At 71.5% G+C, this 351,453-nt stretch carries 302 protein-coding genes, 5 tRNA genes and 1 riboswitch; of the genes, 198 read left to right on the top strand and 109 right to left on the bottom strand.

Features of this window, described 5'->3' with window-relative positions; genetic code table 11:
- Together LUM46_RS01535 and LUM46_RS01530 are read left to right on the top strand one after the other, a co-directional pair.
- The coding region (locus LUM46_RS01535) for a carbohydrate-binding protein (RefSeq protein WP_274991820.1) at nt 1–234 on the top strand (234 nt) is incomplete at its 5' end.
- 305 nt (nt 235–539) lie between these two features.
- Nucleotides 540–1,298 carry an alpha/beta hydrolase family protein gene (locus tag LUM46_RS01530; protein WP_374726953.1) on the top strand — a complete coding sequence of 253 codons (759 nt, stop codon included), beginning with the start codon at nt 540–542 and terminating at the stop codon, nt 1,296–1,298.
- Nucleotides 1,299–1,335: 37 nt separating this feature from the next.
- On the opposite strand, the gene LUM46_RS01525 is transcribed toward LUM46_RS01530, so the two are convergent.
- Entirely contained in the window at nt 1,336–2,073 is a 738-nt protein-coding gene (locus LUM46_RS01525; RefSeq protein WP_274991818.1) for a hypothetical protein, read from the bottom strand.
- Between the two features lie 210 nt (nt 2,074–2,283).
- On the opposite strand from LUM46_RS01525, the gene purS reads away from it, so the two are divergent.
- Genes purS through LUM46_RS01510 form a run of 3 tightly spaced genes read left to right on the top strand, consistent with a single transcriptional unit; the run spans nt 2,284 to nt 4,505 of the window.
- A complete protein-coding gene (gene purS, locus LUM46_RS01520) occupies nt 2,284–2,580 on the top strand; it encodes a phosphoribosylformylglycinamidine synthase subunit PurS (RefSeq protein ID WP_274991817.1) in 297 nt (98 codons plus the stop codon).
- A complete protein-coding gene (gene purQ / locus LUM46_RS01515) occupies nt 2,580–3,329 on the top strand; it encodes a phosphoribosylformylglycinamidine synthase subunit PurQ (protein ID WP_274991816.1) in 750 nt (249 codons plus the stop codon). Before purS ends, purQ begins: the two co-directional genes overlap by 1 nt.
- Before the next feature lie 27 nt (nt 3,330–3,356).
- Complete coding sequence (locus tag LUM46_RS01510; RefSeq protein ID WP_274991815.1) at nt 3,357–4,505, top strand: GNAT family N-acetyltransferase; 1,149 nt, start codon at nt 3,357–3,359, stop codon at nt 4,503–4,505.
- 27 nt (nt 4,506–4,532) lie between these two features.
- Here LUM46_RS01510 and LUM46_RS01505 read toward each other — a convergent pair whose 3' ends face one another.
- Entirely contained in the window at nt 4,533–5,333 is an 801-nt protein-coding gene (locus LUM46_RS01505) for an MBL fold metallo-hydrolase (protein ID WP_274992062.1), read from the bottom strand.
- Between the two features lie 124 nt (nt 5,334–5,457).
- On the opposite strand from LUM46_RS01505, the gene LUM46_RS01500 reads away from it, so the two are divergent.
- On the top strand, nt 5,458–7,941 hold the full coding sequence (locus LUM46_RS01500; protein ID WP_274991814.1) for a glycoside hydrolase family 3 N-terminal domain-containing protein: 2,484 nt from the start codon (nt 5,458–5,460) through the stop codon (nt 7,939–7,941).
- Here LUM46_RS01500 and LUM46_RS01495 read toward each other — a convergent pair whose 3' ends face one another.
- Nucleotides 7,942–9,207 (bottom strand): O-succinylhomoserine sulfhydrylase, encoded by a 1,266-nt coding sequence (locus LUM46_RS01495; RefSeq protein WP_274991813.1) that lies wholly within the window; start codon nt 9,205–9,207, stop codon nt 7,942–7,944.
- A complete protein-coding gene (locus tag LUM46_RS01490) occupies nt 9,204–9,653 on the bottom strand; it encodes a rhodanese-like domain-containing protein (protein ID WP_274991812.1) in 450 nt (149 codons plus the stop codon). Before LUM46_RS01490 ends, LUM46_RS01495 begins: the two co-directional genes overlap by 4 nt.
- Nucleotides 9,654–9,910: 257 nt before the next feature.
- On the opposite strand from LUM46_RS01490, the gene LUM46_RS01485 reads away from it, so the two are divergent.
- Nucleotides 9,911–10,693: a phosphotransferase enzyme family protein gene (locus LUM46_RS01485; RefSeq protein ID WP_274991810.1), complete on the top strand. Its 783-nt coding sequence runs from the start codon at nt 9,911–9,913 to the stop codon at nt 10,691–10,693.
- 6 nt (nt 10,694–10,699) lie between these two features.
- Here LUM46_RS01485 and LUM46_RS01480 read toward each other — a convergent pair whose 3' ends face one another.
- Both LUM46_RS01480 and LUM46_RS01475 read right to left on the bottom strand, forming a co-directional pair.
- Entirely contained in the window at nt 10,700–11,914 is a 1,215-nt protein-coding gene (locus LUM46_RS01480) for a glycosyltransferase (protein WP_274991809.1), read from the bottom strand.
- Complete coding sequence (locus tag LUM46_RS01475; protein ID WP_274991808.1) at nt 11,911–12,357, bottom strand: GbsR/MarR family transcriptional regulator; 447 nt, start codon at nt 12,355–12,357, stop codon at nt 11,911–11,913. Before LUM46_RS01475 ends, LUM46_RS01480 begins: the two co-directional genes overlap by 4 nt.
- Before the next feature lie 132 nt (nt 12,358–12,489).
- Nucleotides 12,490–12,603: riboswitch (SAM riboswitch) on the top strand.
- Nucleotides 12,604–12,633: 30 nt separating this feature from the next.
- Here LUM46_RS01475 and LUM46_RS01470 point away from each other — a divergent pair.
- Nucleotides 12,634–14,052 (top strand): aminotransferase class V-fold PLP-dependent enzyme, encoded by a 1,419-nt coding sequence (locus LUM46_RS01470; protein ID WP_274991807.1) that lies wholly within the window; start codon nt 12,634–12,636, stop codon nt 14,050–14,052.
- A gap of 15 nt (nt 14,053–14,067) precedes the next feature.
- Here the strand turns inward: LUM46_RS01470 and LUM46_RS01465 are convergent, their stop codons facing one another.
- Nucleotides 14,068–15,558 carry an amidase gene (locus LUM46_RS01465; protein WP_274991806.1) on the bottom strand — a complete coding sequence of 497 codons (1,491 nt, stop codon included), beginning with the start codon at nt 15,556–15,558 and terminating at the stop codon, nt 14,068–14,070.
- Between the two features lie 327 nt (nt 15,559–15,885).
- Here LUM46_RS01465 and LUM46_RS01460 point away from each other — a divergent pair, with 327 nt between their 5' ends.
- Nucleotides 15,886–16,662, top strand: a complete 777-nt coding sequence (locus tag LUM46_RS01460; protein ID WP_274991805.1) for a mechanosensitive ion channel family protein — start codon at nt 15,886–15,888, stop codon at nt 16,660–16,662.
- A 103-nt stretch (nt 16,663–16,765) separates the two neighbouring features.
- On the opposite strand, the gene LUM46_RS01455 is transcribed toward LUM46_RS01460, so the two are convergent.
- Nucleotides 16,766–17,662 carry an LLM class flavin-dependent oxidoreductase gene (locus LUM46_RS01455; protein ID WP_274991804.1) on the bottom strand — a complete coding sequence of 299 codons (897 nt, stop codon included), beginning with the start codon at nt 17,660–17,662 and terminating at the stop codon, nt 16,766–16,768.
- Nucleotides 17,663–17,727: 65 nt separating this feature from the next.
- Entirely contained in the window at nt 17,728–18,159 is a 432-nt protein-coding gene (locus tag LUM46_RS01450) for a cupin domain-containing protein (RefSeq protein WP_274991803.1), read from the bottom strand.
- Nucleotides 18,160–18,284: 125 nt separating this feature from the next.
- Here LUM46_RS01450 and LUM46_RS01445 point away from each other — a divergent pair, with 125 nt between their 5' ends.
- Nucleotides 18,285–19,148 carry an alpha/beta hydrolase family protein gene (locus LUM46_RS01445; RefSeq protein ID WP_274991802.1) on the top strand — a complete coding sequence of 288 codons (864 nt, stop codon included), beginning with the start codon at nt 18,285–18,287 and terminating at the stop codon, nt 19,146–19,148.
- A gap of 37 nt (nt 19,149–19,185) precedes the next feature.
- On the opposite strand, the gene LUM46_RS01440 is transcribed toward LUM46_RS01445, so the two are convergent.
- From LUM46_RS01440 to LUM46_RS01430, 3 genes are read right to left on the bottom strand one after another with little or no spacing between them, the layout of a single operon-like run.
- Complete coding sequence (locus tag LUM46_RS01440; RefSeq protein WP_274991800.1) at nt 19,186–20,133, bottom strand: MaoC/PaaZ C-terminal domain-containing protein; 948 nt, start codon at nt 20,131–20,133, stop codon at nt 19,186–19,188.
- Nucleotides 20,130–21,497: a 3-oxoacyl-ACP reductase gene (locus LUM46_RS01435; RefSeq protein ID WP_274991799.1), complete on the bottom strand. Its 1,368-nt coding sequence runs from the start codon at nt 21,495–21,497 to the stop codon at nt 20,130–20,132. Before LUM46_RS01435 ends, LUM46_RS01440 begins: the two co-directional genes overlap by 4 nt.
- 55 nt (nt 21,498–21,552) lie before the next feature.
- Complete coding sequence (locus LUM46_RS01430; RefSeq protein ID WP_274991798.1) at nt 21,553–22,875, bottom strand: acetyl-CoA C-acetyltransferase; 1,323 nt, start codon at nt 22,873–22,875, stop codon at nt 21,553–21,555.
- Between the two features lie 184 nt (nt 22,876–23,059).
- Between LUM46_RS01430 and LUM46_RS01425 the strand changes: the two genes are divergently transcribed.
- Both LUM46_RS01425 and LUM46_RS01420 read left to right on the top strand, forming a co-directional pair.
- Nucleotides 23,060–23,800, top strand: a complete 741-nt coding sequence (locus LUM46_RS01425; RefSeq protein WP_274991797.1) for a TetR/AcrR family transcriptional regulator — start codon at nt 23,060–23,062, stop codon at nt 23,798–23,800.
- A 69-nt stretch (nt 23,801–23,869) separates the two neighbouring features.
- On the top strand, nt 23,870–25,984 hold the full coding sequence (locus LUM46_RS01420) for an acyl-CoA dehydrogenase family protein (protein ID WP_274991796.1): 2,115 nt from the start codon (nt 23,870–23,872) through the stop codon (nt 25,982–25,984).
- Between the two features lie 95 nt (nt 25,985–26,079).
- Here LUM46_RS01420 and LUM46_RS01415 read toward each other — a convergent pair whose 3' ends face one another.
- Together LUM46_RS01415 and LUM46_RS01410 are read right to left on the bottom strand one after the other, a co-directional pair.
- Nucleotides 26,080–26,379, bottom strand: coding sequence for a hypothetical protein (locus LUM46_RS01415; protein WP_274991794.1), 300 nt, complete (start codon nt 26,377–26,379; stop codon nt 26,080–26,082).
- A gap of 280 nt (nt 26,380–26,659) precedes the next feature.
- Nucleotides 26,660–27,538 carry a DUF2599 domain-containing protein gene (locus LUM46_RS01410; RefSeq protein WP_274991793.1) on the bottom strand — a complete coding sequence of 293 codons (879 nt, stop codon included), beginning with the start codon at nt 27,536–27,538 and terminating at the stop codon, nt 26,660–26,662.
- Between the two features lie 77 nt (nt 27,539–27,615).
- Between LUM46_RS01410 and LUM46_RS01405 the strand changes: the two genes are divergently transcribed.
- Nucleotides 27,616–28,272: a hypothetical protein gene (locus LUM46_RS01405; RefSeq protein ID WP_274991792.1), complete on the top strand. Its 657-nt coding sequence runs from the start codon at nt 27,616–27,618 to the stop codon at nt 28,270–28,272.
- Here the strand turns inward: LUM46_RS01405 and LUM46_RS01400 are convergent.
- Nucleotides 28,238–29,368 (bottom strand): T6SS immunity protein Tdi1 domain-containing protein, encoded by a 1,131-nt coding sequence (locus tag LUM46_RS01400; protein ID WP_274991791.1) that lies wholly within the window; start codon nt 29,366–29,368, stop codon nt 28,238–28,240. The two genes, LUM46_RS01405 and LUM46_RS01400, sit on opposite strands and share 35 nt — an antisense overlap.
- Before the next feature lie 167 nt (nt 29,369–29,535).
- On the opposite strand from LUM46_RS01400, the gene LUM46_RS01395 reads away from it, so the two are divergent.
- Nucleotides 29,536–30,087, top strand: a complete 552-nt coding sequence (locus tag LUM46_RS01395) for a GNAT family N-acetyltransferase (protein ID WP_274991789.1) — start codon at nt 29,536–29,538, stop codon at nt 30,085–30,087.
- On the opposite strand, the gene LUM46_RS01390 is transcribed toward LUM46_RS01395, so the two are convergent.
- Complete coding sequence (locus LUM46_RS01390; RefSeq protein ID WP_274991788.1) at nt 30,051–30,989, bottom strand: EamA family transporter; 939 nt, start codon at nt 30,987–30,989, stop codon at nt 30,051–30,053. The two genes, LUM46_RS01395 and LUM46_RS01390, sit on opposite strands and share 37 nt — an antisense overlap.
- A 224-nt stretch (nt 30,990–31,213) precedes the next feature.
- On the opposite strand from LUM46_RS01390, the gene LUM46_RS01385 reads away from it, so the two are divergent.
- The 10 genes from LUM46_RS01385 (at nt 31,214) to purM (ending at nt 46,828) form a co-directional block, all read left to right on the top strand.
- On the top strand, nt 31,214–32,089 hold the full coding sequence (locus LUM46_RS01385) for a glycoside hydrolase family 16 protein (RefSeq protein ID WP_274991786.1): 876 nt from the start codon (nt 31,214–31,216) through the stop codon (nt 32,087–32,089).
- A gap of 150 nt (nt 32,090–32,239) precedes the next feature.
- Nucleotides 32,240–34,579 (top strand): phosphoribosylformylglycinamidine synthase subunit PurL, encoded by a 2,340-nt coding sequence (gene purL / locus LUM46_RS01380; protein ID WP_274991785.1) that lies wholly within the window; start codon nt 32,240–32,242, stop codon nt 34,577–34,579.
- Between the two features lie 131 nt (nt 34,580–34,710).
- Nucleotides 34,711–35,673, top strand: a complete 963-nt coding sequence (locus tag LUM46_RS01375) for an endonuclease/exonuclease/phosphatase family protein (RefSeq protein WP_274991784.1) — start codon at nt 34,711–34,713, stop codon at nt 35,671–35,673.
- Nucleotides 35,674–35,721: 48 nt separating this feature from the next.
- Nucleotides 35,722–37,884: an RNB domain-containing ribonuclease gene (locus LUM46_RS01370; protein ID WP_274991783.1), complete on the top strand. Its 2,163-nt coding sequence runs from the start codon at nt 35,722–35,724 to the stop codon at nt 37,882–37,884.
- Nucleotides 37,885–37,909: 25 nt separating this feature from the next.
- Entirely contained in the window at nt 37,910–38,350 is a 441-nt protein-coding gene (locus LUM46_RS01365) for a hypothetical protein (protein WP_274991782.1), read from the top strand.
- Nucleotides 38,350–38,766, top strand: coding sequence for a sterol carrier family protein (locus LUM46_RS01360; protein WP_274991781.1), 417 nt, complete (start codon nt 38,350–38,352; stop codon nt 38,764–38,766). The genes LUM46_RS01365 and LUM46_RS01360 overlap by 1 nt, the downstream gene beginning before the upstream one ends.
- Nucleotides 38,767–39,123: 357 nt before the next feature.
- Entirely contained in the window at nt 39,124–43,683 is a 4,560-nt protein-coding gene (locus tag LUM46_RS01355; protein ID WP_274991780.1) for an ExeM/NucH family extracellular endonuclease, read from the top strand.
- A 70-nt stretch (nt 43,684–43,753) separates the two neighbouring features.
- The gene (locus LUM46_RS01350; protein ID WP_274991779.1) at nt 43,754–44,053 is read left to right on the top strand and encodes a hypothetical protein; all 300 of its coding nucleotides are present in this window, start codon (nt 43,754–43,756) and stop codon (nt 44,051–44,053) included.
- Nucleotides 44,054–44,111: 58 nt separating this feature from the next.
- Nucleotides 44,112–45,659: an amidophosphoribosyltransferase gene (gene purF, locus LUM46_RS01345; RefSeq protein ID WP_274991778.1), complete on the top strand. Its 1,548-nt coding sequence runs from the start codon at nt 44,112–44,114 to the stop codon at nt 45,657–45,659.
- A 59-nt stretch (nt 45,660–45,718) separates the two neighbouring features.
- Nucleotides 45,719–46,828, top strand: coding sequence for a phosphoribosylformylglycinamidine cyclo-ligase (gene purM, locus LUM46_RS01340; protein WP_274991777.1), 1,110 nt, complete (start codon nt 45,719–45,721; stop codon nt 46,826–46,828).
- Nucleotides 46,829–46,897: 69 nt separating this feature from the next.
- Here purM and LUM46_RS01335 read toward each other — a convergent pair whose 3' ends face one another.
- Nucleotides 46,898–47,101 carry a DUF3073 domain-containing protein gene (locus LUM46_RS01335; protein WP_274991776.1) on the bottom strand — a complete coding sequence of 68 codons (204 nt, stop codon included), beginning with the start codon at nt 47,099–47,101 and terminating at the stop codon, nt 46,898–46,900.
- 593 nt (nt 47,102–47,694) lie between these two features.
- Here LUM46_RS01335 and LUM46_RS01330 point away from each other — a divergent pair.
- Nucleotides 47,695–47,904: a BldC family transcriptional regulator gene (locus LUM46_RS01330; protein ID WP_108495333.1), complete on the top strand. Its 210-nt coding sequence runs from the start codon at nt 47,695–47,697 to the stop codon at nt 47,902–47,904.
- Nucleotides 47,905–47,968: 64 nt separating this feature from the next.
- Here LUM46_RS01330 and LUM46_RS01325 read toward each other — a convergent pair whose 3' ends face one another.
- The 3 genes from LUM46_RS01325 to LUM46_RS01315 form a co-directional block, all read right to left on the bottom strand.
- Nucleotides 47,969–48,292, bottom strand: coding sequence for a DUF3618 domain-containing protein (locus LUM46_RS01325; protein WP_274991775.1), 324 nt, complete (start codon nt 48,290–48,292; stop codon nt 47,969–47,971).
- Nucleotides 48,289–48,741 (bottom strand): phage holin family protein, encoded by a 453-nt coding sequence (locus tag LUM46_RS01320; protein ID WP_274991774.1) that lies wholly within the window; start codon nt 48,739–48,741, stop codon nt 48,289–48,291. Before LUM46_RS01320 ends, LUM46_RS01325 begins: the two co-directional genes overlap by 4 nt.
- Nucleotides 48,742–49,038: 297 nt before the next feature.
- Nucleotides 49,039–49,413, bottom strand: a complete 375-nt coding sequence (locus tag LUM46_RS01315) for a hypothetical protein (protein ID WP_274991773.1) — start codon at nt 49,411–49,413, stop codon at nt 49,039–49,041.
- Nucleotides 49,414–49,477: 64 nt separating this feature from the next.
- On the opposite strand from LUM46_RS01315, the gene LUM46_RS01310 reads away from it, so the two are divergent.
- Complete coding sequence (locus LUM46_RS01310; RefSeq protein ID WP_274991772.1) at nt 49,478–49,720, top strand: hypothetical protein; 243 nt, start codon at nt 49,478–49,480, stop codon at nt 49,718–49,720.
- Nucleotides 49,721–49,810: 90 nt separating this feature from the next.
- Here the strand turns inward: LUM46_RS01310 and LUM46_RS01305 are convergent.
- The 3 genes from LUM46_RS01305 to LUM46_RS01295 form a co-directional block, all read right to left on the bottom strand.
- Nucleotides 49,811–49,883: transfer RNA gene (locus tag LUM46_RS01305), tRNA-Phe, on the bottom strand.
- A gap of 51 nt (nt 49,884–49,934) precedes the next feature.
- Nucleotides 49,935–50,008: transfer RNA gene (locus LUM46_RS01300), tRNA-Asp, on the bottom strand.
- A gap of 145 nt (nt 50,009–50,153) precedes the next feature.
- Nucleotides 50,154–50,226, bottom strand: a tRNA-Glu gene (locus LUM46_RS01295).
- 100 nt (nt 50,227–50,326) lie between these two features.
- On the opposite strand from LUM46_RS01295, the gene LUM46_RS01290 reads away from it, so the two are divergent.
- On the top strand, nt 50,327–50,671 hold the full coding sequence (locus tag LUM46_RS01290) for a metallopeptidase family protein (RefSeq protein ID WP_274992060.1): 345 nt from the start codon (nt 50,327–50,329) through the stop codon (nt 50,669–50,671).
- A gap of 63 nt (nt 50,672–50,734) precedes the next feature.
- Here LUM46_RS01290 and LUM46_RS01285 read toward each other — a convergent pair whose 3' ends face one another.
- Entirely contained in the window at nt 50,735–52,126 is a 1,392-nt protein-coding gene (locus LUM46_RS01285) for a M15 family metallopeptidase (RefSeq protein WP_274991771.1), read from the bottom strand.
- Between the two features lie 417 nt (nt 52,127–52,543).
- Between LUM46_RS01285 and LUM46_RS01280 the strand changes: the two genes are divergently transcribed.
- Nucleotides 52,544–53,155 (top strand): antibiotic biosynthesis monooxygenase, encoded by a 612-nt coding sequence (locus LUM46_RS01280; RefSeq protein ID WP_274991769.1) that lies wholly within the window; start codon nt 52,544–52,546, stop codon nt 53,153–53,155.
- Between the two features lie 15 nt (nt 53,156–53,170).
- On the opposite strand, the gene LUM46_RS01275 is transcribed toward LUM46_RS01280, so the two are convergent.
- Nucleotides 53,171–54,022, bottom strand: coding sequence for a glycerophosphodiester phosphodiesterase (locus tag LUM46_RS01275; RefSeq protein WP_274991768.1), 852 nt, complete (start codon nt 54,020–54,022; stop codon nt 53,171–53,173).
- Between the two features lie 190 nt (nt 54,023–54,212).
- On the opposite strand from LUM46_RS01275, the gene LUM46_RS01270 reads away from it, so the two are divergent.
- Nucleotides 54,213–54,707: a hypothetical protein gene (locus LUM46_RS01270; RefSeq protein WP_274991767.1), complete on the top strand. Its 495-nt coding sequence runs from the start codon at nt 54,213–54,215 to the stop codon at nt 54,705–54,707.
- Here the strand turns inward: LUM46_RS01270 and LUM46_RS01265 are convergent.
- On the bottom strand, nt 54,682–56,130 hold the full coding sequence (locus tag LUM46_RS01265; protein WP_274991765.1) for an FAD-binding protein: 1,449 nt from the start codon (nt 56,128–56,130) through the stop codon (nt 54,682–54,684). The genes LUM46_RS01270 and LUM46_RS01265 overlap by 26 nt on opposite strands.
- 155 nt (nt 56,131–56,285) lie before the next feature.
- Nucleotides 56,286–56,358: transfer RNA gene (locus LUM46_RS01260), tRNA-Lys, on the bottom strand.
- Between the two features lie 221 nt (nt 56,359–56,579).
- Between LUM46_RS01260 and LUM46_RS01255 the strand changes: the two genes are divergently transcribed.
- A complete protein-coding gene (locus LUM46_RS01255; protein WP_129782914.1) occupies nt 56,580–56,864 on the top strand; it encodes an iron-sulfur cluster biosynthesis family protein in 285 nt (94 codons plus the stop codon).
- 137 nt (nt 56,865–57,001) lie between these two features.
- On the opposite strand, the gene LUM46_RS01250 is transcribed toward LUM46_RS01255, so the two are convergent.
- Complete coding sequence (locus LUM46_RS01250) at nt 57,002–57,769, bottom strand: M50 family metallopeptidase (RefSeq protein ID WP_274991763.1); 768 nt, start codon at nt 57,767–57,769, stop codon at nt 57,002–57,004.
- Between the two features lie 189 nt (nt 57,770–57,958).
- On the opposite strand from LUM46_RS01250, the gene LUM46_RS01245 reads away from it, so the two are divergent.
- Nucleotides 57,959–59,485, top strand: a complete 1,527-nt coding sequence (locus LUM46_RS01245) for a DEAD/DEAH box helicase (RefSeq protein ID WP_274991762.1) — start codon at nt 57,959–57,961, stop codon at nt 59,483–59,485.
- 146 nt (nt 59,486–59,631) lie between these two features.
- Entirely contained in the window at nt 59,632–60,030 is a 399-nt protein-coding gene (gene msrB / locus LUM46_RS01240; RefSeq protein WP_274991761.1) for a peptide-methionine (R)-S-oxide reductase MsrB, read from the top strand.
- Between the two features lie 16 nt (nt 60,031–60,046).
- Here msrB and LUM46_RS01235 read toward each other — a convergent pair whose 3' ends face one another.
- The 11 genes from LUM46_RS01235 to acs form a co-directional block, all read right to left on the bottom strand.
- Nucleotides 60,047–60,592 (bottom strand): MarR family winged helix-turn-helix transcriptional regulator, encoded by a 546-nt coding sequence (locus tag LUM46_RS01235; protein WP_274991760.1) that lies wholly within the window; start codon nt 60,590–60,592, stop codon nt 60,047–60,049.
- Between the two features lie 136 nt (nt 60,593–60,728).
- Entirely contained in the window at nt 60,729–62,345 is a 1,617-nt protein-coding gene (locus LUM46_RS01230) for an MDR family MFS transporter (protein ID WP_274991758.1), read from the bottom strand.
- On the bottom strand, nt 62,342–62,845 hold the full coding sequence (locus LUM46_RS01225) for a MarR family winged helix-turn-helix transcriptional regulator (protein ID WP_274991756.1): 504 nt from the start codon (nt 62,843–62,845) through the stop codon (nt 62,342–62,344). The genes LUM46_RS01230 and LUM46_RS01225 overlap by 4 nt, the downstream gene beginning before the upstream one ends.
- Nucleotides 62,846–63,044: 199 nt before the next feature.
- Complete coding sequence (locus LUM46_RS01220) at nt 63,045–64,487, bottom strand: sugar porter family MFS transporter (protein ID WP_274991755.1); 1,443 nt, start codon at nt 64,485–64,487, stop codon at nt 63,045–63,047.
- Between the two features lie 97 nt (nt 64,488–64,584).
- Nucleotides 64,585–65,589: an inorganic phosphate transporter gene (locus tag LUM46_RS01215; RefSeq protein WP_274991754.1), complete on the bottom strand. Its 1,005-nt coding sequence runs from the start codon at nt 65,587–65,589 to the stop codon at nt 64,585–64,587.
- A 1-nt stretch (nt 65,590) separates the two neighbouring features.
- A complete protein-coding gene (locus tag LUM46_RS01210) occupies nt 65,591–66,208 on the bottom strand; it encodes a DUF47 domain-containing protein (RefSeq protein WP_274991753.1) in 618 nt (205 codons plus the stop codon).
- Between the two features lie 369 nt (nt 66,209–66,577).
- Nucleotides 66,578–67,177: a hypothetical protein gene (locus LUM46_RS01205; RefSeq protein ID WP_274991752.1), complete on the bottom strand. Its 600-nt coding sequence runs from the start codon at nt 67,175–67,177 to the stop codon at nt 66,578–66,580.
- Between the two features lie 82 nt (nt 67,178–67,259).
- Nucleotides 67,260–68,294, bottom strand: coding sequence for an NUDIX hydrolase (locus LUM46_RS01200; RefSeq protein ID WP_374726952.1), 1,035 nt, complete (start codon nt 68,292–68,294; stop codon nt 67,260–67,262).
- Nucleotides 68,291–70,549 (bottom strand): RNA degradosome polyphosphate kinase, encoded by a 2,259-nt coding sequence (locus LUM46_RS01195; protein ID WP_274992056.1) that lies wholly within the window; start codon nt 70,547–70,549, stop codon nt 68,291–68,293. Before LUM46_RS01195 ends, LUM46_RS01200 begins: the two co-directional genes overlap by 4 nt.
- Nucleotides 70,550–70,873: 324 nt before the next feature.
- Nucleotides 70,874–71,830, bottom strand: a complete 957-nt coding sequence (gene mshD, locus LUM46_RS01190; RefSeq protein WP_274991751.1) for a mycothiol synthase — start codon at nt 71,828–71,830, stop codon at nt 70,874–70,876.
- 120 nt (nt 71,831–71,950) lie between these two features.
- A complete protein-coding gene (gene acs / locus LUM46_RS01185; protein ID WP_274991750.1) occupies nt 71,951–73,981 on the bottom strand; it encodes an acetate--CoA ligase in 2,031 nt (676 codons plus the stop codon).
- A gap of 201 nt (nt 73,982–74,182) precedes the next feature.
- On the opposite strand from acs, the gene LUM46_RS01180 reads away from it, so the two are divergent.
- Nucleotides 74,183–75,274, top strand: a complete 1,092-nt coding sequence (locus LUM46_RS01180; RefSeq protein ID WP_274991748.1) for an NADH:flavin oxidoreductase/NADH oxidase — start codon at nt 74,183–74,185, stop codon at nt 75,272–75,274.
- A gap of 512 nt (nt 75,275–75,786) precedes the next feature.
- On the opposite strand, the gene LUM46_RS01175 is transcribed toward LUM46_RS01180, so the two are convergent.
- Nucleotides 75,787–76,617, bottom strand: a complete 831-nt coding sequence (locus tag LUM46_RS01175) for an HAD family hydrolase (protein WP_374726951.1) — start codon at nt 76,615–76,617, stop codon at nt 75,787–75,789.
- A 288-nt stretch (nt 76,618–76,905) separates the two neighbouring features.
- Here LUM46_RS01175 and LUM46_RS01170 point away from each other — a divergent pair, with 288 nt between their 5' ends.
- From LUM46_RS01170 to LUM46_RS01130, 9 genes are all read left to right on the top strand, one after another.
- Nucleotides 76,906–77,694 carry a CpaE-like family protein gene (locus LUM46_RS01170; RefSeq protein WP_274991747.1) on the top strand — a complete coding sequence of 263 codons (789 nt, stop codon included), beginning with the start codon at nt 76,906–76,908 and terminating at the stop codon, nt 77,692–77,694.
- On the top strand, nt 77,691–78,851 hold the full coding sequence (locus LUM46_RS01165) for a TadA family conjugal transfer-associated ATPase (protein ID WP_274991746.1): 1,161 nt from the start codon (nt 77,691–77,693) through the stop codon (nt 78,849–78,851). The genes LUM46_RS01170 and LUM46_RS01165 overlap by 4 nt, the downstream gene beginning before the upstream one ends.
- On the top strand, nt 78,845–79,993 hold the full coding sequence (locus LUM46_RS01160) for a type II secretion system F family protein (RefSeq protein WP_274991745.1): 1,149 nt from the start codon (nt 78,845–78,847) through the stop codon (nt 79,991–79,993). The genes LUM46_RS01165 and LUM46_RS01160 overlap by 7 nt, the downstream gene beginning before the upstream one ends.
- Nucleotides 79,994–80,143: 150 nt before the next feature.
- The gene (locus tag LUM46_RS01155) at nt 80,144–80,362 is read left to right on the top strand and encodes a DUF4244 domain-containing protein (protein ID WP_274991744.1); all 219 of its coding nucleotides are present in this window, start codon (nt 80,144–80,146) and stop codon (nt 80,360–80,362) included.
- A gap of 3 nt (nt 80,363–80,365) precedes the next feature.
- A complete protein-coding gene (locus tag LUM46_RS01150; RefSeq protein WP_274991743.1) occupies nt 80,366–80,710 on the top strand; it encodes a TadE family type IV pilus minor pilin in 345 nt (114 codons plus the stop codon).
- Nucleotides 80,695–81,096, top strand: a complete 402-nt coding sequence (locus tag LUM46_RS01145; RefSeq protein WP_274991742.1) for an Rv3654c family TadE-like protein — start codon at nt 80,695–80,697, stop codon at nt 81,094–81,096. The genes LUM46_RS01150 and LUM46_RS01145 overlap by 16 nt, the downstream gene beginning before the upstream one ends.
- A gap of 102 nt (nt 81,097–81,198) precedes the next feature.
- Nucleotides 81,199–82,149: an ABC transporter ATP-binding protein gene (locus LUM46_RS01140; protein ID WP_445376104.1), complete on the top strand. Its 951-nt coding sequence runs from the start codon at nt 81,199–81,201 to the stop codon at nt 82,147–82,149.
- The gene (locus LUM46_RS01135) at nt 82,146–83,012 is read left to right on the top strand and encodes an ABC transporter permease (RefSeq protein ID WP_274991741.1); all 867 of its coding nucleotides are present in this window, start codon (nt 82,146–82,148) and stop codon (nt 83,010–83,012) included. The genes LUM46_RS01140 and LUM46_RS01135 overlap by 4 nt, the downstream gene beginning before the upstream one ends.
- Before the next feature lie 4 nt (nt 83,013–83,016).
- Entirely contained in the window at nt 83,017–83,250 is a 234-nt protein-coding gene (locus LUM46_RS01130; protein WP_274991740.1) for a helix-turn-helix transcriptional regulator, read from the top strand.
- 60 nt (nt 83,251–83,310) lie between these two features.
- On the opposite strand, the gene LUM46_RS01125 is transcribed toward LUM46_RS01130, so the two are convergent.
- Complete coding sequence (locus LUM46_RS01125; protein ID WP_274991738.1) at nt 83,311–85,917, bottom strand: DEAD/DEAH box helicase; 2,607 nt, start codon at nt 85,915–85,917, stop codon at nt 83,311–83,313.
- A 277-nt stretch (nt 85,918–86,194) separates the two neighbouring features.
- On the opposite strand from LUM46_RS01125, the gene LUM46_RS01120 reads away from it, so the two are divergent.
- Nucleotides 86,195–87,373, top strand: coding sequence for a hypothetical protein (locus LUM46_RS01120; RefSeq protein ID WP_274991737.1), 1,179 nt, complete (start codon nt 86,195–86,197; stop codon nt 87,371–87,373).
- A 16-nt stretch (nt 87,374–87,389) separates the two neighbouring features.
- Here LUM46_RS01120 and LUM46_RS01115 read toward each other — a convergent pair whose 3' ends face one another.
- Nucleotides 87,390–87,938, bottom strand: a complete 549-nt coding sequence (locus LUM46_RS01115; RefSeq protein ID WP_274991736.1) for a methylated-DNA--[protein]-cysteine S-methyltransferase — start codon at nt 87,936–87,938, stop codon at nt 87,390–87,392.
- Between the two features lie 63 nt (nt 87,939–88,001).
- Complete coding sequence (locus tag LUM46_RS01110) at nt 88,002–88,811, bottom strand: helix-turn-helix domain-containing protein (RefSeq protein WP_274991734.1); 810 nt, start codon at nt 88,809–88,811, stop codon at nt 88,002–88,004.
- A gap of 81 nt (nt 88,812–88,892) precedes the next feature.
- Between LUM46_RS01110 and LUM46_RS01105 the strand changes: the two genes are divergently transcribed.
- The gene (locus tag LUM46_RS01105; protein ID WP_274991732.1) at nt 88,893–90,218 is read left to right on the top strand and encodes an MFS transporter; all 1,326 of its coding nucleotides are present in this window, start codon (nt 88,893–88,895) and stop codon (nt 90,216–90,218) included.
- Here the strand turns inward: LUM46_RS01105 and LUM46_RS01100 are convergent.
- The 3 genes from LUM46_RS01100 to LUM46_RS01090 are packed head-to-tail and all read right to left on the bottom strand — an operon-like array spanning nt 90,208 to nt 92,458.
- Nucleotides 90,208–90,468: a DUF6457 domain-containing protein gene (locus LUM46_RS01100; protein ID WP_274991731.1), complete on the bottom strand. Its 261-nt coding sequence runs from the start codon at nt 90,466–90,468 to the stop codon at nt 90,208–90,210. The two genes, LUM46_RS01105 and LUM46_RS01100, sit on opposite strands and share 11 nt — an antisense overlap.
- Complete coding sequence (gene mobA / locus LUM46_RS01095) at nt 90,465–91,103, bottom strand: molybdenum cofactor guanylyltransferase (RefSeq protein WP_274991730.1); 639 nt, start codon at nt 91,101–91,103, stop codon at nt 90,465–90,467. The genes LUM46_RS01100 and mobA overlap by 4 nt, the downstream gene beginning before the upstream one ends.
- A complete protein-coding gene (locus LUM46_RS01090; protein ID WP_274991729.1) occupies nt 91,100–92,458 on the bottom strand; it encodes a molybdopterin molybdotransferase MoeA in 1,359 nt (452 codons plus the stop codon). The genes mobA and LUM46_RS01090 overlap by 4 nt, the downstream gene beginning before the upstream one ends.
- Before the next feature lie 90 nt (nt 92,459–92,548).
- On the opposite strand from LUM46_RS01090, the gene LUM46_RS01085 reads away from it, so the two are divergent.
- The 4 genes from LUM46_RS01085 to LUM46_RS01070 all read left to right on the top strand — a co-directional run bounded on the left by LUM46_RS01085 (nt 92,549) and on the right by LUM46_RS01070 (nt 98,537).
- A complete protein-coding gene (locus LUM46_RS01085) occupies nt 92,549–92,938 on the top strand; it encodes a VOC family protein (RefSeq protein WP_274991728.1) in 390 nt (129 codons plus the stop codon).
- Nucleotides 92,939–93,205: 267 nt separating this feature from the next.
- Complete coding sequence (locus tag LUM46_RS01080; protein WP_374726950.1) at nt 93,206–94,573, top strand: MFS transporter; 1,368 nt, start codon at nt 93,206–93,208, stop codon at nt 94,571–94,573.
- A gap of 2 nt (nt 94,574–94,575) precedes the next feature.
- Entirely contained in the window at nt 94,576–96,846 is a 2,271-nt protein-coding gene (locus LUM46_RS01075) for a molybdopterin oxidoreductase family protein (protein WP_274991727.1), read from the top strand.
- A complete protein-coding gene (locus LUM46_RS01070; RefSeq protein ID WP_274991725.1) occupies nt 96,843–98,537 on the top strand; it encodes an FAD-dependent oxidoreductase in 1,695 nt (564 codons plus the stop codon). Before LUM46_RS01075 ends, LUM46_RS01070 begins: the two co-directional genes overlap by 4 nt.
- Nucleotides 98,538–98,562: 25 nt before the next feature.
- Here the strand turns inward: LUM46_RS01070 and LUM46_RS01065 are convergent, their stop codons facing one another.
- Nucleotides 98,563–99,240, bottom strand: a complete 678-nt coding sequence (locus tag LUM46_RS01065; RefSeq protein WP_274991724.1) for a class I SAM-dependent methyltransferase — start codon at nt 99,238–99,240, stop codon at nt 98,563–98,565.
- A gap of 84 nt (nt 99,241–99,324) precedes the next feature.
- Here LUM46_RS01065 and LUM46_RS01060 point away from each other — a divergent pair, with 84 nt between their 5' ends.
- The 5 genes from LUM46_RS01060 (at nt 99,325) to LUM46_RS01040 (ending at nt 105,622) form a co-directional block, all read left to right on the top strand.
- Nucleotides 99,325–100,530: a Fic family protein gene (locus LUM46_RS01060; protein WP_274991723.1), complete on the top strand. Its 1,206-nt coding sequence runs from the start codon at nt 99,325–99,327 to the stop codon at nt 100,528–100,530.
- 104 nt (nt 100,531–100,634) lie between these two features.
- Nucleotides 100,635–103,232, top strand: coding sequence for a nitrite reductase large subunit NirB (gene nirB / locus LUM46_RS01055; protein WP_274991722.1), 2,598 nt, complete (start codon nt 100,635–100,637; stop codon nt 103,230–103,232).
- Entirely contained in the window at nt 103,229–103,663 is a 435-nt protein-coding gene (locus LUM46_RS01050) for a nitrite reductase small subunit NirD (RefSeq protein ID WP_274991721.1), read from the top strand. Before nirB ends, LUM46_RS01050 begins: the two co-directional genes overlap by 4 nt.
- Nucleotides 103,660–104,478: a uroporphyrinogen-III C-methyltransferase gene (gene cobA / locus LUM46_RS01045; RefSeq protein ID WP_274991720.1), complete on the top strand. Its 819-nt coding sequence runs from the start codon at nt 103,660–103,662 to the stop codon at nt 104,476–104,478. Before LUM46_RS01050 ends, cobA begins: the two co-directional genes overlap by 4 nt.
- Before the next feature lie 52 nt (nt 104,479–104,530).
- Nucleotides 104,531–105,622, top strand: a complete 1,092-nt coding sequence (locus LUM46_RS01040; RefSeq protein WP_374727010.1) for a uroporphyrinogen-III synthase — start codon at nt 104,531–104,533, stop codon at nt 105,620–105,622.
- 243 nt (nt 105,623–105,865) lie between these two features.
- On the opposite strand, the gene LUM46_RS01035 is transcribed toward LUM46_RS01040, so the two are convergent.
- Nucleotides 105,866–106,084 (bottom strand): hypothetical protein, encoded by a 219-nt coding sequence (locus LUM46_RS01035; protein ID WP_274991718.1) that lies wholly within the window; start codon nt 106,082–106,084, stop codon nt 105,866–105,868.
- Between the two features lie 252 nt (nt 106,085–106,336).
- On the opposite strand from LUM46_RS01035, the gene LUM46_RS01030 reads away from it, so the two are divergent.
- The 3 genes from LUM46_RS01030 (at nt 106,337) to LUM46_RS01020 (ending at nt 110,587) form a co-directional block, all read left to right on the top strand.
- On the top strand, nt 106,337–108,187 hold the full coding sequence (locus LUM46_RS01030) for an RNA polymerase sigma factor (protein WP_274991717.1): 1,851 nt from the start codon (nt 106,337–106,339) through the stop codon (nt 108,185–108,187).
- 85 nt (nt 108,188–108,272) lie between these two features.
- A complete protein-coding gene (locus tag LUM46_RS01025; RefSeq protein WP_274991716.1) occupies nt 108,273–108,851 on the top strand; it encodes a sigma-70 family RNA polymerase sigma factor in 579 nt (192 codons plus the stop codon).
- Nucleotides 108,848–110,587, top strand: a complete 1,740-nt coding sequence (locus LUM46_RS01020; RefSeq protein ID WP_274991715.1) for a hypothetical protein — start codon at nt 108,848–108,850, stop codon at nt 110,585–110,587. Before LUM46_RS01025 ends, LUM46_RS01020 begins: the two co-directional genes overlap by 4 nt.
- A gap of 12 nt (nt 110,588–110,599) precedes the next feature.
- On the opposite strand, the gene LUM46_RS01015 is transcribed toward LUM46_RS01020, so the two are convergent.
- Nucleotides 110,600–112,114 (bottom strand): oxygenase MpaB family protein, encoded by a 1,515-nt coding sequence (locus tag LUM46_RS01015; RefSeq protein ID WP_274991714.1) that lies wholly within the window; start codon nt 112,112–112,114, stop codon nt 110,600–110,602.
- Nucleotides 112,115–112,423: 309 nt separating this feature from the next.
- Here LUM46_RS01015 and LUM46_RS01010 point away from each other — a divergent pair, with 309 nt between their 5' ends.
- From LUM46_RS01010 to LUM46_RS00985, 6 genes are all read left to right on the top strand, one after another.
- On the top strand, nt 112,424–113,050 hold the full coding sequence (locus tag LUM46_RS01010; RefSeq protein WP_274991712.1) for a sigma-70 family RNA polymerase sigma factor: 627 nt from the start codon (nt 112,424–112,426) through the stop codon (nt 113,048–113,050).
- Nucleotides 113,047–114,726, top strand: coding sequence for a hypothetical protein (locus LUM46_RS01005; RefSeq protein ID WP_274991710.1), 1,680 nt, complete (start codon nt 113,047–113,049; stop codon nt 114,724–114,726). The genes LUM46_RS01010 and LUM46_RS01005 overlap by 4 nt, the downstream gene beginning before the upstream one ends.
- Before the next feature lie 82 nt (nt 114,727–114,808).
- Nucleotides 114,809–116,125, top strand: a complete 1,317-nt coding sequence (locus LUM46_RS01000; RefSeq protein ID WP_274991709.1) for a M18 family aminopeptidase — start codon at nt 114,809–114,811, stop codon at nt 116,123–116,125.
- Between the two features lie 402 nt (nt 116,126–116,527).
- Nucleotides 116,528–118,039, top strand: a complete 1,512-nt coding sequence (locus LUM46_RS00995) for an NsdA family TPR-like regulatory protein (protein ID WP_274991708.1) — start codon at nt 116,528–116,530, stop codon at nt 118,037–118,039.
- A complete protein-coding gene (locus tag LUM46_RS00990; RefSeq protein WP_274991706.1) occupies nt 118,036–118,788 on the top strand; it encodes an HAD family hydrolase in 753 nt (250 codons plus the stop codon). The genes LUM46_RS00995 and LUM46_RS00990 overlap by 4 nt, the downstream gene beginning before the upstream one ends.
- Nucleotides 118,789–118,975: 187 nt before the next feature.
- Nucleotides 118,976–121,288, top strand: a complete 2,313-nt coding sequence (locus LUM46_RS00985; RefSeq protein WP_274991704.1) for a sodium-translocating pyrophosphatase — start codon at nt 118,976–118,978, stop codon at nt 121,286–121,288.
- Between the two features lie 83 nt (nt 121,289–121,371).
- On the opposite strand, the gene LUM46_RS00980 is transcribed toward LUM46_RS00985, so the two are convergent.
- Entirely contained in the window at nt 121,372–121,950 is a 579-nt protein-coding gene (locus tag LUM46_RS00980; protein WP_274991703.1) for a DinB family protein, read from the bottom strand.
- 158 nt (nt 121,951–122,108) lie between these two features.
- Between LUM46_RS00980 and LUM46_RS00975 the strand changes: the two genes are divergently transcribed.
- From LUM46_RS00975 to LUM46_RS00940, 8 genes are all read left to right on the top strand, one after another.
- Nucleotides 122,109–124,787 carry a M14 family zinc carboxypeptidase gene (locus LUM46_RS00975; protein WP_274991702.1) on the top strand — a complete coding sequence of 893 codons (2,679 nt, stop codon included), beginning with the start codon at nt 122,109–122,111 and terminating at the stop codon, nt 124,785–124,787.
- A 187-nt stretch (nt 124,788–124,974) separates the two neighbouring features.
- The gene (locus LUM46_RS00970; RefSeq protein WP_274991700.1) at nt 124,975–126,699 is read left to right on the top strand and encodes a M20/M25/M40 family metallo-hydrolase; all 1,725 of its coding nucleotides are present in this window, start codon (nt 124,975–124,977) and stop codon (nt 126,697–126,699) included.
- A gap of 67 nt (nt 126,700–126,766) precedes the next feature.
- Entirely contained in the window at nt 126,767–127,099 is a 333-nt protein-coding gene (locus LUM46_RS00965) for a CD225/dispanin family protein (RefSeq protein ID WP_274991699.1), read from the top strand.
- 78 nt (nt 127,100–127,177) lie between these two features.
- Nucleotides 127,178–128,371: a hypothetical protein gene (locus LUM46_RS00960; RefSeq protein ID WP_274991698.1), complete on the top strand. Its 1,194-nt coding sequence runs from the start codon at nt 127,178–127,180 to the stop codon at nt 128,369–128,371.
- A 53-nt stretch (nt 128,372–128,424) separates the two neighbouring features.
- Complete coding sequence (locus tag LUM46_RS00955; protein WP_274991696.1) at nt 128,425–130,008, top strand: DUF7059 domain-containing protein; 1,584 nt, start codon at nt 128,425–128,427, stop codon at nt 130,006–130,008.
- Between the two features lie 114 nt (nt 130,009–130,122).
- A complete protein-coding gene (locus LUM46_RS00950; protein ID WP_274991695.1) occupies nt 130,123–131,064 on the top strand; it encodes a LysR family transcriptional regulator in 942 nt (313 codons plus the stop codon).
- Between the two features lie 182 nt (nt 131,065–131,246).
- Nucleotides 131,247–132,368 carry a S1 family peptidase gene (locus tag LUM46_RS00945; RefSeq protein ID WP_274991693.1) on the top strand — a complete coding sequence of 374 codons (1,122 nt, stop codon included), beginning with the start codon at nt 131,247–131,249 and terminating at the stop codon, nt 132,366–132,368.
- 219 nt (nt 132,369–132,587) lie between these two features.
- On the top strand, nt 132,588–134,015 hold the full coding sequence (locus LUM46_RS00940; RefSeq protein WP_274991692.1) for a S1 family peptidase: 1,428 nt from the start codon (nt 132,588–132,590) through the stop codon (nt 134,013–134,015).
- 93 nt (nt 134,016–134,108) lie between these two features.
- Here LUM46_RS00940 and LUM46_RS00935 read toward each other — a convergent pair whose 3' ends face one another.
- Entirely contained in the window at nt 134,109–135,206 is a 1,098-nt protein-coding gene (locus LUM46_RS00935; protein WP_274991691.1) for a phosphatase PAP2 family protein, read from the bottom strand.
- Between the two features lie 232 nt (nt 135,207–135,438).
- Between LUM46_RS00935 and topA the strand changes: the two genes are divergently transcribed.
- The 8 genes from topA to LUM46_RS00895 all read left to right on the top strand — a co-directional run bounded on the left by topA (nt 135,439) and on the right by LUM46_RS00895 (nt 145,155).
- The gene (topA, locus tag LUM46_RS00930) at nt 135,439–138,252 is read left to right on the top strand and encodes a type I DNA topoisomerase (RefSeq protein WP_274991690.1); all 2,814 of its coding nucleotides are present in this window, start codon (nt 135,439–135,441) and stop codon (nt 138,250–138,252) included.
- 99 nt (nt 138,253–138,351) lie between these two features.
- Nucleotides 138,352–138,750, top strand: coding sequence for a pyridoxamine 5'-phosphate oxidase family protein (locus LUM46_RS00925; RefSeq protein ID WP_274991689.1), 399 nt, complete (start codon nt 138,352–138,354; stop codon nt 138,748–138,750).
- A 70-nt stretch (nt 138,751–138,820) separates the two neighbouring features.
- Nucleotides 138,821–139,531 carry a dTMP kinase gene (gene tmk, locus LUM46_RS00920; protein ID WP_274991688.1) on the top strand — a complete coding sequence of 237 codons (711 nt, stop codon included), beginning with the start codon at nt 138,821–138,823 and terminating at the stop codon, nt 139,529–139,531.
- On the top strand, nt 139,528–140,664 hold the full coding sequence (locus LUM46_RS00915) for a DNA polymerase III subunit delta' (RefSeq protein WP_274991687.1): 1,137 nt from the start codon (nt 139,528–139,530) through the stop codon (nt 140,662–140,664). Before tmk ends, LUM46_RS00915 begins: the two co-directional genes overlap by 4 nt.
- A gap of 139 nt (nt 140,665–140,803) precedes the next feature.
- Complete coding sequence (locus tag LUM46_RS00910) at nt 140,804–142,474, top strand: enoyl-CoA hydratase-related protein (protein ID WP_274991686.1); 1,671 nt, start codon at nt 140,804–140,806, stop codon at nt 142,472–142,474.
- Nucleotides 142,475–142,678: 204 nt separating this feature from the next.
- Nucleotides 142,679–143,353: a hypothetical protein gene (locus tag LUM46_RS00905; RefSeq protein WP_274991685.1), complete on the top strand. Its 675-nt coding sequence runs from the start codon at nt 142,679–142,681 to the stop codon at nt 143,351–143,353.
- A 63-nt stretch (nt 143,354–143,416) separates the two neighbouring features.
- On the top strand, nt 143,417–144,958 hold the full coding sequence (locus tag LUM46_RS00900; RefSeq protein WP_274991684.1) for an alpha/beta hydrolase: 1,542 nt from the start codon (nt 143,417–143,419) through the stop codon (nt 144,956–144,958).
- 124 nt (nt 144,959–145,082) lie between these two features.
- Nucleotides 145,083–145,155, top strand: a tRNA-Thr gene (locus LUM46_RS00895).
- A 63-nt stretch (nt 145,156–145,218) separates the two neighbouring features.
- On the opposite strand, the gene LUM46_RS00890 is transcribed toward LUM46_RS00895, so the two are convergent.
- Nucleotides 145,219–145,821 (bottom strand): tyrosine-type recombinase/integrase, encoded by a 603-nt coding sequence (locus LUM46_RS00890; RefSeq protein WP_274991683.1) that lies wholly within the window; start codon nt 145,819–145,821, stop codon nt 145,219–145,221.
- 29 nt (nt 145,822–145,850) lie between these two features.
- On the opposite strand from LUM46_RS00890, the gene LUM46_RS00885 reads away from it, so the two are divergent.
- Nucleotides 145,851–146,381 (top strand): HAD family hydrolase, encoded by a 531-nt coding sequence (locus LUM46_RS00885; RefSeq protein WP_274991682.1) that lies wholly within the window; start codon nt 145,851–145,853, stop codon nt 146,379–146,381.
- Between the two features lie 60 nt (nt 146,382–146,441).
- On the top strand, nt 146,442–147,089 hold the full coding sequence (locus tag LUM46_RS00880) for a hypothetical protein (RefSeq protein WP_274991681.1): 648 nt from the start codon (nt 146,442–146,444) through the stop codon (nt 147,087–147,089).
- 212 nt (nt 147,090–147,301) lie between these two features.
- Here LUM46_RS00880 and LUM46_RS00875 read toward each other — a convergent pair whose 3' ends face one another.
- The gene (locus LUM46_RS00875) at nt 147,302–147,649 is read right to left on the bottom strand and encodes a hypothetical protein (protein WP_274991679.1); all 348 of its coding nucleotides are present in this window, start codon (nt 147,647–147,649) and stop codon (nt 147,302–147,304) included.
- Between the two features lie 637 nt (nt 147,650–148,286).
- On the opposite strand from LUM46_RS00875, the gene LUM46_RS00870 reads away from it, so the two are divergent.
- From LUM46_RS00870 to LUM46_RS00860, 3 genes are read left to right on the top strand one after another with little or no spacing between them, the layout of a single operon-like run.
- A complete protein-coding gene (locus LUM46_RS00870; protein ID WP_274991677.1) occupies nt 148,287–148,862 on the top strand; it encodes a type IV toxin-antitoxin system AbiEi family antitoxin domain-containing protein in 576 nt (191 codons plus the stop codon).
- Complete coding sequence (locus tag LUM46_RS00865; RefSeq protein WP_274991676.1) at nt 148,859–149,740, top strand: nucleotidyl transferase AbiEii/AbiGii toxin family protein; 882 nt, start codon at nt 148,859–148,861, stop codon at nt 149,738–149,740. Before LUM46_RS00870 ends, LUM46_RS00865 begins: the two co-directional genes overlap by 4 nt.
- A 16-nt stretch (nt 149,741–149,756) precedes the next feature.
- Entirely contained in the window at nt 149,757–150,107 is a 351-nt protein-coding gene (locus LUM46_RS00860) for a hypothetical protein (protein WP_274991675.1), read from the top strand.
- Between the two features lie 160 nt (nt 150,108–150,267).
- On the opposite strand, the gene LUM46_RS00855 is transcribed toward LUM46_RS00860, so the two are convergent.
- A complete protein-coding gene (locus tag LUM46_RS00855) occupies nt 150,268–151,113 on the bottom strand; it encodes an SDR family NAD(P)-dependent oxidoreductase (protein ID WP_274991674.1) in 846 nt (281 codons plus the stop codon).
- A 109-nt stretch (nt 151,114–151,222) separates the two neighbouring features.
- On the opposite strand from LUM46_RS00855, the gene LUM46_RS00850 reads away from it, so the two are divergent.
- Nucleotides 151,223–151,828 (top strand): TetR/AcrR family transcriptional regulator, encoded by a 606-nt coding sequence (locus tag LUM46_RS00850; RefSeq protein WP_274991673.1) that lies wholly within the window; start codon nt 151,223–151,225, stop codon nt 151,826–151,828.
- On the opposite strand, the gene LUM46_RS00845 is transcribed toward LUM46_RS00850, so the two are convergent.
- Entirely contained in the window at nt 151,825–152,253 is a 429-nt protein-coding gene (locus LUM46_RS00845) for a ribosomal maturation YjgA family protein (protein WP_274991671.1), read from the bottom strand. The two genes, LUM46_RS00850 and LUM46_RS00845, sit on opposite strands and share 4 nt — an antisense overlap.
- A gap of 69 nt (nt 152,254–152,322) precedes the next feature.
- Here LUM46_RS00845 and def point away from each other — a divergent pair, with 69 nt between their 5' ends.
- On the top strand, nt 152,323–153,012 hold the full coding sequence (gene def / locus LUM46_RS00840) for a peptide deformylase (protein WP_274991670.1): 690 nt from the start codon (nt 152,323–152,325) through the stop codon (nt 153,010–153,012).
- A gap of 25 nt (nt 153,013–153,037) precedes the next feature.
- Here the strand turns inward: def and LUM46_RS00835 are convergent, their stop codons facing one another.
- From LUM46_RS00835 to LUM46_RS00825, 3 genes are read right to left on the bottom strand one after another with little or no spacing between them, the layout of a single operon-like run.
- Nucleotides 153,038–153,616 carry an alpha/beta hydrolase family protein gene (locus tag LUM46_RS00835; RefSeq protein WP_274991669.1) on the bottom strand — a complete coding sequence of 193 codons (579 nt, stop codon included), beginning with the start codon at nt 153,614–153,616 and terminating at the stop codon, nt 153,038–153,040.
- Between the two features lie 53 nt (nt 153,617–153,669).
- The gene (locus LUM46_RS00830) at nt 153,670–154,527 is read right to left on the bottom strand and encodes a hypothetical protein (protein ID WP_274991668.1); all 858 of its coding nucleotides are present in this window, start codon (nt 154,525–154,527) and stop codon (nt 153,670–153,672) included.
- A gap of 49 nt (nt 154,528–154,576) precedes the next feature.
- Nucleotides 154,577–155,197, bottom strand: a complete 621-nt coding sequence (locus LUM46_RS00825) for a hypothetical protein (protein ID WP_274991667.1) — start codon at nt 155,195–155,197, stop codon at nt 154,577–154,579.
- Between the two features lie 318 nt (nt 155,198–155,515).
- Here LUM46_RS00825 and LUM46_RS00820 point away from each other — a divergent pair, with 318 nt between their 5' ends.
- From LUM46_RS00820 to LUM46_RS00775, 10 genes are all read left to right on the top strand, one after another.
- On the top strand, nt 155,516–158,077 hold the full coding sequence (locus LUM46_RS00820; protein WP_274991666.1) for an ATP-dependent Clp protease ATP-binding subunit: 2,562 nt from the start codon (nt 155,516–155,518) through the stop codon (nt 158,075–158,077).
- Between the two features lie 213 nt (nt 158,078–158,290).
- Nucleotides 158,291–159,337, top strand: a complete 1,047-nt coding sequence (locus tag LUM46_RS00815; RefSeq protein WP_274991664.1) for a TRAP transporter substrate-binding protein — start codon at nt 158,291–158,293, stop codon at nt 159,335–159,337.
- A 23-nt stretch (nt 159,338–159,360) separates the two neighbouring features.
- Nucleotides 159,361–159,864, top strand: a complete 504-nt coding sequence (locus LUM46_RS00810; protein WP_274991663.1) for a TRAP transporter small permease — start codon at nt 159,361–159,363, stop codon at nt 159,862–159,864.
- Between the two features lie 13 nt (nt 159,865–159,877).
- Nucleotides 159,878–161,182 carry a TRAP transporter large permease gene (locus tag LUM46_RS00805; RefSeq protein ID WP_274991662.1) on the top strand — a complete coding sequence of 435 codons (1,305 nt, stop codon included), beginning with the start codon at nt 159,878–159,880 and terminating at the stop codon, nt 161,180–161,182.
- Between the two features lie 30 nt (nt 161,183–161,212).
- A complete protein-coding gene (gene kduI / locus LUM46_RS00800; protein ID WP_274991661.1) occupies nt 161,213–162,052 on the top strand; it encodes a 5-dehydro-4-deoxy-D-glucuronate isomerase in 840 nt (279 codons plus the stop codon).
- 16 nt (nt 162,053–162,068) lie between these two features.
- Nucleotides 162,069–162,818: an IclR family transcriptional regulator gene (locus tag LUM46_RS00795; protein ID WP_274991660.1), complete on the top strand. Its 750-nt coding sequence runs from the start codon at nt 162,069–162,071 to the stop codon at nt 162,816–162,818.
- 104 nt (nt 162,819–162,922) lie between these two features.
- Nucleotides 162,923–163,672, top strand: coding sequence for an SDR family oxidoreductase (locus LUM46_RS00790; protein WP_274992052.1), 750 nt, complete (start codon nt 162,923–162,925; stop codon nt 163,670–163,672).
- Nucleotides 163,669–164,718 carry a C-terminal binding protein gene (locus LUM46_RS00785; protein ID WP_274991659.1) on the top strand — a complete coding sequence of 350 codons (1,050 nt, stop codon included), beginning with the start codon at nt 163,669–163,671 and terminating at the stop codon, nt 164,716–164,718. The genes LUM46_RS00790 and LUM46_RS00785 overlap by 4 nt, the downstream gene beginning before the upstream one ends.
- Nucleotide 164,719: 1 nt before the next feature.
- Nucleotides 164,720–165,760, top strand: a complete 1,041-nt coding sequence (locus LUM46_RS00780) for a zinc-dependent alcohol dehydrogenase (protein ID WP_274991658.1) — start codon at nt 164,720–164,722, stop codon at nt 165,758–165,760.
- On the top strand, nt 165,757–166,551 hold the full coding sequence (locus LUM46_RS00775; RefSeq protein WP_274991657.1) for an SDR family oxidoreductase: 795 nt from the start codon (nt 165,757–165,759) through the stop codon (nt 166,549–166,551). Before LUM46_RS00780 ends, LUM46_RS00775 begins: the two co-directional genes overlap by 4 nt.
- 77 nt (nt 166,552–166,628) lie before the next feature.
- Here LUM46_RS00775 and LUM46_RS00770 read toward each other — a convergent pair whose 3' ends face one another.
- Complete coding sequence (locus LUM46_RS00770) at nt 166,629–167,366, bottom strand: IclR family transcriptional regulator (RefSeq protein ID WP_274991656.1); 738 nt, start codon at nt 167,364–167,366, stop codon at nt 166,629–166,631.
- A 69-nt stretch (nt 167,367–167,435) separates the two neighbouring features.
- Between LUM46_RS00770 and eda the strand changes: the two genes are divergently transcribed.
- The 3 genes from eda to LUM46_RS00755 are packed head-to-tail and all read left to right on the top strand — an operon-like array spanning nt 167,436 to nt 170,238.
- On the top strand, nt 167,436–168,113 hold the full coding sequence (eda, locus tag LUM46_RS00765) for a bifunctional 4-hydroxy-2-oxoglutarate aldolase/2-dehydro-3-deoxy-phosphogluconate aldolase (protein ID WP_274991655.1): 678 nt from the start codon (nt 167,436–167,438) through the stop codon (nt 168,111–168,113).
- Entirely contained in the window at nt 168,113–169,213 is a 1,101-nt protein-coding gene (locus LUM46_RS00760; protein WP_274991653.1) for a sugar kinase, read from the top strand. Before eda ends, LUM46_RS00760 begins: the two co-directional genes overlap by 1 nt.
- A 29-nt stretch (nt 169,214–169,242) precedes the next feature.
- Nucleotides 169,243–170,238 carry an NAD-dependent epimerase/dehydratase family protein gene (locus LUM46_RS00755; RefSeq protein WP_274991651.1) on the top strand — a complete coding sequence of 332 codons (996 nt, stop codon included), beginning with the start codon at nt 169,243–169,245 and terminating at the stop codon, nt 170,236–170,238.
- Between the two features lie 19 nt (nt 170,239–170,257).
- On the opposite strand, the gene LUM46_RS00750 is transcribed toward LUM46_RS00755, so the two are convergent.
- The gene (locus LUM46_RS00750; protein WP_274991650.1) at nt 170,258–171,304 is read right to left on the bottom strand and encodes a LacI family DNA-binding transcriptional regulator; all 1,047 of its coding nucleotides are present in this window, start codon (nt 171,302–171,304) and stop codon (nt 170,258–170,260) included.
- A 280-nt stretch (nt 171,305–171,584) separates the two neighbouring features.
- Between LUM46_RS00750 and LUM46_RS00745 the strand changes: the two genes are divergently transcribed.
- The 11 genes from LUM46_RS00745 (at nt 171,585) to LUM46_RS00695 (ending at nt 182,916) form a co-directional block, all read left to right on the top strand.
- Nucleotides 171,585–172,598: an ABC transporter permease gene (locus LUM46_RS00745; RefSeq protein ID WP_274991649.1), complete on the top strand. Its 1,014-nt coding sequence runs from the start codon at nt 171,585–171,587 to the stop codon at nt 172,596–172,598.
- A complete protein-coding gene (locus LUM46_RS00740; protein WP_274991647.1) occupies nt 172,592–173,515 on the top strand; it encodes a carbohydrate ABC transporter permease in 924 nt (307 codons plus the stop codon). The genes LUM46_RS00745 and LUM46_RS00740 overlap by 7 nt, the downstream gene beginning before the upstream one ends.
- An 85-nt stretch (nt 173,516–173,600) precedes the next feature.
- Nucleotides 173,601–175,259 carry an ABC transporter substrate-binding protein gene (locus LUM46_RS00735; RefSeq protein ID WP_274991646.1) on the top strand — a complete coding sequence of 553 codons (1,659 nt, stop codon included), beginning with the start codon at nt 173,601–173,603 and terminating at the stop codon, nt 175,257–175,259.
- A 128-nt stretch (nt 175,260–175,387) separates the two neighbouring features.
- Nucleotides 175,388–177,007 carry a GH39 family glycosyl hydrolase gene (locus LUM46_RS00730; protein WP_274991645.1) on the top strand — a complete coding sequence of 540 codons (1,620 nt, stop codon included), beginning with the start codon at nt 175,388–175,390 and terminating at the stop codon, nt 177,005–177,007.
- An 82-nt stretch (nt 177,008–177,089) separates the two neighbouring features.
- Nucleotides 177,090–177,842 (top strand): YesL family protein, encoded by a 753-nt coding sequence (locus tag LUM46_RS00725; RefSeq protein WP_274991644.1) that lies wholly within the window; start codon nt 177,090–177,092, stop codon nt 177,840–177,842.
- Between the two features lie 139 nt (nt 177,843–177,981).
- The gene (locus LUM46_RS00720) at nt 177,982–179,661 is read left to right on the top strand and encodes a metallophosphoesterase family protein (protein WP_274991643.1); all 1,680 of its coding nucleotides are present in this window, start codon (nt 177,982–177,984) and stop codon (nt 179,659–179,661) included.
- Nucleotides 179,662–179,719: 58 nt separating this feature from the next.
- The gene (locus LUM46_RS00715) at nt 179,720–180,640 is read left to right on the top strand and encodes a hypothetical protein (protein WP_274991642.1); all 921 of its coding nucleotides are present in this window, start codon (nt 179,720–179,722) and stop codon (nt 180,638–180,640) included.
- 121 nt (nt 180,641–180,761) lie between these two features.
- Entirely contained in the window at nt 180,762–180,998 is a 237-nt protein-coding gene (locus LUM46_RS00710; RefSeq protein WP_274991641.1) for a hypothetical protein, read from the top strand.
- Between the two features lie 47 nt (nt 180,999–181,045).
- Entirely contained in the window at nt 181,046–181,783 is a 738-nt protein-coding gene (locus LUM46_RS00705) for a MerR family transcriptional regulator (protein WP_274991640.1), read from the top strand.
- Nucleotides 181,780–182,121 carry a YnfA family protein gene (locus LUM46_RS00700; RefSeq protein ID WP_274991639.1) on the top strand — a complete coding sequence of 114 codons (342 nt, stop codon included), beginning with the start codon at nt 181,780–181,782 and terminating at the stop codon, nt 182,119–182,121. The genes LUM46_RS00705 and LUM46_RS00700 overlap by 4 nt, the downstream gene beginning before the upstream one ends.
- 291 nt (nt 182,122–182,412) lie before the next feature.
- The gene (locus LUM46_RS00695) at nt 182,413–182,916 is read left to right on the top strand and encodes a pyridoxamine 5'-phosphate oxidase family protein (protein ID WP_274991637.1); all 504 of its coding nucleotides are present in this window, start codon (nt 182,413–182,415) and stop codon (nt 182,914–182,916) included.
- Nucleotides 182,917–182,944: 28 nt separating this feature from the next.
- Here the strand turns inward: LUM46_RS00695 and LUM46_RS00690 are convergent, their stop codons facing one another.
- Nucleotides 182,945–184,969, bottom strand: coding sequence for an acyltransferase family protein (locus LUM46_RS00690; RefSeq protein ID WP_274991636.1), 2,025 nt, complete (start codon nt 184,967–184,969; stop codon nt 182,945–182,947).
- A gap of 194 nt (nt 184,970–185,163) precedes the next feature.
- Nucleotides 185,164–187,266, bottom strand: coding sequence for an alpha-glucuronidase (locus LUM46_RS00685; protein ID WP_274991635.1), 2,103 nt, complete (start codon nt 187,264–187,266; stop codon nt 185,164–185,166).
- 164 nt (nt 187,267–187,430) lie between these two features.
- Between LUM46_RS00685 and LUM46_RS00680 the strand changes: the two genes are divergently transcribed.
- A complete protein-coding gene (locus LUM46_RS00680) occupies nt 187,431–188,612 on the top strand; it encodes an SGNH/GDSL hydrolase family protein (RefSeq protein WP_274991634.1) in 1,182 nt (393 codons plus the stop codon).
- A gap of 135 nt (nt 188,613–188,747) precedes the next feature.
- On the opposite strand, the gene uxaC is transcribed toward LUM46_RS00680, so the two are convergent.
- On the bottom strand, nt 188,748–190,175 hold the full coding sequence (gene uxaC / locus LUM46_RS00675; protein WP_274991633.1) for a glucuronate isomerase: 1,428 nt from the start codon (nt 190,173–190,175) through the stop codon (nt 188,748–188,750).
- A gap of 131 nt (nt 190,176–190,306) precedes the next feature.
- Between uxaC and LUM46_RS00670 the strand changes: the two genes are divergently transcribed.
- The 10 genes from LUM46_RS00670 (at nt 190,307) to LUM46_RS00625 (ending at nt 201,753) form a co-directional block, all read left to right on the top strand.
- Nucleotides 190,307–191,320, top strand: coding sequence for a LacI family DNA-binding transcriptional regulator (locus LUM46_RS00670; RefSeq protein ID WP_274991632.1), 1,014 nt, complete (start codon nt 190,307–190,309; stop codon nt 191,318–191,320).
- 55 nt (nt 191,321–191,375) lie between these two features.
- On the top strand, nt 191,376–192,605 hold the full coding sequence (locus LUM46_RS00665; RefSeq protein WP_274991631.1) for an extracellular solute-binding protein: 1,230 nt from the start codon (nt 191,376–191,378) through the stop codon (nt 192,603–192,605).
- Nucleotides 192,606–193,736, top strand: coding sequence for an ABC transporter ATP-binding protein (locus LUM46_RS00660; RefSeq protein WP_274991630.1), 1,131 nt, complete (start codon nt 192,606–192,608; stop codon nt 193,734–193,736).
- A gap of 88 nt (nt 193,737–193,824) precedes the next feature.
- Nucleotides 193,825–194,754: an ABC transporter permease gene (locus LUM46_RS00655; protein WP_274991629.1), complete on the top strand. Its 930-nt coding sequence runs from the start codon at nt 193,825–193,827 to the stop codon at nt 194,752–194,754.
- Nucleotides 194,754–195,608, top strand: coding sequence for an ABC transporter permease (locus tag LUM46_RS00650; RefSeq protein ID WP_274991628.1), 855 nt, complete (start codon nt 194,754–194,756; stop codon nt 195,606–195,608). The genes LUM46_RS00655 and LUM46_RS00650 overlap by 1 nt, the downstream gene beginning before the upstream one ends.
- Entirely contained in the window at nt 195,601–197,094 is a 1,494-nt protein-coding gene (locus LUM46_RS00645) for a mannitol dehydrogenase family protein (protein WP_274991627.1), read from the top strand. The genes LUM46_RS00650 and LUM46_RS00645 overlap by 8 nt, the downstream gene beginning before the upstream one ends.
- Nucleotides 197,095–197,228: 134 nt before the next feature.
- A complete protein-coding gene (locus LUM46_RS00640) occupies nt 197,229–198,329 on the top strand; it encodes a Gfo/Idh/MocA family protein (RefSeq protein ID WP_274991626.1) in 1,101 nt (366 codons plus the stop codon).
- Between the two features lie 213 nt (nt 198,330–198,542).
- The gene (locus tag LUM46_RS00635; protein ID WP_274991623.1) at nt 198,543–199,877 is read left to right on the top strand and encodes an ABC transporter substrate-binding protein; all 1,335 of its coding nucleotides are present in this window, start codon (nt 198,543–198,545) and stop codon (nt 199,875–199,877) included.
- A gap of 2 nt (nt 199,878–199,879) precedes the next feature.
- Complete coding sequence (locus LUM46_RS00630; protein ID WP_274991622.1) at nt 199,880–200,869, top strand: carbohydrate ABC transporter permease; 990 nt, start codon at nt 199,880–199,882, stop codon at nt 200,867–200,869.
- Nucleotides 200,866–201,753 carry a carbohydrate ABC transporter permease gene (locus LUM46_RS00625; RefSeq protein WP_374726949.1) on the top strand — a complete coding sequence of 296 codons (888 nt, stop codon included), beginning with the start codon at nt 200,866–200,868 and terminating at the stop codon, nt 201,751–201,753. The genes LUM46_RS00630 and LUM46_RS00625 overlap by 4 nt, the downstream gene beginning before the upstream one ends.
- A 10-nt stretch (nt 201,754–201,763) precedes the next feature.
- On the opposite strand, the gene LUM46_RS00620 is transcribed toward LUM46_RS00625, so the two are convergent.
- Nucleotides 201,764–203,791, bottom strand: coding sequence for a DUF2264 domain-containing protein (locus LUM46_RS00620; RefSeq protein WP_274991620.1), 2,028 nt, complete (start codon nt 203,789–203,791; stop codon nt 201,764–201,766).
- Between the two features lie 161 nt (nt 203,792–203,952).
- On the opposite strand from LUM46_RS00620, the gene LUM46_RS00615 reads away from it, so the two are divergent.
- From LUM46_RS00615 to LUM46_RS00605, 3 genes are all read left to right on the top strand, one after another.
- The gene (locus LUM46_RS00615) at nt 203,953–205,026 is read left to right on the top strand and encodes a substrate-binding domain-containing protein (RefSeq protein WP_274991619.1); all 1,074 of its coding nucleotides are present in this window, start codon (nt 203,953–203,955) and stop codon (nt 205,024–205,026) included.
- Nucleotides 205,027–205,118: 92 nt separating this feature from the next.
- On the top strand, nt 205,119–206,417 hold the full coding sequence (locus LUM46_RS00610; protein ID WP_274991618.1) for an ABC transporter substrate-binding protein: 1,299 nt from the start codon (nt 205,119–205,121) through the stop codon (nt 206,415–206,417).
- Nucleotides 206,418–206,592: 175 nt separating this feature from the next.
- Nucleotides 206,593–207,249: a Poxvirus protein I5 gene (locus tag LUM46_RS00605; RefSeq protein WP_274991617.1), complete on the top strand. Its 657-nt coding sequence runs from the start codon at nt 206,593–206,595 to the stop codon at nt 207,247–207,249.
- A 43-nt stretch (nt 207,250–207,292) separates the two neighbouring features.
- Here LUM46_RS00605 and LUM46_RS00600 read toward each other — a convergent pair whose 3' ends face one another.
- Nucleotides 207,293–210,163, bottom strand: a complete 2,871-nt coding sequence (locus LUM46_RS00600) for an exo-rhamnogalacturonan lyase family protein (RefSeq protein ID WP_274991616.1) — start codon at nt 210,161–210,163, stop codon at nt 207,293–207,295.
- 143 nt (nt 210,164–210,306) lie between these two features.
- Here LUM46_RS00600 and LUM46_RS00595 point away from each other — a divergent pair, with 143 nt between their 5' ends.
- Nucleotides 210,307–212,646: a rhamnogalacturonan lyase gene (locus LUM46_RS00595; protein WP_274991615.1), complete on the top strand. Its 2,340-nt coding sequence runs from the start codon at nt 210,307–210,309 to the stop codon at nt 212,644–212,646.
- Nucleotides 212,647–212,731: 85 nt separating this feature from the next.
- Here LUM46_RS00595 and LUM46_RS00590 read toward each other — a convergent pair whose 3' ends face one another.
- Nucleotides 212,732–213,988, bottom strand: a complete 1,257-nt coding sequence (locus LUM46_RS00590; protein WP_274991614.1) for a glucuronyl esterase domain-containing protein — start codon at nt 213,986–213,988, stop codon at nt 212,732–212,734.
- Between the two features lie 230 nt (nt 213,989–214,218).
- Between LUM46_RS00590 and LUM46_RS00585 the strand changes: the two genes are divergently transcribed.
- Nucleotides 214,219–214,452, top strand: a complete 234-nt coding sequence (locus LUM46_RS00585; protein WP_274991613.1) for a hypothetical protein — start codon at nt 214,219–214,221, stop codon at nt 214,450–214,452.
- Here the strand turns inward: LUM46_RS00585 and LUM46_RS00580 are convergent.
- Complete coding sequence (locus LUM46_RS00580) at nt 214,441–215,466, bottom strand: LacI family DNA-binding transcriptional regulator (RefSeq protein WP_274991612.1); 1,026 nt, start codon at nt 215,464–215,466, stop codon at nt 214,441–214,443. The genes LUM46_RS00585 and LUM46_RS00580 overlap by 12 nt on opposite strands.
- 61 nt (nt 215,467–215,527) lie before the next feature.
- Here LUM46_RS00580 and LUM46_RS00575 point away from each other — a divergent pair, with 61 nt between their 5' ends.
- Nucleotides 215,528–215,896, top strand: coding sequence for an L-rhamnose mutarotase (locus LUM46_RS00575; RefSeq protein WP_274991610.1), 369 nt, complete (start codon nt 215,528–215,530; stop codon nt 215,894–215,896).
- A 23-nt stretch (nt 215,897–215,919) separates the two neighbouring features.
- Here LUM46_RS00575 and LUM46_RS00570 read toward each other — a convergent pair whose 3' ends face one another.
- Nucleotides 215,920–217,347 carry an APC family permease gene (locus LUM46_RS00570; RefSeq protein WP_274991608.1) on the bottom strand — a complete coding sequence of 476 codons (1,428 nt, stop codon included), beginning with the start codon at nt 217,345–217,347 and terminating at the stop codon, nt 215,920–215,922.
- Between the two features lie 230 nt (nt 217,348–217,577).
- Here LUM46_RS00570 and LUM46_RS00565 point away from each other — a divergent pair, with 230 nt between their 5' ends.
- The 9 genes from LUM46_RS00565 (at nt 217,578) to LUM46_RS00525 (ending at nt 230,269) form a co-directional block, all read left to right on the top strand.
- Complete coding sequence (locus LUM46_RS00565; protein ID WP_274991607.1) at nt 217,578–219,107, top strand: sugar ABC transporter ATP-binding protein; 1,530 nt, start codon at nt 217,578–217,580, stop codon at nt 219,105–219,107.
- The gene (locus LUM46_RS00560; protein ID WP_274991605.1) at nt 219,104–220,156 is read left to right on the top strand and encodes an ABC transporter permease; all 1,053 of its coding nucleotides are present in this window, start codon (nt 219,104–219,106) and stop codon (nt 220,154–220,156) included. The genes LUM46_RS00565 and LUM46_RS00560 overlap by 4 nt, the downstream gene beginning before the upstream one ends.
- On the top strand, nt 220,153–221,148 hold the full coding sequence (locus LUM46_RS00555; protein ID WP_274991604.1) for an ABC transporter permease: 996 nt from the start codon (nt 220,153–220,155) through the stop codon (nt 221,146–221,148). Before LUM46_RS00560 ends, LUM46_RS00555 begins: the two co-directional genes overlap by 4 nt.
- 11 nt (nt 221,149–221,159) lie before the next feature.
- Nucleotides 221,160–222,179 (top strand): rhamnose ABC transporter substrate-binding protein, encoded by a 1,020-nt coding sequence (gene rhaS / locus LUM46_RS00550; RefSeq protein ID WP_274991603.1) that lies wholly within the window; start codon nt 221,160–221,162, stop codon nt 222,177–222,179.
- Between the two features lie 285 nt (nt 222,180–222,464).
- Nucleotides 222,465–224,426 carry an N-acetylmuramoyl-L-alanine amidase gene (locus LUM46_RS00545; protein ID WP_274991602.1) on the top strand — a complete coding sequence of 654 codons (1,962 nt, stop codon included), beginning with the start codon at nt 222,465–222,467 and terminating at the stop codon, nt 224,424–224,426.
- Between the two features lie 197 nt (nt 224,427–224,623).
- Nucleotides 224,624–225,799 carry an L-rhamnose isomerase gene (gene rhaI / locus LUM46_RS00540; RefSeq protein ID WP_274991601.1) on the top strand — a complete coding sequence of 392 codons (1,176 nt, stop codon included), beginning with the start codon at nt 224,624–224,626 and terminating at the stop codon, nt 225,797–225,799.
- Nucleotides 225,787–226,695 carry an alpha/beta hydrolase gene (locus LUM46_RS00535; RefSeq protein ID WP_374726948.1) on the top strand — a complete coding sequence of 303 codons (909 nt, stop codon included), beginning with the start codon at nt 225,787–225,789 and terminating at the stop codon, nt 226,693–226,695. The genes rhaI and LUM46_RS00535 overlap by 13 nt, the downstream gene beginning before the upstream one ends.
- Nucleotides 226,692–228,788, top strand: a complete 2,097-nt coding sequence (locus LUM46_RS00530; RefSeq protein ID WP_274991598.1) for a bifunctional aldolase/short-chain dehydrogenase — start codon at nt 226,692–226,694, stop codon at nt 228,786–228,788. Before LUM46_RS00535 ends, LUM46_RS00530 begins: the two co-directional genes overlap by 4 nt.
- A gap of 44 nt (nt 228,789–228,832) precedes the next feature.
- Nucleotides 228,833–230,269, top strand: coding sequence for a rhamnulokinase (locus LUM46_RS00525; RefSeq protein WP_374727009.1), 1,437 nt, complete (start codon nt 228,833–228,835; stop codon nt 230,267–230,269).
- A 93-nt stretch (nt 230,270–230,362) separates the two neighbouring features.
- Here LUM46_RS00525 and LUM46_RS00520 read toward each other — a convergent pair whose 3' ends face one another.
- Nucleotides 230,363–231,544, bottom strand: a complete 1,182-nt coding sequence (locus tag LUM46_RS00520) for a substrate-binding domain-containing protein (protein ID WP_274991596.1) — start codon at nt 231,542–231,544, stop codon at nt 230,363–230,365.
- Nucleotides 231,541–233,424 (bottom strand): heparinase II/III domain-containing protein, encoded by a 1,884-nt coding sequence (locus tag LUM46_RS00515; RefSeq protein ID WP_274991595.1) that lies wholly within the window; start codon nt 233,422–233,424, stop codon nt 231,541–231,543. The genes LUM46_RS00520 and LUM46_RS00515 overlap by 4 nt, the downstream gene beginning before the upstream one ends.
- Nucleotides 233,425–233,598: 174 nt before the next feature.
- On the opposite strand from LUM46_RS00515, the gene LUM46_RS00510 reads away from it, so the two are divergent.
- From LUM46_RS00510 to LUM46_RS00485, 6 genes are all read left to right on the top strand, one after another.
- The gene (locus LUM46_RS00510; RefSeq protein ID WP_274991594.1) at nt 233,599–234,621 is read left to right on the top strand and encodes a hydroxyacid dehydrogenase; all 1,023 of its coding nucleotides are present in this window, start codon (nt 233,599–233,601) and stop codon (nt 234,619–234,621) included.
- Nucleotides 234,618–236,549, top strand: coding sequence for a DUF2264 domain-containing protein (locus tag LUM46_RS00505; protein WP_274991593.1), 1,932 nt, complete (start codon nt 234,618–234,620; stop codon nt 236,547–236,549). Before LUM46_RS00510 ends, LUM46_RS00505 begins: the two co-directional genes overlap by 4 nt.
- Before the next feature lie 70 nt (nt 236,550–236,619).
- Entirely contained in the window at nt 236,620–237,915 is a 1,296-nt protein-coding gene (locus tag LUM46_RS00500; RefSeq protein WP_274991591.1) for an ABC transporter substrate-binding protein, read from the top strand.
- A 131-nt stretch (nt 237,916–238,046) separates the two neighbouring features.
- Nucleotides 238,047–239,000 (top strand): carbohydrate ABC transporter permease, encoded by a 954-nt coding sequence (locus LUM46_RS00495; protein ID WP_274991590.1) that lies wholly within the window; start codon nt 238,047–238,049, stop codon nt 238,998–239,000.
- The gene (locus LUM46_RS00490; RefSeq protein ID WP_274991589.1) at nt 239,000–239,839 is read left to right on the top strand and encodes a carbohydrate ABC transporter permease; all 840 of its coding nucleotides are present in this window, start codon (nt 239,000–239,002) and stop codon (nt 239,837–239,839) included. The genes LUM46_RS00495 and LUM46_RS00490 overlap by 1 nt, the downstream gene beginning before the upstream one ends.
- A complete protein-coding gene (locus LUM46_RS00485; RefSeq protein WP_274991588.1) occupies nt 239,836–240,525 on the top strand; it encodes a DUF624 domain-containing protein in 690 nt (229 codons plus the stop codon). Before LUM46_RS00490 ends, LUM46_RS00485 begins: the two co-directional genes overlap by 4 nt.
- Before the next feature lie 93 nt (nt 240,526–240,618).
- Here the strand turns inward: LUM46_RS00485 and LUM46_RS00480 are convergent, their stop codons facing one another.
- The 7 genes from LUM46_RS00480 to LUM46_RS00450 all read right to left on the bottom strand — a co-directional run bounded on the left by LUM46_RS00480 (nt 240,619) and on the right by LUM46_RS00450 (nt 248,041).
- Nucleotides 240,619–241,479, bottom strand: a complete 861-nt coding sequence (locus LUM46_RS00480; protein ID WP_274991587.1) for a sugar phosphate isomerase/epimerase family protein — start codon at nt 241,477–241,479, stop codon at nt 240,619–240,621.
- Nucleotides 241,476–242,702: a dihydrodipicolinate synthase family protein gene (locus tag LUM46_RS00475; RefSeq protein ID WP_374726947.1), complete on the bottom strand. Its 1,227-nt coding sequence runs from the start codon at nt 242,700–242,702 to the stop codon at nt 241,476–241,478. Before LUM46_RS00475 ends, LUM46_RS00480 begins: the two co-directional genes overlap by 4 nt.
- Complete coding sequence (locus LUM46_RS00470; protein WP_274992050.1) at nt 242,699–243,829, bottom strand: Gfo/Idh/MocA family protein; 1,131 nt, start codon at nt 243,827–243,829, stop codon at nt 242,699–242,701. Before LUM46_RS00470 ends, LUM46_RS00475 begins: the two co-directional genes overlap by 4 nt.
- 114 nt (nt 243,830–243,943) lie before the next feature.
- Nucleotides 243,944–244,993 (bottom strand): LacI family DNA-binding transcriptional regulator, encoded by a 1,050-nt coding sequence (locus LUM46_RS00465; RefSeq protein WP_274991586.1) that lies wholly within the window; start codon nt 244,991–244,993, stop codon nt 243,944–243,946.
- Between the two features lie 122 nt (nt 244,994–245,115).
- Nucleotides 245,116–246,321: a glycosyltransferase gene (locus tag LUM46_RS00460; RefSeq protein ID WP_274991585.1), complete on the bottom strand. Its 1,206-nt coding sequence runs from the start codon at nt 246,319–246,321 to the stop codon at nt 245,116–245,118.
- A 70-nt stretch (nt 246,322–246,391) separates the two neighbouring features.
- A complete protein-coding gene (locus tag LUM46_RS00455) occupies nt 246,392–247,048 on the bottom strand; it encodes a uridine kinase family protein (RefSeq protein ID WP_274991584.1) in 657 nt (218 codons plus the stop codon).
- Between the two features lie 180 nt (nt 247,049–247,228).
- Complete coding sequence (locus LUM46_RS00450; RefSeq protein WP_274991582.1) at nt 247,229–248,041, bottom strand: AraC family transcriptional regulator; 813 nt, start codon at nt 248,039–248,041, stop codon at nt 247,229–247,231.
- A 50-nt stretch (nt 248,042–248,091) separates the two neighbouring features.
- On the opposite strand from LUM46_RS00450, the gene LUM46_RS00445 reads away from it, so the two are divergent.
- Nucleotides 248,092–248,505: a DUF2000 domain-containing protein gene (locus LUM46_RS00445; protein WP_274991581.1), complete on the top strand. Its 414-nt coding sequence runs from the start codon at nt 248,092–248,094 to the stop codon at nt 248,503–248,505.
- Between the two features lie 26 nt (nt 248,506–248,531).
- On the opposite strand, the gene LUM46_RS00440 is transcribed toward LUM46_RS00445, so the two are convergent.
- The 3 genes from LUM46_RS00440 to LUM46_RS00430 are packed head-to-tail and all read right to left on the bottom strand — an operon-like array spanning nt 248,532 to nt 251,628.
- Entirely contained in the window at nt 248,532–249,305 is a 774-nt protein-coding gene (locus LUM46_RS00440) for a LutC/YkgG family protein (protein WP_274991579.1), read from the bottom strand.
- Complete coding sequence (locus tag LUM46_RS00435; RefSeq protein WP_274991578.1) at nt 249,302–250,822, bottom strand: LutB/LldF family L-lactate oxidation iron-sulfur protein; 1,521 nt, start codon at nt 250,820–250,822, stop codon at nt 249,302–249,304. The genes LUM46_RS00440 and LUM46_RS00435 overlap by 4 nt, the downstream gene beginning before the upstream one ends.
- Entirely contained in the window at nt 250,819–251,628 is an 810-nt protein-coding gene (locus LUM46_RS00430) for a (Fe-S)-binding protein (protein WP_274991577.1), read from the bottom strand. The genes LUM46_RS00435 and LUM46_RS00430 overlap by 4 nt, the downstream gene beginning before the upstream one ends.
- A gap of 72 nt (nt 251,629–251,700) precedes the next feature.
- On the opposite strand from LUM46_RS00430, the gene LUM46_RS00425 reads away from it, so the two are divergent.
- Nucleotides 251,701–252,396 carry a FadR/GntR family transcriptional regulator gene (locus LUM46_RS00425; protein ID WP_274991576.1) on the top strand — a complete coding sequence of 232 codons (696 nt, stop codon included), beginning with the start codon at nt 251,701–251,703 and terminating at the stop codon, nt 252,394–252,396.
- A gap of 62 nt (nt 252,397–252,458) precedes the next feature.
- Here the strand turns inward: LUM46_RS00425 and LUM46_RS00420 are convergent, their stop codons facing one another.
- Nucleotides 252,459–252,959 (bottom strand): MarR family winged helix-turn-helix transcriptional regulator, encoded by a 501-nt coding sequence (locus tag LUM46_RS00420; RefSeq protein ID WP_274991574.1) that lies wholly within the window; start codon nt 252,957–252,959, stop codon nt 252,459–252,461.
- 115 nt (nt 252,960–253,074) lie between these two features.
- Between LUM46_RS00420 and LUM46_RS00415 the strand changes: the two genes are divergently transcribed.
- From LUM46_RS00415 to LUM46_RS00400, 4 genes are all read left to right on the top strand, one after another.
- Nucleotides 253,075–255,354: an LLM class flavin-dependent oxidoreductase gene (locus LUM46_RS00415; RefSeq protein ID WP_274991573.1), complete on the top strand. Its 2,280-nt coding sequence runs from the start codon at nt 253,075–253,077 to the stop codon at nt 255,352–255,354.
- Nucleotides 255,355–255,474: 120 nt separating this feature from the next.
- On the top strand, nt 255,475–256,089 hold the full coding sequence (locus tag LUM46_RS00410; RefSeq protein ID WP_274991572.1) for a SprT-like domain-containing protein: 615 nt from the start codon (nt 255,475–255,477) through the stop codon (nt 256,087–256,089).
- A gap of 4 nt (nt 256,090–256,093) precedes the next feature.
- The gene (locus LUM46_RS00405; protein ID WP_274991571.1) at nt 256,094–257,134 is read left to right on the top strand and encodes a 3-oxoacyl-[acyl-carrier-protein] synthase III C-terminal domain-containing protein; all 1,041 of its coding nucleotides are present in this window, start codon (nt 256,094–256,096) and stop codon (nt 257,132–257,134) included.
- Nucleotides 257,135–257,236: 102 nt separating this feature from the next.
- Nucleotides 257,237–258,661: a Gfo/Idh/MocA family protein gene (locus LUM46_RS00400; protein ID WP_274991570.1), complete on the top strand. Its 1,425-nt coding sequence runs from the start codon at nt 257,237–257,239 to the stop codon at nt 258,659–258,661.
- A gap of 99 nt (nt 258,662–258,760) precedes the next feature.
- Here LUM46_RS00400 and LUM46_RS00395 read toward each other — a convergent pair whose 3' ends face one another.
- The 4 genes from LUM46_RS00395 to LUM46_RS00380 form a co-directional block, all read right to left on the bottom strand.
- Nucleotides 258,761–260,338 (bottom strand): pectate lyase family protein, encoded by a 1,578-nt coding sequence (locus tag LUM46_RS00395; protein WP_274991569.1) that lies wholly within the window; start codon nt 260,336–260,338, stop codon nt 258,761–258,763.
- A gap of 144 nt (nt 260,339–260,482) precedes the next feature.
- On the bottom strand, nt 260,483–261,652 hold the full coding sequence (locus LUM46_RS00390; RefSeq protein ID WP_274991568.1) for an AEC family transporter: 1,170 nt from the start codon (nt 261,650–261,652) through the stop codon (nt 260,483–260,485).
- Nucleotides 261,653–261,679: 27 nt separating this feature from the next.
- A complete protein-coding gene (locus LUM46_RS00385) occupies nt 261,680–262,861 on the bottom strand; it encodes a Gfo/Idh/MocA family protein (protein WP_274991567.1) in 1,182 nt (393 codons plus the stop codon).
- On the bottom strand, nt 262,858–264,906 hold the full coding sequence (locus LUM46_RS00380; protein WP_274991566.1) for a DUF6807 family protein: 2,049 nt from the start codon (nt 264,904–264,906) through the stop codon (nt 262,858–262,860). The genes LUM46_RS00385 and LUM46_RS00380 overlap by 4 nt, the downstream gene beginning before the upstream one ends.
- Nucleotides 264,907–265,175: 269 nt before the next feature.
- Between LUM46_RS00380 and LUM46_RS00375 the strand changes: the two genes are divergently transcribed.
- The 5 genes from LUM46_RS00375 to LUM46_RS00355 all read left to right on the top strand — a co-directional run bounded on the left by LUM46_RS00375 (nt 265,176) and on the right by LUM46_RS00355 (nt 270,407).
- Nucleotides 265,176–266,099: a carbohydrate ABC transporter permease gene (locus LUM46_RS00375; protein WP_274991565.1), complete on the top strand. Its 924-nt coding sequence runs from the start codon at nt 265,176–265,178 to the stop codon at nt 266,097–266,099.
- A complete protein-coding gene (locus LUM46_RS00370) occupies nt 266,092–267,039 on the top strand; it encodes a carbohydrate ABC transporter permease (RefSeq protein WP_274991564.1) in 948 nt (315 codons plus the stop codon). The genes LUM46_RS00375 and LUM46_RS00370 overlap by 8 nt, the downstream gene beginning before the upstream one ends.
- Nucleotides 267,040–267,087: 48 nt before the next feature.
- On the top strand, nt 267,088–268,431 hold the full coding sequence (locus tag LUM46_RS00365; RefSeq protein ID WP_274991563.1) for an ABC transporter substrate-binding protein: 1,344 nt from the start codon (nt 267,088–267,090) through the stop codon (nt 268,429–268,431).
- A gap of 124 nt (nt 268,432–268,555) precedes the next feature.
- Nucleotides 268,556–270,154, top strand: a complete 1,599-nt coding sequence (locus LUM46_RS00360) for a UxaA family hydrolase (protein ID WP_274991562.1) — start codon at nt 268,556–268,558, stop codon at nt 270,152–270,154.
- Nucleotides 270,155–270,212: 58 nt separating this feature from the next.
- Nucleotides 270,213–270,407, top strand: a complete 195-nt coding sequence (locus LUM46_RS00355; RefSeq protein WP_274991561.1) for a hypothetical protein — start codon at nt 270,213–270,215, stop codon at nt 270,405–270,407.
- A gap of 70 nt (nt 270,408–270,477) precedes the next feature.
- On the opposite strand, the gene LUM46_RS00350 is transcribed toward LUM46_RS00355, so the two are convergent.
- From LUM46_RS00350 to LUM46_RS00340, 3 genes are read right to left on the bottom strand one after another with little or no spacing between them, the layout of a single operon-like run.
- A complete protein-coding gene (locus LUM46_RS00350; protein ID WP_274991560.1) occupies nt 270,478–272,745 on the bottom strand; it encodes a discoidin domain-containing protein in 2,268 nt (755 codons plus the stop codon).
- Complete coding sequence (locus tag LUM46_RS00345; protein ID WP_274991559.1) at nt 272,742–274,163, bottom strand: DUF1996 domain-containing protein; 1,422 nt, start codon at nt 274,161–274,163, stop codon at nt 272,742–272,744. The genes LUM46_RS00350 and LUM46_RS00345 overlap by 4 nt, the downstream gene beginning before the upstream one ends.
- Before the next feature lie 42 nt (nt 274,164–274,205).
- Nucleotides 274,206–276,458, bottom strand: a complete 2,253-nt coding sequence (locus LUM46_RS00340) for a discoidin domain-containing protein (RefSeq protein ID WP_274991558.1) — start codon at nt 276,456–276,458, stop codon at nt 274,206–274,208.
- A gap of 308 nt (nt 276,459–276,766) precedes the next feature.
- Between LUM46_RS00340 and LUM46_RS00335 the strand changes: the two genes are divergently transcribed.
- Complete coding sequence (locus tag LUM46_RS00335) at nt 276,767–277,813, top strand: LacI family DNA-binding transcriptional regulator (protein WP_274991557.1); 1,047 nt, start codon at nt 276,767–276,769, stop codon at nt 277,811–277,813.
- Between the two features lie 14 nt (nt 277,814–277,827).
- Here LUM46_RS00335 and LUM46_RS00330 read toward each other — a convergent pair whose 3' ends face one another.
- On the bottom strand, nt 277,828–278,637 hold the full coding sequence (locus LUM46_RS00330; RefSeq protein WP_274991556.1) for a MerR family transcriptional regulator: 810 nt from the start codon (nt 278,635–278,637) through the stop codon (nt 277,828–277,830).
- Between the two features lie 185 nt (nt 278,638–278,822).
- Between LUM46_RS00330 and LUM46_RS00325 the strand changes: the two genes are divergently transcribed.
- From LUM46_RS00325 to LUM46_RS00315, 3 genes are all read left to right on the top strand, one after another.
- A complete protein-coding gene (locus LUM46_RS00325) occupies nt 278,823–279,746 on the top strand; it encodes a glycoside hydrolase family 19 protein (protein WP_274991555.1) in 924 nt (307 codons plus the stop codon).
- Between the two features lie 126 nt (nt 279,747–279,872).
- Nucleotides 279,873–280,928, top strand: coding sequence for an aldo/keto reductase (locus LUM46_RS00320; protein WP_274991554.1), 1,056 nt, complete (start codon nt 279,873–279,875; stop codon nt 280,926–280,928).
- 242 nt (nt 280,929–281,170) lie between these two features.
- Nucleotides 281,171–282,406: an NAD(P)/FAD-dependent oxidoreductase gene (locus tag LUM46_RS00315; protein ID WP_274991553.1), complete on the top strand. Its 1,236-nt coding sequence runs from the start codon at nt 281,171–281,173 to the stop codon at nt 282,404–282,406.
- A gap of 6 nt (nt 282,407–282,412) precedes the next feature.
- Here the strand turns inward: LUM46_RS00315 and LUM46_RS00310 are convergent, their stop codons facing one another.
- Complete coding sequence (locus tag LUM46_RS00310; protein WP_274991552.1) at nt 282,413–283,165, bottom strand: TetR/AcrR family transcriptional regulator; 753 nt, start codon at nt 283,163–283,165, stop codon at nt 282,413–282,415.
- 105 nt (nt 283,166–283,270) lie between these two features.
- Here LUM46_RS00310 and LUM46_RS00305 point away from each other — a divergent pair, with 105 nt between their 5' ends.
- The 6 genes from LUM46_RS00305 to LUM46_RS00280 all read left to right on the top strand — a co-directional run bounded on the left by LUM46_RS00305 (nt 283,271) and on the right by LUM46_RS00280 (nt 286,919).
- Nucleotides 283,271–283,828 carry a nitroreductase family deazaflavin-dependent oxidoreductase gene (locus LUM46_RS00305; protein ID WP_274991551.1) on the top strand — a complete coding sequence of 186 codons (558 nt, stop codon included), beginning with the start codon at nt 283,271–283,273 and terminating at the stop codon, nt 283,826–283,828.
- On the top strand, nt 283,825–284,796 hold the full coding sequence (locus LUM46_RS00300; RefSeq protein ID WP_274991550.1) for an NAD(P)-dependent alcohol dehydrogenase: 972 nt from the start codon (nt 283,825–283,827) through the stop codon (nt 284,794–284,796). Before LUM46_RS00305 ends, LUM46_RS00300 begins: the two co-directional genes overlap by 4 nt.
- A 28-nt stretch (nt 284,797–284,824) precedes the next feature.
- Complete coding sequence (locus LUM46_RS00295; protein ID WP_274991549.1) at nt 284,825–285,502, top strand: ThuA domain-containing protein; 678 nt, start codon at nt 284,825–284,827, stop codon at nt 285,500–285,502.
- A gap of 33 nt (nt 285,503–285,535) precedes the next feature.
- Complete coding sequence (locus LUM46_RS00290; protein WP_274991548.1) at nt 285,536–286,279, top strand: VOC family protein; 744 nt, start codon at nt 285,536–285,538, stop codon at nt 286,277–286,279.
- Nucleotides 286,280–286,348: 69 nt separating this feature from the next.
- Nucleotides 286,349–286,582, top strand: a complete 234-nt coding sequence (locus LUM46_RS00285) for a ribbon-helix-helix domain-containing protein (protein WP_274991547.1) — start codon at nt 286,349–286,351, stop codon at nt 286,580–286,582.
- Nucleotides 286,569–286,919, top strand: coding sequence for a type II toxin-antitoxin system PemK/MazF family toxin (locus LUM46_RS00280; RefSeq protein WP_274991546.1), 351 nt, complete (start codon nt 286,569–286,571; stop codon nt 286,917–286,919). The genes LUM46_RS00285 and LUM46_RS00280 overlap by 14 nt, the downstream gene beginning before the upstream one ends.
- A 32-nt stretch (nt 286,920–286,951) precedes the next feature.
- Here the strand turns inward: LUM46_RS00280 and LUM46_RS00275 are convergent, their stop codons facing one another.
- On the bottom strand, nt 286,952–287,431 hold the full coding sequence (locus LUM46_RS00275; RefSeq protein ID WP_274992049.1) for a tRNA (cytidine(34)-2'-O)-methyltransferase: 480 nt from the start codon (nt 287,429–287,431) through the stop codon (nt 286,952–286,954).
- A gap of 103 nt (nt 287,432–287,534) precedes the next feature.
- Nucleotides 287,535–288,506 carry a zinc-binding dehydrogenase gene (locus LUM46_RS00270; protein WP_274991545.1) on the bottom strand — a complete coding sequence of 324 codons (972 nt, stop codon included), beginning with the start codon at nt 288,504–288,506 and terminating at the stop codon, nt 287,535–287,537.
- Nucleotides 288,507–288,773: 267 nt separating this feature from the next.
- Between LUM46_RS00270 and trpS the strand changes: the two genes are divergently transcribed.
- Nucleotides 288,774–289,919 (top strand): tryptophan--tRNA ligase, encoded by a 1,146-nt coding sequence (gene trpS / locus LUM46_RS00265; protein ID WP_445376103.1) that lies wholly within the window; start codon nt 288,774–288,776, stop codon nt 289,917–289,919.
- Between the two features lie 240 nt (nt 289,920–290,159).
- On the opposite strand, the gene LUM46_RS00260 is transcribed toward trpS, so the two are convergent.
- Nucleotides 290,160–292,094 carry a phosphoenolpyruvate carboxykinase (GTP) gene (locus LUM46_RS00260; RefSeq protein ID WP_274991543.1) on the bottom strand — a complete coding sequence of 645 codons (1,935 nt, stop codon included), beginning with the start codon at nt 292,092–292,094 and terminating at the stop codon, nt 290,160–290,162.
- A gap of 244 nt (nt 292,095–292,338) precedes the next feature.
- Between LUM46_RS00260 and LUM46_RS00255 the strand changes: the two genes are divergently transcribed.
- On the top strand, nt 292,339–293,808 hold the full coding sequence (locus tag LUM46_RS00255) for an XRE family transcriptional regulator (protein ID WP_274991541.1): 1,470 nt from the start codon (nt 292,339–292,341) through the stop codon (nt 293,806–293,808).
- 55 nt (nt 293,809–293,863) lie between these two features.
- Nucleotides 293,864–294,541: a hypothetical protein gene (locus LUM46_RS00250; protein WP_274991540.1), complete on the top strand. Its 678-nt coding sequence runs from the start codon at nt 293,864–293,866 to the stop codon at nt 294,539–294,541.
- Between the two features lie 52 nt (nt 294,542–294,593).
- Here the strand turns inward: LUM46_RS00250 and LUM46_RS00245 are convergent, their stop codons facing one another.
- A complete protein-coding gene (locus tag LUM46_RS00245; protein ID WP_274991539.1) occupies nt 294,594–294,884 on the bottom strand; it encodes a hypothetical protein in 291 nt (96 codons plus the stop codon).
- Nucleotides 294,885–294,931: 47 nt separating this feature from the next.
- The gene (locus LUM46_RS00240) at nt 294,932–296,227 is read right to left on the bottom strand and encodes an alpha/beta fold hydrolase (RefSeq protein ID WP_274991538.1); all 1,296 of its coding nucleotides are present in this window, start codon (nt 296,225–296,227) and stop codon (nt 294,932–294,934) included.
- 116 nt (nt 296,228–296,343) lie between these two features.
- Here LUM46_RS00240 and LUM46_RS00235 point away from each other — a divergent pair, with 116 nt between their 5' ends.
- The 4 genes from LUM46_RS00235 to LUM46_RS00220 are packed head-to-tail and all read left to right on the top strand — an operon-like array spanning nt 296,344 to nt 298,509.
- On the top strand, nt 296,344–296,799 hold the full coding sequence (locus LUM46_RS00235) for an XRE family transcriptional regulator (RefSeq protein ID WP_274991537.1): 456 nt from the start codon (nt 296,344–296,346) through the stop codon (nt 296,797–296,799).
- Nucleotides 296,796–297,194 carry a HepT-like ribonuclease domain-containing protein gene (locus LUM46_RS00230; protein ID WP_274991536.1) on the top strand — a complete coding sequence of 133 codons (399 nt, stop codon included), beginning with the start codon at nt 296,796–296,798 and terminating at the stop codon, nt 297,192–297,194. The genes LUM46_RS00235 and LUM46_RS00230 overlap by 4 nt, the downstream gene beginning before the upstream one ends.
- A 27-nt stretch (nt 297,195–297,221) precedes the next feature.
- Nucleotides 297,222–297,932 carry a YqeB family protein gene (locus LUM46_RS00225; protein ID WP_274991534.1) on the top strand — a complete coding sequence of 237 codons (711 nt, stop codon included), beginning with the start codon at nt 297,222–297,224 and terminating at the stop codon, nt 297,930–297,932.
- Nucleotides 297,916–298,509, top strand: a complete 594-nt coding sequence (locus tag LUM46_RS00220; RefSeq protein WP_274991533.1) for a TetR/AcrR family transcriptional regulator — start codon at nt 297,916–297,918, stop codon at nt 298,507–298,509. The genes LUM46_RS00225 and LUM46_RS00220 overlap by 17 nt, the downstream gene beginning before the upstream one ends.
- 238 nt (nt 298,510–298,747) lie before the next feature.
- Here LUM46_RS00220 and glpK read toward each other — a convergent pair whose 3' ends face one another.
- The 3 genes from glpK to LUM46_RS00205 form a co-directional block, all read right to left on the bottom strand.
- Complete coding sequence (gene glpK, locus LUM46_RS00215) at nt 298,748–300,262, bottom strand: glycerol kinase GlpK (RefSeq protein ID WP_274991532.1); 1,515 nt, start codon at nt 300,260–300,262, stop codon at nt 298,748–298,750.
- A gap of 57 nt (nt 300,263–300,319) precedes the next feature.
- Nucleotides 300,320–301,051: an MIP/aquaporin family protein gene (locus tag LUM46_RS00210; RefSeq protein WP_274991531.1), complete on the bottom strand. Its 732-nt coding sequence runs from the start codon at nt 301,049–301,051 to the stop codon at nt 300,320–300,322.
- A 108-nt stretch (nt 301,052–301,159) separates the two neighbouring features.
- Nucleotides 301,160–302,905 (bottom strand): glycerol-3-phosphate dehydrogenase/oxidase, encoded by a 1,746-nt coding sequence (locus LUM46_RS00205; RefSeq protein ID WP_274991530.1) that lies wholly within the window; start codon nt 302,903–302,905, stop codon nt 301,160–301,162.
- A 195-nt stretch (nt 302,906–303,100) separates the two neighbouring features.
- Here LUM46_RS00205 and LUM46_RS00200 point away from each other — a divergent pair, with 195 nt between their 5' ends.
- Nucleotides 303,101–303,634: an amino-acid N-acetyltransferase gene (locus tag LUM46_RS00200; RefSeq protein WP_274991529.1), complete on the top strand. Its 534-nt coding sequence runs from the start codon at nt 303,101–303,103 to the stop codon at nt 303,632–303,634.
- Between the two features lie 43 nt (nt 303,635–303,677).
- On the opposite strand, the gene LUM46_RS00195 is transcribed toward LUM46_RS00200, so the two are convergent.
- Entirely contained in the window at nt 303,678–304,574 is an 897-nt protein-coding gene (locus LUM46_RS00195; protein WP_274991528.1) for an HhH-GPD family protein, read from the bottom strand.
- 217 nt (nt 304,575–304,791) lie between these two features.
- Between LUM46_RS00195 and LUM46_RS00190 the strand changes: the two genes are divergently transcribed.
- Nucleotides 304,792–305,610 carry a hypothetical protein gene (locus LUM46_RS00190; RefSeq protein ID WP_274991527.1) on the top strand — a complete coding sequence of 273 codons (819 nt, stop codon included), beginning with the start codon at nt 304,792–304,794 and terminating at the stop codon, nt 305,608–305,610.
- 99 nt (nt 305,611–305,709) lie between these two features.
- On the opposite strand, the gene disA is transcribed toward LUM46_RS00190, so the two are convergent.
- Together disA and radA are read right to left on the bottom strand one after the other, a co-directional pair.
- The gene (gene disA, locus LUM46_RS00185) at nt 305,710–306,792 is read right to left on the bottom strand and encodes a DNA integrity scanning diadenylate cyclase DisA (RefSeq protein ID WP_274991526.1); all 1,083 of its coding nucleotides are present in this window, start codon (nt 306,790–306,792) and stop codon (nt 305,710–305,712) included.
- 53 nt (nt 306,793–306,845) lie between these two features.
- Complete coding sequence (gene radA / locus LUM46_RS00180) at nt 306,846–308,279, bottom strand: DNA repair protein RadA (protein WP_274991525.1); 1,434 nt, start codon at nt 308,277–308,279, stop codon at nt 306,846–306,848.
- A gap of 102 nt (nt 308,280–308,381) precedes the next feature.
- Between radA and LUM46_RS00175 the strand changes: the two genes are divergently transcribed.
- From LUM46_RS00175 to araA, 12 genes are all read left to right on the top strand, one after another.
- Entirely contained in the window at nt 308,382–309,395 is a 1,014-nt protein-coding gene (locus tag LUM46_RS00175; RefSeq protein ID WP_274991524.1) for a phosphatase PAP2 family protein, read from the top strand.
- Nucleotides 309,396–309,452: 57 nt separating this feature from the next.
- Nucleotides 309,453–310,106: a hypothetical protein gene (locus LUM46_RS00170; protein ID WP_274991523.1), complete on the top strand. Its 654-nt coding sequence runs from the start codon at nt 309,453–309,455 to the stop codon at nt 310,104–310,106.
- 58 nt (nt 310,107–310,164) lie between these two features.
- Nucleotides 310,165–310,932, top strand: coding sequence for a pyrroline-5-carboxylate reductase (gene proC / locus LUM46_RS00165; RefSeq protein ID WP_374727008.1), 768 nt, complete (start codon nt 310,165–310,167; stop codon nt 310,930–310,932).
- 46 nt (nt 310,933–310,978) lie between these two features.
- Nucleotides 310,979–311,980 carry a LacI family DNA-binding transcriptional regulator gene (locus tag LUM46_RS00160; RefSeq protein ID WP_274992047.1) on the top strand — a complete coding sequence of 334 codons (1,002 nt, stop codon included), beginning with the start codon at nt 310,979–310,981 and terminating at the stop codon, nt 311,978–311,980.
- A gap of 26 nt (nt 311,981–312,006) precedes the next feature.
- A complete protein-coding gene (locus LUM46_RS00155) occupies nt 312,007–312,900 on the top strand; it encodes a CPBP family intramembrane glutamic endopeptidase (protein ID WP_274991521.1) in 894 nt (297 codons plus the stop codon).
- 212 nt (nt 312,901–313,112) lie between these two features.
- A complete protein-coding gene (locus tag LUM46_RS00150; protein WP_374726946.1) occupies nt 313,113–314,000 on the top strand; it encodes a carbohydrate ABC transporter permease in 888 nt (295 codons plus the stop codon).
- Nucleotides 314,000–314,863, top strand: a complete 864-nt coding sequence (locus LUM46_RS00145) for a carbohydrate ABC transporter permease (protein ID WP_274991520.1) — start codon at nt 314,000–314,002, stop codon at nt 314,861–314,863. Before LUM46_RS00150 ends, LUM46_RS00145 begins: the two co-directional genes overlap by 1 nt.
- A 58-nt stretch (nt 314,864–314,921) precedes the next feature.
- Entirely contained in the window at nt 314,922–316,268 is a 1,347-nt protein-coding gene (locus tag LUM46_RS00140) for an ABC transporter substrate-binding protein (RefSeq protein ID WP_274991518.1), read from the top strand.
- Nucleotides 316,269–316,433: 165 nt separating this feature from the next.
- The gene (locus LUM46_RS00135) at nt 316,434–317,837 is read left to right on the top strand and encodes an RICIN domain-containing protein (protein ID WP_274991517.1); all 1,404 of its coding nucleotides are present in this window, start codon (nt 316,434–316,436) and stop codon (nt 317,835–317,837) included.
- Between the two features lie 243 nt (nt 317,838–318,080).
- Nucleotides 318,081–319,748 (top strand): xylulokinase, encoded by a 1,668-nt coding sequence (locus LUM46_RS00130; RefSeq protein ID WP_274992043.1) that lies wholly within the window; start codon nt 318,081–318,083, stop codon nt 319,746–319,748.
- The gene (locus tag LUM46_RS00125) at nt 319,745–320,518 is read left to right on the top strand and encodes an L-ribulose-5-phosphate 4-epimerase (protein ID WP_274991516.1); all 774 of its coding nucleotides are present in this window, start codon (nt 319,745–319,747) and stop codon (nt 320,516–320,518) included. Before LUM46_RS00130 ends, LUM46_RS00125 begins: the two co-directional genes overlap by 4 nt.
- Nucleotides 320,515–322,029 (top strand): L-arabinose isomerase, encoded by a 1,515-nt coding sequence (araA, locus tag LUM46_RS00120; RefSeq protein WP_274991515.1) that lies wholly within the window; start codon nt 320,515–320,517, stop codon nt 322,027–322,029. Before LUM46_RS00125 ends, araA begins: the two co-directional genes overlap by 4 nt.
- An 80-nt stretch (nt 322,030–322,109) precedes the next feature.
- Here the strand turns inward: araA and LUM46_RS00115 are convergent, their stop codons facing one another.
- Nucleotides 322,110–322,799 (bottom strand): GOLPH3/VPS74 family protein, encoded by a 690-nt coding sequence (locus LUM46_RS00115; RefSeq protein WP_274991514.1) that lies wholly within the window; start codon nt 322,797–322,799, stop codon nt 322,110–322,112.
- A gap of 162 nt (nt 322,800–322,961) precedes the next feature.
- Nucleotides 322,962–324,038, bottom strand: coding sequence for an arabinan endo-1,5-alpha-L-arabinosidase (locus LUM46_RS00110; protein ID WP_274991513.1), 1,077 nt, complete (start codon nt 324,036–324,038; stop codon nt 322,962–322,964).
- A gap of 101 nt (nt 324,039–324,139) precedes the next feature.
- Here LUM46_RS00110 and LUM46_RS00105 point away from each other — a divergent pair, with 101 nt between their 5' ends.
- Nucleotides 324,140–325,225, top strand: coding sequence for a LacI family DNA-binding transcriptional regulator (locus tag LUM46_RS00105; protein WP_274991512.1), 1,086 nt, complete (start codon nt 324,140–324,142; stop codon nt 325,223–325,225).
- Here LUM46_RS00105 and LUM46_RS00100 read toward each other — a convergent pair.
- The 5 genes from LUM46_RS00100 to LUM46_RS00080 form a co-directional block, all read right to left on the bottom strand.
- Entirely contained in the window at nt 325,203–325,871 is a 669-nt protein-coding gene (locus tag LUM46_RS00100; RefSeq protein ID WP_274991510.1) for a YesL family protein, read from the bottom strand. The two genes, LUM46_RS00105 and LUM46_RS00100, sit on opposite strands and share 23 nt — an antisense overlap.
- A complete protein-coding gene (locus tag LUM46_RS00095; protein ID WP_274991509.1) occupies nt 325,868–327,241 on the bottom strand; it encodes an arabinan endo-1,5-alpha-L-arabinosidase in 1,374 nt (457 codons plus the stop codon). The genes LUM46_RS00100 and LUM46_RS00095 overlap by 4 nt, the downstream gene beginning before the upstream one ends.
- A gap of 1 nt (nt 327,242) precedes the next feature.
- Entirely contained in the window at nt 327,243–328,178 is a 936-nt protein-coding gene (locus LUM46_RS00090) for a carbohydrate ABC transporter permease (protein ID WP_274991507.1), read from the bottom strand.
- A 12-nt stretch (nt 328,179–328,190) separates the two neighbouring features.
- Nucleotides 328,191–329,084 carry a carbohydrate ABC transporter permease gene (locus LUM46_RS00085; RefSeq protein ID WP_274991506.1) on the bottom strand — a complete coding sequence of 298 codons (894 nt, stop codon included), beginning with the start codon at nt 329,082–329,084 and terminating at the stop codon, nt 328,191–328,193.
- 98 nt (nt 329,085–329,182) lie between these two features.
- Nucleotides 329,183–330,532, bottom strand: a complete 1,350-nt coding sequence (locus LUM46_RS00080; protein WP_274991505.1) for an ABC transporter substrate-binding protein — start codon at nt 330,530–330,532, stop codon at nt 329,183–329,185.
- 197 nt (nt 330,533–330,729) lie between these two features.
- On the opposite strand from LUM46_RS00080, the gene arfA (LUM46_RS00075) reads away from it, so the two are divergent.
- From arfA (LUM46_RS00075) to LUM46_RS00035, 9 genes are all read left to right on the top strand, one after another.
- Nucleotides 330,730–332,241, top strand: coding sequence for an arabinosylfuranosidase ArfA (gene arfA, locus LUM46_RS00075; RefSeq protein WP_274991504.1), 1,512 nt, complete (start codon nt 330,730–330,732; stop codon nt 332,239–332,241).
- A complete protein-coding gene (locus LUM46_RS00070; protein WP_274991503.1) occupies nt 332,238–333,269 on the top strand; it encodes an arabinan endo-1,5-alpha-L-arabinosidase in 1,032 nt (343 codons plus the stop codon). The genes arfA (LUM46_RS00075) and LUM46_RS00070 overlap by 4 nt, the downstream gene beginning before the upstream one ends.
- Nucleotides 333,270–333,457: 188 nt before the next feature.
- Complete coding sequence (locus tag LUM46_RS00065) at nt 333,458–334,468, top strand: ABC transporter substrate-binding protein (protein WP_274991502.1); 1,011 nt, start codon at nt 333,458–333,460, stop codon at nt 334,466–334,468.
- A gap of 123 nt (nt 334,469–334,591) precedes the next feature.
- Nucleotides 334,592–336,118: a sugar ABC transporter ATP-binding protein gene (locus LUM46_RS00060; RefSeq protein WP_274991501.1), complete on the top strand. Its 1,527-nt coding sequence runs from the start codon at nt 334,592–334,594 to the stop codon at nt 336,116–336,118.
- Entirely contained in the window at nt 336,115–337,176 is a 1,062-nt protein-coding gene (locus tag LUM46_RS00055) for an ABC transporter permease (RefSeq protein ID WP_274991500.1), read from the top strand. The genes LUM46_RS00060 and LUM46_RS00055 overlap by 4 nt, the downstream gene beginning before the upstream one ends.
- A complete protein-coding gene (gene yjfF / locus LUM46_RS00050; RefSeq protein ID WP_274991499.1) occupies nt 337,173–338,171 on the top strand; it encodes a galactofuranose ABC transporter, permease protein YjfF in 999 nt (332 codons plus the stop codon). Before LUM46_RS00055 ends, yjfF begins: the two co-directional genes overlap by 4 nt.
- A gap of 110 nt (nt 338,172–338,281) precedes the next feature.
- Nucleotides 338,282–339,757, top strand: a complete 1,476-nt coding sequence (locus LUM46_RS00045) for a family 43 glycosylhydrolase (protein ID WP_274991498.1) — start codon at nt 338,282–338,284, stop codon at nt 339,755–339,757.
- Nucleotides 339,758–339,829: 72 nt separating this feature from the next.
- Nucleotides 339,830–343,450, top strand: coding sequence for an alpha-L-arabinofuranosidase C-terminal domain-containing protein (locus LUM46_RS00040; RefSeq protein WP_274991497.1), 3,621 nt, complete (start codon nt 339,830–339,832; stop codon nt 343,448–343,450).
- Nucleotides 343,451–343,633: 183 nt separating this feature from the next.
- On the top strand, nt 343,634–344,413 hold the full coding sequence (locus LUM46_RS00035) for a GTP pyrophosphokinase (RefSeq protein WP_274991495.1): 780 nt from the start codon (nt 343,634–343,636) through the stop codon (nt 344,411–344,413).
- Between the two features lie 98 nt (nt 344,414–344,511).
- Here LUM46_RS00035 and arfA (LUM46_RS00030) read toward each other — a convergent pair whose 3' ends face one another.
- The gene (arfA, locus tag LUM46_RS00030) at nt 344,512–346,044 is read right to left on the bottom strand and encodes an arabinosylfuranosidase ArfA (protein WP_274991493.1); all 1,533 of its coding nucleotides are present in this window, start codon (nt 346,042–346,044) and stop codon (nt 344,512–344,514) included.
- A gap of 117 nt (nt 346,045–346,161) precedes the next feature.
- On the opposite strand from arfA (LUM46_RS00030), the gene LUM46_RS00025 reads away from it, so the two are divergent.
- From LUM46_RS00025 to LUM46_RS00005, 5 genes are all read left to right on the top strand, one after another.
- The gene (locus tag LUM46_RS00025) at nt 346,162–347,247 is read left to right on the top strand and encodes a LacI family DNA-binding transcriptional regulator (RefSeq protein ID WP_274991492.1); all 1,086 of its coding nucleotides are present in this window, start codon (nt 346,162–346,164) and stop codon (nt 347,245–347,247) included.
- A gap of 146 nt (nt 347,248–347,393) precedes the next feature.
- Nucleotides 347,394–347,879 (top strand): hypothetical protein, encoded by a 486-nt coding sequence (locus LUM46_RS00020; RefSeq protein ID WP_274991490.1) that lies wholly within the window; start codon nt 347,394–347,396, stop codon nt 347,877–347,879.
- 161 nt (nt 347,880–348,040) lie between these two features.
- Nucleotides 348,041–349,393 carry an ABC transporter substrate-binding protein gene (locus LUM46_RS00015; RefSeq protein ID WP_274991488.1) on the top strand — a complete coding sequence of 451 codons (1,353 nt, stop codon included), beginning with the start codon at nt 348,041–348,043 and terminating at the stop codon, nt 349,391–349,393.
- Nucleotides 349,390–350,361: a carbohydrate ABC transporter permease gene (locus LUM46_RS00010; RefSeq protein ID WP_274991487.1), complete on the top strand. Its 972-nt coding sequence runs from the start codon at nt 349,390–349,392 to the stop codon at nt 350,359–350,361. The genes LUM46_RS00015 and LUM46_RS00010 overlap by 4 nt, the downstream gene beginning before the upstream one ends.
- Nucleotides 350,361–351,278 (top strand): carbohydrate ABC transporter permease, encoded by a 918-nt coding sequence (locus LUM46_RS00005; protein ID WP_274991486.1) that lies wholly within the window; start codon nt 350,361–350,363, stop codon nt 351,276–351,278. The genes LUM46_RS00010 and LUM46_RS00005 overlap by 1 nt, the downstream gene beginning before the upstream one ends.
- The last annotated feature ends 175 nt before the right edge of the window (nt 351,279–351,453 follow it).

The following is a 351,453-nucleotide window of genomic DNA, read 5'->3' as shown; positions in this document are numbered from 1 at the left end:
GACCCGACGGACCCGACGGACCCGACGGACCCGACGGACCCGACGGACCCGACGGACCCGACGGACCCGCCGGTCGAGGAGTGCATCGCGGCGGCCTGGAGCGCGTCGGCCGTCTACGTGGGTGGCAACACCGTCTCGCACAACGGCCACGAGTGGCGCGCCAAGTGGTGGACGCAAGGCCAGGCGCCCGCGCCGTCCGAGTGGGGGGTGTGGCAGGACCTGGGCGCCTGCTGACGCGGGACGTCCGCTGACAAGCGGTCTCGGCAGGCTCGACCAACGGTGGTCGAGCCTGTCGAGACCGCTTTGTTGTGCGGCGCGGGTGCAAGGACCCTGGTGGCCACGACAGAGTGTGGGGGTGGGCAACTTGCGGTTCGGCGCCCGCCGCCGGAGTGGATGGACGGTCGACCTGCGGTTCGGCGCGACGCCGGGGACGCGCGACCTGCGGTTCGGCATTCGCGGTTCGTCTCGCTGTGTGTCGGCGTCATCTCCACGAAACTCGGGTGACGTTAATATCGCCGCCTGTCGACAGGGGAGTGGTCGTGGCTGAGCGCGTCACGTTCGAGAGCACATCGGGGCCTCGCCTCGCGGGCATCATCGATCTGCCCGACGGCGAGGTGCGCGGCTGGGGGGTGTTCTCCCACGGGTTCACGCTGGGCAAGGACTCGCCCGCCGCGGCCCGGATCTGCAAGCAGCTCGCCAGCGAGGGCATCGGGATGCTCCGGTTCGACAACCTCGGTCTCGGTGACTCCGAGGGTGACTGGGGCGACGGCTCCTTCACGCACAAGGTCGCGGACACCGTGCAGGCGGCCCGGTTCATGGCCGACCAGGGCCGGCCGGTCCATCTGCTCGTGGGGCACTCGTTCGGCGGGGCCGCCGCGATCGCAGCCGGAGGGGACATCCCGGGCGTGCAGGCGGTGGCGACGATCGGGGCCCCGGTCGAGCCGCGTCACGCGGAGCACAACTACGACGCCGTGCTGGACCGGGTGTTCGCCGACGGCCACGCACGGTGGATGGTGGGCGGACGCGCGCTGACCCTGAAGCGGCACTTCGTGGAGGACGTCCGCCGGGCCGACCTCCGGTCGAAGATTCGCGAGATGGACTCGCCGCTGCTGGTGATGCACTCTCCGACGGACAGCACGGTGGACATCTCGAACGCCGGGGAGATCTTTCAGGAGGCACGGCACCCGCGCTCGTTCGTGTCCCTCGAGGGCGCTGACCACCTGCTCACCGCATCCGGTCAGGCCAGGCGTGCGGCCCGGATCATCAGCGCCTGGGCGGACCAGTACCTGACGATCTGACGCCCCGCCGCCGTCGGCCAGCTGGTCCGGCCGACAGCTAGTCCGAGCGACCCGGTCGACGTCTGGCGGCGGCCGGGAGGAGTGCCGCCGCTCGTCGCCGCGCCAGTGTGTCCAGCGCCGGCCGGTGCTCGCAGAACGCGACGCCGAAGAGGAACGTGACGGTGATCGCGAGCATCAGGATCTCGCCGCCGTCCTCCAGCGAGCTGAGGACCACGTGCCAGACGCCCCGGTTCGTCGTGAACCCGTGCACGGCGTCGATCCCGACGCCGCACAGCACCAGGAGCGCGAGGAGCGCCGTGAGCACCCGGGACACGGCGCGCCACTCCGGCGCGGCGAACCGGTGGCCCACGGCGATGACCGTGAGCAGCACGGTCCCGATGGCCGCGAGCCAGACGATCTCACCCACCGGCTGCCCGTACGGGTACGGGATGGTGATGTTCGAGGAGACCACCTTGGCCATGCGCTCGTGCAGCATGAAGTAGTCGTCCGCGAGGAGCACCACGAAGACGGCGGACCATCCGGCGAGCACTGCCTGCCGGTGCGCGACGGCGAGGTAGAGCGCGAGCCCGGCCGCCCAGGCCGTGAACACGTACCCGACCACCTCAGGCACACCGCGCTCCAGCGCGAACACGAAGCCGGGCCACTCCGGGACACCCAGGAACGAGTGCGTGAGGAAGATCAGGTTCAGCCCCAGGGCCACCGTGACCAGCATGCCGAAAAGGCCCGCGACGGGGCGGTGCGCCAGTCCGAGGGTGATGGCGGCTCGAGTGTGCACAGAAGGTCTCCTTTGAGTTCTGCGTGGTGCGGATCCGCATACGGTTCCGCCGCTGGATGAGGTAATGAGGAGACCCGGATGAGAGCACTCTCATCCGGGCGGCCGCGCGGACGACCCCCGACGCGGCGCAGGTCACTGTCCACGGACAGCGGGGCACCCCGCTGCGCCAGTAGACTCTCCCCGGAATTCCCTCACCTTCAAGGAGCCTTCGTGGGACGCGTTGTCGTCGAGGTCATGCCCAAGCCCGAGATCCTGGACCCCCAGGGTAAGGCTGTGGTCGGAGCGCTGCCGCGCCTCGGCTTCACCCAGTTCTCCGGTGTGCGTCAGGGCAAGCGGTTCGAGCTCGAGGTGGACGGTGAGGTGACGCCGGAGATCCTCGCCGCCGCGCAGGAAGCAGCGGTCACCCTGCTGTCCAACCCGGTGATCGAGGACGTGGTCTCCGTCACCGAGGCCACCGAGGACGCCGACGTCGCCGGTGAGGCGAGCGGCGCGCCGGTGGGTGCCTGATGTCGGCCATCGAGCCGACGCCGGCCGCCACTGCGGTGCCCGGGATCGAGGGCGCCCGCATCGGGGTCATCACGTTCCCCGGCACGCTCGACGACCGTGACGCGGCGCGCGCCGTCCGTCTGGCCGGTGCCGAGGCCGTGTCGCTGTGGCACGCCGACGCGTCGCTGCAGGACGTCGACGCCGTGGTGCTGCCCGGCGGCTTCTCCTACGGCGACTACCTGCGAGCGGGCGCCATCAGCCGGTTCGCCCCCGCGATGGCCGCGGTGGTCGACGCCGCCCAGGGCGGCATGCCGGTGCTCGGCATCTGCAACGGCTTCCAGGTCCTGACCGAGGCGCACCTGCTGCCCGGCTCGATGGTCAAGAACGACCACCTGCACTTCGTGTGCCGGGAGCAGTCGCTGATCGTCGAGAACGCGCGCACGGCCTGGACCAACGAGTTCCGCCGCGGGCAGCAGATCAAGATCCCGCTGAAGAACCAGGACGGCCAGTTCGTCGCCGACGAGCGCACGCTCGACGAGCTCGAGGGCGAGGGCCGCGTCGTGTTCCGTTACGACGGCTGGAACCCGAACGGCTCCCGCCGCGACATCGCCGGCATCACCAACGACCGCGGCAACGTGGTCGGGCTCATGCCGCACCCCGAGCACGCGGTCGAGTCCGGCTTCGGCCCGGCCTCCGCGGAAGGACCGCGCGCCGGCGTCGACGGGCTGACGTTCTTCACGTCCGTGCTGTCCTCGCTGGTCCACGCGTGACCGTCGATCCGGTCCGGGCAGGCGTGCATGGCGGCTGAGGTCCTCGCGGGCATCACCGTCGCGACGGTGGGCTGGGACCACGCCGGCGCCGCCCGCCTGCGCGCCGAGCAGCAGCACGAGATCGACGTACGGTACGCGGAGCCGGACAGGCCCCCGGCGGCCGGCCCCGACCCGCGCGACCAGGTCGACCCGTCCAACGTGTTCGCGACCCTGCTGCTGAGGGTGGACGGCGAGCCGGCGGCGCACGCCGCCCTGCGTGACCTGTCGGGGCGGGACGACCACCAAGGCGGCCGGCACCCCGACGGGACGGCGGAGGTCAAGCGCGTGTACGTGGCGCCGGGCCACCGGGGTCGGGGTCTGTCCCGCACCCTGATGTCCGCGGTCGAGGACGTCGCGCGCGCCGCCGGTGTGCGGCACCTGGTCCTGGAGAGCGGGCTCATGCAGCCCGAGTCGCTGGGGCTGTACCTGCGCCTGGGCTACGACCCCGTCGCGCCGTTCGGGGTGTTCTCCGACGAGCCCGGGTCACGGTGCTTCGGCAAGTGGTTGGACTCCGGCTCTCGACCGGCTCGACCGTCGGAACAGGCCGAGCCGCGCCCGCTGGTCGAGCCGGTCGAGACCCTGGCGATCCGCGAGGTGCCCTGGACGGACCCCGCCGCCGCGGCCCTGCGACGCGCCATGTGGGCCTTCCACCAGGAGCGTTACCCCGAGATGGTGCGTGACATCGAGCGCCGCGGGGGCCATGACGTCGCTGACGCCGAGCGCGGTCGGGCTGCCCTGGCGACGTTCGTGGCGACCCTGGACGGGCAGCCGGTCGGCTGCGCCACGGTCGCGGCCGCGCAGGTGGGGCCGGAACACCTCACGGCCGACCCGTTGCGTGGCATCGCTGGGCTCGCCGCCGCGGGTGGCTCCTCCGGTGATCGGGACGTCCGTGGTTTCGAGATGCGGAACGTCTTCGTCGACCCGGCCGCGCGGCGTGCGGGTGTCGCCACGGCTCTGGTCCGGCAGGTCGAGGCAGAGGCCCGACGCCGCGGCGGCCAGGCGCTCTACCTCGGCACGGGCGTCCGGCAGCCGGAGGCGCTGCGCCTGTCCGTGCAGCTCGGCTACCGGCCGGTGCTGCCGTACCCGCCGCACGACCCGGACACCGCGATGCTCCTGTTCCTGGGCAAGCCTCTCTGACCGCTCCGCCTTGACGCGTGGGCGGGGTCAGCAGCGCCCGAGGTAGTCCAGCTGCGCGCGGACCGACGACCGGGCCGCCGGCAGCACCGACGGGTCGACGTCGGCGTAGACCGCGCTGGTCACCGCGTCCAGGAGCTCCTCGGGGAGCGGGTCCCCGGCGCCGGGCGGCTGCGTGCCCAGGGTCGCGAGTGCCGAGCGCACCTGGTCCAGCCGCTCCAGGCGGTGCGCGCGGTACGCGCGCACCGCCGCGCCGAGGTCCGGGATCACCGGCCCGTGCCCGGGCAGACCCAGGACGGGTGCCGGCAGGTCCAGCGCGCTCAGCCGGTCGAGCGAGGCCAGGTAGTCCCGCAGCGAGCCGTCGGGCTCGGCCAGGACGGTGGTGCCGCGTCCCAGCACCGTGTCACCCGTGAGCACCACGCTGGCCGACGCCGGTTCGTCCGGCACCGACACCACGAGGCACACCGAGTCGGCGGTGTGGCCGGGGGTGCCCAGCACCTCGATGCGCAGGCCCGCCGCGCTGATGATCTCGCCGTCCGCCAGCGGCTCGACGGCCGCGCCGCCGGCACCGGCCGCGCAGAACTCCGGCAGCGCGCCGCGCGACGGAGCGCCCGTCAGCTCGCGGAACGGGGCCAGCCCGCCGGTGTGGTCCGCGTGCCGGTGGGTCACGAGCACCAGGTCCACCGGGCCGGCCGCCCCCAGCGCGCCGAGGTGCGGTTCGAGCGCCGGGCCGGGGTCCACCACGACGCAGCCCGGTGCGCCGGGCGCACGCAGCACGTACGACCGGGTGCCGTCGAGCGTCATCGGGCCGGGATTGTCGGCCCGCAGCATCCTCGCAAAGGGGGCAACGTGGTCCACTGGATCACCTTATCCGGTGGTCAACAGGGCTTGTGCCGGGACGAACTCCGGTGTGTGATCGGTAAATCACCTCCCAAGGTCGAGAGGAACCCCCAGGATGTCCGTCATCCACGGCACAGCGCGGAACCCCCGCGCCCGCACTGTTCCCGCACTCCTCGCCGCAACAGCACTCGCCGTGACACCCCTGCTCGGCCCCACCCCGGCCCCCCGGGCGACGTCCGCCGTCGCGAACGCCGAGGTGGCCGTCAGCGGAGGCCCTGTCGTCCTCGTGGAGGACGGCGACACCGCTACCGTCACCGTCACCGTCCGGGCGGCCGACAGCACGGTCCTCACCGAGCCGGTCAGCGTCGACTGGCGCACAGGTTCCGGAACGGCCACGGTCGATGCCGACTACGAGGCCGGCTCGGGCACGCTCCGGTTCCCGGCGGGCACACCCTCGGGCACCGAGCGCACCATCACCGTCCGTACCCGGGAGTCCGCGGCGGGCGAGACGGCCGAGACCGTTCCCCTGGCGCTGAAGGCGCACGGCGCGGACGTCACGGCCGAGCCCACGGTGGTCGTGCGGGCTCACGGACTGCCCTACCTGGACGAGCGCCTGCCTACCGAGAAGCGTGTCGCGGACCTCCTGAGCCGGATGACCCTCAAGGAGAAGGCCGGGCAGATGACGCAGGCCGAGCGCGGCAACGTGGCGGGCGACCCGGCGGTGGTCACGGAGCTCGGGCTCGGCTCGATCCTCAGCGGCGGTGGCTCCACGCCTGCCGACAACACGCCCGAGGGCTGGGCCGACGCGATCGACGGCTTCCAGGAGCGCGCGCTCGCCACCCGGCTGCAGATCCCGCTGCTCTACGGCGTCGACTCCGTGCACGGCCACGGGAACCTGCACGGTGCCACGGTCCTGCCCCACAACATCGGGCTCGGTGCCACGCGCGACCCGCTGCTCGTCGCCCGGGCCGGACGCATGGTCGCCACCGAGACGAGGGCCACCGGCATCCCCTGGACCTTCGCGCCCTGTCTCTGCGTGGTGCGTGACGACCGCTGGGGCCGCACCTACGAGTCCTTCGGGGAGCACCCGGCGCTCGCGAGCGTGCTCGGTACGGCCGCCGTGCTCGGGTTCCAGGGCAAGCGCCTGGACAGCAGCAGGTCCGTACTCGCGACGGCCAAGCACTTCGTGGCCGACGGCGACACCGCCTACGGCTCGGGCGAGGGTGAGTACACGATCGACCAGGGCGTCACGGAACAGAGCCGCGACCACGTCGAGGCGGTGGACCTGCCGCCCTACGAGGCGGCGGTCGCGGCCGGCGTCGGCTCGGTCATGCCGAGCTTCTCCAGCGTCGACTGGACCGACGACGGCCTCGGCAACCCCGTGAAGATGCACGCCCACGACGAGCTGATCAACGGGTGGCTCAAGGAGGACCACGGGTTCGACGGCTTTGTCGTCAGCGACTGGCAGGGCATCCATCAGATCCCGCCGCTCGCCGGCGACTCGCCCACCACCCACCAGATCGTCACCAGCGTGAACGCCGGCGTGGACCTGTTCATGGAGCCGTCGCAGTTCGAGCGGTTCCACACGCGGCTCGTCGCGGCGGTGCAGGACGGCGAGGTGACCGAGGCGCGCATCAACGACGCCGTGTCCCGGATCCTCGCCGCCAAGTTCGAGCTGGGGCTGTTCGAGGAGCCCTTCGCCGACCGGTCGCACGCCGACGACATCGGCTCGGACGAGCACCGGGCGATCGCCCGGAAGGCCGTGGCCATGTCCCAGGTGCTGCTGAAGAACGATGACGACGCGCTGCCGCTGGACTCCGGTGCGAGCGTGTACGTGGCGGGCCGCAACGCCGACGACCTGGGCAACCAGGCCGGGGGCTGGACCGGAACCTGGCAGGGCTTCTCGGGCGACGTCACCGAGGGCACCACGATCCTCGAGGGCATCGAGGCCGCGGCGGACGACGTCACCTTCAGCGAGGACGCCTCCGCGCCGACCGACGGCGCCGACGTCGGAGTCGTCGTCGTGGGCGAGACGCCGTACGCCGAGGGCTACGGCGATGTCGGCGGGCCGGAGTGGGCCTGGGACCCGGCCGACGGCGGCGTGCCCCGCGAGGAGAAGTCGATGGCGCTGCAGCCGGGCGACGCCGATCTCGTGGAACGGGTGTGTGCGGAGATCGAGACCTGCGTGGTCCTGGTCGTGTCGGGTCGGCCGCAGGTCCTCACCGAACAGCTCGGCTCCATCGACGCGCTCGTCGCGTCGTGGCTGCCCGGCACCGAGGGCGACGGTGTGGCCGACGTGCTGTTCGGCGAGCGTCGGTTCACGGGCCGGCTGCCGGTCTCGTGGCCGCGGTCCGCCGACGATCCGGTGGTGAACGTCGGCGACGACGGCTACGACCCGCTGTTCCCCTTCGGCTGGGGCCTCTCGACGGGCGGCCGCGCGTCGACCCTGGACCGGCACCGGCTGGAGCTGCAGGACGCGGTGCTGGACCCGGTGGACGGCGTCCCCGCGGCGGCGTCGAAGGCGATAGCGATGGCCGACGTGGCCCTGCTGGAGGGCCGCGAGGCCCGAGCACACCGCATCCTCACCGCCGCCAGGTGACTACCTCGCGGAGGTGAGGGCCTGTTCCACGTCTTCGATCAGGTCCTGGGTGTCCTCCAGGCCCACCGACAGGCGCACCGTCGTCTCCGTGATGCCGACGGCCGCCCGGCCCGCCGCGCCGAGCTTGCGGTGCGTGGTCGTCGCGGGGTGCGTGATGAGCGACTTCGCGTCCCCGAGGTTGTTCGAGATGTCGATCACCTGGAGCGCGTCGAGGAACTCGAAGGTCCGCTTCTTCGCGGTCTCAGGGTCGGTCCCCTCCGGGACCGCGAGGTCGAACGTGACGACGGTGCCGCCGCCGCTCATCTGGGCACGAGCCAGGTCGGCCTGCGGGTGGGAGTCGAGGAACGGGTAGCGCACCGCGCCCACCTCGGGGAACGCCTCCAGGGCCTGCGCGACGGCGAGCGCGCCCGCGCCCTGCGCCGCGATGCGCACCGGCAGCGTCTCCAGGCCCTTGAGCAGCGTCCACGCGTTGAACGGCGACAGCGTCGGCCCGGTGTTGCGGATGAACGTCTGCACCGGCCCGGTGACGTACTCGGACGAGCCGAGGATGGCGCCGCCCAGCACCCGGCCCTGACCGTCGATGTGCTTGGTCGCGGAGTAGACGACGACGTCGGCCCCCAGCTCCAGCGGCTTCTGCAGCAGGGGGGTCGCGAAGACGTTGTCGAGCACCACCGTCGCGCCGGCGGCGTGCGCGAGGTCGACGACGGCGCGCACGTCCACGATGTCCTGCATCGGGTTGGACGGCGTCTCGAAGAACACCACGTCGGCCGGCGTCGAGAGCGCCTCCTCCCACTGGGACAGCACGTGGCCGTCCACGTAGTCGGTGTGCACTCCCCACTTCTTGAAGATGTCCTCGAAGATCACGACGCTGGACCCGAACAGGGCGCGGGCGGCCACGATCCGGGAGCCGGACTGCACGAGCGCGGCCAGCGACGTGAACACCGCCGACATCCCGGTCGCGGTGGCGTAGCAGGCCTCCGCGCCCTCCAGCAGGCGCAGGCGCTCCTCGAACGTGTGGACGGTCGGGTTGCCGTAGCGCGAGTAGACGAACCGGTCGATGTCGCCGGCGAAGGCGGCCTCGGCCTCGGCCGCCGTGTCGTAGACATAGCCCTGCGTGAGGAACAGCGCCTCACCGGTCTCCTGGAACTCGGTGCGCTGGTGCCCGCCGCGCACGGCGAGGGTCGCGGGGCGGACGCCGCGGGGGAGGGGCTTGCGCCCGGACCCGCCGGGGTTCGCGTCGGGCGGGAACGCTCCGGTGACCGTCACTTCGCGCCCTCCGTCCAGGGGAGGCCGGCGACCTTCCAGCCCTGCTGGTCCCGGACGCCGTCGGCTCCGGGTGCGCCCTCGAAACCCTCGAGCACGTTGTACGACGGCGCGATGCCGGCCGCGGTGGCGAGCCGTGCGGCGCCGATGGAGCGCTGGCCGGAGCGGCACAGGAAGACGACCGGCCCGCCCGTCACTCCTGCCGTCCTGAGCTCCTCCAGGAACTGGGTGTTGGGGCGGCCGCCGGCCCGCACCCACTCGCTGAACACCGGCTGCTTCTCGAGGGACGTGGTGTCGGGGACGCCGATCGCGCGCCACTCACCCTCGGTACGGACGTCCACGAGGGTGGCGGCCGGGTCGGCGGCGAGCAGGTCCCACGCCTGCTGGGGCGTGAGGTCGCCGGCGTAGCCGTCGGCGGGGCGGGCTTCGAGGTGCGCGGGGACGCTCATGTGCTCCTCCATCGGTCGTGGCGGTAGCACCCTCGTCCGTCCTCGCCCTGGGCGGGAACGCTGGGTTGCTGCGGCGTCGTCGTGCCACGTCACTCGGCCGCTCGGGATGGTCGCTCGTGATCGTACGACACGACGTCCGGTGGGTGGGATGCCGTCTCGCTCCCCGGTCGGGCTAGTGTCTCGGGGTGAACGAGGCTGTGGGTGGAGCTGTGGACGACGCTGTGGACAGCGCTGTGGACAAGCCTGTGGATGAAGCTGTGGACAACACGGAGGACAACACGGTGGACGAGCAGGAGCTGACCGGCGGCAACACCACCGGTGTCGTGCGCGTCGGCGACACGGTGCACCGCACGGCAGGCCCCTGGACGCCCACGGTCCAGCGTCTGCTCGCCCACGTCCGGGCCGGTGGAGTGTCCGAGGTCCCCGAGCCGCTCGGTCTGGACGACCGGGGCCGCGAGATCGTCTCGTTCCTGCCGGGCGACGTGCCCGGCTGGCCGGCCCCGGAGTGGCTCTGGTCGGACCACGTCCTGTCCGGCGCGGGCCGCCTGCTGCGCCGCTTCCACGACGCCACGGCCGGGTTCGCCCTGTCCGACGCCGAGTGGCGCCTCCCGGCGACCGAGCCCGCCGAGGTGATCTGCCACAACGACCCCGCGCCCTACAACATGGTCTTCCGCGACGGCCGCCTCGTCGGCCTGATCGACCTCGACACCGCCTCGCCGGGCCCACGGATCCTGGACCTGGCGTATCTCGCTTACCGGATCGCACCGCTGTCGGGTGACGCGTTCGCCGGCGCGGGCTACGACGTCGGGCACCTGGACACGATGGCGCGACTCGATGCGCTGGTCGAGGCGTACGGCATGCCGTTCCCACGCGCGGAGGTGCTGGCTGCGACGGTGGACAAGCTGCGCGACCTGGCGGACTGGTCCGAGGCCCGGGCGGACGACGACGGCGGCCCCGCCGAGCTGCGGGAGCATGCCGCGATGTACCGCGCCGACGCGCTCAGGATCGCCGCGCTGGCCGATGCGGAGGAGCACGGCTGACCGGCGTCAGCCCGCGGCGACCCGTTCGATGCGCACGACCGCGGCGGAGGCGCCGTCCTCCTCGCCGACCCGCGCGGCCGTCGTGCGCGCCGTGTCGGCCCTGGCGGCCGCGTCGTCGATCGCCGCAGCCAGCCGGTCCCCGGTGAGCCTCCCGGTCAGCGGCGCGGCCGCGACGCCGATCTCGTGCACGCGCCGTGCCCAGAACGGCTGGTCCCCCAGGAACGGCTTGACCACCTGCGGGACCCCGGCCCGCAGGGCTGCGGCGACGGTACCGACGCCCCCGTGGTGCACCGCGACGGCGGTGCGGGGCAGCAGCAGGGCGTGCGGCGCCTGGTCGAGCACGTGGACGGTGTCCGGCACGCGTGTCGGCCGGAGCGCGCCCCAGCCCGTCGCCAGGACCGCGCGCCGCCCGGACCGGTGCAGGCCGTCGAGCACCTCGCGCGTGAAGGAGCCCGGGTCCTTGGCGAGCATGCTGCCGAACCCGACGTACACCGGCGGCTCGCCCGCGTCGAGGAACCGGTCCAGCGCGGCGGGCGGGCTCCAGCCGCCGTCCGGCGGCAGGCTCCAGAAGCCGGTGGGCGCGAGGTCCGCGGTCCAGTCCTCCGGTGCGGGCAGCAGGTGCGGGCTCCAGGCGTGCAGGACGCCGTCGTGGGCCACGCGCTCGGTCAGTCCCGGCGTCGGGCCGGCCAGCCCGAGCACCTCGGACCGCCAGGTACGGACCATGCGCCGGTACGGCGCCTCGACGACACCGGCCAGCCGCCAGCTCGCGCGGTTGAGGAACCGCGGCGGCCGTACCGGGCTGAGCGGGGAGGGGAACCGCGCCGTCGGCGTGAACAGCGGGACGGGTAGCGCGGCGATCGACGGCACCCCGAGCCGGTCCGCGAGATGGGGTGCGCCGAGCGACTTGGGGGCGTAGACCACGACGTCCGCGCCGCAGTCGCGCAGGGTGGCCAGGTCGTCGAGCCAGCGGCGCAGCAGCGGCAGCGCCGACCGGGCTGCCGTGAGCGACGCGCGGGTCCCCGTGCCCGCCACCTCTTCCTGGAGGGCGAAGATGCCGTCGTCGAGCGGTGCGACGGGGAGCCCACGGGCCGCGGCGTCCTCGGTCAGCCGGCGCGGCGCGGCAAGGAGCGGCTCGTGGCCCGCCCGGGCGAGCGCGAACCCGAGCGCGGCGAACGGTTCGACGTCGCCCCGGCTGCCCGTCGTGACCAGGAGGACTCTCACCGCGTGGCCTCCCACTCGTCCAGGAGAGCGGGGAACCGCTCGGCCATGAAGGCGTACATGTCGCGCATGTTCTCGAGCCGCTGGCGACGGCGCGGGTCGTCACCCACCGCGGCCAGGCCGTGTGCCGCGAGCTCCTGGAACGCGTCGAGCTCGGCCATCTTGGCCCGGAAGGCCCTGCCGAACACGTCCTCGGTGAGCCGGTACCGGTCGCGCCGTTCGCCGCGGCGCCGGAACCGATCGACCATGCCCGCCTGGTCGAGCTGGCGCAGGGCCACGCTCATGCTGCTCTTGGCGACGGAGAGCTGTGCGCACAGGCCCGGGGCGTCCGCGCCGTCGTCGTCGGCCACGAGCAGGTGCCCGACGACGCGGCCCGCCGTGCGGCTCAGGCCGAGCCGCTCGTAGAAGAGCCCGGCCTCCTCGGTGAAGTCCTCGACGTCGCTCATGCGATCACGGTATCGCATTGTTCGGGACGTTCCGAACGAACGGAACTCAAGCCGGGCACCGTGCTCAGATCATGAGACCAGCATCTGAGACGCGCGTTGACAGGGGTTTTGGCGCAGCACAGGATGACGTCAGGTCATGAGTGCCAGCATCAAGCCCCGGCTCGCTGGTCGGCAACCCTCCTACCGCGGTGGGGTGCCCCGGGTGACGACCTGGCCGCGCGCAGCCGCGCGTGGCAAGCGCGGGGGATCTCCCCCAGGACTGTGCTGGAGGACGTCATGTCAGCAACCACCCTCACCCGGGACGCCGCAGTGGCCGACGTCGCCCCGCTGCGCCCCGTGGTCGGCGGCGAGACGCTCGTCCCGCTCGTGGACGGTACCCGCGTGCCGTACGCCAACCTTGACGTCGCCGCGTCGGCGCCGGCGCTGCAGGCCGTCGCCGACCGGGTCACCCAGGTGCTGCCCCTGTACGCCAGCGTGCACCGCGGTGCCGGATACCTCTCCCAGGTGAGCACCGCGCTCTACGAGACGGCACGGCGCACCATCGGCGCGTTCGTCGGTGCCCGCGACGACGACCTCACGATCATCACCCGCAACACCACCGACTCCCTGAACCTGCTCGCCGGCTGCGTCCCCGCGCAGCCCGACGGCCGGCCCGGCCGCGTGCTCGTCCTCGACGTCGAGCACCACGCCAACCTGCTGCCCTGGCAGCGCGGCACCGACGCGACGGTGCTGAGCGGCGGCTCCACCGTGGCCGAGACGCTCGCGCAGATCCGCGAGGAGCTGGCCGACGGCGCCGCCGACCGCCCGTACGCGCTCCTCGCCCTCACCGGCGCCTCCAACGTGACCGGGGAGTCGCTCCCCGTCGACCAGATCGTCGCGATCGCCCACGAGCTCGGCGCCCGGGTGGTGCTCGACGGCGCCCAGCTCGTGCCGCACCGCCGCATCTCCCTGGAGACCACCGGCGTCGACTACCTCGCCTTCTCCGGCCACAAGACCTACGCCCCGTTCGGCGCGGGCGTCCTGGTGGGCCGCCGCGACTGGCTCGACGCGGGCACGCCGTACCTCGCGGGCGGTGGCGCCGTGCGGCGCGTGCGCGTCGAGGGCACCGAGTGGCACGAGGGTCCCGCCCGGCACGAGGCCGGATCGCCCAACGTCATCGGTGCCGTGGCGCTCGCGGCGGCCTGCGAGGAGCTCGCCGCGCTCGCCCCCGCCGACGTCGCGGCGCACGAGAACACGCTCCGCCGTCGGCTCGTGTCGGGGCTCGAGGCGATCGACCGCGTCGAGGTGGTGCGGGTGTGGGCGGACGCCGTCGACCCCGTCGGCGTCGTGACCTTCACGGTGGCCGGCTACGACCCGGGCCTCGTCGCCGCGTACCTGTCCGCGGAGCACGGGATCGGCGTGCGGGACGGCCGCTTCTGCGCGCACCCGCTGCTCGGCCGCCTCGGGTTCGACGCCGGTGCCGTGCGCGCCTCGGTCGGCGTCGGCACCGCCGGCGAAGAGGTGGAGCGGCTCGTCGCCGCCGTCGGCCGGCTCGTGACGGAGGGGCCGCAGGCCGGGTACGACGTCGTCGACGGGCTGTGGGTGGTGACCGACGACCCGCGTCCCGTCCCGGAGGGTTCCGGTCTCGCGGGTCTCCTGGCGACCGCCGCCGTGGGCTTCGACGAGACGTTCGGCTGCCTCCCGGACGAGGACTGACCCTCCGCCGCTCTGTCAGAGCGGGAACGCGTGCGGCCGCGGCAGCGTTGCCTCCAGCTGTGCCGCCAGCGCCAGCAGCGTGAGCTCGCCGCCCGGGCGGCCGATGATCTGCACGCCCATCGGCAGCCCGGCGGGCGCTTCCGCCGTCGGTTCGGTCCAGTGCGTCGGCACGGTGATCGCGGGTAGCCCCGCGACGTTGAGCATCGACGTGAACGGCGTGTACTGGCACTGCTGCTCGAAGTTCCGCTCGGGGTTCTGGGCGTCGTACCACCCGATGGGCCGGGGCGTGAGCGCCAGCGCGGGCGTCACCACGGCGTCGTACGCGCTGACCTGCGCGACGAGCGAGCGCTCGTAGCCGCTGAGCGTGCGGACGGCCTCGGCGAGCTGCCGCGCCGGCACCTCCCGGCCCGACCGGATCAGCCACTGCGTCAACGGCTCCAGCTTGCCGAGCGTCTCCACGTCGTCGATGGGTACCGCCGAGGCGCCGCCCATCCACAGGGTGCGGAACGCCGGTGCATACTCGGGCGCCTCGGCCAGGACCGTCTCGTCGATCTCGTGCCCGAGCCCGGCCAGGGCCCGCACGCCCGTGTCCAGCGCAGCTCTGGCCTCGGGGGACACGGTGATGGCGTAGTACGAGTCCCATGCCGACGAGGTGGTCACGGCGATCCGCGCGACGCCGCCGGCCGGCCCTGCCTCGCCGGGGCGCCGGGCGGGCAGCGTGGCGTGCTGGGCCGCCGCCAGGTAGGCCCCCGCCTCGTACGACGGCGCGCGCAGGGAGAACGGGTGCGCGACGTCGCCCCCGGCTCGCCTCGGGAGCATCGCCTCCAGCAGCAGCGCGGTGTCGGCGACCGTGCGCGCGATCGGCCCGTTCACGACCAGCCCGCCCAACGAGTCGACGCCGCTGCCCGCGGGGAGCAGCCCGCGCGTCGGCTTGAGCCCGACGACACCGCAGGCCGCTGCCGGGATGCGGATCGAGCCCCCGCCGTCGGACCCGGGAGCGAACGGCAGCATGCCCGCCGCCACCGCCGCGGCCGCCCCACCGCTCGAGCCGCCCGCGCCGCGGGTCAGGTCCCAGGGCGTGCGGGCGGGCGGGGCGCCGATGGGTTCGGTGTAGGCAGGAAAGCCCAGCTCGGGCGCGGCGGTCTTGCCGAGGCTGACGATGCCCGCGGCGTCGAGGATCTGGACGATCGCGTCGCTCTCCTGCGCCGGCGGCAGGTCCGCGAACGCGCGTGACCCGAACCCGGTCGGTACCCCCGCACGGTTCCACAAGTCCTTGTCCCCGGTGGGCAGGCCCCACAGGCTGCCGGAAGCGCTGGCGCCGTCCCGCTGGAGCGCCGCGGCCCGGTCCCGGGCGAGCCCCGGGGTGATCGTGGCAAAGGCCCCGAGGCTGGGGTTCAGCCGCTCCACCCGGTCGAGGAAATGGTCGGTGACCTCGGCGGGCGTGAGCTCTCCGGCGGCGAGGAGGTCGCGGAGCTCGACGGCGGTCCGCTCATGCAGGGCATCCATCCGGCCAGGTTATGTGCTCACCCGCGGTGGCGGGTCGCCGGAATGGGGTACAGAGAATTGTCTTGTATGTCTCACCCGCTCTACAGCAGAAGCAACCAGATTCATGGACCCGGCAGCGGGCACTCAGCGGCCTGACCTGCGCACATGTCGCGCTTCGTGATGAATTGATGCACTGACGCAGTCATTTCCGGCGCGCAGAATGCGCTTCTCCGGCATATGTTCGTGGGGTGCCGGCACCTTTATGGCGCGCCACCGTGGTGTGCCGGAGGTGACCAAAAGGTCTCGAAGGGGGAGAGAACTATGCCATTCCTGAATGCAGGTCTCGTCGTGCCGGGCGCGGTCGACTGGCTGCAGCCGCTCACGAACGCTCTCGGTGCGGTCGCGAGCTTCATACCGAAGCTGCTCGTGTTCCTGATCGTTTTCCTCATCGGGTACTTCATCGCCAAGGCGATCGCCCGGTTCGTAGGGATGGTCCTGACCCGCATCGGCTTCAACAAGGTGCTGGAGAAGGCCGGGGCCAACAGGCTCCTCGCCGGCTCGGGCATCGAGCCGATCACGCTGCTCACGAAGATCATCTACTACTTCATCCTGCTGATCGCGCTGCAGCTCGCCCTGAGCGCCTTCGGGCCCACCAACCCGGTGAGCGCGATCGTGAACGACATCGTCGCCTGGCTCCCGCGCCTGGTTGTCGCAATCGTCATCGTCGTGATCGCCGGTGCCATCGCGAATGCCGTGAAGGACCTTGTTCTCAACTCGATGGGTGGCGTTTCCTACGGCCCGCTCGTCGCGAAGACGGTCTCATACTTCATCATCGCGCTCGGTGTTATCGCCGCCGTGAACCAGATCGGCATCGGCACCACCGTGACAATGCCTGTACTCGTGGCATTCCTGGCCACCATCGCGGGCATTCTGATCGTCGGCGTCGGTGGCGCGATGATCGGCCCGATGCGGTCGCGCGTCGAGAATGTTCTCGACAACCTTTCGTCGGCCAGCGGTGCCGCTGCCACGCCCGCCGCCCAGACCGGCACCACCCCGGGCACCGCACCTGGCGCAGCACCCGGTACGTCTGGTTCGTTCGCACCGCCGCCGCCGCGCGACATCTGATCGACCGACCGGCCGGCAAGACCACGACACCGGGGCCGCACCGTCACGAGACGGTGCGGCCCCGGCGCCGTGCTGAGGCAGGACCGGCGGCTGAGGTGGGTGGTCAGCCCTGGCGCAGCAGCTCCTGGGCCGCCCCCGTCACCTCGATGAACCGCTCCAGGTCGGGCTCGTCCTCCGTCGGCTGGAGCGCCACGGTGTGGGCGCCGGCGTCGCCGTACCGCCGCACGCCGTCGGCGATCGCCTGCGCGTCGCCCCACACGGCGTACGTGGCCAGGCCTGCGTCGTCGGCGACGTCCTGGCCCCACGCCGTGAGCTCGGCGCGCAGCCGTGCGGCCGCGTCGGGACCGGTCGCGGCGGACACGTTCTGGATCACCGGGAACGGTGCCGACGGGTCGTGGCCCGCAGCCGCCCTGCCCTCGGCGATCCGCTCCAGCACGGCCGGCAGCCCGGCCAGGCCGACGGAGCCCTCGAGGACGACGCCGTCCCCCACCTCGCCGGCGAGCCGCAGCGACCTCGGCCCGGTCGCGGCGACCGGCACCGGCACGGGCCGGGCGGGGGGCCAGTCCAGCGCGACGTCGTCCAGGGACACGTACCGACCCGACGTCGTGACCCGCTCACCGGCGAGCAGCGCGCGCAGCGCCGTCGCGTACTCGCGCATGAGCGTCAGGGGCGAGCCGGCCTTGCCGCCGACCTGCGCCATCCAGGACTGCACACCGTGCCCGATCCCAGGGATGAGTCGGCCCGGGAACATCCCGTCGACCGTCGCGACCTCCATCGCGGTGAGTGCGACGTTCCGCAGGGGCGTCGGCATGACGCCGATGCCGACGCGCACGTGGTCGGTGGCGGACAGGATCGCGCCGGCCGCGGAGATGCCGCCGGTCTGGAAGCAGTCCTCCCAGAGCCAGATCTCCTCGATGCCCGCCGCCTCGACGGCACGGGCGAGCGGGATGATGCGGGACGGCGGGGTCGATGGGCGGATGATGCACGCCAGTGTGGTCATGGGCCCCACGCTGTCACGGAGCGGGCCGTCAGATCCAGGCCTGACGCGCCGCGTGCCGGAGGCGGTCAGCCCCAGACCTCGTCGATCGACACCGGGTGGATCTGCGACTCCGCGGGCAGCCGCTCCGGGCCGGTCCACACGCGGCCGGCCTGCGCGTCGGTCGGATAGTGCACGCAGAACGCCACCACGTCCTCGTGGACCTCGAAGGCTCCGCGGACCCCGGCGGGCAGGTGGAGGAACTGCCCGACTCCCGCGGCCACCGTCTCCTCCCCGACGCGCACGGTCAGGCTTCCCTCGGTCACGAGGCAGACCTCGTCGTAGGCCCACAGGAAGTCGAACTCCACGCCCATGCGGAAGCGGATGTAGGCCAGCCCGAGCTTGGATCCCTCGTCCTCGTCGGCGATGTAGCCGACGTAGGCCTGGTGGTCGCCGACCTGGAACCAGTCGGTCACGTCCTGGACGCCGAACCTCTGGACGGTGGTGGGGTCGAAGGTCATCGCTGTGCCTCGTCTCGTCTCGGTACGAACGTGCGGCCAGGAACCCATGGTCGCAGGAGAGGGTGATGCCGCGGGAGGGCCCGAGGCGCCGGGACGGAGGACACGAGATTGATAGCCTCCGGCACGTGAGCACCGAGGACGTGAGCTTTCCCGCCGCTGACGGCGAGTCGGTCGTCGGCCGCTGGTTCCTGCCGGACGGCGAACCGGTGGGCGTCGTGGCGATCGCGCCCGCGATGGCCATGCCCATGCGGTTCTACCGGCACCTCGCGGCCTGGCTCGCGGAGCGAGGTCTCGCGGTCCTCACCTTCTCGTACCGCGGTTCGGAGCCCGAGCTCTACGGTCCGATGCGGGACTCGTCGGCGACCGCCCTCGACTGGTACCACGACGCTGAGGTGGCGGCAGGACACGCTCGCGCGCGAGCCGACGCCGTCGGCGTCCCGCTCTCCTGGGTGGGGCACTCGTTCGGCGGCCAGAGCCTGGGCTTCCTGGCCGACGTCGGAGTGGACCGCTGCGTCATGGTGACCTCGGGGACCGGCTGGCGGGGCAAGGCGGCGCCGAGGATCAGACGGTGGTCACCGCTCCTGTGGCGGGTGATCGCACCCGTGGCGACCGCTGCGGTGGGCTACTACCCGGGTCGCACGCTCCGGATCCTGGACGACGTGCCCGGCGGCGTCATGCGGCAGTGGGGCCGCTGGTGCCTGCACCCGGACTACCTGTTCAGCGAGCACCCCGAGCTGCGGGACCGCTTCGCGAAGATCCAGACGCCGGTCACGGCCCTCTGGACCAGCGACGACGAGCTCATCTCCCCCGAGTCGATCCGGTACTGGCTCCGGGAGTTTCCCCACGCGGAGGTCGAGCTGGTCGAGATGCGCGCCGCCGACCACGGCCTGAGCCGGATCGGGCACTCGGGCTTCTTCCGCCCGAAGCGCGCCGTCCTCTGGGACGAGATGCTCCTCCCCCGCCTGGCCACCGCCGCCCCGCCGAGATAGAACCGTGGCGAGGTTCTACCTCGGCAGGAGGACCGGGTCAGAGGGGGGTGACCGTGCCTCGGAAGTGGCGGGAGTCCTTGCCGGACCGCCAGCCTTCGTAGACGAAGCCCTGTGTGCCGGTCGAGACCGCCTCCGCCGCGTACCGGATCGCCACGTCGACCGTGCCCGGCAGCAGCACCGGCTTGAAGAACTCGACGGTCCACTCGTACGTGTCGCCCCGTCGCACCGGGCCGACCTCGGCCAGCGCCCGCGCCGCGGTGTACATCCCGTGGGCGATCGCCCGCGGGAACCCGAACGCCTTGGCGCCCAGGCTCGACGTGTGGATCGGGTTCTGGTCGCCCGACACCGCGCCGTACGCCCTGCCTGTGCCGCTGCCGAGCTTCCAGCGCGCGGTCGGCAGGGGCGCCGTCCACTCCTCACGCGGGGCGTCGCCGTCGGGCGCAGCGCCGTCGGGCGCCGTGAAGCCCTTGGCGAGGTAGGTCGACACGCCCTGGTAGGCGAGCTCGCGCCCGACCAGCACCTCGGCGATCAGGTCCACCTGGACGCCACGGCGGTGGGCCCGGGCGCCCTGCGCCCAGGCCCGCACCGTCAAGGCCTCGCCCAGCCGTACCGGCCGGAGCACCCGCGCCGTGTTCTTCAGGTGCACCATGCCGAGCAGCGGGAGCGGGAAGTCGCCCCGCACCATGACGGCGGTGGCGAGCGGGAAGGCCAGCACGTGGAGGAACCCGGCGGGCAGCACCTCGGACGACGGCTCGCCCAGCAGGCGCTGGTAGGCCGCCAGGTGCTCGGCCTCGCCGGTGGTGTCGACGTCCGCCACCTGGTAGGCCACCTCGGGCAGCCGGACCGCACCCTTCGGGCGTTTGCCGGCGGAGCCGGCGAGGCCCATGGCGAACAGCCCGCCCAGCTTCGGCAGCTGGGCCAGCTCTGTCACGTCGAACGACGCCGGTGCGCCCGGCACGGTCAGCTCTGTCTTTGGTGCGGTCATTTGCCCAGCATGGACTGGCCGCAGACGCGCAGCACCTGGCCGTTCACACCGTGAGCAACGGGGGACGACAGGAAGGCGATGGCCTCGGCGACGTCGATCGGCAGACCGCCCTGCTGGAGCGACGGAATGATGCGCCGGCCCACCTCGCGCGTGGCGAACGGGATCGACCTGGTCATCTCCGTCTCGATGAAGCCCGGTGCGACGGCGTTCGCCGTGCCGCCCAGCTGCGCCACGAGCGGCGCGGTGGCGGCCGTGTGGCCGATCACGCCGGACTTCGAGTACGCGTAGTTGGTCTGACCCTTGTTGCCCGCGATACCCGACGTCGAGGCGAGCGACACGATGTGCAGCCCTTCCACCCCGGCGGTCAGGAGCTGCTCGTTGATCCGCAGCTGCGAGGCGAGGTTCACCGCGATGACGGCGTCCCACTGGGCCGGCTTCATGTTCGCGAGCAGCTTGTCGCGCAGGATGCCGGCGTTGTGCACCAGGATGTCGATCCCGCCGAGATGCCGGGTCGCCTCCAGGATCTTGGTGCCCGCGTCGGCGGCGGTCACGTCGAGCTGCACCGCGGTGCCCTTGATCTCGTTCGCGACGGCGGCCAGCGACTCACCGGCCGCGGGTACGTCCACGACGACGACCTTGGCGCCGTCCCGGGCCAGGGTGCGCGCGATCGCGGCGCCGATGCCGCGCGCGGCACCGGTGACGACGGCGACCTTGCCGGCGAGCGGCTGCTTCCAGTCGACGTCCTCCAGCGTGTCCGACGGGCCGACCGGCAGCACCTGGCCGTCGACGTACGCCGACTTGGCGGACAGGAAGAAGCGGAGCGTGCCGAGCGCGGACGTCGAGTCGACGGCGGCGCCGCCGGTCAGCTGCACGCCGTTCGCCGTGGCGCCGGCCCGCAGCTCCTTGCCGACCGAGCGCGTGAAGCCCTCGAAACCGGCCCGGGTCGCGGCGACGGCCGGCGAGTCGCCGGCCCCCGGTGCGCGGGACACGACGACGACACGGCCGTTGCCCGCGAGCCTGCGGAGCGTGCTGCCCAGGGTGAGCACGGCCTCCGAGACGGCCTCGGGGGACTCGGCGGACGTGCCGACCAGCACGACGCCGCCCCAGCGGACGTCGCCGGCACCCTCGGCGGAACGGCGCACGTCGACGTCCCAGGCGAGCAGGGCCTTGGCGAGCGCGTCCGCGTCGCCGGCCGAGGCGTCGTCGGACACGACGAGCACCGGGCCGACGGTCAGCGGGGCGTCGGGGGCGTAGCGGCGCAGGATCGCGGGACGGGGGAGGCCCAGCTTCTTCGCGATGGTCTTGGTGAAGCCGCGGTTCACGGCCACCGTGTACTTGTCGGACGGGGCGGACTGGTCAGCCACGAATTTCCTTCCGGTCTGGGGGAGAGGCTCGGTCGCAGGGGTCAGGTCGCGGGGATCAGACGGACTCGACGACGGCGACGGCGCCCAGGCCACCGGCGGCGCAGACCGAGATCAGCGCCCGTGCCGGGCGGCCGGTCTCGGCCGCCTTCGCGGCCACCAGCTTCGCGGCGGTGGCGATGATGCGTCCGCCGGTCGCCGCGAACGGGTGGCCCGCCGCGAGCGAGGAGCCGTTCACGTTGAGCTTGCTGCGGTCGATCTTGCCGAACGCACCGTCGAGACCGAGCTCGGTGCGGCAGTACTCCTCGTCCTCCCACGCGGCGAGCGTGGTCAGCACGGTGGAGGCGAACGCCTCGTGGATCTCGAAGAAGTCGATGTCCTCGAGGGTCAGGCCGTTGCGGGCCAGCAGGCGCGGCACCGCGGCGGCCGGCGCCATGAGGAGACCTTCGTGGCCGTGCACGAAGTCGACGGCCGCCGTCTCGGCGTCGACGAACTTCGCCAGGATCGGCAGGTCACGCTCCTCGGCCCACTCGCGCGAGGAGAACAGGACGGCGGACGCACCGTCCGTCAGCGGCGTGGAGTTGCCCGCCGTCATCGTGGCCGTCTCTCCCAGCTTCGTGCCGAAGACCGGCTTGAGCTTGGCAAGCTTCTCGAGCGACGTGTCGGGGCGCATGTTGTCGTCGCGGGTCAGGCCCTTGAACGGGGTGACCAGGTCGTCGAAGAAGCCCGACTCCCAGGCGCGGGCGAGGTTCTGGTGCGAGTTGTACGCGATCTCGTCCTGGGCCTCGCGCGAGATGCCCCACTTGGCTGTGGTGACGGCCTGGTGCTCGCCCATCGACAGGTGGGTGCGGGGCTCGCCGGTGCCCGGCGTGGCCGGCGCCAGGTCCTTGGGACGGACCTGGAGCAGCGCCTTGATCTTCGCGCCGGTGGTCTTGGCGTGGTTCGCGTCCAGGAGCGCCGCGCGCAGGCGGTCGCTGACGACGATCGGCGCGTCCGACACGGTGTCGGTGCCGCCGGCGATCGCGGACTCGATCTGGCCCAGCTTGATCTTGTTGGTGACGGCGATGGCGGCCTCGAGGCCGGTGGCGCACGCCTGCTGTACGTCGTAGGCGGGCGTCGTGGGCGCCAGCGAGGAGCCCAGCACCGACTCGCGGATCAGGTTGAAGTTCTTGCTGTGCTTGAGCACGGCGCCGCCGGCGACCTCACCCAGGCGCTCGCCCTGCAGACCGAACCGGGCGACGAGGCCCTCCAGCGCTGCGGTGAACATGTCCTGGTTGCTGGTCCGGACGTACTTCTTGCCGGCGCGGGAGAACGGGATGCGGTTGCCGCCGATGATCACGGCTTCACGCGTGGACGGGACGGGGGAGGGGGTAGTGGACACGTCGCTGTTCCTTCTCACTTCGTCGTCGGGCAAGTGGCTTCGTAGAACGAGCCTCGTCGAGGCCGGGACGGGCCGCGACCCGGTTCGCCCCGGGGTGGTGCCCAGGACTCACAGTACCTGATACTCTCAGTCTCGTGAGACGAATCACAAGACCTCTAGCGAGTGACGGTGGGGAGGCGGACCGATGAGCATCGGAGTCGACGGTCGTTCGACCCGCTGGGACGACCACCGCACGGCACGTCGGGCAGAGCTCGTCCGTGCCGCGCGCAAGGCGGTGCACCGCCTCGGACCTGCGGTCTCGATGGACGAGATCGCCGCTGCAGCGGGCACGTCCAAGTCCATCGTCTACCGGTACTTCGACGACAAGGCCGGTCTGCGCCTCGCCGTCGCGGAGACCGTGGTGATGCAGATGCACGACGCACTGCGTGCCGCCGCACAGCGTGCGGACAACCCCGAGATGGCGCTGCGCGAGATGGTGCGGGTCTACCTCGAGATGATCGAGAGCTCGCCCAACGTGTACTGGTTCGTCACGCGTACCGCCATCGGCGGAAACGAGCCGGCACCGGTCGAGAGCGGCCGTCGTGGCCGCCGGGCCGCTGCTGCCGAGGACACGGCCGACGCCACCGTCCCGACCACACCCGTCGACCTGCACCCGCTCGGGGCCTACCTCGACTCCGTGATCGAGCTCGTCGCGGAACCGTTCGCGCGGGCCACCGACGTCCCCGAGGCCGATGCGGCCGCCTGGGCCGCCGGCGCCGTCGGCTTCGTGCGGGGCTCCGGCGAGTGGTGGCTCGGCCACCGCAACATCGAGGCCAGCCCGCTGACCCGGGAAGAGCTGACCGAGCGCGTGACGCTCTGGCTCTGGACCGGTCCGGTGGGCGTGCTGCACCACAACCGCCCCGGTTCCGCGACCGTCACCGCCTGACCGACCACTCATAGACCCACCCTCCCGAACCCAGTACCTGGCCCACCGGCCGCACACCGAGGAGAATCGATGACGACCACCTCCGAGTCCGTGACCACCCCCACGGCCACCGAGGCCGCAGCGCCCCAGCCCCAGGCGCCTCGTCCGGCGTCGGGCACCCGCGTGGACGTGCCCGCCCTGCAGCGCATGCTGCTCGGCCGCTGGCCCGAGGAGCGTGCGGAGGCTCGTCGCATGGTGGCCGAGCATCCCGAGCTCTGGAAGCAGGAGGGGATCACCAAGGAGGAGCACCGGGAGATCGCCCTCGCCCAGATGAAGCAGATGGTGCCCTACGGCCACGTCCTGCGGGCGTTCCCGGAGCGGCTCGGTGGCCGCGCGCAGGCGGGCGCCAACCTGGTGGGGTTCGAGGAGCTGGTCGCCGCCGACCCGTCGCTGCAGATCAAGGCGGGCGTGCAGTGGGGCCTGTTCGGCTCCGCCATCCTGCACCTCGGTACCGAGGAGCAGCAGGACCGGCTGCTTCCCGGGGCGATGGACCTGAGCGTGCCCGGAGCGTTCGCGATGACGGAGACCGGCCACGGCTCCGACGTCGCCTCGATCGGCACGACCGCCACGTACGACCCCGAGACCGAGGAGTTCGTGCTCAACACCCCGTTCCGCGGGGCGTGGAAGCAGTATCTCGGCAACGCGGCGAAGCACGGCGTCGCGGCCACGGTCTTCGCGCAGCTCGTCACCAACGGCGTCGACCACGGTGTGCACTGCTTCTACGTGCCGATCCGCGACCCGCAGACCATGGAGTTCCTGCCGGGCGTCGGCGGCGAGGACGACGGGCAGAAGGGCGGCCTCAACGGCATCGACAACGGCAAGCTGCACTTCACGAACGTGCGCGTGCCACGGCAGGACCTGCTCGCCCGCTACGGCCAGGTGGCCCCGGACGGCACCTACACCTCCTCGATCGACAGCCCTGGCCGGCGCTTCTTCACCATGCTGGGCGCCCTGGTGCAGGGCCGCGTCTCGCTGGACGGCGCGGCGATCACCGCGGCGAAGATCGGTCTCGCGATCGCCACGAAGTATGCCGACCAGCGCCGCCAGTTCTCGCCGTCGGCCGGTGCCGACGAGCTGACGCTGCTCGACTACGCGACGCACCGCCGCCGTCTCTTCCCCCGCATCGCCGAGGCGTACGCGATGCACTTCGCGCACGACGAGCTGCTCGACCTGTTCGACGCGGTGTTCTCCGGCCGCGAGGACACCCCGGCCATGCGCGAGGACCTCGAGACGACGGCCGCCGCGCTCAAGGCGACCTCCACCTGGTACTCGCTCGACACCCTGCAGGAGTGCCGCGAGGCCTGCGGCGGCGCCGGCTTCCTCTCGGAGAACCGCTTCACCGGTCTGCGCGCGGACCTCGACATCTACGCCACGTTCGAGGGCGACAACCACGTGCTGCTGCAGCTCGCGGCCAAGCGCCTCGTGGGCGACTACGGCAAGCGGATGGCCAAGGTGGCGAAGTCCCCCGGGGGCATGGCGACCATCGTGGCCGGACAGGCCAAGGACGCGGTGCTGCACAAGCTCCCGCTGAAGAGGCTCGGCCAGACGGTGGCCGACGGCGGCCGTGCGCGCTCCGCGGGCCGGCTGCTGGACGCCGAGGTGCAGCGTGAGCTCATCGCCGGGCGCTTCGAGGGCATGGTCGCGTCGACCGCGATGGGCATGCGGCCGGCGCTCAAGGCCGACTCGATCCGCGCGCAGGAGATCTTCGACGACAACCAGGTGAACCTCATCGGGTCCGCCGCCGCGTGGGCCGAGCTGGTGCGCTGGGACGCGTTCACGAAGGCCATCGGCAAGGTGTCCGACGCCGACACCCGCAAGGTGCTGACCCTGCTCCGGGACATCTACGGCCTCACCACCATCGAGCGGCACCTCGACTGGCACCTGACCAACGGCCGCCTCTCGACGGGTCGCGCCAAGGCTGTCACGTCGACGATCGACCGGCTGCTCAAGCAGCTCCGGCCGCACGTGCTCGACGTCATCGACGCCTGGGGCTTCACGCAGGAGCACCTGCGCGCCCCCATCGCCGACGGCTCCGAGAAGGTGCGTCAGGACGAGGCGGCCGCGTACTACCGCGAGCTGCGGGCGAGCGGTACGGCGCCGATCAGCGAGAAGGAGCTGCGCAAGCGGGAGGCGCGGGGCGCCTGACGCAGCGGGCCGGCGACGACGAAGGGCCTCGACGGGCTCGACCACCGGTGGTCGAGCCCGTCGAGGCCCTTCGTCGTCCGCCTATGGGTGACGGGTCACGCGGCGTCGGGCACCGCGGCCACGACGGGGACGGGAAGCTGCTGCACGGGAGCCGGGACGGGCTCCTCCGCGGCCTCCTCGTCGTCGACGGTGCGCGCCAGCGGCCCGCCGAGCGTCACGGGGGCGCCCTGCTCCGTCGCCGGCTCAGGGGTCGCCCGTACGGTCGCAAAAGTGCCCGCCAGCCCGAGGAGGGCGGCGAGCACGGCGAGCGGTACCAGCTGGTAGGCGACCGAGAATCCGAGCAGTACGCCGCTACCCACGGCGACGATCGATCCAAGGACTAGTACACGGGTCATCAGGAGCCTCCCTGCCAAGGTATCTCCGAGGAGCAATGCCTGACCCCAGGGGGGATCCCGTGAAACGCCGGGCGCCGACGGACGGCATCGGGCGCCCGGGAGCGCACGACGACATGAGCTGGGGTCCGGCTGAGCTGGGGCTCATCAGATTGTGTGGCGAGCCTGCCTCGCCGTCGCTTCCAGGAAACCTCAACCGAGGCGCCTTCGCACCTCGAATCGCACCGGCGCCGGTCACGAATCGGTCACGGTGCGGTTGCCCCTGGTGGGCGGTCCGGCGGCGTCAGACCGGGTTGCAGTGCGCGGTGGCGGTGAGGATGAGACCGACGTCGGGCCGCCAGGGCTCGAGGTTCCACGTGGCCTTGTCGGGTGCGCCCACCGCGTGGCACACGAGCTGGTCGCCCATGGTGGTGCTGCCTGCGTCCGGCTCGGCCGCCACCAGCTGGGTGCGGATCAGGTCGAGGCCCGCCTGGCCGGCGTGCCGCGCCCAGTCCGTCGGGTCGACCGCGAGCGAGCGCCCGCCCTCGTTCTCGCCCCAGGTCGCGCTCTCGATCGCGTGCGTGCCGACCACGAACGTGACGGGCAGCGGACCGGGACGGCGCGCCGTCCCGGCCGAGTCCGACCCGCGGGCCACCCTGGGCCGGTCTACCTCCACCCGGGCACGGGTGGCGTCGATGTCGGTGACCTCGATGCGGGGCGCGTCGTCCTCCGTCGTGCCCGACGGTGTGGCGGGCGGGCTGACCGCCGCGACGGGGGTGCCGTCACCGTCCAGCACGGTGATGCTGCCGTCGCTGTCGACGTCGAGCGCGCCGGGGGAGGCAAGTGCGATGCGTGCCGAGCCGCCGGGAGCGAGGCTGAGGGTGACCGTCCGGGTGCCCGGCCCGTCCTCGTCCGCCTGTACGGTGACGGCCTTCCGGGCGCCGATCCGCAGGACGACGTCGTCGAGGGTGATCGTGCTGGTGCGCGGCTTGGGCCGGCTGCGAACCGGCGCCTTCGTGTCCTCGGACGGCTGGGACGGCTCCGCTCCGGTGGGCGACGGCCCGGCGTCCGCGCCGCGGGCGCCGTCTCCCCGGTCGGCCAGGTCGCAGCCGCTCAGGGCGAGGAGCGCGGCCAGCGCGGTGCACACGGCAAGGGGCGACCGGGCGGCTCGTCGGATCGGCACCTCCCCATTGTGCGGGTGGCCGGCACGGACCGGCGCGTTGGGTGGCGCGTGTCGCCGTCACCCCCTATGTTTAGAACATGCGTTCGAACAAGGTGCTGGTGACTCGTGGTCCCGCCGATGTGCCGGGCCAGTCTCCGCGTGGTGCAGCCGCACCGCGCGAGTCGGGGTTCGCGAGCGGTTTCGCGGATCTCACGGAGGCGGTCGACGCCGTGGCGGCGGTCGACGCGCTCCTTGCCTCGCTCGCGGCCTCACGGGCGGTGCTCATGGAGTCCGTCCGGGAGTGGGTCGCCGATCAGCCCGAGCTGTTCGAGGCCCCGGAGGTCGACGCGGACGATCTCGCCGGGCTGGCGCCCGAGCTCGTCGAGCAGCTGGCCAGGGCGCTGCGGGTGCCGGAAGGCTCGGCGGTAGCGCTCATCGAGGAGTCCCGTGCGCTGGTGCACGAGCATCCGCGGACGCTCGCCGCGCTGCGCGGCGGGCACATCACCCACGCGCACGCGCAGACGATCCTCGGCTACACGGACGGGCTGCGGCGGAGCAACCGGCTGGCGCTCGAGACCCGTCTGCTCAAGCGGGCGCGCACGACCACCCCGGGTGAGCTGAGCATGGTCGCGCGCGCGGAGCGCGAACGTCGGCTGCGTCCGGAACGGCCGACGGGAGCACCGGTCGTGCGTCAGGCGGCGGTCGCCCGGCGGCAGCGGCTCAGCGCTTCCCCCACAGGTCGTCCCACGCGGTGAACGGGTCGTCGGCGCGGGAGGACTGCTGCTGGCTGCCGCCCGCCGCCACGGCGGGGGCCTGGCTGCCCCACGTGGTGCTGCCCCAGGTCGGGTTGCCCCAGGTCGGACCGTTCCATGTCGGGCTGTTCCAGGTCGGGCCGGCCGGGACCTGCTGATCCGGGCCGGAGCTGTCCGGGTCGGCGCCGTGCGGGAGCCAGTCCTGCTGCGGTGGGGGCCAACCGTGCTGCTGGTCGGACGTGCTCGTCCCGTGCTGCTCCGCGGCGGGGTATGACGAGTCGTACGGGGCCACGTGATCGTCGAGCGCTGTCGCGGGCTCGGGTGCCTGGTTCGGCTCCGTCCACTGCTGCGCCGTCTCGGTCGGTCCGGACCAGAGCGGGGCGGGCCCGTCCTGTACCGGCCAGGGCGGCCGAGGGGCGGGTTGGGCCGGGTTGGCCGGCGCCTCGTAGCTCTCGGTCGCGTAGGTCTGGACGTCGTAGGCCGGGGCAGCGTAGGGCTGAACGCCGCCGTTCTGCCCCGGTGCGGCGACCGCGGCAAAGGTGGTGGTGGCGAGGTACTGCTCGAACGGCACGTCGAAGGTCTCGTCGTCCGACCAGGCGGCGTCCCAGGCCGCGGCGACCCGAGGGGCACCGGCGTGACGCCCGTCGTCGGGCATCGGGGGGAGGTTGAGCTCGCCGGATCCGTGCAGCACCTGGTCGTGCATCTGCCCGACCCAGTTGACCGCCAGCTCGAAGCGCATGGCGCCGAGTCCGTTCACGCCCAGCTCGCCGCCCAGGGCGGGGTGCGGGTTGAAGGTGTAGACGTCCTCCTCGCCGAGGTGGATGCCGCGGCGCCGGGCATCGCGGACCAGGTCGTCCATGAGGTAGGTGGCGCGGCCCTCCGCCGACTCCAGCTCGGCGTACATGGTGACCGCCGAGGTCCAGCGGAGCTCGAGCGTGCCCTCGACGGTGTCCAGGAACCACCATCCGTCCAGCGACTCGAGGAAGAGGTCGCCGAAACAGGTCGCGAAGCGCGGAGTCTGCTCGCGGAGCCCCAGCCACTGCCATGAGGCAAGCCCGAACTCGAAGGAAACCTTCGGAAAAGTTCGAAGCAGCTTCATGTCCGAATGAAACCACTATCGGGTAAACGACGGGAAGCCCCCGATGACATCTTTGTTACGCCAGCAGTCAATAGTGGCGCGGGGCTCACGCGAGGCCCGACGCGGGCACCTTGCTGGCCGTGCAACGAGCCGGAGGGAGTGTCACCGGCGCGGCCTACCGTTGTGGCATGAGCGACGAGCGACAGGTGGCCGAGGCGCGGGCCGGAGAGCGGCGTGCCGTCGAGGTGCGCGATGCCGTGCCCGCCGAGTACGAGGCGGTCGGCAAGATCGTCGCTGAGGCGTTCTTCGCGGACGGGCAGCTCGACGCCCCCGGCTCCGCGTTCTACGCCGACGTGCTCCGCGACGTCGCGAGCCGGGCGGACGCCGCGGAGATCATCGTCGCGCTGGACGACGGCGTGGTACGGGGCGGCGTGACGTTCGTGCCGCGCGGCGGCCCGATGGCCGACATCGCCCAGGACGGCGAGGCGGAGATCCGCATGCTCGGCGTCGCGCCGGACGCCCAGGGACAGGGCGTGGGGACCGCGCTCGTGCGCGAGTGCATCGCCCGCTCTGCCGGGGCGCGCCGGATCGTCCTGTCCACCCAGACCGTCGCGCACGGTGCGCACCGGCTCTACGAGCGGCTCGGCTTCAGGCGCGAGCCCGCTCGTGCCTGGGCGCCCGTACCCGGGGTGGACCTGCTCTGCTACGCGCTGGAGCTGACCTGTCCGGCGGAGCGGTAGCGGGGCCGGCCCGGCCACCGCAGCAGTCCCGACGTGATCGCCACCCCCAGCAGCAGGAGCAGGCCGCCCCCGGTCTCGGCCGCGTTCGGCACCTCGTCCAGTGCCAGCCAGGCGGCGGTCATGCCCACCACCGGGACCAGCATGGTGAACGGCACCACCGCGCTCGCCCGGTACCGGTCCAGCAGGGTGTTCCAGATGCCGTAGCCCACCAGGCTCGCGAGCCACGCGGTGTAGAGGGTGGACAGCACGGCGGCCCACGTGGGGTGCGTCAGCGAGTAGCCGACGGCGGCAGGACCGTCCAGCACCAGCGAGAGAGCGAACATCGGCACCGGCACCACGAGTGCCGACCACACGGTCATGGAGAGTCCGGCCAGCGGGCTCTGACGGCCGCCCGCCGCCTGGGTCGCCGAACCCAGCCGGCGCACGATCACGTTGCCGGTCGCCCACGACGCCGCAGCCGCGAGCGTGAGCAGGAACGCGAGGCCGGGTGTGGCCGCCGACCGCCCGACACCCACGATCACCAGCCCTACCGCACCCAGCAGGACGCCGACGAGCTGCGGCGGCGTCGGGCGCTCGCGGAGCGCCACCGAGGCGAACAGGACGGTGAGGACCACCTGCGCCTGGAGCACGAGCGAGGCCAGGCCGGGCGGCATGTCGAGCCAGATCGCCGTGTACATCAGGGCGAACTGGCCGAGGCTGAGGAACAGGCCCACCACGAGGACGTCCTTGAACGCGGCCGCCGGCCGGGGGACCAGGAAGATCGCGGGGATCAGCACCACGACGAACCGGATCGCCAGGAACAGCACGGGTGGCACGTCGTCGACGCCGGCGTCGATCGCGAGGAAGTTGGTGCCCCAGATGATCATGACGAGCACGGCGAGGAGCGAGTGGCGCAGGGGCATGCGGCCATGGTCGGCCGGGGCAACCCTGCACGTCCATCGCATATCACTGGCTGACCATTCAGCGGGACTGAAGGGTCACTGTGGGCGTCTGACTACGTACTTTCACCATCTTGTCCCATCGGACGGGTGAAAAGTAGCGTCGCCTCACCATCCAGTGCGATCGACCACAGGCCCCGCCCCGCCCTCTGCGCGGCGGGAGACACATCTTCGCGAAGGAGCGTCCGATGCGTAGCACGAGACACCGCACCATCCGCACCACCGTCACGGCGTCCGCCGCCGCGGCCCTCGTCCTGTCCGCCTCGCTCGTCGCCTCCGCGGCGGCCCCGAAGGCGCACGAGGCCGGGTCGGCGCCGGCCGCGCAGGACGCCGCCCTCGGCGCGCTGACCTGGTCCGACGAGTTCGACGGCGCGGCGGGCAGCGCCCCGGACCCGGCCACCTGGAACCTGGAGACCGGCGCCGGCGGCTGGGGCAACAACGAGCTGCAGACGTACACCAGCTCCCGCGAGAACTCCGCCCTGGACGGCAACGGGAACCTCGTCATCACGGCCCGCCAGGACGGCAACGGCGGCTACACCTCGGCCCGGTTGACCACGCAGGGCAAGGTCCAGCCGAAGTACGGCCACCTCGAGGCGCGGATCAAGATTCCCCGGGGCCAGGGCATCTGGCCGGCGTTCTGGATGCTCGGCGGCCAGATCGGCAACGGCGTCCCGTGGCCCGACTCGGGCGAGATCGACATCATGGAGAACGTCGGGTACGAGCCCCACATGGTGCACGGGACCCTGCACGGACCCGGCTACTCGGGCGGCGCGGGCATCGGCGCGTCGTACACGCACCCGCAGGGCTGGTCGTTCGCCGACGACTTCCACGTCTTCGCCATCGACTGGGAGCCGGGTCGGATCAGCTGGTCGGTGGACGGCAACGTCTACCAGACCCGCACCACCGCCGACACGGGCGGCAACCAGTGGGTCTTCGACCAGCCGTTCTTCTTCCTCCTGAACGTCGCCGTCGGCGGCAACTGGCCGGGATACCCGGACGGGACCACGCAGTTCCCCCAGCAGATGGTCGTCGACTACGTCCGCGTGTACGACTCCCAGCTCTGACCGGTGCCCGACCTGTCAGACGGACGGATCACTCCTGTGACCTGTGTGTCTGGCAGGTCTGCGTACGGGCGACCACCCTGCTGCGTGACGCGTCGTAGACTGGCGTGGCGCTCCGGCGCCCAGAAACCTACCCCGCTCGCGAGGAACTACATGACCGCGCCCGCGTCCCAGGCACCCTCCCGCCCGACTCCCGCCGTCCCGAGACTGGACACGGTGGAGACCGCTGCGGCCACCCCTGATGAGGTGCAGCCGTACGGAGAACTCGGACTCAAGGAGGACGAGTACCAGCGCATCAAGGACATCCTGGGCCGCCGCCCCACCGCGGCCGAGCTCGCGATGTACTCCGTGATGTGGAGCGAGCACTGCTCCTACAAGTCGTCGAAGGTGCATCTGAGCAAGTTCGGCGAGAAGGTCACCGACGAGATGAAGGAGCACCTCCTCGTCGGTATCGGGGAGAACGCGGGCGTCGTCGACATCGGCGACGGCTGGGCGGTCACCTTCAAGGTCGAGTCGCACAACCACCCCTCGTTCGTCGAGCCCTATCAGGGCGCCGCGACCGGCGTGGGCGGCATCGTCCGCGACATCATCTCGATGGGCGCGCGCCCCGTGGCGGTCATGGACCAGCTGCGCTTCGGCGCCGTCGACCACCCCGACACGGCGCGGGTCGTGCACGGCGTCGTCTCCGGTGTGGGCGGCTACGGCAACTCGCTGGGCCTGCCGAACATCGGCGGTGAGCTCGTCTTCGACGGCTCCTACCAGGGCAACCCGCTCGTCAACGCCCTCTGCCTCGGCGTGCTGCGGCACGAGGACATCCACCTCGCCAACGCCTCCGGCCTCGGCAACAAGGTGGTGCTGTTCGGCGCCCGCACGGGTGGCGACGGCATCGGCGGCGCCTCGATCCTCGCGTCCGAGACGTTCGAGGACGGCGTCCCCGCCAAGCGCCCGAGCGTGCAGGTGGGCGACCCCTTCATGGAGAAGGTCCTCATCGAGTGCTGCCTCGAGCTGTTCTCGGCGAAGGTCGTGGAGGGCATCCAGGACCTCGGTGCCGCAGGCATCTCCTGCGCCACCTCCGAGCTCGCCTCCAACGGTGACGGCGGCATGCACGTCGACCTCGACGACGTGCTGCTGCGCGACCCCACCCTGAACGCCGGCGAGATCCTCATGTCGGAGTCGCAGGAGCGCATGATGGCGGTCGTCCGGCCCGACCAGCTCGACGCCTTCCTCGCGATCACCAGCAAGTGGGAGGTCGAGACCGCCGTCATCGGCGAGGTCAACGACTCCGGCCGGCTGACCATCGACCACCACGGCCAGCGCATCGTGGACGTCGACCCCAGGACCGTGGCGCACGAGGGGCCCGTGTACAACCGCCCCTACGCCCGTCCGTCCTGGCAGGACAGCCTGCAGGCCGACACGACGGTGGCGGCAGCCCTCGCCCGCCCGGCGACCGGGCCCGAGCTGCGCGAGACCGCACTGACGCTGCTGTCCTCGCCCAACCTGGCCTCCAAGGCGTGGGTCACCAACCAGTACGACCGGTTCGTCCAGGGCAACACGGCGCTCGCCCAGCCCGACGACAGCGGCGTGATCCGCGTCGACGAGACCACCGGGCTCGGCGTCGCGCTCGCGACCGACGCCAACGGTCGCTACGGCAAGCTCGACCCGCGGACCGGGGCCGCGCTGGCCCTGGCGGAGGCGTACCGCAACGTCGCCACGTCGGGCGCGAAGCCGCTCGCCGTGACGGACTGCCTCAACTTCGGCTCGCCGGAGCACCCCGACTCGATGTGGCAGCTCGTCGAGGCGATCGAGGGCCTCGCCGACGCCTGCCAGGAGCTCGGCGTGCCGGTCACCGGCGGCAACGTCTCGCTCTACAACGGCACGGGCGAGCCCGGCCAGATCGACTCGTCGATCCACCCCACCCCCGTGGTGGGCGTGCTGGGCGTGCTCGACGACGTCAGCACCGCGCTCTCGTCCGGCTGGCGGACCGAGGGGCTCTCGCTCCTCCTGCTCGGCACCACGCGGGACGAGCTCGACGGCTCGGCGTGGGCCGACGTCGTCCACTCGCACCTCGGCGGCCTGCCGCCGCGCGTGGACCTGGCCGCGGAGAAGGCTCTGGCCTCCGCGCTCGTGGAGGCCCGGAGGACCGGGCTCGCGGCTGCCGCGCACGACCTGTCCGAGGGCGGCCTGGTCCAGGCCCTGCTCGAGGCGTCGCTGCGGTTCGGCATCGGCGCGTCGGTGGCGCTCGAGGGGGTGACCGGCCGCGACAAGGTCGACCCGTTCGTGGCGCTGTTCGCCGAGTCGACCGGCCGTGTGATCGTCGCCGTCGACCCCGAGCACGAGAGCGAGCTGACGCACCTCGCCGAGGACGCCGGCGTACCGGTGCTCCGCCTCGGCAGCACCGGTGGCGACGCCGTGGTGATCGAGGGCCAGTTCGAGATCCCGCTGTCGGAGGCCCGCGAGGCCCACGAGGCCACTCTCCCGCGCATCTTCGGCTGACCGGAGACGCCCGGGCGGGTAGTCGGCAGAAGGTCAGGTGATCGGCAGCTCGTACTGCCGATCACCTGACCTTCTGCCGATCACCCGCGAAGGGGCCACACCCGCCGTCGCGCAGCCGGTAGGGTCCGGGAGTGCGATTTGTCCATGGCTTCATCTCGGTAGTGCTCTGGATCATCGCGATCCCCCTGCTTCTGGTGGCCGTTGCCCGGCTCCTTCCGTTCGACAACGTGGTCTCGCTGCCCCACCTCGTGGCGTTCACGCCGTGGGCGACGCTGCTGACGCTGCCGCTGCTGATCATCGTGCTGTTCGCCCGCCGCCGGGTGCTGACCCTGCTGCTCGCGGTGGCGATGGCCGGCTACGTGTACTGGACGGCGCCCTTCTTCGTGCCGCCGGACACGGCGTCGGCCGCCGACCCGGCCGATGCCGGGACGTTGCGGGTCATGACGATCAACGCCCTGTACGGGCAGGCCGACGCCCGGAGCGTCGTCGACCTCGTGGAGTCGCAGCACGTCGAGGTGCTCGCGGTCCAGGAGCTGACCCCCGCGTTCGAGGACGCCCTGGCGGACGCCGGCCTCGACGAGCTGCTGGCGCACAGCTTCACCGTGCCCGCCGACGACAGCCCGGCGGGCAGCGGTCTCTGGTCGTCCACGCCGCTGTCCGACGAGGAGGAGCTGCCGGGCACGAGCTTCGCCATGCCGTCGGCCCTCGTCGGCGTGGGTGGCACCGACGTCCGCGTCACGGTGGTGCACCCGCACCCGCCGATGCCCACGGAGATCACCACCTGGCGCACCGAGCTCGTCGAGCTGACCGAGCAGGCTCACGCGGACGACACACCGCAGATCCTGGCGGGCGACTTCAACGCCACCTACGACCATGCGACCTTCCGCGACCTGCTCGGCTCGCGCTTCTCCGACGCCACGCGTGAGTGGGGTGCGGGACCGGCGGTGACCTGGCCGGAAGCTGCCCAGGTGCCCCCGCTGTTCGCGCTGGACCACGTGGTGGTGGAGAAGGACATGCCCGTCTCCGACGTCGTCACGATGCAGGTCCCGGGCACGGACCACCGGGCGCTCCTGGCCACGGTCGTCGTCGAATAGCACAGTGACATCGCGCGGGGAGCGCGGAATCGGCCTATGTTCGCAGATGTGCCGACTCGTCAGATGCGCCTCGCGCCCGCCGCCCCCGACGACGTGAGCAGTGCCCTCGCGGCGCTCCGCGCCGAGGTCGGCCTGCCCGCGATGTTTCCGCAGGACGTTCTCGAGGAGGCGCGGGCAGCGGTCGAGCAGGACTTCTCTGCCGGCCGCACCGACCGCCGCGACATCGAGTTCGTCACCATCGACCCGCCTGGTTCCAAGGACCTGGACCAAGCGGTTCACGTGGAACAGTCGGGCGAGGGCTATGTCGTGCACTACGCGATCGCGGACCTGGGCGCCTTCGTGACGCCCGGCGGAGCGCTCGACCGTGAGGTGCGCAAGCGGGGCCTGACGGTCTACGGGCCTGACGCGCGCACCCCGCTGCACCCGAAGATCCTGTCGGAGGGCGCGGCGAGCCTCCTGCCCGAGGAGGACCGGCCGGCGGTCCTGTGGACGGTCACGCTGGACGCACGCGGCATCATCACCGGCGCCTCGCTGGAGCGGGTGCTCGTGCGCAGCCGCGAGCGGCTCACCTACGCCGAGGTGCAGTCGGCCCTCGACGCGGGCACGGCGAGCGAGTCCCTGCAGCTGCTGGCCGACGTCGGGCGCCTGCGCCAGTCGCTCGAGTCCGCCCGCGGCGGCGTCTCGCTGGAGGTGCCCGAGCAGGAGGTGGAGCGCCGCGAGGACGGCACGTACACGCTGTCGTTCCGCCGCAATCTGCCGGTCGAGGAGTGGAACGCGCAGATCTCCCTGCTCACGGGCATCGCGGCGGCCCACCTCATGCGTGAGGCGGGCGTCGGCATCCTGCGCACGCTTCCCGAGGCCGACCCGCGCGACGTGACCCGCCTGCGCCGCACGGCCCGTGCGCTGCGGATCGACTGGGCCGACAGCCTCCCGTACGCACGTCTGGTGCCGACGCTGGTGTCGCGGATCCCGGAGCACGCCGCGTTCCTCAACGAGGCGACGACGCTCTTCCGCGGGGCCGGCTACGTCGCGTTCGGCATGCCGGGGCCCGACGGCGCTCCCGTCCCGCCGCCCGAGAGCACCCGGCACGCCGCCATCGCCGCCGACTACGCGCACGTCACCGCCCCGCTGCGCCGCCTGGTGGACCGCTACGCGACAGAGGTCTGCCTCGCGGTCTCCGCGGGTACGGCAGTGCCCGCGTGGGTCCTGGAAGCCTTGCCGCACCTGCCCTCCGTGATGGCCGAGACCGGCCGTCGAGCCTCCTCGTTCGAGCGAGAGTGCGTCGACATCGTCGAGGCGTCGCTCCTCGCCGACCGGCTGGGCGAGGAGTTCGACGCCGTGGTGGTCGACGTCGACGACGACACCAAGGACGTGCAGCGCGGCCTGGTGGTGCTGCGCGATCCTGCCGTCCGCGCACGGGTGACGGCTACGCGGCTGCCGCTGGGCGACGAGGTGCGGGTCAGGCTCACCGAGGCCGATGTCGCCGAGCGCCGTGTCATGTTCACGCTGGTCGGCGAGCACGCGATCGACACGGCGCCCACGGCCGACCGGGCTGCGGGCACCGGCAGCCAGTCCAGGTCCGGCCGGACCGGCGCGTGGGGCGGCGGGCGCCGTTCCACGTCCGGCCCGCGGTCGGTGCCCGGGTCGCGATCGGCCGCCGGTGTGGCCCGACGCGCAGCCGCGCCCGCGCCGTTCGCCGCTCCTGTCGCCGATGGTCCGGTACCCGCGCACGGAAGGATCCTGCGGCCGGGCGTCCAGCCGGGGCCGACGACGGGCCCCGAGCCGAGCCCGCAGCCCCAGCCGAGCCCGAGCCCAGGACCGCGCCCGACGCCCCGGCCACGCCCGGCCCCGGAGCCGTATCCGCAGCCCACCCCGAGACCGCAGCCGGACGGCGAGGCCCAGGCCGCACAGGCTCCCCGGCACCCTGGTCACGGCATCAGCTACCCGCCGGTGCGGCGGCCCGTGCGCCCCCAGGTCCGCGACGAGATACCGCTGTCCGAGCCGTGGCCGCGGCACCTGCCCCCGAGCGGTTCACCCCGTCGGCTCGCGCCGCCGTCGTCGCAGCCGGTGCCCGCGGTCGGGGGCAGCGGGCTGCCGGACGTCGTGCACGTGGCGGAGTACCCCTCCGTGGCGTCGCTCGAGCTACCGGTGGTCGTGGCCGCGGATCTGCTCGCCGTGGAGGGCCCCGGCTCGGACGTCTACCGCTACTGACGCGGCGGTCCGCGATACTGGCTCCATGACCGACGCCGTCCTTGCTGCCCGGAGGGCAGGTGTGGCTGCCGCGGTCGGGCTCACCCTGCTGCTGACCGCCTGTACGCCGTCGGACGGGACCGAGGAGCTGAACAGCCTGTTCGACGAGGAGCAGACGAGCGAGGACGTGCTTCCCGGCCAGGCGCTCGACGACGTGTCGGTCGACGGCGAGACCACACGCCGTCTCGGCGCGGACGGCGACACGACGTTCTACGCGGCGCGTTCCAACGAGGGTGCCTCCACCTGCCTGGTCCTGGTCGACGGCGGTGGGAGCGGCGTCTCGGGCTGCACCATGGCGCCCAATCCCACGGGCACCGAGGTGGGAAACGGCACGGACAAGGCCATGTTCGTCGTGCCCGGTACCGACTTCACCAGCCTCGAGCGGTCCGGCTGGACACGGCTCGGCGACTTCCTGGCGGTGCAGTAGTGTCCCCGCGACGCCGGACGGACCCGGCGGCCGGACGCACCGCCGTGGCCGCCTGGACGCAAGGTGAGGCAGAGCGCCGTGCGGTGACCACTGCCGTGCGCTTCACGCTCGAGGAGCTCGCCGACCGTGCCCCCGGCAACTCGGTGGAGGTCCGCGTGCCCCCTGCGGGTGCCGTGCAGGCGGTCGCCGGTCCGCGCCACACGCGCGGCACGCCGCCGAACGTGGTCGAGACGGACCCGGACACCTGGCTCGGCCTGGCCACCGGCGTGGTGGCCTGGGCGGACGCCGTCGCGGACGGTCGCGTGCACGCCTCGGGCGAACGCTCGGACATCTCCCACCTGCTGCCGTTGACGGTCGAGCGCCGGGCGGTGCCCGGAAGGTCCGGCGACCCGAGGCCTCCGGAGGCTCGCGGGTGAACCGTGGCGCCGGCGGCGCGTGCAGGGCAGCGGATGTCGGCGACACCCGCTAGCCTCGGCGTCGATCTCGTGGATCGGTCGCGACACGGTTCACCCGGTGCGGGGACGCCAGTTCTCCCGGCCGGTGCTCGGCCGTAACCGCCGGTTCACGATGCAGTGATTGGTTGGTGGCGCTCGTGCCGGATCGCTCGCGCAACGGATGCGCGCCCGGCTGCGGGACCCCACAGGACATTCAGCAGCAGTGCACTCCAGCCCGACCTACCCGGGTCGGCTATTGCAGAAGGAGTCAGCGTGAGACCCAGCACGCTCCGGTCCCCGCGACCGAACCCCCGATCCCGTGCGAGAGCCGCCGTCGCAGTGGCTCTCTCCGCAGCGCTCGCCGCGCCTGCGACGGCGGCTTTCGCCGCACCCACGGCCGGAGACGGCCCGGACTCCGGGCACGTCGTCATCAGTGAGGCCTACCTCGTCGGCGGCAGCTCCGGCCAGCCGTACCGGAACAAGTTCGTGGAGCTGTACAACCCGACGGACGAGCCCGTCAGCGTCGACGGCTGGTCGGTCCAGTACAAGTCCGCGACGGGTGCGTCGTTCTCCGGCGTCACCGCGCTGAGCGGCACCATCGCCGCCGGTGGTCACTACCTGGTGCAGGGCGCCTCGAACGCGGCCAACGGTGAGCCGCTCCCCACGCCCGACGCCGTCGGCAGCCTCAACCCGAGCGGTACGGCCGGCGTCGTCGCGCTCGCGTCGCAGGCCACCGCCGTCACGCCCACCAAGGGCGCCGTGCCGGCCGAGGGCGCCGCGGGCGTCGTCGACCTGCTCGGTTACGGCACGGCCGACACGTTCGAGACCGCTCGGGGCCCGGCCGGGCAGGGCACCGGCGTCGTCGGGTCGCTGGAGCGCACCGGCGACGCGGGCGACAACTCGGCGGACTTCGTGTTCTCCGCCGAGGTGACCCCCGTCAACGGCGAGGGCTCGGAGCCCGAACCCAGCCCCACGCCGTCGGAGCCGACGGAGCCGACGGAGCCCGGCGAGGTCACCCCGATCGCCGAGATCCAGGGCACCGGTGACACCTCGCCGCTCGTGGGCGACACCGTGACGACCCGTGGTGTCGTCACGGCCGTCTACCCGACAGGCGGATTCAACGGCCTGTACCTGCAGACTGCCGGTACCGGCGGTGGCGAGGACCCGACGCCCGGCGCGTCGGACGGCCTCTTCGTGTTCTCGGCGGCGGCTGCCGCCGACCTGTCGGCCGGCGACCACGTGGAGGTGACCGGCACGGTCTCCGAGCACAACGGGCTGACGGAGCTCACCCCGTCGGCGGGCGGCTGGACCGTTCTGGACGAGCCGGCGACGGTTGAGCCGACCACGACTGCCTGGCCTGCCACCGCGGCCGAGCGCGAGGCGCTCGAGGGCATGCTCCTCGCGCCGCAGGGCGCCTTCACGGTGACGGACAACTACGACACGAACTACTACGGCTCCGTGGGCCTGGCCGCGGGCGACAGCCCGCTGGTGCAGCCCACGACCGCCGGCCGCCCGGGCTCGGCGGAGTACGACGCGCAGGTCGCGGACAACGCGGCGCGCGCGGTGCTGCTCGACGACGGCTCGTCGCTGAACTACAACTCGAACGCGAACAAGGCGAAGCCGCTGCCCTACCTGACCGGCGGTGCGCCGCTGCGGGTGGGTGCCGCGGTCACGTTCACCACGTCGGTGGTCCTCGACTACCGCTACGACGCGTGGGGCTTCCAGCCGCTGACGCACCTGACGCCCGACGTGGCGGAGACCGTGCAGCCGGCCACGTTCGAGAACACGCGCGAGGACGCGCCCGCCGACGTGGGCGGCGACCTGCGGGTCGCGACCTTCAACGTCCTGAACTACTTCAGCACCACGGGCGACGAGCTCTCGGGCTGCACCTACTACACGGACCGTGCGGGCGACCCCGTCACGGTCCGCGGCGGGTGCGACGCACGCGGTGCTGCCGAGGAGGAGGACCTGCAGCGGCAGCAGACCAAGATCGTCGCGGCGATCTCGGCGCTCGACGCCGACGTGGTCGCGCTGCTGGAGATCGAGAACACCGCCGCGCTCGGTGGGGCACGTGACCAGGCGCTGAGCGACCTCGTGGACGCGCTGAACGCCGCAGAGGGCGCCGGCACCTGGGCCTACGCGGCCTCTCCCGGCGGGGTACCCGCCGCGGAGGACGTCATCCGCAACGCCTTCGTCTACCGGACCGCCACGGCGGAGCCGGTGGGCGACTCGACGATCCTGGTCGGCGACGAGGCGTTCCAGAACGCCCGCCAGCCGCTGGCCCAGACGTTCCAGCCCGCGGGCGGCGCGACCGACGCCGGCGACGACGTGGTCGTGATCGCCAACCACTTCAAGTCCAAGGGCTCGGCCGGTCCGTGGCCGGGCGACCAGGACCAGGGCGACGGCCAGGGCAACTCGAACGAGTCCCGGACGCGCCAGGCGACCGCGCTCGCGAGCTTCGCGGAGGCGCAGGCCGCAGCCGCCGGGACCGACAAGGTCCTGCTGGTCGGCGACTTCAACGCCTACGAGCAGGAGGACCCGATCAAGGTCCTCACCGACGCCGGCTACACGAACCTCGGTCCTGCCACCGGCGAGTACACCTACACCTTCGGCGGCATGGTCGGCTCGCTCGACCACGTGCTGGCCTCCCCGGCTGCCGCGGACCTGGTGACCGGCACCGACATCTGGAACATCAACGCGTACGAGCCGGTGGCGAACGAGTACAGCCGGTACAACTACAACGCGTCGATCCTCTACGACGAGACGCCGTTCCGGTCGTCCGACCACGACCCGGTCCTGGTGGGTCTGGACCTCGGCGGCACGACCACCGAGCCCGGCTCCGTCGATCTCGACCTCGTGGCCATCAACGACTTCCACGGTCGCATCGACCAGAACACCGTGAGCTTCGCGGGCACGGTGGAGGAGCTGCGGGCCCAGAATCCCGACGGCACCGCGTTCGTCTCGGCGGGCGACAACATCGGCGCCTCGCTGTTCGCGTCCGCGCTGCAGCAGGACCGGCCCACCCTCGACGTGCTGAACGCGCTCGGTCTGAAGACCTCGGCCGTCGGCAACCACGAGTTCGACCAGGGCATGGCGGACCTCACCGGCCGCGTCGCCGACGCCGCCGACTGGGACTACCTCGGCGCCAACGTCTACGACGCCTCGGGTGAGCCCGCGCTGCCCGAGTACCAGGTCGTCCCGGTGGACGGCGTCGACGTCGGCTTCGTCGGCGTGGTCACGGAGGAGACGCCCACGCTGGTCACGCCCTCGGGTATCGAAGGGCTCGAGTTCGGCGATCCGGTCGAGGCGATCAACCGGGTCACGGAAGAGCTGCTGGACGGCGACGCCGCGAACGGCGAGGCCGACCTGGTCGTGGCACTCGCGCACGACGGTGCCGGCGCGGGCACGCCCGACGGCGCCACGCTGGAGGAGGAGGTCGCCGCGGGCGGCCCGTTCGCCGCGCTGGTGCAGGACACCGACCCGCGTGTCGCCGCCATCTTCACCGGCCACACGCACAAGCAGTACGCGTGGGACGCGCCGGTCCCGGGCTCGGCGGGGGAGACCCGGCCGGTCGTCCAGACCGGCAACTACGGTGAGTTCCTGGGTCACGTCTCCCTGACGGTCGACACGGAGTCGTTCGACGTCACCGACTACACCGTCGAGAACGTGGCGCGCTCCACCACCCCGGCCGCCGAGCTGATCGCGACGTACCCGGCGGTCGCGGAGGTGGACACCATCGTGGACGCCGCGCTGGCCGAGGCCGAGAAGATCGGTGCGGAGCCGATCGGTGAGGTGACCGCCGACGTCACCACGGCCTTCGCGGGCGGCTCGTACGCGGACGGCGTCTACACCGGCGGCAACCGCGACGACCGCGCGTCGGAGTCGGCGCTGGGCAACCTCGTGGCGAACTCGCTGCGCGACTCGCTCGCGAGCGACGAGCGGGGTGGTGCCGACATCGGCGTCGTGAACCCCGGTGGTCTGCGCAACGAGCTCTACCACGGCGAGGACGGCGTCATCACGTACGCCGAGGCCAACGCGGTGCTGCCGTTCGTCAACAACCTGTGGACGATCACGCTGACGGGGGCGCAGCTGGACGCGCTGCTCGAGGAGCAGTGGCAGACCGACGCGAACGGCAACCGCCCGTCGCGCCCGTACCTGGCGCTGGGCCTGTCGGACAACGTCTCGTACACCGTGAAGACCGCCGACCCGAACGCGGCACCCGGCGACAACGTCTCGTCGATCACCATCGACGGCGTGCCGGTCGACCCGGCCGCGGAGTACCGCGTCGCGACCTTCTCGTTCCTGATCTCCGGGGGCGACAACTTCCGGACCTTCACCGAGGGCACGGACGGTCGCGACTCGGGACTGGTGGACCGCGACGCGTGGATCTCGTACCTGCAGAGCTCCTCGCCCATCACGCCGAGCTTCGCCCGCACCCGCACGGTCGCCACGACCCTGCCGGGCACGGTCAAGGCCGGCGCCTCGACCGACGTCAGCCTGTCGGGCCTGGACCTGACCTCGCTCGGCGCTCCGCAGAACACCGCCGTCGAGACCTTCCTGGTCCCGTCCGGCGGGGCGGTGTCGGACGGCGTCTCGCTCGGTACCAGCACGGTCTCCGGGGGCGCGACGTCGGCGTCGGTGACCGTCCCGGCGGGCACGGCACCCGGCGCGTACCAGCTCCTGGTGGAGGCGTCGCCGTCGGGCACCACCGCCCGGCTGCCCGTCACCGTCGAGGCGGCGGACCCCGTGGAGCCGGTCGCTCCCGCGTGGCAGCCGTGGAAGCTGTACTGGTGGGGCGACACCGTCTCGTACAAGGGCAAGGTCTACGTGGCGACCCGCCCGACGATCCTCCAGATCCCGGGTGCGTGGAAGCACGGCCCCTGGAAGCTCGTGAAGTAACCCTCCGCCGAGGTAGTCATCCGGCGAAGTCGGATGACTACCTCGGCGAGGGGACGCGTACCCTGGTTTCGTGAGTGAAACCCAGGCACCGAGCGACTCCTCCGACGACGTGGAGGTGCGCGACGTCATCGACCCGGCCACCGTGCGCCGGGCTCCGCGGTACAAGGCGTTCTTCTGGACGGGCGCTCTGGTCGGGATCGTCCTCGGGCTGGCCCTCTCGCTCTACCTGGTGAACTCACCGTCCGGCGCGGCGATGATGAAGCCCGGCGTGTACATCACGGTGCTGACCGCCTTCGTCACGATGGTGACCACCCTCCTGGCCGGCCTCTTCGCGGTCATCGCGGACCGCCGGAGCCTGCGCGGGCGCTGACACAGAGGTCACAGACCGGCCTGACGACTTCGATCCGGTCGCATGGGATACTCGGAACATGCCTCTGCGCGGAGATGGCCGACTGAACCACGACCTCATGCCCGGCGAGAAGGGCCCCCAGGACGCATGCGGCGTCTTCGGGGTCTGGGCACCTGGCGAGGAGGTCGCCAAGCTCGCGTACTTTGGTCTGTACGCCCTGCAGCACCGCGGACAGGAGTCCGCGGGCATCGCCACCAGCAACGGTGAGCAGATCCTCGTCTACAAGGACATGGGGCTCGTTTCCCAGGTCTTCGACGAGACGGCCCTGAACGCCCTGACCGGCCACATCGCCGTCGGGCACTGTCGGTACTCCACCACGGGTGGGGTGACCTGGGAGAACGCTCAGCCCACGCTGGGCGCGACGGCGTCGGGCACGGTGGCGCTGGGCCACAACGGCAACCTGACCAACTCGGCTGACCTCGTCAACCTCGTGGCCGAGCGCTACGGCGCGCAGCGCCGGGGCGAGCTCGCCCGGGGCAACACGACGGACACCGCCCTCATCACCGCGCTGTTCGCCGGTGACGCGGACCGGACGCTCGAGGCCACGGCGCTGGAGGTGCTCCCGCGTCTGCGCGGCGCCTTCTCCCTGGTCTTCATGGACGAGAACACCCTGTACGCGGCGCGCGACCCGCAGGGCGTGCGCCCGCTCGTCCTCGGCCGCCTCGACCGCGGCTGGGTCGTCGCCAGCGAGACCCCGGCCCTGGACATCGTGGGCGCGTCCTACGTGCGCGACGTCGAGCCGGGCGAGCTCATCTGCATCGACGCCGACGGCATGCGCTCGGAGCGCTTCGCCGAGGCGGAGCGGGCCGCCTGCGTCTTCGAGTACGTCTACCTGGCCCGCCCCGACAACACCATCAACGGCCGCTCGGTGCACTCGGCACGCGTCGAGATGGGGCGTCAGCTCGCGCGCGAGCACCCCGTCGACGCCGACCTCGTGATCCCGACGCCGGAGTCCGGCACGCCGGCCGCCGTCGGCTACGCGGCGGAGTCGGGCATCCCGTTCGGGCAGGGCCTCACGAAGAACGCCTACGTGGGCCGTACCTTCATCCAGCCGTCCGACACGCTGCGGCAGCTCGGCATCCGGCTGAAGCTCAACCCCTTGCGCGAGGTCATCAAGGGCAAGCGCCTCGTGGTGGTCGACGACTCCATCGTGCGCGGCAACACGCAGCGCGCCCTGATCCGCATGCTGCGCGAGGCGGGCGCCGCCGAGGTGCACGTGCGTATCTCGTCGCCCCCGGTGAAGTGGCCGTGCTTCTACGGCATCGACTTCGCCTCACGTGCGGAGCTCATCGCGAACGGCCTGGGAGTCGACGAGATCGGGCAGTCGCTCGGCGCCGACAGCCTCGGCTACATCACGACCGAGGGCATGATCGCCGCGACCGAGCAGCCCAGCTCGCAGCTCTGCGCCGCGTGCTTCACGGGCAAGTACCCGATCGAGCTGCCGCCGGACGACCAGCTCGGCAAGCACCTCCTCGAGCAGGCCGAGCTGCCGCTCGGGCCGCCCGAGGACGGTCTCAAGCACCTCGCCGTGCGCACCGGTGGCTCGACCGCGCTCGACCACCCGTGACCACGCAGCTTCACCAGCCACACCGCTTCACCCGCCCCGACCACCCTCATGGAGCACCAGTGACATCCGAAGGCCTGACGTACGCCGCTGCCGGCGTCGACACCGAGGCGGGCGATAAGGCCGTCGAGCTCATGAAGGACGCCGTGCGCCGCACGCAGGGTCCGGCCGTGCTCGGCGGCGTGGGCGGCTTTGCCGGCCTCTACGACCTGTCGGCCTTCCAGGGCTACCGCGCGCCACTGCTGGCGACGTCCACGGATGGCGTCGGCACCAAGGTCGCGATCGCCCAGGCGATGGACAAGCACGACACGATCGGGTTCGACCTGGTCGGCATGGTCGTCGACGACATCGTCGTGATGGGCGCCAAGCCGTTGTTCATGACCGACTACATCGCCACGGGCAAGGTGGTGCCCGAGCGGATCGCGGACATCGTGCGCGGCATCGCCCAGGCCTGCGAGGTGGCGGACACCGCCCTCGTGGGCGGTGAGACCGCCGAGCACCCGGGCCTCCTGGAGCCGGACGAGTACGACGTCGCGGGGGCGGCGACGGGCATCGTAGAGGCCGACAAGGTCCTGGGTCCGGACCGGGTGCAGCGGGGCGACGTGCTGATCGCGATGGCGTCCAGCGGACTGCACTCCAACGGGTACTCGCTCGTACGCGCAGTGATCAAGCAGGCGGGCTGGGCCCTGGACCGGCACGTGGACGAGCTGGGCCGTGCACTGGGCGAGGAGCTGCTGGAGCCGACACGCGTCTACGCGGCGGACTGCCTGGCGCTGGCCGCGGACGAGACGGCACAGGTTCACGCGTTCACGCACGTGACCGGCGGCGGGCTCGCCGCGAACCTGGCACGGGTTCTTCCGGCAGGGCTGGTGGCCACGGTCGACCGGGCGTCCTGGGACGTGCCGGCGGTGTTCCGCATGGTGCGCGACCTCGGCGGCGTGCCGAACCGGGACCTGGAGAACACCCTGAACCTGGGCGTCGGCATGGTGGCGGTCGTGGGCGCTGACGGCGCGGACGCGGCGCTCGCCCGGCTTTCCACGCTGGGCGTGCCTGCGTGGACGCTGGGGAGCGTCGATACCCTGGATGCCACCACGGCGCAGGAGAACCTGGTCGCAGGAACGAAGGGTGTGTCCGGCGGTGCGGTCAGACTGGTGAACGACTACCGACCGTGACGTGCTGAAAGCCCGGTCGAGGACCGGGCTTGGGGGCCGGCGCAGACGCGCCGGCACCCTCAGCGCGTATTACCGTTCTTGCTCTGCCCAGTCGGAGTACCTGTTGTCGTACTCCTCGTCCTCCGGCGACTCCCACCGCGACTCTGTCGCCACATCCGTGTGGGAACCCCCGCTGAGCTCCTGCTCGAGGGCGTGATAATTGGTGTCCGGGCTGTAGTACTTCAGCGCGCGAGCAACCTTGGTCTGCTTTGCCTTCTGACGGCCGCGGCCCATGGCTCCGACCCCCTCAACGTAGGAGCGGGGCGGCACCGTGCATGGACGTGCGGCCCCGTGGCGTTTCGTCTGTCCAGGTTCCAACGTTACATGCTGGTACGACGTTTCTTCCAGTCCGTGAGCGTGATTCGTCCCATCCGCCGATGTGACATTCAGATCGTTCGGGCTTCGCCTCTGCTCGCCGACCCCTTCGGCCGCTTGACTGTCACTTGACACTCGGTTTGCCACAAGCGGACCTGTGGTGGTGGGGGTCCCGGGCCCCGGCCTGTTGCGGGCCATCTCACCCGCATAGCCGGGGGTATCCACCTTCGACGCTTTACCGATGCCTCAGCGATGCACGGATGTCTGCCGGGCATGGTGGGGGAGCGGTGATGTGTACGGCGGGCGCGGGGAGCGGATGCCGCCGTCGGCGTGTCGCACGTGTCCGAGACTCGCCCGAAACGGGCGCGCGTGGCGAGGAGCGGAGAAAGTGAGGAAATAAACCCCGTCCCCAAGTCGCCTAAATCCCGTTTGCTGCTAACAATGGTGCAAGAGCGGGTGTCGTCAACCGCCTGGTACGGCCAGGCCGGCACCGTTCCGGAGGAGGTGCGGGGATGTCCATCCACGGAGAATCCGAGGTCCTGCTCACGCCTGCCGAGGTAGCGAGCTTGTTCCGTGTTGACCCAAAGACAGTAACGCGTTGGGCAAAAGCGGGAAAGCTCTCGTCGATCCGGACACTTGGCGGTCACCGCCGCTACAAGGAGTCCGAGGTACGGGCGCTGCTCGGTGCGGCAGCGGACAGCTCGGGCGACTCTGACAACTAGTCGGACGTCGTTGACGGATTGGTCGGCAAGTAGGACGAAGGCGCGCCGGGTGCTGCCCCCCAGCTCAGCCCCGCGCGCGCCTGAGTACAGCGGTCACGGCAACTGCCGTGCCGAGGACCACTAGACCGAGCGTGGCTCCTATCAGAACCTTGGCGTTGCGGGCCCGGCGCGGATCTTGCGCCGGGCCATTCTTGTTGCCGAACGCACCGGTGGCCATCGCGCCGGCGTCGCTCGCGGCCTGCTTGGCCTCGCGCGCGATACGGGAGGCCTGATAGCTCGGGCTCAGGCGGGTCGTCAGCTCGTCGATGGCTGCGGCGAGATCCGCACGGGTGCGGACAACCTCGGCCTCGAGCTCCTGGCTGCTCGGCGGCGGTGTCGGTGTGCTCATCGGTGCATCCCCTCCTTGATCGACGCGACGTCGTCCTTGACCCGCTGGACGCTCTCGGGCTTGGCGGTGCCCTTCTTCAGCAGCTGCACACCGGCCAGAGCGAGGACGGCGATCACGAGCAGCATGAAGCCGCCTATGGTGAGCGCTGACAGCCAGAGCGGCCAGACGGTCCCCAGGCCGAACACGGCGGCCAGGAGCAGTACTCCGACCGCGTAGACCAGGATCAGGAGAGCGAAGACCAGCAGTCCGATGCCGATGCCGGACTTCTTCGCCTTCTCGGCAAGTTCCGCCTTGGCGAGCGCGATCTCCGCCCGCACGAGCCGAGACGCCTGCTCGGAGATCTGTTCGACGAGCTTCCCCAGTGATGTGGGCTTCTCGGGCTCCGGCGTGCCTGCCGGGGTGCCACCTGCTGCCCCCGTGTGGCTGTCGATCTTCACGTCCTCGATCATCTGCCCTCCCGTGCCGCCGATTTCGGCCTGCGCCGCTGAGGACAACTCAACAGGCCAAGTGGGCATGGGGCAATTCCTGGCGCGGCGTGGCTTCGAAGAAAAGAGATGAAGGGAACCACGCTCGAATGGGCATTTACTGGAAGGAATTGCCTTGGAGTCGTCTGAGGACGATGTTCACGGCTACTGGGAAGCGCGGCTTCGGGGCGTGAACATCAGCGTGCGAGCGATCTCGACCGATTCCTGTGCGGTTCCTGCGACGAAAGGACATGGCCATGATCTCCAGCGGGCCACGACAGCTCAGCCTGGCACGCCGCCCCAGGTGACGAGCTGGACCGCGAGGACGGTGACGAGGAGCAGGCCGCCGAGCGCCCACACGGCCACGAAGGCATTGCGTCGACCGACGGTCAGCACGAGGGCGGTCACTGCGCTGTAGCTCAGCGAGATGACGATCGCGGAGAGGAACGCAGGGGTGAAGCGGGCTTGCGGTGAACAACCAGGCGGAGGGGGGTAGACCAGCGCGCACGCCGTTCCTGGTTCGGGTGGGTAGGCGAGGGCCCAGATGTTCACGAGCGCCCAGACGGCGATCCCGGCAGCGGCGACGAGCTCGAGCGCGAGCAGGACTGCGCGGAGCGTGTCGGTGGTGTCATGGCCGTTCGCGTTCGCGTCTCCCACGGTTCGAGAGCCTAGCCGGGCGCGCGCTGCGACGACGAGCCTCGCGCTGCTCTACTCTCGCCGGATGAGGACACGAGCGTCGTTGGCGTTGCTCATCGGCGGTTCGACGCTTGCTGTGGGGGGAGCGGTGGTGTCGTTCATCTACGTCCTGCAGCCCTGGCGCACCTGCCCGGACGACGACGTCCCTGCTGGCTGCCCGATGCTCCCGGACGACGCAGCGATCCTGACGGTGGCCATGATCGTGGCGGTGCTGGCGACGGTGATGGCAGGTGTCGGCGCTGCGATCCGGAAACGACACGACGACTGAGCTCACTCATTCGGTGACCAGGTCGTCTTGGGGGTCATCCGGAGAAACGCAGAACCCCCGGAACCGTGTGGTTCCGGGGGTTCTTGGCTGTGGCTCCGACCGGCGTCGATCCGGTGACCTTTCGATTTTCAGTCGAACGCTCTACCAACTGAGCTACAGAGCCCTAGCGCGAACGCCCGGATAGTCGAGATCGACAACCCGGGCGCCTCTCGCGCGACCCTGACGGGACTTGAACCCGCGACCTCCGCCGTGACAGGGCGGCGCGCTAACCAGCTGCGCTACAGGGCCTTGGACGCTAACCCGCATCCGGGGGGCTCGTTCCGAACCGTGAGAACCCTAACCCATCCCGGGCCCGAATCTGAAATCAGATTCGGACTCCGGCTGGATGACCTGCCTCACAACTGCCGAAACAAAGCTCTGACGAGCCCCTTCGTACCCCCAACGGGATTCGAACCCGTGCTACCGCCGTGAAAGGGCGGGGTCCTAGGCCGCTAGACGATGGGGGCTGGGACCTGGCAAGTCTACATTCGCTCGGCGGCCCCGCTGCACAGTCCACGAAGTGGTCCCGAACCGACCCCGGTCAGGGATGATGGGTGCGTGGTGGAGATGACGCGAGAGGACTTCGAGACGGCGGTCAGCGAGGGGCTGGACCTCGTTCCGCCGGACCTCGCGGCGCAGATGGACAACGTGGTGGTGCTCGTCGAGGACGACGCCCCCGCCGAGGATCCAGAGCTGCTCGGGCTCTACGAGGGGGTGCCGCTCACGGAGCGGGACCACATGTGGGCCGCGGGCGCCCTGCCGGACCGCATCACGATCTTCCGCAACCCGACGCTCGCGTTCTGCGAGACGCGCGAGGACGTCGTCGAGGAGGTGGCCGTGACCGTGGTCCACGAGATCGCCCACCACTTCGGGATCGACGACGAACGGCTGCACGAGCTCGGCTGGGCATGATGAAGCCGGCCCTGCGAAGCGGTGCTTCGCAGGGCCGGCTCCAGCCCACGGGGGCCATGCACCTCAGTACGAGGTGCGGTACTCCCAGTGCCAGGCCTCAGGCTTGCTGCCGCCCGCCTGGGCCCAGGTGGGCAGCTTCCAGCCGTACTTCCCGGCGTGGGCGACCATCCAGGCGTGCTCGGCCGTGCCGAACGACTGGACGCCGCCGGACAGGTCGACTGCCTGGCCCCAACCATGGTTGGAGGTGCCGGGCACGGCCGCGAGGCCGCCCTTGCTGGCGGCGACTGCCAGCTGCTCCGCGTAGGAGCGGTACCCGTCGGTCACGTCGAGGTTCCGGCCGAAGGCCGCCCGGAAGGCGCCGTTCAGGGTCTCGAGCTCTGCGGCTGCATCGCACCGCAGCTGCTCGCCGCCCGCCCAGCTCAGACCGCAGAGCACGTCCGACGGGATCTCGCCGTTGCCATAGCGCTTCGCGGCCCGGGTCATCTCTTTCGCCTCGGCGACGCGGGCAGCGGCCTTCTCCCGTGCCTCGACGGCGGCACGTTCGGCGGCGCGAGCCGCACGGGCCTCGCGTGCCTTCACGGCGGCCTTCTTCGCCGCCTTGATCTCCTCGGGCGTCGGACCCGCCTTGACGGACACGACCGCGTCGCCGTCGGCCCGGGTGAGGAGCCGCTGGAGCGACGTCGTCGCCTTCTCGATGGAGGCGGCCGATGGCGACGCCGCGGCGGCGGACGTCTCGGTGGCTGCCTCGGAGCTGGGACCCTGCGCGTCGGCGGTCATGTCGACCGCGTCCGCGAGCGGGGTCTCGAGGATCGGGAGCTCGGTGGCCGCCTGCTCGCTGACCGGGGTGACCCCGGTGACGGCGCCGGCCAGGTTGGTCGGCGCGGTGGCCGCGGCCCCCGGGTCGGCCTCGGTGGTCTCCTTCGCGACCGCGTCACGGGCGGAGCTGTCCGCCGCCCGCTCGGCGAGCGGGGCGCGCGCGCCGTCCCGGGATGCGGCAGGAGCCTGCCGCACACCGGCGATGGTCGTGCCGGACGCGTCACGAGCCTGTTCCAGCGTGGACCGCAGCTTCTGGGCGGCCGCACCGAGCCGCTTGCGCTCCTTGCCGCCGAGGTCGCCCTCACGGGTCATGTAGTCCGCGTCGGTCAGGACGGCGTTCGCCTTCGCTGCGGCGGCCCGCACTGCGGGGTCGGCGTCCGTCATGCCGCCGAGAGCCATGGCGTTCGGCGCTGTGCCCCGCTCGGTCGCTGCGGGGGTGCTCGCGGAGGCGCCGTCGTTCCCGGTCAGGCTGACCGCCGCTGTGGCGGTCAGCGCCACGGAGGTGAGTGCGGCGGCTATCGCGAGGGACGAGCGGCGGACCAGAGGATGAGGTGAGCGTTCGATGACGGCGGCATGCGCCCCCCGTGTGCCCGGCCGCCGCGTGCGGCGGGGGACGAGAGCGTGGTCGCCGGAGGTCAAGGACACACCTGACGCTCGAGGACAAGGACAAAGCGCGCCGTACGGGGCGCGACGGGGTTCGGCGTCTGGGGCACGCTGAGCTTCCGTTTCTGCGGCGGGGGCACGGCGGCACCGTGAGGGACTGATCCCTCTGACGGACGGTGACGAGTGCGCCGACTGCTGTCGGGCCACGGGGCGCGACAGCAGTCGCGGCGGTCATGGCGGTCGCCGCGTGGAACCGGGCCAGAAGGCCCAGGGGGTTGGTTCCATGCGGCGACATTCAATGCTGAACGACCGTCCAAGAGTTATGTAACCCCCTCCATGGAGGCGTGCCTCACAAAAACTGAGCGCAGATGGTGGTGCCGGCGTGAAGAGGCGACAACCCGGGGTGTGCGCGCTCACATTGATGGGCGCAGGACCATGCGTGAGACTTCGGGCATGGCCCATCACGAACAGGCCGCGAACGGGTCCGTGCCCACCCCTGCCGGACAACCCGTCACCGTGTCCATCCACCGCATCGTCAACCCCGACCACGTTCCCGAGGTCACCCGCTGGGTGCAGGCGGGCGTCAACCTCGCCAACCGCTGGCCCGGCTTTCTCGGCTCGGGCTGGATCCGCGCCGCCGAGGGATCCCGCGACTGGCACATGCTCTACCGCTTCGCCGACGCCGACCGGCTCGCGGCCTGGGAGCAGTCCGCCGAGCGCCGTGACTGGCTGGCGCAGGGCACCGGCCTCGTCGAGGAGCTGCGCTACCAGCAGCGGACGGGCATCGAGGGCTGGTTCGACGACCCGACGCGGATGGACGAGCCGGACGACGTCGCCGCCGCCGTCGTGCCGCCCCGGTGGAAGCAGGCGACGAGCATCTGGCTCGGGTTCTTCCCGGTGAACCTGCTCTTCACCGCTCTGTTCGCCTACCTGGTGCCCGGGTGGGACGACGTGGCGCTCGTGCTCAAGGTGCTGATCTCCACCCTGGTCCTGACGCCGATCATGGCGTACTGGGTGCTCCCCTGGGTGACCCGCCGCCTGCACGGCTGGTTGCACCGGGCGTAGCCCACGCGGCGCGGGTCACACCCGGGTGGCGACCACGCGAGGAGCCGGTGCGCGCCGGGGCCGCCGCAGCCGGATCCCGCCACGGCCCGGGGCGGACCCGACCGCCGGGCGGTCGGTCCGCCCGGCGAGCCAGCCCGCGAGCCGCTCCGGACGGTCGGTGATGACGGCGTCGACGCCGGCGCCCTCGTCGGTGTCGACGAGAGTGGTCCACGCGGCCGGGTCGTTCGCCGTCCAGGACATGACCCGCAGGCCGGCGGCGTGCAGCCGGGACACCAGCCGTGGACTGTTCGCCACCGCCGCGACCGAGGGGTTGCAGGCGACGACCCGGAGCCGCTCGCAGAGCCGCAGCAGCCCGGGTGGGTCGAACGAGACGAGCAGGCCGCCCGGCAGGTGGGGCGCGACGTCGCGCACGGTGGCGACCGTGCCCGGCCAGAAGCTCTGCACGAGCACCCGGTCGTCAAACCCCGCGGCGGCGATCGTGGCGGTGACCCGTTCGACCTGCGCCGTGCTCCACGAGCCCTTGAGCTCGAGCAGCAGGTCCGTGCCCGGGTGGCGGGCCAGCACGCCCAGCACGTCGGCGAGGCTCGGCACACGCTGGCCGGTGAACGCGGGAGAGAAGCGTGAGCCGGCGTCCAGCCCGAGCACCTCGTCCGAGGTCAGGGCCGAGACCTTGCCGGTGCCGTCGGTGGTGGCGTCGACGGTCTCGTCGTGGATCACGGCGCCCACGCCGTCGGCGGTGGGCTGGAGATCGACCTCGACGGCGTCCGCGCCCGCGCGGCACGCGGCCTCGACCGCGGCGAGCGTGTTCTGCGGCGCTACCGCGGAGTATCCGCGGTGGGCGATGACTGCGGGACTGGCGACGGCCATGCTGACCTCCGGGTCTGCGGTTCACTCACCACGCTAGGCCGACCTCGCGCGGCTTCCCAGTGGGCGCCGTGCGAATTCCGGGAGTGTTCCGGGACAGTTCACCGCCCGGCCCCGAGGGCGCCGTGTCGGCCACCCGGGCGAAACCCACCGGATGCGCGGATTCTCAGCGCCGGGTGGTTTCATGTGCGCCATGGTCCGACCTGTCACCCCCGCCTCGGCCGGCTTCCGTGCCCGCGGGGCCCTCGTAGCCGTGGCCGCTCTCGTCCTGCTCGCCGGCTGCTCGGCGGACGGCGAGGCCGACGCCGGAGCGAGCGCGTCGCCGTCGAGCAGCGTGAGCGCCGCGCCCTCTTCGCGGCCTGACCCGGACGCGCCGCTGGACGCGAACCAGGCGTGCGCCGCGATGTACGTCGACGGCGGCAAGACGCTCGAGGAGCGCATCGGTACGGCGCTCGTGGGAGCGAGCGACGGGCTCGACGGCACGTCGGCCGACCAGATGCATGCGATGGCGATGGAGCTCGGGCGGCTCGAGCCGCGTGTGCCCGAGGAGTTCCAGGGCCCGCTCGAGAAGATCCGGGTGCCGTTCCTGCAGCTGCAGGAAGCGCTCGACCTGGCGGACGGCGGGCAGGTCGAGCTCGACATCGCCTCGACCGTCGCCGGCCTCAAGGAGTACGAGAAGCTCTGCTGACTTCCTCGAAGATGCCCTGGCCGGGCGTGAGCACGCGGCGGGGGTCGTAGCGGTCCTTGGCCTTGCGCACCGCGGGCCAGCGGTCGCCGTAGTGGGCGCGCCAGTCGGCCGGGCTCAGGTGCAGGGCGTTCACCGGGTAGTTGGTGCCGCCGACGGCTCGGACCTTGGCGTACAGCGCGTCGTTCTCGGCGATGAGGCGCTCCGCCTCCGCGTCGTCGGGCGGGCTCACCGCGCGCAGCAGCGCGAGCAGGAAGAACACCGGGCCCTCGGGGACCATCACCTGGGGGCGTGAGACCAGTGACCGGTTGGTCGGGTAGAGCAGGGCGACGCCGCCGGCGTCGGCCGGGGTGAGCGTGGTGAGGAGTTCCGTGGCGATCTGGTCGACCGCCGTGTCGGGGACGAACACGTTGATCCAGGGGCAGGGCAGGCGGAGCGCCTCGACCTGCTCGACGGTCTCGTAGATGCGGTTCAGCCAGTCGAAGAACGGCAGGTCCACGACGTCGATCCCGGAAGGCGCGAGGCCGGCCACCAGGGCGTCGTCGTCGGGCAGCTCGCTCGTGAACCACGCCCCGCCCTCCAGGACGAACGCGAAACCGTCGTCGTCGGTGGGGACGAGCTGGCCCTCCAGGTAGTCGAAGCGGCCGTCGGCCAGGGCCGTGCGCTGGGCCGCCGTCAGGTCGGTGACCTGCGGATAGGTCAGCGTGTAGACGCGAGCCATGGCCGGGGCCGCCTCGAGCCGGACCGTCGCGCGCACGATGACGGCGAACTGGCCGAGCCCGCCGAGCACCGCCTCGAACAGGTCGCGCTCGTGGTCGGCGGAGCAGGTCACGAGATGGCCCTCACCCGTGACCACCTCGAGCTCGATCGTGTTGTCGACGATCAGCCCGTGGTGCTGGGAGGCGCCGCCGATGCCGCCGGCGCTCAGCGTGCCGCCCACCGACAGGCCGAGGTAGTCCGTGGTGACGGGGGGCGCGACGCCGTCCGCCAGGGCGGTGCGGACCAGGTCGAGCCACTGCACCCCGGTGTCGACCACTGCCCGGTCCGGTGCGATCGAGTGGATGGTGGCGAGGGTGCGGGAGTCGATGACGACGCCGCAGTCGGCCTGCGCCTGGCCGAACGTCGAGTGACCCTGCCCGCGCACCGCGACCGTGAGGCCGTACTCGTTCGCGAACCGCACCACCGCGACGACGTCGTTCACGGAGCCCGGCCGCAGCACCGCCCGCGGGCGGTTGTGGACCAGGTGCCCGTAGTCGGTGGCCGCCTCCGTGAGGGAGGCGTCGTCCGTGACGAGCTCGCCGTCGAGGTGAGGGATCCGGACCGCCCCGGCGTTCTCCGGGTAGCTGGTGAGCCAGTGCGACGTCACCGGATCGAACGCGACGACGGCGGCGCTTGCCAGGAATGTGCGGCGGTCGAGCTGTGTCATGTGAGCCCCTCAGCCTCGGGTGGGCGTCCACGGTACCGGTCGCGTAGCGCACAGTGGTGCGCGTTCCGTGGATGTCTGTGTGGTGTGGCCCGGCTGTGGCCTCCACCGCGAGGGTCCGGGTCAGGATGAACGGGCTGATGACGACGCTGTCACGGTGGGCCCCCCGGGGATCGAACCCGGAACCCGCGGATTAAAAGTCCGCTGCTCTGCCAGTTGAGCTAGAGGCCCGCGCGCCCGGGATCCGGGTGGCGCGAGTAGAAAGCCTACCGGTCAGGTGCGCCGACGGCGTCGAGCCGCCCGGCGGGGCACGGTACGGCCTCTGCTCGCGGCTGTCATGTGCTGTCTCACCCACCGGGAGATATCGGGCTAAATGCGTCTCACGCTTGCGGTGAGGGAGTGGGCTTGGTTCGGTGGTCGGGACCGCGGAGAACCAATGTGAGGAGCTCAACGTGCTCACCGTGACCGACAATGCCCGTACGGCCGTCCAGGACCTCGCTCAGCAGGCTGGAGTGCCGGTCGAGGGCGGGCTGCGCATCGCGCAGGCGTCCGGCCAGCCCGGCAACTTCGAGCTCGCGCTGGTTCCGGCCCCCCAGCCTGACGACCAGGTCGTCGACGCCTCGGGTGCCACCAACGTGTTCGTCGAGGCTCAGGCCGCTCCTGCCCTGGAGACGCTGACCCTGGACACCGACCCCGGTGCCGAGGGCCCAGGTTTCGTGCTCACGCCCAAGGCGTGACTCCCGGCGCCCTTGACCGGGTGCCGATGTGATCGACGAGCCCCTGCGCGGCTGCCGGCCAGGCAGCCGCACAGGGGCTCGTCGTCGTTCTGAGGCCTGTCACTGGCCTCGGAGCGGTTCCGTCCGGCGGCGGACGCCTAGAGCGCGACGCCGAGGATCCATGCCCCGCCGAGCGCCAGCGCACCCAGCGTGACCAGCAGGAACATCGACACCCAGAACAGGCCGGCGACACCGGTCAGGCGCGCGAGCATGTCAGCGTCGGACGTCCGGGCGCGGCCGCGGGAGCGCTGGATCTGCAGCTCGAACACCGGGCGTACCGCGCCGAGCAGGAGGAACCACGTCACGGCGTAGGCGACGGCGCTCTGCACCGTGGGCTCCAGGAACCAGGTGACGAATACGAGCGCGGTGCCGCTGACGAGGATCGACCAGAGCCCGAACCAGTTGCGGATCTGCAGGAGCAGCAGCGCGAGGAGTGCCACGAGCAGCCACAGCAGCCCGACGGCGTAGCCGAGCTTGAGCAGCCACGCGGCACCGAGGCCGATGATGCCCGGCCCCACGTAGCCGGCGAACGCCGTGATGACCATGCCCGGACCGCGGGGCTTGCCGCGGGAGACGGTGAGGCCGGAGGTGTCGGAGTGCAGCCGGATGCCCTCGAGCTTGCGGCCCGTGAACAGGGCGGCGAGGCCGTGCGACGCCTCGTGGGCGATGGTGATGACGTGTCGCGTCACGTGCCACAAGGGCCGGAACAGGACGACGACCAGGGCGATCGCGCACATGCCGAGCACCATCACGTTCGACGGCGGGTCCACGGGGGTGACCGCGTTGGTCCAGATGGTGCCGAGCACGTCGCCGATGGCGGCGAACGGCCCGGCGGAGCTGGTCGCTGCGGGAATCATGCGCCACATAGAACCACACCGAACGTGACGTGCGCCGCAGCCACCGTCACCAGGACATGAGATAGTTGGTGGTCGTGGGCGGCTTCAGCTGCCCGACGTCGTGGCCCCGGCCCGGGTTAGCAACCCGCCGCCCGGTGTGAGCACGGCGGACCACCGGCGCGAACCGCGCTGCCACCGAGCCCGAGAGGCCCATCTCCTTTGACTACCTTTGCCGACCTCGGTCTGCCCGCGCCCGTTCTGCGCGTTCTGACAGACCGCGGCATCACTTCGCCGTTCCCCATCCAGACGGCGTCGCTGCCGGACTCCCTCAACGGCCGCGACGTGCTCGGCCGTGGCCGGACCGGCTCGGGCAAGACCCTCGCGTTCGCGCTGCCGGTCGTGACGCGTCTCGCGACGTCCAGCGCCCGTTCGGTCGCGGCGGGGCAGCCGCGCCGTGGTGCGGGCCGCCCCCGTGCACTGATCCTGGCTCCCACGCGTGAGCTCGCGAACCAGATCGACGAGTCGATCGCCCCGCTGGCGCAGGCACTCGGTCTGAAGACCACCACGATCTTCGGGGGCGTGGCGCAGTCGCGCCAGGTCACCGCCCTGAGCGCCGGTGTCGACATCGTCATCGCCTGCCCCGGCCGGCTCGAGGACCTGCTCGGCCAGCGGCACCTCACGCTCGAGGACGTCGAGATCACCGTGCTCGACGAGGCCGACCACATGGCTGACCTCGGGTTCCTGCCCGGCGTGAAGCGCATCCTCGACCGCACGTCCTCGCGGACCCAGCGCCTGCTGTTCTCGGCGACGCTGGACAACGGCGTCGACGTCATCGTGAAGCGTTACCTGCACCAGCCGGTCACCCACTCGGTGGACGACGCCGCAGCCCCGCCGCCGCAGATGACGCACCACATCCTCGCCGTGACCGACAAGGACGCGAAGAAGCACGTGGTGCACCAGCTCGCGCAGGGCACCGGCCGGCGCGTGCTGTTCATGCGGACCAAGCACCAGGCCAAGAAGCTCGCCAAGCAGCTCACCGCCGCGGGCGTGCCCGCCGTCGACCTGCACGGCAACCTCGGCCAGGGGGCGCGCGAGCGCAACCTCGCCGCGTTCTCGTCCGGCGACGTCCGGGTGCTCGTCGCGACGGACATCGCCGCGCGCGGCATCCACGTCGACGACGTCGAGCTCGTGGTGCACGTGGACCCGCCCGCCGAGCACAAGGCGTACCTCCACCGCTCGGGGCGGACGGCGCGTGCCGGTTCCGGCGGCGACGTCGTGACCATCATGCTGCCCGAGGAGCGCGGCGACGTGCGTGACCTGACCCGCAAGGCGAAGATCACCGCTCGCCCCCAGGACGTCCGTCCCGGCGACGCGACGGTGACCAGCCTGGTCGGCGAGGTCGCGCCGTTCGTGGAGTACGTGGAGCCCGCCCCGCAGCAGCAGGGTCGCCAGGGCCAGCCGCGCAAGCAGGGCGGACGCTCGCGCTCCGGAGCCCAGGGCACGGGCCAGACCCGTGGTCAGGGCGCCGGTCAGGGTGCCGGGCAGGGCGGCGGCCGTCAGGGCCAGGCGCGCAGCCAGGGCGCCGGCCAGACGACCGGCCAGCGCGGCGGCGGTCGCCCGGCGTCGGGCGGCGGACGCACCGCTGCCGACCACTTCCCGAGGACGGACGGCGCGGGCGCGCCTCGTCGTCGTCGCGGCGGCCGTGGCCGCGGCGCGGGCAGCACCAACGCCTCGGCCGCGAGCTGACCGCCTCGTAGCACCGGCTCGGAGCACCGGCTCGGAGCAGCAGCGTGAGCCCCCGGACCCGTGAGGGTTCAGGGGCTCACGTGCGCCCGGGCGCACGCGGGAACACCGCGGGCCGGAGGTAGGTTGGTATGCGCGGAGGTGTCGACATGACGTACAAGGTCTCGAAGTCGGACGAGGAGTGGCGCAAGGAGCTCTCGTCCGAGGAATACGCGGTACTGCGACAGGCAGGCACCGAACGGGCGTGGACGGGCGAGCTGCTCGACGAGAAGCGCACCGGCGTCTACCGGTGTCGCGCGTGTGACGCCGAGCTGTTCCGGTCGGACACCAAGTTCGACTCGCACTGCGGCTGGCCGTCGTTCTACAGCCCGCTCGCGGGTGACTCCGTCGAGCTGATCGAGGACCGTTCCCTCGGCATGGTGCGCACCGAGGTGCGCTGCGCCACGTGCGGCTCCCACCTGGGGCACGTCTTCGAGGACGCGCCGCAGACCCCGACCGGCGACCGGTTCTGCATGAACTCGGTGAGCCTCACGTTCGAGGAGAGCTGACGGTCGGCAGGACGGTTCAGCGACCGCTCTGCTTCCACGCCACGATGTCCGTCGAGTAGCGGTTGAGGAGGCTGGCCAGCTGTGCGACCTCTTCGGTCTCCCAGGTGGCCAGCGCTCCCTCCAGCATGGCGACCCGGCTGGAGCGCGCGCGGTCGAGGCGGGCAGCGCCGTCGGGCGTCAGGGTGATGCGCTGTCCGCGGCTGTCCTCCGGGTCGACGGTGCGTTCGACGAGGCCGAGCTCCACCAGACGGCTGAGCTGCCGCGACACGGTGGCACGTCCGACACCGAAGAAGGTGGCGAGGTCCGAGCCCCGCGCGCCGGGCCGCTCCGAGATGTGCGCGAGGAGCGGGTACGCGCTGGCGTCGAGCTCAGGATGAACCCGGCGGGCGATCGAGGCGCCGGAGGACTGCGCGCGGCGGATCAGCAGCCGGATCTCCCGCTCCAGACCCTCGAACGGCGCGGGGGCGGCTCCGTCGTCACCGACCGTGTCGCCGGCATCGTTGCCGGCGGCGACCTGGTCGTCGGACGCGTCCGTTCCGGACCTGTCTGTACGCGAGAGCATGCGCCCATGATGACGCGTCAAGCCCTCGGATCACAGCCCGTGGGCGCGAATTCCCCCGGGGGACCTGGTTGTGAGCGGGATCGTTGCGACTACCCGCCCGTGGAGGGCGCAACGATCCCGCTCACAACCAACAGGGTCAGGGAGCTGCCGGTTCCAGGTCCTTCAGCTGGTCGATGCCGGAGCGGTGACCCAGCGGCACCTCCTTGATCAGGGAGACGCAGAGCAGCGCGACGAGGGCCAGCGGGACGGCGGCGAGGAAGATGTCCGCGATGCCGTCCGCGTACGCCTTCTCGACGACCTCGACCAGGATGTGCGGGAGCGTCGCCAGGTCGGGCAGGGTGCCGCCGCCGGAGGCCAGTGCTGACGGGTCGATCCCCTGCTTCGCCAGCTGCGGCGCGATCTCCGTGACGCCGTCCTGCAGGCTGGTCCTCACGCTGTGGCCCAAGATCGCGCCGAGCGCCGAGACGCCGAGGGCGCCACCGAGCGACCGGAAGAACGTCACGGTGGACGTGCCGGACCCGGAGTCCTTGATGTGCAGCGTGTTCTGCGTGGCCAGCACCATGTTCTGCATGAGGAGGCCGACGCCCGCCCCCAGGACGAACAGGTAGATCGAGACCAGGACGAACGACGTGTGGTGGTCCAGCGTCGACAGGAGCAGCAGGCCGCCGGTCAGGAGCACGCCGCCGGTGACCATGTACGGCTTGTACCGGCCCGTCCTGGAGATCAGCTGTCCGCCGATCGTGGACGACAGGAAGAGGCCGACGACCATCGGGATCGTGTACAGGCCGGACTCGGTGGGCGTCTTGCCGCGTGAGAGCTGCATGTACTGGCTGAGGAACACCGACGAGCCGAACATGGCGACACCCACGGCGACCGACCCGATGACGGCGAGCACCAGCGTGCGGTTCTTGAACAGGTCCATCGGGATGAGCGGGTTCTTGACCCGCAGCTCCACGAGCACGGCGATCGCCAGGACGAGGAGCGAGCCGCCGGCCATGACCGCCGTCTGCCAGGAGAGCCAGTCGAACTCGGTTCCCGCGAAGGTGATCCACAGCAGCAGGGTCGCGATGCCGGCAGAGATCAGCGTGGCGCCGAGGACGTCGATCCGGGCCGAGCCGCGGGGCCGCTTCGGAAGCTTGAGCGTCATCTGCAGCACGATGATCGACGCCACCGCGAACGGCAGGCCGACGAAGAAGTTCCAGCGCCAGCTGATGGCGTCCGTGAGGAAGCCGCCGAGGATCGGGCCGCCGACCATGCCGATGCCCATGATCGAGCCCATGAGGCCCATGTACCGGCCGCGCTGACGCGGGCTGATGATGTCGGCGATGAGCACGGCGGAGAGCGACTGCAGGCCGCCGGCGCCGATGCCCTGGAAGGCGCGGAAGGTGATGAGCTGCCCGGTGTCCTGCGCGAACCCGGCGGCGGCCGCCGAGAGCACGGAGATGATGAGGGCGATCTGGATCAGCGTCTTGCGGTTCGTGAGGTCGGCGAGCTTGCCCCAGATCGGGGTGGAGATCGTCGAGGTCAGCAGGGTCGCCGTGACCACCCAGGTGAAGGCCGACTGGTTGCCCTCGAGGTCCGTGATGATCTTCGGCAGCGACGACGAGACCACCGACATCGCCAGGACGGAGACGAACATGCCGAGGAGGATCCCGGACAGCGCCCGGAGGACCTCGCTGTGCGTCATGGCGGGTGGTTCGCCCTGGAGGTGGTCGGGCTCGACCGCGAGGGGCTCCGTGTGGGGGCTGGTCATGCACACTCCTGCTGGTTCTGGGGTGATCTCTGGTGCGCGGTGTCCGCACTGATGGTGTCGACGAGGCGGTCCAGCGTGCGGGTCGCCTCGTCGAGGTCTTCGGGCGACCAGGCGGCGAACGCCCGGTCGATCAGGTTCGTGTACTGCTCGGCTGCCTCGGCCGCCAGGGCGTGTCCGGCACCGGTCAGCTCGACCGTGCGGACCCGGCGGTCCTCGGCGTCGACCGTGCGGACGACGTAGCCGGCGTCGGCCATCGTGCTGACCTGGCGGCTCGCCACGGAGAGGTCGACACGCAGGTGTGTCGCGACGTCGGTCAGGGAGGCTGGGCCGCACCGGGAGAGCAGGTGCAGCACGGCCACACCGGACCGGGGCCAGTCGAGCTCGTGGGCGATCCGTGCCGCCGCTTCCCGTTGGGCGCGCGAAAGGCTCTGGAGCGCGGCGAGCAGGGCGACGGCCGGAGCTTCGGTGCCGGACGGCGTCCGGCTGGACGGGGAAGTCATCGTGCCTCGCAATTGATTGCCTAAAGCAACTATATAACGATGGTTGCCGAATGCAAGCGTTCTCGGCATGCCGCTGGGTCGTCCCGCGTGTGACCTGCGCGACACCGCGATCGAGCGGCCTGCCCGACGCACGAGAACGGCGCCGCCCCCACCGTGGTGGAGGCGGCGCCGTGGTAGATCGGCTGGATCGGTGCTCGGGTCAGGTCGTGGTGTGGCTCTCCTCGCCCATGTCCTCGAGTTCCATGCCCTTGGTCTCGCGCACCTTGGTGAGCACGAAGAAGAAGCTCAGCGCCGCGAAGCACGCGTACATCAGGTACGGCACGCTGGCGCCGAACGCGGACAGCATCGGTGGGAACGACATGGTGATGGCGAAGTTGGCGATCCACTGCATGGCGGCCGCGACGCCCAGCGCGGCGGCGCGGATGCGGTTCGGGAACATCTCCCCGAGCAGCACCCACACCAGCGGGCCCCACGAGGCGCCGAAGAAGACCACGAACGCGTTGGCGCAGACCAGTGCGGTCACACCCCAGGGCCCGCTGAGCGAGATGTCTTCGCCGGTGCCGGTGGCCTGCGTGAAGGCGATGGCCATCAGGCCCAGCGACACCGTCATGCCGGCCGAGCCGACGAGCAGCAGCGGGCGGCGACCCACCTTGTCGATGAGTGCGATGGCGATGAACGTAACCACGACGTTCGTGACCGCGGTGATGGTGGAGACCAGGAACGCCTGGCTCTCGTCGAACCCGACAGCCTGCCACAGCGTCGTCGAGTAGTAGAAGATCACGTTGATGCCGACGAACTGCTGGAAGACCGACAGCAGGATGCCCACCCAGACGATCGGCTTGAGCCCGAGGGTGTTGCCCCGGAGCGATGCCTGGGCGGCGTTAGCCTCGTCGATCGCGATGCTGCGGTGGATCTGGACGAGGCGGTCGTCGACGTCCTCGTCCGGGCCGAGCACGCTGGCCAGGACGGCACGCGCCTCGTCGTCGCGGCCGTTGGCCGCGAGGTAGCGGGGTGACTCCGGGATGCGCAGCGCGAGGATGCCGTAGACGGCGGCAGGGACCACGGCCACCAGGAACATCCAGCGCCATGCCTCCCAGCCGAGCCAGAGCACGTTCGCGGCGCCGCCCGCCGACTCGGCGAGGATCTGGTCCGAGAGGAGCGCCGCGAAGATACCGACGGTGATCGCGAGCTGCTGCAGCGAGCCGAGGCGGCCGCGCATGGCGGCGGGCGCGATCTCCGCGATGTACGCGGGCGCGATGACCGAGGCGATACCGATGCCGACACCGGCCATGAAGCGCCAGATGCCGAGGTCCCAGGCGGAGAACGCGACGGCCGACAGGATGGACGACACGAAGAACAGGATCGAGCCGAGCACCATGACCCGGGTGCGGCCCCAGCGGTCGGCCAGCCGCCCGCCGGCCCACGCGCCCAGCGCACAGCCGAGCAGCGCGACGGCGACCACGAAGCCGGTCACCGAGGGGTGCAGGGAGAACTGGCCCTCGATGGCGTTCACCGCGCCGTTGATCACGGAGCTGTCGAAGCCGAACAAGAAACCGCCCACCGCTGCGGCGAAGGCGAGGGCCGTTGCTTTGCGGTGGGCTGATCTGGCGCCGGCGGTCGGGGCCGAGGGGGTAGTGCTCATGCGATCGATGCTAAGTCTCACCCGGTGCGAGTCGCGCGCGGAGCGCTCCGTTGTGAAAAGCGTCTCTGACCCGGCCCGTCCCGGGTGCTGGTCCGGGTCAGGCCAGGAACGGGAAGAGCGCCCACGTCGCGAGCGCCGCCACCAGGGCGGCGGCAGGGATGGTGAGGACCCACGCGACGGCGATGTTCCCGGCGACGCCCCAGCGCACGGCGGAGAGCCTGCGGGTGGCCCCCACGCCCATGATCGCCGAGGTGATCGTGTGCGTGGTGGAGACCGGGGCGTGCAGTGCGAACGCGTTCACGTACAGGACGAGGGCGGAGACGGACTCGGCGACGAAGCCGCGCGCCGGGTCGAGCTCGATGATCTTGCGGCCGAGCGTGCGCATGATGCGCCAGCCGCCCGCGTAGGTGCCCGCGGAGATGGCGGCCGCCGCGGAGAGCTTGACCCAGAGCGGGATGCCCTCGTCGGCGTTGGCCCAGCCCACGGTCAGGAGCGCCAGGTAGATGACGCCCATCGTCTTCTGCGCGTCCTGGAGGCCGTGCCCCAGCGCCATGGCCGCCGCGGACGCGGTCTGCGCGATCCGGAAGCGCCGGTTCGCCTTGGCGGGGGCCACGTTGCGGAAGATCCACATGACGCCGATCATCACGGCGAACGCGAGGCCGAAGCCCACGAGCGGCGAGATGATCATGGGCAGGACCACCTTGTCGACGATGGCCGACCAGTAGACGCCCATGCCGCCGGCGAGCCCTGCGCCGACCAGCCCGCCGATGAGGGCGTGCGTGGACGACGACGGCAGGCCGAACCACCACGTGATGAGGTTCCATGTGATCGCGCCCAGCAGGGCGCACAGCACGACCGTCAGCTCGGCGTGGGTGTCCGCGCCGCCGAGGTTGACGATCGACGTGGCGATGGTCTCCGCCACCTCGGTGCCCAGGAGCGCACCGGCGAAGTTCATGGCGGCCGCCATGACGAGCGCCACCCGTGGGGTGAGCGCCCGGGTCGAGACCGACGTCGCGATCGCGTTGGCGGCGTCGTGGAAGCCGTTGGTGTAGTCGAAGCTCAGGGCGAGCGCCACCACGAGGACGACCAGCGCGACCTCCAACTCAGGACTCCTTGAGGGCGATGGTCTCGACCATGTTCGCGACCTTCTCGAAGCTGTCCGCGGCGTTCTCGAGAACCTCCACGATCTCCTTCAGCTTCATGAGCAGCACGGGGTCGCCGGCCAGGTCGTCGAAGAGCTGGGCCAGGAGCTTGCGGTGCAGCTTGTCCGCCTGGTTCTCGAGCCGGTTCACCTCGACCCAGTAGTCGGCGAGCTTGTCCATCGAGCGCAGGCGGGGCATGGCCTCCGCCGTCAGCTCCGCACAGCGCTGCAGCACCTGGACCTGCTCCGACACGCGGTCGGGAAGGGCATCCACCTTGTAGAGGACGATGAGCTCGGCGGCCTCGTCCATCTCGTCCATGCAGTCGTCCAGCGCCGAGGCGAGACCCGAGATGTCCTCGCGGTCGAACGGCGTGACGAAGGTCTGGTTGAGGCGCCGCATGATCGAGTGCGTGGCATCGTCCGCGAGATGCTCGACCTCGTGCATCTCCTCGGCGAGCTTCTCCCGCCCCGCCCGGTCCGCGCCGAGCAGCTCAGCCAGCAGGGACGAGCCCTGGACGAGGTGCTGGGCGAGTGCGGCGAGCAGGTCGAAGTACTTGGTGTCGCGCGGAGTAAGGCGCACGAGGGCTCCCGTTCTGAGGGCTCTGGAACAGGCTCAGCGTAGAGCTGTTGCCGACCATCGCCAATTTGCAAGGTTGCGCTTTGGTAACCCGTGACAAACGGTACGGGCCCGCGAGCAAGGTTCTGGCGACGGCTTTGTCGGCCGAAGGAAGGGAAGTTGGAGCGACGCCGAACCGGGAGCGCCTCTCGGCGCGGGGCCGCTCGTAGCGGCTTGAGGTGGAGCCCGGGGCTTCCGCAGCCCGGCGTCGCCTGCACCATCCTAATGGCGTGTGCTGATCTGCCAAGGGGGTCGGACGTCACAGTGCTCGTGCGTACCACCTGCTCGACAGCATCTGACACGTGTCTGGCACGTGCCTGACAGGGCGCCGGCCTACTCGAGCGAGCCGGTCCGCCACAGCCCTCCGGCTCGTTCCAGCTCTTCCGCGGTGCGCAGCAGGGAGCTGGCGCTACGGGTCATCCGGGTGGCGCCGGTGGGATCGGCGACCTCGCGGGAGTCCGCGTCGAACGCGGCTCCGGTCGAGAGGATGCGGCAGAACGCGCCGGCCCGTTCGAGGGCGACGGCGAGGTCACCGGTGAAGACACCGGACAGGACGGCGTCGGCGAGGATCTGGAGGTCACCGGGTTCCGGAGGGCTCGGGACACCCGCGACGGCCTCCTGGACCGGTGCGGCTTCCACACCGAGCCGATACCGGAGCATGACGGTAGCCATGTCCCGGCGCACCCACTCACGCAGCACGTAGAGCCGCCAGAGCGCGCCGGGCAGGGAGACCGCTGCGGCGTCCGCCCACAGGCCCGCCACCGTGTCGAGGCCTTCGTTCTCCACCAGGTGGATGAGTCGTTCCACCACGGCCGGGTCCTCGGTGGTGCGTGCTCGGTCCACGAGTGCTCGTGCCGTCGCGTGCGCCACCTCGTCGCGCAGCGCGGGGTCCACCTCGCCGGGAAGCGCCTCGGCGTCCCGGGGGTCCAGCATGGCCGGCCGTCTCGGAGGTCGTTGGTCGCTGCTCATGGTGACCGATAGTGCGCCGAAGTCGGGCGTGTGTCCACCACGGCCGTCACCAGATCGGCGGGCTCACCTTCTCGGTGGCCACCACCCGCGGTCCCGAGGTGGTGTCGGCGACGTGCGCCACCAGCACCTCGCCCGGCTCGAGGAACGGGTCGGTCGACGGCAGCCCGTCCGCCACCGTGCGCGATGCGTGCTGGCCGAGAACGTCCAGCACCGTCGGCAGGACCGGGCGATGGGTGCAGATCACCGAGGACTCCGTGGTCTCCTCCAGGAGGTCGCGCACGGTGGCGGCGACGCGCGACGGCGACCGCTCGTGCTGTGCCTCGGTGAGGTACTCGCTGTAGCTCGGCCGCAGGCCGGCGGCCCCCACGTAGGGGTCGATGGTGGTGGCGCACCGCTCCCACCGGGAGCTGATCACGTGCTCGATGCCGTAGGCCGCCAGCACCGGGACCAGTGCGGCCGCCTGGCCGTGGCCGAGCGGCGTCAGGGGGCGGTCCCGTTCCGAGCCGTGCCAGGCGGTACGCGGCACCGCTCGGCCGTGCCGCGCGATGACGAGCGTCCGGGTGTCGAGCACGCCCTCGGTCTCGGCGGCCACCAGCGCGTTCAGCGGGCCTCGGTCGGACGTCCGGGTGAGGCGCTGCTCGGCCTCGTCCACGTCGAACCACTCGGTCCGGTCGACCTCGTCCCGGTCGACCGGCGCCACGGGGGCACGCGCCGTGAGCGCCGCGCTGTCGCGCCCCCGCCGGGCACGGCGCGCCGCCCAGTAGTGCACGCGCTTCACCGTGCCGTCGGGCGTGAGGTACTGGAGCCCCGGCAAGGGCCTGCCGAGCACGATCTCCTTGCCCGTCTCCTCACCGACCTCGCGGATCGCGGCGCCCTGGAAGGACTCCCCGACCTCGAGCTTGCCCTTGGGCCACGACCAGTCGTCGTACTGGGGGCGATGCACCAGCTGTACCTGGAGCCCGCCGTTCCGACGGCGCCAGACGAGCGCACCGGCAGTCATGATGACCGGGGTGTGCACACCTGTGGTGGGGGTGGCCGTCGTCGTCGGACCCGTGCCCACCACCGACCGCCGGCCGGTCACCGGGCGGGCTCGAGCCGACGGCGCTGCCGCTGGATGAGGACCGCCTGCAGGTCGCGGAGGCCGTTGCTCTCCGCTCCCGGGGACGGGCGCTCCCAGCTGCCGTCGGGCAGGAGGTGCCACGACGCCGTCGTGTCGGCCATCGACTCGTCCAGCAGGCCGAGCAGCTCGCCCACGTGGTTCGGGTCGGAGATCCGGATGAGCGTCTCGACCCGGCGGTCGAGGTTGCGGTGCATCAGGTCGGCCGAGCCGATGAACACCTCGGGGCCGGACTCCGGCCCCTCGCCGAGGGCCGGGCCCACCGCGTTGGCGAACGCGAAGAGGCGTGAGTGCTCCAGGAAGCGGCCCAGGATGGAGCGCACCCGGATGTTCTCGCTCAGTCCCGGGACGCCCACGCGTAGGGCGCAGATGCCCCGCACCACGAGATCGACCTGCACCCCGGCCTGGGAGGCCCGGTACAGGGCGTCGATCACGGTCTCGTCGACCACCGAGTTGATCTTCATCTTGACCCACGCCTCGTGGCCGGCGCGGGCGGCGTTCGCCTCGCGCTCGATGCGCTCGACCAGGCCCGAGCGCACGGCGCGAGGCGCCACGAGAAGGCGGTGGAACGTCGACTTGGGGGCGTACCCGGAGAGCTGGTTGAACAGGCGGGTCAGATCCTGGCCGACGTCGGAGTCGCAGGTCAGCAGGCCGTGGTCGGTGTACAGGCGCGCCGTCTTGGGGTGGTAGTTGCCCGTGCCGACGTGGCAGTAGCGCAGGAGCGAGCCGTCGGGCTCCTGGCGCACGACGAGCGACAGCTTGCAGTGCGTCTTGAGGCCCACGATCCCGTAGACGACGTGCACGCCCGCCTCTTCGAGCTTGCGGGCCCAGGAGATGTTGGCCTCCTCGTCGAACCGGGCCTTGATCTCGACCAGGGCCAGTACCTGCTTGCCCGCCTCGGCGGCGTCGATCAGGGCGTCCACGATCGGGGAGTCGCCCGACGTCCGGTACAGGGTCTGCTTGATGGCCAGCACGTTGGGGTCGGCCGCTGCCTGCTCCAGGAACGTCTGCACACTTGTGGAGAAGCTGTCGTACGGGTGGTGCAGCAGGATGTCCCGGCGGCGGATCGCCGCGAAGACGTCGGTCGGCTTGGAGCTCTCCACCTCCGCGAGGTGGCGGTGCGTGGACGGCACGAACGGCGGGTAGTGCAGCGACGTCAGGTCGAGGTCGGCGATGAGGTTGAGGCCGGTCAGGTCCAGCAGAGCAGGCAGCTCGTAGACCTCCTCCTCGTCCTTGACCCCCAGCTCGCGGACGATCAGGTCGCGGATGCGCGGGCTGATGTCCTTGGCGATCTCCAGCCGTACCGGTGGCCCGAACCGGCGCCGGAGCAGCTCCTTCTCCATGGCCTGGAGCAGGTTCTCCGCGTCGTCCTCCTCCACGTCCACGTCCTCGTTGCGGGTGACGCGGAACGTGTGGCTCTCCCGCACCTCCATGCCGGGGAACAGGTAGTCGAGGTGCTGTGCGATGACCTCCTCGAGCGGCACGAACGAGAGCGGCCCGCGCTGCGGGTCGGCCTTCTTCGTGCCGGGGCGCCGCGGCTTGCCGGACGCGTCCACCGCGATGAAGCGCGGCAGCAGCGGCGGCACCTTGACGCGTGCGAAGTGCTCCTTGCCCGTCGCCGGGTTCGCGACGACGACCGCGAGGTTGAGCGAGAGGCCCGAGATGTACGGGAACGGGTGGGCCGGATCGACCGCGAGCGGTGTGAGCACCGGGAAGATCTGCTTGCGGAAGAACTTGTGCAGCCGCTCCTGCTCCTTGGTGTCCAGCTCGCCCCAGTGCACCAGCGTGATCCCCTCGCCGGCCAGCGCGGGCTGCACCTCGTCCTCGAAGACACGGGCGTGCCGCTCCATGAGCGAGTGCGCCTCTTCCGAGATGCGCGACAGCGCCTGGCGCGGGCTGAGCCCTGACGCGCTCGTGACCGCGATACCGGTCGCGATGCGGCGCTTCAGGCCCGCGACGCGCACCATGAAGAACTCGTCCAGGTTCGACGCGAAGATGGCCAGGAAGCGGACGCGCTCCAGCAGCGGGATGCGCGGGTCCTCCGCGAGCTCCAGCACCCGCCGGTTGAACGCGAGCCAGCTCATCTCACGGTCCGCGAACCGGTCGACCGGCAGCGGCCCGCGGAGCGCCGGCTCCAGCAGGCTGGTCCCCTCGGGGCTCTCCGCGATGTGCTCCGCGATGTGCGCGGCCAGGCTCGCGTCCAGGGAGTGCGGGTCCATGATGTCGTCCGCCGAGGCGCCTTCCGGCGGTACCGCTGGCGCGGGAGCCGGCGTAGGAGTCGGCGTCGGAGTCGGCGCGGCGGCCTGCTTGGTCTTCTCCGCGACCTCGGCCGTCGCCAGCTTGTCGGTCGTCTTCCCTGGCCGGTCCCGGTGCCCGTCCGGCGTTCCGTTCATGCTCTCCGTGCCGGCCGTGCGAGGGCTCTGCTTCATGAATCGACCATTCTTGTCCCGGGGCCTGGCGGAGGTGTGCCCAGCGCTGTCCTTCATGTCATTCATGGTGTCACCGTTCGGTACACAGTGGGTGACGCTCTCGGAGAGCGTCCGTCACGGGCGGGCATACTGCACGTGTACGGCGGCCTGGGTGAACCCGGCCCGCTCGTACGTCGCGCGAGCGGGCCTGTTGTCGCCCTCCACGTAGAGCACGGCGCGCGACGCGCCGGCGCGCGCGAGATGCGCGAGCCCGACGTCGGTCATCAGGCGGCCCAGGCCCTTGCCCTGGTGGTCCGGGTCCGCACCGACCGCATAGATCTCGCCGTCGCGGGCGCCGTCCGGCTGGCCCGGTTCCGTCTTGGTCCACAGGAACGCCGCCGGCTCGGTGGCGCCCTCCGGCACGAGCAGGAAGAAGCCCTCCGGGTCGAACCACTCCTCGGCCTGCCGGGCCCGCAGGTCGTCGAGGGTCATCCGGCCCTGCTCCGGGTGGGTCGCGAACGCACGGGCGTTCACGCGGAGCCAGGCATCGTCGTCCGACCCCGGGCGGAACGTGCGCAGCCGGTAGCCGGCAGGCGGCGCGGGAAGCTCCGGCGCCGCCGTCGGTGCGGCCTGCGTGACGGGGCGGCTCAGGAAGAGGAGCTCGCGCACCGGTCGCAGACCCGCGGCCCGAGCGAACTCGCGAGCCGGCTCGAGGTCGCCGTGCGCCCAGACCCGCAGGTGCTTGCCGTGCTGCCCGGGTTCACCCGAGCGGGACGGGAGCGTCGCGTCACGCTCGGCGGTCTTGAGGAGCATGCGCCCGTGCCCGTTGCGGCGGTGCTCCGGGTGGATCACCAGCTCGGCGCTCGCGGTCTCGCCCGAGCGGTCGACCTGCACGTAGCCGATGGTGCTGCCCGCCGTGGTGTGGGCCACGACGTGCGTGATCCACTCCGCGTCCGTCCCCAGGTTGAGCAGCGGCTGTTCGGAGAGCGGCGCCACGCCGTCGCGCGCCGCGGCGGCCGCCACCAGGTCTCGGACGGCCTGCTGGGCGTCGGCGTCGAGCGGGCCGATCTCGATGGGTGCAGCGATACGCATAGGCCCATCCTCCTGCATGCGCCGAGGTAGAACTGTGGCGAGGTAGAACTGTGGCTTCCGCGCTGGTCCTACTTCGCCACAGTTCTACCTCGCCACAGTTCTATCTCGGCATGACGGGGGTCAGTCCTCCGACGCAGCCGCCGGAGCCTGCAGGCCCGCCGTGATCAGGTCCATCACCGAGGAGTCGGCCAGCGTGGTGGCATCGCCCACCGCCCGGTCCTCCGCGACGTCGCGCAGCAGGCGCCGCATGATCTTGCCGGACCGGGTCTTGGGCAGCTCGGCGACGACGAGGATCTTCTTGGGCTTCGCGATGGGGCCGATCTCCTTGCCCACGTGGTCGCGCAGCTCCTTCTGCACCTCGGCGGCGCCCTCCGGCGTCGACGCCCGGTTCGCGTGCTCGCCGCGCAGGATCACGAACGCGACGACGGCCTGGCCGGTCGTCTCGTCGTTCGCGCCGACGACGGCGGCCTCGGCCACGATCGGGTTCGACACGAGGGCCGACTCGATCTCCGTGGTCGACAGCCGGTGGCCGGACACGTTCATGACGTCGTCCACGCGGCCCAGCAGCCAGATGTCGCCGTCCTCGTCCTTCTTCGCGCCGTCACCGGCGAAGTACAGGTTCTCGAACCGGGACCAGTACGTGTCCTTGTAGCGTTCCAGGTCGCCCCAGATGCCGCGGAGCATGGACGGCCACGGCTCGGAGAGCACGAGGTAGCCGCCACCGCCGTCGGGCACGGGCTTCGCCTCGTCGTCGACGACGGTCGCGACGATGCCGGGCAGCGGGACCTGGGCGGAGCCGGGCTTGGCCGCGGTGACGCCCGGGAGAGGGCTGATCATGATCGCGCCGGTCTCGGTCTGCCACCACGTGTCGACGATCGGGGTCCGGTCGCCGCCGATGACGCGGCGGTACCACATCCACGCCTCGGGGTTGATGGGCTCGCCCACCGAGCCGAGGACCCGCAGGGAGGAGAGGTCGAACCCGCCGGGGATGTCGTCGCCCCACTTCATGCAGGTGCGGATCGCCGTCGGCGCGGTGTACAGGATGGAGACCTTGTACTTCTCGATCAGCTCCCACCAGCGGCCGCGGTGCGGCGTGTCGGGCGTGCCCTCGTACAGCACCTGCGTGGCGCCGTTCACCAGCGGCCCGTAGACCACGTACGAGTGGCCCGTCACCCAGCCGATGTCGGCCGTGCACCAGTAGACGTCGGTCTCCGGCTTCAGGTCGAACACGTTCTTGTGCGTGTACGCGGTCTGCGTGAGGTAGCCACCGGTCGTGTGCAGGATGCCCTTGGGCTTCCCGGTGGTGCCGCTCGTGTACAGGATGAACAGCGGGTGCTCGGCCTCGACGGCGACCGGCTCGTGCTGGTCGGACTCGGCGGCCAGCGCCTCGTGCCACCACACGTCGCGACCCTCCACCCAGTCGACGTCCTGCTCGGTACGCCGGACGACGAGCACCTTCCGCACGGACGTCGGGTCGGCACCGTCCTTGGGCGCGAGCGCCTCGTCGACGGCGGGCTTGAGGGCCGAGGGCGCGCCACGGCGGTACCCGCCGTCGGCGGTGATCACCAGCGTGGCCTCGGCATCGGCGATCCGGCTGCGCAGGGCGTCCGCGGAGAAGCCGCCGAAGACCACCGAGTGCGCGGCACCGACGCGGGCGCAGGCCAGCATGGCCACGACGGACTCCACGAGCATCGGCAGGTAGATGATCACGCGGTCGCCGGTCTGCACACCGAGGGTGGTCAGGGCGTTCGCCGCGCGGGACACCTCCTGCTGGAGGTCGGCGTACGTGACCGTGCGCGTGTCGCCGGGCTCGCCCTCGAAGTGGATGGCGACCCGGTCGCCGTGACCCGCCTCGACGTGCCGGTCCACGGCGTTGTACGCGGCGTTCAGCGTCCCGTCCGCGAACCAGCGCGCGACCGGTGCGCCGCTCCAGTCGAGGGTCTCGGTGAACGGCGTCTTCCAGGTCAGGAGCTCCCGCGCCTGCTCGGCCCAGAACTCGAGGCGGTCCGCCGACGCCTTCTCGTACAGGTCGGCCTTCGCGTTCGCCTGTGCCGCGAACTCCTCGCTGGGCGGGAAGCTGCGGGACTCGTGCAGAAGGTTCTCGAGGCTGGGGCCGGATGCCGGGTCCGACGTCGGGTGGGTGTCTGTCACGGTGACCTCCGGTGCGCGTCTTCGCGTTTCGTTCGAGCAGGTACTTGGCGCTGCCTTGGCGTTCTCTCTGCCCGGTGAGTGTAGTCCCGGATGGTGACAGTCCTCACAATCCGTGGTCACTCCCTGAGACACGGCCCGTCGGCCCGGAGGCAGGGCGTCCCGCCTCGGAATGGCCCGGCCGTCGGCCACGTTGGCCCGGGCGTGAGCCTCCTCTTCGAACCGATCACCCTCCGTGAGGTGTCCGTCCCCAACCGGGTCTGGCTGTCGCCGATGTGCGAGTACTCCGCGTCGGACGGGATGCCGGACGACTGGCACCTGGTGCACCTGGGCGCCCGGGCCGTGGGCGGGTTCGGGCTGGTGCTGACCGAGGCGACCGCCGTCGTTCCGGAGGGGCGGATCTCGCCCCAGGACACGGGGATCTGGAACGACGAGCAGGCGGCGGCCTGGAAGCGCGTGGTCGACTTCGTGCACGAGCGTGGGGCGCGCATCGGTATCCAGCTCGCGCACGCGGGGCGCAAGGCGTCGACCTTCCGCCCGTGGTCCCCGGTGCAGGGCACCGTCCCGGTGGCCGACGGCGGGTGGCCGACCCTGGGCCCGTCGCCAGAACCCTTCCCGGGGTACGACGCGCCGGCGGAGATGACCGCTACGCAGGTCGCCGACGTCCCTGAGCAGTTCGCCGCGGCCGCGCGCCGCGCACGGGAAGCGGGGTTCGACACCGTCGAGGTGCACGCGGCGCACGGGTACCTGCTCCATCAGTTCCTGTCGCCGCTGGCGAACTCCCGCACGGACGGGTACGGCGGGTCCGCGGACGGCCGCTCGCGCCTCGTCGAGGAGACGGTCGGGGCGGTGCGGTCCGCGTGGCCCGACGAGCTGCCGCTGCTGGTGCGGCTGTCCGCGACCGACTGGCGGGACGACGGCCTGGGGGTCGACGACGTCGCGGCGGTCGCCGGTCGGCTGAGAGCGCTCGGTGCGGACCTGATCGACGTGTCGACGGGTGGGGTGGCTCCGGCGACCATCGCCGTCGGGCCGGGCTACCAGGTGCCGTACGCGCGCCGGGTGCGGGAGGCATCCGGGCTGCCGGTGAGCGCCGTGGGACTGATCAGTGAGCCGGCCCAGGCCGAGCAGATCCTCGTGGAGGGTTCGGCGGACGCCGTCATGCTCGGTCGTGAGGCGCTGCGGGACCCGTACTGGCCGCTGCGCGCGGCGCACACGCTGCGCGAGAAGATCGGGACGCTGCCCGTGGACTCCGGGGTGGGAATGCAGCCGCAGTATGCGCGTGCGCAGTGGCGGTGACCTGCCGGAGAGCCAAGTGATGAGCGCGATTCCTGTGCCTGCGGCGTATCAACGCCGGGAGGAATGGCGAGCGCGGTGATTCTTTTCCAGCCGATCGGCATTCCGCGAAACGATTCGCCGTGCGGCCGGGCTCCTCGCATTTTCCGTTCGCGATCCGGAAGTGCGAGGGCCCGGCCACTGCGGTGGCGAGATCTCGGTCTACGAGCACGGCGCCCGGGAGCATCCTCAAGCCGGGTGCCGCTCTCACCAGCTGGACGGGGTGACCGTGCACTTCGCTTGCCGACCGATCGGGTCAACACCCTTTCGGTCCCCAGGGCACGGTCCCTTCCGCCCTGAATGCTTGCTGTGAACACAATCACACTGCCTTCTGCTAACAAAAGCAACCGGAGCGGACTCATCTTCACAATTGCCAATTCCTGTCATGTCGGCAATTGACTGCGAAAATCTTCGGCCTTGCCTTGGCTTGACCTGTTGCGGTAGATCGGACGACCTTGCTGGGTGGCCTCGCGTGCTCAGGCGCGCCGGGACCGGCGTCGGGCAGCGCGCCAGATCAGCCAGACCGCGACCCCTACCGCCGCCGTGCCGACCACGGCGATGACCGGGACGGGTTCGATGCGCGGGCGCAGCGCGATCGGACGGGTGAACGCGAGGACGCCCCAGCCGGACTCGGCGGCGCGCCGACGCAGGACCCGGTCCGGGTTGACCACGTAGGCGTGGCCGACGGCGGCGAGCATCGGGGCGTCGGTGATGGAGTCGGAGTAGGCGAAGCTCCCCGCGAGGTCGTACTCCTCGCGCGCGGCGAGCCGACGCACACCCACCGCCTTGTTGTCGCCGTAGTTGTAGAAGTCGATCTCGCCGGTGAAGCGCCCGTCCGCGACGCTCATCTGCGTGGACAGCACGTGGTCCGCGCCGAGCGCGGCGGCGATGGGCTCGACCAGCACGGCCGCCGACGCCGACACCACGACCACGTCCCGTCCCGCCGCGTGGTGGTCGGCGATGAGCTGCACCGCTTCCGCATAGACGTACGGGTCGATGAACTCGTGCACCGTCTCGGTGACGATCTGCCGGACCTTCGCCACGTCCCAGCCGGTCACGAGCGACGACAGGTGCGCGCGCATCCGCTCGGTCTGGTCGGCGTCGGCGTTGCCGATCATGAAGACGAAGTGGGCGTAGGCACTGCGCAGCACGTCGGCGTGCGAGAGCAGCCCGCCCGCGAGAAACGGCTTGGAGAAAGCCGCCGACGAGCTCGTGGCGATGATCGTCTTGTCGAGGTCGAAGAACGCGGCGGTACGCGGCGCGCGCGGCATCGTTCGAGGGGCGATCTGGGGAGCCTGCTCGGTCACGCGAAGAGCCTAGCGGGGCGGTCCGTCGGCGCGGGCCAACAGCGTGGTGTGCCGCCGTCCGGATGAAACCCGTCGGTTCGACCCGCAGCCCTTGGTCACCGTGGCACGGGGGAGCGAGCCCGACCACAACCACGACTTTCCCCAGCCTGTGCACAACCAGGCGGGCCAGGGCGCCTCCGCCCCGCGACGAACGCCCAACCTGATTGCGGAGCCCGGGCAGCCAGCCGGGGCGAGGACCGGGTCGCAGGCCCGGCGATGGTCCGGGACGGCCCGGACGAGGAGGCGGCGATGGTCAGCACAGCGGGCGGCATGGTGCCGGAGCCGGGGCGGGTGATCGGCGTGGTCGGCGCGTGCGGGGGAGCGGGTGCGTCGGTGGTCGCCGCATGCGTGGCGCACGGCCTGCGCCGGAGCGGCGAGCGCGCCACGCTCGTCGATCTCGACGCGCACGCACCGGGTACCGACCTGCTTCTCGGGGCCGACGGCGGGCGCGGGGCGCGCTGGCCGGACCTCGTCGAGGCGCGTGGAGAGGTCGACGGCGCCGGAGTGGTGGCGGCACTGCCGCGCTGGGGCACGGTGCCGGTGCTGAGCGGTACGGCGTCCGGAGCGCCGTCGGACGACGACGTGGTGCTCGGCGTCTGCCGCGGACTGGTGCGGGCCGGCGAGACCCTGGTGCTCGACCTGCCACGCCCCGGTGCGTGGGGGGCCGCCACCCGCCGGGGCGGGGGCGTCGCGGCCGAGGCACCGGGCAGCGACGGGCTGGCGGTGCGCACGCTGCTCGCGGGGTGCGACACGGTGCTGGTCGTGGTGCCGCTGACGCTGCCGGCGACCGTGGGCGCCCAACGTGTGCGCGACGCCCTGCGGAGCGCCGGTGTGCCGGACGTGCGGGTGGTGGTGCGTGGCCCGGCACCGGGCGCTGTCGACGAGGACGACGTCTCCGCAGCGCTCGGGCTGCCGGTCGTCGCGGTGATGGGTCGCGACGCGGGACTCGCCCGGGCGATCGAGCGGGGTGACGGGCCGGCGATGTCGCACCGGACCACGCTCGGCCGGTTCGCTGCCGACGCGGCGGCCGCCCTGTGAGCGCCCCCGCCGGCGAGACCTCCCTGCTCGACGACGTCCGCGCGCGCCTCGCGGCGGGCCGCACCGGCGCGGGCGAGGCCGTCCGCGAGGCGGTGCGGGACTCCGGGCGGGTGCTCGGGTCGGACGCGCTCCGGGACCTGGAGCGTGCCGCCCGCGCAGAGCTCACGGGTGCCGGACCGCTGCAGTCGCTCCTCGACGCACCTGACGTCACCGACGTGCTGGTCAACGGCCCCGACGACGTCTGGGTCGACCGCGGCGGAGGGCTCGAGCGGGTACCGGTGCATCTCGGCTCGGCCACCGGAGTGCGAGCGCTGGCCGTCCGGCTCGCCGCGCTCGGCGGCCAGCGGCTCGACGACGCCTGCCCGACCGTGGACGCCCGCCTGCCTGACGGCACCCGCCTGCACGCGGTGCTGGAACCACTGGCCGAGACCGGCGCGGTGATCTCGCTGCGGGTGCTCCGCACCCGGGCGTTCACGCTCGACGAGCTGGTGGCGGGCGGCGCCCTGCCGAGGCAGTGGGCAGGCCTGCTGCGCTCCCTCGTGCTGCGGCGAGCGAACGTGCTCGTCAGTGGCGGTACCGGCACAGGAAAGACCACCCTGCTCGCGGCACTGCTCTCCCTGGTGCCCGACGACGAGCGCGTCGTGACCGTCGAGGAGGCCCGCGAGCTGCGACCCACGCACCCGCACGTGGTGCACCTCGCCGCCCGTCGCGCCAACGTCGAGGGCGCGGGCTCGGTGGGCCTCGCGGACCTCGTGCGGAACGCGCTGCGTATGCGCCCCGACCGGATAGTGCTCGGCGAGTGCCGAGGTGCCGAGGTGCGGGAGGTCCTCATGGCCATGAACACGGGGCACGACGGCGGGTTCGCGACCCTGCACGCCAACGCCGTGGCCGTGGTCCCGGCTCGGCTGGAGGCGCTCGCGAGCCTGGCCGGCATGACTCGTGAGGCCGTAGCCGCACAGGCAGCCGGCGCCCTGGACGTGGTGCTGCACCTCCGGCGATCGCACGGTGCCCGCTACCTGGCGGAGATCGGGCTCGTGGGGCGCGGCCCGAGCGGGGAGCTGGAGGTCCGGCCGGCCGCACGGTGGGACGGCAGCGGCGGTTGTGCGGTCGAGCCGGGCGCCTGGGCGGACCTGACGGGCAGGTACGGGCCGTGGTGAGGTTCGCGGAGTCGTGGGGTGTGGGACTGCTCGTGGCGATCGGTGCCTGGCTGATGCTGGCACGCGGCGGCCGCCGGCTACGGGAGGTGCTCGTTCCTCCTGGGCGGGCGTCCGGCCCGGAACCGGGCGCCCTGACCGGTGCTCTCACCGGCGTCGCGCCGGTGGTCGACGTGACGTCCGCGGCCCGGCGACGGCGCACGCTCCGCGTCGCACGAGGCCCTGGTGGTGACGTGCGGGTGGTCGTGATGCAGGTGGTCGCGCTGCTCAGGGCGGGGTCGCCGCCCGGGGTCGCGTGGTCCCGCGCGGCGGACGTGGGCGTGGACCTCACGGGGGTGCCTGACGTCGACGAGCTCTCCCGGGTGCTCGGTGTACGGCACGCGGAGGCGGTAGCCGCGGCGACCCGGCTCGCGCTCGACGTCGGCGCGCCGCTCGGGCGGGTGCTGGAACAGGTCGCGGCGACGCTCGTCGCGGAGGCCGAGGCGAGAGCCGAGCGGGACGCGGCGCTCGCCGGGCCCCGGACGACAGGGCGGCTGCTCATGTGGCTGCCGATCGTCGGCGGGCTTCTCGGGTGGGCGCTCGGTGCCGACCCGGTGGGCACAGCCACCGACGGGGGTATCGGCAGCCTGGCTGTCGGCATGGGGCTCGTGTTGCTCGTGGGCGGCCGGATCTGGTCGGACCGGCTGGTGGCCGCTGCCCGCGGTGCCGATCAGGCGGGCGTGGACGTCCAGGTGGTGCTGGCGCTCGTGGCCGCGGCTCTGCGGTCCGGGGCCGGGGTGCCACGAGCGCTCGAGGCCACCGGCGTGGCGGTCGGGGGCTCCGACGGGCTGGAGCTGACCAGGGCCGCCCACGCACTCGTCCTCGGGGCGGACTGGGAGCGCGCCTGGACCGGCGTTCGCGGAGAGCTCGCCCCGATGGTCCGGGCCCTGCGCGGTGCCTGGCTGGACGGTGCCGCGCCGGGCGAGGCGCTCGGAGCCGCCGGAGAGGAGGTGCGACACGAGCGCAGAGCCACGGCACGGACCGCGGCCGCCCGGCTCGGGGTGCGGCTCGTGCTCCCGCTGGGTACCTGCTACCTGCCCGCGTTCGTGCTGGTGGGGCTCGTGCCGGTGCTGCTGGCACTCGGGATCGACCTGCTCGCCGGCTGAGCCGACGTCGGGCAGGAACCAGAGCTTCGGCGCGCTCAGGTGCGCCGGTGCCGTCCGCCGCACGGCGGGCGGGGCCCGCTGCTGCGGGCCGTCGAGAAGGCCCGCAGCAGCGGGCCGCTGTGCCCGGAGACGGGCGGACAAGGAGAAGACATGACGACGAAGACAGCGGTGGCCAGCCCTGAACCGGAGGACCGGGCGGAGAGCGACGTTGACGAGCGCGAGTCGGAGAGGGGGCTCGCTACCGCCGAGTACGCGATCGCGACGATCGCTGCCGCCGGGTTCGCGGGCGCCCTGATGGTCATCCTCAAGGGCGGTGACGTGAAGGCGATGCTCACGTCGCTGGTCCAGTCGGCGCTCACGATCGGCTGACCCATGGCGGAACGTGGGTCGGAGCGGGGCACGGTCACGGCGGAGCTGGCCATCGGGCTACCCGTCGTGGTCCTCGTCCTCGTCGCCGTGCTCACCCTCGCGGCCGCGTCCACGGCGCAGATGCGTGCCATGGACGCGGCCCGCGCGGGGGCGCGTGCGGTGGCGATCGGAGAACAGGGCGCTGCGGTGAGTGCCGTGGTGGCTCGGGTCGGCGGTCCTGAGGCTGAGCTCGCGCTCGCGCACGAGGGCGAGTGGGTGCGGGTGACCGTGACGCGCCCCGTGGCGGGCGGCTGGTTGTCCGGGACGTTGCGGGCCACGGGCACGGCGACGGCATGGGCGGAGCCGTGAGGTCGGAGTGCCGGGACTCCGAGCGTGGCGCCGGGACGGTCCTGGTGCTCGGGATCGTCGCCGCGATCCTGCTGCTGGCCGTCGGGATCGCGGCGCTCGGCGCCGCCCAGAACGCGCGCGGGGCGGCGCAGGCCGCAGCAGATCTCGGAGCACTCGCCGGTGCCACCGCACTGCGGGACGGTTTCGATCCGTGCGGTACGGCAGGGGCCGCCGTGTCACGCAACGGGGCGGAGGTCGCTTCCTGCGCGGTGCTCGGTGGCGGTGTCGTGCGGGTGGTGGCGACCCGGGCGGCGGGCGGCCCGGGTGGTGCCCTCGGCGAGGCGAGGGCGAGCGCGCGGGCCGGGCCGCGAGCCACCGCACCCGGCCCCAGCGGGGAAATGGGGTGACATGCGTTCAGTACAGGTCGTAGTATTCCTGCTATGAAAAGTACGGGAGATGCAACGAGCGTTCGGGATGCGCCTCCGCCGACGGGCGACGTGGCGCTCGATGTGCGCGACCTACGAATGCGGTACGGGACGAAAGACGTCCTCACGGGGGTCTCGTTCGAGGCCCACCGGGGCGAGGTTCTCGCCCTGCTCGGCCCGAACGGTGCGGGCAAGACCACCACGATCGAGATCCTCGAGGGGTTCCGCATGCGGTCCGCCGGCGAGGTCCTGGTGCTCGGCCAGGACCCCGCGCACGCCGACGAGGCATGGCGCGCGCGGCTCGGTGTGGTGCTCCAGTCGTGGCGCGACCACGGCAGATGGCAGGTGCGAGAGCTGCTCGCGTACCTCGCGCGGTTCTACGTCCCGTACTCGACCCCTGAGGTCACGCGGCCCTGGGACGTCGACGAGCTGATCAGGATGGTCGGTCTCGCGGAGCACGCGAACGCGAAGGTGCAGAACCTGTCGGGTGGGCAGCGACGTCGCCTGGACGTGGCGATCGGGATCGTGGGGCGGCCGGAACTCGTCTTCCTCGACGAGCCGACGGCGGGCTTCGACCCGCACGCGCGTCGGGAGTTCCACGACCTGGTGCACCGCCTGGCGGACTTCGAGAACACGACGATCCTGCTCACCACGCACGACCTCGACGAGGCCGAGAAGCTGGCCGACCGGATCATCGTGCTCGACGGGGGCACGATCGTCGCCAACGGTTCCGCGGAACAGCTCGCGCGCGAGCTGACCACCCAGGCGGAGGTGCGCTGGACGTCCGGTGGGCGCCGGCACGTCCACGCCGTGACCGAGGGCGATCCCACAGGCTTCGTCCGAGGCCTGCTCGCGCGGGACCAGGAGGTCACCGAGCTCGAGGTCAAGCGAGCCAGCCTCGAGGACACCTACATGTCGCTCGTCCACCGGGCCGAGACCAGCGGCGCCGAGACCAGCGGCCCCGACAAGAACACCGCCGATGCCGGCGGGCCCGGGCAGGCACCGTCCGAGCGGACCGAGGAGGTGCAGTCATGACCACGACCACGCGGACCGACGCACGGTGGGCGGCAGTACGTGCCGGGCTGTCCCGGGGCTGGCTCGAGACGAAGTACTCGCTCCGGGAGCCGGGCGACCTCGTCTGGAACCTGGCGTTCCCGATCATCTACCTGGTGGTCCTGCTGTTCATGCAGGGCAGCACGGTGCCCGGCACCGACTTCGCGCTGGGCGCCATGGTGCTGCCGAGCCTCGTCGGCATGTCGATCGGGTTCGGTGGGTTGACCGGTCCGGCCAGCACGATCGCCGTCGACCGGGAGGACGGCACGCTGCTGCGGGCCAAGGCGACGCCCAACGGGATGATCGGCTACCTCGTCGGCAAGATCCTGATGTTCGCCCTGACCACCGCGGTCAGCCTCGTGGCGCTCATCATCCCGGCGTTCGCGGTGGCCGGGGATCTGCGGCTCGACGTCCGCACCTTCGTCCTGCTGGTCCTGATCTTCCTCTTCGGGATGCTCGCCACGGTGCCGATCAGCGTCGCCCTCGGTTCACTGCTCAAGCGGGCCTCGCAGACCGGCCTGCTGTTCCTCGGCTCGATGCTGCTCATCGTGCCGTCGGGAATCTTCTACCCGATCACGGCGCTGCCCGAGTGGCTGCAGTGGGTGGGACAGGTGTTCCCGTACTACTGGCTCGGGCTGGGTGCCCGGTCGGCCATGCTCCCGGAGTCCATGGCGTCGGTGGAGATCGGCGAGTCGTGGCGCACTGCCGAGATGTTCGCGGTGCTCGGCGTCTGGGCGGTGCTGGGTATGGTGCTCGCGCCGATCGTGCTGCGCAGGATGGCCCGTCGGGAGTCGGGTTCTACAGTGGCGGCGGCCAGGGAGCGCTATATGAGCCAGGGGTACTGAGTTGGTGGGAGAGCAGTCCGACGTCGTCCACAACCGCATAGCGATGCTGCGCGCCGAACGCGGCGTCTCGCGGCGGGAGCTCGCCGAGGCGCTCGGGGTGCACTACCAGACCGTCGGGTACCTCGAGCGGGGCGAGTACAGCCCGTCGCTGCACCTCGCCCTGCGGATCGCGGAGTACTTCGGGGTGGCCGTCGAGGTGATCTTCTCGACGACCCCGTTCAAGCGTCTCGGCGAATAGGCGTTGGTCGTGAGCGTGATCGTTGCGACGATGCGTCCGTTCGAGGCGCAACGATCACGCTCACATCGAGGCGTTGGGGTGGGGCTCGTGGGAGAGGACCGCGTCCAGGAGCCGTACGGCCGCCGCCTTGTCGAGCGGAGCGTTGTACGAGCCGCACTTCGGGGACTGGACGCACGCGGGGCACCCGTCGGCACAGGGGCATGCCGCGATCGCGTCCCGGGTGGCCCGGAGCCACGTCGCACCCAGGTCGTACGCCCGTTCCGCAAAACCTGCGCCGCCCGGATAGGCGTCATAGACGAACACCGTCGCCTCGCCGGTGTCCGGGTGCAGCTCCGTCGAGACCCCGCCGAGGTCCCAGCGGTCGCAGGTCGCCAGCAGCGGCAGGAGGCCGATCGATGCGTGCTCGGCGGCGTGCAGCGCGCCCGGCGTCTGCTCGGGGGTGATGTCGGCGGCCCGCAGCACGAACTCGGGCACCGACCACCAGACGGCGACCGTGCCGAGCGTGTGCTCGGGCAGCTCCAGCTGCTCGGTCCCCAGCACCTGCATGTCCGGGATGCGGCGCCGCTGGAAGCTCACCACCTGCGACGTCACCTCGACCGGGCCGAGACCCCAGGTGATCGGTCCCCATTCACGCGTGACCAGGTCATGTCCGGGGCCGTCCTCGTGCTCGGCCTCGACACCCGGGTCGCCGGACGCCTCGGCGTCCTCGCCCCAGCCCTCGATGGCGACTGACATGACCGAACGGGACCAGGTGCCGTAGTCGAGCCGGCGTCGCTGCACGACGGCGGTGTGGTCGGTCAGGTCCAGGTGCGCCACCACGTAGGTCGTGCCCTGGTGCACGTAGACGGCGCCGTCGTGCACCTGACCGTCCGCCGACGCGGCGTCGACGGTGCCGAGCATGCGGCCGGTGCCCTGCTCCACCACGCGGACGGGCGTACCGCCCGCTCCCCGCAGGTCGGTGAGGCCCGCCGCGGCCTGATGGTGGGTCCAGTACCACCCGGAGGTCCGACGCCGGAGCGCACCTCGGGCGACCAGCACCTTCAGGATCCCCCGGACGTGGTCGGGGTCGCCGAACGCCGCGAGGTCCTCGGCCCGGAGCGGCGCCTCCTGCGCCGCAGCGCACAGGTGCGGGGCGAGCACGTGCGGGTTCGCCGGGTCGAACACCGTGGCCTCGAGCGGCGCGTCGAACACCGCCTCGGGATGCGTCACGAGGTAGGTGTCCAGCGGGTCCTCCCGCGCGACGAACGCGACCAGGCCGTCCGCTCCCGCGCGTCCGGCACGGCCTGCCTGCTGCCAGAGCGACATGCGCGTGCCCGGCCATCCGGCGATCAGCACGGCGTCCAGGCCGGAGATGTCCACGCCGAGCTCGAGGGCGTTGGTCGTCGCCAGGCCGAGCAGGTCGCCGCTGCGGAGAGCCTGCTCCAGCTCGCGCCGTTCCTCCGGAAGATAGCCGCCGCGGTACGCGGCGATCCGGCGGGCGGCGTCGGGGGCGGCGTGGCGCAGATGGTCGCGCGCCTGCTGGGCCACCGACTCCGCACCGCGCCGCGATCGCGTGAACGCGAGGGTGCGGGCGCCCGCCGCGGACAGGTCGGCGAGCAGGTCGGCCACCTCTGCGGTCGCCGACCGGCGTGGATGCTCCGGCGGGGCCTCGGTCGCCACCGGCTCGGCCTCCGGGTCGGGCTCCGGGTCGGGCTCGGTGGCGGGCAGCGCCCAGGGGTCCGGCTCGTCGTGGCCGGCCCGCCGCATCGACGACGTCGTGTCGACGTCGGCACCGGCCTCGCCGTCCGCGGGCGGGCGCCAGCCGACGATCTCGGGCGGCTGCCAGAGGACCACGGTGCGACGTCCGGAAGGTGAGGCGTCCTCGGTGACGGCGGTGACGTCGTCGGGCGCGACGCCGATGAGACGGGCCGCGCTGACCGCCGGCTCCGCCGTCGTGGCCGAGGCGACGACGAAGGTGGGCGAGCCCTCCCCGTACCGCGCCGCGAGCCGCGCGAGCCGCCGCAGCACCAGGGAGACGTGCGCGCCGAAGACCCCGCGATAGGCATGGCCCTCGTCGACCACCACGTATCGCAGCCCTTTCAGCAGCCGGGACCAGCGACGATGGTTCGGCAGCAGGGCGTAGTGGAGAAAGTCGGGGTTCGTCAGCACGACGTCGGCGTGGTCCTGGACCCACGAGCGTTCCTCGCGCGAGGTGTCGCCGTCGCACGTCGCGACGCGGACGTCGCGGGTGCCGGCCGCGTCGAGGATGCGTTCGAGCGCGCTCAGCTGGTCGGCGGCCAGGGCCTTCGTGGGGCTGAGATAGATCGTCGTCGGGCGGATGTGCGCCGACTGGATGTTCCCCGGGTCGAGCGTGGCGGCAGCAGCGGCGGTCCGCACCGCGGAGAGCGCGGGGAGCCAGAACGCCAGTGACTTGCCCGACCCGGTAGACGTCGCGAGGGCCGTGTGCCGCCCCTGGTGGACGAGGTCGGCGGCCACCGCCTGGTGCGTCCACGGCCGTTCGACGCCGAGCTTCCGGTACCCCTGCACCACCGTCGCGTCCGCCCAGCGCGGCCAGCTCGCGTGCTCCGCGGCGCGCTCCGGAAAGGTGCGAGACGCCGTCAGCCGCTCGGCGCGCGCGCCACCGGCGAGCAGCACGTCGAGGAGGGGGTGGAGGGAGACGTCAGGCACGCTGGACAGTGTCGCACCGCGTGGCGGGGCGGCGTTGTGGACGGCCGCGCACAGCAGATGCCGGGGCTGCCCGTGCGACCGTGCCGAGCACAGGAATTCACCCCTCTTTGATCCACCGACCTGGTGTCTTGCCCCGTGGCCACCGGTAGATTCCATGCGACCTTCCACCTCGTACCGGAACGGACCCATGCCGCGCTTCCTCAACGTCCGCTCGTTGTCACGAGTGGGCTCCTTGCTCGTCTCAGGCACCGTCGCCGCTGCTCTTGGCCTCTTCCCGGTGACGGCTGCGTTCCCGGCGGCTGCCGAGCCGGGAGCCGCCGAGGTGCTGACATCCTCCGGCGAGGGCGGCGACATCCCGAGCTCCAGCTGGCTCGCCGTCGGTAGCGTCAGTGGCCTGGTGCACGGTGGGACCGGGTCCGTCCAGGTGCGGGTCGCCAGTTACGGCCAGGTGGACGAGGCCGGAGGCGAGATCCTGGCGCGGATCGATGGTGTCGAGGTGGGTCGTGGCGCAGCCTCCTTGACCCTGCAGCCCCTCCCGATCGACCTGAGCAACATCGTGCCGGGTAGGCGGGATCTGGAGCTCTCCTACACGGGCTCGGACCGGTTGGAGCCGTCCTCGGTCACCACGTCGGTCGCGGTCGCACTGGGCCAGTTCGAGGCGGACATGCCCGCCATCGTCGGCACGGCACGCGTGGGTGAGACGCTCGTGGCCGATCCGCGTACGTGGACGCCGCTCCCGTCGTCGACCACGTATGTGTGGAGGGTCGACGGCGAGGTGCTCCCGGGCGAGAACGGCTCGAAGCTTGTCGTTCCACGATCTGCCTTCGGCAAGAAGATCTCCGTCGTGGTGACCGGTGCGCGGGCAAACTATGCGACCACGTCCAGCGGCAGCAACAGGACATCGAAGGTCGGTGGGATCTTCGTGGTGTCGAAGTCGCCCTCGGTCTCGGGCACCACGCGAGTGGGTAGCACCTTGAAGGCTGCGTACGGTACCTGGGCCCCGGTGCCGGAGGCCGTGAAGTACCAGTGGCGGTTGGACGGCAGGGCTGTCCTGGGAGCGACGTCGCGCACGTGGAAGCTGCCGCCGTCCGCGAGGAGCAAGAGGGTCACGGTCGCGGTGACCGGGGTGAAGACCCAGTACCTCGCGAAGACCGTGGCCAGTGCCGCCACGGCGACGATCAAACCGGGCATCCTCGTCGCGCCGAGGCCGACGATCACGGGCACCACCAAGGTAGGCGCCACGCTGAAGGCGGTTCGCGGCACCTGGAGTCCGCAGCCGTCCACGGTGAAGTACCAGTGGAAAGTCGGCGGCGTCGCGGTCCGGGGCGCGACGAGCTACTGGTTCAAGGTGCCCGCATCCGCCAAGGGCAAGCGGGTCGCTGTCGTGGTCACGGGTTCGAGGACGGGCTACGTGACCAAGACCGTCACGAGCCCGCTGACCAGCGCGGTCCGCTGACCGCGCCTGGAGCGGCTCACAGGTCGAAGAGCGTGGGCTGCTCCAGGTAGACGCCTTCCGTCTCCAGCATGCGCAGCTTGGTGCGTGTGCCGCCGCGGGCGGAGAACCCGCCGACGCGGCGGCCCGCGGCCAGGACGCGGTGGCACGGGACGATCGGCGGGAACGGGTTGCGGCCCATCGCCTGGCCCACGGCCTGAGCCGCTCCGGGCGAGCCCAGCTCGGCCGCCACCTCGCCGTAGGTGCGGGTCTCGCCGGGCGGGATGGCGCGCACCACCTCGTACACCCGGCGGTCGAAGTCGGGCACGGCACTCATGTTCAGGGGAACCTCGGCGAGATCGCCGACACCGTCGTCGAGCAGCCGGACCAGTGCCTCGACCGCCGGTGCGACCGGCGCGGGTCGGGCCTCGACGGCTCCCGGGTACCAGCCCCGGACCGCGCCCCGGACCTGGTCGGCGCCGCCGTGCGGCAGCGCCGAGCCGACGATCTCCGCGTTCTCGTCCCACACGAGGGCGCACTCGCCGATCGCGGTCGGGATCACCGCGAACTCGAGCCTGTTCCGGTCCATGCGCCACACCCTAGGCGGGACCACCGACACCCGGTCTGCCGGTCCGAGGCGTACGCGCCAGACTCACGGAACCGGTGCGAACGACCGGCGCAACCGGCCAGGGGTGGCGCCGGTCGTGGCCCGGACGGTGCGGGTCAGGTGGGCCTGGTCGGCGAAGCCGAGATCACCGGCGATCGCGGCCAGGTCGCCGTCTCCTGCCTCGAGCCGTTCCAGCACCCGGCTGACCCGTACCCGGTTGCGGAATCGGGTGAGGCTGGCACCGGTCTCCGCCTGGAACACCCGGCTGAGATGGGCGGGCGAGGTTCCCAGCACCCGGGCGAGGCTCACCAGGTCGCGCGCCTGGGGAACGTCTTCCAGCACGGCGTCCCGCGCCCGCGCGACCAAGCGCGCGCGGGCAGCACGCGCGCCCGGGGTCCTGGCCGCAGCCGGGGCGTCGTCCGACGGCGAGGTTCGTGCGGCGGCAGCCACCGTGCGGACCAGGCGCTCGGCGGGGTCCGCGGAGCCGCGCGCCGATCGCAGCAGGAGCCGGTGGGCCAGCTCGGCGACGCCGTCGACCCGCACGACCTGGGGCACCGCCCGGTCACCGGTGATCTCACGCCAGAGCCTGGCGCCCACGGACACGAACGTGCACATGTCACCGCCGGACGGGTGCGCGAACTGCTGCTCCACGCCCGGCATCTGGGCGTAGCCCTGCGTGACGTCCACGGCCTGCTCGACACCTTCGCTCATCAGCCGGAAGCGCCCTCGCCGGGGGAGGACGAGCCCGAACGAGTCGGACGGCTCCGCCGTGGACCACCCGTGGTGCTCGTCGGCGCACGCGACGACCCGCACCGAGTACTCGGGCGCGGTGAGGACGGGCGTGGACCGGCGCACGCGGCCACCGTAGCCGCGCTCACCGACACTCGAGCAAGGATCTTCAAGACCCGGCCCCACCCCCGGTCGGACGCTGGGGCGATGCGCAGACCTCTGCTCCTCACGGTGCTCCTCACCGCACAGACCATGGCGTCGATGGACGGCTCGATCGCCAATGTCGCGCTCCCTGCCATCCAGCGGGACCTCGGCGCGACGGGCGCGACGCAACAGCTGGTGCTCTCGTGCTACCTCCTGGTGCTCGCGAGCCTGATCGTCACGGGAGCCCGGCTCGGAGACCTCTTCGGCCACCACAGAGTGTTCCGGTGGGGGCTGACCGTCTTCACCGCCGCGTCGCTGTGCTGCGGCCTGGCGCCGACGCCGGGTGCGCTCGTCGCGGCGCGCGCCGCGCAGGCCGTGGGAGCGGCGCTGCTCGTCCCGCAGGTGTTCTCGCTGATCCAGCACCACTTCCAGGGCGCTGCCCGACGGCGGGCGGTGGGCGTCTACTCGATGGTCCTCGCCCTGGGGGTCGCGTTGGGCCAGGTGCTCGGCGGCCTGCTGGTGTCGGCGGACCTGTTCGGCATGTCGTGGCGACCAGTGTTCCTGGTCAACGTGCCGGTCGGCGTCCTGCTGCTCGCGGTGCCGGGACGGGTCCTCGCCCCGGGCGGAGCTGTGGTGCGACCTGATCGAGTACGGGCGGGCGACTTCGACGTGCCGGGCATCGCAGCCCTCGCGCTCGGCATGGCCGCGTTCACGGCGGCGCTCACCCTGGGCCGGGAGTCCGGCTCACCCTGGTGGACGTGGATCGTCCTGGGCGGTTCGTTGGTGCTGCTCGCGTGGTTCGTCAGGCACCGGGGACGGGCGCGGCGACCTGTGCTCGACCTTGTCGTGCTGCAACCGCGCGGCATGAAGCCCGGCCTGCTCGCGTGCGCCGTGGTGATGGGCTGCTACGCGGCATTTCTCTTCACCTTCACGCTGCACGTCCAGGACGATCTGGGCTGGACACCGCTCGCCGCCGGCCTCGCCTTTCTCCCGTACACCGCGGGGTTCGGGATCATGAGCCTGACCTGGACCCGGATGCCGGAACGTGTGGTGCGTGCGCTTCCCGTCGCCGGGCCGGTCGTGCTGGCGACCGTGGTGGCCGTGGTCGCGACCGGGGCTTCACCGTGGAGCCTCGCGCCGCTCCTCGTGCTCGCGGGCGCCGGGCACGCGGCGGGATACAGCCCGCTGGTCGCCGGCCTCTCGGACCTGGTTCCGCCCGTCCGGGCGTCCGCGTTCTCGGCGCTCAACACCACTGGTCCGCTCGTCGCGCAGACCGTGGCGATCGCCACGATCGGGGGGATCTACCTGGCGGCGGGCATGCCGTGGGCGCTCGGTGCGACGGCTGCGGTGCTCGTTGCCGGTTCGGCGTGTGCGGCGATCAGCCGGTGACCCAGCGCGCCGCGAGGTTGCCCGCCTTCTCCGCCGCGTCCGGTCCGCTGCTCGCCGTGGCGCCCATGTCCCCGGCCGCGGCGAGGCCGGCAGCGAAGCCCACCGCGTAGGTGGTGACCGGTGCGGCCGGGCGGGCGACGGCGTGCGCGGCGTCGCGGGCGAGGTCGAGGACCGCCGCGACGTCGACGGTCCCCCGCGGAAGGCCGAGCTCTGCCTCCAGCGCCTCTACCCAGCTGTCGAGATCTGTCATCTCAGGTCCTTTCGGTGGTCGTCGGTCGTCGCCCCGAGCCGGGCCGCGTCCGCCGGGGTGTCGATGTCGTCGCTCCAGCCTGCCCGGTCGGGCACCTCCGCGCAGCGAAACCCGCCGACCACGCGTTTCATCGGGGCACCGTCCGGGACGATCCCGAGGAGCGCCGCGTCGAGGGCAGCGCGGCGGTACAGGCCCACCAGCCACTGGGCCCGGCCCGCACGCACCAGGTAGGCACCGTCCACGGGTGCACGGGAGACGGCCTGTTCCAGGAGCGCGATCGCGCCCGCGGCGTACGGCACGTCCACCGCCAGGAGCAGCACCCACGCCGCTGCAGGGGTCGGGAGGGCGCGAAGACCGGCGGCCAGGCCCGCGACCGGGCCGCCGAACGGGGGGTCCTCCCGCGTGAGCACGGGCGCCGGGCGGACGCCGGCCAGCGCGTCGGCGAGCTCCGGCGGGCCCACCACTACAACCTCTCGGGCTCGGCCGCTCGCCGTGAGCGCCCGGTCGAGCAGCGGCTCGCCGTCGACGACGAGGCGCGCCTTGGCAGTACCGCCCAGCCGCGCGGCTCGGCCGCCCGCCAGCACCACGGCGTCGTAGGTGACCCCGGGCGGCGTGTCGGACAGGGGCACCGTCATCGCAGGAGCAGTACTCGGACGAGGTCCCCGGCGCGGACCTTGTCCACGTCCGGCGGGACGAGGGCCAGGCCGTCAGCGGTGGCGAGCGCGGAGAGGGAGTGGTGGGAGCCCGCGGGTACGACGCCGACAGGTCCCGCGCCGGCCACCGTGCCGCTCTCGGGCAGCGGGGTGAGCCGGACCGGGAGCACGAGCAGCCGTCCGGGCGATCCGGACCAGCCCGTCGCGGCGGCAAGTCGTACCGCGCGAGGTGTGCCGCTCTGCGTGGACATCGTCGACTCGGAGCACCACACCCCGCGAACGGGGTGCCGCCCCGACGAGCTCTCGCCACGAAGGCGGTCGATGGCCGGGCGGGCGAACAGCTCGAACGACGCGTAAGCGCCCACCGGGTTGCCCGGCAGGGCCAGCCACGGCACGCCGCCCCAGCGGGCCAGCGCCTGCGGCTTGCCGGGGGACATGGCGACGGTGGCGACGTCGACGTCGGTCGCGCCGGAGCCGCCGTCCGGCCCGGGTGCCGATGCCGCCAGGACCTCCCGGACCACGTCCGCAGCGCCCGCCGACACGCCGCCGGCGGTCAGGATCAGGTCGGCCCGCGCGCCGTCGTCGCCAGCCCGCACGGCCCGGTCGAGCGTTCGACGAAGGGCCTCCAGGTCGTCGGGCACCGGCCCGAACCGGACGACGTCGGCACCGGCCGAGCGGGCAGCCGCCGCGAGCATCGGCCCGTTGGAGTCGGTGATCTGCCCCGGGCCGAGCACGCTGCCGACAGGCACCAGCTCGGAGCCGGTGGAGACGACGGCGACCAGCGGCCGGCGTCGGACCGGTACGCGCACCGCCCCGGATGCGGCCAGCCCACCGACCTGCGCCGCCGTCACCTCCGTCCCCGCGTGCGCGAGGAGCTCCCCCTGGCGTACGTCCTCGCCCGCGCTCCGGACGTGCGGCCGCGGCCGTCGGGCGAGCGTGACGGACTTCTCCGCCCGGGGCGCGCCCGCGACGAACCGGCCGGTCGAGGTGTGTTCCACGGGGATCACGGCGTCCGCCCCGGACGGGAGCGGGGCACCGGTCATGATCCGTACGGCCTGCCCCGTCCTGACCTCGGGCAGGCGGCTCGGCCCTGCCGCGACGTCGCCGGTCACCCGGAGGGTCACCGGGCTCCCGTCGGGCGGCAGGTCCGCCGACCGCACGGCGTATCCGTCCATCGCGGCGCTGTCGAAGGGTGGGACGGAGACCGCGGCATACAGGTCTTCGGCGAGGACCGAGCCGAGCGCGTCGTCCAGGTCCCGCGTGCCGGCGCGCAGCGGGGCGACCAGGGCGAGCACGTGCTCGACGTGCTCGGTGACGCTGCGCACCTGCGGCTCCATGGGTCCGACCATAGGACAGCCGGGGACGACAGTGGTTTCGGAGCCCGCACAGCCTGACGCCGGGTGGTGTGAGCAGCCATAATCGCTGCCATGCGCCTTCATCACGTCCAGGTTGCCTGCCCGCCCGGCGGCGAGGGCGCCGCCCGCCGCTTCTACGGCGAAGGCCTCGGCCTCACCGAGGTCCCGACGCCGGAAGGGCTTGCGGGCCGGGCCCTCTGCTGGTTCCGCGACTTCGACGAGGAGGGCCGCACGACCGCCGAGATCCACGTCGGCGTCCAGGAGCCGTTCACACCCGCCCGCAAGGCGCACCCGGCCCTGGTGGCCGACGACGTGGCGCACCTCGAGTCCATCGGTGCCCGCCTGGAAGCGCTCGGCTTCGGGATCACCTGGAAGGACCGCCACACCTTCGACGGCTACGAGCGCTTCCACACGTTCGACGGCGCGGGCAACCGCGTGGAGGTGCTGACGCCGGTCGGGTGACACCCGGCCGGCCCCGAGAGCCCGGTCCCGTAGTCGCCCTCGAACCGGTGCACCGCGTGCCGGTGCCGTGGGCAACCCCTCACACGGCGCAGCAGACGACTGTGCGTTCTTCCTTACGGTCGATTAACTGCTCTTTGTCGGGCGATGAAACACCGCCTCCCTAGGTTCATACGCGTCGGTCCGACGTCGGGCCGGCCCCGGATCCGGCGCCTGTCGATCCGGGCGCGCCCGGCGTCGTCGGGCATACGCCCATGCAGGGAGGACAACGTGTCCACTCCGACAACACGTGACGACCAGACTTCGGCCGCGAGCGAGCCCATCGGCTCGACCGCCACCGAAACGGCGCCGAGGTCAGCCATCCAGCGGTACACCGGACGCTGGATCGACCACTGGGACCCCGAGGACAAGACCCTCTGGGAGGACGGCGGACGCCGGACCGCCCGCCGCAACCTCGTGCTCTCGATCTTCGCCGAGTTCCTCGGGTTCGGGGCCTGGGCCCTGTGGTCGATCGTCGTGCCGCAGCTGCCCGCGGCGGGCTTCGACCTGACCGTCGACCAGATGTTCTGGCTCATCTCGGTGCCCGCCCTCGTCGGCGCCACGCTCCGCATCCCCTACACGTTCGCGGTCCCCGTGTTCGGCGGACGCAACTGGACCATCGTCTCCGCGCTGCTCCTGCTGCTGCCGATCGGTGCGCTCATCCTCACGGTCAGCGACCCGACCACCCCGTTCCCCGTGCTGCTCGGTGCGGCGGCGCTCGCGGGCCTGGGCGGCGGCAACTTCGCGTCCTCGATGGCGAACATCTCGTTCTTCTTCCCCGAGCGGGAGAAGGGCGCGGCCCTCGGCTGGAACGCCGCGGGCGGCAACATCGGCACGGCGGCCGTCCAGCTCGCGGTCCCGCTCGTCATCGTGGCGGGTGCCGGCGTCGCGCTCGAGCGGGCCGGGCTCATCTTCATCCCGTTCATCCTGCTCGCCGCGTTCCTGGCCTGGCGCTGGATGGACAACCTCACCACGGCCAAGGCGGACCCGCGCGCGTTCGGCGTGGCCGTCCACCAGAAGCACACGTGGATCATCAGCTTCATCTACATCGGCACGTTCGGTTCGTTCATCGGGTACGCGGGCGCCTTCCCGACCCTGCTCAAGGCCGAGTTCCCCGACGTCGCGCTGCCGCTCGCCTTCCTGGGCGCGCTCGTCGGGTCGATCGCCCGCCCGCTCGGCGGCATCCTCGCCGACCGCGTGGGCGGCATGATCATGACCATCGGGTCGTTCGGCGTGATGGCGCTCGGTGCCATGGGCGCGATCTGGGCCCTCGGGACGGGCAGCTTCCCCGTGTTCTTCGGCTCTTTCCTCATCCTGTTCGTGGCCACGGGCGTGGGCAACGGCTCGGTCTACCGGATGATCCCTGCGGTCTTCCGGGTGAGCGGCGCGACGGCGAAGGCCGCCGCCGGGTGCATCGGCATCGCCGGCGCGATCGGCGCCTTCGGCGGGTTCCTCATCCCCCGCGGGTTCGCGCTGTCCACCACGGCGGCCGGGTCGCTCGTCCCCGCGCTGTGGCTGTTCATCGGGGTGTACGCCGTGATGGCCTTCGTGTGCTGGTTCGTCTACGGACGCGGCGCCATGGCAGAGGCTCGGGTCTGAACATGCTCGCTTCCCCCGGAACTGCCGTCGACTCGCACTGCCCGTACTGCGCCCTGCAGTGCGGGATGTCGCTGACGCGCTCCCGCACGGACGTGACCGCCGCGCCCGAGGTGCAGCCGCGCGACTTCCCCACCAACCGGGGCGGGCTGTGCCAGAAGGGCTGGACGTCGGCGGCGGTGCTCGGGGCGTCCGACCGCCTCGTCACCCCGCTGGTCCGGGGCGAGTCCGGTGAGCTGGAGCCGGTCAGCTGGGCCGCGGCACTCGACCTGGTCGCGTCCCGGCTCGCCGCCCTGGCCGCAGAGCACGGACCCGAGTCGGTGGCGGTGTTCGGCGGGGGCGGTCTCACCAACGAGAAGGCCTACGCGCTCGGCAAGTTCACCCGCACGGTGCTGCGCACCCCGAACATCGACTACAACGGCCGGTTCTGCATGGCCTCGGCGGCGGCCGGGATGAACAGGTCGTTCGGCGTCGACCGCGGCCTGCCCTTCCCGTTGTCCGACGTCGGGGGCGCGCAGGCGGTCCTGCTCCTCGGCTCGAACCTGGCGGAGACCATGCCGCCCGCCGTGCAGCACCTCGCCGGGGCGCGGTCGGCGGGCGGGCTCGTCGTCGTCGACCCGCGGCGGTCCGCGACGGCCCGGCTGGCGGAGGACCCTGCCTCCGGCCAGCCGGCCGAGGGCGTGCACCTCGCGCCCGTGCCCGGCACGGACCTCGCGGTGCTGCTCGGGCTGCTGCACGTGGTGCTCGCGGAAGGGCTCGCCGACCGCGCGTACCTCGCCGAGCGCACCACCGGGTTCGACGATGTCGCCCGGTCCGTCGCCGGCTGGTGGCCGGAGCGGGTCGAGTCGGTCTCGGGAGTGCCCGCCACCGAGCTCCGGCGGGTGGCCCGGCTGCTGGCCGCCGCCGCCCCGGTGCACGGCGGAACCGGCGCGTACGTGCTGACCGGCCGCGGTGTCGAGCAGTCCACGCAGGGCACCGCGACGGTCACGGCGTCGATCAACCTCGCGCTCGCGCTCGGCCTGCCGGGCCGGGTCGGGTCGGGCTACGGGGCCATCACCGGTCAGGGCAACGGCCAGGGCGGCCGCGAGCACGGGCAGAAGGCCGACCAGCTGCCCGGCTACCGCAAGATCGACGATCCTGCCGCACGCGAGCACGTCGCCGCCGTGTGGGGCGTCGACCCCGAGACGCTGCCCGGGCCGGGGCTCCCCGCCGTACAGCTGCTCAGGTCCCTCGGCACGCCGGGCGGGCCGCGCGCGCTGCTGGTGCACGGGTCCAACCTCGTGGTCAGCGCCCCCAACGCGAGCAGCGTCATCGAGCGGCTGAAGAGCCTCGAGCTCCTGGTCGTCTGCGACTTCGTACCGAGCGAGACGGCGCTGCTGGCCGACGTCGTGCTCCCCGTGACGCAGTGGGCCGAGGAGGAGGGCACCATGACGTCGCTCGAGGGGCGGGTCATCCGCCGTCGCGCCGTCGTGGCGCCCCCGGGCGAGGCGCGCTCCGAGCTGTGGATCCTCGCCGAGCTGGCGCGCCGGCTCGGCGCGTCCGAGCCGCTGACGTTCCCGACCGACCCGGCGGTGGTGTTCGACGAGCTGGCCCGCGCCTCCGCGGGCGGCCCCGCCGACTACTCCGGGCTGTCCCACGCGCGGCTCGACGCCGACGAGGCGTCCGACGGCCCGGGCCTGTTCTGGCCGGTCCCGGCTGCGGGCACCGCCGCCCCGGCCGAGCACCCGGGGACGCCGCGGCTCTTCCTCGAACGGTTCGCCACACCGGACGGACGGGCGCGCATGGTCGCCGTCGACCACGGGGGCCCGAGCGACGACGTCCGCCCCGGGGCTCCGTTCTACCTGGTCACGGGCCGGGTGCTGCAGCACTACCAGTCGGGTGCGCAGACGCACCGCGTGGCGGAGCTGGAGCGCCTCGTGGCCGAGCCCTACGTCGAGCTGCACCCGGTGCTGGGCTCCCGCATCGGGGTGCCCGACGGCGCCCGCGTGCGCCTCACGAGCTCGCGCGGCCGGGTCGAGGCCGTCGCGCGCTGGACCGACGCCGTCCGCCCCGACACCGTCTTCATGCCGTTCCACTGGAGCGGCATCGGGTCCGTCAACCAGGTGACGACCGACGCGACCGACCCGATCTCCGGCATGCCGGAGTTCAAGGTCTGCGCCGTGGACGTCACGCCGTTGCCCGACGCCCCGGTGGACGAGCGCGCCGAGACCGGCCCTGGTCTCGACACGCTCGACCACCAGGATGATGCACGCCGAACGAAGGAGCTCTCGACATGAACCTACGTGTCCCAGTGAAGGTGGTCGTGGTCGGCTTCGGGATGGTCGGCTCACGGCTCGTCGACGAGCTGCTGCGCCGCGAGCCCGAGGCGTTCGACATCACGGTGCTCGGTGCCGAGCCGTACGAGCCGTACAACCGGGTGCTGCTCAGCGACGTGGTGGCCGGCCGCACCGACGTCGCCGCCATCACCATGCCCCTGCCCGACGGCGCCCGGGTCAGCGTGCTCCGAGGCGTCGCGGCGACCGGCATCGACCGGGAGTCACGCGTGGTGACCGCCGACGACGGCACGACGCACCCCTACGACCACGTGGTGCTGGCGACCGGCGCGGCGGCCCGCATCCCGCCGATCCCCGGCCTCCGTACGGCCGACGGCGGCCTGCCCGCCGGCGTGCACGCGCTGCGCACCCTCGACGACGCCCGCGAGATCGTCGCCGCCACCGTGAACGCGCCCCGCGCCGTGGTGGTGGGCGGTGGCGTGCTGGGGCTGGAGGCCGCGGTCGGCCTCGCGGGCCGAGGGCTCAGCGTGACCCTGATCCACAACGTGCAGTCCCTCATGGAGCGCCAGCTCGACCCGGAGGCCGCGGACGTCGTCCGGTCGGGCCTGGAGGGGCAGGGCGTCACGGTGCTCCCGAACTGCCTGTCCAGCGAGGTGCTCGTGGCGGGTGGACGCGCGGTGGGTGTCCGGGTCAAGGACAACGCGGACCGAGCCTCGACCGGCTCGGCCGGCGAGGGAAGCGCAGGACAGCGCGACGAGGTGGTCGCCGCCCGGCTCATCATCTTCTCCGTCGGCACCATCCCCGAGACCGGGATCGCCGCGGCGGCGGGGCTCTCGACCGACCGCGGCATCGTCGTCGGCCACGATCTCGCCAGCCCTGACGACCCGCGTGTGCACGCGATCGGCGACTGCGCGCAGACGCCGGAGGGCTCGCGCGGGCTCGTCGCCGAGGGCTGGGACCAGGCGCGCCGTCTGGCCGAGAAGCTGGTCTCGCTGGTCGAGCCGGTCTCCCCGCTCGTCGAGCTCGCCGCGTCCGGCCCTCTCGGGACCGAGCCCGCCGAGCCCACCGCCCACCTCCGCCTGCCGCACGACGCCGCGCAGCCCAGCATGGCCGTCCGCCTGGGTGCCCTGATCACAGGCGGCGCGACCACGCGCGCGCAGTCGGACCGCGGTATCGACACGCGGGGGACCGACGTCGTGAAGGTCAAGGGTGGCCCGCTCAGCGTTACCACCATGGGTGTCTGCGGGCCGTCGCGCCCGAACGGTGCGACGCAGCGCGCGGTCCGCCTGGCCGACCCGGCGGCCGGCCGGTACGTCGAGGTGGTGGTGTCCGACGGCATCCTCGTGGGCGCCACCTGCGTGGGCGACCCGCGGGTCGCCGCCGACCTCACCGCCGCCTACACACGTCGCACGCCGGTCCCGATGGATCCCGCGTTCCTGCTGCTGACGCCGGTGATGCCGACCGCGGCCCCGGCGTCCTCCCCCGAGCACATGCCGGACGACGCGGTGGTGTGCCGGTGCAACGGCGTGACCAAGGGCGACATCACGCAGGCGTGCGGGGCGGACGCCCACACGGTCGAGGAGGTCGCGCGCGACACCCGGGCGACGACGGGCTGCGGCTCGTGCAGGGACGCGGTGTGCGGCCTGGTCGACTGGCTGAAGGAGACGAAGAAGCCGGTCCCGGAACCGGCCTGACGGGAACCCGCAGACTTCCGGCCGGTCACGCCGGGCGGGTCCACTCCAGCGTGTAGCGGAAGAACAGCCGACGGCGGAGGCGCGCGCCCGGCAGCACCCGGCGTGCCACACCGGAGATCTCGGCGAACGTCTCGGCGGCGTCACGCATCGGCATCCCGGGTCCGCCGTCGTCCACAGGCTCCGTGACCGGCTGTGGATGCCTGGTCATCCCGACCAGCGGGTTGAGCAGCGACGACGGGACGTCCCAGGCCAGGTCGGTCAGGCTCTCGGCCCGCGCCAGGCCGACGACGAGCAGCCGACCGCCCGGCTCGAGCAGCTCGGCGGCGTGCCGCAGGGCGGTCTCCAGCGGCAGGTGATGCAGCACCGCGACCAGGGTGATCGTGTCGAACGTGCCGTCGACCTCCTCGAACCGGGCATGGCGCACGCTGACGCGCGGGTCACCGGCGAACCGCTCGGTCGAGACGGCGGCCATGGTGGCATCGGCGTCCACGCCCAACACGTCGTCGAAGCGGCTTCGTAGGCGACTCAGCAGGAGGCCGGCGCCGCAGCCGACGTCGAGCGCCCGTCGTCGTCGGGCCGGGAGCCGCCGCAGGATCCAGCCGTGGAAGTGGTCGTTGTGGCTCCACGGGTGCCGCTGGTTGACCCGGTGCAGCCAGCGGCCGCCCGCGCGGACCAGCGGGTTGGGCACGGTCCGGATGTCCATGTGGTCACCGTAGCGGCGCGAAACTTGGAACAGACAATGCCCGTTAATCCAAGTTTCGCCGAAACTTGGATTAGCGTGGGACTCATGCTCCAAGTTCCTGCGTTCCGGCACGAGGCCGAGTACTGGATGGCCGAGCCTGACGGCATGACCAGCCGTGCACGGATGGCCGCGGCCTCAGGACCGTACCGCTCGACGGTTCCGCCGCAGATCGTGGGGTGGGCTCCGGACGTCGCAGCCGACCTCGCCGCTGATACGGAAGAGGCGGCCGCTGCCCTGAGCAGGTTCGACGACTACGCCCGCGCCGTACTCGGGGAGTCGAGCCCGTCGCTCGGGCCGATGAGCTCCATCCTGCTGCGGACCGAGTCCACGTCGTCGTCGCAGATCGAGGACCTGACAGTTGGTGCACGACAGCTCGCGCTCGCGGAGATCGACCAGTCGACGTCGGACAACGCGCGGACCGTGGTCGCGAACGTGCGTGCCATGGAGGCCGCGCTCGACCTGGCGGACAACCTGGATACGGCCGCCGTGCTCGAGATGCACCGAGCGCTGCTGTCGGGCCAGCGAGGTCGGGAGGAGCACGCCGGCCAGTGGCGCGATCAGCTGGTGTGGATCGGGACGAGTTCCGTGACCCCTCGCGGAGCGTCCCACGTCGCGCCGCAGGCAGCGCTCGTACCGGAGGCGATGGAGGACTTGATGGCCTTCGTGCGCAGGGACGATCTGCCCGTCGTCGTTCAGGCTGCCGTGGCGCACGCCCAGTTCGAGAACATCCACCCCTTCTCAGATGGCAACGGCAGGACAGGCCGTGCGCTCGTGCACTCGATGCTCCGTGCCAAGCGACTGGTGACGAGTACGACGGCGCCCGTATCGGCGGGCCTGCTGAAGGACACCGATCGGTACTTCCAAGCGCTCACGGCCTACCGTGACGGGGATGCGCGGCCGATCGTCGAGCAGTTCTCTGCTGCTTCGCGGTTCGCGGCGTCCGCAGGGGCCCGACTGATCGACGACCTCGCGGCACAGCTCGAGCAGTCTCGCGACCGTATGGCCGGCCTGCGTCCTCAGGCATCGGCGTGGAAGGTGCTTCCACACCTGCTCTCCCACCCGGTGCTCAATGCGAGCTATCTGTCCGCCCAGGTCGGCCTGGGGGCGCAGAGCGCACAGAACGCGCTCGGCCAGCTGGCTGACGCAGGGGTGTTGGAGGAGCGAACCGGCCTGCGCCGCAACCGGGTCTGGCAGCATCCAGGGATCCTCGCAGTGCTGGACCAGTTCGCGCAGAGCCTGATCCGCACGTAGCCCGGTCCCGCTCACCGGCCCCCTCCCGGCCCTGTGAGGAAGATGTTCGGCCCGGGTAACCACCGACGCACCAGCGCGAAAAACCAGCGCTCTACGGTCAAGACATGGTCAACTCGGGCAATACTCAGCACGTTGTCGTGATCGGCGGTGGCATGGTCGCGCAGCGGCTCGTCGAGGCGCTGCGCGCCCGGGACGACGCCGGTCGCTACCACGTCACCGTCTTCGCGGAAGAGCCCCGCGCCCCCTACGACCGAGTGGGTCTGACCCGCTGGTTCGAGGACGGCCCCGAGGGCATCGCCCTGGGTGACCCCGCTCTCTGGGCCGACCCGTACGTCACCCTGCACACCGACCGGAAGATCGAGTCGATCGACCGCGAGGCCAGGACGGTCACCGACCGGCTGGGCCATGTCCACGCCTACGACGAGCTGGTGCTCGCCACCGGCTCCAGCGCCGCGATGCCGCCCATCCCGGGCAACGACCTGCCGGGCGTCTTCGTGTACCGCACCATCGACGACGTCGCCGCGCTGCGCGGCTGGGTGGAGCAGAAGCGCAAGAGCTACCCCGAGGGCAAGCCGGTGCGCGGCGCCGTGATCGGCGGCGGCCTGCTCGGCCTGGAGGCCGCGGGCGCGCTCACCGCACTGGACGCCCAGGCCACGGTCATCGAGTTCGGTACCCACCTCATGGGCGTGCAGGTCGACCTCGGCGGTGGCCAGGCGCTCAAGCGCCTCATCAACGGCAAGGGCATCGGCGTCCGCGCCGAGACCGCGACCAGCCAGATGAAGCCGCACCGCCGCACCGGCCACGTCGGCCGGCTGGACTTCGCCGACGGCGGGCGGCTCGACGTCGACGTGGTCGTGGTGGCCACCGGCGTGCGACCCCGCGACGAGCTCGCCCGCGCTGCCGGCCTGCCGGTCGGTGAGCGCGGCGGCGCCGTCGTCGACCTGTCCTGCCGTACCGAGGACCCGCACATCTGGGCGGTCGGGGAGGTGGCCTGCATCGAGGGTCGCTGCATCGGCCTCGTCGCACCCGGCAACACCATGGCCGAGGTGGTCGTGGACCGGCTGCTCGGCGGCCTGGCGGAGTTCCCCGGTGCCGACACCGCCACCAAGCTCAAGCTCTCGGGCGTCGACGTCGCGTCGTTCGGTGACGCGCACGCCCGCACCGAGGACGCCGTCGAGGTCGTCTGGGCCGACCCGGTGGCCGGCGTCTACAAGAAGCTCGTCCTGTCCGACGACGCCCGCACCCTCCTGGGTGGGGTCTTCGTGGGCGACGCCGGACCGTACGCCAGCCTGCGCCCGATGCTCGGCGCCGAGCTGCCCGGTGACGACCCGAGCGCCTTCCTTCTTCCCGAGGGCGGTGGCGGCGCCCCGAACCTGGAGCTGCCGGACGAGGCCAACGTCTGCTCGTGCAACAACGTCTCCGCCGGCGCGATCCGCGGCGCGGTCACCGAGCACCAGTGCACCGACGTCCCGGGGGTGAAGGCCTGCACCCGCGCCGGCACCACCTGCGGCGCCTGCCTGCCGCTGGTGAAGAAGCTCGTCGACACCGAGCTGGAGCGCGCCGGCATCGAGGTCAGCACCGCGCTGTGCGAGCACTTCGACATGTCCCGCGCCCAGCTGTTCGACGCCGTCCGGGTCGCCGACCTGCACTCGTTCAGCGACATCGTGTCGCGGTTCGGGACCTCGACCGGCAGCCGTGGCTGCGACATCTGCAAGCCCGTGGTCGCCTCGGTCCTCGCGTCGCTGGGCAACGGCCACATCCTGGCCGGCGAGCAGTCCACGCTGCAGGACACCAACGACCACATGCTGGCCAACCTGCAGAAGGACGGCACGTACTCGGTGGTGCCGCGGATGCCCGGCGGTGAGGTCACGCCGGAGGGACTGATCGTCGTCGGGCAGGTCGCCAAGGACTTCGGGCTGTACACGAAGATCACCGGCGGCCAGCGCATCGACATGTTCGGCGCGCGCGTCGAGCAGCTGCCCGACATCTGGCGGCGGCTGGTCGACGCCGGCTTCGAGTCCGGGCACGCGTACGGCAAGTCGCTGCGCACGGTGAAGTCGTGCGTCGGGTCCACGTGGTGCCGCTACGGCGTGCAGGACTCCGTGGGCATGGCCGTCGAGCTCGAGCTGCGCTACCGCGGCCTGCGCTCGCCGCACAAGCTCAAGATGGGCGTCTCCGGCTGCGCCCGCGAGTGCGCCGAGGCGCGCGGCAAGGACGTGGGCGTCATCGCCACGGACAAAGGCTGGAACATCTACGTGGGCGGCAACGGCGGTCAGACGCCGCGGCACGCGAAGCTGCTCGCCGAGGACCTGACGTCCGAGGAGCTCCTGCGGACCATCGACCGCTTCCTCATGTACTACGTGCGCACGGCCGACCGCCTCCAGCGCACCGCGCCGTGGATCGAGGAGGTCGACGGCGGCCTGGAAGGCGTGCGCGAGGTCATCATGGAGGACTCGCTCGGCATCTGTGCCGACCTGGACGCCGCCATGGCCCGCCACGTCGAGAACTACGAGGACGAGTGGAAGGCAGTGCTCGAGGACCCGGAGAAGCTGCGCCGGTTCTCGTCGTTCGTCAACGCCCCCAAGGACGCCGACCCGTCCCTCGCCTACGTGGAGGAGCGCGGCCAGCGCCGTCCCGCCACGGCGCAGGAGCGCGCGGCCGGCGTCGTCATCGCAGGCCCGAAGCTGGAGGTCCGAGCATGAGCTCCGACGACGTGTCAGAAGCACAGGCGGCCGGGACGACCCTGGTGTCCGCCGCCGCGGCCCGCTGGGAGCGAGCCTGCCTGCTCACGGACCTGTTCCCCGAGCGCGGCGCGGCGGCGCTCTTCGGTGACGTGCAGGTCGCGCTCTTCCGCCTCGCGGAGGACCCTGCCGACCCGGCACCCGGCGGTCAGGTCTACGCCGTGCAGAATCTCGACCCGTTCTCCGGGGCGCACGTGATGTCGCGCGGGATCGTCGGTACCCGGGCCGGCGTGCCCACGGTGGCCGCCCCGGTCTACAAGCAGGTCTTCTCCCTGCTCACGGGCGAGTGCCTGGTCGCGGCGGACAAGACCCCGAAGGCGGACCTGCCGGCGGACCTGGTGACCTACCCGGTAGAGATCCGGGACGGCGTGGTCCACGTGGGCCTCCCGTGACAGCCGCCTCGACGAAGGGGCGGGTGACGCTCGTCGGGGGTGGGCCCGGGGCGGTGGACCTCCTGACCGTGCGGGCATGGCGTGCGCTGCAGTCGGCGGACGTCGTGGTCGCGGACCGGCTGGGTCCCGTCGAGATCCTCGCCGAGCTGCCTCCGCACGTCCGCGTGGTCGACGTCGGCAAGGAGCCCGGCCGGCACCCCGTGCCGCAGGAGAGCATCAACGAGCTGCTCGTGGAGCACGCCCTGACCGGCGCGCACGTGGTGCGGCTCAAGGGCGGCGACCCGTTCGTGCTCGGCAGGGGCGGCGAGGAGGTCATCGCGTGCGTGGCGGCAGGCGTGCCGGTGGAGGTGGTGCCCGGCGTGACGTCTGCCGTCGCCGTGCCCGGCCTGGCCGGTATCCCGCTCACGCACCGTGGGGTCACCACGGGTTTCCACGTCGTCTCCGGTCACTGCGCCGCGGGGTCGGACGGCGCGGCTGACCGGCCCGAACCGCTCGACGCCGCCGCCGTGGCCTGCGTGCGTGATGCCACGGCTACTCTTGTCGTACTGATGGGGGTGCGGTCCCTCGGCGCGATCGTGGCGCAGTCCCTGGCCGCAGGCGCCGATCCCGCAACCCCGGTGGCGATCGTGGAGAACGGTTCCACCGCGGAGCAGCGTGTCACCCGGGCGCGTCTCGACGAGGCAGCCGGTGTGGCAGCGGTTCGCGGGGTGCGGTCACCGGCGGTCGTCGTGATCGGCCGTGTGGCAGCGGAAGGACTCCTGGTCGGAACGGTGGAGGGTACGAGTGAGCGACGTCTGGCAGGTGCCGGTGTCTGATGTCGCAGCGCCTGCGCACGCCCAGGCGACCCACCCGACTCTGGGCCAGGTCATGGCCGGGGCGACGGTTCTCGTCACCGCAGAGCGCCGGGCCGCCGAGCTCGCGGCGGCGCTGGAACGGCGCGGCGCGACCATCCGGCACGCGCCCGCACTGAGCATGATCCCGCACGTCGACGACGAGACCCTGATCGCCGCGACGCGCGCGATCTTCTCCGCCCCGCCCGACGTCGTCGTGGTCACCACCGGGATCGGCTTCCGCGCCTGGATCGAGGCGGCTGACGCGCACGGCCTCGCGGAGCCGCTCCTCGACCTGCTGCGCAAGACCCGGATCGTGGCGCGCGGCCCGAAGGCCCGCGGCGCGATCCAGGCCGCTGGCCTGCAGGCCGACTGGGTCGCCGAGTCCGAGACGTCCGCCGAGGTGGCGGAGGTGCTGCTCAGCGAGGGTGTGCAGGGGTTGCGCATCGCCATCCAGCACCACGGCGCGGGCGCCGACGGTCTGGACGAGGTCTTCGAGAAGGCGGGCGCCCAGGTCGCCAGCCTCGTCGTCTACCGCTGGGGACCGGCGCCCGACCCGGCAGCGGTGCGCGCCTCGGTGCACGCGCTGGCGGACGGCGAGATCGATGCCGTCGTGTTCACCTCCGCCCCCGGCGCCGAGGCCTGGCTGCGGACCGTCGAGGAGGAGCGGCTGCTCGACCGTGTCCGAGCCCGGTTCGTCGAGGGCGGGACGGTCGCGGCCGCTGTCGGACCCGTGACGGCGAAGCCGCTGGAGAGCCGGGGGATCGTGCCCCTGCAGCCCGAGCGCGGCCGGCTCGGGGCGCTCGTCCGCGCGCTGGTGGGCCACTACGAGCACATCGACTCCGTGGCGCTGAGCACCGTCGCCGGGTCGCTGGTGATCCGGGCACGCGTGGCGGTGCTGGACGGGAAGGTGCTGCCCCTGTCGCCGACGGGCGTCGCGGTGCTGCGGCTGCTCGCCGCGGCCGAGGGTGACGTCGTGCCGCGCGAGCAGGTGCTCGCCGCGCTGCCGGGTGACTCGCAGGACACGCACGCCGCCGAGGTCGCCATCGCCAGGCTGCGCGAGGCGGCGGGACGCCGCGACCTGATCCGCACGGTCGTGAAGCGGGGCTACCGCATCGAGCTGGCCTGACCTCCTCCTCCGAGGTCTAAGTTTCTCCGCTCTGAACCGATTCAGAGCGGAGAAACCTAGGCCTCGAAGAGGTCTGCAGCCCTCGACGGGTCAGTCCGTGAGGTAGAACTCGAACCGGCCGGCCCACGCGTCGCCGGCGTCGGTGTCGTGGCGGTCGAAGGTGAGGCCTTCCGCGGCCGCCCACCGCAACAGCGCGTCGGTCACGTCGATCAGCTCGTCCGGGGTGCCCGTGGTGGACGGTCGTCACGTACCGCCCGGCGGGGACGGTGCCGAGGGTGACGTCGCCGGACGGGGTGAGCGCGGCGTCGTCGGGCACGGGGAAGCCTGCGTGTCGCGCTCGGCCAGCCAGGCGACGATCTCCGGGATGCGGTCGGCTATCTTTGCGAACCCCGTCATGGTGACGGTCTCGGTGATGCCGACGGTGGGCGTCTCGGGGCGTGTCTCGACACGGAACCGGCTCATGCCGGGTGGACCGAGAGCACGGAACTCATCGGCGGCCCATGCGTCCGATATCCCGTGCGGAGCACGTCGTCGAGGACTGACTGGTCGGCGGCTGACCAGCAGTTCCTACTTTCTCCGCCCGGGGCCATCGTTCCGCGGGCTCAGGACCCCGACGCGTCACTGTGGGTGAAGTAGAACTTTCTCGCGATCGAACGCATCGTTTTCCTCCTCCTGTCCGTCAGGGAGCATGAGCAGGGGAGAGGAGGCGCTTCGATGGCGCAGTGGGAGGCCGAGCTCACGGAGCTCGCGACAAGCCGTGGCGGGGCGCTCGTCGGGTACGCGTACTCGTTGTGCCGGGACCGGGCACGGGCGGAGGACCTGGTGCAGGACGCCCTGGTGAAGGTGTTCTCGCGCCTGCGGCGTCCGCACGGCAGCGCCGACGGCGGGCAGCACGTCGTGGACCTGGACCAGCCGCAGGTGACCAATGCCGAAGGGTACGTCCGGCGGGCGATCCTGACGATCTACCTGGACGGTTACCGGCGGCAGAACCACTGGTCCGGCCTCAAGCACCTCCTGGCCGACGACGAGCTGTCGCCCGGTGCGGACCGCGTGGCCACCGCGCGGGTCGACGTCGGCGTGGCGCTCGCCCAGCTCTCCACCCGCCAGCGCGAGGCGGTGGTGCTGCGCTTCTTCGAGGACATGACGGTGCCGCAGATCGCGACCGCGCTCGGAACCCGGCCGGGCACCATCAAGCGGTACCTGTCGGACGCGATGGAGCTGCTGCGCGTGTCGCTCGCGGAGATCGTGACGCCGGACGTGGACACCGCCCTGGACGAGCGGCTGGACGCGGTGGCGGGCGCCGTGCGTCGCCGTCGGACGGCGAAGGTGGGTGCCGTGGCCGGCATGTCGATGGTGCTGGCGGTGGTGCTGGCGTGGGGCGCGTTCTCGGTCAAGCCCTGGATCCGGTCGGAGCCGCTGCCCGCCGAGGACAAGATCGAGTACACGCCGGGGTACGTGCCGGCCAGCTGGCACGAGGACGTCGGGATCTACTGCGGTATGCCGGTCGAGGAGCTGGAGGCGATGGACACGGGCACGTTGGACGTCGAGATCGCCGGTGACCTTGTTCCCGACCCGCAGGGGACCACCGCGTTCTGGAGCCTGCCGGTGACGATCTCCGGCGAGGTGCCGGACGGCATGTTCGACGAGAGTTCCGGCTACATGACCTGGCCCTTGATCGTCTGGACCCACGAGGGTCGGATCGTCGATCTCCCGGACTACTGGCGGGAGGCGGCCAACGACGAGGCACCTCCGGAGCTCGTCGAGCACGGCACCTGGACCGGGCTCGCCTCTACCGGGAACGCGTCCACCTGCCGCGCGGACACCTTGGTGGGTACGGCGGACGTTCCCAGCAGCTACTACGACAACGAACGCGCGGGCGGGCGGTACGAGCTGATGGTGATCGTCGCCGACCCGCACACGGGCGACGATCCGGAACTCGACGATCGGCGCCTGCTCGTCAGCGACCCGGTCACCGTCGATCTGGACAGCGGCGTGGCACCGCCGCCGGAGTTCGCGCCGCCGTCCGACGACTGCAGCGGGGCCGCGTACGCCGGGCGGGAGCTGGTCGCGCCAGGAGCCCCGGCTGGGGTGCGGGACACGGCTGCGCGACTTCTCGAGGCGGTCACCACCTGCGACGAGCGTCTGGTCGTGGAGCTGGCCGGCAACGTCTTCGACACGGCGTCCACGTTCCAGACGGAGGTGCGATCGGTCAACGAGGTGTTCGCACTCCCGGAGACCGGTGGCCGCACGCCCTACGCGACGATCGCGCGGCTCCTGACCGAGACCCAACCGGTCAACTCGTACGACGGGGGTTCCGGGACGTGGCCTCGGGTGACCACCTTCCTCAAGAGCGAGACCGCATGGCAGGAAGCGATCGACGCCGGGGCCGTCAGCTCGGCGCAGGCCGACGCCGATCGTGCTGCCGGTAGGTACAGCGGATGGCAGCTGAGCATCCAGGACCCCGGAATGGGGGAGGGGCACACCTGGGAGACCTTCTACGAGGGATATGACCCAAGTTGCAACAGCGCGTACCGCGAACCGCCTCCGGAGTGCGCCGACCTGTGAGACGTCCTGACCAACGAAACCCTCCCACGGCGCGTCATGGTGGATGTGGAGACGATGACAGCACACACACCCCCGGGAGGTGGTCATGGCGGGATGGGAGCAGGAGCTCGATGAGCTCATGCGAGTGCGCGGCGGCGCGCTCGTCCGCTATGCCTACATGCTCTCGGGCGACCGAGCGCTCGCCGAGGACCTGGTCCAGGACGCGCTGGTCAAGGTCTACTCGCGGCTCCGCGGCCGCCCCGCCGTCTCCGGGGCGGTGGGCGTGGCCGAGGGCAGCCGGGCGCACGACCTCGACTCACCGTTCACGAACGCCGAGGGCTACGTGCGGCGTGCGGTGCTGACCATCTACCTGGACGGCTACCGCAAGCGGCAGCGCTGGACGGGGATCAAGCACCTGCTGGCTGACGACCCCAGCACCCGGGGCGCCGACCAGGCCGCCTCGGCCCGGGTCGACGTCATGGCGGCGCTCGCCCGGCTCGGCGCTCGCGAGCGGGCCTGCGTGGTGCTCCGCTACTTCGAGGACATGACGGTGCCGCAGATTGCGGACGCCCTGGGCACCGCCCAGGGAACGGTCAAGCGCTACCTGTCGGATGCCACCAAGAACATGCAGGAGTTCCTGCGCCCCGACGACTTCCGACCTGCCGAAGGGAGGGCCGCCCGATGAACACCGACCGGAACGACAGCGGACACGACGACAACGACTTCCTGAGCGGCGCGCTCCGCGGCGCCGCCGACACGATGCCCGGCGGGGAGGTGGACGACCTGCACGTCTCATTCGGAGTGGTGCGTGACCGCGTGCGGCGCCGCCGTGTCGCCAAGATCGGCGGTCTCACCGGCGCGAGCCTCGCCCTGGTGGGCGTGCTGGCCTTCGGCGCTACCCAGACTCCGCTGCTGGACCGCGAGCCGGTGCTGCCGGGGCAGTCCGAGAGTGCGTCCGCCTCCTCTTCTCCGAGCGGGGCCGCGACGCAGACGCCGGAGCCAGGCCCGACGGGGCCGCCGGCGACCAGTGTCATCCAGGACAGGTACCAGCCCTCCTGGATCCGGGACCTGGAGGCCGGGCTGGAGTGCGGCATGGCCGTCGCGGACCTGGAGACGACGGCGACCGGGTGGTCGGCGGCGTCGGCCGGTGACATCTACGCGCGGACCTTCGACCTGGACGGCACCCCCTCGACGAGCTGGGGTATGTCAGCGCTCGTCTCGGGTAGCGAAGGAACGCTCGACGCTTCCCCGGTGCTGGTGTGGAGCCAGGACGGTGTGGTGGTGGACCTGGGACCGAACGTCTTCGAGGGGTCCGTCCAGAGCGCGCCGCTGCTCAGCTCCGAGACCGGTGACGTCAGCGAGGCGCAGGGGGGTGCGTTCACGACGTGCGCGCCGACCGACGGCGACGCCGGACAGATCTTCCAGACGCCGCTGCCCGAGGGCGACTACGAGGTACACGTGGTCGCCTTCCCGCAGGTCGCGTCCGGCCAGTGGGCGACGGCGGTGAGCGCACCGGTCTCGGTCCGCCTCGACGCCGACGGCGCGCACACGGCGACGGGTACGCGCGGCGACGACGCGACGATCGAGCCGCCGGAGCCCGCCGAGGGCGAGCTCTCCCGGTTCGTGCTCGACCGGAGCACGGACCGGGTCACCGCGGAGCTGACGCAGCGCGGGTACGTGACGACCGGCACGCCGTCGGTCACCGCGGAGTGCGAGAGCTCCGACCCGACGGACACGGTGCGCTACGAGCTGGCAACGAGCTCCGGAGAGGACCTCCGGTCCGGCGAGGTGCCGTGCGACGGTTCCCCATTCCAGTCGGAGCCCGTGGTCGGCGGTGGCGAGGAGGCGGTGGACATCCGCCTGACGGACGTTCCCGACGGTGTCGCACGCTTCTGGGCGGTCCTCGCCCCGGGCGACAGCGCCCGCGGTGACGTCGCGGGCGAGTGCTCCGCGAGAAGCCTCGACATGGAGTACGACCCCGCGAACGCGCCGACCGAGGCAGCCGGGGCGGCCGCACAGGCCATCGTGGATGCCGCGCGGGCCTGTGATTCCGAACGGCTGATCCAGCTCGCGACGGACGACGGCACGGAGCTCATGTTCAGCGTCGAGACCCCGGAGCAGGTCTTCGGCCTTCCCGAGAACGACGCGTTGCCGTACGAGACGATCGTCCGCCTGCTCGTGGGTACCACCGGCGCCGCCGACGGCGGGGACCCCGGGAACGAGACGATCACGTGGCCGCGGGTCGCGACCGAGGAGTTCCGCGACTCGGACGAGGCGTGGGCCGAGGTCGTGGAGTCGGGCCTGCTCACGCAGGCGGAGGCCGAGGCACAGCGAGCCGACGAGACGTTCGGTTACACGGGGATGACGCTCGCCATCGACCGGGCAGGCACCTGGCGGTACTACTCGCCCGCCTCTCCCTGACCTGTCGGACGCTCAGGCCACCTCGGTGACCTGAGCGTCCGACAGGTAGCTCGCCAGGATCGCGGCGCTCCGGCGTCGGCCCCACCGCTCAAGACGCTCCCGGCCCTGCCGGGAGCGTCCGCGCAGGTGGTACCGCCAGATGTTGAGCGGCAGCAGGTAGGCGTGCGCCCACGGCGGGCGCAGCGGCAGGCCGAGCTCGCGCATGCTGCGCACCCCGAGGAACGCCGTCAGCATCGACAGCAGGCGCTCGCGTTCGAACCACGCCCGGAACGGCTGCCACCAGGACGGGCCGGGGTAGGTCCGGTCGGCCTGCGCGGCGACCACCGCCCGGGCGAGGCGTGGCCCGGCGTCCGAGATCCCTGCCTGCGCGAGCAGCACGTGGTAGCTGATGCGGTGCCGCTCCCACTCGTCGTCGACGAGGAAGTCCGGGTGCACCCCCAGCAGGTGCCCCACCCACTTCCACAGGTGCATCAGGGCCTGGCTGTCCGACGGCGGGATGCGCACCCCGAGCGCTCGGCACCCGAGGATCAGGGTGCCGTCGAACAGCCCGAGCGTCGCCGCCTGGTCCGCCTGGTTGATCGGCAGGCCCCAGCGCGCGGTGTCCCACGGCTCGGCGCCTCGCCCGCCCCTGCCGGTGGCCGGGTCGGCGAACGACGCGCTGACCAGCGCATGCATCGCCCGCACGTGCGCGGTGGCCCGCCACGCGGAGGCGAAGGGCCGGAGCGCCCCCGGCTCGGACAGCCCGACCGTCCACTCCTGGGTCTCCGCGAGGCGACGCAGTGTCCCGCCGGTCAGGGCGCCGGTCGCCGCGAGCAGGTCCGTCGGCCCGCCGAACCGGTACCCGCCGACGAGCGAGAGCTGGAGCAGCACGTCGCCCGCGTTCTGTCCGAGCCTCCGCTGCACCGCGGCACCCTCCTCGACCAGGTCCCAGTCCACCCAGTCGGGCACGCTGGTGACCTCGTCGAGGAACCGGCGCAGCGCCTCGGGCAGGTCGGTGCCGGGTTCGGTCCTGTGCACACGTCTCGTACTGAGTTCGGTCCCTTGCTTCGAGATCGGTCGGTTGAATGACCGATCTCGAAGCAAGGGACCGATCTCGGTGGTGCGACGGTGCAAGGGACCGATCTCGGCGTCCGGGCTGAGCGACGGTCCGATCTCACGGTCACCGGCGCCCCTCAGATCACCGGCACCCCTCAGATCCCCGGCGCCCCTCGGGTCTTCGGCACCCCTCAGGTCCCCCGCACCCGCAGCCGGACCCGCCAGCGCCGCCCGGAGCTGTGCGTGGGTCACCCGCCCCGGCGTCCCCGCAGGTAGCCGCATCGCGGCAGCGAGCGCCGCCCCGGCGGCGTCCTCCTCGAAGAACGCGCGGCCGATCCGGTCCAGGAGCGCCTCGTCCACGTCGCCCGCACGCCCGAACAGGCGCAGCGGCCGGCCGATCCGTGCCCCGCGCGCCTCGGCGGAGCGGAACCGGCGGGGGTACGCCGGCACGGGCGACCGGCCGACGTCGTTCGCTGCATGCCCAGGCACCATGCCCCATCCTGACCCGCCTGCCCCCCACACCAGAAGCGCGCCGGCAATGCGCTGCGACCGCCCGCAGCAATTCCGGCCCTCCGCTCCCGTGCGCTGACCGGTGTTCAGCAGGCTTGGAAGAGCCACAACTCATCCGACAACGGCTGTCCGACGCCTGCTGAACGACAGTCAGCGTCGGCGTCACCTGGCCGGCTCATGGGCGAAGCTCCGTCAGCTCGGGCGGGGGGTTCGGAACCCGATGGCGATCTGCCCCAACCTGGCGGCCCGTTGGTTCGTCGATACGGTCAGGACAGCAGGAAGGAGCCGGCAATGGGCTGGCACGAAGACCTGGAGTTGCTTGCCGCAGAGCGTGGCGGCGTGCTCGTCGGGTACGCGTACGCGTTGTGCGGCGATGTCCGGCAGGCCGAGGACCTGGTGCAGGAGGCGTTGGTCAAGTACTGCTCCCGCCTGGTGCGGCCGGGTGGTCGACGCGGCGCCGCGGCGTCGGGCATGCGCACCGTGCCGTTGGACGGACCGCGAGACCGTCCGGGGGGTCCCCCCGAGCGGCGGGCCGTGGAGTACGCCGAGGCATACGTGCGCCGCATGGTGCTGAACCTGTACCTGGACGGCTGGCGCCGCCGCAAGAGGTGGGCGGACATCGAGCCCAGGATCGCCACGGACGACCACGTGCGGTTCCCCGACTCGGGCGTCACCGCCCGCGCGGACGTGGTGCAGGCGCTCTCCCGTCTCTCGCCGCGGCAGCGCGCGTGCGTGGTGCTGCGCTACTTCGAGGACATGACCATCGACCAGGTGGCGGAGACGCTCGGGAACGCTCCGGGCACCGTCAAGCGCCATCTCCATGACGCGCTGCACGTCCTGCGGGACGTGCTGGATCCGGCCGGATCGGCCACGACAGGACCGGCCGGATCGGCCACGACAGAGGGAGCACGGCGATGAACCAGCAGAACGAGGGCCGGGACCAGGACCACGGCTGGTCGGACCCGGCGGAGGCCGGCCTCCTGAAGCAGACCTTCGGTGCGATGGCCGACGGCGTGGACCCCGCGTCGCCGACCGGGCCCGCCGCGGCCATGACGGCGATGAGCAGGCGGGTGCGGCGGCGTCGGACGGCGAAGCTCGGCGGGCTTGGCGGTGGCGCGCTCGCCCTGGCCGGTGCGCTGGTGCTCGGGGCGGGGCAGCTCGCGCCGTCGCAGCCATCCGAGCTGCTGCCTGGGGAGTCGTCGCCCGCGTCGGACTTCCGGCTCCAGGACGGCTATCAGCCGCCATGGCTCGACTGGAGCGACCTGACGTGCGGCATGCCGGTGACCGACCTGGAGACGACGGCGCCGGGTTGGTCGGTGACGTCGTCGGGCGACATCTACGGGCGGACGGCGGACCTCGAGGACCCTGCAGCGACGTCGTGGGGCATGGCGTCGACGCTCGAGAAGGGCCAAGGTTCGCTCGATGTCGCGCCCGTCCTGGTGTGGAGCCGCGACGGTGTGGTGCTGGACCTGGGCCCGAACGTCTTCGAGACACCGGGCGAGCAGTCCGAGCCGCTCCTTGGCGGCGGCCCGGGTGCCGTCGCGGCCGCGGGCGCCTCCGCGTCGACGTGCTCGCCGACATCCACCGATCTCGATCCGGTCTACGAAGCGACACTGCCCGAGGGAGACTACGAGGTACGGGTCGTCGCCTTCCCGGAGGTCGCCTTGGGCACACGGGCGACGGCAGTGAGCGAGCCGGTCCCGGTCCGGGTCGACGCCGACGGCGCGCACAGCCCGGGTGCGGCGCCCGGGGACTCGACCATCGCGTTCCCGGAGCCGGCCGAGGGTCAGGTCTCGCGCTTCGAGCTGGACCGCACCACGGACTGGGTGACGGCGGAGATGACACAGCGCGGCTACTCCTCGGACACCCCGATGCGAGTCATCGGACAGTGCGAGGGTCCGGACCCGGAGGCCGTGCTCCCGATCGAGCTCGTGCAGCCCTCCACCGCCAAGGTGGTCGGGACCACCCAGATCTCCTGCGACGGGAACGAGGCGGGGGCGGACCTTACCGGGCTCGACGGTGGCGGCGAGGTCATCGATATCCGGCTGCCGAGCGTGCCCGACGGCGTCACGCGGCTCTGGGTGTCCCTCGAGCCGGCGACGCCCATCGGCGGAGACGGCGGGCCGGAGTGTTCGTCGACCGGGTTCGAACCGAAGTACGTACCGGGGAACTCGGTGACCGGGAGCACCTCGGCGACTGCCGGGTCCATCGTGATCGCGGCGATGGACTGCGACATCGAGGCGTTGGTCGCCCTGGTGAAGGAGTCGAGGACCGAGAGCCTGGACGGCGGCGGGACCCCGGAGCAGGTCTTCGCCCTGCCTGAACCCGACGCGGGACGCTACCGGGAGCTCGCCGCCGTCCTGACCGACACCCGGGCGGTGATCGTGGACGAGGGCAGCGCTGATGCGACCGTCGTCTGGCCCCGGGTGGCTGCCGACGAGTTCCGTGACTCGAACGAGGCCTGGGCCGAGGTCGTGGCTGCGGGCCTGCTCACCGCCGAGGAGGCGGACGCCCAGAGGGCGGGCGGCTACCAGGGCGTGCGGGTCGGGATGAACATGGCCGGCGACTGGCTGTCCTACTCCGTCGGGGACTGACCCCGCACCTGTCGGACGCTCAGGTCACCCGCGTGACCTGAGCGTCCGACGGCCCCCTGTGCGGGCCGGACATAATGGCCCGGTGAGCACTGACAACCCCGCCCAGCCCACTGCCGTCGTCGTCCCCGCCGCCGCCCGCGAGCACGTCGCGGACCTCGGCGCCTTCGTGGCGGCGTCGCCGTCGTCCTACCACGCGGCCGAGGAGGTGGCCCGGCGCGCGGAGGCGGCGGGCTTCACCCGCCTCGCGGAGGACACCGCCTGGGCGGTGGCCCTGGGCGGGCGCCACGTGGTGGTCCGGGACGGCTCGGTCATCGCCTTCACCCTGCCGGACGCCGCCGGTCCCACCACCGCGTTCACCATCGTCGGCGCCCACACGGACTCCACGGGCTTCAAGCTCAAGCCCAAGCCGACGACGCACGGCGCCGGCGGCTGGTGGCAGGCCGGCGTCGAGGTGTACGGCGGCCCCCTGCTCAACTCCTGGCTCGACCGCGAGCTCGAGCTGGCCGGGCGGATCGTCACCCACGACGGCACCGAGCACCTCGTGCGCACCGGCCCGATGCTGCGCATCCCACAGCTCGCCATCCACCTGGACCGCGGCGTCAACGACAACGGCCTCACCCTGGACAAACAGCGCCACACCCAGCCCGTCTGGGGGCTCGGGGACGCGGAGAGCGCCGACGTCCTCGCGGCGCTCGCGGCGGACGCCGGCGTCGATCCGGCGGCCATCGGCGGGTACGACGTCGTGCTGGCCGACACGCAGCCGGCCCGAGCCTTCGGCGCCGGGCAGGCGCTCTTCGCCTCGGCGCGGCTGGACAACCTGCTCTCCACGCACGCGGGGCTGACGGCGCTGCTGCGGGCCGGCGGGGCCGGCTCGATCCAGGTGTTCGCCGGGTTCGACCACGAGGAGATCGGCAGCGCGTCCCGCTCGGGCGCGGCGGGACCGTTCCTCGAAGAGGTGCTGACCCGCATCTCGTCGGCCCTGGGCGCCACGGTGGACGAGCGCGCGCGGGCGTTCGCGGCGTCGCTCCACGTGTCGTCCGACGTCGGGCACGCGGTGCACCCGAACTACACCGAGCGGCACGACCCGGCCAACCGCCCGGTGGCGGGCGGCGGCCCGATCCTCAAGATCAACGCGAACCAGCGTTACGCCACGGACGCGCATGGTGCGGCGGCGTGGAGCGTGGCGTGCGCGACGGCCGGGGTGCCCACCCAGGAGTTCGTCTCGAACAACGTGATGCCGTGCGGATCGACGATCGGACCGATCTCCGCGACGCGTCTGGGCATCCGCACTGTGGACGTCGGGGTACCAATTTTGTCGATGCACTCGGCACGCGAGCTCACCGCCGTCGTCGATCCCTGGTACCTGGCGCGTGCCATGGAGTCCGTTTTCGCCCGGTGAAACGCCGAATCCTCCCGGAACGGGCCCCTAGCGTGGTTAATCGGAGTGACCTGGGCTTATGCATGTTTCGTTGGTTCTGTCCCGGTCTACAATTGACGTAATTCGGGCACTAGTTGGACGTTTGTCCAATAAAGACCACGGCTGACCTGCGAAAACGTACGCTCTCAGGTGGCCGCTGATCTGGAAGAAAATACCTAGTACCGTCCGGATGCATGGACCTCAGGGGGGTGATACCACTGTGGTCATCCGAGCCGTGAACTCGGCAAAAGAGAAATGCCGGACCCTCAGGAGCCCCCGTTGCCTCGTGCCACCGTTCGCACTTGCGCCCGATGCGGTTGTGTACTCAGCCGCTACAACTCCGAAGCTCGCTGTGCCGCGTGCCGGCGCACCGAGTCAGTGCCCGTGGTCTCACTGCCCAGCGTGCCGACGCGGGTCTGGCAGGACGAAGCCGTCCGGTCAGCCCTCGCGGACTGGGACTTCGGCCAGGTCAGCCGCATGGTGCGGCAGCTCGTCCCGCTGCGCCAGGAGGATGTGGCGGCCCTGACCGGGCTGAGCCAGTCCTACCTGTCGATGCTCGAGTGCGGCGACCGCCGCCTCACCGACGTCTCGCGGGTGGTCCAGTTCCTCACGGGCCTGGGCACACCACCTGACCTGGTCCGGCTCCCGCTCCCGGGGATCAGCCCGCTGCCCGACGCCGCCGCTCCCGCACGCACCGCCGCGTCCGGCCAGACGGCGCCGGAGCCGGTGACGCCCACGGCGCCGGACCCGACGCTGCCCTGGACAGCGGACCGCATGCTCACCGCGCTCCGCCTGGCGCACGTCGCCGACAACACGGCGGACTGGCTGCCGACGGACGCCAACGGTCCCGTGTCGGCCACGGCGATGGTGGAGGCGGCGGGGACCGACTCCCCGCGCCCGGCGTCCGGCATCGCGCTGAACTCGATGATCCAGCGCTGGGACGCCGAGCAGGCCGAGCCGCTGCGTCGCGCGACGGCCGGCACCCGGGTGTCGCACGAGCTGTGCGGGCACCTGCAGGGCACGCTGGACGAGCTGCGGGTCATGGACAAGGGCTCGGGCAGCGGGTCGGTGGCCGACCTGGCCCGCGCGCACCTGGCCCTGGTCGTCCGCATCCTGGAGCGCAGCACGTACGACGAGGTCACGGGCCGGCGGCTCGCCGCCGTCGCCGCGGACACCGCCACGCAGGCGGGCTGGTTCGCGTTCGACGCGGGGCGCCCTGACGCGGCGCGCGCCTACATGCTCGCCGGTCTGCGGGCCGCGCACGCGGCCGCCGACGACCGGCTCGGCGCGGGTGCGCTGTCCTACCTCGCGATCCACGGCTACTCCAGCGGCGACCCGCGGGACGCGGTCCGTGCCGCCGAGGCGGGCCGACGTCGGATCGCCCGCCTCGACGCGCCCCACCTGTCGGCGACGCTGCTGACCCGGCAGGCGCGCGGCCATGCCGCCGCGGGCGAGGGCGAGGCGGCGCGCCGGGCTCTCGGTGAGGCCTCGGAGCTGTGTGCCCGCGGCCGCGGCGAGGACGACCCCCACTGGTTGTACTGGATGAACGAGGGCGAGATCCACGGGCAGTCCGGGTCGGCGCACCTCGCACTCGGCAACACGGCACTCGCCGTGGAGAGCTTCGGCCACGCGATCCAGGCCGACCGCGCCGGCGAGCGCCGCACGCACGGGCTGTTCCTGAGCCGGGCGGCCCAGGCGCACGCCAGGGCGGGTGACCTCGACGCGGCCTGCGCGACGGGCGACGAGGCGGTGAGCATCGCGGAGACCGTGCAGTCGGCGCGGCTGCGGGAGCACCTGCGCGACCTGTCGGCGGACCTCCGGCGTGGCGGGTCGTCGAGGCGGTCCGGGGTCGGCGCCCGCGTGCTGACCGAGCGGATCGCGGCACTCGCGTCGTGACCGCGCCGGTCACCTCCCGCGGTGATGCCAGGGCCCTGGTGCTCTGGGACATCGATCGCACGCTCGTGTACGTCGGGGAGGTGGACCGGACGGCATACCGGGAGGCGTTCGCCGAAGTCGTGGGACGACCCGCCGAACGCCTCCCGGCCAAGGGCACCGGAGTGACCATGCCGCTGGCGATCCGCGTTCTCCTGGAGGACAACGGGGTCAGCGGGGACGAGGCGGACGCGCTGCTGCCGCGCATGCTCGAGGTGGTGCCCGTGCGATTCGCGGCGCACACCGAGGACGTGCGGACCGTCGGCTCCGTCCTGCCCGGGGCCATGCAGGCGCTCAAGGCCGTCGCGGCGGAGCCCGGCCTGGTCTCGACGGTCCTGACGGGGAACCTCCGGGCGAACGCCCTGGTCAAGCTGCAGGTGTTCGGCATGGAGCGGTACGTGGACGCCACGGTGGGCGGCTTCTCGTCCGACGACGCGCACCGGCCGGCCCTCGTGGCCATCGCCCAGCGCCGGGCGGGCGAGCGCTACGGCAGCGCCTTCGACGTCGGCAACACGGTGATCGTCGGGGACTCGCTCGAGGACGTGCGGACAGGGCTCGAGGGTGGGGCGCGGGTGATCGCCGTCGCCTCGGGCACGACGTCGGCGGACCGGCTCGTCGCGGCGGGCGCCGACGTGGTGCTCCCGGACCTCACCGACGCCGCTCGGCTGCTCCAGGAGATCCGCGAGCTCACCACGGGAGCGGGGCCCCGGTAGAGACGTCCCGGTGCGGGTGCGAACGTCCTGCGCTTCGACATAGTGACTGGCGTCACATGTGGGTAGACTCTGGTCTCTTCCCGCCATCGACGTTGCCGGTGGGACGCAGAGGCCTTGTACGGGTCAACCCCGTGCAGGGCAACACACTTTTCTGGGGGACCTCCCCGGAGCTCGTCGAGGAGGACGAATGGGGCTCGAAGACGGCATTGTTTTCGGCGCGGGGAGCTACACCACGGTGGCGGTGATCGCTCTCATCGCGGTCCTGGCACTCGGGTGTGCCTTCGTGCTGCGCCGCCAGGTGCTCGCCGCACCTGATGGGACCGCGAAGATGCAGGACATCGGCCAGGCGGTGCAAGAGGGAGCCTCCGCCTACCTGAAACGGCAGTTCCGCACCCTCGTGCTGTTCGCCGCGGTGGTGTTCGGGCTGCTCTTCCTGCTGCCGGGCGACAGCGGCGTGCGGGTCGGGCGCTCCATCGCGTTCGTCTTCGGCGCCGGGTTCTCCGCGGCGATCGGCTACCTGGGCATGTGGCTGGCGGTGCGGGCGAACGTCCGCGTGGCCGCGGCCGCGACCCGCCCCGGTGGCCGCGCCGAGGGCGCCCGGATCGCCTTCCGCACCGGTGGCGTCGTCGGCATGTCCGTGGTGGGTCTCGGCCTGCTGGGCGCCGCGCTCGTCGTGCTCGTGTACGACGTCGACGCGCCTGCCGTGCTCGAGGGCTTCGGCTTCGGCGCCGCGCTGCTCGCCATGTTCATGCGCGTGGGCGGCGGCATCTTCACCAAGGCGGCCGACGTCGGCGCCGACCTGGTGGGCAAGGTCGAGCAGGGCATCCCCGAGGACGACCCCCGCAACGCCGCCACCATCGCGGACAACGTGGGCGACAACGTCGGCGACTGCGCGGGCATGGCCGCAGACCTCTTCGAGTCCTACGCCGTGACCCTCGTGGCGGCTCTCATCCTCGGCAAGGCCGCCATGGGTGAGCAGGGCCTCGTGTTCCCGCTGATCGTCACCGCGATCGGTGCGTTCGTCGCACTGCTGGGCGTGTTCATCACCCGGATCCGCGGGTCGGAGAGCGGCCTCGCCGCGATCAACCGCGGGTTCTACGTCTCCGCCGTCGTCGGCGCCGCACTGGCCGGGCTCGCCGCCTTCGCCTACCTGCCGTCCTCCTTCGACCAGGTACCGGGTACCGCCGACCTCTCGGGCGTCACCGCCGACCCGCGGGTCGTCTCGGCGCTCGCCGTGCTCATCGGCGTGGTCCTGGCAGGCGTCATCCTGTGGGTGACCGGGTACTTCACCGGCACCGACAAGAAGCCGACGCTGCACGTGGCGGCGACCTCCCGGACGGGCGCGGCGACCGTCGTCCTCTCCGGTATCGGCGTGGGCTTCGAGTCCGCGGTGTACACGGCGGGCATCATCGCCGCCGCGATCTGCGGCGTGTTCCTGCTCGCGGGCGGTTCCGTGCCGCTCGCGCTGTTCCTCGTCGCGCTCGCGGGCTGCGGTCTGCTCACCACTGTCGGCGTCATCGTGGCCATGGACACGTTCGGTCCCGTGAGCGACAACGCACAGGGCATCGCCGAGATGTCGGGCGACGTCGACGAGGAGGGCGCGCAGATCCTCACCGACCTGGACGCCGTCGGCAACACGACCAAGGCGATCACCAAGGGCATCGCGATCGCGACGGCGGTGCTCGCCGCCACCGCGCTGTTCGGCTCCTACGCCGACGCCGTGTCGAACGCGCTCGCGCAGGTCAACAACGTCGGCACGGGCCTGGTGACCTCCATGCTCAGCTACGAGATCATCTCGCCGGTCACCCTCGTGGGCGTGATCCTGGGCGGGGCCACCGTGTTCCTGTTCTCCGGGCTCGCGATCGACGCCGTGACGCGCGCCGCCGGCGCCATCGTGTTCGAGGTGCGCCGCCAGTTCCGCGACCACCCGGGCATCATGACGTACGAGGAGCGCCCCGACTACGCCAAGGTCGTCGACATCTGCACCCGCGACTCGCTGCGCGAGCTCATCACCCCGGGTCTGCTGGCGGCGTTCGCTCCCATCGCCGTCGGCTTCGGCCTCGGCGTCGGGCCGCTGGCCGGCTTCCTCGCCGGTGCGATCGGGTCCGGGGTGCTCATGGCGATCTTCCTGGCCAACTCGGGTGGTGCCTGGGACAACGCGAAGAAGATCGTCGAGGACGGCAAGTACGGCGGCAAGGGCTCCGACGCGCACGCGGCGACCGTCATCGGTGACACCGTGGGCGACCCGTTCAAGGACACCGCCGGCCCGGCGATCAACCCGCTGATCAAGGTGATGAACCTGGTCGCGCTGCTGATCGCGCCGGCAGTGGTGGCGATGAGCGTGCCCGCGGACGCCAACCACACGCTCCGGATCGGCATCGCCCTCCTGGCGGCGGCCGTGGCGTTCGGCGCCGTCGTCTGGTCCCGCATGCGCGCCTCCCGCGTGGACGCCGAGCAGCAGGAGCAGCAGGACCGCGCGGAGGAGAACGCGGTCGTCTGACGCCGAGGTAGTCACTTGGCGAGGTAGTCAGCCAGCTCCACTCGGCTGACTACCTCGCCAGATGACTACCTCGGCGGGGTGGGTCATTGGCCCACTCGGCCGTCTATGCACTCGCGCAGCAGGTCGGCGTGGCCCACGTGGCGCGCGTACTCCTCGACCATGTGCACCAGGACGTCACGGACCGGGATCTCGTCGTCGCCGCGCCGCACGGTCCGGCCCAGCTCGTCCTCGGGCAGCGCGGCCAGCCAGTCGTCGGCTGCCCTGACCTCGCGCCGCCAGTTCTCCCAGGCGTCCTCGACCACCGCAGGGTCGCCGACGGCGTCGTCGAAGTCAGCGTCCGGATTCTCCGGCGACTTGCCGAACAGCTTGGGCAGGTCCGGCTGGTCCTGCAGGATCCGCTGGAACCAGCTCTGCTCGACGTGGGCAAGGTGCCGCACCAGTCCTAGGAGTGACAGCGTCGACGGCGGCACCGCGCGCCGGGCGAGCTGCTCGGCGTCGAGCCCCTCGCACTTCATCTCCAGCGTGAGCCGGTAGTGCTTGAGATAGTTCTGATAGGTCTCCTTCTCCCCGACCGGTTTCGACAGCGCCTCGCGCGGGTCCTTGTCGGGGTCGGTCCACATGTCGGGGTAGACGGTGGCGGCGGTCCATCGCTCGGTGGTCATGACGACAGTGGACCGCCGCGTGCTACCCCGGTCAACGGCTTTCTCGGCGTGCGCGCCGCGCGACCGCGGGAACCTCGCCGTGAACTCTCCGCCCCAGGTGTTTCCCGTGCGGCAGGGTCGTGGGCCAGAATTGGCCGACTTGCCGCTGGGAGGCACCCTTGCTCGCTCGAACTCGTTCGCTCGCCGTGCTGGCCGGCGCCGCGCTCACCGGCGTCGCGCTGGCGGCGGGCTCGTTGGCGGCGCCCGCCGTCGCGCAGCCCTCGGGCGGGTTCGTGGACGGCCGGCCAGGCACGGCAGTCGCGACCACGGGAGTCGCGCCGGCGAGTCTGGGCCGGGGCGTCGAGGCCGATGTCCTGACCGACCCGACGGCGGACGACGACCATGGCGCGGCCGACCCGCCGGGGCCGCTGCCGTCACGCGGCGGGCCCGCCCTGCGCATGCCGGCGTCGTACCCGCACCAGCCGGAGCTTCGGGTCCTCCCGCCCGGTGACGACGACGCCACCGAGCGGAACGGGACCGTCAGCCACGCGGAGCTGGCACCCCGCCTGACCCGGCTGATGGAGCGCAGCGACCGGGTGTCCACCCAGGTCGTCGGCAGGTCGACGGAGGGCCGCGACCTCTATCTCGTCACCGTGACGGCGCCCGAGCGGCGCCGGGAGACCGCCCGGCAGAAGGCGTGGCGCGAGGAGATCAAGGAGCGGCCGCACGAGGCCCTCCGGGACGCCGGTCTGCGGGCGGGCTACAAGACGCCGATCTGGATCAGCGCGAACATCCACGGCAACGAGTGGGAGGGCACGGACGCCGCGCTGCGGGTGATCGAGCGGCTCGCCACCGCGGACGACGAGGCCACCCGGGGCATGCTGGAGCACCACCGGATCGTGTTCAGCCTGACGCTCAACCCGGACGGCCGGACGCACGCGACGCGCTCCACGTCCCTGGGCCTGGACGCGAACCGCGACATGATCACGCTCGCCACGCCCGAGGCGCGCTCGTACGTCCGCACGGCGCAGGCCGTGCAGCCGCTGTTCGCGGCGGACTTCCACGGCTACACCGACGTGCTCCAGGTCGAGCCGGCCGGGCCGCCGCACGGCGAGAACTACGAGTACGACCTCTTCCTGCCGCACGGCTACGCGGTCGCACGCCAGGTGGAGGACGACGTCGTCGCAGCCGAGATCGCCGGCAACACCTACTACGACCCGGGCAGCGGCGACGCCGTGGCGGAGAACACCGGGTTCATCAAGATCCCCTACCGGGACACGCCGTCGGGCTGGGACGACTACCCGCCGGTCTTCACCGCGCAGTACGCGCCGCTCCACGGCGCCGTGACCAGCACCGTCGAGCTGCCGCTCGGCCTGACGGGCCGGACCACCACGCGGGCGGACGCGGCGGTGAACACCGAGGTGGCGGTCACGGTGATGCGGTCGATGATCGACTACGTCCACACCCACTCGGACGCCATGCTCGCCGACCAGGCAGAGCTGTTCCGCCGCGGTGTCGCGGGCGCGCCCAAGGTCGCGCTGACCGTCGACAACATCGGCGACGTCCCTGGTCCGGACGAGTGGAAGCAGCTCTGGGACCCGGCGGACGACCAGGGGAAGGTGCGCCTGCCGCGCGCGTACGTGATCCCGGTCGGCCCAGGCCAGCGCTCGGCGTCCGACGCCGAGCAGCTGGTCGACGCGCTCCTGTTCCACGGCGTCGAGGTGGAGCGGCTGGCCGCCCCCGCGCACGTCGCCGGCACCACCTACCCGGCCGGCTCGTACGTGGTGGACCTGCACCAGCCCTTGCGCGGGCTCGCGAGCGCGCTGCTCGCCCTCGGCTCGGACGTCTCGGACGAGGTCCCGGCCATGTACGACATCTCCGCGTGGTCGGCCGCCTACCTCTGGGGCGCGACGGTGGACCGCGTCGGCGTCACCACCGACGGCCCGATCGGGCCGACGACGCCGGTGCGCGGAACCGCCCCGCGCGGGAGCGTCCCGGAACGAGCCCGGTACGCCACCTTCGACGTGGCGGGCGTCGAGGACCACCGCGCCCTGAACGACCTCCTGGGACAGGACGTTGCCGTGCGGCTGACGGCGGACGGGCGTGCCGTCGTCGGACCCCGCGGACTCGCGGCGGCGCGCGCCGTGGCGGAGCGGTACGGCATCACCTTCGCGACCGCCTCCCGCGCCGAGTACACCGCCGGGGAGCCGGCCGAGGACCTCACCATCGCGTACACGGGCAACCAGGACGACCGGCTGTCGCTCCTGTCGCTCGGCTTCGACGACCTCGTGCCGGTGTCGGCGTCCGGGATCGAGAAGGGCGCCGCTGCGGGCACCGCCACCGGGCTCGAGGAGGCCGACGTGCTCTGGGTGGGCTCGTCCCTCAACCTCCGGGCGGGCTCGGCGGGCCGCGCCCACGTCGGCTCCTGGCTGCGCGACGGCGGTGCCATCGTCGGCCGCGGAGCGGGCGCCTTCGCGGCCGCGCGGGCGTATGGCCTGGTCAGTGGTACCGCGGTGACGGGAGACCCGGCGAGCAACGGCATCGTCGCCACCCGCACCCCGGGTGAGGTGCTGGACGACCACGCGCAGCCCCACGGTTTCGTCTACCCGGCCGTCTGGTTCACGGACCTGGGCCCGGGAACCACCACGGAGCTGGCCTACGGCACGTTCCGGGCCGGTTACTGGCCGCGGTCGGGTGGGTCGGACGGACCGCGTGCCGCCCTCGGGCAGGCTGCCGCCGTATCCGGCAAAATGGGACACGCGCGGGCGTTCGTGTTCGGCACGTCGGTCTTCTTCCGTACCCACCCCCGGGGTGGCCTCAGCCAGGCGGCGACGGCCATCCACTGGGCTGCCCGGTGATGGCTGCGACCTCTCCGAGGTCGTGACGCTGCACCGTCCAGCATCACCAGGGGTATGGGGAAAACCGGTTGCTACCGCTATCGTCTGCGGTGTTGTGCTCCCGAACGCTCCGCGGTCCGCGGGTGCCGACGAGAGCCCCGACGCAGGAGCCCCCCTCGTGGGAGACCCCGGAGCAGGAGAAGGTCCCGTGAGTGCCGACATCGACCCGACCGAGGCCATCCCTCAGGTCACGGCCGAAATGATCGCCAAGGCGGCAGTCCAACCGGCTGCGTCGCCGTCCACCGAACCCGCACCCGAGCCGCGCCGGGCGGAGCCCCCCGCCCCGTTGTCGGCGACCCGTCCGGACACCTCGCTCGCGCGTCCCGCACCCGACGGCCGCGGAACGTCCGACGGCAGCGGGACGTCCGAGCACGGCAGGCCCGCCGAGGTGGAGGCCGTGGCACCGCAGCAGGACGCGCCGCAGATCTCGGAACAGCCTGCGGCGCCGGACGCGGTGCTCGCCGACCAGGCGGGCCCGCCCGCCTTCGCCCCCTCGGAGGCGTACGGCGAGCAGCACGCGTCCGCGGGGCACATCGCGGCCGCCCACCTGTCCTCGCTCGTGCAGATCCCCACCGTCTCGTCGTGGGACCCGCAGTACGTGGACCACGACGCGTTCGCCCGGCACCGCGCGGCGCTCGCGGCGTTCTACCCCCGCGTGCACGCCCTGCAGAGCGAGCCGGCGGGCGATCACGGGCTGCTCTACCGGTGGCCGGGCCGTGGGCGGCAGGACGTGCTGCACCCGTTCCCCGTGGTCCTCATGGCGCACCAGGACGTGGTGCCCGTCCAGGTCGCGGACTGGCCCGCCAACCCGTTCTCCGGCGAGATCCGGGACGGGGTGGTGCACGGCCGCGGCACGCTCGACGACAAGGGTGGGCTCGTGGCGGTGCTCGACGCCGTGGAGACCCTGCTCGGCGACGGTTTCGTGCCCGAGCGCGACGTCTGGCTGTTCTTCGGAGCGGACGAGGAGGCGGCGGGGGAGTCGGCGCAGATCGCCGTCCGGCGGCTGTACGAGCTCGGGGTGCGCCCGTGGCTCGTGATCGACGAGGGCGGGGGCGTCGTGTCCGACGCCTTCCCGGGCCTGGACCGCCAGACGGCCATGGTGGGCGTCGCGGAGAAGGGCCTGGTCGGGATCGACCTGTACACCTCCGACGTCGGCGGGCACGCTGCCACGCCCGGCAAGCAGTCCGCCACGGCGCGTCTTGCCCGCGCGGTGACACGGGTCAGCCGACACCGGTTCCCGGCGCGGGTCAGCCCGCCGACGGCCGCCATGCTGGGACGCGTCGCACCGGACGTGAGCGGTGCCAAGGGCCTGGGCCTCAAGCTGGCGACCAGGATGGCCTCCGGGCCGCTGCGCAAGGTGGCGGCCTGGCTGCTCGCCGGAGGCGGTCCGGAGGCCTCGGCGCTGGTCCGCACCACTGTCGCCGTCACCGAGCTCGAGGGCAGCGCGGCGGCGAACGCCGCGGCGTCGTCGGCCCGCGCGCGCCTGGACGTACGGGTGGCGCTCGGCGAGACGGTGGACCGCACGGTGGCGCGGCTGCGCCGCGTCATCCGGGACAAGAGGGTGGTGCTCGAGGTGGTCGAGAGCAGCGAGCCCAGCGAGGTCTCGCCCACGGACAGCCAGCAGTTCGCGCTGCTCAGCGAGGCGATCGGCGCGTCGTACCCCGACGCGGTGGTGGTCCCGTACGTGTCGCTCACGGCCACCGGCGCGCGTACCTTCACCCCCATCAGCGACCACGTCTACCGGTTCAGCCCTTTCGCTCTGTCGCGTGCGCAGCGGCAGTCGATTCATGGCGTCGGAGAGCACCTGAGCGTCGATTCCCTGGGCCGTGGCGTGCATTTCTACCGTGAGGTGCTGCGCAAGATACCCGGCTGACCTGCGCATTCAACAAATCGCCGAAATTGGACTAAGTTCTCCCTTCACGTAGGTGAGGGAGACGTCCATGAGCAGCTCCGCCGTACCGCCCGCCGTCCCGGGCGGATCGCGCTCGCCCGTGCGCGTCAACGTCCACACCTACCCGGCGCAGCTGCAGTATCCGCCGCGGACGTATCTCGTGTTCTCCGTGCTGGTGACCATCTTCTGCTTTCCGCCCACCGGCCTGGTCGCGCTCGTGAACGCGCTGCGCGTCCATTCCCTCTGGAAGGCCCAGGAGCACGACAAGTCCAGGAAAGCGTCGCGCCGAGCGCGCAACTGGGGACTCCTGTCGCTCGCGATCGGAATCGTCATGGTGGTGTTCGTCGTCTTCTGGTCGAGCATCAACTACCTGAACGGGTAGCAACTTCACCCGCGGTTCGCGACGTTCACACGACTGCCCCTCCTGCCCTGGTGGGACTTGCGGGTAAAGTTCGCGGCTATGAGTGCGACACGACGCAAGGGTTCGCGGGGTGGTCGTGCTGCGTCTCGCGCTGGTGGTCCCCCCGCATCGAATGCGCTCACGTGGGCGGAGAGCCTCGCGGCCGGAGAGGCCGCGCCCAGCGCCAGCGCCCTCGAATGGGCCGAGAGCCTCAAGGAGGACGAGCCCGCACCGAGTCCCTGGGGCAGCGGAGCGGCGGTCGACGCCCCCGCGGAGCCGTCCCCGGCCGACGAGACGACAGGCTCTCCCTGGGGTCCCGTGCCGACACCCGCCGTGGCGGACGGCGAGAGCGACGGCGACGCCAACCCGTGGGGCGCCGTGGCGGCGGCCGAGCCGCCGGTGACCCGCGGCCGCGGCAAGAACGCCGGCGGCAAGAGCGGCAGGGCCGGCAAGGCCGGCAGGTCCCGGTCGAAGGGCAAGGCCGCCAAGCCCGGCACGAAGGGCGCGCCGAAGAGCGAGCCCGCGCCCACCCCGGCAGGTGGCTTCCCGCTGAACGTGGGCCCCGTGGCCGAGCCGCTGAGCTCCGGCCCGGCGGTCGAGGACGACCTCGCTGCCGACCCCCTGCCGGACGAGGCCGCGTCCGCCCCGCTCCCTGACGAGGCCCCGCCCGCCCGCCCGGCCAAGCCGGGGTCCAGGAAGTCGGGCAAGCAGAGCTCCAAGGGTCCCAGGCGCCGCATCGCGGGCCCCAGCACGGCGCAGCAGAAGCGGATCAAGCGGACGCTGCGCCGCGGGCTGCCCAGGCTCCTGGACAAGCCGGTGGTCCTGGTGCTCGCCGGTGTCATCGCCGCGGTGCTGGGCCTCGGCACCGGTTGGGGGATGACCCTTCTCCAGGACGACGAGGTCCTGTCGAGCGCGGACGCCGCATCGTGCGCGCAGACGCAGATGGCGTGGACGCAGGCCGCCAACGCGCAGTCGGCGATGGTCGAGGACCAGCCGGAGACCCTGCGCAAGGGGTTCATCAACGCGCGCAACGCGCTGGAGGGCGTGACGCCGCCCGAGGCCATCGCGGAGGACTGGGCGATCGCCTTCACCTACTACTCGACGGTCGCGAACAACATCGAGAAGGTGAAGCCGAACGACGGCCCGGCGGTGAGCGACGCCGTGGGTGGTGCGCAGCGCGAGCTCGACACCGACGCGATGGTCGAGGCGTCCCAGCGCGTGCAGGAGTTCGTGGCCTCGAACTGCCGCGGCTAGCCGGACAACTGCCCGCGTGGTGGGGGTGCGGGATCTGCGGGCAGGATAGGCCCGTGCACCCTCCCGTGACCGACCCTGCCCTCGTCGGCGCCCTCCGTGACGACCTCGTCGCCTCCGACTACGACGTCGACGGCGTCGAGCGCTTCCTCGGACCGCTTGCCGCCGCCGCGCTGCACCGCGAGCAGTCGCTGCCGGCGCGCCGGGCGGTGGCCGCTGCGGAGGGTGGCAGGCCGCCGGCGGACCGCGCTCCGGTGGCGACCCTCGTGGGCCTGTTCCTCCTGGGCGCGGCGGTGCCGCGCGCCGCACTGGACCGGGCCCTGCCCGGGACGGGGACGGCGGGTGCGGAGCGGCTCGGCCTGGTCGCCGCCCAGGGCGCGGGGGCCGACGACGAGGTGCGTGCCGTCGTGGACCTGCGCCCCTACTCCTCGGTCGACGCGGTGGGTGACGCGAGCTGGTGGCTGGCCTCCGACCTGGGTGAGCTGGCCACCGGTGGTCGCCTGGCCACCGACCACGTGCTGGGTGCGGGCGGTGCCTCCCTCACGCTGGCACAGGTCACGGTGCGCAACCCGACCGGCCGGGTGCTCGACCTCGGCACCGGCTGCGGGATCCAGGCCCTGCACGCCGCGCGGCACGCGCAGCACGTGGTGGCGACGGACATCTCGCGCCGGGCCCTGGCCTTCGCGGCGTTCAACGCTGCGCTGAACACCCCGGCCGGTGCGGAGCTGGACCTGCGGCACGGGTCCATGCTGGAGCCGGTCGCGGGGGAGCGGTTCGATCTCGTCGTCTCCAACCCGCCGTTCGTGATCACCCCCCACGCCGGGGCTGCGGGGCGCGCGGTCGCCGACGCGCTCGGCGACTACGAGTACCGCGACGGCGGCCGCGCGGGCGACGACCTGGTGCGGGACCTGATCCTCGGGGTGGGCGGCGTCCTCGCGCCCGGCGGCACCGCCCAGCTTCTCGGCAACTGGGAGCACCGCCGGGGCGAGCCGTGGACCGAGCGGGTCGGCGCCTGGCTCGACACGGCGGGCCTGGACGGCTGGATCATCCAGCGCGAGGTCCTGGACCCCGCCGAGTACGCCGAGACGTGGATCCGCGACGGCGGCACCACTCCCGACCGTGAGCCGGACGCCTGGGCCGCGGCCTACGGCGCGTGGCTCGACGACTTCGCGTCCCGGGACGTCGAGGCGGTCGGCTTCGGGCTGGTGACCCTGCGCCGGCCCGTGTCGGGGGCGGCCACGCTGCGCCGCCTCGAGGAGCACACGGGCTCGGTCCGGCAGCCACTCGGGGCGCACATCGCCCGCAGCCTCGCCGGCCACGACTGGCTCGCGGACCGGGACGACGCGGCACTCGCGGCGGCACGCCTGGTTACGGCCGCGGACGTCACGGAGGAGCGTTATCTGACGCCGGGCGCCGCCGACCCGAACATCGTGATCCTGCGCCAGGGGGACGGGCTGGGGCGCGGGGTGCAGGCGTCGAGCCCGCTCGCCGCTCTCGTGGGAGCCTGCGACGGCGAGCTCTCGGTCGGGCAGATCGTCGGCGCGCTCGCGTCGCTGTTCGACGTCTCCGCCGCCGACCTCGCGGCGGAGCTGCTCCCGGCGGTGCGCGGTCTGGTCCGTGACGGCTTCCTGGCGGAGTGACGCTGCGCTGTCCGTTTCGCGCAGGTAACGGTCAGTTGCGCGCACCGATAAATCTTGTTCAGAACAGAGACATACGCGCCCATGACAGATATTTTCCACCGTGTGGAACTCGACATGCGGCACTTGAGGATGGTTGTCGCTGTTGCCGAGTCGGGCAGCGTCACGAAGGCGGCCGCTGCTCTCGGCATCGCGCAGCCGGCGTTGACTGCGCAGCTCAACCGGATCGATCGCTCGCTGGGTGGGAACGTGTTCGTCCGTGACCGCTTCGGCGCGCGGCCCACGGAGCTCGGTGAGCTGATCCTGCGGCACGCCCGTGTGCTGCTGCCGGCCATGGCGGCCCTGGCCGACGACGCCGAGCGTCTGGTCAACGGGGACGTGGCCAAGGGCGAGACGGTGCGGGTGGGCATCACGGGCACCGCGCTGGGCGGTCTGTTCATCAACCAGCTGCACATCGCGATACCGGGCACACAGGTCACCACCGCCATGCCCCACCTCGCGGACGACGTGGCGTCCCGGCTCGCGAGAGGCACCATCGACGTCGGGCTGGTCGGCATGTGTTCCGACGTCTCCCCTCCGGCCGCCGGGGAGGTCGCGTGGACCCGGGTCTGCACCGACCCGATGTTCGTCCTCATCGACGAGCACCATCCGTATGCGGGCAAGCCGGAGATCGCGCTCGCCGAGCTGTCCGAGGAGCAGTGGCTCTGCGTGTCGTCGCGCGGCTGCCTCGAGGAGTGCTTCGTGTCGGCGTGCGTGCGGGCGGGGTTCACCCCGCGTGGCATGGGCGAGGCGGAGTGGACCACCGCCGTCGACCAGGTGCGGGCGGGACGTGCCGTCGCGCTCGTGGAGCCAGGGCAGCTGGACCCGCCGGGTGTCGTGACGGTCCCCCTCGTGGGGTCGCCCCTGCGGCGCACCCACTACCTGGGCTGGCGGCACGACGCCGACCTGCGCGTGGACCTGGAGGCCGTCGAGGGCGCCGCTCACCGCGCGCACCGTGACGCCGTGCGCCGCAGCCCGCAGTACGAACAGTGGCTCGCGATGTACGGGATGCTCGGCTGACCTCGCGTGCTGCGGGGCTGACGGCAGGGCTCCCTCGTACGCGTTTTGCCCACCATAGGAAATTTGTATGACCTGAGTGTGATCTGTACGTGAAGTCCAACTACTCCTAGGTTGAGCGCACGGGTGAATAGTCGCCCGTAGGTGGCACTTTCACCTGCTCTCCGACACAAGGAGTCGCTGAGATGAGTCGTACTTCCCTCCGGGGTCTCGCCGTGGCAACCGCCACCGTGGGCCTCTTCGTCGGCACCATCAACGCCGTCGCCGCCGCACAGCCCGACACCGAGGCGGCCGCCTCCCAGTACGCGCCGGGCATGGTCGCGGCCATGGAGCGCGACCTCGGTCTGAGCACCACCGAGGCCGTGGCGCAGATCAAGGCACAGGAGGCCCTGGCGGGAACGCAGCGCAGCCTCGAGAAGTCGCTGGGTGCCACCTACGCCGGCGCCTGGGTCGAGGGCGCGGACGAGCTGCACGTCGCCGTGACCGACACCGCCGACGCCGCAGCGGTCCGTGCGGCCGGAGCCACCCCGGTGGCCGTGGACAACTCGCTCGCGGCCCTCGACGCCTGGACGGCGGACCTGGACGGTGCGCTGTCCGAGTCGGACGTGACCTCGTACCACGTCGACGTGGAGACCAACGAGATCGTCGTCGACGTGGTCGACGGAGCCCAGGCGGACGTCGAGGCGGCGATCGTCGAGGCGGGCGTGCCCGCCGACGCGGTGTCGCTGTCGACGGCCGCCGAGCGGCCCACGACGCTGATCAACGTGGTCGGTGGCAACGCCTACTACATCGGTGGTTCGCGCTGCTCGGTCGGGTTCTCGGCCACAGGCGGCTTCGTCACCGCCGGCCACTGCGGTTCGCGCGGTGCCACCACCAGCCAGCCGAGCGGCACCTTCCAGGTCTCCTCGTTCCCCGGCAACGACTACGCCTACGTCAACACCGGCACCGACGACACGCTGATCGGTGCGGTCAACAACTACCGCGGCGGCACGGTCAACGTCACGGGCTCGTCCCCGGCCGCCGTCGGTTCCACGGTCTGCCGCTCGGGCTCCACCACCGGCTGGCACTGCGGCACCATCCAGGCACTGAACGCCACGGTGAACTACGCCCAGGGCAGTGTCTACGGTCTCATCCGGACCAACGTGTGCGCCGAGCCGGGTGACTCGGGCGGCTCGCTGCTCGCGGGCACGCAGGCCCAGGGCATGACCTCCGGCGGTTCGGGCAACTGCTCCTCCGGCGGCACCACGTTCTTCCAGCCGGTCGGCGAGGCCCTCCGCGCGGCCGGTGTGTCGCTGGTGACCAGGTGACCAGGTGACCGTTCCGAGCTAGTACGTCATCGCCTGAGAGGCGGGTAGGGGCATTCCCTACCCGCCTCTCGGGATGCCCGCATATTGCGCCGATATGTCCAAATCGGTATCTGGGAGTTCCCTGGAAGCGACCCTACGCTGTGCCGCACTGGGTGAATTCATTGCCCCGACGACAAGGAGTCGCTGGACATGAGACGCACATCCTTCAGAGCGATCACCGTGGCTACAGCCGCTGCGACGCTCCTCGCCGCCAGCATCACCGCTGCTACCGCAGGCACTGCCGCCGGTTCCGACAGGCCCGAGGTGGACGGGTACGCCCCGGGCATGGTCGCCGCGATGGAGCGCGACCTCGGCCTCACCACCGCACAGGCGGTGGACCGCCTCAAGACGGACGAGTCGCTGTCCGAGAAGCAGCACACCATCATCAAGACCCTCGACAGGGGCTACGCGGGGGCGTGGGTGGACGGCGACGAGCTGTTCGTCGCCGTCACCGACAAGGCCGGAGCCGCCGAGGTCCGTGCCGCCGGTGCCAAGGCAGTCACCGTCGACAAGTCGCTGAGCCAGCTCGACCGGCTGGCCGCCAAGGCCTACCGCGCCGCGCCCCGGGCCAAGGTCGCCGCCACGTACGTGGACGTCGAGTCGAACTCGGTGGTCATGGAGGTGGCCAAGGGGGCGAAGGGCGCCGTCGCCGCCGCCGTCCGGCAGGCGGGTGTCTCGGCGGGCTCCGTCTCCGTCGTCGAGGTGGCCGAGATGCCGCGCACCCTGATCAACGTGGTCGGTGGCAACGCCTACTACATCGGTGGTTCGCGCTGCTCGGTCGGGTTCTCGGCCACGGGCGGCTTCGTCACCGCCGGCCACTGCGGTTCGCGCGGTGCCACCACCAGCCAGCCGAGCGGCACCTTCCAGGTGTCCTCGTTCCCCGGCAACGACTACGCCTACGTGAACACCGGCACCGACGACACCCCCGTGGGCGCCGTCAACAACTACAACGGCGGCACCGTGAACGTCGCGGGCTCGACCGCGGCCGCCGTCGGTTCCACGGTCTGCCGCTCGGGCTCCACGACCGGCTGGCACTGCGGCACCATCCAGGCCCTGAACTCGTCGGTCACGTACCCCCAGGGCACCGTGTCGGGCCTGATCCGGACCAACGTGTGCGCCGAGCCGGGTGACTCCGGTGGTTCGCTGCTCGCGGGCTCGCAGGCCCAGGGCCTGACCTCCGGCGGTTCGGGCAACTGCTCCTCCGGCGGCACCACCTACTTCCAGCCGGTCGGCGAGGCCCTCAGTGCGGCGGGCGTCTCGCTGATCACCGGTGGTGGCGGTGGCACGACGCCGCCCCCGGGCTGCGCGAGCCAGCGGACCGCGTTCAGCGGCTCCCTGAGCTCCGGTGGCCAGGCGGCGAAGCCGGGTACCACCGGGTTCTCCATGCTGTCCGGCACCATCACGGGCTGCCTCGACGGGCCGACCGGGACCGACTTCGACCTCTACCTGCAGAAGGCGAGCGGCGGCTCCTGGACCACGGTGGCCCAGGGCATCACGGCCTCGTCCGACGAGAACGTGCGCTACACGGGCACGTCGGGCACGTACCGCTGGGTCGTCCACGCGTACTCCGGCTCGGGTTCGTACACGGGCGGCTACACCACCCCGTGACGGCCCCCGCGTGAGCACGTGACGTCAGGCGCCCAGGTCACCCGATGACCTGGGCGTCTGACGTCCGGTGTCCGGTGTGTGCACTCGACCGGCTCAGGGCCGCGCCGTCGACTGCCGCACGAGGAGCAGCAGCGCGAACGAGGCGAGGGTCACCGCGACGACGCCGAGCATCCCGCCCATGTACGCGGTGAGGTCACCACCCAGCGGGAGGCCCCAGCCGTCGCCCCGCACGCTGCCGAGCGCGCCGACCGCGAGAGCTCCGGTGCCCACCGCGCCGAGCAGGAGCAGCCCGGCCGCGCCCGACGTCCCGCGGTCCCGGCCGTCCTGCGGCGCGTCCAGCGAGGAGGACGAGCTCAGCAGGCACACACCCGCACCCCAGGCGAGCACCACGAGGATGGCGGCGACGACGTCGGAGGGCCGGTGCCACTGTCCGACCAGCGTCGACACGCCGGTGGCCCCCGTGTAGACGGCACCGGCCACCGCCACGACGGGACGCCAGCGCCGGGGGACCGCGATGAGGAGACCTGCCGCGATGGACGCGGCGACCGTCGTGTGCCCGCTGGGCAGGGTGTTGATGTCGGCGCGCGGGACGTCGAGCAGCGCCGGCCGGTCGAGGACCGCGTGCTTGAGCACCTGCGTGGTGAGGTTGGACCCGGCCACGAGGATCGCCACCTGTGCGGCGAGCCACCAGCGCCCGCGGGCCAGCGCGAGGACCACGGCGGCCGCGAGGCCCAGGCCGATGAACGTGTTCGAGACCACCCCGAGCACCGGCTCGGCCAGCTCCCAGAGCACGCCCTGGCCGCGGGCGGCGCCGTCGAGCGCGAGCTGGTCCGCGCGCTGGCCGACCGGTGACACGACGAACGTGTCCCACGTGGCCCACACGGCCCACAGCGCGAGCGCCGCCACGATCCCGGCGGTGATGCGGGGCGCCAGCCGGGGCCGGAGCCCGGCTGTTCGCGGACCGGACTCGTTGCTGGTGCTGGTCCGGTCCGGCTCGTGCGGCTCGCCCGACGGCGGGCGCGGGCTCGCCGGGAGCGGCTCTCTCAGGAGCGGGGCCGGGCGGGGGGCGCGGCGGGGCCTACGGACCTTGGGCGCCGGCCCGGCGGGCGGCGTGTACCCCTTGGCCGTGCCGACGACGCGGCCGTGCGCGGGCTGCGGATGGTCGGGCAGCGGGAGGGTCTGGTCCGTCATAGGCTCAACCGTAGGGGAACGGCCTGAAGAGACCGTGTGTCCGGTGTGACGCTCCGTTGTTCAACGCGTCGTTCATCACGCCACGAGTGAAAATCACCACGGTCATGCGAGACCGCCCGGCATCCGGCTTTCGGCCCGGATAGGGTGCGAGCCGTCGTGTCTGGCGTACCGTGAACTCTCCAGCGGCGCTCGACGCCCTCCCCCAGACCCCGCAGGAAGCAGGCAGGACCGGATGTCCCAGGCACGCAAGCTCGTGATCGTGGAGTCGCCCACGAAGGCTCGAAAGATCCAGAGCTACCTCGGCGACGACTACGAGGTCGAAGCCAGCGTCGGGCATATTCGCGACCTCCCGCAGCCCAAGGACCTGCCGGCGGAGATGAAGAAGGGCCCGTACGGCAAGTTCTCCGTCGACGTGGACAACGGGTTCGACCCGTACTACGTGGTCCACGCGGACAAGAAGAAGAAGGTCAGCGAGCTCAAGAAGGCGCTCAAGGACGCCGACGAGCTCTTCCTCGCGACCGATGAGGACCGCGAGGGCGAGGCCATCGCGTGGCACCTGATCCAGGAGCTCAAGCCCAAGGTCCCGGTCAAGCGCATGGTGTTCCACGAGATCACCCGTGACGCGATCCTCCGGGCCCTGGAGAACACGCGCGAGCTGGACCAGGACCTCGTGGACGCCCAGGAGACCCGGCGCATCCTCGACCGCCTGTACGGCTACGAGGTCTCCCCGGTGCTGTGGCGCAAGGTGCGGCAAGGTCTGTCCGCGGGCCGCGTGCAGTCGGTGGCGACGCGTCTCGTCGTCGAGCGGGAGCGCGAGCGTATGGCGTTCGTCTCAGCGGACTACTGGGACGTGGCGGGCACCTTCGCGGTCGCGGACGACGACGGCGGCGCCTCCGGGCAGCCGTCCTTCCGCGCCCGGCTCACCCAGCTCGCCGGCGAGAAGGTCGCCTCCGGCCGCGACTTCGACGACCGCGGACGGCTCAAGGTCCGCACCGGCGTCGTGCAGCTGAACGAGGCGACGGCGCACGCCGTCGTCGCCGGGCTCGAGACCGCCGACTTCTCGGTCCGCAGCCTGGAGACCAAGCCGTACACGCGCCGCCCGGCGGCGCCGTTCACCACCTCCACCATGCAGCAGGAGGCGGGCCGCAAGCTGCGGATGTCGTCGCGCCAGGCGATGCGTACCGCGCAGGGCCTGTACGAGAACGGCTACATCACGTACATGCGTACCGACAGCCCCTCGCTGTCGGCGGAGGCAACGAACGCCGCACGCCGTCAGGCCGCGGAGCTGTACGGCCCCGAGTACGTACCCGGTGCTCCCCGGCTCTACCAGTCCAAGTCGAAGGGCGCCCAGGAGGCGCACGAGGCGATCCGCCCGGCGGGTGACTCGTTCCGCACGCCCGCGCAGGTCGCCGGTGAGCTGAGCGGCGACCAGTTCCGTCTGTACGAGCTGATCTGGAAGCGCACGGTCGCGTCGCAGATGGCCGACGCGAAGGGCTCGACGGCATCCGTCCGGCTCGGCGCGGTCATCAGCGGCGGCGAGCAGGACGGCAACGAGGCGGTGTTCTCGGCGTCGGGCACGGTGATCTCGTTCCGCGGGTTCCTCGCGGCCTACGAGGAGAGCGCGGACGTCGACGTCGAGGCGGCCGACGGCGCCGCCGCGGCGAAGGAGACGCGTCTGCCGACGATGTCCGAGGGCGACGCGCTGGTCGGGACCGACCTCGCCGCCGACGGCCACTCGACGTCGCCGCCCGCGCGGTACACGGAGGCTTCGCTGGTCAAGGCGCTGGAGGAGCGGGGGATCGGCCGCCCGTCCACGTACGCCGCGACGATCTCGACCATCCAGGACCGCGGCTACGTGATCACGCGCGGCCAGGCGCTGGTGCCGACCTGGCTCGCGTTCGCGGTGGTCCGCCTGCTGGAGGAGCACTTCGACCGGCTGGTCGACTACGACTTCACGGCCACGATGGAGGCCGACCTCGACCAGATCGCCGCCGGGTCGCGGGAACGGGTCGCGTGGCTCAAGGAGTTCTACTTCGGCGAGGCCCCGGGCAACATGGGCACGTCCGATGCGCTCGGTGTGGACAGCGACGGCGGCGGCCTCCGTGCGCTCGTCGAGAACCTCGGTGAGATCGACGCCGCGGCGATCAACTCCGTCGAGATCGGCGAGGGCATCCGCGTGCGGGTGGGCCGGTACGGCCCGTACCTCGAGGACCTCGCGGCCGAGGTCGAGGAGGGCAAGACCCCGCCCCGCGCCTCCGTGCCCGACGACGTCGCGCCCGACGAGCTGACCGTCGCCAAGGCGCGTGAGCTGCTCGCGGCAGGGGCGGACGACGGCCGTGTGCTCGGCACGCACCCCGAGACGGGCAACCCGATCGTGGCGAAGAACGGCCGGTACGGCCCGTACGTCACGGAGCAGCTGCCCGAGCCGGACCTCGACCCCGGCCTGTCGGCCGCGGCGAAGAAGCGGGCGCTGGCTGCTCTGCCCAAGCCCAAGACCGCGTCGCTGCTCAAGTCGCAGGCCCTCGACTCGGTGACGCTGGAGGACGCCCTGCAGCTCATGTCGCTGCCGCGCGTGGTGGGCGTGGACCCGGAGTCGGGTGACGAGATCACCGCGCAGAACGGGCGCTACGGCCCGTACCTGAAGAAGGGCACGGACTCGCGCACCCTGCCGTCCGAGGAGGCCATGTTCACGGTCACCCTCGACGAGGCGCTGGAGATCTACAAGCAGCCCAAGCGGGGCCGCGGTCGGACGGCGACGCCGCCGCTGAAGGAGCTCGGGGACGACCCGAACAGCGGCAAGCCGATCCAGGTCAAGGACGGCCGCTTCGGCCCGTACGTGACCGACGGTGAGACCAACCGCACGCTGCCGCGCGACGTCACGCCGGAGTCGGTCACCGCGGAGCAGGCCATCGAGCTGCTCGCGGAGAAGCGCGCCCAGGGCCCGGCGAAGAAGCGCACGACGCGCACCGCCGCGGCCAAGAAGCCCGCCGCGAAGAAGGCACCGGCCAAGAAGGCACCGGCCAAGAAGGCGTCGAGCTCGAAGTAGCGTCGGTCGTGCGGGTCGCTGCGGTGACCTGCACGTCCGACCCGTCGGACCAGGCCTTCTCGCCAAGCGAGCCGTGCGCGCCGAGCGCACGATGGACGCATGGACGTCAACGAGCAGATCACGCCGATGACCGAGGACGAGTGCTGGGAGTTCCTCTCGATGCAGCCCATCGGGCGGCTCGGTACGGCCGTCGCCGGAGAGCCCGAGATCTTCCCGCTGAACTTCGCCACGGCGGACCGGAACATCTACTTCCACACGATCCCCGGCACCAAGGTCGCGGAGGTCGCGATCAACGAGAAGGTCGCCTTCGAGGTCGACCAGTGGGGTCCCGAGATCGCGTACAGCGTGGTCGTGAAGGGCACCGCGGAGATCCTGGAGAACGACGCCGACATCGCAGCGGCCGAGGCGACCAACCTGGTCAGCTACCTGGACGACACCCGGGACACCTGGGTGCGCATCACGCCCACGCGGGTGACCGGCCGCAGGCTGCGCCGCTGACCCGGTTCGGGCGCCGGCCCGGTGCACACGCCGGCCGGTCGATGTCGGTGGGCGCGGTTAGGGTTGCGGCGTGAACGCACCGGGCTACTTCATCTCCTTCGAGGGCGGCGAGGGCGTCGGCAAGTCGACACAGTCCCGCCTCCTCGGCGACTGGCTGGCCGACCTGACCGGCCGCGAGGTCGTGCTCACGTTCGAGCCGGGTGGCACCGCGCTCGGCAAGGAGCTGCGGGCCGCGGTCATGCACGGCCAGGACATGGGCCCGCGCGCCGAGGCGCTGATCTATGCGGCAGACCGCGCCCACCACGTCGAGACGGTCGTCCGGCCGGCCCTGGAGCGTGGCGCGGTGGTGGTCACGGACCGCTACCTCGACTCGTCCGTCGCGTACCAGTCGGGTGGCCGGGACCTGCCCGGCCACGAGGTGGAGCACCTGTCCCTGTGGGCCACGAAGGGCCTGCGGCCCGACGTCACCGTCCTGCTGGACCTCGAGCCCGGCGCCGCGGCGGCCCGCCGCGCCAAGGCCGAGGGCAAGGGCGCGCTGGACCGTCTGGAGCGAGCCGGCCTCGAGTTCCACACCCGGGTACGGGACACGTTTCTCCAGCGCGCCGCTGCCGACCCCGACCGCTGGGTGATCATCGACGCGAGGGCGCCGGTCGACGACATCCAGGCGCAGATCCGGGTGGACGTCTCGGCCCGGCTCGGCCTCACTCCGGTGGTGACGGAGGCCAGCAACCTGGCCGACGTCGGCGGAGCCACCGAGGCCGCCGGCGAGGACCGTTCATGACGGTGTGGGACGACGTCGTCGGGCAGGAGCATGCCGTCGCGGCGCTCCAGGGAGCCGTGGCGAACCCGGTGGCGATGACGCACGCGTGGCTGGTGACCGGTCCGCCGGGGTCCGGCCGCTCCGTCGCGGCCCGCGCGTTCGCGGCGGCGCTGCAGTGCCCCCAGGGCGGCTGCGGCACGTGCCAGGCGTGCACCACCACCATGGCGGGCACCCATCCGGACGTGACGCTGCTGGCCACGGAGAAGGTGGTCATCACCATCGACGAGGTGCGGGGCCTGATCATGACCGCGTCCCGGTCGCCGTCGGGCGGACGGTGGCGCGTGATCATCATCGAGGACGCCGACCGTATGGCGGAGCGCACCACCAACGTGCTGCTCAAGACCATCGAGGAGCCGCCACCGCACACCGTCTGGGTGCTGTGCGCGCCGTCGGTCCAGGACGTGCTGCCGACCATCCGGTCCCGCTGCCGCGCCGTGGTGCTGCGTGTGCCGCCGCCGCAGGCGGTCGCCGACCTGCTGGTGCGGCGTGACGGAGCCGATCCTGCGGTCGCCCTGAGCGCTGCCCGCGCGGCGCAGAGCCACGTCGGCCTGGCGAAGCGGCTGGCCCGTGACGCCGGCGCGCGCGAACGACGTACCGCCGTGCTGAGCATCGCGCGGCGCATCCGCGGTGTCGGGGACGCGGTGGTCGCGGCGGGCGAGCTCGTGGACGTGGCGAAGGCGGAGGCCGTGTCGGCCACCCAGGAGCGGGACGCGGCGGAGAAGGCCGAGCTGATGCGCGGGCTGGGCGTGGCCGACGGCGAGACGCTGCCGCCGCGCCTGCGTTCCCAGCTCAAGCAGCTGGAGGACGACCAGAAGCGGCGCGCCACACGGCACCAGCGCGACGTGCTCGACCGTGCCATGGTCGACCTGCTCTCCCTCTACCGGGACGTGCTCGTGGTGCAGCTCGGCGCGGAGGTCGACCTGGTGAACGCGGAGCTCGCCGAGACCGTGCGCTCGCTGGCCGCAGACTCCACCCCGGAGCAGACGGTGCGGCGGATGGACTCGATAGGTGTGGCGCGCACCCGTCTGGCCGGCAACGTCGCTCCGCTGCTCGCGCTCGAGGCGATGACGATAGCCCTGCGCCCGCAGGGGTGACCGGCGCGCGGGTCCGCCCGTGTGAAGATTTCGCACGGGTGAAGTTGAAGCGCCAAGGCAGATTGTCCCGGTTGGCGTCCATGGTTAGGCTGCGGGACGCCCCCAGAGCTTTTTCGTGCGACAAGGAGTCCACCGCCTGATGAGGATCCTCCTGCTGGTCTCAGCCTTCAACGGTCTCACCCAGCGGGTCTGGTGTTCCCTGAGGGAACAGGGGCACGACGTCGGCGTCGAGCTGGCCCCGACGTTCGAGTCGGGTGCCGCCATGACGCGGGCCGTCGAACGTGCCGACCCCGACCTGATCCTGTGCCCGTTCCTGAAGCACCGCGTGCCGGACACGATCTACGAGCGGTGGCCGACGGTCATCGTGCACCCCGGTCCCGTCGGCGACCGTGGGCCCTCGTCGCTGGACCACGCGATCCGGGACGGCCGCGACCGCTGGGGCGTCACCGCCCTGTCCGCGGTGGAGGAGCTGGATGCCGGCCCCGTGTGGGCCACGGCGGTGTTCGACATGCCCGACCAGCCGATCGCCAAGAGCGCGCTCTACAACAGCCGCGTCGCGGACGCCGCGATGGCCTGTATCGGCGAGGTGGTGCGCAAGGTGGCCGACGGCGAGCGGCCGATCCCGGCGGAGGCCTGCCTGCGGATCGTGCCCGTCGACGGCGAGCTGCCGCTGCTGCGCCGGGAGGACTTCCGCATCGACTGGAGCCGTCCCGCGACCGAGCTGGAGCGGCTCGTCGCGGCGGCCGACGGCGCCCCCGGCGCTCCCGCCGGCGTGAACGGCCGGTCGGTCTGCGTGTTCGACGCCGTCGCGTCGCCGGAGCACACCGGTGCCGCGCCCGGCACCGTGGTCGGCCGCAACCTCGACGCCGTGGCGATCGCCTGCGGCGTCGGCACGCTCTGGGTCGGCTACGCCGCCGAGCTCAGCGGACGTCGCGGTGCCAAGCTCCCGGCCGCCCAGGTGATCGACGCGAACGGCGCGCCGTTCCGCCGCGTCCCGGACGCCCTGGCGGAGACCACCTACGTGCGGGACGGCGCGGTCGGGTACCTGACGATCCGCTCGTACAGCGGCGCGATGTACACGGAGCAGTGCCGCCGCCTGACCAGCGCGGTCGAGAAGGCCCTCACCGAGGACACGCGGGTGCTCGTCATCAAGGGGACCGAGCACGCGTTCTCCAACGGGATCCACCTGGGCACCATCGACGCGTCGCCGGACCCGGCCGCCGAGGCCTGGGACAACATCTGCGCCATCGACGAGCTGTGCCTCGCCATCGCGACCGCCGAGCAGCTCACCGTCGCCGCGTTCACCGCGAACGCCGGTGCGGGCGGCGTCATGGCGGGGCTCTGCGCCGACGTGACCCTCGCCCGCGAGGGCGTCGTCCTCAACCCGTACTACGACATGGGGATCTACGGCTCCGAGCTGCACTCCTGGAGCGTCCCGGCGCGCGTCGGAGAGCACCGTGCATCGCTGCTCCTGAACCGCAAGCTGCCGATCTCGGTGGCCGAGGCAGCACGCATCGGGCTGATCAGCGCCGTCGGGCCGCGGGAGTGGGGCGAGTTCAACACCTGGCTGTCGTCGGCCGCCCAGGGGTACGAGGAGCCGGCCACGCTCGGCTGGATGCTCGCCGCCCGTGCGGAGCGCCGGGCCACGGACCGGCCGCTGTCGTACTACCAGACGATCGAGCTGGCCGAGATGGCGCGCGACTTCTTCGACGACCGCAACGCCTTCTCGGTGCACCGCCGCGCCTTCCTGCGCAAGACGGCGGCCGACTCCACCCCCGAGAAGCTTCGCTTCTCCACCGCCCGCGTGTGAGCCGCCGACGCGCGTGATGTCGCGCGAACGCGGATGATCGGTGGCAGATCGGGTGACCGGTGGCTCGGGCCGCCGGTCACCTGACATGTCATGGATCATGGGGTGTGGTGCAAGACACGTGTCGCCCGCCACATGACCAGGGTGGAGGCGTCGCAACCCTGCGACGCACACCCGGTGGTGTCAGGCGAGTGGAAGGATCTGGGCATGAACATCAGGCGGATGGACCGATCCGGTGCGACGGCACGACCTCTGGTACGTGCTGGCGCGGCGGCCCTGGGCCTCGGCGTGACGGCGGCGCTCGCGCTGTCGGGGTGCGCACAGTCCGACGTCGGGGGCTCCGAGGCGGCGGACTCGAGCGCCACCACGTCCCCTTCACCGGAGGAGAGCGACATGACCAGCCCTGGCCCGACGGATGACACGGGTGAGACCGGCGGAGCGGGCAAGGACGGCAGGCTGCCGCAGGCCGCCGACATGGAGGTCGCGGCAGGGAACTCCGGACGCGGTCTGCCGCCGGGCCTGGAGGGCAGCACCAGCTCGACGGTCGGTGCGGCCTGGGCGCCCGTGGAGGGCCTGCTGTACGTCGTGACGAACGGGTCCAGCTCGTGCCCCACGTTCGCGGAGCCGGAGGCGACCCTCGGTTCGGGCGGCAAGAGGGGTGGGGTCGACGCGGAGAACGGCGTGCTCACCGTGCAGCTCGTGCCGCCGAGCGACGGCATCTGCACCATGGACTTCGTGCCCACGACCACGGTGGTCGAGGTGCCGGCGGAGGCTGACACCGGCGAGCCCGTACCGGTCGTGCTGGGCGACAAGGGCACGGTCGAGCTCGAGCCCCGCCCCGCAGAGGGCGAGCCGGGACCGGTGGCGTGGCTCGACTCGTGAGGGTCGCGTGTCGGTTCGCCAACGGGTAAGAAATCTACCCAGCACAACCGATAGGTTGTGCGGGTGATTCGCCCCGCCCGCCGTCGTCAGCCCGCGGCCGTCGTCGCCACGCTGCTCACCACCGTTCTCCTGCTCGCCGCCTGTGGTGCACCGCCCAAGGTGCAGACGGCGCTGGAGGACGTGGGCAAGTCGGACGGCTCGGCGACGGTGGGTGCGCCGAAAGGCTTCGAGGACTACTACGGCCAGTCGCTGGAGTGGACCGACTGTGGCGAGGGCTTCCAGTGCGCCACCGCCTCCGCGCCGCTCTCCTGGCAGGACGCTGGGTCCGGCAGCATCGAGATCGCGCTCAAGCGCATTCCCGCCTCGGGGCAGAAGGTGGGATCGCTGCTGGTCAACCCGGGCGGGCCGGGCGGCTCGGGCGTGGACTTCGTGGGTGACCCGGCGCGGTTCGGGCAGTCGCTGCGCTCGTCGTTCGACATCGTGGGCTTCGACCCCCGCGGGGTGGGGCAGTCGACGCCCGTGAAGTGCTACGACGACGCGGGCAAGGACGAGTTCCTCAGCACCGACTTCCCGTACACGGAGGAAGGGCTGGCCGCCCGGAAGGACGCGGTCCGGGACTGGGGCCAGGCGTGTGCCGAGAACACCGGTCCGCTCCTGGAGCACGTGGACACGCAGTCCGCCGCGCGCGACATGGACATGCTCCGGGGCGCGCTCGGTGACGACAAGCTCAACTTCCTCGGCTTCTCCTACGGCACCCAGCTCGGGGCCACCTATGCGGGGCTGTTCCCGAAGCGGACCGGGCGGCTGGTGCTCGACGGCGCGCTCGACACGACGCTGGGCTCGGACGAGGTGGCGCTGCAGCAGGCCGAGGGCTTCGAGAGCGCTCTGCGCGCGTACGTGACCGACTGCCAGGCGGGCAGCAGCTGCCCGCTCACCGGTGACGTCGACAGCGGTCTGCAGCAGATCCAGTCGATCGTCGAGGACGCGGAACCCAACCCGATCCCGACGTCGTCCGGGCGCTCCGTGACGAAGAAGCTCGCGTTCTACGGCGTGGCCGTGACGATGTACGACGAGGGATCCTGGTCGTTCCTCACGCAGGCCCTGCAGGAGGTCCTGTGGGAGGGCACCGGCGACGACCTGCTCTACCTGGCGGACGTCTACAACGACCGCAACGAGGACGGCACGTTCAAGTCCAACAGCGAGGAGGCGTTCCGCGCGATCAACTGCGCCGACTCCCGCGCCGAGGAGGACATGGCCAAGATGCAGCAGCTCGCCGCCGAGATCGAGGCGGCGGCGCCCACCCTCGGCGAGTCGTTCGGGTACTCCGGCATCGAGTGCACCGACTGGCCGTACCCGCCGGCCAAGCAGAAGTTCGACCCTGCGGCGAAGGGCGCACCGCCCATCGTCGTGGTCGGGACCACCAACGACCCCGCCACCCCGTACCGCTGGGCCGAGTCGCTCGCGAAGACGCTCTCGTCGGGCACCCTGGTGACGTACGAGGGTGAGGGGCACACGGCGTACGGCCGGTCCAACACCTGCATCAGCACGGCGGTCGAGGACTACCTGGTGGAGGGCAAGGTGCCGGAGGACGGCCTCGCCTGCTGACCGTCCGGAGCCCGGATCCCACGGGTCGAGGACGTCACACGGTTTCACTTTGAAACCTGGGCCTTCCATTGGGTACAGTGAGGGCCGCTCACCGATCCGGTTCGTACCGGCTCGCGGTGCGCACGCCGCCTTAGCTCAGTCGGTAGAGCATCTCACTCGTAATGAGAAGGTCGTCAGTTCGATTCTGACAGGCGGCTCCGCCATGGAAACCCCGTCCCACCAGGCCATATGTGCCGAGGTGGGGCGGGGTTTCTTGCGTCCTACGCGCCGTTGCGCTCATCTCGTGCACCCCCCGCGCTCCCCAGGCCGTCATTCAGCTTGTTCAGGCCCGCCTTGTCGGCGTCGGTCCCGAGGAAGTGCAGGTACCGGTTCGTGGTCGCGATCGACTCGTGTCCGCACCACGCCTGCACCGTCCCAGGCTCCACACCACGGGACAGCCAGAGGCACACGGCCGTGTGCCGCAGGTCGTGCAGGCGTCGGCCCTGACCGGTCGTCTCCCAGGCGAGAGTCCGAACGGTAGCCGTGCACCAGAGCTGCGACCCGCCCGACGACGTGAACAGCAGATCATGTGGCGTCCGGCCGTCCGCCAGCTCTTGCACGATCGACAGCACGCGATCTGCGAGCGGGACACGACGCATCGACCGGCCCTTGGTGGCCTTGGCCGGCGAGCCCTCGGGCTGGCTGCGACGCACCATCAGACCCGGGGTCGGGACCTCGACGAAGTTCGCCACCTGCATCGAACGTACCTCGCCCCAGCGCAGACCCGTCCAGCCCATCACGAGCAGGACGTCAGCCAGACGTTCGTCCTTCATCCGCCAGGTCAGGTAGGCCGCCTCCAGCCCGCTCTCAGTGAACGGGTCCATCTCGTCCACTGCTCGCGCGCAACATTGCGATGGACGACCGCATCGGCACGACTAGCGATCACCTCGCCGTCCTGCGGTGGACCGCCACCAGCGCACCCCAGGCGCTGGGCGAAGTCGAAGCCCTCTGTGACGACGCCGAGACCGCCGCCGCACTCACAGCCGAGCCGACGCACGGTACACATGACTTGCTGGCTCGCTGCCACCAGGGCGGCAAGCCGGTAGTGATCGTCAGCAACAATGCCGAAGTTGCGATCCGTGCCTACCTGGAACGTTGGGTGCTCTCACCCTACGTGGTTGCTGTTGTCGGCCGACCAGTACATAGGCCCAACCTCATGAAGCCCAATACGTACACCGTTGACGAAGCGCTGCGACTCCTCCAGGTCCAACCTGGACGTGCCGTGTTCATCGGAGACTCCGTATCCGACGTCCAAGTCTCGCGGGCGACTGCTGTTCCGTGCATCGGCTATGCAAAGACACCGCGTCGTGGTACTGAACTTCGAGTTGCCGGTGCTAACGCCCTTGTTGCTGACATGAGCAGTCTCGCCACTCAGAGAGCCTGACTCGACAGCAAGCAGGCTGGACCGGTCGCCAAACCGGAGTGCAACCGCCATTCTTCCTCTATGGAAAAAAGCGACCGTAACGCCGAGGCAGCCTTCGACCCCGAGTCGGAGTTCGACTTTGACCCCGAAGAGGACCGGGCAGACAGGGTCGGGATCACTTTCGTTCCGGTGGATGACTTCGACAAGGTGCAAGGCGACGAATGGGTCGCGATCCAAGCAGATGGCACAGCGTGGAAGCGGGGCTGGCTTGATCACGCGATCGAACGTGCGTCGGATCCCCGGTCCGAAGGCCCGGCCATCATTCTTCGTGAGAGCCGGAAGAGCGTCGAGTGGGGCGCCAGCGGGGCATCGGTCGAGTACCTCGCACACGTAGGTAGCACGTTCTACGATGCCGCAGTTGCATATGGGGTCGGCAAGCTGATCGAAGAGATGGGCAAACGTCTTGCCGCAAGGTGGCGCGATACCGACGGCGAGGACCTCACGATCAGTGAGGAGGAGGCGACACACGCTGCTCGTTGGCGGCTCGCTACCCGTTACGAGGTGCAAGACGCCGACTTCATCCTCCAGTCGATCGAGACAGAAGGGCCCACTGCGACCATGTGCTTCGTGCGCCGCGAGTCTGGCGCAGAGTATGAAGTCACGGTTCGAAAGGGACGCGGGGGTACTCACCTGGTCCGGTGTAAGCGGAGGCTGCCGCCAGCCCCGTGAGGACTTTCTTTACTGGCTCAAGGCGCGCCTGCGGCGCGCTGGGCCGTGCGGCCGGCGGGGGCCCGCGATGGGGCCCCGCGCTCCGGGCGCTTCGCGCCCTGCGCGCACCCCACCGCACCCCGACGGCCTACCGGCCCGGAACATGACGAAGACGGTCCCGACTCAGTGGTCGAGACCGTCTCTCGTTGTGCAGCTCGCGTCCGACTGCCTGACTACTGGGCGTCCACCGGCTCCATCGGGTCGTGCCAACGCCTGAAATAGCGCTCGATCGCCTCCGGGCGAGCGAGGTCCAGTTCCAGCCACTCGCCAGCAGCCATCCTTAGCCGGTCCTCGCAGAGCGCACGGTCGCCGTCGATCCGCGGATCATCATTGATGTCGGTCAGGTTCGCCCACAGGAGATATGCCGCCGCGCCGTGCTCGGCATCGAACATGACTTCGTCAGCGGCAATCTCGTCCATGCCGTCGATGCCGACCCAGTACGGATCACTCGAAGCAAGGACCTGATGCGCCGTGCTCGTCATGATGGCGTAGAGCTCGAAGTCAGCGTCGCTGGATGCCATGGCCGAACTGTAGACACAGTGCCAGCACAGCTCACCGCCGCTCCCAGGAAACCCTCCGAGACGCACCCACCAAGTGCCTCCGGCGGGCACCCGGGAATCAAGAGGATCGAGGGAGCCGCGGTGCCCCTGTTCCTCCGTCATCCATTGGCTTGATCGGGACCCTGACACCGAACCCGCCGCCAGCGCAACAGGCCCCGCCGACACCCAGCACCACCGCACCGACGCCCGATGAGCGGGACCTGTTGCACTGACGGCAGAACCGATGTCCGAGACGTGCCCCGCGCCAACGGATGACGGAGGAACAGGGGCCCCGAAGTAGGAGCATGTTGGGTCACAGACCTGCGACGACAGCCCCGAATTCGTGCACCCCCCGCGCACCCCCGACGAGCGGTCGTGTAGTTCGAGCGCACCACATGCACGCGAAACCAAGCCGGAGAAGCGGCCCGCAGGCCTCCGGGACGTTCTCGTAATGAGAAGGTCGTCAGTTCGATTCTGACAGGCGGCTCAGCCAGCAGAAGGCCCGGAACCTCAGTGGTTTCGGGCCTTCTGCATGCGTCGCCGCCGAGCTGCGGATCAAACTCTCTACATCTAAGGTTATCTGTAGAGAGTTTGACCCACCCGCTCCAGGAAGGCCCCGGTGCACGATCTACTCGCTCAACGCGGTCCGTTCCGTACTGCTGAGGCGCGCGCTCAAGGGATCAACGCGCGGACGCTGCGCGCCTGGGTGGATACCGGCCTTGTTGCTCAGATCGCGCGCGGGTGGTACCAGCCGACGGATACCGAGGTGGGGGATCCTGATCTGATCGAGATCGTCACCAGGTCTCCGCGAGCGACGATCTGCCTCACGAGCGCCCTGGCCCAGTACGACCTGGTGGACGATATCCCAGCGGCGTACGACCTCGCCCTCCCGCGCGGCGCACACAAACCGGTGCTGGCTACGCGAGTCGCATGGCGATCGTTCGACGCCGAGACGTTCTATCTGGAGCGCAGGATCGAGCAGGTCAGCGGTGTCGCCGTTCCGATCTACTCACCCGCCCGAAGCGTCGTCGACGCCTTTCGTATGCGGGGCTACGAGGGCTACGAGACAGCGACCACCGCGTTGCGCCGTTGGCTCCTTAGGCGCGGGAATCAGCCCTCCGAACTGCTCCGCATCGCCCGTCAGCTGCCCCGTGCCGAGGGGCCGCTCCGTACCGCTCTGGAGATATTGACGTGACCGAGAGTGCGACGGCCACCACAGTTGAGCAGGCTAGAGCGACCTATCTCGCGCTGCGGAGGGTGGCCAAGGAGGAAGGCGTTAACTTCGCCGAGGCGCTTGTCCTCTACAAGCTCGAGCGCACGCTGCACAGGCTTACGCGGACCGTCTACCGAGACAAGTTCGTCCTCAAGGGTGGCTTCCTACTGGCGGCGTATGTCGAGCGTCGCCCGACCAAGGACATCGATGCGATGTTGAGTAACCTCAGCCTGGATGAGGCCACCGTTCGCCAGGTCTGCCGTGCCGTCATCGCAGTGGACGAGCCGGACGGGCTGACGTACGACGTCGAGACGCTGACGGTCACCGAGATTCGCGAGAACGACGACTACACCGGCTTCCGTGCCGCCATGACCTGCAACCTGCACACCGACAGGCAGAAGATTGCCTTCGACTTCTCGGCCGGTGACCCTGTGGCACCGCCGGCGGTCGACGTCGTGCTGCCGGGGATGCTCGGTCAGGACGTGGTCGTGCGCGGCTATGTGCCCGCGATGATCGTCGCCGAGAAGTACGTCACCGCACTGGCGCGTGGTGAGACGAACACCCGCTGGCGTGACTTCGTGGACCTCTACACCATAGGTAGAACCATTGCGCTCGACCCGGACGAGCTCCGGACGTCGTTGCGTGTGGTCGCCGAACATCGAGGTGTAGTCCTGGCCCCTCTTGCCCAAACGATCGACCTAGTAATGTTTGCTGAGGTTGCACAGGCTCGGTACATCGCCTGGCGACGCAAGCACGGGCTCTCTGAACTTGCACCCGAACGATTCTCCGACCTCCTCACCGCGATCGGGAGGTTCATCGACCCCGTACTGGCTGTTCGACCGAATGGCTTGCGAGGTTAAGAGCGGCACGGCGTACGTGGCCGACACGGAGGAACTCTCGGACCTCGCGTGGGCTACGCCGGACCAGTTCAGCGACTACGTGCCCTACGGCTTCGCACCGGTGGTCCAGGGCTATCTCGCAGCGGTCATGGCCTTAGTCAATTGCGGGGCGAACGCTCTGACGTGCCCACGGAATCAGATACTCCCGGACGAAGTCGTCCAGGAGTCTGCAATGCTGGGTCATATACGGCATGTGCGGGCTATAGACGGAGTGCATGTCGTCGTACTTGGTGCCGTCGCCGAAGCCCTTGACACGTGGCCGGAACCACGGTTCCAGATCCTTGACGCCGTCCGGGCTGTCGGCTGGCGCATCGAACCCAACCATTAGTACTGAAAGGTACGACTTTGATCTGGAAACGTCCGCCCATTCGGTGTCGGATAGGCCTGATGGTCTGACGTCGTCGAGCCCGTCCTCGCGTGTGTTCTCCGCCCCGCCGACGGCACAGCCGCCCTCTGTGTGACAGCGCGCCGTCGGCCTGCGCCCTGGCCTACCCGGGCGGTGCCGGGATCGGCTCCTCGGCCGCACGGCTCACGGCCTCCCACTCCTTCCAGGTCCGCCGCCGCTCGTCGGTGACGTCGAACGCGATGTCGTAGGCGGTGCCGCCGAGGAGCAGCCGGCGCGGTGGGCGAGGGCTCGCGGTGAGCTCGAGGATCGCCGCGGCGGCACGCTTCGGGTCGCTGTCGACACTGTTCTCGGCGAACTGCGCGGCCAGGTGGTCGCGCAGCCCGTCGTACTCGGGCAGGGGTGTCGCGGTGTCCATCGCGGTGTAGAGGTCGGTCCAGTAGCCGCCCGGCTGGACGATCGTCACGTCGACGCCGAAGTCGGCGAGCTCGTGCGCCACGGCCTCGCTCAAGCCCTCCAGCGCGAACTTGCTCGCGCTGTACAGCCCGGTGCCGGCGAAGCCGGCCAGGCCGCCGATGCTGGAGACCTGGATGAGGTGGCCGGACCGTTGCCGGCGGAGCACCGGGGCCACTGCCTGGGTCACCCAGACGGCGCCGAAGAAGTTGGTCTCCAGCTGGGCGCGGACCTGCGCCTCGGTGAACTCCTCGACGAACCCGTACGACATGGTCCCGGCGTTGTTGATCACGATGTCGAGCCGTCCGAAGGCGTCGACGGCCTGCTGGACGGCCGCGCGGACCGACGCCGGGTCACGGACGTCGGCGGTGATCTGGACCAGGCCGTCGCGCTGGTCGTCGTCCCGGATCGTGCGCGATACGGCGGCGACCTGGTCACCCGCGGCCAGGGCCGCATCGGTGAAAGCACGGCCGAGGCCACGGCTCGCCCCGGTGATGAACCAGGTGCGACGCCGCGGGGTGGTGGTCGGTTCGTTCATGGAGATCCCCTCACAGTTGGCGAGACGGTGCGTCTCGTTAAAGACTATGGCAGCGCTAGCTCGTTTTGTCAATACGCAACGTCTCGTCTTGGTGGGATATCGTTCATGCATGCCGACCGCACAGCAGGCGTCCACCGGGCGACGTCGCAACCCCGCCACCCGCGCGGCGATCCTCGCCACGACCTTCGACGTCGTCGCCGAGCTCGGCTATGCGCGGCTGACCATCGAGAAGGTGGCTGCCCGGGCCGGCGTCGGCAAGCAGACGATCTACCGGTGGTGGCCCACCAAGGGTGCCCTGGTGCTGGACGCCGTCCTCGAGCGCTCGCTGGGGCCGGGGGAGCCGGTGGACCTGCCTGACACGGGTGACCTCGAGGAAGACCTGACGGCCGTGCTGGTCGCCACCGTCGAGGAGTTCGCCGACCCCGCGTTCGACCGTGCCCTGCGTGGTCTCACCGCGGCGATCATCGAGGACCCCGAGCTCGGTCAGGCCTATCGCGAGCGGCTGGACGAGCCCATGCGGGAGCTCAAGCGGCGGCGGCTGCGCCGGGCGCAGGAGGTGGGCCAGCTCGACGTCGACGTCGACCTGGACCTGGCCGTGGACCTGATCTTCGCGCCGGTCACGCGCCGCTGGACGGAACGGTCCGGCGACCTCACGCCCGAGGGCGTGCGGGCGATCGTCCGGCACGCGCTGCGAGGGCTGGCGGGCTCCGCCTAGCGGGAGTGCGCGGCGCGCCGGCGTCGTCGCGCCGACCGGATCTCCCCGGCGGCGCGGTGCAGGGCCCACCCGAGCACTGCACCCAGGGCGTAAAACGGCAGGTCCGGCGCGTTGAAGGTGGTGCCGAGCACCAGCCGCGCGAGCGTGCTGTGCGCGCCCAGCTCGGCGGGGACACCGGTGAGCTGGAAGAGCTCGACCGTCACGCTTACCCCGAACGCCACCGCAGCAGCCACCCAGGCCCGGCTGCGCGGCGCCACCACGAGCACGAGCCAGAAGATCAGCAGCGCGTAGAGCGCGTCACCCGCATACTTCGCGAGGTCGCCGCCGAGCACCGACCGCACGGACAGCCCTGCTGCCACCGTCATGCCGGCCGCGAGAGCCGCTACCACCCGACGCCGGAGCCGGTCCCTCGACTCATCCGCCATACGGGCCGCTCAGGTGCGCGGCGTCGCGGATCGGCGTGGACTGCATGCGTCGAAGGTACCCTCTGTGCCATGGCATGGACCCGCGCCCGACGGCGCAAGCCCGTCACCTACCTGCTCGGCGAACCGGTCGAGGAATACCCCGCGACAGCGCCCGAGGTGCACCGCGGCCGCGTGCTGCGCATCACCGAGATCGGCGAGCCGGTGCTGCACACCCCGGCCCGGACGGTCGACACGTTCTCGACCCCGGAGCTCGCCCGGCTGGTCGACGACCTGTTCGCCACCATGGAGTCGGCCCAGGGTGTGGGTCTCGCGGCGCCCCAGATCGGTGTGGACCTGCGGGTGTTCGTGTACGACCTCACCGACTCGACGGGGGACCGGCACGTGGGCCACGTGGTGAACCCGGTGCTCGAGATGGACCTCGAGGCCGAGCCCGAGACCGAGGAGGAGGGCTGCCTCTCGGTCCCCGGCGCGTACGAGCCGCTGGAACGCCCCGGCCGGGCGACGGTACGCGGTGTGGACCAGCACGGCGGGCCGGTGCAGCTGTCGGGCACCGGGTACCTGGCGCGTTGCCTCATCCACGAGTCGCAGCATCTCGACGGCACCCTCTACTGGGACCACCTGAGCGAGGACCTGCAGGCGGACGCGCTGGAGCAGCGGGACGAGGAACGTCCGCACATCGTCGCGGAGCGTCGCGAGATCGCCATCGAGCTCGACAAGACGCCGCCGGAGTATCCCGAGAAGCCGGCCGGCGGCCGCTGACCCGCTCGTCCGGCGTGGGTTGTGCTCACAGCGAGGCGACCCAGCTCGCCACGGCGTCCGCGACCTCCTGCTGCCGGGCGGCGCCGCGCATGTCGTGCGCGCCGGACAGCGTCACCGTCGTGACGGGCCCCGGGATCGTGGCCACGTGCTCCGCGAGCTCGTCGGGGGTGCCGAACTGGTCTTTGTCGCCGGACACGAACAGCGTGGGGACCGTGATCTGCCCGAAGTGCTCCACGCGGAGCTTCTCGGGCCGCCCCGGTGGGTGCAGCGGGTAGCTGAGCAGTACCAGGCCTGCCGCGGGCAGGCCCTCCGCCACGGCCATCGAGCACATCCGTCCGCCGTACGACCGTCCGCCGAGGAGCAGCCGGTCGGTCGCGACACCGAGCTCGTCCGCCCACGCGGCGGCCTCCGCCCGCAGGTGCGCGACGGCGACCGGCGCGCGGTCCGGCATCCGCCGGCCCTCCAGGCGGTACGGGAAGTCGGCCCGGCGTACGGGGAGGGGCGGTTCGGCGTCGGTCAGGGCCTGCTCCACCGCGACGAGCGCCGGGCTGTCCCGGTTCGCGCCTGCGCCAGGTGTCAGGAGGAGACCAGCGGGAGTGCTCACGTACCCCAGTCTGCCCTGGGCCGGTTCAGGTCGGCCGGTTCAGGTCGGCAGGTTCAGATCAGCAGGCGACGCCACAGCAGCAGCACCCCGCCGGCGGTGAGCAGCGCACCGCTGCCCAGCACTGCCACCCAGCCGAGCGGCGAGATGATCTCGTCCTGCTGGACGGCGACCGCCTGGGTCTGGGGCTTCTGCTGCTCACGGAGGTTCTGCAGGAGCGCCGCCTGGGGGGACGTGTGGGATGGCGAAGGGCTCGGCGTGCTCGAGACGGACGGCGACGGTGACGGTGACGGGCTCGCGCTGGGCGTGGGCGTCGGGGTCGGCGTGGGCGTCGCGGTCGGCGTCGGGGTCGACGAGGGCGTCGGCGACTCGGCGGGGGGCTGCGGGCGTGCCGGCTTCGGCGCGGCCGGGGCCCGCCCCTGTGTGGGCTTGTCGGTCTCGGACGGGGTGGGGGTCGGGGTGGGTGTCGACGTCGGAGCCTGCTGGGGGTTGCCCCAGCACGCGGTGTTGTTCCTCGACTCGTGCCAGCTGCTCGCGTCCTCGACCTCCACCCACACCACGCAGTACCCGTCGGGGTAGGCCTGCCGCGCCTCCCAGAACGCGGCCCAGCCGTGGTCCTGCTCCTCCCGGGTGAGCTCGCGGGAGAAGGCCCTGCCGCCCCTGCGTTCCCCCGGCGGCCGGACGACGTAGGCGACCTCGTCGCTCTCCCTGCCCCGCTCGAAGGCGACGCCGTCGACGTTCACCCAGATGTTGTCGTTCGAGCGCTCGGCGGCGGTGGCGCGCTGCCCGGCGACGGTGCTGCTTCCCAGGGCGAGCACCGTCAGCAGGAGCAGCACCAGCAGGGCGCGACGTCGTGCCGGGGCAGCACGCACCGTCGGCTGCGGCGTCGTGTCAGAGGCGGTGGCACGTATCACAGCGGCGATCGTACCGCCGTGCGGCGTGCTGCCGAGGATGAGGAGCGGGTTAGAAGCGCGGGCCTTCCTCGCCGTGGAGGAGGTTGCGGATGGGGCGGGTGACCACGTCCACCCGGTCCACGAGGTCGGCGGGGCCGGTCACGACGACCGCACGGTCGGCGGCCGGGGAGTAGACGGCGGTCACGTTGCGCACGGTGACGCGCATGCAGCGCTTGCCCGTGCCGTCGACCCGGAACTGCCGTGTCTCGCACGGGACGTCGTCGACCTCGGCCACGATGGCCCGCATGGCGCTGCGGTAGTCCTGGTAGGACTCGGCCAGGTCGGCCACGTCGGCGATCTCCGGCGGCGCCGACGGGTCGACGTCGGCGTGCAGCGGTGCGACGAGCGCGCCGCTGCAGGCGGCGCGGACGATGTCCTCGATCTGTGCCGGCGTCGCGGGGACGCGGAGCGTCTCGACCTCGACGGTCTCGCCGGAGAACGTGCGGTAGGAGCGCAGGAAGCGCTCCTCGGTGGGGTCCGTGCTGTCGGCGATCCCGGTGACCTCCTCCTCGACCAGGTCGAGTCCCCAGGTCAGGGGGTCGTCGACCTCGCCGACGACACCGGAGAAACGCGCGAAGCGCGCGACGATCTGTTCCCAGGACTCGGGGGTCGGGCTCGGTTCGTCCGCCATGTGGCCTCCCCGGGGTGGGTTCGGGTTCGACACGAGACTGCCGGGTGCGGCGGAAGGCGTCAACGACCTCCACCGGAATCGGCCCGGAATCAGCCGGGACTCGCCACCCAGAGCCTGCACCCGGGCGTGTCGTCACGCAACGGGGTGCTCGGCGCCTCTCCAGGGACGGACCAGGGACGGACCAGGGACGGACATCGTCACGCCCCTGGCGAACATGGGCATCAACCGGCCCATGGGCACGTTGTGACCGCATAGAGTCGTTGCGGTCAGGCCTGGTACCGCCGGTGCAGGTGTACGCCGCTCGTGAGGGAGCAGCACATGTTCGAGAGATTTACGGATCGCGCCCGTCGGGTCGTCGTCCTCGCCCAAGAAGAGGCGCGGATGTTGAACCACAACTACATCGGCACGGAGCACATTCTGCTCGGCCTCATCCACGAGGGTGAGGGCGTAGCCGCCAAGGCGCTCGAGTCGCTCGGGATCTCGCTGGACGGCGTCCGCACCCAGGTCACCGAGATCATCGGTGAGGGGCAGCAGGCGCCGAGCGGGCACATCCCGTTCACGCCGCGCGCCAAGAAGGTGCTTGAGCTGTCGCTCCGCGAAGCGCTGCAGCTCGGCCACAACTACATCGGCACGGAGCACATCCTGCTCGGTCTCATCCGCGAGGGTGAGGGCGTCGCAGCACAGGTGCTCACCAAGATGGGTGCCGACCTGAACAAGGTGCGCCAGCAGGTCATCCAGCTGCTGAGCGGCTACCAGGGTAAGGAGCCGGTCTCCGCAGGCGGTCCCCAGGAGGGCCAGCCCGCGGGCTCGGCAGTGCTCGACCAGTTCGGCCGCAACCTCACCCAGGCCGCGCGCGAGGGCAAGCTGGACCCGGTCATCGGTCGTACGCAGGAGATCGAGCGGGTCATGCAGGTCCTGTCCCGCCGCACCAAGAACAACCCGGTGCTGATCGGTGAGCCCGGCGTCGGCAAGACCGCGGTGGTCGAGGGCCTGGCGCAGGACATCGTCAAGGGCGATGTCCCGGAGACGCTCAAGGACAAGCAGCTGTACACGCTGGACCTCGGCGCCCTGGTCGCCGGTTCGCGGTACCGCGGTGACTTCGAGGAGCGCCTCAAGAAGGTGCTCAAGGAGATCCGCACGCGCGGCGACATCATCCTGTTCATCGACGAGATCCACACCCTGGTGGGTGCGGGTGCCGCCGAGGGCGCGATCGACGCCGCCTCCATCCTGAAGCCCATGCTGGCTCGCGGTGAGCTGCAGACCATCGGTGCCACCACGCTCGACGAGTACCGCAAGTACGTCGAGAAGGACCCGGCCCTGGAGCGTCGCTTCCAGCCGATCCAGGTGTCCGAGCCGTCGCTCGAGCACGCCATCGAGATCCTCAAGGGGCTGCGCGACCGCTACGAGGCGCACCACCGCGTGTCCATCACGGACTCCGCGCTGGTCTCCGCGGCCACGCTCGCCGACCGGTACATCAACGACCGGTTCCTGCCGGACAAGGCGATCGACCTGATCGACGAGGCTGGCGCACGCCTCCGCATCCGTCGCATGACGGCACCGCCGGAGCTCAAGGAGCTCGACGAGAACATCGCCGAGGCGCGCCGCGAGAAGGAGTCGGCCATCGACGAGCAGGACTTCGAGAAGGCCGCCGGCCTGCGTGACAAGGAGAAGCAGCTCACGCAGCTCCGTGCGGACAAGGAGAAGGCCTGGAAGTCGGGCGATCTCGACACGGTCGCAGAGGTCGACGACGAGCTGATCGCCGAGGTGCTGGCGATGTCCACGGGCATCCCGGTCGTCAAGCTCACCGAGGAGGAGTCCAGCAGGCTGCTCCACATGGAGGACGAGCTGCACAAGCGGGTCGTCGGCCAGGAGACGGCGATCAAGGCGCTCTCGCAGGCCATCCGCCGTACGCGTGCCGGTCTCAAGGACCCGAAGCGCCCCGGTGGCTCGTTCATCTTCGCCGGCCCCACGGGTGTCGGTAAGACCGAGCTCGCCAAGGCCCTCGCGGAGTTCCTGTTCGGCGACGAGGACGCCCTCATCCAGCTCGACATGTCCGAGTTCTCGGAGAAGCACACGGTCTCGCGACTGTTCGGCTCCCCGCCCGGATACGTCGGCTACGACGAGGGTGGCCAGCTCACCGAGAAGGTCCGTCGCAAGCCGTTCTCCGTGGTCCTGTTCGACGAGGTGGAGAAGGCGCACGCCGACATCTTCAACTCGCTGCTCCAGGTGCTCGAGGACGGGCGGCTCACGGACTCGCAGGGTCGAGTGGTCGACTTCAAGAACACCGTGATCATCATGACCACCAACCTGGGCACGCGGGACATCGCCAAGGGCGTCCAGACCGGCTTCAACTCCGGTGGCGACCTGGTGACCTCCTACGAGCGCATGAAGGCGAAGGTCAACGAGGAGCTCAAGCAGCACTTCCGGCCGGAGTTCCTCAACCGCGTCGACGACACGGTCGTGTTCCCGCAGCTCTCGCAGGACGAGATCATCCAGATCGTCGACCTGGAGATCGCGAAGCTCGACCGCCGTATGCGCGACCGGGACATGGGCCTCGAGCTCACGCCCGCCGCCAAGCACCTGCTGGCCGAGAAGGGTTACGACCCGGTCCTCGGTGCGCGGCCGCTCAAGCGGGCGATCCAGCGGGAGATCGAGGACTCGCTGTCCGAGAAGATCCTGTTCGGCGAGCTCACGGCTGGTCAGCTGGTGATCGTCGACGGCGAGGGAGAGGGCATCCTCGGCGAGTTCACGTTCCGCGGTGTGGAGCGCGACGAGCGTCGTCGTCCGACCCCGGCCGAGCCGCAGTCGGTGCCCGCGGGCGCCGGACTGGTGCCGCGGGACCTGCCGCCGTCAGGCCAGATGGCTGCCGGCGGAGCCTGATCACCCGGTAGTACTCCGGACCACGAAGGCCCGGTCACCCCGAGAGGGGTGGCCGGGCCTTCGTGCGTTGCGGCACGACGAGCAGCCTCGCCCGAGCGGCCGAGTTTGACATGTTCCGGCTCAAGATGGTTCCGTACGACAGAACTCAGTTCCGCTAGGCGGACCAACGTACCGATGGAATGTCCCGCTCGACGTTGAGCAGAAGGAGAAGCGATGAGGCTCAAGAAGATGGTTGTCGCCGGCACGGCGGCGCTCGTGGCTGTGACGCTCACGGCCTGTGGCGGTGGCTTCGAGGCCCCCGCCGAGGGTGGCACCGACGCCACCGGCGGCGCAGGCGCCCCGGAGGCGGAGACGGTCTTCAAGGTCGCCTTCAACCAGAACGCGGACCAGCCCGAGGCGGTCGCCATGACCAACCTGGGTGAGCGCCTCGCGGAGCGGACCGACGGCCGCTACACGCTCGAGGTGTTCCCGAACGAGACGCTCGGCGCGCAGAAGGACACGGTCGAGCTCGTCCAGTCCGGGACCGTCGACTTCGCGCTCGTGGCCGGCTCGCTGCTGGAGAACTTCAACCCTGACTTCGTCGCGCTGAACCTGCCCTACGTGTACGACTCCCAGGAGCACCAGGAAGCGGTGCTCAACGACCCGGAGATCACGGGCGACCTGTTCACCTCGATCGAGGACCAGAACCTGCGAGTGCTCGGCGGCTTCTCCGCCGGGGTCCGCAGCGTCTACAACTCCTCGCACCCGATCGAGGCGCCCGAGGACCTCGACGGCCTGAAGATCCGGGTCATGGAGTCGGACACCAACACCCGGATGCTCGACCTCATGGGCGGTACGGGGACGCCGATGGGCCAGGGCGAGGTCTACACGGCCATCCAGTCCGGCGTGCTCGACGGCGGCGAGAACAACGAGTCGATCTACGCGAACCTCAAGCACGCCGAGGTGGCGCCGTACTACTCGTACACCAAGCACCTCATGATCCCGGACTACCTCATCACGAGCCCCGCGGTCTTCGACGCCATGTCCGAGGAGGACCGCGCCGTCTTCCTCGAGGAGCTCGAGGTGGCGTACGAGGAGTCCAGCGAGCTGACGACGAAGGTCATGACGGAGAGCCAGGCAGCCGCGGAGGAGGCGGGCGCCCAGTTCAACGAGCCGGACATCGAGCCGTTCCGGACGGCCGTCGAGCCGCTCCTGGACGAGTCGCTGACCACCGACACCGCCAAGGACCTGTACGACAGCGTCCGTGCGGCCGCCAAGTGACCCGGCCCTGAGGCTCGGAAGCGATGACACACCTCAAGCAGGGTCTCGACGCCGCGCTGAAGTGGTTCTGCGTCGGGCTGTTCGCGGCGCTGGTGCTGGTCGTGGTGTGGCAGGTCTTCACCCGGCAGGTTCTGTCCGCGCCGAGCACCTGGTCCGAGGAGCTCGCCAAGTACATCTTCATCTGGCTCGGCCTCTTCGGCGCGGCGCTCGTCTTCGGTGAGCGGGGGCACATCGCCATCGACGCGGTCGTCCGCAAGCTGCCGCAGCGGTGGCAGCGCTGGAACGCCGTGCTGGGCCAGGTGGTGATCGGGGCCTTCGCCGCCCTCGTGCTGGTCTACGGCGGGTGGCAGGTCTCCGAGCTCGCCTGGAACCAGAACCTGCCCGGCCTGCCGCTGAACGTCGGCTGGCTCTACCTGGCGCTCCCGCTGTCGGGTGCCCTGGTGCTCTTCTACACCGCCTACCACCTGGTAGCCGTCGTGCGGGGCGTGGAGAACGCCACCACCGACGGCGAGCCGGACGCCATCTGAGGAGGTCGTACACATGGAGGTGGCTGCTCTCGCCGGGCTCGTCCTGGTGGTGGGGATCGTCGTGCTCCTCGTGCTGGGGGTCCCGGTCTCCGTGGCTGTCGGCACGTCCGCCGCGGCCGCGGCGATCACGGCCCTGGGTTTCGAGAACGGTCTGCTGACGTCCGCGCAGCAGATGTTCCGCGGTATCAACAACTTCTCGCTGCTCGCGATCCCGTTCTTCGTGCTCGCCGGTGTGATCATGAACAACGGCGGGATCGCGCTGCGGCTCGTCAACTTCGCCAAGATGCTGGTCGGGCGTGCCCCCGGGTCGCTCGCGCAGACCAACGTCGCGGCGAACGCGATGTTCGGCGCGGTCTCCGGCTCCGCGGTGGCGTCCGTCGCCGCCGTCGGGTCCACGATGGGCCCGCTCCAGGCCAAGGAGGGGTACCCGAGGGACTTCTCCGCCGCCACGAACATCGCGTCGGCGCCCGCGGGGATGATCATCCCGCCGAGCAACCTGATGATCGTGTACTCGCTGGTGTCGAGCACGTCGATCGCGGCGCTCTTCATGGCCGGCTACGTGCCGGGCGTGCTCTGGGCGGCAGTGTGCATGGTGATCGTCTACCTGTACGCCCGCAAGCGGCCCGAGCTGCGTGTCACCGAGCGGCTGTCGTTCGCGGCGGCGCTCCGTGTCGCCCTCGAAGCGCTCCCTGCGCTGATGCTGATCGTGATCGTGATCGGCGGCATCCTGCTCGGGTTCTTCACCCCGACCGAGGCGTCCTGCATCGCGGTCGTCTACTCGCTGGTGCTGGCGTTCGTCTACCGGACGGTCAAGGTCCGCGACCTGTACGGCATCCTGCTCGAGTCGACGCGCACCACGTCGATCGTGATGTTCCTGGTCGGTGTGTCCGCGGTGATGTCGTGGGTCATGTCGTTCGCGCAGATCCCGCAGCTGGTCACGGACGCCCTGCTGTCCGTGACGACCAACCCGTACGTGCTGATCATCCTGATCGTCGTGCTGCTGCTGGCCATCGGCTGCTTCATGGACCCGACGCCGGCCGTGCTGATCTTCGCGCCCATCTTCCTTCCCGTCGTCACGGCCTTCGGGATGGACCCCGTCCACTTCGGCATCTTCATGGTGATGGCCCTGTCGATCGGCACGATCACACCGCCGGTGGGGCCGGTCCTCTTCGTTGGTGCCCGGATCTCCGGGATATCGATCGAGAGCGTCATCCGCCGGCTCGTGCCGTTCTTCGTCGCACTGGTGCTCCTGCTCCTGGTCGTCGCGATGACCCCGGCGCTGTCGATGTGGCTGCCCACCGTCCTCGGGCTCGTCTAGCCCGCTCTACCCTGCCAAGGAGGCATCCAGTTGGAACAGCGATACGCCACCGCACCTGACCAGGTTCCCGGAATGACCACGGACGACCTGCGTCGCCGTTACCTCGTCCCCGAGCTCTTCGTCGACGACGAGATCCGCACGGTCTACACCCACCACGACCGCGTCGTGCTGGGCGGGATCAGCCCGGTGTCGGCGCCGCTGACCCTGCCGGGTTACCCCGAGATCCGCTCGGAGCAGTTCTTCGAGCACCGCGAGGCGGGCATCGTCAACGTGGGCGGCCCCGGCACGATCACGGTGGACGGGACCGAGCACCGGCTGGACCACGGCGCCTGCCTCTACGTCGGCAGGGGCGCCGCCGACGTCGTGCTCGCCTCCGACGACCCGACGGCGGAGGCAGGGCCCGCGCGGTTCTATCTGTTCTCCGCGCCGGCGCACACCGCGTACCCGACCACGCTGGTGCCGCCGGGCCAGGGCACGGTGCGAGAGCTGGGCGACCCCGTCACCTCGAACCGCCGCACGCTCAACCAGTACATCCACGAGAACGGCGTGCGGTCGTGCCAGGTGGTCATGGGTGTCACGACACTGCACCCCGGTTCCATGTGGAACACGATGCCGGCGCACACCCACGACCGGCGTACGGAGTGCTACCTCTACTTCGACCTGCCCGCCGAGGCGCGCGTCATCCACATCATGGGTGAGCCCACCGAGACGCGGCACCTCGTCATCGGCGACCGGCAGGCGGTGATATCACCCAGCTGGTCAGTGCACTCCGGGGTCGGCACCGCCGCATACTCCTTCGTGTGGGCCATGGCCGGCGAGAACCAGGCCTTCGACGACATGGACGGCTTCGACGTGTCCACGATGCGTTGACAACCAGGAGGCAGTGATGAGCGAGGCGACGACGGCGAGCGAGAAGACGCTGATGGTGCTCGAGGCGGCGATGACGCACGAGCGGTTCAGCGAGATCGTGGCCGCGGTGCACCTGCCCAAGGCGACGGTCCACCGGATACTGACCACGCTCGTCGAGCGGGACTTCATCCGGGTCGCCGACGGCGGCGCGCACGTGCCCGGTCCCAAGATCTTGTCGCTCGCCGGCATCGCCTACGACCGGGTGGACATCTCGACGATCGTCCAGCCGTACGTCGACGACCTGGTGCGCCGCGTGCAGTGCACGGTGCACGTCGGCGTGCGGAGCGGTGACGAGATCATCTATGTGGTCCGCACCGACTCCGACAAGCCGTACCGGATGCCGTCCCGCGTGGGCGCCGCGATCCCGTTGCACACCTCGGCGATCGGCAAGGCGATCCTGGCCCGGCTCGACGACGACGCGATCGAGCGCTTCGTCAACCGGGCCGGTCTGCCGCGCCGGACCGCCCGCAGCCTCACCACCCTGGAAGACCTCCGCGCGGAGCTCGTCGACATCCGCAGGGACGGCTACGCGTTCGACCGCGAGGAGAACGTGCCGGGCGTCGTCTGCATCGGCACCGCCGTCCGCGACCACACGGGGCACTCCAACTACGGGCTGTCGATCTCCTCGCTCGCGCTCGAGCACACGGAGGGACAGCTCGCCGCGATGGCCGACGACCTGAACAAGGCGGCCGCCGACATCACCCACGCACTCGGGGGCGACCGGTAGGGCACACGTGCCCGGCCGGGGACCGCCCCGGAGCCTGACGAAAGACATCACACGTGAGCACTACGAGCACCACAGCCCCCGACATCGACCCGGCAGTGACCCGGATGTTCAGCCTGTCCGGCCGCACCGCCGTCGTGACGGGGGCGAGCAAGGGCATCGGGCTGGGCATCGCCACCCTCCTCGCGCGGGCAGGTGCGGACGTCATCGGCGTCAGCACCACGATGCCGGACGGCGACAGCGACGCCCGCCGGGCCGTCGAGGCGGCAGGCCGCAGCTTCACGCCGATCGCCACCGACCTCTCCGACCGGGCCGCCGTCACCGAGCTGTGCGACCGCCTGGCGGAGCGTGAGGTGGACGTGCTCGTCAACAACGGCGGGACCATCCGCAGGGCTCCGGCGGCCGAGCACCCGGACGCCGACTTCGACCACGTGATCGAGGTGAACCTGCGGTCCGCGTGGACGCTGTCCCGTGAGGTCGGCCGGGCCATGCTCGGCCGCGGCCACGGCAAGATCGTCAACACCGCCTCGATGCTGAGCTTCCAGGGCGGCGTCAACGTGCCGGGCTACACCTCGTCGAAGTCGGCGCTCGCCGGCCTGACCAAGGCCCTCGCGAACGAGTGGGCCGGACGCGGCGTCAACGTCAACGCGGTGGCACCCGGCTACGTCGCCACCGACAACACCGACGCCCTCCGGAGCGACGCGGACCGCAACGCCGAGATCCTCGGACGCATCCCGGCGGGCCGCTGGGCCACACCCGAGGACATCGCAGGCGCGGTGCTCTACCTCGCCGCGCCGGCGTCGGACTACGTGCACGGCGCGATCCTCCCCGTCGACGGCGGGTGGCTGGCCCGGTGACGGCGACGACGGCCCCGGCGGCCGGGTGGACAGCCACCCCGACGGTCGTGGTCACCGAGTGCGACCACGACGCGTTCCTCCAGGAGGAAGACGTCGCACGGGCGGCCGGGGCGACCTTCCGCGTCGAGCAGGCGCACGACCGCACGGCGCTGGAAGGCGCCTGCGCCGACGCCGACGGGATCCTCGTCCAGTACGCGACGATCGACGCCGCGCTCATGGACGCCCTGCCCCGCCTGCGCGTCATCGGCCGCTACGGCGTCGGCGTCGACTCGGTGGACGTCCAGGCCGCCACCGAGCGCGGCATCGCGGTGTGCAACGTGCCCGACTACGGCACCGAGGCGGTCTCCGACCACGCGATAGGCATGGCGCTCGCCGTCGTGCGGGGCATCCCGCTGCTCGACCGCGGGGTGCGTGCCGGCCGGGTCGACCTGCCGAGGGTGCGGCCGCTGCACCAGATCGCCGGGCGCACCTTCGGCGTCGTCGGGCTCGGCCGGATCGGGCGGGCCACGGCCCGCAAGGCCGCGGGTCTGGGGTACCAGGTCGTGGGCTACGACGTGCTCGCCACCCCGGGCGCCGACTACCGCGGTGTGTCCGCCGTGACGCTCGAGGAGCTGTGCGCGACCGCCGACGTCGTGTCCGTGCACGTGCCCCTGCACGACGGCACCCGCGGCATGATCGGGCCCGACCAGCTCGCGCTGATGCGCCCGACGACGGTGGTCGTGAACACGGCGCGCGGCGGGGTGGTGGACACCGAGGCGCTGGTCGCGGCGCTCGACAGGGGCGCGATCGGCGGTGCCGCCATCGATACGCACGACGTCGAGCCGCTGCCCACCGACCACCCGCTGACCCGGTTCGACAACGTGGTGCTCACGCCCCACCTCGCCTGGTACACGGAGGAGTCCTACCGGGAGCTGAAGCGGCGCACGGCGCAGAACGTCGTCGACGTGCTCGCCGGTCGCCCGCCCCGCGAGGTGGTGAACCCCGAGGCCTGGGGTCGCGGACGCACCGCCCACCTGGCCCTGGCCGCTCAGCCGATCGGAGCCTGACATGCCGAGCAACCCGACCACCATGACCGCCGCCGTGTGGGACGCGGCGGACACCCTGAGCGTGCGCGACCTGCCGCTCCCTCAGGTGCCGCCCGGCTGGGCCCTGGTGCGGGTGCTGTACAACGGCATCTGCGGCACCGACCTGGCCATCGTGCACGGTGCTCATCCGCGCGCGGCGGCCGGGCTCGTCCCCGGCCACGAGATCGTCGGGACCGTGGTCGCGCCTGGTCACGGCGGCCCGGACGCCGGCACGACCGTCGTCGTCGAACCGCTGATCTCCTGCGGGGACTGCCGCGCCTGCCGGGATGGCGCCACCCACGTCTGTCGTGACCTGCAGCTCTACGGCATCGACGCACCCGGCGGGCTCGCGGAGTACGTGGCCCTGCCCCCGGCGGTGCTGCACCGGCTGCCGGACGGCGTGGACCCGCGCGTGGGCGCCCTGGTCGAGCCGCTCGCGGTGGCGGTGCACGCGGTGAGCACGGCGCGCGTCGGCGCCGGCGACGTCGTGGCGGTGGCCGGCGGTGGGCCGATCGGCGTCCTCACGGCGCTCGTGGCCCGGCACGCGGGCGCGGCTCGCGTGATCGTGAGCGAGCCGTCGGCCTGGCGCCGTGGCGTCCTCGAGGACCTCGGCCTCACCGTCGTCCCCGGCGACCGGACGCTGACGGACGTGGTGCTCGAGCACACCGGGGGCGAGGGCGCCGACATCACGTTCGACGCGGCCGGGCACCCGGCCGTGACGCCGGAGCTGACCGCAGCCACCCGCGTGCTCGGCTCGGTGGTGGTGGTCGGCGTGCACAAGGCGCCGGCGCCCGTGGACCTCCGCGCCGTCTGCTTCAAGGAGCTGTCCGTGCGCGGGGTGCGCGTCTACACCCGGGCCGACGTCGTGCGCGCGATCGAGCTCGTCGCGGCGGACGCGCTGGGCCTGGACCGCGTGCCCGTGCAGGTCTTCCCGCTGGCGGAGGTCTCGGCGGCGGTCGCGGCGGCCGCCGACGGGGGAGCCGCGCTGAAGGTGCTGGTCACCCCGGCGGGGGACGGGGCATGACCGGCGACCTGCAGGCCTCGGCGGCGCCCGGGGCATCCTCGGGGCCGTTCTCGCTGGCCGGTTCGACCGCCGTCGTCACGGGCGGGGCGCGCGGGCTCGGTGCGGGCATCACGCGGTCCCTGCTCGACGCCGGAGCCGACGTGGTGGTCCTGGCACGGTCCGGGCCCGGGGCCGACCTCACCGAGCACGCCACCGCGCGTGGCCGCGAGCTGCGGTTCGTGCCGGTCGACCTGGCCGACCTGGCGTCCGTCGAGGAAGCGGCGGCCCAGGTGCTCGCGGACGGTGACGTCGACATCCTCGTCAACAACGCGGGGACGCAGGACCGGCACGCGGCCGTGGACTTCCCGATCGACGCCTGGGACGCGGTGCTCCAGGTCAACCTGCGCGCGGTGTTCCGGCTGTGCCAGCTCTTCGGGCGCCCGATGCTCGAGCGCGGGCGCGGCAAGGTCGTCAACGTGGCCTCGCTGCTCAGCTTCCAGGGTGGGATCACCGTCCCGGCCTACGCGGCGAGCAAGGGTGCCGTGGCTCAGCTCACGAAGGCGCTCTGCAACGAGTGGGCCGGACAGGGCGTGAACGTCAACGCCGTCGCGCCCGGGTACATGGACACCGAGATGAACGAAGCGCTGCTGCGTGATCCGGTGCGCTCCCAGCAGATCTCGACGCGCATCCCGGCCGGCCGCTGGGGCACCGCCGAGGACATCGGCGGCACGGTGGTGTTCCTCGCGTCCGCGGCGGCCGCCTACGTGCACGGCCAGGTCCTCGCGGTCGACGGCGGCTGGCTGGCCCGCTGACCCTCCACCGCCACCCCACCCACTGAGTGCTGGCTATCTGTGCTGTTCCGGCCCCGGAAGCCGCAGATAGCCAGCACTCACGGGGTGGTCAGGCCGGCCGGGAGGAGGGCCGAGAGGACGTCGCGGAGCGCCGCCACCCGCTCGGCACGCGCCGCGCCGGTGAGCCGCTCGACCGGCGCGGTGATGCTGACCGCCGCGACGGCCCGTCCTGCCCGGAGCAGGGGGATCGCGATGCAGGCGATGCCTGGCTCGTTCTCCTCCGTCTCGCCGGCGATCCCGGCGAGCCGGGCCTCGGCCAGCGCCTCGCGGAGCCGGCCCAGGCGGGCCTCGTCACCGGCGAACCGGGCGAGCGCCGCGTCGTCGAGATCCTGGACCGACAGCAGCGCGCGGCCGAGCGCGGTCGTCGCGGCCGCCCGCCGCCGCCCGACGGCGGACCACACGCGGACCGCCCGCTGCGGCTCGACCTTGTCGAGGTAGACCACCTCACGCCCGGCGAGCACACCGAGGTGCACCAGCTCGTCGGTCTTCTCGCTCAGTGCGGTCAGGGCCGGGTGCAGCAGCGCGGGCAGGTTCTCCTCGGCCAGGTACGAGCTGCCGAGGGCGAGCGCGGCCGGACCGAGCCGGTAGGCGCCGTCCGGGGTCTGCTCGGCGTACCCCCGGTGGCGCAGCGCGGCGAGCGTGCGGTGCAGGGTCGGCTTGCTGACACCGACGGCCTGCGCGAGAGCGGCCAGCGAGGCGCCCCCCGCCCCGAAGCCGGCGAGCGTGTCGAGCGCCAGCAGCGCCTTGTCGACGCTCCCGAGCGGGCTGGCATCCATGGGGCTCCCTCACGTAGCATGCGTTTCGCAGTGAACAACAGGCGTTCACCATAGCGAAACGGAGATCCGATGTCATCCGCGGACAGCACAGTCCTCGAGACCCTCGCCGCCCACCGGCTCGTGCCGGTCGTCGTGGTCGACGGCGCCGACGAGGGCGCCCGCCTGGCCGACGCGCTCGTCGCGGGCGGCCTGCCCGTCGCCGAGATCACGCTGCGGCTCGCGGGCGGCGTCGACGCCATCCGCGCGGTCGCGAAGAACCATCCCGACGTCGTCGTGGGCGCGGGCACCGTGACCACCGCGCAGCAGGTGGACGACGTCGCCGCCGCCGGCGCCCGCTACATCGTGTCCCCGGGGCTGTCGGCCGCCGTCGTGCGGCGCGCCCAGGAGCACGGCATCCCCGTGCTGCCCGGCGTAGCCACGCCGTCGGAGATCATGGCCGCACTCGACCTCGGGATCGACGTCGTCAAGCTGTTCCCGGCGTCCGTCGTCGGCGGACCGGCGGCCATCAAGGCCTTCTCCGCGCCGTTCCCGGGCCTGCGGTTCGTGCCGACGGGCGGCGTCAGCACCGCCAACCTCGCCGACTACCTGACGCTGAAGCCCGTGCTCGCCGTCGGCGGCTCCTGGATGGTCGACCGCCAGCTCGTCACCGCGGGCGACTGGGACCAGATCACCACCCGCACGCGCGACGCCGTGGCGCTCGCCGCACAGATCGTGACCGGCTCGACCAGCAAGGAAGGGAAGAACTGATGACCTCGCTCACCGTCCGCCCCGCCGCCGAGAGCGCGTACGACGTCGTCGCCCTCGGCGAGGTGATGCTTCGCCTCGACCCGGGCAACCGGCGCGTGCGCACCGCCCGCAACTTCGACGTGTGGGAGGGCGGCGGCGAGTACAACGTCGCCCGCGGTCTGCGCCGCTGCTTCGGTCTGCGCGGCGCGATCGTGACGGCGCTCGCCGACAACGAGATCGGCCGGCTGGTCGAGGACTTCATGCTCACCGGCGGCCTCGATACCCGGCACGTGCAGTGGGTTCCGTACGACGGCATCGGCCGCCAGGTGCGCAACGGCCTCAACTTCACGGAGCGCGGCTTCGGGGCGCGCGGCGCCGTCGGGGTGAGCGACCGCGGCAACACCGCCATCTCGCAGATGAAGCCCGACGACGTCGACTGGGACGCGCTGTTCTCCCGGGGCGTGCGCTGGCTGCACACGGGCGGGATCTTCGCCGCGCTCTCCGAGAGCAGCGCCGACGTCGCCGAGGCCGCGATGGCGGCCGCCCGCCGCCACGGGACCATCGTGTCGTACGACCTGAACTACCGGCCCTCGCTGTGGAAGGGCATCGGCGGCGAGGAGCGCGCCCGGGAGGTCAACCGGCGTCTGGCCCGGCACGTCGACGTGATGATCGGCAACGAGGAGGACTTCACGGCCTCGCTCGGGTTCGAGGTCGAGGGCGTCGACGAGAACCTCACCGACCTGGACACCGGTGCGTTCCGGGCCATGATCGAGACCGCGTCCGAGGCGTACCCGAACTTCCAGGTGATCGCGACGACGCTGCGTGGGGTGCGGTCGGCGTCGCGCAACGACTGGGGTGCCGTCGCCTGGTCGCGCAAGGAGGGCTTCGCCGAGGCCACCCACCGGGCCGACCTGGAGATCTTCGACCGCGTCGGTGGCGGCGACTCGTTCGCCTCGGGCCTGGCGTACGGGCTCATGGAGCTGGGCTCGCTCCAGGAGGCCGTCGAGTACGGCGCCGCCCACGGTGCGCTCGCGATGACGACCCCGGGCGACACCACCATGGTGACGCTCGCCGAGGTCGCCAAGCTGGCCGGCGGAGGAAGTGCCCGCGTACAGCGCTGACCTGGCCTTGGGGTGCGAGGATTGGCGACATGTCGTCCAAGAGCATCCTGTTCATCGGTGGAAGCGGAATCATCAGCCATGCCTCGGTGGCCCGGGCCGCACGGCTCGGGCACCGGGTGACGGTGCTCAACAGAGGCCGGTCCTCGATCCGTCCGCTCCCCGCGGACGTCGAGACCCTTGTCGCGGACGCGAACGACGCCGGGGCGGTCGCCGAGGCGCTGGGCTCACGGGAGTTCGACGTCGTCGCGCAGTTCCGGGCGTTCAGCCCGGAGCACGTGGCCCGCGACGTCGCGCAGTTCGCGGGCCGGACCGCGCAGTACGTGTTCATCTCGTCGGCGTCGGCGTACCAGACGCCGCCGTCGCGGCTGCCCGTCCGGGAGTCGACGCCGCTGCGCAACCCGTTCTGGCAGTACTCGCGGGACAAGATCGCGTGCGAGGACCTGCTGGTCCGCGAGTACCGGGACAACGGGTTCCCCGCGACGATCGTGCGACCGTCGCACACGTACGACCGCACGCTGCTGCCGACGTCGGGCGGGTGGACCGACGTCGCCCGCCTGCGCGCCGGCAAGCCGGTGGTCGTCCACGGTGACGGCACGTCGCTGTGGACGCTGACGCACACCGAGGACTTCGCGGTCGGGTTCGTGGGCCTGCTCGGCCACCCGCTCGCCGTCGGGGACACCTTCCACATCACCGGGACGCACGCCCCCACCTGGGACCAGATCTACACCTGGCTGGCCGACGCGGCGGGCGTGCCGAACCCCGACCTGGTGCACGTCGCGTCCGAGACGGTCGCCCGGGTGCTTCCCGAGATCGGGCCGGGGCTGGTGGGGGACAAGGCGCACTCGATGGTCTTCGACATCTCGAAGGTGCGGGCGCTGGTGCCCGAGTTCGGCACCACCATCACCTACGACGTCGGCGCGGCGGAGCAGATGTCGTGGTTCGACGCCCACCCCGAGGCGCAGGTGGTGGACGCCGAGCTGGACGCGGCGTTCGACCGGCTCGCGGCGCACGCGCGCTCGGTCTGAGCGACCCGACGGCGCGGGCTCAGCTCGGTGGTGCCGTCGAGTCCCTGACCACCAGCTCGGTCGAGAGGTTGAGACGGCTGACCTTCGGTGGCCGCCCCCGTGCGATGTCGAGCAGGATCTGCGTGGCGGCCGCTCCCATCTCGGCGAGCGGCTGCCGCACGGTCGTCAGCGGCGGGCCCACCCAGGAGGCCAGCGGCAGGTCGTCGTAGCCCACCACCGACAGGTCCTCCGGCACGCGCAGGCCGAGCTGGTGGGCGGCGCGGAGCAGTCCGAGGGCCTGCATGTCGGAACCGGCGAACACCGCCGTCGGGCGGTCCGGCAGGCTCAGCAGCTCCATGCCCCGGTCGAAGCCGGCCTCGGTGTAGAAGTTGCCCTCGCGCACCAGCTCCGGGTCGACGACGGCGCCGGCCTCGTCGTGTGCCGAGCGGAACCCGTCGACGCGCGCGCGGCTGCACAGCATGTCCCACGGCCCGGTGATCATCGCGATCCGGCGGTGCCCCAGTGCCAGCAGGTGGCGAGTGGCCTGCAGCCCGCCGTTCCAGTTGTCGGAGCCCACCGAGGCGACGTCGGCAGGGGGCTCGCCGTCGGTGTCGATCACCACGTAGGGGATGCTGCGCCGGTCGAGCTGCTGGTGCTGGGCGTCGGTGAGGTTCGCGGCGACGAGCAGCACGCCGAGCGGTGGCCGTGACATCGTCGTGTCGAGCCAGGTCTGCGGCGGCCGGTGCTCACCACCCAGCTCGGACAGGATCACGCTCGTGCGGTGTGCGGCCGCGGCCCGCTCGACGCCGCGGATGATCTCCATCGACCAGGCCGAGCCGAGCCGGTGGAACACCAGATCGATCAGCCCGGTGCCCGGTGGCGCGGTCGCCGGACGGCGACGGCGGTACTGGTGCTTCTCCAGGGCGGCCTCGACGCGGTCGCGGGTGGCGGGGGCGACGTCGGCCCGGCCGTTCAGCACCTTCGACACCGTCGGTACCGAGACGCCGACCTCGCGCGCGATCGTGGCGATCGTCGGTGTCGGCGCCACGGGGGCCCGTCCACCCGTTCCAGTGCTGAGCTCAGCCATACCGGTCGCTACCACCTTTTCGAAACCTGTCGCCGCAACTTTCGGCCCGTTACGTCTGACGGTACACCGCAGAAGCGCCCGGTTTGGCGGAGACCGGGCGACATCGAATCGTGACCTGGTACGGGGTGACCATGGCTTGACTGTGTGAGCGGAGTCACCCTACTGTCCGAGAAACCAAACTATCGGCAATCGAGCCGATAGTTTTCGAAAACGTTCCACGACGATGTGGACCGGGTCCAGCGACGGGTCCGGGGCACGACGTCGTGGCCGGAGGACAGCGATGGCACGAGGCACCGGGACGGTCGACACCGTGCCGCAGACGGCTGGGACACCGCCGGGTGGGGCGGACGACGTGAGCGCGGACGGTCCGCCGCCCCAGCAGCTGCGGAACACCTACACATGGGCGCGCGCACTGCGCAGGGACTGGCGGCTCTACACGTTCCTGATCCTGCCCGTCGCCTATCTGATCATCTTCAGGTACGTGCCGATGGCCGGGAACATCGTCGCGTTCCGACGGTTCCGGCCGGGCAGCTCGATGTTCGGCGACGAGTGGGTCGGCTTCTACTACATCGAGATGTTCATCTCGGACCCTAAGTTCTGGGACGTCTTCCTCAACACCATCGTCCTGGGCACGCTCACCCTGGTCGTCGTCTTCCCGCTGCCCATCGTGCTGGCCCTGATGCTCAACGAGCTGCGGTCCCGGCGGTTCAAGAAGATCGCGCAGACGATCACCTATCTGCCGCACTTCATGTCCATCGTGATCGTGGCCGGCTTCGTCTACCAGCTCACGGCGCTCAACGGCACCGTCAACCAGGTCATCACCGCCGTCGGAGCCGACCCCGTCTCGTTCATGCAGCGGGACGACTGGTTCCGGACGATCTACGTGACGTCGGAGATCTGGCAGGTCGTCGGGTTCGGCACCATCCTCTACCTGGCCGCGCTGACCACCATCGACGACCAGCTCTACGAGGCCGCACGGATCGACGGCGCCAACCGGTGGCAGCAGACCTGGCACATCACGCTGCCGGGCATCCGCCCGACGATCGTCGTGCTCCTGATCCTGAACATCGGCACGTTCATGGCCGTCGGGTTCGAGAAGGTGCTGCTGCTGTACAACCCGCTGACGTACGCGTCGGGTGACGTCATCGCGACCTACATCTACCGCGTCGCACTGAACAGCGGCAGCTTCTCCTACGGTGCCGCGATCGGCCTGTTCGAGGCGCTCATCGGTCTGACCCTTGTCCTCTCAGCGAACGCGATCGCCAAGCGCACGGTTGGAGCTTCCCTATGGTGACCACGGATCAGAACGTCCCGGACATCACCCGGGTCCGGCAGGTCCCGAAGACGGTCAAGGACTCCCGCTCCTACACGGTGTTCCGCGTCGTCAACGCCACCGTGCTGGTGATCGTCTGCGGCGTCACGCTGTACCCGTTCGTGAACCTGATCGCCAAGGCGTTCAGCTCGCACGGCTACATCGTCGCCGGCCAGGTGAACCTGTGGCCCCGGGGCTTCAACACCACCACGCTGATGGAGGTGCTGACCCAGGACCGGTTCTGGACGGGCTACGGGAACACGATCGTCCACACGGTCGGCGGGACCGCCATCGCCATGGCTCTCACCACCACGATGGCCTACGCGCTGGCGAAGAAGCACCTCAAGGGGCGGTCGTTCTTCATCGGCATGGTCGTGGTGACCATGTTCTTCAACGGTGGTCTCGTGCCGAACTACCTGCTGATCTCCGGCCTCGGGTTCAAGAACACGGTCTGGGCGATCATCATCCCGAACGCCATCAGCGCGTTCAACCTGCTCGTCATGAAGGCGTTCTTCGAGAACTTCCCGAACGACCTCGAAGAGGCCGCGGCGATCGACGGCATGACCGTCTACGGGATCTTCTTCCGGATCGTGCTGCCGCTGTCCAAGGCGGTCGTGGCGACCATGATCCTCTTCTACGCCGTCGCGTTCTGGAACTCCTGGTTCCCGGCGATGCTCTATCTGAGCGACCCCGAGCTCCAGCCGGTGACGCTCTACCTGCGCAACCTGCTGGCCGGTGCGACCGGCGCGGGCCGGGAGGCAGGCATGGAGGAGGTACAGATCGGTGCCAACCTCCAGGCCGTGACCATGCTGCTGACGGTGATCCCGATCGTGTGCGTCTACCCGTTCGTCCAGAAGTACTTCGTCTCCGGCGTGATGCTCGGCTCGGTCAAGGGCTGACGCCCCGCCGTCCCGCCGGTACCCCACAGCTGAACCAGCCCATCTGACCGTCGCGAACAACGACGTTCACAACTGGAGGAGAATCATGAGGATCACCCGCAGAAGGACCGCCGCGGGCATCACCGCATCGGTCCTGGCCGTCACGCTCACCGCGTGCTCGGTCGGCAGCGACGGTGACGACGGCGGCGAGGACGGCGCCATCGACACGGCGACGCAGGTCGGCTACATGGAGGACTTCGAAGCCGGCACCACGTTCAAGGCGACCGAGCCGGTCAGCTTCGGCCTGCTGTACCGCGACCACCCGAACTATCCGTTCAAGGACGACTGGTCGATCATCCAGCACCTGGAGCAGGACCAGAACGTCACGTTCGACTACGAGAACGTGCCGCTGGAGGATATGGCCCAGCGCCGGTCGGTCCTGATCAGCTCCGGTGACGCACCGGACATCATGCCCGTCACCTACCCCGGGGACGAGGCGCCGTTCGTGAGCGGTGGCGCCCTGCTGCCGATCTCCGACTACGTGCAGTACATGCCGAACTTCCAGGAGAAGGTCGAGGCGTGGGACCTGCAGGAGGAGATCGACGCCCAGAAGCAGGAGGACGGCAAGTACTACATGATCCCGGGGATCCACGAGATCGTCATCCCTGGCACCTACACGGTCGCCATCCGCAAGGACCTCTGGGAAAAGGCAGGCCTGGAGCACCCGGCGACCTGGGACGAGTACGCGGAACAGCTCCAGGTGATCAAGGAGGAGAACCCGGACCTGCAGTACCCGATGACCGACCGCTGGTCGATCAACGGACCGGTCGAGGCCACGATCTCCGCGGCCGCGCCGAACTTCGGCACGGTGGCGGGCTGGGGCTACGGCCTGGGCCTGCAGTGGAACCAGGACGAAGGCACCTACGTGTACGCCGGTGCCTCGGAGGAGTACCGGACCCTCGTGGAGTACTTCGCCGGTCTGGTCGAGGACGGGCTGCTCGACCCGGAGGCGCTCACCCAGGAGGACGAGCAGGCCCAGCAGAAGTTCGCCTCGGGCCAGGCCGCCGCGATCGGTACCAACGACCAGGTCATCCTGGAGTACCGGAGCGCCTTCGAGGAGATCGGTGACGAGGACTCCGAGATCGAGATGATCACGGTTCCCGGCGGTCCGGCCGGCGACAACATCGCCGGTGGCACGCGCCGCGAGTCCGGTCTGATGTTCGCCGCCGGTGCCGCCGAGCAGGAGGACTTCCTGGCGATGCTGCAGTTCGTCGACTGGCTGTACTACTCCGACGAGGGCCTCGAGTTCGCCAAGTGGGGCGTCGAGGGCGAGACGTTCGAGTGGGAGGGCGACAAGCGCGTCCTCAAGGAGGACATCGAGTGGGGCGCCCTGAACACCGGTGCGCCCCAGCTGCTCAACGCCGACTTCGGCTACTACAACGGCGTCTTCTCCCTGGCCCACGGCTCGACCCAGGATCTGGACCTGTCGATGCGCAGCGAGGAGGCGATCGAGTACATCCAGGACATGAACGCGGTCAAGGAGGAGCTGGACATCCCGCCGGCCGTCGCCTACGACGAGATGGAGCAGGAGCAGGCAGGGCTCCAGCAGACGACGCTGCAGGACATGGTCTTCCAGGCCACGGCCCAGTTCATCCTGGGTCAGCGTCCGCTGGACGAGTGGGACGCCTACGTCGCCGAGCTCGAGGGCTCAGGGATGCAGGAGTACGTCGACCGCGCGAACTCCGCAGCAGGCGTCACCGAGTAACCCCGCCTGACCGGCCCTGAGCCCGGCGTTGAGTGCGGGATATTTGCCCTTCGGAACGCTTCTGAAGGACAAATATCCCGCACTCAACGGGCCCAGCCTGTCGCACGCACCAACCTTCGAGGAGCCCTGTGTCCCGCATCGTCGTCCCGGCCGAACCCTCAGGTGTCCTGGGCGACGCCTGGCGGTCCTGCGTCGGCACCAGCCGCATGAACCTGGCGCTCCGCCAGGACTACCAGGAGTCCCTGGCCCTGGTGCAGCAGGACATCGGGTTCCGGTACATCCGGGGCCACGGTCTGCTGTCCGACGACGTCGGGGTGCACCGGCCGTACGACCAGGCCGGGTACTCCGGGACCCGGTACGCGTTCACCTACGTCGACCAGGTGGTCGACACCTACCTGAGCCTCGGGATCAAGCCGTTCCTGGAGCTCGGGTTCATGCCGGAGGCGCTCGCCTCCGGCCCCGACACCGTCTTCTGGTGGAAGGGCAACATCACACCGCCGCGTGACCACCGCGAGTGGGCGGCGCTCGTGCGGGCGGTCCTGCGACACCTGGTCGACCGGTACGGGCTGGAGGAGGTCCGCACCTGGCCGGTCGAGGTGTGGAACGAGCCCAACCTGGTCAACTTCTGGAAGGACGCCGACCAGGCCGCCTACTTCCGCCTCTACGAGGTGACCGCGGCCGCCGTCAAGGACGTGGACCCGTCGCTGCAGGTGGGTGGTCCCGTCCTCTCGCCCGGCGCTGACGAGTGGTGGGAGCCGTTCGCCGAGTTCGTCACGTCCCGCGACGTGCCGATCGACTTCACGTCCGTGCACGCGTACACCTCCGGCCCCGCGCAGCACGTGCCGTTCGGCGTGTACCAGACGCTCCGGTCCCCGGAGAGCCTGCTCGACCAGTTCGCGGCACCCCGCAAGCTGCTCGCCGGTACGCCGCTGGCGGCGCTGCCGCTGCACGTCTCCGAGTTCAACACGAGCTACCGGCCGGACAACCCGATCCACGACACCGCCTACAACGCGGCCTACCTGGCGCCGGTCCTCGCCGCCGGCGGCGAGCTCGTGGACTCGTTCTCGTACTGGACGTTCTGCGACGTCTTCGAGGAGGTCGGGGTGCCCGCGGCGTTCTTCCACGGCGGGTTCGGCATGCTCACGCACCGCCAGGTGAAGAAGCCGACGTACCACCTGTACGCGTTCATGGCGCGCATGGGACAGGACGTCCTCGCCCGCGGCACCGACCACCTCGTGACCAGGGACCCCGCCACGGGCAGGGTCACCGTGCTCGCCTGGCAGCCGGTGAGCGGCACCGACACCGCACCCGAACCGGAGCGGCACGAGCTGCACCTGAGTCTCCCGGTCACCTCGGCGGCCGAGCCGGCCGAGCCGGCCGAGCCGGCCGAGCCGGCCGAGCCGGCCGAGACCCTCGGCCAGGTCGCGACCAACTCGACCAGCGGAGCGCGGGCTTTTGTCCTCCGGCACGACGTCGACGAGTCCGCGGGCAACGCGTGGGCGGCGTGGGGAGCCATGGGGCGGCCCGCGTCGCCGTCGGGCAGACAGCTCGATGTGCTGCGCGAGGCGAGCGAGCCCGCCCGCCGCGCGTACTCGCTCCCCGTCGTCCCGACGGCGGACGCCGGCCGGGTCGACCTCGACCTGACCATCAGCCGCCACGGGGTCACGCTCGTCGAGATCGACCTCGTCCGGGACGAGACCCCGCCGTGGCTGGACGATGCCAGGATTCTCGGGCGGCTGAGTACGTGACGGCCTCGCCGCCAGGCTGTACCGGTCGGAGCCGATCGGAGCCGGTCGGAGCAGGGAGCCACATGAGAGGGAGAACGAGCGAGTGACCACACCGGACGACACACCTCGCCGCGACCCGCTGCACTGGCCGACGGAGCGGCCGGCCCCACCGGCCGGGCGTCCCGAGTTCGGCGAGGGTCCGCTGTCCCGCGTGACCAACGCGATCTACTGGTACCTGGTCACCGGGCTGCTCATGATCCTGACGACGCTGCCGGGGACGCTGCCCCTGCTGCTCCTGGACCGGTCCCCGCGCAACGCGCCGCTGGTGGCGCTGTGCCTGGTGCCGTGGGGCCCGGCGTTCTCCGCCGGGCTGTACGGGCTGCGGGACCGCCTCCGGGCCGAAGGGCTGACTCCTGCCCGATCGTTCTTCCGCGGCTACCGCCAGAACTGGGCGGACGTGCTCAGGGTGTGGGTGCCGGCACTCGTCGCCGGGGCGGTGCTGGGCGTCACCCTGGGGAACTTCGGTGCCACCGGCGTGCCGGACTGGTATGCCGGAATCCTGCTCGGAGTCTTTCTGGTGCTCCTGCTGTGGTGTGTGAACGCACTGGTCATCACGTCGTTCTTCAACTTCCGCACGCGCGACGTCGCGCGGCTGTCGATGTACTACCTGTTCCGACTGCCGCTCGTCACCCTCGGCACGCTGTCGTTGCTGGTCCTCGCGGGTGGCGTCGTCTACCTCGCGACGGAGGTGGCGTTCGCCGTGCTGTCGGTGCTGTGGGTCGCCGCCGTGCTGCGGAACGCGGCGAAGCTCCTGCGCGACGTCGAGGAGCGGTTCACGGCGCCGGACGCCGACTGATCGCGCCGGGACCGACCCCGCTCGCTCAGCTGTCCCGGACGGCACCGTTCACCTGGGCGTCGACCCCGGGCCCGGCAGTGGACACCTCACGGCCGTAGCGTCTGCGCCGGACGTATCAGGTCGACGAGAGGCACCCGGAATGACCTCCACCTTCCACGCTCGGACCCGACGCACGGCAGCCGTGCTGGTGGGGGCGAGCCTGCTCGCCGCTGGCACCGTGGGCACCGCCCTGGCCGGCCCCGCCCGCCCGGACGGGCAGCCCGACACCCGGGCCACCGACGGTGTGCTGTACCGGGAGAGCTTCGACTCCCTCGCCGACGACCTGCTGCCGCGTGCCGAGGACCCGGGCATCGAGGACGGCGTCGTGGGCTTCACGCACACCGCTCCCCGGGGCTGGTCCGTCGAGAACGGCCCGGACATGGCGGACGGCGGCGTCGAGGAGTGGCGCGGCTGGTCGTTCACCACCCGTGACTTCTGGACCGACGCCGAGGACCAGATGCGCTACCGGTTCGCCCGCGCGCAGGACGTGATCGCCGTGGCCGACTCGGACGAGTTCGCCGACGGCGCCGGCGCGCCGGGCGACTACGCGACGACGCTGGCCTCCGCGCCGGTCAAGGTCAAGGGCCGCGACCGGGTCGAGCTCACCTTCGACTCGCACTACCGGGGCTGGGCCGGGCAGACCGGCCGGGTCACGGTCGCGTTCGACGGCGGCGCGGAGACCGAGCTGGTCCGCTACGACAGCTCCACGGTCACCGACGACTACGACGGCGCACTGCTGAACGCCACCGAGTCGCTGCCGGTCGACGTGCCGCGGGGCGCGAAGCGGGCGGTCTTCCGCTGGCACTTCACCGCCGGCGCGAACTCCTGGTACTGGGCGATCGACTCCGTGGCGGTCCGGGCGGCCCTGCCCCCGGCGAGCGGCGACCCGACGACGGCATGGGTGCTCAGCGACATCCAGGGCGACCCGGACGACCTCGGCCACGCCCTGCGCGACCTCGACGCCGTCCGCCCCGACCCGGCCGGGCTGCTGATGGTGGGCGACATCGTCGACTCGGGCTCGGCGGCGCAGTGGCGGGAGGTCGACGACGTCATGGCCGGTGCGGCCGACGTCCTGCCGGAGCAGGTGGTGGCGGCGATCGGCAACCACGAGAGCTACACGGGCGAGTCGTGGGAGACCCTGCGCGACCGGTTCCTGAACTTCGCGGAGCGGGACCGGGTGTGGGACGAGTACCTGCTGGAGGGCTCGGGCGGCGACGTACCGGTGCTGGTCCTCGGCCAGGAGGCGGCGCGCCCGCCGGAGGTGCCGATGTCCCGCGAGCAGGTCGAGTGGCTGCGCGAGCGGCTCGCGTACTGGTCCGAGCGCGACAAGCAGGTGCTGGTGATCTCGCACTTCCCGCTCGGCGACACGGTCTCGGCGTCGTGGATCCCCTGGTACAGCGACAGCTACCAGTACAACGACGAGCTGACCGAGCTGCTCGGCGCCCACCCCAACACGATCCTGTTCAGCGGGCACACGCACTACCCGTTCGAGCTCGGTGACTGGGCGGTGCAGCGCCGCACGGCGGGGGGCCACCCGGACGGCTTCTGGACGGTGAACACCGGCGCGGTCCAGGTGGAGTGGGACGCGCGCGGGGAGAGCACGTCGGGTATCAGGGAGGTGGTGACGCGCGACATCAACCGCGGGCTCACCGTCGACGTGTTCCGCGACCGGGTGGTGGTCGAGGCCCGCGACTTCGGCCCCGTCGACGACCGCACGCCGGACAACGAGGTCAACGACGTGGTCCGGTCGGTGACCATCCCCAACCCGCTGACGAGGTAGCGGTCGGTGGGGCGGCGCAACATTGTCCGCTCTGCGGCACGTGGGCCACAGTAAGCGCATGGCGATCAAGCAGGGGGACCCGGTACGGCTGACCTACCGCTATCTGCGGGTGGCGATCGTGGCGGTGGTGCTGGTGCTGTTCGTGTCGTTGACGATGCAGATCGTCCGCGACCACGGTCGGCTCGGTTCGGGCGAGGAGTGGTGGCACGCGTCGATCAGCGCGTACTTCTACTCGCCGGTGCAGAGCATCTTCGTGGGCACGCTGGTGGCGATCGGCACGTGCCTGATCGCGATCAAGGGCCGACGCGGGGCCGAGGAGGTGCTGCTCAACTTCGCGGGCATGTCCGCGGTGGCCGTGGCGCTGGTCCCGACGCCGCTCGACGCCGCGATGTGCACGGCCGAGCCGTACTGCCTGGACGTGCCGGAGCGGGTGGGCAACAACGTGGGCACGCTGCTCCTGGTCGGTGGTGTCGTCCTGCTCCTGTCGACCTGGCCCCGACGGCACGACCTGGGCCGCCGCGAGGGCTGGGACCTGTGGCTCACCTGGGTGGCGTGGGCGGGGACCGGCGTCTGGCTGCTGGCCTGGCCCGCGAGCTTCCTGACCGCGGCGCACTACTCGGCGGCGGTCCTGCTGTTCGGCTGCCTCGTGGCCGTCGCCTGGATCAACGGCTCGGACCATGCGGTCACCGCCCAGGCGCTCGAACGGCTGCGCGGCATGTCCGCCCGGGCGTACCGGGTCTGGTACCGGTGGATCGCGGTGGTGATGGCGGCCGTGCTCGTGGTGGGCCTGGCCACCATGGTGGTCCTCGACCGGTATCTGCCGGACCTGTTCCCGCAGACGCTGTTCGTGGTCGAGACGGTGATGATGCTGATCTTCGCCCTCTTCTGGGTGCTGCAGACCATCGAGTTCTGGGACATCGGTCTGCCGGCGCGCGCCCGGGTGCAGGACCTCAAGGTCCCGGGGGACACGCCGCTGTAGGACGGACCGGTCTCACGACACCTGGATGCGAGCGGGATGCCGCCGCCGTACCGTCGAGGAGCGGTGGCGTGGTCGTCTCCACGGTCACGCCGCCGCACCACCGAGCCGGAGGGAGCGCAGCATGAGCGAGAACGAGGGCCACCGGACCGACGACGCACCGGTTCCGCAGACCAACCCCGGACCGCGTGTCGATCCTGTCTCCACGGACGACGACATCGAGGGCCGCGCGAATCCCGGGCCTCGCGAGGTCCCGGAGCCGGAGGACCCGGACGCCGACACGGACGAGCAGGCGATCCCGGGCGAGCACCCCAAGGACGATCCCGACCTGGAGGGCGAGGAGCGGTTCGACGCGGGCTGATCACGGAGCTTGACCTTCGAGTCGACTCGAAGGATTACCGTCGTGACATGGACGGGATGAAGATCTCCGAGCTGTCGGCCCGCAGCGGTGTCTCGACGTCGGCCCTGAGGTACTACGAGGCCGAAGGGCTGTTGCCGGCGGGGCGCTCGAGCAACGGCTACCGGGTCTACGGCCCCGCTGCTGTGGGCCGGCTGGCCTTCATCGCACAGGCCAAGCAGCTGGGCCTGCCGCTCGCTGCGGTGCGGGAGCTCGCCGACGCGTGGGAGTCCGAGCCGTGCCAGAGCGTGCGGGCCAGGTACCGTCCGATGCTCGTCGAGCGTGCCGTGGAGGTGGCCGAGCGAGAGCGCGGCCTCGAGGACCTGCGCTCGGCGCTGGCGACCGCCGTCGGGCGGCTCGACGCTCTGCCTGACCGCGACGAGCCGTGCGACAGCTGCTGCAGCGATCTCGACCACCCGGGCCCGAGCCTGCCGATGGCTGGAGCCGCCCCGGGACCGATCGCCTGCACGCTCGGCTCCGGCGACTACTCGGCACGGGTCGAGGAGTGGCGCGAGCTGCTCGCGGGAGCTCCGCGGGTCGACGTGGAGGGCGGCGTACGGGCGACGCTGCCGACGTCGGCCCTCGACCGCGCGACCGGCCTCGCGGTGGCGGAGCAGACGTGCTGTGCGTTCTACGCCATCCGCTTCGACCTGCACGGCTCGACGTTCGATCTGACCCTCACCGCCCCACCAGGAGCCGGGTCCATGCTTGCCGACCTGCTGCCCGAGGCGGCGGGCAGCGCTCGATGAACGTCACACGCTCGATCATCCTGTTCCTCGCCGCCGCTCTGTTCGAGATCGGCGGCGCCTGGCTCGTCTGGCAGGGCGTCCGCGAGCACCGGGGCTGGCTGTGGATCGGCGCCGGCGTGATCGCGCTGGGCCTGTACGGGTTCTTCGCGACCCTGCAGCCCGACGCGAACTTCGGCCGCATCCTGGCGGCCTACGGCGGCGTCTTCGTGGCCGGCTCGCTGGTCTGGGGCATGGTCGTCGACGGCTTCCGCCCCGACCGCTGGGACGTGACAGGGGCGCTGATCTGCCTGGTCGGCGTCGCGATCATCATGTACGCGCCGCGCGGAGCAGCGGGCTAGCCGCCAGGCCACCTGACCGGACCTCTCCTCCAGCCGGCCGACCTCTGGTCCGGCCCTCGGCGATCGTCTGTGACCGGTACCAGCTCCCGGTCCGGCGCGCCGACGAGCACAGCTCCGATGACTTCCGGGCTCGCCGCCGGTCAGACCTGGTGACAGTCGACCGTCACTCCTTTTCGAGGTCTATCTTTCTCCGCTTTGAACCGATTCAGAGCGGAGAAAGATAGACCTCGAAGGGGAGGATCCTGACCGGTTCGGCATCGAGCTCTCCGCACCAACTTGAGGAGCAGGATCATGAACGACCCCGTGACCACTCTCGACGCCCGGTTCAGCGCCCCCGGCGCCGAGCCGACCAGCTGGCAGGCGACGCAGGAGGTGCTCGAGAACGCCCAGATCACCTGGCTGACCACGGTACGTGCCGACGGCCGCCCGCACGTCACACCGCTGGTCGCCGTCTGGCTCGACGGTGCGCTGCACTTCGCGACGGGTCCCGAGGAGCAGAAGGCGGTCAACCTCGCCGCCAACCCGAACGTCGTGCTCACCGCGGGCCGCGACACCTGGGACGAGGGTGTCGACGTCGTGGTCGAGGGCCCCGCCTACCGCGTCACCGACTCCGCGACGCTGGAGCGGCTCGCGGCGGCCTGGCGCACCAAGTGGGACGGGCAGTGGGCGTACGAGGTGGGCGACGGTGTCTTCCGCAACGACGTCGGGGGTCCCGCCCTGGTCTTCGCCGTGGACCCGACAAAGGTCCTGGCGTTCACCAAGGGCACCTACGCCCAGACCCGCCACGCGCCGTGAGCCCGCCGCGCGCCGCGGGCAGCCGGCGTCAGTACAGCCAGGGTGCCGCCTGCCGCACCGCCTTGTCGAGCGCGGGGGTGAGGCTGCGCAGATAGGTGGCCGTCAGGTGCGAGCCGTCCCGGTAGACCATCACGTTCCCAACCACGGGCGGGCACGAGCGGGGCTCGCAGAGTGCGTCCGAGAGGTCCACGTGCCCGGCGGACGCGGGCATGCCCGGGAAGGTCTGCACCGGGTTGCGCTCCGCGAACACGTCCGACCGGTCCGTGGCGCACCGCGCGGCGTCCCGGCCGTTGTCGCGGACGCAGTTCGGAGGGCTCCAGCGGAACCTCGGGTTGTCCCGGATCGTGACCACCGGGATGCCGACGGCATCGAGCTGCTGCCACGCCGCGACCTCCACAGGGACGACGAACTCCCGCCGGTCCTCGTGGGTGCGGCTGCCGGTCACGAACACCGCGTCCGGATCCAGGGAGCCGGCGGCAGCCAGCACGTTCGCGCTCCAGCGCCCGCAGTCGTCGGTCGGCACCGGCTCGTACATCAGGCGGCACTGCCCCTTGCCGGCGACCAGTACCCGCCAGCCGTTCTCCCGCGCCACGCGGTTCACCGCCGCTGCCCACTGGTAGGTGTGCGACCCGCCGGCGACGAGCACCGTCCGGGTCGGCTCGGCCGGGTCATGAAGGGTGCACATCCGGACCTGGTCGAGTCCAGGGCCGTCGCCGTGCACCTGGACGCACTCCTGGTTGTGGTCCACACGGGTCTCGTCGGTCTTCGCCAGCTCGGGGTCGGGGCGCACGGGCATCTCGTCGGCCGCCTCCTGGAGGGTGGCCGCGTTCCCTGTGTGCGAGGCGTTCGGCGTGGTCCGCGGCCGTGGGGCGGCCAGCGCCTGGGCGCCCGTGTACGCGGGGCCGAGATGCTGGAGCGCCTCCAGCGCTGCGACCTCCCGGTTCCGCAGGTCGACGCTCGCCGCGAACGTGGGCACCACGACGAGCGCCGTCGCGACGCCGGCCGCCAGCAGGGTGCCGCCCGCGCGTGCCGGGCCCATGGTGCGTGGTAGCGCGAGTCCCACGGGGCGGGCGACCAGCTGGCGGGTGACCCACGCGAGGACCAGCGACGCGGCGAGCACGAGGGCCGCACCCCGGACACCCACCGCCGGGAAGCCCCGGAGGGCCAGGTAGAAGATGAGCACGGGCCAGTGCCACAGGTACAGCTCGTACGAGATGTCGGCGACGAACCGCAGCGGTGCCAGCTCCAGCAGGCGGCGCGGACCCCACGCCACGGTCGTGCCGGCGCCCGCGAGCACCAGCAGCGCGCCTGTCACGGGCCACAGCGTCCACGGGCCGGGGAAGAGCGTCCCGCCGTCGAGCAGGAAGCCCGAGGACACGATGAGGCCGAGGCCGGCCCAGGCGCCCAGGGCACGCAGGCCGCCGGCACCGCGCAGCGGGACGAGCGCGAGCAGCGCGCCGACACCGAGCTCCCAGAACCGGGTACCCGTGTGGAAGTACGCGGTGGGCTGCAGGACCTGGGTGAGGTACAGCGCGTAGGCGAACGAGGTGGCGGACGCGAGCGCGACGAGGACCACGAGCTGCCGCCGCACCCCGGTCCGTGCCCGCCGGCACAGCCACGCCACCACGAGCACCACGAGCGGCCAGGCGAGCAGGAACTGTCCCTGGACGGACAGCGACCAGAAGTGCTGGAGCGGGCTGACCGCCGGGCCGGCGGCACCGTAGGAGAGGGTGTTCGCGATCAGGTCCCAGTTCTCGACGTAGAGGCCGGAGGCGATGACCTGCCGCCAGATCTCCAGCCACCGCCCGGTGGGGAGCAACGTCCACGCGGCGACGGCCACGGCGGCGAGCACCACCAGGGCCGGCGGTGCCAGGCGGGCCAGGTTCCGCGCGTAGACCGAGCCGAGCCGGAGGCTGCCGGTCTCGGCGCGCCGGACGAGCGACCCGGTGACGAGGAACCCGGAGACGACGAGGAAGACGTCGACGCCGCCGGAGACCCGTCCGCCGCCGAAGAGGTGGAAGAGGACCACGAGCAGGAGAGCGAGACCTCGCATGCCGTGCACCTCGGTGAGGTGCGGACGGGCGGGCGGGGGCGTCGGCGTGGGCGGGGGCGTGGGCGTGGGTGGGGATACGGTGGCATGCATGGGGGACAACCAGGTGTGAGTGGATCTCGATTACACACCGAGGGACACCCGCGGTCTCGGCGACGATGCGCCCGTGGCCCAAGCGTTACCGAGTTTCATCCGCTTCAGTAGATGGTTCGCCCGAGTTCGTCGGGGATGCCGGACTTCCGGAGGAAGTACGCACTGATCTGGTCACGCCACTCGGTCGCGCTGTGCAGCTGCTCGGCGAACCGCTCGGCCACCCGCTCGGAGAGCCGCGGGTCCACGAGCGTCGAGACGTCCGACCACGCGGCGATCATCGCCTCGACCCGTTCGACGCCCTCGAAGTGGGTGTCGTAGATGTGCTGGATCACGGTCGTCCCGCTGTGCAGCACGTGCGTGTACGGCACGTGGTGGAAGAACAGCAGCAGCTCGTCGGGGCAGGTCGACAGCGACTCGTACGTCTCGCGCCACGGCGAGGGGTACTGCCCCGCGTACCCGGTCCCCGTGCGCACGGTGCGGTCGACGCCGATCCCGTCGCGGTCCGCGAAGTGGTACGTGCCCCACGGGGTGTACTCGTACCCGTCGACGTCGGGTCCGTAGTGGTGGCCGGGCCGCACCATGAAGCCCACGCCGAGCGGCGCGGTGTACTGCTCGTACGTCTCCCAGGACCGGTCGAGCACGGTGTGCACGGCCTGCCGGACGGCGTCCGGCGCGCCCGGGAACGTGAGGCCCACCCACTCGTCGAGCAGGGTCGCGGGGTCGAGGGTCGGGTCCCAGCACAGCCGCCCGTACGCGTAGAGGTTCGCCTGGGCGAACGGGTGCCCCGTCCAGAACTCGTCGTCGCCCACGTTGGAGACTGCGGCGAAACCGCCCGCCGGCTTGCGCCACGTGCCGGTGCCGGGGTCCTCGGCGGCCTTGCCGCGGCCGGTCGCGAGGTCCGCGACGGTCGGCGACCCGCCGTCCCGGCCCGTGGGCTCCCAGAACCGGAACCCGAGGATCTGGCTCCACTGCGGCCCGAGGTACACGGCATGCTTCTGCTGGCCCGTGTACTCCTGGGTGATCTGGAGCTCGAGGGCGATCCGGGTGTGCGGCATGGCGGCCAGGACGGGCGAGACGGGCTCCCGGACCTGGAAATCGAGCGGACCGTACTTGACCTGCACGATCACGTTGTCCGAGAACGTACCGTCCAGCGGGTGGAAGTGGTCGAAGGCGGCGCGGGCGCGGTCGGTGGACCGGTCGCGCCAGTCCTGCCGGTGGTTGTAAACGAAGGCCCGCCAGTGGATCAGGCCGTCGTAGGGTTCGACTGCCGCGGCGAGCATGTTCGCGCCGTCGGCGTGGGTGCGGCCGTAGGCGAACGGGCCCGGCTGGCCCTCGGAGTCGGCCTTGACCACGAAGCCGCCGAAGTCCGGGATCGCGTCCCACACCCGCGCTGCCGCGCGTACCCACCAGTGCGCGACGTCCTGGTCGAGCGGGTCCGACGTGCCGAGGCCGCCGAGCAGGATCGGCGAGGCGAACGACACCGACAGGTGCACCCGGATGCCCCACCGCCGGAAGACGGCGGCGATCCGGACGACGTCGCCCAGGTCGTCGGTCAGCAGGTGCGCCTCGTGCTCGTGCACGTTGACGTTGTTGATCGCCACCCGGTTGATCCCGACAGCGGCCAGCAGCCGTGCGTACCGCTCCACCCGGGACAGGTCCGACCGGACGAAACCGTTGTCGTAAAAGATGGAACCGCCGGAATATCCACGTTCCACCTGGCCCATCGTGGGGTGCACGTCCACGTTGTCCCAGTGGTCGAGCATCCGCAGGTCGGTGGCGGGGGCGTGCGTCTCGTCGGCGTCCGGCCCGTCGAACGCGGCCTCGCCCAGGCGGACGACGTGGAACAGGCCGCGCAGCAGCCCGGCGTCCGTCCGCGCCTGCACGACGACGGCGCCTGCCTCCCGCGTGAACCGGAAGCTCTCGTCGGTGTCCTCGCCGTGGTCGGCGGGTGAGCTCGCGGCGGGCGAGGTCTCGGCCGGCGAGAGCGTCAGCACCAGCTCCGCGTCGGCGACGGCGTCGCCCACCTCGAGGCGCGAGAACGCACCGCCGAACCGTGCTGTCGCCGCCGCCACCTCTTCCGCGACCGTTCCCGTGAGCGCGCCGTCTCCGGCCACGACCACGCGACGGCTGCCGAGCGCGGCGAACGCGCCGTCGGGCAGCCAGGCCGCGTGGGGGGCGGCGGTCGAACGCTGAGTGTCACCGGTCATGGGTCGTCCCGTCCGTCTTGCGGTTGATGTGCATATATGTGGCGTTGTGCTTGAACTGTGCCTCAGCGAGCTGGCTCAGGTCTACTCCCGGTCCGGGTTCCTCACCAGGATGCAGCAGGCCCGCCGTCCGGCGCCCGGCAGCCCGCCGCCCATACGCTGTGGGCATGACCGCCCGGCTGCTCCAGCACACCACCCCTGTGACCGCCGACCTGCTGCGCGGCGCCCCCGAGCTCGAGCAGACACCGTCCGGCGTCCGGGTGCACCGGCTGCCGGCCTGGGCGCGGACCCAGGCCGCCGACCCCCAGCTCGCCATGGCCGAGTCCCAGCCCTCCGGGGTGCGACTGGCCTTCACGACCGCCGCCACGAGCATCGAGCTGCGCGCGCTCGCGACCCGGTTCGGCTTCCGCGGCGCTCCGGCCAGGCCGCTCGGCGTCTTCGACCTGGTGGTCGATGGCCGCCCTGCCGGGCACGGCAGCCTCGCGGCGGCCACCGTCGTGACCATCGACATGGCCACGGGCGCCCGCGAGGTCGAGCAGGGCGGCGTCGACGGCGTCCGGTTCGACGAGCTGCCGGACGGCGAGAAGTCCGTCGAGCTCTGGCTGCCCCACAACGAGACCGTCGAGCTCGTCGAGCTGCGCACCGACGCCCCGGTGCGCCCCTCGCCGGAACGGCGGCCCGTGTGGCTGCACCACGGCAGCTCGATCAGCCAGGGCTCCAACGCGGTGCGGCCCACGGGCACGTGGCCCGCGGTGGCCGCGGCGCTCGGCGGGGTCGACCTCGTCAACCTCGGGTTCGGTGGCAGCGCGCTGCTCGACCCGTTCACCGCACGTGTCATGCGTGACACCTCCGCCGACCTGATCAGCCTGAAGATCGGCATCAACATCGTGAACGCCGACCTCATGCGCCTGCGCGCCTTCGGCCCCGCCGTCCACGGGTTCCTCGACACCGTCCGCGACGGCCATCCGGACACGCCGCTGCTGGTGGTCTCACCCATCCTCTGCCCGATCCACGAGGACACGCCAGGCCCCGGCGCCTTCGACACCGCGGCTCTCGCCGAGGGGCAGCTGCGGTTCCGCGCCACGGGCGACCCGGCCGAGCGGGCGGCGGGCAAGCTCACCCTCACCGTGATCCGCGAGCACCTCGCCCGCATCGTGGCGGAGCGCGCGGGCGACGACCCGAACCTGCACCACCTCGACGGCCGCGCGCTGTACGGCCCCGCCGACGCCGACGAGCTGCCCCTGCCCGACCGGCTCCACCCGGACGACGCCACGCACCGCCGCATCGGCGAACGCTTCGCGGCGCTGGCCTTCGCCGAGGCTGCTCCGCTGGCCCCGCCCCGCAGCTGACCCGCCGCCCCGGCACGGCCCACCCACCCTCTTCGAGGTCTAAGTTTTCTCCGCTCTGAAACGCTTCAGAGGGGAGAAAACTTAGACCTCGAAGAGGGCGGGTCGGCACGGGTCGGCCAGTCGGCGCGGGCCCGCTCAGCGGGCCGCGTAGGCCAGCTTCGGCAGGTGATAGGCCAGGTCGGCCGCGGTGTCGAGCGCCTCGTCCAGCTCGAGCCGGTGCTCGGCCACCAGGCGGGCCAGGTAGCCGGCGTCCACCCGGCGGGCCAGGTCGTGGCGCGCGGGGATCGAGCAGAACGCGCGGGTGTCGTCGACGAAGCCCGACATGTTCGAGAAGCCCGCGGTCTCCGTGGCCGCCTCCCGGAACCGGCGCATCGCGTCCGGCGCGTCCAGGAACCACCACGGCGCCCCGAGCCGGAGCGCCGGGTACACGCCCGCCAGCGGCGCCAGCTCCCGCGAGTACACGTCCTCGTCCACGGTGAAGGCGATCATCCGGAAGCTCTCCGAGCTGCCGAACGCCTCCAGCACGGGCCTCAGGCCGTGCGCGAACTCGGTCACGACGGGGATGTCGTACCCCTTGTCGGGTCCGAACGTGGCGGCGACCGCCGGGTCGTGATCCCGCAGCACGCCCGGGTGGAGCTGCATGACCAGGCCGTCCTCCGCGGACATCGCCGCCATCTGGAACAGCATGTGCGCGGAGAAAGCCGCCTCCTCCGCCGTGCTGATCCCCGAGCCGTCCGTGCCGCCCTTCAGCGCCTTCTCGAACAGGTTGCGCGCGGCGTCGTCGGGCAGCGGGGTGGTGTCCGCGCTGAGGTGGCCGTGGTCGGTGGCCAGGCCGCCGGCCGCGACGAAGGCGGCACGGCGCTCGCGGAGCGCCGCCAGGTAGCCGGTGTAGGTGTCGGTGGCGATGCCCGACGCCGCGGCGAGCCGCTCCAGGTCACCCTGCCAGGTCCGGCGCGCGGGGTGCAGCAGCGGGTCCGGGCGGAAGGTCGGCAGCACGCGGCCCGGCAGGTCGACGGCAAGGCGGGCGTGGTCCTCGAGGGTGCTCCACGCCGGGTCGGTGGTGCCGATGGTCTCGATGCCGAACCGGTCGAGGAGGGCGCGCGGCCGGAAGGACGGGTCGGCGAGGCACTCCGCGATCTGGTCGTAGACCTGGTCGGCGGTCTCGGCGGACGGCCGCACCGTCACGCCGAAGATCTCGACGAGCTCGTGCTCCAACCAGTACCGCGTGGGCGTGCCCCGGAAGTGCTTCCAGCCCCCGCAGAAACGCCGGAAGATCTCGCGGGGGTCCGACTCGAGGCCGGGAGTGTCCGCCGGGCCCACCCCCAGCTCGGGCAGCTTCGCGCCCTGCGACACGAGCATCCGCGTCAGGTAGTGGTCGGGCACCACGAGGAGCTGGGCGGGGTCGGGGAACGGCTCGTCGTCCGCGAAGGCGGCGACGTCGACGTGGCCGTGCATCGACACGATCGGGAGGTCCCGCACCGCCTGGTAGATCTCGCGGGCGATCGGCCGCGTCACAGGGTCGGCGGGCAGCGCTCGGTCGGGGTGCAGGGTCCATGGGGTCATTCGTGTGCTCCTGGCGTCATTGCCTGGCCGGTGCGGTATCGGCCGGACGGAGGATGGGTGCGAACGTTTGCACTCTAACCTAGGGTAGAGTGCAAACGTTTGCAGCGTCGCAACGGTCACAAGGAGGTGCCATGGTCACGGTGCACGACGTCGCTCGCGCCGCCGGAGTCTCGATCTCCACGGTGTCGCGCGCCCTCGCGTCTCCCGAACGGGTCGCCGCGGAGACCCGTGACCGCGTGACGCGTGTGGCGGCGGAGCTGGGCTACCGGCCGAACCATGCGGCGAGCGGCCTGCGGATGGGGCGCACGCACGCCGTCGGCCTGCTGGTACCCGACCTCGAGAACCCCTACTTCGCGACGGTGACCAAGGCGGTACAGGCACACGCCCGCGCGGAGGGCTACGAGGTCTTCGTGGCCGACTCCGACGAGGACCCCGACGTCGAGGCCGAGCTGATCGACGCCCTCGCCGCCCGGACGGACGGCCTGCTCGTGGCCTCGCCACGGTCGGGCGACGCGGAGCTGCGTGCGGCGCTGAACGGCGTGACCGCGGTCCTGGCCAGCCGGGAGCTGGTCGGCGGCACGGCCGACGCCACGGCGCCGGAGATCCCGTCCGTCTCGGTGGACGACGCCGACGGCGTCGCTCAGGCGCTCGGGCATCTCTCGGCGCTCGGGCACCGGAGGGTGGGCGTGGCCGCCGGTCCGGCATCGTCCTGGTCGGGCGGACGCCGGGTCGCCGGGCTGGCCGTCGCCGCCGAGCAGCGGGACGTCGAGCTCGTGGAGCTCGGTAGCTTCCAGCCCTACTTCGCCGGCGGCACCCAGGCGGCCGACCACGCCGTCGCGAGCGGCGTCACCGCCGTCGTCGCGTTCAACGACCTCATGGCGCTCGGCATCCTGGACCGGCTGCGGCACCGCGGTGTCGACGTGCCGGGCGAGATGTCGGTGGTGGGGTTCGACGACGTCCAGCTCGCCACGCTGGTCTCACCGGCCCTCACGACGGTGCACGCGCCGCTCGCCCGCCTGGGCCGGCGCGCCGTCGACCTGCTGCTCGCCCGCCTGCGCGGCGGGACCCCAGCCAGCTCGCAGCTCCCCGTGGAGCTCACGATTCGCGGGTCCACAGGACCCGTCCCTGCCGGGCCGGTCGACTGACGCCCGACCCGGCGACACACCCTGGGCGATGGAGCCCGAGAGAGAGGAAGGCACTATGCGAACCTCGAAGAAGGCCATGGCGCTCGTCGGCGTCGCGGCACTGACCCTGCTGACCGCGTGCGCGCCGCCGGCATCCCAAGGGGGCGAGGGCGGTGCCGCCGTCAGCGACCCCGCCGACGTCCCGGACACGCCCTCCGAGCCCGTCACCCTGAACATCCTCGACGTCGCGGGCAACCAGCGGCTCACCGAGGGCATGGTCGACGAGTTCGTCGAGAACAACCCGGACGTCATCGAGTCCGTCACCTGGGAGACGGGCGGCGCGCCCGACGTCACCGGCCTCGTCAAGCCGCAGGTCGACAGCGGGAACCTGTCGATCGACGTCGTGTTCACCGGCAACGACGGGCTGGCTGCCGGCATCAGCCAGGACCTGTGGCTGCCGATCGTGGACGACTACGGCGACCGCGTGTCGAACCAGGAGAACTACCTGGAGCCCGCCGCCAAGATGCAGGAGCTCGCCCAGGGCTTCGGCGTGGTGACGACGTACTACCCGTCGGGGCCGCTGCTGCAGTACAACCCCGACGTCGTCGACACGCCGCCGGCCACCCCGGAGGAGCTGCTGGAGTGGGCGGAGGCCAACCCCGGCAAGTTCGGGTACGCCCGCCCCGCGAACTCCGGCCCCGGGCGCACGTTCCTCATGGGCCTGCCCTACATCCTGGGGGACGAGGACCCGACCGACCCCGAGAACGGCTGGGACAAGACCTGGGCGTACCTCAAGGAGCTCGGCCAGCACGTCGACACCTACCCCACGGGTACGGGGCAGGTGGTGACGAACATGGCCGACGGCACCTGGGCCATGGTCCCCACGACCACCGGCTGGGAGATCGCGCCGCGTGCCGAGGGGCAGCTCCCGAACACGCTGGAGGCCGCCGCGCTCGACGACTTCACCTGGGTGACCGACGCGCACTACGCGGCGATCCCGAAGGGACAGAGCGCGGACAAGATCAGCGCGATCATGCTCCTGCTGCAGGACATGCTCACCCCGGAGCAGAACGCCAAGGCGTACGACGCCGGCTACTTCTACCCCGGACCGGCCGTCGAGGGCGCCACGCTCGACCTCGCGCCGCAGGCATCGCAGGACGTGATCGAGGAGTTCGGCCGTCCTGAGTTCGACGAGCTCATCGAGTCGCAGGACGCCGTGGTGCCGCTCGACGCCGAGTCGATGGTGACCGCGTTCGACATCTGGGACCGCGAGGTCGGCGGCGGCAAGGTAGAGGAAGAGGCCTGAGTGAGTGACTTCGATTCCCTGGAGCTGCGCGGCGTCGGCCGGCGGTTCGGCGGGGTGGACGCGCTGTCCGGGCTGGACCTGACGATCAAGTCCGGCGAGTTCGTCGCCCTGCTGGGACCGTCGGGCTGCGGCAAGTCGACGGCGCTGAACTGTCTCGCGGGCCTGCTCCCGCTGACGCACGGCGAGATCCTGCTCGACGGCAAGCGCATCGACACGCTGCCACCGGAGCGGCGCGGGTTCGGGATGGTGTTCCAGTCCTACGCGCTGTTCCCGCACCTGTCCGTGGAGAAGAACGTCGCGTTCGGCCTGCAGATGCAGGGCCGGCCGCGCGCGGAGATCGAATCGCGGGTGCGCGAGGCGATCAAGCTCGTCAAGCTCGACGAGCACGCCAAGAAGCTCCCGGGCCAGCTCTCGGGCGGGCAGCAGCAGCGTGTCGCCATCGCCCGCGCGGTGGTGCTCGAGCCGTCGCTCGTGCTCATGGACGAGCCCCTGTCGAACCTCGACGCGAAGCTCCGCCTCGACATGCGCACCGAGATCCGGCGGCTGCACCAGTCGCTCGGGCTCACCACGATCTACGTCACGCACGACCAGGAGGAGGCACTGTCCCTGGCCGACCGCCTGGTCGTCATGCGGGAGGGCCGCGTGCAGCAGGTGGGCACGCCGGACGAGCTCTACGAGAGCCCGACGAGCTGGTACGTCGCGGACTTCATGGGGTACCGGAACATCCTGCCCGCCACCGTCGTGTCGGTGTCCGGGGGCGAGGCGGTCGTCCAGCTCCCCGGGACCGCCGACGGCGGGGCCCGGCTCACCGGGAGCGCCGTCGGTGTCCTGAGCGCGGGGGACAGCGTGCGGGTGGCGATCCGCCCCGACGACTTCGTGGTCGCGCAGGACCCGCCCGGTTCGGCCGGCGCGGGCACTGTTCCCGGCACCGTTCCCGGCACCGTCTCGGTGGTCGAGTACCACGGCCGCGAGCACGCCGTCGGTGTGCAGACGGGCGACACGATGCTGCACGCACGGACGCCCGTGGCCCCCCAGGTCGGCGGCTCGGTCTGGCTGACGGCGCCCGTCGAGCGGGTGCTGGTGTTCCCGGACTCGTTGGACGCCGTCGTGCCGGTGGAGGTGGCGGCATGACGCGCGATCTCGGTTGTGGGCGCGACCGATGCGCCGACGTGTCCGGCAGAGGCGCAACGATCGCGCTCCCAGCCCAGGGGTCGAGAACGTGAGCGGCGTCGGCGGACAGCAGACGGGGCGGGCGACCGCGAGCCTGCGGCACCGCCTGGCCGAGCGGGGCATCGACCCGACGCTGCTCCTGCTCGTGCCCGGCCTGGTCGTGGCGCTCGCCCTGTTCGTGTACCCGTTCTCGTACGGGATCGGGCTCACCGTCCAGCCCACCGCGGCGATGCAGGAGCAGTGGGGCGGCGGGATCCTCGCCAACTACGTGGCGTTCTTCCGCGATCCGTTCGTGTTCGACTCCGTCTGGCTCACCATGCGGCTCGCGCTGCCGGCCGCGCTGTTCAACGTGCTCGCGTCGGTGCCGGTGGCGATGGTGCTGCGGCACCGGTTCCGCGGCAAGCGGCTGCTGACTTCCCTGCTGGTCCTGCCCATCACGCTGGGCACCGTGCTCACGGCGCAGGGGCTGCTGATCTTCGCCGGGCGTCAGGGCTGGATCAACCGGGCGCTGCTGGAGATCGGCCTCATCGACGAGCCGCTCAAGCTGGTGAACAACTACCTGGGCGTCATGTTCTCCCTGGTGATCACCGGTTTTCCGTTCGCGTTCCTGCTGATCTCGTCGTACCTGTCGGGCATCGACCCGTCACTCGAACGGGCGGCCAAGACGCTCGGCGCCGGCTGGTGGCAGCGGTTCCGGCGGATCATCCTGCCCCTGCTGGCGCCAGGCCTCGCCACCACGTTCGTGCTGACGTTCGTGCTCGCGTTCTCCGTGTTCCCGTCCGCACGGCTTGTCGGTGACGCCATGGGCGAGACCCGGGTCATGTCACTCATGGCGTTCCGGGCGTTCGGCGAGCAGAACGACTACGCGATGGCGTCCACCATCGCGCTGATGATGGGCGCGGTCGAGCTGCTCGTCGTGGCGGCCGTGCTGGGTCTGCGGTCGCTGCTGTACCGAGGGACTACCGGAGGGAAGGGCTGATGGCCGTCTCAACGCTGGAGCGGCCGCTCGCCGCCCGGCCGTCCACCTGGTTCGTGTGGGCCGGCATGGCCGCGTTCGCGGTGTTCCTGCTGGGCATCCTCATCGCGGTGGTCGTCGACTCGTTCGGCCGCCAGTGGTTCGACACCTGGTTCCCCGAAGGGCTGACCACCGACCGCTACACGGAAGCCTGGGACCGGTTCGCCCTGGGCGAGGTGGTGGGCGTCACCGTCTTTGTGGCCGTGACCGTCGTGGTCGTCTCCGTACTGGTGGGCGTGCCTGCCGCGTACGTGCTGGCCCGTCGCGACTTCCCGGGCAAGCGCGCCGTCATGCTCCTGTTCCTGCTGCCGGTGCTCATGCCGCCCATCACGTACGGCATCCCGCTCGCGACGGTCATGTACTCCTTCGGGCTCGGGCGCACGCTGACCGCCGTCGTGCTGGTCAACCTCGTGCCGTCCGTGCCGTTCGTGATCCTGACGATGACCCCGTTCATCGAGCAGATCAACCCCGCCATCGAGTCGGCGGCCCGGATGTGCGGGGCGCGGACCCGCCAGGTGTTCACGCGCGTCCTCGCCCCGCTGCTCGTGCCAGGTATCCTCGCCGCGGCGATCCTCGTACTCGTCCGGACCGTCGGGCTGTTCGAGCTGACGTTCCTCGTGTCCGGTCCTGGATCGGACACACTCGTCGTGGCGATCTACCGTGGCATGACATCCGCCGGCGGTGGCGAGGCGAGACAGCTCATCTCGGCCATGTCGGTGATCTACACCGCGACCATGCTGGTCATGCTCGTGGTGGCGCTGCGGTTCGTGAACCCGACGCAGCTCGTGGCACAGGTGAAGGAGACACGCGATGACTGACGACCGCCTGCACCGGGACAACGTCCCCGTGGGCATCGACGCGCCGGTGATGCCGACGGCGGTGGGCATCGTCCACCTCGGCATCGGGGCGTTCCACCGGGCTCACCAGGCCGTCTATACCGAACGCGCGGCGATCGCCACGGGGGACACCTCGTGGGGCATCCTCGGCGTGACCCAGCGGTCCGCGACGGTCCGCGACCAGCTCCGTCCTCAGGGCGGCGTGTACGCGGTGCTGACGGCGGGCGAGCAGGAGTCGTCGGTCGAGCTGATCGGCTCGGTCGTCGACGTCGCCTATCCCGCCGAGGAGACCGAGCGGGTGCTGGCGACGCTCGCGGCGCCGACCACCCACGTGGTGACGCTGACCATCACGGAGAAGGGGTACGCCCGGCGACCGGACGGGTCCCTCGACCTGGACGCTGTGGCGGGGGACCTCGAGGCGCTCCGGGCCGACGCCCGCGGGGAGACCTCCGTCCGTGCGGCCGGCTCGGCGATCGGGCTCCTGGTGCGCGGCCTCGCGGCACGCGCGGCCTCCGGCGCCCCGATCACCGTACTGACCTGCGACAACATGGTGGACAACGGACGGGTGCTCGAACGCCTGCTGCGCCAGGCGGCGGACGCCGGTCTCCCGGGCACGGAGGGAGACACCCTGCGTGGGTTCCTCGACGCCCGGGTCACGTTCCCGTGCTCCATGGTCGACCGGATCGTGCCCGCGACGACGCCGGAGCAGCGCGACCACGTCGCGCAGGCACTCGGTGTGCGGGACGAAGGGCTCGTGGTCGGCGAACCGTTCGCGCAGTGGGTCATCGAGGACCGGTTCGCCGGCCCGCGCCCCGCGTGGGAGGCCGCCGGCGCCACACTCACCAAGGACGTCGCGCCGTTCGAGCAGGCCAAGCTGCGGCTGCTCAACGGGACGCACTCGCTCGTCGCGTACTCCGGGTGGCTCGCCGGGCACGCGACCATCGCGGCGGCGGTGACCGACCCGGTGATCGCGCAGCGTGCCAGGCAGTATCTCTTCGAGGACGCGCTGCCGACGCTCACCGCGCCCGACGGCCTGGACCTGCACCAGTACGGCGAGCAGATCCTTGCCCGGTTCGCCAACCCGCACACCGGGCACACCACCGCGCAGGTGGCGATGGACGGCACGCAGAAGATCCCGTTCCGGTGGGGCGGTGTCCTCGCGGACGCGCTCGCCGACGGCCGGGAGCCGGCGGGCGTGGCGTTCGGCCTGGCCGCCTGGGCCGAGTTCGTCCGACGCCGGACGCGCTCCGGAGAGGGTGTGGACGACCCCCGGGCGGAGGAACTGGCCGCGGTGGTCACTGCCTTCGAGGTGCCGGGCGGCGCCGACGGCCTGGGCGACGTCGAAGGCCTGGCCGGCGCCGAGGAGGACGTCCGGGCGCTGCTCGGGCTGCCGGGGCTGCTGCCCGAGAGCACGCCGGAGAGCTTCCTGGACGCGGTGGCCGCGGAGATCGGCGCGGTCAACCGCTGACCCGCGCCCGTCGTTGAGTGCGGGATATTTGTTGTCTCAGCCCGCTCGGTTGGACAAATATCCCGCACTCAATGGTGCCTGGTACGGTCTGAACTGCGAGTGAATCGATTCATCGTCGACGAGGACGGAGAGACATGAGAGTCACGATCCTGGGTACGGGTGCCATCGCCGGAGCCCACGCGGAGGCGATCGCCGGGTTGCCGGAGCACGGCGTGGACGCCGTGCTGGCCCACGCGCTCGACATCGACCCGGCCCGGGCGGAGGAGTTCGCGCGGAAGCACGGCGTCGCCGGATACGGCACCGACCTGGCCGGCGTGCTCGCCGACACCGACGTGCTGCACGTGTGCACCCCACCGGGCGCCCACGTGGCCGCCGCGGTGGCCGCGCTCGAGGCCGGCGTGCACGTGGTGGTGGAGAAGCCGGCCACCCTCTCCCTCGCGGAGCTCGACCAGATCGCGGAGGCCGAGGCGGCCTCGACGGCTACCTTCACGCAGGTGGTGCAGCACCGGTTCGGGCACGGGCTGCGCCAGCTCCGCCGGCTGCTCGACGACGGCGCGCTGGGTCGCCCGCTCGTGGCGACCTGCGACACCCTGTGGTTCCGTGCGCCCGAGTACTTCGAGGTGCCGTGGCGCGGCCGGTGGGACACGGAGGGCGGCGGGCCCACGATGGGCCACGGCATCCACCAGTTCGACCTGCTGCTGGCGGTCCTCGGCCCGTGGTCCGAGGTGACGGCGATGGCCGGGCGGCTCGCCCGGCACGTGGACACCGAGGACGTGTCGATGGCGATCGTCCGCTTCGCCAACGGCGCGATGGCGACCGTCACCAACTCCCTGCTGTCCCCGCGCGAGACGTCTGACCTGCGGTTCGACACCGAGGCGGCCACCGTCGAGCTGTCGCACCTGTACGGGTACGGCGACGCCGACTGGACGTTCACGCCGGCGAAGGGGCGGGACGACGTCGCGCAGCTGTGGCAGCCGGACGCCACGGCGCTGCCGTCCGGGCACCTGGCCCAGCTCGTGCCGACCTACCGGGCCCTCGCCGCGGGCGAGGCGCCCCCGGTCACCGTGGCCGACGTGCGCGGCACGCTCGAGCTGGTCGCCGCGATCTACCGGTCGGCGTTCACCGGCGCGGTGGTTCGCGCGGGTGAGATCCGGCCGGGTGATCCCTTCCACGAGTCCATGCGCGGTACCGGCCCTGCGTGGGCGCCCGTGAAGGACGTCGGCGCTCGTTCCTGACCGGTGGGCGCAGCTCCGCGCCCACCCTGCGCCCACCCCATGTCCGCTGCGTCCGCCCCGGTCGACCATGCGCCGACCTGTATCGATGCACTTCGTTACGAATTCCTGACCTCAGGCCCTGGACAACGCTTCCCGGAGCGGTATTGTATCGATTCAGTCGGCCGTCGAGGATGCAGCCGGCGTGCCAACAGCAGTACGAGCAAGGAGGCTCACGTGGTCCGCACACGAACCACCGCCAGGAAGGCCGCCGTCCACGCCACGGCCCTCGCGGCGGCATCAGCACTCGCCCTCTCCGCCTGCTCGGGAGGCGGCAGCGCCGCCTCCTCGGCCGAGGCCGCGCCCGTCGCCACCGACCGGGACATCGAGCTGTCCCTCGTCTGGTGGGGGGACGACGACCGTGCGTCCCGGTACGAGGAAGCGGTGACGCTGTTCGAGGAGAAGTACCCGAACATCGACGTCTCGACCCAGTTCCAGGCGTGGGACGACTACTGGACCACCCGCACCACCGAGGCGGCCGGCCAGACCCTGCCCGACGTCTTCCAGATGGACCTCGCCTACATCCACCAGTACGCGTCGAACAACCAGCTGCTCGACCTGTCGAGCCAGGTCGGCGTCAACCTGGAGACCGGCGACTACGACGAGACCCTGCTCGGCTCGGGTGCGGTGAACGGCGGGCAGTTCGGTGTCCCGACCAGCACCAACACGCTCGGCATGTTCTACCACCAGGACCTGCTGGACGAGCTGGGCGTCGAGCCGCCCGCGGAGGGCCTGACCTGGGACGAGTACGACGCCTGGATCCGTGAGGTCAGCGAGGCGGGCGCCGACCACGACCCGCAGATCTATGGTGGCGGCGACTACACGGGCACCCTCTGGCTGTTCATCCAGTGGCTGCTCCAGCAGGGCAAGACGGCGTTCGCGGAGGACGGCACGCCGGCCTTCGAGAAGGCGGACCTGGTCGCCTGGGTCGAGCGCACCCAGCCGCTGCGGGACGACGGTGTGTTCTTCCCGATCGAGCGGACGAAGCAGGTCGAGCCGCTCACCGGCATGCAGGTGAACGAGTCGGTCACCGAGCTCACCTGGGACAACATGCTGGCCGGGTACGCGGCCGGCGCGGGCACGGAGAACCTCGGCCTGCTGCCGGTGCCCACGGGCGCCGAGGGCTCGCAGCAGTTCTGGAAGCCGTCGATGCTGCTCGCGTCGTCGGCGAACACGCAGGAGCCGGACGCCGCGGCCGCGCTGATCGACTTCCTGGTCAACGACCCGGAGGTGGGCAAGATCTTCGGCACGTCGAAGGGCGTGCCCGCCGTGCCGGCCCAGAAGGACGCGATGGAGCTGGAGGACGGCTCGATCGACCAGAAGATCGTCACCTACGAGGAAGAGGTGGCCGACCGGGTCACGGCCGATACGCCTCTCCCGGGCGAGGGCTACGGCGTGGTCGAGGCCGAGTTCAAGCGCCTCGGCGAGGAGCTCGCGTACGGCAACGTCACGGCGGAAGAGTTCGCCGACCAGTGGTTCCAGAGCGCCGAAGCGAACCTCGGCGGGCAGTGAGCATGTCAGCTACGACGACCGAGCGCGGCCGCCAGGCTGGGCGCGGCAGCGCGCGGGGGAAGACGACCCAGTCGTCCCCCGCGCGGGGCGGCGCCGCCAAGCCGCCGCGCAGCCGGGCCGAGACGCGTGCCGGCTACGCGTTCCTGTCCCCGTGGCTGCTCGGGTTCGGGCTGCTGACCGCCGGCCCGATGCTGATGTCGCTGTACCTGGCGTTCACGGACTACAACCTGTTCCGGGCGCCGGAGTTCGTCGGCATCGACAACTTCACCGCCTTGTTCGCCGACCCGCGCTTCCTCAAGTCGGCGCAGGTCACCGCGATCTACGTGTTCGTGGGTGTGCCGGTCAAGCTGGCCGCCGCCCTGGCGGTGGCGCTGCTCCTGAACGCGAAGCACCGCGGGCAGGGCGCCTACCGCTCGATGTTCTACGCGCCCTCGCTCATCGGGGCCAGCGTCTCCGTGGCGATCGTGTGGCGCGCCATGTTCATCGACGACGGCGTCGCCGACCGGGTCCAGCAGTTCTTCGGCCTGCCCGGCGGTGGCTGGGTGGGCAACCCCGACATGACCATGCCGATGATGATCCTGCTGGCGGTATGGCAGTTCGGCGCCCCCATGGTGATCTTCCTGGCCGGGCTCAAGCAGATCCCCGCCGAGCTCCACGAGGCGGCCGCGGTGGACGGCGCGGGGCCGATCCGGCGCTTCGTGTCGGTGACGATCCCGATGCTGTCCCCCGTGCTGTTCTTCAACCTGCTGCTCGAGACCATCGGCGCGTTCCAGGTCTTCAGCTCGGCCTTCATCATCTCCGGCGGCACCGGCGGTCCCGCCGACTCGACGCTGTTCTACACGTTCTACCTCTACATCAAGGGCTTCACGGAGTTCCGCATGGGGTACGCCTCGGCCATGGCCTGGGTGCTCGTGCTCGTCGTCGGGATCATCACTGCCATCCTGTTCCGCACCTCGCGTGCGTGGGTCCACTACACGGGAGACGTGCGATGACAACTGCGATGACAACGGCGAGTGCTGCCGCGAGCGCGGTCGCGAAGCGAAAGAAGCGCACCAGCTCGGTGGTCTTCCACGTGCTCGTGCTCGCGATCGCGGTCGTGATCCTGTATCCGGGCCTGTGGATGGTGATGAGCTCGTTCAAGCCGAACGGCGACATCGTCGGCAACGTGAACCTGTGGCCCGAGACGTGGACGCTGGACAACTACGCGTCGGCGCTCGGCGGGATCGGCGGGGTCCCGTTCTGGTCCTTCGTCCTCAACTCGCTGATCCTTGCTGTCGGTTCGGTGGTCGGCATCGTGCTGTCGGCCACCGTGTCGGCCTACGCGTTCGCGCGCATCAACTTCCCCGGCCGCGGGGTGTACTTCGCCATCATGATCGGCACGATGCTGCTGCCGTTCCACGTGGTGATCATCCCGCAGTACATCCTGTTCAACTCGATGGGCATGGTGAACACGTTCCTGCCGCTGCTGGCCCCGAAGTTCCTGGCCACCGAGGCGTTCTTCGTGTTCCTCATGGTGCAGTTCCTGCGTGGGCTGCCCCGCGAGCTCGACGAGGCCGCGCGGATCGACGGGTGCGGCCACTGGGGGATCTTCCGGCTGGTGCTGCTCCCGCTGATGCGGCCGGCCGTGATCACCAGCTCGATCTTCGCCTTCATCTGGTCGTGGAACGACTTCCTCGGGCCGCTGCTCTACCTCAAGCAGCCCGACACGTACCCGCTGCCGATCGCGCTCCGGATCTACGTGGACCAGACCTCGGTGTCCGACTACGGCGCGCAGATGGCCATGGCCGTGCTCGCGCTCGTGCCGGTGCTGCTGTTCTTCGTGCTGTTCCAGCGGTATCTCGTCGACGGTGTCGCCACGCAGGGCCTCAAGGGCTGACCCGCCTGGGTCACGGGGCAGGGCTGGTGGGTCCGTCGACGACGTCCACCAGCCCGCCCCGCCAGCGGACGGCGACCCGGGTGCGGTCGGCGTCGGGCAGCCGCGTCACCGACTCGACGGCGTGCAGGTCGAGCGGCGACGAGGCCCCGGTCAGCACGACGAGCGCCGCGCCCACCTCCCCGGGAGCCACGGGCCGGCTGCTGCGCAGCCACGGGGTCGCCGACGCCGCTCCCAGCGGGTCGGCCCCCAGCCGTCGCCTGGTCCCGGGCACACCGAGCCCGGTCAGCGCCTTGACGAGCGAGGACAGCCCGTCGGGTCGCGCGACGCGCACCCAGTCCGCACCCGTCTCGACGGTCAGCCGGGCCGCGTCCGGCGCGGCCAGTGCCCAGCCACCCACCTGCAGGCTCCACGGGCCGACCTCGCGTGGCCACGCCGCGCCGTCGACGTCCGTACCGTTCCCGGGCACGCCGTCCGGCACGTCCTGGAGGTACCAGCCGATGCGGACCTCGAACCGGCCGCGCACCACCGACGCGGTGACCAGGCGTGGCCCACGGCGCATCGCCACCCAGGTGGCGGCACCGCCGTCCGACGCCGCACCGGGAAGGTCCAGCCAGTGCACCCGCGACCACGAGGTGGCCACGTGATCGCCGAGCGCCAGCCGGTCGACGCCGTCGCGGTGGGACGGGGTGCCGTCGGCGTCGAGCAGCGCGACGTGCGACTCGACGGGAGCGGCGATCGCGTCCTGCGAGAGCTGGGGCGAGACCAGGTTGGCGTAGGCGGTCCGGCGGTAGAACGGGTCGTCGGCGCGGGGCTCCGCCGCGTGCTCCAGGAGGCGGTCCGAACCGTGGTTGACGATGCGGACGAGGCCGTCCTCCGGCGTGCTGGAGACGAGCCAGCCCGGTGCGCGCAGCGGCACCACCGCGCCGTCGTGCCAGGCTTCGGGCGTCTCGGGCTCCGCCGTCCAGACGGCGTGGTCCGGCGGGAGCAGCAGGCCGAGGAATCCCTTGCTCGCCCAGTACGGCGACGCCGCCCCGGTGTACAGCTGCCGGACCCGGTCGTAGCGGTGGTGCCAGCCGATCGGCAGGAGGCCGTGCTCGTCGACCGACCCGGCGGCCAGGAAGTGCTCGGCGACGGCGCCCGTCAGTGCGCGGGTCTCGCCCGGTGCGAGCGGCGTCGCGTCCGCCAGGGCGCCCGCCCAGAACGGGGCGAGCATGCCCAGCCGGTAGGTGGCCGACCGGCCCTGCAGGAGGGGCGCGCCGGTCGAGCCCACCAGGTGCCGGGCCTGGCCGAGGTAGGCGTGCAGCCGGTCGGCGTGCCGTCGCGCCAGCGGACGGTCCTGGATGCGGGCGTGCAGCACGGGGTAGAAGTGCCAGGCCCAGCCGGCGTACCAGTCGAAGGACTGCCGCCGCCCGTCCCGGCCGTGCCCGTCGGAGTACCAGCCGTCGCCCACGTACAGGCGCTCCTGGAGCTCCTCGTTGCGGTCGAGGTCGGCCTGGTCCCACGGTCCGCCGACCGACACGAGGAACTCCTCGATGATGTTCTGGAACCAGATCCAGTTGTTGCGGTACCCGCGGGTGCCGACGATCCCGGCCAGCCAGTCGACCGTGCGCTCCTGCGCGGCCGGGTCGAGCCGGTCCCAGAGCCACTCCCGGGTCTCGGACAGCGCCACCGCGACGGAGGCTGCCTCGACGACCGCCTGCCGCCGCTCGTCGATCCGGGGCCAGCGCTCGGGGTGAGCGGGGTCGGTGCCGTGCCGCAGACCGTCGGCGTAGCGCTCCAGGAGCCTGTGCGGGTCGTCGCCGTCCTCACCCCGCAGACGGAACGCGGCGAGCAGGAACGTGCGGGCGTAGCCCTCGAGCCCGTCGCTCCATCCGCCCGAGGCGCTGACGGGCCCGGGCAGCCGGATGAGCGAGCGGCCGGGGGAGGCGTGCGCGGCCGTCGCGTCGAGCAGCTGGTCGGCAGTGGTCAGCCAGCGGTCGCGCGTCCAGCGCTGAGCAGGCCGGAGGGCGGTGTGGTGGGCGGTGTCAGGACTCGTCACTGCGGGAGTCTCATCGACCCGGGTGAGCGGTGCGTCCGATCGGACATTTCCGCTCAAGCACCAACCACCTTGGGTTGTGAGCGCGATCGGTGCGATCTCCCGCCCCTTGCAGGCGCAACGATCACGCCCACAACACGGTGGGGGACGGGGGGAGGGGGAGCATGAAGCTGCCGACGGCGCGTCACGAGTACCTGCTGCGTGAGGTCGAGCTGCGGGGGAGCCTCCGCTCGGCGGAGGCCGCGGAGCGGCTCGGCGTCTCCGAGGTCACCATCCGCCGCGACATCATGGCGCTCGACCGGGCCGGCAAGCTGGCGCGGGTGCACGGCGGGGCGATAGCGCTCCGCTCGTCCCGGGGGCCCGAGGCCGCACGGGTCCTGGTCGGCGTGGTGGTGCCCAGCACGGCCACACACTTTCCCCAGTTCGTGCGCGGCATGGAGTCGCTGGCCCCCGCGGTCCGGGCCCGGCTGGTGCTCGGGGTGTCGCACTACCGGCCGGAGGTGGAGGAGGCCCAGGTCGCGCGCATGATCGCCCTGGGCGCCGCGGGCATCGCCATCGCCCCGACCACCCGCGGCCGGGAGCCCGCGGAGCTTGCCGCGTGGGCCTCCGCCATCCCGGTGCCCGTCGTCCTCGTGGAGCGCCGTATCGACGGGATGACCCGGCTCAGCGAGCTGGACCTGGCCCGGACGGACCTGACGCACGGCGCGGTGGTCGCCGTCGAGCACCTGGCCGCCCTCGGCCACGACCGCATCGCTCTCGCCGTGTACGACCGGACGCCTACCGCGCCGTACGTGCGCGAGGGCTACCGGCAGGCGGCCGAGCGCCTCGGGCTGGGGGCTGCGCCGTCGGCGTCCCTGCCCAAGGGCGAGGACGACCCGGCCGAGCTGGAGCTCGCGGTCGGCCGGCTGCTCGACGAGTGCGCACGGGCCCGGGTGCGCGCCGTCCTCGTGCACACGGACCACCATGCGGCGCGCTTCGTGGAGGCCGCCCTGGACCGGGGCCTGCGGGTACCGGAGGACCTCGCGATCGTGGCGTACGACGACGAGAACGCCGAGCTGGCGGCCGTTCCGCTCACCGCCGTCACCCCGCCGCGCTGGGAGCTGGGGCGCGAGGCGCTCCGCCTGCTGGTCGACCGGATGGCCGAGCGGGGCGAGGAGGACCGCCGCCCGCCACGCCACGTCGACCTGCTGCCGCGCCTCACGGTCCGGGAGTCGTGTGGCGGCGCGCCCCGCGCCTGACCGTTCTTGTCCGTTTTCGTCGGTTCCTTGCGCGCGGCAGGCAGCATTCTGCCGTGCGCGGAGGCGCAGACGGCTGAGCAAGGAGGCTCACGATGATACGAACGGACGCACGCAGCGCCCGGGCCCTGATCGCCGCGGCAGCTGTGCTGCCGCTGGTGGTGACGGGATGTTCGGCTGGCGACACCGGCGGCGGGGACGAGACGGTGGTCCTCGACTTCGCCTGGTGGGGCGACACGACGCGCGCCGAGCGGTACGAGGAAGCGGTGACACTCTTCGAGGAGCAGCACCCCGGTGTCGAGGTACGCACGAACTTCGCGGCCTGGGGCGACTACTGGAGCGCGCGGAACACCGAGGCGGCGAGCGGCAGCCTGCCCGACGTCATCCAGATGGACCTCGCCTACCTCGCCGAGTACGGGCAGAGCGGGCGCATCGCCCCGCTCGACGAGCACGTCGGCGAGCAGATCGACACCTCGGCCCTGCCCGAGGGCCTGGTCGAGGCCACGCAGCTCGACGGCCAGACCTTCGCGATCCCCACCAGCACCAACACGCTGGCGACGATCGTGAACACGGACCTGCTCGGGGAGCTGGGCGTCGAGCCGCCCGAGGGCGACCTGACCTGGGACGAGTACGACGCGTTCCTGGCGGACGTCGCCGAGGCGGGCGCGGACCAGGACCCGGTGGTGCACGGCTCCGTGGACTACACGCAGGCCCTCTGGCTGTTCCAGATCTGGCTCGGGCAGCAGGGGAAGGCGCTCTTCGACGAGGACGGCGCGCTGGGCTTCACGAAGGACGACCTGGCCGCGTGGTGGGGGCGGGCCGCGCCCCTGCACGAGGACGGCGCCTTCCTGCCGGCGGAGCGCCTGGACCAGCTCGAGGGTGTCGACGCCATCGGCGCCCAGGAGACGGCGGCCGACATCAGCTGGGACAACTTCCTGGTGCGGTTCAGCGAGGGCTCCGGCGGCGCCGACCTCGAGATGCTGCCCCTGCCCGCGGACGACCCCGAGCAGCGTGGCCTGTTCCTCAAGCCGTCCCTGATGCTGTCCATGGCTGCCGGGTCGGAGCACCCGGAAGAGGCGGCTGCCCTCATCGACTTCATCACCAACGACCCTGAGGTCGGCGAGATCTTCGGCATCTCGCGCGGCGTCCCGGCGTCGTCGACCGCCCTGGACGGCTTCGAGCCCGAAGGGCTGGACGCGCAGGTGGTGGAGTACGAGGCCGCGCTCGAGCCGCATCTGACTGGTTCTGCGCCCCCGCCGGTCGCCGGGTTCGGCACCGTCGAGACCGCGTTCACGCGGGTCAACGGCGACCTGGCGCACGGAGCGGTCGGCCTGGACGAGGCGGTGGACCAGTTCTTCACGGAAGCGGAGGCCGCACTCGCCGCAGGGAGCTGAGCCGCCCCGCTGAGCCGCCGCTGGCCGAGCCAGCCGGCGCTGGTCGAGCCTGTCGGGACTCCTCGGCAGGCTCGACCCGTGCGCCCGGCTGCTAAGGTCCCTTTGTATCGTTTCAGGACGCGACGGCGGAGCGACGCAGGTGTCGCCGCCGTCCGACAGAGGAGTCGGGGTCCCCGTGAACTCTCAGGAGCAGGCCGACGAGCCCGAGGAGCAGCCGGAGCGTGGCCGCCGCGTGGCGGGCGAGAGCCGGTTCGCCCTCCTCGGCGAGACGCTGCTGACCGGGCTCCTCGTTCTTGTCGGGAGCCTGCCCCTGGTGACGCTGCCCGCGGCGCTCGCGGCCGGCGTCGCGCACCTGCGCCGTCATCTCGGCGGCTATGACACCTCCGTGCGCACCTTCGTACGGGACTGGGTCGCGGCGGTGCGCGGCCTCTGGCTGCTGGGCGTGCTGGTGGTGCTCGCCGTGGTCGTCGTCGTGGTCAACACCGGGCTGACGGCGTCGGGCGCGCTCCCGGGCTCGTCCGCCGTCCGCTGGGTGACGTGGGTGGTCGCCGTGTGCGCCGCGGTGGTGCTGGTGCGCGCCGCGGCCGCATGGTCCGACGACGACACGGCGCCGGGCTCGACGGCCACGCCGGGCACGGGTGGCGTCCGGCAGCTGCTGTCGCGCGGAGCCGCCCGGGCCCGCGACGACGTGGCCGGGTCCGCGCTGCTGGTCGCCGCCCTGGCCATGTGCGTGGTGCTGGTCTGGATGCTCACGCCGCTCGTGCTGGTGACGGGCGGCCTGCTCAGCCTGGCGGCGGTGGCGGTCGAGACCCGCCGGCTCGACCGTCTCTGACCCCCGCCCGCCGCGCAGGCGTGCGAGCGGCGACTGGCGCGGGTCAGCGGAGCCGGTCTCCGACCAGGGACAGGCACTGGATCGCCGCGAGCCCGTACTGGGCACTGGCGTTGGTCGAGAAGCTGGCCTCGTCGACCGGGTGCAGCACCCGGGGCGGCTCGATGCGGCGCGTCCCCCAGTCGTGCCCGTCCGGGTATCCGGCGTGCCCGGTGCGCAGCTCCTGCCAGGCGCGGTCGGCGAGCGTGTCGTCGTCCAGCCGGACGGCGGCGTACGCCGTGGCCCGCGAGTAGGCCTGGCGCAGGTTGAGGCTGCCCCAGGACGCGCCGGTGACCGCCTGCTGCTCCGCCGCCGTCCCGTTGTACAGGCGGCAGAACTCGACCCACCTGGCCTCGACCTCCGGCTCGTCGACCAGGTCGAGCAGCTCGGTCATCACCTCGATCAGCCCGAACACCGAGCTCAGGCTGCCTATCGACACGGTCCTCTCGGGGCCCGAGCTGAACGTCGCCGTCGTCAGGTCGTAGGTGGTGCCGCCCTGGACCCAGCCGTTGGGCAGGGCGGCGATCGACCGGGCGCTCGCGAGCAGGCGCTTCCGCGCGTCCGGGTCGCCGTTCCGTTCCCACTCGGTGAGCCACGCTCCGGCGACGGCGCCCCAGTCCGTCGTCGTGCCGAAGGGCAGCGCGGTCGGGTCGGGGTCGTAGGGGCCGGTGGACCCGTCGATCTTGCGGGTGGCGTTGAGCACCAGGTAGGTGCGGTCGGAGTCGACGAGCTCGTGCAGCAGGTCGCCCGTGCGCTCGTCGCCGGTGAGGAAGTAGTAGAAGCGGCGGTAGTTCGCGTTGCTGATCCGGACCTGCTTGGCGCTGTCGCCCCAGTGCAGGACGGAGTGCCGGGTGCCGAGGCCCTTCCACACGCCGAGGTGGTAGACGTCCACCTCGCCGGTGTGCCTGGTCATCGCCTCGGCCAGCCGGAACGCGGCGGCGTCGCCGGTGCGCAGGTAGTGGTACCAGAGCCACAGGTCGGTGGAGAGCTCGGAGTTGTCCCAGGCGTAGCCGCCGACGTCGTAGCGCCACTGGTGCCGGTCGACGTCGTAGGTGTGCATCACGTCGCCGTAGTCCCAGAACCCGTACCAGGACCGCTGGTCCACCTGGTCCTGGTGGTAGCTGTGGATCGCGTCGAGCCGGTCCTCGATGGTCGCGCGGGCCGGCGTCGACCGGTCGACGGGGGACCACGAGCCGAACACGCCCGCCGCGTGGTTGTGCTCCGGGCTGCTCACGATCAGCGGCGGTGCGCTGTTCGCGGCGGCGAGCTCGGTGAACCGCTCCGCGGTCGGCGTGGCGCCGAGGGCCCAGAACATCAGCTCGCTGGTGCGGGCGACGCCGTACGGGGTGCCGAACCCTGGCTCGTAGTCCTCGTACGTGATCTCGAGGGCGTCGAGCTGCTCGGGGTAGGTGTCCTGGCCCATGCCGTCGTGGTAGAACCGCAGGTCCATCGCGCCCGCCCGCGGTGACCACAGCCACACCGTCGCCTCCGCCTCCTCGGTGGCGGCCCCGGTGATCTCCAGCTCGGTGGGGTGGAGCTGCCAGAAGTTGCGCATCCCGAAGGCCAGCCCGCCCGACGGCGTCCCCACGTAGCCGAGCCCGGCGGCCCGCTCACCGTCGTCGACCCGGAGCCACGAGTGGCCCTTGCCGGTGCGCTTGCGGATCTCGAAGCCCTGCGCCGTGAGCTGGCTGAGGCTGTAGTCACCGAACGCGGGGATCCAGTGCAGGCGTGACGTGACGCGCTGGTCCCAGGTGGCCGGGTCGGGCAGCGCCTCGCCGGCGACCTGCGCCCGCCGGACGGCGGCACCCGGGTCGCGCCGTAGTCCGGTGATGCCGCGGACGGCCTCGGACAGCACGCCGCCGTCCGTCCCCGCGAACCGCACGTGACGGTCGTACAGCTCGCCCCGCATCGGCACGGTGAACCGCACGCCGATGCCGTTGATGAAGTCGCGCTCCTCGTCGCCGTCGAACAGGAACGTGTGCACGACGCGGATCCCGTCCGAGCCCGCGAACAGCGAGAAGCGGAGCACGAAGGGGAGCCATTCCCGGGATCCCTTGCGGTGCTTGCCCTCCACCCGGACCACCGCGCGGACCGGCCCGGACTGCTCGACGACCACCGAGCTCACGGACCCCGTGAAGGACTCGAAGCGGATCGCCTGGGGGCCGTCCGTGTCGGGCTTGTCCTGGCGGGAGACCACCAGGCGCCCGGAGTGCGCGAGCACCACGCCCCCACGCCGCACCGACCGGACCACCTGGTTCCCGTGCCGGGCGAACGCGACCCGGACGACGCCGGTGTCGACGGTGATCTCTGCCGCCGACTCCCTGACCGCTATCGCGTGCGCGCCCGTGGCCGGCCGGCCCGCACCCAGCCGGTAGGTCTCGGCGCGCGGTGCGTCCTCGCTGACGGCGTGCGCGGTCCACTTGACCGAGCCGTCGGGCCACCAGGCCGTCGGCCACGTCTGCACGGGCACCGCCTCGCCGGCGGCGGTGCTCAGGGAGAACTGCTGGTCGGGCGAGAACGCCCCGCGCGGCCACGGCACACCCCAGGTGGTGCCGCCTGCCAGGGTGGCAGGGGTGTCGCGATCGAGCCAGCGCAGCTCGACCGGGTCGTGGGACCGCAGGACCGGCGGTGGGGTGGCCGCCGGGACGGCGGCGTGCGCGTCGCGGGGGACGAGGGCGGCAGCTCCTGCGGTGAGGGCGGAGGTCAGGACGGTACGACGGCTGACATGAACCACGATGTTCATCTCCTTCGGGTGGTGCACTCGGATGTCGAGCTCCTGCTCGGTCGGCGTCGACGCGCGCAGGTCCAGCAGCTTCCGCAGGGAAGGTAGGTCCAGGAACGTCGCCGGATGGCGGAACGGACATTTACGCGCAGCCATCGGATGAGCCCGGGTCTTGACCTTGTACCGATTTAGAGACAGCCTCGTCTCTGGTCTTGAATCCTTTCAGGACCGCGCGGTGCCCGGCGGCAACGTCGCCGTCGGGCACCCTCCCAGTGCAGAATTCAGAGAGGAATTCGACGATGGTCCCGAGGAGAATCCGGGCGGGTGCTGTCCTGGCGACAGCGCTCTGCCTCGGCGTGAGCGGCGTACCGGTGGCGGCGTCGGCCGGTACGGTGGCCGCCCCCACGAACGTGCCGGCGGCGGCCCAGGCCGTGGAGACCACAGCCCAGGGCGACCGGGGTGGAGAGCGGTCCGGAACCGAGCGGCTCGGTCGCGGCCTCGTCGCCGCGGCGACCAGCGAGGGGGTGTTCCTCAGCTGGCGGCTGCTCGCGCCGGAGGTCACCGGTCATACCGACGCCGGGCTCAAGGGTCCCGACTTCGCGGTGTTCCGCGACGGGCGGCGCGTCGCGAAGGTGTCGGGCTCGACCAACTACCTCGACGTCGCCGGGACCGCCGACTCGCGGTACCGGGTGGTGCCGCTCAGCGGGCCGAGCGCGGGCCGGTCGGCGACGACCACCGTCTGGGGCGACGGGCACCTCGACATCCCGCTGAACAAGCCTGCCGACGGCGTCACGCCGGCGGGCGAGGCCTACACGTACCGCGCCAACGACGCGTCCGTCGCGGACCTCGACGGCGACGACGAGTACGAGATCGTCGTGAAGTGGGACCCGTCCAACTCCAAGGACGTGTCGCAGGTCGGGTACACCGGCAACGCCTACCTCGACGCCTACGAGCTCGACGGCACGCAGCTCTGGCGCGTCGACCTGGGCGTCAACATCCGCGCGGGCGCGCACTACGCGCAGTTCCCCGTCTACGACTTCGACGGCGACGGCCGCGCCGAGCTGATGGTCAAGACGGCCCCCGGCACACGCGTGACCACGTACCGCAACGGCAGGCCCGCTGGGCAGCGCTACATCGGGATCCCGCGGGACGACCGGGCGGCCGGTGTGACCCACGCCGACGACTACCGGATGTCGGCCGGCGACTACTACGAGCACCTCGTGGACGTGTTCCGCGGCTGGTCGTCGCGGTCCGAGGTGACCAGCGGGCAGTGGCCCGCCACCCTCGAGGAGGCATGGGGCCTCGACGCCCGGTGGTCCTACCCGCTGTCCGACGCCGACGCCCGCGCCGCGGCCGACCACTTCATCGACGTCTACGCGCCGGCCCGCTCGACGCGGAACCAGCTGCGCAGCTTCGAGGGCTTCGTCATCAGCGGCCCGGAATACCTCACGGTCTTCGACGGGCGGAGCGGCAAGCCCATGCAGACCGTCGACTACGAGCCGGGGCGCACCGACGACGGCCTGCTCTGGGGTGACTACGCCATGTCGCGCATCGAGCCGGGCAACCGGGTGGACCGGTTCCTCGCGGGCGTGGCCTACCTGTCCGAGGGGCGGCCCAGCGCGATCTTCGCGCGCGGCTACTACACTCGCTCCACGGTCGCGGCGTACGACTGGGACGGCAAGCGACTGACCAAGCGCTGGCTGGCCGACTCGGGCTGGACGCCGATGTCCAACCCGTTCAACGACAGCCCGCACGGCGTGCCGGGCACCTCGCCCGAGTGGGGCAGCCTCACCACGCAGGGCTTCCACTCGCTCTCGGCGGCCGACGTCGACGCGGACGGCAAGCAGGAGATCGTCTACGGTTCGGCGACCCTCGACGACGACGGCTCGCTGCTGTACTCGTCGTCCGACACGCTGCCCGAAGGCTCGGCGAACCCGGGTGCGCAGGCCGGGCTGGGCCACGGCGACGCCATGCACGTGACCGACATCGACCCGGCGCGTCCCGGGCTCGAGATCTGGACCGCGCACGAGGGCGGCGCGTGGGCCCCGTACGGCTCCGCGCTGCGTTCGGCGGAGGACGGCGAGGTGCTGTTCGGGCAGTACTCCGGGCGGGACACCGGCCGGGCGATGATCGGCGACGTACAGCCGGACGTGCCGGGCATCGAGGTGTGGGCGTCCATGCCGGACGGCACGCTCGGGTCGGGCACGCTGAGTGCCACGGGGGAGCAGGTGTCGTCGACGACCATGGGCACGAACCAGTCGGTGCGCTGGGCCGGTGACGGGACCACGCAGATCATCGAGGGCTCGGGCGATGCGGTGCCGACGATCAAGGACCGGTCGCGCGGCACGGTGGCGACCCTGGACGGGACGCTGACGAACAACGGCACCAAGGGCAACCCGTCCCTCGTGGCCGACGTGCTCGGCGACTGGCGCGAGGAGGTGCTGGTGCGGACCACGGACTCGAGTGCGCTGCGGCTGTTCACGACCACCGAGCCGACCGACATCGCCCTGTACGCGCTCATGCAGGACCGGCAGTACCGCGTCGAGGTGGCACGTCAGCAGACGTCGTACAACCAGCCGTCGTACCCGGGCTTCTACCTGGCCTCGGACACCGACTGGTCGACAGTGACCCGCCCCTGACCCCCTCGTTGAGTGCTGGGTATTTGCGCTGTTCCGGGCTCCTGGAGCGCAAATACCCAGCACTCAACGAAGGGCGGTGGGCCGGTCAGCTCAGCTGCGGGGTCGTCCAGGTGCGCCAGTCCGCCAGGTTGCCGGACTTGCTCGGGGCCACGCGGAACACTCCGGGCGCGTTGCCCGTGCCCAGCAGGAACTTTTGGATGCTCGCCTGCATCGGCGCGCGCCACTCCGCCCGGTTGGCGCAGTGCGTGCCGTCCGCGACGTCGGAGACGTACGAGATGTTGGATGTCACGCCGAGTGCCGTGTAGATCTCCCGGCCGGCCAGTGCGGCGACGCTCCCGGAGCGAGCCCCCAGCCAGTCGACGCTCGGGTTCTCCATCAGGAACAGTCCGCGCGGCGCGATCATCCCGATCACCGAGTGGGTGTCGACGGGCAGGCCGGCAGGGTTGTTCACGTGACTGCCGAAGGCATCGCCGAGCCACGGCTGCTCGCCGTACCCGCTGCTCAGCGGCTGCGCGCCGGACTCGGTGGCGACGCCGCGCAGGATCGGCGCACCGGCGGTACCCGACTCGACGGGCATCGTCAGGTCGATGCGCTGGTCGAACGCGCCGGTCACGAACGCCCCCTTGCCGAAGCGCGAGCAGCCCGTCACACCGAACGAGTCGGTGCGCAGGATGCTGCCGTCCGAGCGTTCGATGACGTCGATGATGCGGCTCACGCCCCAGCCCCACGCGACCAGCAGGCCCGTGCTGCTCGACGACCCGTAGAGGTCGTAGAACGCGCCCCGCTTGGTGCTGCGGCCCGTGCCCTCGGCTCCGGCGACGTACGGGTCGAAGCTGATCACGGCGGCGCCGCTGTTCTTGATCGTGGCGGTGTCCGCCCCGAACCCGCCCAGCACGACGACGGCGGGGAACGGGCCGCTGCCGCTCGGCAGGTCGACCGAGGCCGAGAAGCTCGTGGACCGGCCCTGGTCGGACACGTTCACGGTGATCCCGGTCCTCGACACCGTGCCCGTGACGCTCTGCGGGGCGGCCGGCTTCGCGCCGTAGATCGTGTCCTCCGCGTGCTTCTTGATCTCGGCCCGGCGGCACTCCCAGTCGGCCTTCGCGGTGATCCGGGTGCCGTCGTTCCGGGTGAACGGGTCGGGCAGCCTGGCGTCGGTGCCGGGAGCGCCCGGTCCGACGACGCAGTCGGCGCCGTCGAACTCGTCGGCGGTCCCGGCCTGGCCGGTCACGCCTGCGGCTGACAGGCTCGTGTCGGCTGACAGGCTCGTGACGCCGGCCGGCGCCACCGCCTCGGCGGGCACGGCCTGTGCACCGACGGCCGAGACGGCCAGGCTCGTCACCGCCGTCAGGACGACGGCCCAAGCGAGTGGTAAACGATTTCGAAGCCTCGGCATCATTGCCTCCAGAAAGAGTGGGGACTCGCACGTTAGGAGCGGTCGGTCGCGCGCGGCAACGGGCTTAAACGTTATGGGCCCGGCCGCACCCGGGGCCGTCTCCGAACGTCCGGGACGCGCCGGGACGCCGTGCGCTAGCGTCGGCCACGACACCCACCGAAGCCGAGAGGCCGACCATGTTCGCACTGTCGCCGTACGACCTGATCTGGACCGTCGGCGCGCTGTTGTCCCTCGGGCTGACCTTCGCCGCGCTCGTCGTCTGGTTCAGGACCCGCTGGTCGCGGACCGGTGAGGCCGTCCTGACGCTGCTCGTCATCCTCGTCGTGCCGATCCTCGGCCCCGCGGCCTTCCTGACGGCTCGCCGCAGGCGTCCGGCGCAGCCGGACGCCTGGCCTCACTCAGCTCGCTGACGTCGAGCTCGAGCCCCGCACCACGAGAGTCGGCTGGAACATCACGTGCTCTGCCGCCGTGTCCGGTCCGCTGAGCAGGAGGTCCGCCGCCCGGACACCGAGCTCGTGCGTCGGCTGGCGCACCGAGGTCAGGGGCGTGGAGAGCTCGGCGGCGAACGCGACGTCGTCGTACCCCACGACCGCCATCTCGGTGGGGACGGCGATGTTCTCCGTGCGGAGCGTGCGCAGCACACCCAGCGCGACCAGGTCGTTCACGCAGAAGACCGCGGTGGGCCGGTTGCCGGAATCCAGGATCGCGCGGATCGCGGCCTCGCCCCCCTCGGCGTTCAGGCTGGTCACCGTGACCTCCACCAGGGCGGACGCCGGGTCGAGCCCGGCAGCGGCCAGCGCCTTGGTCACCCCTTCGTGCCGGTCGGCGCACTGCCTGATGGTGTGCGGCCCGTTGAGGAACACGATGCGCGTGTGGCCCTCGTCCAGGAGGTGCCGCGCGGCGAGCTCGCCCCCGCGGACGTCGTCGACGGCCACCGACGAGATGCCCGGGTCCGACGACGGCCGGTCCAGCAGCACGACGCCGGTGCCCCGCCGGCGGACGGCGAGGAGGTGCTCGATGTCGTGGGTGGCCGGCACGACCATGACACCCTGCACGCCGTGCTCCTCGAACAGGCGCAGGTAGCGCTGCTCGCGGTCGGGGTCGTCGTCGGACGACGCCACCATGAGCGTGAAGTCGTCGCGGTCCAGCCGCTCCTCGATCCCCCGTGCGACGTCGGTGAAGAACGGGTTGGCGATGTCCAGGACGATGGCGCCGATGGTCGTGATGGTCCCGGCGCGGAGCTGCCGCGCGGACCCGTTGCGCACGAAGCTCAGCTCGTCGATCGCGGCCTCGACCCGCTCGCGGGTCGCGGGGAGCACGCGCTCGGGTCGGTTGAGGACGTTGGAGACCGTGCCGACGGAGACACCGGCAGCACGGGCGACGTCGGCGATGGATGCTCGTCGGTGAGCGGCCGGCTGGGTCATGGAGTGCCTCCTTGCTTCGGGCTACATTATGAACCGTTTCACGAGGAACCGGAGGACGGACATGTCGAGCAGTGCTGCTGGCGCACGCGTCTGTTTCACATCACGGGTGCGGGCAGACCGTATCCCGGAGTACCGGGCGGCACACGCCGCCGTCTGGCCAGAGATGCTGGAGGCCCTGCGGGACACGGGCTGGCGCGACTACCACCTGTTCCTGCGCGACGACGGACTGCTCGTCGGCGTCCTCGAGACCGACGACTACGAGGCAGCGCAGCGGGGCATGGCGGCGACCGAGGTCAATGCCCGCTGGCAGGCAGCGATGTCGGGATTCTTCGTCGACGAGGGCAATCCCGACGACGGCTTCGTGCTGCTGGACGAGGTGTTCCACCTGGAGGGCCAGCTGGCGGCGCTGGGCCTGCCGACCACCAGGTGACTACCTCGCGGGAGGGGGGCGGGTTAGTTGACGCCGCCCTCGCGTTCGCTGAGCGCGTTCGGATCCGTGATCTGGGTGGGCTCCGGACGGTTGAACGACCAGGTGACGAACCACAGGACCACGCCGATGAGCAGGAGCCAGCCCGCGATCTGGTACTGGAGCGGATCGCGCCCGGTCCACGGCCCGACGAAGAACGCGCAGAGCAGCGCGCCGAGGATCGGCAGCACGGTCGGCGCCACGAAGTGCTTGCGCTCCACGATGTTGTTCCGCAGCTTGAGCACCGCGATGTTCACGATGGTGAACACGGCGAGCAGCAGGAGCGAGGTGGTACCGCCCAGCGCCGCGATGACGCCGGACTCCCCCTGCAGGGTCACGAGCACGATGAGCCCGAACGAGACGCCGGTCGTGAACAGGATCGCCGCCCACGGCGTCCGGCGGCCTGGTGCGACCTTCCCGAGGAACGAGGGCAGCACCTTCTGCTTGGCCATGCCGTACAGCAGGCGTGACGCCATCAGCATGTTGATCAGGGCCGAGTTCGCGACGGCGAAGATGGTGATGAACGGATAGATGGAGCCCATGGGGAAGTCCGGCAGGGCCCGCTGGACCACGAGCGTGAGCGGTGTGTCGCTCTCGCCGAGCTCGCCCACGGGCACGATCGCCACGGTGACGATCGCGACCAGCACGTAGATGACGCCGGTGATGCCGATGCCGGTGATCATGATGCGCGGGAAGATCTTCACCGGTTCCCGCGTCTCCTCGGCCATGTTGACGGCGTCCTCGAACCCGACCATGGCGAAGAACGCGAGCGACGTCGCCGCGGTCACGGCGAGGAAGGCGTTCTTGTCACCGGGGCTCTCGAACACCATCACGCGGCTGAGGTCGGCCTGCCCGCCGAACACGGCGAAGATCCCGACCAGGATGATGAAGAGCAGGCCGGACAGCTCGACGATGGTGAGCACGATGTTGGCCTTGACCGACTCGCCGACGCCGCGCAGGTTCACCGCCGCGACCAGCGCCATGAAGACCAGGGCGATGCCGACCACCACCCAGGTGTTGGGTTCCTCGACGCCGAACCCCACGAGCAGGTTGGACCCGACGGCCCGGGCGGCGGTGGACGCCGACGTGATGCCGGAGCACATGACGGTGAAGCAGACCATGAAGGTCAGGAAGTGCACGCCGAACGCCTTGTGCGTGTACAGGGCGGCGCCGGCGGCCTGCGGATACTTGGTCACCAGCTCCAGATAGGAGAACGCGGTGATGAGTGCGATGACGAAGGCGACGATGAACGGCGCCCATGCCGCCCCGCCGACTTCTGCCGCGACCTGTCCGGTGAGCGCGTAGACGCCCGTACCGAGGATGTCGCCGACGATGAAGAGCAGGAGAAGCTTGGGCCCCATCACCCGCTTGAGCTCGGTTGGTTCCTCGCCGAGAGCTGCGTGCTGCTCGGCCATCGGTCGGCTCATCTCCGGTCCCCCTCCAGTGCGTAGGACGGGGCGGACATCGCCCCTGATCGACCCAGGGTTCCGTAAGGGGAACAGCACGGCAACGGGCGCGCCGAAAGTTCTTGACGCTCTGTGCCGGCGGGTCTATCTTCCGAGGTATCGGTTTGAACGATTCAACCCGATGTGTGAGGACAGCCCTGCGGTCACCGTTGACCGCCCGCACAGCTCGACGGAGAGAGATGCCGAACGCCGCACCGACGCTGCGCCTCGACGGGGTGGCCAAGTCCTTCGGGCCTGTGGCGGCGCTCCGCTCCGGCACCCTGGTGGTCCAGGCCGGCAGCATCCACGCCCTCGTCGGAGAGAACGGCGCGGGGAAGTCCACGCTGGTCAAGATCGTGGGCGGGGTGCACCGGCGGGACGCGGGCGTCGTCGAGCTCGACGGTGCGCCCGTCGACTTCGCCGGTCCCGCGGAGGCCAAGGCCGCCGGCGTCGCCGTCATCCATCAGGAGCCCGCGAGCTTTCCCGACCTCACCGTCACCGAGAACATCTTTCTCGGCCGCGAGCCGCTCGGCCGTCTCCGCCGGATCGACCGGCGCGCCATGCGGGAGGGTGCGCGCGACCTGTTCCGGGAGCTCGGCGTCGACCTGGACCCGGACCGTCCCGCGGAGGGCCTGTCGATCGCGGACCAGCAGATCGTCGAGATCGCCAAGGCGATCTCCCTGGACGCCCGCCTCCTGGTCATGGACGAGCCGACGGCGGCACTCAGCGCCGTCGAGGTGCGCAGGCTGTTCGCCGTCGCCCGCGGGCTGCGCGACGCCGGGCGTGCCGTCGTCTTCATCTCGCACCGCCTCGACGAGGTGGCCGACCTCTGCGACACCGTCACCGTCATGCGGGACGGCGCGCACGTCTCCACGGACGCCGTCGCCGACGTCACGCCGGACGAGCTGGTGCGCCGCATGGTGGGCCGCGACGTGGCCGAGCTCTACCCGAAGGTGCCGAGCACGCCCGGCGAGGTGGCGCTGCGGGTCGAAGGGCTGGAGTCGACGGGCACCTTCCACGACGTCTCCTTCGAGGTGCGGGCGGGCGAGATCGTCGGCCTGGCGGGCCTCGTCGGGGCCGGGCGCAGCGAGATCGCGCGGGCGGTCTTCGGTATCGACCGGTACGACGCCGGGCGCGTCACCGTCGGCGGCCGGACGCTGCGGCCGGGCGACCCGGCCGCGGCCATCGCCGCGGGCCTCGCCCTGGTCCCCGAGGACCGGCGCCTGCAGGGCCTGGTCACCGAGTCGTCGGTGGTGCGCAACGTGTCGTCGGTCGCGCGACGCCGCCTGGCGCGCCTCGGCATCCTGGTGCCCGACGCCGAGGCGCGGCTCGCGCGCGACTGGTCCGGCCGGCTGGCCGTGAAGGCGGGGGCGCTGGACGCGCTCGCCACCACCATGAGCGGCGGCAACCAGCAGAAGGTGGTGCTCGCCAAGTGGCTGGCAACCGGGCCGAAGGTGCTCATGGTGGACGAGCCGACCCGCGGCATCGACGTCGGTACCAAGGCAGAGGTGCACCGGTTGCTGTCCACCCTGGCCGCCGAAGGGCTGGCGGTCCTCATGATCTCGTCCGAGCTGCCGGAGGTGCTGGGGATGGCCGACCGGGTGCTCGTGGTGCGGGAGGGGCGGATCGCCGTCGAGCTGAGCCGCGCGGAGGCGACGCCCGAGGCCGTGATGCGCGCGGCGACCCCGGGCGCGACCCGGAGCGACGCCGCGACCGAGGGGGCCGCGTGAGGAACGTGCTCCGCCGCCGCGAGGCAGGCATCGCTCTCGCCCTCCTGGTGGTGATCGGCGTGACCACCGCCGTCCAGCCGGGCTTTCTGCTGAGCGCGGGCGGCTGGCGGGACCTCCTGCTCACGCCCGCGATCCTCGTGGTGCTCGCGGTGGGCCAGGCAGTGGTCGTCATCACGCGCAACGTGGACCTGTCCGTCGGGTCGGTGCTGGGTCTCACCGCCTACCTGACGGGCCGCCTGTTCCTGGCGGCACCGGACCTCCCGATCCTCGTGGTGGCGCTGGTCGCCGTCGCGGCCGGGGCGCTGCTCGGCCTGATCAACGGCGCCATCGTCGCGTTCGCCCGGGTGCCCGCCCTCGTCATCACGCTCGGCACCCTGTACGTCTACCGCGGCGTGACCCTGACCTGGGCCGGCAGCGACCGGATCGACGCCGGCGACATGCCGCGCACCTTCCTCGGCCTGGGCACCCGGCAGGTGCTGGGCGTCCCGGTGCTGACGATCGTCGGCGCGGTGGTGCTCCTGGCCGTCGCCTACTACCTGCACACCTCGCGCGGCGGGCGGCAGCTCTACGCCACCGGCTCCGACCCCGACGCCGCGGCGCTGCAGGGCCTGCCCGTCCGACGCCGGCTGCTCGGTGCCTTCGCCCTGGGTGGTGCGCTCGCCGGGCTGGCCGGCGTGATGTTCGCCGCCCGCTACGGGACCGTGTCGTCGGGTGCGGGCCTCGGCATGGAGCTGCAGGTCGTCGGCGCCGTGGTCGTGGGCGGCGTGGCGATCTTCGGGGGCAGCGGCACCGTCGCGGGCGCCGCGCTCGGCGCGATGCTGCTGCTGACCATCAACCGCGCGCTGCCCGTCGTGGGCATCCCCGACTTCTGGCAGCGCGCGGTGGTCGGCGTCCTCATCATCGGCGCCATCGCGCTGGACCGCGTGCTCGCGAACCGCCGATCGCGGCGCCTGGCCGCCGCCCGCGACACCGACCCACCCGCCACGACGCCGCCCGGCGACGCGCCGCCCGGCACCGGCCCGGACGACCGCGAGGAGGCGACCGCATGAGGACCCACGCCCGCCCGTGGTGGCAGCGTGCGCTGCTCACCCGCGAGATGCTCACCATCCTGATCCTGGTGGTGGCCTGGATCGTCGCGTCAGCGGTGGTGCAGGGCTTCGACGGCCCGCTCACCATCACCTACCTGGTGCTCGACGTCGCCCCCGTGCTGCTCATCGCCCTCCCCATGACGCTAATCATCGTGACCGGCGAGATCGACCTGTCCGTCGCGTCGGTGGTCGGGCTCTCCAGCGTGACGTTCGGCCTGCTCTACCAGGCAGGGCTCGGCCTCTGGGCAGCGCTGCTGGCCTCGGTCCTGCTCGGGGCGGTGTGCGGCGCGGTCAACGGGGCCCTGGTCGCGTACGCGGGCCTGCCGTCGCTGGCCGTCACGATCGGCTCGCTCGCGCTCTACCGAGGCCTCGCCGTCGGCCTGCTCGGTACGACCGCGGTCACCGGTTTCCCCGAGCCCTGGACCGACGGCGCCACGGAGAACCTGGGGGAGTCGCCCTACCCGGTGATCACCCTCGGCCTCCTCGCGCTGATCGCCGTCTTCGCGGTGCTGCTGCACGCGACGCCCTTCGGTCGGGACGTGCTGGACATCGGCCGCAGCAGCGAGGCCGCCCGGTTCTCCGGCGTCGACGTCAAGCGCACCCTGCTGATCCTGTTCGTGCTGTCCGGGGCGGTGTCGGCGCTCGCGGGTGTCTACTACACGCTCCGCTACGGCAGCGCGCGCGGCGACAACGCGACCGGCATGGAGCTCCAGGTGGTCGCCGCCGTGCTGCTGGGCGGGGTCTCCATCTTCGGCGGGCGGGGCGCGATCCACGGCGTGGTCGCGGGCGTCCTGCTCATCGGTGTGCTCGGCAGCGCGCTCCGCCTGGAGGGTGTCACGGTCAACGTCATCAACATCGTGATCGGCACGGCACTGGTTGTTTCCGTGGTCGCCCCGCGAATCGCGGGCGGCCTGAGAGTCCGGCGGCGAGATGCCGCCGGACAGCGAACGTAGGGAGACGGACGATGAGGTTCACATCTGTGCTCGCGGCCGGCACGGCCGCCGTGCTGGCTCTCGGGCTCACCGCGTGCGGTTCGGGTGACGGGGGCGGTGACGGCGGCGGTGGTACCGACGACGTCACCATCACCATGCTGCCCAAGAACCTCGGCAACCCGTACTTCGAGGCCTCGACGGCCGGCGCGCAGGAGGCGGCCGACGAGCTGGGCGCCACGGTCGAGGAGGTCGGCCCGGACGCCGCGTCGCCCGATGCCCAGGTGCCGTTCATCAACACCGCCGCACAGCAGGGTGTCGGCGCGCTGGTCGTGTCGGCCAACGACCCCACGGCGATCGGTGACGCCCTGGAGGAGGCGCGGTCGGCGGGCACCAAGGTGGTCACCTTCGACTCGGACACCGAGCCGCAGTTCCGTGACCTGTTCGTGAACCAGGCCTCGCCCGAGGGCATCGCGGACAAGCAGCTCGAGCTGGTCGCCGACCAGATCGGCGGCGAGGGCGAGATCGCGATCCTGTCTGCCTCGGCCAACGCGACCAACCAGAACGCCTGGATCGCGCTCATGGAGGAGAAGCTGGCCTCCGACTACCCGGACATCGAGCTGGTGGAGATCGTCTACGGCGACGACGACGACCAGACCTCGTTCGACAAGACGGCGGCTCTGCTCCAGTCCCACCCGGACCTCAAGGGCATCGTCTCGCCGACCACCGTCGGCATCGCCGCGGCGGCGCGCTACGTGTCCACGTCGGATGCCAAGGGCAGGGTGGCCGTCACCGGCCTCGGCACGCCCAACCAGATGCGGGAGTACGTCGAGGACGGCACCGTCGAGGCGTTCGCCCTCTGGAACCCGACCGACCTCGGCTACCTGGCGACGCAGGCCGCCGCGGCCCTGGCCTCCGGCGACATCGCGGGTGAGGAGGGCGACACCTTCGACGCAGGCCGCCTGGGCGAGTTCACGGTGGGGGCCGACGGCGAGGTCCTGCTGGGCGACCCGTACGTCTACGACGAGACCAACATCGGAGACTTCGACTTCTAGCTTGGCCCCGAGGGGTGGCGTGTTCGGTAGTACGTCAGGTGATCGGTACCCCGGGGGTGCCGATCACCTGACGTACTACCGAACACGCCGCCCGGGCTGCCCCCAAACTTCACCCACAGGGGCCGGGTGAAGTTTGGGGGTGCGCCGGGGCGGTCGCCGCTAGGGTCCCTGTGTTATTTGCGTGGTTCGCCCTGGTGCAATCCGCGCTCGATGCGAGGAGGACAAACTGTGGCTCGGCATGTGGCGGCAACATCCAGATCGAAGAGGGCTTCGGTCGCCCGCAGCGTGGTGGGGAGGGCAATCATCCTCGGCGCGGCGCCGGCGATCATGCTCGGTGGCGCGGTCGCGCCGTCGGCGGCAGCGCAGACGCCGTCCTTCGAGCCCGAGGGCCGCTCGGCCCCGGCAGCCCCGGAGGACTCCGCCCTCCCGGACGCCGGGACCACGGAGGCAACGGTCGAGACCGTCGCGGTCGCAGCGGCTCCCGCCGCCGAGACCGAGCGGGTCGCCGACGTCACCAAGGCGGCACCGGCCGCGCGTGCCGCGGCCGCAGAGCACAGCACCGTTGCCGACGGTGAGGTCGTGCTCGACACGACCGACGACGCCGGGCGCATCGCCGGCGAGGTGGCCGCCCCTGCGGGGTTCCAGACCGTCGGTGCGAGCTGGCCGGCCGCGATCGACGCCGAGGTGCCGGAGCTGCAGGTCCGGGCCCAGGCGGAGGACGGCACCTGGGGCCAGTGGACGCACCTGGAGAAGTCCAGCGACGTGCCTGACGGTGAGCAGTTGGAGTTCCTGTCCGCGCCGGTGCACGTGGGCGAGGCGGTGGCGGTCCAGGTGGCCACCGTCGACAAGGCGGCATCGGTCCCCGAGGGCATCAGGCTCACCCTCGTGACGTCGGAGCAGGTCCAGACGGTCGCCGCGACGACGTCGGGCGCGGTGGAGGCGTCGGCGGCAACGAACGCGCCGACGATCGTGACGCGCGCCGAGTGGGGTGCCGCCCCGCCGCGCCCCATCGACGACTGCCCGCCCGCGGGCGGGGACGGCGTGCCGGGCACCACCTGGGGTGCGGCGGACCGCCTCGACGGCGCCGTCGTGCACCACACGGTGAACCCCAACGACTACGCGACGGTCGCCGAGGCGATGCAGCTCATCCGCAACGACCAGGCGTACCACCAGAACAGCCACGGCTGGTGCGACATCGGCTACAACTTCCTGGTCGACAAGTGGGGCAACATCTACGAGGGCGCCCAGGGCAGCATCGAGGACCCGATCATCGGTGCGCACGCAGGCGGGTTCAACACCCGGACCGTCGGTGTGTCCATGGTCGGTACCTACACGAACGTGGCGCCGTCGGCCGCGCAGAAGGACGGTGTCGCGCAGATCGCCGGCTACCGGCTCTCGCAGTACGGGGCGAACCCTGCCGAGAGCGCGACCTTCACCTCGGCGGGCCTCACCTCGGGTGGCCGGTACGGCGCGGGCGAGCAGGTGGTGCTGCCGCGCGTGTTCGGGCACCGCGACACGCACCGGACGGAGTGCCCCGGTGACATGGGCTACCCGCAGCTCGCGAGCATCCGCAACGCGGCGGCCGCGTACGCAGAGGAGTACACCGAGGTCGCGGAGCAGTACACGAACTTCGTCCAGGCGGTCTACAAGGACAGCCTCGGCCGCGAGGCCACCACGGCCGAGATCGAGGGCTGGGAGTACCGCGTGTCGGTGAACGGCCAGGGAGACCTCGCCGACGCCATGGCGACGTCGAACAACTACCGGACCGCGCGGATCATCGCCGCGTTCCAGGACACGCTGGGCTACACGCCGTCGGACGCCCAGGTGGACAGCCACATCGCCGGCGTGCGCAACGGGACGCGGACGATCGACGAGGCCGAGCCGTTCCTCATGGGGACCTCGACGTACTACCGCCATGTGGGTGGCACCGACCGCGCGTACATCACCGCGCTGTACGAGCACATTCTGCACCGGGCGCCCACGGCGAGCCAGCTCGACCACTGGGTGCCGCGGCTGTCCACGCTGGGCCGGGCGGGCGTCGTCGACGCCCTCTGGCGCAACCGCTCGGCGGTGCAGGTGCGAGTGGTCGCCACTTACCAGCACTACCTGAACGAGACGCCGAGCGACAGCACCACGACGTTCTGGGTCGACACGCTGACCAACAACGCGAGCAAGGACGAGGCGACGCTGCGGCGGTCGATCCTGGTCACCTCGAGGTACCTCGCCTACGCGGACTCGCGGTACTGAGCGCACGGCCGCCTCGGGGCGGATGATCGGCAAGGAGACAGGTGGTCGGCAGCCCAAGGGCTGCCGGCCATCCGTTTTTGTGCCGATCGGCGGGGCGGGCCGCGGGTCCACGCTTGACCACCCGGCATCGCCGGAATAGGCTTTCAGTGAATCGTTTCAAGGTGCGTACGAGGGTGTGCGCGGAGAGGGAGGACGCCATGGCGGCATCCGCACGGACCGAGGCGGCCAAGTCCGCGCTCCGGCAGCAGACGATCGAGCTGCCGTCGTGGGCGTTCGGCAACTCGGGGACGAGGTTCAAGGTCTTCGGCCAGGCGGGCGTGCCGCGCGACCCGTTCGAGAAGCTGGCCGACGCCGCGCAGGTGCACCAGTACACCGGCGTCGCGCCGCGCGTGAGCCTGCACATCCCGTGGGACCTGGTCGACGACTTCGAGGTCCTCGCGCGGCACGCCGCGGACCTGGGCGTGCGGATCGGCATGATCAACTCGAACGTCTTCCAGGACGACGACTTCATGCTGGGCTCCCTCGCCCACCCCGACCCCCGGGTGCGGGCCAAGGCGGTGGACCACCACAAGCAGTGCATCGACGTCATGCGGGCCACGGGGTCCAAGGACCTCAAGGTCTGGCTCTCCGACGGCCTGAACTACCCCGGCCAGGACTCGATCCGGGCCCGGCAGGACCGGATCGCCGAGTCGCTCGCCGAGATCTACGCCGCGCTCGACGACGACCAGCACATGGTGCTCGAGTACAAGTTCTTCGAGCCCGCGTTCTACATCACCGACGTCCCGGACTGGGGCACGTCGCTGCTGCACGTCATGGCCCTGGGCGACCGGGCCAAGGTGGTGCTCGACACCGGCCACCACGCGCCCGGCACCAACATCGAGTTCATCGTGGCGCAGCTGCTGCGGCAGGGCCGCCTCGGCGCCTTCGACTTCAACAGCCGCTTCTACGCCGACGACGACCTCATGGTCGGTGCCGCGGACCCGTTCCAGCTGTTCCGGATCATGCACGAGATCGTTTCAGCCGGTGCCCACGCTCCGGACAGCGGCGTCAACTTCATGCTCGACCAGTGCCACAACATCGAGCCGAAGATCCCCGCCCAGATCCGCTCGGTCATGAACGTCCAGGAGGCGACGGCGAAGGCCCTGCTCGTGGACGTCGAGGCGCTCACCGCCGCGCAGCTGTCGGGCGACGTGCTCGGCGCGCACGGCGTGCTCATGGACGCGTACGACACCGACGTCCGCCCGCTCGTCGCCGAGGTGCGCGAGGAGATGGGCCTGGACCCGAACCCGACCGCTGCCTTCGCGGCGTCCGGCTATGCCGAGAAGATCGCCGCCGAGCGGGTCGGAGGCGCCCAGGCAGGATGGGGCGCGTGAGCGTCACCGTCGAGGACCGCGTGCTGGACGGCCCGCACGGCGACCTCCGCGTGCGGGTCTACGAGCCCGCGGCCGACGCCGAGCGGGTCGCCGGCCTGGTCTGGGCACACGGCGGTGCGTTCATCCGCGGCAGCCTCGACATGCTCGAGGCCGACTGGGTAGCCCGGAGCCTTGCGGACGCCGGCGTCGTCGTCGTGAGCGTCGACTACCGGCTCGCGCCTGCCTCCGACCCGGCGGGACCGTGGACCGGACCGGACGGTCAACCGCCCGGCGTACGGTTCCCGGTGGCGTCCGAGGAGGTGTCGTTCGCACACGGCTGGGCGCAGAACGCCGGCCTCGGTGTCGGACCCGAACGATGGTCGCTCGGCGGGGCGAGCGCCGGCGGGAACCTGGCGGGCGGCGCGTCCCTGCGCCTCCGGGACGCGGGTGGCACGCCGCCGCGCAGCGTCGTGCTCGCCTACGCCGTGGCGCACTTCGAGCTCCCGGCGCCGAGCGCGGAGCTGTTCGAGAAGACGGCGTCGGACTGGCGCGACCCCGGCTTCCTCGCGTCGATGAACGCCAACTACCTGGGGCACGAAGGCCCGCCGACGTCGCCGTACGCCTTCCCGGGAGGCCAGGACCTGCGGGGCCTGCCGCCCACGTTCGTCCTCAACTCCGACCACGACGCCCTGCGCGCCTCGGGCGAGGCGTACGCCGCCGAGCTGGCTGCCGCAGGGGTCGACGTCCTGCTCGTCCGGGAGGACGGCACGAAGCACGGCCACCTCAACCATCCTGAGACTCCCGGCGCGGTGCGCAGCATCGCGCGCCTCATCACGTGGCTCACCGCCGACGCGCTCGTCGGCACGCCCCACGAAGCACCCAACGACCGACCAGAGACGGAAGCAGCAGCCCGATGACGAACCAGACTGCCGACGCGACAGACAACCCGACGGTCACCTCGCTCGTCGCCCGCTCGAACCGGCTGGGCGCCGACCCCCGGAACACCAACTACGCGGGCGGCAACACGTCCGCGAAGGGGAACGCCACCGACCCCGTGACGGGCGAGCCCGTCGAGCTGCTGTGGGTCAAGGGCTCCGGCGGCGACCTCGGCACGCTCCAGGCCACGGGCCTGGCGGTGCTGCGCCTGGACCGGATGCGGGCGCTCGTCGACGTCTACCCGGGCCTGGACCGCGAGGACGAGATGGTCGCCGCCTTCGACTACTGCCTGCACGGCAAGGGGGGCGCGGCGCCCTCGATCGACACGGCGATGCACGGCCTGGTCGACGCCGCCCACGTGGACCACCTGCACCCCGACTCCGGCATCGCGGTGGCCGCCGCGGCCGACGGCGAGGCGCTCACCCGTGAGATCTTCGGCTCCGACGTGGTGTGGGTGCCGTGGCGCCGCCCCGGCTTCCAGCTCGGCCTGGACATCGCCGCCATCAAGGCGGAGAACCCGCAGGCCATCGGCTGCATCCTGGGCGGCCACGGCATCACCGCCTGGGGCGACACGAGCGAGGAGTGCGAGGCACGCTCGCTCGACATCATCCGCCGGGCCGAGGCGTTCATCGAGTCCCGGACGGCGGCGCTCGCGGCCGACGGCACGCACCCCTTCGGTGCCGTACGCCCCGGTTACGAGCCGCTGCCCGACGCCGAGCGCCGGGCCCGCGCGGCAGCGCTCGCCCCGGTGATCCGCGGCATCGCGTCGGCGGACGCGCCGCAGGTCGGCCACTTCACCGACTCCGACGTCGTGCTGGACCTTCTCGCGCGCGAGCGGCTGCTGCCGCTCGCCGAGCTCGGCACCTCGTGCCCCGACCACTTCCTGCGCACCAAGGTCAAGCCGCTGGTGGTGGACGTCCCGACGTCGGCCACCGTCGAGGAGACGGTCGCCGCCCTGCGCGAGGCGCACACCGCGTACCGGGCGGACTACGCGGCGTACTACGAGCGCGGCGCTGCGGCGGCACGGGCGCGTGGCGAGGAGCCGCCGGCGATGCGTGGCGCCGACCCGGCGATCGTGCTGGTGCCCGGCGTCGGCATGTTCTCGTACGGGCGCAACAAGCAGACGGCACGGGTGGCCGGCGAGTTCTACGTCAACGCGATCAACGTGATGCGCGGCGCGGAGACCATCTCCACGTACGCGCCCATCGCCGAGGACGAGAAGTTCCGCATCGAGTACTGGGCGCTCGAGGAGGCGAAGCTGCAGCGCATGCCCGCGCCCAAGCCCCTGGCGACCCGGGTCGCCCTGGTGACGGGGGCGGCGTCGGGCATCGGCAAGGCGATCGCCCAGCGGCTCGCCGCCGAGGGCGCGTGCGTGGTGGTCGCGGACCTGGACACCGAGAAGGCCGTCGCCGCGGCCGCGGAGCTGGGCTCGGCGGACGTCGCCATCGGCGTGGCCATGGACGTGTCGTCCGAGGTGGCGGTGCAGGCCGGGATCCGTGCGGCGGTGCTCGCGTTCGGCGGCGTCGACCTCGTGGTGAACAACGCGGGCCTGTCCCTGTCGCGGTCGTTGTTCGACACCACCGAGGCCGACTGGGACCTGCAGCACAACGTCATGGCCAAGGGCTCGTTCCTGGTTTCACGTGAAGCCGCGCGGGTGCTGGTGGACCAGGGTCTCGGCGGCGACATCGTCTACATCTCCTCGAAGAACTCCGTGTTCGCCGGGCCGAACAACATCGCCTACTCCGCGACCAAGGCCGACCAGGCGCACCAGGTGCGGCTGCTGGCCGCCGAGCTGGGGGAGCACGGCATCCGGGTGAACGGCGTGAACCCGGACGGCGTCGTGCGCGGGTCGGGCATCTTCGCGTCCGGCTGGGGGGCCAACCGGGCAGCGGTGTACGGGGTGCCGGAGGAGAAGCTGGGCGAGTTCTACGCGCAGCGCACCCTGCTCAAGCGGGAGGTGCTGCCCGAGAACGTGGCGTCCGCCGTGTTCGCGCTGTGCACCTCGGACTTCTCGCACACGACCGGACTGCACGTGCCCGTCGACGCGGGCGTGGCAGCCGCGTTCCTGCGGTGACCGGCTTCGTCGCCGTCGACCTGGGAGCCACCAGCGGGCGGGTGATGCTCGGTGTGGTGGACGGTCGGCGGGCCGAGCTCGTCGAGTGCGGGCGGTTCCCGAACGGGCCGGTGACCGATGACCGCGGCGCGCTCCGCTGGGACGTGCAGGCGTTGTGGCGCGGCATCGTCGACGGGCTGCGGTCCGCGGGCGACGTCGCGCGCGAGCGGGGGGTCGAGATCCGCGGGATCGGCGTCGACTCGTGGGCCGTCGACTACGGGCTGCTCGACGCCGCCGGCGAGCTCGTGGCGGACCCGCACTGCTACCGCGACCCGCGTACGGACGGGGTCGCCGACGAGGTGTACCGGCAGATCCCGTTCGCCGACCACTACGCGGTCAACGGGCTGCAGCATCTGCCCTTCACCACGGAGTTCCAGCTGGTGGCGGGGGCCTCGACAGGCTCGGCCGGCTCGGCCGGCGGGGGCGGGGACGGCGAGTGGGGGAAGGCCGAGCAGCTCCTGCTGCTTCCCGACCTCGTCACGTACTGGCTGACGGGCCGTCGGGTCGCGGAGGTGACCAACGCGTCCACCACCGGCCTGCTCGATGCCCGGTCCCGCACCTGGTCGACCGAGCTGCTGGACCGGCTCGCCGCGGTCCGTCCGGGCCTCGGCGCCCTCCGGGACCGGCTGCCGGAGCTCGTCGAGCCCGGCGCCGTCGTCGGCCACCTGCTGCCCGAGGTGCGGGAGGCGACCGGGCTCGGCGAGGTGCCGGTGCTCGCCGTGGCCTCGCACGACACGGCGTCCGCCGTCGCGGCCGCCCCGCTCGGCGGCTCGGCGGCGTACGTCTCGTCGGGCACGTGGTCGCTCGTCGGGCTGGAGCTGCCCGCTCCCGTGCTCACCGAGGCGAGCCGCGCCGCCAACTTCACCAACGAGCTCGGGCTCGACGGGACGGTGCGCTATCTGCGCAACGTCATGGGGCTGTGGGTGCTCGACGAGTGCGTGCGAGCCTGGGCCGCGGAGGACGGCGCGCCCGTCGACCTGCCCGGCCTGCTCGCCGCGGCTGCCACGGAGCCGGGTGGTCGCTGCCTCGTCGACGTCGACGGTGACGAGTTCCTCGCCCCGGGGGACATGCCGCGCCGGGTCGCCGAGGCCGTCGCCCGCCTCGGGATCGAGCTCCCCGACAGGCGGTCCGCCCTGGCCCGCGTGATCCTCGACAGCCTCGCCGCGGCGTCTGCCCGGGCGATCGCGGAGGCGTCGTCGCTGGCAGGGGTCGTGGTGGATGCCGTGCACGTGGTCGGTGGGGGGTCGCAGAACGAGCTGCTGTGCCGGCTCACCGCCGAGGCGGCGGGGCTGCCCGTGGTCGCGGGACCGGTCGAGGCGACGGCGCTCGGGAACGTGCTCGTGCAGGCGCGTGCGGTCGGCGTCGTGTCGGGTGGCCTGACGGCGCTCCGCGACGTGGTGCGGGCGAGTGTCACGCTCCGTCGCTACGCCGCTGTGTCCTAGGGCCGCTGTGTCCTCGGGAGGTGCTGCGCTCGGTAGACGTCGTGCACCGGGCGCAGCACATCCCGCGGAGCAGGCCTTCGCTCCCTGCCTGCCCTACACGCGGGGAGCGCTCGACGCGCGCACGATCAGGCGCGGGCTCAGCTCGATGCGGTGCACCGGCCGGTCCGCCCCGGTCACCGCGTCCCCGCCGTCGCTGTCCCGTGCGGCGGCGGCGTCCGCCCGGGCGGCGAGCCGGCGCGTCAGGAGCTCCAGCGCCCCCGCTCCGATGGCCGCCTTGGGCGGTCGCACCGCGGTGAGCGGAGGATCGGCCAGGCCGGCGACCTCGTCGTCGTACGCGACCACGGCGAGATCCGTCGGCACCCGCACGCCGCGCTCCTGTGCCTGCTCCACCAGCGAGATCGCCTCCCGGTCGGAGTGCACGAGGAGCGCCGTCGCCCCGACCTCCGCGCACCTGTCCAGCACGGCGGCGGCCTCGTCCGCCCAGTCGGCGTCGAACAGCGGCACCGTCTCCAGGTCGAGCACGACGTCGAGCCCCAGCTCCTCCGCCACCGCGAGAAAACCGCGCCGGACGGCGGCCGACGTCGGGCTGGTCCGCGACGTCACCAGTCCCACCCGCCGGTGCCCGCGCTCCGCGAGGTGCCGCGTGGCCATGCCGGAGCCGAGCGCGTGGTCGGTGGCCACCGACTCCAGCGGTTCGCGGTACGGGCCGGTCGCCAGCCGCCGCTCCATCAGCACCACCGGAAGGCTCAGGCCGGCCAGCCACTCGCCGAGATCGGCAGCCTCGGGGCCGTCGACGGGCGGTGCCACGAGCAGGCCGTCGACGCCCGGTCCGCCGTCGTCCCCGACGAGCGCGGCCACCTGCCGCCGCACCTGGTCGACCTCGTACGACGCGCCCCGCAGGATCAGCCGCACTGCTCCGTGCGCGGCGTCCCGCGCGCCGCGGATCACCTCCGGCCAGTAGTAGTCGATCGAGGGCACGACCATGCCGATCGTGAGCTGGTCGGTACCTCCGAAGGGCGCCGCATCGGGCTGGACGATGCCGGTGCTCGCGCCCGTGTGGGCACCGATCCCCGCGCCGCGGGCCGGGATGCGCGCGCCGCCGTGCACCTTCTCCAGGACGCCCTCGGCGACCAGCAGGGCCAGGTCACGCCGCACGGTCACGGGTGTCACGCCGAGCACGCGGGACAGGTCGCTCACGCGCGCCGAACCGGTCTCCCGTACGCGCGCGATGAGGCGCGCCCGACGCTCGCTCGGGAGCGGCGCTTCCTCAGTCATGCAACCTCCTGCGGTCCGGACCCGATGGGTCTCATGGTCACCCTGAACGTGCCCGACGGTGTCTCGGTCCGCGCTGTCAGCCGGAGCCGGGTCAGATGTCCGCCCCAGACGGCTGTCAGCTCCGGATCGTCCAGCTCGCGGACCTCGACCTCGGCGTCGGCCGCCCCAGCATCCCAGGTCAGGGCGAGTGCACGGGCCGGCGTCGGGCCGCCGTCCGGGGTGAACCGGACCACCGCTCGGCCGGGATCGAGGGCGACGTCGCCCGCGAGCAGCCAGTGCCACGCCGTCGAGCCGTCGGCGGACGTCGGCGCACCCGCACCCGAGAACGTCCACGAGTCCTCGACGGTCAGCGTCTCGCCGGCCGGCTCCAGCGCTGCCTCGCGCCACCAGTGCTCGAGCCTGTCCACGCGGTAGGCGCCGGCGAGATCCAGCCGCGCGCGCCAGGAGCCGTGGTCGGTTCCGCCGTCCGCCACCTCGAGGTCGCGGGCACCGAACCGCTCGCCCGGCGCCTGCTCGACGCCGCGCACCTGGGGGACGTTGTGCCAGTCGCCGCGGACCACCCACAGGTCGTACCGGTCCGGTCCGAAGGTTCCCGCACGGTACGTGGGCTTGCCGGCGTCGATCACGACGGGCACGCCGTCGAGCGCCACGATGACCGAGCCCACGTCCACGTGGTTGTGGTTCTCGCCGTTGTGCCCGCCCTTGACCGACACCGCGAGGCCTCGGGCCGACCCGGGCGCCGAGCGCGCCACCGTGATCCCGGTCGAGGGGAAGTGGGCACGCCCGACCAGCGGCGGAGCGGCGGCGAGGGCCTGTGCCCACGCCGCGTCGGACAGCATCCGGACCGCCCGGGGGAGGGACGCGCGCTCGTCGAACAGACCACCGGGCTGCCCGCGGTAGGCGGCGGCGTGCCGGGCGGCGTCGTCGTCGCCCACGCGGCGCGCCCACGCGTGCACCACGTTCCAGGGCCAGGTGGAGAGCGGACGCGCGGCGCCGTCGGCCACGTTGACGTACCAGTCACCGCCGAGGTGCATGGAGTGCGGGAAGGCGACGGTCGCGCGGATCCGGTCCAGCGTGGCCGGCTCCGGCTCGATCCCGGCCGATCCGAGCAGGTCCTGTGCCTCCAGCGCGCGGGCGGCGCCCTGCCACCAGTAGTGATAGCCCTCGTCGACCCCGCCGTCGGCGGGCAGCGACGCCCAGTAGGCGGCGATCCCGTCGGCGACGAGCGCGGTGACGGCTTGCCGCCGGTCCGGGTCCTCCTCCAGCGCGAGGTTGGCGGCCAGCACGTTGCCCTGGATCCACGGGCTCCAGTTCATGATCGGGTGGTCGACGCCGAGCCACCACCAGTCGCGCCGCTCGGTGAAGGGCCGCAGCACCCGGGTCTGCGTCTCCTGCCGGATCCGCCACCGCACGCCGGGCGCGCGCTCGTCGAGCGCCGGGCCGAGCAGGTGGTCGATCCACGCGAGCTGCGCGGCGACCTCGCCCGCCCCGAGGTCGAGGTACGGCTCGGTGACGGTGGGGGTGACCCTGCCGAAGCGTGACCACGTGTCATCGTGCGCCGCCCAGCACCAGGTCGACTGCTCGCACAGCAGCAGCACCCCGTCGACGACCTCGTCGACGCGGTCCGTACGCGGGTCGAGCAACGCCGCCAGCGTGGCGCGGGTGAGGCGCGCGTGGCGGGCGGCGACGTGCGCCTCGTAGACCGTGCGGTCGCCGTCGCGGAAGAACCGGGCGTAGTGCGAGGCGAGGGTCTGCGGCCAGGGGGCGCCGCGCTCGGCGTCGGCCGACGCGAGCGTGGGCACGAGGGCCTCGGCCACCCGGTCGGCGGCCCAGAAGCTCCGGTCGGTGACGTCAGGCGCAGGCAGCGGCGCTGCTGTCATGTGCTGTCCTCCAGTGATCGAAAATGATCGTATAGGAATTCCTGGTGAAGGGCCAGGGGCTTGCCAAGCGGGCAGGACGTGGGCTTCAATGGGCCATCGTCCGATCGTAGTTGATCGGAACTGTTCGTCTAGGTGATCAGGCGAACGTGAGACTCGATGGAGAGGAGAGCGGTGGTGCGGCGACCTGAGGTCCTGCTCGTCATGGACGACCGAGCGCGACGTATGCAGTTCGGTCCCGAGGAGGACACCCGGCTGCGTGAGCTCGCGCGGCTCGGCGAGCCGGTGCGCGTCACCGCCTACGACACGCCGGAGGCCAAGGAGCGGCTGGCCGACGTCGAGGTGCTCCTGACGTCCTGGGGCGCTCCCCGGATCACCGCGGAGGTGCTCGAGCTCGCACCGAACCTGCGCGCCGTGCTGCACTGCGCGGGCACGGTCCGGCCCCTCGTGTCCGACGCCGTGTGGGAGCGCGAGCTCCTCGTCACGAACGCCGTGGCCGAGAACGCGCTGCCGGTCGCGGAGTTCACCGTGGCCGCGATCTTCATGGCGGGCAAGAAGGCGCCGTTCCTCGCGAACGTCGCCCGCACCCGGCGTGACGACTGGTCCTACCTGGGCGAGCACGACGTCCTCTCCAACCGGGACCGGGTCGTCGGGATCGTCGGCTTCTCCCGGACCGGGCGGCAGGTGGTGGCGCGGCTGACCGTGCCGGGCTCCGGCCCCGAGACGCGCGAGATCCTCGTCGCGGACCCGCTGGCCGACGCCGCAGCCGTGGCCGAGGCCGGCGCCCGGCTGGTGCCGCTCGACGAGCTGCTCGCCGCGTCCGACATCGTCTCCCTGCATGCCCCCGAGCTGCCCTCGACCCGCAAGCTGATCGGTGCGCGCGAGCTGGCCCTCATGCCGGACGGCGCCACCCTGATCAACACCGCCCGGGGTGCGGTCGTGGACACGGCCGCGCTGGAGCGCGAGTGCGCGACCGGCCGCATCTACGCGATGCTCGACGTCACCGAGCCGGAGCCGCTGCCGGCGTCGTCGGTGCTGTACGACCTGCCGAACGTCATGATCACGCCGCACATCGCGGGGTCGCTCGGGACGGAGACGCGGCGCATGACCGCCGCCGCGCTCGACGAGCTGGAGCGGTACGCGCGGGGTGACGCCCCGCGGAGCGTCGTGACCCGCGCCGACATGGAGTTCGTCGCATGACCCGCCACGACCTGCCGACCGGGCCGGAGGCCCGCACCCGGCTCGCCGCCTACGCCGACCGGCTCCTGGAGGGGGCGCGGCCGTACGCGTCACCGAGCGGGTCGCTCATCACGCTGCCCGGCAGGCCCGGCGGGTACGGCACCGCGGTCGACGGCCTCGAGGGCTTCGCGCGCACGTTCCTGCTCGCCGGCTTCCGGCTCGCGGGGGAGGACGGCGCCGACCCGACGGGTCTCGCCGAGCGGTACGCGGCCGGGCTGGCCGCGGGCACCGACTCCACGCACCCCGAGCGCTGGACCCGGCCCGAGGAGCACGCCCAGGCCAAGGTCGAGGCGGCCTCGCTCGCCCTGATCCTCGACATGACGCGGCCCTGGATCTGGGACCGCCTGTCGCCCGACGTGCAGGAGCGGACCGTCGAGTACCTCGGCTCCGTCGTGGGCGACCCCGGCTACCCGGACAACAACTGGGTCTGGTTCCGGATCGTCGTCGAGACGTTCCTGCGGTCGGTCGGTGGCCCGTTCTCCGCCGACGACGTGGCACGCGACCTCGCCGCGCACGACCGGTTCCGCCGTCCCGACGGCTGGTTCGCCGACGGCCCCGAGCGGAGCTTCGACCATTACACCGGCTGGGCACTGCATCTGTACCCGGCCCTGTGGCCGCACATGTCGGGCGCCGCCGAGGCCGCAGCGGCCGCCGGTGACGACCTGAGCCTCCGGTCGGCCGCCGACCGGGAGCACCTGGCGCGCTACCTCGACGACGCGCTCGCCCTCGTCGGCGCCGACGGAGCCCCGCTCGTCCAGGGCCGCAGCCTCACCTACCGGTTCGCGGCCGCGGCCCCCTTCTGGGCCGGCGCCTACGCGGGCGTGGGCCGGCCAGGGCAGCTCCGGGAGGCAGCGACACGCATCGTGCGGCACTTCGCCGACCACGGGGTCCCGGGCCCGGACGGGCTCCTCACCCTGGGCTGGCACCACCCGTGGCGTCCCATCGCGCAGCGGTACAGCGGCACCGGCTCCCCCTACTGGGCGAGCAAGGGCCTGCTCGGCCTCGCGCTCCCGGCGTCCCACGAGGTGTGGACCGCCGCCCCCGAGCCGCTCCCGGTGGACGTCGGCGACGTGCTCGCGATCGCCAAGGCGCCCGGCTGGGCGATCAGCGCCACGCACGACGACGGCGTGGTGCGCGTGATCAACCACGGCACCGACCACGCGGTGCCCGGGGCGGACGGCGGCGACTCGCCCCTGTACGCCCGCTTCGGCTACTCGACGGCGACCTCGCCGTTGCTCGACGCCGAGGCGTGGAGCTCACCCCTGGACCAGTCGGTGGTGCTGCTCGACGCCGCGGGCCGGGCGACGCACCGCACGGGCTTCGAGCTCTCGCACGCCTCGCTGGTCGAGCCTGTCGAGCCGGTCGAGAACGAGACCTCGGCCACGGGGGCACCCACCGCCGCCGTGCTCGCCTCGACCGCCGACGCCCACTGGATCGAGGTCGACCCGACCGCCCCGGACCACGGCTCCGGCCGGCCCGGGACGTCGACCCCGGCGGGCCGGATCACCACGGTGTCCCTGGTTCGCGGTGCGTGGGAGGTGCGCCTGGTGCGCGTCTCGGCGCAGCCGGAGATCCCGGAGCCCGCCGAGGCCACGGCGCTGCGGATCGGCGGCTGGGCCGCGGGCCCGGGCCTGGTCTCGACGGTGGTCCCGCTGCTGGGCGACGTCGCACCCGTGCGCGGCGAGACGACCCTCGACGACGCCACCCCGCTGGCCGGTCCGACGACCACCCCCTGGTCGCGGTACGCGCCGGTCCCCGACGGCTGGGTGGCCGTCGGCATCTACCTGGCGCGCACGCCTGCCCTCGGGCAGCCGCGCCTCGAGCTCACCGCCGGACAGGCCGCCGTGACCTGGCCGGACGGGAAACAGACCACGGCAAACCTGCCCTGACCACACACGCCGCTCCCGGCAACCGCCATCAAGGCGTCGCGGGAGCGGAATTACTCGAAGGAGAGTAGGCATGAACCGCAAGATCATGAGCGCGTTCGGCGTTGCCGCCGCCGCGTCGCTGGCCCTGACGGGGTGCGGCGGAGAGTCCGAGCCGGAGGCCCCCGAAGGCCCCGTCACCATCAGCCTGGCCGGCTGGGACTTCGCGTCCACGCCGGAGTTCGAGACGCTCGCCGACGCGTACGAGGAGGCGAACCCCGACGTCACCGTGGAGCTCAAGGAGTACCCCGCGGGCGACGACTACGACACGGCCCTCACCGCCGACCTGTCCGCGGGCGCGGCCCCGGACGTCTTCATCGTGAAGAACCTGAAGAACTACGTCACGTTCACCGATGGCGGCACGCTGCTCGACATCTCGGACGTGGCGGCCGAGCTCGACCCGGAGACGGGCGGCCTGGAGCCGATGGCGGTCGACGGCGTCACCTACGCGGTGCCCTACCGCCAGGACTCGTGGCTGCTCTACTACAACAAGGAGCTGTTCGAGAAGGCCGGCGTCGACCTGCCGGACGGCTCGTGGACCTGGGACGACTACGCCGCCGCTGCGGAGGAGCTGACCGAGGGCATCGACGAGAAGTCGGTCACGGGCACCTACCTGCACAGCTGGCAGTCCACCGTGCAGGGCTTCGCGCTCGCGCAGACCGAGGGCGCGGCGCTGGACGGCGGCGACTTCTCCTTCCTCGCGCCGTACTACGAGCGTGAGCTCGCGCTCCAGGACGGCGGAGCACAGCCGTCCTACGCGACGGTCACCACGAACGAGCTGACCTACCAGGCGCAGTTCGGCACCCAGAAGGCAGCGATGATGCCGATGGGCTCGTGGTACATCGGCACGCTGGTGGCCGAGCAGGAGTCGGGTGCGGCGGAGACGTTCGAGTGGGGCATCGCGCCGATCCCGCAGCTCGACGAGTCGACGACCGGCACCGAGAACACGCCGGTCACCTTTGGTGACCCGACCACGATGGGTATCAACGCCGGGATCGACGAGTCCAAGGTCGAGACGGCGAAGGACTTCCTGCGGTTCGCCGCCGGCCCCGAGGGTGCCGCGGCGCTCGCCGGGATCGGCATCACGCCGGCCCTGATCGACGACACGGTCGCGGACGCGATCTTCTCGCTGGAGGGTGTGCCCCAGGACGAGCTGTCCCGGTTCTCCTACACCACGCACGAGACGCTGCCGGAGAACCCGGTGGGCCAGAACACGGCGGCCATCCAGACCATCCTCGGTGAGATGCACTCGGCGGTGATGTCGGAGTCCACCCCGGTGGACGAAGCGATCACCGAGGCCGAGGAGCGCGTCGCCAACGAGGTCGGCTAACCGCCTTGCTTGGTTGTGGGCGTGATCGTTGCGCCTCAGACGGACGCATCGTCGCAACGGTCGCGCCCACAACCAAGAGCTGGCCCCGTGCGGGGCCCCGAAACATCAGCACTCCAGAGGAGATATCCCCCATGACGACACCGGTCGTCGGCAACCAGCGGACCCTCGGGTTCTCGCAGCCGGAGCCTCCCCCGCCGCTCAGGAAGCCGCGCACCTCGCTCAAGGTGCGCAACGCGCTGATCGGCTGGACGTTCATCCTGCCGAACTTCCTCGGCTTCGCGGTGCTCACCCTGACACCGGTGATCACGCTCTTCTACATGTCCCTGACGGACTGGAACATCTTCGGGACCGCCGACTGGGTCGGCCTCGACAACTTCGCGCGGCTGTTCGGCGACAAGAGCTTCCACATCGCGCTCGGCAACACGCTCTACTACGCGGCGCTGCACATACCGATCACCATCATCGTGTCGCTCGCGCTCGCGCTGCTGCTCAACCAGAAGCTGCGTGGCGCCGCGTTCTTCCGCACGGTGGCCTTCTTCCCGTACATCACGTCGATCGTCGCGGTCGCCGTGGTGTGGAACATGCTGTTCAGCCCCGAGTTCGGGCCGATCAACCAGTTCCTCGGCATGTTCGTCGGGGGAGACCTGCCCGGCTGGACGGTCTCCAAGGACTGGGCGATGCCCGCGGTGATCATCGTGGGCACCTGGAAGGACATGGGCTACTACATGCTCCTGTTCCTGGCGGGCCTGCAGACCGTGCCGACCGAGCTGCACGAGGCCGCGCGGATCGACGGCGCGGGCGCCTGGCAGCGGTTCTGGAACGTCACGCTGCCCTGCCTGCGGCCCACGATGTTCTTCGTGACCGTCATGGTCACCATCCAGAGCCTGAAGGTGTTCGACCTGATCCTCGTCATGACCGACGGCGGACCGGGGCAGGCGACCCTGGTGCTCAGCCAGTACATCTTCCAGAAGGGCTTCGAGCAGTTCCAGTTCGGGTACGCCTCGGCCGTCGCCGTCGTCCTGTTCCTCATCTGCATCCTCGTGACCGTGGTGCAGTTCCTCTACAACAAGCGGAGGGATGCCTGATGACCGCCCGCACGTCCCCGTTCCGGCGGTTCGGCCGCGTCCTGCTCTACGTCACGATGATCGTCGCGGCGGCGGGGATCATGCTGCCGTTCGCCTGGATGGTGATCTCGTCGCTGAAGCTCAACAACCAGGTGTTCACGGCACCGGTGCAGTGGATTCCCGACCCGGTCCAGTGGCGCAACTACGTCGACATCTGGGTCAAGGCCGACATGGTCACGTGGGTGCGCAACACCCTCGTCGTGTCCGTCGCCGTGACCTTCCTGCAGGTGCTGACCGGCAGCTTCGCCGCCTACGGCTTCGCCAAGATGCGCTTCCCCGGGCGGGACGTGCTGTTCCTGCTGTACATCGGGACCATCGCGGTGCCCTGGCAGTCCTACATGATCCCGCAGTTCCAGATGCTCTCGAGCTGGGGGCTCAACAACACCCTGTGGGCCATCATGCTGCTGCAGGCGTTCGGCGCCTTCGGCGTGTTCCTCATGAAGCAGTACTACGAGTCCATCCCCGACTCCCTGTCGGAGGCGGCGCGGATCGACGGCCTCTCCGAGTACGGGATCTGGTGGCGGATCATCATCCCGCTGTCCGTGCCCGCCCTGGCGTCGCTGACGATCATCACGTTCGTCCAGACCTGGAACGACTACCTCGGTCCGCTCATCTACCTGCGTGAGCGCCCGCTGTGGACCATCCAGCTCGGCCTGCAGTCGTTCATCGGCGAGTACAACGCCGAGCACGCACTGATCATGACGGGCTCGGTGCTGTCGGTCCTGCCGATCGCGCTCATCTTCCTGCTCGGCCAGCGCTACTTCGTCCAGGGCATCGCGACGACGGGTGTGAAGGGATGAGTGCCGCGGGCACCGCGGGAACAGCGTCGCGCCGCCGGCCCCTGATCGGGCCGGACACCTACGAGATGGTCTTCGGCACCGTCTACACGGGGCTGATGACGAACCTGCTCCTGGCGGTAGCGTGCCTGCCCCTCGTGGTGCTGGTCGCGGCGACGGACCCCGGGGTGACGTGGCCGTACCTCGCGCTGGCGGCACCGCTGCTCGGGCCGGCCCTGGCCGCCGCCTTCGCGGTGTTCGCCGCCTTCAGCTCCGACGGTTCGACGGCGGTCGTCCGCACCTTCGTGCGCGCCTGGCGCCGGCACCTGCGCCGTGGCCTCGCCATCGGGGCGCTGGCCACGGCCGCCGTCGTGGTGGCCGCCGTGGACGTGGCGTTCTTCTGGGGCCGTACCGTCGGCGCGGTGGTGATCCCCGTGCTGGTGACGCTCGCGGTCGGGGCCGTGCTGACGGCGGTGCTCGCCCTGGCCGCCGTGCCCGACCTGCCCGGTGCTCGCCTGCGCGACGTGCTTCTCGGGGCGCTCGTGCTCGGCGCACGGCGCTGGTACCTCGCCGCCGCGGCGCTGCTCGTGCTGGCGCTGCTGGCGTCGGTGATGGCGGCGCGCCCGGTGGTGGGCGTCGGCTTCGCCGCGGCGCCGCTGCTCTACGCGGTATGGGGAATCTGCCGCTACACCCTCCGCCCGGTGCCGTAGCGAACGGTCCGCCCATCCCTTTCGTGGTCTAAGTTTCTCCGCTCTGAAACGCTTCAGAGCGGAGAAACTTAGACCTCGAAGGCGTCGGCTCGGCTACAGGTGCGGGGCCACGTGCTTCTCGTAGCGGGTCAGGACCGTCGCCGCCGTCTTCCACGTCGGGCGGGCCCAGATCTCCTCGTTGAAGATCTCGGTCTCGATGTCGCCGACGTAGCCGGCGTCGCGCACCCAGCCCGTGACCGTCGCGAAGTCGATGTACCCGTCGCCCACGTGCCCGCGCGAGTTCAGCGGCTCCGCCGCGAGCGGCAGCACCCAGTCGCACACCTGGTACGAGGCGATGCGGTCCTCCCGACCGGCGCGCGCGATGGACTTGCGCAGGGCCGGGTCCCACCACACGTGGTAGGTGTCGACGACGACGCCCACCTCGGCCGCCGCGAACGGCGCCGCCAGGTCCAGCGCCTGCGCGAGCGTCGAGATCACGGCCCGGTCGGCGGCGAAGATCGGGTGCAGCGGTTCGAGCACGATCCGCACCCCGTGCTCGGCGGCGAACGGCACGAGGTCGGCGATCCGGTCGGCGACCCGGCCGCGCGTGGCGACGAGGTCCCGGTCCACGTCCGACGCCGGAGCACCGCCCGGCGTCGACCCCACCAGCCCGCCGACGACGAACACCAGCTCCGTGGTGCCGATCGTCGCGGCCTCCTCGATGGCCAGCTTGTTGTCGTCGAGCGCGGCGCGGACGCCGGCGTCGTCCGCCGCGGTCAGGAACCCGCCGCGGCACAGGGACGAGGCCCGCAGCCCGGCGTCGGCGATGATGCGAGCAGCCTGCTGCGCCCCGACGTCCTGCACCAGGTTGCGCCACGGACCCACGGCGCCGAAGCCCGCGGTGGCCGCCGCCTCGCACGCCTCGGCGAGCGAGGCGTGCTTGACGGTGGCGGTGTTCAGCGAGGCGCGACTCATGCGGTCACCCCGTTCGTCGTCAGGAACGCCCGGAGCCGCGCGGCGGCAAGAGGCGGGTCGAGCAGCATGCCGCAGCTGTCGGCCAGGCGGGCGAGCTCGACCAGGTGCCGCAGCGACCGCCCGGAGTGGAGGCCGCCCACCAGGGAGAACCCGGGCTGGAAGCCGTTGAGCCAGGACAGGAACGCGATACCGGTCTTGTAGTAGTACGTGGGCGCGGCGAAGATGTGCCGGCCCAGCGCCTCGGTCGACGCGAGGATCTTGTGCCCGCCCTCGGCGTCGCCGGCGTCGAACGCCTGGAGCGCGGTGGAGGCGGCCGGGTAGATCGCGGCGAAGATGCCGAGCAGCGCGTCCGAGTGGCCCTGCTCGTCACCCGCGATGAGCTCGGGGTAGTTGAAGTCGTCACCGGTGTAGAGCCGGGGCCTCGTCCCCGCGTCCGACGGCGGCAGCGAGGCCAGCGACCGGCGCAGGCCCACCTCGTGGGCGGCGTCGAGCAGGGACACCTTGACGCCGTCGACGCGGGGCTGGTGGGCGCGGATCAGGTCGAGGAACGTCGCGGTGGCGTCGTCCACGGAGTCCGAACCCCAGTAGCCGGCCAGCGCCGGGTCGAACATGGTGCCGAGCCAGTGCAGGATCACCGGCTGCTCGGCGTCGGCGAGGACGGCGTCGTACACACGGGCGTAGTCCTCGGGGCCGCGGGCGACCTTCGCCAGCGCGCGAGAGGCCATGACGATGACCTGCGCCCCGGCGTCCTGCACCAGGTGCACCTGCTCGCGGTAGGCGTCCGCCACCACGGCCAGCCCGGCGTCGCCCGGCTCCAGCGCGGCCACCACGTCGGGGGAGAGCTGGTCGGTGCCCGCCCCGCAGGCGACGCGGGCGCCCACGGAGGCGGCCTCGGCCGCCGACCGCCGCACGAGCTCCTGGGTCGCTGCCCAGTCCAGCCCCATGCCGCGCTGCGCGGTGTCCATGGCGTCGGCGACGCCGAGCCCGTGCTCCCAGATCCGGTGCCGGTAGGCGAGCGTCGAGTCCCAGTCGACGACGGCGGGCGCACCCGGGACGTTCTCCGCCCCGACCTGCGGCACCACGTGGGCCGCCGCGAAGGCGACGCGGGACTCGATGGGGCGTGACGGCGTCGTCCAGGGGCCGGGGGCGTTCAGGTCGATCGCCTCCGAGCCCGTGACGCGGCCCTCGGCGTCGAACCGGGGGAGGACTACTGCCGCGCTCACAGCGTGATCTCCGGGATGTCGAGGCGGCGGCCCTCCGCGGAGGATTGCAGGCCCAGCTCGGCGAGCTGCACACCGCGCGCTGCCGACAGCAGGTCGTAACGGTGCGGGCGCCCGGCGACGACGTCGCGCAGGAACTCCTCCCACTGCAGCTTGAACCCGTTGTCGAGGTCGGCGTTCGCGGGGACGTCGAGCCACTGGTCGCGGAACGGCTCGGTGACCGGCAGGTCCGGGTTCCAGACGGGCTTGGGGGTGTGCGAGCGGTGCTGGGCACGGCACTCGCGCAGGCCGGCGACGGCGGAGCCGTGCGTGCCGTCCACCTGGAACTCGACGAGCTCGTCACGGAACACGCGCACGGCCCAGGACGAGTTGATCTGCGCGACGACGTCGTCCCCGCCCGGGGTGGTGACGTCGAAGATGCCGTACGCGGCGTCGTCGGCGGTCGCGGCGTACTCCTTGCCGGACTCGTCCCAGCGGGTCGGGATGTGCGTGACCGTCTTGGCCGTGACCGTCCTGACCTGCCCGAGGATGCCCTCGAGCACGTAGTTCCAGTGGCAGAACATGTCGGTGGTCATGCCACCGCCGTCCTCCTTGCGGTAGTTCCAGGAGGGCCGCTGGGCGGCCTGCGAGTCACCCTCGAACACCCAGTAGCCGAACTCGCCGCGCAGCGAGAGGATGCGGCCGAAGAAGCCCTCGTCCACGAGGCGGCGCAGCTTCACGAGGCCCGGCAGGTACAGCTTGTCGTGCACGACGCCGACGGTCACGCCCGTCTCGGCCTGGAGACGCGCGAGCTCGATGGCCTCGGCGAGGGTCTCCGCCGTCGGCTTCTCGGTGTAGACGTGCTTGCCCCGCTTCATCGCCGTGGCGAGCGTCGCCGGGCGCAGGTTCGTCATGGCGGCGTCGAACACGATGTCCGCGTCCGTGATCGCCGTGTCGAGGTCGGTGGTCCAGTGCTCGACGTCGTGCAGCGTGGCGAGCTCCTTGAGCTTGTCCGCGTTGCGGCCCACCAGCACGGGCTCGACCTGGACCCGGGAACCGTCGGGGAGCGTGACGCCACCCTGGTCGCGGATCGGCAGGATCGAGCGCACGAGGTGCTGACGGTAACCCATGCGGCCGGTGACGCCGTTCATGGCGATGCGAAGTGTGGTCACGGGCGGGACTCCATCGTCGTGGCTTGGGAATGCGCTTTCCCGAGCAGCGTAGCGCACGGTCGGCGGGCAGTACACACGGGCCGCCGGATCGTCCTAGCGGGTGCGCTCCGGCGTCGACTCCCGGAGCACCACCTCGCCGCGTACCCGCGCGTCCGCCTGGCCCGAGCGCCCGAGCGCCAGGGCGGTGGCCAGGGCCCCGACCTCCGCGAGCGGGATCCGTACGGTCGTGAGGCCCGGCGTGACGTCGCGCAGGGTGTGGATGTCGTCGAACCCGGCCACCGCGACGTCGTCGGGCACGCTCAGGCCCGCGTCCCGGACGGCGGCCATGGCGCCGACCGCCATGACGTCGTTGACGGCGAACACGAGCTCGGGCAGGTGTCCTGCGCGGCCCGACGGCGCACTCGTGCCCGACCGCCCGATCAGCGCGGTCATCGCGGAGTATCCGCCGTCGCGGGTGAAGGCGCAGGTCAGGATGTCGTCAGGCGGGGGAGCGCTGTCGAGCTCGGCCAACGCCCCGGTGAAACCGTCGGTGCGGTCGGCCGCCGTGCGGTGGCCCGTCGGGCCGGCGAGGACGGCGAACCGGCGATAGCCCAGGCCGTGCAGGGCGCGGGCGAGGTCGGCGGCGCCGTCGGCGTTCGCGACCTTGACGACGGGAAGGTCGTCGACCGGCTGGCCGATCAGCGCCACCCCGCCCCCGGCGTCGCGGAACGCTTTCAGGGCCGCCTCGAGCGCGTCCGAGGTCGGCGCGAGGCGACCGCCCGCGAGGATGATCGCGCGCGACCGCTGCCGCCGGGCCAGCTCGACGAAGGCGAGCTCTCGTTCGGGGCTGTGCTCCGTGGAGGCGAGCGTGACGATGAGGCCCTCGTGCTCGGCGGCGCGTGCGACACCGGCGGCGATGGTGGAGAAGTACGGGTCCGCGATGTCGTGCACCACGAGCCCCAGGGCCGTGGTGCGGCCGCGGGCCATGGCCTGGGCGCTGGGGTCGGGCGAGTAGTCGAGGCGCCGCGCGGTCTCCAGGACGCGCTCGCGCAGGTCCTCGCGGACACTGCGGGTGGCGCTCCCGTTGATCGCGCGCGAGGCCGTCGCGAGCGAGACGCCGGCTTCGCGGGCGACCTGGCTGAGGGTGACGGGGCCGTCGGACATGAGGTCATCCTGCCGTGTCCGCGGGGCAGGCGCGGACCGATGCGAGGTGATCGGCAGAACGTCAGGTGGTCGGCAAACCGGATTGCCGACCACCTGACGTTCTGCCGACCACCAGGCCCGCGCTACACGCGCGCCGGCCGGAGGCCCGCGTCGCGGTGGGTGCGCTCGATGATCGTCGAGTAGCCGGCGATCATCCGGACGTGGCTGAACCGGGGCCGGACGGCGGTCCGCGCCGACTCCAGCTCCCCACGCCGGGCCGCCGCCTCGATCCAGGTGGCCGCGATCTCGGCAGGCTCGAACGACGTCACGAACCCGATGCGGTCCACGATCGACGGCGCGTCCCCCACGGGGGTGGTGACCGGCACGGCCCCGCACATCGAGCCCTCGATGAGGCACAGCGGCGCGGCCTCGCCGAACGTCGAGGTGAGGGCCACGACGTCGGCCGTCGCGTAGATCAGCTCCATGTCGTGGCGCACGCCCAGCAGGTCGAGGTGCTCCAGCAGGTCCGGCCGGTCGCCGAAGATGCGGGCGAGGTCGTCCTGCAGGCTGGGGTTGGCCGCCGTCATGCCGGCGCCGCACATCAGGACGTGGCCGTCGGGCTCCAGCTCGAGGAACGTGCGGGCCGAGCGGAGGAAGAGCTCGGGGTTCTTCATCTCGTCGTACCGCGCGGCGTAGACGACGACCGTTGCGTCACCGGGTACGCCGGCCGCGCCACGCAGGGCGAGCCGGCGCGCGCCCTGGACCGGGCGGAACCGGGCGAGATTGATGCCGTTCGGGACCACGCGGAGCAGGTCCGCGGGCACGCCGGCCTCGCGGTATGCGTCCCGCGTCGACTCCGCGCAGCAGACGACGGCGGCGAGCCGGCCGCGAGAGGCCGCGGTCAGCAGGTCGCCGAGAGCGTCGCCCTGGTGCTCGGGATCGGAGCGGTGCAGGCAGGCGATGACCGGGCGGCTGGGGAAGGCGTCCTGGTTCACGAGCCGGAGCGGCTGTTCCTTGAGCGACAGCACCACGTGGGAGCTCTCGGCCTGTCGGACGGCGGCCGCGAGCTCCGACTCGCTGAAGACGTGCGAGTCGTGCTCCCCTTCGGTGCTCCGTCCGAGGGAGCCGATGCGGACGCCCGCGGCGCGCAGGGCGCGGTACCGGGGGTCGTCCTCCATCCGCTGGAGGGTGGCCTCACGCCGGACCTCGTGGTGCAGGCTCAGCACGGAATGCTGCTGACGACCGCCTTGATGCAGACCGGCGACCACCGTCGAGTGCAGGACACGAGCCCCGCCGCTGAAGAAGCCCTCGTACAGCGAGAGCACACGCAAGCCGTTGCGCTGGATCACAGACACCACCTCCTGTGCCCAGGGTGAGCCCCGCGCATGTGGGGTACGTGGCAATTCGGTTACGCGTGGATTACGTGTTCGAGGACTTCTGAACAAGGAGGCCGCGGATGTCCTTCTCCGCCTGGGTGGGTGTGGCCTCGCGGCAGCCCAGCGCAACCCATCGCTCGATCATCGCAGGCTCGGCGCGCAGGAGCGAGGTCCCCCGGCGCAGCAGTGTGCCGATCGGCTTGCGCGCCTCGGCGACGTCCCGGAGGAACCGGAACCAGAAGGTGACCAGCCGCGGGCGGGAGAGGCAGATGGCGTCCGCGAGCAGGCCCTCGGCCCGGCAGTCGTCGACCAGGTGCGCCGCGAAGATGCCCTCGGCCAGGACGAGGGGCGAGTCGCCGATGTCGAGCCGCCGCATCCCCGTCCGGCGAGAGGTCGGGATGTCGTAGACGGGGACGTCGGCACGGCCCTCCGTCGTCAGCTCCTGCAGCGCGGCGAGCGCGCCCTGGCCGTCCCAGGTCTGCGGGCTGTCCCAGTCCACGCTGCCGTACCGCTGCGGCAGGCCCGGATGGTCGATGTCCAGGTAGAAGTCGTCGAGCTGGACGACGGGCAGGCCGAGCCTGCGCGTGAGGGACGTCTTGCCGGAGCCCGACGGACCGGTCAGCAGCACGACCCGCGCCCGGGGGCGCCGGGCCCCCGGCGGGAGGTCGAAGAGGGTGGGCTCGGGCGCTGGGTCGGTCACGAGAGGCCATTCTCCCGGAGCCGACGACGTCACGCGCCCGGTCGGCGGCCCGAGAGCGTGTGAGATCTCCCTTTCGAGGCCAAAGTTTCTCGCTTCTGAATCGGTTCAGAGCGGAGAAACTTAGACCTCGAAGGAGAGGGTGCGACGGCGACGGCGACGGCGGCGGGCGGCGGGCCGGTCTCAGGCCGGGCGCGCGCCGCGCGCGTAGCGGGCCGGGGTGGTGCGCAGGAGGCGGCGGAAGTGCCGGGTCAGGTGCGCCTGGTCGTGGAACCCGGTCGCGACGGCGACGTCGGCCGCGGGCTCGCCCGCCAGGAGCCGGCGCCGCGCCATGTCCAGCCGGCGCCCCACCAGGTACCGGTGGGGCGGGAGGCCGAGCTCGCGGGTGAACGCGCGTACCAGGTGCGGCACCGTGACGCCGAGCTCGGCGGCGACCTCGGCCAGGCGGACCGGCCGGGCCGGGTCGGCGTCGAGCAGGTCGCGGGCGCGCCGCGCGGTGGTGGCGGTGGCGGGTTCGCGCGGCGGCGTCGGGCGGCCGGAGAGATGCCAGGCCAGGCCTTCGGTGACCAGGGCGAGCAGGCTCTCGGCCGCGACGTCCTCGCGGACGGTGAGCGCCCGGTCGAGGCCGACGAAGCGGGCGCGGAGCGTGTCGTCGAGCACGAGCGGAGCGTCGACGGCGCGGCCGACCAGGCCGTCGTCGAGCACCGTGGGCTCCAGGTAGACGACGCGCTTGCGGAAGCCGGTGGCGGTCACCGACCGGCCGTCGTGCACCACGCCCGGCGGCAGCACGGTCACCCCGGAGTGCTGCGCGGCGTGCTCCTGGCCGTCCAGGCCGTACCCGATCAGGCCGCGGTCGACGACCAGCACCGTCCACGTGTCGTGGGTGTGGGCCGGGTAGGCGTGCTCGTGCCAGGCGGCGTGCAGCACCTCGGCGACACCGGGCACGCCGGGCCGCCAGGCGCGCACGACGTCCGAGCTCGCAGCGGGCGAGGGCATGTCAAGAACGTACAAGAACTCGGCCCGTCCACGGCCGCAGTGTGAGCGGTATGACTTTCGAACAAGCCAAGATCGTGATCGTCCTGCGCGACGACCTGCTGGGCTGGCAGGAGAACAACGTGACGGCCTTCCTGTCCAGCGCCGTGACCGCTGCCTACCCGGAGCTCGTCGGCGACACGTACCGCGACGCCGACGGCCACGAGTATCTCCCGATGCTCGGTACGCCGGTGATGGTCATGGTGGCCGACGGCGACCGGCTCGCCACGATCCGCGAGCGCGCCGCCACCCGGGGCCTGCGCATCGGCGTCTACACGGCCGACCTGTTCGCCACCGGGAACGACGTCGACAACCGGGCCGCCGTCGCGAGCGTCGCCACGGAGAAGCTGGACCTCGTCGGGATCGCCGTCGCGGGTGAGCGGCGGGTGGTGGACAAGGTGGTGAAGGGCGCCAGGCTGCACCCCTGACCGGAGGGAATGCCGACCGAGGGCCGTCAGGACAGAAGCACCACGTGCAGCGTTCGCGGGCCATGGACGCCCTCGACGCGTTCGAGCTCGATGTCGCTCGTGGCGCTCGGGCCGCTGATCCAGGTCAGGGGTCGCTCCGGGTCGGCGCCGAGCAGGCGGACCGCCTCCGGGACGGTCTGCACCACCTGGTCGGTACGGACCACGCACACGTGCACGTCGGGAACCAGGGACACGGCGCGCCGGCCCTGGTCGGCCTCGCCGTCCAGCACGATCGTCCCGGTCTCGGCGACGGCCACCCGCGCGGCGGTCACGACGGCGTCCACCTCGTCCAGCTCGGCGGCGGAGAGGGGGGCCTCGCGCGAGTCGGTCCGCACCTCGACCCCGCCCATGGCAGAAACCCAGGCCTGGTCGATCCCGTGCGGCACGACGACGGCGCCGCGCGGGGTGCTCGGGGTGGTCGGCAGAACGTCAGGTGATCGGTAGTCCGAGCTGCCGACGACCTGACGTTCTGCCGACCGCTGCGGGATCAGCCTGGCCAGCAGGCGCGGGAGGTCCTTCGGGGTCGTCCGGTGCACCTCGGCCTTGTAGTCCACGAGCCGGTCGATGAGCACCTCCAGCACGGCGTCCGAGCCGGGGGCGTGCTCACCGGCGGACCGGTACTCCCGTGGCACCACCGACGGGGCCCTCGTCACACCGGCTGTCCCCGCTGCGCCTGTTGTCCCCGCCGCCCCGGCCGAACTGTCGGCCGAGCCCAGCGCCCCGCGGATGCGCGAGAGGATCTCGGTGCGTGCGTCGGTCATCGCTGGTCCTCTCGTCCGTCCCACCAGTCGCGGAACGTCTGCTTCGGCGGCTCCATCAGGTCCCTGGACCGGGTCCACAGCGAGCCGGGGAACGGCAGCTTCCTGATGACGCCGTTGCGCGAGATGGCGCGCAGCAGTCGTGGTACCCGGGCGGCGCGGCGGAACCGTGCGCCGTCGGCCATGGCGAAGGACGCCGCCTTCATGGCCGCGCTCCAGACCCGGTCGGCGGTGTCTCCCGCGGAGCCCGCGGTCATCGACACCTCGCGCGCGCGCAGCTCCACGAGGATCGACGGGATGTCGATCTTGACGGGGCACACCTCGTAGCACGCGCCGCACAGCGTCGAGGCGTACGGCAGGTCCGACTCCTCGCCCGTGAGCTGCGGCGTGAGGATCGCGCCGATCGGGCCGGGGTAGACCGAGCCGTATGCGTGGCCGCCCACCCGCTCGTACACGGGGCAGACGTTCAGGCAGGCCGAGCAGCGGATGCAGTGCAGCGCCGCGCGCCCGGCCTCGTCGGCGAGCACCTTGGTGCGGCCGTTGTCGAGCAGCACCAGGTGGAACTCCTGCGGCCCGTCGCCCGGCGTCACGCCCGTCCACATCGACGTGTACGGGTTCATCCGCTCGCCCGTCGAGGAGCGCGGCAGCAGCTGCAGGAACACCTCGAGGTCGTCGAAGGTGGGGATCAGCTTCTCGATCCCCATGACGGTGATCAGGGTCTCGGGCATGGTGAGGCACATCCGGCCGTTGCCCTCCGACTCCACCACGGCGAGCGTCCCGGTGTCCGCGACGGCGAAGTTGGCGCCGCTGATCGCGACCTTCGCCGACAGGAACTTGCGCCGCAGGTGCGCGCGGGCCGCCATGGCGAGCTCGCGGGGCACGTCCGTGAGGTCCGGCGGGGCGTCCGCCATCCGCTCCAGGAAGATGTCGCGGATCTCGGTGCGGTTGCGGTGGATGGCCGGCACCAGGATGTGCGACGGCATGTCGTCCGCGAGCTGCACGATGAGCTCCGCCAGGTCCGTCTCGACCGCCGCGATGCCCTCCTCGGCGAGCGCCTCGTTGAGCCCGATCTCCTGGGTGGCCATGGACTTGACCTTGACCACCTCGTCGGTGTCCCGGGCGCGCACGAGGTCGGCGACGATCCGGTTGGCCTCGGCGGCGTCCCGCGCCCAGTGCACCACCCCGCCCCGGGCGGTGACGTTGCGCTCGAGCTCCTCGAGCAGCTCGGGCAGGCGTGCCATGACGTCCGTCTTCACGGCGGACCCGGCGTCGCGCAGCGCCTCCCAGTCGGGCACCTCGCCGACCACGCGGGCCCGCTTGGTCCGGATGGTCGACGTCGCCTTGCCCAGGTTGCGGCGCAGCTGGCCGTTGTCGAGCGCCGCCTTCGCCGCGTCGGGGAACGAGGCGCCCCAGTGCAGCGGGTCCTCCGGGCGCCCGACGCCGGACAGGGTCCCCGGGGCGGCGTCGGGGCCGGGTCCGCGTCGGTCGCGCGCGGCGGGCATGCCGAGGAACGTGCTCATCGGGCCACCTCCGTCGTGGCTCCCGAGCGGCCGGACCCGTGCCGGCCCGGCACCACCGGCGACTCCCGCGTGGAGGCGAGGATCTCCGCCAGGTGCATGGGCCGCACGCCGGTGCCGCCGCGCGAGAGGCCGCCCCCGATGTGCATCAGGCACGACCAGTCGCCCGCGGTGAGGACCTCGGCTCCCGTGTCCACGACGGTCGCCACCTTGTCGTCGAGCATCGCCGCGGACGTCTCCGCGTTCTTCAGCGAGAACGTCCCCCCGAACCCGCAGCAGCCCTCGGCCTCCGCGAGCGGCGCGAGCTCCAGCCCTTCGACGGCCCGCAGGAGCCGCTCGGGCTTGTCGCCCACACCGAGCATCCGCAGGGAGTGGCAGGTGGGGTGGTAGGTGACGCGGTGCGGGAACCACGCGCCGACGTCGGTCACGCCGAGCACGTCGACCAGCAGCTCGGACAGCTCGTAGGTGAGCTCGGCGACGGCGGCCGCGGCGCGGGCCTCGGAGTGGAGGCCGGCGCGCTCCAGGACCATCGACTGCTGGTGCCGGATCGACCCCGTGCAGGAACCGGACGGCACGACGACGGCGTCCCACTCGCCGTCGGTCACCGGAGCGAACGTGCGCACATGGTTCTGGACCACCGGGACGGCGTCGGCGAGATAGCCGGTGTTGACGTGCATCTGGCCGCAGCACGCCTGCCCGGCCGGGAAGACCACCTCGTGGCCCAGCCGCTCCAGGAGCGTCACGACGGCCCTCGGGGCCTGCGGGAACATGGCGTCAGCGATGCAGGTGGCCGCCAGGGCTATGCGCATGGGCACACTCTCCTTCGAGGTCTGACCTCACCATAGCCCACTGTGGACAGACCACAGAAGTACACTCGCCCGGTGAGAACCCACGAGCGCGTCCTGGCCCAGATCGAGGCAGGACTGAGCGCGGGCAGGTGGTCCATCGGCGAGCGGCTCCCGGCGGAGCGGGCGCTCGCGGAGGAGCTGGGTGTGTCCCGCCCGTCGGTGCGCGAGGCCATCCGCATCCTGGAGGCGATGGGCATCGTGCGCACCGCCGCCGGCTCGGGACCGAGCGCGGGGGCCACCCTGATCGACCGGCCCGCGGCGGGACTCGGTGCGGCGGTGCGGCTGCACGTGGCGTCCGGCACGCTGCCCGTGTCCGACGTCGTCCGCACGCGCGTGCTGCTGGAGGCGGGGGCGGTCCGCGACGCCGCCGCCCGGGTGGCCGACGAGGCCGCACTGGCTCGGGTGCGGGAGCACGTCGAGGCGATGGCCGCGCCGGGCCTCGATGTGACCGCCTTCGTGGAGCACGACCAGGACTTTCACATCGAGCTCGTCCGGCTGGGCGGGAACCAGCTCGTGGAGGCGATCCTGAGCGGTATGCGGGCCGCCGTCGCCTCCTACGTGGTGACGGGTGCCGACGCGGTCGAGGCGTGGCCGAGGACCGCGGCGCGCCTGACCGCCGAGCACCGCGCGATCGTCGACGCCGTCGCGCGGCACGACGGCGCCGAGGCCGAGCGGCTCACGCGCGAGCACATCGAGGGCTTCTACCGCGAGGCGGCCCTGGACACCTAGGCGCTGTTGAGTGCGTGATATTTGCGCCGTCGGAACGTTTCGACGGCGCAAATATCACGCACTCACCCGGGTGGGGGGCCGGTGGCCTCGACCACCGTGCGGCACGGGTCCTCGTCCGGGCCGGTGCCCGTGGCGGCACGTTCCAGCAGCTCGCGGAGCGAGGTGCGCTGCGCTGGCTCCAGCCCGGCGAGCAGGTCGTCCTCCGCGGCGGCGACACGCGCCTCCATCGCGGCGAGCACCTCCAAGCCCTTGTCGGTGGCCACGATGCGCCGCGCACGCCGGTCCGCGGGATCGAGCTGCCGTTCGACCAGCCCGCAGCCCTCGAACGCGTCCAGCAGGTAGGTCATGACCGTGCGGTCGATGCCGAGCGTGGCGGCGAGCGCCGCCTGGCTCGGCAGATTCCCGTGCACCACCGCCGTGAGGAGCTGGTACCCCCGGGTGCCCTGCGGCAGGTCGTCGGCCGCGGCGTCGACCCGGGCGCTCCACTCGCGCAGGAGCGTGGCGAGCGACCAGCCGAACAGGGAGTGCCGGCCCGGACGGGCCTCGGTGGGCGTGGTGCTCATGCCGTCATCCTACGGGAATGTGCTGTCACCGAGAAGAGTTGTTGCTAATATCATCTGCGGTACAGACGATTCACCGCGCCGAGCGGTGGACGAGCCGACACGAGGGACCCCACGCATGACCGACTACGGGCACGAGCTGCTCTTCGGCACGTTCATCACCCCCACCAACAGCGACCCGCAGGGCCCGGTCCGGCTCGCCCAGCTCTCGGAGCAGCTCGGTCTGGACCTCGTCACCTTCCAGGACCACCCGTACCAGCCGTCGTTCCTGGACACGTGGACCCTGATGTCGTGGGTCGCCGCGCAGACCGAGCGCATCCACATCTCCGGCAACGTGCTCAACCTGGGCATGCGTCAGCCGGCCCTCGTGGCGCGGTCGGCCGCGAGCCTCGACCTGCTCAGCGGCGGCCGGTTCGAGATGGGTGTGGGTGCGGGCGGCTTCTGGGACGCGATGGCCGCGATGGGCGCCACCCGGCGTACGCCCGCCGAGTCCGTCGGCGCCCTCGAGGAGGGCATCGAGATCATGCGCGGCATCTGGGACGCCGCCAACCGCACCCCGCTGCGCGTGCCGGGAGAGTTCCACCGGGTCGACGGCGCCAAGCGAGGCCCCGCCCCCGCGCACGACATCCCGATCTGGCTCGGGGCGTACAAGAAGCGGATGCTCCGCCTCACCGGTGCGCAGGCCGACGGCTGGCTGCCCTCGCTGCCCTACTTCAAGGAGGGCGACCTCGCCCGGGGCAACGTGACGATCGACGAGGCCGCACAGGAGGCGGGCCGCTCGCCGAGCGAGATCCGCCGTCTGCTCAACCTGGGCGGTGCCATCACCGACCGCTCGTCCGGCCCGTTGCAGGGCCCGGCCGACCAGTGGGTCGAGGAGCTGACGCTCCTGGCCCTCGAGGACGGCGTGAGCGGGTTCATCGTCATGGGCGACGACCCCGACCAGATCCGGGCGTTCGCGCACGAGGTCGCGCCGGCGGTGCGGGAGGCCGTGGCGGCCGAGCGGCGCGTCGCGGGCACGGTGCCGGCGGTCGCCCGCCGAGGTGCGGCGGCGCTGGCCGCACGGAGGCCGGGGATCGACTACGACTCGCTCCCGACGGAGCTGGCGGCGCACGCCGTCGAGCCGGGTGACCGCGAGTACGGGGCGGTGCGGCACAACTACCTCCGCTCCGGCGCGCCGGGGCTGGTGCTCCGGCCGCAGCATGCGGACGAGGTCGCGTCGGGCCTGGCCTGGGCGCAGGAGCAGGGCGTCGAGCTCGCCGTCCGCTCGGCGGGGCACGGGATCTCCGGCCGGTCCACGAACGACGGCGGCGTGGTGCTCAGCACGAGCCGCATGCGGTCGGTCGAGGTGGTCGACGAGGCGACACGTCGCGTGCGCATCGGTGCCGGTGCCACCTGGGGCGAGGTCGCGGCGGCGCTCGCACCGCGTGGCTGGGCCATCACGTCGGGCGACCACGGCGGCGTCGGCGTCGGCGGCCTCGCGACCACCGGCGGCATCGGCTTCCTGGGCAGGCTGCAGGGGCTGACGATCGACCACGTGGTCGCCGCCGAGGTGGTCACGGCCGACGGGCGGGTGCTGCGCACCTCCCGCGACGAGCACCCCGACCTGTTCTGGGCGCTCCGCGGAGCAGGCGGGAACATGGGCGTGGTGACCTGGCTGGAGATCGAGGCCGGGGCGGTCGGGGACGTCGTCTTCTCCCAGATGACGCTCGACGCGACGGACACCGCAGGGCTCCTGGAGAAGTGGGGCGCCACCGTCGAGGCGGCCCCGCGGGGGCTCACCTCGTTCATGATCCTCGGGGCGGGACGCGGCGGCCAGGGCCCGATGGCTCAGCTCATGACGGTCATCGCGGCGGAGGGCGCCGACGCCGACCCGGACGACGCGATCGCCCAGCTGGAGCTGCTGGCCGACGCCGGCCCGCTGCTCGGCCACCAGGCGCAGCTGCTGCCGTACTCGGGTGTCGTGCGGACGGAGGACGCCCACCACTCCGGCGGCGGTGACCCCTCGTCCCGCTCGGGCTTGCTCACCCACCTGGACCAGGGGACCAGCCGGGCGATCGAGCGCCTGCTGGCCACGGGGGAGTCGTACTTCACGTCCATCCGGGCGACCGGTGGCGCCGGGAACGACGTCGCGCCCGACGCGACGGCGTACGCACACCGACACCAGAACTTCGCGCTCTCGGCGCTCGCCTCGAACCAGGACCGGCTCAACCAGGCATGGGACACCGAGATCGGGCCGGTGCAGGACGGTTCGTACCTGTCCTTCGACACCGACGACCGACCCGAGCGCCTGCTGGAGGCGTTCCCGGAGCCGACGCTCGGCCGGCTGCGGACGGTGAAGGCGGCCTACGACCCGTCGAACGTGTTCCGGGCGAACTTCCCGATCCCGCCGGCCGGCTGATCGGTCGAGCCTGCTGCACGGAACTGTGGATAACCTCGCGTCGGTGTCAGTGGAGCCACGTAGGTTCGACAGCGTCCGGAACGGCCGGACACAATCACCACGATCACCGCAGGGGTACGCATGAACCTTGTCGCCGCCTCGCGCATGGCGCGCGAGCTGATGGACCAGCACGGCCTGAAGGCCTGGACCTTCGAGTTCGACGACGCCGTCCGGCGCGCCGGGATGTGCAGCTACGGCAAGCGCCGTATCAGTCTCTCCGCGCCGCTCACCCGCATCCACGACGAGCGAGAGGTGCGGGACACGATCCTGCACGAGGTGGCGCACGCGCTCGCGGGCTCGAAGGCGAAGCACGGGCCGGTGTGGCGGGAGGTGGCGGTGCGGATCGGATGCTCGGGCCGGCGGTGCGTCGACCCCTCCGCGCCCTCCATCGACGGGCCCTGGGTCGGGGCGTGCCCGGCCGGCCACCGGACGACTCGGTTCCGCCGGCCGCAGGGCATCATGTCCTGCCGGTCGTGCGGACCCCGGTTCAACCTGGCCCACCTGGTCGCGTGGACGTACAAGGGCCGCAACGCCGCGATGGGCGAGCGGTACGACGCACAGCTGCGCGGCGCGCTCCGCGAGGTGGGCGAGCTGCTGGAGACGGGCCCCGGAGCCGAGGAGCGCATCGTGCGGGCTGCCCGGGAGCGGGTTCCCGGCCTGGCCGTCGAACCGTTCGACCTGAGCGCGCTACGTTGACCCCATGGCTACGTCGCCCGTACTCGCGCTCCCGCCCGGCGCTGCCGGCTCCCGCATCATCGGTCTCGGTCACCACCAGCCACCGAAGACGCTCACGAATGATGACGTCGCTCAGTTCGTCGAGACCAACGACGAGTGGATCCGGTCGCGTACCGGCATCGTCACCCGCCACGTAGCGGGCGACGACGTCACCGTCGCCGACATGGCGACGGCGGCCGCGGAGCACGCGCTCGCCGATGCCGGGGTGGCCGCCGACGAGGTCGACCTGGTGATCGTCGCGACGGCCACCAACGACGACCGGTCGCCGAACACCGCCGGGCGGGTGGCGTACGCGCTGCGCACCGGGGTCCAGCCGGGCGCCTCGACGCCGGAGGGTGAGGAGGCGCCGGACCTGCGCAACGTCGTGGGTCCCGCGGCGATGGACCTCAACGTGGCCTGCTCGGGCTTCGCCCACGCGGTCGGCCTGGCCGACCAGGCGATCCGCACCGGTTCGGCCCGCACGGCCGTCGTGATCGGGGCGGAGAAGCTCACCGCGTACACCGACTGGACCGACCGCTCGACGTGCATCCTCACCGCAGACGGCGCGGGAGCTGCGGTGCTGCGGGCGGCCGACACGCCCGCCGTCGGGCCGGTGGTGTGGGGCACTGAGCCGGAGCTCACGCCCGCGGTGCGGATCGAGGTGCCCGAGGTGAAGTTCCAGCAGGACGGCCGGGCGGTCTTCAAGTGGGCCATCACGCGGGCCGCGGACCGGGCGCGCGACGTCGTCGCCCGGGCCGGGCTCGGGCTCGACGACATCGAGGTGCTGGTCGCGCACCAGGCCAACCTGCGGATCATCGAGCCGCTGGCCAAGGCCCTCGGGCTGGAGGGCAAGGTCGTGGTCACGGACATCACGGAGTCGGGCAACACGTCGGCGGCGTCGATCCCCATGGGCCTGTCCAAGTGGTGGCACGCGGGCAAGATCCCGGCGGGCGTGCCCGCGCTGCTGTTCGGGTTCGGCGGCGGGTTCGCCTGGGCCGGTCAGGTGGTGCTGACGCCGGAGCGGTGAGCCCGGCGGTCGGGGTCATGGACAGCGCTTTCCAAGCGTCGTATCGTTTCAGTCCCAACCCACCTACCCGACGTCGACGACGACCGAAGGAGCTCTCCACCGATGCCCGAGCCGACCACAGAGCCGACCGCTGAGCCGACCACAGAGCCGATCACCGGTCCGACACAGCGGCCCGTGCCGCCGTCGGGCCCGCTGCCCGCGGGGCGCCGCCGCTACGCGGTGGTCGGAACGGGGCACCGCGCGTCGATGTACATCGACGCCCTGATCGGCACGCACGCGCCGGACGGGGAGATCGTCGCCTGGGTGGAGCCCAACCCGGTGCGCGCGGCGGCCTACGAGGCGCGCGTGGCAGCCGCGCTCGGGGGCATCCGCCCCGTGTACGAGCCGGACGACCTGGAGAAGGCGATCGCCGAGCAGTCCGTCGACCGCGTGATCGTCACCTCGATCGACCGCACCCACGCCGACCTGGTGACGCGTGCGCTGCGGGCCGGCGTCGACGTCGTCGTGGAGAAGCCCATCGCTGCGCACGCCGACCAGGCGCGGGAGATCGTGGACGCCGTCGCCGAGACGGGGCGCGACCTCGTCACGACGTTCAACTACCGCTACTCGCCCCGCAACAGCGCGCTGCGCGAGGTGATCGCGAGCGGTGAGATCGGCCGCGTGCTGTCCGTGCACTTCGACTGGGCCCTCGACACCGTGCACGGCGCCGACTACTTCCGCCGCTGGCACCGCGAGAAGGTCAACAACGGCGGCCTGCTCGTGCACAAGTCGAGCCACCACTTCGACCTGGTCAACTGGTGGATCGACGGCGTGCCGCAGCGTGTCTTCGCCACCGGTGGCCGGCGCTTCTACGGCGACGACGGCGCGCACGAGACCGGCTACGAGCCCACCGACGCCGAGCGCGCGCTGAACGAGCGCGGCATCGACCCGTGGGAGCTCTCCGTCGAGAAGAACGAGTGGCTGTCCACGCTGTACGGGCCCGAGGCCCAGGCCGTGGACGGCTACGTGCGCAACCGGTCGGTGTTCGACGCCGGGATCACCACCGAGGACACGCTCGGGCTCGTGGTGGAGTACGAGGGTGGCGCCCTGCTGACCTACTCGCTCACCGCGCACGCGCCGTGGGAGGGCTACCGCGTGGTGGTGAACGGCACGCGTGGCCGGGCGGAGCTCGAGGTCGTGGAGCGTGGCTCGGTCGAGTTCGGCGACAACGGCGCGGCGGTCCTCGACCCGAGCGCCACCGAGGTGTTCGAGGGCGACGAGGTGCGGCCCATCGGAGAGCGTCTCGTGGTGCAGCGGCACTGGGAGCGGGCCGAGGAGCGGCCGATCGTGCGCGGCGGCGGCGGTCACGGAGGCGGTGACGCGCTGCTCCTGGCCAGCGTGTTCGCACCGGCCGCCGAGCCGGACCCGCTGGGTCGGGTCGCCGGGTACGTCGACGGCGTCCGCGCGTCGTCGGTGGGCTACGCGGGCAACCGCTCGCTCGAGACGGGCGACCCGGTCCGCATCGAGGACCTGAACCTGAACGTCTGACCCCCCACCCCGCCGAGGTAGTCATGCAGCGAGGTAGTCACCAACAGGTGACTACCTCGCCCGATGACTACCTCGCCCGATGACCACCTCGCCGAATGACTACCTCGGCGGGGGGAGGGTTGAGGGTAGGACGCCCGCGCCCGCGGCGGCCGGGACCACCCACGGCACCGCGGCCGCCGGGAGCAGCCGGTACCGGTACGCGTCGGACGGCGTCCAGCGGGCCTCGTCGGCCAGCGGGGTCGACGCCGTCGCGTTGTACGCCGCCAGGAGGTCCGCCCGGCGGCCGTTCAGCACGGTGCCCGACTCGCTCAGCATGGTGCCGCCGTACACCCCCACCACCCGTGCGGGGTCGGTCCCGCGCGCCAGCGTCACCGCGTTGTTCTCGACGACGAGGCTCGACTCCTTGCCGGCGCCCCAGTAGTACTGGAACCCGCCCGTCGCGGCCTGTCGGCGGGTCTGCCGGTAGTAGTTGTTGTACGCGTGCACGTCGCCGAACCGGACCCGCGGCGCGCGCTGGCCGATGTCCTGCCAGTAGTTGTGGTGGAGCGTCACGCGGTGCTGCCCGCGGTCCTGGAGGCGCGAGTCGGACGAGCCGATCAGCATCGTCTTGTCGTGGCTGAGGAACCTGTTGTACGACACCGTCACCAGGTCGGAGCCGTGCGTGATGTCGAGCAGGCCGTCGTGCACCTCGAACGGCCGCCCGAACACGACGGGGAGCGAGTCGGCGGGGTGTGCGCCGTCGTCGAACGTGGAGTGGTCCACCCACACGCTGGTCGACGTCCACAGCGACACGTTGTCGTAGGCGGAGTTCCAGTTGCCGGTGTCGCCGTCACCCGGGTCCCACTGCGGAAAGCAGTCGTAGCCGTCGGAGAACCGCAGGTTCCGGAGGATGACGTTGTGCGCGTCCCGGACGCGGAGGTTCGCGCCGGAGATCTGGGCGTCGTCGCCCACGCCCACGATGGTCACGTTCGAGCCGACGTGCTGCTGGGTCTGGGCGGCCTGCAGGCTCGCGGCCCTGGACCGGGCCTCCTCCAGCGGCCCGGCCGGGTCGGCCCAGCCCCACGGGCCGGACGGGTCGTAGTGCGCGATGTAGTCGTCCATCGAGAACGGCTCGCCCGTGTCCCCGACGGTCACCTGCGAGGCGAAGTCCTCGCAGGTCAGCTGGGTTCCGTCGGCGGCAGTGAAGGCGTCCAGCGGGCCCGTCACGTAGACGATCCGCGGGGTCACGTTACGGCGCGCGTCGGTCTGGCTACCGCCCTCCCGGCCGGCGAGCGCGTCCCGCAGCTCCTGCCAGGTGTCCACCTCGTAGACCTCGGCCGGCGCGGCCTCCGCCCCACCCGTCGTGGGGCCCGCCTGCCGCTCCACACCGTCGGGGAACGTGGAGCCGGACCATGCGGCCCACCCGTCGTTGGTCCGGATGGTCTCGCGGCCCAGGTCGGTGCGGTGCCCGCGGCCCGGGTGCCCGCCCGCCTGGTCGACGGCGGCTGTCGCCGGGCCCGCGGCCGGGCTCGCCGCAGCGGGCTGCCCGACGGCGACCAGCGCGCCCGCCATGCCGACGGCCAGCGCCAGCGGCAGCACGAGGGACCGGGCCGGCGGGCTGCCGGTCGGCCGTGTGAGAACGCGTTCCGCGGTCGGGCCGACGGCGCGGCGCGGGCGCGGGAATGGTCGTGTTCGCATGTGACTCCTTCGTCCATGACACCGGTCGTCCCGACGGTGGGAAACCGGTTTCTCACACGATGCCAGCCAGGCCGCTCCACCACAAGACCCGCTGCGCGGCCGACCGCGAGCTTCACCCGGGGACAAAGCTCGTGCCGTCCGCCGTCATCCCAGGAGCGCGCCGACGGCCACCAGGACGGGGACGCAGAGCGCCGTCGTCCAGGCCGTCGCACGCGCGGCCACACCGTCGAACACGCCGTACCGGGTGGCGTACGTGGTGACGTTCACCGCCGTGGGTAGGGCGGCCATCGTGACGACGACGGCGAGGGCGGCCGGGTCCAGGCCGACGGCGGTACCGACGCCCCACGCCGCCAACGGGTGCAGCACGTTGCGCACCAGGACGGCGAGCGCGACGACCGCCCGCACGAGCAGCTGGTCACGGCCTGTCCACCAGGGCGTCGACGCCGGAGCCGACCCCGGGGCCTGTCCCGACCCCGGGGCCTGTCCCGGCCCCGATGCCGACGGATCGCCGGAGTCCTGCTGCGACGCGGCGTCCGCCGCCGGTGGGCTGAGCGCGGGCATCGGGACGGCGAGCGTCATCCCGAAGGTCAGCAGGCCGAGCGGCGGCGCGGCGGCACCGATCAGGTCGAAGGGCATCAGGGCGACGTCCGGCAGCCGCGCCCCGGTCAGCTCGCTCACCACCGCGACCAGCAGGCCCGCGAGCGTGCCGACCGTGATCGGGTTCCGGACGGCTGCGAGCAGGACGCGGACCACCGACGACCAGCCGGACCGGGCGGCTGTCCGAGGCCCTCCGGCCGCGTTCCCGGCCGCGTTCCCGGACGCGGCACCGGAACGGTCGAGCACCGCGAGCGTCAGCGGCGCCAGCACGAGCAGCTGGAAGAGCAGGGTCGGCACCACGGCGAGCGCGTCGTCGAACAGGTAGACGGCCAGCGGGATCCCGATGTTGCCGCCGTTGACGTAGACGGCGGCGAGCGTCGTCACGGCGGCCGGGCCGGCCGGGAGCCGCAGCGCCCAGCGCGCCACTGCCGCGGTAAGCAGGGCGAGCGCCGCCGTCGTGGCCCAGGTGACCGCCGCGCCGCGTGACACGACGTGCGCGAGGTCGGTGCCGGCCAGCGTGCTGAACATCAGCGCCGGGGCGCAGATCGTGAACGACAGCGTGGCGAGGATCTCGCGCGCCCCGACCCCGCCTCGCGGAGCGTCCGGTCCGCCGCCGCGGGAGATCCGGTGGCCGCTGAGCAGGCCGCGCCGCTGGATCACCCAGCCGAGCGCGACGATGCAGGCCATGGACCCGATGGCAGTCAGTACGGACAGCACGCGAGCACTCTTTCACTGTCGGGCGTGTCAGTTCTTGACCGTCCAGGGAGCGCCCAGCTCCGTGAACGTGCGCTGTTCGCGCGCGGCCCGTTCGCACCACTCGGCGATGTCGTGCACCACCGGGTGCCGGGCGTCGCCCTCCGGGTTGCCCTGGGCGCCGCCGATCTTCCCGGCCGGGCCGCCGGTAACAGCGGCGATGCCGTCCACCCAGTCCACGAACGTGTCCGCGATCGGTGCGGGGTCGGGGGCGGTGCGCACCGCTTCGAGCACCTGCATGAACGCGCCGGTGTCCCGCACGTCGCACAGGAGCCGTTCTCCGGCGCGGGCCCGGAGCAGGTTCTCCAGCAGGCCCGTCCGCCCGTACTGCTTCTCGGCGACGACGCGTCCGGTGCGCAGCCGCACCAGGTCGTGCTCGTACTCGAGCTCGATCTCGCCGGCGGTTCCCTGCACGATGACCCGCGACGGCGTGCGCTCCGCGGCGCACAGCGTGAGCCCGAACCCGTAGCGCGTCCCGTCCGTGCCGACGGCCCGCAGCGACGAGGTGTCGTCGGCCTCGATGGGGTTGGCCCGCCACAGGTCGGTGTTCACGTAGGCGAGGTCCGTGCCGGCCCGCGCGCCGCCGACCCACAGCGCGGTCGCCACGGCGTGCGCCAGCGGGTTGGTCACCACGCCGTCGACCACCGCGCGGTCGCCCATGCGCCGCCGTCCGGCCCACGGCGAGCGCGCCCAGTACGCGGCGGTCCGGACCCAGGTCCCGATCGCGCCGATCCCGGTCACCTGTCCCACCTCGCCGCGTGCGATCAGGTCGACGACGGCGGGCAGCGCGTGCGACCCGAACGTCTGGAACCCGACCTGGCACAGCCGCCCGGTCCGCTCGGCGACGGCCACGAGCTCGGCGTGCTCGGCGAGCGAGGCGGTGGTCGGCTTCTCGAGCAGCACATCGATGCCCGCCTCCATCGCGGCACGGGCGAGCGGCAGGTGCGTGTGGATGGGCGTGGAGAGCACCACGACGTCGGGCAGGGCGTCGGCACCCGCCGACAGCAGGTCGCCCAGGCTCGCGAACCATGGCGCCGGGGCATCGTCCGGCTCTCGGGGGTCGACGACGGCGCTCAGCCGCGCCAGGCTCCTGCCCTCGAGGTCCGCGACCGTCCGCAGGTGCGAGCCGCCGTGGCCGTGGATGCCGACCACCGCGACCTTCGGCAGGCTCACCGCTGGCCGCCGTCGGTCAGGTCGGCGGCCAGTGCGGCGGCAGCCGAGCTCGTGAGCTCGGTGTCGAGCAGCACCGCGACGAGGTCGAGCTGTACGGAGCCGCCGGCCGGGACGAGCAGCGGTGCGTCCCAGGCGAGCGCGGGGCAGGCGCCGGGGTACTCGGCACTGCGCAGGAACCACGGCCTGACCTGACCCGGCTGCACCAGCAGCAGGGTCGTGGACCGGCCACCCTGGCGCTGCACGAAGGCGACCCACGGCGACGAGCTGCCGTGTGCACGGTTCTCACCCGTGCCCGCCGCGGACAGGACGGACGTGCTCTCGACGATCGGCAGCCGCCAGAACAGGCCGCCGTAGCCGGCGCCGGGCCTGCCGTTGGTCGCGGGCGACCGGATCTCCAGCGGGCCGTGGTCGGCGTGCAGCGTGGAACGCCAGTCGAGCACCCAGCCGGGCGCGGCGGCGGACCCGGGGGCCTGCGGGAGCAGGCGCGCCGTGATGCGGCGCTCCTCGCGCAGCTGCGGGTCGCCGTGCTCGTCGGACCACAGCACGTCCTCGACGAGCACCTCGCCGGCCTCGGCACCGGCGCCGACCGGTCGCGAGGCGGGCACGGCCTCGACGCGGACGCCCTCCGACGTCTGCCGGCCATGGTTCTTCAGCAGCGTGGGGCCGACGTCCTCGATGAACGTCCGACCGCCCCAGTGGCTGGTGCCGTTCACGTCGGGCACCGCGATACCGACGCCGTAGTGGTGCCGGTGGTCGACCGGGCTCACGTCGGTGAGCGGCACGCCGGCCAGGGTGTGCACCGGGTGCAGGTAGGGGCGCCGGGCGTGCACCTTCGGCATGCGGTCGCCCGCGTCCCGCCGCACCAGCTCCAGCCCGTCGCCGCAGGTCAGCATCACGGCGTCGGCATCGGCGTCGGCGGGTACCGACCAGGTGGGGGCGGCCGTGGGCGGCACGGTGGGGATCTCCTCCCGCAACACGGGGACGACGTCGTCGTCCGTGACGTGCACGCGTTCCGGCCCCTGCCGTACGGGCCCGGTACTGCCGCGCACCTCCAGGCTGGGCGTGAATCGGGCAGAGCTTGCGGGGTGGGCGTCGTCGTCGATCACGGCGTGCAGCTCCCTCCAGGCGTGTCGGCCGAGCTCGGCCTGCGGCACCGCGACCGTCGTCAGCGCGGGTGTGGCGTAGCGGGACAGTTCGATGTCGTCGAAGCCGGCCACCGAGATGTCGGCGGGCACGGCCACCCCTGCCTCGTTCAGGCCGGCGAGCAGGCCGAACGCGACAAGGTCGTTGAAGGCCACCGCTGCGGTGGCCCGGGTCGCCAGGACGGCGGGCGCGGCGAGGTGGCCCGCCTGGATGTCCGGCCCGGCGGGCAGGTCGAGGATCTCGAGGTCGGCGTGCAGCTTCTGGCCGCGCGCGAGGCCGGCCCGGCGCAGCTCGTCGGAGGCGCTGCGCACCGGGCCGCCGAGGTAGACGATGCGGCGGTGACCGAGCGACACGAGGTGCTGGACCACCTGGAGCGCGGCGTCCTCGTAGTCCACGACCAGGCTGGGCGCCGCCCCGCCGGTCTCCCGGTTGACCAGGACCACCGGCTCGACGTCGGCGATGAGCGCGCTCAGCTCCGCGTCCCCGATGCGCGGTGACACCAGCACCAGGGCATCGCAGCGCATGCGGGCCTCGAGCGCGATGGCACCCTCCTGCTGGTCGTCCTCGACCGTGTCCGCGACGAGCACGCGGTAACCGTCCTCCGCCGCGCCGTCCATGACGCCGCGCAGGATCTGCTGGAACACGGGGTTGCCCAGGTCGGGCACCACGAGGGCGACGGTCTGGGTGCGACCGAGGGCGAGGCTCCGCGCGGCGTTGCTGGGCCGGTAGCTCAGCCCCGCCGCCGCCTCGCGCACGCGTTCCGCGATGGTCGCGTCGACGGTGCTCCGCCCGTTCATGACGCGGGAGACGGTTGCCCGCGATACCCCTGCCGCCGTCGCGACGTCCCCGATCGTGGCTGTAGCACGGCGCTGACCTGTGCCTCGAGCGCTGCCGCTGCCCATCTGCTCTCCGTCCGTGACCCTCGTCCGACCGACGTACGGGGTGTACCGAGCCATCTTTGGCGCGGCCCCCTCGCTGCCGGTTTCCCGATGTGACCGTACACCATGGGAAACCGGTTGCTCGTGTGGTACGTTCCTCCACCAGAGACCGGTTTCTCACCGACGACACCGGGGATCGACGACGATCCGGAGGACAACGCGATGCGCCACCCGAACCGCGAGCCCGGACCTTGGTGGTCCGAGCCCCCGCCCAGCCACACGGGGGTGAACCCATGTCAGTGATCCAGGAGATCTCCCGCAGCAAACGGACCGTGAGCCCGCGCAGGAAGGGCGACGGACGCTGGGCGCTGTTCTTCCTCGCGCCCTGGTTCGTGGGGCTCGCCCTCATCACGGCCGGCCCGATGGGCGCCTCGCTGTACCTGTCCTTCACGGACTACGACCTGCTCTCGGCGCCGGAGTGGATCGGCTTCGAGAACTACAGCCGGATGTTCGACGACCCGCGGTTCGTGAACTCGCTCCAGGTCACGTTCACCTACGTGTTCGTGTCGGTGCCGCTGCAGCTCGCCGCCGCTCTCGGCCTGGCGCTGCTGCTCGACAAGGGCATGCGGGGCCTCGCCCTCTACCGCTCCGTGTACTACCTGCCGTCGCTGCTCGGCGGTTCGGTGGCCATCGCCATCCTGTGGCGCCAGATCTTCGGCGCGGACGGCCTGGTCAACCAGGTCCTGGCGATCTTCGGGGTACAGGGCCAGGGCTGGGTGTCGCACCCGGACTACGCGCTCGGCACCCTCATGGCGCTCAACGTCTGGACGTTCGGCGCACCGATGGTGATCTTCCTGGCGGGCCTGCGGCAGATCCCGCAGATGTACTACGAGGCGGCCTCGATCGACGGCGCCAGCAAGTTCCGCCAGTTCCGGGCGATCACGCTCCCACTGCTGACGCCCATCATCTTCTTCAACCTCGTGCTGCAGCTCATCGAGGCGTTCCAGTCCTTCACCAGAGCGTTCGTGGTGAGCGGTGGCAACGGCGGCCCGTCCGACTCGACGCTGCTCTACACGCTGTACCTCTACCTCAAGGGGTTCGGGTCTCTCGACATGGGCTATGCGTCGGCGATGGCCTGGTTCCTGCTGCTGATCATCGGCGGCATGACGGTAGTCAACTTCCTCGCCTCCAAGTACTGGGTGTTCTACGATGACTGACGCCTCCACGCCCACCAAGACCGCGACGGCGGTGCTGCCGCCGTCCGACGGCGACAGGCCTCCCGGTACCGAGGACCGTCGTCCTGCCACCCGGCCCCGCGGCCGGCAGGTGCGAGCCAAGGTGGGCAGCGTGCTCAAGCACGCCGGCCTCATCGCCTTCGGCTTCGTGATGCTGTACCCGCTGCTCTGGATGGTGGCCAGCTCGTTCAAGCCGAACGCGCTCATCTTCCGCGAGCCGGGCCTCATCCCCACCGACATCGACCTGTCCAACTACACGGACGGGTGGAACGCGCTGCTGCACCCGTTCAGCCACTACCTGATCAACTCGGCGATCGTGGTGCTCGGGTCGCTGCTCGGCAACCTGCTGTCGTGCTCTCTGGCTGCCTACGCCTTCGCACGGCTCGAGTTCCGGGGCAAGCGGCTGTGGTTCGCCGTCATGCTGATGTCGATCATGCTGCCGATCCACGTGGTGATCGTGCCGCAGTACGTGCTCTTCTCCCAGCTCGAGTGGATCAACACGTTCCTGCCCCTGATCGTGCCGAAGCTGCTGGCCACCGACGCGTTCTTCATCTTCCTGATGGTCCAGTTCTTCCGGGGGATCCCCCGCGAGCTGGACGAGGCCGCGACCATCGACGGCGCCAACCACCTGCGCATCTACCTGCAGATCATGTTGCCGCTGTCCCTGCCGGCCCTCGCCACCACGGCCATCTTCACGTTCATCTGGACCTGGAACGACTTCTTCAGCCAGCTGATCTTCCTGACCCGGCCGGAGATGTACACCGTGCCGATCGCGCTCCGCACCTTCGTCGACTCCACGGGCGAGAGCTCGTGGGGATCACTGTTCGCGATGTCGATCGTGTCTCTGATACCCGTCTTCATCGCCTTCCTGTTCGGACAGAAGTACCTGGTCAAGGGCATAGCGACCACCGGAATCAAGTAGCTCCACCGCTGAGCGACAACGTCGTCAACGTCACCGAAGGAGAAATACATGAGCACCAACGGACTACGGACGGGGCGCGGCAAGCGGCTCGCCGCCTCGACCGCGGGCATCGCGGCCGTGGCGCTGACCCTCGCGGCCTGTGGGGGCGGCGACTCGGGTGTGGGCGGGGGCGGCGACGAGCCGCCGGCTGCCGCAGAGGAGTGCCCCTGCGAGATCCGCTTCGCCTGGTGGGGTTCCGACACCCGCCACGAGTCCACGCAGCAGATCATCGACGCGTTCCAGGCGGAGAACCCCGACATCACGGTGGTCCCGGACTTCACCGACTGGGACGGCTACTGGGACAAGCTCGCGACCTCGGTCGCCGCTGGTGACACCCCGGACGTCATCACCCAGGAGGAGCGCTACATCTCCGACTACGCCACCAAGAACGTGCTCGCCGACATGAGCGAGCTGGACATCGACACATCGAAGGTGGACGACGGCGTCCTGGCCGGTGGCCAGATCGACGGTGCGCAGTACGGCATCCCGACCGGCATCAACGCCTACGCGCTCGTCGCCGACCCGGAGATCTTCGCCGACGCCGGCGTCGACGTGCCGGACGACACGACCTGGACGTGGGAGGACTACGTCACCACGGCGAACGCTGTCTCGGAGGGCGCGGGCGAGGGCGTCTGGGGCACGCAGGACTACGGCTTCAACGAGGCCGGACTCAACGTGCTGGCTCGCCAGCGCGGCGAGACCCTGTACACGCCGGACGGTGAGCTCGGCGTCTCCGAGGAGACCGTGGCCGACTTCTTCCAGGTCTCCCTGGACCTGATGGAGAACGGCGGGCAGCCCGACGCCGCACGCACCGTCGAGTACCAGGCGGCGGGCCCCGAGGGCAGCCTGCTCGGTACCAACCAGGGCGCCATGGGCGTCTGGTGGACCAACCAGCTCGGCGCACTGACGGACTCCTCGGGTCACGAGCTCGAGCTGCTGCGGCTGCCGGGTGAGTCCGCGGGCGAGCGCACCGGGATGTACTTCAAGCCGGCGATGTTCTACTCCGTCTCCGCGGACACCGCATACCCGGAGGCCTCCGCGAAGTTCGTCGACTTCCTGCTGAACTCGCAGGAGGCTGCGGACATCATGCTGACCGACCGTGGTCTGCCGGCGAACACCGAGGTGCGCGAGGGGATCCTCGGTGACCTGTCGCCCACCGACCAGAAGGTGGCCGACTTCATGGCGGACATCGAGGACGAGATCGTCGACACCCCGCCGGTGCCGCCGCACGGCTCCGCCGAGATGGCCGACATCATGGAGCGCGTCAACACCGAGGTGCTCTTCGAGCGGATCACCCCGGAGGAAGCCGCCACCCAGTTCATCGACGAGGTGAACGCCGCGATCGGCGGCTGACCCCTTCGCTGAGTGCGGGGTATTTGTTGATCTGGGACCGTCCAGGCAACAAATACCCCGCACTCAACTTTGTCGGGAGCGTGGCCCGTTACGATGAAACGGTTCAGAACAGAGAGGTGCTGGCGTGTCCGAGGTCGATCTGCTTGTTCTCCGCGAGGGTGACGACGTTGCCGTCGCGACCCGCGACCTGGCCCCGGGCGACGCGGCCTCGGCCCCTGGCGCCGCCCCGGTCGCCGTCGGGCAGCCGGTCCCGCGGGGCCACAAGATCGCACTGCGTGCCGTGTCCGCGGGCGGCGAGGTCCACAAGTACGGCCAGGTCATCGGGGTCGCGACCGCCGACATCGCCCCCGGCGACCACGTGCACTCGCACAACCTCGGCTTCGAGGAGGGCCAACGCGAGGCGCCGCTGGGCGGTACGCACACCGACCTCCCGCTGCCCGACGGCGCCCGCCCCACCTTTCGCGGTTACCGTCGGGCCGACGGCAGGGTCGGCACCCGGAACTTCGTGGCGATCCTGACCAGCGTGAACTGCTCGGCCTCGACGGCGAAGATGATCGCCGACCAGTTCCGCGGCACCGCCCTCGACGAGTTCGAGAACGTCGACGGCGTCATCGCGCTGACCCACACCTCGGGCTGCGGCCTGGTGCCGGACTCCGAGGGCGGGCAGATCCTGCTGCGGACCCTGCGCGGGTACGCCGCCCACCCGAACGTCGCCGGTCTGCTGGTGCTGGGCCTGGGCTGCGAGATGGTGCCGGGTGCCGCGCTGTCGGCGCGCTCGGGCCAGGTGGCCGACCTGGGCATGCCCACGCTCGGCCCGCCCGAGGACGCGAAGCAGGGGCTGCTCGCCTCCATCTCCGACGACACCGTGGTGCGCTCCCTGACCATCCAGGAGGCCGGCGGCGTGCGGGCCTCGGTGCGGGCGGGCGTCGCCGCCGTCCGCGAGATGCTGCCGCTGGTCAACGCACGAGAGCGGGTCGAGTGCGACGTCTCGGAGCTCGTGCTCGCCCTGAACTGCGGTGGCTCCGACGGCTACTCCGGGATCACCGCCAACCCCGCGCTGGGCTGGGCCTCGGACCGCCTGGTCGCCTACGGGGCGACCTCCGTGCTGGCCGAGACCCCCGAGGTGTACGGCGCCGAGCACCTGCTGACGGCTCGGGCCGTGAAGCCGGAGGTCGCGCAGCGCCTCCTGGACCGCATCGACTGGTGGCGTGGCTACGTCGCCGCGGGTGGCGGCACGCTGGACAACAACCCGTCGCCGGGCAACAAGGCGGGCGGGCTGACGACGATCCTGGAGAAGTCGCTCGGTGCGGTCGCCAAGGGCGGCCAGGCCGACCTCGGTGCCGTCTACGAGTACGCCGAGCCGATCACCGAGCGTGGGTTCGCCTTCATGGACACGCCTGGCTACGACCCGGTCTCGGTCACCGGCCTGGTCGCGGGCGGGGCCAACGTCGTTGTGTTCACCACCGGCCGCGGGTCGGTCTTCGGGTGCCGTCCGACGCCGTCGATCAAGGTGGCCACCAACACGCCGATGTACTCGGTGATGTCGGAGGACATGGACATCAACGCGGGCGTCGTCGTGGACGGCACCGCGACCGTCGCCGAGGTGGGCCGGCAGATCTTCGACCGGATCCTCGCCGTCGCGTCGGGGGAGCAGACCGTCAGCGAGGAGCTGGAGATCGGCGCCGAGGAGTTCATCCCGTGGCACATGGGTGCCGTCACCTGAGCTCCTGACCTGCCGGCTTTGGTGGTCGGCCCTCGGCGCGAGCAGCCAGCGTCGGGTCATGTCTGAGCTCCTGGTGATGCTGGTAGTCGTGATGCTGGTCATGAACTGGATCTCTGCGAGCGGGCACAGGCGGTCGCAGCAGCACCAGCTGGACAAGCTCCACACCAAGATCGACCTCGTCATGGCGCAGATGGGCGACGGCCTGGCCGAGGCCAAGGCCACGGTGGACCGCCGCGCGACCACTCTCACCTGACCCCTCCGCCGAGGTAGTCAGCTGACTACCTCGGCGGGGCCTGGTTGGTGGGTGGTGGGTGGAGCGGGGGTCAGGGGTAGGTGGTCACCGTGGCCGGGATGGTTTCCGTTCCTGCCGCGCGGGGGCCGACGCCGTTGATGACGTGCTCGTACGTGCCCACCCCGCCGAGCGACACGGTGAGCAGCGAGTGCATCCGCACGCCCGGCGTCCGCGGCACCTCGAAGCCGTTGTCCGAGACGATGGACGCATCCGAGGTGAACACGCAGTACGAGCCGAGCCCCCACGCCTCGTGCTCCCGCACCCCGTCGGCGACCTTGTACGCCGCCCAGCCGCGGACGCCGTCGTGGTTCCAGGCCGCCTGGTTCGGCGGGTCGTACGGCAGCTCGTTCTGGTAGAAGATCGTGCGGCCGCGCTCCCCGGTCCACAGGGTGTTGTACTCCTGGTAGTGCTCGACGAAGAGGCCGTACCCGTCGACGTCGTCGCCGTGGACCACCAGCCCGTTGTCCGCGGTGTTGACGTCCCAGCCGATGCCCTCGCCGTGGTCGCCGCGCCAGGACCAGATGTGGTCGATGATCGTGTCGTCGGCGTTCACGACGATCGCCTGGTCCACCCGCCCCACGTGCGCCCCGCCGACTCGGACGAACACGTCGTGCAGCGAGATCGGGTCGTCCGCGTGGTCCACGGTCGAGCCCGCCGTACCGACCGTGAGCATCGACGGGGACTCGGCGGCGCCGGCGTCGAACAGGACGCTCGCGATCCGGACGCCGTCCACGTCGGCCACGCGCATCGCCGTCTGCCCGGCGGTGGGCACGATGGTGGCGTACCCGAGCCCGAGCACGACCGTGTCCGCCCGGTTCACCTCGATCGTCCCGTCCAGCTCGTACACGCCGGGCGTGAGGAGCAGGTGCAGGCCCTGGTCCAGCGCCTGGTTGATCCGCGCTGCCGAGTCGCCCGGGCGCGCCACGTAGAACTCGTCGAGCGGCACCGAGGCACCCGCCGTCCCGCCGTCCCAGGTCGCGCCCCGGGTGCCCTCGCGGGCCGACGGCACGAACACCGCGTAGTCCTCGCCGTCGAGGTAGAGGTAGGGCTTCTCGCGGATGGTGCCCGTGGTGTCCAGGGTGGTCACGGCCGGCTCGGGGAACGACGTCGGCGGCGCGTTCTCGACGCCGGAGAACACCATGTTCCACAGCGTCCCCGCCCAGCCGCCCCGAAGGGTCGAGTCCCGGGTGTACCACTGCTGCTGGGTCCAGGCGCGGACCTCGCCGTCGACCACGGAGTCGGCGATGAAGCCGCCGGACGCCCAGCCGTACCGCGACGAGTGCAGCATGAGGTTGCCGTTGACGTGCACGCGCCGCATCGGCGCGGCCTGCGACACCGCCCACCGCATGTCCCCGCCGGTCGGCGTGACCGCGAGGTTCTCGACGGAGCGCCAGAAGTTCTGGGTGGCGTTCCCCTCGAACCACTCGGCGTCGGCCCAGACGCCGCCCGTGATGTTCACGTCGTCCGGGTCGGCACCCAGGCCCGCGATCGAGGTGTGGAAGCCGGCGTTGACGTGCACCGGGTAGGTGCCCGGCTCGAACAGGAACTGGTGCCTTCCGTCCCCGAACTGGTCGAACTCCTGTTGGTCGTACACGGCGTCCACGGCTGCCTGGACCTGGTCCACGGGCGTGTCCGGGCCGAAGACGTGCACGTTCGGCCCGAGGTCACCGCCGCCGGGGATCGGGTCGCCGGGGTCTCCGCCGGGCTCGCCCGTGAGCACCTTGAGCTCCCACAGCGAGTACCCGTACCCCGTGCCGCGCTCGGTGCCGGTGACCCGTACGTACCGGCCGGTCCCCACGACGTCGAAGCCCTGGGCACCCCCGGACCCGTCCGTGACGGTCCTGAGCGTCCGCCACGTGGTGCCGTCGTCCGACGCCTCGATCCGGAAGTCCTTGCCGTACGCCGTCTCCCAGGAGAGCTCGACGCGGCACAGGTCCTGGACGGAACCGAGGTCGACCCGGATCCACTGCGGGTCGGCGGGCTCGCTGCTCCAGCGCGTTCCGGGGTCGCCGTCGACGGCCAGGGCCGGGCCGAACGGACCCTCGGTGGACGACGCGGTGGCCGGCTTCCCGAGAGCGGCGTTCGTCGTGCAGGCGGCGGCCGGAGCGGCCGCCCGCGCCGCGGGATCGGACTGCCTCGGGCTCTCCGCGCTGCCCGACGCCGTGGTGGCCCCCGCCGTCAGCGGTGCGGCCACGCAGGCGGCCGTGACGGCGGCTGCCAGCCAGGCCCGCCGGACGCGCCGCGGTCCCTGTGGCGGCGCCGGGGGTCGTGCCTCGTCGAGTGCGGTTCGGGCCGTCATGATGCTGCCTCCTGGCGAGCGGCGGGTTCTGGCACCAGCTGGTAGTTCTCGTCGAGCACGGTGCCGCGGTGCGGCTTGTACAGGTCGTAGCCGCGGGGGTTGCACTGCAGCCCGCCGTTGATGCACTGCTCCACGAGGCGGCGGAGCACCTCGGGGTCCCAGGCGTTGACGAAGTCGTAGTGCCAGGACTGGTCGGACCCGCTCACGAGCGCGACGTCGGACATGTCGCCGCTGACCGGCCAGGCGATCTTGAACTCGAGCATCGGCACCGCGACGGGGTGGCTCAGCGGGCACTGGCCCGAGACCGGGTACGCCATGTGCGTGCCGTGGCCCATGTGGGCGGACTCCTCCGGCGTCAGGTGGATCCCGTCCCAGCAGCTCGGCGCCTGGTACCGGATGTTCAGCTGGGTGCCCTCGGGACAGTTCGCCGGGATCTCCCAGCTCTTGGAGATGTCACCGCACTCCCAGCCCTCGACGGCGCCCGGCGCGGTCCGGAACTCGTCGACGTCAGCCATCATGTCGCCCGCCACGAACTGGAGTCCCGCCGGGAACGGTACGACGTCGGTGTAGTCGTCGATGCCCGACTTGTAGTAGACGGTCATGGGGATGTTCGGCTCGACCGGGACGCCGCCCTTGGTCAGGGCGGGGAACCAGTACGCCGACTTGTCCTGCGGCACCGTGCACGTGCTCGCCGGGTTCGCGAGCAGGCTGGCCGGGGTCGTGAAGGCGTCCGTCGACCGGTTGCCGATGAACGTGTGCAGGTGCGACCGTCCGGGCTGACCGGGATAGACGATGGAGTCGTCCGGCAGGAAGTGCGAGAACGTGCAGTTCGCCTGGAACTCGTGGTGCGTGACCTCGTCGTCCGGGAACGGTGGCGGGTCCTCGGGGCCGGTGGCCTCGCCGTCGCCGAACACCTGGAACTCCAGGAGCGAGTAGCCGTACTGGGTGCCGCGCGCAGTGCCGACGAGCTGGACGTAGCGGCCGCTGGCCGCGACGTCGTACACCTCGGTGCCGCCCGTGCCCGCGGACTCGGTGACGACGGTGGCCCAGGCGTTGCCGTCGGGGGAGACCTGGAGGCGGAACGCCGCGCCGTACGCGGCCTCCCACTCCAGGGCGACGTGGTCGAGGTCGTAGGACCGGCCGAGGTCGATCCGAATCCACTCGTTGTCCGTCTGGGCGCTGGCCCAACGGGTGCTGCGGTCGCCGTCGACGGCGAAGCGCGGGCCGAGGCCCCCGGACTCCGAGCTCGACGCCGCGGTGAGTGCGCCCTGCGAGAGGAGCGTGTTCGGTTCGGCGACGGCGGGGGTGGCTCCGAGGGTCGAGGCCGCGCTCAGGGTCGAGGCGAGCAGTGCCGTGGCGAGTGCGCCGGCCAGGACGCGATACCTGGGGACGCGGGGTGTGCGGAGTGCTGTGCGCATGGTTCCTCCTTCACTGGTTGTCGCTGCTGATCACTGCCGTGCTCACCGCTGGTAGACGCCGACCTCGTAGAGGGAGTAACCCCACTCGGTGCCGCGCTCGGTGAGGTTCAGGCGCACGTAGCGGCCCGAGCCGGTGACGTCCACGCTGTCGACGCCTCCGTTGCCGCCCGTGACCGTCCGGACGGTGGTCCAGGTGCTGCCGTCGTTCGAGGTCTGGATCTCGTAGGACTTCCCGTAGGCCGTCTCCCAGACGAGCTGCAGGTGGTCGAACGACTGCACGGAGCCCAGATCCACCCGGTACCAGGCGGTCGGGCCCCACTCGCTGGCCCAGCGGGTGGCGGGGTCGCCGTCGACGGCGCGGGCGGGCGTCCAGTCGCCGTTCCACGGGTCGAAGCTCGACGCCGTGGCCGCCTTGCCCTGGGCGATGTTGGTCCCCTCGACCTCGGGCGCGACGACGCGGAACGACCTCGTCTCGACGCCCACGTTGCCCTCGCCGTCCTCGGCGAACACGTAGACCTTCCAGACGCCGAGCATCTCGGGCGCCGTGACCCGGAACGTGCCGGGCGCGGTCTGCGTGAAGTCGGCCTGCGCGATGCCACCGGCGTCGTTGATGTACTTGCTGTTCAGCATCACGTTGGACGTGATCGGGTCGCCGTCCGGGTCCGTCATGTCCACGGAGACCGTGAACTGCTCACCCGCCTCCACCGCGGTCGAGCCGGGCACGTCCATGGCGGAGATGCGCGGCGGCGTGTTCATGCCGGAGGTGTCCACGCCCCAGGCGCGCGCGATCGAGTAGTAGCCGAGCCGCTTGTTGTCGCCGGGCAGGATGTTGAACCACACGCCGCCGAAGTCGCCCTCGATGCCGTAGTGGAAGAACGTCGCGCCCAGCGAGACGCCTTCGTGCTCCCGCAGGCAGCGCCACGAGTCGACGTACGCGGCCCCCTTCTCGAGGTCGGTCGGCTCCTCGGGGACGCCGTTGGCGTCGTCGGGCACCTCCCACTCGCCGGCCGCACCGCCCTCGGTCAGCAGGTACGGGCGGTCGTAGCCGCCGGTCTCCCAGGACTCCTCGATGTTGCAGACGTCGCCGTAGGCGTTGATCGACAGCAGATCGAGGTCCGGGGCGTTCGCCTCGATGTACTTCCAGGCACCCGCCCAGGCATCCGTGTTGGTGGTCGGGTGGTTCGGGTCGGCCTGGTGGACGGCGATGCTCACGTCGTTGACGAAGGCCGCGTAGGCGTGCCGGATCGCCTCCAGCTCGGCACCCGAGTAGCAGTTCTGCAGGCCGAGGATCGCCTCGTTGCCGATGTTCCACATGAGCACACCGGGGTGGCTCTTGTAGGTCTCGACCCACTTCAGGATGTCGGCCTTGGTCTCGGACTTGTAGGCGGTGTCCGTGCGGTAGTCGATGCAGCCGCCGGAACCGGGGCCGCCGCCGGGCAGCAGCCAGAAGCCCATCATCACGCGGACGTCGTGCGCGGCCGCGGAGTCGAGGAGCTGCTTCGTGTCGGCGCCGGTGCCCCAGGTGCGGACCGTGTTGGCGCCCATCTCGACGAGCGGCGGCATGTAGTGGTCGGCCGCGCTGAACGCCGGGCCCCAGGTGAAGCCGCGAACGGTGTACGGCTTCCCGTCGACCTGCAGGTCCCAGGCACCGTTGCCGCCCACCACCTCGACCGTGCTCGGCCCGGAGTCCCGGACGGGCACGTTCGGATGGCCGGGGTCGACGTAGTTCGGGTCGCCGGGGTTACCGGGGTCGCCCGGGTCGGTGCCGCCGGCCTCGCCGAAGACGCGCAGCTCCCACAGCGAGTTGCCGTAGCCGCCCGACCGGGCCGTGGACAGCAGCCGCACGTGGCGGGCGGTCCCGTCGACGTCGAACCGGTCGGTGCCGCCGTCGCCCGAGCTGGTCGAGTACACCGTGGACCACGAGGACCCGTCGGCGGAGACCTGGAACTCGTACGTGGTCGAGTACGCGGACTCCCAGACCAGCTCCACGCGGTCGAGGTCCGCGGACCGGCCCAGGTCGACCCGGATCCACTGCGGGTCGCTGAACGTGCTCGCCCAGCGGGTGCCCAGGTCGCCGTCGACGGCGGCGCTCGCGGGTGTGTAGTCGGGGTTCTCCTCGGACGAGGCGGTGGCGGTCTTGCCCTGTGACAGCAGGACCGGTTCCGCCTGCGCTGAGACAGCGGGGGCGACGAGCGCCGCCGCTGCCAGCAGGCCGGTCGTGAGAGCGGCGGCTCCGGCGCGTAGGCCGCGCCTGAGCCGGGCTACCTCCGCGCCGGGTGATCCGGTGGTGATCATGGGTCTTCCTCTCCGTCCGCTCGTCAGCCAGCAAAGGGCCGGTGGCGCGGTTCGTCGTTGAGCCTGCCTTCGCGACGCTCCAGCGCGTCGCGAGTTGGGAGAGCGCTCTTACAGAGCCAATCCTTGACCGGTCCCTGACAGGCCGTCAAGGGTTCGGAGACTCGGCTTCGTTGCTACTTTGTGCGTATCTGCTGCCTAATCGGGACGCTAGATGCCGAATCGGCATGGAGCCGCCAGGGGCAGAACCGGTGTCATGTCACCCGCCTACGGTCCATGGGAGAGCGCTCTTACTCTGTTAACGTCAGCGTGTGAGCAAGGATCCGCGGCGTCCGGCGCCGACCCTGGAGGACGTGGCGAAGGTCGCCGGCGTCTCCCGCGCGACCGTGTCCCGCGTGATCAACGGCAAGCGCAAGGTCGCGCCCGCGGTGCAGGAGGTGGTGCTCGAGGCGGTGGCCGAGACCGGCTACGTGCCGAATCGGGCCGCACGGTCGCTGGTCACGCGGCGCACGGGCACGGTCGCCGTCGTCATCTCGGGCGCCGATGCCGACCCGGACGCCGAGCTCGATCTGTCGGGCGTGTTCTCCGACCCGTTCTTCGGGCGGGTGGTGGGGTCTCTCGTGCGGACGCTCCGGCCGCACGACGTGCACCCGGTCCTGATGTTCGCCGACAACGCCCAGACCCGGGCCCAGGTGGTCTCCTACCTGCGGTTCGGCAACGCGGACGGGGCCTTGCTCGTGTCGACCTATGCCGACGACCCGCTGCCCGAGGAGCTGCTGGGCACCGGGAGCCCGATAGTGCTCTTCGCCAGGCCGGGCCACGCGATCCCGGCGAGCTACGTCGACCTGGCCAACGCCGACGGTGCCCGACTGGCGGCGAACCAGCTGCTCGACCGCGGGTGCCGAAAGCTCGGTGTGATCTCGGGCCCGGTCGACGTGCCGTCCGCGCGGGACCGGCTCGACGGCTTCCGCGATGCCGCGGCTCGACGAGGGCATGCGTTCGTACCGAGCGTCGAGGGATCCTTCACGTTCGAGAGCGGCGAGGTCGCGATGGCGGAGCTGCTGGCGGCCGCTCCGGACCTCGACGGAGTCTTCGTCTCGAACGACCTCATGGCCCAGGGCGCCATCCACGTGCTCCAGGCCCACGGCCGGCGGGTGCCCGACGACGTGGCCATCGTCGGGTTCGACGACAGCCCGGTGGCGGTACAGACGCGCCCTCGTCTCACGACGGTGCGCCAGCCCGTGGAGAAGATGGCGGAGGAGATGGCGCGGATGTTGCTCGAGCAGATCGACGCCGACGAGCCGGCGGTGCGGTCGGCGATCTTCGAGCCCGTCCTGATACCCCGCGACTCCGCCTGACCCACAACCAAGGGTCAGGCGCGGGTGACCGGCTGCTGCAGCTCGGTGACCCAGTCGGCCTGGTCTTCTCGTTCTGCGCGGACGTACAGCTCACGGCCGGGGCCCGACAGCGTGAGCCCGCGCTCCGTCGCCTCGGTCATCAGGGCCATCCAGCTCCTGGCGATCCCGTCCATGGGCCCCAGGTGGACGGCGCACGCGGCGAGTGGCTCGGCGGGCAGCTCGACGATCTCGACGCCCGGCAGCGGCGCGCCGTCGTACTCGAACCCGCAGACGACGCTGACGCCGTCCTCGCCCATGTCGTACTGGGCGACCGGGACCTCCAGCAGCCCTGGCCCGAGCGCGTCGGTGAGGGTCTTCGCGACGGCGTCGAACAGCGGCCCCACGACGGCCCCCACCTGAGGCTGCTCCGCCACGGTCGTGGACCGTGCGGCGAGCCGGACGGCAGGCAGGTCCTTGGTGATCATCTCGATGGTGGACATGGTCTTCTCCTCTTCGATGAGCCGGAGCCTCCGCCCGACGTCGGCCAGCTGCGCGGTGGCCAGTGCGTGCTCGCGGGCCACCTCGTCCCTGCGTTCGCGCAGGAGCACGGCCAGCCGACCGGTGTCGACACCGTCGGCCAGTGCGGCCGCGATGTCGTCGAGGCCGAAACCGAGCTGGCGCAGCGCCACGATGCGGTGCAACCGGGCGAGCTGTGACGGGTCGTACGAGCGGTAGCCGGTGAACTCGTCGACATGGTCGGGTACGAGCAGACCCGCCGTGTCCCAGTGCCGCAGCATGTGATGGGTCACCTGGCCGATCCGTGCGAAGGCTCCGATGGGCAACACAGTCCAGTTCTCCCGCCTGACACGGTGTGAGGGTCAAGTCGAAGACTGCCCGACGGCGGCGGGACGTGCCTACGGGTCGGCGTGTGGGAATCCCTCACGCCCGTACCACCTACGCCTTGCTAGGTTCCTGAACAAATCGGCCGTCGAAGTCCGGCGGCCCAGAACCGGAAGCGAGGTGGTTCCCCGTGAGATCTCGTCGCGCACCGCTACTGATCGCAGCTGTCGTCGCTGCGCTCCTGACACCAGCGGCCGCAGCCGCCGCCGCCCCTGCACCGGCGGCCCAGGCCGTGGTGGCCAGCTGTAGCGCAGCCGCCTGGAGCGGCAGCGCCGTCTATGTCGGAGGCAACCAGGTCACCCACGGCGGTGCCGCGTGGCGGGCCAAGTGGTGGACCCAGGGTGAGACGCCCGGCACCACCGGCCCGTGGGGCGTGTGGGAGCGCACCGGCACCTGCGACGGCGGCGAGCCGCCGATCGACCCGCCCGGCACCGAGGACTTCCCGGTCAGCCAGGCCCAGTTCAACCAGTTCTTCCCCCACCGGAACTCGTTCTACACGTACTCCGGACTCGTCGACGCGCTCAGTGCGTACCCCGGGTTCGCGAACAGCGGCAGCGAGACCATCCAGAAGCGTGAGGCTGCCGCGTTCCTCGCCAACGTGTCCCACGAGACCGGCGGCCTGGTGCACGTCGTCGAGCAGAACACGGCGAACTACCCGCACTACTGCGACACCTCGCAGCCCTACGGCTGCCCCGCGGGCCACGACCAGTACTACGGCAAGGGCCCCATCCAGCTGAGCTGGAACTACAACTACAAGGCGGCGGGTGACGCCCTCGGCATCGACCTGCTGAACAACCCGAGGCTGGTGCAGACCGACTCGGCGATCGCCTGGAAGACCGGGCTCTGGTACTGGAACACCCAGAACGGCCCGGGCACCATGACAGCGCACGCCGCGATCGTGAACGACCGCGGTTTCGGAGAGACCATCCGGAGCATCAACGGCAGCATCGAGTGCAACGGCGGGAACCCCGCACAGGTGCAGAGTCGTATCGACACGTACCTGCGCTTCACCAGCGCGCTCGGCGTCGACCCGGGCGGCAACCTCCGCTGCTGACCATCACAGACGTCGGCCTGTGCCGGTGTTGACCACGGCAGCTGCTGCCAGAACGGGCACGGCTCTGGCAGCAGCCGCCGTGGTCACGCTGACCGGTGCCGGGGTGGTGCGTGCCACGATGAGCGCATGCCTCTCGCACCTCGGTATCTCGCCGCCGACGACCGTTACGACACCATGCAGTACCGCCGGACCGGCCGTTCCGGCCTCGACCTCCCGGCCCTGTCCCTGGGCCTCTGGCACAACTTCGGCGACACCAGCCCGTTCGACACCCAGCGCGCCATCCTGCGCCGCGCGCTCGACCTGGGTGTCACCCACTTCGACCTGGCGAACAACTACGGGCCGCCGTACGGGTCGGCGGAGGAGAACTTCGGGCGGCACTTCGCCGCGGACCTGAAGCCGTACCGCGACGAGCTGGTCCTCTCGACGAAGGCCGGCTACGACATGTGGCCCGGACCGTACGGGGACCACGGGTCGCGCAAGTACCTCCTCGCGTCCCTGGACCAGTCGCTCACCCGGATGGGTGTCGACTACGTCGACGTCTTCTACCACCACCGGCCGGACCCCTCGACGCCGCTCGCGGAGACCATGGGCGCGCTCGCTTCCGCGGTCCAGCAGGGCAAGGCGCTGTACGTGGGCGTCTCCAACTACTCGCCGGCGCGCACCCGCGAGGCCGCCCAGGTCCTCCGCGACCTGGGCGTCCCGCTGCTCATCCACCAGCCGTCCTACTCGATGCTCAACCGGCACATCGAGAACCCGGCGCACGAGGACGCGTACGACGGCAGGCAGAGCGAGTCCCTGCTCGACGTCGTCGGCGAGCTGGGCGTCGGGACCATCGTGTTCTCCCCGCTGCAGCAGGGGCTGCTGACCAGCAAGTACCTCGCCGGCGCCGCACCGGAGGGCTCCCGCGCGGCCCGCTCGGACTCACCGTTCCTCTCGTCCGGCGCGCTCACCGAGGACTACCTGGGCCGCGCCAAGGCGCTCAACGAGATCGCCGAGGGCCGCGGCCAGACGCTCGCGCAGCTCGCGCTTGCCTGGGTGCTGCGGGACACGCGCGTGACCTCGGCGCTCATCGGCGCATCGTCGGTGGCGCAGCTCGAGGACAACGTGGCGGCGCTCGCGGCCGGCCCGCTGACCGAGGACGAGATCGCGGCGATCGAGCCCCTGGCGCAGCCGCTCGGCTGACACCGCGCGGCCCCCGCCTGACCCGCACCACCGTCACCGCACCACCGTCACCGCACCACCGTCACCGGGCCGGCGTCGCACCGACGTCGGCCCGGTGTCTCCCACAAATCCACACGACGCGTTTCACCGCACTTCACTGAGTTGTCGCGCCGAATCGATCCGGTGGGCGGACCATGAGGGTGTCCGCCGTTCGACGGGGAGGGGTACTGGTAGGTACAGCCCTGAAGAGAAGGAGCACGCGCGTGCCCGAGACGAAGACCGCGACAGTCGTAGGGGCCGGCATGGTCGGCCTCGCTACGGCCTGGCACCTGCAGGAACGCGGCGTGGAGGTGACGGTCCTCGACCGGCACGGTGTCGCCTCGGGAGCGTCCTGGGGCAACGCCGGCTGGCTCACCCCGGGCATGGCGATGCCGCTGGCCGACCCGTCGCTCTGGGCCTACGGGCCCCGGGCCCTGCTGGACCCGAGCGCCGCCCTCAGCGTTCCGTTCCGGTTCGACCGCACCCTGTGGGCCTTCCTCGCACGCCTCATGGCGCACGCGACGCCCGGCGCGTGGCAGCGCGCGATGGCCGCCCTGACCCCCATCGACCGGATCGCGCTCGATGCCTACGACGAGCTCGAGGCCGGCGGTGTGCACGCGACGTCGTACCCCAGCCGCTGGGTGGTCGGGTTCGAGCGGGAGCGGGAGTCACGCCCGTTCGTGCACGAGCTGCGAGGCGTGGCCAGGGCCGGGCAGGAGATCCGGCTGTCGAGGGTGCCCGACGGCGTCCGCGTGCCCCACCTCTCCCGGGCCGTGCAGTCGATCTGGACGCTGGAGGGCCAGCGGTACATCGATCCCGGGTCCTACGTGCAGGCGCTCGCGACCTCGGTCAGCGCGCGGGGCGCCAAGGTGCTGTCGGACGCCCGCGTCGAGAGCGTCCGCGCGGTACCCGGTGGCGCCGAGGTGGCGGTCCACGGCCACGACGCCGTGACGTCCGACGCCGTCGTGGTCGCCACGGGCGCCTGGCTCCCGGAGCTAGCGCGGCAGCTCGGGGTGCGGACCCGTGTGCAGGCCGGACGAGGCTATTCGTTCAGCGTGCCCGTGGACGGTCCGCCGATCGACCATCCCGTCTACTTCCCGGCCCGGCGCGTCGCCTGCACCCCCTACCAGGGGCGGCTCCGGATCGCCGGGACCATGGAGTTCCGCGGGCCGGACGAACCGCGCCGGCCGGCCCGGGTCCGGGCGATAGCGAGCTCGGTCCGGGGCCTCTTCGAAGGCGTCGACCTGGACTCCCGCGAGGACGAGTGGGTGGGCTCGCGCCCTGTTACGCCGGACGGGCTGCCGCTCGTGGGCCGGACGGCCGCGCCCGGTGTCTACGTGGCCGGCGGCCACGGCATGTGGGGCATGGTGCTCGGGCCGGCAACCGGCCGGGCGCTGGCCGACCTGATCACGACGGGACGCACCCCGGAGGAGATCCGGCCGTTCGACCCGCTGCGCTGACCGGGGTCAGTGCTGCTCGCGCTCGGCCAGCCGGTCGAGCCCGTCGAGGATGATGTCCAGGCCGAACTCGAACTCGCTCTGGTCGTCGCACCAGCCCAGGGTCGAGCCCGCGCCGTCCTCGTGGCTGACCGCGGCCAGCATCTCCACCATGTGGGGCACCTGTTCGGCCATCTGCATGAGCATCGCGGTCGCGGCGTCGTCGGCGCCCTCGGTGGCACCGCCGCCCGCCGAGCCCGCCGTGGCGCCGTCGGGCTCGAAGAGCTCCTGGGAGAACCCGAGCGCGCGGCTGCCCAGCGCGTGCATGGCGTGGTGGACCAGGTCGTAGGAGAAGCCGCCGTGCCGCATCAGACCGATCAGCGAGTCGTAGTACCGGATGACCGGCAGGCTGAAGGTCTTCCGGGTCTCCAGGACGGTGGACGCCCACCGGTGGCGGAGCAGCACCGCGCGCGCCGTGAGGATCTGCCGGCGCGTCGCAGTCCTCCACGCGGACCGGGGCGCGTCGTCGGCCAGGGGTTCCAGCCGGGCGACGGCGTCCTGGATCTCCACCGCGACGACGTCGACCACACCGTCCAGCAGGTCCTCCTTGTTGGCGACGTGGTGATAGAGCGACATCGCCTCGATCCCGAGCTCGCGGGCCAGGCTGCGCATGGTGAGCGCGCCAAGGCCCTCGCGGTCCGCCAGGTCGACCGCCGACTCGAGCACCCGGGCGCGCGTCAGGGCGCTCCGTGGTGCGGTACCTGCCGTCCGGGGTGAAGTCATGGTGTCGCGATCTTACGTCGGCAGAATCCTTGACGGGCGTGGCGGGCGGTCCTACCTTACGTCGTAAGGCTTACGTCGTGAGCCTCTTCGAGAAGGCGGTACGTCATGTGGGTCTGGGTCCTCTGGGTGGTCGTGGGGCTGCTGGTCATGGCGCTCGGCGGCTTCCTCGCGCTCGTGCTGGTCATGCGCACCAAGAACCGGCGTGGCCTCCTGGTCGTCCGGCGCCTCGGCCGGCGGTTCGGTCGCCCCATCGAGCTGCGGACCGCCGGTGAGCCCGGCGCGTCGGCCGCGGTGATCCGTCACGTCGGGCGCAGGTCGGGCGCGCCCTACGCGACACCGATCGGGGTGTACCCGCTGGACGACGGCTTCCTCGTCTACCTCCCGTACGGCCCGGACGTGGACTGGTTGCGGAACACCCGTGCGGCGGGCTCCGCGGAGCTGCGGGTCGAGGGGCGGACCTACCTGGTGACGCCGCAGATCATCGAGCCGGCCGACGCGCTGCGCCATGTGTCCGCGCGGGACCGCGGGGTCGCTCGCCTCTTCGGCGTCACCGACTTCCTCGTCCTGAGAGGTGCGCCGGTCGCCTCGGGTGACACGGGCCCGGGTGACGCCGGCGCCGGTGGCACCGCCTCGAACGGCACCGCCGCCGGTGGCACCGCGTGAGGGCCGTGGTCCGGGACGGGTACGGCCCGGTGGACGTTCTCCGGGTGGCCACGGTCGGGGACCCGGAGCCGGGCCCTGGTGAGGTCGTGGTCCGGGTCGCTGTCGCCTCCCTGAACATGGCAGACCTCGACCACCTGCTCGGTCGCCCGCGCGTCGCCCGCCTCGGCACCGGCCTCCTCCGGCCGAACCACCGCCGGGTGGGGATCGACGTCGCCGGGACGGTCGAGACGGTCGGGCCGGACGTCGCCGGGCTCCGGCCGGGCGACCGCGTCTGGGCCGACCTGTTCGAGGACGGGCACGGTGCGCTCGCGGACCGGGTGCGCGCCCCGGCGTCGGCCCTGTCGCCGCTGCCTGACGGCGTCCCGTTCGACGTCGCCGCCACCGTCCCGCACTCGGGGTCGCTCGCGCTGCAGGGTCTGCGGGCCGCCGGCCGGATCCGGCCGGGCGAGCGGGTGCTGGTCAACGGGGCCGGTGGCTGCGTGGGGCCGTTCGCCGTGCAGATCGCGAAGGCGCGGGGCGCCGTCGTGACCGCCGTGGACCACGGCGACAAGCTCGACCTCCTGCGGGAGCTCGGCGCGGACGAGGTCGTCGACCACACCCGGGAGGACGTCACGCGCGGCGACCGGCGGTGGGACGTCGTCCTCGACATCGCCGACACCCGGACGGTGCCGGCGCTCCGGCGCACCCTGGCGCCGGGCGGGCGTTACGTGCTGATCGCCCGGCGGATCGGCTCGTTCGCGGAGAAGGCCCTGCTCGGTCCGGTCGTCGGCCGGCTGACGGGCACCCGGATGGGCGTGTTCGCCTGGCGCGCGAACCGGCGGGCCGACCTGGCCGAGCTCGCCGGGCTCCTGACCACCGGCGCCGTCGTGCCGCGGATCGACCGGCGCTACGAGCTCGCCGACACGGTGGAGGCGTTCCGCCGGCTCGGGTCGGGTGCCGCACGGGGCAAGATCCTGGTGGTGCCGTAGGTCGCCGTCGTCGTGGCAGGATCGCACCGTGACGACGAAGCGCATCCTCATCCTTGCCGGCCGCGGACGTTACGAGGACCCCTGGCACGACCACGCGGCGACGTCGCACGTGGTCGCCGGCATCGTCGGTGACCTGGGCGTCGTCGAGGTGCGAGGGCTCTTCCGGGACGCGCTGGACGACCTCGACGAGGTGGACCTGCTGGTCGTGAACGGCGGCTCGGGCCGCCGCGACGCGGACTTCGACGGGTCCGACGACGACTGGCTCGGCTTCCACACCCGGCTGGCGGACTGGGCGCGGGCCGGGGGCGCCGTCCTCGGGCTGCACCAGGCGGCGAACACGTTCTACGACGCGCCCGACTGGTCAGCGGTGCTCGGCGGGCGGTGGGTGCCCGGCGAGTCGATGCACCCGCCGATCGGGCCGGCGCGGTTCGACCTGGCCCCCGGACATCCGGTCACGGACGGCCTGGGTGCCGTCGAGGCCTTCGACGAGCGGTACTGCCTGCTGCGGGTGGCGGCGGGCACGCGGGTTCTCGGCACCACTCCCGACGACGACGGCGTCGAGCAGCCCGTCCTGTGGGTGAACGAGGCGCACGGCGGCCGCAGCGTCTACTCGGCGCTGGGGCACGACACGCGGTCGTTCGCGTCGGACGGGCACCGGGAGCTCCTCCGCCGGTCGGCGTCCTGGCTGCTCTCGTCAACGGGTTGACCTCAACCATGGTTGGGGTTGTTGGCTGGGCGCATGGAGATCATGAGCGTCGACACGGTGACCCGCTCGACGGCGGAGACAGCCGCGTACTACGAGACGGTCCTCGGGCTCCCGGTGCGGAAAGAGATCGGCGCGGTGGAGGTCGCCGTCGGGCGAGCGGTCATCCGGTTCCGGGAGGATCCTGAGGCCGAGGGCGACCAGCACTACGCCTTCCTCGTCGACGACGCACGGTTCGATGCGGCTCGAGCCTTCCTCGAGGCAGGCCCGGGCCTGCTCGGCGACGGCGACCGCACCGAGTTCGAGGCGCAGCAGGCCTGGAACGCGCGGTCGCTCTACTTCCCGGGCCCGGACCGGTCGGTGCTCGAGGTCATCGCGCGCCGTGATCTCTTCCCAGACCTGGGCGCCGAGCGCGTGTCGGGGGCGAAGGCCTCGAGCCCGTACGCGCCCGGCGCCCAGCCTGTCCCGTTCGGGCCCGCCGACCTGCTCTCCGTGAGCGAGGTAGGCGTCGCCGTGCCCGACGTCGCAGGCACCGCCGACCGCCTCACCGAAGCCGGCATCGGCCGGTACCCGGACGGGTCGGAGACGTTCTCCCCGGCGGGGCACATCGACGGCATGCTCATCCTGGTCAGCCCTGGCCGCACCTGGTTCCCGACGTCGGAGCGGGTGGCGGCTGAGCCACCCGTCACGATCGTGGCGCAGGCTGGGGCGGCGAGCCCGGGTGTGGTGCCCGGGAGGTACGAGCTTGCGCCGAGTCGGGTGCTCGTCGTTCGGCCGTAGCCGTAGCGCCGACGCCATCGGGGTGCTACCCCTGGTCGAGAATAGGATGCTTCAGGTAGGATCATTGGTATGAAGGTTAGTGTGAGCATCCCGGAGCAGGATCTACGGTTCCTGGACGACTATGCGGAGGACAAAGGGCTTGGCTCAAGGTCGGCCGCCGTCCATGAGGCGATCGTCGCGCTTCGACAGATGGCGCTCACGCTTGAGGCCGAGCAGGCGATCACAGAGTGGTATGACTCAGGCGAGGCCGAGGTCTGGGACGTGACAGTGGCCGACGGGTTGGAGTCCGATGTACCGCGGTGAGATCTGGTACGCGGACCTCGACCCGGTTCGGGGGTCAGAGGCAAACAAGGTTCGGCCGGTCGTGATCGTGTCGAACGACGCGTACAACGCGGCGGCTCGTCGGCTCGGGCGCGGGGTGCTGACGGTGGTGCCACTGACAAGCAACGTCAAGCGGGTGCACTCGTTCCAGACCCTTGTCTCGAAGCAGGGCTCGGGCCTGCCCGTCGACTCCAAGGCACAGGCAGAACAGGTGCGTTCGGTCGACATGGTCCGCCTGGTGAACCGTGTCGGGAAGCTGTCCGCTGAGGAGGCAGCTGAGCTCGACGATGCTTTACTCATCCACCTCGGGATCGCGTGACCATCTGCGACGTGCGCAACGACCGATGCCCGTCACGCCCCCTCGGCGAACCCCGTCTGCCGCCACACCTCGTACACCGCGATCGACGCCGCGTTCGTCAGGTTGAGCGACCGGCGCCCGGGCAGCATCGGGATGCGCAGCTCGTCGGTGACGCGCGGGTGCGACAGCGCCTCGGGCGGCAGGCCGGTGGGCTCCGGCCCGAACAGCAGGATGTCCCCCGGCCGGTACCCGACATCGGTGTAGCGCGTGGTCGCTCGGGTGGTGAACGCGAAGACGCGCGCCTCGGGCAGGGCGTCGAGCGCGGCGTCGAGCGACGGGTGCACGTCCATGACGGCGAGGTCGTGGTAGTCCAGACCCGCTCGCTTCAGCTTGGCCTCGGACAGGTCGAAGCCGAGCGGCTCCACCAGGTGCAGCCGGGCCCCGGTGACCGCCGCGAGCCGGATCGCCGACCCGGTGTTGCCGGGGATGCGAGGCTCGAAGTAGACGATGTGAGCAAGCGGGTTCTCGGGCAGCGCGGGGGCATCGGCGGAGTGCGGCACGGGTCCATTCTCGCTGCCCGACGGCGGGACGTCGTCCCGCCGTCGGGCATGTGCTCGGTGCCTGCGCGGCCGCCGGTCACATCAGCAGCAGCGACTTCCCGAGCGTGGCCCGCTCCGCGAGCGAGGTGTGCGCCGCCGCGGCGTCGGCCAGGGGGAACGTCGCGCCGATCGTGGGGCGTATCCGGCCCGCGGCGGCGAGCTCCAGGACCTGCGTCAGCAGGGTGCGGACGAGCTCCGGGTCCGGAGTGCCGCCCGCGAGCTCGTTGATCACCTCGATCTCCCGCTTCTGAGCCAGGAGCGGGTCGACCTCCGCGAACCGCCCGCCCGAGGTGCCGTAGGTGACGAAACGGCCGCCGTCGGCCACCGTCTCGAAGACCTGCTCCCCGAGCGCGGCGCCTGCGCCGTCGAGTGCGAGGGCGACGCCGGACCCGCCGGTCGCCGCGCGGACCCGGTCGATCCAGCCGGCCTCGGAGTAGTCCACGGCCACCTCGGCGCCGAGCTCGCGGGTCAGGTTCAGCTTCCGTTCGCCGCGGGCCGCGGCCACGACCCGAGCACCGGCGTCGCGCAGGAGCTGGACCGCGAGGGACCCGGCGCCACCGGCCGCGGCGGCCACCAGGACCCAGGCGCCCTCCACGACGTCCGCCGGCGCGTGCCGGGCCAGCCGCAGCGCCGTCACGCCGTCGCTGAGGAGGGCCGCGGCCTCGGGCAGACCCAGCCCGTCGGGCACCGGCATGACGTCACCGAGCTCCGCTGCCACCAGCTCGGCGTAGGCCGGCCCGCTCACGACGACCCGGCGTCCGACCCAACCAGGGTCCACGTCGCTGCCCACGGAGTCCACGGTCCCGGCGCCGCCGAATCCGGGCACGTACGGCGGGTCCAGCGGGAACATCTCGCCTCCCCACCCGCCACGCAGCAGGGTGTCCAGGAAGATCACGTCTGCAGCAGCCAGCCGGACCACCACCTGCCCCGGACCTGCTACCGGATCGGGGATCTCGCGCTGGACCAGCACCTCGGGCCCACCGAACTCCTGCACCTGAACAGCCCGCATACGGCCTCCTTCGTCACGGCCGGCCCGTGCGGCCGACGTCGTGCAGCCACGCTAAGACCTCAACTTTGATTGAGGTCAAGGCCTGTGCGCGCAGACCCGGTCCCGCTATCCTGGCCGCATGACGCACGGGCTCAACTGGTGGCGGCTGCACCCGCAGCCGTGACCTGACGCGCCCACCCGCACAGAAGTCCCGAGCTGCTCACCGCAGCCCGGGACTTTTCTGCGCCCGACGCCGTCCGTGGGCAGCTCCCTGACCGAGGAGATCCCATGTCCACCGCCACGCCCGAGGCGACCATGCCGACGTCGGCCACCCCGCACGAGCCGAGCACCCCCGTCCCGGGTAGCACCACCCGCTCCGCCGCAGCCGCGCGCGAGCGCACCGCGGTCCTGGAGGACCTGATCGCCCGGAACCCGGGGGAGTACCGCGTCCTGACCGGGGACCGCCCGACCGGCGCGCTGCACCTCGGGCACCTGCTCGGCACCGTCGGCAACCGCGTACGCCTGCAGAACCTGGGCGTCGAGGTGTTCCTGATCGTCGCGGACTACCAGGTCATCACCGACCGGGACGACGCCGGAGACCTGCCCGCGACCGTCCGCGAGGTGCTGCTCGACTATCTCGCGGCCGGCCTCGACCCCGAGCGCAGCACGGTCTTCACGCACTCGGCTGTGCCCGCCCTGAACCAGCTGCTGCTGCCGTTCCTGTCGCTGGTCACCGTCGCGGAGCTGGAGCGGAATCCCACCGTCAAGGCCGAGGCGGAGGCCGCCCTGCTGCGTCAGAAGCGCGGCATCTCCGGGCTGCTCCTCACCTATCCGGTGCACCAGGCCGCCGACATCCTGTTCTGCCACGGCAACCTCGTGCCCGTCGGTGTCGACCAGCTGCCGCACCTCGAGATGACGCGCACCATCGCGCGGCGGTTCAACCAGCGGTACGCGGCGGCCCGGCCGTACTTCCCCGAGCCGGACGCGCTCATCGCGCCGTCGACCACCGTGCTCGGCAGCGACGGGCGCCGGATGTCGAAGTCGCGCGGGAACGCGCTCGAGCTGCGCGCGACCGAGGACGAGACCGTGGCGTACTTCCGGCGCGCCAGGACGGACGCCGACCGCGTGATCACCTACGAGCCGGAGCGGCGGCCGGAGATCGCGAACCTGCTCCAGGTCGGCGCGTACTTCACCGGGACGTCGCCGGAGGTGCTCGCGGACGAGGTCGGCTCGGCCGGCGCGGGCCGGCTCAAGACGGTGGTCACCGAGGCGGTGGTGGAGGGCCTGCGCCCCCTCCGGGCCCGACGCCGCGAGCTCGCCTCGGCGGGGCCCCGGCACCTCGCCGAGGTGCTCGCCCAGGGCAACGCCCGGGCGAACGCGATAGCGGACCGCACCCTGGACGACGTCAGGACCCTGATGAACATGCGCTACTGACCCGGCGCCGGCGACCCCTCGCGCTTCCGGTGCCCACGCGCCCCACATCTTCGAGGTCTAAGTTTCTCCCCTCTGAACTGTTTCAGAACGGAGAAACTTAGACCTCGAAGGTGAGATGGACGTGAGGGCGCAGAAACCCGGCCGGGATGCCTCAATAACCCGGCCGGGAACCGGCTCGAACGGCTGACGGCGCTACGGGTAGCCACCCGAGGAAGTCGTCGCGCCGTCAGCCGCCCGAAATCAACGGGCCAGACGCTCCTTGAGAGCCTCCAGCTGGGCGTGCAGCTCGGCCGGGGTGTGGTCGCCGAACTGGGCGAAGAACTCCTCGGTCAGCTCGGCCTCGGCCTGCCACGGCGCGGTGGGGACGTCGAAGAGGGCTGCCATGTCGGCGTCGGGCACGTCGATGCCGTCCAGGTTCAGCGCGCCCGGTGCGGGCACGCTGCCCACCGGGGTCGCCACGGAGACGTCCTCGCGGAGGCCACGCTCTGCCTCGACCTGGCGGACCATCCACTCGACGACGCGCGAGTTCTCGCCGAAGCCTGGCCACAGGAACCGGCCGTCGTCCCCCTTGCGGAACCAGTTCACCTGGAAGATCCGCGGCCGCTTCGACTCCGCGATGCCCGCGCCGACCTCCAGCCAGTGCGCCCAGTGGTCCGCCATGTTGTAGCCGCAGAACGGGAGCATCGCGAAGGGGTCGCGGCGCAGCTCGCCGAGCGCGCCCTCGGCCGCCGCCGTGCGCTCCGACGAGATGGTGGCGCCCATGAACACGCCGTGCTCCCAGCTGAACGACTGGGCCACGAGCGGCACGTTCGTGGCGCGGCGCCCGCCGAAGACGATGGCGTCGACCGGCACGCCGGCCGGGTCCTCCCACGTGTCCGCGATGGTGGGGCACTGGGCCGCCGACACGGTGAAGCGCGAGTTCGGGTGGGCTGCGGGGCGCTCGTCGGCGTCGGCGGGCGTCCAGTCGTTGCCCTGCCAGTCGACCAGGTGCTCCGGCGCCTCGGGCGTCAGGCCCTCCCACCAGACGTCGCCGTCGTCGGTCAGCGCGACGTTCGTGAAGATGGTGTCGCGGTCGAAGGTGGCGACGGCGGTCGGGTTGGTGTCGATGCCGGTGCCCGGTGCGACGCCGAAGAAGCCGGCCTCCGGGTTGATGGCGCGCAGCGTGCCGTCGGGGCCGGGGCGCATCCAGACGATGTCGTCACCGAGGGTCTCGACCTTCCAGCCCGGGATGGTGGGCTGCAGCATCGCGAGGTTCGTCTTGCCGCACGCGCTCGGGAAGGCGGCGGCCAGGTGGTACTGGCGCTGCTCGGGCGAGGTGACGCGGATGAGCAGCATGTGCTCGGCGAGCCAGCCCTCGTCGTGCGCCATCGCCGAGGCGATCCGCAGCGCGAAGCACTTCTTGCCGAGCAGGGCGTTGCCGCCGTAGCCGGAGCCGTACGACCAGATCTCACGGGTCTCCGGGAACTGCACGATGTACTTGGTGTCGCTGCACGGCCAGGCCACGTCCGCCTCGTCGTCGGCCAGGGGTGCACCCACCGAGTGCACCGCCGGGACCCACTGCTGCCCGGCGTCGATGAGTTCCAGGACCTCGGCGGACACGCGCGTCATGACGTGCATCGAGACGACGACGTACGGCGAGTCGGTGATCTCGATGCCCACCTGCGAGATGGGACCGCCGACGGGGCCCATCGAGAACGGCACCACGTACATGGTGCGGCCCTTCATCGAGCCCGCGAAGACGCCCTTCAGCTCGGTGCGCATCTCGTCCGGGGCCACCCAGTTGTTGGTGGGGCCGGCGTCCTCCTCGTCCTGCGAGCAGATGAACGTGCGCGACTCGACGCGGGCGACGTCGGCGGGATGGGAGCGCGCCAGGTAGGAGCCTGGGCGCTTCTCCTGGTTGAGCTCGATCAGCGTGCCTGCTGCCAGCATCTGGTCGATGAGGCGCTGCTTCTCCTCGGCGGAGCCGTCGCACCAGACGATCTCGTCCGGCTGGGTGAGCTCGGCAACGTTCGCCACCCAGGCGCGCACGTCCTGCTCTCCGACGGGCGGCACGGCCCGCAGCGGTGCCTCGGAGGACGTGCCCTCGGAGGACGTGCTGGAGCCCTGGCCGGTCGTCATCTCGGAGACGAGCTCGGCGACGAGCCGGGTTCGGCGGGGGTTCGCGAGGACGGACATGTGCGCTCCGATCGTCGTACGGCTGGCCACGGTGGCGGGCTTGTTTCCACTCTTGTGTGTTGATCCGTCCAAATTCCAGTCCTCGGGTTGTCAAGAATCGCGAATCTTCACGTATCGTGAAGGACAGGGTTCCTGTTGCCGGGTCACACCCACCCACGACGCGGTTGTGGGCGTGATCGTTGCGACGACCTGTCCGTCCGAGGCGCGACGATCGCGCCCACGAGCAAGAGCTGGAGGAGGGGTGATGGGGAGCGGAGCGGAGACGGATCTGATCACGCTGGGGCGCCGTATCCGGCACCTGCGCACGGCGCAAGGGCTCACCCTCGACGCGCTCGGCGAGAAGGTGGGCTCGGCGCCCAGCCTCCTGTCGCTCGTGGAGAACGGGCGGCGCGAACCGCGCCTCGGGCTCCTGAGGTCGATCGCGGAAGCGCTCGGCGTGCCGATGAGCGAGCTGCTCAGCGCGGAGCCGCCGTCCCGCCGCGCGGCCCTGGAGATCGCGCTCGACCGGGCGCAGCGTGGTCCGCTGTTCACCACCCTCGGCGTGCCCGCCGTCAAACCCAGCCAGAAGCTGCCGATGCCCGTGCTCGAGCAGCTCGTAGGCCTGCACGACGAGCTGGCCCGCCGCGAGCAGATGGCTATCGCGACACCCGAGGAGGCGCGCCGTGCCAACACCGAGCTGCGCCTCGAGCGGGAGGCCCGCGACAACCACTACCCGCAGTTCGAGGCGGTGGCGGAACAGCTGGTCAAGGCGGCCGGGTACACCGGGGGTGCCCTGACGCACCGCACGGTGGCGCGGATGGCGGAACAGATGGGCTTCACGCTGCTGCACGTGGACGACCTGCCGCGGTCGGCCCGCTCCGTGACCGACCTGCGCAACGGGCGGATCTACCTGCCTCCCGCGTCGACTCCCGGTGGTCACGGGCTGCGGTCGCTCGCCCTGCAGGCGCTCGCGCACCGCGTGCTCGAGCACGACCGGCCGCGCTCCTACGGCGAGTTCCTGCGCCAGCGCGTCGAGATCACCTACTTCGCCGCGGCGTGCCTCGCGCCGCAGTTCGTGGCGGTGCCGTTCCTGGAGGCGCACAAGCGGGAGCGTGACCTCGCCGTCGAGGACTTCCGCGACGCCTTCGGCATCACGCACGAGGCCGCCGCGATGCGGCTCACCAACCTCGCGACGCACCACCTCGGCATCCCGCTGCACTTCCTGCGGGTCGGGGCCGACGGCGCGCTCTTCCGTGGCTACGCGAACGACGGCCTGCCCTTCCCGCAGGACGTCACAGGTGCGATCGAGGGCCAGCTGATCTGCCGGCGCTGGGCAGCGCGCGAGGCGTTCGAGCGGCGCGACCGGGCCACCGAGTTCTACCAGTACACGGACACGCCCGCCGGGACCTTCTGGTGCTCCACCCAGACCGGCTCCATGTCGCCGTCGGGCGGGCCGGACGGCGGGTCCGGTGCGTTCTCCATCACCGTGGGCGTGCCCTACGCCCACGCCAAGTGGTTCCGCGGGCGCGACACCCAGGTGCGGCGCAGCTCCACGTGCCCGGACCCGGCGTGCTGCCAGCGTCCGGCGCCGGAGCTCACCGCGCGCTGGTCGGGCGAGGCCTGGCCGTCCGGGCGCATGCACCAGCAGATCCTCGCCGCTCTGCCGCGGGGTGCGTTCCCCGGCGTCGACGACGCCGAGGTGTACGCGTTCCTGGACAAGCACGCGCCCGAATGACGGTTTCACGGTGTATCGCGCGTTCCGGGCGGCCGCCGGGTTAGCGTAGGCAACCGTGGCATCGAATCTGGCTTGCATCGGACTGGACGGCTGGCGACGTAGCGACTTCCGCGACATGGTGGCGGCGGCCCGCTCCGAGGCGGAGACCATCGCCAAGGACGGCGAGGTCGGGGTCCACATCTGGACCGACGTGTCCGGTGCCCGCCTGATCATCACCACCGAGGGCGACCTGGTCCGAGTGGTGACGCCCACGTTCTACGCGGCGCCCGGCGCCATCATCTCCGAGCCGCAGGCCGTCGACGGCGGGCTGGTGCTCGCCGAGCTCGTGAACCAGGACGACGAGGTCATCACCGAGATCGCCTGCCAGCTCGAGGAGCTCGCCCTGCTCGGCTCGGCCGCGCCACCCGTCGAGGGCCCGGTGTCCATCGTCGTGCTGGGCAACTCGGTCCAGGTGCTCGGCCGCGCCGACACCCACGTGCCGGAGCTCGTCTTCGAGCCCACCGGGGCGTACGCCCTCTCGACCGATGCCGTGGCACACCTGACCGGGGTGGTGCTCGCGATCGAGCAACGCACGGTCAGCCGCACCGGTCAGGGCTTCACCGCCGCGCGCGTGCAGACCGACGGGTTCCAGGTCACCCTCTGCGTCCCGGCGGGCAAGCCGGCGCTGTCGACGGGCGACATCCTCGACGTGACCGGCTACGTCGTCGCGTCGATCCCGGCCCTGCGCGGCTGACCGCCGTCGACGAGGCCGAGCGTAGGAGCGCCGTCCGCGAGGGCCGGTGGGTTCAGCTCAGTTCGGAGACGGAGGCTGCCACGGCGACCGCCAGCAGGATCGCCGGCCAGATCAGTGCGCGCCCCGTGCGTCGCCGGATGCCGATGACGAGCGCGACGACGAGGACCGGCGCGGCGACGACGCGCGAGACCAGGTAGGCACCGTCGACTCCCGCGAAGTGGTCGATGAGCGACCCTGCCACCAGGATGGCGAGGGCGATGCTGGTGATGACGGTGACCGGGGTGCTCCGGTCGCTCGCCGAGGTCTTGGTGTCGACACCCTCTGGGGTCGGGTCGTTGGTCATGGCTTCCCTTGTTCGGGTTGGATCCGGTGTCGGCGGGCGGCGTCTGCTCAGCGGAGCGGGCCGCCCCGGGCGTCCAGGCGGTCCAGCAGCCGTGACAGCACGTCGCCCAGGCGCAGGCCGTCGTGCTCGAACTCGTTGGTGACCCAGGGTTCGACGCTGCCCACGTGCGCCGCGGTCTCGAGCGAGAGGGCCGAGTCCACGAACATGTCGTCGAAGTACACCGCGGCCTCCACGGGCACCTCGTTCTCGGCAAGGCGGCGCAGGTCGTACAGGTCGCGCCAGTGCTGCCGTTCCGCGAGGGCGTGCGCGGCCGCCTCGAACGGGCGTAGGGCGTTGATCTCGGCGAACATCCAGGGGTAGATCATCTCGCCGGTCATCAGCAGCGGGCGGGCGTCCTCGGCGAAGGCCGGATCGGCGTCGCGCACGGACTGGGCGGCCCACGCGGTCGGGCCGGTGTGGGACTGGGCGTAGATCGACTCGTGCAGCACCGCGTACAGCGGGTTGGTCGCGAACGACGTCTCGGCCGCGACGGTGGCGAGGAACGTGTCGCTCAGCGCTCCGCCGTGCGGGGAGTCGAACGCCTCGTCGACGGCCCAGTGCACCCGTTCGAACCCGGGCTGCATGCCGAAGTCCATGCCGAGCGTCTGGAACCGGCGAGTGGTGAGCGTGTCGCCGTCGGGCGCGGTCACGGCGCCGGTGGAGAGGCGGTCGGCGATGCGGCCGAGCGTCTTGACCGCGTGCGGGTAGCGCCCACGGAACCGCTCGTTCTTGGCGACCACGCGCGGCTGGGTGCGCTCGTAGACCTCGCGGGCCGACGCCGTGAGGCCGGGCAGGCCGCCGGTGACCAGGCTCGCGTTCAGGCCCTCGGGCGCGAACGACAGGTACGTCATCGTGATGAACCCGCCGTACGACTGGCCCAGGGAGGTCCAGCGGCGACCGCCGAACAGTGTCTTCCGGACGTGCTCGGCGTCGCGCACGATGTTGTCCGCGCGGAAGTGGCTGAGGTACTCCGCCTGCTCCTCCGCGGTGCCGATCGCACGGAGCGAGGCCGCCCGGACCGCGGTGGAGCGCCCGGTGCCACGCTGGTCCAGCAGCACCACGCGGAAGCGCTTGAGCGCGGTGCCGACCCAGCCGTCCGGACCGGTCGGTCGCGGGCCCTTGCCGCCGGGGCCGCCCTGCAGGAACACCAGGAGCGGCAGGTCCTCGGTGCGACGGGCAGGATCCACGAGCTCGCGGGCGAACACGGAGAGGGTGGGAGAGCCGTCGGGCTGGGACCAGTCCAGGGGGACGTCGACGGAGTGGTCGGTGATGTGGACGCCGGGAAGAGTGTAGCTGATGGGCACGGGCTCACGCTATCGGTGCTCGCCAAGCCTTCAGCAAGAAGTGTCCTTGTTGAAGGCTATGGCGCCGGACGGCGCTGCCCGGGGTGCGCTGATCACAGGTCGATATACTTGTCGTCATGGGCGGCTACGGGAGGGATCTGCGTGCCCGGCGCTTGCGTGCCGGGCTGACACAGCGCGAGCTGGCGGCGAGATCCGGAACCTCGCAGCCGGCGATAGCCGCGATCGAGAAAGGCATCCGCAGCCCTGCGCTGGAGACGCGTGCTCGACTCGACGCTGCTCTCCGGGTGCGGCCTTCGATCCTGCTGGAGAGCGCGCTCGAGCAGGTCCGGGAAGTGCTCGGCCGCTACCAGGTCACGAACCCGCGCGTCTTCGGTTCCGTGGCCCGCGGCGAGGACACGGAGGAGTCAGATGTCGACCTGCTGGTCACGACGCCTCCAGACTTCGACATCTTCGACAAGGTGATGCTCATGGAGGCGCTTGAGGAAACGCTCGGCGTGCACGTGGACGTGGTTCCGGACGACGCGCAGGGACCCACCGTCGCGCGGGCGGTGGCCGAAGCGGTGCCGTTGTGACGGGCGGCGTTGCCACGCCCGTTGCCGGTGAGGGCGCCGCCGACCGGGAGAAGGTCGCCAGATACCTCGCGGACCTGTCCCGGTTCGGCGAGCAAGCGCGTCAGCTGGTCTCCGAAGGGCGGGAGGCCTATATGGCGCGGACGTTCGACGGGGAGCGGAGCAGGGGCTTCGGTGAGCACATCGTCCTGAACATCGCGACGGTCGCCGAACGCCTCCCGGAGTGGTTCAAGGAGCGGCACCCCGATGTCGGCTGGCCGGCGCTCAAAGGCATGCGGAACCTGATCGCCCATGTGTACGACGGTGTGGACGACGAGCTCGTGTGGCGAGCGCTGGAGAACCGCGTGCCCCGGATGGTCGCTCAGCTGGTCGATTCGGAGCGAAACTCGTTGCATTAGTAGAGTCACCGCTCTAATAATTGACGCATGACGACAACTGAGGTGCGGCAGCCCCCGGCGCTACCCGTCGTGTTCGGTCTGGGCGTGCTCGCGATCGGCCTCGTGCTCGGCTGGTTCGCCGCCCCGCTGGCCAGCGGCCTGGCCGGTCTGATCGAGGCGTCACCGCTGCCCGTGCCCGGGCTGCTCCAGCTGGTCGAGACGTTGCCGCCGGCCTGGACCCTCGGCATCCTGGGCGGGCTCGGGTTCCTCGGCGGCGCGTTCATCGCCTTCACGATCGTGGGCGAGGCGCCCGCCCTCACCGTCGCGGACGACCACCTCGAGCATCGGCAGGAGGAGCGCGAGGTGTGGATCGAGCGATCCGACGTCGGTGTCGTGTTCCGGGACGGCGACGAGCTGATGCTCCTGCGGCCGGACGGTAGCCTCCGTACCCGGCTCGACGCCGACTCCCTGTCCGGGGCCGAGGTCAAGGGCGCCCTGGAGCAGCACCGCTGGCCGTGGCGGGACACGGATCCCTACGAGGAGCAGTTCGAGCGCTGGCTCGACGGCCGCCCGGGCTTCACCGCCGCCGAGCACGAGGCGCTCCGCCGTCGGCTCGAGGAGCGCAAGGACGTCGCCGCCTCCCGCAAGGCCGACGAGGACCTGGCCGCGCTCGGACTGGTGGCACGTGTCCGGGACGACCGGATCCAGGTGCGCCGGACGACGTCGGCCGGTGAAGGCTCGCGTGGCACGGACCGTTGACCCTGCGCGCCACGAGGCGCGCCGGCTCGTCATCATCGACGCCGCCCTCACCGTCTTCGCCGAGCGTGGGTACGACGGCGCCACGACGGCCGAGATCTGCCGGCGGGCGCGCATCGGGTCGGGCACGTTCTTCCACTACTTCCCGACCAAGCTGGAGCTGCTGCTCGCGATCCTGCGACTCGGCACGGACGAGACGCGCGAGCAGGCGGAGCGGTACGCGGGGCGCACGGACGCCCTCGGCGTCCTGCTCGACATGGTGGCGAACGGCGCCGACGAAGCGGCTGAGCCCCGGATGCCCGGCTTCGTCCAAGCGGTGGCCGGCGTCATGCACCTGCCCGAGGTCGCCGCGGCCCTCGACGAGGACACCCGGGCGCAGCGTGACGTGCTCCTGCCCTGGGTGCGGAGGGGCCAGCGATCGGGCGAGATCAGGACCGACCTCACCCCGGCCCGGATCACCTCGTGGCTCTACCTGCTGACCGACGGCTTCCTCGGCCGCATCGCGACCGAGGAGGACTTCACGGCCCAGGAGGAGAAGGCGACCCTGATCGACACGGCCCGCCGCTTCCTGACCCCCTGACCCCCGCGGTCCCGCCGCCAACCCACGCCCGCCAACCGCCCAGCCAACCCCACCCCAAGAACTGGTGGAGACGCCCCACGAGCAAAGGCGACGCGACAGACGAGCGGAGGGCGAGGAAGGCCTTGTCCGGCAGTAGGACGTTCCCGAAGTGGAGCGCCCCCTGGGGCGCGTGAACGCTGCCGGACAAGGCCTTCCTCGCCCTCCGCGGACCCGGCCCAGAAGAGCCGGTCCAGAAGAACTACGACACGTCCGAGTCCACCCAGTCGAACGTCTTCGTCACTGCCTTCTTCCAGCTCCGGTACTGGCGGTCGCGCTCGCCCTCCTCCATCGAGGGCTCCCACCGCCGGTCCTCGGCCCAGTTCGCGGTGACGTCCGCCTCGCCGTTCCAGAAGCCGACGGCGATGCCCGCCGCGTACGCCGCACCCAGCGCGGTGGTCTCGGCGACGACGGGCCGGATGACGGGGACCCCGAGCTGGTCGGCCTGGAACTGCATGAGCAGTTCGTTGGCGACCATGCCGCCGTCGACCTTGAGCTCGGTGAGGTCCACGCCGGAGTCGGCGTTCATGGCGTCCATGACCTCGCGGGTCTGGAACGCCGTGGCCTCCAGCGCGGCCCGCGCGATGTGGTTCCGGTTGACGTACCGGGTGAGGCCGACGAGCGCGCCGCGGGCGTCGGGCCGCCAGTACGGCGCGAACAGGCCGGAGAACGCCGGCACGAAGTAGGCGCCGCCGTTGTCGTCGACCTTGCGGGCGAGCCACTCGACGTCGGGCGCGTCGTGGAACAGGCCCAGGTTGTCGCGGAGCCACTGGACCAGTGATCCCGTGACGGCGATGGAGCCCTCGAGCGCATAGATCGGAGCTGCTTCACCGATCTTGTAGCAGACGGTGGTGAGCAGGCCGTTCTCGGACGGTACCTTCTCGGTGCCCGTGTTGAGCAGCATGAAGTTGCCGGTGCCGTAGGTGTTCTTCGCGGTGCCGACCTCGAAGCACGCCTGCCCGAACGTGGCTGCCTGCTGGTCGCCGAGGATGCCGGCGATCGGCACGCCGGGCACCATCCCGCGCGGGCGGCCCTTGCCGTACACCTCGGACGAGGAGCGGATCTCGGGCAGCATCGAGAGCGGGATGCCCATGTCCGCCGCGATGTCCTCGCGCCAGGACAGCGTGTCCAGGTCCATGAGCATGGTGCGCGACGCGTTGGTCACGTCGGTGACGTGCACGCCGCCGTCGGGGCCGCCCGTCATGTTCCACAGGACCCAGGCGTCCGTGTTGCCGAACAGCAGGTCGCCGCGCTCGGCCGCCTCGCGCGCACCCTCGACGTTGTCGAGGATCCACTTCACCTTGGGGCCGGAGAAGTAGGTGGCGAGCGGCAGACCGACGATCGACTTGTACTTGTCCGCGCCCTCGGACCCGCCCAGCTCGTCGACGATGGCCTGCGTGCGGGTGTCCTGCCAGACGATGGCGTTGTAGACCGGCTTGCCCGTCGTCTTGTCCCAGACGACGGTGGTCTCGCGCTGGTTGGTGATGCCGACCGCGGCGAGGTCGCTGTGGTTGAGGTTCGCCCTGGTCAGCGCGAGCCCGACGACCTGGCGGGTGTTGTCCCAGATCTGGTCGGGCTTGTGCTCCACCCAGCCGGCCTTCGGGAAGATCTGGTCGTGCTCGAGCTGGCCGGTGGACACGATGGTCCCGGCGTGGTCGAAGACGATCGCCCTGGTGCTCGTGGTGCCCTGGTCGATCGCGAGTACGTAGTCAGCCATCGGTGTTGACTCCCTTGTCTGTGTCACTGTGCTTGTGTGGTCGCCGGAGCCTCGGGCTCAGGCGACGGCCGCGGCCAGAAGACCACCCAGCGCGCCGCCCACCAGCGGCCCGACCACCGGCACCCACGAGTACGCCCAGTCGCTGGACCCCTTGCCCGGGATGGGCAGGACGAAGTGCGCGATGCGCGGACCGAAGTCACGCGCCGGGTTGATGGCGTACCCCGTGGGGCCACCGAGGCTCGCGCCGATACCGACAACGAGGAGGGCCGCGGCCAGCGGGCCCAGGTCGCCCGGCCAGTTGGCGAACGACAGGACCACGAAGACCAGCATGAACGTGGCGATGACCTCGGTGACGAGGTTCCACGTGTACGAACGGATCTCCGGGCCGGTGGAGAAGACGCCGAGCTTGACGGCCGGCTCCGCCTCCTGGTCGAAGTGCTGCTTGTGCGCCAGGTACGCGAGGACGGCGCCCACGAAGGCACCGGCCAGCTGCGCTACCCAGTAGAGGAGCATGTTGACGAAGTTGGCCGGGACGCCCTCGGCGAACTCCTCGGCCCCGCTGGCCAGGATGCCGAGCGTCACCGCGGGGTTGATGTGCCCGCCGGAGCTGAACGCGACGAACACACCGGCGAAGACCGCGAGGCCCCAGCCGAAGTTGATGAGCAGCCAGCCGCCGCCGAAACCCTTGGTCCTGGGAAGGATGACGTTCGCCACGACGCCGGCTCCGCCGAGGATCAGGATCATCGTGCCCAGGAACTCCGGCACCATGATGTCCGTGAATGCGTTCATCACTGACTCGCTTTCTGTCGACCACTCTGTCGGCGTACGGGGGTGTACCCGGCGGCTCCGCTGGGGCAGCCCGCCGGTGGTCTCGTCGTAGTCGTTATCTCGGGTTCCTCAGCTGCGGAGCGGCTGCATGGCCGCGACGTCGGGCGTGGTCAGGCGCGCCCGCTCGGCGGCCTCGTCGTCGGGTGATTCCTCGGCATGGCGTTCGGCCTCGATCCGCGCCTGCCAGGCGCGGACCTCGCGCTCCGTGTCGGCAGCGTCCCAGCCGAGCAGCGGCCCGACGACGGACGCGACCTCCTCCGCCGTCTCCGTGCCTCTGTCCGCGACCTCGTAGACGAGTCGTGTGCGGTGGGCCAGCACGTCCTCCAGGTGGAGGGCGCCCTCGTGGCTGACGGCGTAGTGCACCTCGGCGCGGAGGTAGGCGGGGGCGTGCTCGAGCGGCTGGGCGAGCGTGGGATCGGCGTCGCACAGCTCGACGATCTCGGCGAGGTTGGCACCGTACCGGTGCAGCAGGTGGTCCAGCATCGGGGGAGTCCAGCCGAACCGCTTGCCCCACGTGCGTGCCTGGCGCTGCACCGCCCGTAGCCCGACCGCGCCCGTGAGCGGGATCTGGTGCGTGATGGAGGGCAGGGCGGCCGAGCGCTGCCCGATCGCGAAGTCGACGGCGTCCTTGGCCATGACCCGGTACGTCGTCAGCTTGCCGCCCGCGATCACGGTGAGGCCCGGCGTCGGCGAGGCCACGGTGTGCTCCCGGCTGACCTTCGCGCTGCTCGTGCCCGCCTTGGTGCCGGGCTGGAGCAGCGGGCGCAGGCCCGCGTAGGTGCCGATGACGTCTTCCCTCGTCAGGGGATGTGCCAGGACGGCGTTGGCGTGATCGAGCACGTAGTCGATGTCGGTGCTCGTGGCGACGGGATGGGTCGGGTCGAGGTTCCACGGGGTGTCGGTCGTCCCGATGATCCAGTACCTGCTCCACGGGATGACGAACAGCACGGACTTCTCGGTCTGGAGGATCAGCCCGGCGTGGCCGCGGATGCGTTCCCGCGGGACGACGAGGTGCACGCCCTTGCTGGCGAGCACCCGCAGCCCGCCCTCGGAACCGGCCAGTGCCTCGGTGTCCTCGGTCCACACGCCGGTCGCGTTGATGACCGAGCGGGCCCGGACGGTGATCTCCTTGCCGGTCTCCAGGTCGACGACCACCGCGCCGTTCACCGCACCCGTCGCGCCCTGCGTCAGGTCCACCACCTGGGTGCGGCTCGCGGTGTGCGCCCCGTAGCTCGCCGCGGTGCGGATCAGGGTCGCGACCAGGCGGGCGTCGTCGACCGACGCGTCCCAGTACTGGACCGCGCCGACGGCGGCGTCGTGCGCCAGGTCGGGGAACTTGGCCTCCATCTGGTTCTTGCTCAGGTGCCGGTGGAACGGCATGGGGCGGCGGCCCGGCGTGAGCGTCGCGAGCACGTCGTACATGGCGATGCCCGCGCCCACGTAGGCGCGCTCCCAGACCCGGTGCTCCAGCGGATACAAGAACGGGACCGGTCGCACCAGGTGCGGTGCGAGGTCCCGTAGCAGCAGGTCCCGTTCGGTGAGGGCCTCGTGGACCAGCTCGAAGTCGAGCATCTGCAGGTAGCGGAGTCCGCCGTGGACCAGCTTGCTGCTGCGGCTGGAGGTCCCTTGTGCCCAGTCCTGCGCCTCGACCACGGCGGTGGACAACCCGCGCGTGACCGCGTCCAGCGCTATGCCGGCGCCGGTGACGCCGCCCCCGATCACCAGTACGTCGAGCTCGGCCGAGGGGCTGACACTGGCTTCGAGAGCAGCCAGTGCTTGCGTCCTCGCGTCTGCGGTCAGGCGAGTGGATGCCATGCGCCAAACTCACCACGCATTCCGTCACTTGGCAAGACCTTTGCCCTGTTGGCCGGGGTGTGTTGGGAGGTTCTCTTGCTCACATTCCGATTCGCCCCTCGATTCGTCTGCTCTGCCCGGCTGGAGTCCGTGCCTGGTATGCCCGTCCGGTGTGCGCTCCGGGCGTGGTTCCGGGCCCGGCCGTAGTGTGTCGGCGTGACGACACCCGAGGCGCGGCCGGCGCCCGTGATCCGCCCCGCCCTCCCCTCCGACGTGCGCACCATCCGCGACCTCGTCGAGCCGCTCAGCCAGGAGCGCATCCTCCGGCCGTACGAGATGGTGGGGTACTTCGAGGCGGTCCAGGAGTTCCTGGTGGCGACCGACCCGGCCGGCGCGGCGGACGACACCGCCATCGGCTGCGGGGCGCTCCACGTGATGTGGGACGACCTCGCCGAGGTGCGCACCCTGGCCGTGCACCACGACTGGCGCGGCCGCAGGGTGGGGCACGCCCTGCTGGAGGCGCTGATCGAACGGGCCCGCGCGCTCGGCCTGCGGCGCGTCTTCTGCCTGACCTTCGAGGTCGACTTCTTCGCCGCGCACGGGTTCCGGGAGATCGATGGCACGCCCGTGACGCCCGAGGTGTACGCGGAGCTGCTGCGCTCCTACGACGAGGGCGTGGCCGAGTTCCTCGACCTGGCGCGGGTGAAGCCCAACACCCTCGGCAACTCCCGCATGCTCCTAGAGCTCTGACCCCCACCCGCCACCCTTCCCGGCCGAGGTCGTCACCAGGTGACTACTTCGGCAGGTGGAGGCGGTTCGCTTCGTCCTGCTCGGCCAGGCCGTCCTCGACCAGGCCGGCGATGGCGCGGTCGAGCTGCTGTGGGTCGTGCCACAGGCTCGCGAACAGGGCGCGGTCCACGGGCTCGGTCGCCTGCCGGAGCTCCGCCATGACCCGGCCGCGCGCCTGCCGGTCGGTGCCCGCCCAGGCCTGGGTGCGGCGACGGTCGGCGTGGGCGTCCGGCGGCGAGCCGGCCCGCCGCCACGCGCACAGCCCGGCGACCGGGCAGGCGCCGCACTTCGGCGCCTTCGCGGTGCAGACCAGCGCGCCCAGCTCCATCGACGCGGCGGCCCAGCGTGCGGCCTCGCTGTCGCCGGCCGGGGCGAGAGCGGTCGCCAGGGCACGTTCGGCCGCCGTGTACGACGGCGCAGGGAGCGCCGTCCCGCCGACGGCCCGCGCCAGCACCCGGCGCACGTTGGTGTCGACCACCACCGACCGCTTCCCGTAGGCGAACGCCAGCACCGCGGCGGCCGTGTACTCGCCGACGCCGGGCAGGGCGCGCAGCTCCTCCTCGGTGCGCGGCACGACGCCGTCGTGCCGGTCGACGATCGCCCTGGCGCACTCCTGCAGCCGCAGCGCGCGGCGCGGGTACCCGAGCCGGCCCCAGGCGCGCAGCACGTCCGCCGTGGGTGCCTGCGCGAGATCGGCAGGCGTGGGCCACTGCTCCAGCCAGGCGTGCCAGGCCGGCTCCACGCGTACGACGGGGGTCTGCTGCAGCATGACCTCGCTGACGAGCACCCCCCACGGCGTCCGGTCGGGTGCGCGCCAGGGCAGGTCGCGCGCGGCGCCGTCGAACCACCGCACCACGCCGGTGCGTACCTCGGCGCGTCGGATCGCTTCCCCTGCTGTCACGGGGACCCATCCTGCCGCACCGACGCGGCTCTGCCGTAGCCGGCGCGGACGAGGCGGCGCACGCGACCTGCCGGACCACGCACGACCCGTGAACTAGGACACGTGACCGACTCGGCGGCGCGGCTGCCACCGTGGTGCTGCACGGCGTCGTATTTTGGTGGTGCGGGGTGTCACCGCACGTCAGACCATGTCCGGAGTTCAGCAGGGGGTTCAGCAGGTGGTCAGTGCGCCGGAGAGAGGCGAGCGGCCCCACGCGCGGGACGAGCAGGAGACGCCCGTCGCCAGGCGCCCACGTCGGTTCGGGCGCGCGATCGCGGTGCTGACCGTCCTGGCCGTCAGCGGCGTGGGAGTGGCTGTGACGTGGCCCCGGGCCGACCCGCCGATCGCGTCGGCCAAGGTGGAGCCACCGGTTCCCGTCGACCCGAACGCCGCCGCGTCGCCGTGCGCGCCCGAGGACCTCGACCTCGCTCTTGCTGCGGACCGTGTCTCCGTGACACCCGGCGTGCCTGTCGGGTTCACTGTCTCGCTGCGGAACGAGGGTGACGTGCAGTGCCTCGTCGACGCTCCCCGGCGCAGCCTCGCCGTGACCGTGTACGAGGGCGAGGTGGGCGAGCCGGGGGCGGAACGGGCGTGGTCGTCGGCGGACTGCGTCGACGAGGACGAGGACGAGGAGCGGCTGCTCCTCCTCGGGTCCGGTGACGTCGACGTCACGAAGGCGACCTGGTCGGACTCGCGGTCGGTGCCCGGCTGCGAACCGGACCAGCCCAGGCTCTCCGCCGGCGAGTACACGGCACAGGTCACGCTCGCGGACGTCGAGGGCGTGGCCAGCGACGTGGTGCGGCTGACCTACACGGTGCCGGAGCCGAGCGGTTCGCCGTCGCCGTCGGGCAGCCCGTCGGGTGAATCGTCCGAAGGCCCGGGCAAGGATCCGTCCGCGAGCCCGTCCGCCGACCCGAGCGCCTCGGACGGCGGTTCGGACGACGCCTCGGCCGACGAGCCGGCTGACGCCTCGGACGACGGGAGCACGAAGCCCTGAACGGGTGCGGTGCCGTGCGGGAGGCGGCGGATCGCCCGGGCGAGCCGAGTGTCCGGCGGGTGGCGGCTGACGTACCGCTACGTCAGCCGCACCGCCGAGTCAGACGTACCGCTCGAGGATGCTGGACTCCGCCAGGCGGGACAGGCCCTCGCGGATGGTCCGGGCGCGCTGCTCACCGACACCGTCGACCGACATGAGGTCGTCCACGCTCGCGGCGAGGAGCTTCTGCAGGCTGCTGAAGTGGCCCACGAGCTGCTCGATGGTGGTGTTCGGCAGGCGCGGCACCTTGGACAGGAGCCGGTAGCCGTGCGGCGCGACGGCCGCGTCGAGCGCATCGCCACCGCCGGGCAGGTCCAGGATCCGGCCGATCTGGCTCATGTCGAGCAGCTCCTGCGACGTGAGCGCGGAGAGCTCGGCCTGGACGTCGGCGAGCGTGCGGTCCTTGCGGCCCAGCACGTAGTCGCGGATCACGAACTCGCGGTCCGAGCCGACGTCGCCGATCAGCTCGTCGAGCTGCAGCGCGAGCAGGCGACCGTCGACCCCGAGCTCGATCACGTAGCCGGCGATCTCGTCGGAGATGCGGCCGACCATCTCGAGGCGCTGCACCACCGAGCACACGTCGCGCACCGTGACCAGGTCCTCGATCTCCAGCGCGGACAGCGTGCCCGACACCTCGTCGAGGCGGGCGCGGTACCGCTCGAGCGTTGCGAGGGCCTGGTTGGCGCGACCGAGGATCGTGTCCGAGTCCTCCAGCACGTGCCGCTGCCCGCCCACGTAGAGAGCGACGATCCGCATGGACTGGCTCACGGAGATGATGGGGAACCCGGTCTGCTTGGCGACCCGCTCGGCCGTGCGGTGCCGGGTGCCGGACTCGGTGGTCTCGATGGTCGGGTCGGGCAGCAGCTGCACCGCTGCCTTCCGGATGCGGGTGGCAGCCCGGTCGAGCACGACGGCACCGTCCATCTTGGACAGCTCGCGCAGGCGCGTGGCGGAGAAGTCGACGTCGAGCGAGAACCCACCCGAGCAGATCTGTTCGACGATCGGGTCGAGGCCGAGCACGATGAGCGCGCCGGTACGGCCGCGGAGGATGCGCTCGAGTCCGTCGCGGAGTTCGGTCCCGGGCGCGACAGCGGCCAGGGTCTCCCGGAGCAGCTCGTCAGGGTGCGAGGAGGTCGTGGCCACGAAGAAATCCTACGCTGTGCGCTGGGTCACAAGCAGTTCGTTTCACGAAGCGGTCATTCGTCGTCCACCGCACGGAGCGGTCTGCCGCCCGCGGACTGGGCCCATTCGACGGCGTCCCGGATGTGCGCGGCCTCCACCAGCCGCAGCCCCTCGGGCGCCTTGACGCCCGTCCCGTGCGGCACCACGGCGTGCTCGAAGCCCAGGCGTGCGGCCTCGCCCAGGCGGCGGTCCAGGCCCGCCACAGGACGGATGTCTCCGGCCAGGCCCACCTCGCCGATGGCCACGGTGGCTCCGGGGAGCGGCCGGCCGCCGCGTGCGGACACGAGCGCGAGGGCGGCCGCGAGATCCGAGGCCGGCTCGGTGATCCGGGCGCCGCCCACGGTCGAGGCGTAGACGTCCTGGTCGGCGAGGCGCAGGCCGCCGTGCCGCTGCAGCACGGCGAGGATCATGGCGAGCCTGCTGGAGTCGACACCGCTGGTGGCGCGGCGCGGGTTGTTCAGCGGGCTCGGCGCCACGAGCCCCTGCACCTCGACGGCGAGCGGACGCCGCCCCTCCAGCGTGACCGTGATGCACGACCCGGCGACCCCCGCGCCGGCGTGCGACAGGAACAGGCCGGACGGGTCCGGCAGCCCGATGATCCCGTTCTCGGACAGGTCGAAGCAGCCCACCTCGTCCGTGGGGCCGTACCGGTTCTTGACCGCGCGGATCATGCGCAGACGCGAGTGCCGGTCACCCTCGAACTGGCACACCACGTCGACCAGGTGCTCCAGCGTGCGCGGGCCGGCGACGGAGCCGTCCTTGGTGACGTGACCCACGAGGATCGTGGGGATCTGCCGCTCCTTGGCGACGGCGATCAGCGCGGCCGCGACCTCCCGCACCTGCGAGACGCCGCCCGGGGCGCCGTCCACCTGACCGGACGCGACGGTCTGCACCGAGTCCACGATCAGCATGTCCGGCTGGGTCACCTCCAGGTGGCCGAGCACCGTCCCGAGGTCGGTCTCCGCGGCGAGCAGCAGGGTCGGCGACAGCGCCCCGATGCGCTCGGCCCGCAGCCGGACCTGGCCGGCGGACTCCTCGCCCGTCACGTAGAGCACGGTGCGGGGCGACTCGAACCCGTCGGGCCCCAGGGCGCCGTCGGCCACGTTGCTCGCGACAGCGAGCAGCAGGGTCGACTTGCCCACGCCCGGCTCACCGGCGAGCAGGATCACCGCGCCCGGGACCAGCCCGCCGCCGAGCACCCGGTCGAACTCGCCCACACCGGTCGGGTTGGCGCGTGCCGACTCGACGTCGATGTCGGCGATGGGCCGTGCGGGCTCACGCGCCGGCGACACGGTCGCCGTACGTGGCCCGGAAGCCGTCGGCCCGTCCTCGCTCACCGTGCCCCACGCCTGGCACTCCCCACAGCGGCCGACCCACTTGACGGTGGTCCAGCCGCACTCGGCACAGCGGTATGCGGGCCGGGCCCGCTTGGAGGTCGATGAGGTCACGAGCGCCACCGTACGTGCCGCCACCGACACGGACCCGAAGATCACCCGCACCGGGTCCCGCTGCGGTCCGCCCGCGCATCCCGGACCAGGTATTTTGCGACCATGCCGGCTTCCGCAGGGCGCTCGGCGCGCCACGACGGATCGCGCCCCGGCCCCGACCGCTCGACCCCTGGGCCCCGTCCGCGAAGGTCCCGTCCGCGCACCTCGACGGCGCGCCTCGCCGGCCTGACCGTCGCCCTCGCGGCAGCGCTGGGCACCTGGCTCGTCTGGTGGGCGATGGTCACGACATGGCCCGGACAGCGCGTCGAGGAACGTGTCTTCGAGACGGCCGACCGGTTCCAGGACGTCGTGAACCACCTGGTCGAGCCGGTGCTGCTCCTCGGCTCGCCGCCCTGGCTCGCCGCTGGGTTCCTGGCAGTGTGCGGGATCGGGCTGCTGCGCCGGAGACGGGCGGCCGCGGCCCTGGCCGCCGCCGTGATCCTGGGATCGAACCTGACCACCCAGGTGATCAAGGACGGGGTGTTCCACCGCACGGGCCTGGTCGGCGAGTGGAACCGGGACATCAACACCCTCCCGAGCGGCCACGTCACGGTGGTGGCTGCGGCCTGGGCGGCGCTCCTCCTCGTCACCCCGCGGAGCCGGCGGCCGGCGACGGCGCTCGCGGGCGCCGCCGCGACCTGCGCCATGGGCCTCGCGACGGTCGCGGACCGCTGGCACCGCCCCTCCGACGTCGTCGCGGCGGTGCTCGTCGTCGTGTCGTGGACGGCACTGGTCTGCGCCCTCGCCCCGGCCGGGTGGGCAGGCCCGGACGACGTCGGCCCGGCTGGGCGCGGCGACGTCGGGACACGACCGGTCGGGGTGTCGCTCGGGGTGGTGGCCGTGCCGGCGGCGGTGCTCTCCGTCCTGGCCGCCGCCGCGAGCGAGGGGCATGCCTGGGCGGTGCTGCCGTGGGCCGGCGGGCTGACGGCCTACGCGGGGGGTCTCCTCGCCGTGTGCGCGATCTCGGCGGCGGCGTTCGCGGTGCTGCTCGCGGTCTCCCAGGCGACCGCCCGAACGGGTCGGACGCTTGTCCAGCACCGGGCGTGCCTCCCGTCGAATGTCAGTGCTCCGACATAAGGTCTTGAGCGAGCCACCGTGACGCATCCGGTGGACAGAGCACGGGGGAGCCAGGACATGACCGACCAGCGCGTGAACTCACCGCGCACCGGCGCGACCGCGTCGGTAGCAGCGAACAAGGCATCGCCCGCCGTGTACCGCCGGCGACGGCTCGCGGTGTTCGTCGGCCTGCTCGTCATCGTGCTCGCCCTGGTGCTCGTGACCGGCTTCGTCTGGCCGGGCTTCTGGCGCAGCGAGGCGACCCCGCAGCCCGCCCCCACGGTGACGGTCACCGCCCCGGTGCCGACGCCCACGGTCAAGGCGATGGAGCGTGCCGGTGACGAGACCGCCTTTCAGAAGGCCCTCCCGTCCTCGGTGCTGCAGTTCGCGCTCGGCTCGCTCGCCGAGGCCAAGGAGCCCCAGGGCGACGGTGCGCTGGAGGCGTGGAACGCCGAGTACTCCGACGGCGGTTCCGGTGAGGTGACGCTCCTGGCCGGCCAGTGGGCGACGTCCGACGAGGCAGCCACCGCGGCCGCGGCCTGGACCAGCTCCGCCGGCGAGGCGGATCGCGAGGGCGACGTGAAGGTCGGCAAGAAGGTGGTGGGGCAGTACGCGATAGTCCCCGCCAAGGGCGGCAAGGCCGTCGTCGTCTGGCAGAACGGGACCGCGGTGATGCGGGCGACCGGCCCGGCCGACACGATGGAGGACTTCTACGCGGCGTTCCCCCTGTGAGCTCACGGGAGAGAATGGCACCGTGAACCAGCGACTTGCAGTGCTCGGGGCCGGGAACATGGGCGAGGCGGTGCTCGCGGGCGCGCTCTCAGCGGGCTGGCGGGCGTCCGACGTCGTGGCCACCGTGCGGACCGAGGCCAAGGCCCAGCACCTCCGCGAGGCCTACCAGGTGGCCACCACCAGCGACAACGTGGCGGCGGTCCGCGGTGCGGGCCTGGTCCTCGTGGGGGTGAAGCCCAAGGACGTCGGTGCCCTGCTCGACGAGATAGCGCCCGGGATCGAGCCGGGCGCCGTGGTGGTGACGGTAGCGGCCGGCCATCCGACCTCGTTCTACGAGCAGCGGCTGCCCGCAGGTACGGCCGTCGTCCGGACGGTGCCCAACACGCCCGCCGCGATCGGCGCCGGCATCACGGCGATCGCGCCGGGTGCGGCCGCCACGGACGCCCATCTGGAGGCGGTCGAGCACCTGCTCGCGGGCACGGGCGCCGTGGTGCGCGCCGCGGAGAAGGACCTGAACGCCGTCTCGGCGATCTCGGGCTCCGGCCCCGCGTACGTCTTCTACGTCGCCGACGCTCTGGCCGAGGCGGGGGTCCTGCTCGGCCTGACACGTGACGTGGCACGCCGCCTCGCGGTCCAGACCCTGCTCGGCGCGTCGCGCCTCATGGACGAGTCGGGGGAGCACCCGGTGCTCCTGCGCGAGAAGGTCACCTCGCCGGGCGGCACCACGGCTGCGGCCCTGCGGGCCCTCGACGACGGCGGTGTGCGTGCCTCGTTCCTGGCCGCGGCGGCCGCGGCGCGTGACCGGGCGCACGAGCTGGGTGGATGATCCTCCCGTGACCATCTCTCGACCCGCGACGGTGCGGCCGCCGGCCATGGCCGACGTCGCCGCGCTCGCCGGCGTATCCCACCAGACCGTGTCCCGTGTGCTCAACGGGCACCGGAGCGTGCGCCCGGCGACCCGGGAGAAGGTGCTGGCGGCGATCGCCGAGCTCGGGTACCGCCGCAACAGCGCGGCGCGTGCCCTGGTGACCGCGCGGTCGGACACCGTCGGTGTCGTGACCACCGGGTCCCCTCTGTTCGGCCCGTCGAGCACGCTGATCGCCGTCGAGGAGGCCGCACGCGAGCAGGGCTGGTACGTCAGTGTCGCGACGCTCCGCCGGTACGACGCCGCCACCATGCACAACGCCATGGAGCACTTCATGGACCAGGCGGTCGAGGGCATCGTCGTCATCGCGCCGCACACCGACGTCGCCGACGCCGTGGAGTCGTTCCGGGCCCCGGTGCCGGTGGTCATCATCGCGGCCCGGGAGCTGCACCCCGACGTGCCGACCATCCCCCTCGCGGTGGACCAGCGTGCCGGTGCACGGATGGCCGTCGAGCACCTGATCGAGCTGGGGCACCAGCGGATCCTGCACGTTGCGGGCCCGCCGGACTGGCTGGACGCCGTCGAGCGCGAGGAGGCATGGCGCGCCGTCCTCGTCGAGCACGGCCTGCCGGTGCCCGAACCGGTGGTCGCCGGCTGGAGCGCGGACCGGGGCTACATGGTGGGCCTGGACCTGGCGCAGCGGATCAAGACCGGCTCCGGCCCCACGGCGGTCTTCGCTGCCAACGACCAGCTCGCCCTCGGCCTGCTGCGGGCGTTCTGGGAGTGCGGCGTCTCCGTGCCCGACGACGTCTCGGTGGTGGGCTTCGACGACGTCGACGGCTCCGGCCACTTCATCCCGCCGCTGACGACGGTCCGCCAGCCGTTCGTCGACCTGGGCCGGCGGAGCGTCGCGCTGCTGCTCGCGGCGGTCGACGGCGGCAAGCCCGCCGCGGAGCTGATCGCACCCGAGCTGGTCGTGCGCAGGAGCGCTGCCGCCCCACGCCGCTGACGAGAAGGAGCCAGGTCATCGGGAGCTTGCCGCGGAACACCTCCGTCCGGATCGGTCCCGTCGACACCTGGCGCTGGCTCGGACCGGTCCTGCTGGTCCTGGCCGCGGCCACGGTGCTGGTGGGGGTGCTCGCCGGCCCGGTGGCCGTGCTGCGGTCGCTCGGGTTCGGCCTGGCCGACTCCGCGCTCACGGTCGTGGTCGTCGGCCCGCTGCTCGCCGTGGCGCTGTGGCGCCGACCGGGCGCACTGCGGGTCGTGGCGGTCCTGGCCGTCCTGATCGCGTGCAGCCGGTGGGCGCACGGCCTGCCCAGGGTCTTCGGCGCCGAGCTCGAGTACAACTGGCAGGGCAAGACGGTCGAGCTGCTCTGGCTCGTCGCGCTGTTCCTGGCTCTCTGGCCGTGGGCGCGTGAGGAAGCGGGTCTCGGCCTGCGGCTGAAGCCTGGCTGGCGGCCGGCGGGCTGGGTGGTGGTGGGGCTGTTCGCCGGGTTCGCCCTCCTCTTCCTGTGGAACCTGGCAGACGCCGGTGCGCCTCCCGACCCGATGGACACGGAACGCCTCCTGTTCGACCTCGGGCATCCCAACCTCGTCGAGGAGCTGCTCGTGCACGGAGCGATGCTTGCCGTGCTCGACCGGGCCTGTGGAACACCCTGGCGGTTCCTCGGCGCGGACGTCGGCTGGGGGCTCGTGCTGACGTCACTGTGGTTCGGCCTGTGGCACGGGCTCGTGCTCGACGCCGACGGGTTCGTCGTCGAACCCGTGGCGATCCTGAGCACCGGGCTCGTCGGTCTGTTGCTGGGCTGGGTGCGGCTCCGCAGCGGGTCGGTCTGGCTCGCGTACGCGGGGCACTGCGCGATCGAGCTGGGTCAGGACGTCGGCGTGATGACGTGGGCGGTGCTGGGCGGGAACGTGCCGCTGGGCTGAGCGTCCGGGCGGCATCGAGCCTCCCGAGCTGACCGTCCCCGCGCCCGGGGTGAGGAGCGTTGACAGCCTTCTGAAGGGGTGGCAGAGTCACCGCGCACGGGGATGTTGACGTTCACACTCCCATTTTCGGGAAGCGTTGTCCGCTCGTGTTCCCAGGACACCGAGGTCCTGATGAGTCCGGACGACGACGTCCGGGGAAAGGGGTGCCGCCCGTGCCAGGCCGCCGCCCACCGAGCCTCCGCGTCTCCGCGGCGGGCTGGAGCTTCGTGACACCGTTCCTCGTGGTGTTCACGCTGATGATCATCACTCCGCTGGTCTACTCGATGTACCTGAGCCTGTTCCGCAACCAGCTCATGGGCGGGACCACCTTCGCCGGGTTCGCCAACTACGTGACCGCCTTCAGCGACCCCAAGCTCTGGGACGGTGCCGGTCGCGTCGGTCTGTTCCTGCTGGTGCAGGTGCCGATCATGCTGAGCCTGGCGCTGATCGCCGCGCTCGCCATCGACAGCGGACGGCTGCACGGCAAGAGCTTCTTCCGCGTGGCGCTGTTCCTGCCGTACGCGGTGCCCGGCGTCGTAGCGGTCCTCATGTGGGGCTTCATGTACGACGACCGGCTGGGCCTCACCGCGAGCCTCAACGACCTGGTGGGGTTCGCGCTCGTCGACCCGTACACGAAGAAATGGATCCTCACGGCGATCGGCAACATCGTGACCTGGGAGTTCGTGGGCTACAACATGCTGATCCTCTACTCGGCGCTGAAGACGGTGCCGAACGAGATCTACGAGGCAGCGGCCATCGACGGCGCCAACCAGTTCCGGATCGTGCGGTCCATCAAGCTGCCCGCCGTCCGCGGGGCACTGGTGATCGCGACGATCTTCTCGATCCTGGGTAGCTTCCAGCTCTTCAACGAGCCGAACATCCTCAAGGAGATCCAGCCGGCCCTGATCTCGTCGTACTACACACCCAACATCTACGCCTACAACCTGACGTTCGTGGGCAACCAGGTGAGCTACGCGGCCACCGTCGCGATCGTGATGGGTCTGATCACCGCTGTCCTCGCCTACGTGGTGCAGCTTCGTGGAACCCGGAGGGACGCGTGATGGCGGGCTACTCGTACCTCAGGCCACGCAAGTCGATCACGCTGACCGTCCTCCTGGGCGCCCTGATCGTCTACTCGATCCTGCCCCTGACCTGGATGCTCTTCAGCATCACCAAGACGCAGAGCGAGCTGCTCAGCTCGTTCGGCCTGTGGTTCTCGGGTCCGTTCGCGCTGTTCGAGAACCTGCAGCAGGTGGTGACGCACGACGACGGCATCTTCGTGCGCTGGTTCGCCAACACGATGCTCTACGTGGTGGTGGGCGCCGGAGGCGCCACGATCCTCGCGACCGCCGCCGGCTACGGGCTGGCCAAGTACCGGTTCCGGGGCCGCAACGCGGTGTTCGCGACCATCCTCGGAGCGATCGCCGTACCCGGTACGGCGCTGGCCGTGCCCACGTTCCTGCTGTTCAGCCAGGTGGGCCTCACCAACACGATCTGGGCGATCATCCTGCCGTCGCTGGTGTCGCCGTTCGGCCTGTACCTCATGTGGGTGTTCTCCGCGGAGGCCGTCCCCACGGAGATCCTGGAGGCGGCGCGGGTCGACGGCGCGGGGGAGTGGCGCACCTTCTTCACGATCTCGCTGCGCCTCCTGGCGCCCGGCATCGTGACCGTGGCGCTGTTCGCGATCGTCGCCACGTGGAACAACTACTTCCTGCCGCTGATCATGCTCAACGACCCGAACCTGTACCCGCTCACCCTGGGTCTGTACCAGTGGTTGGCGGACGCGTCCGGCATCGGAGCGCAGCCGGTGTTCAACCTGGTGATCACCGGTTCGTTCCTGACGATCGTGCCGATCGTCATCGCGTTCCTGCTGCTCCAGCGGTACTGGCAGTCGGGCCTGAGCGCGGGCGGCGTCAAGGCATGACCGACGTAGCACGAGCACCGAGAGACCTGAACTACGACGACGTGGAAGAAGGACGACCATGACCATCACCCGCAACCGACGCGTAGCGCTCGGGGCCATGGCCACGCTGCTGGCCGCCTCTCTCACCGCCTGCACGGGCGGCGACGGGGGCGGCGGTGGTGGCGGCTCCGAGGGCGCGAGCGCCGAGGAGATCGAGGCCGCGCTCGAGGAGGGCGGCAGCATCACCTACTGGACGTGGACGCCGCAGGCCGAGAAGCAGATCGAGGAGTTCGAGAAGGCGTACCCGAACGTCGACGTGTCGCTCGTGGACACCGTCGGCGCCGGCGAGGGCAACACCAAGCTGCAGAACGCCATCGCGGCGGGCGACGGTGTGCCCGACGTCGTGCAGATCGAGTACCAGTCCATCCCGCAGTTCCAGCTCCAGGGTCAGCTGACCGACCTCACCGCGTACGGGTTCGACGAGCTGGAGAGCCTGTACACGGCGTCGACCTGGGGCTCGGTGTCACAGAACGGCGGCATCTGGGGCCTGCCGCAGGACTCGGGCCCGATGGCGTTGTTCTACAACCAGGAGGTGTTCGACGAGGTCGGTGTCGAGGTGCCGACGACGTGGGACGAGTACATCCAGGTCGCGCGTGCGATCAAGGAGGACGACCCCGACAGATGCCTCGCCAACGACTCGGGTGACCCGGGCTTCACGACCAGCATGATCTGGCAGGCGGGCGGCACCCCCTTCCAGAACGACGGCGAGACGGTCACCATCGACCTCGCCGACGAGGGCACCTCGCGGTTCGCCGAGATGTACCAGCCGCTCATCGACGAGGAGCTGATCTGCCAGCTGCCGGGATGGAGCGACGAGTGGTACCAGGCGCTCGGCGACGGCACCATCGCGTCGGTCGCGCTCGGCGCATGGATGCCCGGCATCCTCGAGGACGGCGTGCCGGACGGCATGGGCACGTGGCGCGTGGCTCCGATGCCGACCTACGACGGCACCCCGACGAACGCCGAGAACGGTGGCAGCACGGAGTCCATCCCTGAGGCGGCGGAGAACAAGCTCCTCGCAGCAGGCTTCCTGAAGTGGCTCAACTCGAGCGACGAGTCGATCCAGGCGTTCATGGAGACCGGTGGGTTCCCGGCGACCGTCGAGCACCTGGAGTCCGAGGAGTTCCTGGGCTACGAGTCCGAGTACTTCGGCGGGCAGAAGATCAACGAGGTGCTGGGCGCGGCGGCCGCGGACGTCAACGAGGGCTGGCAGTACCTGCCCTGGCAGTCGTACGCGAACAGCATCTTCTCCGACACGGCGGGCCAGGCCTGGCTCGACAAGTCGTCGCTCCTCGACGGCCTCGCCGCGTGGCAGGAGGAGAACGTCTCCTACGGCACCGATCAGGGCTTCACGGTGAACGGCTGACGCCCCCCGGCGTCGGCTCACCGACGGTCTGGGCGAGCGGGGGCCCCGAGGAACGGGGATCCCCGCTCGCTCCGCACCACCGCACCACCTGCACCACCTGCACCACCGCACCGCCCTGCACTGCCCTGCCCCCAACCCTGCACTGCGATGAAGGAGTGTGGTCCCGTGAGGCGTCTTCCTGCTGCCCTCGCTGCCCTGGCCTGCGTACTGGCGACCGCCGTCGGCGCGGTCTCCGCTCAGGCCCAGCCCGAGACGGTGGTCAACGCCACCCAGTTCACCGACACGTCGGGCAACCCGCTGCACGCCCACGGCGGCGGTGTGCTCAAGGTCGGTCAGTACTACTACTGGTTCGGCGAGAACCGGAACGCGGACAACACGTTCCGCTACGTGTCGGCCTATCGGTCCACCGACCTCGTGCACTGGGAGTTCCGCAACCACGTGCTCACCGAGGCCAGCCACCCGGAGCTCGGCGTGGCCAACATCGAGCGGCCCAAGGTCATGTACAACCAGGCCACCGGCAAGTTCGTGATGTGGATGCACAAGGAGAACGGCAGCGACTACTCCGAGGCGCGTGCCGCGGTGGCCGTGAGCGACACCGTGGACGGTGACTACACGTACCAGCGCAGCTTCCGTCCGCTCGGCCACATGTCGCGGGACATCGGCGTGTTCGTCGACACGGACGGCACCGGGTACATGTACTCGTCCGCCCGGGAGAACTACGACCTGCACATCTACCGGCTCACCAGCAGCTACACGGACGTGGCCGCCCTGGTCGCCAACCCCTGGCCGGGCGGTCACCGCGAGGCGCCCGCACTGTTCAAGCGGGGCGGCACGTACTTCATGCTCACGTCCGGCGCATCGGGCTGGAGCCCGAACCAGCAGAAGTACGCGACGTCGAGCAACCTGGCGTCGGGCTGGTCGGCCATGCGGAACGTCGGCGACGCCACCGGGTACGGCTCGCAGACCACCTTCGTGCTGCCCGTGCAGGGCACGTCCGGCACGTCGTACCTGTACATGGGCGACCGCTGGGGCAACTCCATCGGCACGAACGTCAACGGCTCGCGCTACGTGTGGGCGCCGATCACGTTCCCGACGTCGACCTCGATGTCGTTCGACTACTACCCGGAGCTCTCGATCGACGCCGCGGCGGGCACGATCACCGGGCAGGGCGGGCCGTTCGAGTCGCTCACCGCACGACACTCCGGCAGGTGCGCGGACGTGACCAGCCAGTCCTCCGCCGCGGGCGCCCAGATCAAGCAGTACGACTGCAACGGCGGTGGCAACCAGCGCTTCTGGTTCCGCAGCACGGGGAGCGGCTACTACAACCTCGTGGCCCGGCACAGCGCGCTCTGCGTGCAGGAGAACGCCACGACGGTGACCCAGCAGGGCTGCGGCACGGGATCGAACCAGCAGTGGTCGGTGGTCGCGGCATCGGGCAGCTTCGTGACGATCCGGTCGCGGGCGACCGGCGAGTGCCTGGACGTCAACGGCGGGTCGACCGCCAACGGGGCGGCACTGATCACCTACGCCTGCAACGGCGCAGCCAACCAGCAGTGGACGCGCGGCTGAGGTGCTGCTGGTCCGCTCTGATCCCGCCGTCGGGCATGGTTCCAGGTCCGGAACCATGCCCGACGGCGGGATCGGGGCGGACCTTTTCCCTGCCGGCGGGGGTTGGGGAAGCGGGCTGTCGTAACGTATCGTGTGAGCGCTAACATCGCCGTGGGCCGTCAGCCGACGGCTTACCGTGACCAGCGACCGACGGTGACACGAACGACGCCTCGCGACGATGCGGGCAGGACGGAGCGGCCCACGATGGTGGAGCGGCAGGACGAAGGAGCGGGACGGCTCACGGGCCTCCGCGAGGCGATCGAGCAGGGACGGACCGCTCTCGGTATCGAGCTCGGCTCCACCCGGATCAAGGCGTGTCTTGTCGGGCCGGACAACGCGCCGCTGGCGAGCGGCAGCCACGACTGGGAGAACCAGCTCGTCGACGGCGTGTGGACCTACTCGCTGGACGCCGTCTGGAGCGGTCTGCAGGCCTCGGTGACAGCGCTGTTGGCCGACGTCGAGCGGCAGTACGGCGTGCGGCCCAGCACCGTCGGCGCGATCGGCGTCTCGGCGATGATGCACGGCTACCTGGCGTTCGACGAGGCGGACGAGCTGCTCGTGCCCTTCCGCACCTGGCGCAACACCAGCACCGAGCGCGCCGCGACCGAGCTGACCGGCCTGCTCGGGCACAACATCCCGCTGCGCTGGTCGGTCGCCCACCTGTACCAGGCGATCCTCGACGACGAGCCCCACGTGGCCCAGGTGCGGCACTTCACCACGCTGGCCGGCTACGTGCACTGGCGCCTGACCGGGCAGCAGGTGCTCGGCGTCGGCGACGCCTCCGGCATGTTCCCGATCGACCCGGCGACGAAGGACTACGACCAGCGGATGCTGGCCCAGCTCGACGAGCTGGTGGGCGGCCGTGGTCCTGGCCGGGGCGTCGCGGACCTGCTGCCGCGTGTCCTTCCGGCCGGCGCCGACGCCGGTGCGCTGACCGCGGACGGAGCGGCTCTGCTGGACCCGACCGGCACGCTGCTCCCGGGCATCCCGCTGTGCCCGCCCGAGGGCGACGCCGGGACCGGCATGGTCGCCACGAACTCCGTGGCGCCCCGCACCGGCAACGTCAGCGCGGGGACCAGCATCTTCGCGATGGTCGTCCTGGAGAAGCCGCTGGAGCGCGTGCACGAGGAGCTGGACCTCGTCACGACCCCGGCCGGCGACCTCGTCGCGATGGTGCACTGCAACAACGGGGCCAGCGAGCTGGGCGCCTGGGCCGAGCTGTTCGGCCAGTTCGCCGCGGCACTGGGCCGGCCCGCCGAGCCGGGCGCGGTCTTCGAGGCACTCCTGCGGTCCGCCCTGGACGGCGACGCCGACGGCGGTGGCCTGCTCGCCTACAACTACCTGTCCGGCGAGCCCATCACCGGCCTCGAGGCCGGGCGCCCGCTGTTCACCCGCACGCCCGACAGCCGGCTCACCCTGGGCAACTTCGCCCGGACCCAGGTCTACAGCGTGTTCGGCACGCTGAGCCTCGGTATGCGGGTCCTGGCGGAGGAGCAGGTCGAGCTGGACACCATGTTCGCGCACGGCGGCCTGTTCAAGACCGAGGGTGTGGCCCAGCGCCTGCTGGCCGCCGCGCTCGGCGCACCGGTCGCAGTGGGCCGGACGGCGGGGGAGGGCGGTGCCTGGGGCATCGCGGTGCTCGCCGCCTACCGGGCGTCCGCGCGCGGCGCGGCGGCCCCCGAGCAGGGCCTGGGGTCCTACCTGGGTGCCGAGGTGTTCTCCGACGCCGCGCTCGACGTCGTCGAGCCGGACGCCGAGGACGTGGCGGGATTCTCCGCCTTCCTGGAGCGCTACAGCGCGGGGCTCGCGATCGAGCGCGCCGCCGTCGAGACGCTCCCGACCCGAGACACGACGCAGGAGGCAGCACGATGACCACGAGAGCCTTGACCGACTACTCGCAGGCGGTCCAGGACGAGGTGGCGCGCGTCCGCGTCGTCGTCTCGGACCTGCACGCCGAGCTGCCGCGCTGGGACCTGGTGGTCTGGACGGCGGGCAACGTCTCGCAGCGCGTGCCGAACCCCGACGTGCCGGACGGCAGCGCCGACCTCTTCGTCATCAAGCCGTCGGGCGTCTCGTACGACGACCTGACCCCCGAGGGCATGGTCGTCTGCGACCTGGACGGCAACCTCCTGGACGGCACGCGCTCGCCGTCGTCGGACACCGCGGCGCACGCGTACGTGTACCAGCACATGCCCGAGGTGGGCGGCGTGGTGCACACGCACTCCACCTACGCGACGGCCTGGGCCGCACGCGGCGAGGAGGTGCCCTGCGTGCTCACGATGATGGCCGACGAGTTCGGCGGGCCCGTCCCCGTGGGTCCCTTCGCGATCATCGGTGACGACTCGATCGGCCGGGGCATCGTGGAGACCCTGAGCGGTCACCGCAGCCCCGCCGTGCTGATGCGCAACCACGGCCCGTTCACCATCGGCAAGGACGCGCGCGGCGCCGTGAAGGCGGCGGTGATGGTCGAGGAGGTCGCACGCACGGTGCACATCTCCCGCCAGCTCGGCGAGCCCGTCCCGATCGAGCAGCAGCACATCGACTCCCTCTACGACCGGTACCAGAACGTCTACGGCCAGCCCGCGACGACGCCGTCGGGCACCGCCGCGGCCGACGCCCAGAACACGGAAGGACAGGCATGAGCACCAAGCCCTACGCGGACCGTGAGGTCTGGTTCCTCACGGGGAGCCAGGACCTCTACGGCGAGGAGACCCTTGCCCAGGTCGCGGAGCAGTCCCAGGAGGTCGCCCGCGCGCTGGACGCGTCGTCGGACGTGCCGGTCAAGGTGGTGTGGAAGCCCGTCCTCAAGGACTCGGTGGCGATCCGCCGCGCGATGCTGGACGCGAACAGCGACGACAAGGTGCTGGGCGTCGTCACCTGGATGCACACCTTCAGCCCTGCCAAGATGTGGATCGCGGGCCTGGACGCGCTGCGCAAGCCGCTGCTGCACCTGCACACGCAGGCCAATGTCGAGCTCCCCTGGGACGACATCGACATGGACTTCATGAACCTCAACCAGGCCGCGCACGGCGACCGTGAGTACGCGTACATCGCCACGCGCCTCGGCGTCGCGCGGACCACGGTGGTGGGGCACGTCTCGAACCCGGCGGTCACACGCCGCGTGGGCACCTGGGTGCGCGGCGCGGCCGGCTGGGCGGCGACGCACGAGCTCAAGCTGGTCCGCTTCGGCGACAACATGCGCAACGTGGCGGTCACCGAAGGCGACAAGACCGAGGCCGAGCTGCGGTTCGGCGTCTCGGTGAACACCTGGGGCGTGAACGACCTGGTCGCGGCCGTCGACGCCGTCGAGGAGCCCGCCATCGACACGCTGGTGGCCCAGTACGAGGAGAAGTACGACGTCGCCCCCGGGCTCCGGGCCGGTGGCGAGCGGCACGACTCCCTGCGCTATGCGGCGCGCCAGGAGATCGCGCTGGAGGGCTTCCTCGAGGCGGTCGGCGCCAAGGCGTTCACCACCAACTTCGAGGACCTGGGCGCCCTGCGCCAGCTCCCCGGCCTGGCGGTCCAGCGCCTCATGGAAAAGGGCTACGGCTTCGGCGCCGAGGGCGACTGGAAGACGGCGGTCCTCGTGCGCGCGGCCAAGGTCATGGGCGAGGGGCTGCCGGGCGGCGCCTCCCTGATGGAGGACTACACCTACGACCTCACCCCCGGCTCCGAGCTGATCCTCGGCGCGCACATGCTCGAGGTCTGCCCGTCGCTGACCACCTCGACGCCGCGCATCGAGGTCCACCCGCTCGGCATCGGCGGCAAGGAGGACCCGGTCCGCATGGTGTTCTCCGCGGACGCCGTCGACGGTGCTGTGGTGGTCTCGCTCGCCGACATGCGCGACCGGTTCCGGCTCACGGCCAACGTGGTCGACGTCGTCACCCCGCCGCACGACCTGCCGAAGCTGCCGGTCGCCCGCGCGATGTGGGCGCCGCGGCCGTCGTTCGAGGTCTCCGCCGAGTCGTGGCTGACGGCGGGCGGCGCGCACCACACGGTCATGTCGACCGCGGCGGGCATCGAGGCGTTCGAGGTGTTCGCGAACATCGCGCGCACCGAGCTGCTCGTCATCGACGAGGACACGACCCGTCGCGGTTTCGCCGACCAGGTCCGCTGGAACCAGGTCTACTACCGCGTGGCCCAGGGCCTCTGACCCACCCTGATTCGTTGAGTGCGGGCTATTTGCGGCCTGAAGGCCATCCTGGCCGCAAATAGCCCGCACTCAACGAGGGGTTAGCTGCTGCCCGCCGTGGCTGCGCTCGTCGCAGCCACCGTCGTCGCGATCATCACCGCGGTGACCTCGTCGATCGAACGCTTCACCGCGGCGCCGGACCACTCCGACTCGGCGATCTCCTTCGCCCGGCGCTTGAGCGCGCGCCGGTCCTGGTCGGGGAAGACCTTGCGGTTGAGGTCGGTCGCGAGCAGCAGCGAGACCAGGGCCGCCGTCCGCTCGTCCGCGTCGGCGCGCCCGGTCAGGGCTGCCAGCACCCGCCCGCGGACGGCGGTCTCCAGGGTCGGGTCGTGCGGTGTCCAGGTGGAGCTGGGGAACAGCCCCAGGATCTTGACCTCCTCCTCCCGCAGGACGCCCCGGGCAGCCAGCCCTTGCTGCAGCGCGTCGCGGAGCCGCTTGGCGAAGCTGCCCTGCCCCACCTTCCGGATCGAGTCCTTGGGCCTGCGCTCGTGCATCAGCTCGAGGATCTCGCGCTGCATCGGGTCCGACGGCGTCGCCCGGCCGGTCACGCGGAACCGGCCCGCGCGGCCGCCGTCCGCGCCGTCGGACACCTCGAGCGCACCGCGCAGGGTGAGGTCGGCGACCGATGCCCCGGCCAGGGCGAACTGCAGGTGCTGTCCGCTGATCAGCGGCCGGCCCGAGGTGTCGTCGAGCGCGAGGAGCAGGTACTCCTCGGCGAGGCTGAGTTCCATGTCGGCTCCTCAAGGTCGGTTGCGATGCCGGGACCAGCAGACCACGACCACCCCGCCGAGCAGATCCACCCCAAGACGGATTCGCCCCCATCCCGCCCCCTCTTTCGTTGAGTGCGGGAAATTTGCGGCCTGGAGGCCCTCCAGGCCGCAAATAGCCCGCACTCAGCGAGTGTTGACCACCGGCCAGCCCTTCGACCAGCCGAGGCGGTACAGGCCGAGCGTGGGGAAGTACGGGTTCTCGGCGTTGGCGCCGTCGTAGTAGTGGTAAGCGAGGACGCCGTCGTGCACGGACTGACCGCCCGGGCCGACCATCGGGCCGTTCGACTCCAGGAGCACCGTGCCCCCGCCGCCGACCATGTCGCGACCCTCCTTGTCGAGGTACGGACCGGTCACCGTGCGGGACCGCCCGACGACCACCTTGTAGGTGCTGTCCGCCCCGGCGCAGCAGGCGTCGAACGAGACGTACAGGTAGTACCAGCCGCCCCGCTTCTCGATGTACGGGGCCTCGACCCGGTTGCCGGGGGCGAACCGGTCGACCAGGTGGACGGCGTTCTCCAGGGCGCCGTCCACGGGCTTGCCGCTGGGCCAGGAGATCTCGACCAGGAAGATGCCGTACCAGTGCGAGCCGATCGCCATGTACGGCGTGCCGTCCTTGCCGGTGACGATGCCGGCGTCGATCGCGTTGAACTCCTTGCCGTCCTCGATCGGGCCCGGGGAGCTGATGACCGGCCCCTGGTCCACCCACTCGTAGTCCGGGTCGTCCGGGTCGAGGGTGGTGTTCGTGGCGAGCGCCGTGACCGAGTTGTTGGTCTCGAAACGGGACGCCGAGTAGTACAGGTAGTAGGTGCCGTCGTGCTCGTAGATCTCGGGCGCCCACAGGTTGTCCGGCAGGGCGCCGTCCGAGAAGTGCTCGTCGATCCAGGCGGGGATCTCGTCCCAGACGGTGCCCTCGTAGGCCCAGGTGGCGCCCTTGTCGTGCGACGACCAGATCTGCACCGTCCCGCCGTTCTCGCGGTTCACGAGGCCGGTCGAGTAGACCCACCAGGTGCCGTCGTCGTCCACGGTGAGGGCGGGGTCGTGGATCGGGGCGACGTCGCCGGCGACGTCGATCGCCCCGGGCGGGCCGCCCTTTGCACCGGACGAGCTGCCGGCCGCCGCGCCCGACGCCGGAGCGCCGATCGCGAGGGCCGCCGTGATGGCGAGCGCACCGAGCGCCGCGAGTGGTCTGCGTGGTGACATCTTTGTCCTCCGAAGTTGGTCCGAACGTACTTCTACAACGATGTAGAGTATATCGGGAGCGCTCGCGCCGAGCCACCCATCCGTCGAAAGGGCGCGCACCCATGCCGGTGAGGATGCAGGACGTCGCGCAGCGCGCCGGTGTCTCGGTCAAGACCGTCTCGAACGTCGTGAACGGGTACCCGCACGTCCGTGAGTCCACCCGCCGACGCGTCGAGGAGGCGATCGACCACCTCGGCTACCGGATGAACGTCTCGGCCCGCAACCTGCGCACGCGACGCACCGGCATGATCACCCTCAACGTGCCGGAGCTGTCGCTGCCGTACTTCGCGGAGCTCGCCGACTCGGTGATCCGTGCCGCCGACGAGCAGGGCTGGTCGGTGCTCATCGAGCAGACCGGGGCCGAGCGGCAGCGGGAGCTCGAGGTGCTCGCAGGCCGCCGTCGCCACTTGACCGACGGTGTGCTCTTCTCGCCCCTCGCGCTCGGGCAGGACGACCTCGACCACTTCGACGTCGACTTCCCGCTCGTGGTCCTCGGCGAGCGGGTGTTCGGGGCGCGGGCCGACCACGTGACCATGAACAACGTGGAGGCCGCACGGGCCGCTACCGCGCACCTCATCACCACGGGCCGGCGACGCATCGCGGTGGTCGGCGCGCACGCCGGCGAGGTCATCGGCTCGGCGGCGCTGCGGCTCGCCGGCTACGAGCGGGCGCTCGCCGACGCGGGCATCCCGTTCGACCCGGCGCTCGTGGGGGAGGCGGGCCTCTGGCACCGCGCCACCGGCGCGGAGACGATGGGCCGCCTGCTCGACTCCGGGACCGGTATCGACGCCGTGTTCGCCCTGAACGACGCGATGGCGCTCGGCGCGCTGCACGCGCTGCACGAGCGGCGCATCGACATCCCCGGCGACATCGCCCTCATCGGGTTCGACGACGTCGACGACGTGCGCTACACCGTGCCGACCATCTCGTCGGTCGACCCGGGCCGCGACGAGATCGCGCGCACCGCCGTGGACCTGCTGGTGGCACGGATCGGCGGCACCACCGAGCCGATCCGGCGCATCGTGCCCGACGCGCGGGTCGTCGGCCGTGAGTCGACGGGCGACGTGCGGGGGGACGGCGAACGGGTGGTGGCGGTGATGCCGGGCCGGGTCGAGGACACCGACGTCAGCCCTCTGCCGGCCGGCTGACCTCGTCGATCCGGTTCAGGCGCTCGTCGACCATCAGCCCGCTGAGCCACAGCGGCACCGCGATCCCGGCGAGCAGCCCGAGCAACGGCACCACGTACGCCACCAGGCCGCACACGCCGAGCACCACCACCGCGCCCGCCGCCGTGCCGGGGCCCAGCGGGGGGCTCAGCAGCAGGAAGCGCCACGTGTCGAACGCGGACCGGTCGTAGCGCAGCACCACGCGCGGCCAGTAGGCCAGCGCGACGGCGGTCCACACCCCGACCAGGACGAGCCCCGCCTGCAGGGCCGCCCGCGCCGGACCGTCCAGCTGCCCGAGGACGAGGAAGTCGAGGGCCAGCGCCGCGCCCACCACGGTCAGCGGAGCACCGAGCAGGTTGGTCCGGCGCCAGTCGTCCCGCCACGCCCGCCAGAACGGCCGCCAGGGTGACTCGGTCGCGTCGGCGTCGAGCAGCAGGGCGCTGGCCGCCCGCACCGCGGGCCACAGTCCCAGCACGACGCCGCCGGCGAGCGCACCCAGCAGGACCAGGACGTTGACCTCGACCAGGCGGGTGACGCGGCGGAGCACCCGCATCACCCCGCCGGTCCAGCCGAGCTCGTCCTCGGCCGAGGTGTCGCGCACCGGCTTGTCCGGCCTGAGCTCGGTCACCGGTCGTCCACTCTCGTACCGGTCACCGTTCGACCGGCGTGGTCCGTCGCCGCCAGGCACAGGGTCGCACGGTCGCGCACGGCGTCCCAGGCGGGGAAGACGACCGCCGTCCAGCCGGTGGCGGCCGCCTCGTCGTCCGGCCCCCAGGTGAAGCGGCCCGCGCCGAGCGGGCGCGCCGCGCCGACGCCGGCGAGGGCGCCGTCGAGCACCTCGCCGAGGGTCCCGGTCTCGCCGTCGGCGACCTTCGCGGGCATGGCGCCGACGTCGAGCACCTCCCAGGTGCCGTCGAGCGCGCCGGGGTCGGCGGGCCAGCCACCCGTGTCGTCGTCCTCCCGGTCCGGGCCGGCCCAGGGCTGCGGTGAGATCACGGGCCAGCCGTCGTGGGTCCACACGAGCCGGCGGACCTGGACACGGTGCTCGGTCGGGGCGTCGGCGTCGCGCACGTGGTGGACCAGGAGCTGCCGCCCGGGCTCGGTGAGGACCGACGCGTGGCCCGGCGCGAGGAGGCCCGGACCGCCGGCCAGGCGGTGGCTCGCCAGGACTGGCACGCCGATCCGCCACGGGTCGACGCCGGACGCCGCGCCCTCGGTCCCGGCCGCACCGTCGGTCATCAGCTGCCCGGCCCGGTCCCGGAACGGCCCCGCGACGTCGTCCCCCACGGCCGCACGCAGGTGGTACGGCCCGGCCAGCGAGTCGTACGAGACCAGCAGCGCCCAGCCGCCGTCAGGCCGGGGGAGGACGAACGCGCCCTCGACCGCGCCGTCGGCGCGCCGCGAGCGGCGGGCCAGCAGCGTTCCCGGAGCGTCACGCAGCGCGCCGGGTGCGGGTGGGTCGACGACGAACCCGGTGGCCGGGTCGACGGGCAGGGCGTAGATGCCGCCGAAGAACGACCCGTAGACCAGCCACTGGCGCCCACCGGGTCGCTCGGTGACGAGGTTCGCGTCGATCGCGTTGGGATGTCCGAACCCGGGCGGGCCGTCCACGTGGTCGCTCGCGACGACGATGCCGCGGTCGGTCCACGGGCCCGACGGGTGCGGGGCGACCGCGAGGCCGATCGCCGACCGGCGCGACCCGAACGTCGACGCGGAGTAGTACATGCGCCACTCGGCGCCCGGCTCACCCGCCCGGACGACGTCGGGCGCCCACAGGCCCGGCGCCCCGGACCAGTCGGCAGCCGGACCGGGAACGCCGTCGAGCGCCCAGCCGTGGAACGTCCAGCTCACCAGGTCGCGCGAGGTACGCACCTGCACGCCGGCGCGCACCGGCCCGTCCGACCGCGCGTCCGTGGAGAACATCCAGTAGGTGCCGTCGTCGTCGCGGACGACGGTGGGGTCGTGGACGTGCCGTCCGCCCCAGGTGGAGGTGTCCATGTCAGCCCTTGGTCCCGGTGAGGGCGACGGACTCGATGATCTGCCGCTGGAAGATCAGGAAGACCGCGAGGATCGGCAGCAGCGCGACGAACGACGCGGCCATGATCAGCGGGTAGTCCCGCTGGGTCGCGTACTGCACGTTCATGTTGGCGATGACCACCTGGAGCGTCTGCCGCTCCGGCGTGTTCAGGTACAGGATCGGTGCCAGGTAGTCGTTCCAGACCATCATGAACCAGAGGATGAACTGGGCGGCCACCGCCGGCCGGATGATCGGGAAGATCAGCCGCCAGAAGACCTGCCAGAAGTTCGCGCCGTCGATCTTGGCCGCCTCGATGATCGAGTTCGGCACGTTCTCGAGGTACTGCCGCAGGAAGAAGATCACGAGGATGTTGCCGAAGATCGCCGGGACGATCAGCGGCAGGAGCGTGTCCACCCAGCCGATCCGCGAGAACATCACGAACTGCGGGATCATCAGCGTCGGGTACGGGATCATGATCCCGGTCAGCATGCCGATGAAGATGAGGTTGCGGAACGGCAGGCGCATCTTCGCGATGGCGAACGCCGCCATCGAGCACGTGACCATGCCCAGCAGCGTGACGGACGCCGCCACGATGAAGCTGTTCTGGAACCCGGTCAGGATGTTGGAGTCCTGCCACATCCGCACGTAGGTGTCCCACTGGGGCACCTCGGGGATCCACACGGGCGGTAGGGCGAAGACCTCGTTCTTGGTCTTCAAGGACGTCGAGAACATCCAGACCAGCGGGGCGATCATCACGACCGCCCCGGCGGAGAGCAGGACGAAGACCAGCCAGTCGCCGATCCGGGTGCTCGTGGTGCGGCTCATCGGGGCGCGGCCGGGGGCTTTGCGGCCGAGCGGGACGCCGCCGAGAGGGGTGCGGTTCAGGGGCTCGCGGCTCTGGGCCGTCGTAAGACTCATGATTCCTCCGGCTCAGTCGATGACGAAGCTGTTGCGCCGGTTCAGGCGGAACTGGATCAGGGTGACGACGAGGATGAGCAGGCCGAGCACGATCGCCATGGCCGTCGCGTACCCCATCTGCTGGTACTTGAACGCCTGTCGCCAGATGTGCCAGACGGCGGACGCGGTGCTGTACTCCGGCCCACCGGTCGGCGTCATGATGTTGATCTCGGTGAACAGCTGCGCACCGGCGATCACGTTGGTCACGACCAGGAAGAACGTCACCGGGCGGACCATGGGCAGCGTGATGGTGCGGAACCGCTGCCAGCCGTTCGCGCCGTCGAGCTGCGCGGCCTCGTAGAGCGAGCGCGGCACCGACTGGATGGCGGCCAGGTACAGGATCATCGAGAACCCGAGGCCCTTCCAGATGGCCATGAGGATGATCGCCGGCTTGGCCCAGAACGTGCTCGCCAGCCAGTTGGGCCCGTCGATGCCGACGAGAGCCAGCGCCTGGTTGACCAGGCCGAAGTCGCCGTTGTACGCCCACTGCCACAGGATGGCGATCGCCGCGAGGGACGAGATGACCGGCACGTAGTAGATGGTGCGGAACGCGGTGAGGCCCACGATCTTGCGGTTCATCGCGACGGCCAGGGCCAGCGACACGGCCAGGCCGATCGGGATGCCGATCATGTAGAAGAACGTGTTGTAGAGCGACTCGAGAAAGTTCTTGTCGCTGACGAGCCGGACGTAGTTCTCGAGACCGACGAACCGCATGACCCCGAGGCCGTTCCAGTTCGTCAAGGAGGCGTAGACCGCGAAGCCCACGGGGTACAGCGTGAACAGCAGGTAGCCGATCACCGGGGCCGCGACGAAGGCGAGAGCCCAGCGGTGCTCGGACCGGTGCAGGCGCGAAGTCGAGCCAGCCATGACGTTCCTCTCTGCAGTGGCCCGGGTTGTGGGCGCGATCGTTGCGACTTCCTGACCGCGAGAGGCGCAACGATCACGCCCACAACCAAGGACGAGGGCTAGTTGCCGGCGCTCGCGGCCGCGGCCTGCTCGGCCTGGGCGTTGGACTCGTCGAGCAGGGCCTGCATGCGCGGCTCCACCTCGGCGAGGTACTCCGCGGCGTCCTGCTGACCGTCGATGACGGGCTGGATGTTGGTCCACATCTCGTCGTACCAGGCGGCACCGTAGGTCATGGCGGCAGGCATCGGGCGCCCGTAGTCCTCGACGATGTCGAGGAACTCCTGGCGGTTGGCCGGGCTCGCGCCCTCCTCGGCCGCCCACTCGGCGGCCATGTCCTTGAGGTTGGGCACCTGGATGCCCGCGTCGACCAGGGTCTGCTGCGCCGTCTCGTCGGCGGACAGGTAGGTCACCAGCTCGGCGGCCTCCTCCGGCATGGCGGTCGTCGCCGAGACGCCGATGCCGAGCGAGCCGATCCACGTCGCGGGCTCACCGGTGGAACCGGCGGGGAACGGGATGAGGTCGTAGTCGAAGTCGAGCTCGTTGTACGTGCTCACGTCCCAGGGGCCCACGGGGAAGAAGGCGATCTGGCCCTCCATCCAGCGCTGGTACGTGTCCAGCGTGGCCGCCTGCTCGGCGTTCGGGGTGACCTCGTCCACGGTGGTCATGTCGGCGATGTACTGCATCGCCTCGGCCATCTCGGGGGTGTCCACGGTGACCTCGGTGCGGTCCTCGTTGGTCCAGTCGGCGCCGTTGCTCCAGGCGAAGCCCTGCATGTTCCACTGGACGTTGAGGCCGGTGCCCCACTGGTCGATCTTCTTGTCACCGTCGGTGTCCTTGGTGACCTTCTTCAGCACCTCGAGCCAGTCGTCCCAGGTGTAGGGCTCGTCGGGGCTCGGCAGCTCGATGCCCTCGGCCTCGAGCATCGTCTTGTTGTAGCCCATGGCGAACGGGCCGACGTCCTTCGGCAGGCCGTAGAGCGCGCCCTCGGGCGTGCCCTGGATCGTGCCGTCGTAGCGGTAGGAGTCGACGCCGTACTCCCACAGATTGTCCAGGTCGACGCCGGAGGCCTCGACGTGGTCGGTGATGTCGAGCAGCACGCCCGACGTCACGTAGGACTGCAGGTTGGCCTGCTCGATGTAGAACACGTCGGGCACGTTGTTGCCCGAGATCGCGGCCTGGAGCTTGGTGGCGTACTGGTCGGCGTCGGTGACGATGACCTCGACCTCGACGCCGCTCTCCTCGGAGAACCTGTCGATGGCCTCCTGGTAGGCGGCCTTCTCGTCCTCGCCCCCACGGAACATGAAGGTGAGCTTGCCGTCGTCGTCAGTTCCCGAACCAGCGCTGCACGCAGCGGTGGAGGCCAGGACCAGGCCAGCGACGATGCCGGTGGTCAGGCGTGACTTCTTCATCACGGTTCCTCTCGTGAGCCGGGCTGCTGGGTGCGGGCGGTGCCGCCGGAAGTGGCGGGCACAACGTGTCGCGGAGCGTGCCGGTTTGTCTCTTCGACCTTGAAGTTACATCGATGGAAAATCGATGAGCCACACGCTAGCATCACTTCTACAACGATGTATACCCGCGGCATCGCTGCCGTCACGAGAGGACCTTCATGCACTCCGCCACCGTCTCCCTCGACCCTGCTTTTGTCGTCGGACCCGTGCGTCGCCGCACCTTCGGCTCGTTCGTCGAGCACCTCGGGCGCTGCGTGTACACCGGGATCCACGACCCGGGGCACCCCACCGCCGATGCCGACGGCTTCCGTGGTGACGTCATCGAGCTCACGCGAGAGCTCGGCGTCTCGACGGTCCGCTACCCGGGCGGCAACTTCGTCTCCGGCTACCGGTGGGAGGACGCCGTGGGGCCGGTCGAGCAGCGCACGCCGCGGCTGGACCTGGCCTGGCACTCGACCGAGCCGAACCTCGTCGGCGTCGACGAGTTCATGCGCTGGGCGGCCAAGGCCGGCGTCGAGCCGATGATGGCCGTCAACCTGGGCACCCGCGGTGTCCAGGAGGCGCTCGACCTGCTCGAGTACTGCAACGTCCCGGGTGGCTCGTACTGGGCGGACCAGCGCCGGGCCAACGGTGCCGAGGAGCCGTACCGGATCACGATGTGGTGCCTGGGCAACGAGATGGACGGCCCCTGGCAGATCGGCAGCAAGACCCCGCAGGAGTACGGGCGCCTGGCCGCGGAGACGGCCCGGGCCATGCGGATGATCGACCCCGGCCTCGAGCTCGTCGTGTGCGGGTCGTCGGGGTCGCAGATGCCCACGTTCGGCGAGTGGGAGCGGGTGGTCCTGACCGAGGCGTACGAGCACGTGGACTACATCTCCGCGCACGCCTACTACTGGGAGGAGGACGGCGACCTGGCGTCGTTCCTGGCCTCGGTCGTGGACATGGACCACTTCGTGGAGTCGGTCGCCGCCACCGCCGACGCCGTGCGCGCGGCCCGCAAGCAGACCAAGCGCGTGCACATCTCGTTCGACGAGTGGAACGTCTGGTACCAGAAGCGCGCCGAGTCGCGGCCGCCGTCGGGCGACGACTGGCCGGTGGCGCCCGTGCTGCTCGAGGACCGCTACAACGTGGCCGACGCCGTCGTGGTGGGCAACATGCTCATCTCCCTGCTGCGGAACACCGACCGCGTGCACTCGGCGTCGATGGCCCAGCTCGTCAACGTGATCGCGCCGATCATGACCGAGCCGGGCGGGCGTATCTGGAAGCAGACGATCTTCCACCCGTTCGCCCTGACCGCCCGCCACGCGGCCGGCGAGGTGCTGCGCCTGGCGATCGACTCGCCCGTGCACGAGACCGCCAAGTTCGGCGACGTCGCCGTGCTCGACGCCGTCGCCACGCACGACGCCGAGTCCGGCGACGTGGTGGTGTTCGCCGTGAACCGGTCGCTGACCGAGCCGGTCGTCCTCGACGTCGACCTCCGCGGCTTCCCGGGCATGCGCGTGGCCGAGGCGGTCACGCTGTCGAACCCCGACCACACCTGGCAGGCCACCGCTGACGACGACACCAGCGTGCTGCCGCAGCCCAACACGTCGGCGAAGGTGGCCGACGACCGCGTGCGGGCCGAGCTGCCCCCGGTCTCCTGGTCGATGCTGCGCCTGGAGCGCGAGTGATCCGGCGTCGGACCGCCGTCGTCGCGGTGGCGGCGGTCTGTGTCGCCGTCGCGGTGGCGGCACTGGTCCTCACCAGGCCGTGGGAGCCCCGTCCTCGGGTGCTCGACCTGGCGGGGGACCTCCGGGTGCACGACCCCGCCCTGGTCGCCGGGGCCGACGGCGAGCCGTGGTTCGTGTACTCGACCGGCGACGCGCACGTCGGGGCCGGCGCACCGCAGGTACGCCGTTCCGACGACGGCGGGCGTACCTGGGCGGAGGCCGGCACCGCCTGGGACGCGAGCTCCGACCCGCAGTGGGTCCGCGACACCGTCGACGGCGTCGAGAACCTCTGGGCGCCCGAGCTCTACGAGCACGACGGCACCTGGTACCTCTACTACTCGGCGTCGACGTTCGGTTCGAACCGCTCGGCGATCGGTCTGCGCACGGGTACGACACCGGATCCGGACGCCCCCGGCTACGGCTGGACGGACCAGGGCATGGTCGTCGAGTCGGTACCGGGGAGGGACAACTTCAACGCGATCGACCCCGGCATCGTCGAGGACGCCGAAGGTGACCCCTGGCTGTTCTTCGGGTCGTTCTGGGGCGGGCTCCAGGTGCTCCCGCTGGAGTGGCCCGGCGGCAAGCCGGTGGCGGGCGCCGAGCCCGTCACGGTCGCGAGCCGGATCGGCGTGCCCGACAACCCCATCGAGGCGCCCTACGTCGTCGAGCGGGACGGCTGGTACTACCTGTTCTTCTCCCGGGACCTCTGCTGCCGCGGCGCCGAGTCGACCTACAACATCGCGGTCGGGCGGTCGCGGGAGGTCGCCGGCCCGTACGTGGACGCCGACGGGAAGGATCTCGTGCTGGGCGGCGGTACGCCGGTGCTCGGCACCGAGGGCGCGATGGTCGGGCCGGGCGGGCAGTCGGTCTCCCGCGGGCACCTCGCCTTCCACTACTACGACGGCGCGTCGGACGGCGACTTCCGGCTGGCGATCCAGGAGCTGGCGTGGTCGGACGACGGCTGGCCGGTGGCTGCCGGGGTGCGCTGACAGGCCGTATCGAAGGGTGGGTCCGGCCGTTCTCCGGAGGGTGAGAACGGGCCGGACTCGTTGGCGGACTCGTTACTGGACCGTGACGTGACGCTCTATGAAAGGTGCCATGTGAGCGCTAACATTCGAGGCGGGCACATACCCCGCTCGTCCTCGCACGATGCCGTGCAGGATCTCAAGGAGGAGACATGGCACGCACGACCCTGACCCGCACCATTCTGGCCGCGGTGTCCGTAGCCTCGCTGTTCACGCTGGGCGCCTGCGCCTCGGATGCCGGTGGTGAGCCGGCCGGTGGAGGCGAGACCGACGCCGCCACCACCGACGACGGCGTCATCACCCTCGGCTTCTCGCAGGTGGGCGCCGAGTCCGGGTGGCGAGCCGCCAACACCAAGTCCATCCAGGACACGCTCACCGCGGAGAACGGCTTCGACCTCAAGTTCTCCGACGCGCAGCAGAAGCAGGAGAACCAGATCCAGGCGATCCGGTCCTACATCACCCAGGGCGTGGACGTCATCGCGTTCTCCCCGGTGGTCGAGACCGGATGGGACCCGGTGCTCCAGGAGGCCAAGGCGGCAGGGATCCCCGTGATCCTCACCGACCGCGCCGTCGACTCGAGCGACGAGACCCTCTACGAGTCGTTCATCGGCTCCGACTTCGTCAAGGAGGGCGAGATGGCCGGCGAGTGGGTCGTCGAGCAGTACGACGGCGAGGGGTACAAGGCCGTCGAGCTGCAGGGCACCACGGGAGCCGCCCCGGCGATCGACCGCAAGGAAGGCTTCGAGTCGGCCGTCGCGGGCTCGGACCTGGAGATCATCGACAGCCAGACCGGCAACTTCACGCGTGCCGAGGGCAAGACCGTGATGGAGGGCTTCCTCAACAAGCACGACGACATCGACCTCGTGTTCGCGCACAACGACGACATGGGGCTCGGCGCGATCGAGGCCATCGAGGCGGCCGGCATGACGCCGGGCGAGGACATCAAGATCGTCACGATCGACGCCGTCAAGGACGGCATGCAGGCGCTCGCCGACGGCAAGATCAACTACATCGTCGAGTGCAACCCGCTGCTCGGGCCGGACCTGGCGGAGATCGCCCAGAAGGTCGTCGCCGGCGAAGAGGTCGAGAAGCGCATCGTCGTCGAGGACCTGGCGTTCGACCAGGAGTCGGCCAAGGAAGCGCTCCCCACGCGCGAGTACTGACGCCCCTGCCGCCGGCCCGTCCGGCTGTGGGCGCTCGTCGGTCGAGCTTGCCGGGGCCCAGGTCCCGGCAAGCTCGACCGACGACAGGCCACAACCAGGGCCACGCACGTTAGAAGGTCGAGGATGACCCAGCAGACAGCACCAGCCGTCGTCGAGATGACCGGCATCAGCGTCGAGTTCCCCCCGGTGAGAGCCCTGGACGGCGTCGACTTCCGCCTCCGCCCCGGCGAGATCCACGCCCTCATGGGTGAGAACGGCGCTGGCAAGTCCACCCTGATCAAGGCCCTCACGGGCATCCACTCGCCGACGGCGGGGACGATCCTGGTCGACGGCGTCGAGCGCCGGTTCACCGGCCCCGCCGACGCGCGCGCGCACGGGGTGAGCACCGTGTACCAGGAGGTCAATCTCTGCGAGAACCTCACGGTCGCGGAGAACATCATGCTCGGCGCGGAGCCGCGCCTGCTGGGCGGCCTGCACTGGCCGGCGATGCGTCGGCAGGCGGCGTCGCACCTGGAGCGGATGGGCCTGAGCATCGACCCGTCCTCGTCCCTGGGGTCGCACTCGCTGGCGGTGCAGCAGCTCGTCGCGATCTGCCGCGCCACGGTGAGCGACTGCAAGGTGCTCATCCTCGACGAGCCCACCTCCAGCCTGGACACGGACGAGGTGGCGCACCTGTTCACCGTCATGCGCGCCCTGCGCGACGACGGGGTCGCCATCCTGTTCGTGAGTCACTTCCTCGACCAGATCTATGAGGTCTCCGACCGCATGACGGTGCTGCGCAACGGCGCCCTCGTGGGGGAGTACGCCACCGCGGACCTGCCGGCCGCAGAGCTGGTGCAGCACATGATCGGCCGGTCCATGGAGGTGCTGGAGGCCGCCGAGGAGGTGGTCGAGCACGCCGAGCGACCTGCCGCCGCGACGCCGCTGCTGCAGGTGGTCGGTCTCGGCCGCAAGGGCTCGGTGCAGCCCTTCGACCTCGATCTCTACGAGGGTGAGGTGGTCGGCCTCGCCGGCCTGCTCGGCTCGGGTCGTACGGAGCTGGCGCGCCTGCTCACGGGCGCCGACCGGGCCGACGTCGGGCAGACCCGTGTGTCCGGGCAGACGACCCGGCTACGGACACCGCGTGCGGCGATGGGCCATGGCATCGCCTACACGTCGGAGGACCGGAAGGGCGAGGGCGTCGTGGACGGTCTCACCGTGCGGGAGAACATCGTGCTCGCTCTCCAGGCGCGGCGCGGCTGGATGCGGCCGCTGCCCCGCAAGCAGGTCGACGAGCTGGTCGCGTCGTACATCCAGCAGCTCGGGATCCGGCCCGCCGACCCCGAGGCGCTGCTGCGCAACCTCTCGGGCGGCAACCAGCAGAAGGTGCTGCTCGCGCGGTGGCTCGCCACGGCGCCGCAGCTGCTCGTCCTCGACGAGCCGACGCGCGGCATCGACGTCGGCGCCAAGGCCGAGATCCAGAAGCTCGTGGCCGACCTGGCCGCCGAGGGCATGTCCGTCGTCTTCATCTCGGCGGAGCTCGAAGAAGTGCTGCGCATATCCCACCGCATCGCCGTGATGCGGGACCGCCGCAAGGTGGCGGAGATCGACGGAGGAAGAGCGACTATGGACCAGGTGGTCGACCTCATCGCCGGGGGTGGGACAGCGTGACGAAGCTCCTTCGGCACCACCTCTTCTGGCCGGTAGCGGCGCTGGTCGTCCTGCTGGTGGCCAACACGGTCGCGCGGCCCAGCTTCCTCGCGATCACCGTCCGGGACGGGCACCTGTTCGGCGCCCCGATCGACATCCTGCGGACCACCGCGCCGCTGCTGCTCGTCGCGCTCGGCATGACGCTCGTCATCGCCACGCGCGGCATCGACCTCTCGGTCGGCGCGGTGGTCGCGGTCTCGGGTGCGGTGGCGCTGTCGCACCTCGCGTCGTCGCCGAACCCGGACTCACCGGTCACCGTGCTCACCGCCGTGGGCCTGGCCCTGGCGCTGTGCCTGGTGCTCGGCGTGTGGAACGGGTTCCTGGTGTCCGTGCTCGGGATCCAGCCGATCATCGCCACGCTGATCCTGATGACAGCGGGCCGCGGTGTGGCCATGCTCATCACCGGCGGCATGATCACCACCGTCAACAGCGGTCCGTTCAAGACGCTGGGCTCGGGCTTCTGGCTCGGCCTGCCCGTCGCCGCGGTGATCGCGTTCGGCGTGTTCGCGGTGGTCGCGTTCGTGGTGCGCCGCACCGCGCTCGGCATGCTGCTGGAGGCGACCGGCATCAACCCGGCGGCGAGCCGCCTCTCCGGCGTCCGGTCCAAGACCCTGACCTGGACCGTGTACACGGCCTCGGGCCTGTTCGCCGGCCTCGCGGGCCTGCTCATCAGCGCGGACACCATGGCCGCCGACGCCAACAACGCGGGTCTGTTCATCGAGCTCGACGCGATCCTCGCGGTGGTGATCGGTGGGACGGCGCTCTCGGGCGGCAAGTTCAACCTCTCGGGCACGCTGGTGGGCGCGCTGGTCATCGCGACCCTGGAGCGGACAGTGACGGTGCTCGGCATCTCGCCGCTGGTCACGCCCCTGTTCATGGCGCTGGTCGTCATCGTGGTGACGCTGCTGCAGTCGCCGCGGATGCGGGAGCGGCTCGCGTCGGCCACCCGCCGACCGACGCCGCCATCCGAGCCGCAGCCCGCTGCGCGCCCTGACTCGACGGAGGTGAAGGCCCGATGACGACGTCGGCCCCCGCACGCGCCTCGCGCGCGCTGAAGATCCCGACCCGGCTGGACCGGCGCTACCTCCCCGTGCTGGGCACGTTCGTCGTGCTGGCGCTCATGCTGATCCTGGGCGGCTCCCGGTACGAGAACTTCCTGTCGCCGGCCGTCGTGTCCAACCTGTTCATCAACAACGCGCACCTCATCGTGCTCGCGGTGGGCATGACCTTCGTCATCCTCACCGGGGGCATCGACCTCTCGGTCGGGTCGGTGCTGGCCCTCTCCACGGTGGTCACCGCGACGCTGCTCCAGGCGGGCCTGCCGCCCGCCGTGGTCATCCCGCTCGCCGTCGGCGCCGGCACCGTGATCGGTCTGGCCCACGGCGTGATGGTCCACTACTTCCAGGTGCAGCCGTTCGTGGCGACGCTCGCCGGCATGTTCTTCGCGCGCGGTCTGTGCTTCGTCATCGCGCCGGAGTCCATCGCCATCGACAACGCGTCGTTCGTCGGGCTCGCGAGCTGGGTGCAGATCTTCGGCGGATGGCGGATGTCGTCCGGCGTGCTCATCGCGCTGGTCGTCGTGGGCGCCGGCTTCCTCGTGCTGCACTTCACGCGGTTCGGCCGCACGGTGTACGCGATCGGTGGCGGCGAGCAGTCCGCCCTGCTCATGGGTCTGCCCGTGGCCCGCACCAAGGTGCTCGCCTACGTGGTGAGCGGTACGTGCGCAGGACTCGGCGGACTGCTGTTCGCCATGTACTCCCGGTCGGGCTACTCGCTGACCGGTGTCGCGATGGAGCTCGACGCGATCGCGGCGGTCGTCATCGGCGGAACGCTGCTGACGGGTGGCACCGGCTTCGTGCTCGGCTCCGTGCTGGGTGTGCTGGTGCTCGGTCTGATCCAGACCATCATCACGTTCGAGGGCACCCTCAGCTCCTGGTGGACCAAGATCGTGATCGGGGTGCTGCTGCTGATCTTCGTGGTGCTGCAGCGGGCCCTGAGCCTCCGCAAGACCTGACCGGTACCACGGCCCTGACCCGGCGTACTCGGTACGTCGAGCCAGGGCCGCGGTACCCCCCCCATTCACAACGACGTGACGGAGAGGTCGACATGCATCCAATTACAACGATGAACGAAGCCCCCGGCAGGGCTCGCCCTGCTCGTTCGGTGCTGGCGGCGGTGCTCGTGGCCGCCCTCGCGATGATCGGTCTGGTGGGCTCGCCCACCTCGGCCAGGGCCGCCGTGGACACCGGCCGGTGGTACGTGATCGAGTCCGCCCACTCCGGCCTGGTGCTCGACGTCGAGGGCCGGTCCACGGAGCCGGGCGCCCTGCTCACCCAGTGGGGCCGGGGAGACGGCCACCACCAGCAGTTCCGGTTCCTGGACTCCGGGAACGGGTACTACCGGATCCAGGCGCGGCACTCCAGCCTCGTGCTCGACGTGTTCGAGTGGAACGCGGACAACGGCGCGGACATCGCCCAGTGGGAGGACCTGGACGCGACCAACCAGCAGTGGCAGGTCCGGGAGAACTCCGACGGGACCGTCACCTTCCTCAACCGGTTCTCGGGCAAGGCCATGGACCTGTGGGAGTTCTCCACCGAGGCCGGGTCGCGGATCTCGCAGTACGACGACAACGGTCTGGCCGCGCAGCGGTGGAACCTGGTCCCGGTCAGCTCGAGCGGCACGCTCACCAACCCGATCCGCACCAATGGTGCGGACCCCTGGCTGGAGTACTGGGACGGCTACTACTACCTGTCCACGACCACGTGGAACTCGACGGTGGTCATGCGGCGGGCCACGACCCTGGCCGGCCTCTCCACCGCCCCCGACACCGTGGTGTGGGACGACGCGGGGAACACGTCCCGCTGCTGCAGCCACTGGGCACCGGAGTTCCACCGGATCGGCGGCACCTGGTACCTGACCTACACCTCGGGCAACTCGCAGACCAACCTCGACGGCCAGCGGATCCGTGTGCTGCGGTCCACGAGCAGCACCCCGATGGGGCCCTACGAGTTCATGGGTACCCCGCTCCCGAACCAGTGGAACATCGACAGCTCGTACCTCCAGCACGGCGGGAACCTGTACCTGCTGTTCTCCGAGTGGATAGGACAGAACCAGACGGTCCGGATCCAGCGGATGACCAACCCGTGGACCGTCACGGGACCGCAGGCGACCCTGACCACGCCGCAGCACTCCTGGGAGACCCAGGGGGCACGCGTCAACGAGGCGCCCGCCATACTGCAGCGCGGCGGGCGGACCTTCATGACGTTCTCCGCGTCGTCGTGCAACACGGCCGACTACAAGCTCGGGATCGCCGAGCTCACGGGCAGCGACCCGATGAACCCTGCGCACTGGACCAAGCACCCCCAGCCGGTGCTGTCCCAGGGCAACGGCGTCTACGGGACCGGGCACAACGGGTTCTTCACCTCACCCGACGGCACCGAGGAGTGGGTCGTCTACCACGGCAACCCGTCGGCGTCGGACGGCTGTGGATCCACCCGGCAGACCCGCGCCCAGAAGATCGACTGGACCTCCGACGGCTGGCCGGTGTTCGGCAGCCCGGTCAGGTCCGGGCAGGTCATCGCCCCGCCCTCGGGCGAGTAGCACCCCGTGGCGGTGGGGCGCAGATCTCCCAGCACACGGACCACGCCAACCCGAACGAGAAGGAGAACATCGATGCATCAACACTCACCACGGCGGGCACGGCGGTTGTGGCTCGCCGGCGCCCTCACGTTGGGGCTCATCGCCCCGACCGCGGCGGTCTCCGCGGCGGCGCCGGACGGTGACGCCGGTCCGGCGTCGGCCACCGCAGCGGACGGCGACCACGCCGCCTACTTCTTCCCCTACTTCACCGGTGAGTCGACCGCCGACGGCGAGACCATCTCGTTCGCCGTCTCGAACGGCCCGGACCCGCTGGAGTGGACGACGCTGAACGGCGGCGAGCCGGTGCTCAGCTCCGAGCTCGGTACGGAGGGCCTGCGCGACCCGTTCGTCATCCGTGGTGGCGACGGCACGTACTATCTGCTCGCCACGGACCTGAAGATGCACGGGGGCGGCAGCTTCGGCGACGCCCAGGAGACCGGCAGCCGCAAGCTCATGGTCTGGGAGTCCACCGACCTGGTGAGCTGGGGTGAGCAGCGCGAGATCGAGCTGGCCCCCGAGAACGCGGGCAACCTGTGGGCGCCCGAGGCGTTCTGGGACGAGGCGGCCGGCGAGTTCGTCGTCTACTGGGCCTCCGCCCTGTACCCGGCCGACGTCCCGCCCGCCGAGCGCGACATCCGGACCTCGTACCAGCGCATGATGTACGCCACCACCACGGACTTCGAGACGTTCTCGGAGCCGCAGGTGTGGATCGACGAGCCGCAGGGCGACGGCCTCGGCATGATCGACTCCACGGTCCAGGAGGAGGACGGCGTCTACTACCGCCTCACCAAGGACGAGTCGTACATGGGGATGCGCCAGGAGTCGTCCACGGACCTGCGTCGCACCCAGGGCGTGTCCGACGGCGACGGCTGGGACCTGATCGCCGAGCGTGTCGGGTTCGGGCAGCCGAACCCCTGGGGCGGTACGTTCACGGGCGGTGAGGGACCCACGCTGTTCCCGTCCCTCACCGACGACCGCTGGTTCCTGCTCCAGGACCAGCCGAGCTACCACGGCGGCCAGGGCTACATGCTCTTCGAGACCGACGACCTGAGCAGCGGTGAGTGGACCGCCAACCTCGACGCGACCCTGCCCGCCAGCCCGCGGCACGGCACGGTCCTGCCGATCACCGCGGAGGAGCAGGCGGCGCTGCTGGCGGCGTACCCGCCGGCCGAGGCCCCGGTGCAGGAGCACACGCTCGACGTCGACGCCGCGGCAGCGGGCACGGAGATGAGCGACGACCTCTACGGCGTCTTCTACGAGGACATCAACTACGCGGCCGACGGCGGCCTGTACGCCGAGCTGGTCCGCAACCGGTCCTTCGAGTTCGCGGCCACGGACAACCAGAGCTTCACCGGCATGACCGGCTGGGACGTGGTGCAGCGGCGCGGGTCGAGCGGCTCTGCCGAGGTCGAGTCCGAGCGGGCCGAGTGGCTGAACGACGCCAACCGGGCGTACCTGACGGTCGAGGCCGACGGGCCGGGCGTCGGCGTGCGCAACGCGAGCTACAACGAGGGCTTCGCCATCGAGAAGGGCAAGAAGTACGACTTCTCGGTGTTCGCCCGGGCCGAGCGCAAGCAGCCCCTGCGGGTGAGCCTCGAGTCCCCGGACGGCAGCACCACCTACGCGTCGACCACCGTGCAGGTGAACGGCAGCGACCGGTGGAAGAAGCGCACGGCCAAGCTCACCGCGAGCGGTACCGCCGCCGACGCCCGTCTCGTGGTCACGGGCGGTGCGGCGGGCACGCTGCGCCTCGACATGGTCTCCCTGTTCCCGCGGGACACGTGGGAGGGCCCCGTCAACGGGCGGTCGGTGCTGCGCAAGGACCTCGCGCAGAAGGTCGCCGACCTGGAGCCGTCCTTCCTGCGGTTCCCCGGCGGCTGCGTGACCAACGTGGGCACGTTCGACACGTACCTGGAGTCGGACGGCGCGGACCGCCGTCGGACCTATCAGTGGAAGGAGACCATCGGGCCGGTCGAGGAACGCCCGACCAACTGGAACTTCTGGGGCTACAACCAGACCTACGGCCTGGGCTACCTCGAGTACTTCGAGTTCGCCGAGGACCTGGGCGCGACGCCGCTCCCGGTGCTGTCGGTGGGCGCCAACGGCTGCGGCAGCACCATCCCCGAGATGACCGACGACGTCCGCATCGACCGCTGGGTGCAGGACACCGTCGACCTGATCGAGTTCGCCAACGGGTCCGTGGACACGGAGTGGGGCGCCAAGCGCGCCGCGCTGGGCCACCCCGAGCCCTTCGACCTGAAGTACATCGGGCTGGGCAACGAGGAGAACACCCGCACGTTCGAGGCCAACTTCCCGCGGTTCCGGGACGCCGTCGAGGCGGCCCACCCGGACGTCACGGTGATCTCCAACACCGGTCCCGACGACTCGGGCGCCCGCTTCGACGAGCTGTGGGACTACAACGTCGAGCAGGGCGTCGCGATGGTCGACGAGCACTACTACAACGACCCGTCGTGGTTCCTCAGCAACACCGAGCGCTACGACTCCTACGACCGCGAGGGACCGCACGTCTTCCTCGGCGAGTACGCCTCACGCGGCAACGCGTGGTCCAACGCGCTGTCCGAGGCCGCGTACATGACCGGGATCGAGCGCAACGCCGACCTGGTCGAGCTCGCGTCCTACGCCCCGATGTTCGCCAACGAGGACTACGTCCAGTGGTCCCCGGACATGATGTGGTTCGACAACGACGAGTCCTGGGGCTCGACGTCGTACTACACGCAGCAGATGTTCATGACGAACACCGGCGACCAGGTGGTCCCGTCCGCGCACGAGGGGCCCGAGGCAGCAGCGCCGGGCCTGTCCGGCGGCGTGTTCCTGTCGTCCTGGCTCACGCAGGCGGCGTACGACGACGTGACCGTCACCGACAACGAGACCGGTGAGGTGCTGTTCTCCGACGCGTTCGACGACGCGTCGCAGTGGGCGGCGCAGCGCGGCGACTGGGCGGTGCAGGACGGTGAGTACGTGCAGTCCAGCACGGGTGTCGAGGACGCCCGGTCGATCATCACCGACGCCTACGGCCGGGACTGGGACAACTACACGCTCGAGCTCGACGCCCGGAAGCTCGGCGGTGGTGAGGGCTTCCTGGTCGGGTTCGCCGCAGGTGCCGCCGACCAGTTCTACTGGTGGAACCTGGGCGGCTGGGGCAACTCGCGGCAGGCGCTCGAGCGGGCCGACGGCGGCCGGCAGGGCGAGGTCGCGGCGCGCGAGGGCCACTCGCTGGAGACCGGACGGGACTACCGCGTCAAGGTGGTGGTGTCGGGCCGGACCATCAAGATGTACCTCGACGGCGAGCTGCAGATGACGTACACCGAGCCGGTCACCGAGTCGCTGTACCAGGTGGTCACGCGGGACGAGGACACCGGTGAGCTGGTGCTCAAGGTCGTCAACCCCTTCGAGTCGGTGGCGCGCACGGCGGTCACGGTCGACGGGTACGCGGTGGAGCCCGACGCCGAGGTCATCGAGATGACCGGGGCGCCGTCGGCCATGAACACCAAGGCGCAGCCGGAACGGGTCGTGCCGGTGGAGGGCACGACGACGCTCGACGTGGCACGGTCGGGCGACGGCACGGAGTTCAGCTACGACTTCGCGCCCCACTCGATCACCTTCCTCCGCCTGAAGGAGCCCAACGGCAGCTGACCTCACGCCGAGGTAGTCACCTGGCGAGGTAGTCATGCAGCGAGGTAGTCACTGAGCACGAGCTGGGTGACTACCTCGCCAGACGACTACCTCGCCAGACGACTACCTCGCCAGTCGACTACCTCGGCGAAAGGGGTGGCGTTCCAGCCCACAGCTCCATCCTCAGCCCGTACCGTGGTCCCCGTGAGCAAGCTGCCCCAGGACGTCCGGGAACACCCGATACCTGACCCCGCCGAGCTCCGGAAGCTCGTCAGCGAGCTCCGCAGACTGGTGCTGACCTACAAGTTCGGGATCGACGAGGTCATGACCAAGGTCTCGATCCTGCGCGACGAGTTCCGGCACATGCAGAACTACAACCCCGTCGAGCACGTGGGTTCGCGGCTCAAGTCGTTCGAGTCGATCGTCGCCAAGTGCCGCCGCAAGAGCATCCCGCTGACACCGGAAGGCGTCCGGGCGCAGATGTTCGACATCGCCGGCGTGCGGATCACCTGCAGCTTCGTCAACGACATCTACCTGGTGCGCGACATGCTGCTCAAGCAGGCAGACCTGACGCTGCTGGAGGAGCGGGACTACATCAAGCACCCGAAGGCGACCGGGTACAAGTCGCTGCACCTCATCGTGCAGATCCCGGTGTACCTGTCCGACCGGGTCGAGGACGTCATCGTCGAGATCCAGCTGCGCACCATCGCGATGGACTTCTGGGCCAGCCTCGAGCACAAGATCTACTACAAGTACGACGGCGACGTGCCCCGGCCCCTCACCGACTCGCTCAAGCTCGCGGCCGACGTGGCCTGGTCGCTCGATACCTCGATGGAGCGGATCCACGACGAGGTCAAGGCGATCTCGGGCGACGAGGAGCCTGTGGCGAGCAGGCACAACCTCCACACCCCGGAGGAGATGCTGCGCGACTTCTGGCGGGCCGCCGAGGCGGACGGCGGATTCGGCTTCGGCAGCGACGCCTGACCTTCGTTGTCGTGAGCGTGATCGTTGCGCCTGGAACGGGCAGGTAGTCGCAACGATCACGCCCACAACAAGAACGATCACGCCCACAACAAGAGGGTCTACAGGCTGGTGAGCCTGCCCGACAGTGCTGTCCACGACTCCGGGGCCAGCGTGACCTTCGTCGTCGCGCCGTCGCCCTGGGCGACTCGCCCGGCGACGTCGAACGCGCCCCAGTGCTCGGCGGCCACCTTCTCGGCATGCTCCGGCCCGACGACGGCGGTCTCGTGGTCGGCGGTCATGGCCCAGCCCTCGGTGACCTCGAGCGCGGCGCCCAGGTGCGCCAGCTCCACCTCGACGGGCTCCGCGGACCTGTTGGTCAGGAACAGCGCGCACGCGCCGTCCGCCAGCGTGGCCGCCGCCGTGACCGCCGGCACCTCGCCGTGGGCCTTGGTGGTGATGCTGGGTCCGGTCACGCGCAGGTCGAGCGCCTCGCCCCGCGCCAGGCGGGCCGTCGTCGCGAACGGGTGGAACGTCGGCTGCCGCCAGGCCTCCCCGCCGGGCTCGGTCATGATCGGCGCGATCACGTTGACGAGCTGGGCGAGGCACGCCACGGGGACACGGTCGGCGTGGTTCAGCAGCGTGACCAGCAGGTCGCCCACGACCACGGCGTCGAGCCCGGAGTAGACGTCCTCGATGATGCGCGGCGCGTCCTTCTGGATCGGCAGGTTCGCCTCGCCGGGGAACCGGCTCTGCAGGTACCAGACGTTCCACTCGTCGAACGAGATGGTGATGCGCTTGTCGGAACGGCGCTGGGCGCCCACGGCGTCCGCCGAGGCCACCACCCGGTCGATGAACCGGTCCATGGCCGTGCCCGACCCGAGGAACGACGCGCGGTCGTCGTCCAGCTCCTCGTAGTAGGCGTGCATGGAGATGTGGTCCACCAGGTCGTAGGTGTACTCGAGGACCGTGCGCTCCCACTCGCCGAACGTCGGCATCTGCATCGACGACGACCCGCAGGCGACCAGCTCGATGGACGGGTCCACGAGCTTCATCGCGTGCCCGGCGTTGCGGGCGAGCTTGCCGTACTCGTGCGCGTCCTTGTGCCCGATCTGCCAGGGGCCGTCCATCTCGTTGCCCAGGCACCAGAGCTTGACCCCGTAGGGCTTCTCCCGGCCGTTGGCGATGCGCAGGTCGGCCCAGCGGGTCCCGGCCTCGCCGTTGCAGTACTCGAGGAGGGCCACTGCCTCCTCGACACCGCGGGTGCCGAGGTTGACGGCCATCATCGGCTCGATGCCCTCGCGCTCGGCCCACTGGAGGAACTCGTCGGTGCCCACGAGATTGGGCTCCACGGTGCGCCACGCGAGATCGAGGAACGGCTTGCGCTGCTCCACGGGCCCGACGGCGTCCTCCCAGCGGTAGTTCGACACGAAGTTGCCGCCCGGGTACCGGACGGTGGTGACGCCGAGCTCGCGCGTCAGGTCGGCGACGTCGCGGCGGAAGCCGTGGCTGTCGGACGTCGGATGGCCCGGTTCGTGGATGCCGGTGTAGACCGCACGCCCCAGATGCTCCACGAAGGAGCCGAACAGGCGACGGTCGACGGTGCCGACGGTGAAGTCGGGGTGCAGCAGCACGCGGGTGCGGGAGGTCGTCATTGTTCCTCGCTGGATCGGTCGACGGCTTTACATCGTTGCACACTAGTCGATCTACGACGCGGGGGTCACGGCGGTCCTCTACTCTGTGGGAAAACTCGGGGAGCGGAGGCTGGCAGCGTGGCTGTGACCATGCACGACGTAGCGCAGCGCGCAGGCGTGTCGATCAAGACCGTGTCGAACGTGGTGAACGGCTACCCGTACATCCGTGCCGAGACGCGGCAGCGGGTCCAGTCCGCCATCGAGGACCTGGGCTACCGCGTGAACATGTCCGCCCGGAACCTCCGCACGCGCCGCACGGGGCTGATCACGCTGGCCGTTCCCGAGCTGTCGCTCCCGTACTTCGCGGAGCTCGCCGACTCCGTCATCTCGGCCGCGGACACCGCCGGGTGGACGGTGCTCATCGAGCAGACGAGCGCCAGCCGCGAGCGGGAGACCGACGTGCTCTCGGGCCGGCGCAGGCATCTCACCGACGGGCTGATCTTCTCGCCTCTGGCGCTCGGCCCCGACGACATCGCCCTGTTCACCGTGGACTTCCCGATAGTGATCCTCGGCGAGCGGGTCTTCGGGGCGCCGGCTGACCACGTGACCATGAACAACGTGGCGGCGGCCAAGGCGGCGACGCTGCACCTGGCGTCGCTCGGCCGCCGTCGCATAGCCCTGATCGGGGCGCACGCGGGCGAGCAGGTCGGGTCTGCCGCACTGCGCACCGCCGGCTATCTGGAGGGGCTCGCGGAGGCCGGCCTGCCGCACGACCCGGCACTGATCGGCGAGGCGGGCCTCTGGCACCGCTCCACCGGCGCGGAGGCCATGCGCCGCATGCTTGACGACGGCACGGAGATCGACGCCGTCTTCGCGCTCAACGACGCCCTCGCCCTCGGCGCGCTGCACGCCCTGCACGCCCACGGGATCGACGTCCCGGGCCAGGTGGCGCTCATCGGGTTCGACGACGTCGACGACGCGAAGTACTCGGTCCCCGCGCTGTCCTCCGTGGACCCGGGCCGCGACCAGATCGCGCGCACCGCCGTCGAGCTGCTGCTGGAACGCATCGGCGCGACCGGCGACCCGGCGCCGTTCCGCCGCGTGGTGCCGGACTCGCGGATCGTGGGCCGCGAGTCGACGGGTGACGTCGCGCAGGGTCAGGAGGGCCGGCTGGTGAGCGTCCAGGAGGGCGGTATCGAGACGGTGGAAGTCGCTTCCGGGTGACTGAGAATGCCTGCTCTGCACCCCGAGAGGCCCTTTTCCCGGAACCGGTGAAATCACCGGACCCTGGTCCGGCGGTGGCTTTTCTCGCGGTCCTCGGGACGGCTTCGGTGCTTTGTGCGGTGTGTGCTGGAGCGCGCGCAGGAGCCGTGACGTTCCCGGTGATCACACCGCTCGGCACAGCTAGTTTCTATGGCTCGGGAGATGTGACAGGCGCAGTCGCCTGGCTCGCCACGACCATCCTGGCTTCCTCGGGCATCGCCCCGGTTCGTGACCGCGCGTCCTCCGTCGTGGCGAGGGCAGGTCTCGGGTTGTGTGGTGTGGTCGTGGCTCTCTCCGCGTGGGTGGGCGCCATGTTCCGGGCCAGCCTGCCCTTTGTCGCGGACGGTTGTTCCCAGGGAGAGTGCTGGACGAGCGAGGCGGTGGGATGGTCCAACGCTTCACCGTTCGTCCTCACTGGTCTGGTCATGGTCGTACTGGCATTGTTCTGTCGTTCGGCATGGGTACGAAGAATCGTTCCCGTCGTTGTTCTGCTGATTCTTGTGGTGGGATACGGATTCCTGTGGGAAGAGCATCTGTTCGACATTCTGTCCGGACCCGCTCCGCTCTGGTTCGTCGACCACTCGGGGCAGTAGGAGCGGGTGGAAGGGTGCACCGTCTCCTGCTCCGGTCTTGCCACGGCGTCGGCTACGGGGTAGAACGGTGGCGAGCGTTCCTACAACGTTGAAAGAGCCCGGCGACGACGCCGGGTACACCCCGGCCCCTCGGCCGCGGTACCGAATCAAGGAGGACTCGGATGCGCACATCAGCCCGACGCCGCGGCGTGGCTGCCGCAGCCGCCATGGCAGTATCCGCCGTCGGCCTCGCGGCCTGTTCCGGTGGTGGGGGCGGCGCCGAGGCGGCGACCTGCACCAACGAGATCAAGCAGCCCGACGCGACCCAGGTGACGGTGTGGGCGTGGTACCCGTCGTTCGAGACGATCGTGGACCACTTCAACGAGACCCACACCGACCTGCAGGTCTGCTGGACCAACGCGGGCCAGGGCGCCGACGAGTACAACAAGTTCCAGACCGCCATCGAGGCCGGTACCGGCGCGCCCGACGTGATCATGCTCGAGGCCGAGGTGATCCCGACCTTCACCATCCTCGACTCGCTCGTCGACCTGTCCGAGTACGGCGCCGGCGAGCTCGAGGGCGACTACACCCCCGGCTCCTGGTCCGACGTCTCCAACGGCGACGCCGTCTACGCGATCCCCGTCGACGGCGGCCCCATGGGCATGCTGTACCGCGCCGACATCTTCGAGGAGCACGGCGTCGACGTGCCGACCACCTGGGACGAGTTCGCCACGGCGGCCCAGGACCTGCGCGATGCGGGCTTCGAGGGCCACATCACCGACTTCCCGACCAACGGCAACGCGCTCAACTACGCGCTGTTCGCGCAGAACGGCTGGGAGCCGTTCCAGTACGACACCGCGAAGCCGACGGAGATCGGCATCAACGTCGACAGCCCGGAGGCCGAGGAGGTCCTCGGCTACTGGAAGGGCCTGATCGACGACGACCTGGTGGCCACCGAGGACGCGTTCACCACCGACTACAACGCGGCGCTCGTCGACGGCACCTACGCCGTCTACCTCGCGGCCGCCTGGGGCCCCGGCTACCTGCAGGGTCTGTCGGAGGCCGACGCCGACGCCGAGTGGCGCGCGGCGCCGCTCCCGCAGTGGGACACGGAGAACCCGGTCCAGGTGAACTGGGGCGGCTCGACCTTCGCCGTGACCACGCAGTCCGAGCAGCCGGAGGCCGCGGCGACCGTGGCCAAGGAGCTGTTCAACACCGAGGAGGCCTGGAAGCTCGGCGTCGAGGAGGCGGCCCTGTGGCCGCAGTGGAAGCCGATGCTCGAGTCGGACTGGTTCACGGAGCGCGAGGCACCGTTCTTCGGTGGCCAGAAGATCAACGAGGAGGTGTTCCTCGAGGCGGCCAACGGGTACGAGGGCTTCTCGTTCAGCCCGTTCCAGGTCTACGCCTATGACCAGCAGACGCAGGCCCTCTACGACATGGTGGAGAAGGACACGGACGCGGCGACCGCGCTGAGCACCGTCCAGGACGGTCTGGTGCAGTACGCCACCGAGCAGGGCTTCACGGTCACGGAATGAGTTCGGGAACGAGGTCGGGGATGGGCTCGGAGGTCACCACGGGCAAGAGCGTCGTCGCGCCTGCCACGACCCGCCCGACCAGCAAGATCGCCAGCCGACGGCAGCGCTGGGGATACGTGTACGTGGCGCCGTTCGCCATCGTGTTCGCCGTGTTCCTGGTGCTGCCCCTCGGCTACGCCCTCTGGATGAGCCTGCACAACAAGGGCATCGCCACCGCCGGGCGCAACGTGTTCGTGGGGGCCGACAACTACGTCAAGGCCTTTACGGACCCGGTGTTCCTGGAAGGGCTCTGGCGGGTGCTCCGGTTCGTGCTGGTGATGGTGCCGGTCCAGATCCTGGTCGCGCTCGTGGCGGCGCTCCTGCTCGACACGCTCGCGACGCGGCTGAGCCGGGTCTCGCGGCTGCTGATCTTCGTGCCGTACGCCATCCCCGCGGTGATCGGTGCCCTGATGTGGGGCTTCCTGTACAGCCCGCGGTTCGGCCCGGCGCAGGAACTGTTCGGCCTGGTGGGCCTGACCGCGCCGAACTTCCTCAGCTCCGCGAACATCTTCGGGTCGCTGGTCAACATCGTGACCTGGCAGTGGGTGGGCTACTACATGATCATCATCTACGCGGCGCTCCGCTCGATCGACCCGTCGATCTACGAGGCCGCGGTGCTCGACGGCGCCGACCGCCGGCAGATCGCGCTGCGGATCAAGGTGCCGATGATCTCGTCGTCGATGGTGATGATCGTGGTCTTCGCGCTCATCGGCACCCTGCAGTTCTTCACGGAGCCGCAGGTGCTGCGGTCCTCCGCGATGGGCGCCATCCCGACCGACTACACCCCGAACATGTACGCGTTCGCCACGGCGTTCAACTACAGCCAGTTCAACTACGCGTCGACGCTGGCGTTCTCGCTGGGCTTCCTCGTGTTCGTGGGCTCGTACCTGTTCCTCTTCCTGACGCGCAAGCAGAGCGGGCTGAAGTGATGGCGAACTCGACAGTGCTTTCCAGGTCACGCGCCGAGCGGGCCGCGGCGGAGCGGACGACGGGGGAGCCCGTGGGCCAGGGCCGCCGCATCGGCTCTCACGTGGTGCTCGTGCTGCTCGCGCTCTACTTCGTGGTGCCGCTGTGGTGGCTGGTGGTGGCGTCCACCAAGACCAACGCGGGCCTGTTCGGCGGTGCGCCGCTCTGGTTCGGCTCCGACTTCGCCCTGTTCGACAACATCGCCGGTCTCTTCAGCCACCAGGGCGGCATCTACTGGATCTGGTTCCGCAACTCGTTCGTGTACGCGATCGCGGGCGGTGTCGGCGCGACGGTGCTCTCGGTGCTGGCCGGCTACGGCCTCGCCAAGTACCGCTTCCGGGGCCGCAGCGCGTTCTTCGCGCTGCTGCTCGGCTCCGTCATGGTGCCGATGACGGCGCTCGTGATCCCCACCTTCGTGCTGCTCAGCGGCCTGGGCCTGCTCAACACGATGTGGGCGGTGATCCTGCCGTCGCTGCTCAGCCCGGTGGGCGTGTACCTGGTGCGGGTCTACGCCCAGGGCGCGGTGCCCGAGGAGGTGCTCGACGCCGCACGGGTCGACGGAGCGGGTGAACTTCGTCTCTTCTTCCAGGTGGTCCTGCCGCTCCTCCGGCCCGCGATCGTGACTGTGCTGCTCCTCACCACGGTCGCCACGTGGAACAACTTCTTCCTGCCGCTGGCGGTGCTGCGTGACCCGAACCTGCTCCCCGTGACGGTCGGGGTCTACAACTGGCAAGCCCTTTCCAACGCCGGCGCGGGCGGCGAGCAGGTCTGGAACCTCATCGTCACCGGGTCGTTCATCTCGGTGGTTCCGCTGGTCGCAGCGTTCCTGTCGCTGCAGAAGTACTGGCAGGGTGGGCTCTCGCTCGGGAGCGTGCGGTGACGCGGACTACCCAGGACGACGCTTCCCGGATTCAAGAGTTGACTGTATCGATGCCGTAACCATCCAGTAAGTTCTCCTTACTTCCCCTCTACCACCGCTACGGTGATCACCGTCACCGGTCGGCAGTGGCGAAGTTCAGCCGACTCGGTTTTGACCAACGGACGTGTGAGCGTTC

It is taken from the genome of Promicromonospora iranensis (genome assembly GCF_028994805.1).
Taxonomy (GTDB): domain Bacteria; phylum Actinomycetota; class Actinomycetes; order Actinomycetales; family Cellulomonadaceae; genus Promicromonospora; species Promicromonospora iranensis.
This window is presented reverse-complemented; position numbering and strand designations above follow the sequence as displayed.

Coding starts and splice junctions, on each gene's coding strand:
- purQ (WP_274991816.1), top strand. CDS start 2,580: ATGTCGGCCATCGAGCCGACGCCGGCCGCCACTGCGGTGCCCGGGATC.
- LUM46_RS01510 (WP_274991815.1), top strand. CDS start 3,357: ATGGCGGCTGAGGTCCTCGCGGGCATCACCGTCGCGACGGTGGGCTGG.
- LUM46_RS01505 (WP_274992062.1), bottom strand. CDS start 5,333: ATGCTGCGGGCCGACAATCCCGGCCCGATGACGCTCGACGGCACCCGG.
- LUM46_RS01500 (WP_274991814.1), top strand. CDS start 5,458: ATGTCCGTCATCCACGGCACAGCGCGGAACCCCCGCGCCCGCACTGTT.
- LUM46_RS01490 (WP_274991812.1), bottom strand. CDS start 9,653: ATGAGCGTCCCCGCGCACCTCGAAGCCCGCCCCGCCGACGGCTACGCC.
- LUM46_RS01475 (WP_274991808.1), bottom strand. CDS start 12,357: ATGAGCGACGTCGAGGACTTCACCGAGGAGGCCGGGCTCTTCTACGAG.
- LUM46_RS01470 (WP_274991807.1), top strand. CDS start 12,634: ATGTCAGCAACCACCCTCACCCGGGACGCCGCAGTGGCCGACGTCGCC.
- LUM46_RS01465 (WP_274991806.1), bottom strand. CDS start 15,558: ATGGATGCCCTGCATGAGCGGACCGCCGTCGAGCTCCGCGACCTCCTC.
- LUM46_RS01455 (WP_274991804.1), bottom strand. CDS start 17,662: ATGACCACACTGGCGTGCATCATCCGCCCATCGACCCCGCCGTCCCGC.
- LUM46_RS01450 (WP_274991803.1), bottom strand. CDS start 18,159: ATGACCTTCGACCCCACCACCGTCCAGAGGTTCGGCGTCCAGGACGTG.
- LUM46_RS01440 (WP_274991800.1), bottom strand. CDS start 20,133: ATGACCGCACCAAAGACAGAGCTGACCGTGCCGGGCGCACCGGCGTCG.
- LUM46_RS01425 (WP_274991797.1), top strand. CDS start 23,060: ATGAGCATCGGAGTCGACGGTCGTTCGACCCGCTGGGACGACCACCGC.
- LUM46_RS01420 (WP_274991796.1), top strand. CDS start 23,870: ATGACGACCACCTCCGAGTCCGTGACCACCCCCACGGCCACCGAGGCC.
- LUM46_RS01415 (WP_274991794.1), bottom strand. CDS start 26,379: ATGACCCGTGTACTAGTCCTTGGATCGATCGTCGCCGTGGGTAGCGGC.
- LUM46_RS01405 (WP_274991792.1), top strand. CDS start 27,616: ATGCGTTCGAACAAGGTGCTGGTGACTCGTGGTCCCGCCGATGTGCCG.
- LUM46_RS01400 (WP_274991791.1), bottom strand. CDS start 29,368: ATGAAGCTGCTTCGAACTTTTCCGAAGGTTTCCTTCGAGTTCGGGCTT.
- LUM46_RS01395 (WP_274991789.1), top strand. CDS start 29,536: ATGAGCGACGAGCGACAGGTGGCCGAGGCGCGGGCCGGAGAGCGGCGT.
- LUM46_RS01390 (WP_274991788.1), bottom strand. CDS start 30,989: ATGCCCCTGCGCCACTCGCTCCTCGCCGTGCTCGTCATGATCATCTGG.
- LUM46_RS01385 (WP_274991786.1), top strand. CDS start 31,214: ATGCGTAGCACGAGACACCGCACCATCCGCACCACCGTCACGGCGTCC.
- purL (WP_274991785.1), top strand. CDS start 32,240: ATGACCGCGCCCGCGTCCCAGGCACCCTCCCGCCCGACTCCCGCCGTC.
- LUM46_RS01365 (WP_274991782.1), top strand. CDS start 37,910: ATGACCGACGCCGTCCTTGCTGCCCGGAGGGCAGGTGTGGCTGCCGCG.
- purF (WP_274991778.1), top strand. CDS start 44,112: ATGCCTCTGCGCGGAGATGGCCGACTGAACCACGACCTCATGCCCGGC.
- LUM46_RS01335 (WP_274991776.1), bottom strand. CDS start 47,101: ATGGGCCGCGGCCGTCAGAAGGCAAAGCAGACCAAGGTTGCTCGCGCG.
- LUM46_RS01330 (WP_108495333.1), top strand. CDS start 47,695: ATGTCCATCCACGGAGAATCCGAGGTCCTGCTCACGCCTGCCGAGGTA.
- LUM46_RS01325 (WP_274991775.1), bottom strand. CDS start 48,292: ATGAGCACACCGACACCGCCGCCGAGCAGCCAGGAGCTCGAGGCCGAG.
- LUM46_RS01320 (WP_274991774.1), bottom strand. CDS start 48,741: ATGATCGAGGACGTGAAGATCGACAGCCACACGGGGGCAGCAGGTGGC.
- LUM46_RS01310 (WP_274991772.1), top strand. CDS start 49,478: ATGAGGACACGAGCGTCGTTGGCGTTGCTCATCGGCGGTTCGACGCTT.
- LUM46_RS01290 (WP_274992060.1), top strand. CDS start 50,327: ATGACGCGAGAGGACTTCGAGACGGCGGTCAGCGAGGGGCTGGACCTC.
- LUM46_RS01280 (WP_274991769.1), top strand. CDS start 52,544: ATGGCCCATCACGAACAGGCCGCGAACGGGTCCGTGCCCACCCCTGCC.
- LUM46_RS01275 (WP_274991768.1), bottom strand. CDS start 54,022: ATGGCCGTCGCCAGTCCCGCAGTCATCGCCCACCGCGGATACTCCGCG.
- LUM46_RS01270 (WP_274991767.1), top strand. CDS start 54,213: ATGGTCCGACCTGTCACCCCCGCCTCGGCCGGCTTCCGTGCCCGCGGG.
- LUM46_RS01265 (WP_274991765.1), bottom strand. CDS start 56,130: ATGACACAGCTCGACCGCCGCACATTCCTGGCAAGCGCCGCCGTCGTC.
- LUM46_RS01250 (WP_274991763.1), bottom strand. CDS start 57,769: ATGTGGCGCATGATTCCCGCAGCGACCAGCTCCGCCGGGCCGTTCGCC.
- msrB (WP_274991761.1), top strand. CDS start 59,632: ATGACGTACAAGGTCTCGAAGTCGGACGAGGAGTGGCGCAAGGAGCTC.
- LUM46_RS01235 (WP_274991760.1), bottom strand. CDS start 60,592: ATGCTCTCGCGTACAGACAGGTCCGGAACGGACGCGTCCGACGACCAG.
- LUM46_RS01230 (WP_274991758.1), bottom strand. CDS start 62,345: ATGACCAGCCCCCACACGGAGCCCCTCGCGGTCGAGCCCGACCACCTC.
- LUM46_RS01225 (WP_274991756.1), bottom strand. CDS start 62,845: ATGACTTCCCCGTCCAGCCGGACGCCGTCCGGCACCGAAGCTCCGGCC.
- LUM46_RS01220 (WP_274991755.1), bottom strand. CDS start 64,487: ATGAGCACTACCCCCTCGGCCCCGACCGCCGGCGCCAGATCAGCCCAC.
- LUM46_RS01205 (WP_274991752.1), bottom strand. CDS start 67,177: ATGCTGGACCCCCGGGACGCCGAGGCGCTTCCCGGCGAGGTGGACCCC.
- LUM46_RS01195 (WP_274992056.1), bottom strand. CDS start 70,549: ATGGACCCGCACTCCCTGGACGCGAGCCTGGCCGCGCACATCGCGGAG.
- mshD (WP_274991751.1), bottom strand. CDS start 71,830: ATGCGTATCGCTGCACCCATCGAGATCGGCCCGCTCGACGCCGACGCC.
- LUM46_RS01170 (WP_274991747.1), top strand. CDS start 76,906: ATGGTCAGCACAGCGGGCGGCATGGTGCCGGAGCCGGGGCGGGTGATC.
- LUM46_RS01155 (WP_274991744.1), top strand. CDS start 80,144: ATGACGACGAAGACAGCGGTGGCCAGCCCTGAACCGGAGGACCGGGCG.
- LUM46_RS01150 (WP_274991743.1), top strand. CDS start 80,366: ATGGCGGAACGTGGGTCGGAGCGGGGCACGGTCACGGCGGAGCTGGCC.
- LUM46_RS01145 (WP_274991742.1), top strand. CDS start 80,695: ATGGGCGGAGCCGTGAGGTCGGAGTGCCGGGACTCCGAGCGTGGCGCC.
- LUM46_RS01135 (WP_274991741.1), top strand. CDS start 82,146: ATGACCACGACCACGCGGACCGACGCACGGTGGGCGGCAGTACGTGCC.
- LUM46_RS01115 (WP_274991736.1), bottom strand. CDS start 87,938: ATGGACCGGAACAGGCTCGAGTTCGCGGTGATCCCGACCGCGATCGGC.
- LUM46_RS01105 (WP_274991732.1), top strand. CDS start 88,893: ATGCGCAGACCTCTGCTCCTCACGGTGCTCCTCACCGCACAGACCATG.
- LUM46_RS01100 (WP_274991731.1), bottom strand. CDS start 90,468: ATGACAGATCTCGACAGCTGGGTAGAGGCGCTGGAGGCAGAGCTCGGC.
- mobA (WP_274991730.1), bottom strand. CDS start 91,103: ATGACGGTGCCCCTGTCCGACACGCCGCCCGGGGTCACCTACGACGCC.
- LUM46_RS01090 (WP_274991729.1), bottom strand. CDS start 92,458: ATGGAGCCGCAGGTGCGCAGCGTCACCGAGCACGTCGAGCACGTGCTC.
- LUM46_RS01085 (WP_274991728.1), top strand. CDS start 92,549: ATGCGCCTTCATCACGTCCAGGTTGCCTGCCCGCCCGGCGGCGAGGGC.
- LUM46_RS01075 (WP_274991727.1), top strand. CDS start 94,576: ATGCTCGCTTCCCCCGGAACTGCCGTCGACTCGCACTGCCCGTACTGC.
- LUM46_RS01070 (WP_274991725.1), top strand. CDS start 96,843: ATGAACCTACGTGTCCCAGTGAAGGTGGTCGTGGTCGGCTTCGGGATG.
- LUM46_RS01065 (WP_274991724.1), bottom strand. CDS start 99,240: ATGGACATCCGGACCGTGCCCAACCCGCTGGTCCGCGCGGGCGGCCGC.
- LUM46_RS01060 (WP_274991723.1), top strand. CDS start 99,325: ATGCTCCAAGTTCCTGCGTTCCGGCACGAGGCCGAGTACTGGATGGCC.
- nirB (WP_274991722.1), top strand. CDS start 100,635: ATGGTCAACTCGGGCAATACTCAGCACGTTGTCGTGATCGGCGGTGGC.
- LUM46_RS01050 (WP_274991721.1), top strand. CDS start 103,229: ATGAGCTCCGACGACGTGTCAGAAGCACAGGCGGCCGGGACGACCCTG.
- LUM46_RS01040 (WP_374727010.1), top strand. CDS start 104,531: ATGGCCGGGGCGACGGTTCTCGTCACCGCAGAGCGCCGGGCCGCCGAG.
- LUM46_RS01035 (WP_274991718.1), bottom strand. CDS start 106,084: ATGAGCCGGTTCCGTGTCGAGACACGCCCCGAGACGCCCACCGTCGGC.
- LUM46_RS01030 (WP_274991717.1), top strand. CDS start 106,337: ATGGCGCAGTGGGAGGCCGAGCTCACGGAGCTCGCGACAAGCCGTGGC.
- LUM46_RS01025 (WP_274991716.1), top strand. CDS start 108,273: ATGGCGGGATGGGAGCAGGAGCTCGATGAGCTCATGCGAGTGCGCGGC.
- LUM46_RS01020 (WP_274991715.1), top strand. CDS start 108,848: ATGAACACCGACCGGAACGACAGCGGACACGACGACAACGACTTCCTG.
- LUM46_RS01015 (WP_274991714.1), bottom strand. CDS start 112,114: ATGGTGCCTGGGCATGCAGCGAACGACGTCGGCCGGTCGCCCGTGCCG.
- LUM46_RS01010 (WP_274991712.1), top strand. CDS start 112,424: ATGGGCTGGCACGAAGACCTGGAGTTGCTTGCCGCAGAGCGTGGCGGC.
- LUM46_RS01005 (WP_274991710.1), top strand. CDS start 113,047: ATGAACCAGCAGAACGAGGGCCGGGACCAGGACCACGGCTGGTCGGAC.
- LUM46_RS00985 (WP_274991704.1), top strand. CDS start 118,976: ATGGGGCTCGAAGACGGCATTGTTTTCGGCGCGGGGAGCTACACCACG.
- LUM46_RS00980 (WP_274991703.1), bottom strand. CDS start 121,950: ATGACCACCGAGCGATGGACCGCCGCCACCGTCTACCCCGACATGTGG.
- LUM46_RS00965 (WP_274991699.1), top strand. CDS start 126,767: ATGAGCAGCTCCGCCGTACCGCCCGCCGTCCCGGGCGGATCGCGCTCG.
- LUM46_RS00960 (WP_274991698.1), top strand. CDS start 127,178: ATGAGTGCGACACGACGCAAGGGTTCGCGGGGTGGTCGTGCTGCGTCT.
- LUM46_RS00950 (WP_274991695.1), top strand. CDS start 130,123: ATGCGGCACTTGAGGATGGTTGTCGCTGTTGCCGAGTCGGGCAGCGTC.
- LUM46_RS00945 (WP_274991693.1), top strand. CDS start 131,247: ATGAGTCGTACTTCCCTCCGGGGTCTCGCCGTGGCAACCGCCACCGTG.
- LUM46_RS00935 (WP_274991691.1), bottom strand. CDS start 135,206: ATGACGGACCAGACCCTCCCGCTGCCCGACCATCCGCAGCCCGCGCAC.
- topA (WP_274991690.1), top strand. CDS start 135,439: ATGTCCCAGGCACGCAAGCTCGTGATCGTGGAGTCGCCCACGAAGGCT.
- LUM46_RS00925 (WP_274991689.1), top strand. CDS start 138,352: ATGGACGTCAACGAGCAGATCACGCCGATGACCGAGGACGAGTGCTGG.
- LUM46_RS00915 (WP_274991687.1), top strand. CDS start 139,528: ATGACGGTGTGGGACGACGTCGTCGGGCAGGAGCATGCCGTCGCGGCG.
- LUM46_RS00910 (WP_274991686.1), top strand. CDS start 140,804: ATGAGGATCCTCCTGCTGGTCTCAGCCTTCAACGGTCTCACCCAGCGG.
- LUM46_RS00905 (WP_274991685.1), top strand. CDS start 142,679: ATGAACATCAGGCGGATGGACCGATCCGGTGCGACGGCACGACCTCTG.
- LUM46_RS00890 (WP_274991683.1), bottom strand. CDS start 145,821: ATGGACCCGTTCACTGAGAGCGGGCTGGAGGCGGCCTACCTGACCTGG.
- LUM46_RS00885 (WP_274991682.1), top strand. CDS start 145,851: ATGGACGACCGCATCGGCACGACTAGCGATCACCTCGCCGTCCTGCGG.
- LUM46_RS00880 (WP_274991681.1), top strand. CDS start 146,442: ATGGAAAAAAGCGACCGTAACGCCGAGGCAGCCTTCGACCCCGAGTCG.
- LUM46_RS00875 (WP_274991679.1), bottom strand. CDS start 147,649: ATGGCATCCAGCGACGCTGACTTCGAGCTCTACGCCATCATGACGAGC.
- LUM46_RS00855 (WP_274991674.1), bottom strand. CDS start 151,113: ATGAACGAACCGACCACCACCCCGCGGCGTCGCACCTGGTTCATCACC.
- LUM46_RS00850 (WP_274991673.1), top strand. CDS start 151,223: ATGCCGACCGCACAGCAGGCGTCCACCGGGCGACGTCGCAACCCCGCC.
- LUM46_RS00845 (WP_274991671.1), bottom strand. CDS start 152,253: ATGGCGGATGAGTCGAGGGACCGGCTCCGGCGTCGGGTGGTAGCGGCT.
- def (WP_274991670.1), top strand. CDS start 152,323: ATGGCATGGACCCGCGCCCGACGGCGCAAGCCCGTCACCTACCTGCTC.
- LUM46_RS00825 (WP_274991667.1), bottom strand. CDS start 155,197: ATGGCGGACGAACCGAGCCCGACCCCCGAGTCCTGGGAACAGATCGTC.
- LUM46_RS00820 (WP_274991666.1), top strand. CDS start 155,516: ATGTTCGAGAGATTTACGGATCGCGCCCGTCGGGTCGTCGTCCTCGCC.
- LUM46_RS00815 (WP_274991664.1), top strand. CDS start 158,291: ATGAGGCTCAAGAAGATGGTTGTCGCCGGCACGGCGGCGCTCGTGGCT.
- LUM46_RS00810 (WP_274991663.1), top strand. CDS start 159,361: ATGACACACCTCAAGCAGGGTCTCGACGCCGCGCTGAAGTGGTTCTGC.
- LUM46_RS00805 (WP_274991662.1), top strand. CDS start 159,878: ATGGAGGTGGCTGCTCTCGCCGGGCTCGTCCTGGTGGTGGGGATCGTC.
- LUM46_RS00795 (WP_274991660.1), top strand. CDS start 162,069: ATGAGCGAGGCGACGACGGCGAGCGAGAAGACGCTGATGGTGCTCGAG.
- LUM46_RS00790 (WP_274992052.1), top strand. CDS start 162,923: ATGTTCAGCCTGTCCGGCCGCACCGCCGTCGTGACGGGGGCGAGCAAG.
- LUM46_RS00780 (WP_274991658.1), top strand. CDS start 164,720: ATGCCGAGCAACCCGACCACCATGACCGCCGCCGTGTGGGACGCGGCG.
- LUM46_RS00775 (WP_274991657.1), top strand. CDS start 165,757: ATGACCGGCGACCTGCAGGCCTCGGCGGCGCCCGGGGCATCCTCGGGG.
- LUM46_RS00770 (WP_274991656.1), bottom strand. CDS start 167,366: ATGGATGCCAGCCCGCTCGGGAGCGTCGACAAGGCGCTGCTGGCGCTC.
- eda (WP_274991655.1), top strand. CDS start 167,436: ATGTCATCCGCGGACAGCACAGTCCTCGAGACCCTCGCCGCCCACCGG.
- LUM46_RS00760 (WP_274991653.1), top strand. CDS start 168,113: ATGACCTCGCTCACCGTCCGCCCCGCCGCCGAGAGCGCGTACGACGTC.
- LUM46_RS00755 (WP_274991651.1), top strand. CDS start 169,243: ATGTCGTCCAAGAGCATCCTGTTCATCGGTGGAAGCGGAATCATCAGC.
- LUM46_RS00750 (WP_274991650.1), bottom strand. CDS start 171,304: ATGGCTGAGCTCAGCACTGGAACGGGTGGACGGGCCCCCGTGGCGCCG.
- LUM46_RS00745 (WP_274991649.1), top strand. CDS start 171,585: ATGGCACGAGGCACCGGGACGGTCGACACCGTGCCGCAGACGGCTGGG.
- LUM46_RS00740 (WP_274991647.1), top strand. CDS start 172,592: ATGGTGACCACGGATCAGAACGTCCCGGACATCACCCGGGTCCGGCAG.
- LUM46_RS00735 (WP_274991646.1), top strand. CDS start 173,601: ATGAGGATCACCCGCAGAAGGACCGCCGCGGGCATCACCGCATCGGTC.
- LUM46_RS00720 (WP_274991643.1), top strand. CDS start 177,982: ATGACCTCCACCTTCCACGCTCGGACCCGACGCACGGCAGCCGTGCTG.
- LUM46_RS00715 (WP_274991642.1), top strand. CDS start 179,720: ATGGCGATCAAGCAGGGGGACCCGGTACGGCTGACCTACCGCTATCTG.
- LUM46_RS00710 (WP_274991641.1), top strand. CDS start 180,762: ATGAGCGAGAACGAGGGCCACCGGACCGACGACGCACCGGTTCCGCAG.
- LUM46_RS00705 (WP_274991640.1), top strand. CDS start 181,046: ATGGACGGGATGAAGATCTCCGAGCTGTCGGCCCGCAGCGGTGTCTCG.
- LUM46_RS00700 (WP_274991639.1), top strand. CDS start 181,780: ATGAACGTCACACGCTCGATCATCCTGTTCCTCGCCGCCGCTCTGTTC.
- LUM46_RS00695 (WP_274991637.1), top strand. CDS start 182,413: ATGAACGACCCCGTGACCACTCTCGACGCCCGGTTCAGCGCCCCCGGC.
- LUM46_RS00690 (WP_274991636.1), bottom strand. CDS start 184,969: ATGCGAGGTCTCGCTCTCCTGCTCGTGGTCCTCTTCCACCTCTTCGGC.
- LUM46_RS00685 (WP_274991635.1), bottom strand. CDS start 187,266: ATGACCGGTGACACTCAGCGTTCGACCGCCGCCCCCCACGCGGCCTGG.
- LUM46_RS00680 (WP_274991634.1), top strand. CDS start 187,431: ATGACCGCCCGGCTGCTCCAGCACACCACCCCTGTGACCGCCGACCTG.
- uxaC (WP_274991633.1), bottom strand. CDS start 190,175: ATGACCCCATGGACCCTGCACCCCGACCGAGCGCTGCCCGCCGACCCT.
- LUM46_RS00670 (WP_274991632.1), top strand. CDS start 190,307: ATGGTCACGGTGCACGACGTCGCTCGCGCCGCCGGAGTCTCGATCTCC.
- LUM46_RS00665 (WP_274991631.1), top strand. CDS start 191,376: ATGCGAACCTCGAAGAAGGCCATGGCGCTCGTCGGCGTCGCGGCACTG.
- LUM46_RS00650 (WP_274991628.1), top strand. CDS start 194,754: ATGGCCGTCTCAACGCTGGAGCGGCCGCTCGCCGCCCGGCCGTCCACC.
- LUM46_RS00645 (WP_274991627.1), top strand. CDS start 195,601: ATGACTGACGACCGCCTGCACCGGGACAACGTCCCCGTGGGCATCGAC.
- LUM46_RS00640 (WP_274991626.1), top strand. CDS start 197,229: ATGAGAGTCACGATCCTGGGTACGGGTGCCATCGCCGGAGCCCACGCG.
- LUM46_RS00630 (WP_274991622.1), top strand. CDS start 199,880: ATGTCAGCTACGACGACCGAGCGCGGCCGCCAGGCTGGGCGCGGCAGC.
- LUM46_RS00625 (WP_374726949.1), top strand. CDS start 200,866: ATGACAACTGCGATGACAACGGCGAGTGCTGCCGCGAGCGCGGTCGCG.
- LUM46_RS00615 (WP_274991619.1), top strand. CDS start 203,953: ATGAAGCTGCCGACGGCGCGTCACGAGTACCTGCTGCGTGAGGTCGAG.
- LUM46_RS00610 (WP_274991618.1), top strand. CDS start 205,119: ATGATACGAACGGACGCACGCAGCGCCCGGGCCCTGATCGCCGCGGCA.
- LUM46_RS00600 (WP_274991616.1), bottom strand. CDS start 210,163: ATGGCTGCGCGTAAATGTCCGTTCCGCCATCCGGCGACGTTCCTGGAC.
- LUM46_RS00595 (WP_274991615.1), top strand. CDS start 210,307: ATGGTCCCGAGGAGAATCCGGGCGGGTGCTGTCCTGGCGACAGCGCTC.
- LUM46_RS00585 (WP_274991613.1), top strand. CDS start 214,219: ATGTTCGCACTGTCGCCGTACGACCTGATCTGGACCGTCGGCGCGCTG.
- LUM46_RS00580 (WP_274991612.1), bottom strand. CDS start 215,466: ATGACCCAGCCGGCCGCTCACCGACGAGCATCCATCGCCGACGTCGCC.
- LUM46_RS00575 (WP_274991610.1), top strand. CDS start 215,528: ATGTCGAGCAGTGCTGCTGGCGCACGCGTCTGTTTCACATCACGGGTG.
- LUM46_RS00570 (WP_274991608.1), bottom strand. CDS start 217,347: ATGGCCGAGCAGCACGCAGCTCTCGGCGAGGAACCAACCGAGCTCAAG.
- LUM46_RS00565 (WP_274991607.1), top strand. CDS start 217,578: ATGCCGAACGCCGCACCGACGCTGCGCCTCGACGGGGTGGCCAAGTCC.
- LUM46_RS00555 (WP_274991604.1), top strand. CDS start 220,153: ATGAGGACCCACGCCCGCCCGTGGTGGCAGCGTGCGCTGCTCACCCGC.
- rhaS (WP_274991603.1), top strand. CDS start 221,160: ATGAGGTTCACATCTGTGCTCGCGGCCGGCACGGCCGCCGTGCTGGCT.
- rhaI (WP_274991601.1), top strand. CDS start 224,624: ATGGCGGCATCCGCACGGACCGAGGCGGCCAAGTCCGCGCTCCGGCAG.
- LUM46_RS00535 (WP_374726948.1), top strand. CDS start 225,787: ATGGGGCGCGTGAGCGTCACCGTCGAGGACCGCGTGCTGGACGGCCCG.
- LUM46_RS00530 (WP_274991598.1), top strand. CDS start 226,692: ATGACGAACCAGACTGCCGACGCGACAGACAACCCGACGGTCACCTCG.
- LUM46_RS00525 (WP_374727009.1), top strand. CDS start 228,833: ATGCTCGGTGTGGTGGACGGTCGGCGGGCCGAGCTCGTCGAGTGCGGG.
- LUM46_RS00520 (WP_274991596.1), bottom strand. CDS start 231,544: ATGACTGAGGAAGCGCCGCTCCCGAGCGAGCGTCGGGCGCGCCTCATC.
- LUM46_RS00515 (WP_274991595.1), bottom strand. CDS start 233,424: ATGACAGCAGCGCCGCTGCCTGCGCCTGACGTCACCGACCGGAGCTTC.
- LUM46_RS00505 (WP_274991593.1), top strand. CDS start 234,618: ATGACCCGCCACGACCTGCCGACCGGGCCGGAGGCCCGCACCCGGCTC.
- LUM46_RS00500 (WP_274991591.1), top strand. CDS start 236,620: ATGAACCGCAAGATCATGAGCGCGTTCGGCGTTGCCGCCGCCGCGTCG.
- LUM46_RS00495 (WP_274991590.1), top strand. CDS start 238,047: ATGACGACACCGGTCGTCGGCAACCAGCGGACCCTCGGGTTCTCGCAG.
- LUM46_RS00490 (WP_274991589.1), top strand. CDS start 239,000: ATGACCGCCCGCACGTCCCCGTTCCGGCGGTTCGGCCGCGTCCTGCTC.
- LUM46_RS00485 (WP_274991588.1), top strand. CDS start 239,836: ATGAGTGCCGCGGGCACCGCGGGAACAGCGTCGCGCCGCCGGCCCCTG.
- LUM46_RS00480 (WP_274991587.1), bottom strand. CDS start 241,479: ATGAGTCGCGCCTCGCTGAACACCGCCACCGTCAAGCACGCCTCGCTC.
- LUM46_RS00470 (WP_274992050.1), bottom strand. CDS start 243,829: ATGAACGGCGTCACCGGCCGCATGGGTTACCGTCAGCACCTCGTGCGC.
- LUM46_RS00465 (WP_274991586.1), bottom strand. CDS start 244,993: ATGTCCGACGGCCCCGTCACCCTCAGCCAGGTCGCCCGCGAAGCCGGC.
- LUM46_RS00450 (WP_274991582.1), bottom strand. CDS start 248,041: ATGCCCTCGCCCGCTGCGAGCTCGGACGTCGTGCGCGCCTGGCGGCCC.
- LUM46_RS00445 (WP_274991581.1), top strand. CDS start 248,092: ATGACTTTCGAACAAGCCAAGATCGTGATCGTCCTGCGCGACGACCTG.
- LUM46_RS00440 (WP_274991579.1), bottom strand. CDS start 249,305: ATGACCGACGCACGCACCGAGATCCTCTCGCGCATCCGCGGGGCGCTG.
- LUM46_RS00435 (WP_274991578.1), bottom strand. CDS start 250,822: ATGAGCACGTTCCTCGGCATGCCCGCCGCGCGCGACCGACGCGGACCC.
- LUM46_RS00430 (WP_274991577.1), bottom strand. CDS start 251,628: ATGCGCATAGCCCTGGCGGCCACCTGCATCGCTGACGCCATGTTCCCG.
- LUM46_RS00420 (WP_274991574.1), bottom strand. CDS start 252,959: ATGAGCACCACGCCCACCGAGGCCCGTCCGGGCCGGCACTCCCTGTTC.
- LUM46_RS00415 (WP_274991573.1), top strand. CDS start 253,075: ATGACCGACTACGGGCACGAGCTGCTCTTCGGCACGTTCATCACCCCC.
- LUM46_RS00410 (WP_274991572.1), top strand. CDS start 255,475: ATGAACCTTGTCGCCGCCTCGCGCATGGCGCGCGAGCTGATGGACCAG.
- LUM46_RS00405 (WP_274991571.1), top strand. CDS start 256,094: ATGGCTACGTCGCCCGTACTCGCGCTCCCGCCCGGCGCTGCCGGCTCC.
- LUM46_RS00400 (WP_274991570.1), top strand. CDS start 257,237: ATGCCCGAGCCGACCACAGAGCCGACCGCTGAGCCGACCACAGAGCCG.
- LUM46_RS00395 (WP_274991569.1), bottom strand. CDS start 260,338: ATGCGAACACGACCATTCCCGCGCCCGCGCCGCGCCGTCGGCCCGACC.
- LUM46_RS00380 (WP_274991566.1), bottom strand. CDS start 264,906: ATGGGCAGCGGCAGCGCTCGAGGCACAGGTCAGCGCCGTGCTACAGCC.
- LUM46_RS00375 (WP_274991565.1), top strand. CDS start 265,176: ATGTCAGTGATCCAGGAGATCTCCCGCAGCAAACGGACCGTGAGCCCG.
- LUM46_RS00370 (WP_274991564.1), top strand. CDS start 266,092: ATGACTGACGCCTCCACGCCCACCAAGACCGCGACGGCGGTGCTGCCG.
- LUM46_RS00365 (WP_274991563.1), top strand. CDS start 267,088: ATGAGCACCAACGGACTACGGACGGGGCGCGGCAAGCGGCTCGCCGCC.
- LUM46_RS00355 (WP_274991561.1), top strand. CDS start 270,213: ATGTCTGAGCTCCTGGTGATGCTGGTAGTCGTGATGCTGGTCATGAAC.
- LUM46_RS00350 (WP_274991560.1), bottom strand. CDS start 272,745: ATGACGGCCCGAACCGCACTCGACGAGGCACGACCCCCGGCGCCGCCA.
- LUM46_RS00345 (WP_274991559.1), bottom strand. CDS start 274,163: ATGCGCACAGCACTCCGCACACCCCGCGTCCCCAGGTATCGCGTCCTG.
- LUM46_RS00340 (WP_274991558.1), bottom strand. CDS start 276,458: ATGATCACCACCGGATCACCCGGCGCGGAGGTAGCCCGGCTCAGGCGC.
- LUM46_RS00320 (WP_274991554.1), top strand. CDS start 279,873: ATGCCTCTCGCACCTCGGTATCTCGCCGCCGACGACCGTTACGACACC.
- LUM46_RS00310 (WP_274991552.1), bottom strand. CDS start 283,165: ATGACTTCACCCCGGACGGCAGGTACCGCACCACGGAGCGCCCTGACG.
- LUM46_RS00305 (WP_274991551.1), top strand. CDS start 283,271: ATGTGGGTCTGGGTCCTCTGGGTGGTCGTGGGGCTGCTGGTCATGGCG.
- LUM46_RS00290 (WP_274991548.1), top strand. CDS start 285,536: ATGGAGATCATGAGCGTCGACACGGTGACCCGCTCGACGGCGGAGACA.
- LUM46_RS00285 (WP_274991547.1), top strand. CDS start 286,349: ATGAAGGTTAGTGTGAGCATCCCGGAGCAGGATCTACGGTTCCTGGAC.
- LUM46_RS00280 (WP_274991546.1), top strand. CDS start 286,569: ATGTACCGCGGTGAGATCTGGTACGCGGACCTCGACCCGGTTCGGGGG.
- LUM46_RS00270 (WP_274991545.1), bottom strand. CDS start 288,506: ATGCGGGCTGTTCAGGTGCAGGAGTTCGGTGGGCCCGAGGTGCTGGTC.
- trpS (WP_445376103.1), top strand. CDS start 288,774: ATGTCCACCGCCACGCCCGAGGCGACCATGCCGACGTCGGCCACCCCG.
- LUM46_RS00260 (WP_274991543.1), bottom strand. CDS start 292,094: ATGTCCGTCCTCGCGAACCCCCGCCGAACCCGGCTCGTCGCCGAGCTC.
- LUM46_RS00255 (WP_274991541.1), top strand. CDS start 292,339: ATGGGGAGCGGAGCGGAGACGGATCTGATCACGCTGGGGCGCCGTATC.
- LUM46_RS00245 (WP_274991539.1), bottom strand. CDS start 294,884: ATGACCAACGACCCGACCCCAGAGGGTGTCGACACCAAGACCTCGGCG.
- LUM46_RS00235 (WP_274991537.1), top strand. CDS start 296,344: ATGGGCGGCTACGGGAGGGATCTGCGTGCCCGGCGCTTGCGTGCCGGG.
- LUM46_RS00225 (WP_274991534.1), top strand. CDS start 297,222: ATGACGACAACTGAGGTGCGGCAGCCCCCGGCGCTACCCGTCGTGTTC.
- glpK (WP_274991532.1), bottom strand. CDS start 300,262: ATGGCTGACTACGTACTCGCGATCGACCAGGGCACCACGAGCACCAGG.
- LUM46_RS00210 (WP_274991531.1), bottom strand. CDS start 301,051: ATGAACGCATTCACGGACATCATGGTGCCGGAGTTCCTGGGCACGATG.
- LUM46_RS00205 (WP_274991530.1), bottom strand. CDS start 302,905: ATGGCATCCACTCGCCTGACCGCAGACGCGAGGACGCAAGCACTGGCT.
- LUM46_RS00175 (WP_274991524.1), top strand. CDS start 308,382: ATGCCGGCTTCCGCAGGGCGCTCGGCGCGCCACGACGGATCGCGCCCC.
- LUM46_RS00170 (WP_274991523.1), top strand. CDS start 309,453: ATGACCGACCAGCGCGTGAACTCACCGCGCACCGGCGCGACCGCGTCG.
- proC (WP_374727008.1), top strand. CDS start 310,165: ATGGGCGAGGCGGTGCTCGCGGGCGCGCTCTCAGCGGGCTGGCGGGCG.
- LUM46_RS00160 (WP_274992047.1), top strand. CDS start 310,979: ATGGCCGACGTCGCCGCGCTCGCCGGCGTATCCCACCAGACCGTGTCC.
- LUM46_RS00145 (WP_274991520.1), top strand. CDS start 314,000: ATGGCGGGCTACTCGTACCTCAGGCCACGCAAGTCGATCACGCTGACC.
- LUM46_RS00140 (WP_274991518.1), top strand. CDS start 314,922: ATGACCATCACCCGCAACCGACGCGTAGCGCTCGGGGCCATGGCCACG.
- LUM46_RS00130 (WP_274992043.1), top strand. CDS start 318,081: ATGGTGGAGCGGCAGGACGAAGGAGCGGGACGGCTCACGGGCCTCCGC.
- LUM46_RS00125 (WP_274991516.1), top strand. CDS start 319,745: ATGACCACGAGAGCCTTGACCGACTACTCGCAGGCGGTCCAGGACGAG.
- araA (WP_274991515.1), top strand. CDS start 320,515: ATGAGCACCAAGCCCTACGCGGACCGTGAGGTCTGGTTCCTCACGGGG.
- LUM46_RS00115 (WP_274991514.1), bottom strand. CDS start 322,799: ATGGAACTCAGCCTCGCCGAGGAGTACCTGCTCCTCGCGCTCGACGAC.
- LUM46_RS00110 (WP_274991513.1), bottom strand. CDS start 324,038: ATGTCACCACGCAGACCACTCGCGGCGCTCGGTGCGCTCGCCATCACG.
- LUM46_RS00105 (WP_274991512.1), top strand. CDS start 324,140: ATGCCGGTGAGGATGCAGGACGTCGCGCAGCGCGCCGGTGTCTCGGTC.
- LUM46_RS00095 (WP_274991509.1), bottom strand. CDS start 327,241: ATGGACACCTCCACCTGGGGCGGACGGCACGTCCACGACCCCACCGTC.
- LUM46_RS00090 (WP_274991507.1), bottom strand. CDS start 328,178: ATGAGTCTTACGACGGCCCAGAGCCGCGAGCCCCTGAACCGCACCCCT.
- LUM46_RS00085 (WP_274991506.1), bottom strand. CDS start 329,084: ATGGCTGGCTCGACTTCGCGCCTGCACCGGTCCGAGCACCGCTGGGCT.
- LUM46_RS00080 (WP_274991505.1), bottom strand. CDS start 330,532: ATGAAGAAGTCACGCCTGACCACCGGCATCGTCGCTGGCCTGGTCCTG.
- arfA (WP_274991504.1), top strand. CDS start 330,730: ATGCACTCCGCCACCGTCTCCCTCGACCCTGCTTTTGTCGTCGGACCC.
- LUM46_RS00065 (WP_274991502.1), top strand. CDS start 333,458: ATGGCACGCACGACCCTGACCCGCACCATTCTGGCCGCGGTGTCCGTA.
- LUM46_RS00060 (WP_274991501.1), top strand. CDS start 334,592: ATGACCCAGCAGACAGCACCAGCCGTCGTCGAGATGACCGGCATCAGC.
- yjfF (WP_274991499.1), top strand. CDS start 337,173: ATGACGACGTCGGCCCCCGCACGCGCCTCGCGCGCGCTGAAGATCCCG.
- LUM46_RS00045 (WP_274991498.1), top strand. CDS start 338,282: ATGAACGAAGCCCCCGGCAGGGCTCGCCCTGCTCGTTCGGTGCTGGCG.
- LUM46_RS00040 (WP_274991497.1), top strand. CDS start 339,830: ATGCATCAACACTCACCACGGCGGGCACGGCGGTTGTGGCTCGCCGGC.
- arfA (WP_274991493.1), bottom strand. CDS start 346,044: ATGACGACCTCCCGCACCCGCGTGCTGCTGCACCCCGACTTCACCGTC.
- LUM46_RS00015 (WP_274991488.1), top strand. CDS start 348,041: ATGCGCACATCAGCCCGACGCCGCGGCGTGGCTGCCGCAGCCGCCATG.
- LUM46_RS00010 (WP_274991487.1), top strand. CDS start 349,390: ATGAGTTCGGGAACGAGGTCGGGGATGGGCTCGGAGGTCACCACGGGC.
- LUM46_RS00005 (WP_274991486.1), top strand. CDS start 350,361: ATGGCGAACTCGACAGTGCTTTCCAGGTCACGCGCCGAGCGGGCCGCG.